The sequence below is a fragment of the Lachnospiraceae bacterium oral taxon 096 genome (assembly GCA_018141845.1).
Classification (GTDB): domain Bacteria; phylum Bacillota; class Clostridia; order Lachnospirales; family Lachnospiraceae; genus F0428.
Genome location: CP073340.1, coordinates 645,001 through 1,106,373 on the forward strand (window position 1 = coordinate 645,001; position 461,373 = coordinate 1,106,373).

The window sequence follows — 461,373 nt, forward strand, 5'->3', positions numbered from 1 at the left end:
GGTTTCCTTTCTCTCTCGCCTTCCCTTTTTTGTCTGCTCTGTTGGCTTTGGCTCTTCCTCTATTACTTCTTCCTCCTCTGCCTCATCTTCTAGATCATCTTCGGATTCTTCTTCTGCAGACACCTTCTCTACGGGTTTTGGCTGTTCCTGTTCTGGTGAAAAATCAATTTCCTCAAAATCATCCTCTATTTCTTTCTCTTCCTCGTAGGGAACCACTCCACTGAGTTGAGCAAGTTTTGGAAATCTCTGTATCATCTTTTCTCTGTGCTCTGGGCGATCTACCAAAATTAAAATCTTTCCCTCATCAATGACAAGTTGATACAGCAAATCTGCAATGTCCTTTCTCATTCCTGAAGCACCTTCAATAATCAGATCCTTGTCACCAACTTTTTCCTCGATTCCATCTTTACCCAATTTATTGAGTTTCTCTACACTAATTTTAGCCGCCCTCTTTGGGCTCTTGGTCTTTGTGTAAATTTCCTTCAGTTTTTCCTTTGCCTCTTCAAGGCCTACAGCGGCGTCCTTAGCTGTAATCAACACACATGGATAGATGGTCTCTTCTTCCTCATCTAAATCCTCTATTTCTGGAGTAAAATCTTCTTCTCCCTCATATACTTCTTGTGTCTCCACTTTTGTTGGATGCTCTTCTTTTGTCGGATCTTCAACATGGCGTGCAAGGATTTCCTTTAGGTCAGCAAGAACCTTTGTCTTGTCCTCCTCACTCTCCTTTACATCAACAGCTGCATTGGCAATATTATGAATTTCATGGCTAAGTTGCTCTTGCATTTCTTTTTCCTTCGCCTCAAAATCCTCCTCTTGGTGATCCATCTTTTGTGTCTCTTCGATTCTCTCTGGCTCTGATGGCTCTGATTCCTGTACACTCTCTAGATAAGAAGAAGAATCAAATCTTGACTGTGCTTCGACATGGCCTTGTATTAGAGGAGTATTTTCCCTGTCCTCTGCGTCAGGTTCTGTATCCTGATTGTCCTCATCCGAGTCTATATACTGCTCGGCATCATCATCAACTTCTTCCGCACGATAATCATCATTTGTAGAACTTGAAACTTCTTCCTCTGCTTCTTTAAGACGCTCCTCATAGTGCTCACGATTGTCAAGAAGTCCCTGCTGATAATCCGTCAGAGGCTTTCCCTCTCTTTTTGTCTTCAATTCAATGGCCTTGTCCACATACTTGCCAAGTCCAAACATCAACATAATATTGTCGCAAGCCTTTACACATTCTTCAGATCTTCCATCCTCATGATAGAGCTCTGCAAGCTCATAGAGCCATTTTTCATCAAGCTCTGCATCTGTGTACATTTCCAATGTATTGATCAACTGATCTCTTGGTGCACCCTTCTCCTTTAAAATCAAATAGCGCAGGATATAATTTCTTGAATCCTCTGGAGAAAGTTCATAAAATTCCTTATAAAAATTCTCGGCCTCAGCGACATTTCCCTCCTTAAGAGCCAATGTGGTCAGCTTATACAAAAGACGCTTTCCCTTCGCTGCCCGTTCATAGGCAAGCAATAAAATTTCCTTTGCCTCTGTGTATTCTTTATTCTTTTCATAGACTTCTGATACGATGGAGAGTAGGCTTGCATTATGTACTCTTCTCCAATCTACGCTGTCTGCAATGCGAAGTGCCGTTTCATAGTCCCCCGACTTTACTGATTTTTTCAGTATATCCACCTTTACATTAAATTCATACTTTTCCATCGAAGTTCTCTCCCGTTTCCCTTTCTTTACAACTGCGTTCGCCCCTCTAAGGCTCTGAGTAATGTCACTTCATCGATGTATTCTAAATCTCCACCAACGGGCACACCACTGGCAATTCTTGATACCTTAATCCCCGTAGGCTTGACAAGTTTTGCAATATACATCGCCGTTGTCTCTCCCTCTAAGCTAGAATTTGTTGCAATAATCACTTCCTTGACATCTTTTTCCAGACGCACCATCAATTCCTTGAGCTTAATATCTGCTGGTCCAATGCCTAGCATAGGTGAAATCGCTCCATGTAACACATGATAGACTCCTGTATAGCGTCCTGTCTTTTCATAGGCCACAAGATCTCTTGTGTTTTCTACAACCATAATCGTCTGGTGATCTCTTGCATGGCTCTTGCAAATTGGACAAGTCTCCTCATCAGTAAGTGTAAAACACTCCTTACAATAACGAACATTTTCTTTGGCCTGCACAATAGTTCTTGCCAAAACATCTACCTGCTCCTTTGGCATATTCAGAATATGAAATGCCAGACGTTGTGCCGATTTTGCACCGACTCCAGGCAATCTCGACAATTCTTCAATTAATTTTGTGATATAACTGCTGTAGTAGTCCATCGCCTAGAAAGGAAGTCCCCCTCCCAAACCACCAGCGAGTTTGCCCATAGAATTTTTATTCGCCTCCTCTAGCTGACGCATAGCCTCATTCATTGCTGCCATAATCAAATCCTCTAACATCTCCACATCATCTGGATCCACAGCATCTTTATCTAAGTTGACCTTAGTCACCTCTCTTTTTCCTGAGATGGTCACACTCACTACACCGCCTCCAGCAGTTGCGGTAAACTCCTTGGACTCAAATTCCTTCGCCTGCTCTTCCATTTGCTTTTGCATCTTTTGAGCCTGCTTCATCAAATTATTCATATTTCCTGGCATCATTCCTCCGCCAAATCCACCTCTTCTTGCCATTTGTATCCCTCCATTTTTCTTCTAGTCTTTTAGATATCTTCTATCTCTATTTTTGTATGTATAGCGTTCATTCCATCAACTATACTCTTGTATTCGGTTTCTTCTTGTTCCTTGCAACATCTTGCCTCAAAAGTAAAATGCTTTTGATACTCCTGTTCCACAATCTCACCAATCTCTGAAATTCTTTGCTCCGTAGCCCCCAACTTATACAAAGTTTCATCGCTAAAGATAAGTTCAATGATCCCATCTCCATGAGTTTGAATACTCACATTCTCTAAAAGTTTTGCTCCAGGAGCACTCATTCTTGCCACAAGATGGGGCCAATCATTTCTCAATTGAATAAAATCCTGATACTGTGCCTGTGGAAGTGTAATCACCTTCGGCTTTTCTTGCTCCTGTTCCTTTTTTTGTTCAGAAACAAAAGAAACCACCTGTCCACCTTCTTTTATACTTCTTTCTAACTTTTCAATGCGAGACAGCACAGATCCCACATCTTCTTCCATCTGTGGGGTCGAAAGTTTAATGATGGCAACCTCAAGCAAAACTCTCTTTTGGGGCGAATAGCGAATGCGTCCTGAAAGCTCACCAAAAATGCGAATATAGCGAACCAATTCATTTTCTGATACCCCTTTGGCATCCTCAATCATCAATTGCATATTCTCTCTTGAGACATCGACAATGCCTTCTAGATCTTCGGCTGTTTTGACAACCAATAGATTTCTCAAATACCACAAAAAATCAATTACAAACTGCCCAAGCTCTCGCCCCTGAATAACTAATTCTTCAATTACTTGCAATGACTGCGTAATTTGATCATTGACTACAAAACCAAAAAGTCTCGAATAGATTCCAATATCGGTTGCTCCCAAGGCATCCAAAACTTGGTCGTAACGAATCTCTCCCTCTGGATAAAATGCTCTGCACTCATCCAATAAACTCAAGGCATCTCTCATCGCCCCATCAGCCATCTTTGCAATATAGGCAAGGGCCTTCTTTTCTATGGTAATCCCCTCAGCCAAAGAAAGCTCTTCTAGGCGATGCGTAATCGTCTCCACACTGATGCGTTTAAAGTCATATCGTTGACATCTTGATAACACGGTCACAGGAATTTTATGCACCTCTGTCGTCGCCAATATAAATATAACATATTCTGGTGGCTCTTCAAGCGTCTTCAAAAGTGCATTAAAAGCTCCATTGGAGAGCATATGCACCTCATCAATAATAAATACTCGATATTTCCCCTGTGTCGGTGGATATTGTACTTGTTCCTTAATATCTCGAATATTATCCACACCATTATTTGATGCCGCATCAATTTCTACAACATTCATTGATGACTCACTGGCAATGGCCTTACAAGTCTCACATTCATTGCAGGGGTTTCCATTTACTGGACGTTCGCAATTTACGGCCTTCGCCATAATCTTTGCCACACTCGTTTTTCCCGTTCCCCTTGTGCCACAAAACAAATAGGCATGTCCCACTCTCTGAGATACTACTTGATTCTTTAATGTTCTACAAATGGCATCCTGCCCCTTCACTTCATCGAGTGTCTTTGGGCGCCATTTTCTATACAGTGCTGTATAAGACATCTGATTCCTCCACACACCTATTATAGTGCATATCCTCTATACACGCAAATAAATATCTCTATGCAAAAAAGCTGTCACACTCTCGTGCGACAGCCCCATCTTTCTTTTTGTACATCCTGCTTCGAGCACCGCTCACAAACGTTACCATGGCAGTAAGCTCAGCGACGGCGATCTCGCGGCACACGAAAGCTCCTGCTTAGTGCTGCTGCATTCCTGCCCTGACACAGTTCACAGGTTCCCGTTGCGCGGGGACCCTCGCGTCAACACCACTTGCCACGGGCAGCTTCACAAGCAAGCACCCTAGGCAGGACATCACCCCTGCTAAAGCGGATTGCAGGCTACAGGGCACCGCTATCTCCCCGGCTAGTACGAGTTTGAGTATAACTTTACTCTCTATTTTTGTCAACTATTTTCATCCATTAACGGGAAAGATAAAACTGCCTTAAATAAATCTCCATCAATGAGAATTTCAAATTCTCCTCCCTGTAACTTGGTCAATGAAGTGGCAATGGAAAGCCCCAATCCACTTCCTTCAGTTGTCCTTGAGACATCTCCTCGAACAAATCTCTCCGTCAACTCATCTGGTCGAATATTGAGTGGATTTGCTGAGATATTTTTCATTGTAAAGACTGCCATTTTCCCCTTGTGTGTCATTTCTACATAAACTCTTGAACCAAAAGCGGCATATTTATAGGCATTATTATATAAATTTTCCAAAACTCTCCACAATCTGCGCCCATCTGCCAAAATCATCATCTGATCTGTTGGAAGCTCTGAGACAATGCTTAACTTTCTCTCCTCATATTTTTCTTCAAACTCCCCATTACTTTGCTGGACGAGTTCAACAAAGTCAAGTGGGCCCATCTCCAAACTAATATTTCCACTAGAAGCCTTACTTGCCTCCACCAAATCCTCTGTCAAATTCTTTAGATGTTGAGACTTTACATCTAAGATATTCAAATATTCACAAATTTTAGGGTCACTCGGCTTTTCTCTCTTAATGAGTGCCACATAATTAATAATCGAAGTCAAAGGTGTCTTAATATCATGTGAGACATTGGTAATTAAGTCTGCCTTCATTCGCTCACTTTTTACTTGCTCCCCAATGGCAATTTCCAATCCATGACTAATGTGATTTAAATTTTCTGCTAACACAGCCTCTTTTCCATCAAAGGCCTCAATCTCCAAGTGATAATCGGTATTCCCATCTGAAATTCTCTTAATCGCCTTTGCAATAAATTCTCTCTGTAATGCATTTTTATAGAGCTTATGAAAATAAATGCAATCTAAAAATAAAAGGCAAATCATAAGCAAAAATCCCATAATTCTTGCTATCAAGGAAATGTCTTTGATAAAAAGATAGACAGCTATCGCCGTCCCAAAAATATTGACACAACAAAAAGCAATATAATTCTTGCTCAAACTGTGCATAAATGTCTGCGTCTCTGTATAGACTCCAAGTTCATCCTTGACATGCTTAATAAAGCTATTTTTCCACAAAACTCCTGCTCGCATAGCACGAATAATAGAAAAATAAGTATAGAATATACAGAGATATCCGCCCAAAAAATGAAGCATTTTTCGAACAAAATTGAGTCTCCCCCTCGGAATGAAAACTTGAATCATCTGTATAATCACTTTATCACTCAAAAAACTCAAAAATACAATGACCACCAGACAAATTAAAACATTCGTTTCCACACCAATGCGGTCAAAGCGATAGACTATACGTGAGGACGCTCCATAGTAGGGAATTCCACTAATTTTCGTCATTCCCCAAAGTGTTGTCAACATTCCAATGCCCGCAATTGCCACAATAACAATGCTGTAAAAATACCAATTTCTCTGCTGAGCATAACGCAAATTGGCTAAATAAAAATCGTCCTTTGCCGCATAGCTTGTATCCACAGCAATGGTAATATTATAGGTATCCATCTTTAGATTTGCTGCCTGATCGGCAAGATAGAGCATATCATCGGGAACTTTGACCAAATTTGTATCGATGACAATACTATCTGAATCTAAACTTGCATACCGCCCAATGCTTTTTATATCTTCCATGCTCATAGCCTTTGCATTGGTATAGACCATCTGTCCATCACCATAGTCGAGGCGATACTTGATATTGGTTGGTTCTCCTTTAAATATCTTATAGGCACGCAAATACCTTCCAATATGATCTAATGCCTCCCGAACCAAATCGTCCTTTGTCGCATAATCATCTCCTGGTCCTTTGACCTGCCTTTGGTCGCTATAGGCCTTCCAATTGACTAAATAGCTCTTATCATCCTTTTGTGTCTCTGTATTTCTAACCACATCATCTGAGGCCGCAGCTTTTAAATCTTCATCCAAATAAAAGCCACGCTTTTTGGCATAATTAAAGACATCGGCAATCGTATAGACATTATTTTCGCCCGGTCCAAGATTAATACTAAACACAGGTTTTTTTAAGTCAATCTTGTCGTCTGTCTCAAACATATCCTGATAATTCGTATAAGTAAAAACATCTCGTATAGCCGAATCAAAAGTAGCTACAAATGCTTTGGAATCCTCAAAATTTCCAGAATTCATCCAAAATATGCCCTTGGAAAAGTTGTCATTTGTATAAATCAAGCCAACACCAACAACTAAAATAAACAATGCTAAAAAGTGAAGCAATAAAAAGATAAGCTTTCTTTTACTATAGCTTTCTCTGCTATTTTCTTCTTCCATCAACTACTCCTACTTGTCCACCTTATATCCAACGCCCCATACTACCTTTAAGTACCTTGGATCTTTTGGATTGATTTCAATTTTTTCTCGAATATGACGGATATGTACAGCCACGGTATTATCAGCACCAATGGCCTTCTCATTCCAAATCTCCTCATAAATTTCATTGATCGAGAACACACGCCCTGCATTTTTCACTAACAGACGCAAAATATTGTACTCAATTGGTGTCAATTTAATGAGTTCACCTGCAAGTGTCACTTCTTTATTGATATCATCAATACGTAAATCTCTGCAACAGAAAACACGAGAATCATCCTGTACACTCATATTGCCAAGCTGTGTATATCTTCTCAAGTGACTCTTTACTCTGGCCACAAGCTCTAGAGGGTTAAATGGCTTTGACAAATAGTCATCCGCACCAATATTCAAACCTAAAATTTTATCTGCATCTTCTGACTTCGCAGAAAGGATAATAATCGGAATGGAGCTCGTCTCTCTCACCTTCAATGTTGTCCGAATACCATCCAGACCTGGCATCATCACATCAACAATCAACAAATCTATTTTTTCTTTCTCCATTAATTCCAACGCCTCATATCCATCATATACACAGTAGACATCAAAACCTTCACCAGAAAGATAAATCTTTATTGCTTCTACAATTTCTTTATCATCATCACAAACCAATATTTTTTGCATACTATCCTCTCCCATCTATATCAAATTTTGCTTACATTGTACTGTATATCTTTCTCCTAGACAATCATTTCTCCCTTTTTCCCTTTATTGTGGTAAAATAAATGCTGTTTATACTTACATTTTTTTGAGAGGAACTTTTATGTCAAAATTTATGAAAGCTGCCATTGTGCAGGCAAAAAAAGCTTATGCTCTCGGCGAAGTACCCATTGGTTGCGTCATTGTAAAGGACAATCAAATTATTGCCAGAGGATACAATCGGCGCAGTATTGACCACAACACCTTGGCCCATGCCGAAATGATTGCCATTAAAAAAGCTTGCAAAAAGCTCGGCGACTGGCGGCTCGAAGATTGTACCATGTACATCACGCTCGAGCCCTGCCCTATGTGTGCCGGTGCGATTGTGCAAGCTAGAATAAAAAATATTGTGATTGGTGCAATGAATGCCAAAGCTGGATGTGCTGGCTCGATCTTAGATCTTATGCACATCCAGCGTTTCAATCACCAAGTGGACACCCTTCTACTCGATGGAGAAATCCACGAAGAATGTGTCGAATTGCTCAAAAACTTTTTTAGAGAACTTCGACAAAAGAAATTAACATAAGCACATTTTTGCTGCGCCGTAGATGCCCGCATCATTTCCTAATGTGGCTAAAACAATGTCTCCCCTATTCTTAGAAATTGGCGTGTAAAAATCATACATTACCTTGATTTTATCAATCAAGTATTGCCCTGCTTTTGACACGCCTCCGCCGATAACAAAGACATCTGGGTCAACAGTCAGTGCAATATGTGAAATGGCAATACCAAGGTACTTTACCACTACATCCATCACCTGTTCAGCCAATGCATCCCCTGCCTTTGCTGCATCAAGAACTTCCTTTGCAGTCAATTTCTTACAATCGCGCAAGCTTGATTCCATATCGCTTTCTGCCAATTGACGCTTTGCCTCCTTGACAATTCCTGTCGCACTGGCCACCTGCTCAAGACATCCGTGTCCACCACAATTGCAACAGTCTTTTTCATCTGATCTCACATAGAGATGTCCAATTTCTCCAGCAAGTCCATGTCTTCCTGTGACAATCTCACCATTGATAATAATTCCTCCGCCAACACCTGTTCCCAAAGTCAGCATAACCACATCATTAAAGCCCTTTGCACCTCCTTGCCATGCTTCTCCAAGGGCTGCAATATTGGCATCGTTTCCAACCCAGACAGAAATTCCTTCCAAGCGATCGGACAACTCTCTCGCTGGATACATATCCTTCCATCCCAAATTGACACAGACCTCGACATATCCCTTTGGAAGAACTGGACCTGGCACACCCATTCCGATGCCCACACAATCATTTAATGTCAAATTATCCTTTTTGAGATTCTCTCGAATAGATTCCGCAATATCTTCAATGACATGCTCACAATTTTCCCTGCGACGAGTTTCAATCTCCCACTTGCGAATCAACTGACCATCCGTAGTAAAAAATCCCATCTTTACACTTGTTCCACCAACATCCACACCAACACAAATTTCCTTCATCTTCCTTCTCCTATCTTAAACTAATTTCTTTTATCATCGAGCTTCCTGCCACACGAAATCTCTCCAATGTGTGACTTGGCCTGATATCATGAATTTCAAAATCAAATGTACCATCAAACTTCTTTACGCCAATATAATTATAAATCTGGCAACGCATACCATCATATAAAAAAATATAATAATCATCGACATTTAATCCCTTATAGGACTGATCGAGTACTTTTTTGCACACCTTTTTTCCATTACCATTGTAAACAAGCAATACATTTTTTCCCTCATCTTCTACAATCAATGCCACACGGTTTTTTGACCAGGCCAATGTCTGAATTTTCCCCTTGAAATCAACCTTTCCCTTTACCTTCACTTTCGTATTTCTTTGCTGAAAAAATACCAAGGCTTGGTCCGATATGGCAAATGCCGAATTTCTACTCATATATTGTGCTCGTCCAATCAACGCATCCTTAAATTGTTCATTAAACGCACAAATCATCCGATTATCAAATTCCTTTCCTGCATCTGAAAAGTCATAAAAAGCCACATTTCCACTGAGTCCACTGTCCTTGATTTGTGCATAGCTCACCAGTAATTGACTTCCACTATCAGAGAGCGAAAGATCTGTGGGATAACCCTCTCCAGAAATTTGATTTTTAATGGTAATCTCGATGGGCGAGCCGTCCTGTTTATAAAATCGAATATAGGTCGATGTCGAATCTTCTTCCATTACAGCAACGACACCATTACTTGAAATGCTAAATCGTCCAATCGGATTGGTCGTCGCAATTGTGCCAATATTTTTCTTTTCGGTATTAAAAATTAAAATCTGATTTTTTTGCTTATCTCCAATCGCTGCATAATCCCCATTACTTACAGCCATCGGAATTTCCATCTGATAGGGCACATTCCAAACTTCTTTGCCCTCTCCATCAAGATAAATTGCTCCGTCCTTTGAGTACTTTAACAGTCCCTCACCCAATGGTTGATAGCCCGCAAAACTTCCCTCGCCCAAGTCTCTTGTCCAATCGACCTTATACTTGGTGTGCTGAATTAAGATTTTTCCCCCTAGAAAAATAATCATTGCAATCCCCAAAAAGATGGCCCCATAGAACATCCACGGACTTATTCTACCACCATTTGTCCTCTTTTGCCTCTTTTTTAAGTTTTTCTTGATTTTTTCTCTCTTTTTCAATTGCCCCGTTGTCTTCATTCTCTTTCCACTCTACTCAGCAGCATGATTTTTATATAAATCGATTGCTCCATGAATCGAATCCACTCCCTTTTCACGGACAATTTCTAACAATGCATCCACTTTTTCTATATTCAAAAACTCCTCGCCCAAATATTTTCCATATTCGTCTGCAATTTCATTTTTCAATACCTTTTGCTCGTGATCTATATTCACTAAGTCACCTTTGACCACTTGATAATCATGTGCCAACTTATCCTTTGTTTCCTGTGCACTTTGTAGAATTTCTTGCTGAATTCCCTGCTTGATATTTCCCTCAAACTCTTCAAGTGCCTTCTTTTGCCTCTCCTGAACATCTTCATGTAAATTCTCTAGGCGATCAATTTCTGCATCAAATTCTTCCAAATGATACCTCGAATCGTCGTTGTCATTTTTAATTCCCCTTCGAATCAATGCAATGCGTTTTTCATTATTTTTGATGTTCTTTCGCAATCGCTTGACCTCACGCAAAGCATGGAGATGCTTCACTTTCGTTTCGTTTAAAATTAGCATATACAGCCCGCCAAAAACCACCACAGCTCCGACATAAATAAGGGCCAAATACAAAGATCTTCTCTGAGGCAATGCAAAATAGATAGCAAATGGAACGACAACAAAGCAAATCAAAAAGGTAACCAACATTCGGATAAAATCTGCAAATCCCCCCATAAAATAGAGTGCATAGTAGAGTTTGGTATTGCAAAAACCTGGCACCCTATCCTTTTTTAAGATCGCTTTGATCTGTCTCTTAATATCTCCATTTTCAAGATATAAATCTGCTGTCTCTTCTTCTACCCGTCCTCGTACTCCTTTGGCTCGCTTTTTCTCTCTCCCGCTTCTTGCTTTTTTTAATTGCTCCCGAACTTGTGCTGTCTCTTGGTCATAGGTTTTTGCAACCTCTTCCCTTCTCTTTTTAATCGTTCCCGTAATTTCACTCTCTACTGCCTTTTTCTCGCTGTCTATTGCCTTTTCCAGGCGAATCTTTTCATCACTTAATTGCTCTTTTCTTTGCTCCAGTTCCAATTCATGAAGCATTTTTTCTTTTGCCGCACACAAAAAGGCCTCGACATCCATAGCTTCATCTCCCTTCCTAGATTCCTTCTTCACCGACCAAGGCTTTTGTCAATCTCACACAGTGTTCAATCGCCTGTGCCTCAAAAGTCGGATAATCCACTGTTGCAGAACCATCGGCCTTGTCAGAAATCGCACGCAAAATTAGACAAGGTATGTGATTGACATAGGCCACCTGAGCAATAGAAGCTCCCTCCATTTCAGTACAATATCCAGCAAAGTTTTCCACAATGCCATCCTTTACTCCCTGGTCAGAAATAAATTGGTCTCCACTAACTACTCTTCCCTCAAAAACCTGAATCTCTGGATTAACTTTTTTGCAAAGAGCAACTGCTCTCTCTCTCCACACCTTATCTGTTGGAAAAGCCAAAACATCCATTCTTGGAATTTGTCCAAGTGCATAACCAAAATTCGTTGCATCCACATCATGTTGCACAGCATCTGTAGAAACAACAATATCGCCAATATTGATTTCACTCTTTAGAGAGCCTGCAATTCCTGTATTGATTACTCCCTCAATGCCAAAGCAATCAACTAAAATCTGTGTACATATGGCTGCATTGACCTTGCCAATGCCAGAGTGCACAACGACAACCTCCCTTTTTCCCAATGTTCCACAAAAAAATTCCATTCCTGCTTTTTTTACAACTTTTACATTCTGTATCATTTCCCTGAGTTTTTTTACTTCCTCATCCATTGCACCGATAATTCCAATCATCTACCTACTCCTTTTTCTATCTAATCTGTGGTATATTATAGCAAAAAGTAGCTAATAATCACAGTGAAAAAATGAAAGGATACTTGGCATGAAAAAAATTGTACTCACTGGTGGGGGCACTGCAGGACATGTCACACCAAATATTGCACTTATGCCTAAGCTCAAGGAGCTTGGCTATGACATTCTCTATATTGGTTCCTATGAGGGAATGGAAAAAAAATTAATTGAAAAAGAAGATATTCCTTACCGTGGGATTTCCACTGGAAAGTTGAGAAGATACTTTGATATAAAAAATTTTACTGATCCATTTCGCATCATCAAGGGATATTTTGAGGCAAAAAAAATTCTAAAGACCTACCGACCAGATATTGTCTTTTCAAAAGGTGGATTTGTCAGTGTGCCTGTAGTCCGTGCTGCACATTCTCTCAAAATTCCTGTGATCATTCATGAATCTGATATGACTCCAGGACTTGCCAACAAGCTCTGCTTTTCGAGTGCCACAAAAGTTTGTTGCAATTTTCCTGAAACAAAAAAATATCTTCCTCCAACAAAAGCTGTAGTCACTGGCTCTCCAATCCGAGCCGAGCTATTTTGTGGTGACGCCGAATTGGCTAGACAGATGAATGGCTTTGACCACACTCTTCCTGTGTTGATGATTGTTGGTGGAAGTTTGGGCTCAGCTGCCATCAATGAGGCCATCCGACAAAACTTAAATGCCCTCCTTCGCTCATTTCATGTCCTTCACCTGTGTGGAAAAGGAAATCTTGACCAAAGCCTCCTTGGAAAAAAGGGATATATGCAATATGAGTATGTCAGTGAACATATGAAAGATTTTTTTGCCCTTGCAGATGTCATTGTCAGCCGTGCAGGAGCCAATGCCATTTGTGAAATCTTAGCCCTAAAAAAGCCAAATGTCCTCATTCCACTCGCCACTGGTCGAGGCGATCAGCTACTCAATGCTGTCTCCTATCAAAAGCAGGGCTTTTCCCTTGTTCTCGAGGAAAAAGATTTGCACAAAACCTCACTTTTAAGTTCCATACTCGAAGTCTATGAGCACCGCACAGAGTATATTGAAAGGATGAATTCTTCCAATCAATCCAATGGAACCGATGCTGTCATTTCTCTCATTGAGGAAATCACTCACTAAAGAGAATTACAAAAAGAGGACTGCGGTAGACTACCGAGTCCTCTCAAATCCATATCCATTTCGCTATTGCGACCAACTCTCATATCTCTCATACTTTGGACGAAAGAGAATCATTGTCAATAAGAATCCTATTGCTGCACCTGATACATGAGCCACATTGTCAACACCTGTAGCTGAAAAACCAAACCACAGCATAGCCACAATCATAAGGGCCAGTTGTCTTGTCGTCAATTCTTCCAATCTTCCCCGATTTTTAATTGATGCTGCCAAGACACCTCCAGCAAGACCAAACACTGCTCCGCTGGCTCCCGCACTCACCACGGCCTGTGCATCCTTCATGTGGACAAGCATAGAAATCACATTGGCACCAATTCCTGCCACAAAGTACACAAATCCATACTTCCATTTTCCAATGGTCTTTTCTAAATGACTGCCAAGTAGATATAAAATAAGCATATTGTTGGCAATATGTTCAATGCCAAAATGCATAAACATAGATGTCACCAACCGCCAATACTCTCCCTTTTCCAAAATATAGGGCGTGTAAGCTGCTCCATAACGTAACATAAAGTCTGTGCTCTGTGAATTTCCAATTGCCTCAAGAAACAAAAAATAGAAAATATTGACTGCAAGAAGAATATAGGTTATGACCGGCTTTTCTTTTTTGAGCATCACCTATAGCTCCCCTCGAATCTTGTTCGCAATCTGTGCTAATTCTTCCTTATTTGATTCCTTAGATTCCCAATCTAGCACCTTCTCCTTTCGATATCTCGGAATAATATGGGTGTGACAATGAAAAATCGTCTGTCCTGCACTCTCGCCAGTATTCAATACAATATTAAATCCTGTTGCCTGCAATCCCCTCTCTGCGGCCTCTCCCATCTTTACACCCAGAGCCAAAATTTTTTGTGCAAGCTTTGGATCTAACTTTGAAATGTCAGCATAGTGCTCCTTTGGCAAAATTAGCATATGTCCCTGCTCCACTGGTCCTAAATCCAAAATAACACGAAAGTCACTATCTTCATACACTGTCTCTGATGGAATCTCACCTGCTGCAATTTTGCAAAAAATACAATCCTTATCTACCATATCTTCCTCCCATTTGCTAAATATATGCTAAAAGTATAGCACCTAGCAAATAGTTTGAATAGCACCAATTACAGAGTAAAAAGAAACTTTTTTCCTGCAATTTCCACCTCATCCCCTCTTTCTAATACAACTTTTTGCTCTGGCTCCATCCTTTTTCCTTTCACATAAGTTCCATTGAGAGAATGTAAATCCACAATATAGTAGTGTCCATCTTCTTCTCGGTCAACTTTGGCATGTAATCGAGAAACACCGTCAACATCTAAGATATAGTCACAGACTCGATCCTGTTTTCCAATAGTAAATGGCGTATAAGATACAAAAATATCCTCTTCACTTCCATCCATCCTCTTTAAAATTGCTCCTTCTCTTGGCAAGTCAGACAAAAGTGTAGTGTGCTCATAGCCTTCCTCTTCTTTTCTCTCCCCTGCTTTTTCAAAGACTTCCTCCCACTCTTTGGATTCTTGAATCTGTTCCTTTGGCACTGTCTTTTGTTTTTTCTTAAACAAATCAGACATCTTAAATTTCTTTGCACTCGGCTTGTCCTGCTCCTTCTCCTGCTCCTTTGGCAAATCTTCCTTTGGCTTTACCATTTCTTTTGGCATTTCCCTCTGATTCTTTGGCATTTCCTTTTTTTGTCTCTGCAATAGTTCAAGTAGATCACCCATGACATAGCCTTCCTTTAAACTTTCCTGATATAAGCTATAGCCTAACACCACAGCTTCCTTGTCATTATGATCAATTCGCCCAAGAATTTGAGACAAAAGCTTAGAAATCTCTCGATCGATCTCCCCCTGATAGTCTGGCATATAACAAAATTCTAATTCCAGCCCGTCCTTTCCTGTATAGATATGCTCTACATCTACAATCAAATCCTTCTCATCGAGCAAATATTTTTGCAATACATAGAATGCATCATCTAAGTCCATTAAAATTTTTTTGACATCTTCTTGCACCAAAGCCCGATTCTCCATATATTGGATCAATGAAATCCGATCTGTGATATCAAAACAAAGACTTCTTTGTTCCACCTTTACTACAGGCAAAATTTTGGGAATGCGATTTTCCTCCAACATTCGACATTCAAAGTACTTTTTACTATTCCAATCGCTTTTTGGTTGTATGCACACCTGTTTCATTTGCATTTTTCTCTCGCAACTGATTTTTAGCTCCATCCGCAATCACCTCCACAAATGTCAATGCACGCATAAAATTTTCTGGATTATACTTTTTTTGTTCAATATAAACTTGATGTTCTCGCCCATTTCCATTGACTTTCACCTTAAATAGGCCATTGTCAATTCCTAGAGATGTTTCTGACAACTGGTCCACCATCCCAAAGTACTGACTTGCTCTTGCCTGAATACTTTCTCGATTGACACCCTTTTTCTCATAAATTTCTTCCAAATGTGACCCTTCCTCTGCTGCCTGATGTACCACATATTCTGCAATAATCTGGCTTCTCTCTCTGTGTGCAAATAAAATTGCTGAGGCAAGACCAAATAAAATTACGGCCATCACATAAGAAGATTCAATCGTAAAGCTTGCCTTTAATCTCATATTCCACCTCTATCTCTGTGTCAATAAATAAATTCCTGCTGGAAGAACAAAGGGCAACATTGCAATGCTTTGCTTTCGCACATTTTTCCCAAGAAACATCGCCCTTACAATCAATAGTAATGATACAAAACCCATGAATAGCATCGTGCAAAAGAAAATTTCTAATTGAAGTCGAATGCCCATAGCAATACCTAAAATCATAAAAAAGTGGGCATCACCAAGTCCAATCGACTGTGCACTCAAAAAAGAAATGACAAAGATCAATCCAGCAAATCCCATTCCAAGCAAAATTTCATCATAGTCAATAGCTTCCTTTTTTGTCAGCAAATAAATATATCCTGCGCCCTCAAGTCCATAGCCTACCAAAAATATACGCAGATCAATGCTCTTTTTTTGCAAGTCCTGAATACTGCAAATCAACATAAAAAGTAGAATGATTCCCCTTGCCACTTCAAAATCTACAATTTTCAATGTACACCTCCACAATAGGAACACACACCCAAGTATTCTACCTCTGATTTTTTTACCTTTCGAACATACGCTGTAATAGCTGAACAACTTAAACTAGAATGATAAGTTGTTCCTGACGGCATAATATAGACTGTACTACTTCCCAATGCCGCCCCACAGCGTGCACAGGCATGATATTTTCCTCCACTCTTATTTCTTAAATTGCCCACTTCAAATATACTCACTGCCCTAGCATCATTCGCTAGATAGTGACAATTTGGACTTAGATGATAGCGTGTACTTGTCCGTCCCACATAGACCATCTCTTCATTTTCTTCTTTCTTTGCTCCTTCGATTGGAAGCTCCATTCCATCTTTTCCAACCCAAGCTCTCCTTGAGCTCACAACAAATTGGTTGACACTCGTTTTTCCAAATACGGAAAAAGGCAGATGATATTGATAATCTAAGCGAATCACAATCATATTATTTTCTCTCATACAGGAAGTTTTTAGTCCATGAATTCCCTCAATATGACGATCCTGTGCAGCATCCCTTGCCCGCATGGCACTAAATTCTCCCAAAGCTGCCCCCTCAAGATAAGGAAGATACTCTCCCATCTTTTTTAGCACTTCCATTTCCTGTGAATCCAAGTTAAAAATTCCATCCAATGAACTGCTTGCCAATGGCAACAGGGTATACTTTGCATAGGCATACTGACAACAATCCTTACAAACTGATTCAACCACAGCCTGCATCCTTCTCTGTGCACGCATAATACGCAGAGGGATCAACAAAATAATCATCAAAAAGAGAAACATTGGAAAAACAAAGGCAGCTTCCACGGTCACAGAAGCCTTCTGATACGCTCTCTTACCGCAGCCTTTTTGATCACTTGCCTGGAGAGCTGATGTCACATAGGATTGCTGATGAAATAATTTTTTAAAATAAGAGAGCATATCAGACTCCTCCTTTCCATCAATAGGCTTTCACCCCATCAACATGTAGACCATACTCTGGAGAAAGTCCAGAAAAGCTTCCTCTGGCAATCCCCAAATTTGAAAATACTCTCTTTGACTTAGCACGCACTGTGACCTTTGTTCCATAGAGCATATTTTTCATAGCAAAGCTACTATCTGTTGCCGCAATGTGACTTTGTATCAAATCCATCATTCGATAGTCCTTCTTCTCTCCATCTTGAACAAATAAAATGAGCTTAATATAGCCTTCATAGTTAAGTCCCAAAATATTTTCTTTTTTCTCTGCCTTTACTCCTTCTTTCTCCATACTAAAAAGAGCATTCAATTCCACCTTCCACTCAGAAGCATTCTTATATAGACTCACCTCTTCGCCCTTAAGCAAATCCTGTAAATCTGTAATAGATTCTGCAAGAGCCCAAACTCCAATAATTAATGCACTGATCACACCAACTAGAGCAGGTATACAAAACATTCCTGCGATGGCCATTGCCAACTCATGCACTTGACTCATTTTTTGTTGATCCATCAAAATATGCACATAATTTAGCCCCTCTCGAATGGCCAAGATCTTAATTAAAGTCAATTCCAGATTTTTTGCATCACTATTTCTTCCATTGACAATATATTCCAGTTCATATGAACAATCATCATCGATATGATCCGTAAAGTCAGGGAAAAAATCTGTGGCATACTCATCAATTAATAAGGTGTCAATAAAACTAGGCTCTGGCTGAGTGCGAGCTGTCCTAGCCACATTGCTTGGCCAACTTTGCGTACTCCAGCTGGCTTGACTGACTGTGCGATCGATTGGGATTACTAAGCTCAAGACATCTCCTCTGAGTAAATTTAATAACCTTTCCAATTGATCTGCTCGATCTTCCTGCTCCACACCAAGTTTACTTCCAAGTTCAGGAATATTTAAATTTGCAATTCCCTCTGCAAGTTCTTCATAGTCCTCTGAATAATCGTGTTCTTCCTCTTCATCCTCCTCTTCTTCTTGAGCCTCAATCCAACTTGCCTTCTCAATCAATTCTTTCACACTTTCTTCCAGTGCCAAATCTTCATCGATGGCTGTTTGTACCAGTACCTGTCTTTGTCTGCTCTCTTCATCATAACTGTCATAGGAACTCAGTTCTCCTTCTAATCTTCCCTGATTTTCTCCCGAAAGTTGCCCCCAATCCTCACTGTGTTCTCCTTTGATTGTTTGCATCTTTTGGTTAAATTTTTCCTGTTCCTTTGCATACTTTTTTGAGAGCGACTTCATTCGATGCACTTGTTCTAGAATTTCTTCCATTTTCGCTCTAGCTGTGCTTGAACTCTGGCTCTGTGCTGCAAAAAATGCCTCTTCTTTGGCACTTTTTTGCCCTTTTAAACTTTCATTGATCCGCTTTAGTCCCTTTTCCACACGCACAGCCTGCTTTGATTGCTCGCCATAATCTTGTGTGATACTCTTCATCGATTGTGCCTCTTTTACTTTTTCCCAAAGTTTTTGTGGATCATTGGCAACAAGCACATCTCCTGCAATCTTATATTTCATAAAAGATGTAATCTCTTTTTCTAACCATGCCCCTCCATCATCGGTAACACACTTTCTGTCCTCTACCACAATTTCAGGATCTTTCAATGCATAGATTCCCGAATTTTTCATATAGGGATCGAGATAGAGTTTACATCTGTCCATCAACATTTCGTCACTTCCATAATCCCTTAGCAACAATCGGTACTTGTCCCAAAGAGCATTGTTGTACTCACTAAATACAGAATCCAGGCAGGAGTCTGCCGCCGTTTGCAAATAAAATCGCACACCGGCGGTCCTTGCTGACTCCACCAGGCCGCATAAAAGAGCACTGACACAGACCAATATCAAACTAAGAAATATTGTGACTGCACCATCTCTTTTCATGCTTAATACACCTCTTTGGACTGATTGTTGATTTCTTTGAAGATAGCCTCAATCAGCTTTCTCAATTGATTTTTAAAAATCAATACCAAGCCAATCAAAACGACAAGAATGAGTACTAACTCAATAACACCAACACCATCTTCTTCGCTGAAAAACTGATACAATTCTTGCATAATTTTTTCCTCCTTTCTTATGCATACATATTAAAATGTCATCAATGCAGGAATCATAATCATTAACATTACAATCCCCAGCATAATGAACAAAGGTCCCAATAATTTGGTACTTGCCTCTTCACCAAGTCGTCTCGCCATAGATAGGCGCTCATCCCACGCACTCAGAGACTCCACACTCAGTGCAACTTTTAATCCAGCATTTCCTGCCTTTCTATTTTGCTCCAACAAACTGGCAAATTTCATATATTGCTTAATGCCAATGGCTCTGCCAAAGTCTCGATAAACTTTTGTCTCATTGACCCCTGTCTTTAATGCCACCAGCGATTTTTCCATTTCCTCATAGGCATAGTGAATTTCACCATCTTCTTCTCGATCTCGAATGTAATCATTGACAATTGCCTCCCAAGCCGTGCGCACTGAAAGACCTGCACCAATAAAGACCATAAATTTTGATACAATATCTGGGTAGTCGGCCAACACCTGCCTACTGCGCTTTTCTACCTTTGCCCGATGATTGACAATATCTCGCATATAGATTAGCACTGCAAATAAAATACCAATCATCCATATAATGGAATAATTTGTTTTCTCCTTACTTCGATAATGAATCTTTTTTCCATTCCAATCTTCTGGCAGAACAAATCGGTCATTGACCACTTGCTCACGGTCACTATTTTCAAGATATTGCGTAAAATCTCGAATCTGCTGTTCACTTGTTGTATAGTTTCTTGGTACAATCGTCAATGGCAACACAAACTCTTTCTTATGTTTTCCATCCGAAAGCACCAAGGTCAAACTGGTACTTACGGCCTCCTTTAAATTTTCATTGTAAACTGTGCCCATTGAATCAATGTAATCGATGTTTTCTGACGACCAAAGGGCTGTCATCCCATATTTTGGGATTTTTTGTGGCAATTTTAACTTTCCCGAAACTTCAGATAGACTCCTATTTTCTCCTAAAATTTCTTTTTTTAAATCTTCAAAGCACTCCACAAATGCTTTTTCTGCCTCTTCGGCTGTATATTCCCTTCTGGATACAGGAACTTCAACTAACACCGGTTTTTCTTCCAAACCATCCACATAGAGCTCATAACTTTGGTCATATTGACCATATCCTTCTCTCTGAATTTGATTGCCCACCAAGAAAGAATCTGCCCCAGTCAAAAAGTGAACTGCCAAAAAATACAACACAAATCCCATAAGAATACAAAAGATTTGTATCTTCCACTTCCAAAAAAATCGTTTGACCTTCAATCCTCATCCTCCCTAGACTTCAATCTCTAAAATCTTTGCCGAGGCATACATCGCAACAATATAACTAAGTAGACATGCACTCATCGCCACTCGTCCAAAAAAAGTCTGATACATCGCATTAAAAAATCCTGGCGAGCTAACATCAATGTAGACAACAATAAAAATCGGAAACACATTCATAATCTTTTGTTCAAATCGCTTTGCCGCAGTCAAGGTCAAAATTTCTTCCTTTATTCTTGTCTTATCATGAATGACACCGGCTGTGTGATTAATAATCCCTATCAGCTCCCCTCCACTGCGCTTGGCAATGCGAACAACCTTGGCAAAATTTCAAATATCATCAATTCCACTTCTCTCCCCAAAATCCTCAAATGCTTTTTCAATCGGAACATTCACATAGACAAGATGTGCCATATACTCAAATTCCTGCAAGATCATACTATTTTCTCCATAAATCAGGCGAATCTCTTCGACACTCTCCTTCAATGCATTCTCAAGGGAGTATCCTGCACTCAATAGAGCTGCCAAAATCTGTATTCCTTCTTTAAACTCTAGTCCAAGCCTCTGTTTTCTTTTCTTCACCAAAATCTTCCTCTGATAGATGGGATAAATAATCGTCACAGGCAGAAAAAGAAGAAAAGCAATCACACTTCGATAAAATACATAGGAAATCACAGCATCTGCAACCAAGGCCATCAGCACATACATCAATAATTCACGCAGGCGAAAAGTATATACACTATAATTGATAACCTGCTGCGACAAGTTTTTGTGTGTTTTTAAGCACACCAACTGGCTTAAGCGAACCGACCACTTTGTCCCTGTCACTTCCCGTCTCTTCGAAAGAAAAGAGGGGAAAAAGTTCAATCTCACCATCCCGATATTCACCTACTTCCACAATTTCAAGCACTCTTCTTGATCGATCCCTCAATCTTCCAAGATGAACAATAATATCCAGTGCACCTGCAATCTGGCTTCGAATGGCAGGCAATGGTAAATCTGCACCAGAAAGTGCCATTGTTTCAATTCGAGAAAGCATATCCTTTGGACTATTGCTATGCCCCGTGCTCAAAGAACCATCATGACCTGTATTCATAGCCTGCAACATATCTAGTGCTTCACCACCTCGCACCTCACCGACAATAATGCGGTCTGGGTTCATTCTCAACGCCGCCTTAATTAAATTGGCAATGCTAATTTTCCCCTCCCCCTCACTGTTGGCATTTCTTGACTCTAATCTCACCAAATTTTTAATTTGCATCAATTGCAGTTCTGCCGAATCCTCAATCGTAATTACACGCTCATCTTCTGGAATATAGGCAGAAAGTGCATTTAAAAAAGTAGTCTTTCCTGAATTTGTTCCTCCACTAATAAAAATATTATATCCTGATTGCACTAACTTTTTTAATAGCTGTGCAGCCTGTGGCGTAATGGACTGAAAACGGATTAACTTGTCCATGCTAATTGGATCAGGAAACTTTCGAATCGTCACAATAGGTCCATCCAATGATATCGGCGGAAGAACGACATGAACTCTCGATCCATCTTCCAGTCTCGCATCAGCAATCGGGGTAAAAATATTGACACTTCGATTTACAGAACTAACAATTTTTTGGATCATATCCTCCAATTGCTCATTGCTCTTAAAGCGTTTGTCCCATCGCACAATATGTCCTGATTTTTCCACAAAGATATTCTCCGTGCCATTGATCATAATTTCGGTGATATCCTTGTCATCAATTAATTCCTGCAAAATATCCAGCCTTCGAAACGAGTCAAATAGTGCCATTCGAAGTTCGACCTTTTTTTTCAATGGCAAATACATCTTTTTTGCCTCTTCTAACACACAATGATCAATAATTTCCATCAATTGTATATCGGTCAAATTTCTATAATCTGTCAACTTTTCTGATAATTCTTTGTGCAGGCGTTCTTCTATATGATCATCCATATTTTAATCAACCTCCAGACGAAAAAACCACATAAAAACCACGGTGCCATGGCAATACTGAGCTGTGGATCATCTCGTCCCACCTCATAGTAATGCCCTATCTTCTTTGTTTGTATTGTTATTTTGAGAAATGAAAAGAAATAGCACAGGCGCAAAAATAGAATTTTTTTAGAATATAGTAGATAAAAAGAATAGATTGCAGCAAAACACATTCCCACAAATACCACACCTGCTCCTTCAAAAAGACCTAAAAAGCCACAGAGAAGCATAATTAATTTGGCATCTCCGGCCCCCACCATTCGAAATCTGTAGAGCAAAAATAGTGGAATAAAGCTAATGATAACTGCAATAAAGAACTTTGGCCCATTATAGACAACGCCTGTGCCAAGCCAAAACAAAAGCCAAATATTTTTGATCTTTTTGTCAATCAGATCCATACAAGCTGCCCCTCCAAGTAAGAGAGCCACAAATAGTTCATTCACCCCATATTCACTCCCTTCAATACTTCCCTTGCTAGTGCAGCCACTGGCGAAATCAATAGTGAAGAAATACTTTTCTCTCCCTGCTCACTTGGCAAGGTAATTTCTTCCAACTTTTTCTTTAATTTCTCCCTTCCCGTTTCATCGAGATAGGAAAAAAATTCTTCCATTCGACCATCCTTTTCCCTTGGAATTGGCATATAGACCTTTTCACAAATTCGAAATAGATCGCAAGCCCTCTTGCCAAGACTACCAAAATCAACAATCACTGTATGATATTGACTTTCATAGGCCATGCGAAGAAGTAATTTTTCAATTTCCTCAATCCCAAGTTCTACAATATCTTCAGGATATCTCGCTGGCGGAATATAATGTAAAGTATTTTTTGTATACACAGCCATTCCCAGCTTTTCCCAAGCATATTGCTCCTGTCGATAGCAGTATAAAATATCCGATAAATCTTTTGGATACTCCTGTCCTGCTTCCCTCAAAAGTCCCGAATATTCATCAAAGGACACAAGGAGTGCTGGAGCCATCTTTTCACACTCTGCACAGAGTGCAATTGCAAAGCTTGTCTTTCCACATCGACCATAGGGCGAGAACACCCCAAAAATTTGCACTTCTTCCTTCTCTATTTTCTCTAAGGACTTGTCCTTTGTCGGCTGATAGTTTGTCAAAATATGATGGAGAAAGTTCTCAACATTGACATACTTTTTCATTCCCCTGACATCAATCTCTCTCCCCACAAAGTCATCCTCTAAGAGTACAATCGTTGTCTCTGGAAGGGGCATAGACCCCACACTAGAATAGAGTTTCTCTTCAATCAATAAAATTTCAGTCTGAAATGTCGGTGCACTCTCTTGATAGCATTGGATATCTGGAAAATAACTAATACCAAAATCAATTCTTCCCTTTGCATTGAGATATGCACACAATTTTTTGCCATAACGTTCATCGCTGTCAATAATTGCAATGATATGTCTCAAAGAATCACCTCCCTAAAATTCAAAACATGAGACATTATCTCTTCTCTGCATTTAGTTTCAATATGAAATTATAAAATATGGAAATTGCTCCCAAACGGGATAAGAATAAACTAGATTGATTGTTTATATCATATATCACATTTACTATATTTGTCAATATTTTTTTTAATTTTTAGTGCTTTTTTTAGCTTTTTGTAGTAGAATAGGCTTATATTGATATACATATTTGATGCGGAGGTTTCGTTATGATAGAAAACAAGGGTTTACAAATTATTAGCCGAGATGATTGTTATCTCTTTGGCAAGGGAACACATTATAATATCTACCAAAAGCTTGGTTCCCACGCCTGCACAATCAATGGTACATCAGGTATGTACTTTGCCGTCTGGGCTCCTCACGCCATCTCTGTTCATCTTGTCGGAGATTTTAATCACTGGGATGCCACTGCAACACCTATGCAAACACTCTATACTTCGGGTATATGGGAGGTTTTTGTTCCTAATCTTGGTCTCAATGAACTCTATAAGTTTGCCATCCAAGCAAAAAATGGTGAAATCATCTTCAAGGCTGATCCCTACGCAAGATCTGCAGAATATCGACCTGGCACAGCATCAAAGACTACGATTGAGCCTGAATCCTTAGTTTGGTCTGATGACAAGTGGATGACTCAGAGAGCAAAAGTAGAAATCCGCCACCAGCCACTGAGTATCTATGAATGCCATTTGGGCTCTTGGAAGAAAAACGACAATGTAGAATTCGATGGATGTCTAAATTACAGAGAACTCGCCCATCAGCTAGCTGAATACCTCAGCTACATGGGTTACACTCATGTAGAGTTAATGGGCATTGCCGAATATCCATTTGATGGAAGCTGGGGATACCAGGTAACCGGTTACTATGCTCCAACCTCTCGCTATGGATCCATGGAAGACTTCCAGTACATGATTAACTACCTACATAATAAAAAGATTGGAGTCATTCTCGATTGGGTCCCTGCCCATTTTCCTAGAGATGCCTTTGGTCTTGCCAATTTTGATGGAGAACCACTATATGAATATGCAGATACTCGCAAGGGCGAACATCCTGATTGGGGAACCAAGGTATTTGACTACACAAAGACGGAAGTCAAGAATTTCCTCATTGCCAATGCACTCTACTGGCTAAATGATTTCCACATCGATGGTCTGCGTGTGGATGCTGTTGCTTCCATGCTCTACCTCGATTATGGTCGCCAAGATGGCCAATGGGTACCAAATCAATATGGTGGAAATAAAAATCTAGAGGCCATTGAATTCTTTAAGCACCTCAATTCCCTAATTGCAGGCAGAAAAGATGGCACGATGATTATTGCCGAAGAGTCCACAGCTTGGCCAAAGGTAACTCATACCCCTGAAGATGACGGTCTTGGCTTTACTTTTAAGTGGAACATGGGCTGGATGCACGACTTCCTTGAGTACATGAAACTTGATCCGTACTTTAGAAAATATAATCACAATAAGATGACTTTTAGTATGTCTTATGCGACAAGTGAGAATTTTATTTTGGTTTTATCCCACGATGAAGTCGTCCACTTAAAGTGTTCCATGATCAACAAGATGCCTGGCATCTATGAGGATAAATTTGCCAACCTCAAATGCGGTTATGCCTTTATGATGGGACATCCTGGAAAGAAACTCCTTTTTATGGGGCAGGATTTTGCCCAATTCCACGAATGGGATGAAAAGGTGTCCCTCGATTGGTATCTGATTGATGAGCCATTACACAGAGATGTCAATAATTTCTATCGAGGACTTCTTCATATTTATCAAAAATATTCCTGTATGTATGAGCTAGATGATAGTTGGGATGGTTTTTCATGGATCAATGCCGACGATGCTGACCGCTCCATCTTCTCCTTTGTTCGATATAATAAGAAGAAAAAGAAGAATCTTCTCTTTGTCATTAACTTTACACCAATGAATCGAGAAGATTATATGGTCGGTGTTCCAAAAAAAGGAACTTATCGTTTGATACTCGATCAACTCCATGGCTCCTATTCTCTGGTCAATAAAAAGCCTATTCCATTTAGGGCCGTAAAAGGAGAGTGTGACCACCAACCATACCATGTTAAATATCCACTGGCACCATATGGCGTGGCTATTTTCGAATTTTCATAAATAAAATCACAAAGGGGAGGGGCTCTCATTGAGAATCCCTCCCCACCTTATGAACTTTATTTTAGAATAGCAAAAAAGCCATCCCCCAAGCTCTCGTCGTCTTGAAAAAAGGCTTCTTAGTGCACCTTCAGGGACTCGAACCCTGGACAAATAGATTAAGAGTCTACTGCTCTACCAACTGAGCTAAAGGTGCTTATCTTTGTTGTTTTTTCTTGTGCTCCGTGACACAGTCATAATAATACCGTATAGCCATCAAAATGTCAACACTTTTTTTGTCTTTTTTTTTAACTTTTTATTTTTCTATTTTGCCTTTTCTTTTTGTGAAATTCATATTATAATGTACAAGGTAAATAATTTATTTTTTATGAGGAGGAAATAAATATGCATATTGCTCAAAGTGCAAGTCCAAGGGAGATTCAAAAATCAGCTGAGGAACTCTATCGCGGAGGATATTTTTGTTGTGAAGCTCTGATGTCCGCTATCAAAAAGGGATTCGATCTCGATGTTCCTGATGAAGTCATCGCTATGTCTTCAGGTATGTCTGTTGGTGCAGGTAGATCTGGATGTATGTGTGGTGCACTAAATGGTGGCATTATGGCCTTAGGTATGTTCTTTGGACGAACAGAACAAAATGGTCCAAAGGATCCAAAGGTGGTAAAGTGTATGGAACTTTCCAACGAACTTCACAGCTGGTTTAAAGAAGCCAATGGAAAGCATTCGGCATGCTGTAGAGTCCTAACTAGAGAATTTGACATGGGCAAAGGCGAGCACAAGGAACAATGTATTCGATACACAGGTCTTGCAGCTTGGAAGGTTGCCGATATGGTTTGTCGCGAACTTGGTGTTGAAAATCTTGATGCAGAAAAAAACCCTGCTTAATTTACGGAGGATGATCCATGACCATCATTAAGAAGGTTTCCATTCCATTTGCAGCTGTTATGCTTGGATTAGCTGCTCTTGGCAATCTATTACAAAGTTATTCCGAGGGATTGAGAGCATTTTGTGGCCTACTGGCCACTATCTTTTTGATTCTATGTCTCTTAAAGATTTGCCTTTATCCAAAAGATATTGTAAAGGATTTTGAAAATCCAATACAAGCGAGTGTTGCAGCAACCTTTCCAATGGCTTTGATGCTTCTTGCAACCTACTTAAAGCCTTTATCTGCACCATTAGGTCTTTTGTTGTGGTGGATTGGTGTCTTGCTTCATATTTTATTGATCGTCTTCTTTACACTTCGCTTTGTTTTGAAGTTCGACTTAAAAAAGGTATTTGCCAGTTGGTACATTGTCTATGTTGGTATTGCGGCGGCCTCTGTGAGTGCACCAGCATTTAAACAACAGGCATTTGGTACTTTTGCTGCCTATTTTGGTCTTGTGACCCTGATTATTTTGCTTGTTGTGGTCACTATTCGCTATATCAAGTGCCCTGTGCCAGAACCAGCAAAGCCATTAATTTGTATCTATGCTGCACCAACTAGTCTCGTTATCGCTGGTTACATTCAATCTGTTGCCAATAAATCAAAAACTTTGGTACTTGTCCTACTTGTGGTGGCAAGCATCCTCTATATTTTTGCACTGGTTCAGGCTATTCGCTGTTTGACACTTCCATTTTATCCTAGCTATGCAGCATTTACCTTCCCATTTGTCATCAGTGCAATTGCAACAAAACAAACAATGAAAATGTGTGCATTACCTGCACTCAAGCCATTTGTACTGATTGAAACGATAATTGCAATCTGTCTTGTTGCCTACACAACAGTAAGATTTTTACAATCGCTCGTTTCAAATAATAAATAAGATAAGCTCTGCAAAAGCAATTGCCTTTTGCAGAGCTTATTTTACTTTTTTCTTCTTGCAATTAACTTGCAAATCTTTTGTCCTCGCTTTGAGAATTTTTCTTCATACTCTGTCAGAATATTGTCAACACACTCTGGCTGAGCATGAAAGTCTGTTGTCTGATAGATAATCTCCCATCCAGCCTCTGGAATTGCTTCCAAAGAATAGGCAAATAAATCCACATTGTCGGTCTTAAACTCGACAACACCATCTTCCTTTAAAATTTGGTCATACACAGCCATAAAATCTGGAGAGGTCAGTCTGCGCTTTGCATATCTAGCCTTTGGCCATGGATCAGAAAAGTTCAAAAAAATCTTATCCACTTCTCCTCTTGCAAAGCACTCACCCAATTTCTTTGCATCCACACACATAAAAAAGAGATTATTATACTTTCCATTCTCTTCTTCAAATTGATGTTTTCTCTGCAATGCTTTCATCAAAACGCTCTCATATCGCTCAATGCCAATAAAGTGGATTTCTCTGTCTCGATCAGCCATTCCCCGAATAAACTGACCCTTTCCCATTCCAATTTCAATATACAACTTGGCCTTTTTTCCAAAGAGTTCATCCCACCGTCCCTTATATGCGCTAACCCTCTCACCACTAATACAATCCTCACTACTTGCAATAAATTTCTCACAACCTGGAATATGTCTAAGTCTCATTTTTTACCTCTCATTCTTTCTTTTATATCTTAACATTGTAGACGGTATTCATACAAGCCAATTTCTAGTATAATATAATCTAGTACAATATAAATAGGAAGAAAAAATACACAGGAGGCAAATATGGGAACAATTCATTCTGAAGTTCTTCGCCTACAGCGAGAAATGGAACTTTCCATTCAAGAAAAAAACTATGCTCTTGCCATAGCAAAATCCAGACAACTCCTCGAAATGATGGTTGATGATCTCTGTCAAAAATACAATGTCCATGGTCAAGACCTCTCTGACCGCATTGATGCTCTCTCTGACATTCTTTCATTTGAAACACAGGATCATTTCCACGCAATCAGAAAAATTACTCTGAATAAGGAAAACACTCCAAGTAGTGCCAATGCCCTCAAGGCCGAACGATTTCTACTTCAAGAAATTGAAAATTATCATGAATTAATGATGCAGACCACCCCAAATAAAAAACAGCGTCGCTCCTATATCTCTCACCCAACATCAAGGAGATTACATCGGGAACACTTTACTTTTTTAGAAATTTTTGTATTTGTTATTTTCATGGCTATTATAATTTTTGTGACTATTCGAATTTTTCTGCACAAAAATAATACAATAGAAATTGTACAAACCACGGTGACAACCACAAAAGCCATTCCAGTTCAAAAATTCTATTTTACAACCGCCAATTTAAATGTACGCCGTTTGCCTTCTATGGATGGGGAAATTATAGCTACTCTCCCCAAAGGAAGTAAAATTGAAGTAATTCAAGACTATGATGCCAACTGGTGCGAAATTTCCTATGGCGAAAATGCCGCTTATGTTTCACGCAAATATATTGTTCCCCAATAAATTTATAGCCAACATTTATAGTGAAGTTGAAGTATTTTATTTTCTGTCTTTTTTTCTTATTGTGCACTTTTTCTATTTACTTTTTTTTTAAAAAGTCTATGATAATTATTGTATGTAGTATTTATATCAATCTCTGAAGAAAGGAGGATGTGTATGAATGAAATTATAGGTGAGCTCTCCAACATTGAAGAGTCTACATCTGGTATTATCGAAGCTGCTAATGCCAAGAAAAAAGAACTGGCCGCCCAAATGGATCAAAAGACAAAACTTTGGGACAAGGAACTGGCAGAGCAAACACAGCAAAAGATTCAAAAACTCCGCACAGAGATGCAAAACACCATTAGCAAAAATCTTGCAGAGCAAAAAGCAAAATCTGAAGCTGAATTGAAAAACATCGAAGATGTTTTCAAGAAAAAAAAAGACTCCTATATTGACAAATTATTTACACAAATGACAAAGGAGTAGAATATGCAAAAATTAATTGCTTATAGCGCGATTTCTACAAAGATTCGTGCGATGCAGGGGAAGTTGCTGACAGACAGTGATTTTAAAGAAATCGCCGAGTCATCCTCTGTCACAGAAGCTTTGACTGTACTCGAAAAGCATAGCCCCTATGCGAATGCCTTTCAGGGTACAGATCCGGAAACACTGCACAGAAAAGACATTGAGCGAATTTTACTCACACAAAAGTACAGTGATTTTGCAAAGCTCTACCGCTTTGCAAATACTAAACAGAGAAAGTTTCTTGAACTCTACTTTATGCACTATGAAATTGCCATTTTAAAGCGAGCTCTCCGTGCATGCTTTAATCAGAAGAATATTGATATTGACCTAAGAGGTAGTATTGATTTCTTTCGCAAGCACTCTCATCTTGATATGGATGCATTGCTTGCCGCACAAACTCTCTCTGAATTTATCGAGGCCATCAAAGGCAGTTCGTACTATGATGACCTAAATAAATTGTTCCAACAAGAAGGTACTACACTATTTGATTATGAGCTTCATATTGATCAGCTTTACTTCAAAAGGATATGGACTTTGAAGGACAAGTATCTTGGAAAATCCGAACGCCAATTTCTCACGGCGACCTTTGGTTCTCGAATGGATATGTTAAATCTACAATGGATTTATCGTTCAAAGCGCTATTATCACCTAGATAATAACTATATCTACTCGTTGCTCATACCACTCTACTACAAGTTACATGCCCCTGAAATTAAGGCACTTGTAGAGGCTGGAACACAGGAGGAGTTTGAAGCTGTCTTGCAGTCGACATACTACGGGAAGCTCGAAGCAAAACTATTTACTGACAACTTCGACTTAGAGAAGCTCTATTCAGCTGTTCTAAGTAAGATTTATCAAATGACTGCAAAGAATAATCCATATTCTATTGCCCTTATTAACTCCTATCTCTTCCATAAGGAAGGAGAAATCAATCGAATTGTCAGTACCATAGAGGCCGTTCGCTACGGTCTACCTGCCGATCAGATAATGTCGGACATTCTAAAACAAAACTCTAGGAGGTCCTCAGAATGATCGAAAAAATGAAATTCTTAAGTATCACCGGTCCAAAGGATGATATTGATAGAATAATCGACACTCACCTGTCAAAGTATGATATTCAATTTGAAAATGCCTTTACAGAAATCAAAGGCTCCTATGGACTTCATACTTACACAGAGAAAAACCCTTATAAAGCGGAGCTTGATCATGCACAAGTGTTGATGTCGTCCTTTGACCACATCGATATCCCCGAGTCGAGTGCACTCTCTGGCGATGGTGCAAAGGAGATTGTAAAGAAATTGGGGAAAAAGGTCGATGCACTCCAGCAAATTAAGGAAGCAACTGAGAAAGAGCTTTCTGAGCTTCAAACCAAGTTCGAACAAATCGGGCATTTTATTGGTCTGCGTTATGATGTCAATACAATTTTTCAATTTAAATTTATAAAATTTCGCTTTGGTCACATCACCAGAGAAAATTTTATAAAATTAAAGGAATTTATTTACGATGACATCGACAGTATCTTCTATAAGTGTAAGGAAGTCGACGGCGAGGTCTGGGGTGTGTATTTTGTTCCTGAATCAATTGCTGACAAGATGGATGCGATCTATGCTTCTTTACATTTTGAACGCCTGTTTTTGCCAGAAGGATTTGACGGAACACCTATTGAAGCCGCCAATAAATTGCAGGCACAAATTGACGAAAGAAGAAAAAAGATTCAAGGCATTGACGATGAAATCGAACAGCTTTTGCAGGACAAGAAAGAAGATCTAGCCAGTGCTTATGCACAACTTCAAAAACTCAACCTCAACTTCAATGTAAGAAAACTCGCTGCCTGCACAAAGAAAGGCACAAGAGAGTTTTATATCCTTTGTGGCTGGATGACACAGAGTGCAGCAAAAGTTCTGGATAAGGAACTTGCTAATGAGCCAGATACATTTTGTATTGTTGAGAGAGATCACGCTGATGTTGTCAGCAAGCCACCGACAAAACTGCAAAACAATACACTATTTAAGCCATATGAAATGTTTGTCGAAATGTATGGTATGCCCGCCTACGAAGAAATTGATCCTACGCCACTCATTGCCATATCCTATTCCATTTTATTTGGATTTATGTTTGGTGATGCAGGACAGGGACTGGTGCTCTTACTCGGTGGACTCTTACTTGGTAAGTTTAAACACTCCCGCCTAGCCTCCATTATCGGACGCTGCGGTGTGTTCTCCATTATTTTTGGTCTGTTGTTTGGTAGTTTCTTTGGATTTGAGGATATTATCAAGCCGCTTTGGCTTCGACCAACACAGGCTATGATGACACTTCCAATGGTCGGAAACCTCAACACCGTGTTTATTGTTTCCATCGCATTGGGAATGGGCATTATCCTATTGACAATGCTTCTCAATGTCATCAACCGTCTGCGCTTTAAGGAGCCAGGCGAAGCCTTATTTGATACCAATGGTATTGCCGGTATGGTATTTTATGCTGCTGCCATTGTGACCATTGTTTTATTTATGTCTGGACACACACTTCCAGGTGGTGTCGTTTTGGCTATTATGTTTATCATTCCACTACTTGTTATTTTCTTCAAAGAACCTTTAAGCAATATAGTGGAAAAGCACGCAGAAATTATGCCAAAAGAAAAGGGAATGTTCTTTGTTCAAGGCTTCTTTGAAATGTTTGAGGTTTTGCTTAGCTATTTTTCCAACACCCTTTCCTTTGTCAGAGTCGGTGCCTTTGCTGTCAGCCATGCCGCAATGATGCAGGTTGTGCTGATGCTTGCAGGTGCGGAGAGCGGACATATCAATTGGATTGTCGTTGTATTTGGTAACATTTTTGTCTGCGGTATGGAGGGTCTGATTGTTGGTATTCAGGTTCTTCGTCTTGAGTATTACGAGCTATTCTCAAGATTTTATCATGGTACTGGTAAGGCATTTTTGCCTTATGGTAAAGAAACAAAATAATATTTTCATTTAGAGGAGAAAAGTTATGAGTACATTAGTTAAAATCACATTATCTGTTGCATTATTGTTGAGCATTGCTATCCCATTTGGTGCATATGCTATTGGCGAGAAGAACCGTGGTCGCTACAAAAGAGCTTTAGTTTCCAACCTTGTTTTGTTCTTTGGCGTGATGTTATTCACTTCTGCAATGATCTTTAGTGGAAACGCTCAGGCTGCTCAGGCTGCTGGAGAGGCTGCTAGTGCTACTGGTTTAGGTTACATTGCTGCTGCTGCTAGTGTTGGTCTTGCATGTATCGGTGGTGGTATTGCCGTTTCTGCTGCTGCAAGTGCTGCTCTTGGTGCAATTAGTGAGGATTCTAGCATTCTTGGTAAGTCATTGATCTTTGTAGGTCTTGCAGAGGGTGTTTGTCTTTACGGTTTGATCATCGCATTCATGATTCTTGGTCGTTTATAATTGATTTTAGAAAGGTCGTATTACAATGAAAATGTATCTGATCAGCGACAACCATGATACGCTGACAGGAATGCGACTCGTTGGTATCGAGGGCAGCTTAGTCCACACAAAAGCCGAGCTAAAGGAAGCCTTTAGCTTGGCCCTTGCCGACAAAGAGATTGGTGTCATACTTCTCACAGAAAAGTTCTCCAGGGAGTATCCTGATCTTGTCAATGCCGTCAAGCTCGAACACAAGCTGCCACTCTTTATTGATATTCCTGACAGACATGGTACGGGACGCAAACCAACATTTATTACAGATTACGTCAACGAAGCCATTGGCTTAAAGCTATAACTTTACAGAAAGCAGGTGATCGCTTTGACAACCGAAGAAAAATTACAGCATTTCCACGAAGCTTGTATTGCAGATGCCAATACACGTGCAAAGCAAATCATTGATGAATATAGCTCTGCGCTGGAAAAGACATTTGAGGATCACAAGCACGAAAATACAAGACGTGCACAATTGCAATTAAAAATCGAGGAGGAGAAAATTCACCGAGAGGGCAATAAGCAACTCGCTCTCGAGCAAGTGAAGTTTCGCCGTGTACTCGGCTGCAAACAAGATGAATTGACGAATGAAATTTTCGAACAATTACAAAAGAAACTTGAGCAGTTTATGACTACATCTGAATATATTCTGCTCCTTGAAAAACAAATTGCACAGGCGATTCAATTTGCAGGCAAAGACGAAGTACACATCTACATCGATCCTGCAGATGAGAAATTGCTCTCTCACCTCTCTCCTCAATACCGAGAGAAAATTCAAATCAGCGAATATTCTTTTATGGGCGGCACCAGAGCGGTTATCCCACATAAGAATATATTGATTGATCATTCCTTTGAAAAGAAGCTACAAGAAGCAAAGAAGGATTTCCATTTTGACCTTGGAGGTAATAACAATGAATAAAATAGGAACCATTGTATCCATCAATGGACCAATTGTAAAAACGGCAGGTGATGTCGGATTTGTTATGCACGAGATGGTCTATGTCGGCAAGGAAAAACTCGTTGGCGAGGTCATCGGTCTGACAACAGACTTTACAATTGTCGAAGTATACGAAGAAACAAGCGGAATTAAACCAGGTGAAACAATTGAGGGAACTGGCGCACCAGTCAGCGTCACATTGGCACCTGGTATTTTAAATAATATCTTTGATGGTATTGAGCGTCCACTTTCAGAGATCGCCAAGGAAGGCGGAGCCTATATTTCCCGCGGTATCAGTGTCGAATCTTTGGATACAAAGAAAAAATGGCAGGCACATATTACTGTGAAAAAAGGTGACCATTTGCTCGGCGGATCTATTATTGCCGAGGTACAGGAGACTCCTGCGATCTTGCACAAGGTTATGCTTGCTCCAGACAAAGAAGGATATGTTGAGGATGTCGTAAGTGATGGAGAATACACCATCAACGAGACCATTTTGACTCTTCGCCACTATGATGGCTCAACAGAAGAAATCACAATGACTCAACATTGGCCAATTCGTGTGCCAAGACCAACAGCAAAGCGTTTCCCTGCATCTGTTCCCCTCATTACAGGTCAGCGTATCCTCGACACGCTCTTCCCATTAGCTAAGGGCGGTACAGCCGCTGTCCCTGGTGGATTTGGTACAGGTAAAACGATGACTCAGCACCAGATTGCCAAGTGGTCTGATGCCAATATTATTATCTACATCGGTTGCGGTGAGCGTGGAAACGAGATGACTCAGGTACTTGAGGAGTTCTCCGAATTGATCGACCCAAAGACGGGCAATCCATTGATGGACAGAACCACTTTGATTGCCAACACTTCAAATATGCCTGTGGCTGCCCGTGAGGCCAGTCTTTATTCAGGTCTAACCCTTGCCGAGTACTACCGTGATATGGGCTATGATGTTGCCATTATGGCGGATTCTACTTCTCGTTGGGCAGAGGCTCTTCGAGAACTCTCTGGTCGTCTTGAGGAAATGCCAGCCGAGGAAGGTTTCCCTGCTTATCTAGCTTCCAGACTTTCTGCTTTCTATGAGCGTGCTGGAATGATGCAAAACTTAAATGGATCTGAGGGTTCCGTATCCATTATCGGAGCTGTATCCCCACAGGGTGGTGATTTCTCTGAGCCAGTTACACAAAACACTAAGCGTTTCGTTCGCTGCTTCTGGGGACTGGATAAAAATCTTGCCTACGCAAGACATTTCCCTGCCATTCAATGGCTTGACTCCTATTCTGAGTATTTGACTGACCTTGCTCCTTGGTACACAGAGCATGTCAACAAGGACTTTGTGGATTACAGAAATCAATTGGTTTACCTTCTCAATCAGGAAGCTTCTTTGATGGAGATTGTTAAGTTGATTGGTGCTGATGTATTGCCTGATGATCAGAAACTAATTCTTGATATCGCCAAGGTAATTCGTGTTGGCTTCCTTCAGCAAAATGCGTTCCACAAGGACGATACCTGTGTCCCACTAGAAAAGCAATTTAAGATGATGGATGTCATTCTCTATCTCTACAAGAAGGCACGTTCCCTTGTACATATGAGTATGCCAATGTCTGTCTTAAAGGAAGATCCTATTTGGGATAAATTAATTTCTATCAAGTACGATATTCCAAATGATCGCTTGGATATGTTTGACGATTACAAAAAAGATATTGATCGCTTCTACGACAGTATCATGGAAAAGAATGCATAGGAGGGCATAATTATGGCTATCGAATATCTTGGACTCAGTTCTATAAATGGCCCTCTTGTTGTCCTAGAGGGCGTAAAGGGTGCAGCCTATGACGAAATCGTAGAGATGGATGTCAATGGCAAGGACAAAAAACTCGGTCGTATCGTAGAGATTAATGACGACAAAGCTGTAATTCAGGTCTTTGAAGGAACTGAAGGTATGGCACTTAGAAATACACATACAAGACTTACAGGACATCCAATGGAAATCGGAGTATCTGCCGATATGCTTGGTCGAACATTTAACGGTCTCGGTCAGCCAATCGACGATCTCGGTCCAATTAATGCCGATAAGATCTTAGATGTCAATGGAAAACCTCTTAACCCTGTAACAAGAGAGTACCCAAGAAACTACATCCGTACAGGTATCAGTGCCATCGACGGATTGATGACTTTGATTCGTGGACAGAAGCTTCCTATCTTTTCTGGAAACGGTCTTCCACATGATGAACTTGCTGCACAGCTTGTTCGCCAGTCCTCTCTTGGCGATGATGCCAACAGTGATGAAAAATTTGCCATTGTCTTTGCCGCCATGGGTGTAAAGCACGATGTTGCCGATTTCTTTAAGAGAACATTTGAGGAAAGTGGCGTTAGTGACCATGTGGCCACCTTTATCAACCTTGCCAATGATCCCGTTGTTGAGCGTTTGATCACACCAAAAGTTGCTCTGACACTGGCAGAGTATCTTGCCTTTGAAAAAGGAATGCATATTCTGGTTATCCTCACAGATATGACTTCATTTGCCGAGGCGATGCGTGAGGTTTCCTCTTCTAAGGGCGAGATTCCTTCAAGAAAAGGTTTCCCTGGTTACCTCTATTCAGAGCTTGCTACAATTTATGAGCGTGCAGGTATTGTTTCTGGCGTCAATGGATCAGTGACACAGATTCCAATTTTGACCATGCCAAATGACGATATCACTCACCCAATCCCTGACCTTACAGGTTACATCACAGAGGGACAGATCGTACTTGATCGAAACTTAAATGGTCAATCTATTTATCCTCCAATCAGCGTATTGCCATCTCTATCCCGTTTGATGAAGGATGGTATCGGTGAAGGATTTACAAGAAAAGACCATCAAGATGTTGCCAATCAGCTCTTCTCCTGCTATGCAAAAGTTGGAGATGCCAGAGCACTCGCTTCCGTTATCGGTGAAGATGAGCTTTCTGAGACTGATCAGACCTACTTGCTCTTTGGTCGAGAATTTGAAAAGAGATTTATTGGACAGGGAAAAGAAGAAAACAGAACCATTTTCGATACCTTGGACATCGGCTGGCAACTTCTTGGACTTATGCCAAGAGCAGAGCTTGACCGTATTGATACCAAGGTACTTGACCAATATTACAAGAAGACAAAGATCAATGCCGATGGCGACATTGTAGAAGATATTTTGACAGATTTGGATGCGAATCCAGACGAGGAATAGCCTATGAATATGAATGTCTTTCCAACAAAGGGAAATCTTATTGCAACAAAGAACTCTCTGGCTCTTGCTCGTCAGGGCTATGGCCTGATGGACAAAAAGAGGAATATTTTAATCCGTGAGCTAATGAATTTGACAGAGCAGGCAAAGGAAATTCAGACAGAGATTGATACAACCTTTACGGCGGCCTATGCCGCCCTCCAACAGGCAAATATTGAGCTTGGTATTGACTATGTCGAGGATATTGCCGCATCTGTTCCTGTAGAAAATGGCGTTCGCATTAAGACAAGAAGTGTTATGGGTACAGAGATTCCACTTGTTGAATGTAAAGTCGGAGCACCAGATCTTGTCTATGCCTACTACTCTTCCAGAGAGAGTCTGGATATTGCACGTGAAAACTTTCAAAAGGTAAAGAACTTAACGGTTCGCCTGTCTATGATTGAAAACGCAGCGTATCGTTTGGCCAGCAATATCAAAAAGACACAAAAGCGTGCCAATGCATTGAAAAATATTACGATTCCTGCCTACGAGACCATTACAAAGAATATTACCAATGCCCTTGAGGAAAAGGAACGTGAGGAATTTACAAGACTAAAAGTCATCAAGCAAATGAAGGGTTAATGCGGATGAGGATTGTTCACAATATCCTCGGATTGTTCATCGCCTTTTCTTTGATGATCATCCTCCTATTCACATCCATTGAGGCCATTGTCTATTGGATGCCTGGCTACTTTCGATATGAATACAGTAAATATGATGTCACCAACGATGTTTCTATGAATATGGATGACCTATTGGATGTTTCCAATCAAATGATGAGCTATCTCCATGGCGACAAAGAGAATCTCTCTGACATCACCACAACCATTGATGGTCAAAAGAATGTTTCTTTTTTTAATGAACGTGAAATTGCCCATATGGTCGATGTCCGAAATCTCTTTGTCGGTGCCATCTTTTTGAGAAGAGTGCTTATTGGCTTTATCCTTTTTTCTCTTATCTTTATGAAATGTACAAAAGCTAAGCTAAGAAGAACGGTTTCAAAGACAATGTTCATTGGCTCAATTTTATTTTTTGCATTGATTGCCGTCTTGGCTACGGTGATCTCGACAAATTTTACAAAGTACTTTATTCTCTTTCACCATATTTTCTTTCGCAATGATTTGTGGCAATTGGATCCAAGTACTGACCGCTTGATCAACATTGTACCCGAGCCATTTTTTATGGACACAGCTCGAAATATTGGCATTCTTTATGCTGTACTTGTTGGCCTCACCTTTGTCCTCGCATGGACAGTCAACCGCAGCAATAGAAAAGCAAATAAAAACTTTACTAAGTAAAAAGCACGGTCTATAATAACATAGACCGTGTTTTTTGGTCTATCTATAACGAAAGGATCTTACTTATGAGATTTGCAAAACGACTCACTAGTTTTTTATTGGCCATTGCCATTTTATTTTTTGGCATCACTCCAGACGCAAGCTATGCTGCCGTTGCCTGGCCAACAAATATTGATATCGCTGCAGAGGGTGGAATTTTGATGGATGCAAATTCTGGTGCCATTCTCTACGCCAAAAATATACATACACCGTATTATCCTGCCAGCATTACAAAAATTCTTACAGCACTCATTATTATCGAAAATTGTGATCTCAATGACACCTTGACCTTCTCTCACAACGCCATCTTTAATGTCGAGGGAAATTCTTCAAGTGCAGGCTTTGATGTCGGAGACAAAATCACAGTAAAGGATGCTCTCTATGCTCTTTTATTAAAATCAGCCAATGAGTCAGCCAATGCACTCGCCGAGTATTATGCCGGCAGTATCGATAAGTTTGTGGACATTATGAATCAGCGTGCTAAGGAACTAGGATGTACAGAGTCCCATTTTGCCAACCCAAGTGGTCTCAACAATCCAAATCACTATGTCACTGCCTATGATTATGCCTTAATTTGCCGTGCAGCATTTAATAATCCAAAATTTGTGGAAATTGATTCGACCACCTACTATAAATTGCCTGCCAGCCGCTGGGTTCCTGCGGGGCAGACCATCTACAGCCATCATTCTATGTTAAAGCGAAATAATCCGCTCCACTACGAGGGCATTATCGGCGGAAAAACTGGATTTACTAGCTTAGCAGGAAATACGCTCGTTACCTGTGCACAGCGCAATGATTTAAAGCTCATCACGGTCATTTTAAATGGCCATATGACACATTACACTGACACCAAGGCACTCCTTGACTTTGGCTTTGCCAATTTTAAGAGCGTAAAGATTTCTGACGCTGGCAATGCTTATGGCAATGTTATGCAAAATATTGAATTGGTCAAGACCAAAAATGGTCCTTCAAATATGCTCACTACGGACAAAAGTCGCACAGTGACACTGCCACAGGATGCATCTATGGCCGATACGACAACACAAATTAGCTATGATACCAATGCAACTGATCCAGACAATGCCATTGCACGCATTACCTACTTTTATGATGACCACGCCATCGGTACAGACTATTTGCTCAGCAATGCAAAGACCAATGCCAAGTATACCTCGGCCGAGGCCGCCCCAAAGGCAGCAGACAATGACCCCGCCCAAATGGTTGCCCCAGGATCCGATGGCAATGAAAATTCTGAGGATCTTCCAGCAAAAAGTCTTTCCCCATCCTCAAAAAAGACGATGCCTCTAAAAAAAGGTCTAAGCTTTCGACTACGCATAATAATTGCAGCGGCCTCTGCGGTCATTGTTCTTATTTTTATTGTCATTATTATTTCTAGGCGAGGAAGAAATCATCGAAGATCAAGAAGGAGAAGACGCAGAAGATAATTTTATATTTTGTAAATATTAAACTATTCTTTATTGTCTCTTATCCTTTTCTTTGCTATGATAGTAAGATGGTTTTAGATATTATAACCAATTTTCACAACTTCCTATAGTGAGAATTGACGAATAGAAAGGATTTTATTTATGAAAAAACTAATATTTGCCGCTGGAATCTTATCTCTTGGTCTCTCTATAACCGCATGTAGTCCATCTGCTGTGGACAAGAACTCTTCCGACCAAGGAACTACGACTACAGCTTCTTCCGACACAAAAAAGGAAAAAGAAACAACAAAGGCAAAGACAGATACAGCCAATGTGGATCCAAAATTTAGTGCTCCTGGCTATGCAGTTGGAGAAATCCCTGCCATCCCTAGTGTAACGCTTCCAGCTATTGGTATATCCGAAAGCCCTAATGCCAAAATTACATTAGAGATGACCAGTTCCATCTCTGCCCTTCCTGGCGTAAGTGTTGAACCTGTACACATTGAAAATGATCAAATTACAAGGGGAGAAAGTGCTGTACAGGTAGATAAGGAAGTCGCTAGCCAGTACAGCAATGCCTCTGGTGATGGACAAACTCAATACACAGACGACACTGCGGGCATTACCCTGCAAGCCAATTCTGATGGCTCTGGACAATACACAAATAGTAAGAGAGGCATTTCACTGCAAGTTGCTGCTGATGGCTCTGGGCAATATACAAATAATCAAAAAGATATGACCATCTATATTCAAGGTGATCATTCGGCCTACACTCAGGGTTCTATTGTCATTGATAACAATGGAGACGGTTCTGGTCAATATGCCAATCAAGAAACTGGACTTACAATCAACAATGATGGAAAGGGAAAAGCTACCATTCAATTGGGTGAAGAGAAAATCACTGTGGATGCAGATCCTCTAGAAAAGCCAGCAAAACTCCCACTCCTATCTTCTGTTTCCAATGCGCCGTCATCCCTTGAGGCGAACAATCTACTCATTACGCTCAATGCCAATATTCTCTTTGATGTTGACAAGTATGATGTCCGCCAGGATGCCCAGACAACACTCAACAACTTGGCAAATATCTTAAAACAGGCAAATATTGCTGCATTTGAGATCAATGGTTACAGTGATAGCGATGGAAGTGACGAGGACAATCAAACTCTCTCTGAAAATTATGCAAACTCTGTCAAGGACTATCTTACTTCTCAGGGCGTAACTGCCACCATAACTACTCATGGCTATGGGAAAACTCGCCCTGTAGCATCCACAAAAACATCAGAAGGCAAACAGGCAAATCGTCGTGTGGAAATTGTAATTCCTACTAACTAAGCCTTAAATCAAAATAGGACCTCAAGTTCATCGCTTGAGATCCTATTTTTTATTTTACTTTTAAATTAAAATCGGTCTGTACAAGTGGAGCGGCATTGATATCTTTTGCATTGTACATCGTCGTCTTTAAAATCACACTGTTGATCTGCTCGATGTTGAGCACACGCAAGACATCGACACCAAAATACAATGTGTAATATCCTGCTCTCTTTGCTGGAATGTCTTCCAAAAATTCTGGTCGCAAAGTAACATCATTGACCACCGCCTCTGAAACAGAAAGTCTAGCATCAAAATCAGTCTTATTTTCAGCATAGACCTTGACCACATAGCCAAGATCTTTGACCATTGCTGCTGCGGTAACCACAACTTTGGCATTTTCATTGTCTGCAATCACTTGGTCAGTCTCTTGATCCTGTCTCGTCACTAACTTTGCTTTATTTTTTCCCTGAGGATAAATCGTAAACTTTTCATTTACAATTTTATTGACATCATCACCTTCTTGATAGGCCTGCAATGTGAAATCCACCTGGCCAAGATCACTCACACCCACTCTTTCTAAATCCTTCTTTGACCAAGTTAACTTATCCGTCGACTTGCTAATAGGATCAATAGTTGTTTGAAAATATGGATCACACATCACACCATCTACGGCAACCTTTAAAAAATCAACCTTAACTGGCTTATTGGTTCGATTTTCAAATGCCAAATCAAAGCTATAACCTTCCTCAGATTTTTCTACATCCGTGATGTAGACGCTCAAATCACTATTTTTTACTACTTTGAGGGAAAATCCTGACTTCTCGCTCTCTATACTCAACTCACTACTTGTAACATCGGAGGCCTTTGGTCCTTCACTTCCCACATCTCTTGGTCCACCACATCCATATAGGCTCAATGCAATCATCGACATTACCAGTATTCCACAGATTTTTTTAATCATCTTATCTCTTTCCTTTCACTTTTTCTCTCAGGCGCTTTAATCGATTTCGTTCACTTCTCTTTTTTCTTGTATCCTCTCTCTTCTCATATAACTCCTGCGCCTTCTCTTTGCCAACAATTTTCATTGTCTTGACCACAAAGAAATTCTCCCCATTTGACTTCATTCGAATCTTTCCCCGAACAAAGCCATGCTCTGGACAGAGTGCCAATCCATAGTAATTTCTCTGATTTGCTGAAAACCATCGAATCCTCTTTCGCAACATTCGATTGCAACGATAACACAGCATATCCGCCACTGTCTTATCCGCAATCGCCTCCTCCTTGCTTGGAAACTCCCGAGAAACATATTTGGCATAATCTGGAAAGACTAGATAAATTTCTTCTTCCCTTGTTTTTGGCGTGTGATAATAGTCCAATGATACATATTCTCTTATTTTCTGAAAATCCATTGTCTGCATTACCTTGCTTGTATAATAGGCATCATCAAGAGCATGATGAAAACCTCTATCTTCATTGAGATTCATCTCCTCCACAGCCTTGTCAAGTGGAGGCTTATTTTTGTCATCACAATGGTATAAAAGAGTATATAATTTTTGAATATCATAGTAAAATAAAGGGGATGAAAAATTATTTTTGACACCATAATATTCTATATTTCTTTGCAATTCTGTCAAATCCATACTGCCCCAAGTACAAAAATGTGGTCTCTCTCCACTACAATAAACCCAATCCCAAAACTCTTGGATGACCTGTGCAAATGGTTCTCCCTGCTGCCGCAATTCCTCAATCTCCATATGAATAACTTCATAGACCTTAAAATGTATCTTATTATACACTGTTGGTCGAATCATTCTATGAAATTCCCCAATGATATTAAATTCTTCATCTAGCTTTACGGCGCCAATCTCTATGATCTCAAATGGAATCCCTGCAATCGTGCCCTCTTTTCCATCTGGGCTTTGATTCCATTCCAAATCCAAGACGATATAAGTATCCATAAAATTCCTTTCAAAAGCGATATGATATCTTTGTCATTATATCATAAGCAATTATATAAAAAAACTCCCTAGATTCCGAAATATCTTGAATTCTTCACCCATCTTTTGTAGAGTGTTTCTAATATCTCCACTACAAATAGAGGAGAGCTTCCAAGTCAGTCCCCTGAAAGCTCTCCCTCTCTATTTCTCATCCTGTTCTTCAAACCCTTTTGATAAATCCTCAATAATCTCTTTGACTGTTTCCAATTTTTTTGCACGATAGGCATTGGCTCCACAAAAAAGCAATGCATTCGGCGTGTCCTCTGTCACAGCATTGATCAATGAATCGGTGATGCAATAGGGTATCGTCGCCCTATCACATTTCTCCAAACAAAAATGGCACTTTGTCACAGGTTTTCTCTGTTTTTTTACTTCTTCCAAAAAACTATTCTCTATCGCACGCCCCGGCATACCCACAGGGCTCTTTGTGATTTGAATATTTTCCTCTTTTGCTGCAATATAGGCATCCTTATAACTTTGTGGTGCATCGCATTCAAAGCTAGTCACAAATCGAGTTCCAACTTGAACCCCATCTACGCCAAGTTCCATTGCATGAGCCACATCGCTGTGATCATAGATACCACCAGCTAAAATAACAGGAATCTTTTTTGCATACTTTTTGGCATAATCAGCTACAACACCCAAAATTCCTCTTACTTCCTGATCAAACAAATCTCTCCGATAAGTCTTTGAAACATCCTTTGTATCTGCACCATAGGTATGTAATTCCTCAAGTGAGAAGCCAAGATGTCCCCCTGCGAGTGGTCCTTCAATCACTACGGCATCGGCTGTTGTCTTTTGCTTTCTGTCCCACATCTTTAGAATAACCTCTGCCGATTTCTTGCTCGATACAATTGGTGCAAACTTTGTTCTGCGAATAGCATCCCCAAAAATTTGTGAAGGACTTAGTCCCTTTCGAAGCTCCATTCCCTCTTTCACAAGGGCTGGCAAATTGAGAGGAAGACCTGCGCCCGATACAATAATATCTGCTCCATGCTTGACTGCAGTTTTTACATAGTCCTCATATCCCTTTGTTGCTACCATAATATTGAACCCTATTGCTCCAACTGCTGCCTTTGTCTTTTCTGCAATTTCCCTTGCTCTCTTTAGCTCCTTGACGATGGCACGCATATTTGCCTGAAATGGTGCCTTATCAAAGTCAGGTTCTCGAAAGCCAATCTGCGCTGTGGAAATTAGACCAATTCCCCCTTGAGCAGCTACTGCACCGGCCAGAGAGGACAGACTGACACCAACGCCCATTCCACCCTGTACAATGGGCCTATCTACTGTGAGATCGCCAATGACTAACTTACGCAATTTGCTCATATCTACCTCTTAAAATTTTCTATATCTTCTATATCTTTGCTCCAATAAGGCATCGACTTCCACGCCTTCCATACGCTCCAACCAATTGAGTAATTCGGCCTTCATAATTGCACTCACATCGTCCATATTCTTTACTGTTGTCGGTGTCTTCTCTGGAATAACCTTATCAACAACACGCAATTCCAAAAGCTCATGCGATGTAATCTTCATTACCTCAGCTGCTTGCTTACATTTCTTTGCATCCTTATATAAAATTGAGGCAAAGCCCTCAGGAGAAAGAATGGAATAGACAGCATGTTCCATCATCCACACTTCGCTCGAAACAGCCAAGCCAAGTGCACCGCCACTGCCACCTTCACCAATAAAAATACTTAATGTTGGAACTTTTAGGGCACTCATCTCAAATAAATTTCTTGCGATAGCCTCGCCCTCTCCTCTTTCCTCTGCCTCAAGCCCACAGAAAGCTCCTGGAGTATCGACAAAGCAAATGATCGGTCTGTTGAATTTTTCTGCTTCTTTCATCAGGCGAAGTGCCTTTCGATAGCCCTCTGGAGAAGACATTCCAAAGTTTCTAATTTTGTTTTCCTTTAAACTTTTTCCCTTTTGCTGACCAATCACGGTCACTGCTCTTCCAAAGAAAGTCGCAATGCCACCAATGACTGCACCGTCATCCGAAAAATAACGGTCTCCATGGAACTCCATAAAATCCGGAAAAATACTCTCAATATAGTCCTTTGCTGTCGGTCTATCCTTACTTCTTGAAATGAGCACACTGTCCCAGGCTGAAGAAATCTTCTTCTTTAGAGATGCTCTCTCCTCTCTATTATCCTGATCGATATAATTTAGAGATTCACTCTCAGACTTATCCACATTCTGTGTCTCTTGGCTGTGCATACGTAAGATTTCTGCCAAAACATCTCTTTGATCTTTTCTCTCGACGATTTTATCTACAAAGCCATGTTCCAATAAAAACTCTGCTCTTTGGAAGCCCTCTGGCAACTTTTCGCCAATCGTTTGTTCGATAACTCTTGGTCCAGCAAATCCAATCAATGACTTTGGCTCTGCAAGAATAATATCACCAAGCATTGCAAATGACGCTGTCACTCCTCCCGTTGTCGGATCAGTCAACACACTAATAAAGAGCTGACCTGCATCACTGAGTCTTTTTAGAGCTGCTGAAGTTTTGGCCATCTGCATTAGAGAAACAATGCCCTCTTGCATTCTTGCACCGCCAGAAGCCGCATAAATAATCACTGGCAATTTTTCCTTGCCTGCACGCTCCACAAGCTGTGTCACCTTTTCTCCGAGATTATGTCCCATTGAACTCATCATATATCTTGAATCGCACACACCAATCATACATGGATAGCCCTTGATCGTCGCTCTTCCTGTAATAATTGCCTCATTGAGCTTTGACTTTGTCCTTGCTGCCTCAAGTTTTTCCTCATATCCAGGAAATGCCAACATATTGGAAACTGGCATTTCCTTGTTGAGCTCCAGAAAACTTCCCTTATCACAGATCATTTCAATTCTGCGGAAGGCATGGACTCTAAAGTATCCTCCACATTTTGGACATGCATAGAAATTATTTCGCACATCTTCAACATAGATTGGTGCACCACATTTATTGCACTTCTTCCACATTCCTTCTGGTGCTTCTGCCGTATTTTTTGCCGCCTTATGCCCTGCCTCAATACGAGTGTAGGTCTTTTTAAACATACCTTCTAACATCTATGCCCTCCTACCTAATTATTTTAAATAATCTGCAAAATATGTCTCTATAAAATTTGTGTCGGTATCTCCACGCTCAAATGCCTCGTGATTGATAATACTGTAATCAAAATCAATATTGGTGTCCACGCCTTCAATGACAATCTCACCCAAGGCCGAACGCATCTTTTCAATCGCCTCCTGCCTTGTGTCGCCATGTACAATTAATTTTAAAAGCATAGAATCATAATTTGGTGGAACCACATAGTCTGTATAGATATGAGAATCCACACGAATACCATTGCCACCTGGCACATGAACTGTCGTCAACTTTCCTGGTGATGGGCGAAATCTCTTCTCTGGATTTTCTGCATTGATTCTGCACTCAATAGAATGTCCCTGTACCTTGACATCATCCTGTGTAATTGGCAACTTTTCTCCCGCTGCAACTTTAATTTGCAACTTAATCAAATCAAGCCCTGTCACCATCTCTGTCACTGGATGCTCCACCTGAATTCGAGTATTCATCTCCATAAAATAGAAATTCTTATGTCTATCGAGCAAAAACTCAATGGTTCCTGCATTCTCATAGTTCGCTGCCTTAGCAGCCTTTACAGCAACATCGCCCATACGCTTTCTCAAATCGGCATCAAGGGCAATGGATGGAGATTCTTCTAGTACCTTTTGATGTCTTCTCTGAATTGAACAGTCTCTTTCGCCAAGATGTACCACATTGCCATGGGCATCCGCCATAATTTGAAACTCCACATGACGAGGTTTTTCAATATACTTTTCTAGGTACATCGTGTCATCAGAAAATCCCTTAATTGACTCCTGTTGTGCATTCAAAAAATTCTCTCTAAAGTCGTCCTCTCCATAGGACACTCTCATCCCTTTTCCGCCACCACCAGCGGCCGCCTTAATCATAACAGGAAATCCTATTTCCTTTGCCTCCTCAAGAGCTTCTTCTACCTGTTTTACACTGCCTTTTGCTCCTGGGATAACTGGCACGCCAGCAGCAATCATGGTATCTCTGGCTGCTGCCTTATCGCCCATCTTTGCAATAATTTCGCTATCTGGACCAATAAACTTAATATTACACTCCTTGCAATGCTTTGCAAATCGTGCATTTTCTGACAAGAAACCAAATCCTGGATGAATGGCATCTACACCCATGACAATGGCCGCAGAGAGAATCCTCTCCATATTCAAATAACTTTGGTTCGCTGGTGCTGGTCCAATACAAATGGCCTCATCTGCCAACAATGTATGTAAACAGTTGCGATCTGCCTCCGAATATACAGCGACACTCTTAATCCCCATCTCTCGGCAGGCACGAATAATACGCACGGCAATCTCTCCGCGATTTGCAATCAAAATTTTTTGAAACATCTATCTGCCCCCTATTATCCAACCATAAAGGTCAATTCTCCCATTGCGGCAATCTCTCCGTCCACAGTCGCTACAGCCTTGCCTACACCCAGAGGTCCCTTTTGCTTAATAATTTCACAACTTAATTTTAAACGATCGCCAGGAACCACTTTTCTCTTAAACTTTACCTTGTCCATACCACCAAAGAAAGCAACCTTTCCCTTATTCTCCTCCTTTGAAAGGATGGCTACTGCTCCTGTCTGTGCCAAGGCTTCCATAATCAATACCCCTGGCATCACTGGAAGACCTGGAAAGTGACCTGCAAAAAATGGCTCATTAAATGTCACACATTTGTAACCAATAGCACGCACACCTGGTTCATACTCCTCAATGCAATCCACCAATAAAAATGGATGTCGATGTGGCAAAATTTCTTGAATTTCTTTGATTCCCAGCATACTCTCTCCTATCCGATTCTGAACAACGGCTGTCCAAACTCTACAGTTTCTTCATTTTTAATCAAAATCTCTGTCACAACACCATCATAATCGCTCTCAATCTCATTCATCAGCTTCATAGCTTCAATGATACCAAGAATTTGTCCCTTCTTCACAGTGTCGCCAACCTTGACATAAGCTGGTGAATCTGGAGATGGTGCATTGTAAAAAGTTCCCACCAATGGAGACTTCACAAGCTGTCCCTTTTCCTCTGGTGCTGCTGGAGTTGGGACTGCGGCCACTGGTGCTGGCACTGCAGCCACTTGAGCCGGTGCTACAGCCACTTGGGCTGGTGCTACAGGTGCCGTTGGCACTACTGGTACCACGGCCTCTGGTGCAACGACAACTGACTTAGCATCATTGTTCGTGATCACAATTTCTTTTCCATCATCTGATGTCACACTCAACTGATCAATATTATTTTTGCTCACTGCCTCAAGCAACTGAATAATCTCTTCTACCTTCATTATTTATACCTCTTAAAAAGAATTGTCGCATTATGTCCACCAAAACCTAAGGAATTGCTAATCGCCACATCCACTTTCGTCTCTACTCCGCCATCTTTACAATAGTCAAGATCGCATCCTTCTCCTGGATTCTGTAATCCTACTGTCTGATGTACATAGTTGTCCTCAATGGACTTGACACACACAATGCCTTCTACACCACCTGCAGCACCCAAAAGGTGACCAATCATTGACTTTGTCGAATTGACCTTTACCTTATAGGCATGCTCGCCCAATGCACGCTTAATTGCCATGGTTTCAAAGAGATCATTGTGATGCGTACTTGTTCCATGAGCATTGACATAGTCAACATCCTCTGGCTGAAGTCCAGCATCTTCGATCGCCAACTTCATCGCCATTGCTGCACCCTCACCGTCCTCAGCTGGTGAAGTGATATGGAATGCATCACAAGTTGCACCATAGCCGGCAACTTCTGCATAGATCTTTGCTCCCCTCTTTAGTGCATGCTCTAACTCCTCTAAGACCATAACACCACTTCCCTCTCCCATAACAAAACCTGCACGGTCTTTGTCAAATGGAATAGAGGCTCTCGAAGCATCCTCTGTTGTATTTAATGCGGTCAATGAAGTAAATCCTGCCATACCAATTCTTGCAATAGAGCTTTCTGTTCCACCAGCAACCATCACATCAGCCTCGCCATAGACAATGCTTCGAAATGCTTCGCCAATAGAATTTGTGCCTGTTGCGCAAGCTGTCACCACATTAATGTTCTTTCCCTTTAAGCCAAATTGAATGGCTACATTTCCCGATGCCATATTCGAAATCATCAGTGGAACCAATAGAGGAGCTACACGATTTGGTCCTTTATTGACCATCTTATCATATTCTCGTTCCATTGCCTGAAGGCTTCCAATGCCAGAACCAATGGCTGTTCCCACACGATAGGGATCTTCCTTCTCCATATCTAATCCCGCATCTTCGATGGCCTCCTTGCTCGCAGCAACTGCAAATTGAGCAAATTGTTCCATTCTTCTTGCCTGCTTGGCATCCATATACTTTGCTGGATCAAAATCCTTTACCTGTGCAGCAAGCTTTGCCTTAAAATCTGTAGTATCATAATATGTAATTGGTCCAATGCCACATTTTCCCTCTTTGCAAGCGTTCCAAAACTCCTCTACGCCCAGTCCAATAGGGGTAATGGCACCCATACCTGTCACGACAACTCGTCTTTTCATAAATCTCTCCTCTTTATCTCATTTCTATTGCATGGACATACCGCCATCCACACTGATCGTCTGCCCTGTAATATACTTTGCCTCATCGCTTGCTAAAAATACCGCTGTAGCGGCAATATCTTCTGGTGTTCCCATATATCCGAGCGGAATACTTGCCAAAATTGCCTCTTTTGCCTTTTCTGACAATATCGCAGTCATATCTGTTGCAATAAAGCCCGGTGCAATCGCATTGACAGTAATTCCCCTTGCGGCCATCTCTCTAGCAGCCGACTTCGTCATACCAATTATTCCTGCCTTACTTGCCGAATAATTCACCTGCCCAGCATTGCCAAGCACACCCGACACAGAGGACATATTAATAATTCTGCCACTTCTTGCCTTAATCATATATCTAGATGCCACCTGCATGCAGTTAAAGCATCCCTTTAAATTTGCTGCAATAACATCATCAAACATCTCTTCGCTCATTCTCATCAAGAGACCATCCCTTGTGATACCCGCATTATTGACCAGCACATCTAATTTTCCACATTTTTCAATAATGGTACCGATCATCTTTGTCACTGCCGAATAGTCAGAGACATCACATTGATAAACTTCTGCACTGCCACCTGCTGCTACAATCTCCTCCACCGTCTGGTTTGCTCTCTCCAAAGAACCATTAAAGTTGACAATAACATGTGCACCCTCTGCAGCCATTTGTAATGCAATGGCCTTACCAATTCCTTTTGCTGCTCCAGTCACAAGTGCAGTCTTTCCTGTCAGTCTTCCCATTATTTCACCTCTATAAACCCTCAGCCACAAGAGCCTGAAGGTCTTCCATTGTTTCTATATTTCTAATTCTCACACTTGGATCAATTGTCTTTACAAATCCACTGAGCGTCTTGCCCGGTCCGACCTCAATAAATGTATCCACGCCGTCGGCCAGCATTGTGCGGATACTCTGTTCAAATTTTACAGATCCACTGACCTGCTTTTTTAATAATTCTCTGATATTCTCTGAGTCTTTGACATACTCTGCGGTATAATTCGCCACATATGGATGCTCAACTTGTGAAAATTTCACATCCTCTAAAAATTCATAGAGCTTCTCTCCAGCCTCAGAAAGAAGTGGAGAATGGAATGGTCCACTCACCTTTAGTGGAAGCACACGCTTTGCACCTGCTTCCTTTAATTTCTCTGATGCCTTCTCGACACCTTCTTTTGTTCCTGAGATAACAATCTGTCCTGGACAGTTATAATTGGCAATCCAAACGCCCTCAATATCTTTAATTGTTTCCTCAATCACTGGAATGTCAAGTCGAAGCACAGCAGCCATAGCACCAACACCTGCTGGAACAGCCTCCTGCATTAAGATTCCTCTCTTTCGAACAGTTCGAATGGCATCCTTTGCTGAAAGCACTCCTGCATAGTACAGGCTCTCGTACTCTCCGAGACTTAAACCTGCACTGACATCGGCCTTGATATGATTCTTTTCAAGCACCTTTAACATGGCAATGCCTGTTGTCACCATCGCTGCCTGTGTGTACTCCGTTAAATTTAATCGTTCATCTGGTTCAAAACAGAGGGCAGCCATATCTATTCCCAAGAGCTTTGAAGCCTCGTCAAAGACTGCTCTTGCGTCTGCGTCTACATCATAGAAACTCTTTCCCATTCCTGTCTTTTGTGCTCCCTGTCCCGGAAATAAAAATGCTGTCTTCATAAGCCCTCCATTAAGCAAACTTCGTGATATTTTTAATTAGTTCCTCTGCTTGAGAAATAATCGAATCGATCATCTCCTTACAAGTTTCTTCCTTCTTTACTAGACCAGCAATCTGTCCAGCCATCACTGTACCATTGGTCACATCGCCCTCCTGCACAGCCTTTCTCAAAGCACCCAGTGTCAAGTACTCAAGTTCCTCAAAACTCTTTCCCTCAGCCTCAAGCTTTGCATATTCCCTTGTCATCGCATTTCTAAGACAACGCACTGGATGTCCATGGCTGCGGCCCGTCACTGAACTATCAATGTCCTTTGCAGCAATAACTCTTTGCTTATATGCCTCATGTACAATAGATTCCTTGGATACAACAAAGCGTGTTCCCATTTGAACCGCTTCTGCACCAAGCATCAATGCAGCCATCAATCCTCTTCCATCTGCAATACCACCTGCAGCAATTACAGGAATACTCACTGCATCCACAATCTGCGGCACAAGTGTCATAGTGGTCGCTTCACCAATATGTCCACCAGACTCTGTTCCCTCAGCCACAACAGCGTCGGCACCACATTTTTCCATTCTTCTTGCCAATGCAACAGATGCAACTACAGGAATAACTTTAATTCCTGCTTCCTTCCACATTTGCATATATTTCTCAGGAGATCCTGCACCTGTTGTCACTACCTTGATTCCTTCTTCGACAACAACCTTTGCCACATCATCCGCATGTGGTGAAAGCAGCATAACATTTACACCAAATGGCTTATCTGTCAATGCCCTTGCCTTTCTGATTTCATCTCTAATCACTTCTCCTGGTGCATTTGCTCCTCCAATTAAGCCAAGACCACCGGCATTAGAAACTGCTGCTGCAAGGTGATGCTCTGCAACCCATGCCATTCCGCCCTGAATAATCGGATATTCGATTCCAAGTAATTCTGTAATTCTGGTTTTCATATTGATTAACTCCTCAAGCTTATTGGTTATTAGATTTCTACTCCCTTGGCCTTAAGATAATCTACAACTGCACCTACAGTTGTGATCTTCTCCAAATCCTCTGAAGGAATCTCCACACCATACTCGTCCTCTAAAGACATTACCATCTCAAAAAGGTCAAGTGAATCTGCACCGAGATCATCCTTAAAGTTAGCCTCCAAAGTAACCTGATCCTCGCTAATGTTTAACTGGCTGGCAATAATTGACTTAATCTTCTCTGACATTTTCTTTCTCCTTTAAATAAAAAATTAGTATTTTATTACAGTCGCACCCCAGGTGAGACCGGCCCCAAAACCGGAGAGAACCAAGACATCGCCCTTTTGAATTCGGCCACTTCTTATCTCCTCATCCAGTAGAATTGCTACACTCGCTCCAGAGGTATTTCCCACTTTGGATAAATTCATTGGGAATTTCTCCATAGCTTCCTCTAGTTTTTTTGCCACTGATTGGATAATCCGCTCATTGGCCTGATGCAAAATATACCAATCAACTTCCTTTTTTGTGATCTTCGCTCTTTCTAACGCTTGATCAATAACCTCTGGTACTGTGCGCACAGCAAATTTAAATACTTCCTGACCACACATTTTTACATATGGATTTTCCCCAAATGCTTCTCGCACCAAGGAATCCCCTCGACTGCCATCTGATCCCAATTTTGTTCCCAAAATTCCATCGACTACTCGTTCGCTCTCTTTTGCTTTCAATACCACAGCACCTGCACCATCTCCAAAGAGAACACAGGTCGAGCGATCACTCCAGTCCAAAACTCTTGAAAATGCATCTGCACCGAGCACCAGGGCAGAGCGATATCCCCCTGCACGCATCATACATTCTGCCGAATGTAGAGCAAAGACAAATCCTGAACAAGCTGCACTGACATCAAAGCACACGGCATGGCTTGCACCAATTCCAGCCTGTACCTCACAGGCACATCCTGGAAAGCTCTTATCTGCTGTGGTCGTCCCTGCGACGATCAAATCAATGTCCTCTGCATCCACTTTCGCTGCATCCAAGGCCCTCTTTGCTGCCAAGGTGCTCAAGGCAGATAGGCTCTCTTTTTCACAGATGCGTCTTTCTTTGATTCCTGTCCTCGTAGAAATCCACTCATCCGAAGTATCCACGATTTTTGCCAGGTCATCATTTGATACAATCTTTTCAGGAAGGGCTGAGCCACTTCCGACCAGTAATATCTCCATAAGCCTCCGTTCAAAATCATTTTTCTACAAATACTTTGATACTCAAAATATTCTAATCCAGTAGCCAAATAATGTCAAGAAAAAAACTAAATAACCAAAGATCTGGCGATTTCGATGATCACATCTATGGCACTTTCCATAGTTTCTAGACAGGCAAACTCATATCTTCCGTGCATATTTTCCCCACCAGCAAAAATATTCGGTGTTGGAATTCCCATAAATGAAATTTTTGAACCATCGGTTCCTCCTCTCACGGGTTGAATGATCGGCTCAATATTTAGTGCTTCCATTGCCTTTTTTGCCAAATCGACACAGCACATATCCTTTTCAATCACCTTCTTCATGTTGTGGTATTGATCTCTCATCTGAACTTTCACTCTCTCTGTGCCCAGTTCCTCATTCATTCGCCTAGCAATTTCTTCCACCAAGGTCTTTCTACTCGCAAATTTTTTATCCTCAAAATCTCGAATGATGTAGCTACTCCTTGCCTCTTCGACATTTCCAGCAATCTCCATCAAATGAAAAAATCCTTCATAGCCCTCGGTGTGTTCTGGTTTCTCCTCCTCTGGAAGCTGGCGATGAAATTGCATAGCTAACTCAATCGCATTGACCATTTGATTCTTTGCTGTTCCTGGATGGACATTTCTTCCAAGGAAAGTAATATCTGCACTAGCGGCTGAAAATGTCTCATACTCTAGTTCTCCAAGTGGCCCCCCGTCCATTGTATAGGCAAAGTCGACATTAAAATCCTTGACATCAAAGTGATCTGCTCCTGTTCCAATTTCCTCATCTGGTCCAAATCCCACTCGGATTTCACCATGCAAAACCTCTGGATGTTGATGGAAATATTCCATTGCCGTCATAATTTCTGCAATTCCTGCCTTGTCATCTGCACCGAGCAGAGTATGGCCATCCGTAGTAATCAATGTCTTTCCCAAATATTTTTTTAAATTTGGAAATTCTACTGGATCAAGAACATACTCCCCATCACCAAGAGAAATGATTTGACCATTATAATTTTCAATAACCTGAGGTCTTATATTTTCTGCATTAAAATCTGCTGTGTCCATATGGGCCAAAAATCCAATTTTCTTTTTTGCCTTTGCATTCGCCCTCAATGTGCCTACAATATAGCCATTGCTTAAATAGTGAATATCCTCTAGCCCTACAGCTTCCATCTGTGGCCACAAAATATTCTTAGCAAAATCTTCTTGACTCTTTGTACTTGGTATGCTCTGACTGTTTTCATCACTTCTTGTGTTGACTTTGACATAACCTAAAAATCTTTCCAATAAATTTGTATACTTCATATTCCTCCTCTCTACTCTCTCAGCAATGCTTGATAAATTTCTCTCTTTGACACCCCCCTGTCTCTGGCGGCCATACGCATCGCTTCCTTGTGATCCATTCCTTTTTTCTCATAAAATGTCACATGTTCTGCAATGCTTAAGCTTTCCCATTCTCTTTGTTCTTCTTTGATGTACTCTGCATTACTTATTCCCTCGATGACTAAGACATATTCTCCCCTAGGTTGCAAACCATCCTCCTCATAGGCCTTTACAGCCTCACCCAGGCGAAATTGAAGCACTTCCTCATGAAGTTTTGTCAGCTCCCTGACAATACTAATTTTTCTCTCCTCTCCCAGTACCTGCATCAGTAGTCGCAAAGTCTTCACTAAGCGATGAGGAGCCTCATATAAAATCATAGTTCTTGTCTCTCGCTTCATTTGTTCGAGAACCATTTCTCTTTCCTTTTTATCCACAGGCAAAAAAGCTTCAAATGCAAATCTCCTCGTTGGTAATCCACTCAGGGCGAGTGCACTCACACTGGCACTCGCTCCTGGAATGACACTCACCTTCACGCCATTTTCATAGGCAATGCGAACCAAGTCTTCCCCAGGGTCAGAAACTGCTGGCATTCCCGCATCCGTCACCAGTGCAATATTTTTTCCAGCCAATGCCTGTTCCACTAAAACCTGAGCCTTTTCAATTTTATTGTACTCATGATAACTTGTCATAGATGCCTTAATTCCATAGTAATTAAGCAAATGAATTGTATTTCTTGTGTCCTCTGCTGCCACAATATCCGCACTTTTTAAAATTTCCAATGCTCTCATCGTAATGTCTTTTAGATTGCCAATTGGTGTTGCCACCAAATAGATGATTCCTGCCATTTTTCCTCCTAATATCCATAGATTTCGAGCAATTGCTTGGTATATACTCCAGGTCTTTCGTATACAACCATTGCTGGTTCCAACTTTAGGAAATGCCCACCTCCCTTTGCTGCCTCAATCAATACCATATTGGCCTCTTTATCTGCATAAGGATGAACAAAGCACATTCGCTTGGGTTCTAATTTGTACTTGCTCATCCATTCCATAATTTCGACTAAACGATGTGGGCGATGAACCATAAAAAGTTTTCCATTGCTCTTTAACATCTTTGCTGCACTTTTGATGATGTCTTCCAGAGTGCAAAGAACCTCATGCCTTGCAATGGCCAGTGCACTATCTGGATTTTTAATGCCATGCAAATCATTCATATAGGGCGGATTGCTGGTCACCACAGAAAAACTTCCCACAGGCAAAATTTCTTCCACAGATTTGATATCCCCACAGAGAATGCGAATTTTTTCCTCCAGCCCATTGACCTGCACACTGCGCCACGCCATATCGGCCATATCTTCTTGAATTTCCAACCCCACAAAATGTCTCCCCTGGCTCTTTGCTGACAATAATAAAGGTACAATACCTGTTCCTGTGCCAAGATCTAAGACATTCTCTCCTGGCTTTACCTTTGTAAATCCACTGAGCAAAACAGCATCCATTCCAAAACAAAATTTTGAGGGGTTTTGTATAATGAAAAGACCACTGCGCTCTAAATCATCCAAACGCTCTCCCTCTCTTAGCCATTGATTTTCGATCACCTTGACACCTTCTTATTTTGAAACTTATTTGAAAAATTCTTTCTCTTTGCCCTTGTATTTTCCACTGTATTTTCCACCACTTTTTCTGGCGGTTTTTGTGGAAAAATCCCCTTCTTTTTCTTGGTTACAGAGACAATATCATCCACCGAATATTCCAAAATTTCTTTCTCGTCATTTGATTTTTTTACCAAAAGACGCACTTTTTGTCGCAGTACATTGACGCCCATCACCACGCCACTACATCCATCCTTTGTCTCAACAAAATCTCCTTCCTTTGGCAGGGTACTATTGAGATACTCATAGGTTTGTGCTTCATTTTTTAGACAGCACATCAAACGGCCACAAACACCACTAATTTTTTGGGGATTTAGTGATAAATTTTGCTCCTTGGCCATCTTAATAGAGACAGGGACAAAATCAGACAAATAGCTGTGGCAACACAGTGGTCTTCCACAAGATCCCATTCCCCCCACAATCTTTGTCTCATCTCGAACACCCACTTGACGCAATTCAATGCGAACCTTAAAGATGGCTGCCAAATCCTTCACCAATTCCCTAAAGTCCACTCGGCCATCCGCTGTGAAATAAAACATCACCTTTGTTCGATCAAATGTATATTCTGAGGAAATTAATTTCATTTCCAGTCCATGTTCTTTTATTTTGTTTTTGCAAATTCGAAAGGCTTCTATTTCCTTTTCCCTATTCTCAGAAAGTAATTGCAAGTCCTCTGCACTCGCCACTCTACGCACAGCCTTTAATGGCTGAACCAAATTCTCCTCGCCCACTTCTCGATTGGAAATCACAACGGTTCCACATTCCAATCCTCTAGCTGTTTCTACAATCACACGAGTGCCCACAACCAATACATCTTTTCCTGGAGAAAAATAGTAAATTTTCCCCACTTCTCTAAATCGTACACCAATCACTTCAACCATTATCCTCACCTACTTTCATCTCCATCAATAACATTTGCATAGCCAATTCTGCCTTCACATTCGCCTGAATCCGATCTTGTGCAAGATCCACTGCTTCTAAAATTTGATTTACCTTTGTCAAAGAATATTGCTCTGCCTTCTCCTTCATTGTCTTCATCTCAGTGAAAAAAATTAACTTTCTAACATCTGCTCCCACCAGCACAATTAACACATCTCGATACCAGTCTCGAATAAATTGTAAAAATTCCGAAAAATTAGGATCTTCTTCCTTCATTTCTGCCAAGACCTTCACCATCTGCTCCAGTGTAAAGTTTCCGATATCCTTCAAAATTTTCACATTTTTTTGATAGCGTATTCTTTTTGCTTCGTCCTCCAACAAGTTCTTTGCCCTCCCAAGATTTCCTCTCACATAGGTGGCATACTCCCTTGCCTGCATATCCGTGATCGGATAACTTTCCTTGAGTTTTTGTGCGACCACTTCAACTGGTAGAGGCTGCATTCTCAAATGGATACACCGACTTTGAATGGTGTCTAAAAACACCTCCCTATTGGTGGTCAATAAAAAAATAATAACATAACTTGGTGGTTCCTCAATCGTCTTTAAAAGTGCATTCTGTGCCTGTACATTCATCCGCTCTGCATGATCTATAATATAAATTTTTACTGGTGCAGAAAACGGACGAATATCTACTGTGTCATTAATTTTACTTCGGATATCATCGACCGAAATACTCTTTTCTTTCACCAACTCAATAACATCGGGATGACTATGGGCAAGTACTTGACGACAAGCATGACAACATAAACATGGCGAATGTCCACCCTTCTCACAAACAAGCAAAAGAGCAATGGCCTGTGCCAATGTCTTTTTTCCCATTCCCTCCTCACCAGACAAAATATAGGCGTGGGAAAGATGTGAAACTGCTCTCGCTCTTTGAAAATATGCTTTGATTTTTTCCTGTCCTACCATTTGATCTAATGTCAACATTTTTACTACCGCCCACTCTCTTATTTGTGCCTTGGTGGTTCCATATCTGCCTTAATTTCTTCCACACATCGATTCAAATTCTCATTGATATATCGCTTCTTAATTCCCGCTTCCTTTAATTTTTCCTCTGAAAAATCCTCTTCATCAGCCAAAAATCTTCTACACATTTCCGCATATCTTGGTCTCTTTTGCATAAATTCTCGATTAATCGCTCGCTGCAGACGAATGCCTGGGTCAACCTGAATGTAAATGGGGATCACCACATCTTCCCCAAAATATGCCTTAATCTTTTTAAAGGACTCCAATGTTCCAATAATTAAGAAATTTCTTGCTTCTAGGCGTTCCTTCAAGTGGTCATCAACTGTAGCATAAGTCCAAGGCCCATGCACAGTTTGATAGGTTCGCTTTTCAATTAAGCGATTTTCTTGTTCAAAGACACTCAATTCCTCCTCAGTCACATAATTATATTGAATGCCCTCTTTCTCCTCATCTCGACGAGGTCTTGTGGTATAGAGCGTGATTCTATTGGTCTTTGGACATTCTTCAAGCAATCGAGTAAAAATTGTATCCTTTCCTGTCGCACTCTTTCCCATTACATAATAAATCTTTCCCATTTTCCTCTCCGACAATGTCAAAGCCCCACAATGTGGCAATGACTCCTTAAATATCTCTTGATAATTTCTATCTTTTCTTCACTCACAATTTCGCCAGGACGAAGAATTGGAATATCTGGCGGATAGGCATAGACAAAATGATGTGCCCTGTCTCCCACAAAAAGAGAAAGGGTGATCTCTTCTCTCGGCCAGCACACAATCTCCCCCTTGTGTATGCGCCAATCAATATCTTTCATTGCATTCAGAAGACGATCGATACCCTCCTTGTCATCTCCTACCGTGAGCATAGCCAAGGTATACTCCACCCCACTCATCTCCGTCTCTATCGCATAATCTCTTCTCAAAATTTCTTGCAATTGCTCGCCAAACATAGACTCACCATTTATTTTTGCCCCCAATACAAGTTTGGTCTGGTCAATCCCCGCTATATATTTTGTTTTGTCTTGGCCTGGATTCCAGCAAAATACATAGTTTAATTTGCCTATCTGAGCTCGAAATTCTTGTTGCCACTCCCACAATTGAGCAAGCTTTTTTTTACCCATTTCATCCATATACCGAATAGCCCCATCAATGGCTGACATCAAAATATAGGAGGGGGAACTCGTTTCAAAAAAAGTTAGACTTCTTTCCATTTCATCTCTAGAAATCATTTCTCCCTGAATATGCAATATTGCAGTCTGTGTCAGAGATGGCAATGTCTTGTGAACACTTTGAATCACCAGATCTGCTCCACAATCTAGTGCCGAAAAATTTTGTTCCTGTTTTAAAAAATGCAGATGTGCTCCATGTGCTTCATCAACAATCAATGGAATGTGATGTGCATGTGCAATATCTGCAATCTCCCTCACCTGCAAAATTACTCCTTCATAGGTTGGTGAAGTGACATAGACAAAGGCGAATTCATCTTTCTGCTCTCTTATCTTTTCCATCACCTTTTCTGGATTTAATCCAGCAGTTATTCCTATATCCTCAAAATATTCTGTATCAACAAAAATTGGCTCAAGTCCAAATAGCTCTAAGCCATGGTAAGCACTGATATGTGCTCCCGGTGTCATCAGCACCTTCTTTTTTTTCCTGCTACAACAATGCATGGCACTCAAAATCCCACCACTGCTTCCATTAACTAAAAAAAAGGTATCCCTTGCCCCATAAACTTTGGCAGCATATTGCATGGCCTGTAAAATGATTCCCTCAGCTTGATGCAGATTATCTGTTCCCTCCACCTCTGTGACATCTATGCTATAGATATCACAGAGCAAATCTTTGATGCAAATAGGCACATTTCTCTTGTGCCCTGGCATATGCATCGGGTAAATCCCCGACGCTGTGTACTTCCTCAACTTCTCTGCCAAACTCTCTTCTCTTTGCATACTAATCTCCGACCATTGGCATTGGAGATTTCTGATTAATATCAAGCACCAATGTTTGACTCTTTGTCGCATCCTGCAAATAGCAGTATAAAAGATTTCCCTCTGAAATAATCATCTTTACCTTGCTATTTGCAGGAGATCCCTTTGCAGCCCTTTGTGTATCGTCATTAATACTACTAAGTGTTCCCTCTCCAATACTATAGGCTGCTAACTTTCCGTAATTTTCATTCCCATCTGCATCTGAATACTCCACCATCACACTGGCATTTTCTGGGTAGTAGTACATCGTATCTACTTTCCCCTTAAATTGCCCTGTCAACTTGGTCTTTTTTTTATTTGTCAAATCCACTTTATAAATCTGACTAATCGGTATCTTAGCAGCATCAAACCGAACTACAGTAGCATAGTAGAGATCATTATTTGCTACACACATATCGGTAATCCATTGCCCCTGTGTCAAATACTTCTTCCCATCCAAGGTATAGATATTATTGTCCATCTTGACATTACTTTTCATCACTTGCATATTTCCAACTCTTGTGGGAATACGGCTGACTGTAGTAATTTTCCCAGCATCAAGATTATAGATTCTTGTTCCTATTTGCTTTGTTGACCCTGACTCTGGATTGCCACTGGCATCTTTTAAAATGTATTGATTATTTTCTTCTCGAACTAAGGCCGTATCCACAGCTCCTGCAGCTGCCGCTGCTGTCGTCTCTGGAGTGGTCTGTGCTGCTTCTGTTCCCTGAATGGTTGCCTCATTGCTGGAAACAAAATAGAGCATCTTGTCGTCCTTACAATACCATACATTGTCCCCTACAATTACATATCCTCTTACCTGATCAGAAATCAGCTCCAAGCGATTTTCTCCCTCTTTTAGGCGCATCAAATCGGGATACTGATTATTTCCCTCCTGCATTAAAAAATAATTCCATTCTCCATTTTTTACAATGGACTCATCAATAATATGATTTTTTTGATCTGTAAGCCCATATTGTTCAAGCTGTCTGCCAAGATCAGTGTCATTGATTTCCAACGAATAATCTCGATTGATTCTTTCCAAAGCACCACGATCAGAAAAGGTGAAAATCTGCTCCCCTATTTGCTTTTCTCCTGTCACCATATATCCAGTGTCATCAAAGTAATAGAGCTGTCCCTTGTCATCTAGCCAATTGTCTGTGACAAAATGTCCCTCTGGCTTTCGGTATCTCCATCCCTGTGTATATTGATTCCAACCAAACACTGGTTGCTGAGGATCAACTTTTGTCTCGGACTTTCCTCCTGATGTTGCCACTGTCGCCAGTGTTGTATTTATCGATGCCGTCGAGGATTGATTTGGAAATAGCTTGATAATGGCAATGCTGGCTGCCGTCACCAATACCGTTCCAGCCAAAAGGGCAATCATTGCTCTTCGATCCCCTTTTTTCTTTTCCCCTTGACTTGTCGAAGCCTCCTCCTCTCCAATCACCAACTTTTCTAATGGTCCCATTTCATCTTCAATCTCTGGATTTAAAAACCCTAACTCATCCTCTATAGAGATGAGTACAGTTTCTGCCTTTTCTTCCAACCTCGAATGATGAACCATTCCATCAAAATCTTTAAACTCAGTAATTGGCTTTCTTGGATTATATTCAATTGAAACTTTTTCAATCACAGTGCGCATCCATTCTCTTGTCAATGCTGCACTTGGAATTTTATCTGCATGATTCCAAACATCTTTATAAACTCTTTTTACAATTTCCCAAATATATACTTCATCACTCGATGTCGAATGAATATCCATATACGTGTCTTGATAAGTCAAAAGATAGAAGTCTTCAAAACCTTCCACAACACCATTTTTTATATTTTCAATGGCTTCTTCAATTCTACTTGCCAAGCCTACACCCCCTAATATAAATTATACTCTTGTACTAGTATATCGTATTCGCCAAAGGGGTGCAATAAAAACGAAAAATTGTCATTATCAACAACAAAAAAGGAGCTGTGAAAAATTCTCACAACTCCTTTTGTTTAACCTGAGACACCCGGGACTCGAACCCGGGACAACTTGATTAAAAGTCAAGTGCTCTACCACCTGAGCTAGTATCCCATAAATCAGTATAGATAAAACAAAATGCCTTGGACCGGAATCGAACCAGTGACACGAGGATTTTCAGTCCTCTGCTCTACCAACTGAGCTACCAAGGCATAAATTGCGGGGACAGGATTTGAACCTGCGACCTCCGGGTTATGAGCCCGACGAGCTTCCAGACTGCTCTACCCCGCGTTAATATATAAACTCATCAGAAGCGGGGTACCGTCTCTGATGCAAAACAAATGGGGGAAGGTGGATTCGAACCACCGAAGGCGGTGCCAGCAGATTTACAGTCTGTCCCCTTTGGCCACTCGGGAATTCCCCCTCACTTGCTGTTTTAGGCACAGCAAAAGCCGATGATCGGACTCGAACCGATAACCTGCTGATTACAAATCAGCTGCTCTGCCAATTGAGCCACATCGGCATATTGTGTAAAATGGGACCTATAGGGCTCGAACCTATGACCCTCTGCTTGTAAGGCAGATGCTCTCCCAGCTGAGCTAAGATCCCATAAGCAATACACACATATTATACTGTATTCAGATGACTTTGTCAAGCTTTTCAACCTTTCAAACATCTGAGCGACCCGGATCGGACTCGAACCGACGACCTCCGCCGTGACAGGGCGGCGCTCTAACCAACTGAGCCACCAGGCCAAACTGAAGATATACCTTCAAAACCACATATCAAACACCATCTATCCATTTCCAACCAATCCGACTTGTTGGTTAAACCCTCGACCGATTAGTAACAGTCAGCTAAGTATGTTGCCACACTTACACCTCTGCCCTATCTACCTCGTCGTCTTCAAGGGGTCTTACTACTTGCGTATGAGATATCTCATCTTGAGGGGGGCTTCACGCTTAGATGCCTTCAGCGTTTATCCCGGCCCGACTTGGCTACCCTGCGATGGGGTTGCTCCCCAACAGGTGCACCAGCGGTCAGTCCATCCCGGTCCTCTCGTACTAAGGACAGCTCCTCTCAAATATCTTACGCCCACGCCGGATAGGGACCGAACTGTCTCACGACGTTCTGAACCCAGCTCGCGTACCGCTTTAATGGGCGAACAGCCCAACCCTTGGGACCGACTTCAGCCCCAGGATGCGATGAGCCGACATCGAGGTGCCAAACCACTCCGTCGATGTGAACTCTTGGGAGTGATAAGCCTGTTATCCCCAGGGTAGCTTTTATCCGTTGAGCGATGGCAATCCCACTTTATACCACCGGATCACTAAGTCCTACTTTCGTACCTGCTCCACCCGTCGGTGTCGCAGTCAAGCTCCCTTCTGCCTTTGCACTCTTTGAATGGTTTCCGACCATTCTGAGGGAACCTTTGAGCGCCTCCGATACCCTTTCGGAGGCGACCGCCCCAGTCAAACTCCCCATCTGACAGTGTCCCCCACCCGGATCACGGGCGCAGGTTAGAAATCCAATCATACAAGGGTGGTATCCCAACAGCGGCTCTGCAAAGACTGGCGTCCTTGCTTCTTCGCCTCCCACCTATCCTGTACAGGTATAATCGAATCCCAGTATCAAACTAGAGTAAAGCTCCATGGGGTCTTTCCGTCCTGGCGCAGGTAACCAGCATCTTCACTGGTACTTCAATTTCACCGGGTGCATTGTTGAGACAGTGCTCAAATCATTACGCCTTTCGTGCGGGTCGGAACTTACCCGACAAGGAATTTCGCTACCTTAGGACCGTTATAGTTACGGCCGCCGTTTACTGGGGCTTCAATTCAAAGCTTCGTTGCCTGACTTCTCCTCTTAACCTTCCAGCACCGGGCAGGCGTCAGCCCATATACCTCACCTTTCGGTTTCGCATAGACCTGTGTTTTTGCTAAACAGTTGCTTGAGCCTATTTTCTGTGGCCATCCCGGAGGATGGCACCCCTTCTCCCGAAGTTACGGGGTCATTTTGCCGAGTTCCTTAACAATGCTTCTCCCGCCGGCCTTAGGATTCTCTCCTCATCCACCTGTGTCGGTTTACGGTACGGGCACTTATTACACAATAGCGGCTTTTCTTGACAGCTCCTTCTCCAACTTCCCTACTTGATTTCGGTCCGCATCACCTATTCCTGTTGCATGGCGGATTTTCCTGCCATACCAGTACTTGGCTTGCCCCAGTCTTTGCATTCCTGGGTTTGGATACGTCTCTGTGTCCCCACATTTCTGATAATAAGCGGTACAGGAATCTAAACCTGTTGTCCATCGACTACGTCTTTCGACCTTGCCTTAGGCCCCGACTTACCCAGAGCAGATCAGCTTTACTCTGGAAACCTTAGATATTCGGCCTGAAGGATTCTCACCTTCATTTCGCTACTCATTCCGGCATTCTCTCTTTTTATTACTCCACTGCTCCTTATCGGTACAGCTTCTACGCCTATAAAAATGCTCCTCTACCAATGTATTGCTACATTCCTAAGCTTCGGTGTTGTGTTTTAGCCCCGGACATTTTCGGCGCAAGACCTCTCGACTAGTGAGCTATTACGCACTCTTTGAATGTGTGGCTGCTTCTAAGCCAACATCCTAGTTGTCTCTGAAATCTCACATCCTTTTCCACTGAACACATACTTTGGGACCTTAGCTGTAGGTCTGGGCTCTTTCCCTTTTGACTACCCAACTTATCTCGTGCAGTCTGACTCCTGTTCATCATTTCGATGGCATTCGCAGTTTGATATCTCTTAGTAAGCTTTGACGCCCCCTTAAGAATTCAGAGCTCTACCTCCATGAAACTAAAACAAGGCTAGTCCTAAAACTATTTCGAGGAGAACCAGCTATCTCCGGGTTCGATTGGAATTTCTCCCCTATCCACACCTCATCACCACCCTTTTCAACGGATGTGTGTTCGGTCCTCCATTCACTTTTACGCGAACTTCAACCTGGACATGGATAGATCACCCGGTTTCGGGTCTACATCCACTGACTATCTCGCCCTATTCAGACTTGGTTTCCCTTCGGCTTCACACCTGTAGTGCTTAACCTTGCCAGTCAATGTAACTCGCCGGACCGTTCTACAAAAAGTACGCGGTTGTGCGTTCATGTATCGCACTTCCACAGCTTGTAAACATAGGGTTTCAGGTTCTCTTTCACTCCCCTCCCGGGGTCCTTTTCACCTTTCCTTCACAGTACTATGCGCTATCGGTCACTAAGGAGTATTTAGCCTTGGGGGGTGGTCCCCCCGACTTCCCACAAGGTTTCTCGTGTCTCGTGGTACTTTGGATCCTGCTCGCTGTCTATTGCTTTCCCATACGCGGCTCTCACGCTTATTGCCAGCTTTTCCAAAACTGTTCTGGTAACAAATCGACTCACTTGTCGCAGTCCGTAACCCCGCGGTGCACGCACCACGGTTTAGGCTCTTTCGGTTTCGCTCGCCGCTACTCCCAAAATCGAGTTTTCTTTCTTTTCCTCCGGCTACTTAGATGTTTCAGTTCACCGGGTTCCCTTCCATGCGTTATGTATTGGCGCATGGATACTTGGAGTTTGTCCAAGTAGGTTTCCCCATTCAGATATCTACGGATCAATGGATATGTGCTCCTCCCCGTAGCTTTTCGCAGCTTATCACGTCTTTCATCGGCTCTTAGTGCCTAGGCATCCACCCTACGCTCTTTATGTTTAACCAACTTCGTCATCTTCTGCGGTGAAGATCACTTTCTCAGATACTAGCGTGTACCCTGTTGGTCGGTTTGGTTTGTTTCTTTTTTAGGATATTAAATCATCGCGATTTAATATCACCTCGGATGTCTAAAATATTTAATCAAATATTCTAAATCTGTTTGATATGCAGTTTTCAAGGTACATCTGGCTGATTTATCAGCCATCAAAAAATTTGAATCTTCAAATCCTCTGATCACTCATAAATCTTTTTTTAATCCGGCACCCACCTACTCTCCCATACCGTCTCCAGTATAGTACCCTCGGCCGCTTAAGTCTTCACCATCGTGTTCGGGATGGGAACGGGTGTTACCCCTAAGCGCATCGGCACCGGAAATCTCTCCCCTATCAATTAAAGATTAAACAGTACCCACAACCCCTACTTCTTCCTTAGAAAGGAGGTGATCCAGCCGCACCTTCCGATACGGCTACCTTGTTACGACTTCACCCCAGTTATCCTCCCTGCCTTCGGCAGCTCCCTCCTTGCGGTTGGGTCACTGACTTCGGGCATTGATGACTCCCATGGTGTGACGGGCGGTGTGTACAAGACCCGGGAACGTATTCACCGCAGCATGCTGATCTGCGATTACTAGCGATTCCAGCTTCATGTAGGCGAGTTGCAGCCTACAATCCGAACTGAGACGTTATTTTTGTGATTCGCTTGACCTCGCGGTTTCGCTTCACTTTGTTTACGCCATTGTAGCACGTGTGTAGCCCAAATCATAAGGGGCATGATGATTTGACGTCATCCCCACCTTCCTCCAGGTTATCCCTGGCAGTCTCCCTAGAGTGCCCATCTGACTGCTGGCTACTAAGGACAAGGGTTGCGCTCGTTGCGGGACTTAACCCAACATCTCACGACACGAGCTGACGACAACCATGCACCACCTGTATCCGTTGTCCCGAAGGAAAGTCCCCATTACGGAACGGTCAACGGTATGTCAAGACTTGGTAAGGTTCTTCGCGTTGCTTCGAATTAAACCACATGCTCCACCGCTTGTGCGGGTCCCCGTCAATTCCTTTGAGTTTCATTCTTGCGAACGTACTCCCCAGGTGGAATACTTAATGCGTTAGCGGCGGCACCGAAAGACTATGTCCCCCGACACCTAGTATTCATCGTTTACCGCGTGGACTACCAGGGTATCTAATCCTGTTTGCTCCCCACGCCTTCGAGCCTCAACGTCAGTTATCGTCCAGTAAGCCGCCTTCGCCACCGGTGTTCCTCCCAATATCTACGCATTTCACCGCTACACTGGGAATTCCACTTACCTCTCCGACACTCTAGCTTCACAGTTTCCAAAGCAGTCCCGGGGTTAAGCCCCGGGATTTCACTTCAGACTTGCCAAGCCGTCTGCGCTCCCTTTACACCCAGTAAATCCGGATAACGCTTGCCCCCTACGTATTACCGCGGCTGCTGGCACGTAGTTAGCCGGGGCTTCTTAGTCAGGTACCGTCATTTTCTTCCCTGCTGATAGAGCTTTACATACCGAAATACTTCTTCACTCACGCGGCGTCGCTGGATCAGGGTTCCCCCCATTGTCCAATATTCCCCACTGCTGCCTCCCGTAGGAGTTTGGGCCGTGTCTCAGTCCCAATGTGGCCGATCACCCTCTCAGGTCGGCTACTGATCGTCGCCTTGGTAGGCCTTTACCCCACCAACTAGCTAATCAGACGCGGGTCCATCTTGCACCACCTCAGTTTTTACCCCCGTACCATGCGGTACTGTGGTCTTATGCGGTATTAGCAGTCGTTTCCAACTGTTGTCCCCCTGTGCAAGGTAGGTTACCCACGCGTTACTCACCCGTCCGCCACTCAGTCTGTCATTCTTCCACCCGAAGGTCTCCAAACAACAGCTTCGTTCGACTTGCATGTGTTAAGCACGCCGCCAGCGTTCATCCTGAGCCAGGATCAAACTCTCATGTTTAAGTTTTTGATCTAGGTCATGATTGCACTAGCAATTTGTATCCTATGATTACTGAAGCTTTGTTTTCACAAAGCCAAAGGTTTTATTACATTCTTGAAATTCTTATAAGAAATTTCAGGGTTATGTGTACTGTTTAATCTTTAATTTTCAAGGTTCTTTGTTGTCACCTCATCAGCGACTCAGTTATCTTATCATATTGTATCTCAGCTGTCAACAACTTTTTTAATTTTTTTAAAAAATAAAAAAATTAATACAATTATCAAAGATAACGAACGGAGAAAGAGGGATTTGAACCCTCGCGCCGGTTGCCCGACCTACACCCTTAGCAGGGGCGCCTCTTCGGCCTCTTGAGTATTTCTCCTGTGCATTTGTAAGTGCAGAGAACAGTATATCGAATATTAAAACAATTGTCAACTACTATTTCATCTTTTTTTGTTTTTTCTGCACTTAAATGCAATGTCAAAACAACCAACTAGCTATTCGTCTCTCTATTCATCTCTAGTATCACGCACTTTTGCAATGCTAGCCACACGTATATTAGAATCCCGATTGACATCCATTAGTTTAACACCAGAAGTATTTCGTCCAATGATAGAAATTCCTGATACCTCCATTCGGATCATAACGCCCTCATTTGTAATGAGCAAGATCTCTCTTCCCTCGTCCACTAACTTTGAACCAATCAATTTTCCTGTTTTTTCTGTCACCTTGTAACAGCGATTTCCCATGCCGCCTCGATGCTGGTTGCCAAACTCACTGACATAGGTTCTCTTACCCATACCAAATTCTGAAACTGTCAACAAACATTCCCCCTGAGAAACCAATTGTACACCAATTACCTCATCATCTGTGGATAACCCCATGCCCCGAACACCTCGAGAAGTTCTTCCCACACTGCGAACTTCGTTCTCTGCAAATCGGATAGCCTGACCATTCCTTGACACCATCAAAATATCTTCACAACCATTTGTGGCCTTGACCTCAATTAATTCATCCCCCTCATTGAGTGTAATAGCATTGAGACCTGTCTTTCGAATATTGTCATACTCTGAAATCCTTGACTTTTTGACCATGCCATATTTTGTTGCCATAAATAAATATTTATCGTTTTCACTATTCTCCAAAGGAATCATTGCTGTAATCTTTTCCCCTGGCTGAAGTTGAAGAAGATTGACAATTGCTGTTCCTCTTGCCGTTCGTCCCGCCTCAGGAATTTTATAGCCCTTAATTTTATATACTCGTCCTGTGTTGGTGAAAAAATTAATTTCATTGTGCGTAGAGGTCATAAAGATATCTTCGATAAAGTCATCATCAATCGTTTGCATCCCAATAATGCCTTTTCCACCACGATTTTGTGCTTTAAAGTGATCTGGACTCATTCTTTTGATATAACCAAACTTTGTCATAGCCACTACAATATCCTCTTGTGGAATGAGATCTTCATCATCTATCTCATCATCAATGCCAAAGGTCGTTCTTCGATCATCCCCATACTTTTGTGCAATGGCTAAAATCTCCTCCCTAATCAAGCCCAAGAGCTTTGTTTCATCGCCTAAAATCTCATCATAGCTGCGAATCTTATCCATCAACTCACTATATTCATTTTCTAGCCTCTGGCGTTCTAGTCCAGTCAATGCCTTCAATCTCATATCAACAATGGCTTGAGCCTGAGCATCCGAAAGCTGATATTTTTCAATGAGTTCTTGTTTAGCCAACTGTACACTTTGACTGCCACGAATTAAACGAATAATCTCATCAATATGATCAAGAGCAATTAATAACCCCTCTAAGATGTGGGCACGCTCCTTTGCCTTATTTAAGTCATACTTTGTGCGCCTTGTCACCACTTCTTCTTGATGCTTTAAATAGCATTCGAGCATTTCCAAAATATTTAAAACCCTTGGCTGATTGTTGACAAGAGAAAGCATGATAATGCCAAAAGTATCCTGTAATTGTGTGTGACGAAATAATTGATTTAACACAACATTGGCATTGGCATCCTTCTTTAGCTCGATCACAATGCGCATACCCTCTCGATCTGACTCATCTCGAAGATCGGTAATGCCTTCTACTCTCTTTTCTTTGGCTAGCTCTGCAATTTTTTCAATCAACTTTGCCTTATTCACAAGATAAGGCAATTCGTGCACAATGATTCTTGGTTTTCCATTTGGCAAATTCTCAATCTCTGTCACCGCACGCATCTTTATCTTTCCCCGACCTGTGCGATAAGCACTCTCAATGCCACTTCGCCCAAGAATTTGTGCTCCTGTTGGAAAATCTGGTCCCTTTAAGACACCAAGAATATCATCAATGCTTGTCTGTACACCCAAAATCTTGTCATCAATAATCTTTTCTACCGCACCAATAACCTCGCGAAGATTGTGTGGTGGAATATTGGTGGCCATACCTACGGCAATACCCGTTGTTCCATTTACCAAAAGATTTGGAAAGCGAGATGGCAAAACAACGGGCTCTTTTTCTGTCTCATCAAAGTTTGGCGCAAAATCTACCGTGTCTTTATTGATGTCCGCAAGCATTTCCATCGCAATTTTTGACAGCCTGGCCTCCGTATATCGCATAGCTGCTGCACCATCCCCATCAATCGATCCAAAATTTCCATGACCATCAACTAGTGGATAGCGCATAGACCAATCCTGTGCCATATTGACGAGAGAGCCATAAATAGACGAATCACCATGTGGATGATACTTACCCATGGTATCACCGACAATACGCGCACATTTTCGATGTGGCTTGTCTGGACCATTGTTTAATTCAATCATAGAAAAAAGAACTCGCCTTTGTACTGGCTTAAGTCCATCCCTTATATCTGGCAACGCTCTCGCTGCAATAACACTCATCGCATAATCGATATAAGATTTCTCCATGGTTTTCTTTAAGTCAATCTCATGAACTTTATCGAAAACATTTGGTTTCATAAAGTGTTCTCCCCTCTTAGATATCTAAATTCTTAACATACTTTGCATTTTCTTCGATAAACTCTCGCCTAGGCTCAACTTGATCTCCCATCAGTGTCGTGAAAGTCAAATCCAGCTCCGAAGTGCTATCTTCATCAATCATCACCTTGAGTAAGACTCTGCTCTCTGGATCCATCGTCGTCTCCCAGAGCTGTTCTGCATCCATCTCACCAAGACCTTTATATCTTTGAATTTTATTGCTCTGGTCTCGGCCAACCTCATTTAAAATTTGATTGAGCTGTTCGTCACTATAGGCATACCAAACTTTTTTATTCTTCTCGAGCTTATATAGTGGTGGCTGTGCCAAGTACACATGTCCCTTTTTGATAAGCTCTGGCATAAATCGATAAATAAAGGTCAACATCAATGTATCAATATGTGCACCATCGACATCCGCATCGGTCATAATGATAATTTTATCATAGCGAAGTTTAGAAATATCAAAGTCATTGTGAATTCCCGTTCCAAAAGCGGTAATCATTGCCTTAATCTCGGCATTCCCATAGACACGATCAAGTCTTGCCTTTTCCACATTCAAAATTTTTCCACGAAGTGGCAAAATCGCCTGTGTCTCTCTTTTTCTTGCTGACTTTGCAGAACCACCAGCCGAATCACCCTCGACAATAAAAATCTCACACTCTTGAGGTATTTTGCTCGAGCAATCAGCCAGTTTTCCTGGAAGTGACATTCCATCAAGAGCTGATTTTCTTCTTGTGATATCCCTTGCCTTTCTTGCGGCAACTCTAGCTCTTTGTGCATTAATTGATTTTTCACAAATTTGCCTTGCCACCATTGGATTTTGCTCGAGAAAATAAGTCAACTGTTCACTGACAACACTGTTGACTGCGGTGGCCGCCTCTGAATTTCCAAGCTTTTGTTTGGTCTGTCCCTCAAATTGGGGATTTTTTACCTTCACAGAAATAATGGCCGTCAATCCCTCTCGGATATCCTCACCCGAAAGGTTATTTTCTGATTCCTTTAGCAATTTATTTTTTCTTGCATAGTCATTCAATGTCTTTGTCAGAGCATTTTTAAATCCTGTAAGATGTGTTCCGCCCTCTGGGGTATTGATATTATTGACAAAGCTATAAATATTTTCTGTGTAAGCATCATTGTGCTGCATAGAGACTTCGACATAGACATCCTCTCTTTCTCCCTCACAATAAATTGTGTCGCTATAGAGTGGAGTCTTTCCACGATTGAGGTATTGAACAAATTCCTTAACGCCTCCCTCATAGTGAAATTCATCATGTCGTTTTTCTTCTCGATCATCTGTCAAGGTAATCCTCAAGCCCTTAGTCAAAAATGCGGTTTCTCTAAGACGAGTTCTGAGGATATCATACTCATACACTGTTTCCTCAAAGATTTCTTTATCTGGCAGAAAAGTCACTTCCGTTCCTGCCTTCTCTTTTGCACACTCTCCCGTAATCCTCATTTCCTTGACAATAGAGCCACGAGAAAACAAAACCTCATAGATTTTTCCATCTCTGTACACCTTGGCCTTAGTCCACTCGGACAGGGCATTGACCACTGAAGCACCCACTCCATGTAATCCGCCCGACACCTTATATCCATCACCACCAAATTTTCCACCGGCATGCAGGGTTGAAAAGACAACTTCTAGTGCTGGGCGCCCAGCCTTTTTTTGTGTATCTACAGGAATTCCACGACCATTGTCCACAACAGTAATGGAGTTATCCACATTGATGGTCACATCAATCTGCGTACAAAATCCGGCGAGTGCCTCATCCACAGAGTTATCCACAATCTCATAGACAAGGTGATGCAATCCTCTCGAAGATATGGATCCAATATACATACCTGGTCTCTTTCTCACTGCTTCTAGACCCTCTAATATCTGAATTTGGGAAGCATCATAATTCATATTTTTCTCCTTTTCTGATCCGGCGTCACTTTTCCTTGTATCACCTGAAATACTTGATCAACATTGAGATTCAAATGCCAAAAATCATCTAAACCTGTGCAAGTAATCACTGTTTGGATATGCTTTATTGAATTTAAGAGATATCTTTGCCGATGGATATCTAACTCAGAAAGCACATCGTCTAGTAGCAAAATGGGGTAATCCCCAGCAACTTGTTTGACAAGCTCTATTTCAGAAAGTTTCAAAGAGAGAGCAGCACTGCGCTGCTGTCCCTGTGAACCGTATTTTTTTAAATCAATTCTTTTTTCACTTTGATCTGTCACTTGAAAGGACAAATCGTCTCGGTGCGGACCGACATTGGTCATCTTGTATTTTAAGTCATTCTCCCTTGACTGCAAAATAGCCTGTGCAAAATTTTTTTCCTGCACATTTTTCTCATAGCCAATGACCAGCTTTTCTCTTTCCCCCGAGATGCGATAATGCACTTTATCCACAATTTCATTGAGCTGTGCAATAAATTGTTCACGATATTTGATTACTTCTCCACCATAGTGGATAAGTTGCCTGTCCCAGACATCCAGTGTGTCCATCAACTCCTTCTGAAAGGCAATCTCCTTGAGCAACTTATTGCGCTGTTCCAAGGTCTTATTATAGCTGATAAGTGCATGAACATAAAGCTTATTGAGCTGACAAAGTTCAAAATCGATAAAACGCCTGCGTTCTGCTGGTCCGCTTTTAATTAAATTTAAATCCTCTGGTGAAAAACAAATGACATTGACAATGCCAAAGAGCTCACTTGCTCTTTTGATGGGAATGCCATTGACAGCGATCCCCTTTGCTTTATTTTTCTTCAAGTGCATATCTAAGCGATATTTTGACTCTGATTTTTGGATCAAGAGCTTAATGTGTGCTTCTTCTTCACCAAAGCGAATCATTTCTCGATCTTTTCCACTGCGATGTGAACGAGCTGTGGCACAAATATAAATTGCCTCAAGGATATTGGTCTTTCCCTGAGCATTGTCCCCATAAAACAAATTAATTCCTGGGGAAAGTACAAGAGAAAGATCTTCGTAGTTCCTAAAATTTTTAAGCTCCAACGATACAATAATCATGATTTTCGAATGTAAAAACATCACCAGCTCTCAATTTTTTTCCGCGCTGATATTCCACTTGTGCATTGACCTTAACTAGTCCATCCCGTATAGCATATTTGGCATCTGAGCCCATAGAAAATTCTCCAGTCAGCTTTAGAGCCTGCTCTAACTTGATATAGTCATCTTTGATTTTAATTTCTGTCATTTTTTCCCCCCGATTACACAACAAAATTTACTGGAAGTACAAGATAGGTGTAATTGCCATCACTATCTCGGATAAAACAAGGTGCCTTTGAATTGGTCATGTAGATGTCAATATATTCGTCATCAATCACTTTTAAGGCATCGATTAAAAATTTAGGATTAAATGCAATCATCAAGTCCTTTCCCGTCTTTATGGCCTCAATCTCGTCATCCATTGAACCAGCACTTGATTTGACCGTTGTCTTGACCACACCATCTTTGATATCCAAAATAATTGGCTTGTGATCGTTTTCTTTGATCAAAATTGTGGCTGAATCAATGGTCGATAAAAATTTATTTTTGTTGACATTAATTTTTAACTCATAGTCTGAAGAGAGCATGTGCTCAATTTTGAAATACTGCCCTTCGATCAATCGAGAGACCACAATGGTGTTGTCAAACTCAAAAAGAATGTGGTTTGTAGAAAAATAAATGCGAATCTCTTTTTCATTGTCTCCACTGATGATACGGCTAATTTCGTTTAGTGTTTTTCCAGGGACAATAACCTTCATGTCGTCATAATTTTCTCTCAAGAGGATATTTCGAATCGAAATGCGATGTCCATCCAAGGTGACAAACTTTGCAATATTTTCATGAACTTCAATGAGTTCTCCACACATCATTTTGTTGCTATCGTTGACCGCTGCTGAAAAGAGTGTTTGGCGAATAACCTCTTTGAGTGTAAATTGAGAGAGCGTAATAAAGTGATTCTTCTCGATGTAGGGCAAGTAAGAAAATTCTTCCCCATCGAGTCCCTGAATTTGAAATACAGCTTTTCCACAGCGAATCTTTGTCAATCCCTGTGTGATGGTCTCGATATAAACAGGTTCTCCTCCTCCTTCAAGTTTTCGAATGATGTCACAAATGAGTTTTGCTTCAAGTGCAATCTTTCCAGGTTCGATAATATTTCCTTCGACTTTGGTTTCAATGCCAAGCTCCATGTCATTTCCAGTGAGTTTGATTTCACCAGTTGTGGCATCAAAGAGAATACACTCCAAGATTGTGCTTGTGGTTTTTGTGGGAACAGCTTTTGAAACAGTATTGAGTGCTGTCAAAAGTTGCTCTTTGTTAAATGTTAAAATCATAGCGTAAAGTCCTTTCTGTAGTGTGCGTATGCACTGAAAATATAAGATAATAATTCGTAGTAGTAGTAGGGGCTGTGGATACTGTGGATAACTCATAAAAATCAGCCAAATAGGCGGTGTTGAAGGCAGTTTTTATTGTGGATAACTTGTGGATAACTTGTGGATAACTTTGTCTCATTGTGGATAAATTTTTTTCTTAATGATGTCGATGGTGTTACTCAACTCACTATTGCTCTTGATATCCATGGATATTTTTTTAGAACCATGAATGATAGTGGCGTGATCCCTTCCACCAAAAGATTTTCCAATTTGGATGAGTGGAGAATCCGTCAAGATGCTACACAAATACATGGCAATTTGGCGTGGATAGGTGATTTCCTTCGTCCGCTTTTGACCAATTAAATCATCAGAACTCAAACCATAGTGCTCGGCCACAACCTGCAAGATAAGCTCTGGTGTAATTTGAGATGGAGCAGCAGGGCTAATTAAGTCATGTAGGACATCTTGAGCAAGCTGAAGATTGATTTCTCTATTGTCTAGTCTTCCCATAGCTACAATCTTTGTGAGTGCTCCTTCAAGTTCTCGAATATTGCTGTTGATATGAGTGGCAATATATTTGATTACCTCATTGTCAATATTCATCCCCTCAAGCTCTTCCTTCTTTCTCAGAATCGCCATTCTAGTCTCATAATCTGGAGGTTGTATATCTACACTAAGTCCCCATTCAAAACGCGATCTTAAGCGTTCCTCGAGCGTCTCAAAGTCCTTTGGTGGCTTATCCGAAGAAATGATAATTTGTTTTTTTGCTTCGTGCAAGGCGTTAAAGGTGTGAAAGAATTCTTCTTGGGTACTTTCCTTGCCAATAATAAACTGAATGTCGTCAATTAAAAGCACATCATTGTTTCGGTATTTATTCCGAAATTCTGTGGAAGAATAGTCATTGCGATTGCGAATGGACTCGATGAGTTCATTGGTAAAGGTTTCACTTGTTACATACAAAATCTTTGCCTTTGGATTGTTTTCTAGAATAAAATTGGCAATAGAATGCATTAAATGCGTCTTTCCAAGTCCGACACCACCATATAAAAAGAGTGGGTTGTAAATCTCACCAGGAGACTCTGCAACGGCTAAAGAAGCGGCATGGGCGATGTTATTACTCTTGCCGACAACAAATGTATTAAAGGTATATTTGGGATTGAGATTGGCACTGTTAAGAATTTGGGCATCTACAGTGCTTTTTAGCTTTTTCGTAGGTGTAGATGAGTTGCTCTTTTGAGCATCTTCTTCTGTCTCAAAGACGATTTCACATCGACAACCCGTCTTTTCTTGTATGGCAACATTGAGTAAAAAAGAATATTTTCTGTTGACATAGTTGACAAATTGCTGTTCTGGAACGATGATGTGTAAGATATTCTCTCCCTCGCTGTTGGTTTCGATATGGTGAGGCTTGATGGGCAAAATCCAAGTTTTGTAGGAGACATCAGACAAGTCATATTCGTCTCGCAAAAAGGAGATAATGTCCTCCCATTTCGATGTAATGATGTCAATCATAGTGGTGTGTTTTCTCCTTTATTTATAAGAGGCCCGTATAAACGGACCTCTATGTTTTCTATATTATAGCAAACATAGAAAAGGTTCGCAACGAGGGATTAAAAGTTGTCCACAGAATTGTGGATAAGTCTGTGGATAAGCTGTGGACAGATTGTGGATAAAAGTTATCCACAGAAGTTATCCACAAGTTATCCACAATAAAAAGATCTTTAACGAATAGTTGGAGGGGACAATTGTGGATACTGTGGATAACTTTATTTCGCATAAAATGGTGGGGTAGAGATAGTTATCCACAAGTTATCCACAGACTTATCCACAATATTGAGAAAAGTTATCCACAGTCTGTGGATAACTTTATCCACAATTAGACGCACCGTCTAAAAAGTCAAAATGTGGATAACTTTGTGGATAACTTTTGTGCAGAGAAGGAAAAAATGTGATAAAATTGAGTGAAAAAATGAAGGAGGAGTTTATGGGTAAAAAAGTGAGGTATGAACATACCAAGGAGTTGGTATTGATGTCGGTATTTATTGCAATTATTGTAATACAGGCTGTGATTCCATTTTTGGGATTTATTCCTATTGGAGCGATGAATGCAAGTTTAATTCAAGTGACTGTGGCTATTGGTGCGATTTTACTTGGTCCAAAATGTGGAGCAGGACTTGGATTTACATTTGGGCTAGTCAGTATTTGGAAGAATACTTTTATGCCAAATCCAACATCATTTTGCTTTTCTCCGTTTGTCAGCACTGGAGGATTTCACGGGGATATTAGAAGTTTAGTCATCAGTTTAATTCCAAGAATTGGCATTGGGCTTGGAGCTTGGTATGTTTACCATTTCTTTAGCAAAAGAGGTAAACAAAAAATAGGATTGCTTGTCGGTGGAGCTATTGCTTCATTGATCAATACAATTTTAGTTATGGGCTTTATTTATTTATTTTTTGGTCGCCAATATGCCCATGCAACGAATCGGGCGATGAAAGGAATGATTGTCTTTATCATGGGTGTGATTGGCACCCAGGGAGTACTTGAGGCCGTTGTCACCGCAGTCATTACTTTTGGCGTAGTGACATCCCTGTTAAAAGCACGGAATCATCAATAAAATACTTGACTTTGACATAGCCATTCTATATAATGGGCTAGAATGTTTATTAAAAATATAAGGAAAAGTCTCGTATGAATATGAGCATTAGAGTTTAAGAGGAGGTAATCGACTTATGAAGATGACATTTCAGCCAAAGAAAAGACAGCGTTCTAAGGTTCACGGCTTCAGAGCAAGAATGAGTTCTCCAGGTGGTAGAAAAGTTTTAGCTGCCAGAAGAGCTAAGGGAAGAGCTAAATTATCAGCATAATCTTTTTAGTCAATGGGCGAGAATGAAGCGAGTGCGTAAGGGATGGTCTTTTGACTGTCCCTTATTTTGCGTAAGAGATTTTATGACGAATGGAGTTTGAATATGAAAAGATTTCCTTCTATACATTCCAATAAAGATTTTCAAATAGTTTATCACAGGGGGAAATCTGCAGGGAATCGAACACTTGTCATGTATATTTTTCCAAATCAAACTGAAAAAAATCGGCTGGGAATATCGGTATCGAAGAAGGTGGGCAATAGCATTGTGCGTCACCGAATATCGAGGCAACTTCGGGAGATTTTTCGCTTGAATAGTGAAAAAGTTTTGCAAGGATACGAAATTGTGACAATTGTCAAGGTTGCAGCAGCAGATGCAGATTATCACAAATTGGAAGCGGCATATTTACATTTGTGTAAAATACAGGGGATTTTAAAATGATTCGAAATTTATTTGTATTTTTAATTCGTCTCTACCAAAAGTATCTTTCTCCTTTAAAGAGAAATACACATTGCATATACACACCTACCTGCTCGGAGTATGCAATTCAAGCATTACAAAAGCACGGCCTAGTCAAGGGTTCACTTTTAGCTGCTTGGAGAATTTTAAGATGCAATCCATTTGCAAAAGGTGGTTATGACCCTGTTCCATAGGGATAGATTGAATAACTTTAGGAGGTAAAAAATTGGATTTGACACTTTTAATGGAAACCAATGTAGTTGCTAGCTTTGGCTTCCACCCAATTCAATGGATTGGTCAGTTGCTTGGTGTCATCATGGATGGGATTTTTAGGGTAACAAGTGCCGTAGGAATTATGAACATTGGACTTTGTATTATTATCTTTACGATTTTAGTGAATGTCTTAATGATTCCACTGACAATCAAGCAGCAAAAATCACAAAAATTGATGGCGGTTATGCAACCAGAAATTCAAGCCATTCAAAAGAAGTATAAGGGAAAGCAGGACCAGCAATCCCTAGCTAGACAGCAGGCAGAAACGAGGGCAGTCTATGAAAAGTATGGCACGAGTATGGCCGGTGGTTGTCTTCCACTTGTGATCCAATTGCCAATTCTCTTTGGTCTATATCGTGTAATTTATAATATTCCTGCTTATGTTCCAAGTGTAAAGGTCTATTTTTCAAATGTGGCCAATGCATTGATGCAGCAGGGAGATTATGTCAATCAGATTGCAGATTTAGCAAAGGCTGCAAAGATGCCAATTGAGCGATATGATTATACCCAGGTAAATCACCTGATTAATTTGCTCTATAAATTTAATCCTGCAAACTGGACAAAATTAAAGGAAATTTTCCCGGCGTTACAGGATGTCCTTGCGGCCAATGTTCCAGCGATTGAGCGAATGAATTCTTTCTTGGGATTGAATTTATCTCAACAGCCATTTCAAGGATTTGTGCCAAATCCAGCGTGGATTATTCCAATTTTGTCTGGTTTGACCCAGTGGTATTCAACAAAACAGATGAGTCAGTCACAGTCTGCGGGAAATAATGATGAGAACATGATGGCTCAGCAGATGAAGACAATGAATACCATGATGCCATTGATGTCAGTATTTTTCTGTTTTACATTGCCAGCAGGTGTTGGCATTTACTGGATTGCCTCAGCACTTGCACGTATTATTATTCAGGCGATTGTCAATAATCACTTGAATAAAATTGATATGGAAACAATGGTACAGCAAAATATTGAGAAGGCAAATAAAAAGAGGGAGAAAAAGGGTCTACCTCCACAGACAGTAAGTAAGGCTGCAATTATCAATGCAAAAAACATTGAAAAAAGGCAGGAGGAAGAGGAGCACAAGCTCGAGGAGAAGAGAGAAAAATCGGCGATACAGGTAAAAGATTCTACAGAGTACTATAACAAAAATGCAAAGCCAGGATCGCTTTCGGCAAAGGCCAATATGGTGGCAAAATATGATGAAAAAGTTGCTGCTAAGAAGAGGAAGAATCAAAATCCAAATGATTAAGGAGGATTTCCATGGGAAAGGTCGTAGTTTCAGCGAAGACATATGATGAGGCCGTCACAAAGGCCCTAATTGAACTTTCAACAACCTCAGAACATGTGGAATTTAACGTGCTCGAAAAGGGAAGCAATGGTTTTTTGGGCATTGGAGCAAAACCTTGGATTATTGAGGCTAGCACAAAGCAAGAACAACCAAAGGATATCGAAGGGGCTGTACAAAAGCTGGTACAAGAAAAGGAGCCAGTGCTCGAAGTACTTGAGGTGAAGGAACCTGTGTTGGTGGCCAGTGAGGTGATGGATGGAATACAAGAACCTGAATTGCCAGAATTGGTTAAAGTGCAGGAAGAAAATGATGTGGAGGACTATGCGAGAACTTTTTTGACTGAACTTTTTGATGCAATGCACTTAAATGTCAGTTACCAAATGAACTATCAGCCAGATTTGAGAGCATTGGACATTGTTATGCTTAGCTCCGATGATATGGGTGGTGTTATTGGAAAAAGAGGGCAGACCCTTGATGCCTTGCAATATTTGGTCAGTTTGGTTGTGAACAAGCATACGAAGGAGTATGTGCGTGTCAAATTAGATACAGAAAATTACAGGGCAAAGCGCAGGGAAAAGCTGGATAGCTTGGCAAGAAGTATTGCGATTAAGGTAAAAAGATCGGGAGAAGAGATTGCATTGGAGCCGATGAACTCCTATGAAAGAAGGATTATTCACAGTGCATTGCAAAATCATACCCATGTGGCGACAAGGTCAGAGGGAGTAGATCCCCATCGCTTTGTTGTGATTTATCCGAAGAAGGGCCAAAGAACCAAAAGGACAAGAGAAAAATAATGTAGAGAGCCTTGTGAAAGAGGGCTGTTGAATTTTTGCACATGGCAGGAATTTAATGGCTCTCTTTTTGTATAGGAGGGAAAAATGAGAACGACAGATACAATTGCAGCAATTGCAACGCCAATGAGTGAAAGTGGAATCGGTATTGTCCGATTGAGTGGGGAAGACGCCATTGAAATTGCAGACAAAATTTTTCGTGGACGAAGACCACTAAAGGAAGAGAAAACCTATACCATACACTATGGACATGTTGTGGAAGATGGAGAAGTGATTGATGAGGTCTTGGTGATGTTAATACGTGCACCAAAGAGTTTCACAGGGGAAGACACGGTGGAGTTTGATTGTCACGGCGGAGTGTTGGTTGTGCAAAGAGTGTTGGAGGCTCTTTTGCGTGCAGGAGCCAATCTGGCAGAGCCAGGAGAATTTACCAAGCGAGCTTTTTTAAATGGCAAAATGGACTTGGCACAGGCCGAGGCCGTCATTGATATTATTGAAGCGAAGAATACCTATGCCTTACAATCAGGTATGCGACAATTGCGGGGCAGTTTGACGGAAAAAATTTCAAATTTGCGGGCAAAAATTTTGGAAGAGATTGCCTTTATTGAGGCTGCACTTGATGATCCGGAGCACTATAGTCTTGAGCATTATCCAAAAACATTGAAAAAAAAGTTAGCTCCTTGGATAGAAGAGATCAATGTACTGATTCGAAGCTATACTGATGGTGTAGTGATGAAGGAAGGCATTGATACGGTGATTCTTGGTCGTCCAAATGCGGGAAAATCCTCACTATTAAATTTATTGGCCAAGAAGGAAAGAGCCATTGTCACAGATATTGCAGGGACAACGAGAGATACTTTGACAGAACATATTAAAATGGCGGGCATTAGTTTAAATATTACAGATACCGCAGGAATCCGACAGAGCGAAGATGTTGTGGAGCAAATTGGGGTGAGTAAGGCAAAACTGGCAGCAGAGGATGCAGATCTTGTCCTTTGTGTGCTCGATGGATTGGAAGAATTGAGCGAAGATGATCGAGAGATTCTCCAGTCAATTCAAAATAAAAAGGCAATTGTGCTGGTCAATAAGTCGGATAAAGAAACGGTACTTCATTTAGACAAGGTTAGGGAGCACACAGCACACAAGGTCATTGCATTTTCTGCAAAGGAAGGGACGGGAAGTAAAGAGATGGAAGATGCAATTAAGGAAATGTTTTATCACGGAAAGATTAATTTTAATGATCAGGTTTATGTCACGAATATTCGTCACAAAGAATGCTTAGAGGAGGCAAAGGACTCATTGGAAATGGTATTACAGAGTATTGCCGAGGGACAGCCAGAAGACTTTTTTTCTATTGACTTACTCAATGCCTATGAATTGCTTGGAAGCATTACAGGAGAGACTATGGAAGATGATGTGGTCAATGAAATTTTTAGTAAATTTTGTATGGGAAAGTAGGTTTGAATATGACAGTAGTAGAAGAAAGTTATGATGTGGTGATTGTCGGGGCAGGGCATGCCGGTTGTGAGGCTGCACTCGCCTGTGCAAGACTCGGACTGGAGACCATTGTATTTACCATTAGTGTGGATGCCATTGCAATGATGCCGTGTAATCCCAATATTGGTGGAACATCCAAGGGACATCTTGTGCGAGAGCTTGATGCACTTGGTGGAGAGATGGGAAAGAATATTGATAAGACCTTTATACAATCAAAAATGCTCAATGCTTCCAAGGGACCTGCCGTTCACTCACTGCGTGCACAGGCGGATAAGCAGGCCTATTCCAATGCGATGAGAAAGGTAATGGAAAATACAGATCATTTGACCATTCGCCAGGGAGAGGTCACAGAATTGATTATTGAAAATAAAAAATGTGTAGGTGTAAAAACTTTTTCAGGTGCAATTTATCGGGCAAAGGCGGTAGTCCTTGCTACAGGAGTGTATTTGCGTTCTCGCTGTATTTATGGAGAAATTAGTGAGGAGACAGGACCAAATGGACTAAAAAATGCAAAGTATTTGACACAGTCTTTGATGGATGCGGGAATTAAAATGTATCGATTTAAGACAGGAACACCTGCACGTGTGGATGCACGCAGTATTGATTTTTCAAAAATGGAAGAGCAAAGAGGCGATGTCCCAGTAGTTCCATTTTCATTTACCACAGATCCAAAAAGTATTCAAAAAGAGCAAATTAGTTGTTGGTTGACCTATACAGGAAGTAAAACTCATGAGATGATCAGGGAAAATATTCATCGTTCACCGCTTTTTTCAGGGATGATTGAGGGAACGGGTCCAAGATATTGTCCTTCCATAGAGGACAAGGTGATGAAATTTGCAGATAAGGATCGACATCAGATTTTTGTGGAGCCAGAGGGACTTTATACCCATGAGATGTATTTGGGAGGGATGTCCTCTTCTCTTCCAGAGGATGTCCAATATGCAATGATTCACTCCGTGCCTGGACTTGAAAATGCAAAGATTGTCAGAAATGCCTATGCCATTGAGTATGATTGTATTGATGCTAGACAATTAAAGCTTTCCTTGGAATTTCGAGAGATTGAAGGACTCTTTTCGGGAGGGCAATTTAATGGAAGTTCTGGCTATGAGGAGGCCGCAGTACAGGGATTTATGGCAGGTGTCAATGCGGCGATGAAGGTTCTTGGTCGAGAGCGTTTTATTATTGACCGCTCACAGGGATATATTGGTGTGCTCATTGATGACCTTGTGACAAAAGAAAGTCATGAGCCCTATCGAATGATGACTTCTCGATCGGAGTATCGCCTCTTACTTCGTCAGGACAATGCAGATATGCGCTTGACAGAGATGGGCTATGAAATGGGATTGATTTCTGAAGAAAGATATCAGAAGTATTGCAAGAAGAAAGAAGCCATTGAAAAAGAAATCAAGCGATTGGAAGCCATTTATGTCGGAGCAGGGGAAAGGACACAGGAAGTTTTGCTTTCTCATGGGTCGACTCCACTACAGACAAGTGCAACGCTTGCAGAACTCATTCGAAGACCGGAATTAAATTATGAGGCGGTGAGAGATCTTGATCCAGAGCGAGAGGATCTGCCAAAGGATGTGTGTGATCAAGTCAATATCAATATTAAGTATGAGGGATATATTCGCAGGCAGGCACAGCAGGTTCGGCAATTTAAAAAATTAGAAAATAAGAAAATTCCAGTGGACATCGATTATCAAAAGGTCAATAGTCTTCGCATAGAGGCGGTTCAAAAGTTAGAGGCTGTGCGACCAGCATCTATTGGTCAGGCCTCAAGAATTTCTGGTGTTTCGCCAGCAGACATTACCGTGTTGATGGTGTACTTGGAAACTTTGCGGGGAGGAAAATCATGACAGAGGAGTTTAGACAGGAGTTGGAGGAGGGGCTGGCCACAATTCAATTGGCATTGAGTGAGGAACAGATGGAAAAGCTCTATCAATTTTACATTGACCTAATAGAAACCAATAAGGTGATGAATCTCACAGCCATCACGCAGAGAAGAGAAGTGATCTATAAGCATTTTATTGATAGCTTGGCCATTTATTCCTTTTGCCCAGAAATTTTTCAAGGTGGACGAGTGATCGATGTGGGCACAGGAGCTGGATTTCCTGGAATTCCACTGGCAATTGCATTTCCAAATACAAAATTTGTATTGTTGGATAGCCTCAACAAGAGAATCCAATTTATTCACAGTGTGAGTCAAAAATTGGAACTTAAAAATTTGGTGGCTGAACATGGAAGAGCAGAGGACTTTGCAAAAAATCCAGATTATCGAGAGCAATTTGACTATTGTGTGTCGAGAGCAGTTGCTAATCTTTCTACACTTTCGGAATATTGTCTACCCTTTGTAAAAGTTGGAGGATACTTTATTCCCTATAAATCAGGAGACATTAAAAGTGAAGTGGACAGTGCCAAGTTTGCACTCAAACTTTTAGGGGGAAAATTAAAGGAGATTCATCCCTTTATACTTGCAGGTGAAGAGGCAGGGCGATCCTTTGTCGTCATCAAAAAGTGCGAGAACACTGCGAAGAAATACCCAAGAAAGGCGGGGATGCCCGCCAAAGAACCTCTAGGTAAATAATGTTTCATGTGAAACATTACAAGTAAATATTGAGAAGTTGAAGCAACTCCCTTGGCAATTCTAGCTGTGGGAGTCGCTTGCATTTTGGAAGAATAGCTGACTCAATGGAGGGATTAATTTGGACCATTGATGCGATGGCCGAAACGCCATCAGAATCATTTTCACCAGCAATAAGAACAATATTGTGGTCGATGCAGGCTAGGGCCGGTTTGATGTTGAACTTTGTGTAGTTGCAAATAATGCTTGAGTGGACACTTCGAGGGAAGTCGCCACGATGAGCACTCTCGTAGTAGATGTCTTTTAGGAGCGCGGGGACAGCATAGGGATGATAAAAATTCTCTTCCACTTCGCGATCAATATTTTTTTTCGAGTAGGCAATGTTGTAGAGGAGATTTCCGAGCATGGGAAGTTGGAGTATAAACTTGTAGCTCTTTGCCCGCTTTCCAGGAATCTTCATCTCCTCTTCGGGACTTTTTGGAGAGATAAAAACCAAGTTGGCAAAGAGATCAGGATTATTCTTACAGGCTGTAATTACAGCACAAGCTGTTTCTCCTGTGGTCACAACATGAGTGCGCCTTCCAATTTCTGATTGAATAAAGTCACTGATCAATTGCATAAACAGTGGATTCGTGTAGGTTATATCTGGTTTTTCTGATCGGCCAAAGCCAATGAGGTCAGGGACATAGACAGTAAATTTTTTGGACAGTGAAGAAAGAACACGATCCCATTCGTAGCCAGAGGAAGTAGGGCAGAGGTCATGCAGAAGAAGTAGGGGACTTCCCTGTCCTGTCTTTGTATAATGAATCTTGCCAAGCCTCCACTTGTAGTAGAGCGAAGTGTCCGAATGCATGAGATGTTTTGAATGTGCCCGAACTTTAATGAATGTATTGATGGCACAAGTTCCAATAAAGGAAGTGGTGGCCAAAGTGAAAAGGGGGAGAAGTTTATGTCTTGCTTTCATAAATATATTCCTTTAATTATCTGTATTTAATCTTGTATTTATTTTAACACAGAGAAAATATGACTTCAATAGTATCTATGTTTCACGTGAAACATATGCTATAATAAGAGCGACATTCTAGGAGAGGTGAACGAGATGGGAAAAATTATTGCAATTGCAAATCAAAAGGGTGGCGTTGGAAAGACAACAACAGCAATCAATTTGGCAGCCGCACTCGCAGAGGCGGGGAAAAAAGTGCTGGCGATTGATTTTGATCCGCAGGGAAATATGTCCAGTGGTCTGGGAATTGAAAAAAATAAAGTGAGACAAAGCATATATGAGCTCTTGATGGGCTTGGCTAGATATGAAGAAGTCTTGGTTACAACAGAAACAGAGAATCTCTATTTATTGCCAGCTAATGTCAACCTGTCTGGTGCAGAAATTGAATTGCTTGATGTAGAGGATAGAGAAAAGGCATTGAAGCAAAAAATCGATCCCAAAAAGAATGATTTTGATTTTATGATTATTGACTGTCCACCGTCATTGAGTCTTTTGACAATTAATGCATTGACAGCAGCAGATAGCGTGTTGATTCCCATTCAATGCGAGTACTATGCACTTGAAGGAGTCAATCAAATGATAAAGACCATTCAATTATTGCGTCAAAAGCTCAATAAGAATTTAGTAATTGAAGGTGTTGCATTTACAATGTATGATGGAAGAAATCGATTGTCACAGCAGGTGGTGGAGAGTGTGAGTGAGGCCTTGTCCGAAAGAATATTTAAGACATTAATTCCAAGAAATGTCCGTTTGGCTGAGGCACCAAGCTATGGTATGTCTGTGCTCTCCTACGATAAGCGGTCAAGTGGTGCACAAAGTTATCGAAAATTAGCAGCAGAGATTTTGGAAGGATAAGAAAATGGCAAGAAAAGGACTTGGTAAGGGGCTGGGTGCGATTTTTGGAAGTGATATCAGTGTGGAGAAAAATGAAAATGCCACAGGGACTTTGATGGTAGACATCAATTTTGTGGAGCCAAATAAAAATCAGCCAAGAAAAGATTTTCGAAAAGAAGATTTGGAAGAGTTAACCAATTCAGTAAAACAATATGGAATTATTCAGCCAATTATTGTGAAGAAAAAAGACAATCAGCTCTATGAAATTATCGCAGGAGAGAGAAGATGGCGTGCAGCAAAGTCCGCAGGACTTGAGGAAGTCCCGATTGTTGTCAGAGAATTGTCTGAGAGAGAGGCCATGGAAATTTCGATTATTGAGAATGTACAGAGGTCAGATTTAAATCCGATTGAGGAGGCACTCGGCTATCAAGTCTTGATGAAGGAATATGGTCTTAAGCAGGAAGAGGTGGCAAAAAAGGTGGCAAAAAGTAGAGTAACCATTGCCAATGCACTTCGACTTTTAAAACTTAGCGAGCCAATTCAGAAAATGATGATTGAGGGAAAGCTTTCCTCTGGTCATGCCAGAGCCCTCCTTTCCATAGAAGATTCTAGTTTGCAGTATAAAGTAGCAAAAGAAGTTATTGATCGGGGACTGAGTGTGCGAGAGGTTGAACAAAGGGCCAAGGAGCATGCGAAGTCCAGACCAGATAAAAAAGGAAAAGAAAAGAATGCAAATCTGCTCTACTACAGGGAGTATGAAAATTGCTTTCAGGAAATTTTGGGAACAAAGGTGCACATCCATCAAAAGGATAAGAACAAGGGACGCATAGAAATTGATTATTATTCCCAAGCTGAGCTAGAGCGAATCATGGATTTGATGCGTAGTATTGCAGAATAGGACGGAGGAGAAGATGAATAACTATTTACTCTACACGGTGATGGGTGTGAGCATTGTCATTTCGATATCATTATTAATTGCTTTTATCTTGTTGATCTTTCGCTATCAAAAGCTTTATCGTGCCTATGATCTATTTATGCGAGGCAAGGCAGCAGAGAGTCTAGAGGGAACAATTACAGAGTTAAAATTACAACTACAGGATTTAAAGAGTGAGGATAGAGCGAATAAGGATGCCATTCGTGCACTCAATCGAAATCAAAGATCATCTTATCAAAAATTTGGAATAGTCAAGTATAATGCCTTCAAGGGAATGGGTGGAAATTTAAGCTTTGTGATTGCTCTACTTGATTATACAAACTCTGGATTTGTTCTCAATTCTGTTCATTCTAAGGAAGGATGTTTTATCTATGTAAAGATTGTCGATCACGGGCAGACAGAGGTTTTGCTTGGCAGCGAGGAGAGAGAAGCTCTTGAGCAGGCTTTAGGTTATGTGGAGAGACAGCCAGATATCTAATGTTTCACGTGAAACATCAAAAAGAAAACAGCGTACAAAAAATCCTAGCAAGAATAAGTTTTTTAACTGATCACTTGCTAGGATTTTTATATTATACTCTATAAAATTCTATCATTTTAGAAGTTGACATCGCTATCATAGTAGCAAGCCTTCAATAACTCTTCCATTTCTGTCTGGGTTGGAATGCGAGGATTCGATCCTGTACAAGCATCGGCAATTGCATTCTTTGCAATCTCAGGGAGACGCTCTAAGAAAGTCTTCTCGTCAACAAATCCTTGGTCTGCAAAGAGTGCATCCTTTCCGTAGTGCTGGATGCAATGTGGCATATGCAAATCATCATTCATTCCACGAAGGTACTGAATCAAAAGTTTTACTTTTTCATCATCAGAATTTCCACCGAGGTTCATGACATCAGCAATCTTTGCATAGCGAGCCTTTGCAGTCGCATCCTTTGCATTGAAGGCAATAACCTTTGGAAGGTACATAGCATTGGCACTGCCATGAACAATATGAGCACCAAGGTCAGCGAAGACCGCACCTGTCTTGTGGGCCATGGAGTGAACAATACCTAAAAGGGCATTTGAAAATGCCATACCAGCAAGGCACTGTGCATCATGCATCTTATCTCTAGCGTCCATATCCTGATTGTAAGATTTTACAAGATTTGCCTGAATCAATTCAATTGCATGAAGGGCCAATGGATCGCTGTATTCGCAATTTGCTGTTGAAACATAGGCTTCAATCGCATGAGTCATTGCGTCCATACCTGTTTGAGCAACAAGTTTTACAGGCATTGTGTGGGCAAGCTCTGGGTCGACAATGGCAACATCCGGAGTGATTTCAAAGTCAGCGATTGGGTACTTAATTCCCTTTTCGTAATCAGTGATAATAGAAAAGGCCGTAACCTCAGTTGCTGTACCTGAAGTAGAAGAGATTGCACAAAAATGAGCTTTTCTTCTGAGTTTTGGAAGACCAAATACCTTGCACATATCTTCAAATGAGATATCTGGATACTCGTATTTAATCCACATGGCCTTTGCGGCATCAATTGGAGAACCGCCACCGATGGCAACAATCCAATCTGGACCAAATTCTTCCATAGCCTTTGCACCCTTCATTACAGTTTCAACAGATGGATCAGATTCAATGCCCTCATAGAGCTTTACTTCCATACCTGCTTCCTTTAAATAGTCAACGGTTTTATCAAGGAAACCGCCTCTTTTCATTGAGCCACCGCCAACGCAAACCATGGCTTTCTTTCCTGTAAATGTTTTTAGTGCTTCGAGTGCACCCTTTCCGTGATAAAGATCTCTTGGTAATGTAAAACGCATATTGACTCCTCCTCTTAATGTTAAAAAAATATCAACAATTTCATTATAGTACGGTTGTTAATAAATGTCAATGTTTATCTATGAGATAAATAGAAAATATACAAAGTATAAAAAAATTTTATTTGACTTTATGTAATTGCTTTGTTATACTGTGCACAGACGGCAAAGGAGCCCAAACAAGGGTGAACTTTGCTTTTTTTATCATATTTGAGGAGGATGTTCCAATGTCATATGTAGATGAAGTTTATGAGAGAGTGACCGCACAAAATCCAAACGAGCCAGAGTTCCATCAGGCTGTAAAGGAAGTATTGGATTCATTGAAGTTAGTGATTGAGGCAAATGAGGATCTCTATCGCAAGAATGGTGTCTTGGAGAGATTTGTTGAGCCAGAGAGAATTATTTCGTTTAGAGTGCCATGGGTTGATGACAATGGCAATGTGCAGGTAAATAAGGGATACAGAGTACAATTTAACAACTCCATCGGTGCATACAAGGGAGGTCTTCGTTTCCACCCAACAGTAAACCAATCAATCTTAAAGTTCTTAGGATTTGAGCAGGTATTGAAGAATTCACTCACAGGACTTCCTATGGGTGGCGGAAAAGGTGGATCAAACTTCGATCCTAAGGGAAAGTCAGACCGTGAGGTTATGGCTTTTTGCCAGAGCTTTATGACAGAGTTATTTAAGCATATCGGCAAGGATGAGGATGTTCCAGCTGGTGATATTGGTGTAGGCGGAAGAGAGATCGGATATCTCTTTGGTCAGTACAAGAGATTGACCACAACATTTGAGGGTGTTCTCACAGGTAAGGGAATTCCATTTGGCGGTTCTTTGACAAGAACAGAGGCTACAGGTTATGGCTTGATCTATATTCTTGATGAGATGTTAAAGGCCAATGGCAAGAAGATCGAAGGACAGACTGCTGTTGTCACAGGATCTGGTAATGTTGCCATCTATGCCGTACAAAAGATTCAGTCTCTTGGTGCAAAGGTTGTCGCTATGTGCGATTCTAACGGATATATCTACGATCCAAATGGCATTCAGCTTGATGTTGTAAAGGATATCAAGGAAGTTAAGCGTGGAAGAATCAGCGAGTACGCTGACCGTGTATCTGGTGCTACTTATACAGAGGGCAAGGGCATTTGGAATGTAAAGTGCGATATCTTCCTTCCATGTGCAACACAGAACGAGCTCGATGTTGAAGGTGCAAAGGCCCTTGTTGCTAATGGTTGCTTTGCAGTTGCAGAGGGTGCAAATATGCCAACAACATTGGAGGCTACACTTTACCTTCAGCAAAATGGAGTGCTCTTTATGCCTGGTAAGGCTGCAAATGCAGGTGGTGTTGCCGTATCTGGTCTTGAGCAGAGTCAGAATGCAATGAGACTTTCTTGGACATTTGAGGAAGTGGACAACAGATTAAAGAACATTATGACAGATATCTTTAAGAAGACAGATGAGGCTGCTAAGAAGTACGGCGTAGCTGGAAACTATGTAGCTGGTGCAAATATCGCTGGATTTGAGAAGGTTGCTAGTGCAATGATTTCACAGGGTACTGTATAATTCAATGTAAGGGCAATAGTTTAGTTAATGGATCCCATATTGACCGATTGGTCGGTATGGGATCTATTTTGTATATAAAAAGTAATAAAAGGAGGTGAATAGATGCACAAATATTTAAAGAGCATAGGATTTTCGCATTACCAAAAGAGGAGTGATATTCACAATTTGCTTGAACAATTGCAGGTAGAAAATAGACATCGTGCCATTTTTGTTCCGATGGAAAATGGAGAGAAATTTTGGGAAATTCGTGCAGAGGTTGACAAAAATATTGGAATCTGTATGTCAGGCTATGTCGATGAAAGAGGAGAATTCATCAGAGAAATTTATTTTCCCTATGGTTTCAGTGAAGAAATGAGTATTCATTCTTCCTGTACTGTGCAAAGGCATATTGACAATGAGCAATATTCGGGAATGCTGGAAGATGGACGGCTTGGAATGAGTCTTATTTTTCGAGTCAGCAATGTGGCAAAGTATTTAGAAAAGAGAAGAAATAATCTTTCTGTGCAAATCGATGGTGTTGGGCTCTTTGCTTGGACAGACAAGGCAACCATCCTTCTTCCTGTGCAAAAGACAAAGGAGCAAATCAACATTGCAAGGGAAAGAAGTGTGAAGAGGACACTTTTAATGAATGCTTTGAGGAATGATATGGAGGAGGTCATTGAGCAATTGTCAATGGAAGAGATGGAAATCTACAGTAATGCGACAAGGCGACTAGAGACTGAGGATCTCTATAGCATTGTCGACAATTCCTTCATTCCTCATGGAGTTGAATGTGATATTTATTTGCTTCTTGGAGAAATTGTGCACATAGAAGAGAAGAGAAATGCTCTGACTATGGAAGAACTCTATGACCTAACTGTGGAATGTAATCATATCTTTTTTCATCTTGGTGTTTTAAAGCAGAGTCTACGAGGAGAACCAGCAGTGGGAAGAAGAATTAAGGCAAAAATCTGGTTACAGGGAAATCTACATTTTTCAGACGAAAATTAATGTTTTTTGGCGAGGGATTTGACATAGCGATCGAAGTCGATATTGCTAAGTTCAGGTCGCTCGCTTTTTGCTTTGCGGTATTGTGATGGCGTGATGTGATATTGCCGTTTAAATGCCTTTGAAAATACAGACAATCCATCATATCCACAGGAGTAGGCAATATGCTCAATGGGAAGATGAAAGTCACTCAAGAGATTGCAGGCCTTGGTGAGTTTAAAGTGAGTGATATATTCCTGTGGCGAAAATCCCAAATCTTTTTTGAAGAGAAAAAACAAATAATTCCTTGTAATTCCTAGGTAGTTGGCAACATCGGAAACTTTGACTTGGTTGAAGTAATTTTGTTGAATGAATTCAATGGCTCGCATGAGGTAGCTATTGTCATTTGATGCGTAGACTACTTTTTTTGAGCAATCCAGTTGGGGGCTGAGCAGAGAAAGAAAAGCATAGAACAATGACTTTCTCTTTAATTCCTGTGCAAAACTTGAGGAATCAGTGGAAAGAATTTCTTCTACAATCTGGATTAATTTTTGATGCTCATCACTGTGAAAAATAGGATATTCTCTGTCTAATCCCATGCGTGATAAATATTCTGGAATTTTGTTGCCATGAAATCCAATCCAAAGATATTTCCATGGGGCTTGAAAATTCGCTTGATAAAAAGTCATCATATCAGGAAAAATTAAAAAGGCATCACCAGTGTGAAGGGAAAATTCTTGGTCTTGACAGAGATATTTCCCCTGTCCACTGATAATGTAGTGAATAATATAGGTGGGACGAACAGATGGCCCATAGGAATGCCCTGAACCACAATTTTCTATGCCAGCAAAACAAATCGAACAATCGGATGCGGTGTGGTCCGAAAATATTTTATATTGATCTTTTTTCATAAATTCTCCTCAAAATAGTTTTTATATAGTTTACAATGGAAGAAAAAAACAAACAACATTTTGGCAAAAAAATATAACATTTTTGCTTGTTGATATAAAAAAAAGGTCATAGAATGTGATTAATAAAGGGAAATGAAGTAAGGAAAGGAGATTGAAATGATAAAATTTAACGAAAAGTTAAAGACATTTACTTTAGAAACAAAAAAGTCTAGCTATCAAATGAAGGTCGATGAGCTTGGTTATCTTTTACACACATGGTATGGCAAGAAGATTGATGCAAATGATGATCTCAGTGATGTAATTTTAAAGGTTGATCGAGGGTTTTCGGGAAATCCCTATGAGACGATGGATAGGGGATATTCTCTCGATGTCCTCCCACAGGAATATTCAACTTATGGAAATGGCGATTACAGGGTAAGTACGATAGAGGTCATTCACCCTGATGGAAGTAATGTTCTTGATTTGAAGTATCAAGAGCATAAAATTTACAGGGGAAAGTATGCACTCGATGGACTTCCTGCATTTTTTTGGAATGAAGAAGATGGTGAGACTTTAGTGATTACATTAAAGGATACTTTGACCAATATTTATATTGAGCTCTATTACGGCGTGTTGGAAAAAGATGACATCATCACAAGAGCAGTGCGTATTGTCAATGACTCAAAGGACAAGGTGAGTGTCAATCGAGCAATGAGTAGTTGCCTAGATTTTATTGATGGAAGGTTTGATTGTATTCATTTCTACGGAAAGCATGCGATGGAGAGAGAGTTTCAGAGAACAAGTCTTTCTCATGGACGCTTTTGCATTGGAAGTAGCCGTGGGACTTCAAGCCATCATCACAATCCTTTTGTCATTCTTGCTCGACCTGAGACAACTGAAGTTTCGGGAGACTGTTATGGAATGGGGCTTGTCTACAGTGGATCATTTGAAATAACAGCAGAAGTTGACCAAGTGAATCAGACAAGGGTTGTTGCAGGTGTCAATGGTGAACAATTTTTCTATGTCCTCTCTAGTGGAGAGAGTGTAACTTTGCCAGAAGTTGTTTTGACCTATTCTTCCCATGGATTTGAAGAGATGACACATCACTATCACGATGCCATCCGCAATCATCTTCTTCGCGGCGAATATGTGCATAAGCACAGACCAATTCTCATCAATAACTGGGAGGCAACCTATTTTGACTTTACAGGAGAAAAGATTTTTGACATTGCAAAGAAGGCTTCAAGCCTTGGTATTGAGATGTTGGTTCTTGATGATGGCTGGTTTGGTCAAAGAGATGACGACTGTGGTGGCCTTGGCGATTGGTACGTCAATGAGAAAAAATTGGGTTGCACATTGAAAGAGCTTGTGGATAAGATCAATGAACTTGGCATGAAATTTGGTATTTGGTTTGAGCCAGAAATGATTAATGAAAAATCTAATCTCTACCAACTTCATCCAGATTGGATGGTTCGTGTGCCAGGAAGAAAGGGAACCAAAGCGAGGGAGCAGTATGTCCTTGATTATACGAGAAAAGATGTTGTCGATGAAATTGAAAAGATGATGAGATCCATTATCGACTCTGCAAATATTGAATATATCAAATGGGATATGAATCGAAGTCTTGCCGCAGTCTACTCGGCCCAGCTTAGTCCAGAGCATATGGGAGAATTCCACTATCGCTATGTCCTTGGGCTCTACTCGCTCTTAGAGCGTTTGACTCAGCGTTATCCTCATATTCTATTTGAGGGCTGTTCTGGTGGCGGTGGTCGCTACGATCTTGGAATGATGTATTTTCACCCACAGATTTGGTGCTCCGATGACACCGATGCCATTGAAAGACTAAAAATTCAATATGGCAGTTCCTTCCTCTATCCTATTGGATGTGCAGGTTCTCATGTGTCCGCAGTGCCAAACCATCAAACAGGAAGAAAGACACCATTTGAGACAAGAGCAACCGTTGCCATGGCGGGAAGCTTTGGCTATGAGCTCGATTTAAATAAGGTCTCTGAAAAAGAGCAGGAGGCAGTAAAGGCTCAGGTTGAAGAATACAAGAGAGTCGATCAACTGGTGCATGAGGGAGATTACTATCGCCTCAATAGTCCATATGATCACAGTCGCTGTTGTGCATGGGAATTTATGTCAAAGGACAAGGAGGAGGGATTTTTGTGTGCAGTGATGCAGCAACTTGAGGCCAACCCATCTCCAGTCTATATCTATCCAAGAGGACTTGAGGAAGGTGCACGCTATGAGATTAATGGCACCATCCGATCAGCAAGTACTTGGATGAACGCAGGCGTTCTTCTTCCAGTAGCAGTGGAGGAGTATCAAAGTTTTCGCTGGATGATTAGGAAAGTAAAATAAAGAGAACCATCATTGTAATGATCAATAACAAACAGGCGTGTGAAAAAATAAGTTCACACGCCTGCTTTGTGTTTACCTGTAAGGATTATTTTTTAATTGACAGAAAAGAAGTTGTTGAGGCTTAAGGGATCAGTTTGGCTGACCAATTTTCCCTTGATTGATTGCTTGATTGATTCCCTTGATTTAATACTTGATTATTACTTGATTTAGACGGGGAAAAAATGTAGAGTTTAAGCCATTTGCATGGGGAAAAGGACATAGAGAAATTCCAGAAAGGACATAGAGAAATTCCAGAAAGGACATAGAAAAATTCCACAAAGGGCATAGAGAAATTCCAGAAAGGGCATAGAGAAATTCCAGAAAGGACATAGAGAAATTCCAGAAAGGGCATAGAGAAATTCCAGAAAGGGCATAGAGAAATTCCACAAAGGGCATAGAGAAATTCCATAAAAGACATAATAATAATTTACATATATGACCTATTATGCTATGATAAGTAAAAGAGTCATTGTAACGAATATAGAGGGGAGTCATTATGGCAAAGAGTAAAGAAGGATCTCCTATTATTGGAATTAGAAAAAATTTGGTAGATCGACTTGTTGTACAAAAATCTAATCCATTGTATGGCTTGTGGAGATCGGAGCTATCTCTTGCGGAGTTCAAAATACTTGACACTTATCTTTCTAGAATTAATAGTCATGATCCTGAGCATCGCACAGTTTGCTTTGAAAAAGGTGAAATAGAAGAATTACTAGAAGTGAGGAAAATCAATATTGTAGAGTTGAAAAAAAGATTAAATCATCTAGGAATAATGGTTCCTGTAGATGATCCAATCAATGATAAAAAATTTCGTTTAATTTCTCTCTTTGAGCGTGCGGATTGTGAGCAGGAGGAGAGTGGAGTATGGCAAGTATATTTGACATGTACGCCATCGGCAATGAAATATATCTTCAATATTGAAGATATGGGATATTTTCGCTATAAGCTTCGAGTAATTGCGTCTTTGCGTTCAAGATATAGTTATATCTTATTTTTATATCTTGAAAAAAATCGGAGTATGCATATGAAATGGGAGATCAATGTAGATGAACTTCGTATACTTCTTAGAGCAGACAGTGAAACCTATCAGACTTATAAGAGATTTAACGATCTAATTTTGAAACCTGTGCAAAAAGAATTGAATAAAAAAACAGATTGTCAATTTACCTATGAACCAATAAGAAAGGGGAGAAAGATAATCTCTATACGATTTTTGTTGAAGCCAATTAGAAAAGAAGTTATGGAGAAAGAAACGATTCAATCTGATAAGATTAGAGGAGTAAGGGAATATACAGAGCTAGAGTTTGAAAATCGCCGAGATAAAATTTGCCATGGTTTTTCAGATCTTGAATTTGAGGGATTTACAGATGAGCAATTGAGATTTCTAAAAGAATTGGGATGGCCAAGGATGTGTGCATCTGATCTAAAAAAACATGAAGAGGCACTAGGTTCTACAAATTTGGCGTATGAATATGCAACTGCTGATTATTTGAGAAGGGTGATTTCTTTAGCAAAAACTAGAAATCCAAAGAATCTTTTTTTGTATGTCAAAAAAGTAATAGAAAATGAGTGGTAAGGTGTGAACTATTTTTTGTATAGATCTTGATGTCATGTATTTTGATTTACAAAAATAAAGGGAAAATATGAAAAGTAAAAAACATAAAAAAATTCAAGTTAAGCAATTGGGGTTTTCAAAATCAAATCGAGATGTCCATTTGGATCTACTCAAGGCATTGGCCATCACAATGGTTGTATTTTTTCATAATGCTCAGCTCAATCCCAATGGTATTATAGACAATGCACTGATGATGTTTTGTAATAGTGCGGTTCCTATTTTCTTTATGGTGACAGGGGCAGTACAATTGACAAGAGAGGGCACAGTTGACCCCAAAAGGCATATAAAAAAAGTGATGGTTCTCTATTTTTATGTGATTTGTTGGAAAATGATTTATGCCATTTTTATGCATTTTTTTTACCATGTACATATTGATGGCAGCCTTTCAAATTTGGTCAATTATGTATTTTTATTTCAGGAAGTTCCAGGAGTGAGCACAGGACATTTTTGGTATTTTCAAACCTTAATTGCAATGTATTTGATTTTGCCTTTACTGAGGATTTGTAAAGATGAAAAAATAATAGGATATCTTATGTTGGTTCTCTTTGGATTTTCAAGTGTGGTATTTGATTTGGCATTATTTTTTCAATTTATTGGAAAAATTACAGGAAAAAATATTCCAAATGCCCTGTTGCTGACACAAATGAGTCCATTTCATCCGACATATGCCATCTATATCCTATGTATGTTTCTTGGAAAATGTATCTATGAACAGAAAGGAAAATGCTTTTGCTATAAAAAGGTGGCACTTTTTAGCATTGGTCTTGGACTAGTGGGATTAATGGTGATTAAGTATATTCAAAGTGGAGTGTGGACTTGGCAGGGAGTGCATATTGTGAGCGGATATTATTATTGCTCGACATTGCTGATCGCATCGGGAGTGTTTATTTTCTTTGTTGGGAGAAAATCAATATCAAAAGTAGAGTATTGGATTGGGAAAAATATCGGTCAACACACATTGGGCATCTTCTTTTTGCATATTTTAGTCTATACAATCTTGGAGCATATTTTATACAAAAAAATAGCACCGTTCAATCACTGGTATATTAATATTATAGAGAGTGCCGTTATTGTGGGCGTTTCTGCGATGTGTGCAGTTATATTTGAAAAGGTAAAGATATTTGTGTTATCAAAAAGATATAGGAGAGGAAAGAAGAGATGACATTACAGCAATTAAAATATGTAATAGCTATAGCAGAATGTGGCTCGATTACTTCAGCGGCTAAGAAACTTCTTGTGGCACAGCCAAGTCTGTCAAAATCTGTTTCCGAACTGGAAAAGGAAATGGGCATTACAATATTTTTCAGAAACAATCGTGGAATTTATCTTTCGGATGAAGGCACAAAATTCTTATCTTATGCACGCCAAGTGGTGGAACAGGCCGATTTGTTGGAACAGCAGTACAAGGAAAAAGGGAATATATGTCGAGTATTTTCTATCTCGGCCCAACATTATGCCTTTGTGGTTAATGCATTTGTCGCACTGGTAAAGGAGTATGGTGAGAATGAATATGAGTTTACTCTGAGGGAGTCGAGAACAAACGATATTATTGAAGATGTAAGGTACTCCCGCAGTGAGCTTGGTGTTTTATTTTTAAGTAAGTTCAACCGTGAAATTATACAGCGCATTGTAAAAAGTGCAGACTTGAAATTTGTTTCTCTGTTCACAGCAAAACCTCATGTCTTTGTCTGTAGAAATAATCCACTTGCGACAAAGGATAAAGTGACATTAAGTGACTTAAAGCCCTTTACTCGCTTGACTTATGAGCAGGGAATGAATAATTCATTTTATTTTTCAGAAGAGCTTCATAGCACAGAGGAAAGTTCAAAAAATATTATCGTTACTGACCGTGCCACATTGTTTAATCTTCTTATTGGGCTTGACGGATATACGATATCCTCAGGCATTTTAAGTAGTGATTTAAACGGAACAGATATTGTGTCTATTCCGCTTGAAAGTGATGAAATAATGGAGATTGGGTACATTGTACAAACGGACAGACCGCTCAGTAAAATTAGTAAGCACTATTTGGAGCATTTACAGAAGTATATTGAAGATTATCGCTCATAGTATAAAGTAGGTTATCATTATTTGTGGACAAATAGTGTTATGGATGATCAAGGAACATTATATATAGCTTTTTGATATGTCTAATCATTGGAAATGAGTATTAACACATAACAGTCTGTTCGTGTTATATTACAAACCGTAAAATATGTGAAGACTTTTGTATTTTAATAAAATTTTATGTTAGGAGATATCATTATGCGTACTTCTATTATTGGTCATCCAAGGGTAGGCTCTTTGAGAGAATTAAAATTTGCTACGGAAAAATATTTTAGAAGAGAGATTTCGGAGGAACAACTGCAAAATGTTGCTAAAGAAATAAGAAAAAATGCTTGGATTGCTCAAAAAAATTCAGGTCTTGATTTTATTCCTTCCAATGATTTTTCATTCTATGATCATATGCTGGATACAGCTGTGCTGTTCAATATTATTCCTGAGCGTTATAAAGACTTAAAACTTTCTTTTCTTGATACCTATTTTGCAATGGCAAGGGGATATCAGGGTGAGGCAGGCGATGTGAAGGCATTGGCCATGAAAAAGTGGTTTAATACAAACTATCATTATATGGTTCCAGAGATTTCGGACGATATAGAAATCAAATTAGTTGGCACAAAGCCATTCGATGAATTTTTGGAAGCAAAGGAATATGGAGTTACAACAAAGCCTGTTGTAATTGGTGCTTTTACACTATTGAAGTTGATTCGTTATACCGAGAATAAGACATCAGAAGCGTATGTGGATGCAGTCATTTCTGCTTATTGTGAGTTGCTTAGTAAGTTTAATGAACTTGGTGCAGAGTGGGTACAGTTTGACGAACCATATCTTGTTCATGATGTAGACGACGAAGATATTCACTTATTTGAAAAACTCTACAATGGTATTTTACTTGTAAAAGGAAATGTAAAGGTATTACTTCAGACTTATTTTGGTGATGTGAGGGATTGTTACAAAAATATTTGCACACTTGCTTTTGATGGCATAGGACTTGACTTTATTGAAGGCAGACAGACAAAAACTCTTCTTAAAGCTAATGGCTTCCCAAAAGATAAACTTCTTTTTGCAGGTGTTGTCAATGGCAAAAATATTTGGAGAAATAATTACAAAAACACATTGGAAATTCTCAATGAGTTGAAAACATATGGTATTGAAACAGTTATTGGGACATCTTGTTCTCTTCTCCATGTTCCCTATACCTTGGAAAATGAAGTTAAGTTACAGAAAAAATATAGAGATCACTTTGCCTTTGCACTAGAAAAGTTAACTGAGTTGACAGAATTAAAGGTGCTTTCTGAAACTGATTATACTCATTCAGAATTTTACATCAATAATGAAAAGCTGTTTCAAGGTAGACCAGATTGTGATGATGCAAAGGTGAAAAAGAGAACAGCTGAGATAAAGAACAGTGATTTTACAAGATTACCAGAATTTTCAGAGCGAGAAGCGATACAAAAGGCTAAATTCAAGTTGCCAGAGCTTCCAACGACGACCATTGGTTCTTTTCCACAGACTGCTGATGTAAAGGCCAACAGAACAGCATTTCGCAAGGGCAGTATTACACAACAGGAATATATAGAGTTTAACCGCAAGAAGATTGCAGAGTGTGTGAAGCTACAGGAAGAGCTTGGACTTGATGTGCTTGTTCACGGAGAGTATGAGCGCAATGATATGGTGGAATATTTTGGCGAGCAGTTAAATGGATACTTGTTTACTGAAAAAGCATGGGTACAGTCCTATGGCACTCGCTGTGTGAAGCCACCGATTATCTGGGGAGATGTTTCAAGAAGTAAGCCTATGACAGTGGAATGGTCCACCTATGCACAAAGCCTTACAAACAGACCAATGAAAGGAATGCTCACTGGTCCTGTTACAATTCTCAACTGGTCATTTCCTCGTGAAGATATTTCTATTAAGGAAAGTACCAATCAGATTGCACTTGCTATACGTGATGAGGTGCTCGATCTTGAGGCAAATGGTATCAATGTTATTCAAGTGGACGAAGCAGCTCTGCGTGAAAAATTGCCATTGAGAAAAAGTGATTGGTACAGCGAATATCTTGATTGGGCGATTCCTGCCTTCCGCCTTGTTCACAGTGGTGTAAAGGCTGAAACGCAGATCCATACTCATATGTGTTATAGTGAATTTACAGATATTATTAAGGCAATTGACGATATGGACGCAGATGTTATTACCTTTGAGGCTTCACGTTCAGATCTTGAGATTTTGGATTCGCTGAAAGAAAACCACTTCAAAACAGAGGTTGGTCCAGGCGTTTATGATATTCATTCTCCAAGAGTTCCATCTGTGGAGGAAATCAAAACTGCACTCTACAAAATGCTTGAGAAGATTGATCGCAGTAAGTTGTGGGTAAACCCTGATTGCGGATTGAAGACAAGGGGAACCGACGAAACAAACAAGAGTCTTAAGAATCTTGTGTATGCAGCAGAGGAAATTAGAAAAGAGAATTCAGAAATATAGGGAAGTAATAGATAGAGTGATTTTAGAAAATACAGAGAAATGCAGTCTGATGGCGAGTCGTTTCTCTGTATTTTTTATAAAATTCAATCGGTTACAGCAATTCCTTTTTTTGTAGTTCCCAGAAGGCGATTGCACTGGCAGCGGCGACATTGAGGGAGTCGATGCCAGTGGCCATGGGGATAATGACATTGTAATCTACAGACTGAAGGGTAGATAGGGAGAGTCCATTTCCCTCGTTGCCTAAAATAATGGCGAGTCGTTCTTTGGTTTTGAGTATTGGATTGTCAATGGAAATGGAATTGTCAACCAATGCCATTGCCACAGTGCAAAATCCAAGGTCTTTTATCTCTTTTAGATAGTCACTGTCGATGTAACCCCAAGGAATTTGAAATACATTTCCCATGCTGACACGCAGACAGCGCCGATATAGTGGGTCGCTACAATTTTTTGTGAGCAGTATTGCGTCGATATGTAGAGCGGCTGCATTGCGAAAGATGGCACCGACATTAGTTGGATTGACAATGTCTTCTAAGATGGCGATGCGTTTGGCCAAGGCACAGATTTTTTTGATGGAGTTAGTTTCTTTTCTTTTGAACAGACAAAGAGCACCTCGTGTCAAATGAAAACCAGTGAGCGAGGTAAGAAGAGCATCACTTGCCGTATAAATCGGCAATGTTTCGGGGAGAAGGTCAAGAAGAGCCTTACTCTCAGCATCGATGTGGTCTTTATCAAGGAGCATGGAGACAGGAGTGTAGTCAGCATTTAGGGCACGAGTAATGACCTTTGGACTTTCAGCAATAAAGTAGCCGAGGGGATTGGGGGCATTGTATTGTGAGAGTTGGTGTTCATTGAGCTTGGTGTAAAATAAAAGTTCTGGTTGGCTTAAGTCGTGGATGGGAATCAACATATTTTGTAAATCTCCTTATGATTTTTCTTTGGTTTCTTTGTTCGTGGATGTATTGATTCTATTGAGTTCGATGGCGAGATAAAATAGGTTGGCCTCTTTGAATTTTCTGGGATTTAGACCGGTCTTGTCTTGGATGCGATTGAGTCTTTGTTGTACTGTATTTTTGTGCAAGTACAGTCGAGATGCTGTATTTTGCAGGGACATATCTTCGTCATAGTAGGTGTGTAAAAATTGGATATCATCTTTGGTGAGGTCCTTGAGAAGTTTTTTGGTAAATTCTAGTCTATGGGTGCTAGAGATTCCTGTCAGAAGAATTTCTAGGGAGAGTTCATCAAAGAGTGCGTAAGTTTGCTTGGTATTTCGAATGGCATCGAGGGCGATGGTCGAGGAGTCCCAGGCTTCTTTTATATTTTCTAGAGGTCTTGCCATACCAAGAGCAAGTTGAATAATATTTTGGTTTTCACTGGCAAACTGAGTAAATTTTTCAAAGTGACTTTGAAAGGTCTGATTTCGAATCAGAGCAATAAATTTATTGGGATAGATGTAAGCAAATACACTTTCATTGAGACTCGCTAAAAATCTTTGAATATCTTGTTCCAACAAGGAGATATTGACGAGATTATAGCGAGTGTTGACCTCAATAGTGACAACCCGAAAAATATCGGATGGATGGAGATGAAAGGTATGGAGGCAATCAAGAAAATAGAGATTCTTGTCAAGTCCTTGGCTTTGCAGGGACTGAATGACATAGAGCTTTTTCTCGTCCAATGAGCGATGAATGGCAACCAGTTCTTTTTCATGTAGGAGGATATGGGAAATGCGTTCAGCGAGGTGTGCAAATCGTGTGACCTTATGGACATCACCAGAGATTCCCACGATGGCAACCATTTCTCTGTGATAGTAGATGGGGATATTGATCCCTTTATGTGTGCCAAAATAGGTGTTGTCGGAGTCAACCTCAATGGTCTTTCCAGTGCTTGCCACTTGTTTTCCGATTTCATGAAAGGTGCCAATGCGAGAGGGATCGCTTGAAGCGTAGATCATGCCGTCAGTGGTAATAAAATTAATGTGATATTGACACACATCGTGAATGGTATCTACAATCTGTTGTGCCAATGTCTTAGAAATACTCAGAAACATACTCACCTCTATATTATTTATACTATAAAATATTGAAAAATATGCTCTAATTATAGCTTATAGACTATATAAAAACAAGTTTGAATACCTTATGATAGAAATATAGACAGTAGATAGAGATTGTAATAGAAATTTGGAAATGGTATGAGTTGAAAGTGAGGAATTGGTAGAATGAAGATTGTGACAGCGATTGATTCGTTTAAGGGAAGCTTAACCTCAATAGAAGCAGGGAATGCAGCGGCATTGGGAATTTATCATGTGGATCCATCTATTCAAGTGGAAGTTCGACCATTGGCCGATGGAGGCGAAGGAACCGTGGAGGCTTTGGTTGCAGGAATGAATGGCACTGTAGAAGAAATTACAGTGACAGGTCCATTTGGAGAACCAGTCAATTGTAAGTATGGTATTATCCGTGACACAATGACGGCAGTCATTGAAATGAGTGCAGCCGCAGGCATTACACTCGTTTCCAGGGACAAATTAAATCCGCTCTTTGCAACAACTTATGGTGTGGGCGAGACCATTTGTGATGCAATTCAAAAGGGATGTCGAAGATTTATTGTTGGCATCGGTGGAAGTGCGACAAATGATGGTGGAGTAGGAATGTTACAGGCACTTGGATTTGAGTTTTTGGATCGAAGTGGAAATGCAATTCCATTTGGTGCGGTGGGACTACAAAATTTGGAGAAGATTTCTGCAGAGAATGTGTTAAACGAACTAAAGGAATGTACATTTCGTGTGGCGTGTGATGTGACGAATCCACTCTGTGGACCAAGCGGTTGCAGTGCAGTGTTTGGACCACAAAAGGGAGCAACACCTTCTATGGTTGAGGATATGGACGGATGGCTTGGTCACTATGCTACGCTTGCAAAAGAAGTTTTTCCAAGTGCAGATGCAAAGTATCCAGGGACAGGTGCAGCAGGGGGATTGGGTTTTGCTTTTCTGACTTTTCTTGATGCCAATCTTCAATCAGGAATTGATATTGTACTCGAGGAGACAAAACTTGAAAATTACATTCAAGATGCAGATCTTGTGATTACTGGTGAGGGAAAATTAGATTTTCAGACGGCGATGGGAAAGGCTCCCGTCGGTGTGGCAAGGCTAGCAAAGAAATATAATAAGCCAGTGATTGCCTTTGCTGGTGCAGTGACAAAGGATGCAGGGGAGTGCAATAAAAATGGTATTGATGCCTTTTTTCCAATTATACGAGAAATTTGTACACTGGATGAGGCAATGAAATCAGAAAATGCCAAGCAAAATATGGCATTAACTGTAGAGCAGGCAGTTCGACTCTTTTTGGTTCAAAAATAAAGATAAAGGTTGGAAAAGAGATATGGATTATAGTTTTACAACCATAGGTGCTTTGGTTGGAATGGCAATAGCTATTATTTTGATTATTAAAAAATTTCATCCAGCATATAGTTTGATTGTTGGGGCATTGATTGGTGGACTCATCGGATCAGGTGGAAATATGAGTTTGACAATTACCACGATGACCGATGGGGCAAAGAGTATGATGACTTCGGTTCTTCGCATTATGACTTCGGGAATGCTTGCTGGAGCATTAATTAAGACGGGGTCAGCAAAAAAGATTGCACAGAGCATTGTTCATGCACTTGGAAAACAAAGGGCATTGATTGCCGTAGCCATTGCGACAATGATTATTTGTGCGGTTGGTGTGTTCATTGATATCTCTGTTATTACTGTAGCACCGATTGCCATGGCGATTGGCAAGGAGGCCGGATACAATAAAAAGTCGCTCTTGCTTGCTATGATTGGTGGCGGAAAGGCAGGCAATGTCATTTCACCAAATCCAAACACCATTGCCGTTTCGGAGGCATTTAAAGTTGACCTCACCTCGCTGATGGTGAGAAATATCATTCCTGCCCTCTGTGCCTTGGTGGTGACGATTCTTTTGGCTTCCATTTTAGCAAAACAGAGTGGAGTGTTGGTTTCAGATAGCGATCTTGAAAAAAGTGATGATGAGACCTTACCTAGCTTTTTGGCAGCCATTGCAGGACCGGTTGTCGTTATTATCTTATTGGCACTTCGTGTGATTATTAAGGTGGCTGTAGACCCAATGATTGCTCTACCTGTGGGAGGAGTGGTGTGTACTTTGGTTACTGGAAAGATTACAAAGTTTGGTCAATTTGCAGAATTTGGACTGGGTAAGGTTACAGGGGTATCCATTCTATTGCTTGGCACAGGTACAATTGCAGGAATTATTAAAGCCTCTGCACTTCAAATAGATGTGGTCAATCTATTAAATTTCTTGCATATGCCAGCATTTTTGCTTGCACCGATTGCAGGAATTTTGATGGCGGGAGCAACGGCCTCTACAACAGCGGGAGCAACGGTTGCCTCGCAGACATTTTCAGGGGTAATTTTGTCCCAAGGAATACCAGCAATTGCTGCAGGTGCAATGATTCATGCAGGTGCAACAGTGATTGACTCTCTTCCACATGGCTCCTTCTTCCACGCAACAGGTGGTGCTGTAAATATGGACATTTCCAACCGAATGAAGTTGATTGTCTATGAGGCCATTGTTGGATTGACAACAACTGTTGTTGCCGTATTAATGTATGTAATTATTCATTAGAATTGACAAAAAAATAGTAAATAAAGACTGACTTTTGAAAAAATCTCTCCTTATTGGCTAATGGGAGAGATTTTTTTGTGGATTTATGGGCTTTACGAAAGTCAATAAATAGGTTAAAATACAAGCGTCAAAACTTTAACTGAAAACCTAGATTTTAGAGAAAGAGGCTATTATGAGCAAAAAGACAGTTGTTTTATGCATTATGGATGGACTTGGATTGAGAGATGGACATGACCATAATGCAGTTTTTGAAGCAAATACACCAAATCTTTGTGCATTGACAAAGGAGTATCCATTTGTCAAGGGACAGGCAAGTGGACATTATGTTGGACTTCCAGATGGACAGATGGGAAACTCTGAAGTTGGACATATGAATATGGGTGCTGGTCGCATTATTTATCAGGAGCTCACAAGAATTACAAAGGCCATTGAGGATGGAGACTTCTTTGAGAACAAGGCATTGATGGAAGCAGTAAACAATGTTAAGAAGAATAACAGTGCATTACATTTGATGGGATTGGTTTCCAGCGGTGGTGTACATAGCTTTAATGGTCATATCTATGGCTTATTGGAGCTTGCAAAGAGAAATGGCTTGGAGAAGGTCTATGTTCATGCCTTCCTCGACGGAAGAGATACACCTCCAACTTCAGGTGTGGAGTTTATTAAGGAACTTGAAGAGAAAATGGCAGAGCTTGGCGTTGGAAAGGTTGCCAGTGTGGCAGGTCGTTTCTACGCAATGGACAGAGATAATCGTTGGGATCGAGTTTCTGCGGCATACACAGCCATTACAAAAGGTGCTAAATTAGAAGACAGTGCAGTAAAGGGAATTGAAGATTCCTATGCAGCAGGAAAGAATGATGAGTTTGTTGAGCCATTCTCAGTAAAGATTGATGGCGAGGCAAAGACAGTTAAGGACAATGATTCTGTTGTATTCTTTAACTTTAGACCTGATCGTGCAAGAGAGTTGACTAGAGTATTCTGTGTCGATGATTTTGATGGCTTTGATCGTGGAAAGAGATTACATACAACATTTGTGTGCTTTACAGACTACGATGATACCATTAAAAATAAATTAGTGGCATTTGAAAAGGAAGAGATTAAGGATACCTTCGGTGAGTTCTTGGCAAGCAAGGGATTAAAGCAGTTGAGATTAGCTGAGACAGAAAAATATGCCCATGTGACCTTCTTCTTCAATGGTGGAAAGGAAGAGCCAAATGAGGGAGAGGATCGAATTCTTGTCAACTCTCCAAAGGATGTGCCAACCTATGACTTAAAGCCGCAGATGAGTGCCGAGGAAGTTTGCAAGAATCTTGTCGATGCGATTAAGAGTCACAAGTACGATGTGATTATTGTCAACTTTGCAAATCCAGATATGGTTGGTCACACAGCAGTGGAGTCAGCAGCAATTAAGGCTGTTGAGGAAGTGGATAGCTGTGTGGGAAGAGCAGTCAAGGCCATTAAGGAAGAAGGCGGTGTGATGTTTATCTGTGCTGACCACGGAAACTGTGAGACTCTGGTGGATGAAAAGACAGGAGAGCCACATACAGCACATACAACAAATCCAGTGCCATTTATTCTTGTCAATGCCGATCCAAAGTACAAGCTCAGAGAGGGCGGAAGACTTTGTGATATCGTGCCAACATTGATTGAGGTGATGGGATTGCAAAAGCCAGCGAGCATGACGGGCGAAAGCTTATTGGTGGAGAAATAAAAAGATAAAAATAGCGGGGGTGTGAAATTTTATTTTCACACCCCCGTTTTTCATTAAATCAGTGTCGATAATATATACAAGAGAATAATCTGTATCCATCTATTTTTTCGGAAGATATAAAAGAGCAAACCAAGTCTTAAAAAATTTGAATTGGTTTTGCCTTATAGACAAAAATCATAGAGTCAAACATTTGGCTTGGCTTAACTTTGATGCGGCTACTTTGGTTCGGGAATAATCTCATCATCCACATATAGCCTTCGCCGACATCGCCCATTCGCATGGGGCTGTGAATGAGCTGATAGATCTTGCTGTTTTGATCGGTAATGGCAGAAAAATCGAGGAAATACTTACCGTCTTTGGCAAATCGAGCCTGTGCGGCCAGTGGGTCGGCAGAAATAAATTTTTGAATACTGCGTTCTCTTGCCTCGAATGTCTTGATGTTGTCAGTGACCTCCCAAAAATCAGTTCCGATGGCATAATATTTTTCGCCCAAGTCTCTGGATAAAATCACTCCCATGGTATCGCCCATGATTTTCGAATAGATAGATTTTCCGATATGTCCATTGTGTGCGGCAATGAGCATCTTTCCCGATCCAATTTTTTCCTCAATTTTTAGCAAAGTTTCTACATTTTTTGCCATATCTGCATCTCGACTGTTTGATCCATCTGCGGTGTTGGCATTTTGACTTGGTGTCAAAAGCCATGTATTGGCTGCTTGAGTTACCGAATTGATTTCCAACGCTGCGTCTCTGTCATCGTCAATGGAAGGATTATAGTTTCCCATTTTATTACGGACTCCTCGCAGAAAGTCAACTACTTTTTGTGCATTTTGTGCGTCGAGTGTGATGCTCTCGTTTCCGAGGACAGAATCAAATTCCTCTTCAGTGGCATAGCTGTGGGACAGACAATAGTGCTTTAGAAAATCATAACTTGTCTCTGGGTTTTGCATATCAAATCCATAGAAACGCAATTTCTTGTCTTGGGGTGCAGATTGATTGTAGTCGTGCATCCACTGAATTAGATTTTTCATTTGTTCTGTGTGATAGATGGGAAAGGAAAAGTTTTGAAGCATTTTGTCAATACTTCCTTCTTTGCCCTGAATATAGCGATTGATGGTTGCACACTCGCCATAGTCAGCTTCGAGAGCAAAGGCGGTAAATCCATCTTCTTGAACTAACTTTTTTAGCACATCTAATTTGAGTTCTTGGAAGTCGCTGCTGCCATGTGCGGCCTCACCAATGGAAACAAGTTGAACTTTTGGACTGATCTTGAGTGCATCGATGGGCTGGATGAATTTTTCAATGTTGGCAATTTTTTGATGTGCTTGAATATTTTCAAAAAGAAGGGTGATCGAGTAACCGAGCACCAAAACAAAGATAAGACAAAAAAGAACAATAAAAATTCTTTTGACAACCTTTAATATCTTCATGTTTGTTCTCCCTCCCTGATCTCTACATATTGAGCTTGTTTTCCATAAGCCAAGAGGAAAGGAAATAAAATACAACAATAATCACAATATTCCATACAGCTTGGGCGATGCTCTTTGCAAGCACAGCACTAGGCCAAGGAATATAACTGGAAATAATTCCAAATAAAATATTTAATCCAATAAAGATAATAATGCTCAGGATTAAACTTCCTTTCTTTCCACGCAAGACACTCGCTTGTAATACCACAGATAAGAAGGCATAGGATAAAATAGAGAGCCATGAAATTCCTGTATTAAATAGGGAATTTGCAATCTCATCATAGTGAATCTGAATTAGAGGAAATTGATTAAGAGCCTCTTTCAACTCTGGGTACTTAGCTGAGAGAATGCCAAGGTCAATGGTAGCAACAATACTAAAGAATATAACGCCACATAAAACAATGATAATGCTGTGTAAAACTTTTGCACCCAAGATTTTTTTTGAGCTATTTGGGGTCATAAAGAGCATATAGCCAGTGGTGGAGGTTAGCTCTTGATTGAGGGTAAATACACAAAACAAGGAGCTGACCAAAATAGAAAATGGTGCAAATAGGGTGAGCATGACAATGGCATATCCAGTAAGTTGTTGTTTGTCCGTGAGAAGTAAACCAATGAGAAATAGAACTTCAAGAATAAGTGTTACGGCAAGAACAAGCATCATTGGAACTTTTGACTTCTTCATTTCATATTTTAATAAATTTAACATAATCTTCTCCAATCTGTATTATTGCATCAGCTCGCGGTAGCGGTCACTGAGTGATTTATTGGCTCTAAGGCGAAGGCTCTCGGTGTCACAAACTTCAAGAAGATGACCGTCGCGAATAAAGATGGCACTGTCAATAAAGCTTTCCATTTCTTCGATAAGATGAGAGGAAATAATAATGGCATTGTCTTGGCGAAGCGATTGAATAATGGTCTTTGCAATCTCGTCTCGAGTAATCAAATCAATGCCATTAAATGGCTCATCAAGTAGATAGACCTTGGCATTTCTAGAAAGAGCTGCAGCAATTTTTGTCTTGGCATTCATACCAGAAGAAAGCGTCTTTAACTTTTGTTTTGGTGTAAGCTTCATTTCTTCAAGTAGAGTGTGGTAGGTATCTAGAGAAAAGTCAGGAAAAAAATCTTGATAGTATTGGCCAACCTCTTCGATACTCATCCATGGATAGAAGAAATTTTCTGTCGGTGCATAGGCGATATCATTTCTTGTTTGAATATCAATTTTTCTTCCCTCCAGGGAAACACTTCCTGAAGTGGGTTTGACTAGCCCTGCACAAATTTTCATCCAGGTACTCTTTCCGCTTCCATTTGGTCCAAGCAATCCATAGATATGTCCACCAGTAATTGTAAAGTTTAGATCAAAAAGAACTTGCTTTTTGATATAGGACTTTGATAGTGATTTTGTCTCTAGCATTGAGAATCCTCCTGTTCTTTGAGCATCGCAAGGATTTCATGATCAGAAAATCCAAGGGAATGCATATTTGTCAAAAATGATGTGATGTAGCTGAAAGCTTGTTGTTTTTTGATTTCTTCTACCATTTGCAAGTCGTCATTGATAAATGTTCCTAGACCACGTTTTGTGTGGCATAGTCCTTCTTGCTCGAGCACTTGATAGACTCTCACGGCAGTATTGGGATTAATCTTATATTGGATGGCTAAATCCCGACCTGAGGGGAGTTTGTCTCCCAAGCAAATTTCACCAGAGATAATTTTATTTCGAATATCTTCGGCGACCTGCATGTAGATTGGCATGCTGTTATCATATTGCATTGCAATCCTCCTTTGCTCTAGTTTCTTACTTCACTAGTAATATAGTACACTAATTCTGTATTGTCAACAACTTTTTGAAAAAATAAGTAGAGATAAAGTACTTGACGACTTTTATAGGAATATGCGATAATATGGGCGGTTAGGACATACTAATTTTGCGCGTAAATAAATTATTGTAGAAAGAGGTTTGTATGAAGAAGAGTACAGCATTTTGTGTGTTATCTGTGATGGTGGCAACAGTTATGGTTGGCTGTGGTTCAAAGGGAAATACGAATAGCACAGAAAGTAAGAGCGAGAGTAAGGCAGAGAGCAAGAGCGATGCAACAGCAGAGCAGACAAAGGCCGCAGCATCCAATATTGGCAATGCAGATTATGTCTATGCAAAGATCAATGTTCCTTATGCAGATTATTACTATGGTGAGGTCAATAATATTGCACCAGAAGAAAATCCAGCATCTCTCAAGGCAAATTTGACTGCACCAGATGCAGTAAAGGATTTGCGTGCAGCAGGTCAATATGACAGCGTAAGTTCGGTGACTGCACAAAAGATGAAGTCGTTCCCAGTGGCAGACAGCGAGGCCGTTGGACAGGGATCACAATATAAGGGTGTAGTTGGTGTCAATGTGGCGATTTCAAAGTCCCTCTATGAGGACGCAAAGAAGGCCATTGAGGAGAAGAAGACGTCAGAGAATGCACTTCTTACTTTGGTTGGCGAGATGACAACGACTACCGATACAACACCTACAGAGTATAAGGTACTAAATTCAGATGGAACACTTTCAAAGACTGTTGGAAATGTGACAAAAGATGATAAGGCAAAGGCTGAAATTACATCAACTTCAAAGTACGGCAATTATCAAATTGATCTGTCTGATATTAATTTAGATATCAAGAATGTACAGGGCGTTTTGCTTGAGACAGATGACGGAAAGAAGTATGGATTGGAGCATTTGGAGAATATTTGGGTAAAGCCTGCGGAGTTGGCATTTGCTGTAGAGGCCTTTAAGGAAAATCATGGCAATGATGTTGACTACTTGCGCTATGCTGATATGCAAGGAAAGACCATTAAAAAGATTACCTATCTTTTGGCTGATGCCGATGACATCGAAGTGGATACTTCTTTATATGTGACTAAGAAGGCACCGGATGGCTATAAGCTCACTGGAGATGAAAAAGTAAATTATGCTGCCGATGGCACAAAGATCAACTACAAGTTGGAGACAGCCGATACAAAGTATAAGCTATCTCGCATTATCTATAAGAATTCTAATGTCAAGTGGACAGCCGATACAAGTACAGATGGTGTAGTGGTATTGCCAAAGGAGGCTGGTCCTGGAAAGTATCAATTGATTTTCTCCAGTGATACTTATAATGACCTTTCGATGACGGTAACGGTTGATTCAGGATTAAAAGAGGGCGACATCAAGTTTGAGAACAACGCCATTGTGGTTGCTGACAATGCTCAAAAGATTGATGCAAAGATGTATTTGGATGGTATCAATTCTGCGAAGGTCAATGACACCGAATATAAGGGCGGCAAGGGAAGAAGATTTGGAAAGAATGCCTTTAATGAGGATGGCAGTGTGAAGTTAGATGCAGCGACAAAAGGTGATGATGGTGAAAAGCCAATCTTTGCAAGTGGAAAGAATACAGTCACACTGAAGGCTGATGGTTACCCAGATTTTACATTTGAGGTGAATAAGTAAGTGAAATTAATTTGCTGTATGATTGTAGTGCTGGCATTATTTTGGTTTTTGAGTAAAAAGACCAAAAACCCAGATGTTGGTCTCTACATTGGAAGTATTGTCTTGGCTCTTGTCTCTGTGCTTGTGCCAAGCAAGAGCTTACCTGCACCACTTAGCTATTTCTTTGTACAAATTTTACAAAGAGGCGTGTTGGCTGGAGCCTTGTTTATATGGGTAATGGTTGCGTCGGTATGGCCAAAGGGTGAAATAAAGACAGTGACAATGAAGATGCGTGCACAGATGGCCATTTGTGCTTCGCTTCTTACGATTATCCATAATTTTTCCTATGGAAAGAAGTACTTTGTGTTGCTCTTTACAGGGGCAAAGATGTTGCCATATCAGGTTATAGCGACTTGCTTTTCCTTGATAATGATTCTTCTTTTGATTCCATTGACCGTGACATCCTTTAAGTCTGTTCGAAAGAAGATGAAACCGAAGTTCTGGAAGAAGTTGCAGAGCTTGTCCTATATTTTTTATGGGCTTTTGTTTGCTCATATTGTCATGATCTTTTCTGGACCAATTCGCATGGGAAAGGTAAGTTATATCTTTGATGTGCTTGTCTATGCAATCATCTATATCGCCTACTTGGTATTGCGAATAAAGAAGTATCCAGCAAAGAAAATGAGATATATCGCACTGATATGTGGCATTATTTTGCTGGCGGCCTACAGTTGTAGTGGACTGTTTTCTGCACAAAAGGTCAACCAGACCAATCAAACGGAGGCGACACAGGCAAAGGAAGCCAGCGGATATAAGGATGGCTCTTATGAGGGCAAGGGCATGGGCAACAATGGAAATATTGAAGTTCGTGTAACTGTTGAGGGTGGAAAAATTAAAAATATTGAAGTCACCAAGGAAGTGGACGACGAAGAATACTGTAATGATGCAGAAAAGTGTGTTCTTCCTGCAATTATAGAAAAACAATCGCCAGATGTCGACACGGTCAGTGGCTCAACCTATAGTTCAAAGGGCTTGATCGATGCAGTGACCGATGCATTGTCCAAGGCCAAGTAGCAAAAGATCCCACAAGCTCAATTGATTTGAGCTGTGGGGTCTTTTTATAGTTTGAAAAACTCTGACATTGTGCTAAAATAAAAACATAAGTTAGTATGTTGTTGGTTTGAGAAAGGAGTACTTATGAGGAAAAAATTATTTTTTGGAGCAGCACTGGCAACAAGTGTGTTGGCGATGGCTATGCCGACTTTTGCATCCAGTGGAGGTTGGAAGAGAGATAAAGTTGGTTGGTGGTATCAATTTTCCAATACTTCCTATGCAAAGTCAACTTGGTTAAATCTGAGCAATGTCTGGTACTATATGGACGGTTCAGGTTATATGAAGACAGGTTGGCTATATGAAGGTGGAAGTTGGTATTATCTCGATCAGACCAATGGAAATATGCTTGTGGGATGGGTGAAGGTCAATGGAACTTGGTATTTTTTAAATCCAGCAAGGGGCGGTCGAATGGATGCCAATACCTACACACCTGATGGCTACTATGTAGACGCCAGTGGAGCGTATCAGCCAAGTGGAAGACCACAGACAACCACAAGGACGACGAGCATTGTAAAGACTTATCGATCTAGTGGTGGTAGCAGTTCAGGCGGTTCATCAGGTGGCAGATCATCAAGAGGCTCAAGAAAGTCAAATCGATCAAGAGGCAGTTCAGGAAGCACAACACAAACAGTAACACCGATACAGCCAACGGTAAGGCAGACAACGGCACCAACACAGCCAACAGCAAGACAGATAGTGCCGACACAACCGACTACAAGGCAGACAGTGCCAACACAACCGACCACAATACAGACAGTAGCACCGACACAGCCAACCACAAGGCAGACGGTAACACCGACACAGCCAACGACAATACAGACGGTAGCACCGACACAGCCAACGACAAGACAGACAACAGCAGTGCCAACGCAGAACAATCTTTCAGCTGAGGACAAAGAAAATGCAGTGATTGCTTTGGTCAACCAGGAAAGGGCAAGGGTTGGACGCAGCCCAATACAAAAGGACGATGGATTGACAAGGACAGCTGATATTCGTGCCGAAGAATTGGCCACTACATTTTCACACAGAAGACCAGATGGCAGTTGGTGTTATACTGCTTTTCCAAGTGGTTTTATGGCAGAGGCAGAAAATATTGCATCAGGTGGAACAACGGCAGAATTTCCAATGAATATGTGGATGAACTCTACAGGTCACAAGGCAAATATTTTGGGAGACTACGATTCGATTGGCGTAGGTTTCTATGAGAGAAATGGACATACCTACTGGGTACAGGTCTTTGGAAAGAGATAATCGTTTATAAAATCATTATGGGCGTTGAAACAAGTGAAATATTGTTTCAACGCCCATTGTATTTTTACTTATCCCAGCCGAGTTTCTTTCTCTTCTCTTTCATATCATCAATGATCTGCTGTGCAAGTTGTTTAGGATCAACATTGACGACCATGCGAGAACCGAGAGTTTCCATTGTTCCTTCTTTTAAGAACTCGATAATGTTCTTTGAACCAAAGATTGGAGCCTCTACGCAGTGGTAGGAGGAAACACCAAGGAGACGGAAACCAAGGGCTGCATCAATGCCTTTTTCATTGCTCCACTCAGGGGAGGAGAAGGCAAATGGCATATCATTGATGGTGAGACCGAGTGCAGAAGCAATACCATTCATAATACCTGATGATCTTGTATTGTCGATACACTCACCCACATGCCATACTGGTGGAAGGTCATCGCCTAAGAATTCTTGTAGTTCCTTTCCTGCCTTACTGCTGGCCCCCTTTTCACAGAATCCAAGTTTCATCAAAGGATAGGATGCACAGCCATTGGAGAGGATAATGACATTGTTTTCTAAAAGCTTATCTGCGACATCTACAATACAGCGCTCAAATGGAACTTTAGGATTGTTGCAACCAACCATGTTGACAATACCTAAAATCTTACCTTCCTTGATGGCTTGGGCAATTGGTGCAAAGCTTCCATACTTCTTGCAAAGGTACTCGACAGAGAAACCAACCTCAGCAGTGACTTCATATGGTGGAATATAGACTGGAGTTCCCTTTCTTGCTTCAAAACTTTCAATACCACGAAGGAGAATTTTTCTGGCAAGTTCCTTCACTTCTCCGATATTGCTGTGGAGACGGTCAATTTCAAATCGCTCTGCACCTGGAAGGCGAGCGGATGAACTTGTTGTTACCACCGTTGTGTTGTAGCATTTCGCAACATCCATAATAGCTGGGTAGACATCTTGAACATCAGCTACCCACAAGTCAAGAGCACCAGTCATAATAACCAATTCTGCAGACACAGCGTTAGAAAGTGGAATTACACCATTGTAACGATACATTGCAGAAAGACCGCTGCAACAAATGCCATAGAAGCGAATACCCTTTGCTCCCTTTGACTTTGCAAGCTCAATCATTTCTGGTGTCTGGCCAAGTTGTACAATTTCCTTGACCATCAATGGATAGTGTCCATGTACTGCGATATTGACATAGCCCTTTTCGAGAGCACCAAGGTTTACCTTTGAAGTTACACGGTCTCCGACACCAAAGAGGGAATCTGTGGCAATCGAAGCACTGACAACACCTGTAAAGGTAAAGGCAAGTCCACAGCGAAGGAATTGTTCCATAACACTCTTCCAATCGCCATCTGTTCCGACGGCCGTCTTGTGATAAGCTTCAAATACCTCGTGGTAGGCACTGATTGGAATTAAATCGAGATCCTTCCAAACTTTGACACGGTCAGCAGGGGCACATTTGTAAAGTACCTTGTACTCATGCTCTGGGTCATAGCTTGAGAGATCTTCCAAAAGCTCTTTTGCTAAATCATAGGCAACATCATTGACGCTTCTTCCCTCAGTTGGAATACCGAAGTTCTTTGCTGTGGTTAAAATTTTCTGTTCACCGAGAAGTGGTGCATCGAGTTTTCCCTTAGCTGCGTACATCAATTCGATCATTAGCTCTCTGGCATGCATACCGTGCTGAGATGCACCTGCGGCTGCAGCACGAAGTAAGTTGCGGGCAACGATTAAGTCGGCATTAGCACCGCAGACACCTTTCTTTCCCTTGGCGGTCACACGGCAAGGACCCATATTACAGATCTTACAGCAAATACCAGCAAGACCAAAGTTACATTGTGGCTGCTGCTTGTCAAAGCGATCAAATGCTGTATCAATGCCAAGTTGCTCAGAGCGAAGGATCATATCTCGAATGGCAGGATCTGGTGTCTTTTCAAGAACCTCCTGCTTTGATGGAAAAGTCTTTCGGTAAGCACTGACTGCATTCATATAATCTCGAATAAATGCGTCATCATCCTCATCTAAATCGTGGTGATGTTCGTGTTCATGTGTATGTACATGTTCATCGGTTTTTCCCTCAGCAACAGCACGATATTGAGCGTAGATATCTTCTGCACTGTGCTCGGATGCCTTTAATGTAACGGTTGGAACTCCGTTTTCATCAAAACCGATAATATTTCTGTGGCTGTGAATTTTGTCAATCATTGATTTCCTCCTCAAACTTCTGTTGATTTCACAATTTTATATCGCACAAATGGGAAAAGTCAACTTATTTTGCAAAAATGAAAAATTCTATGTTATAATCATCCCTGAATGATATAGAGAAAGTGAGATGAAGGATGAGTAATTTAAGAGAAATTAAGAATAATAAATTGTACTTTGATGGTTGTGACACAACAGAACTTGCTAAAAAATATGGCACTCCTATTTATGTGATGTCACAAAATGGCATTGAGGAGCGCATCAATGAATTGAAGGAGCAATTTACCAATAAGTATCCAAGGACAAGAATTGCCTATGCATCAAAGGCCTTTTGCACAGAGGGGATGTATGCCATCTTAAAGAAGGCAGGAGTTTGTATCGATGTGGTCTCTGGTGGAGAGATCTATGCAGCAAAGCAGGCCGGTTTTCCAGCAGAGCATGTGGAATTTAATGGAAACAATAAGTTGCCAAAGGAAATTGATGCCGCTGTAGAGTATGGTGTGGGCCGCATTATTGTGGACGGATTGCAGGAGCTCCCATTAATTATTGAGTCCTGTAAAAAGTACAAAAAGAAGATGAATATTATGATTCGCATCACCCCAGGTGTTGCTGCGAGCACACATGACTTTATTGTCACAGGAAAGAAGGATTCTAAATTTGGTATTCCATTAGAGAAGGAAATCTTTTTGCCAATCGTAAAGCAGATTTTGGATAGCGAATACTTAGAGTTTACAGGTCTTCATATGCATATCGGTTCACAGCTCTTTGAAAATGATGCCTTTTTAAAGGCACTTGATGTTTTGATGGATTGGGCTGCACTCATTAAGACGGAGTTTAATGCAGATGTAAAGGAAGTAAACTTTGGTGGTGGATATGGCGCAGAGTACACAACGGAGGAGAGAAAGCCATACAGCTTTTTCTTGGATCCAATGATGGAGTTATTGGAAAAGAGATCAAAGGCGATTGGAATTGAGAGACCGGAGGCTGTGATTGAGCCAGGAAGATCCATTGTTGCAGAGGCAGGAATTACATTGTATACCATCGGACAGATTAAGGAAATTCCTGGCATTCGCAAGTATGTTTCTGTCGATGGAGGTATGGGAGATAATATTCGTGTGGCCCTCTATCAGGCAGAGTACGAAGGCATTGTGGCCAATAGAGCACAGGAGCCAAAGGATGACAAAGTCAGCATTTGTGGAAAGTATTGTGAGTCTGGAGATATTATTATGACGGACATTATGGTGCCAAAGAGCGTGAAGATGGGCGATATTTTTGCGACCTATTCAACAGGTGCCTATGGCTATGTCATGGCATCCAACTACAATAACAATCCAATTCCAGGTGTTGTTCTTGTCAAGGGCGGAAAGAGTGCTTGGATGGTAAAACCTCAGACTTATGAGCAGATTGTACAGAACAATGAAATTCCGGATTTTATCTAAATTGTGAGTTGATCAAAAGCCTTCGAGAAATCGGGGGCTTTTTTCCATATAAGGAGGGAAAATGATGGAAGAAGATAGAGAAGTCCGACTTTGCTCAGTCAACAATTCTTTGGATGCACAGTGTATTGTAGATTTAATGAAAGAAAATGGAATTGCATCTTACAAAAAAAGTGGTATCATGGAAATATACGGTGGGAGTTCGATAGAGAACGACATCTATGTCAGTGAAACAAATTATGATCGAGCAATGCAAATTGTAAAAGAATACCATATGCTAGAAGGCAACAAAGAAGATGCCGAAGATGTCCAAAGGAATATTGGGGAGAGTATGCCGAAGGGGGTTATGTATATGTTGATCATGGTTATTTTACTAATTTTTATGGCGGCGGCTCTGGCCTTTTTATGTCGTAATGCATAAGTTATTTTAGAAGTTATTTTTGTTCTGTATTTATTTACTCTCTCCTAGTCTATTATGTAGAGGAGCCAGATTGGCTCCTCTACATTGCTCTATCAATCATTTATCGATTGTCCACTTTTTCAGGGTAGAGGTCATGCTGGAGGAGGCGGTCAGTTGCGGCCTTTTCCCAAATCGTACCCTTCTTTCCATAGTTGCAATATGGATCAATGGAGAGTCCTCCGCGAGGGAGAAATTTTCCCCATACTTCAATGTACTTTGGATCCATCAATTGAATTAAGTCCTTCATAATAATATTGACCACATCTTCATGGAAGTCACCGTGATTTCTGAAGGAAAATAGATATAACTTCAATGACTTGCTCTCCACAAGCTTTTGATCTGGTACATAGGAGATGATGATATTGGCAAAGTCAGGTTGACCTGTGATTGGGCAGAGACTGGTAAATTCAGGGCAGTTGAACTTGACAAAGTAATCGTTTTGGGGATGCTTATTGTTAAAGCTTTCTAGCACAGAAGGATCATAGTCCATACTGTAGGTTGTCTTGGCACTGCCAAGTTTAGTTAAATTCTCATTTTCTCTCATTGCTTTTCCTTTCTTTATTGTGCGGGATCTTTGATGCCATTGGCCGCAAAGGCTGCAGCACGGTCAATACAAGTTCCACATTTTCCACAGGGTTTATCCCCTCCTTCATAACAAGACCAAGTGAGTTCATAGGGAACATCCAAATCAAGTCCGATTTTTACAATGTCTGCCTTTGTGCTGTGAACAAAGGGTGCCTCAATTTTTAATTGGTGACCAGAACCTTCCCAGATCGCCGAATTCATCGCCTCATTGAATACAGGAGAGCAGTCGGGATAGGCAAATCCTGCTGCATCATCGGCATGTGCTCCATAGTAGATGATGGAACAGCCCTTGCTGATGGCTAAGCTTGCAGCAGAGGAAAGAAAGAGTCCATTGCGAAAGGGAACATAGGTGCTGACTGGTTTTTCTTCCTTTGTCTGTTTGATTTGTTCGGCGTAGCTTTTTTCTGGAATCTCTTCCCCAGAGTGGGAGAGAAGGGAGCAGTCGCTGTAAGTGAAAATTTTCTCTAAGTCGAGAAAGAGATGCTCAACTTGGTAGTGCTTAGTAATGGCAATGGCTGCTTCAATTTCCTTTGCGTGTTTTTGACCATAGGAAATGGAGAGGGCAAGGACATTGGGGGCACCATATTTTGCTATGGCGAGTGCAAGAGCAGTGGTGGAATCAAGACCACCACTAAAGAGGACAAGTGCTTTCATAAATAACTCCTTTATTTAATTTTTATAATATAACAGCCAGAAAACCCATGGTCTTTAGACCGTGGGATGAATGGCGTTAGGTTTACAACATATATATTTTACTTAAATACTATCATTTAAAATATATGCTATAATACATATATAGGAAATCCTATTTCCGAGTCTATGAAAGGAGAAAATCGTATGTATCTTACTGTAAAACAACAAGTGAAACATCTGTCCAAGGAAGATTACATCACAATCAGGGAACTTTGTCATACGGCTAAGAATCTTGCTAATGAGGCAATCTATAATGTGCGTCAGCATTATTTTACAGAAGGTGAATTTCTCAAGTATGAGAAGAATTACACTCTTTTAAAGAATAGTCCTAATTATAAGGCCTTAAATTCCAATATGGCACAGCAGATACTGAAAGAGGTTGATGGCTCGTTTCAGTCATTTTTTGGTCTGCTTAAACTTGTCAAGCAGGGAAAATATGCTTTTACAGATTGTAAACTGCCACATTATCTTCCAAAAGATGGATACACAACACTGATCATTGGTTTTGTAAGACTTAAGGGTAATCAGCTGATACTTCCGTTTTCCAATAGTTTTAAGAAAACGCATAAGTCTGTTGAAATTACGATACCACCCATACTTCTTGATAAGACGATAAAAGAGATACGCATTATACCGAAAGCGAATGCAAGGTTCTTTGAAATCCAGTATATATATGAAGATGAATGTATTCAAAGAAATCTAAACACGAACAACGCACTTGCACTTGACCTAGGTATCAACAATCTCGTCACAGCCGTATCAAATAGTGGTCAATCGTTCATTATTGACGGGAAAAGACTGAAATCGATCAATCAGTGGTTCAATAAAGAAAATGCCCGTTTGCAATCGATAAAAGATAAACAACATTTTAGTAAGAAGCCTACAAATAGACAAAAAGCAGTTGCTCGTAATCGCAACAATAAGGTGAACGACTATATGAATAAAACTGCTCGTAGGGTGATAGATTATTGTATCATCAATAATATAGGTACGCTTGTTGTTGGTTACAATGAGACTTTTCAACGCAATCGTCATATTGGAAAGCAAAACAATCAAAATTTTGTAAATATCCCTTATGGACAGTTGCGTAACAAATTGGAATATCTTTGCAAACGAAATGACATTGTTTTTGTAAAACAGGAAGAATCCTATACATCGAAATCATCTTTTTGGGATAGAGACGATCTCCCTGTTTACAATGCCGATAATCCAAAAGAGTATCCGTTTAGTGGCAGAAGATTACATCGTGGTCTATACAAAACGGCAAGTGGTAAAACAATCAATGCAGATGTTAACGGAGCATTAAATATCATGCGTAAAAGTAGTGTTGTGGATATGAATATCCTATACAGTAGAGGCGAAGTGGACACGCCGATAAGAATAAGGATTGCCTAATTACTTAGGTGGAAACTTAAATATCAAACTTCTTAAATAGAGCTGTTAGGCTCTTAGAAGCCCATTACCTTTAGGTGATGGGTAGTTCACTTGAGATAAAACTGTAGACTTTGGTCTGTCTGAAAGCGACCCCGAAGTTCAGCAGTCAAGGTTTTGGTGTTGTTTTTCTTGATTCCACGGGCGGAGACACAGCTATGGTGTCCCTCAAGAAGCACAGCGACATCACTACTTTGGGTGATTTCACAAATAATATCAGCAATATCTCTTCCGATACGCTCTTGAAGTTGCAATCGTCTGCCAACCATATCGCAGACTCTGGCAATTTTGGAAAGACCGATCACTCGCTTTCCTGGGATGTAGGCAACCGTGGCCTTCATATCATACATCAAGGCCATGTGGTGCTCACAATAGGAAAATAAATCGATATCCTTCATCACAACAACACGCCTAGCATTAGGCAAATCATTAGGTAAGTCTTCGTCATCAGAATCTTCTTCAAAGGTGGTATTAAACATTTGGGCAATTTCGTGATTGGTGTAATTCATTCCTGCAAAGACTTCTTCATACATTTTGGCCACCCTCTTTGGGGTATCCACTAGACCTTCGCGATGGGGATCGTCGCCTAGGGCAATTAAAATGCCTCGAATATGTTCTTCGATTGCTTTGGTATCAATCATTTTAAACTCCTTTCTGGTCGGGATCCCAGATCACCTTGTGCATCTGGATTTGTAGGCGGACATCATTTAATTGGTGGGCAATCATAAAATTGACCATTTCTACAGGCTCAATTTTTCCAAAGATTGGACTGAAATACACTTTGCAGCGGTGCGTCAAGTCGTATTTTTGGATGATATCGAGGGCGACATCTAAGTCCGCCTTTGAGCCAGCCACAAATTTGACCGTGTCTTGGTCATTGAGATGGGCAAAGTTTTCTAGGTGCATCTGTGATTCATAGAGACTTGAGGGCAACTTGTAGTCCATGGTAAAGGATGGACGAAAACTTGTCGCAGTAAAGGGCTTGAGGTCAATGGCACCATTGGTCTCAATCTCCACACGGATCTGAGGATGCTTTGCAAATTCCATCAATAAATTTTTCATCTCTGGCTGTAATAGAGGTTCCCCGCCAGTGAGGGTGACATTTTTTATTTGGCTTTGTAGTACAAAGTTTACAATTTCTTTGGTACTTTCATCGGTGTAGGGGCAATCCGCTTCATTGGCCCACATTGTGTCGCAGTAGCTACAGCGAAGATTACATCCCTGAAATCGGATAAAGACGGCAAGTTCTCCAGCACGCCGTCCCTCGCCATTGATGCTGATAAACTTTTCAACAACTTTCATGGCTATTCCTCTATTCCTCGTAGATGGCACAATTGGTTGGAGTTTCATAGACTTCGATGCGGTGCATAGGAAGCCCTTGATCCTTGAGTGCCATAAAGATGTAGCGAGCAAAGTTTTCTGCTGTTGGGCGAAAATCAATTTCAATTAAATGAAAATCTTCGTCACGAAGTGCCTGCAGAGTATTTTCCTTTAGTGAACCTTTCTCATAGATGAGGGCGTGGTCGAAGGAATCGCAGAGTGTGCGAACCGCAGCTTTAAAATCGCCAAAGTCAATGAGCATACCACGGGTTTGCTTTTGTGTGCTCAGGTCATCACACTTGATTTTGGCGACCACTCTCCAGTGGTGGCCGTGAATATTTTTGCACTTTCCATCATATCCATAGAGAAAGTGAGCGGCATCAAAATGATGTTCTGTCTTTAAATAATACATTTTCTTCTCCAAATTAAAATAAAAATCGTCCCACATCAAGTGGGACGATAACAACAAAGTTAAAGTCCCGGTTTTGTTTTTCGACAGGAGGGTACAAATGAACTGTCGTCAGTGCTAGCATAGCATTCCGTTATGATTTTGGCAAGTGCACATATTGGCGAAAAGGCAAAACTTTAGGGTATTGACGCAACAAAGTTAGCGTTGTAAGATAGGAAAAGCAAATGTGCAAATATAATTTTATAGAAGGAATAGGAAAAGAGATGAAAAAGAAAATCTTTGCAGCAGTGATTGCAGCATCTATGGTGCTTGGTCTAGTGGCCTGTGGTGGAAAAAATACAGCCACAAATTCTTCCAAAGAAACGACAGCGACCAGTGAAAAGTCAGCTTCAGAAAATGGGGACAAAACTTATAAAATTGGGGTGTTACAGCTTGTGCAACATACAGCACTTGATCAGGCCAATAAGGGATTTGTGGCCGCACTAGATGAGTCGGGGATAAAATATCAAATCGACCAGCAAAATGCAGGTGGAGATCAGTCAGCTTGCCAGACCATTGCAACAAAGTTTGTCAATGACAAGGATGATTTATTGCTTGGCATTGCCACACCAGCGGTTCAGGCATTAGCCGGTGCGACAGAGGATATTCCCATTGTTTTGACAGCGGTAACTGACCCAGCAGATGCAAAACTTGTGGCATCAAATGAAAAGCCAGGCGGAAATATTACAGGTACAAGCGATTTGACTCCAGTAAAGGAGCAAATTGAACTTATTAAAAAAATTCTTCCTAGTGCAAAGCGAGTAGGAATTTTGTATAGCTCTGCGGAGTCAAACTCCAAGTTGCAGGCAAAGCTTGCGATGGATGCGGCGAAGGAACAGGGCTTAGAGGCGACAGAATATACAGTATCCAATTCAAACGAGATTCAATCGGTTGTGGAATCTATGGTGGGAAAGGTCGATGTTATTTACACTCCAACTGACAATATGATTGCAGCGGGAATGGCAACCATTGCGATGGTGGCCACAGAGCACAAGATTCCAATTATTGGTGCAGAAAAAGGACATGTAGATGCGGGAGCTTTGGCAACCTATGGCATTGACTACTATCAACTTGGTTATATGGCCGGTGAACAAGCTGTGGAGATTTTAAAGGATGGGAAGAATCCAAAGGATATGCCAATCGAATACCTTCCACTTGAAAAGTGCGAGTTGAGTGTCAATCAAGATGTGGCCAAGGAGCTTGGAATTGATGTCTCATCCATTCAAAAATAGGTTTAGGAAAGGAAGAAAGAAATGCTCGGTGCATTTTTAGGTGCAATATCCCAGGGTGTGTTGTGGGGAATTATGGTACTGGGTGTATATATTACATTTAAGTTACTCGATATTCCTGATATGACTGTTGATGGAAGTTTTACACTCGGTGGATTTATTTGTGCGATTTTAATTTCAGATGGAAAAATTAATCCAATATTGGTTTTGATTTGTGCAATTTTAGGTGGATTGATTGCGGGTGCTGTCACAGGAATTTTACATACAATATTTGAAATTCCAGCAATTTTGGCGGGAATTTTGACACAGATTTCTCTGTGGTCGATTAATTTGCGTATTGCACATAAGCGAAGCAATATTACACTGCCAAAGTTGGGCAATATCTTTTCTGCAGTGGCTTCGATGACAGGAATGAAAAAGTCACAGGTGGCCTTAGTTCTTGGGATTATCATTGTTATTGTGATCATCGCACTACTTTATTGGTTCTTTGGAACAGAGATGGGCAGTGCACTCCGTGCAACGGGAAATAATGAGGCAATGGTGCGAGCACTGGGCATCAATGCAAAGACAATGAAGTTAATTGCTTTGATGATTAGCAATGGCTTAGTTGCTCTTGCGGGTGCTTTGGTTTGTCAAAGTCAGGGATATGCGGATATCAATATGGGTACAGGAGCCATTGTCATTGGTCTTGCGGCCATTGTCATTGGTGAGGTGTTGCTTGGATGGGTCAAGCCATTCTATGCAAAGTTGGGTGCAGCAGTTATTGGATCTGTAGTCTACTTTATTATTCGTGCCATTGTACTGCAAATGGGACTGGATTCTGACTACATGAAGGTGCTCTCGGCCATTATTGTTGCAGTGGCATTGTCCTTCCCTGTGCTCAGCAAAAAATATCGTCAGAAAAAGGATTATGATCCAGCTGGGGAAGGAGGAGAGTAGATGTTAACGATTAAAAATGTCAGTAAAACCTTTAATAAGGGCACAGTCAATGAAAAGAAGGCATTGCAACATTTAAATCTTCATCTTTTGCCAGGGGATTTTGCGACGGTGATTGGTGGAAATGGAGCTGGAAAATCGACCATGCTCAATATGATTGCAGGTGTCTATCCGATAGATGCAGGGACGATTGAGATTGATGGAGTCAATATTTCAAGGATGCCAGAGCATCAGAGGGCGAAGTATATTGGAAGAGTGTTTCAAGATCCAATGATGGGAACAGCGGCGGGGCTTGAAATTCAGGAAAACCTTGCACTTGCTTTTCGAAGGGGAAGAGCGAGGACACTTCACTGGGGATTGAAGCAATCGGAGAAGGAATACTACAAGGAGATGTTAGAAAAGCTAGGCCTTGGTCTTCATACAAGAATGACTTCAAAGGTTGGACTTTTATCTGGAGGTCAGCGACAGGCCCTCACTCTGCTCATGTCTACACTGGTAAAGCCAAAAATTTTATTGCTCGATGAGCACACGGCGGCACTGGACCCAAAGACAGCGAAGAAAGTGTTGGATTTGACCGAGGAATTTGTGAAGGAGCAAAATCTCACTGCACTCATGATTACCCACAATATGCATGATGCCATTGCTCTTGGCAATCGCTTGATTATGATGCATGAGGGACATATTATCTATGATGTGTCAGGAGAAGAAAAGAAAAAACTTCGAGTAGAAGATTTATTAAAGAAATTTGAAGAAGCCAGTGGCGGTCAGTTTTCAAATGATCGCATGCTACTTGCAAAATAGGTTTTGATTAGGGGAGAGAATTCAAGAGATGTCTTGATTCTCTCCCCTAGGTGGTTAGTTAAACTTATATAGATTCAATCCAATTTCTTCGGAAAATTCTCGGTCTACACAGCCATCAATTTTGTGAATGTAAAATTCACCCGTCAAGCTGATGAGACCATTGTTGAGATGTCCTGCATAGCAAAGATTTTTTGTCGTATTGCCGACAACCATATGAATGTGTAGATAAGGTTTTCCGTCCATGGTACTAATATTTCCTGTGCAGGATGAAATTTCCATGTCACCAGTGTAGGTGGTGGATTCATATTTTTTATCCACAGAATTAAATACACCCAAGGTAACTTTGTTTACAGCACCAATACCTATGACTGTGCCAAGTTTGATTTCTTCCTTTTCACAAAGTTGTGAGAGGGTGGCAAGAATTTCTTCACCTTTTGCAATTCTTACAATGTAGTCATTGCCAAATTTGTGATATTCCATAGTATAACCTCCAAGTCGATGATTTGTTTGAAGTATAGCACAAATTTTATTTAAAAAGTAGAAAAGCTTGCATATAAAATCTGAAGCATTATAATAAAAACAAAAAATGAAAGAGAAACGAAGATGAAAGATATCTCAGTGATTATACAGGTTGTTGTGATTTTAGCAGTTACAGGATTGATTGTTGTGCTTGTCAATCACTTTTTTAACCGCTTTATTGCAAGGAGAGAGAAGCTGTATCAAAAGTTTATTAAGAGCATTTTGACCTTTATTATTATTGTCATCGGTGTATATGCCGCATTGTCACAATTTGAAATTGCCAGAACTATTAGTACTAGTTTATTGCAGAGTGGTTCTTTGATTATTGCGGTGGCCACTTTTGCTGCCCAGCAGGCCCTTGGCAATGTGATTTCGGGTTTTTTTATTTCTGCGACAAAACCATGTGAGATTGGACAAAAGGTAAAAATTATGTCCGGTGGAAATGTGATTGCCGAGGGAATTGTCAGGGATATGACTGTCCGACATATTTTTATAGAGCAATTTGATGGACAGAGCTATATTGTGCCCAATAGTCTTGCGGACAGTTCAGTTATTGTCAACACTAACCTTGTCGAGGATGTGGGAAATTATATTGAGATTGAAGTCGGCTATGATACCGATGTGGAAGAAGCGAGAAAGATTATTCAAAAGATTTGTGATGAAGATCCAAGAATTTTGCACAATCAAAAGACCAAGGTCTTGGTGAGTGCAATTACGGCCAATGGTATGTTGCTTAAGTTTACGATTTGGTCAAAGAATTTAAATGATAGTTTTGAGGCATGTAGTAATGTTCGCCAGAGGTTGGTTTCTGAATTTTTAAAGGCAGGGATTACCATTCCCTATCAGACATTTAGTGTGGAAAAGATATAAAAAGGCGCTGTCAAAGGGCAGCGTCTTTTTTGTACAGCAGTATTAGCTAGTTCCAAGTTTTCCATATTTCTGGTTGGTAGCCGAGAGTGGATTGCTTTCCATTTCGCACAACTGGAGTTTGGATGACCTGTGGATTTTCTAATACTTTTTCGAGTTTGTCCTCGTCGCAGATGTGTTGAATGAGTGCGAGTAAGTCCTTGTCCTTGCCATTCCAGTTAATCATATTTTGAAGACCACCATTGGCTTGAGCGACACTGTTGAATTCGCCTTTGCTCATTCCCTTTTCTTTCATGTCAATAAATTGATACTTGATTCCTCTTTCTTTGAAAAAGCGTTCGGCCTTTTTGGTATCATTGCATTTTTTTGTTCCAAAAATTTGTATATTCATCAATAAAATCCTCGTATTATATAGTAGTAGTTTTTAGAGACCCTCTCCAAGGTCTTTATAACTATTAAGTCATAGTCTTTTCTTTACCTCTTCCGTAGGTTCGACTATGATATATAAGATACTGTGGATTGGTTATTTACTCCTACCACTTGATGGTTTTAGAAAGGCCCCAACCACAGTCTCTTTGCTCATTTGTTAATCAGTTAGATACCGCATGACGGTTTATTTAGAACGAGGCTACAATCGCAAGGAGTCCCTGTGGTTCTAAAACAGTATCAAATACATTTTAAAGGAGATTATTATGATTTATGTAGGAATTGATGTCGCTAAGGATAAGCATGATTGCTTTATCACAAACTCTAATGGAGAAGTATTATTTAAAGCTTTTACCATTTCTAACAGTCAAGATGGTTTCAATGACCTTTACCAAAGAATAGAATCTGTTATGGAAGATATAACAAAAGTAAAAGTAGGACTGGAAGCTACCGGACACTATAATTACAATCTTTTAGGTTATCTCATTGATAAAGGTCTGACCACCTATGTCATCAATCCGTTACATACAAATCTGTACAGAAAAAGTCTAAGCCTTAGACTCACGAAAACGGATAAAGTAGATGCCCGCACGATTGCTTACATGCTCATGTCTGATGTGAACTTGAAGTCCTACTCAGATACATCTTACCACAACGAAGAATTAAAGTCATTAACTCGTTATCGTTTTGATAAGGTAAAAGAACGTGCCAAACTAAAAACTTCCGTTTCAAGACTGGTCTGTATCTTATTTCCTGAATTAGAAAAACTTGTACCAACACTTCATATGACATCCATTTATGCATTGCTTTCTGAATTTCCCGGGGCTAAATATGTAGCTGGTGCACATCTTACCAGACTTACAAATCTTCTTTCAGATGCATCTAAAGGTCGATATGGTAAAGATACCGCCATAACTTTCAGGGAAGCTGCAAGGGCTTCTATCGGCTCAAATATGCCAGCCAAATCTCTTGAACTAAAACACACCATCAAGTTGATACTGGAACTTGCTTCTGAGATTGATGAAATCGAAAATGAAATCAAAATTATCATGGATGAAATTAATTCTCCAATTCTCAGTATTCCAGGTATCAACTATCGTATGGGCGCTATGATCATTGCCGAGATTGGCGACTTCAGTCGGTTTGATTCTCCTGATAAAATCTTGGCTTATTCCGGATTTTCACCATCAACATATCAATCAGGGCAGCTTGACTCAGCATACTCCCACATGGAAAAACGAGGTTCCAAATACTTACGATATGCTCTGTACAATGCTGCCAAGTATGTTTGCCACTGGGATTCGACATTTGCCAGGTACCTTACCAAGAAACGAGCTGAAGGCAAGCATTATAATGTTGCAATATCTCATGCCGTCAAAAAACTGGTTCGAGTTATTTATCATCTTGTAAAATCGAATCAGCAATACATTAAAGTAGCTTAATTAACTCTAATTCAATACTCCTTTTTCATGCACCTATCATGATGCTCTTTTTGTCATGCAGTTTTCAAAGTGCAAGGAGCTCTAACTGTATTCCGAATATATCTAAAATACATTTCTGTACTTTATTTAAAAAATATCATTTTAGGGCTTGACTTTTAATAGTTAGTCTTTCTGTATGATGTGTCACATTGTATTCTATTATTATAACAGATCTGCCTTGGGATTGAATATACCTAAAAATTGGGCTAAGATATTCTAGATAAAATTAGGAAATGGTGTGGAGGGAGTAGTGTTAGAAACCCACAAGAATTGGGTAAATGGTGATCCTCTTCAAAGTATTCAGATGAGCTCAAAATTTATGAAGGAGCATTTTCGTTAGGAAAATAAGAAAAGACGCTACAGGACTAAAAACTAGTAGCGTCTTTAATGTTCCTGAGCGGAGTCGAACCGCTGGCCTTTCGCTTAGGAGTTCGTCCTGGTACAGAAAACAGCTTGCATTCTATTTATAAATGATGACTACCATTACCTAACATTTTATAGTAATGATTATTTGGTTTTCTTATTAGATTTATATTTATTATATCGTGCCTGTAGTCAACTGTCGATAACAAATTGACCGCAAATGCATTATTTTTTCTTGCTTTTACACTGGATACCTTATATGGTTTTCGGGCGGGTTGCCAGTTCAACATGGGCTCTAATCAATGCTTTGAAAATATATTCATACAATGCATTAAAATCATTCTCTTTGTCGGCAATTTCTAATGCATTATAATATTCCTCTTTTCTCTCAACATCGATATAGAATGGTGGCATACCATAGCGAATCAACATTTTAATCATAAATCCTCTGCTTGTTCGCCCATTTCCATCTGGAAACGGATGAATAACCGTAATCCTATGGTGAATATCTGCAATCAATTCAACGATTCGGCTTCTGCTCAGCTCACCAGATTCACTTTCTAGTAATGACACCGTATCATTGAGTTTTATCAATTCCGGCATAACATCCCGCCAATCTACTGTCTCAAATTTTGCACCTAAAACAAGGACATTATCTTTTCTTGTTGATCCTCCGTATTCCGGATTTGGACAACAGGAAAATAATTTCTTATTCAAGGTTGATAATTGATAAATATCAATTCTGTCATTATATGCCGTCTCAAAAATAAAATCGTACATCACAGAATGTCCTGCTACATTGCAAAAGCCGTCATAGGACTCTGTGCAATAGTCACTTACTTGGCGATTCTCTTGCAGATCCTCGATTATTTCAGATGCTGCATCATAAGTGGTTTTTACACCCTCAAGGCGGGCATCATTATAAACATACTTACTTTTGAACAAACGCCTTGCAAACTCAAGACTATTCGTTGGTGAAATATCTTCCCAGGCGTCAAACAATCCTTCGTATAGCTTTGTATATGAAAATCCCAATTTCTTTCGATGTGTTTCTGACTTATATTTACTTAATTCTTTGCTTGAATAATAAGCGATCAGATATGGGAACAAATTTCGAATTCGATAGTAACAGGCTCTAAAACTTGTACCAAAATAATCAGCTATCTTGAGAATATCATCAAATGTCAATTCATCATCACCAGGATGGAGGTTATCTATCTGAATGCGTAATTCGTCCTCTGGCATAAGAAAAGAAGCTGCAAAAGACTCCGCATATTTCTCTTTATATTCATTTGATGAAATAGCACACATAAATGTTGGTTGTGTATCTGCATCTTTAAGAAAATGGCACAGCTCATGCGCTGCTGAAAATCTCTGTCGGGTAATCGGGCTTTTCGCATTAATTGCCACCAAATCTATTGGCATATCCGCTGTGGATGGCATAAACAGACCTTCCATTTTATCAAAATTTCTAAATACAAAATGAATACCCAGGTCTGTTAAAACCTGAAAAGGGTTAATCGGAAACGCCTTTTCATGCTCCTTAAAGTACTGTTCTGAAAAGTACTTTGCCAGTCCCTGGGCATCATTTCGATATTGATTTAGTATTTCTTTATCCAGCATTAAATTCCCCCTTAAAGACCTGCCATAGACTTCTTGAAGGCAATCAAATTCAGGATTTCCTGCTGATCATTCTCATTTAACTCTTCAAATCCACGGGCAAATACAACCTGTTTGGATTCAAAAGATTCCTGATTGAGAAGGTAATCCGCTGAAACATGATAAAGCTGGCAGAATTTTTGAATTTCATCCGATGTGATCTTTCGGTTTCCAAGTTCAATTTGAGTAATGGCTGAGCGACCAATTCCTAGGCAGTTTGCTGCATATTCCTGTGAAAATCCTAAACGCTGTCTTGCATCTTTCAATTTTTCAGATATGTTGTTTTTCATTGCTTTTACCTCCTTTTGTATTAGAATAGATTTATTTGATAAAAAAGTCAACAATTCTGTTCGATTTTCCAACATTTTTATTTTAACAAACGAGATCAAATATAACTCATAAAATATGGATCTCGATCTCCATGTTTCACTAACTTCACTGTTCTTCTATTTCTGAGAATTGCTCAAATAATGTATCTATCTACTGCAAAAATAAACTTATCTACATCTTTCCGTTCTGCCAGCATTTCCTGCAGCGATTTATGGTGTACATATTTCTCCTCATACACCCAGCAGGCAATGCCGCTGGTCTCTGTCTTCATAATGAGTACCGTTCTGTTATTCTTCTTTTTAGATGGAAATACGGTAATAACATCCTTATGAGCAAGTGCTTCCAGTGTCTCAACACTGACACACTCAATTATCTTATTGATGACGATGAAGCACCGATTCTCCTCGATAGATTCCTCTGATATTTCTGTACAATCCCAGGTCAGTGCCAGAATTTCTCCCAGACGGAGAGTTGCAGTAAATGCTAGGTGAAATGCTGCTTCCAGCCACTTTTCATCACACGCTTCGATTGCCTGGATCAAAGTTTCGGCATCCCAGATCTCATGTTTTTTCTTCGGGTGGAAATTTCCACCCAAGATACAAAAAAGCAGCAATGACTTTTTCAATCATTACTGCTTAAAATAAGCGTCTCCTATAGGAATCGAACCTACAATAGAGTCTTAGGAGGACCCCGTTATATCCATTTAACTAAGGAGACAAATGCCGTATTTCCAGGCTTTTTCGACCCTTTGGCTCTGGCTGCCATCATTTATAACTCTAACACTTTCGTGATGAATTATCTTTTTCTTATCTCTTCTGATTTTTTAGATTTCGCTTCCTCAGTGACTCTCAAACGCTACCCTTTTTCTTCAAAAGGGTTCCGCCATGGTTCTACCTTAGGAGGCGAACGCTCTATCCTGCTGAGCTACAGAAACACACTGGTAAAGTATAGCACAATTTAAATTTTTTGAAAAGTAAAAAATTGTATGCTGTGATTGGCAGTCTATTGTGAACTACCCATAGTCTAAAGCCTATGGGCTTCCTGCTTCGCTGACCTCGCAACCTACTATCTCCACAGGCGTTAATTCGGGCAGTCCCTGCCCTATTGTTTTTTCTTATACTACTTGTCTTAATCCTTCTGCCAATATATTTTTTGCTGCATTGATATCTCTATCGTGTTTTGTATTGCAGAAAGGACACATCCAATCTCTTACTTTTAGATCTTTTACATTTGTATTTTTATATCCACAACTAAAACATAGCTGGCTACTTGCATAAAAATCTCCATTCCGCGGGCAAGCCGCGGCACAAATAGTAATGAAAGTGTTTTACATCTCAACTCTGTGATTTAAAATATATAACAAGAAGCTATACTACAAAGCACGGGAGGTAAAGTTGTAAAAACTTTCTCTGTTTTAGACAGCATAAAAATCAGTGTAAGTTCTGTCTTTTCAAGCACAAATAAGTGGTATCATGAATCCGTACACTAAGAATTGTTAAAGCTCTTTGTTTTATTGTGTGGCAGTTCAGTCAATGGCTTCTTATCTTTTGCGAAAGGAGTTACACTATGAAAGTTACTTATCAAACCTGTTGTGGTGTCGATGTTCACAAATCTTTTCTTGTTGCCACAATCATCAAAACTACCGCCGGTATTGAACCTTCTTATCAAAAGAAGCGATTCTCTACCTTCAACAATTCTATTTTAGACTTTAAATCGTGGCTTCTTAAAAATGAATGCCATGATGTCTGTATGGAATCCACAGGTAAATACTGGGTTCCTGTCTTTAATCTTCTCGAAGATCAAATCAACGTTACCATTGCTAATCCCAAATGGGTTAAAGCTGTTAAGGGTAACAAGGACGATACCAAAGATTCTAAATGGATTGGAGACTTATTCCGACTGGGACTTGTGAAAAGCAGCTACATTCCTTGTAGGTTGATCCGTATTCTTAGAGAATACACAAGATATCGTTACAAGCTTGTTTCTTGCCGTTCAAGTGAAAAGAATAGATATCAGAATGCTCTTACTGTTTGTAATATCGCATTAGATTCTGTTGTATCCGATATCTTTGGGAAGTCATCCTCATCCATTATCGATTATCTGCTTGAACAATCAGGTACTACGATTAACCATGAAGAAATCTCTTCAAAACTTCTTAAGAGCCTCAAATCCAAAGAAGACGCTGTGATTGAATCTATCGAAGGATATCAGATGACTGATGCCCAGAAATATCGTATGCGCCTAATTCGCGCACATATGGATTATATCACAGCTGAAATCAATGATATAGATAAACAGATTGAATCTTTGATTTCTTCCGATCCTGATTATGATAAAGCTATTCGGTTACTAACTACCATTCCGGGTGTCAAACGTGATAGTGCAATTACTATCATCTCCGAAATTGGTATTGATATGTCTCAGTTTTGTAATTCTAAACGCTTATGTTGTTGGGCAGGTCTTACCCCCGGCAACAATGAATCTGCCGGTAAGAAGAAATCTGTCCGTATTACACGTGCCGGTGTCTACCTCAAACCTGCATTAGTACAGTGTGCTCATGCAGCCGTGAAATCTGACAAGTCTCCTTACTACAAAACGAAATATGAATCCCTTGTTAAACGCCGTGGCAAGAAAAGAGCTGTTATTGCCATTGCCCGTATGATTCTTATAGCCATCTACCGGATGCTGTCTACCGGAGAGGTATGGAATCCAAGCGATCTTTACAAAATCGATATGCCTGCACCTTTAGCTGAAAAACAGAAGGCTAAGGCTATCAAGCAAGCCAAAAAACTTTTACAAAAGGAAGGACTGCTTCCTCCTGATGAACCTTTAGCTTCTTGATCAATCTACTAAATCTATATCCTCAAATAAGTTGCCTACTTAAGACAGCTTATTTAAGTGCGCCGGTTTACGGCTTACCTCTACTTTCTTTCACACTATGTATCTATCTTAATATAATTTCTACCATTCCATTTTGACTTATATTCCAGTTGTCTTGTCAGCTCATACCACGATACATCGCTTATAGTTTTCGCTAAATTATGATTTTTCACCATATTTTTTATCTGTAAGTTTTCCGAAACTATCACTTGGTTTTCGTTTATAATTTCGCTTGAAATCTTATGCAGATAATCTTTTCTTGTATTAGCTATTTTCTCATGGCATAGTGCTATTTGTTTCCTTTTTTTCTGATAGTTCCTACTCCCCTTTGTTTTATTTGCTAATTGTCTTTGTAATCTTGTAAGCTTTTTCTCATATTTTTTAATTGTCTTCGGATTTTCATATTTCTTCCCATCTGATGTGATACATAAATCTTTTATCCCTAAATCCAATCCTATTTGTCCGTTTGTCTTTACAAGTGGACTATGTTCAGTTTCTACAAGAACAGACACATAGTACTTGCCGCTTGGTACCTTAGATATAGTTACTGTTTTTATCCGACCTGAAAATTTTCTATGTAATTTTATTTTTACCCTTTTTAATTTTGGCAGCTTTATTCTTCCTCTATCAAAATCTACAGTTATATTCCCATTTGTAAAATTGGTTGTATATGATTTACGATTACTGTGCTTACTCTTAAACTTTGGATAACCTGCATGTTCTTTGAAAAACTTTTGATAAGCACTATCCATATTATAAATTGCATTTGTTAAAGCAAATTTATCTACTTCTTTTAGCCATTCATAAGCTTTTTTCAGCTCTCTATTGCAATAATTATTACAATCTGTTTTACTGACAGACTTTTTTTCTTTTTCATAAGCATCTTTTCTGTACGCAAGGGTTTGATTATATACAAAACGACAACAGCCAAATGTCTTTGCTAACTGTATTTCTTGCTCTTTGTTTGGATAAATCCGATATCTATATGCCTTTAACATTAAGCTTACCCGCCTTTCTACCCTTAATTTTCTATATATTGCTTTAACATTTCTTCAGAAACATTGCCTACGCTACAAGCAAAATATCCATCCGTCCAAAATGTATGTTCTTTCCAAAAATGATTCTTAAGATATTCTGTATGCTTTTTCCATATATGATATGTTGTATAGCTCTTAATTAGATTAACCACTTTACTTATGGATATTGTAGGCTCAGTTTTTATCATATAGTGTATATGGTCTTTGTCTGTTTCCATATATTTTATGATTATATTACTCTTTGTGCATATCTCATAAGAAAATTGTTTTATATAATCTGATATTTCTTTTGATACTAAAAGCTTTTTTCTATACTTACATACAAAAATAATATGATATTGTAATAAATATTTGTGTCTATTCTTTAATTTCCATACTCCCATAACGCTAGTTATTGTATCACAAATATCTATTTTTTGCTACCTTAACCCACCATCTAAAGCTAGTGGGATTGCGGTAGCATTATTTCAAGAGTAGTTGATTTGGAAAAGGGAAGCTTTTCTTGTGAGTTTCTCACATTTACGAGCTTGACAATGAAACTAACATAAGATAATATGAACAAAAGAGAAAATTTTATGTAGGAGGAGAGAAGATATGATGAAGAAAAGATTTGTAGCATTAGCACTGATGAGTATTATGTCAGCGAGTATGCTTGCCGCTTGTGGCGGAAAAAAGTCTGATTCAGCGACTTCAACAACCGCAACAACAGAAACAACCGCAGCAACAGATAATAAAAGTGCAACATCTACAGGAAAAAAGAGTGAGGCAGCACCTGAATGGACAGCATATGATGAGCTGATTCAGTCAGTATATCAGGATGCAGATCTAGTACACAGAGAAGCTACTTTGCACAAGGCAGAGGCTATGTTGATGGACACAGGTGCTGTGGCACCATTGTACTATTACAATGATTTGTATATGCAAAAGCCAGATTTACAGGGCGGCATTGTTACCCTTGTTGGTAGTCATAAGCTTTTTATGTATATGACCAACAAGGGACAGCCAATTGATGTGTTGAGAATCAATCTTGCATCAGAGCCAGATAAGCTCGATCCAGCATTGACCTCAACTACTGATGGTGGATCTTTGGCAGCGAACTCATTTGTCGGTCTCTATGTTATGGGCAATGACAACAAGATTTCTCCAGCACTTGCAGATGGAGATCCAACCGTTTCCTCCGATGGCAAGGAGTACACCATTAAGTTGAAGAAGGATTTGAAGTGGAGCGATGGCTCACCACTCAATGCCAATGACTTTGTCTACTCTTGGAAGAGAGCAGCAGATCCAAAGACAGGTTCCGATTATTCCTATCTATTTGACATTATGGAAAAAGGATCCGATGGAACCATTGATGTCAGTGCAGTGGATGACAACACTTTGAAGTTTAAGTTAAAGGCTCCAGTGCCTTATATGATGGAATTATTGACCTTCTCAACCTATATGCCAGTGCCAAAGGCCAGCGTTGAGGGAGCAAAGGATCACGAGGCAAATCCTGGTGCTTGGGCATCTGAGGCAGGTTTTGTCAGCAATGGTGCCTATACTTTGAAAGAGTGGAAGCACAATGAGTCTATGGTCTATGTAAAGAATCCAAACTTCTATGACGCAGATAAGGTGACCGTCAATGAGCTTCACTTTATGCTCAGTGCCGATGACACAGCTATTCTTGCAGCATATCAGGCAGGAAACCTTGACTTTATCGACTCTGTGCCAAATGGTGAGATTGACAACTTAAAGAGTTTGCCAGATTTCCATGTTGTAAACAACCTTGGTACCTACTATGTTGGATTTAATGTCAACAGCAAGATGTTTGATGGAAAGACACCAGAGCAGGCGAGCAAGATGCGCCGTGCACTTGGTCTTTTGATTGACCGTCAGTACATTGTAGACACTATCGGAAAGACAGGACAGCAGCCTGCCAACACCTTTGTTCCAGCTGGAATGAGCGATGGTCATGGTGGTATCTTTAAGCAGGACGATGATGCTTATAAGTATCCAGTAGATGGTGGTTACTATAAGATTGCTGTAGATAAGGATCAGGCAATTTCTCTTCTCAAGGAGGCAGGATATAAGTTTGATGACAATGGTATGTTGAGCTCAGAGACTCCAATTACCATTAACTACCTTGTTAACCAGAATACAGGAAATGAAGCGATTGCACAGGCAATACAGCAGGATTGGGCAGCGATTGGTATCACGATGAATATTTCTACTGAGGATTGGCAGACATTCGTTAATGACCGAAAGGTTGGCAACTTTGATGTGGCTAGAGAGGGATGGCTTGCCGATTACAATGATCCTGCAAATATGTTGGAGCAGTTTATGTCTACATCAGGAAATAACAACGAACAGTTAGGTAAGTAATAAGAGGATTTCTAGGATAGCTGTATACCCGCTGTTGGGTATGCAGCTATATCTATTTATGGAGAAAGGGGAAGAAAGATGCTGAAATATACCATTAAAAGAATCTTCTTGGCGGTAATTACCCTGTTTTTAATCTGCTTTATTACCTTTTTTGCAATGAATGCAGTACCAGGTGGTCCGTTCAATGGAGAGAAGGCAAAGTCGGCTGAGGTTTTAAGGGTATTGAATGCAAGGTATGGCTTAGATCAGCCAGTACTTGTGCAATTTAAAAATTATATGGTCAATCTCTTACATGGAGACTTTGGTATTTCACTGACAACAGGAAGAGATATTGGAAAGACCATTTCGGAGTCCTTTGTGGTATCTGCACGAATTGGAGGAATTGCAGTTATTATTGCCTTGATTTTTGGCATTATTTTGGGCAGTGTTGCAGCACTCAATCGAAATAAGTGGCCAGATAGAGTGATTATCTTTTTTGTCACATTGTTTACTGCAATGCCAAGTTTTGTGTTGGGTTCATTTTTATTGCTTGTTTTTTGCATTCAATTAAAGGTTGTGCCAGTGTGGAGTACAAATAATCCAAATTATGTGTTGCCTGTCATTGCACTTTCTCTGTCACCAATGGCCTATATCACGAGGTTGACAAAGACAAGTATGCTCGATGTGCTCGGACAGGACTATGTGCGCACTGCAAGAGCAAAGGGCGTGAGTCCATGGAAGATTATTTTTGTGCACTCATTGCGCAATGCCTTGATTCCAGTCATTACCTATGTCGGGCCACTGACAGCCTCTATTTTGACAGGATCGTTAGTTGTTGAGACCATTTTTACCATTGGTGGTCTGGGATCAAAGTTTGTAGATAGTATTACAAAGAGAGATTACACAATGATTATGGGAACGACGATTTTCCTTGCAACATTGATGGTTGTGATGAATTTGGTTTCCGACTTGGTATATAAGTTGGTTGACCCAAGAATTAAGTTAGATTAGTACAGAGGAGAGAAATTATGGCAGAAAATTATGATATACCTGCACCAAAAAAGCATATGCTCAGTATGCAAATCGACCCTGCACTTTTTGAAAAGGCGACGGACGAGGAGAAAAAGCAAGCAGATGTCATGGCTGAGTCCACCACCTTTTTTAAGGATGGTATGAGAAGATTGATGAGAAACCCATTGGCGGTCTTCTCTATGGTAGTGTTGGCCCTTGTATTGGCTCTCATCATTGTGACACCAAGAGTTGTGCCATATAGTTATGAGCAGATTATTACAGTGGATGGAAAGAGAGATAAACAGGCGAACAACTTAAAGCCATTTCAGTATTCACCAATAGAAAAGCAATATATGGAAAAGACCAATACAAAGCTGTTTCCACATATCATGGGAACAGATGAATTGGGAAGAGATTACTTTATTCGTGTCATCTATGGAACGAGAGTATCGGTATTGGTCGGTGTATTTGCCAGTTTGATGGTTTTGGTGATTGGTACAGTATATGGCTCGATTGCGGGATATATGGGAGGAAAACTTGATTTGGCAATGATGAGAATTGTCGATATTATTTACTCCCTGCCTGATCTATTGATTATTATTCTATTGAGTGTCGTATTTAAGGAAAAGTTTGATTTTAGTAAGATTCCCATTATTGGCGGTCTTGGAACAAATATGGTATCCATGTTTATTGTATTTGGTCTCTTGTATTGGGTTGGAATGTCAAGACTGGTCAGAGGTCAAATTTTGACCATCAAGGAAAATGAATATGTATTGGCCAGCAAAGCCACCGGTGCAAGTGCAGGACATATTATCAGAAAACATATTTTGCCAAACTGTATCAGCGTCATTATTATCAGTACAGCACAGCAAATCCCATCTGCTATTTTTACAGAGTCCTATCTTTCCTTTATTGGACTGGGTGTTGCTCTTCCTATGCCTTCTTTGGGATCTCTTGCCAATGCAGCGAGATCAGGTATGCAATCCTATCCGTTAAAATTGGTATTTCCAGCAGCAATGATTATCTTGATTGTACTTGCATTTAACTTGCTTGGCGATGCAATGCGCGATGCATTTGATCCAAAGCTACAAAAATAAGTTGTGTGTAGATAGGGGAAACAAATATGGCAGAAAATACAAATGTAAATAACGAGACCGTGCTGAGCGTAAGAAATTTAAACACATCATTTTTTACTGACTCAGGAGAGGTGCGTGCAGTCAACGGCGTATCTTTTGAATTAGGTCGAGGAAAGATTTTGGGTGTTGTTGGAGAGTCTGGTTCTGGAAAGTCGGTTACGGCGTATTCCATTATGCAAATTTTATCCTCAACAGGAAAAGTTGTTGATGGAGAAATTCTCTACAAGGGAGAAAATATTTTAAATTATTCCAAGAAGCAGTTGGACAATTTTCGAGGCGACAAGTGCAGTATTATTTTCCAGGATCCAATGACGAGTTTAAATCCAACTTTTACTGTGGGTTACCAATTGAATGAGGCACTTCAACTTCATACCAAATATAAGGGAAAAAAGGAAGCAACGCAGCGCTCGATTGAATTATTGGAGATGGTTGGAGTAAATCAGCCAGATAAGCGTATTAAGCAATATCCATTTGAGCTTTCCGGTGGAATGCGCCAGCGTGTGATGATTGCAATGGCTCTGGCCTGTGAGCCAGATATTTTGATTGCAGATGAGCCGACGACAGCTCTGGATGTGACCATTCAGGCACAGATTTTGGAATTGATGCAGGATTTGCAAAAGAAGCTAGGAATGGCAATTATTATGGTTACCCATGACCTTGGCGTTATTGCTTCTATGTGTGATGAGATTATTGTAATGTATGGTGGACGAGTGTGTGAGAGGGGAACAGCAGATGATATTTTCTACAATCCACGCCATGAGTACACCAAGGGGCTCCTTCGCTCCATTCCAAAGGCATCCAATATGAATGAAAAATTGGTTCCTATTGCAGGCTCTCCAATCAATCTTTTGAATTTGCCAAAAGGTTGTGCATTTTGTAGCCGATGTGAGAATGCAATGAAGATTTGTTTGACACAAAAGCCAGAGGAATTACCTGTGGATGATCGCCACTATGCGGCTTGTTGGCTCAATGTCAAGAAGATGATGGAAGAGGAGGCAAGATAATGGAAAAGAAACAAAATGACTTCCTCGTAGAAGTAAAGGACTTAAAAATGCACTTTCCAGTGAAGACAGGTTGGTTTTCTTCAAAGCCATTAAAAGCCGTAGATGGCGTGAGCTTTGAAATTAAGCCAGGAGAAACATTGGGTCTTGTAGGTGAGTCAGGTTGTGGAAAGACAACAGTTGGTCGTGCACTTCTTCGCCTTTACAAGCCAACCTCTGGAGAATTTCGTTTTAATGGGGAACTGGTCAATGACCAGAGTATTCGGCATTTGAGAAAAGAAATGCAGATGGTATTTCAAGATCCCTATTCCTCACTCAATCCAAGAATGACCGTAGAGGATATTATTGGTGAGCCACTCGATGTGCATAAGCTCTACACAACAAGGGCAGACCGAAGAGAGAAAATTTTGAGTTTGATGGAGACTGTTGGTTTGAATGCCGAGCATGCCACAAGATATGCTCATGAATTTTCAGGCGGACAGAGGCAAAGAATTGGAATTGCAAGAGCACTTGCTGTTGATCCAAAGTTTATTGTCTGTGATGAGGCGGTGTCAGCACTGGATGTTTCCATTCAGGCACAGGTCATTAATATGTTTGAGGAACTTCAGGAAAAATTGGGTGTTGCCTATTTATTTATTGCCCATGACCTCTTGGTTGTACATCATATTTCCAATCGCATTGCGGTAATGTATCTTGGAAAAATTGTGGAGATTGCGGATGCAGATGAGCTGAATCGTTCACCAATTCATCCTTATAGCTTGTCGCTTCTTTCTGCTGTACCAATTCCAGATCCAAAGATTGCAAGGCAGAGTAAGAGAATTATTCTTGAAGGCGATGTGCCAAGCCCTCTGAATATGCCAAAAGGTTGTGCATTTCGAACAAGATGTCGCTATGCGACAGAGCAATGTGCCAATGAGTGCCCACCACTGACGGATCGTGGTCAGGGGCATATGGTTGCGTGCTGGAATAAGTAAAAACAGTTACTTTGCTTTGCTTTACATTTATTGCCAATTAAGGTAAAATTTATAGGACAATACCGAAAAATGTAATTTGCTAATAAAGAATAGGGGAAGAAAGAATGAAGTTTGCTACAATTGGAACGAGTGGTATTACAGAAGAATTTTTGCAGGCAGTAAAGTCAGTGCGAGGAGCAAAATTGGTTGCCACTTATTCTAGGGATTTGGAAAAGGCAAAGGCATTGGCAAAGAGCTATGGAGCAAAGAAGGCCTATGATGATGTGGATGAGCTTGTTGCCGACGAAGAAGTGGAAGCTGTATATATTGCAAGTCCGATTGCATTGCACGCTATGCAGGCGATTAAAATGATGATGCACGGAAAGCATGTACTCTGCGAGAAGTCCTTGGCATCCAACTTAGCAGAAGCAGAGGCGATGTTTAGAGCAGCAGAGGACAATAATGTCATCTTAATGGAGGCAATGCGACCAATACATGATCCAGGTTATGCATTGATTAAGAAGAATTTGAAAAAACTTGGTCGAATTCGAAAGATTTATTTGAATTTTTCAGAGTATTCAAGAAGATATAATGCCTTTAAAGAGGGAGAGATTACATCAGTATTTGCAAGGGAGATGTCTGGTGGAGCATTGATGGATGTTGGTGTCTATTGTGTGGAGTCTTTGATTGGGCTTTTTGGCATGCCAGAGAAGATTACTTCTGCGATGATTCCATTAAAGACAGGTGTAGATGGTGCTGGAAAGATTATTGCGACCTATCCAGGAGCGATTGCAGAAATGGACTATTCAAAAATTACCACATCAGATAATTGCTGTACCATTGAAGGAGAGGATGCCACATTGTATTACACCTATATCCGTGACATTGATAAGATCGAAGTAGAATACAATGATGGAAGACATGAGGAGTTTGAGCGCGAAGAGTGTGAAAACAATATGGTCTATGAAATCAAGGATTTTATCAATATGGTAAAAAAGGGAGAAAATATGGAGCATTATCGTGCAGTTTCTCTCAACACAATGCGTATGCTCGATGGTGTTCGCATGCAGAATAATATGCGTTTCCCAGCAGATCAGGTAAAGACAAAATAATGAAGAAGAGATATTTGATGTTGATTGCTGTAGCTGTTTTGATGGTTGGTTGTGGGCAAAAGAAGCCAGCAGCTGTCATTCAAACAGGTACACCTCCAAGCAGTGTGGATGATGGTCATGTGCAGATTGAAGAACCTGTGGAGGAGACAATAAATCCAGAATTTAGTGTGCCACAAAAATAGAATCTGCTTGAGAAGAGAGTGTCCAGAGGGGATACTCTCTTTTTCGTGCTAGATTATTTGTCTTTTACAAGAAAATTACGAAAAACTTTCGATGATTTCAGCAAATTTTAAGTGTTTAGCAACTATATTTTGTCAAAGAAAAAGTGTAGAATGGAGATATCAAAGAGAAAGGACAGGTAATGAGTATGACAAAAAAGAATTTATTGAAAAGTGTTGCGACATTGGCTCTTTCCTTGGGTATGGTTGTAGGAATGGCATCAATGGCTTTTGCTGCACAAAAGACGGTAATTAATCATGTGAATTTGCATTTTGATACTTCAGAGATTGAGGCAGGATCTGGGGAAAAGAAGATCGGTGTCGATTCTTCAGACGAAGGTTTTGATGTTGCTGGAGAGGAGGGAGTAGCCACCAATATGTCGGGTAGCCGATGGTTGACTGGCAATGTTCCTGAGTTCAAGGTGACATTGAGAGCCGATGAGGACCATAAGTTTAATACTTCCAGTTTAAGAAATTCTGGATATTACACCCTCTCAGGAGATAAGGTTTACTTTGTAAAGAGCAGCGGAACATCGAATTCTTTGACCTTGTATGTCAAGATGGCGAAGTTGAGCAATGGTTTGACCAGAGGAGATTTAAAGGTTGAGGATGCCGATTGGAATGAAGACACACGCACAGCGACATGGAATGGTGGAAATTATGCCAATCGCTACACATTGAAGCTCTACAAGGGCAATGTTTTATTGACCACAGTGGACACAACAAATAGTTCCTATGACTTCTCAAATTACATCACAACTCCAGGAAACTACAAGTATAAAATCAGAGCGTACTATGATGGAAGCTATGGCGAGTGGGCAACTTCCGATGAGTTTGATTTGGACAATGATTATTTTAATGACCACAATATTGCAAATAGAAGAACAACAGCAGGTTGGCTCAGAGATAATACAGGTTGGTGGTATCGCAATGCCAATGGCTCTTACACAACCAACAACTGGCAGCTGATTAATGGAAGATGGTATTTCTTTAATGCGAATGGATATATGGTCACTGGCTGGGTACAGTGGAAGGGCGCATGGTATTTCTTAAATGCTGATGGTGGTATGGCTACTGGCTGGGTACAGTCCAAGGGACTTTGGTACTATATGTCAGGAAGTGGAAGTATGTTGTCCAATACAAGAACTCCAGATGGCTACTATGTCAATGGCGATGGTGTTTGGGTAAGATAAATTGTTTTGCTGCATGGAGGTTGCCTCTGTGCAGCTTTTTTTTAGTTGAAACTACAAAAAATATACAGTATAATGTCGTAGTATAGCCACAGACCCGAAGGAGAGATTGCAAAGTGGACGGTTTTGCAGAATTAAATAAAGTGTTGGTGAATCTGTTTAATGAAGTTTTAGCAGTAGAAATTCAAGCGATGCAAACAGAAAAGTTTAAGGACATCACCAACAATGATATGCATGTTATCGATGCCATTGGCATTGGTGAACAACAGAATATGTCTACAGTTGCAGCAAAGCTTTCCGTCACGGTTGGTTCGCTGACCATTGCAATTAATGGATTGGTAAAAAAGGGATATGTGCACAGGGAGCGGTCAAAAAAAGATCGGAGAGTGGTCCATATTGCATTGTCAGAAAAAGGGATTGAGGCTTATCGCTACCATGAGCATTTTCACCAAAGTATGGTAGAAGAAATTGTGGATGAAATGGATGCGCAGGAATTAGATGTCTTGATACGAGCACTGAAAAAAGTTGATGGATGGGTTGCGAAGCGCAAGGAAGAAAATTGAGGTGACATAATGAGAAAATTCAATGTAATTGCCATGACAGCAATAGCAAGTGTAGCTCTGATGATGACTGCTTGTGGAAATCATAAGAAGACAGATACAACAACAGTGGCATCAAGTGAGAGCACAAAGGCAGGGGAGACGGTTAAGATCAGTGAAAGCGAAAGTGCAAAGTCAGATGAAAGCACAAAAGCTGGTGAGACAACAAAGGCTGACGACAGCAAGGCAAGTTCAACCGTAAGTACAGATGGAGGACACAATGCAGTTGGACCAGCAGAGAGCTCAGGAGCAAAGGCGGGTGCAGAGACAACACCGGCCGATAAGGCACCAGATCCAAATGCAGCAAAGCAAACCGTCATTGCCATTTATGTGCCAAGTGATAAGGGATTAAAGCAGAAGATGGATAGTGTGGAAGCATTGGATGCAGAGCATTTGAATGCAAAGATGGTTGAGCAGGGCGTACTGGCAGGTACCACCGCTGTGAAGTCATTTACAATGGATGGCAAGAAGGGAACATTGGAGCTTTCAGAATTAGATACTTCTAAGGAGGCAACGGTGGCATCCGTTATTGATACCTATATCGAAAACTTTGATTTGGAAACCTTGACCATAAAGGCCAATGGAAAAGATGTTGTGACAGATGCCGCATTTAGAAATACAAAGACATTGAAGTAAAAAGAAATGCCCGCCTTGCAGGAGGTGGGTGTTTTTTGCTAATGGGGAAGGAAATACAAGATGAGCACAAAAATAAAAAAGCCATATTATATTACAACAGCGATTGCGTACGCATCGGGAAAGCCACATATTGGAAATACATATGAAATTATCCTTACGGATGCCATTGCAAGATTTCGCCGTGCACAGGGGTATGATGTGTTTTTTCAGACAGGGACGGATGAGCATGGACAAAAAATTGAGTTAAAGGCCGAGGCGGCAGGAATCACGCCAAAGGAACATGTCGATAAGGTTGCCGGGGAGATTAAAGAAATTTGGGATTTGATGAACACTTCCTATGATAAATTTATTCGAACAACCGATGAATATCATGAAAAGCAGGTGCAAAAGATTTTTAGAAAGCTTTACGACCAAGGGGATATTTATAAGGGAGCTTATGAGGGAATGTATTGTACAGCCTGCGAGTCCTTTTTTACAGAGAGTCAGCTTGTGGATGGCAAATGTCCAGATTGTGGGGGACCAGTGCACCCTGCAAAGGAAGAGGCATATTTCTTTAAGATGAGTAAGTATGCAGATCGCCTGATTGACTATATCAATGAACATCCAGAATTTATTCAACCAGTTTCCAGAAAAAATGAGATGATGAATAATTTCCTATTGCCAGGATTACAAGATCTTTGTGTGTCGAGAACTAGCTTTAGTTGGGGCATTCCTGTGGACTTTGACCCAAAACATGTGGTCTATGTGTGGCTCGATGCCTTAGTTAACTATATCACAGGCATTGGCTATGATTGTGATGGTCATTCGAGTGAGCAATTTCATAAGTATTGGCCGGCAGAGTTGCATCTTGTGGGCAAGGACATTATTCGCTTCCATACGATTTATTGGCCAATCTTTTTGATGGCCTTGGATTTGCCACTGCCAAAGCAGGTATTTGGCCATCCGTGGCTATTGCAGGGCGATGGAAAGATGAGTAAATCAAAGGGTAATGTTATCTATGCTGACACATTGGTTGATTTCTTTGGTGTGGATGCTGTGCGCTACTTTGTTCTTCACGAAATGCCATTTGACAATGATGGTGTGATTAGTTGGGAATTGATGGTGGAACGCTTTAACTCTGACCTTGCCAACATTCTTGGAAATTTGGTCAGTCGTACAGTATCGATGACCAATAAATACTTTGATGGTGTGCTGGTCAATGCGAAGGTTGAAGGTGAAGAGGGCTTTGATCAAGATTTAAAGGAGACCGTACTTTGTGCAGTGAATGCGACACAAAAGAAGATGGAAAAACTTCGTGTTGCCGATGCCATCACAGAGATTTGGAATATCTTTAAGCGTTGCAATAAGTATATTGATGAAACTTGCCCTTGGATTTTGGCAAAGGATGAGGAAAAGAAGGGACGCTTGCAGACCGTTCTTTATCATCTTTCGGAGGCCATTGTGATTGGAACTTCCTTGCTTGAGAGTTTTATGCCAGAGACAGCAGAAAAAATACTTGAGCAATTGGGAACAGATAAGAGAGCATTTGAAGATATGGATAAATTTGGTCTACTTTGTGATGGAACAAAAGTTGTGGAAAAGCCAGAGATTTTATTTGCAAGGTTGGATTTACAAGAAGTGCTAGATAAGGTTGCCAAGATAATGCCAAAGCCAAAGAAGGAAGAAGTGGTAGGAATGGATGTCGAAGCCAAGGAAAAGATTAGCTTTGATGACTTTATGAAATTGCAAATTCAGCTTGGAAAGATTATCGAATGTGAAGCGGTACCAAAGTCAAAGAAGTTGTTGTGCTCAAAGGTACAGATTGGCAGCCAAATTCGTCAGATTGTCAGTGGAATTAAAAATTGGTATACGCCAGAGGAAATGGTTGGAAAGACCGTGACAGTTTTAGTGAATCTTGAACCAAAAAAGATCGCTGGTGTGATGAGTGAAGGTATGATTTTGTGTGCAGAGGACAATGAGGGAAATCTCTCTCTTGTGACATCAGAAAAAACATTAAAGCCAGGTGCAGAGATTCGATAATGGAGAAATTGATTAAAAATGGCTTAAGTTCAGCACAATTAAAGTATATTGCCGTACTTTCTATGCTCATTGATCATATTGCAGTGGTGCTACTCAACCCTGTGAGTATTACCTACTGGGTCAGCCGATTTATTGGGCGATTGGCATTTCCAATCTTTGTATTTTTGATGGTGGAGGGATTTAGAAAAACTTCCAATCGCCTCAATTATATTAAGAGAATATTTATCTTTGCAATTATTTCAGAAGTTCCATTTGATTTGGCATTTTTTAGGTTGTTTGATTTTACCCATCAAAATGTACTCTTTAATCTTGGCATTGGGGCAGTGATGCTCTTTATAATTGAAAAGTACAAAAAGAAACCGTATGTCAAGTATGTCGCTCTTATTGTGGCTGCAGTTGTGGCTTGGGCAACAAGGACGGACTATGGATATATTGGCATTTTATTGGCGGCAGTCTTTTACTATATTCGACAGCCAATGCAACAGGTTGTGTGTGGCAGCATTGTTTTATTGTCAGAGCCACCAGCAATTCTTGCCTTTGGACCGATACTTTTATACAATGGGAAGAGAGGAAGACAATTAAAGTATTTCTTTTACATCTTTTATCCATTGCACCTGCTCATCCTCTATGGATTGGCGAGATTAATATTTTTTGGAGTACATTAGAAAATAATGAGTAGAGAATGGATGATTGATACCCATGCCCATTACGATGATGAGGCATTTGATGGGGACAGAGAAGTCTTAATAGAGAGTCTTAACAAAAACAGAATTATGCGAGTGGTCAATATTGGGGCAAGTATAAAGACTAGCCAAAATTCAATTGCACTGGCAAAAAAGTATCCACATATCTATGCGGCCGTTGGGGTTCATCCCTCAGAGACAGAGGAGCTAGATGAGGAAAAGTTTGAGCAACTTTCTCATCTTGCCGATGAAGAAAAGGTTGTTGCGATTGGAGAAATTGGACTTGATTACTACTGGCCCGAGCCATCAAAAGAGATTCAAAAGAAGTGGTTTGAATGTCAAATGGAATTGGCAAGGGAGAAAAAATTGCCAATCGTAATTCACTCAAGGGATGCGGCAAAGGACACACTCGATATGATGGTGGCAAAAAGAGCGGGAGAAATTGGTGGCGTGGTGCATTGCTATTCCTATGGTGTGGAACTTGCCAGGGAGTACCTAAAGATGGGATTTTTCTTTGGCATTGGCGGTGTATCTACATTCAAAAATGCAAAAAAACTCAAGGAAGTCATTGCATATTTGCCAATGGAATCTATCGTGCTGGAGACAGATGCACCTTACTTGTCTCCCGTACCCAATCGAGGAAAGAGAAATTCCTCACTCAATATTCCCTACATTGTGGAAGAGATTGCAAGAATTAAGGGAATACAAGCAGAAGAAGTGGTGCAAAGAACATTTGAAAACGCACATAGACTCTATCCAAAGTTGGGATAGAGAGAAGGGAAGAAAATGGCAATACTGGGAAATCCAGCAAGGACAAGAGAAATCATTCAAAAATATGGTTTTCATTTTCAGAAGAAGTTTGGTCAAAACTTTTTGATCGATGCACATATTTTGGAAAAAATTGTGGACAGTGCAGAAGTTGGGGAAGAGGATTGTGTATTGGAGATTGGACCAGGAATTGGAACAATGACACAATATCTGTGTGAGCGAGCAAGAAAAGTGATTGTGGTAGAAATTGATAAGAATTTAATTCCAATTTTGGAGGAGACACTGGGTGATTATCAAAATGTAGAGATAATCAATGCAGATATTCTCAAAGTGGATATTCAAAAGATTGTGGATGAGCACAATGGTGGAAAACCAATAAAAGTGGTTGCCAATCTTCCCTACTATATCACCACGCCAATCATTATGGGATTATTTGAAAGCCATGTTCCTATTGCAAGTATTACGGTTATGGTACAAAAGGAAGTCGCTGACCGCATGCAGGTTGGTCCGGGAACAAAGGACTATGGTGCACTTTCTCTGGCTGTGCAGTACTACGCAAAGCCAGAGGTTGTTGCCATTGTTCCACCAGAATGCTTTATTCCAAGACCAAATGTATCCTCGTCAGTGATTCGATTGACAAGACATATTCATCCTCCTGTCGAAGTAGAGGACGAGGAGTTGATGTTTCGCATTATTCGAGCTTCATTTAACCAAAGAAGAAAGACTTTGCAAAATGGTCTCAACAATGCACCAGACCTTCATTTTAGCAAGGAAAAAATTGCACAGGCGATTGCTAGCCTTCAAGTAAGTCCAAGTATTCGAGGAGAGGCATTGGAACTTTTCCAATTTGCCAAGCTTTCAAATTATTTCAGTGCAAAATAAAAGGACCTCCCTACATCTATGCGGATTGATATGTACCCTCTTTACTGGACACCCAGTAAGGAGGGTACATATCAGATGTGGGAAGGTCTTTTTTATTAAAAGAAATTTGCATAAATAGTTGAACCGAGCACAGTCAATAGACCAGCAACGGCGATGGAGAGTGAACTCATGGCACCCTCAGTTTCACCGATTTCGAGGGCCTTGGATGTACCAATGGCGTGAGCAGAAGTACCAAGAGCAATACCCTTTGCGATTGGATCGGTGATCCGAAATAGTTTTAAAATCACATCGGCAATCACATTTCCGAGAACACCCGTAATAATGATGACAGAAGCAGTGATGGTATCGGAGCCACCAAGTGATTTTGATACATCCATACCAATGGCTGTAGTGATGGACTTAGGTAAAAGTGTCACATAATTTTCATGTGAAAGCTTAAAGATTAAGCAGAAGATGAGTACGCAAGTTAAACTTGTGAGTACACCTGCAATAATTCCCGCAATAATCGCAGCAAAATTATCTTTTAGTAGCTGTAATTTCTCATAGAGAGGAACAGCTAGACAGACAGTAGCGGGAGTTAAAAGAAAACTAATATACTTTGAACTCTCCTTAAATTGGGAATAGTCAATGCGAAGCCCAATCAAAAGAAGAATGACTAGGGCAATGGAAATTAACAGGGGATTGCATACCGCCCATCCTGTCTTTTTACGAATTTGCACGCCAATTTGATAGGTAATTAGGCAGATGCCCACACCAAAAAATGCAGATTGTCCAAGGAATGTAGACATATTATTTTGCCTCCTTATTTTTTATAAATTTTCGAACAAATTGTGTGACCCGTCCAGACACACCCATAACAACAATGGTAGAAACCACAGTGATAATCGCAAATGGAATGACGACAGGTCGCAAATCTGGCCAAACCACAATGAGCCCAGCAGCCGCAGGAATAAACATAATTGGCATAATATCAATTAAAAGCAGTGCTGCCATTTTAATTTGATTGAGCCGCAGTGCTCCTGTCTGTAGCGCAATGAGCACAATGACAAGTCCATAGATGCTTGCAGGAACAGGCAGAGGAACAATGGAATGAAGTGCTTCGCCAATAAAACTGATGGCGAGAATAATCATAAATTGCTTGATGAATCTCATAAAATCTTCCCCTTTTCTTAATTTAAGCTGTGTATCATTTTAGCATAAATTAGAGGGTGTGATGAAAGGAATTGAAAATAATTAGAAATTTGGCTGATTTGTTAATAAAAACAGAAAATAGTTAGGCAAAGTTGTGTAAAAATAAGTGTTGTGATATGCTATGATGAAGAAAAAGGAGGATGTAATGAAGGATAGAGTTTATGTATTTATGGCAAATGGGACGGAAGAAATAGAATGTCTCACTGTAGTTGATATTTTGCGACGGGCAGGAGTCGATACAATTCTCGTATCAATGAGAAAAGAAAGAAGCGTTGAAGGGGCACATGGCATTTGTGTGGAAGCAGATATTTGTTTTGATGAGAGCGACTATTCAGGAGCAAAAATGTTGGTGCTTCCTGGGGGACTTCCAGGGGTAGACCATCTCTTTGCCCATCAGGGGCTCAAGACCTTGTTAAAGGACTTTGCAGATAAAGGTGGAGATATTGCGGCCATTTGTGCAGCACCGAGTATTCTTGGAAAGATGGGCATTTTAAACGGAAAGAGGGCAACTTGTTACCCAGGTTTTGAGGAAAGCTTTGGCACAGGAAAATATACTGGCGAAGCAGTGACTGTGGATGGAAATATTATCACAGGAAGAGGAATGGGCTGTGCAGTTGATTTTTCCCTTGCACTTGTAAAGAAACTTGTTGGAGATGAGATTGCAAGAGAGATTAAAGTTGGCATTCAACATCCTGATACATTGAAGTAGAAAAAGAAAGAGAAATTTGGAGGAATAGAATATGGCATGGTATGAGAACTCAGTTTTCTATCATATTTATCCGTTGGGGCTTTGTGATGCTCCAAAAAAGAATGATTATCAAGTTACGGAGCATCGCTTGAAGAAGGCTTTACCATGGATTTTACATGTAAAGGAAATTGGTTGTAATGCGATTTACATTGGTCCATTGTTTTCTTCAGTGGGACATGGCTATGAGACAACAGATTATAAAAAGTTAGATGAGCGCTTAGGAACAAATGAGGATTTAAAAGAATTTGTTTTGGAATGCCATAAGAATAAGATTCATGTTATTTTTGATGGGGTGTTTAATCATGTGGGAAGGGATTTCTTTGCCTTTCAAGACTTATTAAAGAATAGAGAGAATTCACCATATCGAGATTGGTTTTGCAATGTCAATTTTTATGGAAACAATGAGTACAATGATGGCTTTTCTTATGACAACTGGGGCGGTTATAACTTACTTGTCAAATTAAATCATCAAAATCCAAAGGTGAGAGAGTATATGATTGATGCTGTTGACTATTGGATTAAGGAATTTGATGTCGATGGAATTCGATTAGATGCCGCTGATGTCCTTGACTTTACCTTTATGCAGGACTTGAGAAGATTTACAGATCAGGCCAAGCCAGAGTTTTGGTTGATGGGTGAGGTGATTCATGGAGACTACACAAGATGGGTTAACCAAGAAGTTCTTCATTCAGTGACGAATTATCAATTGCACAAGGCCCTCTATTCGGGACACAATGATCACAATTACTTTGAGATTGCACATACCATTCGCCGCTTTGTAGAACTTGGAAGAGAGCGTGCCAATGTATTTTATAATTTTGTGGATAATCATGATGTGGAGCGCATACAGACAAAATTGGTACACAAGCAACATTTTCATCCTGTGCACACATTGCTCTTTACTTTGCCAGGAATTCCATCCATTTACTATGGATCAGAATTTGCCATTGAGGGAAAGAAGGAAAAGTTTTCAGATGATAGTCTTCGACCAGCACTCCACATTGAGGACTACAAGGGTGCCCTAAAGACAAATCCAGCCACAGCTTTAATTTGTATTTTGGCCAATGCCCATCAACAGGTGAAGGCACTCTATGCGGGGGACTACAAGGAATTGATGCTCACCAACCGCCAATATGCCTTTGCAAGACATTTCGAGGATAGCACAGCAATTATTGCTGTCAATTGTGATGATCATGAGGCCAATTTCTCACTTTCTGCACAGGCAGGTAAAGAATATACCGATGTCATTTCGGGTAGAAAAGTGACTTGTGATGGTCAACTTAAATTTTCTTTGGGTGCGAATAGTTCTGCAGTATGGGTTATGGATAGCGAAGTTCCATTGGTAGAGAGAATCAATGAGACGGTAGCTAATACAGTTGAGATCGAGCCAGATACTACGCCAGAGCCAAAAATCAAAGTGGAAAACTCAGAGATTACAGAGCCAGAGGTTGAAGTCTGTGTGTCAGAGAAGATGGTCGCAGAGGATCAGATTGTTGAGCCAGAAGTTGTCGAGCCAGAAGTAGAAGAGGGAGATATCACTGAGGAAAGTAAAGAAATAAAATCTTCTCCAGTAGAAATTCCAAAAAATCTTTCCTATGAAGAGATGAGTGTCGAGCAATTGCAACAGTGCATTTTGGAGAAAATGGCAGCCAATGGACCAGTGACTGAGCAGATGAAAAAGGAAGTCAAGGACAATGTCTACCACAATTCATTGCTCAATTGGGTAAAGAGTTTCCGTTAACTTTTTATAATATAACAGCCAGAAAACCCATGGTCTTTAGACCGTGGGATGAATGGCGTTAGGTTTACAACATATATATTTTACTTAAATACTATCATTTAAAATATATGCTATAATGCATATATAGGAAATCCTATTTCCGAGTCTATGAAAGGAGAAAATTGTATGTATCTTACTGTAAAACAACAAGTGAAACATCTGTCCAAGGAAGATTACATCACAATCAGGGAACTTTGTCATACGGCTAAGAATCTTGCTAATGAGGCAATCTATAATGTGCGTCAACATTATTTTACAGAAGGTGAATTTCTCAAGTATGAGAAGAATTACACTCTTTTAAAGAATAGTCCTAATTATAAGGCCTTAAATTCCAATATGGCACAGCAGATACTGAAAGAGGTTGATGGCTCGTTTCAGTCATTTTTTGGTCTGCTTAAACTTGTCAAGCAGGGAAAATATGCTTTTATGGATTGTAAACTGCCACATTATCTTCCAAAAGATGGATACACAACACTGATCATTGGTTTTGTAAGACTTAAGGGTAATCAGCTGATACTTCCGTTTTCCAATAGTTTTAAGAAAACGCATAAGTCTGTTGAAATTACGATACCACCCATACTTCTTGATAAGACGATAAAAGAGATACGCATGATACCGAAAGCGAATGCAAGGTTCTTTGAAATCCAGTATATATATGAAGCTGAATGTATTCAAAGAAATCTAAACACAAACAACGCACTTGCACTTGACCTAGGTATCAACAATCTCGTAACAGCCGTATCAAATAGTGGTCAATCGTTCATTATTGACGGGAAAAGACTGAAATCGATCAATCAGTGGTTCAATAAAGAAAATGCCCGTTTGCAATCGATAAAAGATAAACAGCATTTTAGTAGAAAGCCTACAAATAGACAAAAAGCAGTTGCTCGTAATCGCAACAATAAGGTGAACGACTATATGAATAAAACTGCTCGTAGGGTGATAGATTATTGTATCATCAATAATATAGGTACGCTTGTTGTTGGTTACAATGAGACTTTTCAACATAACAGTCATATTGGAAAGCAAAACAATCAAAATTTTGTAAATATCCCTTATGGACAGTTGCGTAACAAATTGGAATATCTTTGCAAACGAAATGACATTGTTTTTGTAAAACAGGAAGAATCCTATACATCGAAATCATCTTTTTGGGATAGAGACGATCTCCCTGTTTACAATGCCGATAATCCAAAAGAGTATCCGTTTAGTGGCAGAAGATTACATCGTGGTCTATACAAAACGGCAAGTGGTAAAACAATCAATGCAGATGTTAACGGAGCATTAAATATCATGCGTAAAAGTAGTGTTGTGGATATGAATATCCTATACAGTAGAGGCGAAGTGGACACGCCGATAAGAATAAGGATTGCCTAATTACTTAGGTGGAAACTTAAATATCAAACTTCTTAAATAGAGCTGTTAGGCTCTTAGAAGCCCATTACCTTTAGGTGATGGGTAGTTCACTTATCTACTTGGCAGAAAAAATTTGTTTCTATCAGAAAAAGACTTGTTTCTAGTAAAGAGAGGTTCCTCATGTTAGACTAATATCAATAAAAAGATAACAAAGTGTGGAGTGCAATGCCAGAGTGAAGAAATTTGAAGATGGTAAGTTATATGTTGATCTCAAAAATACAGATGGCAAGGAAGAAGAAAAGATAATCTCAACAGATAGTGTTGTGTTATGTGTCGGATATGCCAGTGAAAATGGCTTGTATGATGAACTCAAGTATGATGTTTCGAATTTATATAAAATTGGTGATGCAGAAAAGGTTTCCAATATTATGTATGCGATTTGGGATGCATTTGAGGTGGCCAATATATAGAATAAGATTAATTTGATATGGATAGCGAGGTGGATGTCCCGCCTCGTTATTTTTTTGCTTCTATTAAATTTTGTAGAACTCACAATTAGGGAATAAAAATCATAAAAAGAAGCTGCCGCTTCACGATTGATCAAGCGTTAAAGCGACAGCTCCCCATTTACTTCAAATGCTGTTTTTTAGAATAAAAATAGGCAACAATCGGCAGTACAACATAACCGATAAGCATTGCAATAATGGCGTACCAGTTCAGGCTCTCTGTGCCATTGGCGTTGCTCAAAGAAAACTGACCCTTCCAGTTAAACTTATAGAGAAGGATAAGGGTGAGCACCACAGAAAGTGCGGGAAAAATAACATCGGTGATGACATTTTTTTGGGCATCGATAATGTCTTCTTTTTGTTTTCCCAAGAAGAAGACAATGACACTGAGTGGCACAATAATAAATTGTGCAAATCGTGCAATAGAGCTAATAATCATAATTCCTTGCATATCATAGCGAAAGGACATTGGAATGATAATAGCAAGTGCCGCTGTGAGGATAAACGCATTTAGAGGAATATCTTTACTATTGCGCTTTGCAAATATTGAAGGCATGATGCCATCTTTTGCCATGGCCTCACAAACTCTAGGTGTATGAAAGGAGGCTGCTACATTGATACCAAACATAGAAACAAGTGCACCGAGGACAATAATTCCCTTAATGAGTCGGTTGTGAAATACGGCTGCAAGGACAACCACATCTTTTGAAGTGACCAGTGCCACAGGATTAATCATCATAGCAACAAAGACAATGCCAAAGTAGATGGCAGCAATGATGCCAATGGCCAGAGGGATTGCTCTTGGTAAATTTTTTTCTGGATTTTCCATATCACTTGCACCAGAGGCCACACTCTCAAATCCTGTAAATGCGTAAAAGGCAGAAATAACAGCAGTGACAAATATTGTCGAATTCATTTTGGAAATAAATGCCTTGCCAGAGGCATCGGTGAGAGCATCAATTTCGTGCATATGATTTTGACCAGTAGTGACAATAATGATAAAACCAGCAATAATCGTGATCCCCAGTGCAGCCATTTTTCCAATGGTGGAGAGATTGCTAATGATTGTCAAGAAGGCAGTGCCCTTTAAATTAATAAAAAGTAAAATGAGCATCAAAACCAAAAAGCCTATGGTGACTTGGATAGAATCTTTGTCATTCAGTCCGAGAATAGAGAGGACATTTTTAACCACACCGGTTGCCATTACACCCCAGGCAATTCCTGAGGAGACAAAGCGAGTTACACCAATAAATAGACCAGCATTGTCACCAAAGGCTGCCTTGGTGTAGGAGTAGGCAGCACCATTTCTGACAACATATTTGCTGGCTGCAGCAAAGGTGACAGCTAAGACAGCAGCAAATATGGCAGCACAGATGTAGATAAATGGTGCAAAACTTCCAGCTTGCTTACTCACACCGCCGGGAGAAAGAAAAATTCCTGTTCCAATAATGGAATTGATGGTCAAAAATACAATGGACCAAAAGGTCATTTTTTTTGTTGAATTATTCATCTTTTTTCCCTCCAGCGGTGACAATGAGAGCAGAAAAGATCAGATTCATTTTGGCTACGCTTTTGTGAAGCATTTCAGGATGCCATTGAATAGCTATCAGAAATGGATAATCTCTGTGTTCAATGGCTTCAATGATGCCATCACTTGTCCTTGCAGTTACAGCTAAACCTTTGCCGACTTCTTTTACTGCTTGATGGTGGAATGAATTTGTTAGTAGTTTCTCTTCTTTAAAAATCTCAAATAGTTTTGAATTTCTTTCAATCGTTACGGTGTGTGTTGGAAGCTGAGGATTCTTTGCCTGATTGTGCATAATTACCTTGTTTTCAAAATCACTTAAATCTTGATAGAGTGACCCACCAAAGTAAGTGTTAATGATTTGAATTCCTCGACAAATTCCAAGAATAGGCTTATTTTCTTCCATTGCGTATTGAATTAATTGAAAATCAAATTGATCTCGCTGTGGAAAAGTTTCTCCTAATTTTGGAGATGGTTCTTCGTTGTAATTTAGTGGTGAGACATCTTGTCCACCGGAGAGAAGAATGGCATCGACAGCTCGAACCTGTTCTCTGACAATTTCTTTATCTTCATTCAATGGAATCATCAATGGAATGCCTCCATTTTGGACAACAGAATCAATGTAATCATCATTGACATAGGCACGGTGATAGCCAGCAAAATTTCCAGAACTGTCGGTGATGATATTTCCAGAGATTCCAATGATTGGTTTTTTCATAAAATCAACTCCTTTTCTATTCAACATACAAAACCTATATAATATATAGTATTTTCAGTATAGCAATAAAAAATAGGGAAAGCAAGCGAATTTGAAAATAGTTCAATTTTTTTATAAAGCTTGTATAATAAAGGAAGAGAGTGTGGAAGAGAATCGGTGAGGTATAAAAATTACAGCAATTCAAGAAAGGAAAAGGAATCCCGTCTTCCGTCGAAGTACTATGAAAGTTCCGACGTTTTAAATTTCTAATAAACCATTTGATTTTGCGCAATTCTTTTAAACCCTTTATTTTAAAGGCTTTTCTTACATAAAAGGGGATGTGAAATAAGTCCCTAAAAGAAATAGGACCATTCGTTCATGCGAAAGGTCCTACTTTTGTGGTAAAATTAACTTGCAATGAAAAATTTACCCAACACTTATTGTAATTCAAAACAAGGATATTTACCACTGTTTTTTTCAGATTGTTTGGATCTGCTGGATCCTGTTTTAACATTTGACAGATTGATAGGAGGAATCGATTTAAACAAGTATCTGACGGATATTCCGGAGTACACAACCGGACGACGCAGATATAATCCGGTCAACATGTTAAAAACAGTACTTTTCGGATTTATGACTAGCGGTTACTGCTCTCTGAGAAAACTGGAAGACAACTGCAAAGTTAATATCAGGTTCATGTATCTCATGGATAACCGGACTCCATCATACAGAACCTTTGGATATTTCATCAATAAAATACTTAAAGATAAGATTGAAAACATTTTTAACGATATCAATCATGCTATCTTTAACGAGGAGCATGTAGATCTGCAACATCTCTACATCGACGGCTCCAAGTTTGAAGCAAACGCAAACAAGTATACCTGGGTATGGAAGAAGGCTACCGAAAAGTTCCGTTACAAGCTTTACGAAAAAATCACTGCGGAGATTGAGGAAATTAATACAGAAATCGCATGGAGCGGGGTGCAGATTACAACAAACACAGAGTATTTACCGGATTATTTGAGTGAAATCGCTGAGCAACTAGTACTTTTATGGGAACTGGATACAAGCACATTTGTCTACGGAAGCGGAAAGCGAAAATCCAAAGAACAGCGTCATTATGAACACTTGACTACTTTCTGTCAGAAACTTCAAGAATACATACAAAAAATTGAAATCTGTGATCCTAACCGAAACAGTTACTCTAAAACAGATAACTCCGCTACTTTTATGCGTATCAAAACAGATTACATGGGAAATGATCAGCTTCTGCCGGCATATAATGTACAGATTGGTGTAGCAGATGAATATATTGCAGTTGTTGACGTAAACCATTATCGTTCGGATATGGATTGTTTCGTTCCTTTGATGGAGCACTTCAAACAAACTTATGGATTCTACCCCAAATATCCTGTGGCATATGCCGGATATGGCTCATACAACAATTATATTTTTTGTGAACAGAACGGCATTGAAAAGTATATGAAATTTCCAATGTTTAAAAAGGAAACTAAGGATCGGAAATATCATGAAGATCCATTTCGTGCAGTTAACTTCAGAATTGATGATCAAGGATTCATGAGATGTCCTAACGATAAAGTATTCCATTTTTTATGCAGAAAAAATGTGAGGGGAAATCAGTACGGACGCAAGGAAGAACTGTATGAATGCGAAGACTGTAGCGGATGTCCATATGCAAAGAAATGTAAGAAGACAGATAAGAATCGAACTGTTCGGATCAATCAGGAACTAACTTCCATGCATCAGGAAGTAATCGAAAACCTAGAAAGTATCCACGGTGCGTTATTACGAATGAACCGTTCGATACAAGCAGAAGGCACTTTCGGAATTATGAAAAGCGACCGTTGGTACAAGAGAATTGTCCGAAGAGGTATTCATTCAGTCAAACTGGAAGTTTTACTCGTGGCGATAGGCCATAATTTATATAAATATCAGAAAAAAAAGATGAGAAACAGAGCTGCCGCATAGATTCAAAAAAAGAATTTCTATGGGGTAGGGGAACTGCGCTTTTTTTGCGTATGATTTCAGCCATTTATACAAAATAAAGGCAAAAAGGAAGATGCGAAAAAACTCAATCGAGTTTTTTCACATCTCCCTCTTGTATTCATTGCATGGAGTTACAAAGCAGTAAGAAAGGTTAAGCCCCCTAAAATTACTCCTGCTGAATTAGGAATAATGAGAATCCAGTCCTTTTTCGGTTCTTTAGTCCACCCATAAATAACCCAAATCAGGCAAGAAATTGCAGCAAATAACGGTTGAAACGGTTGCGCTTTGCTCCCTTGTAAATTAGCGTAAATTTGAGGGATATAGGCAACAAAGACAAAAATTCCAAGAAATGCTCCAATAGACCCTACCAAAAGATTAAGTTTTTGTTTGGTCATCTGTTTCTCCTTTCTCTTGATACGATTTCTATAAATCATTAAATAATATCGTAAATATCTATTTTTAATAAATCCATGGCGATAAATTATAATATTTTTTTATTTTTGTCAAATCCCCATAGCTTCATTGGCATAATCCAAGTCAATCTGTATTATAGCATACTTCATTTTCCTTTTTCAACCTTTTTATTCCCGTCTTCCGTCGAAGTACTATGAAAGTTCCGAAGTTTTAAATTCCCATTGTGTGCAATCGATTTTCTAAAACCTAAATAAATCCTGATATCTCAACATTTTAAGTGCCTTGGTTAAGGCATTTTTTTGTTGCAAAAAATTTTCATATATGTTATAATAATAGTACTTCATAGTACTCTATGGGAGGTGCTTTATGGCATACTATTTAAGGCGTGAAAAAAAGAAAAATGGAGTCTATCTCCAGATGTATGAATCATATTGGGACAGAGAAAAGAAACAGCCACGTTCAAGAAACATTGAGTCTTTTGGGTATGTCGAGAAACTTGCATCTGAAGATATGCCCGATCCAGTGGCTTTCTATACTGACTATGTTAATTCAAAAAATGAAGAGCGTGCCAAAGCTCTTAACGATGAAACGCGCCCACGCTCATTTTCGTCTGCAATCGAAATGAATATAGGGCATTTCATGCTCCACTCACTCATAACAGAACTTAATGTTAAAGAGACCATAGATGTCCTTGCTTTACAAATGCGATTCCAATTCTCAGTTTACGATTTAATCAAACAGCTCATCTATGCAAGGGTTATCCTGCCATGCTCAAAATCCAAGACTGTATCACATGTATTCCCGCATCTTTATAGGGGTGTGCACATTTCAGAAGATCAAGTTTATGACGGCTGCTCTTTTATAGGGGAGTCTTATAAAAAATATATAGAACTCTTTAACCATTGCTATGGAGAGCATTACAAAAGAAACTTGCACAATGTATTTTTTGACTGTACCAACTATTACTTCGAAATTGACCTCCCAGGTGAGGACAGACAGAAGGGACCATCAAAAGAAAACGGACATTCACCAATTATAGGACAGGCACTGCTTTTGGATGCTGACCTTGTTCCCATGGCAATGCAGATGTATCCCGGAAATGAATCAGAAAAACCATATATCAGAAAAATCATTGAAGAAATGAAACAGCGTTATAAGGTGGAAGGAAAGACCGTACAGGTTGCCGACAAAGGACTTAACTGTGCCAGAAACATTTACTCCGCTGTTAAGGAAGCTAAGGACGGATATATTTTTTCAAAATCAGTACATGGAAAAAATCTCAGCAATAAAGAAAAACAGTGGCTTTTGCTTGAAAATGATGTAAATGTATTTACAGATTACCATGATGAAAAGGGACATTTGTTGTTTCGTATTAAGTCCTGCACAGACAGATTTTCATACAGTTTTACTGATACCGATCCTGAAACAGGCGAGGAGATAATCACAAAATTTTCAGTAAAAGAGAAACGCATTGTTTCTTACAACCCTGACCTTGCAAAAAAGCAGAAGGCTGAAATACAGAAAATGGTAGACAAAGCTGCTAACTACTCAACTTACAAAAACTTAGCCAGAGAAGATTTGGGAGATTCAGCAAAATATATAACCATAACAAACAAAGATAAGTCAGGAAAAAATATAAAGCCTTTAATAGAGATTAACCAGTCTAAAATTGATGAAGATCTTAAATATGCTGGTTATAATCTTATGGTAACCTCAGAGCTTGATATGGAGCCTTTGGATATTTACAGGACATACCATAGTTTGTGGAAGATAGAGGAGTCTTTCAGAATTACAAAATCATATCTTGATGCACGCCCTGTTTATGCACGAAAAAAAGAAACAATCTATGGGCATTTTTTAATATGCTATCTTAGTCTGTTTCTTTTAAGGGTTATGGAAATCAAATGTTTTAAGAACAGAATAAATTCCTATGACTTAATCAACTTTATGCGTGATTTCAGAATAGTGGATAGGGGTGACGGAACATATATTAATATTTCAAGGAACCAGGCTGCTAACGAGAAAGTCAAAAAGGAAACTGGTCTTAGCAACCTCGATGCCCTGTATCTTACTAAAGATGAAGTAGATAATTTCTTCGAAAACTGTATGCTGATTTATTAGAGTACTATATTTTTAGAGAAACGACGGAAGTCAGGTCCCATATGTTAAAGAACTGAGAAAACTATAATGCAGAACTTTATCGAAAATCCGATCTACCACCTGTAGATTATGAGATTACCGTAGAGCAGGCACTCATGCTTGTCAGAAACCAAGGTTATAAAATCAAGTCATCAACTGCATAGCCTTAACATTTCTAATATTCAATTTTTAAAGTAGCCACCGGAAGATGGCTTATTTGTCGTGTGCTTAGGGTAATGTATTCCCTCTACTTTTCATTTTCAATCTTCACCTCCCTCCTTGAAAATTTACAAAGAAAAAAAACGATAGTTTTTCTTCTATCGTCTTTGGTAACCATCTTTATGAATTTTTTTATTTTACAAAAAGTAATTTATAATACTATCTTCTTCCATTTTCTGATTTTGGTTCTGCAAGATCCAAAAGGTGCAACAGTATTCACATGAATAAACTTATATACTTCCCATACTGCTGTTTTAGTTGCTTCATAAATAAAATCCTTTCGTTTGTTGTAGGCTCCTCCCACTACCCTTGGGTGGTGGGAGGAGCCTTGTAAATTGGTTACACGCATGATATACTATTAATATAGAGAAAACCGTTGGGCTTTAAAGCCGAAGGCACTCTTAGTAGATTGAAAAGTATATATGAGGTTGTGGCAAAACAAAGCTTGTTGCCATGTAAAATATACTCAAGTAACCGACTGTACGGCATGGGAAACGCTTATCGTGAGATAACAAAGTACCTGATACAGTTGTATTAGAGCATATCTTTAATACAAAGGGTGTTGTCAACCACCCTACGATGTAACGCCACTTTAGATAACAATATCTATTGGGGTTTAAAGGTTGGAGACGTAAGTTGTTACTACGACTGGGTAGTTACAAGCTCATTACTTTTAAGTGATGGGTAGTTGACATGCAAATCCCTTTATTAAAACAGCATCCTCCGTGAAAAAAACATATTGAACCATTGTCTATAAGATATCTTAAATCAGTTTCACTTTCTTCTTTTGTTATTATTCTAAGATACTCCTCCGAAGGATCAGTCAAGGCATTGTCGAGAAAATATAATGCTTCAAGTTCGGTTCGCATATTACCGCAATCCATATATTTCATTCCATACTCCTATTTTAAATCAGTTTTTTTATATCTTCCGGAAACTCTTTCAATATCTGCTGTATATGTTTTTTCAAAAAATATATTAAAATTATCCCATACAGTTTCTGCATCAGCTTCTGTAAGTTCAATCTTTAAACGGTATGCTATACCGGTTTTGCATCTTTTCTTTCTTCCTGTTTCATCAGCCTTAAATACCTTTGTACTGCCCTTATCAAATTCCCAATCCTTATCATTTAGTGTCGGTATCTTTTCAGACAGTATTTCCTTAAACTCAGATATATTGTCAGAAAAATATTTACAAGCTTTTTCGAAAATTTCTAAATTTTCCATTTTTATTATTCCTTATATGATATTAAATCTGCTCTAATCTCACGATCAAAAATATCAGTCGACATCCACCCACAAATGATATTTTTCACAGTGCAAACATCTAAATAAATATCCGCAAATTGATCCGTCTTTTTCCAGATATGCCTCCACATCATTAAACTCTTTTCGTTTATTGTACTCTTCAAAGACTTCATCTGAAATTCCCATTTCATTCAATTCTTTTGTACCTACACTACCCAGAAATGCACAGTAATCGTTACAACAAGAAAGCCAATATTCACCCTGCCAACTCAAATATCCCGGTGTTCTGTGGAACAGTTCATCATTCTTTTCCTCATCAGGTTCAAAATTCCATTCAGTATCTTGAACAAATTCAGCATCAAACTTCTTTGCCGCCTCTCCGTTTGAAATACAAACCGGGCAGAGATTTTCTACATTTTCCCTACTGTATGGAGTGGTAGCATAATATACTGTGCTTCCCTTACCGCAACAAGGACATATCATTGCTTCTCCTTCTATAAATGCTCCTGTACCTATAGGATCCGGATGATATTTGAATTTCGGTAATAATTTTTTGCGTTTATTTCTTTCAATTTTTTCCTTTGCATTTAACGGTCTTTTTATTGCAAATCTGTCACCATGACTTTTACTTAAATCTTCTAATACTGAGAACTTTTTTAACTGCTTTTTATCCTTTTTATCATAAATACCCGCATACAGTTTATATACACTCTCCATCATATACAGCTGTTGATAGACATCTACCAACACTTCCATGGCTTCTTTTTTTGTATGCTTTGACAATCTGTCTGCAAATTCATATAGTGCCAATACACTTTCACTGCTCTCATTTTGTTTTATAAAATTTTCTTTTAAGCTTATATATTCTTTTAGAAATTCATTCATTAATAATTTCTACCTCTTTCTATAATCAAAGCATGTTATAATATCTTTTTACATACTCTATAAACTCATATATATCTTTAGATACCTCTTCCATTTCAAATGATCCTAGTGCTCCTAAATCATTTTTATATATGGTATCGTCCGAGTCCTTTTTTATAAAGAAAGCCAAATCTCCATCTTGACCTATCATAAAAAATTCAAGCTCATATTCTTCTACTTCATATGTGGTATTTCTTTCTTCTAAATCTCTCTTTTCATACAGAATAATTCCTGTATTTTCTACTGGAAACCCGTCACTTCCTTCAATCTCTTTTAAAAACTTTTCATACATTTTAGGAAGATTTGTGTTATACATAATCTGCGCCTCCTCATATAATCAAGTGTTTTTTTATTGAAAATTCAAGGTTTTTCAACCTTTCATATCTCAGTGAATAAGCCACAGCTATGAGCATTTCGATGTATCAGGTACTGAAATAGTGGTTAAAAGGTATACGAAATAAAACGTCATTGATTTCCGCTTTACTGGCCTTGTGTATACCCATCCCTCTATGGCAGCTAACCTCCTATATCCACCAGGATCATCTCTGTCTCCAGAGATCCTAACTTCCTTCGTCCTGCCTGCCCATAACCAGGGTGTCAGCTATGCTCCTTAACGGGGTCATATGCCCCATGGTGACTATTTCTGCCGACTACTGGCTCATTCTTTGTATTATTGATTACTGACTCGCTTCCTGTTCCAGCACTGTGATCAGTGGACGTTATCTGTTACATTCTGCTTGTTCCAGTGGCTGTCCACATGACAGCCTCCATTATAGTTACTTGTCTTTCTTACGCAGCCTGTAGATAAACTGCCGGTCTCTTGATGTCACTGACCATCTTTTTCGGATCATAATCCACACCTTTTGTCAGCATTGCATAAAAGACACGTATCAGCTTGGCTGCAATCGCCATAAGTGACTGCATTTTCTTCAACGGATTCAGCCTTCTGGTTGTGTAATAATTATGGAGTTCTCTGAACTCCGGGTTCTTCGCTACAAGCGACATTGCAACCTCAAAGAGCAGGTATCTGAGTCTCTTTCGACCTCGTCTGCTTATTGTTGTCTCGCCCTTGTGCTTTCCCGAACTACTTTCAACCAATGCCAACCCTGCAAGCTTCTGCAGTTCTTTCGGCGTGTTAAAACGGCTGATATCACCTACTTCAGCAAGGAATCCTGACACTGTCTTGATTCCCACACCTTTGATTTCCAACAGCTTCTCAGCCATCGGAATCTGCTTTGCCAACCCTTCAATCAGAGTCATAACTTCCTGAAGACGTATGTTTCTGGATTCATAATCCTCCAGAAGCATTCGGATTTCCATTCTTGCAGATACTGCTCCTTCTTTGCTTCCGACGCTGTGCTCTGCAGCTTCTATCAGGGTCTTCGCCCTCGCTTTTCCAACTGCTCTTAACTTCGCATCACGCCAGATTTGGTTCACTCCATCGATACCTAATGTCAGGATATCTTCAGGGAGTGGTGCTGCTTTAAGGATTAGCATTCCGCTCTTGGCATCTGGATTTCCGTATACCGTTTTATATTCAGGAAAATATATATTGAACCAACGACTGATCCTGTTTTGAATTCTTGTAAGTTCCGCCTGTAACTGGAATCTTATGTTTGATGCTGTTCTAAGATCAGCGTAAACACCATCCGGCAGGTATGGGATCATGTAACGTCCCTCTCTAACTAATCCTGCTATAACTTTCGGATCCTTACGGTCATTTTTAGTTGGATTATTGTCATCGAGTTCTTTTGATTTTTTCACATGGTGAGGATTTACAAGAACCAGTTTCATTTCATTATCCTGTAGAAACTTTCCAAGATTGAACCAGTAATGCCCGATCGGTTCCATACCTGGAACCACCTTATCCTTCTCATGTCTTTCTTTGAGATCCAGGATCCATTCCTTAAGTGTCACAAATCCAGTCTCTGTGTTACTAAATTTAAAAGGTTTCTTTGAATACTCAATTCCGCTGTAATCAAAAGCTCTGGCGTAGTGCGTCTCACTTCCGACATCAATCCCAAGTACCAAAGTTTTTTCTGTAATAGCTTCAATTTTTGCGTTCTGTGTGTTAGACTTCATTGTAGATACTTCTCTGTTTAATAAGATTGTTACTAACCTGCCAGTCAGTAGTCTTATTGTACTCTGAGGTATTTTCAATTTTCAGCATCCACGTTTTTTATTATACAGGAAGCTCCTTATATGTACATAATAGCGTACGCTTTTATTTTTTTCAATAATAATCCGACAAAAAAGCCGAAAAGTCTTGTCATTCAGTTGAAAAGAGCGTAACCAGAATACCTTGACACTCCCCACAGCTTGCGCAGGGGGTTACGACCATCAGAAGCCTTCTAAATAACTTTTCGATGCACAGGCGATAAAATATGCTATAATATGTATATAGGAAATCCTATGAATTTCTCAAGTATGAGAAGAATTACACTCTTTTAAAGAATAGCCCTAATGATAAGGCCTTAAATTCCAATCAACATAACAGTCATATTGGAAAGCAAAACAATCAAAATTTTGTACATATCCCTTATGGACAGTTCACATCCGATTATTGCTGTTTTACTTGCAGGTCTTTGCACAATCATAAAGTAGGAAGAGGGGATAACATATGAGTATGCCGTTTAATGAGATTACATGGATGATGATGTCCTATGTAATCAAGAAACCATTGCAAAATAAGTATGGAAAGGCAGCTGCGAAGCAGTATATCAAAAAAGCAAAACCGATCTGTAAACAGATGTTTAAAGATGTGGATGATATCGGAAAAGGAAATCCAATGCAGGGAAATATCTACGGTGCATTTCCACTCATGGCAATTTGGAAAGCCGCAGATGGAGCAATTACGCCGGAAGATTATGCAGTCGTGATCAAAGAAATGATGGATAAGCCGATTGTAAAGAAACATATGTCACACGGAAATTTCAATAATCCGGATGATAGAAAGAAACTAAAGGAAAAATTCATTGCAAACAAAAAATGGGTTGATGAACATCCCCAATACAAAGATTACACTTGGGACTTTAACTTTGATGAAAATAAACCAGAGTATGGGGCTTACTATCACTTTACAAGATGCCCGTTAAATACATTTGCAAGAAAGTATGGATTTTTAGAGATTCTTCCAGTGATGTGTAATATGGATTATCTTACAGCAAATCTAATGCATGCCACACTGCACAGAGAACATACATTAGCCACTGGCGGTAAGCTTTGTGATTATTGGTTTGTTGGAGATGAGCATCATGAATGAGAATGAGATAGACAAAGCAATCCACGGCATTTTAGGAGGAAAAACATTATGATAAAAATCTGTTTCGTCTGTCATGGCAATATTTGTCGCTCCACAATGGCGGAGAGTGTAATGACCTATTTGGTAAAGCGTGTGCATCAAGAAAAAAATATTGTGATTGCGTCAGCGGGGACGAGCAATGAAGAATGTGGGAGTCCAGTGCACCATGGGACGAGGGAGGAACTCAAAAAAAGGCATATTCCATGTGTGGAGCACAGGGCAAGACAGCTCACAGAGAGTGACTATGGGGAGTATGATTATCTGATCTGTATGGACAAGCAAAATATTAGAAATGTTCATCGCATTGTTGGAGAGGATGTTTGCAAAAAGGTCCATTTATTGCTTAGCTTTGCAGGAAGAGAGAATATTGAAGTCGCCGATCCTTGGTATACAGGAGATTTTGAAGAGGCATTTGAAGACATTTGGGAGGGATGTACAGGGCTTTTGACAGAAATTTTGCACTAAAGATTGTGGATAAAGATTGCCGAAAATGGCTTTTTGCATTAAAATAGAAGTCATAGATAAAGTTTTGACGCAGAGAGGAAAATAATGCTAGGGAAGACACATTTTTCGGTGGGAATGGCCGCAGGGATTGCTATTTGTAGACCACAGACAATGCCGATGTTAATTGCAGGTGCAGGGCTTGCTGCTTTTGGAGGAACAATTTGTGATATTGATGTTGAGACATCGGATGCACATGAACAGGTAGATCGGATGTTAGTGGTGGCGGTTATCATGGTTGCTGCAGTGGTCGTGATGGATTTTATTTTTCGAGTGGGAATTTATCGTCGATTGATGGCCAATAGCAATATTGCACGGGTGATTATTGGGTCGTTGGCTTTTTTGATGATTTGTGCCTTTGGAAAGGAACAACCGCATCGGTCGTTTATGCACTCATTTTTGGCATTGGCAATGCTGAGTATTTGTGTATACATTATTTTTCCTGATATGACGCCATACTTTATGGTTGGGTTTATGTCGCATATGTTTATTGATGTCTTTAATCGAAAGAGGGAGAAGTTTTTTTGGCCTGTAGGGAAGGGATTTTGCCTACACTGGTGTTCAGCCAATGGGATAGTGAACAAGATCTTATTTTATGTATCAACGATGGCCGTTGTGTTGTTTGTACTTACTTCAAGACCAGTATTTCACATGGCAGATGCATTGCTCGGTTTTCTACATCGATAGACGAAGTAAAAAAGGGGGAATTGGATGAGAGCAATAAAAATAGCATTTGCCTATGTGGGCGTCATTATTGGAGCTGGATTGTCGTCGGGGCAGGATATTATGCAATATTTCCTAAGTTTTGGAAGAAAGGGACTGATGGGTATTGTGGTCTTGGGGATACTCAATACATTGTTTGGACTGGTGACCATTACCTTGGGGAGTTATTTTCAGGCAAAGCATCATGACGATGTACTGAAAGAAATTGCACCAACACCTATTCGAAAGTTAATTGATATTACTTTAGTGTTTACAGGGTTTGCGATGTCCTTTGTAATGATTGCAGGAGCAGGGTCAAATTTGCGTCAGCAATTTCATCTTCCATTTTTTGTGGGTGGATTCGTTTGCTCGGCACTTATTATTGTTGTTGCCTTTTTGGATTTTGAACGCATTTTGGAAGTTATTGGTGTCTTTACTCCATTGATTGTCATTATGATTGCAATTATTACTGTGTATACCTTTGTGGGAAAGAGCTATGACTATGCAAGACTGGATGAGGTGGCAAAGAGCATTCGACCGGCAACCAACAATGTGGTCGTTTCCGTGATTAATTACTTCGCTCTCTGTGCAGTCAATGGTGTGTCGATGGCCTTTGTTATGGGTGGTTCCGAAAAGAGAATTAAGGAAGCAAAAATTGGTGGTGCCTTGGGTGGATTTATTGTGGGATTGATTGTGATCGCAGCAGCATCTTCACTATTTGCCCATTTGGACATCGTTAAGGATGCCGATATTCCAATGCTTGTCATTGTCAATCGCATCAATAAAATTTTTGCCCTGATCTATGCCATCACTATTTTTGCCTTGATCTTTAATACAACATTTAGTTTGTACTTTGCGACAGCAAGAAGATTTGATGGTGGAAGTGTCAATAAGATGCGGATAATCTTGATTGCACTGGTTGTATTGGGATATATTTGTAGTTTCTTTGGATTTAAGACATTGGTATCGATTATGTATCCAATTCTTGGATATATGGGAATTATTATTGTTATTGTCTTGGGCATTGCCTGGGTGAGATTGTCAAAGGACATTTCTGAAAAACAATCTTTGCAGGCAAAGTCAAATTAGAAAGGTAAGGGATGTGCAGTCGATGGCTGCACATTTTTTATATGGAGAAGGGAGTTTAGAAAGGATGGAAACCATGAAAGCCATGAAAACCATGAAAACCATGATAGATTTTAAACACTTTGAAGAAAAAGTAAGAGAAGATTATGCAAATTTGACTAGGACTTTGATTCAAAGAAATAAAACGATAACGACAATGGAGAGTGCGACGGGCGGACAGATTGCATCACTGATCACAGACACGGAGGGAGCATCTCAAATTATAAAGGGTGCAATGGTGACCTACTCTAATGAAGCAAAAATAAAAATGGGTGTGCCAAAAGAGGTGATTGAAAAGTATTCTGTCTACTCGAAGGAGACAGCAGAGGAAATGGCACTGTCCTGCAAAAGGTTTTATCAGGCAGATATTGGTGTGGGTGTGACAGGGACGATGGGAAATATTGATCCCGAAAATCGAGAAAATTCTGAGTTAGGAAAGGTCTATTTTGCCATTGCAACAGAGAGAGGAGTAAAAAGTTTTGATCTTGAAATCAAACCACAGCCCTCTCGTCTATCCTATAAGATGATGGTAGCAGAAAATATTTATATTCATCTGATACAAATCTTGACAGATGAAAGGGAATGCAGTATTCTATAAATAATTAAGCAATTATTTAATTGTTTATAATATACAATGAATCTATGAAATATCTGGAGGGAATCAAAGATGAAGAAAAGTTATAAAATTGATGTAGACTGTGCAAATTGTGCATTAAAGATGGAAGATGCAGCAAAAAAGACGGAGGGAGTTTTGGATGCGTCTGTGAGCTTTATGACATTAAAGATGAAGGTGGAATTCGCTGAGGGTGCCAATCCACAGGAAGTAATGGAGAGGGTGAGAGAAAATTGCAAGAAGGCAGAAGCTGATTGCGAAATCTTCTTATAGGAAATAAGATTTACTAAATTGTAAGTAAATTAAAAAAATAATTACTTTACCAATCCTTATTTTGTGCTATGATATAATCTTGAGTAGTGATTTTAGAAATAAGGAGGAAGGAAAGTGACACAGACAAAATCAAGAATAATGTCCTTTGTAATGGCAATGTTTGCATTTTTGGTCGTCTTTGTGATGGGACCGAAATTGACAGCACAGGCCAGTGTGACACCAAATATCTCGACACAGCTTTTTTATTCACAGAGCGGTTGGGCTGATTGGAAGAAGGCAAAGGAGTTAGCATATCAACAGGGGCAGGGCACTCCATCAGCAGTTCGTGTTGCCATCGAAGGACAGCCAAGCTATATGACAGGAACGGTTCGCTATTCTATAAATTCTAGCGGACAGGGCTGGTTAGATTGGGTAGAAAATGGTGCAGAGATCGGTGCTGCCGATCAAAATGGTGCACCAATGGAAGCAATTAAGATGGAAGTCAACGGACAATTGGCATTTCACTATGATGTGTACTACAAGGTATATCAAAATAAGGAATGGTCTGATTGGAAGAAGAATGGAGAGGTTGCTGGCACAGAGGGCAAGGGACTTCAAATCGAAGGACTTGCTGTGGCCATGACAAGAAAGGGTGCACCAGCACCAGCAGATAATGTCTTTGGTTCAAAGAACTTAGGTTCATTTGATCCATCAAGGCCAATGGTTGCACTTACCTTTGATGATGGTCCAAAGAGAGCTAACACAGAGAGAATTTTAACTGTATTGGAAAAGTACAATGCACGAGCAACATTCTTTATGGTTGGAAAGAGTGTGGATGATCACTCAAAGGATCTCTTGGAGAGAATGGTAAGAGATGGGGATGAACTTGGAAATCACACTTATGATCACAAGCAGTTGACGAAGTTGACACCTGAGCAAGTGGAAAAGGAAATTATGACCACCAGCGAAAATATTTACAAGGCTGTTGGTCAATATCCGACAGTAATGCGTCCACCATATGGCGACTTAAACAAGAATATTCAGGGACAGATCAATGGTCTTGGTTACCCTGTCATTATCTGGTCTTTGGATACACTCGATTGGAAGACAAGAAATACACAGTCAACGATCAATGCGATTTTAAACAATATCAAGGATGGAGATGTTGTCTTGATGCATGATCTTCAAGATTCTACTCCAGGTGCTGTGGAAGTGGTTGTTCCAGAGCTAGTTAGAAGAGGTTATCAACTTGTGACAGTGTCTGAACTTGCAAGCACAAGAGGTGGATTGAAGGCTGGACACAACTATGGTTCATTTCGACCAAAATAAAAAATACTAGGCAAATACAGGGTTTTACGCTACAATAAAACGGAGTAGGCCACAAAAAGAGGACAGATGGCATCTGTCCTCTTTTTTGCTAGTAGAAGAGAAAGGAAGAAGATTATGATTAGTGCAAATGGGGTTACATTGCGAATTGGAAAGAAAGCTCTTTTTGAGGATGTAAATATTAAATTTACCGAAGGGAATTGCTATGGCTTGATTGGAGCTAATGGTGCAGGAAAATCGACATTTTTAAAGATTTTATCTGGACAGATTGAGTCGACCAGCGGAGATATTGTAATTACTCCAGGACAGAGACTTTCCTTCTTGGAGCAGGATCACTTCAAATATGACGATTTTACCGTTCTTGACACCGTGATTATGGGAAATCAAAGGCTCTATGATATTATGAAGGAGAAGGATGCCATCTATATGAAGGAGGACTTCTCTGATGAGGATGGAATTAAGGCGGCAGAGCTTGAGGGAGAGTTTGCCACAATGAATGGTTGGGAGGCCGAGTCCGACGCAGCCAATCTATTAAATGGTCTGGGCGTGGACACAGAGTTTCATTATTCTTTGATGAAGGAATTAAATGGTGCAATGAAGGTCAAGGTGTTGCTTGCAAAGGCACTCTTTGGAAATCCAGATATTTTGCTTCTCGATGAGCCGACAAACCATTTAGATTTGGATGCGATTGCTTGGCTTGAGGAGTTTTTGATTAATTTTGAAAACACCGTAATCGTTGTCTCACACGACCGCTATTTCCTCAATAAGGTTTGTACAATGATTGCTGATATCGATTATGGAAAGATTCAGCTCTATGCAGGAAACTATGACTTTTGGTATGAGTCAAGTCAGTTGATGATTCGCCAGATGAAGGAGGCCAATCGCAAGAAGGAAGAAAAGATTAAGGAGTTGAAGGAATTTATTCAGCGCTTTTCTGCCAATGCATCAAAGTCAAAGCAGGCGACATCAAGAAAGAGAGCACTCGAAAAAATTGAGCTCGATGACATTCGTCCATCTTCAAGAAAGTATCCTTATATTGATTTTCGACCAAATCGTGAGATTGGAAATGAAGTGTTGACTGTGGAAAATCTCTCAAAGACCATTGATGGCGTAAAGGTGCTTGACAACATTAGTTTTGTACTCAATAACACAGACAAGGTGGCATTGGTTGGACCAAATGAGCGTGCAAAAACGGTATTGTTTAAGATTTTGGCAGGAGAGATGGAGCCAGATGAGGGAAGTTATAAGTGGGGACTGACGACAACACAGTCTTATTTTCCAAAGGACAACACAAAGGACTTCTCTGGAGATGAGACGATTGTAGAGTGGTTGACCCAGTATTCAGAAAATAAGGATGCCACCTATGTGCGCGGATTCTTGGGCCGTATGCTCTTTGCTGGTGAGGACGGCGTAAAGAGTGTAAAGGTTTTATCAGGTGGAGAGAAAGTTCGCTGTATGCTTTCAAAGTTGATGATTAGTGGAGCCAATGTCTTGATGCTCGATGAGCCAACAGACCACTTAGATATGGAATCCATTACAGCACTCAACAATGGATTGATTAAGTTTAGTGGTGTGTTAATTTTTTCTTCTCGTGACCATCAGGTAGTGGAAACCACAGCCAATCGCATTATGGAAATTATCAATGGAAAACTTGTGGATAAGATTACCACCTATGATGAGTATCTTGATTCGGATGAGATGGCAAGAAAGAGATTTACTTTCTCCGTGGGTGCTGAGGAAGAAGCTGACGATTAAAGGAGTATTTTGTTTTGAAAAAATTCATTTCTTGGAATGTCAATGGTCTGCGTGCCGCAGTGACCAAGGGATTTTTAGATTTTTTTCGTGATATTGATGCAGATGTCTTTTGTGTGCAGGAGACAAAATTGCAGGAGGGGCAAATTGAACTAGATTTGCCTGGATATTACGACTACTGGAATTATGCAGAAAAAAAAGGCTATTCTGGTGTGGCCATTTTTACGAAGGTCAAGCCTATTTCTGTCAGTTATGGGATTGGCTTAGAAGAGCATGACAAGGAAGGGCGTGTCATTACAGTGGAGTATGAAGATTTCTATCTGATTACTTGCTACACTCCAAATTCAAAAAGAGATCTATTGCGTCTTGACTATCGAATGCTTTGGGAGGATGCTTTTCTTGACTATGTAAAGAAATTAGATCGCATTAAGCCAGTGATTTATTGTGGCGATTTAAATGTTGCCCATAGAGAGATTGATTTAAAAAATCCAAAGACCAATCGAAAAAATGCAGGATTTACAGAGGAGGAGAGAAACAAGATGGATATTGCTCTTTCCTCTGGGTTTACCGATAGTTTTCGACACATTTATCCTGACAAAGAGGGAGAGTATTCCTGGTGGTCCTATATGGGGGGAGCCAGAGCCAAAAATGTGGGTTGGCGCATTGATTACTTTATTGTGTCCGATCAACTAAAGGACAAGATTGTTGATGCAAAAATTCATCAGGAAATCTTTGGTTCTGACCACTGCCCTGTAGAGGTCGTTATGGATATTGAGTAACAGGAAGGAAAGAAGGCAATAAGATGGACATCGAGATATTGGAAGGGTATAACCATGAGATGGGGATAGAAATGCTGGCCGATGGTTTTGTAGCCAGTGCCATTTCTCACGGTGCAAGATGTAGTATGGTCTTGTACGAGAGAAATGTAAAGAATGCAGTGAAAGTACTTGATTTTCCGCTGGAATATCGAATGGGTGATGTCTGGAATATGCGTGTAAAGGTTGATGATATCAAAGCACTAAAAACAATGGAATATGCCTTCTTTGACGGCGAGCACATATTTGCAGATCCCTGTGGAAAGAGCTTTTCTGGAAGAGATGCATGGGGAAAATTAGATCAAGTGCATAATCAAAAGAGAAGTCCACTGTATCAGGAGGATTTTGATTGGGAGGGGGATAAGCCTTTACATAGATCAGAATCAGAAACCATTCTTTATCGCTTACATGTGCGTGGCTTTACAAAGTCAGCATCGAGTAAATGTGTGCAACGAGGTACATTTGCAGGAATTGTAGAAAAGATAGATTATCTTCAGACACTGGGCATTACCGCGATTGATCTCATGCCCTGTCAGGAGTTTGAAGAAATTATGATGCCAGATCGGCGAGATCCCTATGGCAATGATTTGCCGACAGGAAAGATCAATTATTGGGGATATACTAGGGCCTGTCACTACGCACCAAAGGCAAGTTTTTCAAAGAAACGCCCAAGAAATGCAGTCAATGAGATGAAGACACTGGTCAAAGAGATGCACAGGGCTGGAATTGAAGTAATCGTTGAGTTTTATTTTGATGGCAGTGAGATACAAACCTATGTCCTTGGAGCACTTCGCTATTGGGTGAGAGAATTTCATTTGGATGGCATACATATTACAGGAAGAGCACCACTGGAATTGATTGCACAGGATCCCTATTTAAAGAGAACAAAAATTATTGCTCAGTACTATCCACAAGATATTGACCGAAGCGGACATCTATCCACATTTAATGATAATTTCCTTGTGGATATGCGAAAGTTTTTAAAGGGCGATGAGGGTATGCTTGAGCGAGTGATGTTTCATGTTCAAGATCGCCAGGGGGGAATTTGGCCAATTCACTATATGGCCGATGTGCGTGGCTTTTCTTTGCAGGATATGGTCAGCTATGATATTAAGCACAATGAAGCCAATGGCGAAGACAATCGAGATGGCAGTGATTATAATTACTCTTGGAATTGTGGTGCAGAGGGAGTATCGAGAAAGAAGGGGGTACTCAACCTTCGAAAGAAGCAGATAAAGAATGCATTATTACTCCTATTTTTGAGTCAGGGGATTCCTTGCATTGTGGCAGGGGATGAATTTGGTCAATCGAGGAAGGGCAATAACAATGCCTATTGTCAGGACAATGAAATTTCTTGGATTGACTGGAAATTGAGTCACAAAAATGAGGAATTACTAAAGTTTGTACAAAAGCTGATTGCTTTTCGGAAGGCACATCGAGCGTTTTGTGCAAAGGAAGCACCAAGATTGATGGACTTTAAAGGATATGGAAAGCCGGATATCTCCTATCACGGCGTCAATGTCTGGCAGCCACGGACAGAGCATTGGAGAAGACAACTTGGCGTGCTCTACTTTGGAAAGTACAATGAGGATCAAAGCATCTATGTTCTCTACAATATGCATTGGGAGAGTCATAAATTTGATCTACCTCATCCAGAGACCAATCAAAAGTGGCATGTGGTTATCGATACAACTCAAGAAACTGGATTTTTGCCTCTGCCTTTGCCTGTTGGAGCGGCCATTTCTATGCCACCAAGAAGTATAAAGATTTTGGTCAGCCAAGAGGCATTTAATCTTGTCAAGGTGACAAAAGTACCAAAACGCAAAAAGTTATTAACTATAGAGGATGGCAACAAGAAAAGCTAGTAGATACTATATGTTGTGGCTGATTGTGAAGTTTAAAACTAGATACAGTGATTTGGCGTTTTTACGAATTGACGAAACCCATCCAGAGAACCTATAATATAGCTACCGAATAGCTACTTGAAGTAGTCGGTAGCTATTATTTTTTTGTATCAATAGTACCAATGGGGATGGTACTTTTAGATTTTGGAGGGAATGAAGATGAGAGTAATCAAAAGAAGTGGGTCAGAGGTGGAGTTTGACATCACAAAGATTATTGCGGCGGTGAATAAGGCCAATGCCACAGTCAGTGATGACAAGAAATTGACCAAGGAGCAGATTACAGAGCTTGCAGCAGATGTAGAGGAGGTTTGCAAAAATATTGGGCGTGCAGTGAGCGTGGAAGAAATACAGGATATGGTCGAGAACCATATTATGGCAGCGGGGGCATTTGAACTGGCTAGACAATACATCACCTATCGCTATGTCCAGAGCCTAAAGCGCAAGGCCAATACAACAGACGAAAAGATTTTATCTCTCATCGAATGTGAGAATGAGGAGGTAAAGCAAGAAAATTCCAATAAAAATCCGACCGTCAGCAGTGTGCAAAGAGACTATATGGCGGGCGAAGTTTCTAAGGATTTGACCGAGAGAGTTCTTCTTTCTGCCGATGTTGTAGAGGCACATAAGCAGGGAATTTTACATTTTCATGACTCCGACTATTTTGCACAGCATATGCACAACTGTGATTTGGTCAATCTTGAGGATATGCTACAAAATGGAACCGTCATTTCCGGAACCTTTATTGAAAAGCCACATAGCTTTTCGACGGCCTGCAATATTGCTACGCAGATTATTGCACAGGTGGCTTCTAGCCAATACGGTGGTCAAAGTATTTCATTGTCTCATCTAGCTCCATTTGTGGATGTCAGCAGAAAAAAGATTTGTGCACAGGTTGAAGAGGAGATGGAGGGACTGTCTGTCAGCCAAGAGAGAAAGGATGAGATTGTTGACAAACGACTTCGCCAAGAGATCAATAAGGGTGTACAGACCATTCAGTATCAGGTTGTGACCTTGATGACCACCAATGGACAGGCACCGTTTATCACCGTATTTATGTATCTGAACGAGGCAAAGAACGAGAGAGAAAAGGAAGATTTGGCGATGATTATTGAGGAAATGATCCGCCAAAGACATCAGGGCGTAAAAAATGAAGCAGGCGTTTGGATTACACCAGCATTCCCAAAATTGATCTATGTACTTGAGGAGGACAACATCAAAAAGGGAAGTAAGTACTATCACTTGACTGAGCTTGCTGCAAAATGTACGGCAAAGCGTCTTGTTCCAGATTATATCTCCGAGAAGAAGATGCTGGAATTAAAGGTGGACAAAAATGGTGAGGGACATTGCTACACTTGTATGGGTTGTCGAAGTTTTCTTACACCCTATGTGGACGAAAATGGCAAGGCAAAGTACTATGGTCGATTTAATCAGGGTGTGGTGACCATCAATCTTGTCGATGTCGCTCTTTCAAGTGGTGGCGATGTCGATCGCTTCTGGGAAATCTTTGAGGAGAGATTAAATCTTTGTCACAAGGCCTTACGTGCTCGTCATGAGAGATTATTGGGTACACCATCAGATGTGGCACCAATTCTCTGGCAATATGGTGCACTTGCTAGATTAAAAAAGGGCGAGGTCATTGATAAACTTCTCTATGGCGGATATTCAACCATTAGCCTTGGCTATGCTGGGTTGTACGAATGTGTAAAATATATGACAGGAAAGAGTCATACTGATGACTGTGCAAAGCCATTTGCCCTTGCCATTATGCAAAAGATGAATGACAAGTGTAAGGAGTGGAGGAAAAAGGAAAATATCGATTACTCCATCTATGGCACACCGCTTGAGTCAACAACCTATAAATTTGCTAAGAGCTTGCAAAAGCGCTTTGGTGTAATTGAGGGAATTACGGATAAGAGTTATATCACCAATAGCTATCATGTGCATGTGGGCGAGGAAATCGATGCATTTACAAAGTTAAAGTTTGAGAGCGATTTCCAGAAGCTCTCTCCAGGTGGAGCGATTAGTTATGTAGAGGTTCCCAATATGCAGGACAATATTGACGCAGTGATGAGCTTATTGCAATTTATCTACGAAAATATTATGTATGCAGAGCTAAATACTAAGTCAGATTACTGCCAGTGCTGTGGATATGATGGTGAAATTAAGATTGATGATGATCATGGAAAGCTTGTCTGGGTATGTCCAAAATGTGGCAACAGGGATCAGTCAAAGCTCAATGTAGCACGCCGCACCTGTGGATACATTGGAACACAGTTCTGGAACCAAGGAAGAACACAGGAAATTAAGGACAGAGTGATGCATCTGTCGACATTGAGTGATATTTCGATTAAGGGAAATCTTTCTCATTCCTCAGCAGTATAGAAGGATAGAGATTAGTCACAATAACAAGAAGAATAGGAGAGGTCGGTGCTTTGCCGACCTCTCCTTGATTGGAGAAGAAAGATGAATTATGCTCAAATATTTCTGTGTGACATTGCCAATGGCCCGGGATGTCGCACAAGTGTATTTGTATCGGGTTGCACACATTACTGTAAGGGGTGTTTTAATGAGGCCGCTTGGGATTTTCAGTATGGAAAAGAATTCACAACCTATGTGCAAAATAAACTGATTGAGGAGAGCAATCTTCCCTATATTGAAGGCTTTACCTTTCTTGGTGGAGAGCCCATGGAAGTGGTCAATCAAAGGGAGCTTCGCCCATTTATTGAGCGGATTAAGCGAGAACTTCCAGAAAAAAATATTTGGATTTATTCGGGCTATACATGGGAGGAATTGATAGACGAAAATAATACAAGGTGCCACAGTGAGGATACGGAAGCGATTCTTTCTATGATTGATGTGCTGGTGGATGGTGAGTTTGAGCAGGACAAAAAGGATGTCAGCCTCCGTTTTCGAGGCTCTTCTAATCAGAGAGTCATTGATGTGCGAGCAACTAGGAAAAGCGGAAGTATTGTACTCAGTCCCTATGGAGAAAAGGGATAAAGAAGAGGGGGGAGAGAAATGCCAATTGGAATTATTAGTAACGCACTCGTGATTATTTTTGGTGGAATAGTTGGAAGTCTCTTGGGACATAAGATGAGTCTTGAGTTTAAAGAAAATATGAATATGATTTTTGGTGCGGGTGCAATGACGATGGGAATTTCTAGCATTATGCTGATGGAGAATCTGTCAGCTGTGATCTTTTCTGTGGTTGTGGGAACAGCGATTGGCATGGCCATTCACTTTGGACAGTGGATTGCCAAGGGCGGAGAGATGATGGAGAAAGGAATTGGAAGGTTTATAAAGAAAAAGGAATCGAATATTTCAGAGGAAGAATTTCGTTCTACCTTAATAACCATTATTGTCTTATTTTGTGCAAGTGGAACAGGAATTTATGGCTCAATGGTCTCTGGAATGACCGGGGATTCGACCATCTTAATTTCTAAGTCCATTTTAGATTTCTTTACCTCAATGATTTTTGCCTGTCTGCTCGGACCGGTAGTTTCCTTTATTGCTATTCCGCAATTTATTATTTTTATGCTATTATATGTACTTGCAGGTGTTATTTATCCGCTAACAACACCGACAATGATTAATGACTTTAAGGCATGTGGTGGCGTGCTCTTGTTGGCGACAGGCTTTCGGATGATTAAGGTAAAGATGTTTCCGACGGCGGATATGATTCCTGCAATGATTATAGTTATGCCTGTGAGTGCGTTTTGGGTAAATGTGGTTATGCCAATCATTGCTCGCTAGGCATCAAAAGTAGGAGGAAGTAAATAATGAAAGTAATCTTTGTCAATGGCAGTAGCCATAGGGATGGGACAACAATGCAGCTAGTCAAAGAGATGCAGGATGTATTTGCAGCAGAACATATTGATACAGAAGTTATTCAGCTTGGAAACAAGGCAATGGAAGATTGTATTCAATGTGGATATTGCTTTAAGCACAATCGCTGTGTGTTCAATGATGACGAGGTCAATCACTTTGTGGAAAAGGCAAAGGATGCCGATGGCTTTGTATTTGCCACACCTGTGTACTATGCACATCCAAGTGGAAGAATTTTGTCATTTTTAGACCGTGTATTTTTTAGTGCACCAAAGGGAAAAAATAGCCCATTTGCATTTAAGCCAGGAGCCTCAATTGCAGTTGCTAGACGAGGAGGAACTACAGCTTCATTTGATGTTTTGAATAAATACTTTGGAATTTCGCAGATGCCTGTGGCGGGTTCAACTTATTGGAATATTAGTCATGGCTATGAGGCCAGTGAGGCCAAGGAGGATGAAGAAGGAATGCAGACTATGCGAAATCTTGCCAGAAATATGATTTGGATGATGAGAAGTTTTGCACTTGCCAAGGAGCAGGGCATTCCATATCCTGAGACAGAGAAAAAAGTAATGACAAACTTTATTCGCTAGATTTGAAACGGGGAGAGTGTGACTCAAAATGAGTTACACCCTCCCATTATTTGTCAATGATTGTATTTTTATTTAGAAGGCGGCTATTTGATTAACTCTTCGACTTCATGAATATCGACAAGTAATCCGCCACCAGAAGCCGCAATTTTGTCTCCAAAGCGATAGCTTGGCACAGCCTCAAAGGCGAGGGTTTCCCAAACTCGTTTGTTGTTGGCAACGACTTGGTTTGCATAGACATTTTCCTTGAGTGAAGAAGAGACATCAGAGGCATCTGCACCACAAAGAGAAACAAATTCACACAAAAGTGCAGGGTCATCAATTCTTCTTTTTTCAACAAAATGTGCATGGTAGACAAGGTCATTGTACTTTGCAATATCCAGTCCCCTCTCCTGTAAGTAACAAGCTACTTGTGCAGCAAGGTCAGAATGAATCGGTGCAGGTTCTGGTCTTGGATGTGCCTCACAAGGGATGTATTCTACTTTGGTATCTGGATATTTTTTTAAGAGTGAAGAAAGCTCCTGTAATCCCTTGTAACAATATGGGCAGGCATAATCAAAATATACTTCTAATTTTTTCATTGTTTTCTCCTTATCAATTTTATGGTCATAGTTACTAGCTTTATTATAACAAATCTTCTCCAACTAGCCAATATGTATCATTTGTGTTATCATAATAGAAGCATTTTTAATGATGAAGGAGAATGGATAATAGATGGAGAAGATTATTCTTACAGGAGATCGACCAACGGGAAGGCTTCATGTGGGGCATTATGTTGGCTCATTAAAGAGAAGAGTAGAATTGCAAAATTCTGGTGAATATAAAAAGACAATGATTATGATTGCGGATGCACAGGCATTGACGGATAACTTTGATAATCCAGAGAAGGTTAGACAAAATATTATTGAAGTCGCACTCGACTATTTGAGTGTCGGCCTTGATCCAACAAAGTCAACCATTTTTATTCAATCGCAAATTGCAGAGCTCTGCGAATTGACTTTCTATTACATGGATTTAGTGACGGTATCAAGATTACAAAGAAATCCAACCGTAAAGGCCGAGATTATACAAAAAAATTTTGAGGCAAGTATCCCTGTTGGATTTTTTACCTATCCAATTAGTCAAGCCGCAGATATTACAGCGTTTAAGGCAACGACTGTTCCTGTGGGAGAAGATCAATTGCCGATGATTGAACAGACAAGAGAAATCGTAAGGAAGTTCAATGCTACCTATGATGAAGTTTTGGTGGAGCCAGAGGCATTGATTGCAACCAATAAGGCCTGCCTTCGTCTTCCTGGAATTGATGGAAAGGCAAAGATGAGTAAGTCCTTGGGCAATTGTATTTATCTTTCCGATACAGCAGATGAAGTTGCCGCAAAGATTAAGACCATGTACACAGATCCACTGCATGTTCAGGTTTCTGATCCAGGACATTTGGAAGGCAATACAGTATTTACTTATCTCGATGCATTTAGCAGAGAGGAGCATTTTGCACGTTATTTGCCAGATTATGCGAATTTGCAGGAATTAAAGGATCACTACACAAGGGGTGGACTTGGCGATGTCAAGGTAAAGAAATTTCTGACCGCGATTTTGCAGGAGGAGCTTGAGCCAATCAGAAAACGCCGTGCAGAATATGAAAAAGATATTCCGGCGGTGTATGAGATTTTAAAGAAGGGCACAGAGGAAGCCAGAGCCATTGCGGCCCAAACCTTGAGTGAAGTAAAGAATGCGATGAGAATTAATTATTTCGATGATGCAGAATTGATTCGCTCTCAAGCTGAAAAATATAAGAGAGCAGAATAGGAGAGGACAGGATGAAAAAAATCACAAGTTTTACCATCGATCACAATAAGTTATTGCCAGGAGTTTATGTTTCAAGAAAGGATGCGGTTGGCAATCAAGTGGTGACCACCTTCGATCTTCGAATGACTAGACCAAATTTTGAGCCTGTAATGAATACGGCCGAGATGCACACCATTGAGCACTTGGGAGCAACCTATTTGAGAAATCACGAGACCTTTGGCGACAAGATTATTTATTTTGGACCAATGGGTTGCCGAACAGGATTCTATTTATTATTGGCTGGAGAGTATACTTCTTTGGACATTGTGCCACTTGTACAAGAGATGTTTGAATTTGTGCGAGACTTTGAGGGAGAGGTTCCAGGGGCTTGTGCAAAGGACTGTGGAAACTTTAGAGATATGAACCTTCCGATGGCAAAGTACTTGGCAAAGAAATATTTGGATGAAGTACTGGAAAATATGGATAACACAAGACTTATTTACCCAGAGTAGAGGAAGAAAAAATGAAGTTGATACATTATCAAGTGGAATTTAAGACCTACTTGGGTGTACTTAGTCAAGATGAGGAGTGGGTATTTCCACTTTCGATGATCGGGATTGAGTACACGGAGATGGAAGAGCTCATTTGTCAAATCACAGATTCGCAATTGCAATTAATTGAACACAGTGCGACGAAGGATCCAGATACTGTGATTGGAGCAGCCAGAGTTCAGGATATTCGAATCTTGCCACCCATTGAATATCCAAGACAGGACATTATTTGTATAGGGAAAAACTACTTAGATCATGCAAAAGAGATGGCTGGCTTTGAAGGAAAAGAATTTGAGATAGAAAAATTTAAAAAAGAACCTCCGATTTTTTTCTCCAAACGAGTAGAGAGAGTGACTGGGGATGGGGATGAAATTTTGGCTCATTCCGATATGACAAAGGAGCTTGACTATGAGAGTGAGTTGGCCATTATTATCAGAAAAGATGCTAGAAATATTGCACCTGAAGAAGTGAAAGATTATATTTTTGGCTATACGATTATCAATGATGTCAGTGCAAGAGATTTACAGGCTCGACATCATCAGTGGTTTTTTGCCAAGAGCTTAGATGGCTTTGCACCGATGGGTCCAGTCATATTGACTGTCGATAGCATTGATTATCCGCCACATTTGCAGGTGAAAAGTTATGTCAATGGAGAGTGCAGGCAGGATGACAACACAAAGAATTTTATTCATAGTATTGATGAGCTCGTTTCTTTGCTCAGTCAGGGAATGACCTTAAGTGCGGGAACGATCATTGCCACAGGTACGCCATCTGGTGTGGGAATGGGATTTAGCCCACAAAAGTTTTTAGTTCCTGGCGATGAAGTAGTGTGTGAGATTGAGGGAATTGGAAAGATTAAAAATGTGGTTAGAGAATAGAAAAAAGGCCGTCTGTGTAGCGGTGGCAACAATCGTTGTCATCGCAGCAGGTGGCATTTTATGGTTTATGGGAAAAAATAGGCATCAAGAGGTAGGGACAGAGATTGTGGTAGAAAGTGTTGTGAGGACAACACAGGAGACAACACAATATGTTTCACCCATTGATTTTGCCGCACTCAAGCAGAGAAATAAAGATATTTTTGCCTATATTAAAATTCCTGGTACAAAGATTGATTATCCCATTGTGTGGAATGGGGACAACGACTATTATCTTCATCATGATTTAGATGGAAAAAAGACCCCTTACGGATCGATCTATATGGATATGGATGATCGTATTGACCTATCTTCTCGGCATAATATTTTTTATGGACATCATATGAAAGATAAGACGATGTTTCAAAATATTGTGCTATTTAAGGACAAGGACTTCTTTGAAAAACATAGGGACATCTATATTTATACTCCACAAAAGGAGTATCATCTGAGAACGATCGCCTGTCTATATACAGATGCTGACGCATCAAAGAGGCGGACAGAATTTGCCAGTGATGAGGAGCTAAATCAATATGTTGATGAGATGACAAAGGGCTGTAGTTTTCGCTCGCTTCCACAGGGAAATATTGGCTCTTTGTGGTCATTTATTACCTGTTCCTATGAGTTTGATGATGCAAGAACCATTTTATATGCCTATGAAGTATAAATTTAGAAAAATCTCATTAAAGTTTTAACAAACAAAAAAAATGACTTTATTTGCTATTTTTTGTGCGATTTTACAAATAATATATTGAAATCTGCAAAAAAAATGGTAATATATAGAGTATATGAATAATAGAGGAAGGGGGAAATTGTGAATATTGGTTGTTTGATTTTGTCTGGGGGAAAGAGCACAAGAATGGGCAGAGAGAAGGCCATGCTGCACATTGGGGCGGTGCGATTCCTTGACAAGTTAGTCTATGAATTTTCAAGTTTTTCTGAAATTTTAATTTCTGTGGATAAGAAAGAACGTCATCCACAAATTCACTATCCAATGGTTGAGGATGTTTGGGAGAATGCTGGCCCATTGGGTGGGCTTTTGTCAGGACTTTTAAAGACAAGGGCAGATGCACTATTTGTATTGCCATGTGATGTCCCACTCTTTTCAATGAGTTTGGCAAAAAAGTTAATGGCAATGTTGAGTGAAGATGTGGACTGTGTGATTTCAAAGACGGAAGATGGGCGGTGGCAGCCGTTTTGTGGGATATATAAAAAATCCTGTATCCCTGTGCTCGAGCAAGCCATTGCCTGTGGACAATTGAAGATGATGAACTCTGTGGAAAAACTTCGGCATCGAGTTTTTTTTGCTGGAGAGGAGTCTTGGCGGTATCAAAATGTCAATACGCCAGCAGACTATCAAACCTTGCATCAACCACAGCATATCATTGCCATTTCAGGCTATAAAAACTCAGGAAAGACAACATTAATTGAACATTTGATTCCACTACTTCTAGAGAGAGGGATTCGAGTGATGACAGTAAAACATGACGGTCACAGCTATATACCGGATGTACCTGGAACAGACAGTTATCGATTTTTTATGGCAGGAGCAAAGACTTCGCTTATTTTTGATAGTGAGAAGTTTTCAGTGACAACAAGAGAAGGGCTAAGCAGACAAAATTTAGCAACATTTGCTCGGGATGTGGATTTAATCTTATTGGAAGGTTTTAAATGGACGAATTATAAAAAGATTGAAGTCGTGCGAAGAGCGACAAAAAGAGAGCCAATTGCACAACTGACCAATCGCCTGGCCTTTGTGAGCGATTGGTCGAAGGAAGAGCTCTCTGCAAAAGAGGAGGAGGTGTTTTTACCGAATGATATAGAGTCAATAGCTGACTTTATCACAAGGGAATATAAGATGGGACATTTGGAAGAAGAGGATATCAAACTATGATAGCGACGACAAAAGAGGCGTGGGAGCGTCTAGATCAAATACAATCCAATTTATGGGTGGAGGAAGTTGCACTTGAGAAAGCTTTTGGTAGAATTCTTGCTACCGATGTGGTGGCAGAAATGAGCGTGCCTTCTTTTCGGCGCAGTCCCTATGATGGCTATGCATTGCGATCAGAGGACACCATGGGGGCCACAAAAGAAAAGCCGGTGGTATTAAAGGTCAATGAGGTTGTGGCGGCAGGAGAAGTGCCAAATTTTCAAGTAAAATCTGGCACAGCAACAAGAATTATGACAGGTGCAAAACTTCCAGAGGGTGCAGATGCCATTATTATGTATGAAAAGACGGAATTTACAGAGACGGAAGTGAAAATTTTTTCACCCGTTTTGCCAGGCAATATTATAGAAATTGGTGAAGATGTCCGCAAAGGAAGTGTTCTATTAGAGAAGGGAACAAAACTTAGTGAGGGTGGCGTGGCCTTGATTGCAGGTCAGGGAAAGACGAGTGTTTTGGTGTATAGAAAGCCACGTGTGGCCATCTTATGCACAGGAGCAGAACTTGTGCCAGTGGGTGAAAAAATCAAAGATGGAAAAATTTATAATACCAATGGGTATTTAATTGCGGGCTATATGCAAAGATTTGGTTTAGAACCCGTCTACTATGGTGTGGTGGTTGACAGACCACAAATCATTGAGGAGAACATCAAAAAGGCTTTGAGAGAATGTGATCTAGTGGTAACAACGGGTGGCGTATCCGCTGGAGATTATGACTTTTTGCCATCCGTACTTGATCGTATGGGAGCAGAAGTCTTATTTCACGGGTTGGATTTTAAGCCAGGGGGCGTGATTACCTGTGGTCGATATCAAAATAAAACCATTTTTTGTCTCTCTGGAAATCCTGGTTCAGCAGCAACTTCGCTATTGTGGGTGTGTAGTCCCTATTTAAAGAGGATTAGTGGCCTTTCAAATTATGGTTTTGAGATTGGATTTGCCAAAATGAGAACAGAATATCCAAAGTCTAGTCGAGGAAATCGCATATTAAAGGGAAAATTGGTACTTGGTGATGGAGAAGTTGATTTTGAGTTATTAAATAACCAACAGAATGGATCTGTATCTTCGATGGAATCTTGTTCTGTCTTGGCAAAAATTCCGGCAGGAAGTGATAGGGTTGGTATTGGCGATAAGGTAAAAGTCTATCAGTTTTAATATTTTTTAGGGAGGAATATAGTATGATGTTTTCACCACAAGAAGTTGCTCAAAATTATGTAGGTCTTGGAAAGAAAAAGGCAAATATTCCAGTGGATCGGATGTTGGTGTTGGCCATTTTGGCAGGTGTGTTTATTGGCATTGGAGGAATTTCTTCCACAACAGCTTCCGTGTCGGTGAGTGCACCATCACTTGCAAAGCTCGTTGCAGGTGTGGTATTTCCAGGCGGATTGGCAATGGTGTTAGTTGCTGGAAGTGAGCTATTTACCGGAAATTGTCTGCTGTCCATTGCTTTATTAGAAAAAGAGATTCGTCTGGCACAGATGCTTCGTGCGTGGGCGATTGTCTATATTGGAAATTTTATTGGCGGAATTTTGGTTTCCGCTATAGTGATGCTCACTGGACAGCCAAAGCTATTTAATGGGGCATTGGCAACCAGTATTATTAGTACAGCAGTCGGAAAGACAAGTTTAAGCTTTACAGAGGCCTTGTTTAGAGGTATTGCTTGCAATATTTTGGTTTGCTTAGCTGTTTGGATGGCAGCGGCAGCAAAGGATGTTGTAGGAAAGATTGTAGGGTTGTTTTTCCCAATTATGATTTTTATTATTTGTGGCTATGAGCACAGTGTAGCCAATATGTATTATTTAAGTGCTGGATTAATGGCGAAGGCAAATCCAAAGTACTTGGAGGCAGCAGTTGAGGCAGGTGTGAAGGTTGACAAATTAAATATAGGAACCATCTTTACGGCAAATCTTATTCCAGTGACCATTGGAAATATTATTGGCGGTGCATTTTGCGTCGGTGCCGTATATTGGTTTCTCTATGTGCGAAAGACAAATAATAAATAGAAGTAAGAAAAGTGGAGGAAGAGAATGAGCAAATTATATCTTGCAGATCCAAATAGTTATGATGTAAAAATTGGTAAGATCAAGAGACATTTTGCCCATAAGGTAGATGTGTATCCGCCAGGAAGTTGTCCATTGACATTGCAATTGTCATTTTTAAGGACTTCAGCGGGACAGACTTGTGGAAAATGTGTCCCTTGTCGAGATGGTCTTCCGTTGGTGGCCAGATTATTGCAGAAGGTGGTCGATGGCGCAGCGACACAGAAGACGCTTGACAATATTAAAATGATGGCGACAATGATTCGAGATTCTTCGGATTGTGCTATTGGATGGAATGCAGCAGATGAGGTACTCAAGGGATTGGATTTATTTGCAGATGAGTACCAAAATCATATTAAATTTCATAAGTGTGAGGAGAGCATTGCACAGAAGGTACCATGTATTTCGCTCTGCCCAGCACATATTGATATTCCAGGCTATATTGCATTGATTGGTGAGGGAGACTATGCAGGCGCTGTCAACATGGTTCGCAGAGACAATCCATTTCCAACGGCCTGTGGAATGGTGTGTGAGCATCCATGCGAGGAGAGATGTCGAAGAAAAATGTTGGAGTCTCCAATTAATATCCGAGGTCTAAAGAAATTTGCAGTTGACCAGATGCGTGCGGATAAAGTAAAGACACCAAAGCCAAATCCATCGACAGGAAAAAAGGTGGCCATTATTGGTGGAGGACCTGCAGGAATGACCTGTGCCTATTTCTTGGCCTTGATGGGACATAAGGCTGTAGTTTATGAAAGTCATGACAAGCTCGGTGGCATGCTTCGCTACGGAATTCCAAATTATCGCTTCCCAAAGGACCGCCTAGATGAGGATATCAATGCGATTTTGGGTGCAGGAGATGTGGAAGTTGTTTATAACACCAATGTAGGAAAAGATATACCGATTGCAAAAGTACAAAAAGAACATGATGCAATGTTTGTTGCCATTGGCGCTCAGGTGGGAAAGACATTGCGTATGCCAGGTGCAGATGCACAAAATGTATTTTCAGCAGTGGAGATGCTTGATGATATTGGAAATGGTCACATGCCAGATTACACTGGAAAGACAGTCATTGTGATTGGTGGAGGAAATGTTGCCATGGATGCGGCAAGAAGTGCCGTTCGCTGCGGAGCCAAGGAAGTAAGCTGTGTCTACAGAAGGCGACAAAAGGATATGACGGCACTCAATACAGAGATTGAATCGGCAATTATGGAAGGTGTCGTTTTGGTGACATTGCAATCCCCAGTAGAAATCACAAAGCACAAGGATGGCACTTGTAGTGGTCTCACCACTCAGCCACAGAAGATTTCAACCTACAGGGGTGGTCGACCAGGTGTAGTTGATGCAGCTAAGCCGACACAGCATTTTGATGCCGATGTGATTTTGATTGCTGTTGGGCAGGATATTGTCTCTGCACCATTTGAGGAATTTGGCATGAAGGCAGAGCACAATATCTTTGTGGCAGGCTTAGATACAGAAGTTGAGAATATGCCAGGTATCTATGTCGGCGGAGATTGTGCAACAGGACCATCTACCGTAATTCGTGCAATTGCAGCAGGTAAAGTTGCTGCCCATAATATTGACGAATATCTAGGATATCATCATAAATTACACTGTGAGGCTGTATCACCAGAGCCAAAGGAAAACATCCGTACGCTCATCGGAAGAACAGAGATTGGCGAGAGACCAGCCTTTGAGAGAAAAAAAGATTTTGAATGTGTGGAAGAGGAAATGACCTATGAAGAGGCCATGCAGGAATGCAGTCGATGCTTGCGCTGTGACCACTTCGGTTGCGGTGCAATGGAAGGAGGAACGGATATATGATAAATGTAACAATTGATGGAAAAATGTTACAGGTAGATGAAAATCAAACGATCTTAGATGCCTGTAAACAAAATGCCATCCATATTCCTACATTGTGCTATCTAGAGAAGATCAATATGATTGGCTCATGTCGACTTTGTGTGGTCGAAATTGAGGGATTGAATAAGTTGGTAACTTCGTGTAATACAAATGTCAAGGAAGGTATGGTGATCAAGACTCATACAGAAAGAGTAGAGGAAGCAAGAAAGAATACCTTGCATCTATTGATGGCTGAGCACAAGACCAATTGTTTTAAGTGTGTGAAAAATGGTGCCTGTGAATTGCAAAATGCATCGAGGGAGCATGGAGTGGATGTGCCAAACTTCCAACCATCTCATTATGATGTTCAGCATGCCCCATTTGATGCTCATCCATTTTTGTCCTATGATCCAGGTCTTTGCATCCAATGCCAAAGATGCATCAGTACTTGTGCAAGTGCAGTTGGTCGGCATGCCCTTTCGCTGGAAAGAAATGCAGCCAGAGTGTATGTGAAGGTTCCATTTGGAGAGAATTGGAAGGATACCAATTGTGAGTCCTGTGGAAACTGTGCACAGGCTTGTCCGACAGGGGCCATTGTCATTAAGAGAAGAAAAGACTATAGAGATTGGGAGATCAAAAAAGTTTTGACTACCTGTCCACATTGCGGAACGGGATGCCAGATGGAAGTCTATGTCAAAGATGGAAAAATCGTTGATATTATGGGTGCCGATGGTCCTTCCAATAATAAGTTGTTGTGTGTCAAGGGAAGAAGTGGTTCCATTGATTTTATCGATCATGAGTCAAGGATTCGCCATCCACTGATTAAAAATAGGGAAACAGGAGAGTTTGAAAAGGCCACATGGGATGAGGCACTTGACCTTGTTGCATCAAAATTTAAATCGATTAAAGAAAATTATGGAGGTGAGGCACTGGCTGGTTTTGCTTGTTCTCGCTCAACCAATGAGGATATCTATATGCTTCAAAAGATGGTGAGAGCGGCGTTTCATAGCAATAACGTAGATAATTGTGCCCGTGTTTGACATGCACCTACTGTTGCCGGGTTGGCAACTTCGTTAGGTTCAGGTGCAATGACAAATACCATTGCAGATATTACACAGGATTCGGATGTGATTATGCTTGTGGGTGCAAATCCAGAACATGCCCATCCAGTCATTGGAATGCAAATTCGACAGGCAGTACAAAATGGAACAAAACTCATTGTTGTTGATCCACGAGATATTGATTTGAGCAAGCAGGCGGATATTCACCTGAAGCTTAGACCAGGTACAAATGTTGCTTTTGCGAATGGAATGATGCATATCTTTATCGAGGAAGACTTGATTGATCACGAATTCATCGAAAAGAGAACAGAAGGATTTGAAGCAGTCAAAGAGGCTGTAAAGGAATACACTCCAGAGAAGGTGGCAAAAATTTGTAACATTGATGCTGATCAATTACGAGAAGCTGCAAGAATGTATGCAAAGGCAAAGGCTGCTCCAGTGTTGTATTGTTTGGGTGTGACAGAGCATCACACAGGTACACAGGGTGTTCTTTCTCTCTCCAACATGGTAATGATGGTCGGCAAATTTGGAAAACCAGGTTGTGGACTTAATCCTTTGAGAGGACAAAATAATGTACAAGGTGCTTGCGATATGGGAGCAGATCCAAAACAATTTCCAGGATATCAAAATTTGGATATTCCAGAGGTTATGGAAAAATTTGAAAAATCTTGGGGTGTTGAATTAAATCATAATATTGGAACAAAGGCGACCGAATGCTTCCACAAGATGCTCACAGGAGATATTCGAGGACTCTTGATCTTTGGTGAGGATCCAATGCGAACAGATCCGAATACAAAGCATGTACTAAAGGCACTTTCTGCCCTTGATTTCTTGGTTGTTGATGAGCTCTTTATGACAGAGACAGCAAAACTTGCCGATGTCATTTTGCCGGGACGCTCATTTGCCGAAAAAGAGGGAACATTTACCAATACAGAACGACGTGTTCAGCGTGTGAGAAAGGCCATTGATGTTGAAGGTGATACTCGACTTGATACATGGATTTTTACTGAGTTAATGAATCGCATGGGCTATCCACAGCCACATTTGACAGCCGCACAGATTATGGATGAAATTGCATCGGTTACTCCAAGCTTTGCAGGAATGAGCCATGAGCGGTTAGATAGCGATGAAGTTGCTGGTCGTGGACTTCAATGGCCATGCCGAGGAAAGGATCAGCCAGGTACACCAATTCTACATGTTGGAAAATTTGCCAGAGGAAAGGGCAAGTTTATTCCAACAGAATATGTGCCATCCATGGAGCAACCAGATGAGGATTATCCAATGATTATGATGACGGGAAGAATTCTCTATCACTACAATGCTATGGCGATGACAGACAAGGTAGAGGGATTAAATGAAATTGCCCCGGAATCATTTATCGAGTTAAACACAGAGGATGCTAAGAAACTGGGCATTACCGATAGGGATATGGTCAATGTTTCTTCTCGAAGAGGAAAAATTCAGGCAAGGGCACATGTGTCAGAGAAGACCAATCCTGGTGAGTGCTGGATGCCGTTCCACTATGTTGGTGGTGCAAACTGGCTCACCAATGATGCACTCGATGCTATTTCAAAGACACCAGAGTATAAGGTTTGTACCGTGCGTGTGGAAAAAATGATCGCCAATGACTATGTTCCAGGAAAGCAGGTAGTCTATGCAAGATAATATAGGAATTAGTTGGAATGCTGATTGCTATGAAAAAAATGTTTGTATTAAGGAAGAAAAGCAACTTGTGCCAGAACTAGAATACAATTTATTTGTCAATGACGAATATATAAAGACATTTTATTGTTCGCCTTGGAACATTGATGATTTGGTCTATGGCGATTTATATCTTCATGGGCAAATTGAGATGGCCGATGATGTGAAGACCTTGACCATCGACGATGATGCCAGGGAAATCTATGTTCGCACAAGGGGAGATATTTTTGCCAGAGCAAATCCATTTACAAGTGGCGATGTGATTCCAGCAAAGAAGAGAGCAGTGAAAAAGAGTACAAGCACATTGAAGGTTTGCCCAGAAGATGTGTATCAATTAGTAAAAAAACTCAATGATGCTTCTGTAAAGTTTAAACTTACCGGAGGTGTACACAGTGCAATGCTCTCCGATGGCAAAGAGATACTCTATATGCGAGAGGATGTTGGACGTCACAATGCAATGGAAAAATTGCTTGGTGCGGTGCTAAGAAATGGTGTGGACACAAAAGAGATGATCATTGTCTTTAGTGGACGAATTGCTGCAGAGATTTTAGAAAAGGCAGCGATTATCGGTGCAGCAATGGTTATTGCTGTGTCAGCACCGACAGATGCAGCCAGTAAGATTGCAGAGCACTATGGGATGACATTGATTGGTTTTGCCAGAGGGGAAAGCTTTAATGTCTATACCAATCCTCAAAGAGTAGGTATCAAGAAATAGAATTTTAAAAATAAAGAGTTCTCGCTTGCTAAAGATTAGTGAGCGAGAACTTTTCTTGTAAAAAAATGGGGGCTAACAACTGTTAAGAGTAATTTATAAAAAAATTATAAATATGTGTTGATTTTTATAAGTTTTAATGATAGAATAAAATATAAATATTGAAAAGGAGGCTTTAAGAACTTTAATTATGAGTAAATACTATTCTATCAGAGAATTTTCAAGAATTTTAGGAGTATCAGCCCAAACACTTAGAAATTGGGATGCAAACGGTAAACTTCATCCACATCATGTGTCTAGTAATGGATACAGATATTATTCTCATGAACAATTAAATCAGGTTATGAATATAAAATCTGATTTGAATAGAATTGTCATTGGATATTGCAGAGTTTCAAGCAATAAACAAAAAGATGATTTAGAAAGACAAATAGAGAATATGAAGCTGTATCTAAATGCTCAAGGGAAACCTTATGAAATAATTTCGGATATAGGTTCTGGAATTAATTATAAGAAAAAGGGTTTAAGAGAATTAATTAAACGTATATCTCAAAATAAAGTGGAAAAAGTTGTAGTTCTTTACAAAGACAGACTACTAAGATTTGGATTTGAATTAGTTGAATATGTTGCAAGTTTATATAATTGTGACATAGAAATAATTGATAATACAGAAAAATCAGAACAGCAAGAGCTTGTAGAAGATTTAGTTCAAATTATCACAGTTTTTAGTTGTAAATTACAAGGCAAACGTGCTAATAAAGCTAGAGAATTAGTAAATGAATTAATTGAGGTTGACAGTGAAAAATGATAAAATCAATAAAAATCAGACTATACCCAAATAATAAACAGATTACTAAACTATTTCAATATGCTGGATGTGCGAGATTTGCTTACAATTGGGCTATTGCAAAGGAACAAGAGAACTATAAGCAAAAAAATAAATTCTTATCGGATAATGAATTACGAAAAGAATTTACACAGCTAAAGAAACTGCCAGAGTATAGATGGCTAAATGAAGTAAGTAATAATGTAACAAAGCAGGCAATCAAAGATGCTTGTAATGCCTATAAAAAATTTTTCAAAGGGCAATGCAAATATCCTAAATTTAAAAGTAAAAAGCATTCAACTCCTTCTTTTTATCAAGATACTGGTAAAATTCAGTTTACAGATACTCATGTAAAAGTCGAAGGATTTTCAATGAGTAAAAGACGAAATAAACAAAAATTGAATTGGATTAGACTTTGTGAAAAAGAAAGAATACCAATTAACTGTAAATACTTAAATCCACGCTTTACATATGATGGATTGTATTGGTATGTATCTATTGGAATTGAAGTAGATGACAATAATAATCTTCCATCAAATGATGGTGTCGGAATTGATTTAGGTATTAAAAACTTAGCAGTTTGTTCTGATGGAAATACTTATAAGAACATAAATAAAACACAAAAAGTAAGAAAAATAGAAAAGAAAAAACGCAGGTTACAGCGTTCAATATCAAGAAGATATGAGAAAAATAAGAAAGGAGGCAGTTATTGTAAAACAAGTAACATAATAAAAAGAGAAAAAGAACTTTTAAAAGTAATAAAACGATTAACAAATATTCGTCAAAACTACTTACATCAGACAACATCTGAAATCATAAAGCGAAAACCAAGTTTTATCTGTATGGAAGATTTGAATGTAAGTGGAATGATGAAAAATAAGCATTTATCCAAAGCAGTACAACAACAATGCTTTTATGAATTTAGAAAGCAGATTGAGTATAAGTCTAACTGGAATAATATTTCAGTCATTATAGCAGACAGATTCTTTCCAAGTTCTAAACTATGTAGTTGTTGTGGAAATATTAAAAAAGATTTGAAACTGTCTGACAGAATTTATAAATGTGAATGTGGAAACATCATAGATAGAGATTTTCAAGCAAGTTTGAATCTAAAGCAGTATGGAGAGAATGTTTTAAAACAATCTGTAGTGTAACACTTTAAAGTTATTACAGATATGTACCGAACGTTAATCGGGAATTGACGCCTACGGAGAGTACAAGAACTTGTAATTAGTATTTGAATTTATTCAGTATGAAAGCATACTCGATGAAGTAGGAATGAAACATAAAAGTTTATTAGCTTTTTATAAGTTTTCAGTAACGGATGGCCGTGAATAAAATTGGCATTGTCGTGATGGCCAGTGGTTGGTCTAGGCGATTTGGAGAAAATAAATTATTGGCAAATTTTCAGGGGAGAGCTTTAATTTCTTATATTTTGGATACCGTTTGTGACAAAGAAGTACGAGAATCAGGGCTTTTTGATCGTCCAATGGTAGTGACAAGATACCAAAAGATAGAAGAGATGGCAATGAAGTATACTGTTGATGTGGTTGCCGTGGATGCCTGCTTTCAGACACAGTCGGATACCATAAAAGTTGCCTTGCACAGTGAGAAATCTCAAGATTGGAGTGGTGTGCTTTTTATTACCGCAGATCAGCCCCTGCTTTTGCCAAGTTCTATTGTAGAAATGGGGAAAAAATTTATGGAGCACAGAGACTATATTATTCGCTTGGCAACAAGAGAGGGATTGGGCATCGCCCCCAATCTCTTTCCGATAAGTTATCGAAATAGCTTGTCTGCCCTTACAGGAGACAAAGGCGGTGGAGCATTAGTAAAGAATGCACAAAAGATTTTCCTTGTTCGAGCAAAATCCAATTGGGAATTTATTGACATTGACACCAAAGAAGAACTTATTCAATTAGAAAATGATCTAAAAAACTTCCAAAATATGTCGGAATCGAAAGGTGTTTTTTGAATTCAAAAATCATTTCTTTTGTTTTATCTTTGCAGATGAGATCCATTTGGTTGACAAAGACTTGATCGCAGAGTCTTTCACATTCTAAAACCGTGGCAACCATAGAGGGAGTGATCATCCCTTCACTATTCAGGAAAATTCCCTTTGATCTTAAAATTTCTTGAAATAGGGGAAGGCGATGGCAGACTTGATCTGCTCTTTGAAAAAATCCGGAGGCCCCGACAATGCCAATAGTCTGCGCATTTTTTGTGGGTATTACAGGTTCATAATCCGCATGAGCCTTGAGGGGAAGTCGCTTAGATCCATCAGCTTCGACAAGAATATAGTCAAAGTAGGGAAGAAGAAGGGAGAGTTCAATCGAAGGGGCAGAGAGCTTTTCTTCTTTTTTATCTGTATTACATTCCCCTAGTACGATAATGTCCTGTTCTTTTTGATGTTGAAAAGCGGAAAGAATTTCAGATAAATTTTTCCGATAGGTATTTATGATCGGATAATTTTCTATGGAAAGGATATGGGTTGTTGTGGTCAGAAGAACCCGCCCTTTTGGCCTTAGTTCTTTGGCTAATATCGCCATGGCCGTGGTTTTTCCACCACTGCCAATCAATGAAGTAATTCCTCTTTGGATATGAAAGAGTTTTGAAAATAACATCGTTCCTCCTCTCTTTACGATCTTGCTGTGCATAGTGCTTGAAACTTCTATGTAGCTAGTATAACAAGTTTGTAGGATTTTTTCAGCAGGGAGAATAAAAAAAGGTGGTATAATAAGACGGTTATAGTATAGCAAGTAAGAGGAGAAAGGTGTATTTTCATGTTAGTTTATATTCGTGGAGCGGGAGATTTGGCAAGTGGCATTGGTGTTCGTCTACACAATGCAGGACTTAGAGTAGTGATGAGTGATTTAGAGGTTCCTACGGCTGTTCGCCGCTCAGTCAGTTTCTCAGAGGCGATTCGTCTTGGAAGAATGGAAGTGGAAGGCGTAGAAGCTGTACTTGCTAGGGATATTTTGGAGGCACAAGAGATTATTGACAGGGGACAGATTCCTGTGTTGGTTGATTCAACTGGAAAAGTTGTGCGACAGATGAAACCGGATGTCGAGATTGATGCCATTGTGGCCAAAAAAAATTTGGGCACAAAGATCAGCGATGCCAGTGTGGTCATTGGAGTTGGTCCTGGATTTTGTGCGGGAAAGGATTGCCATGCAGTGATTGAGTCAATGAGAGGGCATACCCTTGGGCGGGCAATTTATGAGGGAAGTGCCATTGAAAATACAGGTATTCCTGGAAATATTGCAGGATTTACTGTGGAGAGAGTGTTTCGTGCACCAAAAGCAGGCAAATTTTGTGGAAAGAAAACCTTTGGTGATCTGGTCAAAAGGGGAGAAGTTGTAGCATTTGTTGATCAACTTCCCATTGTGGCCAGCATTGATGGAATGATTCGAGGAATGTTGCAGGATGGCGTTGAAGTCTTTGAAGGAATGAAATGTGGAGATATTGATCCAAGGGGAGAACAAGCAAATTATACAATGTGCTCAGACAAGGCCTTTGCAATTGCTGGTGGAGTGCTTGAGGCCATTGTAAAGATGAAGGTTTCATAGGAAAATAGAGAAATAATTTTGGTTCATAGGGAGATTTTTCGTGAGAAAGTCACTCTATGAGCTTTTTATTTGGGCATCAACATATAAAATTATTAAATAAATTACAGTAAATATTTAAATATTCAATAAATATATCCAAAATATAATAAATAGTGTATAATAATTAAAAAATAAAAAAGAAAGGAAAAAAGATGAAAATCACAAAAATTGATGTGATGCAGGTGGACTGTGGTTCAGCAAGCAATGCAGCATTTCGCCCTGTAGTTTGTCGAATATATACAGATAGTGGCATCTATGGAGATGGTGAGGCAGCCATTGCCTATGCCAAGGGATCGACGGCAGCATTTGGCATGGTGCAGGATCTGTCCAGTTTGGTGATGGGAATGGATCCGCTTGACAATGAACTTATTTGGGAAAAGATGTATAAGTCATCTTTTTGGGGACAAAATGGTGGACCAATTGTCTTTGCTGGAATGTCAGCCATTGACATTGCCCTGTGGGATATCAAGGGAAAGTACTACAATACGCCAGTGTATAAACTTCTAGGTGGAAAGGTCAATTCATCACTTCGCTGTTATGCGAGTCAATTGCAATTTGGCTGGTGCGAAGACAAAATGTCAGCACTGACAACAGAGGATTATGTTCAATATGCCAAAATGGCTGTTGATGATGGCTATGATGCCATAAAAATTGATTTTTTAACTTTTGACACCAGTGGAAGGCGATTTCGATTTGATGAAACAAATAGTAAAGTCAGTGATAAAACTCTGTTGTTGGCTGTTGAGCGAATTAAGGCAGTGCGTGAAGCCGTGGGAGAAGATGTTGCTCTTTTGGTTGAAGTACATGCGGTGCTCGATTTACAAGGAGCAATAAAATTTGCCAAGATGATTGAGCCCTATCATATTCTCTATATGGAAGAGCCGACAACACCTGATCCAAATCTCACGAAAAAATTGTGTGAAAAAATTTCTATTCCTATTGCTCATGGGGAGAGAATATATAGTCGATGGCAGTATATGCCATATTTTCAGGATGGTTCTTTGGCATTGATTCAGCCAGATATTGGAAATTGCGGAGGAATTACGGAGGCAAAAAAGATTTGTGACCTTGCTCATATCTTTGATGTTGGTGTGCAAATGCATGTCTGTGCAAGCCCGCTTTCTACGGCCGCAGCACTTCAATTAGAAACAGCAATTTCAAATTTTACGATTCATGAGCATCATGTTTATAATTTACATCCCTATCTAAAACAATTATGTATTTATGACCATCAGCCTGTCCATGGTGAGTACACAGTGCCAGAACTTCCAGGTCTTGGCAATGAGTTGTCAGAGTACTGCTTTTTGCACAGCAAGCGAGTGACGATAGAGTAGGCAGATAGAGGGGATTGTATTGATGAAATTTGATTGGGGATATTTTTTTGAGGTATTGCCACAGGTTGCTTCAAAATTAAATGTGACATTGACACTTACACTCTGTGCAGCAGTGTTTTCTTTACTATTGGGCTTGATACTTGGCTTAATTAGCTATCACAAAGTTGTGGGACTCAATTTAATTCTAAAGGTTTGGGTTTCCTTTATGCGTGGTACACCTGCAGTGGCACAGCTATTTTTCTTTTATTATGGACTGGCTAATGTCAGCTCATTGATTTTAAATATGTCACCTGTTGTCAGTGTGGCAGTGATTATGAGTTTGAATATGAGTGCGTTTATCTCAGAGACAGTTCGAGGAGCCTTGATGTCTGTGGATAATGGACAGAGGGAGGCGGCCATTGCCTTTGGAATGAGTAATTGGCAGTTGACTTATCGCATTGTCATTCCGCAGGCATTTCGAGTGGCCTTGCCAGCATTATTTAATGACTTAATTAATTTATTTAAGTTATCGTCTCTGGCTTTTATGGTCGGTGTCCGAGATGTGATGGGTGAGGCAAAGGTTGCTGGTGCAGGAAGTTTTAAATTTTTTGAAATCTATGCCTGCGTCATTGTAATTTATTGGATTATTACATTGATTCTCATGGGCATTCAAAAGATTTTAGAGAAGAAATGTGAAAAGATGTATTAAAAAATAGATCAAAGGAGAGAAAAGATGAAGTTAAGAAATGTTATGGCACTTGCCTTGGTGGCAGTATTGGGATTAAGTGGTTGTGGAGCAAAGGCAGAAAAGGCGACACAGAGCACAGAGAGTAAGGCAGCAGATGCAGCTAGTACAAAAGTGATTCGTGTGGGAACAACAGGGAAAAATGAGCCATATTCATTGATTTCTAGTGACAATAAGTGGACGGGAATTGAGGCAGAACTGTGGGATGAAGTGGGAAAGCGCACAGGATATAAGATTGAAATGGTGCAGATTCCTGATATGTCAGCATTGTTTGGAGAGCTGGGAAGTGACCGCATTGATGTGGCAGCCAATTGTTGGGCAATTACACAAAAACGACTGGATACCTATCTGGCATCTGATCCAATTTATGCGGATGCACAGGTTATTGCAGTAAAGGACGATTCTAGCTATAAGACAGTAGATGATCTCAATGGCAAAAAGATTGGAGTTACTGCTGGACAGGCAGCACAGGTAACTATTGAGGAGATGGCTAAGGATCATCACTGGAATGTCATCACCTATGAAGATACCAATGCTGGTCTTCAGGACTTAGCACTTGGAAGAGTGGATGCTTATGCCCATACAGTGACAACAATTAAGAAGACAGAGGCTGGTCAGGGATTAAAGTTTAGAATGCTTGATCAGAAACTCTTTGGCAATAATGTTGGTTGGTTTTTCCAGAACAATGAAAAAGGACAGGAATTGAGAAAGGAAATGAATCAACAGATTGCAGATATGCAAAAAGATGGAACAATTTCAAAAATTGTAACAAAATGGTTCAATGAGGATGCAACAAAGCTTATTAGTGATGATTACTTAAAGGCAAATCGCTAATGCAGATCGGACAGTAGAATGAGTATATTGAGCAAAAAAGAAGAAATCATTCGCATTGAAAAACTTTCAAAGACCTTTGATGGAAAGAGCTATGTATTAAAGGACATTGATTTGAGTATCTATAAGAATGAAGTTGTTGCGATTATTGGTCCTTCTGGGACTGGAAAATCCACCCTACTCAGATGCCTCAATTATTTGGAAACACCAACAAGTGGCAAAGTGATGGTCAATGGAATTTCAGTCGATGCCAAGACACATACAAAAAGTCAGGTTGCACAATTAAGAAAGCAATCGGCTATGGTTTTTCAAAACTATAATTTATTTAAGAATAAGACAGCACTGGAAAATGTCATGGAACCACTCTTAATAGTACAAAAAAAGAGTAGGGCAGAGGCAAGAGGGATTGCACTGGCACAACTTGAGAAAGTGGGAATGCTTGAGCACAAGGATAAATATCCTTCTCATATGTCGGGCGGACAGCAACAGCGTATTGGTATCGCAAGAGCATTGGCCGTTCGTCCAAGCGTTCTCCTTTTGGATGAGCCAACCTCGGCACTTGACCCTGAACTTGTTATGGAAGTGCTTTCGATTATTCAAAAGCTGGCCAGGGAAGAAATTACCATGGTGCTAGTGACACATGAAATTGCCTTTGCAAAAGATGTCGCAAGTAGAATCCTATTTTTGGATGATGCTAAAGTGGCAGCAGATGGATCACCAGAGGAAATTCTCGTACATCCAATTCTTCCAAGGCTACAACAGTTTTTGCGCAGAAGTTTGGAAGTGATCAGCAAATAAACAGAAGGAGTTTGGATAGAAGTAAAAACAAGGGGGAGTCGCAAAAGATTTGTGACTCCCCAAAATAAATAAGGTTTATGTTGACGGTCTACAGCCATTCCTTGTAGCGATGAACATAGACCTTTTTTATAACTGTGGCAAGTACCATGTAGAGCAAAATACATGGAATCAGATAGATAAAATAAGAAAGTGGCAGTGCCACAAATCCCAATAACTTGCCAAGCAGTGTAAAAGGAATAGTGGTAACGACAAAAATTCCAAAGAAATTTAATAATGTCAGTGGTGCAGAAGCATGACTTTGTAAAAATGGCAACTTTACGGTTCGAATCATATGGATGACAAGAGATTGACTCCACATAGATTCCACAAACCAGCCAGCTTGGAACATCGAAATATAGCTTTCTTTCATATGGGCAAGTTCAGCACCTTGAAAATGGTTGGTAAGGTGATGATAAGGAATGCCATGGCTGACAAAGTGTGGGCAGAAAATAAAGTACATAAAGGCATAGGTTGCAAAGTCAAAGATGGAACTTGTCGGTCCAATCCAAACCATAAATTTGCCAATGCTAGAGGCATCCCAATTCTTTGGCAGCTTGATAAACTCTTCGTCCACGTTGTCCCATGGAATGGCCGTACAACATAAGTCATAAATTAAGTTTAAGAGAATTAAGTGCATGCTTTCCATTGGAAGGAAAGGAAGGAGTGCGGAGGCTGCAAGCACGGAAAACATATTTCCGAAGTTGGATGAAGCGGTCATCTTGATGTACTTGATCATGTTGGCGTAGGTCTTTCGTCCCTCGACAATGCCAGACTCAAGCACCATTAAATTCTTTTCAAGCAAAACAATATCTGCAGATTCCTTGGCAACATCGACGGCAGTATCTACAGAGATGCCAATATCTGCAGCCTTCATTGCAGAGGCATCATTGATGCCATCACCCATAAAGCCAACGGTGTGTCCATTTTCTCTGAGAACAGAGACAACTCTTGATTTTTGATTTGGTGTGAGCTTGGCAAAAACTTCCGTTGTCTCTGCTGTCTTTCCAAGTTCTTTGTCATCCATTTGCTCAATATCTGCACCGAGTAGCATATTGTTGACTTCAAGTCCCACAGTTTTACAGATTGTTCTGGTTACCTTCTCATTGTCGCCAGTAAGAATTTTTGTCCTTACACCGTGGTCTTTGAGTGCTTGGATGGCATCGGCGGTGGATTCCTTTGGTGGATCTAAAAATGCCAAATAGCCCATGAGAATCATATTGTACTCATCGTCTACGGTACAACTTTCCTTTGCTGTGTCTTTTCTTGCGATGGCAAGAACTCGAAATCCCTTGTCGTTTAGAGAGTCCACTGTTTCTAAAATATGCTCGCGAAGTTTTTGGGTAATGGGTTGGACTTCCCCATTGTATTCGGCAAGGGAACAAACCAAGAGCATCTCCTCCACGGCCCCCTTGGTTACCATTTGAATCTTTCCGGATTTTTTTTGAACAACCGTCGTCAATCTTCGGCGAGTAAAATCAAATGGAATCTCATCGATTTTGATATAATTTTCAGAGAGGTCAAGGAGTTGTTTATCTTGAGCCTCTTCTTCCTCTGTTCTTTGAATAATGGCTAGATCCATTAAATTCTTATATCCTGTCTGGAAGTAACTATTGAGATAAGCATAGCGAAGGACGCGGGAGTCCTCATCTCCACTGGTATTTAAGTGATACTCTAATACAACCTTATCTTGAGTCAAGGTTCCTGTTTTGTCCGTACATAAAATATCAATTGCTCCAAAGTTCTGGATGGAATTTAAGTTTTTTACAATGGTTTTCTTTTTGCTCATAGAGACAGCACCCTTTGCAAGACAGGTGGTTACAATCATTGGGAGCATTTCAGGTGTTAATCCCACTGCAATGGAAATGGCAAATAAAAATGCAGAAACCCAATTTCCCTTCGTAAAGCCATTGATGACAAATACAAGGGGAACCATAATGAGCATAAAGCGAATCAACACCCAGGAAACGGCATTGACCCCTTTGGTAAAGTTTGTCTCCACAGATTCTTTGGCTACTGCGGAGGTCATAGAGCCAAAGAGTGTGTGGTCTCCGACAGAAATGACAAGACCTGTGGCACTTCCAGAAATAACATTGCTTCCCATAAAGGCAATGTCAGAATAGTCAGTGATGGTTTCTTTCGTCTCTTGACAATTTTTTGGTGATTTTTCAAGGGGTTCACTCTCCCCACTTAAACTTGACTGTGTGACAAAGAAGTCGTTGGCTTTTAGGATTCGAAGGTCGGCAGGGATCATATCTCCCGTTGCAAGGTGAACAATATCTCCGACGACAACCTCATCGAGAGGAATTTCAATGTGACTTTGATCCTTTCTAGTGACAGTACAAGTAGTTGTAATCATCGCCAATAATTTTTCAGCAGCATTTCCACTTCGGCTCTCTTGAATAAAGCGGAGTGCACCAGATAAAAAGACCATGGTGAGAATAATGATCACTGTGACCGGATTAAAGTCCTTTTTTGTATTGCCAAATAGAGACAGCAAGGGAAAAATAATATCGGTTGTAGTGGATACAATGGCCAAGCAAAAAAGTACCACAGTGAAGGGATTAATAAAGGCCTCGGCCAATTTTTTAAAGAGAGGTTTCTTCTTTTCTTTGGTCACTTTATTTGTGCCATATTTTTCTCTGTTGTTTTCAACTTCTTCCTCAGTCAGTCCTTGAAGTGTCACATCGAGATGCTTTTGGATTTCTTCAATTGAGTGTGTTGCCATAAATTGAATGTTTTCTCTTTTGGTCATTCTTTATGTTGCCACTCAAATCCAAGTTTGTTTAGAATTTGAGTGGTCTCTCCTTTCTTCTCATATTCAAATTCTGCGATTTCCCGTCAGCATCCATACGATCACCTCCTTTGTTCATTTGCACATATTTGAGCATAAAAAAAGCTGTCGCAATTTGCGACAGCTTGGCAATAAGTTATCGCACTGCGACAACCTCAATTTCAACCAAGGCACCCTTTGGAAGAGCAGCGGCCTCAAATGCGGCACGTGCTGGGTAAGGGGCTGGGAAAAACTCGCCATATACTTCATTCATTGCAGTAAAGTTTGCAATGTCAGAAAGAAGTACAGTGGTCTTTACGACATTAGAAAAGTCAAGACCTGCTGCCTTTAAAATTTCTCCAATATTAGTGAGCGACTGACGAGTCTGCTCCTTGATATCATTAGAAATAAATTCACCAGTTGCTGGAACAATTGGAATTTGACCAGAAACATAGACCGTACCATTTGCTTCGATGGCCTGCGAATAAGGTCCAATAGCAGATGGTGCATTTTCTGTTTTAATTTCTGACTTCATAAATAATTCCTCCATAATAATATACTGCAAGTAATATGTGCAAACCTGCTAATGATTTTAGGATACAACAATTTCAATGATTTTTCAACACTTAAGATTATATATAGAATGTGATTTTTTTATTGTACATAGTAAAAAACATTTAATTTACTGTTTACAAAATATCATTTCAATGAGAAAATGAAGCAATAGAACTATCACAGGTCTATACTAACCAATGCAGGGCTTATCAAGAGCCTATAATAACCGAAAGGATTTTAGTTATGAACAGGGAAAATAGTTTGATTTTTCAGTTGGATGGAGTTCCGAAATTTTCGGAGGCATTTCCATTGGCATTGCAGCATGTGGTTGCAATGATTGTAGGCTGTGTTACACCTGCGATTATTATTTCGACTGCAGCTAAAATTGCTCCAGCAGACAAGGTGCTTATGATTCAATCAGCACTTGTGGTTGCAGGGTTGTCGACGCTACTTCAGCTCTTTGGGCTGGGTGCAGGCAAGTTTCGATTTGGTTCAAGGCTCCCCGTGATTATGGGCATCAGTTTTGCCTATGTGCCATCAATGGAAGCGATTGCTAAGGTACATGGCATAGGTGCTATTCTTGGAGCACAGATTGTGGGCGGTGTGATTGCACTAATTGTTGGCTTATTTATTAAGCAAATTCAAAAGTTTTTCCCACCTCTGATTACAGGAACGGTTGTATTTACCATTGGTCTATCCTTATACCCGACTGCGGTCAATTATATGGCAGGTGGAAAAAATGCAAAGGATTATGGTGCACCGATTCATTGGATTATTGCACTGATTACGCTGGCCACGGTGACGATATTAAATCACTTTGCCAAGGGATTTTTAAAGCTGGCCTCCATCCTCATTGGAATTATTGTGGGCTATATTGTGTCGCTATGTTTTGGTATGGTCAATTTTTCGGCGATAGCAGATGCATCTTGGGTTGCGATTCCAAATCCTGTGCACTTTGGATTGCAATTTGACCTGCCATCCTGTGTTGCCATGGGACTTTTGTTTGCCATCAATTCCATCCAGGCAATTGGAGATATGACGGCAACAACGAGCGGATCAATGGATCGCCTTCCAAGTGAAGATGAGCTTCGTGGTGGAATTTTGGGTTATGGATTCACCAATATCATTGGTGCATTGCTCGGTGGACTTCCTACGGCGACATTCTCACAAAATGTTGGTATTGTCACCACAACAAAGGTTGTCAACCGCTGTGTGCTTGGCTTGGCAGCAATTTTGATTTTGATTTCGGGATTTGTGCCAAAGATTTCTGCAATTTTGACCACCATTCCTCAGGCAGTGCTTGGAGGAGCAACGATCTCTGTATTTGCTTCCATTGCAATGACGGGTATGCGTTTGATCAATACAGAAGAGATGAATTATCGAGCAACTTCGATTGTTGGTTTGTCTGTTGCACTGGGAATGGGAATTTCTCAGGCACAGGAGGCACTAGCAACATTTCCAGAGTGGGTAACGATAATTTTTGGAAAGAGCCCTGTTGTTGTGACAACCGTCAGTGCCATTATCTTGAATATTATTTTGCCAAAGGCAAAGAAGGCGAAGCAATAGGATAAGTTGTCTATATTATTAGACCAAATAGTAAAAACGATTAGAAAGAATCACCACATCATTTGTGGTGGTTCTTTTTTTGAAATGATTGACAGGAAAAATGTATATATGTATAATAAAAAAAGGGGATAAAGTATAAAAATTATACAAAGAAAGGGGAGTTGAGAATGAAAAAGCAACAGATTTTGCTGTTGGGAATCATTGCCTTAATATCAACGGGTTGCATCACAGTAAAGGTAGATACCAAGGGATCTACAGAAGAGACAAGTACAACGGCAGCAGCTACAACGACAGCAAACAGTGCAGTTCAGAGTCAACAGCAGACAGCAGCTGCACAGACCGTTGTTCAGGTGGTGCAAGCACCAGCACAGGCCAATTCATCAGGAAATTATATTTTGCCATATAGCGATTCTATGTATTATAGTGCAAATGATTTTGCAGGATGGGATAAGCAGAGTATTCGCTATGCACTCAATGAAATCTATGCACGGCATGGCAGAAAATTTGATTCTGAGGATTTACGCAATTATTTTTCTGCACAATCTTGGTACTATGGAAGTATTGAACCAAAGAATTTTAGTGAATCTGTACTCAATCAGTATGAGAAAAAGAATATAGAATTATTATCTTCACTGTCATCTGGGGCCTCCAGTAAAAATGTGGCCTCAACCACTGCTGCAGCAACTGGAATTCAGCCATTTGCAGATGGAGTGTATATTTTGCCTTATACTGACTCCATATACTATAGTAAGAGTGATTTTGCAGGATGGGATAAACAGACCATTCGCTATGCACTCAATGAAATCTATGCGAGACATGGCAGAAGATTCAAATCAAGTGATTTACAAGATTATTTTTCTGCACAACCTTGGTATTCAGGAACGGTGTCTTCAGAAGATTTTAATGAATCTGTGCTCAATAAGTATGAAAAGAAAAATATTGAGCTGTTGTCTTCGCTAAAATAGAAAATGAATAAAAAACTTCGACCATATATACGAAATTTCGTTATATATGGTCTTTTTATGATTTTGCAGTTGTCTTATTTGGGAAAAATGAGTAAAATAATAGTTAGACTTTAAAATATAGCCAGGGAGAATAATATATGAAAATTATTGTTACAGGTGGCGCAGGTTTCATTGGTGGAAATTTTGTGCACTACATGGTAAACACTTACCCGGAAGATATGATTGTAAATTTGGATTTATTGACCTATGCGGGAAATTTAGAAACGCTAAAGCCGGTGGAGAATAAGCCAAATTATAAGTTTGTCAGAGGAGATATTGCAGACAGAGAGTTTATCTTTAAACTCTTTGAAGAAGAGAAGCCAGATGTGGTTGTCAACTTCGCAGCAGAAAGTCATGTGGATAGATCCATTGTTGACCCAGAGGCCTTTGTGAGGACGAATGTGGCAGGAACAACAACACTTCTTGACGCATGCAGAACCTTTGGCATTCAAAGATATCATCAAGTATCTACGGATGAAGTCTATGGAGATCTTCCACTAGATCGTCCAGATCTATTCTTTACAGAGGAGACACCACTGCACACTTCTAGTCCATATTCTTCGTCAAAGGCAAGTGCAGATTTATTTGTTCTTGCTTATCATAGAACTTATGGCTTGCCAGTGACGATCTCAAGGTGTTCCAATAATTATGGACCATACCACTTCCCAGAGAAGCTAATTCCATTGATGATTAGCCGAGCGTTGGCGAATGAGGATCTTCCTGTATATGGAAAGGGCGAAAATGTCAGAGATTGGCTCTATGTCACAGATCATTGTAAGGCGATTGATTTGATTTTGCGAAAGGGAAGAGTTGGTGAGGTCTATAACATTGGTGGACATAATGAGAGAACAAACCTTGAAGTGGTGAAGACAATCTTAAAGGCCCTCAATAAGCCAGAGAGTTTGATTAAGTATGTCACAGACCGACCAGGACATGACAGAAGATATGCCATTGATCCGACAAAGATGGAGACAGAGCTTGGTTGGAAGCCAGAGTACACATTTGACACAGGAATTGTAAAGACCATTCAGTGGTATTTGGACAATGAACAGTGGTGGAAGAATATCTTGAGTGGAGAGTACACCAGCTATTTTGATAAGATGTATGGAGATAAATTATAATGAAAGTATTGGTAACCGGTGCAAGAGGGCAGCTCGGCAGCGATTTGATGGCAGAACTTGAGAGAAGAAAGATAGAGGCCATTGGAGTTGATGTTGCTGAGATGGATATTACAGATGCCAATGCCTGTGATCGAGTCATCAAGGAAGAAAACCAAAGAGGAAAGATTGATGCGATCATTCACTGCGCAGCATATACTGCAGTGGATCGGGCAGAGGATGAACCAGAGCTTGTGCGAAAGATCAATGCCATAGGAACTGAAAATATCGCAAAGGTTTGTGAAGAACTAGATATTGCGTTGATGTATATTAGCACAGACTATGTATTTAATGGCGAGGGCACAAGTCCTTGGCAGCCAGATAATCAGAGAGCACCACTCAATGTGTATGGACAGATGAAGTATGAGGGTGAACTTGCAGTAGAAAAGTATTGCAAGAAATTCTTTATTGTCCGTATTTCATGGGTGTTTGGCCTACATGGCAATAACTTTATTAAGACGATGCTTCGTCTTGGCAAGGAGAGGGGAGCAGTCAGTGTAGTAGATGATCAAATTGGATCACCGACCTACACGCCAGATTTATCTGTTTTATTGAGTGATATGATTGTGACAGATAAGTATGGCCGATACCATGCAACCAATGAAGGGTTGTGCTCGTGGTATGAATTTGCCTGTGAGATCTTTAAGCAAGCGGGGATGAGTGAAGTAAAGGTGACGCCAGTGGACTCGAGTGCGTTCCCCGTGAAGGCAAAGAGACCACATAATAGCCGTATGGATAAGAGCAAGCTTAGCCAAAACGGTTTTGCATTGATGCCGACATGGCAGGATGCACTACACAGATATCTATTAGAGTTGAAGAGTGAAGGGAGTTTATAATGGGAAAGTATTTTGGAACAGACGGTTTTCGTGGAGAAGCAAATGTCACATTGACAGTGGAGCATGCCTATAAGGTGGGAAGATTTATTGGATGGTACTATGGACAAAGTCCAAAGCAGGATAAGTGTAAGATTATCATTGGAAAAGATACCAGAAGATCCAGTTATATGTTTGAGAACGCTTTGGCTGCGGGGCTCACTGCATCGGGAGCAGATGCCTATCTATTGCATGTGACAACAACACCAAGCGTATCCTATGTGGTGCGCACAGAGGATTTTGATTGCGGAATTATGATTAGTGCAAGTCACAATCCATACTATGATAATGGAATTAAGATTATTAATGGCAATGGTGAGAAGTTGGAGGAGAGCGTAATCGAGAAAATTGAGGCTTACTTAGACGGCTGCGGAGACGATGTTCCATTTGCTGTGGATGAAAAGATTGGTAGAACGGTGGATCACTCAGCTGGTAGAAACCGCTATATTGGATTTTTGATTTCCCTAGCAACTCGCTCCTTTAAGAAAAAGAAGGTGGCACTCGATTGTGCCAATGGTTCAGCATCAGCCATTGCAAAAAATGTTTTTGATGCCCTTGGTGCAGAGACACATGTCATCAACAATGTGCCAGATGGATTTAATATTAATACAGACTGTGGTTCCACACATATTGAGCATTTGTGCGAATATGTGAAAAAAGAAGGCTGTGATGTCGGATTTGCCTATGATGGCGATGCCGACCGCTGCCTAGCTGTCGATGAAAATGGAAATGTGGTCGATGGCGATGGAATTTTATATGTGTGTGGAAAGTATATGAAGGAAAATTCCACATTACTACACAACACGGTGGTCACTACGGTGATGTCAAACTTTGGTCTCTATAAGGCCTTTGACAGAGATGGCATCGCCTATGAAAAGACACAGGTGGGCGATAAGTATGTCTATGAAAATATGTCTGCCAATGGTCATTGCCTCGGCGGAGAGCAGTCAGGACATATTATCTTTTCAAAGAATGCGACTACAGGAGATGGCATCTTGACTTCTCTAAAAATTATGGAAGTTATGCTGGAGAAGAAGGAGACTTTAGGTAAGCTTGTGTCGGAGTACAAGGTATTCCCACAGGTGTTAAAGAATATTCGTGTGACGGATAAGGAAGAGGCTCAAAATGATGTCGAAGTAAAAAAGGCTGTGGATGCAGTGGCGACAGAGCTTGGCAATGATGGAAGAATTTTAGTTAGAGCCAGTGGAACAGAACCATTAGTTCGTGTGATGGTGGAGGCAAAAAGCACAGATATTTGCGAAAATTGCACGAATCAGGTCATCGAGGTGATGAGAAAAAGAGGGTTTGTTATTGAATAGAGATAAGTTTTAAGGAGGATAGATAATGAAGCATACTGAAAAATACAGGAGAGTTCCCGTAGTAAAATTCCCAGAGAGAACTTGGCCTGATAAGGAAATTATGAAGGCACCCATTTGGTGCTCTGTAGATCTTAGAGATGGCAATCAGGCCTTGATTGAGCCAATGGTTGTGGAAGAAAAGATTGAGATGTTTAACCTCCTGATTAAACTTGGATTTAAGGAGATTGAAATTGGATTTCCTGCGGCATCACAGATTGAGTTTGACTTTTTGCGTCAGTTAGTGGATCGAAAGCTAATTCCTGATGATGTGCAAGTTCAGGTGCTCACCCAGTGCAGGGAGCATTTGATTAAGAGAACCTTTGAGGCCATCAAGGGAATTAAAAAGACCGTGGTTCATATTTACAATTCGACCTCTACACTGCAAAGAGATGTGGTCTTTGGAAAGACCAAGGAAGAAATTAAGCAGATTGCAGTCGATGGTGTGGAGATGGTCAAAAAGTATCAAAAAGACCATGACGGGGAGATTATTTTGGAGTATTCCCCAGAGAGCTTTATGGGAACAGAATTAGACTATGCACTTGAAATTTGTACCGCAGTACAGGATGCTTGGGGGGCGACGCCAGAAAAGAAGATCATTATTAATCTTCCAAATACGGTGGAGATGAATACACCAAATGTCTATGCCGATCAGATTGAGTGGATGAATACCCACTTTAAGAATAGAGATTCCATTATTTTAAGTATTCACCCACACAACGACAGAGGAACAGGGGTTGCAGCGACAGAGCTTGCCCTCTTAGCGGGTGTGGATCGTGTGGAAGGTACCCTCTTTGGCAATGGAGAGCGAACAGGAAATGTGGATATCTTAAATGTGGCCTATAATATGTTCTCTCAGGGTATTGACCCAAATCTTGAATTAAATAATATTCGTGAGATTGTGGATGTCTATGAGCGCTGCACAAAGATGAAGATTGATCCTCGCCATCCATATGCAGGACAGTTAGTGTTTACCGCATTTTCGGGATCTCATCAGGATGCGATCAACAAGGGAATGCATGCGATGCGAGAGAGAAATCAGGACTACTGGGAAGTGCCATACCTTCCAATCGATCCGAGCGACATTGGAAGAGAGTACGAGCCTGTGGTTAGAATTAATTCTCAGTCAGGAAAGGGTGGCGTAGCCTTTGTTATGGATACTTTCTATGGCTTCCAGTTGCCAAAGGGTATGCACAAGGAATTTGCTGATGTCATTCAAAAGATGAGTGAGGCACAGGGAGAGGTTTCGCCTGAGCAAATCTACAAGGAGTTTGAGAAGGACTATCTTGAGCGAAAAGAGCCTATTCACTTTATCAAATGCCATATCACAGATACAGAAGTGGATGAAGGTGAGTTTGCGACCTTAGTTCAGGTGGAGTATAAGATGCATGGTGTGGAGAAGCATTTTGAAGGTGTGGGCAATGGCCCAATTGATGCTGTGCGCACAGGCTTAGAAAAGGAACTTGGTATTGAAATCAAGATCTTGGATTACAGTGAGCATGCACTTCGGTCTGGCTCAAATGCACAGGCAGCTTCTTACATCCATATGTTAGATGTCAAGAGTGGAAAGACGACCTATGGTGTCGGTGTTTCAGGAAATATTACGAAGGCGTCTATTCGAGGCATTTTCTCAGCAGTAAATAGATTATTCTACTAGAAGGAAAATAGTGGACCTGACAAAGGGGAGAAGTCCTTTTTTGTCAGGTCTAATTATCATACGAGGGAAAGATGAATATTGTATATGTATCAAATGAAAATTATGTTCGACATCTTGCAGTGAGTGTCGTCTCTCTCCTAGAAAACAATGAAGCAGAGGAAGAAATCAAAATTTATGTAATTTCGACAGGAATCAGTGAGTTGTCAAAGACGAAATTGAATAAATTGGTTCATAGTTATCAAAGAGAAATTGAAATTTTGAATTTGGCTGATTTAAAGGACCGCTTCGATTATCCAATTGATACGGGCAAATTTGATATCAGTATTATGGGTAGACTCTTTGTCGGGGAGCTCTTGCCAGAAGAGGTAGAAAGAGTGCTCTATCTAGATTGTGACACAGTGGTCTGCAAGAATTTACACAAGCTCTATACAATGGATTTGGACGGAAAGATTTTGGGAGCGGCAATGGAGCCGACCATCAATCCAGAAATTCGGGAAGATGCAGGCATTGCGATGGATGCACCTTATTTTAATTCGGGAGTATTGCTGATTGACTTGAAAAAGTGGAGGCAGAAGAATGCAAGAAATCGAGTGCTATACTATCACGAGACCATTGAGCGAAGAAGTCTATTCAGTGACCAAGATGCCATCAATGGTGCACTTCGTTGGGAGATTAAAATTATTGATCCGCAATATAATTTCTTTTCAAATTATCGCTATTGGAAGTACGAGGAATTGGTCAAGATGTCAAAGGTGTATCGCCTAATTCCAAAGAAAATGTATGAGAGGGCGATGAAACATCCTAGTATAGTGCATTTTGCAGGGGATGAGCGACCATGGCTTGTGGGAAATCGAAATTACTATCGAAAGGTCTATCAAAAGTATAAGAAATTGACACCTTGGGCAGACCGAAAGGATATTCCAGGAAAGCGAATGTATATGTATGCCTATCATGGAATGAATGTGTTGACCTTGATTAGTCCATGGGCAAGGCGACAGATTTCGACATGGTATATTCAGGGACAGATAAAGAAGAAGGGAAATTAAATGCAGGTAGCGGCAATTGTTGTAAATTATAATGATGTGGAGACAACATTGGCACAGATTGAACGATTGGAAGCATTGCCCTCTATTGCGAAAGTGATTGTTGTGGACAATAATTCAAGTGATGATTCAAGAGTTCGATTAAAGGCGAGAGCTTGCGAGCGAGTGATCTTTATTCAGGCGAAACGAAATGGTGGCTATGGCTATGGCAACAATATCGGACTTTACTATGCTCATGAAAATCATTTTGATATGGCATTGATTGCCAATCCAGATACCTATATTTCTGAAGATGTGCTAAAAAAGATGTGTGTAATTTTGAAAAAAAATAAAAAGTTAGCACTAATTGCACCAAAAATGAAGTTGCCAGGGATTGAGAACCGACCAGGAAGCAAGGAAAATATTGTACATGGAGCACCTGCATTTCCCATTCGACCTTGGCTATTTGATTTATTGGAGGCAGGACCAATCACAAGGAGGGTATTTCGAAAGATTTTGCACTATCCTTCATCTTATTTTGAGGGGAAACATGGTGTATATGTGGATGCATTGCCAGGCTCTTTGTTACTTGTCAAAGTTGATGCGGTGTTAAAAAGTGGTGGCTATGATGAGAATGTATTTCTCTATGAGGAGGAGACCATTCTTGGAAAGCGTCTAAAAGATCATGGCTATCGCTCGATGCTCTATCTCGATGGTAGTTATTTGCACAGGCATTCTGTGAGCATCAGTAAATCATTTGGAAAGAATGGAAAGCGACAGAAAATTCGCAAGCAGAGCACGCTCTATTACTATGAAAAATATTTGCATATTCCAAAGTGGCAGAGGTTATTGTCTGTGCTATTTTTTAAGGTAGTCGATTTGGAAACAATGGCACTGGATTTTGTGGAGGATATAAAGTGGTAACCATACTTTTGGCAACATTTAATGGAGAGAGATATCTTGCCCAACAATTAGAATCTATTCTTGAGCAGGATGAACAGAATATTGCTATTGAGATTTGTGATGATGGCTCTGTGGATGGAACAGTAGAGATCATTAAAAAATTTCAAGAACTCTATCCAGAAAAAGTAAAGTGGATGGAAAAAGAAAAGCCATCAAAGAGTGCAAAAGAAAACTTTTTTTATATGCTCTCAAAAGCAAAGGACAGCGACTTGCCCTATGTGATGTTGGCAGATCAGGATGATTTGTGGTTGCCCAATAAAGTGTCCACAATGTTTGGGCGAATGAAGAAGATGGAAGAACGCTATGGCAGTGAGATGCCCATTTTAGTTCATGCCAACCTGGCACTTACGGATGAAAATCTCAATATTACACATTCGAATATGGCTGAGTTTATGGGGCAATTGCCACATCAAAAGAGTCTTCGCTATCGACTGGTTGAAAACACAGTGACGGGCAATTCGATGATGATCAATGGGGCATTACTTCGTGCCTATCAAGAACCGATGGATTGTGTGATGCACGATTGGTGGCTGGCCTTAGTGGCTGCTGCCATTGGGCGAGTGTCCTATATTGAGGAACCACTCACATTGTATCGTCAGCATGCGACCAATGCGATGGGAGCTAAAAAGCCACTCTCTTGGGATTTGTTGAGCACTTATCTCGATCAAAGGAAGGTGTATCAAAGGAATTATCAATTCATGTTTGCACAGGCAAGGTCATTGCTTCAAATTTATGGCAAGAGAATGCCAGAGAAAAAGAAAGAGATTGTAGAGGAGTTTGTTCGCCTAGAAGGTTTGGGTAGAATAGAAAAGATACAGAGCATTCTGCACCATCGTTTTTTTAAGAGCAAACCCATACTGACCATTGGGCAGATGCTCAATATATAGTGGAGAACTTATGAATAAAAAAGTTGCAAGTGGACTCTTTTGGAAATTATTGGAAAATGGTGGATCACAGGCCGTGCAATTTGTAGTTTCTGTCATTTTGGCGAGACTTTTGTCTCCGAGGGAATATACCGTCATTGCCATTATTATGATTTTTACTACGATTGCCAATGTGCTCGTGCAAAATGGATTTGCAACCGCCCTTATTCAGAGGAAGGATGCCGATGGGGTTGATTTTTCTTCCGTCTTTTTTTTGAATTTATGTTCTTCCCTTGTGGTCTATATTTTCATGTTTTTGCTGTCGCCTGTGATTGCCCGGTTTTATCATCAACCACAGATGGTCAAAATTTTTCGAGTGATGAGTGTGATTGTCTTTCCAGGGGCAATTATTTCCGTACAAAATGCCTATGTGGCAAAGAAGATGGAGTTTCGAAGCCTATTTATTTCGACATTGTTTGCGGCCATCTTTTCAGGAGGCGTCAGCATCTTTATGGCGATGAAGGGAATGGGCGTGTGGGCCTTAGTTTGGCAGCAGATTGTGTACTATGTGGTTTTGATGATGGTTTTATTTGTGACCATTGACTGGTTGCCAAGTTTTGTCTGTGATTTTGAAAGACTGGGCGAGATGTTTCAATTTGGTTGGAAACTTCTGTGTGCATCCTTGATTGATACCATTTTTAATAATTTGCAGGGGCTAGTGATGGGAAGGGTATATTCTGATGATGTGCTTGGCAATTACAATCGAGGTGAACAATTTCCCAAATTGATTGTCACCAATTTGGGTGCAGCAATGCAATCTGTACTTTTGCCTGTGATGGCAGAAAAGCAGGATGAAAGATTGCGGGTGAAGTCAATGCTCAGAAAATCTATTACATTGAGCTCGTATATTGTTCTTCCCATGATGGCGGGAATGGCGGCAGTGGCAGATACATTGATTGCCGTCTTGTTGGGACCAAAGTGGAGTGGTTCGGTCATCTTTTTGCAATTGATGTGTGCAAGCTATGCCTTTTGGCCAATTCATATTGCAAACTTACAGGCACTCAATGCGGTGGGAAAGAGCGATATGTTTTTAAAATTGGAAATTATTAAAAAGGCATTGAGTTTGGTGGTTTTGGTGATTGGCATTTCCTATGGGGCAGTGGCCTTGATTGCACTAAAGGCAGTAGCTGACTTTTTGTGCACTTTTATCAATGCCTGGCCAAATAAAAAGATATTGCACTACAGCATTTGGGAGCAGTGGAGAGATATTATGTCCTCCGTAGTCATTTCTCTTTTGATGGGAATGGCCGTCTATGCCAGTGGAAGGATTTTTTCTTTCGGTGTGATTCGCCTAGGAATTCAAATTTTTGTGGGTATTGTGGTCTATATTTTGTTGTCAATGTGGACAAAAAATGAAAGTTTCCTTCTTTTGGTGGAAACAATGAGGAAAGGAAAAGGAAGCAGTGAATAAAAAACCTGTTTTGGTGACAAGAGCGACATTGCCGCCAATGGAAGAATTTATAGAGATGTTAAAACCGATATGGGATAGTGCCTGGCTGACCAATATGGGAGACTATCATAAGCGACTGGAAAGGGAACTTTCGCAATATATGGATGTGTCCAATCTGATTCTTTTTACCAATGGGCATTTGGCACTGGAATTACTCATACAGGCAATGAAGTTGACAGGGGAGGTCATTACCACGCCATTTAGCTTTGCATCGACAACACATGCCATTGTAAGAAATAATTTAACTCCTGTGTTTTGCGATATCAATCCACAGGACTACACCATCGATGTGGATAAAATTGAGTCACTCATCACCGAAAAGACCTCGGCGATTTTGCCCGTCCATGTCTATGGAAATCTTTGCGATGTCGAACGCATCGAGGAAATTGCCAATCGACATCACCTCAAGGTGATTTATGACGCAGCCCATACCTTTGGAGAATTTTATCGAGGAAAGAGTGTTGCTCGCTTTGGAGATGCCAGTATGTTTAGTTTTCATGCCACCAAAGTCTACAACACCATTGAGGGCGGAGCAGTGGCGACCAAAGATATGGACTTGAAGAAGGAATTAAATTACTTAAAAAACTTTGGCATTGCCGATACAGAGACCGTCGAGTGGGTCGGAAGTAATGCCAAGATGAATGAATTTCAGGCAGCCATGGGACTATGTAATCTTAAGTATGTGGACAAGATGATTGCAAAGAGAAAGACATTGGCAATGCAATACATTGAACGGCTTGGAAAAGTTGCGGGACTAAGACTTAATCACTATAGAGAGGACATTCAATACAATTACGCCTATATGCCAATGCTTGTGGATGAGACAGTTTGTGGATGCAATCGAGATGACCTCTATGATGCTTTAGCTAGGGAAGAAATCTATGCAAGGAAATATTTTTATCCATGTATCAATTCCTATGATTGCTATCGTGGCGTATTTGATCCAGAGGCAACGCCAATTGCACAAAAAATTTCACGGCAGATTTTGACACTTCCGATTTATCCAGAACTTTCTCTGGAGACGGTAGATGAAATTTGTGATATTATTTTGCACAGATTGGAGGAAGTATGATTGTATTGATTACAGCCATTGGCTCATTTTCTTCCTCTGATGTTCTTCGTGCCTGCAAAGAAAGAGGGATTTACATTGTTGGAACAGATATTTATCCGAAAACTTGGCTTTCTGAAGGGGGAAATGTCGATGCCTTCTACCAAGTACCAAGATTTGATGCGGGCGATGCTTATCTTTTTGCACTGAAGGAAATCATAGAAAGAGAAAAAGTGGATGCCGTCCTTCCATTGACTGATGCAGAAATTGACATTTTAAATGAGCATCGAAGTGAGCTCGGAGCAAAACTGTTACTTTCAGATCAAGAGGTAATTAAGGTCGCAAGGGATAAGGAAAAGACAAAGGAAGTTGTCGATAGAGTCATTGTGGGGGAAACACAATTTTTGACCATTCCCACCCATCCATTTTCTGGAGATGAAGAATTGCCTTTGATTGTCAAGCCAAAAAATGGAAGAAGCAGTCAGGGACTCTATCGAATCAAGACAGAGAAGGAGCGACAGTGGTTGGTCAAAAATATATTGGATAGAGAGAACATCATTGCCCAACCAATGATGGATGGTGATGTGGTGACCGTCGATGTGGTTGTGGGAAAAGATGGCCGTGCAGCAGCTCTTCCGAGGAAAGAGTTGTTGCGCACATACAATGGAGCAGGTCTTTCGGTAAAAGTCTTTCGTGACAGGAACTTAGAAAAAATCAGTATTTCCATTGCAAAGGCACTAGGGGTGCTGGGCTGTGTCAACATGGAGTGGATTGTCGATAGAGAAAATACATACCACTTCTTGGAATGCAATCCAAGATTTTCAGGTGGCATTGCCTTTTCTAATAAGGCAGGATTTGATATGAGTGGGGCACATCTATCTGTATTTTTAGACAATCAGGAGATTCCAGACAATCAGGTAAAACCTTGCTCTCTTGTAAAAAAGTATATTGAAGTGTGCACAGAGGGAGAAAATAATGAATGTGATGGTTAGCATCTGTGTTGTGACCTATCAACATGCAAAATATATTCGGCAAGCACTCGATAGTTTTTTGGCACAAAAATGTGATTTTGACTTTGAAATTTTGATTCATGACGATGCCTCTACGGATGGTGCAGCGGATATTATTGCAGAGTATGAACGGCGTTATCCCGATAAAATTCGGGCAATTTTACAAAAAGAAAATCAATATTCTCAGGGGATAACCAATATTTCGGGGGCATTTAATTTTCCAAGGGCAAGGGGAAAGTATATTGCCCTTTGTGATGGCGATGACTATTGGTGTGATGAAAATAAGTTGTCCATACAGGTCGCCTATATGGAAAAACATTTGGATTGTATGCTCTGTGTGCATTCGGCCAAGGTAGTCAATGACAATGGAGACTTTATTGATAGAAATTTAATGCGTCCTTATCAGAAAAACACAGTGTTAAACCCCAAGCAGGTCCTTGACAAAAAGGGAGCCTTTGCCTTTGGTTCAATGCTCTTGAGAAAAGAAGTGGTTGAGGATTTACCTTGCTACTATGTGGATTGTCCAGTGGGCGATCGACCTCTTGAGCTGATGGCCATTGAAAGAGGGAATGTTTATTACATTGACCGCCCAATGAGTGCCTATCGCTTTAATGGTGCGGGCTCTTGGACGAGCAGTATGAAATCGGGCGACTATCAAAGAAAACAAGAGGTTTATGCACGCCAAATGAGTAAGATGTACAAAGAATTTGATCAAAAGACAAATTACAGATTTCATAGAGAGGCAGTTTTGGCAGCACATCGACTGTTCTTTTTGACCAGAGTCAACTTGCGCGACTTTACAAGCATCTATCAGCCAAAGTATCGAAGATTTTATCGAGAACTTCCGAGACGGGAGCGTTTTTTTATCGCTTTTGAATATCGACTTCCCACTTTGTATCGTTTGATGCAGAATTGGTCGCATAAGATGAGGAATGGTCATGGATAATCAATTAGAAAGAAAAAATATGCTCTGGAATATGATTGGCAGTATGCTCTATGCCCTCACCAGTATGACACTGGGCATTGTGGTCACTCGCCTAGTGGGTGATGTTGAAGGCGGGATTTTTTTATTTGCCTTTTCTACTCTGGGGCAGCAGCTCTATATTATTTCCTACTTTGGAATGCGACCGATACAGGTCACCGATATGAAACCCGTGCACACCTTTGGGGATTATCGACGGTTTCGCTATATCAGTGCCATAGTTGCTTTGCTGGCTGGATTTGGCTACACTCTTGTTTTTGCGAGAAATTTTCATTCAATGGTGATCTGGATTGCCTTGATTTTGTACAAGGTCATTGATGGTATTGCCGATTGCTATGAGTCAGAGTTTCAAAGGCAGGGAAAATTATATATCACAGGGCAGAGCCTCTGTGCAAGAACTCTATTTTCCATTGCCATCTTTTTGATTGTATTGGCTGTGACCAAAAACTTGACCATTGCTTGTATAGCCTTTGTACCTGCCCTCTTGATTGGTCTTTGGATTTTTGCGATTCGCCCATTAAGAAAAATCAATGAAGTACAATGGCAGTGCATTCGAGGAAGTGTCAGGACACTCTTTCGCACCAGTGTGTGGCTGTTTGTCTCTGCATTTTTGGACTTCTATGTCTTTGCAGCGGCAAAATATGCAGTCAATGATTACCTTGGCGAGCAGGCAAACACCTATTTTTCTACGATTTTTATTCCGACCTCCGTCATCAATATGATGGCAGGGTTTGTCATTCGCCCAGTGTTGACGAAGCTTTCCCTCTATTTTGCAGAAAAAAGAAGGAAAGAATTTCGACAATTAGTGCTAAAAATTGCAGGATTGATTTTGGGATTGACCGTATTTTCTATGGGAGCAGCGGCCGTTCTTGGCATTCCTGTTCTTTCAATTCTTCTGGGAAGTGCAGGAAAAAATCTTGCTCCCTATACAGTGGCATTGGTGCTGGTAATTTTAGGTGGTGGATTCTATGCCATCTTAAATTTGATGTACTATGTGCTGGTAATTTTTAAGGCGGAGCGAGCCATCTTTGGCATCTATGTCCTTGGTTGTGTGTTAGCCTATGTTGTCTGCAATACATTGGTTAAAAGTTATGCCATCAATGGAGCTGCCATTTCCTATTGCCTAGTGATGGGGGCCATGATGCTGATGTTTATTGCGGTGGCTATATTTTTTGAAAGAAAGAGGAACAAGTCATGAAATGTGTAGATGTAATTATTCCTACCTATAAGCCAGATCAAAAATTTTTTCAACTGTTACATCGTTTAGACAGACAGAGCTTGCCACCACAAAAGATAATTGTGATCAATACAGGGAAAGAATTTTTTGATGAGGAGGCAGTGGATGCCCTCCATTTGCAAACGCCAGTGGAGATACATCACATCGAGGTCGATGAATTTGACCACGGTCAGACAAGAAATCAAGCGGTAAAATACAGCCATGCACCGTATTTTATTTGTATGACACAGGATGCCCTTCCAGCCAATCAAAAGTTAATTGAACACTTGCTTGCACCAATGGATGAAGAAGTAAAATTAGTGTACGCACGCCAAGTACCAAACCAAGATGCAGGGCATATTGAGCGCTACACTAGGCAATATAATTATCCAAAGAAAAGCCAGATAAAGTCAGAGAAGACAAAAGCGGTATATGGAATCAAAAATTATTTTGCCTCCAATGTCTGTGCCGCCTATGAGAGAGAAAGTTTTGTGGAGATTGGCGGGTTTGTGCCAAAGACCATTCTCAATGAGGATATGCTCTATGCGGCCGCCTTGATGAAGAAAGGAAAAAAGGTCTGCTATTGTGCAGATGCCGTTGTATTTCATTCCCATGAATATTCGGGCTTGCGTCAATTTTCTAGAAATTTTGATATTGCGGTTTCACAAGTGCAATACAAAGATATTTTTGCTGGGCTAAAGAGCGAAAAAGAAGGTATTCGCCTTGTGCTAGAAACAGCAAAGCATCTATTTAAGATTGGTCAGGCAAAGGAAATCCCTCGCCTAGTCTATATCAGTGGCTGTAAGTATCTTGGATTTTTTATGGGAAAGCACTATGAGAAGTTGCCGAAGTGGTTGGTAAAAAAATGCAGTTCAAATAAAAAATATTGGGAGAAAAAAGATGTCTGATATTTTGGTGATTATCCCTGCCTTTAATGAGGAAGCCAATATTGAGCAAGTTGTTGAAAATTTGATTATCCATCACTCAGAGCTTGACTATGTGATTGTCAACGACGGCTCTACCGATGCCACAGCAAAGATTTGCAGGGATAAAAACTACAACATGATTGATTTGCCCATTAATTTGGGACTGGCAGGGGCATTTCAGACGGGGATGCGCTATGCCTATCGGAAAAATTATCGCTATGCTGTGCAATTTGATGGCGATGGTCAGCACCGCCCAGAATATATTCTGCCAATGAAAGAAAAGATGGATGAGGGATATGACATTGTCATTGCTTCTCGCTTTGCCAAGGAGAAAAAGAGTCTTTCCCCTCGTATGTTTGGAAGTCGTGTCATTGCGATGGCCATTTTTTTGACCACAGGAAAACGAATCAAGGATCCGACATCAGGAATGCGAATGTACAATCGCAAGTTGATTGAAAAATTTGCATTAAAATTAAACTATGGGCCAGAGCCAGATACAGTCTCCTACTTAGTGAAGCAGGGAGCCCATGTGGCGGAGGTGCAATGTCATATGCAGGAGCGAATGGGTGGCATCAGTTATCTCACGCCGTGGAATGCAGGAAAATATATGCTTCGTATGTTGACTTCTATTCTATTTATTCAAAATTTCAGAAGTAGAAAATAGGGGGAAGAAAAAATGACATTGACTTTGCGAATTTTGTTGATTCTGTCATCAGTATTGGCCTCTTGTACTGTTGTTCGGCGAATAAGAAAATCGAAGATGCAGATTGATGATGCGGTATTTTGGGTTTTATTTTCTTTGGTCTTAATTGTTCTGGCTGTCTTTCCGCATATCATCTATTGGATTTCTATTCGCACAGGGATACAGTCACCCGCCAATCTATTGTATCTACTCATCATCTTTGTGCTGATTATGAAGATTTTTTCAATGAGCATCAAGTTGTCGGTATTGGAGAGTAAGATTACAAAACTTGCACAGGATACAGCACTAGAAAAAATAGAGAAATAAGTTATGGGAAGAATGAGGGATTGTGGAAAGGTTTTTGGTTTTCACAGTCTCTTTTTTATTTGTAAAGAAAATGAAAGAAATGTTAAAAAAAAAACAACAGAATCCAGAAAATTTAGTGTTATAATACAAATTATAAGAAGAAAAGATAAATAAAGGAGGGGCATTATGAAAAAGAAATTTGGTTATTTATTGGCAGTGGTCTTGCTGGGAGCAGTAAGCATCAGCACAGCGACCACTACTTACGCCTATGCAGGTGGCGGATGGAAGCGAAACAATGTTGGCTGGTGGTGGGAGGACAGTAATCGGTCCTATCCTCGAAGTCAGTGGAGACTGATCAATCACAAATGGTATTATTTTCATTCCAGTGGGTATATGGCTCATGATCAATGGATTGGCGGAAAGTATTATGTTGGCGAAGACGGGGATATGTATGTCAACAGAGTGACCCCAGACGGATATATGGTAGATGGAAGTGGAAAGTGGATACCGAATTATTATGATAAGAATTTACATAAAGTTTTTTCGACAGTAGAGCTTGATGCCAGTCGTGCACTGATGAAGGACAAAGGCGAATACTATGAATGTGTAGTCGATGTAGATGGTGCCGATGATGAATCAGATATGGGAAATGATTATAAAAGTATTGTTCGATTGTCAAAAAGTGCAAAAGTCGATTGGGATGCAATGAATGGTAAAGGACCGAAAACAATTTCCTTGAGCGAGTATATGAAGGGGCGTGACTTTTTTCGCATAAGTAACCCTAAGTTAGATAAGAGAGGTTATATTATTCGATTTGGTGATTATTTTGCTAGTTAAGTCTAACCTATTAAGAAGGGAAGGAAAAGAAATGAAAAAGAGATTTGGTTATTTATTGGCAGTGGCTTTGCTGGGAGCAGTAAGCATCAGCACAGCGACCAGCACTTACGCCTATGCAGGTGGCGGATGGAAGCGAAATAATGTTGGCTGGTGGTGGGAGGACAGTAGTCGGTCCTATCCTCGAAGTCAGTGGAGACTGATCAATCACAAATGGTATTATTTTCATTCCAGTGGGTATATGGCTCATGATCAATGGATTGGCGGAAAGTATTATGTCGGCGAAGATGGGGATATGTATGTCAACAGAGTCACTCCAGACGGATATATGGTAGATGGCAGTGGAAAGTGGATATCGAATTATTATGACAAAAATTTACATAAGCGTTTTTCAACACCTGAGTTGCATGCAGAGTTGGTGAGGGATAAAGGAAATTATTATGAATGTTTAGTCAATATAGATGGAATGTATAATGGCTATGATATAGATGATACCTATAGAAGTATTGTACGCCTGTCAAAAAAAGCAAAAGTGTATTGGGATGAGAAGAATGGAAAAGGTGAGAAACTGGTATCACTAAACGATTACATGAAAAGACATTCAAATGTGCGAATGATTGATCCAAAAGTAGATAAAAATGGTTATATCATTTCGTTTAGTGATGTCAATGCAAGTTAGGTTCATTGCTACTGTGAAACTGATGCAGAAAAGATTGGTTCTTTGTCAAATATTGGGGGGTGATTTTTTCCCCCTATTTTTTGTAAAAAAAATGAAAGAAATGTTTAAAAAAAAACAATAAAATCCAGAAAATTTAGCGTTATAATATAAACGATAAGAAGAAAAAGCAAATAAAGGAGGGGCATCATGAAAAAGAAATTTGGTTATTTATTGGCAGTGGCCTTGCTGGGAGCAGTAAGCATCAGTACAGCGACCAGCACTTACGCCTATGCAGGTGGAGGATGGAAGCGAAACAATGTTGGCTGGTGGTGGGAAGATGGCAATCGGTCCTATCCTCGAAGTCAGTGGAGACTGATCAATCACAAATGGTATTATTTTCATTCCAGTGGGTATATGGCTCATGATCAGTGGATTGGCGGAAAGTATTATGTCGGCGAAGATGGGGATATGTATGTCAACAGAGTCACTCCAGACGGATATATGGTAGATGGCAGTGGAAAGTGGATATCGAATTATTATGACAAAAATTTACATAAGCGTTTTTCAACACCTGAGTTGCATGCAGAGTTGGTGAGGGATAAAGGAAATTATTATGAATGTTTAGTCAATATAGATGGAATGTATAATGGCTATGATATAGATGATACCTATAGAAGTATTGTACGCCTGTCAAAAAAAGCAAAAGTGTATTGGGATGAGAAGAATGGAAAAGGTGAGAAACTGGTATCACTAAACGATTACATGAAAAGACATTCAAATGTGCGAATGATTGATCCAAAAGTAGATAAAAATGGTTATATCATTTCGTTTAGTGATGTCAATGCAAGTTAGGTTCATTGCTACTGTGAAACTGATGCAGAAAAGATTGGTTCTTTGTCAAATATTGGGGGGTGATTTTTTCCCCCTATTTTTTGTAAAAAAAATGAAAGAAATGTTTAAAAAAAAACAATAAAATCCAGAAAATTTAGCGTTATAATATAAACTATAAGAAGAAAAAGCAAATAAAGGAGGGGCATCATGAAAAAGAAATTTGGTTATTTATTGGCAGTGGCCTTGCTGGGAGCAGTAAGCATCAGTACAGCGACCAGCACTTACGCCTATCCAGGTGGTGAATGGAAGCGAAACAATGTTGGTTGGTGGTGGGAAGATGCCAATCAATCCTATCCTCGAAGTAAGTGGAGACTGATCGATCACAAATGGTATTATTTTCATTCCAGTGGGTATATGGCTCATGATCAATGGATTGGCGGAAAGTATTATGTCGGTGAAGATGGAGATATGTATGTCGACAGAGTCACTCCAGACGGATATATGGTAGATGGAAGTGGAAAGTGGATACCAAATTATTATGACAAAAATTTACATAAAGTTTTTTCAACAGCAAATCTTGTTGCAGATCGTTCGTTGATGAAAGATAAGGGAAATTACTATGAATGTGTAGTTGATGTAGATGGTGCGGATGAGGAATCTGATATGGGAAACAATTATCGCACAATCGTTCGACTTTCAAAAAATGCAAAGGTGAGGTGGGATGGAAAAGATGAAAAAGGAATTAGAACCATTCCATTGAGCAAGTATATGAAAATTCGATTTAACTTACGCATGGGAAATCCAACATTGGATAAGAAAGGGTATATTATTGGCTTTGGTGATGCCTTTGCTAGTTAGTATTGCTGTGAAATTGATCTAAGTAGAAAATCATAAGGTCTTTGTAGAACAAACAGATAACAGGGAAAAGAAGGAGAGTTTTCAAGCGTTTGGCTTTGAGGCTCTCTTTTTTGTATTGCAAAATGTATTTTAATTAAAACATATATAAAAAGAAGGTTGAATTTGTACCGCTGGAATGTTACGATACTGATAATTCATAGAAACATACTTTTTTAGTATGTAATATATGATAATAAAGAGGATCGTGAGGAGGTAGTCTATGGTTGAATTGATAAAGTCCATGTTAAAGATTGGCACCATTGGATTTGGTGGTGGAAATGCGTTGATTCCCGTCATTGAGTCTGAGGTTGTGGAAAATAAAAAGATGGTTTCAAAAGCAGATTATGATATGGATGTGGTTTCAGCCTGTGTCACACCGGGAGCACTTCCTGTGGAGATTGCTGCAGGTGTGGGCAAGAGAGCAAAGGGAAACCTTGGTATGGTTGTGGCTGCAACAATGATGGCTTTGCCAGGGGCATTGATGACCATTGCTTTTCTCCTCTTTCTTGGAGGTGGAGACAAGGAGCTGAGCACCATTCGCTACCTTTCACTTGGAATTATGGCATTTTTGAGCAGTATTCTTGTTCACTATATTGTAAAGAGTATGTGCGGTGTCAGTCAAAGAGAAAGAAGTATTGCGATCATTATTCTGTTTGTTATTTTTATCTTGAGTGCAGAAAAAAATATTTATAAACTTTTTAATCTCCATAAAACAGCAATTTTTGGCTTGTCCACACTAAAAATTTTGGGATTATCCTTTTTTATTATGCTCTATACCGGTTGTAAATGGACAAGAAAAAATCTTGTGGTGGTTTCAGTTTTGACCCTGTGTTTTTTATTTGGGAATTCAAAGTACATTCTTTTTCCTACCTATTTGGCTATGTTGATATTGGCAGTTTGGAGTGTGGTCAGTGAGGTGAAGGCACATCAGGGAATGAAAAGAGTAAATTTTTGTGAATTGTGGAAAGAGATAGGGATTTGGTTTGGCTTGATTGTTTTGGCGAGTGTACCTGCTCTACTGATAGACAGAGGAAGTGTCCTTTATTTGGCTAAAGGATTTTTCTCTTCTGTGATCTCCTTTGGTGGTGGAGATGCCTATTTGACGGTGGCTGACAACTTATTTATCAATGATCAAATGCTCAATGTCAATGAGTTTTACCACCTCTTAGTTCCCATTGCCAATGTGCTTCCTGGGTCGATTCTTTGTAAGGTGTTGACTGGAGCGGGATATATGATTGGAATTCGAGCAGGATATGCACAGGCTTTTGCTTTGGCTTTAGCAGGATTTGTTATCAGTGTTTCTGCCTCAGGAATGGTCTTTGGTGTGATTGGTTGGGTATTTCGAAGCTTTCAGGGTGTGAGTGTGTTAGAAAAAGTGAATCAGTGGATTCGACCAATTATTTCTGGTTTGTTGCTCAATGTGATGCTTACCATGGTGCAGACAAATATTGATACAGGTCTTTCCGTCGGGGCGAGCAAGGATATTGTGGTGATGTTTACGGCAGTGATTATTGTTCTAAATATGTTAATGATGCACAGAAAGAAAATGAATCATTTGATTCCAATGGCAATGTCTGCTGTCCTTGGATTTGGAATTGTATTATTTTGATGAGGGAAGAGGAAGGTTCAATGGATTTTGAAGTAAAAAAAATAAAAACCAAGATATTGATTGTTGGCGGTGGAACGGCTGGTTGCTATGCTGCATTGAGTATATCAAGAAAAGAAAAGGTTGATGTGGTCATTGCCGAAAAGGCAAATATTATTCGAAGTGGTTGTCTGGCCGCTGGAGTCAATGCACTCAATGCCTATATTTCTAAGGGACATGTGCCCAATGACTATGTGGAGTATGCAAAAAAGGACGGAGAGGGAATTGTTCGACCTGATTTGTTGTTGACGCTTGCCGAGCTTTTTAATGAAGTCACTGAGGACTTAGAGAAAATGGGGCTGGTTATTCTCAAGGATGAAAACGGAGAGTATGTCACCAGAGGCTGGAGAAATGTCAAAATTAATGGAGAAAATATTAAGCCATTGTTGGCGGATGCCGTCTCATCTCTTGAAAATGTCAAAGTTTTTAATCAAGTCAATATCACGGATTTAAAGCTTGGCATAAGAGATGGAAAAAAGGCAGTGGTTGGTGCCGTTGGCTTTGGGGTGAGAAAAAAGGAAATTTATGATATTGATGCAGATGCTGTGATTATTGCCACAGGTGGTGCAGCAGGACTTTACCGACCAAATAATCCAGGATTTTCAAGACATAAGATGTGGTATTCTCCATTTAACACAGGTGCTGGTTTTGCTATGGGGCTTCGTGCAGGGGCAGAGATGACCACATTTGAAAATCGCTTTGTGGCTCTTCGCTGTAAGGACACCATTGCACCAACGGGAACCATTGCACAGGGCGTAGGGGCAAAGCAGGTCAATGCCAATGGAGAGATTTATGAGCAAAAATATGGCATTACCACACCACAAAGAATTTATGGAACGGTGGAAGAAAATCGTCAGGGTAAGGGCCCATGTTATTTAAAGACTAGTGGAATCACGGATAAGCAGGAAGACGAATTATATAAGGCGTACTTAAATATGGCACCTTCTCAGACACTCAAGTGGATCGAGGAGGGGAGAGGGCCAAAGGCAAAAGATGTGGAAATTGAAGGAACAGAGCCCTATATCGTTGGTGGTCACACAGCGAGTGGCTACTGGGTAGATACACATAGACAGAGTACAGTAAGTGGTCTATTTGCAGCAGGAGATGTCGCTGGAGGTGCACCACAAAAGTATGTGACAGGTGCATTGGCTGAGGGAAAGATTGCAGGAGAGAGTGCTCTTGATTATGTAAAAAAGGTCGGTGTGATTCAAGAAATGTGTGCACAGGAGTGGATGCAGGAATATCAGAGGCATTTTGAGAAAAGTCATTCAATGATGAGTTGGGAGGATGTCGAAGAGGCGATGCAAAAGGTGATGGACGAATATGCGGGAGGCATTGCCATGGGCTATCGCTACAATGAAGCGAGACTTGAAGTGGCGAGAGAAAAGATCAAAAATCTACAAGCACAGGTTGAAAATCTATTTGCAAAGGATATGTTTGACCTTCTTCACATCTATGAAGTGAGAGAGAGACTTTTGGTCTGTGAGGTATTAATTGAACATCTCTTTGCTAGAAAGGAAACAAGATGGCATATCTTTGGAGAAAATGCTGATTATCCTGAGAAAGACCAAGCATTTGATGGATATATTAATTCAAAGATTGTAGATGGAAAAGTAGAAATTGTATTTCGAGATTTAGTTGGAGGGCATTATGAGCATACGAATTGATCAAAGGGAATGTATAGGATGTCAAAGATGTGTGAATGCTTGTCCTGGAAATTTGATTGATCTCAACGAAAATGGCAGGGCAAAAATTGAAATGGTCAGAGATTGTTGGGGCTGTACATCCTGTATGAAGGAATGCCCAGTGGCAGCAATTCACTTTTTCTTGGGAGCTGATATCGGCGGAAGAGGTTCTCAAATGACGATTCGAAAAGACCATGATTTGTATCGCTGGGAAGTCGAATTTTTAGATGGAAGTCAAAAAGAAATCGTTGTGAATAGAAAAAATTCCAATACCTATTAGAAGAAAGGAAGAAAAAAATGAGCAAGTTATCGCATCTTGATGTTTTGGAGGCAGAGGCAATCTATATTATTAGGGAAGTGGCAGCAGAGTGTGAAAATCCAGTGATGTTGTACTCAATTGGAAAGGATTCATCGGTGATGTTACATTTGGCCTTGAAGGCCTTTTATCCAGAGAGACCACCATTTCCATTTATGCACATCAACACAGGATGGAAGTTTCAAGAGATGATTCGATTTAGAGATGAGCAGGTCAAGAAATATGGATTAGATTTTATTGAATATATGAATGAAGATGGCGTAAAGGCAGGGATCAATCCCTTTGACCACGGTGCGTCTTATACTGACATTATGAAGACACAGGCCCTAAAGCAGGCACTCACCAAATATGGATTTGATGCTGCATTTGGTGGCGGAAGAAGAGATGAGGAAAAATCAAGAGCAAAGGAGAGAATTTTCTCCTTTAGAAATGCTTCTCATGCGTGGGATCCAAAGAATCAAAGACCAGAGATGTGGAAGTTATACAATACACAGATCCACAAGGGCGAGAGCATGAGAGTCTTCCCAATCTCAAACTGGACAGAGAAGGATATCTGGCAATATATTCAAAGAGAAAAGATTGATATTGTTTCTTTGTACTATGCACAAGAAAGACCTTATATTGAGCGAGATGGAAATATGATTATGATTGATGATCATCGCATTGTTGACAAACTCAATATTCAGCCAGAAGATATTCACAGAGATAAGATTCGATTTAGAACACTGGGTTGCTATCCATTGACAGGAGGAATTAAGTCAGAGGCTAACACTTTAGATGAGATTGTGGAAGAGACTTTGGGCGCTGTGGAGTCAGAAAGAACAAGCCGTGTCATTGACCATGAGGCAACGGGAAGTATGGAGAGAAGAAAGAGAGAGGGGTATTTCTAAAATGAATGGATTATTAAAATTTATTACTTGTGGCAGTGTCGATGATGGAAAGTCAACCTTAATTGGTCATCTTCTCTACGATGCAAAGTTGATTTATGCCGATCAAAAAGAGGCACTTGCACTGGATTCCAAGGTGGGAAGCAGAGGTGGAAAGATTGACTATTCCCTTCTTCTTGATGGATTGATCGCCGAGAGAGAGCAGGGAATTACGATTGATGTGGCCTATCGCTATTTTACAACGGACAGACGCAGTTTTATTTGTGCCGATACACCAGGACATGAGGAGTACACAAGAAATATGGCATGTGGTGCATCCTTTGCCGATCTGGCCATTATCCTTGTGGATGCAAAGCAGGGGGTATTGACACAGACAAGAAGACATGCTAGAATTTGCTCTTTGATGGGTATTCGCTATTTTATTTTTGCTCTCAATAAGATGGATCTTGTGGGTTATCAAAAGGAAAGGTTTGATGAAATTCAAAGTGACATTGCAAAATTGCAACAAGAGGTCGGACTTGAAAATGTTGTCATTATCCCTGTTTCTGCAACAGAGGGAGATAATATCACCATTCGCTCAGAAAATATGCCTTGGTATACTGGGCCTACGCTTCTTTCCCACTTGGAGGAAGTGGATGTGACAGAGGCGACAGAAAATGAACAGGGATTTTACATGCCAGTGCAAAGAGTTTGTCGTCCAAATCATGAATTTCGAGGATTTCAGGGACAGATTGAACATGGTCAGGTCAAAGTTGGGGATTTGGTTGTGAGTTTGCCAAGCAAAGAAAGTGCTCATGTCAAGAGTATTTTGGTTGCAGGAAAAGAGGCAGACCATGCGTTTGAAGGGCAACCTGTGACCATTCAGTTGGATAAGGAAGTGGATGTTTCCAGAGGCTGTGTCATTGAGAAGGATTCCAATTTAAAGATTGCCAGCACATTTACCACCAATATTTTGTGGATGGATGACAATAAGCTTGAGGCGGGAAAAAACTTTATGATCAAGCTTGGAACAAAGAAAATTCCAGGCATTGTGACCAAGATCAATTACCGAATTGATGTCAACACAGGTGAGCATATCAATGCCAAAGAGCTTGAAAAAAATGAGCTTGCGGTGTGCGAGGTCGCAACCAGTGAGCCAATTATTTTGGACACCTTTAAGAATCACAAGACACTTGGAGAGTTGATTTTTATTGACCGAATCACAAATATGACCTCAGCCTGTGGCGTGGTTTTGGAAGTGGGAGAAAAGAAAAATGTAGTTCTTCCTGTTTCAAAGGGTATGCGTGCGGCTTTGAATTGGCAGAGCCCATTGGTCATTGGTTTCTCACTAGAGAATGTGGATGAAAATGAAATCCATCGAGCAGAGAATTTATTGCTCAGAAGTAGTCGCCATACCTACACTTATAGACCGGAGGAAAATGAGGACTATGTCAAGGTGGTTGAACATCTTGTTGATGCTGGTCTTGTGGTATTGCTTGTGCTTGATTCCTACAGGGAAGAGGCAAAAGAATTAGAAGTGAATGAAAATTATAAGAGATGGTCCGAGGTGAGAAAAGACAGCGACAGTGCAGATGCGATATTTACAAGAGTGCAGTCTCTCACCATGCTCAACAATATTATGGGACCAGACAACTGGATTATTTAAGGGGATAAAGATAGATGGGAGAGAATTTAATCGAAAGTTTTAGAGGAGAGTTGCCAACATTTTTTAAGGCCGCAAAGGAATATTTTGATGGGGAGTTGCCAAAGAAAGACTACAAGGGAATCTCCGGTGGTTTTGGATGCTATGCACAGAGAGAAGACGACAAATGTATGTTGAGACTTCGAATGACGGCAGGCTCAATGCCGAAGGACAAGCTAAAGTTTATCGTGGACTCCGCAAAAAAATATCATATTTCAAAGATTCATTTTACAACTTGTCAGGCTGTTCAGTTGCATAATCTGGGTTACAAGGCGTTGACTGAGCTTGCCGAGGCAGGGTATGATCATGGCATTATTACTAGAGGAACTGGCGGTGACAATCCAAGAAATACGATGTGCTCTCCACTATCTGGAGTAGAAAAGGGAGAATACTTTGATGTTATGCCCTATGCCAAGGCAGCAGGGGAGTATGCTCTCACCCTAATTCATCAGGGAAAGATTCCAAGAAAGTATAAGGTTGTATTTTCCAATTCGCCAAAGAATGCCTCTCACGCCACCTTCCACGACATTGGATTTGTGGCAAGAAGTGATGGAAAGTTTGATGTCTATACCTCTGGCGGTCTTGGCCCAAATCCAAGAATGGGCGTGCTGATTGATACGGCAGTTGATCCAAAGGATATTTGTTACTATATTTATGCACAGTGGAAGACCTTTAGTGAACATGGAAATTACCAAAACCGAGGAAGAGCAAGAACTCGCTATCTCATTGAATTGTGTGGAGGCGAGGAAGAATATAAAAAGGTTGTGTATCAAAATTTGGCTGATATCAGGAAAAGGGAAGATTTGACTCTTCATATTCAGCCAAGTGTAGTGACAAAGACAGGTGATGGCACAACAATTGAAGGAGATAGAGTCATTGCACAAAAGCAAGAAGGGCTCTATGCGGTAGAATGGCATACCGTTGGTGGCTGTCCACAGGTCGATGAATTGGAAAAATTATATGAGACCATCAAAGACTTTGAAGATGTCGAGGTGAGACTTGGCTCCTATGAGACGGCCTATATTATTAACTTGACCGCATCTGAGGCAAAAAAAGTTTTGGAGGCCACCAAGGACAGTGCAGTAGTGAGTGAGTTTGAGCATTCAGTAAGTTGTATTGGTGCTTCTATTTGTCAAGTTGGTCTTCGAAATTCACAGGCCTTGTTGCGAGCTTGTGTCGATGCTGTTCGAGAAGCAAAGCTTTCAAAAACGGCACTTCCACTCTGCCATATCAGCGGTTGTCCATCTTCTTGTGGAACACATCAGATTGGTGTGATTGGATTTCGAGGTGCTGCAAAGAAGGGAAAACCTGCCTATCAGTTGACTATCAATGGCGATCACTACCAAGGAAAAGAGCGGTTTGGTGATGTGGTTGGCGACATCTTTGAGGAAGATGTTCCTAGATTTTTGGTTAAACTCGGTCAGACCGTAGACCAGAGTAATTTGAGTTTTTATGAGTGGAACAAAAAGAATCCGGATGCTGTGGTAGAAGTGGCAAGGGAATTTCTTGTGGAATAGAATATTTGTAGGCAATGCCAGCAGTTATTTGATAAAATGATTGCTGGTATTTTTGCAATCTATATATTCGTTGGCACAATACAGGTGAAAAGACTATGAAAAATTTTAGCTTTTTTATTAGGAAGATATTTTTACGGAGATGGATTCTTATTGTTACGATTATTCCATTTCTGTTTGTGGCGAATTACTTAGTATTTATTGTAGCTCGCTCATCTATGTCTACAGTTCAAGGATACCAAGAAATGCAAAAGCTCAACCAAGAAGGAACTTATATTGGAAGAGAAGATGCAGATCACATGATAAATTTTGATATTGTTACAAACGAAAAAATGCATGATATCTATACATATTTAGATAATCATTTTCGCTATGGACTGTATAGTGATGGAACAATAGCGTCAATATCAAATCGCTATGGCATAGAGGTTTCACTTAATTATATTAATCAGGATTTTTATCAACAAAATTTGTTTGGAATATCTGATGGAGTCGATTTATCCTTTGACTATTCAATAAAAGATAAAATTCCTGTGCTTGTTGGTGAAGGATTAAGAAGAGATTATCCTATAGGAACAGAAATCCGATTGAAGGAGCCATCTCTAAAAAGAGATGTGATTTTTACAGTTTGTGGAGTGTTAAAGAAAAATACAAGTCATTCTAATTTTTATACTCTAAGCTCGAAGAAGTACTATAATTTTTCGATACTTGTGCCAGTGAATAAGGAGTTTATTCAAAATGCACAGAGGGGATTTGGAGTCAATGCAATAATGAATTTGGTTATTTTTGACTCGACAAGAGAAAAGTTGGAAAAATTTAATGAGCTTATTCAAAAGAATTTAGAGGCAAGATTTAAATTTTCTACTCAGGATGAAAACTATGAGTTTTTCAACTATTATGTGGCATCTTTGGAAATTATTTTTTGTATTACATTTGTTATACTGATTGTTGTTGTTGCGTTGTCAATTTGGAACACATTGGCAAGTATTCGATTGATGATTAAGGATTTTTCTATTCATTTGTTTGTTGGATTGAGTTATTCAAGATTGAGACTTATGTTGTATGGATATATTGGACTGTTATTATTTGTGAGTTGGGTAGCAGTTTTTTTGTGTACAATAGCTGATCGCTATAGAGCTTGGGCAGAAAAAATTACATTTTTTATTACCTATGGTGTGTTTGGACTAATTGGAATGGATTGGTTGGCCTTATTGGTAACGATGGGATTTGATATCGCACTTGCAGTGATGATTGTAGAATTGATGATGAGAAAAATCAAAAAAATTCCAATTTCTTTGGGAGTAATGCAATGAGAAGTATGATAGATATTCAGATTGAGGAGAAAATATTTACAAAGTCAAAACTTTCGATTTTAAAAGGTTTTTCAATGCAAGTTGAAGCTGGGGAAAAATTGGCCATTGTGGGAGAATCTGGTGTGGGCAAGAGTTCTTTGCTCAATATTTTAGGATTATTGGATCGGGATTATCGTGGAGAATACTATCTTTTTGGGGAGAAGACGAATGGGGTGGATGAGAAGGTACTCGCGAAATGGAGAAATCAAAGAATTGGATTTGTCTTGCAAGAATCAGCAATGATTAATAGTCTGACTGTGGAGAAAAATATTCAACTGCCTTTTTTATATATGGAATCTAAGGATAGAAATTCTTTGCTTGAAAATTTTACTCAGATTGTAAAAGAGATAGGAATTGAATCTATCTTACAGAAAAAACCACTCGACTGTTCGGGAGGAGAACGAGCTAGGGCAGTTTTTGCCAGAGGAATTTTGATGAAACCAGAGGTTTTATTGGCAGATGAGCCTACATCCTCTTTGGATACAGAAAATAAGGAAAGAATTATTCATTCTTTATTTGAGATGAATCAAAAATTTGGAACAACCATCATTACGGTAACACATGATTTGGATATGGCCAAGCGACATGATAGAGTCATTCGTTTAGAAAAATAAAATGGCTCTATCATCAATGGGGGATTGTAAGAATTCTTGCAATCCCCCTAAATTTTTCTACAGTTATCATCTTATAATCTTTCAACCACTTCACTGAGGACCTTGCCGATGCTTTCATGCAAGACAAGATTTGCTTGGTTGTCCACATTTGTTTTTGATTTATTGATGAGAACAAGCTGATTGCTATCATAATATTGGATAAATCCAGCAGCGGGATAGACAACAAGTGAAGTTCCTCCAATAATCAATACTTCGGCATTGCGGATGTCGCAGAGGGCATCATTGATGGTATCTTCATCTAGGCTCTCTTCGTAGAGAACGACATCAGGCTTAATAATACCACCACAGTCACATTTTGGGATGCCGAAGGAGTGAAGAATTTTTTCAATTCCATATTTTTTCCCACATTGAGTACAGGTATTTCTAAGGACACTGCCATGGAGTTCAAAAACTTTTTGACTTCCTGCCTTTTGGTGTAAACCGTCAATATTTTGAGTGATGATGGATTTTAGTTTGCCCATTTTTTCGAGCTTGGCCAGTGCAATGTGGGCTGAGTTGGGCATGGCCTTTGGAAATAACATCTTGTCTCTATAAAAGCGGTAGAACTCCTCAGTGTGGGAGATAAAAAAGGAATGGCTGAGAATTTTCTCTGGTGGATAAGCATAGTGTTGGTTGTAAAGACCATCTTGAGAGCGAAAATCAGGAATTCCACTTTCTGTGGAGACTCCTGCACCACCAAAGAACACAATGTTGTTACTTGCCTTAATCCATTGAAAAAGTTGTTCTATATTGTCCATAGTAAGCCCTAGCCTTTCTTTTTTTTGCGCATCTTCCTCTTTTTCTTCTTTTTGTTATAATTTGGCTTGGAGGAAGCTTTCTTTTTCTTTTTTATCCCATTTTCCTTGTTCTCTGTATTGTTGCTAGATGTTGTATCTACATCCCTATTTGGTTTTGTATCCACAGTAGATTCAGAATCTGAATTTGTCCCCGAAGGTTTGATATCGTCAAATTTTGGAATAACAATCTCCATATCTTCTATATATTCCATATTTTCTTCGATAGTTGCTTCTATATCTTCTTCAATTTCTTCTTTCTGTAGTGGCGAAAAGCTAAAGCGATACATTTTTGATTGATGACTAGAGAGAATTTGTACATACTTTCGTTTTGCAATATCTTTTTGGGAAAGTTCATCAACGGTGCCAGCACACCAAGGCTGAAAACAGATAAAGGGAGCATTTTTTTTTGGAGGACTCCATAGACCGAGTTGAGGAAAGTCAGGAAACTGAAAGACAACACCGTGTTCAAAATTTTTGTGGAGTTTGACTTTTCGCTCGGTAAATTGATCATAGAGATTTGTTCCACTGTCAAACATTTGATGGGTGAGTGGGATATCTTCTTTGTCTGCGTCAGCAAAAGAAAGGCAATATTCTTCTAATTTTTCATCGGCTTCCATTGGACAGAGGAAATTTGTATGTCCACCAATTAAAAATGGCATATCACTTTTGTTGAGATTTGAGACTGTATAACTAATCTCAAGCTCCGTTTCCCTCAGTCGAAAGGTGACAGAAAATTCAAAATCATAGGGATAATATTGCTTTGTTTCTTCATTGCTCATTGTGGAGAGGGTGACAGAATGTGCCCCCTTTTTTGTGATTTGAAAGTCCATATCTTTAATGAGACCAAGATGGAGCATAGGATAACTTTCTGTTCCATAATTGATAAAGTCAATATCTGAGCCTATATAGGGAAAGAGAATGGGAGAAACTTTATCCCAATATTGGTCATTTTTTTGCCAGATATATTGGTGACCATCTTGATCGGTATAGGAAATAAGTTCTGCTCCTTTGGTCGTACAGGTAAAGGAGGCATAGGGATTGTTGATGGTGATATTCATAAATAACCTCTTTCTGCCAGTAATTGAAAAGTCTATAGTTCTATTGTAATCTATGAATGCAAATTGTCAAAGAGTTTTTGTGGTATAATTATAGGAAATACTATGAGTTGAGGGAGAAAAGAATGAATTTAAAAAATGTGCAAACGAAGGAGAGGATCGCAGAGATTCAAAACTTATATGAAGCTGCTTTTCCGGCTAATGAGAGAAAACCTTTTGCTCTGATTCAAGAGAAGGTAAAATCTGGACAGATGGAAATTTTAGCCTTTGAAGAAGGAGAAAATTTTATTGGAATGGCGATGGTAATGATGGATGAGGATTTTATTTTAATTGATTATTTTGCAATGAAAAAGGAAAAAAGAGGAGAAGGTTATGGCAGCAGGGCAATTCGTATGCTTCGGAATTATTATGCAAAAAAACGCATATTTTTAGAGATTGAGATTGTGCCAGAAAAAGTGGAGACAAGAGAAGATGAGCTGAAGGAGAGAAGAAAGAAATTTTACTTAAGCAATGGCTTAAAGGAGACAAAAGTTTATGTCAAACTCTTTGGAGTGGAGATGGAATTATTGACTTTTTCAAAGCAGATTAGTTATGAGGATTATATAGGCATCTATTTGCACATCTTTGGGGAACGCAGTCGAAAATATATACAACAAGTCGAAAAATATGATAAAATAGGAAAAAAGGATTTGGAGGTGTAAGGATGAAAATGAAAAATTTGGCAACCTTATTGGTTGCAGGAATGGCCGCTTTTTCTTTGATGGCTTGTGGCAATGGAGCAAAGAAGACAGAGACAAGTAATGCACAGAGTGCAGAAAGTTCAAAGGAAAGTTCTGCACAGACAACACAGGCAAGTTCTAGTGCACAGACAACAGTTGCACAGAGTATGGATGACAATGGCATTCGAAAGGCATTGGTTGTCTATTTTCCTGGAGTTGATGAAACGAGCACAGAGGGCGGAAAAAAGGATGTACAGGCTGTGGCAGAGATGATTAGCAAAAAGGCAAATGCCGATCAATTTGAGGTTGTGCCAGAGGCTGATTATCCAAAGACCTACGCAGAATATGCGGCACAGGTTAAGCGTGAAAAAGAGGAGAAGGCAACGCCAGCTTATTATGGTGATGTCGACGGATGGAATGATTACTCTGTGGTTTATGTTGGTATGCAGGGAGCTGATGACTCAGTTGAGCGTGTGATGGCTAAGTTTATTCAGGACCACAAGTGGGATGGAAAGACCATTGTGCCATACTATACAGCAAGTGAAGGAAAGAAGGCCACAGAGGAAGTAAAAGACTTAGCTAAGGGAGCAAATGTAAAGGCGGCAACACAATTTACACATAGTCAGATTACAGGAAGTAGTTTTGACCACGACATTGTTGATTTTGTGGATAAGATGAGTAAGTAAGAAAGAAATAGACAGAAGGCGTGTAAAAATGATTTCTGATTTTTTACACGCCTTTAAGATGCAGAGGCATTTTTGCACAAAAAGCAACGCACTGAGTGTGTTGCTTTTTGTTTATTCGCTAAATGCCATTTTATTTAATTGTGTAGACTTTGCCATGCCACTATCAGCTCCTCGAGGTTGTCTTAATGATAGTGCTTCAATCTCTTCCATACTCATTGTAGATGATATAGATTGCAAAACCTCTTTAAGTCGAGAATTTATCTTACTATTTTTTGCTTCTGCTCTTCTAATTATTCCTTGACAAGCAACAGGTGAAATATAAATTTCTTCTGGTGCATCGGCTGAGATAATATCTTTCATGTATAATATATATATCATATATTCAATATAAAATCATTATAAACTTAGAAAAAATCATTATATAATTATTTTTTGTAAGAGAATTATATGTACATAAGGTATTAAAGCTATGCTCCTTTTTAGGCTCTGCCTTTTTATAAATTTATAGTTGATAAATATTTATATTAGTTGTATGATTATACAATCAAAAGATGTGGAGGCGAATATGATAAGAGTAGGGATTGTTGGAGCAACGGGATATGCGGGAGCAGAATTAGTTCGGCTCCTGATGCAAAGAGATGATATAGAAATTGTTTGGTATGGTTCAAGAAGCTACATCCATCAAGATTTTGCATCGATATATAAAAATTTATATCATATTGTGGAAGAAGATTGTAAAGATGATGATTTGCATCAAATTGCAGAAATTGCAGATGTGATTTTCACAGCAACACCACAGGGTTTTTTGGCAGGAAAACTAGATGAAGAAATTTTGAGGAAGGCAAAAGTCATTGATTTGTCAGCAGACTATCGAATTAAGGATGTCAAGACTTATGAAAAATGGTATAAGATCGAGCATTTATCTCCACAATTTATTGAGGAGGCGGTGTATGGGCTGCCAGAGATCAATAGAGAAAAAATAAAGAACGCAAGATTAATTGCCAATCCAGGTTGTTATCCAACTTGTTCCTTTTTAAGTATTATGCCACTGGCAAAAGCAGGGCTGATTGATATGTCTTCCATTATTATTGATGCCAAGTCAGGAACAAGTGGCGCGGGACGAAGTGCCAAGGTAGACAATCTGTTTTGCGAAGTTAATGAAAATATCAAGGCCTATGGTGTGACAACACATCGCCACACGCCAGAGATTGAGGAGCAATTGGGTAGGATTTCTGGAAAGGAGACTATCATTAGTTTTACACCCCATCTTGTGCCGATGATGAGAGGAATTTTGGTGACGGCCTATGCGAGCTTGACAGAAAAGGTGAGCATTGAAAAAATCAGAGAAATTTATGAACATACCTATGCCAATGAAGAATTTGTTCGTGTGCTCAAAGAAGGAGATTGTCCACAGACAAGATTTGTCGAGGGCAGCAATTTTGTCGATGTCAATGTGGTGCTCGATGAGAGAACAAATCGAGTTGTGATGATGGGGGCAATGGACAACTTGGTCAAGGGTGCTGCAGGACAGGCAATGCAGAATATGAATATTTTGCTTGGATGCAAAGAAAACATGGGATTGAAGCAAATTCCGATGTTTCCATAATTGATGGAGGAAGTGTTTTGGTAACAGTAAGAGCAATGAAGGAGAGCGATTATCAAAAGGTGCGAGATGTTTGGGTGAATACAAAGGGGTTTAAAATTCGCCTAATTGATGATGGACAGGAGCGAATTTGTCGCTTTTTGCGAAGAAATCCAGGACTTAGCTGTGTGGCTGTGGCGGATGGAAAAATTGTGGGTAGTATTTTGTGTGGGCATGATGGCAGAGAGGGATCATTTTATCATGTCTGTGTGAGAGAAGAATATCGACAGCGTGGCATTGGAGAAGAGATGGTCAATTATTGTCTGGCGAAATTGGAAGGGGAAGAAATTTCTAGAGTTAGTCTCATCGCCTTTACACAAAATGAAGTTGGCAATCAATTTTGGAAGAAATTGGGATGGAATATCCGAAAAGATAGCAATGGATACGACTATATGATCAATGATGACAATATTGCAAGAATAGTGTAGTAGTATAGAGAAAGGATAAAAAGTTATGGGAAAGATAACAAAAATCGAAGGCGGTGTCACGGCGGCAAAGGGATTTTTTAGTGCAAGCTGTATGGCACAAATTAAGTATACTGATCGACTGGATATGGCCATGGTCTATTCAAATTCTCCATGTGTCAGTGCAGGAACATATACGACTAACTTAGTCAAGGCAGCACCTGTAGTTTGGGACAGAAAGATTACTGATGGCGATGGAATGGTGCAGGCCATTGTGGTGAATGCAGGTATTGCCAATGCCTGTACAGGAAAAGAAGGACTTGATTATTGCGAGCAGACAGCCAATGAGGCAGCCAGTGTGCTTGGCATTAAGCCAGAAGAAGTCTTGGTTGCCTCTACAGGTGTGATTGGAAAGCAGTTGCCAATGGAAAAGATTAAGGCAGGTGTGCACAAGTTAAAAGAGAATTTATCGGATAGTCTAGAGAGTGCAAGCTTGAGTGCAGAGGCCATTATGACTACGGATACGATAAAGAAGGAGATTGCCCTTGAGTTTGAAATTGCAGGGACAAAAGTAAAGATGGGCGGAATGTGCAAGGGTTCAGGCATGATTCACCCAAATATGTGTACAATGCTTGGCTTTGTGACCACAGATGTTGCCATTGACAAGGTTTTACTTCTTAAGGCTCTTCGAGAAGATGTTGTGGATACCTTTAATATGGTCAGTGTTGATGGTGACACCTCAACAAATGATTCCTTTATTGTTCTTGCCAATGGTCAGGCAAAGAATAAGCTCATTGACAGTGAGGGAGAGGACTATACGACATTTAAGGAAGCCCTACATCAAATCAATGTGGAACTAGTTAAGATGATGGCAGGTGATGGCGAGGGAGCGACGGCACTTTTTGAAGTCAAGGTTGTCGGTGCACAGTCAAAGGACCAGGCGAGAACTCTGGCAAAGTCAGTAGTAACTTCCTCTTTGACCAAGGCAGCCATCTTTGGACATGATGCCAACTGGGGAAGAATTCTCTGTGCTCTTGGATATTCTGGAGAGAAGTTTGATCCCGATCATATGGAACTTTGGTTTGAGAGCAATGAAGGAAAAATTTTGATCTATAAAGACGGCAATGCGGTTGATTTTAGCGAGGAGGATGCCACTAATATTCTTTCAGCCAAGGAAGTGAGAGCATTAGTAGATATTCAAATGGGAGAGGAGACAGCCACAGCTTGGGGTTGTGACTTGACCTATGACTATATTCGAATTAATGCAGATTATAGAAGTTAGAGGAGAAGCAAGATGGATTTAAGTATTATGCAAAAGGCACAGGTGTTGATTGAGGCCATTCCCTATATTCAGCGATTTAATCGAAAGGTCATTGTTGTCAAATATGGTGGTTCGGCTATGCTTGATGATGAATTGAAAAAACAAGTCATTCAAGATGTTGTTTTGTTAAAATTAGTTGGGTTTAAGCCGATTATTGTGCATGGCGGCGGAAAAGAAATTAGCAAGTGGATTACTAAGGTGGGGATGGAGCCAAAGTTTATCAATGGTCTTCGTGTGACGGATGAGCCGACAATGGAAATTGCAGAGATGGTATTAAATCGTGTAAATAAAAGTTTGGTTCAATTGGTAAGTGACCTAGGTATCCGTGCAGTCGGAATTAGTGGAAAAGATGGAAATTTATTGGAATGTGAAAAGAAATTGAGTAAGGGCGAGGACATTGGTTTTGTTGGTGAGATTACTAAGGTCAATCCACAATTAATTGATGACCTAATCGAAAAAGATTTTTTACCCATTATTTGCCCGATTGGCTATGACAACGAATGTCACAGCTACAATATCAATGCAGATGATGCTGCCTGTGCCATTGCAAAGGCTGTGGGGGCAGAAAAACTGGCCTTTTTGACCGATGTGGAAGGAATTTATCGCGATTTTTCAGATAAGAGTTCATTGATTTCAGAGATGACTGTGGAAGAAGCGAGAAAATTTATTCAAAGTGATGGCATTGGCGGTGGAATGATTCCAAAGTTGACCAATTGCATCGATGCCTTAGAGAGTGGTGTGAGCAGAGTGCATATTCTGGATGGAAGGATTGCCCATTGTCTGTTACTTGAAATTTTTACCAATAAGGGAATTGGAACAGCAATTTTGCGAGAGAGGGAGGACAATTAATGGAAGAAAATATTCAAAGGGCAGAACAGCAATTGTTAAAGACCTATAATCGCTATCCCGTAGTATTTGACAGAGGAAATGGCGTAACTTTGTATGACACTGAGGGCAATGCCTATCTTGACTTTTTTTCTGGCATTGGTGTTCAGGGACTTGGTCATCATTATCCAGGACTTCAGGAAGCAGTAAAAGAGCAGGTAGATAAACTTTGGCACACCTCCAATTATTTTTATAATGAGCCAGCCATCGAGGCGAGTGAAAAACTATTAAAAGTTTCTCAAATGGAGAGAGTCTTTTTTACCAACTCTGGAACAGAGGCGATTGAAGGTGCACTAAAGATTGCTAGAAAATATGGTGTGGAAAAGCATGGGAAGGACTGTTATGAAATGATTGCGATGAATCATTCTTTCCATGGACGAACATTTGGAGCACTCTCGGTCACAGGCAATGCACATTACAGAGAGCCATTTGAGCCATTGTTGCCAGGAGTCAAATTTGCCACATACAACGATCTTCAGTCGGTAAGAGCATTGGTTTCAGAGAAAACTTGTGGTATTATTGTAGAACCATTGCAGGGAGAAGGAGGAATTCACCCAGCGACAGAAGAATTTTTAAATGGACTTAGAGATCTTGCCGATCAATATGATTTGATTTTGATTTTTGATGAAATTCAATGTGGAATGGGAAGAACAGGAAAATATTTCACTTGGCAAAACTTTGGTATCCGACCAGATGTCATGACGGTGGCAAAGGCTCTTGGAAATGGTGTGCCCATTGGTGCATTTTTGGCAGCAGGAAAGGCAGTAAACATATTAGAGCCTGGAGATCATGGAAGTACTTATGGTGGCAATCCCTTGGTCTGTGCGGCAGCAGCAAAGGTATTGGACATTTTTGAAAAAGATCAAATTCCAGAGAATGCAAAAGTGGTGGGAGAATATCTCAAAGAAAAGTTAAATACATTGTCAAAGCATCATGGACATATTATGGAATGCAGAGGGTGTGGCTTGATGCTTGGGCTTGAATTTGATGTTCCCGTGGGCGAAATTATTCAAAAAGTGCTTTTGGAAGAAAAGATGGTGCTCATCAATGCGGGTAGCCATGTGATTCGCTTTATTCCTCCTTTAGTCATTACCAAAGAAAATGTAGATGATGCAGTGGCAAGATTAGATCGTGTGTTGACCAAATTAAATTTTTAGGAGTATTTTTATGAGCATGAGGAGAAGTTCTGACAAGAGAGATCAAGTGATTGTCAGAACGAGTATCATTGGTATTGTTGCCAATATTTTTTTGGCTGGGTTTAAGTTTATGGTGGGCATTTTGACTCACTCGATTGCCATTACTTTGGATGCAGTAAATAATTTGAGTGATGTGCTCTCATCGGTGATTACCATTATTGGCACGAAACTGGCAGGAAAGTCACCAGATAAAAAGCATCCCTATGGACATGGGCGATATGAATATTTGGCAGCAATTATTATTGCTGTCATTGTGCTATATGCCGGTATTAGTGCACTGATTGAGGCTATAAAATCTATTCTTCATCCAGCACAGGTAAACTATACACCGGTGTCACTGGTGATTGTAGTAGTGGCTGTGGTAATTAAACTTTTACTTGGAAATTATGTGGGAAAAGTGGGAAAAAAAGTGGGATCAGATGCACTAATTGTTTCTGGTGCTGATGCAAAATTTGATGCCATTATTTCAACGACTACTATATTAGCGGCAATCATCTTCTTGCTCACAGGTTTTCGACTAGAGGCCTATTTGGCAGCAGTCATCGCCATACTTTTAATTAAATCAAGTTTTGAAATGCTCAATGATACCATTAGCCTAATCCTTGGTCAGCGGGCCAATGCAGAAACTTCAAAGAAGGTGAAAGAGGTTATTCAATCGGTTCATGGTGTCAAAGCAGTATATGATTTGATTTTTAATGACTATGGCCCAAATCTAATCCTTGCGACAGCACATATTGAGGTACCTGACACTTTTAGTGCTGATCAGATTGATACAATGACAAGAGAAATTAATGATAAGGTATATCATTCCTGTAAGATTGTCATGGCAGCTGTGGGCATTTATTCAGTCAACACAAAGGATGACAAGGCAGCTGAAATTCGTAAGCAGATACGAGATATTGTGATGGGACATGAGCATGTCTTACAGATGCATGGATTTTATATTGATTTTGAGAAGATGAAAATTCAATTTGATATGATTGTGGGATTTGAGGCGAAGGATCGCCATGCGATCTATGATCATGTCAGTCAAGAAATCAAAGAAAAGTATCCAGAATTTGATGTGGAAATTGTAATGGATACAGATTACAGCGATTAATGATATAGAAGATAAAAGGGCGTGAAAAAAATGAATCTTCATTTTTTCACGCCCTTTAGAATAAATGGGACATTAATTAGTAAAGTCCATTTTGTTCGTCTTCATAGACCTTACTCATATCTTTGGAGAGATATGGATGCTGATCGAATCCACAGCCATATCCCATGGCATCAGCATAACCTGTTTTTCCATCCATTTGAAGTATGCACCATTGATGTGTCCAAGAATTTGGATTGGCATGTGTCCAGTCGTATCCCATAAAGTCAAGAACTCGTCCTAGTGCTCTTGTTCCTCCTGCACAGGTGGAGACATGGGCAACAAAAACACCATAAGGACTCCGATAATATTTGTTAGCATCAGTTCCGTACTGATTACTGAGAATATATTCTCTGTAAATAATGGATGCAGCTTTTCTGACTTTGGCTAAATCTGTAGTCAAAGAAGAATCAGAGAGAACTCGGATGGCGATCTTTCGTGCCACATCATCTGCTTGGTTGGCTTGCTCTTTGGAGCAATTCTTGTAATAATCATGTTTGGCAACAACAGCAGCGGCTCTTGCTTCATCTAGCTTAACTTGACCAGTAGAGGATTGTGTATTGCCAGAGAGCCATGCACCATCGGCACCAACCTTGTATCCATCTGGAGTTGTGGTGTTAGTGAGCATTGCACCATTTGAGCCAAGATAGTAATTGCCAATCCAGCGATTGGCGACCATTTTACCGCTGTCATCTAAGTAGTACCAAGTTCCTCTTAGATCCTTCCAGCCAGTACTCATAAATCCAAGTTGGTCAATATAGTACCAAGAGCCATTGTCATTTACCCATTCATCCTGAGCAAAGCGGCGACCATTTTGAATATAGCGCCATTTTCCATCGTCCTTGTACCAAGGGCTAGCAGCGAATACGCTGGTTGTTGTGGCGATGGTCACAGCTGCTGAAATAAGACATAAAGCTAATTTCCTCATAATGGTTTCCTCCTTTTTATTGTATATGTTCTATATTAGCTTAAGAATACTATAATTGCTCAGGGGAGTCAATAATTTATTAAGAAAAAAGAAAGAAAAAATTAAATAAATTTGAAGAACCCAAAATAGTAAGTGGACTTTTAAATCTCAGAAGAGCAAAACAATCTCCCGATACGCTAGACGAAAGGAAGGATTTAAGCTATACTTAAAAGATAGATTTATGGCTTGACCATAGAAAATGGAATAAAATGCAATCAAGAAATAGGAGAAAAGAATGGGTAAGATTACAGTAACGAATTGTGAAATTGATGGACTTTATGTTATCGAGCCAACGGTGTTTCCAGATGCAAGAGGATACTTTGTGGAAACCTACAATCAGAGAGATTTTGAGGAAGCTGGACTGAATATGAAATTTGTACAGGACAATCAGAGCATGTCTGTCAAGGGAGTATTGCGTGGGCTACATTTTCAAAAGGAGCATCCACAGGGAAAGCTTGTTCGTGTACTGCGTGGGGAAGTTTTTGATGTGGCTGTAGATTTGAGAAAACATTCAAAGACATATGGAAAATGGTTTGGCGTGGTGCTTTCGGCAGAAAATAAAAAGCAATTTTATATTTCTGAGGGTTTTGCTCATGGCTTTTTGGTATTATCCGATGAGGCAGAGTTTGCCTATAAGTGTACAGATTTTTATCATCCAGGCGATGAGGGTGGAATTATTTGGAATGATCCATCTATTGGAATTGAATGGCCAATTGCAGAGGGAATGGAAATTAATTTATCAGAAAAAGATACAAAGTGGAATGATTTAGCACATACATTCCATTTTTCATAAGGAGCAAAGATGAAGAATCTCATTGGACTGTTCAAGGATTTGCAAAAGAATAGAAAATTGATTTGGGAACTGGCAAAGGCAGATTTTAAAAAGCGTTTTGTAGGTTCTTATTTTGGCATTGTGTGGATGTTTGTGCAACCAGTTGTCACGGTATTTATTTATTTTGCCATCTTTCAGATGGGATTTAAAAGTGTTCCTCCAGTGCCGGGAGCGCCCTATGTTCTTTGGCTTGTGCCAGGAATTGTACCTTGGTTTTACTTTGCTGAGGCAATGAACACGGGGACAAGTTGCTTGCAGGAGTATGATTATCTCGTTAAAAAAGTAGTTTTCAATGTTCAAATTTTGCCAGTAATTAAGTTGATTTCTTGCTTAATTGTGCATGGCATTTTTGTACTCATTATGATAGGAATGTATTTTTGCTTTGGTCGTTTACCAAAGGTTACTTGGATACAGCTCATTTATTATACCTTTGCTTTATCCTTATTTGTGCTTGGTTGGACACTCATTACGGCATCCATCAATGTATTTTTTAAGGATATGGCACAGATTGTCAGCATTGCCTTGCAATTTGGTATGTGGCTTGTGCCGATTATGTGGGATCCAACAATGTTTCAAAATCGACCTGCGTGGTTGGATAGTGTGTTAAAGATCAATCCAATTTATTACATTGTCATGGGATACCGAGATAGTATGCTTCAGGGAAATTGGTTCTTTGAGCGTCCAATGCTCACCATTTATTTCTGGATTTGGACAATCGTCATGCTCATGATTGGATTGAAAGTATTTCATAAACTGAGACCACATTTATCAGATGTATTGTAGTGTGGGGGGAGAAAAGGATGCAAAATAATCTTGCGATATCCGTGCAGGATGTCACGAAAGTATATCGACTGTATGACAAGCCGATTGATCGATTAAAGGAGGCGTTAAGCCCAACCCATAAAGAGTACCACAAGAAGTTCTTTGCACTTGATAAAATTAGTTTTGATGTAGAAAAGGGGACAACTGTAGGAATTATTGGAACCAATGGTTCAGGAAAGTCAACGATTTTAAAGATTATTACAGGGGTCTTGTCACCAACCACAGGTAAGGTGGAGGTAGATGGAAATATTTCTGCACTGCTTGAACTTGGAGCAGGCTTTAATATGGATTACACAGGTATTGAAAATGTATATATGAATGGAACGATGATGGGATTTTCTAAGGAGCAGATGGACCAAAAGCTCGATGAAATTTTGAATTTTGCAGACATTGGCGATTTTGTCTATCAGCCAGTAAAGACCTATTCATCAGGTATGTTTGTTCGATTGGCCTTTGCCCTTGCCATCAATGTCGAACCAGAAATTTTGATTGTCGACGAGGCCTTGAGTGTGGGAGATGTCTTCTTTCAAGCAAAGTGCTACAAGAAAATTGATGAGATTCGAAAAAAGGGAACCACAGTTTTGATGGTCACTCATGACATGGGAAGTATTATTAAGTACTGTGACAAGGTAGTGTTGCTCAATCGAGGAGCTTTTGTTGCCGAAGGAGCACCGGGGCATATGGTGGATCTCTATAAAAAAATTCTTGCCAATCGTCTCGACGATGTGGAGAGAGAATTGACAGAAGAAAAATTTGAAAAGGCGTATACTTTTGGCACAGATGCCGAGCCAAAGAAGGACGATTTCAGTGTAGAGAGTGGAAACTTGATGAAAGAGAAGTTGACACTCAATCCGAATGTGACCGAGTATGGCGATGGTCGTGCAGAAATCTATGACCTTGGACTTCTTGATGAGAAAGGTGATGTCACCAATATGCTCCTAAAAGGAGAATACTTTACCATTCGAGAGCGAATTCGCTTCTTTGCAAATATTGAAAATCCTATTTTTACATATACAATAAAAGATAAAAAGGGAATGGATTTGACAGGAACCAATACCCTCTATGAGGGAAGTGATGTGCATTCTGTCAAAGATGGTGACACCTATGAAGTGGAGTTTCGCCAAAAAATGACTTTGCAGGGTGGGGAGTATCTACTTTCAATGAGTTGTACAGGGTTTGAAAATGGTACACACACCGTCTACCATCGACTCTATGATGTAGCCAATATTACGGTGATTTCCAATAAAAATACGGTAGGTGTCTATGATATGGAGCCTGAGGTTACCGTAAATTATTATGAGGGAGGTGCTCATGGAAAAAAGTAGCCTTACAGCAGAGGCATTATTAAAGATTTATGGATCAGATGAAAAGAAACTTTTGACAGAGCATCCAAGTCTTGAAAATCTCTATGCCTTTTCTAATCAAAGAGAGGGTGCAATTGAGTGGATTGACTTCCAAAGAGGGAGAAAAGTCCTAGTGATCAATGACCGCTTTGGTGCTGTCGTTGGCAGCCTGTTGAAAAAAGGCTTGGATGTCACCGTCATTGATAAGAAACAGGAGAATTTAGATTTTATTTCTGAGCGGTATGATGTCAGTGAGGAACAACTTCATTTTTTTAAGGGGAGCATTGCCGGTTTTAGCAAGAACACACAGTTTGACTATATCATATTGTTTGGAAATGTACATGGTGAGGGGGAGTGTGTAACCGAGCCGTCGACTTTTCGCTCTGTGAACAGATTGTTGGCAGATCATGGAAAATTCATTTTTTGTGTGGATAATCGCTTTGGCATTCAATTTTTGGCTGGAACACAATCGAATGAGGAACAATTGAGCAAGTTTGAAATTCGACAATTGATGAAGAGTGCAGGGATGAATGAGATGCATTTTTATTATCCCATTTATGATTATCGCCTGCCATTTTCCATCTATTCAGACGATTGTCTTCCAAAAAAGGGAGAGATTTCTCGCTATCTTCCTGCGTATAATTATCCGAAGTATCTCAATGTGGATATTGCTACCAAGTTTGCTCAATCGGGGGACACGGGAGATTTTGTCAATATGGTCAATTCCTTTATTGTCATTGGTGGAAAGCCAGAGCGTGCAATTTTTGTCAAATACAATCGAACCCGTCAGGACGCCCTTCGCATTAAGACTGTAATTGAGCGGGATGAACATGGAAAGTTGAGTGTTGTCAAGGCAGCACTGGATGAGGCAGGGAAAAAGCATATTTTGTCTTTTGAAGATAAGTATGAAAGGCTGAGCAAAGAAGAGACGAGAGTGAGTTATTTAAAGGCTGATATTTCGGCAGATGGAATGTCCGCACGTTTTCCATTTATTATGGGAGAAACATTTACGACACTACTTGGGCGAGAAATTAAAGATGGCGAAGTACCTGTGGATAAAATTAATGAGGCACTCAACTGGATTAATGGAAAATCGGGAACCGCCAATCACGATGCAATTTTTGATAATTTCATTATTGCAAAGAATGGTCTAGTCGGCATTGACTATGAGTGGGTGGAAGACAAGACCTTGGAGAGAAAATATACTTGCTACCGTGCATTGCACGCCTTTTTTGAGAGCTTTAAGCATAGGCTCTATTTGAGAAAAGAATGGGAATTTATGAAACTTTTTGATATTTCCATTGATGAAATGAAGCGCTTTGAAAAAGAGGAACAGGAATTTCAAAGCAAAGTTCACGGTGACAATCAAAAGATTTATTTGGATAATTACATTGTCGAGCCAAAGACAGACAAATTGATGAACCATTTGGTGAGAGAGAGAAATATTGCCATTGGGCAGATGGAAGGTATAAAAAAGATTGTCAAAGAGAGAGATACAACCATTCGAAAGATGACAGAGGTTAAGCGACTGACGGATAACCATGTCACCAATTTGGAGGCCATTATTGAAAATCTTCGTGCTGAAAATGTGGAGCTCTCGAAGTTAGTCAATTATTACGGAAATCATCTCTCTTTGATGACAAGAGTAAAGAGAAAGTTGCATAAGAAGATTGATGAAAAATACCCTGAGGGCAGTGAGGGAAGGAAAAAATTAAAGTATAGAAAGCTTGCCTTTACTCATCCAGGTCAATATTTAAAATTAAAATTGACCAAGAAGGGAAGAAATCTGATTGAAGGCGATTTTAAGGTCGGGGAGGATTATACAAAGTACGGAAAATTGCAATTTGCTGTGGAAGAAAATCCAAAGGTCAGCATTATTATTCCTGTGTATAATCAGATTCACTACACCTATGCCTGCCTGGCCTCTATTCTTGAAAACACAAAGGATGTTACCTATGAAGTCATTATTGCCGATGATGTCTCTACTGATGCGACAAAGGAACTTGACCGATTTGTGGAGGGAATTGTCATCAGTAGAAATGAGACAAATCAGGGATTTTTAAAAAACTGCAATCAGGCAGCAAAGAAGGCAAAGGGGCAATATATCATGTTTTTAAACAATGACACCAAGGTTCATCCAAGGTGGTTGTCTTCTTTGGTGGAGTTGATTGAATCTGATGAGAGTATTGGAATGGTTGGCTCAAAACTGGTCTATCCTACGGGGCAGTTACAGGAAGCTGGTGGCATTATTTGGAGTGATGGGTCTGGATGGAATTATGGAAGATTGCAAGATCCTGATGACTGCGAATACAATTATGTCAAGGATGTCGATTATATTTCGGGGGCAGCCATCCTTTTGAGTTATCATTTGTGGAAGCAAATTGGAGGGTTTGATGAGAGATTTGCACCCGCCTATTGTGAAGATTCAGATTTAGCTTTTGAGGTGAGAAAGGCGGGATATCGAGTGTGCTATCAGCCAGCTTCTGTGGTCACTCACTTTGAGGGAATTTCCAATGGAACGGATGTCAATGGAAGTGGACTAAAGCGCTATCAGGTGGAAAATTCAATAAAGTTAAAGGAAAAGTGGGCAAAAGAATTTGCTCTTCAATATGAAAATATTGGAACACCTGATCCATTCCGTGCGAGGGAGAGAAGCAAGGGGAAAAAGATTATTCTCTTTGTTGATCACTATGTGCCAACTTATGACAAGGATGCAGGTTCAAAGACGACATTCCAGTACTTAAAGATGTTGGTCAAGAAGGGCTATATTGTCAAGTTTTTAGGAGATAATTTTGCACACGAAGAACCATATACGAGCACATTGGAGCAAATGGGCATTGAGGTTTTATATGGTTCAAAGATGGCAGGAGATATTTGGGGGTGGATTGAAAGGCATCAGCATGATCTTCATTTGGTGTATTTGAACCGCCCACATATTGCTACAAAGTATATTGATTTTATCAAGGAGCACACAGATTTAAAGGTAGTTTACTATGGTCACGACTTGCACTTTTTGAGAGAGTACAGGGAGTATCAGTTGACAGGAGATCCAAAGTTACTTGAGTCAAGTGAATATTGGAAGAGTATTGAGTTTATGCTAATGGAAAAAGCCGATATGAGCTATTATCCGTCTGAGGTCGAGGTCGAATGTATTCATGACATTGACCCTGAAATTAAGGTCAAGGCCATTACAGCCTATGTCTATGACGAGTTTATTGACCATTGCGATAAAAACTATGAGGAGAATGAGGGACTTTTGTTTGTTGGTGGTTTTGCCCATCCACCAAATGCAGATGCTGTACTTTGGTTTGTGAATGAAATTTTCCCATTGATTCGAGAAAAATTAAAGGTTAATTTCTATATTGTGGGTTCAAAGGCCAGTGATGAAATTAAGGCCCTACACAACCCAGAGCAGGGCATTATTTTTAAGGGATTTGTCACAGATGAGGAATTAGAAAATTTGTATCAAAAGAATCGCCTCGTTGTTGTACCTCTTCGCTATGGTGCAGGAGTCAAGGGAAAAGTCATTGAAGCACTTCACAATGGAAGCGCCATTGTGACGACTTCGACGGGTGCAGAAGGTATTCCCTATGCACAGCGGATTATGGAAGTGGTGGATGATCCAGAAGAATTTGCAAATACGGTTGTCTCTCTATATCAGGATATTCGTCGTCTACAAAAGATGAGTCAGACAGCCCTTGACTATATCAAGGAGCAAAACAGTGTGGATGCTGCATGGTCTGTAATTTCGGAGGAATTTGAATAGTGCGTGAAAAGTTAAAGAGTATTGCACCTTATGGCATTCTTTTATTTTTACTCTACTTGGCTATTAAGTATGTGGATGTATTGATGAAATTTGTGGGGGGAGCAATCAAGATTGCTTCTCCCCTCATTATAGGAATTGCCATGGCCTATGTCTTTAATATTTTAATGAGTTTTTATGAGGGCAAGTTGTTAAAGAGAATAAAAAAGGGCAAGCGGGTGATGGCCATTATTTTGACTTTGGTCACGCTTTTGCTGATCATTGCTCTTTTGCTGGGGATGATTTTACCTCAAGTTCAGCAGGCCATCACTAGACTTGTCGTGCAAATTCCCGATCTATATGATGGATTATTGACATGGGCACAGAAATATCAAGACACCGAAATCTATCGCTATGTGATGCAGGAATGGATTAAGGAACCTGTAAATGAAAATCAACTCTCACAGATGCTCATGCAGGGATTGGAATGGTTAAAAGGTGGTGCGGCAAGCAATGCGATGAGTGCCATTGGTGTTGTGGGCTACACTTTGGGAAAGACGATTAGTATTTTTATGGCTTTGATCTTTGCACTCTACATTCTGTCCTCAAAGGAAAAAATATTTCAGAATATAGAATTGTTGGCAAGTCGATTGATTCGACCAAGGGTAAAAAGCAATTTGGAGCATGTGATTAAAGTGGTTGATGCAAGTTTTCACAGCTTTATTGTGGGGCAGTGCACAGAGGCTGTGATTCTGGGTGTATTGTGCACGCTGGGAATGTTGATTTTTCGCTTTCCCTATGCGGTAATGATTGGCGTAGTAGTTGGTGTGACCGCAATTATTCCTGTCTTTGGTGCATATATTGGGATGATTTTTGGCTTTTTAATGATTTTTACAGAGAGTCCACTGCGTGCTATTGGATTTTTTATCTATTTGCAGATATTACAGCAAATCGAAAATCAATTCATTTATCCTAGGGTTGTCGGAAAGTCTATTGGATTGCCGGGAATTTGGGTTTTTGCATCAGTAATTTTGGGCAGTGGATTATTTGGAGTTTCAGGAATTTTATATTTTATTCCGCTCACTGCGGCCGCATATCAACTAGTACGAGAATGGATTGCGAGGACACCTAAGCGGAAGGATGAATAAGGAGAAAGAGTATGGTAATTCGATCAAAGGCACCACTTCGCATTAGTTTTGGTGGTGGTGGAACAGATGTCGCACCATTTTGCGAAGAGGAAGGCGGAGCCATTATTGGTTCAACAATTAATAAGTATGCCTATTGTTCCATTGTTCCACGAGATGACAATCAGATTATCGTTCATTCCTTGGACTTTGATATGACCGTAAAGTATAATACAAATGAAAACTTTGTCTATGATGGAAAATTGGATTTGGTCAAGGCTGCACTCAAGGCAATGAAGATTAAAAAAGGCTGCGAAGTATATTTGCAGTGTGATGCGCCACCGGGATCGGGGCTAGGCACAAGTTCTACCGTAATGGTTGCCCTTTTGACGGCCATGGCCAAGTGGCAGGGAAAGGATCTTGATCAATATGCGATGGCCGATTTGGCTTTTCAGGTGGAAAGAGAAGATCTTCGTATTTCAGGTGGCTATCAAGATCAATATGCGGCGACATTTGGTGGATTTAATTTTATTGAATTTCATGGAAGAAATAATGTTGTGGTCAATCCATTGCGCATTAAGCGGGAAATTATCAATGAATTGCAGTACAATCTCTTGATGTGCTATACAGGAAAAGTCCATGTATCGGCGAATATTATTGATGATCAAGTTAAGAACTTTAAGAAAAAGGATCCTTTTGAGGCAATGTGTGAGGTCAAGGCTCTGGCCTATGCGATGAAGGACGAACTTTTAAAAGGCAATCTCTACAGCTTTGGAAAACTTCTCGACTACAGTTGGGAGAGCAAAAAGCGAATGAGCGACAAAATTTCCAATCCAGAAATTGATGCACTCTATCGAAAGGCTAAGGAAGAGGGAGCCATTGGTGGAAAGCTTTTGGGCGCTGGCGGTGGAGGTTTTTTACTTATCTTTTGTCCATATAATGTGCGTCACAAGGTGGCGGCAAGCCTAGAGAAAATGGGCGGTCAGATTATGGATTGGAATTTTGAATTGCGTGGTGCACAGAGTTGGATCACAAATGAAGATCGATGGGATTACAAGGAGGTGAATGTGCACACAGCAAGAAAGGCCTATTGTTTTGATGTGAAAAGGGAGGAATAAAATGGACTATATTGCACAGTTAATAGAGCGCTACCCAGTGCTTGCTTCTGTCGAAAATGAAATTCGCACAGCATATCAAGTGCTGGAAAGGGCATATACAAATCACAAAAAACTTCTTGTGGGTGGCAATGGCGGAAGTTGTGCAGATGCAGAGCATATTGTGGGGGAGTTGATGAAGGGGTTTGTCAAGAAGAGAGAAATTCCAAAGACGATGCAGGAGAGACTTCTTGGATTAGATCAAGAACTTGGCAAACAGCTAGCCAATGGACTTCAATCCTCATTGCGTGCCATTGCAATTACAGGGCATGCGGGACTTTCTACAGCATTTGCCAATGATGTAGATCCAGAAATGACCTATGCACAGCAAGTCAATGGATATGGTGATGAAGGGGATGTCCTACTTGCCATTTCGACATCAGGAAATTCCAAGAATTTGATTTATGCGGCACTGACAGCTAGGGCAAAGGATATGCCTGTGGTTTTGCTCAGTGGAAAAGATGGGGGAAAACTTCGAGCTATTGCCGATGTCAGTATTGTTGTCCCTAATCAAAAGACTTATCAAATTCAGGAACTACATTTGCCAATTTATCATGCACTCTGTTTACAGTTGGAAGATAAATTTTTTAAGTAGGTGATGTGATGAAACATACATTTGCAATTTGTGCCTACAAGGCATCACCTTACTTAGAAGCATGTATTCGGTCTCTTCTTGCACAGACTGTGCCGTCGGACATTATTCTTTGTACTTCCACACCAAATGATTATATCTATCAAGTGGCCGATAAGTATCAGATTGATGTCTATGTCAATGAGGCGGGTGGAAATATTAGTGCGGATTGGAATTTTGCCTATGAAAAATCGATGACAGAATTGGTGACCATCGCCCATCAAGATGATTTATATTTAAAGGATTACACACAAACTTTATTAAGTATGTATGAGAAATACCCAGATATGAGTCTATTTACAGCGGCCTCTGTGACATTGAAGAAGGGAAAGCTCATTAGTTTTGGCAGTGTAGAAATTGTAAAAAAACTTTTGCGTCTTCCGTTGCGATTTCGCAATCAGGCGGATAAGACAGGGATAAAGATGTTGGCTCTGCGTTTTGGCAATCCTGTAATTTGTCCAAGTTGTGCCTACAATAAGAAACTTTGTGGAGAAAATCTATTTATTTCTGATTATAGTTTTGTGCTCGACTGGGAGGTATTGATTAAATTGGCAAAAAAACCAGGACGCTTTGTGTTAGTAGAAAAGCCAATGATTATGTACCGTGTCCACGATGGGGCAGAGACAAAGGCCGCCATTGTGGATCACCGCAGAGAGAAGGAGGAGGCAGAAATATTTGATCAGCTCCTACCAAAGCCAATTTCTGCCATAGTAAAAAAAATGTATAGGAGATCCTATGGAGCGTATTCATAATCAAAGAGGGTGGATATCTCTGCTCTCTATTTCTGCAATTGCTTTTACATTGGTGGGGGCATATTTTGTGTTTGATGGAAACTTAGGTTTTATAGAGCGGTTATATGATCAAGCAAGCATAAATATGCTGGTTGAACTTGTGCTGCTCTTTATTTGTTTGGAGCTATGCCTGTTTTTCTTACCAGGGTCAGGAAAAATTTATGGCGTGACATTTGTGGTTATGGTGGTATTGTGGTTACATCAGGCACTTCTTCCAATTCTGACTGCAGGATTATATTTTTTTGGACTGGTGGTTATCGGAGAGGATATTCTTTTATTTTATAGAAAAGAGGAAGGGTGGAAGACCTCGAGTGGGATGCTTCGCATTTCCCATGACTTTTTGGTGGGGAGTGTTTTGTATATTCTCTTTATTTGTGTGATTTCCTTATTTGGAATTGGAGAATATCGAGTGATTCGCATTTGCACTCTTGGAATTATTGTTGTTGCCATTTTATTTTATCTCTTGTTTTCCAATGCCCGCATTACGCCAATTCATTTTGTCAATGTATTAGAAGATAGGGAGAGGGAGTTTTTATATCGTCATCGTTTCCTCTTTTATTTTTGGATTGGCTTTATCTTGGTGATTTTATTATTGCAGGCGGGGAGAATGAATATTGCACTTGATTATGACAGTTTGCACTATGGTCTGCGCACGAAATTTATTTTAAATAATGGGCGTGGCATCTATGAAAAATTGGGGTTTGCCAATGATGTCTATGTCTATCCCAAAGGACAGGAAATCTTGTTGATGCCACTCAATTATGATATTAGTTATGGTTTTGTTCTTGCCTTTTCTGTAATTTTATGTGTGGCCGTTCTTGCAATGATTTATGATATTGTCAAAAAGGAATGTGGAATGATGGCGGGAATGTTGGCCATGACGATTGCGGCAAGTATTCCGGGGATTACCAATATGAGTGTTTCTGCAAAGACAGATATTGCGACATTATTTGTTCAATTGATTTTTGTCAGCGACATTCTTGAGCATTTAAAGGAAGAAAAGAAAAAAATGAATGGACGGCATTTGATTTGGGCAGGAACTGCACTTCTCTTTTCTCTTGTCCTAAAGCCAACAAGTATATTTTTTTCTGGCACAATCTTTTTGGTCACCATCATTTATTTACTCTGTACAAAAACATTTTGTCTAAAGGAAAAAACGGGTATTTGGCTATTTGGGCTTCCTACCTTTTTGGCTGTAGTTTTGGTATGGCTTCGCACATTTTGGCTCACAGGCTTTCCCATTACTTCTATTTTTGGGAGCTTGTGGGAAAAGATGGGAATGCAGGTCAAATATCCATTTGTCACAGCAAAACTTCCATCGAGTAAAGGAGCACAGGAGGGAGTCAGTGCGACAGTACAATATTTGCATCGGCTCTTTGGGCTATTTATCGCTCCGATGGGCGATGATATGCGCCACATTCTCATTGCGGCTCCGACTGCTTTGTTTGGTATGATGGTTTTGATTTTGTTGTTGACTTTGCTGAAAAAAAGAAGAACGAAAGAGGAGGGGTATTTGACCATTCTCTTTTTGGCTCTCCTTGTGGCAAGTTTATATGCACTCAAAAATTTGTATCAGGTGGATGGAAATTACTTTGTTCTACTGTATGCTGTTGTGATTATTCTCTTTGTGGAGCGTCTATTTCCTGTGCTTTTTGATGGAAGATCAATTCAGATATTGAATGTGGGACTTGTTCCAGCATTTGTTTTTTCAGTGATATTGTGCAGTATTACGAATTGGGCTGGAAGTTTTGGAATGACACCAGTGACGAGAACATCTTATGGTTTTTTTGATCACAGAAAGCAAAGAATTGAGGCGACAAAAAAGAGCAATGATTATAACATATATCAATTATTGTCTACATCGCCAAGAACAAGAATGCTTTCGATTGCTGAACAGCCGGATGGTCTTTTGTTTCCTTGCAGTGTGATGAGTTACACAGACATTGAGGGAAGTGGCGGAAATCCAGGTGTAGTGTCAAGATTAAAGTTTTTTAAGGAGTATTTGGAATGGGCACAGATAGACTATGTCTATGTGACCGACAGCTTTTTAAAGGATCATTCAAGGGCTTCCGATATTGTGGGATATATGAGGGAAGATGGAAGTTTAAAGAGTGTTATTCATGAGGGAAATAAAACCTTGTATCAATACATTCCAGGAACAATAGAGTAGGAGAGTTTATGTTTGAAAAATTAACACTCAAGGAAAAATATAATATTTTGATTCAAGTGGCCATTGTCGGCAGCTTTGTCGGCATTGGATTCTTGGTCAATCACGCATTGCGTATTTCTGGATTATATATGGATGACTTATATATGTGGTCAACCTACGGCGAACAGAGCTTTTTGGAATATGTCTTTCCTGTTGGATCAACGAGATTTCGACCAGTGTATTGGTTTGTGGCCTGGATTGAACTGGGGATTATTCGCTATCACATTACATGGATTGTACCAATCAATATTCTCATTGCAGCAGCAACAGCATATTTTATTTATCTCTTTGCAAAAGAAATTAGTCAAATGCCTTGGGTTGCTTATGGAATGGGCGTGATGTTTTTGGTTTCTCGTTTTGCGTATTATAATATTGGTCAATTATTGGGACTGATGGAGGCGATGGGAATTATTTTTTCTCTGCTTATTGCCCATTTTTTGTATCAATATATTTGCTATGAGAGAAATGCAAGATATTATGTGGCATTGCTTTTTTATATTTTGATTTGTTTTACTCACGAGCGCTATATTGTGCTTTTACCTGTATTTTTTCTTGCCATTTTGGCAAGGAGAACAAAGGATTTATTTGCCTGTGTAAGTGCGATTTTGGCGAGTGCAGGAATTATTGTTCTTCGAACATTGACGACAGGAAAGGTTGTGCCAGCAGGAACGGGGGGCACCTATGTCACAGACACATTTAGTGTAAAGAGTATGTTCGGTTCTGTACTGGACGAGATTTTGTATATGTTTGGTGTCAATGCTGGACCAGAGCATCTCAATGGAATGACCTGGGCACAAACTCCGCTTCCAATAAAAATCCTTGTCTATATAGGAGGAGTGGTAGCAATTTTTATTGTGTACAAGTTTATTCGCAGCCTCTATGTTCTTCACAGCAAAAAGAGAAAAATTGATACCATTATCTGGCTCACTGTATTTTTTATTTTCTTTATTGGAGGAACCATCCTTTCATCGGCGGTGACCATTCGTGTAGAAATGCGCTGGATTTATGCCCCTTATGTCTTTATGTTACTTCTTGTGTCATTGATGATGGGAACTTGGAAGAGAGCAAAAGAGATTCGAATGCAGGAGAAAGTTTTAATTCAATATTTACCTCTTGCGACAGTTACTTTGTGGATGATTTTGATGATTCCTGTGGAGCTCTATGGTCGAACAAAGTACGATAGAATTTATCTCTTCCCAAATCAAAAGCGATATAATTCTCTGGCTGATGAGACCTATTGGAAATATGGCGATGATATCTTTGGAAAAGAAATCTATATTATTGGCAATAGCTATAAGATGAGTGATTTTACAGCAAAAACCTTCTTTAAAGTGTATGACCGAAAGAGAAAAGCGGAAGGAACAGTGGTCAAGCATATTTCATCAGTCAAAGAGCTTGGACAAATTCGCTCGAATATGATTGTGCTCAAGGAAGATCCTGCACACAATGTATTTAGTGATGTCACAGATGCCTATCGAGATTTAAAATGTGAAATTGTCAAGGGATATTATCGAGATGGTTGGATGGAGCAGGAGGCAAAGATCAATGTGATGACAGGAGCCAATGGCCAAATTGATTTAGAGTTTATGTATCCTGGAGTACTTGATGGAAAGCAAAATATTACGATTTCTGTGGATGGCAAGGAGCCAGAAACTTTTGATATGGAAAATAATATTGAAAATAAGAGCTACAAAGTCAATCCTTATTCCATTGTGACACTTCAATTTGACAATGACTTTGTTTATCCCGATGCGAAGCAACAGAGGGGAGAACTTCCATTAAGTGTGATTATGAATGTGACAACGAGCTAGGGCTTTACCTATACAAATGAAGGAGAAAGTGATAGACTAAGCGATGGGAAGAAAGATATTTTACATCATTTGCCCGATTTTTGGATTTTTATTTGTGATGGCCTACATTCGTGCAGCAACAGTGGATGTCATCTATACAGATTATGTGCGCTTGATTCATTCCTATTTACCCAATGTGTGGAGTTTTGAGCCATATACGCATGCGGATGTCTTGACGAGAATGCCAATTAGCTATATTGAGCGTATGATTAATGTTGGTATTTTTGGGTATAGCACGACATTTGATATGCTCTTGGGAGCATTTTGCTTATTTTTGGCGAGTGTGACATTGGCAAAGTATTGTGCAGATTGGAAGATTTTTGGCGGATGGTTCTTGGCCATTGTGATTTTATTTTTCTCACTCAACAAGTGGGAGATGTTAACCAATGGAAGTGGGTGGGTGCATTTTGCTGCGTTTGCCTGCTTCTTTCGGCACTACTATGTATTTGACAAAAAGAGGCATTCTAAGGAACTTATCTTTTGGCCGATTTTTACAATATTGTTGGTTGCAGGTCCATATTGTGCAGTCTATGCGGGGACAATGCTTTTGGCCAATTTCTACCTCATTGTGAAAGAAAAAAAGGTAAGTCGGCAAAATATCTATGAAATTTTGGCCATTTTTATTCCTCTTTTGCTCTTTATGTATTCGAGAGCTCACTCGGTGGAAGAGCATGCTGGGGCGACAACGATGAGTATGGGCGAAGTAATGAAAAAAGAGCCATTTTTGTTTGTGCGTCTGCTGATCAAATCCTTTGCTTCTATGGTTGTTTCAGGCGAATATGCAAAGGATCATCACCTTTCGAATTTATTTTTATTTGCTCTTGGGCTGGCTGTAATGGGGGCTTATCTCTATGCACTCTATCTGAATATTGCCTATAAATTATATGAAAAGACCGTGTTTCCAATGCTTTTATTGATTTCAGGTGGGATGAATCACTTGTTGATTGCAATTTCAAGATGGATTTTTTTGAAAGAGGATTATGGGATGAGTTCTCGCTACGCTTTGCAATTTCAAGTGGGCGTTGTAGGCATTTTGTTGACTTTTGCTTTTGCTAAAAGGGCAGCTAGAAGGATAGGTGTGGTCTTTTGCCTTTTATTTGTGGGTGGAAATTTACTTGTCAATGCAGATGAAGTAAAAAAGGCAGATAGCCGAAAGCAGTATTTTATAGAGAGAAGAGAATTAGGTTTACATTTTGAACAAGCAAGTGATCAGGAATTAAAGGAAAAGTTCCAATATCGCAGTCCACAAAAGACAAGAGAGGCCCTGCGTCTTTTGAAGGAGCAACACTTGAATATATTTAGAAATTGATGGAGGTTAATCAAAATGAAGGTAGTTATCCTTGCTGGCGGTTTTGGAACAAGAATTACGGAAGAGAGTCATTTGAAACCAAAACCAATGATCGAAATTGGAGAACAGCCAATTTTATGGCATATTATGAAGTACTACTCACAGTTTGGTTTCAATGATTTTGTCATTTGTCTGGGGTACAAGCAATATGTTGTAAAGGAGTATTTTGCAGATTATTTTTTGCACACCTCAGATATTACATTTGATCTTGCCAATAATAAGATGGAAGTTCACAACAACTACGCAGAACCTTGGAAGGTGACCTTGGTGGATACAGGATTACATACAATGACGGGGGGAAGAATTAAGCGAATTCAAAATCACATCAAGGATGAGCCGTTTATGCTCACCTATGGCGATGGACTGAGCAATGTGGATTTAAAAAAGCTTCTTGAATTTCATCAGTCCCATGGCAAGATTGGAACATTGACAACCGTCAATATTGGTCAGGCCAAGGGGGTATTGACCATTGACGAGAGTAATACCATTCGTTCATTTAGAGAAAAGAATGAAAATGATGGAGCCATTATTAATGGTGGCTTTATGGTGATGAATCCTGAAATTTTTGACTATATTGAGGGAGACAGCACTGTGTTTGAGAAAGAACCGCTACAAAAACTTGCACAGGACGGCCAGTTGATGAGCTTTTATCACGATGGCTTCTGGCAATGTATGGATACGCAGCGGGAGAAGATGAAACTAGAGAAACTTTGGGAGACAAAGAAAGCACCGTGGAAGGTATGGGACAATGCTTGATTTTTATAGAGATAAAAGAATTTTAGTGACAGGGCATACAGGCTTTAAAGGAGCGTGGTTGAGTAAAATTTTAGTTAAAGCAGGAGCTAAGGTTGTAGGCTATGCACTAAAGCCACCGACAGAGCCAAGTTTATTTGAAATTTTAAATTTAGAAAAAGAGATGGTATCAATTGAGGGGGATGTGCGGGACCTTCGCCATTTAAAGGAGGTCTTTGACAAATATCAGCCAGAACTCGTCATTCATATGGCGGCACAGCCTATTGTTCGTGCCTCCTATGAAGATCCAGTTTATACCTATGAGACCAATGTGATGGGAACAGTGAATCTTTTAGAATGTGTCCGACAGACAGATAGTGTCAAGAGTGTTTTAAATGTGACAACCGATAAGGTCTATGAAAATAGGGAGTTGACAAGGGGATATGTCGAGGAAGACTTTTTGGATGGCTATGATCCTTATTCTAATTCAAAGTCCTGCTCAGAGCTGGTGACCCATAGCTATATTAAGAGTTTCTTTCAAGATAGAGACATTGCGGTATCCACAGCAAGAGCGGGAAATGTCATTGGCGGTGGAGATTTTGCACCCGACCGAGTGATTCCTGATTGTGCGAGGGCAGCGTTAGAGGGGCGGGAGATGTCTATTCGAAATCCAAAGTCCATTCGCCCATATCAGCATGTACTTGAGCCACTCTATGTCTACTTGACAATTTTGGAGCGACAATATGAGGACCACAGCCTTGCAGGATATTACAATGTTGGGCCAGATGATGCCGACTGCGTCAATACAGGACATTTGGTTGAACTGTTTCAAAAGTATTGGGGGGAGGGATTCTTTTATCAAAATCGCCCAGATGGTGGTCCACATGAAGCTGGCTTTTTAAAGTTAAATTGTGATAAATTAAAGCGAGTATTCGGATGGCAGCCGACAAGAGGAATTGAAGATGCCATTGAATGGACAGTGGATTGGTTTAGAGCCTATGGAGCTGGAGAAGATATGGAGCAAATCACGAGTGAGCAAATTGCTCGCTGGTATGAAAAATGATAGAAAATGAGGAATGATATGTTTGAAGGAATGAATGAAGCTAAGGCCAGAGAAGAAATCTTGGCCATGGTGAAGGAATATTGCAATAATTACCACAATCAAAAGAAGACATTTGAGGAGGGAGATCGCATCAACTATGCTTCTCGTGTCTATGATGCCAAGGAGATGGAAAACTTAGTGGATTCTGCCTTGGACTTTTGGTTGACAGCAGGAAGATATGCCGATCAATTTGAAAAGGAGTTTGCAAAGTATTTAAAGGTGAAGTATGTTTCCCTCGTCAATTCGGGTTCAAGTGCCAATCTCTTGGCTTTTATGGCTTTGACCTCTCCATTGCTCAAGGAGCGTCAAATTCGCCCAGGAGATGAAGTAATTACTGTGGCCTGTGGTTTTCCGACGACAGTGACTCCTGTGATTCAATATGGTGCAGTGCCTGTATTTGTGGATGTGACCATTCCGCAGTACAATATTGATATAGAGATGCTGGAAAAGGCGTATTCACAAAAGACAAAAGCAGTAATGATTGCACATACCTTGGGCAATCCATTTGACCTTGAGTATGTCAAGGCATTTTGTGACAGACACAATTTATGGCTTGTAGAAGACAATTGTGATGCACTGGGCAGTACCTATACCATTGATGGCCAGACAAAACTGACAGGAACCATTGGCGATATTGGAACTTCTAGTTTTTATCCACCACATCATATGACGATGGGAGAGGGCGGTGCAGTCTACACAGATGATCCACTGTTACATCGCATTGTGCGTTCTTTTAGAGACTGGGGAAGAGATTGTATCTGTGCATCTGGACAAGACAATTTATGTGGACATCGCTTTGACAAGCAATATGGAGAATTGCCTCTAGGGTATGATCACAAGTATGTCTATTCCCACTTTGGATATAATTTAAAGGCGACAGAAATGCAGGCCGCTGTGGGATGTGCACAGCTTGAGAAGTTTCCAAGCTTTGTTGAGAGAAGAAAACATAATTTTGCTCGTTTAAAGAATGCCCTCTTACCTGCAAGTGATTTTTTGATTTTGCCTGAGCCAGCAAAAAATTCCGATCCAAGTTGGTTTGGATTTTTAATTACTTGTAAAGAAGGTGTGGACAGAAACAGGCTTGTACAGTATGTGGAGAAAAAGGGTGTACAGACAAGAATGCTCTTTGCAGGAAATTTGACGAAGCATCCTTGCTTTGATCAAATGCGACAGGAAAATCGAGGCTATCGTGTAGTTGGAGATCTTGCACAGACAGATCGCATTATGAATAATACTTTCTGGGTGGGGGTTTACCCAGGAATGAGCGATGAGATGATTGACTACATGGCAAAGACCATTATTGAGGGTGCAAGACAATAGTAAATGCAAAGGGGAAGTGTGAGATGGAGAATCAATATGGACTTTTAAAATTACAGGAAGCAAATCTTTCAATTTTAAAGGAGATTGACCGAGTATGTACCAAGTATAAAATTTCATATTTCTTGGATTCGGGCACACTTCTTGGAGCAATACGCCATGGGGGCTTTATTCCCTGGGATGATGATGTAGACATTGCGATGACAAGGAGCAACTACGAGGCCTTTCAAAAGGTGGCAAAGAGAGAACTAAAAGATGGTATGGCGTTGCTTGTACCAACTGAGTTTGATGAAGGGAAAAGGTTTTTCGACTTTACACCGAGAGTAATCTATCAAAAGAGCAGGCGACGCAAAGAAGATACAGAGTCTGCCTTTTACGGGGAAAAACTCAATCATTTGTGGGTGGATATTTTTATTCTCGATGCTCTTCCAGATAAGAGATGGCAAGCTAAATTTGTGTTAGGAGCACAGAAGCTTCTCTACCTTTTTTCTATGGGGCACAGGAGAGAAATTGTATTAAGGAAGTATCCAATTGCATATCGACCAGTGATTTTTTTATTTTCTGGTGTAATTGGAAAAATATTGCCGATGCCATTCATTTTTAAGTTACAGTACCATTTGTCTTTGCTTTCTAATAAAAAGAAGACAAGGCGTCTTTATTACAGTAATTACCAACCTGATTTTATTGATATTACCTTGCAGAGAGAATGGGTGTCGACATTGGTCAATATTAAATTTGAAGATACGGAGCTTTCTGTACCTGATCACTATGAGGAAATATTGAGAGCTGTCTATGGCGACTATATGAAAATGCCGCCAAAAAATCAGAGAAAACCAACTCATGGCAGTACAGAAATAGAAATTTATGGATAAGAAAAAAATCATTTCCCTCGTTGTTTCAGTTTACAACGAGGAGGCGGCATTGGAAAGATTCTATGCAGTGACGAAGAAAGTATTGGATGGCCTCTCTTGGGATTATGAAATATTGTTTATCAATGATGGCAGTGTCGATTGTAGCAGGGAGATTATTGATAAAATTGCGGCGACGGACAAAAAGGTCAGAGCCATTCATTTTTCAAGAAATTTTGGGCATGAGGCAGCAATGATTGCGGGCATTGACTATGCAAGAGGGGATGCCTTAGTGTGTATGGATGCAGATTTACAGCATCCACCAAGTTGCTTACCAGAGATGGTTCGGCATTTTGATGAGGGCATGGATGTGATCAATATGGTGCGTATGAGCAATAAGTCAGCAGGAAAGGTAAAGAATATCACTTCTTCGGCCTTTTATGCCTTCATTAATATGATTAGTGATGCCAATCTAGTAAAGAATGCATCCGATTTTTTTGGTATTTCAAATCGAGCAGCTAATGTGCTGCGAAAAAATTACCGAGAAAAAATTCGCTTTTTGCGAGGATATGTACAAAATTTGGGATTTCACAAGATGAACATGGAGTATGTGGCGGCCGATCGAGTGGCGGGTGAGAGCAAATATTCGATTAAAAAGCTTTTTCGCTTTTCAATGAATACTATAATGTGCTTTTCAGATTTTCCACTTCGCCTGGGCATTTATGCGGGGCTGTTTGCCGCATTACTTGGCGTATTGATGACCATTTACACTATTGTTTCGTGGAAACAGGTAGGTACACCGAGTGGATATGCAACCACAATTGTGTTAATTTGTTTTATGTTTGCAGTATTATTTTTATTGGTCGGCATTATTGGGCAATATATTGCCATATTATTTAGTGAGTTAAAGGATCGACCAATTTATATTGTAGAAGATTGTATCAATTTTCAAGATCAAGAATAATCTTTTTTGCACTGTGCACGGAGGGAGTGACAGTGATGAAAACATTTGAGGCAATCGCAATCAGAATTTCTAATTTGAGCATAGAGCGTGATATCACGCTCTATGAACTATCTAAAGTCAGTGGCGTGGCTCAGACCACGATCAAGGACATTGTCTATGGGAGATCAAAAAATCCTGGTATCAAGAACATCGAAAGAATTGCCAATGGATTTGGAATGAGTGTGCGTGATTTTTTTGATGATGATCTTTTTATTTCCAAGTAAAATAAGAATATGAGTGAATAGTGCGGTGCAAGAAAAGATTGAAGATTTTCTGAAGTTTTTGAGTAAGTGCTATAAAAAATAGAAGATTTCTATTATAATGGCAAAAGCGTATATTATCAAAGATATGTGGAGGACTTTTGGAATGAGAAAAATACATATTTTGACATTGTCCATATTCTGTATAATGGCAACGGGGTGCAGTGCGATGCAAAAAGCAGAGACCACTGTGGCCGTTACAACGAGTGCTGCAGAAAAGAGCACAGCAGCTACAAAAGAGAAAGCAGTAGAAACAACAAGTGCAACTGTTCCAGAGACAGACCCTTCGGGTAATAAGATAGGGGAAACTTCAGCACCAACACCGAATGGAGGAGTAAATCCAGATTTTAGCAAGCAGACCAATGTCAATATTGACTGGGATCAGGTAAAGTCAGATACGGAGGATACCTTGAATAAAGATGATTATCCATTGGGATATTATCTGGATTATGCTGTTCATGAGGACACAAAGACCATTGAGCTGATTTGGCCACTTCTAAGGGAGGCAACGGTCAAAGATGCAGTACAATATGGAAGGGCATATATCAAAGCATTTAATGATGCTGCGAGAGTTCAGGATTTTTCTATTGCCCCATCCTCAGATACCAGCTATGGTGGACTTTGGGATAAATATACGATTAAATTGCAGGTATATAAAAATCAAGATATTATGAATCCAGAAAATTACTATGTGGATCAAACCATACCTGCAGGAAGTAATGAGAAGGTACAAGCAAAGAAATAGGAGATTAGAAAGATGAAATTAAAGAAGTTATTGGCAGTGGCATTGACTGTAGTGGCTGTGAGCGCATTATCATTCCCAGTGTTTGCACAGGGTTATGTCGCAGCAGGTCCAGGGGCAGGAAGATTTGGTGGCGATGAGATGATGATGTTGTCCAATCAAACCGATAGTCAGATGATGAGTTATGTGATTACCACAAGAAAGGGCGATCTCATTGTCATTGATGGTGGGGTTCCAGGTGATGCACCCCATCTTCGAGATGTCATCAATAAAAAGGGTGGACATGTCAAGGCTTGGTTTATTAGCCATCCCCACAGTGACCATGTTGGAGCTTTGACACAAATGCTTGAAGAGGGACTCAATGGCATTACCATTGATGCCGTCTACTACAATTATACAGACATTAGTTTCTACAAGAAGAATGAGGCATACCGTGCGGATATGGTACAAAGGTCAGCGAATGCATTGACCAAACTTGACCCATCAGCTCTTCGAATGACACATAAAGGTCAAGAAATTGATATTGATGATATTAAAGTCAAGGTATTAAATGACCCATATTTATTTGAAAATAATGCCATCAATAATTCTTCTGTGGCCTATCGCTTCCAGATGGGATTAAAGCGAGTGCTCTTCCTTGGCGATATGGGACCAGAGGCAGGTGAAAAGTTATTGAGCGATGTCGGGGCAGGAGAGTTAAAGGCCGACTATGTGCAAATGGCTCATCATGGCGAATATGGTGTCAATAAGGATGTCTATCAGGCGATTGCACCAAGTGTTGCCCTTTGGAACGCACCAGAATGGCTCTATGATGACAATAATGGTGGCGGAGTTGGAAGTGGTCCTTGGGGAACATTGGAGACCCGTCAGTGGATGAAGGACTTGGGGGTAAAGGAGAACTTTGTCATTAAGGATGGAGATCAAATTATTAAATAATGGGAAAAAGAGATGTTAATCAGTTGGTATGTATGTCTGTTTATACTCTATAGTTTTTTGGGATGGATTTATGAGACATTGTTTTGCATTATCACAAGTCGACACTGGTCCAATCGAGGCTTTTTGTATGGACCGATTTGTCCGATTTATGGAGCAGGTGTTGTGCTGTTGACTTTGTTGGTTCGCTTTGCACATCACCGAGGGATGACATTGAGTGCAGTCAGCATTTTTATGGTTTCTGTGATTGGAAGTGCTCTATTGGAGTATGTAACAAGCTATGTGCTGGAAGAGGTCTTTCATGCGACATGGTGGGATTACAGTCATCTTCCACTCAATTTCAATGGAAGGATTAGTCTATTTACTAGTCTTGGCTTTGGAGTTGGGGGAATTTTCGTTTATTATTTCTTAATACCATTTGCGGAACACATACTCAATGCCCTTCATCCACTGGGGGTGGAGGGGATGTCCCTAGTGTTTGTGGGAATTTTTTCAGCTGATTTGACATTGACGATTACTGCACTGGTTGACTTTAATGAAAAACTGATGTATGTGGAAGATAGTTTCAATAAGAATATGGAATTGATTATAGAAAATGCAATCAGGAGTATGAATCATCTGAGAAGAGGTTCATTGGCTAGAATACGCTTGTTTCGGTATCGGAATAAAACCATATCCGATAATATTCGAAATATTTTGGAGCGTGTAAAGCGAAATTGAGTGAGAACTGATTATTGCTATTCTGTGATGAGTGTGATATTATAAACAATATCTAAAATATTTGTGAACACTTTAGGAAGAGAAAAAGGGAGTCTGTTCCTAAGGTGTTTGCTGTGTTTTTGGAAACGACTTAAGAGATTGGAGGTTATTATGGCAGACAATAACGAAAAGACCGGTCTTTGGCTGGGGGGAATGCCATGGTTACAGGCAATTGTTGCTATTATTTTATGTGCAATTCCAATGTATTTTGGGTTTGCTACAGGAACATTGCTGGGCATCTTGGCTAGCTGTATAGCATTAGCTGTTGTATTTAACGAGATCGGTGAGCGTGTTCCAATCTGGAATACTTACATCGGTGGTGGTCTTTTGGCTACATTCTTTGGTGTTGCGATTATGAAGCAATTTAACTTGATTCCAGAAAAGGTATTGACAAATATCACTATATGGATTTCAGGTGACAATATTCCAGTAGATGGAATTGATAAGGGAATCCCTTCAATCGGTACAAACTTCCTTGAGGTATTTATTGTACTTTTGATTGTAGGATCTGTACTTGCACTGGAGAGAGATATTCTTCTTCGCTCATTTGCAGGATATGTTCCAGCCATTCTTGGAGGACTCTTTGTAGCAATGCTTTTTGGTATTGTGTGTGGAGCAATTTTCGGCATTAAGCCAGCAGATACTATTATCAAGTACACACTTCCAATTATGGGTGGTGGAAATGGTGCGGGTGCCGTTCCACTGAGTCAGATTTATGAACAAATTACAGGAGATTCCGCAGCAAATTATTATTCATTTGCAATTATTGTTTTGACCATTGCTAACCTCTTCTGTATTATTGCTTCAGCTGGCTTAAATGCCCTTGGTCAGAGGATTCCAGCTTTGACTGGTGATAAGAAGACTTTGATCAGAAAGGGTGGCACCATTACTCGTGACGATACAAAGGTAAAAGTGACAACTGATGATTTGATGGGGGCTGTGCTATTAGCATGTGCTTGCTATAGCTTTGGTCTTTTGATGTCAAAGAGAATTCTTCCAAAGATTCTTGGTGCACCAATTCATCAGTATGCGTACATGATCGTATTTGTTGTTATTCTTGCCGCAAGTGGTCTCATTCCAGCAAGTGTTCGTGCAGGTGCAAAGAGATTGCAGGCCTTTATGTCTGGTGGTATGGCCATCGTCATTATGGTTGGTATGGGTGCTGACTTTAATATTGGCGAGTTGTTTAGAGCAGTTGCTCCACAAAACATCATTATGGCATTGATTATCGTCATTGGTGCGATCATTGGTTCAGGATTTGTTGGCTACTTGGTAGGTTTCTATCCAATTGATGCAGCAATTACTGCAGGTCTTTGCATGGCCAACAGAGGTGGTTCAGGTGACCTTGCTTGTCTTGGTGCCGCTGACCGTATGGAGCTGATGGCTTATTCACAGCTTTCATCAAGACTTGGTGGAGGAATTGTATTGATTGTTGGATCATTCATTTTCTCATTCTTCTTATAATTTTTAATTTAAGAAAAATTTTGAAAAGAACGCTTATCCCTGAGCGTTCTTTTCTTCTATTTATTTAGTGAGGAGGCTCTATGGTAGCTTATTTTAAATGGATCAATAATTTGGCAATGGCAATCGGTGCAATTCTTGGAGGAGCATTGATTGCTATTTTATATAAAGGACAGATTTTGGGTTCGGATTTCACAAAAGGTGTATATTTTGCACTAGGTGTAATTGTCGGTGTCATCATTGGTCGAACAGTTTCGTCCATTTATGCGAACAAACGACTTCAAAAAATTTACGCTTTGTTGTATACTGAATGTGACCCCGAGCGATTTATTAAGGAATTCACGTCATTAAATGAGCGAGTACCAAAGGATATTGCAGAATATATGGTGGGTAGAGCTCATCTAGCTTTTGCTTGGGAGGCATTGGGAGACTTTGATAAGGCGCTTGAGATGGTCGGAAATATTGACCCGACAGAATTAAAACTTCATATGTTAAATACATCATCATTGATCACCAATCGAAGAGTGACACTGTATATTCTGATGGGAGATTATGAAAAAGCCAAGGAACAGGTAGAGGCATTGAAGGCACTAGAAGAAGTTGCAAAAAAGCGTTCGACTACATTGGCGAAGAACTTGGAGCAATGCATCAGGCTAAACAATGCACGCATTGCTGCGGCGACAGAAGAAAATACAGATGTTGCCTATCTGGAAGAGGAGATTGCATTGGCTGGAAATGCTATTTACAAGAAGGAAATTCAATTGGCTCTTGCCCAATTCTTTGAGAGAACTGGACAGGAACAAAGGGCAGCCGCTCTGTTTGTAGATATCTTGAAGGATAAGAGGGGATTGTATACAGAGAGAGTTGCACAGGGAAAAAAGTAAAAAGCCTATGTACATGTAAGGAGGAAGAAATGGAAATTAAGAAACCTGCTACTGCAGGCACACTAGAATCTAGTGACTGCATGGTAACTGTTGAGCCAGGCAATGGTAAGATTGAGTTTTCTCTGGAGAGTGTAGTTGCTCACCAATTTGGAAATCAGATGAGAAAGGTGACATTGGAGACATTGGCCAATCTCGGTGTGGACAATGTGAAGATTTCTATTGTAGACAAGGGCGCTCTTGATTGCACATTGAAGGCAAGAGTGGAGTGTGCTGTATTCCGTTCAGTTGATCAGACTGACAATCTACCATGGGGAGGAGCAATCAAATGATAAATCCAAATAAAAAGCGTCTCAGAAGAAGTATGATGTTCTTGAATGCACAGAAGCCATCATTAATTAAGGATCCATATATTTACAAGGCTGATTCTTTAATGCTTGACCTCGAGGATGCAGTTGCAGCAAACCAAAAGGATTCTGCACGATTTTCACTCTATCATGCATTGACAACCATCGACTACAGAGGAAGTGAGAAGGTTGTTCGTATCAATGGTTTAGACACTGATCTTTGGAAGGAAGATATTCGTTGTTGTGTAGCGGGTGGTGCAGAAGTTATTCGTATCCCAAAGACCGAAGATGCTGGAATGGTAAAGGCTGTGGAAGATGAGATTATTAAGGCCGAGAAAGAGTTTCATCGCCCTGAAGGTTTTACTTTAATTATGTCGGCACTTGAATCAGCAAAAGGTGTTATGAATGCCTATGAAGTTTGCACATCTTCAGAGAGAATGATTGGTGTTGCTCTTTCGGGTGGTGATTATACAAAGGATTTGCAGACAAGAATTACAGGTACTGGCGTAGAGCTTATGGGAGCTAGACAGCATATGATTATTGCTGCAAGAGCAGCAGGTGTACAGTGCTTTGATACAGTTTGGACAAATCTTGATGATATGGAGGGATTTAAAAATGATGTACAGACCATCTTTATGATGGGATTTGATGGAAAGTCATGTATCAACCCTCGTCAGATTGATGTTGTACACAAGATCTTTACGCCAACACAAAAGGATATTATCTTTGCAGAGAAGGTAATCAAGGAGATTGATTCAAAGAAGGCTTTAGGTATCGGTGTATTTACAGTAGATGGCAAGATGATCGATATCGCATTTTATGATGGTGCAGTGAGAACGATTAATATGGCAAAGGCTGCTGGTGTATACAAGGGGGATTTATAAAATGATTAATGCAGTAGGTAGAGATATTCCTGAGGAGATCTTAAAGCAGACAGGTAAAGATGTATTCAAAGGTTCACATACATTTGACGGACATGAGTTTAAGAAGGATGGTCCAAAGGCAAAGTGTGTGATCAATTCTAATGGCTCTAAGTTGGTTGATAGCATCGCTGAAGTCTTGAAAAAATGTGAGATTAAGGACGGCATGACGATCAGTTTCCACCATCACTTTAGAAATGGTGATAAAGTCTTAAATATGGTGATGGAGGAGATTCACAAGATGGGAATCAAGGACTTGACTATTTGTGCAAGTTCACTTGGTTCACAGAATGATCCCATCGTCTATATGATTGAGGATGGAACAATTACCAATATCCAGTCATCTGGTGTTCGTGGTGGCATTGGAGAGGCCATTTCAAATGGTAAGTTGAAGGGTCTTGCCATTATGCGTTCTCACGGTGGTAGAGTTCGTGCCATTGAGAGCGGTGAAACTCATGTCAATATCGCATTTGTTGGAGCACCAACGGCAGATGAGTATGGTAACCTAAATGCCAATGGTGGAAAGGCAAATTGTGGTGTACTTTCTTACTCCGCAGTAGATGCTCAATTTGCAGATCGTGTGGTGGCAATTACGGACACTTTAGTTCCATTTCCAAATTTGCCAGCACAGATCACACAGACCTATGTAGATTATGTTGTGGTCGTAGATGAGATTGGTGATCCAAAAAAGATTGCCACAGGTGCGGCAAAGCCAACCACAGATCAGAGAAAGTTATTGATGGCAAAGTATTGTACTGATTTTGTTGTATGCACACCTTACTTTAAGGAGGGATTTTCTTATCAGACAGGTGTCGGCGGTGCTTCGATTGCTTCTACTATTTCTCTTGCAGAGGTAATGAGAGAGCGAGGAATTCATATGAGCTTTGGTGTCGGTGGCTTGACAAAGCCAATGTGTGATCTTCTCGATGAGGGACTTGCAAGATGTCTTGTCGATACACAGGATTTTGATGAGGATGCGATCACCAATATTCAGACGAATCGCAATCACTACTATATTACTGCTGGTGAGTATGCTAACCCATTTAACAAGGGGGGCCTATGTCAACAAGCTTGATTTTGTCATTCTTGCTGCGTTAGAAGTGGATACAAAGTTTAATTGCAATGTAGTTGTTGGATCAGATGGTGTGATTACTGGTGCACAGGGCGGACATCCAGATACAGCTGCTGGTGCAAAATGTACCATTGTGATTGCTCCAATTTTGCAGGGCAGAATTCCAACTATTTGTACAGATGTTACAACGGTTACAACTCCAGGTGAGGATGTCGATGTTGTTGTCACTGATTATGGTATTGCCATCAATCCAAAGAGACAGGATCTTATTGAAGCAACAAAGGATTCGGGTCTTCCATTTAAGACAATTGAGGAACTTAGAGATATTGCCTATTCTATTTCTGGAGAGCCTGAAAAAGTTCAATTTGGTGATAGAGTTGTTGGCATTATTGAGGCAAGAGATGGAAGCATTATGGATGTTGTTCGTCAGATTAAGCCTTTTCAATTTGAAGACTAAGATTGCATAAATAAAAGAGCCCAGACTGGTTGAGGCCAGCTGGGTTTTTTTGCATATAAGGGGAGGGCATATGAAGATAATCGTCGTTGGCTGCGGAAAAATTGGAAGAAAGATTACAGAGCAGCTGAGCTTTGAGGGGCATGATGTTGTAGTAATTGATAGCAACAATGCTGTGGTACAGGATGTTTCAGATGATTTTGATGTTATGGGTGTGGTGGGCAATGGTGCAAGTTACTCTGTGCAGATGGAGGCGGGCATTGAGGAGGCCAATCTCTTAATTGCAGCAACAGATTCCGATGAAGTGAATTTACTCTGTTGTATGATTGCAAAGAAGGCAGGTAATTGTTCTACCATTGCCAGAGTAAGAAACCCAGTGTATAGTAGTGAGATTGATTTTATTAAGGAGGAACTTGGTCTTGCAATGACTATCAATCCTGAGTTTGCTGCAGCACAGGAAATTGCTAGAATTTTGCGTTTTCCTTCCGCCATTAAAATCGATACTTTTTCAAAGGGAAGAATTGAGATTTTGGAATTTAAGGTGCCAAATGGATCAATTTTAGAAAATGAGACATTGATTGAAGTGGCCAAGAAGACGACAAATGATATCTTGGTCTGCACGGTAAAGAGAGGGGATAAAGTTCGGATACCAAATGGAAATTTTGTCCTGCGTGCAGGCGATATGATTGGCATCGTGGCATCGCCAGAGAATTCAAAGCTTTTTTTCAAAAAAGTCGGATTGGATACTCATCAAGTGAAGGACACGATGATTATTGGCGGAGGATCCATTGCCTATTATCTTGCACAGCAATTGATAAAAATGGGTATTGGCATTAAAATTGTGGAAAAGGATTTAAAGCGATGTGAGACGCTCAGCGAAAAGTTGCCAAGTGCAGTGATTATCAATGGAGATGCAACAGATGAAAATATTCTGATTGAGGAGGGCATTGATACCTGCAATTCCTTCGTTTCATTGACAGGTATTGATGAATCTAATGTGTTTTTAAGTCTATTTGCCAAGAGCCGAAATAAGGCAAAGACAATAACTAAAATCAATCGAATTTCCTTTGGAACGGTGATCAAAGGGCTGGAACTTGACAGTGTTATTTCACCAAAGATCATTACTTCTGAGCGCATTGTGCGCTATGTTCGTGCAATGCAAAATGGTATCGGCAGCAATGTGGAGACATTGTATCGAATTGTGGATAATCAGGTGGAGGCATTGGAATTTAAAATTCACAGCGATGCATCTGTAGTGGGGGTTGCTCTTGAGGACTTGAACCTAAAAGATAATGTGTTGATTGCCTGCATCAATCATCATGGTGTCATTACTATTCCAAATGGTAAGAGCGTCATTGGGGTTGGTGATACCGTCATTGTGGTGACAACGCATACAGGACTCAAAGACATTCGGGATATCTTAAAGGAGGCATAGCGTGAATTATTCAATTATTGTCTATATTCTTGGGTGGATTTTAAAATTGGAGGGAGCATTTATGCTACTGCCATGCATTGTTGCCGTGATTTATCGAGAAAAGGCGGGATTTTCGTTTTTGTTTGTCGCAGCGATTTGCCTTGCCCTTGGTTTTGCAACAAGTATAAAGAGACCGAAAAATCCAAATATGTTTGCACGTGAGGGATTTGTCACGGTGGCACTCAGTTGGATTGTGCTCAGTGCTTTTGGTGCCTTACCGTTTGTCATCAATGGAGATATTCCGAATTACATCGATGCAATGTTTGAGATGGTTTCTGGATTTACTACGACAGGTGCAAGTATCTTGCATGAAGTTGAGGTGCTCAATAAATGTAGTCTGTTTTGGAGAAGTTTTTCTCACTGGATTGGTGGAATGGGTGTGATTGTGTTTATGCTTGCAATTTTGCCAATGACCAATGGCTCAACCATGCACTTGATGCGTGCGGAGAGCCCAGGACCAAGTGTAGGAAAATTAGTTCCTAAGATTAGAGATACCGCCCTAATCTTATATAAGATTTATTTGGTGATGACGGTCATTGAATTTATTTGTCTGGTGACTGCCCGTATGCCAGTGTTTGATTCGATGCTAATCACTTTTGGATCAGCAGGAACAGGTGGTTTTGGTATTAAAAATGATAGTATAGGAAGTTACTCCACGCTTCAGCAGTCGATAGTCACCATTTCTATGATTTTATTTGGTGTTAACTTTAATGCCTACTACTACTTACTTGGAAAGCACAAAAAAGATGCATTCAAAATGGAAGAAGTTCGTTGGTACTTTATCATTATTGCGGCATCAATTATTGTCATTTCCATCAATATTCGAAATTATTTTGATAGCTTTTTTATGGCCTTTCATCAGGCTGCCTTTCAAGTGGGATCAATTATTACAACGACAGGATATGGAACAACGGATTTTGACTTGTGGCCGCAGCTTTCGAGATCAATCTTAGTGATTCTCATGTTTATTGGAGCCTGTGCAGGAAGTACAGGTGGAGGATTGAAGGTTTCAAGACTATTAATTTTATTTAAGTCAGTAAAACAGGATATGCTCAAATTTGTCCATCCAAGAAGTGTCAAGGTGATGCGATTTGACGGAAAGGCCGTGGACAAGGAATTGATTCGTGGTGTGAGTGCATTTTTTGTGACTTATATCTTAATCTTTGGCATTTCAGCAATGGTGATCAGCCTAGATGGCAATGATCTTGTCACAAATTTTACTGCAGTGGCGGCAACATTTAATAATATTGGACCAGGTCTGGCTATGGTCGGTCCAACAGCAAACTTTGATGTCTTCTCCTATTTCTCAAAAATTATTTTAATTTTTGATATGCTGGCTGGAAGACTGGAGCTGTATCCAATTTTAATTTTATTTGTTCCAAGCATTTGGAAGAGAAGTCGAAATCATAAGGAATAGATAGGGGAGGTTTCTCAGGTTAATACTTGAGAGGCCTTCCTTTATTTTAGGCAAAATGACCTTGATAAAAAATGGTGTAATTATGATACCAGCAAAGAAATTGTAATGATTATTAAAATAATGATTGAGAATTACAACATAAAAAGACAGATAATAATACAAATAAATCCGTTATTTTTTGTGAATATAGGATTGTCTTATTATAATCAATGCTTTTTTATGTGCTCGTTTATGTTATAATAAAATTCAATGAGATTGATGGAAAGGATTTACTTTATGAAGTTAATTGAAACAATTCATGCTGTGGGACAGGTATTATGCCAAGATATGACACAAATTATCCCAGGTGAATTTAAGGGCGCACGCTTTAAAAAGGGACATATTGTGACAGAAGAAGACATACCTGTACTCTTGTCTATGGGCAAGGAGCATCTCTATGTGTGGGAAAAGGATGAAAATCTCTATCATGAGGATGAAGCAGCAGAAATTTTGTATGAGATTTGTGCCAGTGAATTTATGGATAAATCCGAGGTCCGCGAGGGAAAGATTGAGGCAAGAGCACAGATTGATGGGCTTTTAAAGTTAGATAAGAAATTGTTAAAAGAAGTCAATTCCTTTGGAGAGATGATGATTGCGACAAGATATAACAATCTTCCTGTAAAAAAGGGAGAGAAGCTGTGTGGAACGAGAATTATTCCTCTTGTGATTGAAAAAGAGAAGATGCACAGAGTCGTAGAGCTTGTCGCAGGGAGAAAAATACTTCGCCTGTTGCCATATAAAAAATTCAAAGTTGGTCTAGTGACTACAGGAAATGAAGTTTTTCAGGGCTTGATTGAGGATAAGTTTGGACCAGTGATTCGAAGAAAAGTTTCGGAATATGGTTCAACAGTGATAAGACAGATTATTGTCGATGATAATTCAGATCACACCAAGGAGGCCGTCGAGGAATTAATTGATGAAGGTGTCGATATGGTACTTTGTAGTGGTGGAATGAGTGTTGACCCAGATGATCGGACTCCACTAGCTATTCAAAGTACAGGGGCAAGAATTGTTAGCTATGGTTCGCCCGTACTTCCAGGGGCGATGTTTTTATTGTCCTATTTAAAAAAGGGAGAGAAGACGATTCCTATTCTTGGCTTGCCAGGATGTGTGATGTATTCGAGAAGAACGATTTTTGATTTGGTGTTGCCTAGAATTTTGGCTGAAGATGAAATTTTAGCAGAGGAACTGGCTGAACTTGGTGAAGGCGGACTGTGTATGAATTGTGATGTCTGCACTTATCCACATTGTGAATTTGGAAAGGGGTGGTGATGTGGCATTAAATCATTTTGACAATGAGGGAAGAGCAATTATGGTCGATGTTGGTGCAAAGGATGATACAGAGCGCATTGCCGTCACCCATGGCTTTATTTCAATGAATCGAGAGGTCTTTGAAGTTGTCAAAAGTGGAAGTGCAAAGAAGGGAGATGTGCTTGGTGTGGCAAGGGTGGCTGGAATTATGGCCGTCAAAAAAACAGCAGATCTCATTCCTCTTTGTCATACTTTGCTATTAAATCATTCCAGCATAGAATTTGATTTAGATGAAAAAAAGTGTCAGATTGAGGCAATTTGTACCGTCAAAACCAAGGGAAAGACGGGCGTGGAGATGGAGGCCTTGACAGGAACAAGTGTGGCACTTTTGACCATCTATGATATGTGCAAGGCCATGGACAGAGGAATGGTCATTTCTGGGATTGAGTTATTAAAGAAGGATGGTGGGAAGAGCGGTCTCTATGAGAGATAGATTTCAAAGAGAAATTGATTATATTCGTATTTCTGTGACAGATAAATGCAATTTTCGCTGTCGCTATTGTATGCCAGAAGAAGGGGTAGAGACAATTCCGCACAGCGAAGTTCTTAGTTTTGAAGAGATTGTGCGAGTGGTTTCGGTGTTGAGTGAACTTGGCATAAAGAAGGTAAAGATTACAGGGGGAGAGCCTCTTGTTCGAAGGGATATTTGCACATTGATTCAAAAGATTGCCAAAATTTCAGGTATTGAAGATATTACGCTGACAACCAATGGATTTTTGTTGGGAGAGATGGCAGAACAATTAAAGAGAGCAGGAATTCGTACCATTAATGTCAGCGTTGACACCCTAAACCGAAGGGAATTTGCGGATATTTGCAGAAGAGATGGGCTTGATCAAGTGTTAGATAGTATTGAAAGGGCAAAAAACTTGGGATTAGAGATTCGTATCAATACGACGGTGAGTGAGGAGAGCAATTTAGAAGAATTGTTTGAATTACTTGAATATTTTGTAAATCGGGATATACCCGTGCGATTTATTGAGTTGATGCCGATTGGGTGCGGGCATGGCAGCAGAGTAAAAAATCAGGATTTACAGAAGATGTTAAAGAAAAGGTATCCTGATTTTGTAAGAAGTAACTTTTCAGGAAATGGACCAGCTGTCTACTATACTTTTGGCAAAAATAAGAAAGTGGGATTTATTAGTGCAGTGCACAATAAGTTCTGTGAAAGCTGTAATCGCATTCGCCTAAGTTGTGATGGGAAGATCAAGCCTTGTCTAGCTAGCAGTCTTAGCTATGATATCAAAGCAGTGCTAAGAAGTGGGGGCGATGACAAAAAATTAAAAGAGTCACTTGAACAGGCCATTTTTTACAAGCCATTGGAGCATCATTTTGGCAAGGAAAAAAGTGGATGTATAAAAAATACAATGAATCAAATCGGAGGTTAAGATGGGCGAAGTAATGGGAATATGTATCAGTAAAAAGCGAGGTACAGCCAAAGTAGAGGTTGAGGAAGCGAATCTTATCAAAGACTTTGGCATTGAACATGATGCTCATGCGGGAAATTGGCATCGCCAAGTGAGTTTGCTTTCCTTTGAGACAAGAGAGGCATTTAAGGCCCGTGGGGCAGAGATTGATGATGGTGCATTTGGTGAAAATATCATTGTCAGTGGCATTGATTTAATCCATCTTCCTGTGGGCACTCAAATAAAATCAGGCGATGTATTGCTTGAGGTCACACAGATTGGCAAGGAGTGTCATTCACACTGTGAGATTTATCACCGCATGGGTGAGTGCATTATGCCAACTAATGGGATATTTACAAGAGTACTTCATGGTGGAAAATTAAAGAAGGGAGATCAAATCAAGGTATGTACAGAGTAGGAATTGTCACCTTGAGCGACAAGGGAGCAAGTGGGCAAAGAGAAGATGCATCGGGTCCACTGATTAAAGATTTGTTGCCAAAAGATCAATATGAAGTCATCAGGTATGTCTTACTTCCTGACGATAAGGAAGAGTTAAAAAAGGAGTTGATCGATATGGCAGATCATCTCAAGTTAGACCTTGTACTTACTACAGGAGGAACAGGATTTTCGCCCAGAGATATTACACCGGAGGCAACAAGAGAAGTTGCTGACCGCTTGGCTGAGGGCATTGCACAGGCCATTCGAAATTACAGTATGAGTATTACAAAGCGTGCGATGTTATCGAGGGCGACCAGTGTTATTCGAAAGAATACACTCATCATTAATATGCCAGGTAGTCCAAAGGCAGTGCGTGAGGAATTGGAGTTTATTTTAGATACTTTACCACATGGACTCGATGTGCTACAGGGAAATGTCAATGATTGTGCAAGAAAGTAAGGAAGGGAGACAAAAGAAAATGAAAAGATGGAAATTGGTCTTGATAGCAATAGTAGCGGTAGGTGCAACAACCGCTTTGGTGGCCTGTGCAGGAAAAGCAGGAAAGGACAAGGCTGAAAAGTCAGAAACATCAGCAGCATCGACCAATGCAGGAGCTTCTAATGCGAAGGGGCAGTTGACCTTGGGAGCAGCGGCATCGCTGGAGAAGGTATTTAGTGATAAAATTATTCCGATGTTTAATGAGAAGTACCCAGACATTAAAGTGACAGGAACTTATGATAGTTCAGGAAAGATTCAGGCACAAATTGAGGAAGGTGCAAAGATCGATGTTTTCTTTTCAGCAGCTACGAAACAGATGGATGAACTAGATGAGAAGGGCTTAATGGATACGGCCTCTATTCATCCAATGCTTGAGAATAAGCTGGTGATGATTGCAGCCAAGGACAAGGCAGAGCAATTTACCAGTTTTGAGCAAATTGCTAATGCAAAGAAAGTGGCCATTGGAGATCCAAAGAGTGTGCCAGCGGGAGCCTATGCAAAGGAAGTTTTAGAGAGCATGGAGATTTGGGATGCTGTGCAGGACAAATTAAGTCTTGGCAGCAATGTCACCGAAGTGCTCAATTGGGTTGCTGATGGCAGTGCAAGTGTAGGTCTTGTCTATGTAACTGATGCAAAAAAATTGGCAGATAAGGTTTCCGTAATTGAAGAGGCTCCAGAGGGAACATTAAAGGAAAAAATTGTTTATCCAATTGGTATCGTGAAGAATTCAGATAATGCTGCTGCTGCAAAAATATTTGTTGACTTCTTGAAGACGGATGCAGTAAAGCAGGTATTTGTAGAAAGTGGATTTACTGTAGAATAGGGGATCGTATGGATTTTCGTCCGATTTTTGTATCATTAAAAACGGCATCCATTTCTATTGTCTGTACATTCTTTTTGGGAATTGCTTTGGCTGCCTGGGTGACAACCATTCAATCTAAGAAAAAAAAGGCAATGATCGATGGAATATTGACATTGCCTATGGTTCTGCCACCGACGGTGGCAGGATTTTTTCTTTTATACCTTTTTGGTGCAAAGAGGCCAATTGGAAAAATTTTTGAGAAAATATTTGGTATGCCGATTGTATTTTCTTTTGGTGCGACCGTCATTGCAGCTGTGGCCATTTCTCTCCCACTGATGTATCGCTCAGCAAGGGGGGCAATCGAACAGGTAGACAGAGAAGTAGTTCTTGCAGCACGGACACTGGGACTTTCGGAGCAAATGATTTTTTGGAAAATTATTTTGCCCATGGCAAGACCAGGCATTTTGTCAGGAGGGATACTTGCCTTTACCAGAGGGCTTGGAGAATTTGGTGCAACCACAATGATTGCGGGAAATATCGCAGGAAAGACAAGAACTTTGCCTCTGGCGATCTATTCGGCCGTGGCAGCAGGCGATATGAAAGAGGCAGGAGATTATGTCCTAATTTTAGTTGTCTTTTCCTTTTTTGCCGTGATGTGCATTGATGTCTTGGGAGGAAAGAAGTAATGGCATTGTTTGTGGATATCACAAAGAAATTGGAACATTTTACATTGCAAGTTCAGATGTCGACAAAAAATATAGGTGTGGTGGGGATACTCGGAGCATCGGGATGTGGAAAGAGTATGACACTTCGCTGTATTGCGGGCATTGAAATACCAGACAGCGGAAAGATTATTTTGAATGGAAGAGTTTTGTATGACAGTGAAAAGAAAATTTGTCTTCCACCACAAAAGAGGAAAGTTGGTTATCTCTTTCAGCAATATGCACTATTCCCTCACATGACAGTGAGAGAAAATTTAGAGATTGTCGCCGGGGTCGCAAAGACAGAAAATGAGATTGCAAAATATTTGGCACTACTTCATATTGAAGAAATTGTAGACAGTTATCCCGAAAGATTGTCTGGAGGGCAAAAACAGAGAGTGGCGATGGCAAGAATGCTATTGACAAAACCAGAACTTGTCCTTCTCGATGAACCATTTTCTGCACTGGATAATTATTTAAAGGAAAGCTTGGAATTAGAGATTATGCAACTATTTCAGAAACTTTCTGTAGAATCTATTATGGTGACACACAGTAGGGAGGAAGCTTATCGCATATGCAGTTATCTTTTTGTTTTTGAACGCGGGCAAGTTTCTAGGGAGGGAGAAACGACAGAAGTATTTCAAGATCCAAAGACCGTGGCAGCAGCAAAATTGACAGGTTGCAAAAATATTTTTTCAATCAAAAAAAAGAGTGAAAAATTTATGGATATTTCTGAAATTAATATGTGTTTCAATTTTGTGGGGGACATTCCAAAAGACATCCGTTATGTGGGGATTCGAGCCCATGATTTGTGCTTTAGAGAAGGCGAAGGAGAGAATAATTTACTTGTAAAAAGCGTAAAGTTTTTAGAGGATCCCTTTGAGCAAATCGCGATTATCAATGATAAGATATGGTTAAAATGTGCAAAGAGTGAGAATATCTTGAAAAAGATAGAAGAAGGACAGAGATTGCATTTTCCACCACAGAAGTTGATGCTCCTAAAGTGATGCTGTTGACTTCTTATTTTTCTTATATTAGAATTCGAAAATAGAGATAAATGGCTAGGTTGTAGAGGAGGAGAACATGGAGAGTGGATTCGAAAATGCCATAGAGCAATTTAGAGAGTTGCTCAGCGAGCAATGTGCAAGGGCAGTGAAGTTGGCCGAGGAAAAAGATGGTGTAGATTTTTCTTCAAAGAAGGAGATTGTGATCGGTGTAGTGGATGGCGATGGCATTGGACCAGTGATTATGAAAGAAGCAAGAAATCTTTTGCAAGAACTTTTAAGAGATGAAATTGCAAGTGGAAAAGTTCGATTGAAAGATATTGAGGGATTGACTGTAGAAAATCGCCTAGAAAAGGGGCAATCTATTCCAGATGATGTGCTTGAAGAGTTAAAATCTTGTGATGTGATCTTGAAAGGGCCAACAACAACGCCAAATGGTGGAACTTTGGAAAGTGCCAATGTGACTTTGAGAAGAGAGCTTGATTTATTTGCGAATGTTCGCCCAGTCTGTGTGCCATCACAGGAAATTGATTGGATCTTTTTTAGAGAAAACACAGAGGGAGAGTATGTGCTTGGATCAAGGGGAATTCATGTAGATCTTGGGGATACCAGTCTTTCTATGGACTTTAAGGTGACTTCAGAATATGGAACAAAAAGAATTGCAAGATCAGCCTTTGAATATGCAAGGCAAAATCATAAAAAGCATGTAGCCATTGTGACGAAGGCCAATATTATGAAAAAGACGGATGGTGAGTTTTCTCGCATCTGCCATGAGATGGCCAAGGAGTATCCAGAACTTGAAGTTGGAGAGTGGTATGTGGATATTATGACAGCAAATCTTCTCAATGAAAATATTCGTAAAAATTTTGAGGTCTTTATATTGCCAAATCTCTATGGAGATATTATTACGGATGAGGCTGCACAGATACAAGGAGGAGTGGGAACGGCAGGGTCTGCCAATATTGGTTCAAAGTATGCAATGTTTGAGGCCATCCATGGCTCTGCACCGAGAATGGTGGAGGAGGGACTTGCCGACTATGCAAACCCTTCCAGCGTCTTTAAGGCCACGGAGATGATGCTTGGCCATATTGGTCTAGAGAAAAAAGCAAAAGTATTGGCAAGAGCATTAAAGATTTGTGCGGAAGAAGAGAAAAAAGTGGTTGTCGATGGAACAAAAAATGGGGCAACAGCCCATGAATTTGGAACTTATGTATTGGAAACGATAAAAAGAATGGAATAGCATTGGAAAATATAGGCTGTAAAAAACTCTGGTTTTTTGCGGCCTTATTTTGGAGGTAAAAGATGAATGAGAGAATGAAAGAAATTTTGGTAGAGGTGGAAAAAGATCCAAGAAATCGTGATTATACAGAAAGAGGAATTTATCCCATTGTACAAATAAGTGAAAATGCAAAGATTTTAATTGTTGGTCAAGCTCCAGGAAGAATTGTAGAGGAGACAAAAATTCCATTTAATGATAAGTCAGGCGACACGCTTCGCTCATGGTTGGGAATGACAAGAGAAGTTTTTTATTCAGAAAAGATGGCCATTATGCCTATGGATTTTTATTATCCTGGAAAGGGAAAGAGTGGGGATCTTCCGCCAAGGAAGTTTATGGCTGAGTACCACGAGCGACTCTTGGCGGAAATGAAAACGATTGAGCTGACAATTCTTGTCGGGAAGTATGCACAGGATCATTACCTTGGAAAGAGCAGAAAAAACTTAACAGAGGTGGTCAAAAACTATCAAGATTATCTGCCAAAGTATTTTCCTATTGTCCATCCAAGTCCATTGAATATTCGTTGGCAGAAGAAAAATCCTTGGTTTATTGAGGAGGTTGTGCCAAAATTAAAGGAGAAAGTGGAACAAATTCTATAGTTTTTTGGTTATTTCGACTAGTTGATCCACGACAAAATTCACTTCTTCAAGTGTATTGGAGGCATCGAGAGAAAGACGCAAGGAACTGTGGGCAAGCTCATGGGAAAGTCCAAGGGAAAGCAGTACATGAGATGGATCAATAGAACCCGATGCACAGGCTGAACCACTCGAAGCACAGATGCCTCTTTGGTCGAGCATAATCAGCAATAGCTCTCCATCTGCATTGGGAATGGTTACATTCACATTGCCTGGAAGACGATGGGAGAGGGAGCCATTGATGTGAGCATTTGGGATTTCATTCATTAATCGAGAAATCATATGGTCTCTAAGGGCAGTGACCTTCGTGCAATCTTCGCCTAAGTGGTCAAGACTTTTCTTTGCTGCAGTGGCCATGCCGACAATGGCAGGAAGATTTTCTGTGCCTGCTCGGCGTTTTCTCTCCTGTGCTCCACCTTGAATAAAGGCCTTTAGTTTAATTCCATTTTTGATATACAAAAAGCCACAGCCCTTTGGCGAATGAAATTTATGACCACTGGCACTGAGCAAATCAATATTCATTTCTTCCACATCAATGGGAATGTGGGCATAGGCTTGCACGGCATCAGTGTGAAAGAGAATATTGTGCTTTTTTGCAATCGCTCCGATGTCCTTGATGGGTTCGATGGTTCCGATTTCATTATTGGCAAACATGACACTGATTAAAATGGTATCTGGGCGAATCGCCGCTTCTAGGCGTTCTAAGGAAATCAAACCATTACTTTCAGGCTCAAGATAAGTGACCAAAAAGCCCTGCTTTTCTAGCTTTGCACAGGTGTGCAAGATGGCATGGTGCTCAATGGCTGTGGTGATGATGTGTCTTCCCTCATTTTTTTTAAGTTCACTTATGGCATTTAGTGCCCAGTTATCCGATTCTGTTCCTCCGCTGGTAAAATAGATTTCATTGGTGTGGGCGTTAAGGGTTTTGGCAATTTCTTCCCTCGCACAAGTCAGTGCCTCCTTGGCCTCTTGACCAAAGGAGTAGATGGAGGAAGGATTGGCATAATAATGATGAAAAAAGGGAAGCATAGCTTCAATGCTTTCGGGATAGGGCTTTGTAGTTGCGGCATTGTCCATATAAATTATTTTTTGCATAATATCACCTCATTTTGTAAACTGTACTAGGCTTGCATTGCCTAACTGTAAAGTATATAATGGACAGGAAACAAAAGAAAGGGTTTAATTTATGAATATTTTTAGAGAGATGTTTCATGCAGTCTTTGATATCGATGCTTATCCAAGTTTTGCAAAAAATCGCAGGGGAAAGGTATTTTTGTATGCCCTTGTACTCACCGTGATTTTATTTTGCATTACTTTGGCGAGCATTTGGATTTCGTTTCGCCAAGAAGTGGGCGGTGGCATTAGCTGGGCGTATGAAAAATATGTGCCTAATTTTGAATTAAAAGATGGAAAGTTCTCTTTGGCTTCGCCAGTAAGTGTAGATACACAGGATATCTATTTAAAAATTGATACAGACAGTGATGTGTTTCAAAGTTTAACCACTGCTGATTTAGACCATATTTCTCAGGAACATGAGGCAGTTGTCATTGCTGATGCGGACAAGATGTATGTATCCAATCAAATGACAAGGACAGAATATGAGTTTAAAAATTCTTCAGCGAATATAGACAAGGCGAGCGTAAAACATATTGTGATGATGAGTATTAAAGTGGGTGTTGTCATTGGATTTTTGATTATGCTTGTTTCTTATTTTATTGAGGCACTGATCTGTGCTCTTGTTGGGCTGGTTTATGCAAAAATTATTGGAGCAAGAAATCTTCGCTATGGAAAGATTTTTACATTTGCGATTTATGGAGCAACGCTAGGAAGTATATTGAGTACTTTACTCAAGGCATTTGAGATGGATTTTCCAATGTCGAGCTATGTTTTTGTGCTCATTACCATTTTCTTTATTGAACGTGCCATTCGTGCTTGGATGAAGCAAAACACAGTGCCTGAGGAAGAAGTTTTAAACATGGAAGAATGTAATTTTTATGGACTTCCAAAAGAAAGTAACTTGTTTGAAGGAAAGGAAGAAAAATCAAAAGAAGATCATTATTATGTGCGCAATCAGCCAGATCAGCTTAAATCCAATGATGGTTGGATAGAATCAGATGATGAAAGAGATGGGCAATAAAATGGAAAAAAAGAAAGTTGTGGTGGGAATGTCAGGTGGTGTAGATTCTTCTGTTGCGGCCTATTTACTCAAAGAGGCGGGATATGATGTGACTGGAGTTACCATGCAGATTTGGCAGGATGAGGATGAGGAACGCCAGCAAGAGAGCGGAGGATGCTGTGGTTTATCTGCAGTAGATGATGCAAGAAGAGTGGCTGCCAGCATTGGTATTCCCTACTATGTCATGAATTTTAAGGCGGAGTTTAAGGAAAAGGTGATCGACTACTTTGTTGACGAATACTTAAAGGGAAGAACGCCAAATCCTTGTATTGCCTGCAATCGATATGTCAAATGGGAGTCCTTGCTCAATCGAAGTTTGAGCATTGGGGCAGATTATATTGCCACAGGGCATTATGCCAGAATAGAGCATTTGCCCAATGGAAGGTATGCACTAAAAAAGTCAAAGACGGATGCAAAAGATCAGACGTATGCCCTCTATAATCTGACACAGGAACAGCTTTCCAGGACATTGATGCCTGTTGGAGATTATACAAAGGATGAGATACGAAAGATTGCAGAAAAGATTAGTGCACGCATTGCCAAAAAACCTGACAGTCAAGAGATTTGCTTTGTTCCCGATCAAGACTATGCTGGTTTTATCGAAAGAGAAACAAATACAAAGTTGAGACCTGGAAATTTTGTCTTTGCCGATGGAGAAGTGATTGGACAGCATAGAGGAATTGCCCACTACACAGTTGGACAGAGAAAGGGACTGGGGATTGCTCTTGGCCATCCCATTTTTGTGACAGAAATTCGACCTAAGACAAATGAGGTTGTGATTGGAGAGGCCGAAGATGTGTGGGGCAATGCCTTAGTGGCTGATCAAGTCAATTGGCAAAGTGTGAGTGGAATTCCAGAGGGGGGATGTTTGAATGCCACTGGAAAAATTCGTTATTCCCATAGGGGAGAGGAATGCAGAATAAAAAGTACAGGAGAAAATCAAATTTTAGTGGAGTTTTTGCATCCTGTGCGTGCAATTACACCTGGACAGGCCATTGTATTTTATGATGATGATGGCTATGTGATGGGAGGAGCAACAATTTTACATAAAATATAGAGATAGGAGAAATGTGATGAGAAAGAAATCAATGGTAGCACTTGCCTTGGTGGCAACAGTCGTAGCAACTACAGGTTGTGCTGGAAAAAAAGAAAGTAGTTCAGCAACCACTTCTTCTGCAGTGACAACCACAGCAGAAGAAACAACAAAAAAGCAAGAAGTGAGCACAGCAGAGACGGCCGCTTCGGATACTGTTCAAAGTCCAAGCTCAGATGCAGCTCAGAATGGGGAGTCCAAAGGAAAGGAAGCGACTTCACAGCAGGAAACAACCAAACAGCAGGCGGCAAATGATACAAATACTGCTGATGCTGAACCAGTGCAGGAGGAGGCCGCAGTCAATGAGGATGTAGAAGTCTTGGCAGATATTCCGGATGAAGTTCCATTGGCTGCATTTACAAAGACAGCAGAGACAGGTTATGTCACGGCAAATCGTGTCAATATTCGTCAACAGCCAAGCCTTTCAGGAAAAAAGATGAGTAGCGTCAATGTAGGAACAAAACTTCGCATTACAGGAAAGGCTGATGGTTGGACACAGGTAGAAGTGAATGGAAAGACAGGATATGTCTTTGCAAAGTATATTTCTTCCACTCAACCACAGCAGACACAATCACAGCAGGCGGCACCACAAAATGCACAGAATACGCAAAATACAGCAAAAGTCAATGCACAGGGAGACATTGGTCTTGATATGTCTTGGAAGTATGCGAATCAGTCAGCCATTCACTCAGGAAGTGCAAAGCTCTATAAAGCATCAGCCAATCGAAAGGGCATTACCATTGCGGTAAATGCAGGTCACGGAACAAAGGGAGGAGAGTCAAAAAAGACCCTCAGCCATCCAGATGGATCTCCAAAGTCCACAGGTGGAACCAATGGAAAGGGTGCTGTAAAGTCAATTGCTGTGTCCTCAGGTATGACATTTAATGATGGAACTACAGAGGCAGCAGCGACATTAAAGATGGCACAGGCACTAAAGACAGAGCTATTAAATCGTGGCTACGATGTAGTGATGATTCGAGATGGTGCCGATGTCCAACTTGACAACATTGCAAGAACGGTTATTGCCAACAACACTTCCAATGCCCATATTGCGTTGCATTGGGATAGCACAGGCAATGACAAGGGGGCATTTTACATGAAGGTACCAAGCACTCCTTCCTATAAGGCGATGGAGCCAGTGGCTTCTCATTGGAAACAGCATGATGCCTTAGGCAGTGCACTTGTCGGTGGATTGAAGGGTGTGGGCGTAAAGATTTTCTCAGGTGGAAGTATGGAAATGGATTTGACACAGACTTCCTATTCGACCATTCCATCGGTGGATATTGAGCTTGGTGACAAGGCGTCAGATCATTCAGATGCAACCATTCAGAAATTAGCAAAGGGATTGGCTGATGGTGTCGGAGCATATTTTGGAAAATAAGTTCGTTCAGTAGGAAAATATAGATGGTGGTTTTGGGAATGGATTTGGGCTCGACGAGTACGAAGTATGTAGTGATGGATGAAAATCAGATTTTGTATAAACATCGCTATCCGACTGGTTGGAGCAGCAAGGAGGCAGCAGATTTTGTAAAGAAGTACCTCAAAGAGCATGGTTTTGACCCAGAAATTTGCAAATGTGTCTCCACAGGATATGGAAGAATGAATGTGCCCTATGCAGATAAGAAAGTGACGGAAATTACCTGTCACGCCAAGGGAGCAGAGTATTTATTTCAAAGGACGGATGCTGCTATTATTGACATTGGAGGGCAGGACACAAAGGTGATTGTCTTAGAAGATGGTATGGTCAGAGATTTTGTGATGAATGATAAATGTTCTGCGGGTACGGGGCGATTTTTAGAGGTAATGGCCAATGCCATGGGCTATGATCCAGCTTCACTTTGCGAATTGGCTAAGCAGGGAAAAGATGTGAAAATTAGTTCGATGTGTACAGTTTTTGCTGAGTCTGAGGTCATTGGTCTGGCAGGTGCAGGAACACCAAAGGCGGATATTGCCTATGGCATTGTGGAGTCTATCACAGAAAAAGTAGCGGCACAGTGTCGAAATATTCCGCCTACAGCAGAGGTTTACTTGACTGGTGGGCTATGTGGTTGTCCTTATATTTTGGAGTCTTTATCAAAGAAACTAAATACAAAGGTGAGAACCCACGAAGATGCAATGTATGCTGGAGCTATTGGTGCAGCAATATTTGCAGCAAAGCTAAAATAAAGGATGTTCAAGGGGAGAACTTTCGAGTGCAAGAGACTGGAAAGTTCTCCTTCTCTTTATTTATGAATTGCTCGCGGTATTTTCTGGCACATAGCAACCCTGAAAAAGATCGCGAATTTGTTGCTTCATTGCATCGCTTGTGTAGGCGGCGAGAAGATCCTTTGTCCATGAAGCATCCTTGTTGTCTGAGGTAACCACAAAGCCGACACCGTAGTCAGTGAGATCCGTGCTTGTACAAACTTCTGTTTTCTGGTCGATGTTGTTGCTAATTTGAAACATTTTGGCAGTGCAAATAAAATCGACATTTGGCATATTCTGGGTGAGCTGAGCGATATTGGCGGTTGTAAATTGAATGTTTTTTGGATTTTCTGTGATATCAAGTATTGTGGGACTTAAGACATCACCTTTTAATTTGATTAGACCTTGTTGCTCAAGGAGTCTAAGGGCACGAGCTAGGTTCGCACTGTCTTCGGGAATACAGGCCTTGGCATTTTGTGGAATATCGTTGATGCTGTGATATTTGTCGGAATACATACCAAAGACAGTGTAGTGAATATAGGGTTCAAGCATGACTAAATTTTGTTTTTGGGATTGATTGTAGGCATCAATTTCAGGTTGATGTTGATACAAGGAGGCATCAATTTCGCCTTGAATCGTTGCTTGATTCATTGCCAAAGCATCATCTAAAACTTTGACATTGACTTTGTACCCCATTGACTCTAAATCTTTGATCGCCACGGAGTTATTTACTTCATCATAATTAAAACGTACACATCCAAGGGTTAGATCCCTTTTTTCTCTATTTTTTGCGTTTCTTTGCCCTAGACCACATCCAATCAGGAGGGAGGCAGAGACAATCCCAAGTAATGCAAATATTTTTTTCATTTATTGTCCTCCATTGTATATATTTCAAGTATTTACTTATATCATAGCATAAAGTGATGGGGCAAAAAAGGTTATAGATAATTTTAATAATTTTTGTGGTGTATTTAAAAATATAATAAGCATTTTTAACAAAGGACATTGACGAGAGAGGTGAAAATTATATAAAATAGTCATAGTTATTCTTTGAGAAAGAGGGAGGAATTGAATATGGAGTATCAATTGCCAAAAAATTTTGATGAGTTTTCGGAGACGAGAAAGAAAAGTTTTGTCCGTGCAAAGGAATTTAAGGAGAAGGGAGGAAGACTGGTTGGTTATCTTTGTACCTATACGCCACTGGAAGTCTTTGATGCTGCGAAAGTCGCTGCAGTTTCTCTGTGTGGAATGAGTGAAGATTCTATTCCTTCAGCTGAATTAAAGCTTCCAAAGAATTTATGTCCATTAATTAAGTCGACCTATGGATTTGCCTATTCGGATACCTGCCCATATACCTATTTTTCAGATATGGTGGTGGGGGAGACGACTTGCGATGGAAAGAAAAAGATGTACGAAAAGCTCAACGACATCAAAGAAACCTATGTGCTCAGACTTCCACAGGGAAAGGATCGGGAATATTTTTGGGATGATTGGCATCACGAGGTCAAGCTCCTTATTAAAAAGCTAGAGGATAAGTATGGTGTTGAGATTACCAATGAGGATTTGAGAAAAGCGGCGATAAAAAGAAATCATTGGCGCAATGTAATGAATGAGTACTTTGAGTTACAGGCCGCACAGGGATCTCCATTGAAGGGAACGGAGGTTTCGTATACCCTGCTTCAAAATACATTTTCTTTTGACTTAGATGAGCAAATTGTGGGGATGGAGGCAGAAATTGCAAAAATCAAGGAGGAAATGAAAAAACATAAGGTAGATGACCGTGACAAAAAGCGTATTCTGATCACTGGTTGTCCGATCAATGGTGTCATCGACAAAGTCTGCGGTGCAATTGAAGAAAATGGTGGAAAGATTGTGTGCTATGACAATTGTTCAGGAGAGACAGCCACTAGAAATTTAGTTGATGTGGAGGCTGAGGATATGTCAAGAGCTATTGCCGATCGCTATTTGAAAATTCATTGTTCTGTGATGTCTCCAAACACAGACCGAATGGAGGGAACAAAAAAACTGATTGAGCATTATAAGGTAGATGGTGTTGTGGAGGTTGTCTTGCATGCCTGCCATACTTACAATGTGGAATCCGACAATATGCGCGAAATGGTACAAAAGCAGGCACATATTCCATATATTAAGTTGGAAACGGATTATTCCAAGGCCGATACAGGGCAGATTAACACGAGATTGGGTGCATTTATTGAAATGTTGTAAAAATTTTATCAATATTCTAAAGTGTTTGTAAAATCAGAAAAATACATACAAAGATAGCGGACAAATTTTGTGCAAAAAGCCCCTTGTTAAAAAATAAAAATCCATTATACTTTAATTTATAAAGTTTATGAATTATTTATAAATTTGGGGGGATTTATAAATAGGAGGAGGTTTGCATGTTATTGTTTTTAGTTGGACTGGCAATCCTGATCGTGGGAGGATTTTTCTACGGTAAGTTTTGCGAAAAAGTATTTGGTCCAGACGATCGAAAGACACCTGCTGTGGCAAAAGCCGATGGTGTAGATTATGTTGTAATGAAGTCTTGGAAAAATCAGTTGATTGAGCTTTTAAATATCGCTGGTACAGGACCAATTTTTGGACCAATTCAAGGAATCTTGTTTGGACCAATTGCATTTTTGACCATTCCTATTGGTTGTGTGCTTGCAGGTTCTTTGCATGATTACTTTGTCGGAATGATCTCTATGAGAAATGATGGTGCTCAGGTGCCAAAATTGATGAAGAGATATGCAGGAAAGACAACCAATAAGATTTATATGGTTGTTATCTGTGTCTTGATGTTATTGACAGGTGTTGTATTTATCTACACTCCTGGAGATTTGATTGTTCATGATATCTTGGGACTTGATCCTTCAAAGGCATTGGTCGTTGTCTTCATTGTGTACGCTTGTATCTTAGCTTACTATGTTTTGGCAACACTTTTCCCAATCGATGTGATTATCGGTAAGGTTTATCCAATTTTTGGTGCATTCTTAATTCTTTCAGCGATTGGTGTATTTATTGGAACATTGGCCGATGGTGGAAAAGCTCTCCATGCCTTTACAACACAGGCACCAATCCTTGGCGGACTTTTGACCGCACATCCAAGTAAACAGTCCTTTATTCCTGTGTTCTTTGTAACGGTAGCATGTGGTATTCTTTCTGGTTTCCACGGCTCACAGGCAACATTGATTTCAAGAACAGTAAAGAGCGAGTACGAAGGAAAGAAGACTTTCTTCAATATGATGCTTGTTGAAGGATTTATCGCAATGGTTTGGGCAGCAGGTGCAATGGTACTTTTCAATCGACATATTGCCAATCCAGATGCCTACAAGAATGTTATTGGATTTAGTGGTTTGGAAACAGCACCTACATTGATGGTTGGTATTGTTTCTAAGGAGTTTATGGGTAAACTCGGTGGACTCATTGCCATTATCGGTGTTATTGTACTTCCAATTACTTCAGGTGATACAGCATTCCGTTCTCTTCGCTTGATGATTGCAGAGCAGTTTGGCGTAGATCAAAAGTCAGCAATGAAGAGAGTGACATTGTCCATTATCATCTTTATTCCAGCAGTTGCTATTTTGATTTATGCAAAGTTAAATGCTAATGGTTTCAATACCTTATGGCAGTACTTTGGATTTACTAACCAGCTCGTAGCGGTATTTGCATTGTTGATGATTAGTATTTACTTGAAGGGACATGGAAAGAATTATTATCTTTCATTGCTTCCAGGATGCTTCTATACTTTCATTGTAACTAGTTATATCTTCCACAGCGAGAAGCTTGGATTTAGACTTGATAAGTTGTTACATATGGACAAGGTAGCCAATGGATATATTGCATCCTATGTCGTGGGTGTGATTGCCATTATTCTCTTTGTTGCATTGGTTAATCACTTTGCAAAGACAAGGGAAAAAGAAATTGTAGATGATAACTACAAGGAAGAAGCTTAGTTCTTCTTTTGAGCTGTCGCACATAGGTTGTGGCAGCTCCTTCTTTTTTATTGAAATTTAAATTTGACTGTGATAAAATGTCAGGGTAGCTAAGAATAAATTTGGAAATGTATCGAAGAGGCCATAACGAGGCGCACTCGAAATGCGTTTGTCCTTTTATAGGGGCACATGGGTTCGAATCCCATCATTTCCGCTGACAGGACATAGGCGTTCATTTTGCCTGTGTCTTTTTTTATCCGTTGTTATGGGAAATATACAAAAAGACTATGGCTCAATGGGAAAAAGATGGTATGCGAGGTTGAAAAATTGGGCATTTTGCTATATGATTACAAGTAAAACAAAAATTATAACAATCGTAGAAAGAAAAGGCTGGTGATAGGATGGAAGCAAAGATTGTATTGATACCTGGAGATGGTATTGGACCAGAAATTGTGAGAGAGGCAAAAAGAGTTCTCGACCATGTGTCAGAAAAATTTGGTCATCATTTTATATATGAAGAAATTGATATGGGTGGTTGTTCCATTGATAAATTTGGTGTGCCATTGACAGACGAAGCACTGGCAAAGGCCAAGGCGGCGGATGCAGTACTTCTTGGTGCTGTTGGAGGAAATGTGGGCAATTCGGCTTGGTATGATGTAGCACCAAATCTTCGTCCAGAGGCGGGGCTACTGAAAATTCGCAAGGAGCTCGGATTATTTGCCAATTTACGACCTGCTTACTTGTATCAGGAACTTGCACAGGCTTGTCCATTGAGGCCAGAGATTATTGGTGATGGATTTGATATGGTCATTGTGCGAGAGCTCACGGGCGGTCTCTATTTTGGCGATCGCTGGACAAAGAGCATAAATGGTGTAGAAACAGCCTGTGATACTTTAACTTACAATGAGGAAGAGATTCGTCGCATTGCCATCAAGGGATTTGAGACGGCAATGAAGAGAAGAAAAAAATTAGTCAGTGTGGACAAGGCAAATGTCTTAGATTCTTCTCGACTTTGGAGAAGGATTGTGGATGAGGTGGCAAAAGATTACAGGGAAGTGGAAGTTAGCCATATGTTAGTTGACAATTGTGCTATGCAACTTGTCATGAATCCAAAGCAGTTTGATGTCATTTTGACTGAAAATATGTTTGGAGACATCTTGTCGGATGAGGCAAGTATGATTACTGGCTCCATCGGAATGCTCTCCAGTGCAAGTCTCAATGAGACAAAATTTGGTCTCTATGAGCCAAGCCATGGCTCAGCACCAGATATTGCGGGACAAAATATTGCCAATCCTTTGGCAACTATTTTATCAGCAGCAATGCTTCTTCGCTATTCTTTGGATCTTGATGCAGAGGCCAAGGCGATTGAGGATGCAGTGGCTAAGGCCATTGCAGATGGATATCGCACCGGTGACATTTACACCGAGGGAACAAAGAAGGTGACAACAGATCAAATGGGAGATGTTGTGATTCAAAATATTAGGTAGTAGATATAAAAGGGGAAAGAAAATATGATTAGTGATAAGATGAAAAAGGGCATGCAACAGAGCCCTAGCCGCTCACTTTTAAAGGCATTGGGAATGACCAATGAGGAGATTCGAAAGCCAATGATTGGTATTGTCAGCTCCTACAATGAGATTGTTCCAGGACACATGAATATTGACAAGATTGTGGACGCAGTGAGAATGGGAGTTGCAGAGGCAGGAGGTATGCCAGTGGTATTTCCAGCCATTGCGGTTTGTGATGGCATTTCTATGGGGCATATCGGAATGAAGTACTCTCTTGTGACAAGAGATTTGATTTGTGATTCCACAGAATGTATGGCAATGGCTCATCAATTTGATGCTCTTGTTATGATCCCAAATTGTGACAAAAATGTACCAGGTCTTTTGATGGCCGCAGCGAGATTAAATATTCCGACAGTATTTGTCAGTGGAGGTCCAATGCTCGCTGGAAAAGTCAAGGGGCATAAGAAGTCACTCTCTAGTATGTTTGAAGCTGTGGGGGCCTATGCAGCTGGAAAGATGACAGAGGCCGATGTTGAAGAGATGGAGAATAAAGTTTGCCCAACATGTGGCTCTTGTTCAGGTATGTACACGGCCAATTCGATGAACTGCTTGACCGAGGTTTTAGGAATGGGACTTCGTGGAAATGGTACAATCCCAGCAGTTTATTCGGAGAGACTTCGCCTTGCAAAGCAGGCAGGATATGCAGTGATGGATGTACTAGAAAAGAATATTCGTCCAAGGGATATTATGACAGAGGAAGCGTTTAGAAATGCACTTACTATGGATATGGCTCTTGGCTGTTCTACAAATTCTATGCTTCACTTACCAGCTATTGCCCATGAGGCAGGAGTTAAGTTGGATGTCAATATTGCAAATGAAATCAGTGCAAAGACACCAAATTTATGCCATCTTGCACCAGCTGGTCACACTTATATGGAAGATTTAAATGAAGCAGGTGGAATTTACGCTGTAATGAAGGAGATTTCAAAACTTGGTCTCTTACATCTTGATTGTATGACCGTCACAGGAAAGACTGTGGGAGAAAATATTGCTCATGCTGTCAACTTAGATCCAGAGGTTATTCGCCCAGTGGAAAATCCATATTCAAAGACAGGTGGAATTGCGGTGTTGAGAGGAAATATTGCACCAGATTCCTGTGTAGTAAAAAGAAGTGCAGTCGCACCAGAAATGTTGAAGCATTCAGGACCTGCAAGAGTATTTGACTGTGAGGACGATGCCATTGCAGCGATCAAGGGCGGAAAGATTGTGGATGGTGATGTCGTTGTCATTCGCTACGAGGGACCAAAGGGAGGTCCTGGTATGAGAGAGATGTTAAATCCTACTTCGGCCATTGCTGGAATGGGACTTGGATCAACGGTTGCTCTTATCACAGATGGACGCTTTTCGGGTGCAAGCCGTGGAGCATCTATTGGTCATGTGGCACCAGAGGCGGCTGTGGGTGGACCGATTGCATTAATTCAAGAAGGAGATATCATTGACATTGATATCAATGCCAACACAATCAATGCAAGAGTTAGCGATGAAGAATTTGCACAGAGAAAAAAGACTTGGAAGCCAAGAATTAATGAGGCAAAGGGATATTTGGCAAGATATCGCCAATTAGTAACCAGTGCTCCAGAAGGAGCAATCTTGTCTACAGATTTTTGTACAAAGAGCGAATACTAGGAAAGGGGAGGCAAACTATGACACGAAAAAGTGGAGCAGAAATTGTCATTGAATGCCTGAAAGAGCAGGGAGTAGATACCGTATTCGGTTATCCGGGCGGTGCAATCTTAAATATTTATGATGCACTCTATAAGCATCAAGATGAAATTACACATATTTTAACGAGTCATGAGCAGGGAGCTGCACATGCAGCAGATGGATATGCTAGAGCTACAGGAAAGGTTGGCGTTTGTATGGCAACGAGTGGTCCAGGAGCGACTAACTTAGTTACAGGTATTGCAACGGCGTATATGGATTCTATTCCTATGGTAGCCATTACCTGCAATGTGGCAACTTCATTGCTTGGAAAGGACTCCTTTCAAGAGATCGATATTCTTGGTGTGACAATGCCAATCACAAAGTATAATTTTATTGTCAAGGACGGAAATCAACTGGCCGATGTAATTCGAAGAGCTTTTCGGATTGCAGCTAGTGGCCGCCCAGGTCCTGTACTTGTGGACATCACAAAGGATGTGACCGCTGGTGAATTTGACTATGAGTACAAGGAGCCAGAAAAAATTGTACGAACAGAAAAGAAGGTAGATGGCGATACATTGGAAAAGGCGATTGATATGATGCATCAATCTCGCCAGCCATTTATTATTGCAGGTGGCGGATTAATTGCTGCTGATGCATCAGAAGAGATTTGTACCTTTGCTCAAAAATTACAAGCTCCTGTCGCAGAGACATTGATGGGAATGGGTGCATTTGATGGTGCAAATCCATTGGCAACCGGTATGGTTGGAATGCATGGAACAAAGACAAGTAACTTTGGAATTACCGAGGCTGATTTGGTCATTGCCATTGGTGTGCGCTTTTCTGACCGTGTTATTGGAAATTCAAAAAAGTTTGCAAGAAATGCCAAGATTATTCATATTGATATTGATGCGGCAGAGATCAATAAGAATGTCAAAGTCGATTTGAGTATTGTTGGCGATGCAAAGGAAGTGCTCAGAAGAATCAATGCAAGACTTGATCCGATGAATCATGACGAGTGGATTGCTCATATCGAGAGAATGAAGGAGATGTATCCTCTTTCTTATGACCGCTCTCGATTGACTGGACCATATATTGTAGAAACGATTGATCGCTTAACTTCTGATGATGATATTATTGTCACAGAAGTGGGACAGCATCAGATGTGGGCGGCACAGTACTATAAGTACCGAAAGCCAAGAAGATTATTAACTTCTGGTGGTGCGGGTACGATGGGCTATGGACTTGGTGCGGCCATTGGTGCAAAGATGGCCTGCAAGGATAAGGTAGTCATCAATATCGCAGGTGATGGATGTTTTCGAATGAATATGAATGAGATTGCCACAGCGACAAGGTATCATATACCGGTGGTTCAGGTCATCATCAACAACCATGTGCTGGGTATGGTTCGTCAATGGCAGGATCTTTTCTATGGAAAACGATTTTCCAATACCATTTTAAATGATGCCGTGGATTTTGTAAAATTGGCAGAGGCCATGGGAGCAAAGGCCTATAGAGTAGTAAAGAAGGAAGATTTTGAACCAGTGCTTCGAGAAGCGATCGCAATCAATGAACCAGTGGTCATTGATTGTCAAGTGGATTGCGATGATAAGGTATATCCGATGGTATCACCAGGTGCGGCAATTAAGGACACCTTTGATGCCTCAGATTTAGCTTTAGAAAAAAATAAAAAATAGGGAATAAGGAAGGAGCATGGGAAATGGCAAGAGTGTATAATTTTAGTGCGGGACCAGCCGTATTACCAGAAGAAGTTTTACAAGAAGCAGCACAGGAGATGATGGATTATCAAGGTTCAGGAATGTCTGTAATGGAGATGAGTCATCGTTCTAAGGTATATGAGGATATTATCAAGGAGGCCGAGGCAGATATTCGTGACTTGATGGGGATTCCATCAAATTACAAAGTTCTCTTCCTTCAGGGGGGTGGAAACACACAATTTGCGATGATTCCAATGAACTTGATGAAGAATCGAGTTGCCGACTACATTATTACAGGTCAGTGGGCAAAGAAAGCCTTTAAGGAGGCCCAAATTTATGGAGATGTCAAGGCGGTAGCTTCTAGTGAGGACAAGGTATTTTCTTACATCCCAGATTGCTCTGATTTGCCGATTCGAGACAATGCCGATTATGTGTATATTTGTGAGAACAATACAATTTATGGTACAAAGTTTAAGACCTTGCCAAACACAAAGGGAAAGACCTTGGTATCAGATATCTCTTCCTGCTTTTTATCTGAGCCAATCGATGTGAGCAAGTACGGTCTTGTTTGGGGTGGTGTGCAAAAGAATGTAGGACCAGCAGGCGTGACCATTGTCATTATTAGAGAAGATTTAATTACAGAGGACACCTTGCCAGGAACACCAACGATGTTAAAGTATAAAATTCATGCGGACAACAATTCCCTCTACAATACACCACCTTGCTACAATATCTATATCTGTGGTAAAGTGTTTAAGTGGATTAAAAAGATGGGTGGGCTTTCAGCTATGAAAGAGCACAATGAGAAGAAGGCCGCAGTACTCTATGATTTTCTCGACCAGAGTAAGCTCTTTAAGGGAACGGTCAGAAAAGAAGACCGCTCTTTGATGAATGTGCCATTTGTCACTGGAGATAAGGAATTAGATGCAGAGTTTATTAAGGCGGCTGAGGTAGCTGGATTTGTGAACTTGAAGGGACATCGCACTGTTGGTGGAATGCGTGCAAGTATTTATAATGCAATGCCAATCGAAGGTGTGGAGAAGTTAGTTGCTTTTATGAAGGATTTTGAAGCAAAACACGAATAGGATAAGGAGAAGTAAATGAATAAGATTTATTGTCTCAATGCCATTGCAAAAGTTGGCACAGAAGTGTTTGGTGATCGCTATGCTTTGACAGAGAATATAGATGAAGCAACAGGTATTATGGTGCGTTCCGCAGCAATGCACGATATGGAATTTTCTAAGAATCTCTTGGCTATTGCCAGAGCAGGTGCAGGTGTGAACAATATTCCACTTGATCGCTGTGCAGATGAAGGAATTGTTGTGTTTAATACACCAGGAGCTAATGCCAATGGTGTAAAGGAGCTAGTTCTTTGTGGAATGTTGCTTGCAGCAAGAGATATTGTGGGTGGCATCGAGTGGATTCAATCCATTAAGGATTCCGAGACGGTGGCAAAGGATACTGAAAAGGGAAAGAAAAACTTTGCAGGAAGTGAGATTCGAGGAAAGAAATTGGGTGTTATTGGACTGGGGGCAATTGGTTCAGAGGTGGCTAATGCGGCCGCAGCTCTTGGGATGACGGTACTTGGCTATGATCCATTCCTTTCTGTCAATTCTGCTTGGAGACTCTCAAGAAAGATTCAGCATATTACAGATCTAGAAGAGATCTATAAAAACTGTGATTATATCACTGTGCATGTGCCATTGACAGACAAGAATCGTGGAATGATTGGCAAGGATACCATTCCAATGATGAAGGATGGTGTTGTGATTTTAAACTTTGCAAGAGATCTCTTAGTAGATGATGATGCAATGGCACAGGCTTTAGCTAGTGGCAAGGTAAAGAGATACATCACAGATTTCCCAAATCCAAAGTCTGCAAATATGAAGGGCTGCATTGCCATCCCTCATCTCGGCGCTTCCACTGAGGAGAGCGAGGACAACTGTGCAGTGATGGCTGCTGAGGAGTTGCAAGACTATATTGATAATGGAAATATCAAAAATTCGGTTAATTATCCAGCCTGTGATATGGGGGTTTGCACAAGTGTGGCCAGAGTGGCGATTCTCCACAAGAATGTGCCAAATATGATTGGACAGATTACTTCAATATTGGCGTCCTATAACATTAATATTGAAAATATGACCAATAAGAGTAGAGATACTCATGCCTACACCCTTCTTGATTTTGAGACAGAGGTGACGGAAGAATTAAAGGCGGCACTTTCTAATATTGCGGGTGTGTTGAAGGTAAGAGTTGTTAAATAAGGGTGACAATGACAAAGGAAGAATTTTTATATGAGTTAAAGAAGGAATTGTCTGCTCTTGACTCAGCAGAGGCCATGGCCTACAATCTTCGTTATTATAGCGATTATATTGATGCAGAGATAGCAAAGGGCAGAAGTGAGCAGGAAGTTTTGGATGAACTTGGCAATCCAAGATGGTTGGTCAACTCGATTAAGGAGTCGGGGGACTACGGAAGAGTTCAAGACATTATAGAGGGTCCACTAGAAAATGTAAGAAGCAATGATGAAGAAGATAATCAAACAATGCACACAATTCGCATAGAAGGAATGAAGGCAAGAATATTGGGTGTGGCAATACTTGCGATTTTTTTACTTTTTTTGGTCGCAATCTTTTATATTTTAGGAAAGATTTTTGTATTTCTCCTTCCCGTGCTCATTCCTATTTTACTTATTTGTCTGATTTTTGGGTTTATGAAGATTTTGGACAGATAAAAATAAGGAAGACACTTCGCATAAATAGGCGGTTTGCCTAATTGCGAAGTGTTTTTTTTGTGAAAATTTAAAATTTTCCTTGACATATGATTCTAAAGTTCGTATACTTGCATTTGTAACAAATACTTAACATTTAATGGAATTACTTAATGTATTCACTGGAGGACAGATGGTAAAGAAAATAGTGCGAACAACAGCAACAATTCTTATGATTTTCGCTATTGCATTTACGGGGACACAGAAAATACATGCAGCGACAATAATAAGCAAAAAGGTACTGCTAAGTAACACATATGAGTTAAAAGTGTTAAGAGATGATGTCCCAGTGAGGACAAATTCTTCACTTACTGCACAGCCAGTAGCAACGATGGGAAGGGATACAATCTATCCCGTAGTACAGCGTTTAGGTGATGGATGGGTGAAGATTTCGATTAATAATGGGTATGGGTATGTGAGGCTTTCAGACGGAGCAGTAGTATATGAAAAAGTAGCAAAAAATATTAAACTAGAATAGTAGACTGAAATTGATTAGATTAGGATTTTAAGGGAGAAGGATTGATAATGAATAACAAGGCAAAGGCAGTAATTACTTTAGTAGCGGCAACATCACTTTCATCTATGGCAGGTATGACTAGCCATGCAAAGGCGAGAGTATATGACACAAATTTAGATGATATGAAGTTTGGTGTAGTGGCAACAGCAACACCTGCAAATGCAACACCAGCTACAGATGATACAAAGAAGGCAGAGATAGCAAACACTGCAACAGCTCAGGTAGAGGCTCCAAAGACAACTGAGGTAAAGGTAGAAGTAAAGAAAGAGGAAGTTGGTCCTGATAAGGCAGCTCAGCAAAAGGCAGAGGCAGAGGCCGCAGCAAAGAAGGCAGCTGAAGAAGCCGCAGCAAAGAAAGCCGCTGACGAGGCCGCAGCAAAGGAAGCTGCAGCAGAGAAGGCAGAGAAAGCAGCTGAGAAGCAGAGCGTGGCAGCAAGCAGTGCAAGACAGGCTGTAGCTAATCTCGCTATTTCACTTGCAGGAAGAACAAGATATGTTTATGGCGGTACAAATCCAGCTACAGGTGTGGATTGCTCAGGCTTTTCACAGTATGTTTTGAGAAGGGCAGCAGGTGTTTCTGTCAGCAGAACATCTTCAGAGCAGTCAACTCAGGGTAGAACAGTTGGAATTAATGAGGCTCAGCCAGGTGACCTTGTATTCTATGCAAAGGGCGGAAGAATCAACCATGTTGCTGTATATATTGGTGGCGGTAAGGTTGTATCTGCATCTTCACCAAGATCAGGTGTAAAAATCGTTGCTTGGAACTACAGAAATCCAGTAAAGATTAAGAATGTAATGGGCTAATGCAATAATCAATCAGTCAATAAGACAAGTTCTCTGTGGACTTGTCTTATTTTTTGTTGTATTATTTAGTTGAGTAAAATGCAGATGGAGGTTAAGAGATGAAATATGTATTTGCATCGGATATCCATGGCTCAGCGTACTATACAAAGGCCTTGTTGGAAAAATTTAATGAGAGCAAAGCAGAAAAATTGATTTTGTTGGGGGACCTACTCTACCACGGACCAAGAAATGATTTGCCAAAAGATTATGCACCCAAGGAAGTCATTGCAATGCTCAACCCATTAAAGGATAAAATCTATGCTGTGAGGGGAAATTGTGAGGCGGAAGTGGATCAAATGGTATTAGATTTTCCAGTAATGGCAACATATGCACTCTTGGTGCTCAATGGAGTGACTTTTTATGCCACCCATGGTCATATCTACAATCCAGAGAATTTACCTCCAATCAACCCAGGAGAGGCTTTGATCTATGGACATGTACATCTTCCAATTGCAGAGAAGAGAGGAGATATCTATATTTTAAATCCAGGATCGACCTCAATTCCAAAGGGAGGAAATCCACCTTCCTATGCTGTGCTAGAGGACAAACATTTTCAAATTCTGACATTTGATGGTCAGGTCATAAAGGAGATTGATTTTGAGTAAAGTATATGAATTGTATGCCCCTTGCCACTTTGGTATGGAGGCGGTATTAAAGAGAGAGATTATTGATATCGGCTATGAAATCAGCCGAGTGGAAGATGGTCGAGTGTACTTTATGGGCGATGATGAGGCCATTGCACGCTGTAATCTTTGGCTGAGAACGACGGAACGTGTGATGATTAAGATTGCACAATTTCGAGCAACAACCTATGAAGAACTCTTTCAGGGAACAAGAGCTATTCGCTGGCAGGATTATATCCCTCAAAATGGTAAATTTTGGGTGACGAAGGCAACATCGATTTCATCAAAGCTTTTTTCCCCATCCGACATTCAGTCTGTGATGAAAAAGGCAATGGTAGAAAAATTAAAGACAGTTTATCGCACCGATTGGTTTCCTGAGGATGGAGCGTCCTATCCACTGCGTGTCACCATCAATAAGGATATTGTGACCATTGGTCTTGACACGACAGGAGATTCCTTACACAAGAGAGGCTATCGAACGAATACAGTAAAGGCACCGATTACAGAGACTTTGGCCGCAGCTTTAATTATGTTGACCCCTTGGAATGGGGAGAGAATCTTAGTAGATCCATTTTGTGGAAGCGGAACATTTGCCATCGAGGCAGCGATGATCGCTGCAAATATGGCTCCGGGCTTGAATCGTGAATTTTTGTCACAGACCTGGGAAAATATTGTGTCAAAAAAGTGTTGGTATGATGCCATTGATGAGGCCAATGAATTGGTTGATCTCGAGGTCGATACGGATATTCAGGGATATGACATTGATGCATTTGCTGTAAAGGCAGCAAGAGCAAATGCAGAGAATGCAGGAGTGGAAAATTTAATTCATTTCCAAGAACGAAGTGTGGATAAGCTCTCTCATCCAAAAAAATACGGATTTATTATTACGAATCCGCCATATGGTGAGAGACTAGAAGAAAAGGAAAATCTTCCTGCAATTTATCAAAGTCTGGGCAAAAGGTTTAAAGCACTGGATGATTGGTCAATGTATTTGATTACAGCTTGGGAAGACACAGAAAAGGCGATTGGACGAAAGGCAGACAAAAATAGAAAGATTTATAATGGAATGATGAAGACCTATTTTTATCAATTTTTAGGTCCAAAGCCGCCAAAGAGAGGATAGTTTATGCAATTGACATTGGCAACAAAAAATGCAGGGAAGGTTCGAGAAATTAAAAAGATTTTGCCAGAGTTTGATATTCAAACGATGACGGAAGCGGGTATAGAACTGGATATCGAAGAAAATGGTGAGACATTTGAAGAAAATGCATTGATTAAGGCTAGAGCCATCTGGAAGGTCTGTGGTGGTCTTGTGATCGCAGATGACTCAGGTCTTGAGATCGACTATCTTGGTGGGCAACCTGGGGTTCACTCTTCAAGATTTATGGGAGAGGATACCGATTATATGATAAAAAATAGAGAGTTGATCCATCGCCTAGAGAAAGCAAAAGAGGGAGAGCGCAAGGCACGCTTTGTTGCAGTAATTGCTTGTATTCTCCCTGATGGGAGGGAATTTACTACTCGTGGAACGATGGAGGGGGAAATTGCAATGGAGCCTTCGGGCACAGAGGGCTTTGGCTATGATCCCATTCTCTATCTCCCAGATTATGGATGTACAAGTGCACAAATTAGTTTGGAAGAGAAAAATAAGATTAGTCATCGAGGAAAAGCATTGAAGAAAATGAGAGAGAGATTAAATAGGGAGGGCGTAGTGTGAAGATATTAATTGTAAGTGATTCGCACAGAAAAGATGAAAATTTATTGCAGGTCATAGAGAGAGAGTCCCCATTAGATATGTTTATTCATTTGGGCGATATTGAAGATGATAGGAGTATGTATGCCTTTGAGGCGGCTGTGGGAAAAGATTGTGAAGTCCATATGGTACTTGGCAATAATGATTTCTTTCTTGACCTAGAGAGAGAAGAGGAGATTATGATTGGCAAGTACAAGGCTCTCATTACCCATGGACATATGTATGGTGTGAGTTTGGGGGCTGACCGACTCTATGATGAGGCCAAGGCTAGAGGGGTAGATATTGCGATGTTTGGGCACACCCATCGCCCATATGTGGATGAGGATGATATTACCCTATTAAATCCAGGCAGCATATCTTTTCCTCGCCAAGAGGGACACAGACCTTCCTATTTGATTATGACGATTGATGATGAGACACAGAAGGCAAGTTATGAGATTAAATATCTGTGAATGCAAAGCGATGGATTGGAGGAATTTTGGGAGCATTTTAAAAAAATAAAATTTTTTTTCAAAAAGCGTTGACAATACTAGTGGGTTAGACTATAATGATTCTTGTCCTTGAGGGACAGAAAACGAGCAAGGAACGAGCGATGTTTTCTAACTCACAAGTATCGGGGTGTGGCTCAGTTTGGCTAGAGTACCTGGTTTGGGACCAGGGGGTCGCAGGTTCGAATCCTGTCACCCCGATTTATTTTTTATTGTGAGTCTGTAGCTCAGTTGGATAGAGCATCGGCCTTCTAAGCCGAGGGTCGGGGGTTCGAATCCCTCCAGGCTCATATTTTGCAGGTGTGGTTCAATGGTAGAACATCAGCCTTCCAAGCTGAATACGTGGGTTCGATTCCCATCACCTGCTCTGAAGAAACCTAAGAGGTTTCTTTTTTTTATCACAACTAAAAAAACAAGTTGACAGTATTGCTTTGTTATGTTAAAATCGATTTGTTGAGTTGTAAAAAACAATGATATGGTGGGTATAGCGCAGTTGGTTAGCGCGCCAGATTGTGGCTCTGGAGGCCATGGGTTCGAATCCCATTATCCACCCTGGACTTCTAATCCATGTTAGGAGTCTTTTTTATAGCGTTGGGTCATCGCCAAGCGGTAAGGCACAGGACTTTGACTCCTGCATTCGCTGGTTCAAATCCAGCTGGCCCAGTGATGAAAAGAGAGGAAAGTGCATTCACTTTCTTCTTTTTTTATTGATTTTTTCAAGATGTAAAAAATGAGTAAAAAGAGAGGAAGAGAAAAATGATTTATTTAGATAATGCGGCGACAACATTATATAAGCCACAGGAGGTAATAGATGCGGTAGTCAATGCTATGCAGCATATGGGCAATTCTTCGAGGGGAACCCATAGTCAGGCGCTGGAGGCTGCGGGAACAGTGTATCACGCTCGTGTGAAGGTGGCTCAGGAATTTCATTGTGAAGAGGAGAAAGTGATTTTTACACCAAACTCCACAGAAGCATTGAATATGGCCATTCTTGGAAGCTTGCATAGGGGAGATCATGTGATTACGACAGATCTTGAGCACAATTCTGTCCTTCGTCCACTGCATCATTTAGAGCAGATGGGCATCATTACACTTTCTTTTGTTCGAGCAGACAAGAAGGGAAGAATTTGCTATGATGACTTTGAAAAATTGTATCAAGAAAATACAAGAGCTATCGTTTGTACCCATGGATCAAATTTGACAGGAAATTTGATTGACCTTTCAAGGGTTGGTGAATTTGCGAGGTCACATCAACTTCTCTTTATTGTTGATGCATCACAGACAGCAGGGGTTTTGGATATCGACATGGAAAAATGGGGAATTGATCTGTTGTGTTTTACAGGGCATAAATCTTTGATGGGGCCACAGGGAACGGGAGGACTATGTATTCGTGGAGATATTGAAGTTGCACCATTAAAATTTGGTGGCACAGGAATTGAATCCTATAATCAAAATCAACCCGATCGCTATCCAGCACATCTTGAGGCAGGAACGCTCAATGGACATGGGATTGCGGGGCTGTTGGCAGCCATTGAATATATTGAAAAAATAGGAAAAGATGTGATTTATCAACATGAGATTGAACTGGCTAGAGCTTTTTATGAGGGAGTGACAAAAATAAAGGGTGTCACTGTACTGGGAGATTTTTCAACTTGGGATCGAGCACCAGTGGTCGCATTAAATGTTGAGGGCTACGAGTCGGGTGAGGTATCCGATTACTTGGCACAGGAGTATACTATTGCGACAAGACCAGGAGCACATTGTGCCCCAAGGATGCACGAAGCACTGGGAACGGTCGAAACAGGTGCCGTTCGCTTTAGCTTTTCTTGGCACAACACAATGGAAGAAGTAGAGATAGCCATAGGGGCAATCAGGGCATTTGTCGAGCAATGATAGAAAAGTAAAGTATACAAAATGGAATAAAAAATAAAAGGGGAGCTTTCAAGAAAAACTTGAAAACTCCCCTTTTTATCGTGCGGGTGACAGGACTTGAACCTGCACGGTCGCCCACATCAAGAAAAACTTGAAAACTCCCCTTTTTATCGTGCGGGTGACAGGACTTGAACCTGCACGGTCGCCCACAAGAACCTAAATCTTGCGTGTCTGCCAATTCCACCACACCCGCCTATTGACTTGAATATTTTAGCTTAAATATTATATTTTGTCAATATCTTCTTGCCTTTTTTATAAAATCTGATATAATTTCTTATTGTATTTTTATAAAGGACAGGTGTATCTGTTATAAAGACATAGGGATAAGTGGGAGGAAAAATGATGAAATGGAAAAGAGTAGTGGCAGTGTTCTCTGCTGCAGCACTGCTGGTGACATCTTTGAGTGGTTGCTTGAGTACAGATCCAACCAAGAAAAAGATTATTCGCATTGGCGTGTTTGAGCCATTAACAGGAGAAAATGGTGGTGGTGGCTTCCAAGAAGTTTTGGGTATGCGCTATGCCAATAAGATGTATCCGACAGTGACGATTCAGGGCGAAGAATACAAGGTTGAGCTCGATGAGGTGGACAACAAGTCAGATAAGACAGAGGCGATCACAGCAGCTCAAAGATTGGTCAGTGATTGGTGTATCGTAGTATTAGGAAGTTATGGATCGGGTGTTTCGATTGCGGCAGGGCAAATTTTTGCAGATGCCCATATTCCAGCCATTGGTGCGTCTTGTACAAATCCACAGGTAACCTTGGGCAATGATTATTATTTTAGAATTGCCTATCTTGATCCTTTTCAGGGAACCATTATGGCTAATTATGCAAAGCAAAGTGGAGCAAAGCGAGCTGCGGTGATCACACAGCTTGGAGACGACTATTCTTCGGGTTTGGGTTCTTATTTTGTACAAGCCTTTCAGGGCGATGGCGTAGAAGTCGTGCGTCAGGAGCAATTCCAGACCAATCAATCAGATTTTAAGGCAATTTTAACCAATATTAAGGCACAAAAGCCAGACTTTATTTTTGCTCCATCGTCGATTACGACAGCACCGCTCATTATTAAACAGGCAAGAGAGCTAGGAATTACAGCAGTACTTGGTGCAGGAGATACTTGGGAGAATTCGACGATTATTGAAAATGCGGGATCATCCGCAGAAGGTATTGTGTTCTCCACATTTTTTGATGAGGCGGCACCGTCCAATGAAGAGGGAAGAAAGTTTGTTCAAGGATTTAAACAATTTTTGGTAGAGAACAAGCAAGAAGATATCATCCCTGCGATGTCAGCACTTGCCTATGATTCCTATTTGGTTGCCATCAAGGCGATTGAAAAGGCCAATTCCACAGATAAAGAGGCCATTCGAGAGGCACTAAAGGGCATTACGGTTGATGGTGTGACAGGAACCATTAGCTTTGATGAAAATGGAGATGCTAAAAAAGATATGGCCTATATTAAGACAGTCAAAGATGGAAAATTTCAATTTTTGACAACAACAAAGGTAGAAAAGAAGTAGGGGGGAAAAAAGATGGTAACTTTTTTACAACAATGTCTGACAGGAATCTCCCTTGGTGGAGCCTATGCCTTAATTGCTATAGGATATACGCTGGTATATGGAATTTTGCGTTTAATTAATTTTGCACACGGCGATTTGTTTATGATGTCGGGCTATTTTATGATTTTTGCTATGGCGGCAATGCCTTGGTATTTGGCCATTCCTGTGGTTTTAATTTTGACCGTGGCTCTTGGAACAGGAATTGAAAAGGTAGCCTATAAACCGCTTCGAAATGCACCGAGGATGAGTGTGATGATTTCAGCGATTGGTGTTTCTTATTTATTACAAAATTTAGCCACCTATTTGTTTACGGCTCTGCCAAAAGGTTATCCAGCCATTCCATTTTTAAAGAAGATTATTCGCTTTGGTGGACTCAGTGCTTCATTGGTGACATTTTTAACACCAATTTTGACTCTAGTGATTGTCTATATTTTAATCTTATTAATTCACCATTCAAAGATGGGAATGGCCATGCGTGCAGTGGCCAAGGACTATGAAACCGCACAGCTAATGGGAATTAAAATCAATCAGACAATTTCCTTTACTTTTGCCATTGGTTCCTTACTTGCAGGCATCGGATCGATTCTTTACTTTACAGACCGAATGACCGTGTTTCCTTATTCGGGTTCATTGCCTGGATTAAAGTGTTTTGTGGCCGCGGTTATTGGAGGGATTGGAAGTATTCCTGGTGCAGTTGTGGGTGGATTTATTTTAGGACTTGGAGAGACAGCACTTGTGGCCATGGGATATTCGACATTTTCCGATGCCTTTACCTTTGTATTGTTGATTGTGATGTTGCTTGTTCGACCAACAGGTATTTTTGGTGAAAAGACAGTGGATAAGGTGTAGGAGGAAGAAAAATGAAACGAAGAAATCAAATACTCAATCTGATTGCCCTTTTGGTTGGCATTGGATTGATTACATTTTTGCAGGTCAATCACACACCATTGACCTATCATATTTCTATTTTAGAGCGAGCGGCAATTTATGGTATTGTTGCGGTTTCTATGAATTTATTGACAGGATTTACTGGGCTATTTTCTCTTGGTCAGGCAGGGTTTATGGCCATTGGAGCCTATGTGACGGCAATGTTGACCATTCCAGTGAGCCGGCGTGCGATGGTCTACTATGTCGATGGTATTTCTCCAGTGATTGCAGGGGTTCATCTACCTTATTGGATGGCTTTGATCGTGGGCGGATGCATTGCAGCGGCTGTTGCGGCATTAATTGGTATTCCCGTGCTCAGATTAAAGAGTGATTACTTGGCGATTGCCACCCTTGGCTTTTCAGAGATTATTCGTGCAATTATCTCTGCACCACAGCTAAATCGCATTACCAATGGTTCTTATGGACTAAAGAATATTCCGACATTTCCAAATCTCTATGCCTTCTTTGCTATTTTTGCGATTTGTATTGCTATTATGGTGTTGCTGATTCATTCCTCCTATGGACGAGTGTTTAAGGCGATTCGTGAGGACGAGACGGCAGCACAGGCGATGGGCATTAATTTATTTAAATATAAATCCATTAGTTTTATTATCTCCTCCTTTTTTACAGGTGTGGGTGGTGGACTATTGGCAATGTATATGCGATCCATTGATTCAAAGACCTTTCAGATTTCATTGACCTATGACATCTTATTGATTGTTGTCTTGGGTGGAATTGGAAGTATTACAGGAAGTGTGCTGGGGGCATTGATTATAATGGCGAGCAGAGAGTGGTTGAGATTTTTTGATGCACCACTGGCTATTGCAGGGATCAATATTCCACTGTTTCGAACAGGATTTCGAATGGTTATCTTTTCGATTTTGTTGATGGTGGTTGTACTCTTTTACAATCGAGGAATTATGGGAAGTCATGAATTTTCATGGAATGGACTGATTGGACTTTTCAAGGGAAGGAGGAAAAAGAAAAATGGGTAATCTCTTAAAAATGGATCATATCACCATGCAATTTGGCGGTGTGGTTGCGGTCAATGATTTAAATTTGGAAGTCAATCAAGGAGAGATTGTGGCTTTAATTGGACCAAATGGTGCAGGAAAGACAACGGCATTTAATTGTGTGACGGGCATCTATGAACCGACCAATGGTCGAATTATATTTGAAGGAAGAGAAGTATTGGCTAGTTGTCCAAGGGGAAAAATGAAAAAATTGTACAGTGGAGATTATCCAGCAATGGACATCAAGCCACTTGTTCCCACACCAGATAAGCTCACAGAAATTGGAATTGCGAGAACTTTTCAAAATATCCGCCTCTTTCATCAATTGAGTGTATTTGAAAATGTTTTGATTGCCAAGCATATGAGAGCTAAGCAAAATGTATTTTCTGCCATTTTTCGCCTAAATCATAGGGAAGAAGAAAGAATGAGAAGGGAAGCAGAAGAATTGCTAAAGATGCAGGGACTTTGGGCGTACAAAGACGATATTGCTTCCAGTCTTCCCTATGGTTTGCAGAGGAGATTAGAGATTGCAAGAGCACTGGCAACACAGCCGAAGTTATTGCTCTTAGATGAACCTGCTGCGGGAATGAACCCACAGGAGACAGAGGATTTAACTGCATTTATTCAAAAGATCAGAGATGAATATCATTTGACCATCTTTATGATTGAGCATCATATGGATTTGGTGATGGAAATTTCTGATCACATCTATGTATTGGACTTTGGGCGCTTGATTGCCAAGGGAACACCAGAGGAAATTCAAAGTAATGAAAAGGTCATTGAGGCCTATTTGGGGGTGGCAGAAGATGCTTAGAGTGGAAAATTTAAAAGTCAATTATGGTGGAATTGAGGCAGTAAAAGATGTGTCCTTTGTTGTGCCAGAAAAATCCATTGTGACTTTAATCGGTGCCAATGGTGCTGGAAAGTCAACGACCTTGCGGTGCATTTCTGGTCTAAAAAAGCAGACCTCAGGAAAAATTATTTTTGAAGGCGAAGATATCGCAAGGCTAGATACCACACAGAGAATGAAAAAGGGCATTGTCCTTGTGCCAGAGGGACGACATGTCTTTCCTGATATGACGGTCTTAGAAAATATTAAGATTGGTGCCTACCTTCGAAAGGATGACTTGAGTGCGGACATTGAGCGTGTGTACAAGCTCTTTCCAAGGCTCAAGGAGCGTCACTGGCAATATGCGGGTACACTCTCTGGCGGTGAACAGCAGATGCTTGCCCTAGCTAGGGCATTGATGAGCCATCCAAAATTGATTATGATGGATGAACCATCGCTTGGACTAGCACCACTGGTGGTCAAGGGGATTTTTGATATTATTCGAGAGATCAATAGGGAGGGCATGACCGTACTTCTCATTGAGCAAAATGCAAACATGGCTCTGCGTGCAGCGGACAGAGCGTATGTATTGGAGACTGGAAAGGTCACAATGCAGGGCACGGGGGAAGAATTGTTGGCCGATGAGTCCATTAAGGCAGCTTATCTTGGAAAAAATAGCAATAAGAAATTTGTGAATTAGATCAATATAGGAAAGATGTAAAAAGGCAGGACTTTTTACATCTTTTTGACTTTCTATGTTATGATTTACGAGTTAGGTAGTATGTGATACAATAAAAAAATAGGAGGTAGAAAAATGGGAACAATAGCTATTGTGGTAATATTGGTGATTATTGTTGCAGTTGCAGGGGCAAGTACCTACAAAAAGGCGACGAAGGGAGGAGGATGTTGTGGAGAACATGAGAGTGCACCTAAGAGAATTAAGGTGAACGATCATGACAAGAGCCACTATCCATATGAAGCAGAATTAGTCATTGATGGAATGACTTGTGGAAATTGTGCTCGCAGAGTGGAGAATGCACTCAATGCACTGGATGGAACTTGGGCAGAGGTTGACCTTGGAGAGAAGAAGGCAAAAGTTCTCCTAAAGAACAAGCCAGACATCAATGCGATGGCCAAGGCTGTTGCTGATGAAGGATATACGGTATTAAAGAATCGATCAAAGTTTTAGAATAAAGTTTGGAGAAATCGGATGAAGAAAAGATGGAATGTTGCCATGGGGGTATGCTTTGTGGCGATGGGCATGGTCTTATCGGGCTGTACAGCAAAGGCAGATAAGACAGATCGTCAAGCTGTGACATCGAGTGTAGTGGCACAGAGTGAAAATAGTGCAAGTGAGGTTGCTAGCAGTGAGGTCACTTCAGCCGTTGCTGATCAAAATAAAGTGACTACAGAAAAAGTGAGAGTTGGGGCACTCAAAGGGCCAACATCACTTGGCATGCTCAAAATGATGGAGGATGACAGTGCAAAGGATGTAAACTATGCGTTTCAGGTAGCAGGCTCCCCTGATGAGATTGCACCAAAGCTTGTGAGTGGGGATGTCGATATTATCGCAGCACCTGTCAATATGGGATCGGTGCTCTACAATAAGACACAGGGCAAAGTTCGTATGTTGGCCATCAACACACTCGGTGTTCTCTACATTGGAGAAAAGGGAGAAAGTGACATAAAGAGCATTGCTGATTTAAAGGGAAAGACCATTTATGCGACAGGAAAGGGTGCATCTCCAGAGTATGTGCTCAATTATTTGCTACAAAAGAATGGGTTAGATATGACAAGGGATGTCACCATTGAATGGAAAAATGAGGCGACAGAGGTTCTTGCGGCGGCAAAGACACAGGACAAGGCCATTGTTCTTTTGCCACAGCCCTATATGACTGCAGCACAGACACAGATTGAGGGCTTAAATGTTGCTTTTGATCTGACCAAGGAGTGGGATAAGAGAGGAAATGGCAGTAAATTAATTACAGCAGGTATCTTTACCACACAAAAATATATTGATGAGCATCCAGATCAGGTCAAGGAATTTTTAGAGAAGTATAAGGCATCTGCACAGTGGGTCAATGAAAATGTCGACCAGGCGGCAGCACTTGCACAAAAATATGATATTATCAAGGAAGGCATTGCAAAGAAGGCCATCCCATATTGCAATATCACTTACATTGACGGTGATGAAATGAAGAAGGATGCACAGGGATATCTTTCTATTCTTGCCGATGCCAACAAAGAGGCTGTGGGTGGAAATCTGCCAGCAGATGATTTTTACTATGTACAAAAATAAGAAGAATCATTGGAAATACAAGTTTGCAGCAGTGCTTTTGGCACTGCTGTTTTGGCAATTATTGACACTGTGGGTTGGAGAGCAACTACTTTTACCCTCTCCACTTCGGGTAATTGAGCGACTCAGTGTCCTGACCAAAGAGAGAGAATTTTTCTCTACCATTTTCTATTCGACCAGAAGAATTTTGCTTGGGATGGTATTGGGCATATTTTTTTCGGGAATACTCGGGGCATTGGCAGGAAAGTATGAGGTCTTGGAGACGATTTTTTATCCCTATGTGTTGGCAATGAAATCCGTTCCTGTAGCTTCCTTTATTATTTTGGCTCTTGTTTGGGTGTCAAGTAAGAAGTTATCGAGTTTCATTTCATTTTTAATGATTTTTCCCATTGTCTATGAAAATGTTTTGCAGGGGATTCGATCTGTTGATCAAAAGATGCTTCAAATGTGTGATGTCTTTGAGATTTTTGGTTGGAAAAGAATCCGATATCTCTATATTCCTAATTTGAGACCATTTATTTTGTCTGCACTGTCTTCGGGCATTGGTGTCGCTTGGAAGGCAGGGATTGCCGCAGAGGTCATTGGAATTCCTGACGGATCCATTGGAAATAAGCTCTACCGAGCAAAGATTTATTTTGAGACTGCGGATCTTTTTGCGTGGACATTGGTGATTGTTCTTTTGAGTGTTTGCATAGAAAAATTGTTTGTACTTATGTTGAGAAAAATATTGTAGGGAAGAGATGATACAATTAGAGCATATAAAAAAGACTTATGGTGAAAGCGTCATTTTTCGTGATTTTTCACTGGAAATTCAAGATGGAGAGTGGATTGAGCTGTGTGGAAATTCAGGGGTGGGAAAGACGACACTTTTGCAGATGATGATGGGCTTTGTTTGCCAAGATCAGGGGAGAATTCTTGGCGTGCCAAAGAAAATTAGTGCCGTCTTTCAGGAAAATCGCCTCTTTGAAACTTTTAGTGTAAGGAAAAATTTGTGGCTTGCTAGTCCAAAAGAGAGTGAAAAAAAGCGATTGGAGATATTGAAAGCCATGGAGCTTTTTACATACGCCGATCAAAATGTGGAGACATTGAGCGGTGGTCAAAGGCGTCGAGTGGCGATTGCCATGATGCTTGCAAGAAACGCCGATTTGTATGTATTGGATGAGGCATTTCAGGGATTAGATGATGAGATAAAAGAAAAGGTAATGCAGACCGTCAAGGAGAGTTTGACAGGAAAAACAGCAATATTTGTGACCCATAGTGAGAGTGAGAGAGTATTTTTTGGCGGAAGAAAAGTAGAATTGCTATTGACAGGAAACACATAACCCTGTATGATGCTTGTATCAGATACAAGTACAAGTTATGTGGAGGAGAGAACAATGATTAATATAGGGACCATGAGGGCAAGAAGAAGTGTGAGAACTTTTACTGAAGAAAGTGTTGCTTCAGAGTTAATTGAGAAGTTGAGCGCTTATATGAAAGAACTTGACAATCCATTTCACATTCCAATAGAGTTTCAAATCTTAGATGCTAAGGAGCACAAGGTGAGTAGTCCTGTTCTTGTGGGAGCACAGACTTATATTGTAGGAAAATATCAAAGACAGCCAAATGCAGAATTGGCATTTGGATATGAATTTGAAAAGTTAATGCTCTGTGCAGTATCTCTTGGATTGGGGACAGTGTGGATTGCTGGTACAATGGATAGAAAGGCATTTGAAAGGGCAATAGAAGTAAAGGACGGTGAAGTTATGCCAGCCATCACGCCAATCGGCTATGCAGCAAACAAAAAGTCTATAAGAGAGGGAATGATGCGAAAGGCTATTAAGGCAGATGAGCGCATAGACTTTGAAAAACTTTTCTTTGATCGAAATTTTGAGCATCCACTTAAGGAGGCGGATGCTGGAAGGTTTCTGCTGCCACTTCAAATGGTGAGATGGGCACCTTCTGCAACAAACAAACAGCCTTGGAGATTGGTTGTTGATGGCAATCGCATTCATTTTTATGAGGAAAAGACAAAGGGCTACGATAGGGAAGAGATTGGAGATGTACAGAAGATAGATTTGGGAATTGCAATGGCACATTTTGAGATTGCAGCCAATGAGACAGGACAAAAAGGAAGATTTGTGCAGGCAAATCCGAAACTTATGTTGCCAGAGAATACAGAGTATATCACGACTTTTGAAATAATGCTACCGCAATCCCACTAGCTTTAGATGGTGGGTTAAGGTAGCAAAAAATAGATATTTGTGATACAATAACTAGCGTTATGGGAGTATGGAAATCAAAGAATAGACACAAATATTTATTACAGTATCATATTATTTTTTGTATGTATGTATAGAAAAAAGCTTTTAGTATCAAAAGAAATATAAGATTATATAAAACAATTTTCTTATGAGATATGCACAAAGAGTAATATAATCATAAATATATGGAAACAGACAAAGACCATATACACTATATGATAGAAACTGAGCCTACAATATCCATAAGTAAAGTGGTTAATCTAATTAAGAGCTATACAACATATCATATATGGAAAAAGCATACAGAATATCTTAAGAATTATTTTTGGAAAGAACATACATTTTGGACGGATGGATATTTTGCTTGTAGCGTAGGCAATGTTTCTGAAGAAATGTTAAAGCAATATATAGAAAATCAAGGGTAGAAAGGCGGGTAAGCTTAATGTTAAAGGCATATAGATATCGGATTTATCCAAACAAAGAGCAAGAAATACAGTTAGCAAAGACATTTGGCTGTTGTCGTTTTGTATATAATCAAACCCTTGCGTACAGAAAAGATGCTTATGAAAAAGAAAAAAAGTCTGTCAGTAAGACAGATTGTAATAATTATTGCAATAGAGAGCTGAAAAAAGCTTATGAATGGCTAAAAGAAGTAGATAAATTTGCTTTAACAAATGCAATTTATAATATGGATAGTGCTTATCAAAAGTTTTTCAAAGAACATGCAGGTTATCCAAAGTTTAAGAGTAAGCACAGTAATCGTAAATCATATACAACCAATTTTACAAATGGGAATATAACTGTAGATTTTGATAGAGGAAGAATAAAGCTGCCAAAATTAAAAAGGGTAAAAATAAAATTACATAGAAAATTTTCAGGTCGGATAAAAACAGCAACTATATCTAAGGTACCAAGCGGCAAGTACTATGTGTCTGTTCTTGTAGAAACTGAACATAGTCCACTTGTAAAGACAAACGGACAAATAGGATTGGATTTAGGAATAAAAGATTTATGTATCACATCAGATGGGAAGAAATATGAAAATCCGAAGACAATTAAAAAATATGAGAAAAAGCTTACAAAATTACAAAGACAATTAGCAAATAAAACAAAGGGGAGTAGGAACTATCAGAAAAAAAGGAAACAAATAGCACTATGCCATGAGAAAATAGCTAATACAAGAAAAGATTATCTGCATAAGATTTCAAGCGAAATTATAAACGAAAACCAAGTGATAGTTTCGGAAAACTTACAGATAAAAAATATGGTGAAAAATCATAATTTAGCGAAAACTATAAGCGATGTATCGTGGTATGAGCTGACAAGACAACTGGAATATAAGTCAAAATGGAATGGTAGAAATTATATTAAGATAGATACATAGTGTGAAAGAAAGTAGAGGTAAGCCGTAAACCGGCGCACTTAAATAAGCTGTCTTAAGTAGGCAACTTATTTGAGGATATAGATTTAGTAGATTGATCAAGAAGCTAAAGGTTCATCAGGAGGAAGCAGTCCTTCCTTTTGTAAAAGTTTTTTGGCTTGCTTGATAGCCTTAGCCTTCTGTTTTTCAGCTAAAGGTGCAGGCATATCGATTTTGTAAAGATCGCTTGGATTCCATACCTCTCCGGTAGACAGCATCCGGTAGATGGCTATAAGAATCATACGGGCAATGGCAATAACAGCTCTTTTCTTGCCACGGCGTTTAACAAGGGATTCATATTTCGTTTTGTAGTAAGGAGACTTGTCAGATTTCACGGCTGCATGAGCACACTGTACTAATGCAGGTTTGAGGTAGACACCGGCACGTGTAATACGGACAGATTTCTTCTTACCGGCAGATTCATTGTTGCCGGGGGTAAGACCTGCCCAACAACATAAGCGTTTAGAATTACAAAACTGAGACATATCAATACCAATTTCGGAGATGATAGTAATTGCACTATCACGTTTGACACCCGGAATGGTAGTTAGTAACCGAATAGCTTTATCATAATCAGGATCGGAAGAAATCAAAGATTCAATCTGTTTATCTATATCATTGATTTCAGCTGTGATATAATCCATATGTGCGCGAATTAGGCGCATACGATATTTCTGGGCATCAGTCATCTGATATCCTTCGATAGATTCAATCACAGCGTCTTCTTTGGATTTGAGGCTCTTAAGAAGTTTTGAAGAGATTTCTTCATGGTTAATCGTAGTACCTGATTGTTCAAGCAGATAATCGATAATGGATGAGGATGACTTCCCAAAGATATCGGATACAACAGAATCTAATGCGATATTACAAACAGTAAGAGCATTCTGATATCTATTCTTTTCACTTGAACGGCAAGAAACAAGCTTGTAACGATATCTTGTGTATTCTCTAAGAATACGGATCAACCTACAAGGAATGTAGCTGCTTTTCACAAGTCCCAGTCGGAATAAGTCTCCAATCCATTTAGAATCTTTGGTATCGTCCTTGTTACCCTTAACAGCTTTAACCCATTTGGGATTAGCAATGGTAACGTTGATTTGATCTTCGAGAAGATTAAAGACAGGAACCCAGTATTTACCTGTGGATTCCATACAGACATCATGGCATTCATTTTTAAGAAGCCACGATTTAAAGTCTAAAATAGAATTGTTGAAGGTAGAGAATCGCTTCTTTTGATAAGAAGGTTCAATACCGGCGGTAGTTTTGATGATTGTGGCAACAAGAAAAGATTTGTGAACATCGACACCACAACAGGTTTGATAAGTAACTTTCATAGTGTAACTCCTTTCGCAAAAGATAAGAAGCCATTGACTGAACTGCCACACAATAAAACAAAGAGCTTTAACAATTCTTAGTGTACGGATTCATGATACCACTTATTTGTGCTTGAAAAGACAGAACTTACACTGATTTTTATGCTGTCTAAAACAGAGAAAGTTTTTACAACTTTACCTCCCGTGCTTTGTAGTATAGCTTCTTGTTATATATTTTAAATCACAGAGTTGAGATGTAAAACACTTTCATTACTATTTGTGCCGCGGCTTGCCCGCGGAATGGAGATTTTTATGCAAGTAGCCAGCTATGTTTTAGTTGTGGATATAAAAATACAAATGTAAAAGATCTAAAAGTAAGAGATTGGATGTGTCCTTTCTGCAATACAAAACACGATAGAGATATCAATGCGGCAAAAAATATATTGACAGAAGGATTAAGACAAGTAGTATAAGAAAAAACAATAGGGCAGGGACTGCCCGAATTAACGCCTGTGGAGATAGTAGGTTGCGAGGTCAGCGAAGCAGGAAGCCCATAGGCTTTAGACTATGGGTAGTTCACTTAGAGTAGGGAATATGGATGTAAAATTTTCATTTGCGGACAGCATAGAGGCGATGCGTCGATACATTGAAAGTAAGAAAATAAGAAAAATTAGAAAAAGCAGGGAGGATTTTTGGCGAAATCCTCCCTGCTTTTTATAGGTCTTTAAAGTGGAAACTCTTCTTTCCGCTTGCATAGTCGCCCACAATATCTCCATTTCCATAGAGCTTATACTTGTAGGTGCAAAGTCCCTCAAGTCCAACTGGACCTCTGGCGTGCAGTTTTCCAGTGCTGATACCAACTTCTGCACCAAAACCATAGCGATAGCCATCGGCAAAGCGAGTGGAGCAATTTTGATATACGCCGGCGGAGTCAACAAGTTGCATAAAGTGTTCGGCGGCCTCTTGATCCTCTGTAATAATAGCATCGGTGTGGTGAGAACCGTAGAGATTGATGTGATGGACTGCCTCGTCAATATCTGCCACAGTCTTAATGGAAATCTTTAGGTCAAGATATTCGGTTGCGTAATCTTTTTCGCTTGCCTCTTCACAGTGGATAAGCTTGGCAATGTCTCTATCTGCCACTATCGTTACGCCAGCTTTTTTTAGTGCCTCGGCAAGAGGTGGCATCAGAGCGGAGACACTGTCTTTGTGTACAAGCAAGGTCTCTGTCGCATTGCAGGCCGCAGTGTATTGAGTTTTAGCATCGACAATCACACGAATGGCCTTGTCTAGGTCATAGTCTTTATCGACATAGATGTGGCAAATACCGTCGGAATGGCCCATGACAGGGATATTGGTATTGTCCATAATGTAGCGAACAAAGGCATTGGATCCTCTTGGAATTAAGAGGTCTACACTACCTTGGCAGGATAGAAGGGCTGCAATATCCTCTCTTGCCTCTACTTGAAATAGACAATGATTTGGCAAATTACATTTGAGGCAAGTTTTATAGATGGTATCAAAGAGGATTTTATTGGTCCTTGCGGTCTCTCGTCCACCCTTTAAAATTGCACAATTTCCACTCTTAATGCATAAGGTTGCAATTTGAATCAGAGCATCAGGTCGAGCTTCAAAGATGACACCAATGACACCGATGGGACAAGTTTGTCGGATTAAGGTAAGTCCTTCATCAAGTTGACGCTTTAAATCAATTTTTCCTAGGGGGTCTGGAAGGAGAGTTAAATCTTGGATGCCAGAAATAACACCCTCAAGTTTTGATTCATCAAATTTGAGACGCTTTAATACAGCCTCAGAAATGCCATCTTCTTTGGCTTGTGCTACATCTGCTTTGTTGGCTAGAAGAATTTCTTCTTTATTTTGTTTTAGTGCAAAAATAATTTCTTCTAGGCAATGATTTCTCTCTTCATTTGTAGTAGCGGCCATTTGGCTGGAATGAAGTTTCATCTGTTTTGTAATATCTTGAATATCCATAAGCCCTCCCAAGTCAAACTGCCATTGGCAGTGGTTTTTGTACAATCAGTATAGCATATTTGGAAAAACTTGCAATTATTCGCTGCTTTATTGACAGCATAGAAAAAAAGGCATATTATATAAAAAATGTAATGAAGAAAGTGAGAAGAGAGATGATTACAGAACGAGTCGTACAAAAGGCATTTTTGCGATCTCTTCCCGTATTTGCAGGTTATATTGTGCTTGGAATTGGCTTTGGAATTTTGGCAAAATCAAAGGGATATGGCATATGGTGGGCATTGGCGATGAGTCTTTTGATTTATGGCGGGTCAATGCAATATGTTGGGATTGACCTCATGGGGGCAGGAGCGAGTGTATTGTCTGTAGCCATCATGTCTTTGATGGTACAGGCGAGGCATCTATTTTATGCGATTTCCATGATTGACAAGTTAAAGGGTGCGGGAAGGAAAAAGCCATATTTAATTTTTGCGATGACAGATGAGACCTATTCATTGATTGTGGACGACGATGGTCCCAAAAATGAAGACCGATTTGCTTATTATTTCATGATTGCCATCTTTAATCATATCTATTGGATCTTTGGAGGTTGTATAGGAAGTCTTTTGGCGAGTGTAATTTCATTTAACACGACGGGCATAGATTTTTCAATGACAGCACTCTTTGTCACAGTATTTACCGATCAGTGGTTAAAAAGTAAAAATCATATCTACGCGTGTACGGGCGTTTTTTGCTCTTTGGGGAGTCTGTTGATCTTTGGTGCAAGCAATTTTTTAATTCCTGCGATGTTGAGCATTGTTGTGGTGATGGGGATACTCTATCAGAGGAGAAAAATTCATGTATAGTGAAATTGTACCGGTGATGGTGATGAGTGGAGTGACCATTTTGTTGAGAAGTCTTCCCTTTGTATTGTTGAGAAATCGAAAGACACCAAAGTTTATTGCCTACTTGGGGGAGGTTTTGCCCTATGCCATTATGGGGATGCTGGTCGTGTATTGTTTAAAGGGAGTCGATGTTTTTAGTAGAAAACATGGTATTCCAGAGCTTGTGGCCTGTATACTTGTGGTGGTAAGCTATGTGTGGAAGAAAAATTCATTGATTAGCATTGTGTTAGGGACTGTAGTGTATATGTTTTTGGTACAAATATAGAGAGAAGGAAAGAAATGGATATCTGTGAGTATTGCAATAATTTTACCTATGATGAGGAAGAGGAATGTTATATCTGTGCGGCAAATCTTGACGAGGATGAAATGTATCGCTTTGTTTCAAGCCATTATCGGGAGTGTCCGTATTTTAGAAATGGGGACGAATATAAGGTCGTCAGAAAACAGATGTAGAGATAAGTAGAGGAGATTATGGTAGTAAAGACAGTAGAAGAGATGATGGCAGATGCACGGGAGAAATGGGTTGTAGATGTGCGAAAAAAGGAAGATTTTGATCGGGATCATTATCCAGATTCAGAGCATATCTTCTTTGATGAATTTTGGGAACACAGGGATGAGTTTCCAAGAAATCGACCGATTTATTTGATTTGTTACAGTGGATTGCAGACCGATGACTTGGCACAGGATTTACAAAATGAAGGATATGAGGCCTATAGCCTAGAAAATGGCTATCGCTCTTATTTAAAGTTTCGCATTGCACAATACTTTGCACAGGAAGAAAATCAGCAAGATCGCTATAAGGATATTGAGCGAAGTATTATCAAAAAGTTTCGAAAGGAAATTTGGCGAAAGTTTACCTCGGCGATCAATGAGTATGATTTGATTCAAAAGGGCGATAAGATTGCAGTGTGCATCTCAGGGGGAAAGGATTCGATGTTGATGGCCAAGCTCTTTCAAGAGTTGTATCGACATGGAAAGAAGAACTTTGAATTGGTATTTTTGGTCATGAATCCTGGTTACAATGAACTCAATTATCAGACCGTGCTTGACAATGCAAAATTACTAAATATTCCGATTGAAGTCTTTACTTCAGAGATTTTTGATATTGTGGCAGATCAAGAAAATTCTCCATGTTATTTGTGTGCGAGGATGAGAAGGGGACATCTCTACAGCAAGGCCAAGGAATTAGGTTGCAATAAGATTGCACTGGGGCATCATTTTGATGATGTGATTGAGACCATTTTGATGGGAATGCTCTATGGTGCACAGGTGCAAACCATGATGCCAAAACTTCATTCCACAAATTTTGAAGGGATGGAGTTAATTCGTCCAATGTATCTGATTAGAGAAAAAGACATTATTCACTGGATGCACTACAATCAATTGCAGTTTATTCAATGTGCATGCCGATTGACCGAAAGCTGTGCTTCATGTGGTGGAACAGAACAAGGAAGTAAGCGAGGAGAAATCAAGCGCTTGATTGCTGACCTTGCCAAGATCAATCCCTATATTGAAATGAATATCTTTCGAAGTGTGGAAAATGTCAATTTGAACACCATCATTGCCTATAAAAAGGACGGTGTTGAACATAGATTCTTAGAAACTTATAACCAAAAGGAGAAAGAGAGGCAAAAATGAGAGAGAAAAAAGTGATGACAATACAGGATATTTCCTGCGTGGGACAATGTTCATTGACGGTGGCTCTGCCAATTATATCCGCTTGTGGAATTGAGACAGCGATTCTTCCGTCAGCAGTGCTTTCTACACATACTGGTTTTCAGGGATTTACATTTCATGATCTTTCCGATGATATTCAAGCCATTGCCAATCATTGGAAAAATGAAAAGATTTGTTTTGATGCCATCTATTCGGGATATCTTGGCAGTGTGCGTCAGGTAGATGATGTTATTGCACTGATGAATACTTTGCTCACAGAGAATGGAGAAAAGATTGTTGATCCAGCGATGGCAGACAATGGAAAACTCTACACAGGATTTGATCAGGTCTTTGTTCAGGCAATGAAAAGACTCTGTGGGCAGGCCGATGTGATTTTGCCAAATATCACAGAGGCAGCATTGTTGACAGATAGTGAATATTGCATGGACAATCACAGCAGTGAGTATATTGAACATCTATTGAGAAAGTTGGGAGAACTTGGTGCAAAGACAGTCATCTTAAAGGGGGTGATGGACAGAGCAGGTCAGATCGGTGTGATTGTCTATGATGTGGCGAGCAAAGAAAAACTTTCCTATTACACAAAGAAAATTGAAAAGAGCTCTCATGGAACAGGAGATTGTTTTGCGTCAGTATTTACAGGAGCTTTGATGAGAGGCTTTGATTATTTTTCAGCAGCAAAATTGGCAGCAGATTTTGTGGTGACTTGCCTAGAAAAGACGATGGATGATCCAGATCATTGGTATGGTGTAAAGTTTGAAAAGGCATTGCCGATGCTCATTTCTCGCATAGAAGGGCTTCATAGTGCAGAATAGAAAAAAGATAATCGCAGCGATTGTGTTGGGAATCATTTTGGCTGGTGTGATCGCAGGTTGTGTGTTTTCTATTCGCTATCAGAAGAGGGGACAACAAGGGAGTGTTGATATCAGCACGGAGACAAAATCGGAGACTATTTCACAGCGTGAGAGCAGTTACACAATGGCAGATTTTACACTTGGAAAGATGGAGGAGAGGGAGAGCATACAGGGAGAACCCAGTACTTCACCAGCGAGAGAGGGAGTGCTCACTGATCCTGATGGTTATATTTTGCCAAGCAGTGCTAAGGTGGCCATCACCGATGCCGACTTATCGAAGTTGAGTGGACAGGAAGTGGTCTATGCCAAGAATGAAATTTATGCACGTCATGGATATATCTTTGACTCAGATGAGTTAAATCGCTATTTTAGAGGGAAAAATTGGTATGTTCCCAATGAAAATTTTCATAAAGAGGATATTGCGGGCATCGAAAAGAATAATGTTGATTTTATTGCAGACTATGAGGTGCGCAATAGCATTCATTACACTGTACAGTAGGAGGGACTGTGAAAAGACGACTTTTGAATATCATCATTATTGTCGAGATCGTGTTCATCCTTGCAGGTGTGCTTGTTTTTGGGGTGACAAATGGTAGATACTATGGTATGGTAAATATAACCAAAGAATATTTTCAAAGTTATGCCAAAAAAGATGTAAAGAAGTTGTATCTAATGCTCAATATTCAAAAAAGTGCTTGGTTAAAAGAAAATAGTTTGACAAAAAGTATCGAGAATATTGAGGATATTCGATACAGTAAATTTTCTATTGGAGATATTCAAAGGGAAAAGCAAAGGGCAACTGTGGATATTGTGTATCAAGAAGACAAGGATGGGACAGAAAAACATTTTTTAGTAAATCTGTCTAAACAAAAGAAAAAGGCATTGTCTATTTTTCCAGTATGGAAAGTTGAGCCAGACCATTTTGTGGTCAAGGATGTGGAGATTGTCACCCCAAAGGATGTCACGCTCTATGTGGATGGAATAGAAGTTGAAAAAAAGCTAGAGAGCAGTGTGCTGGAAGATGTCTATCGCATCGATCAAATCTTTCTTGGAGAGCATATCATTCAAGAGCGTGTGGATAATGTGGAACTTCGGCCACAGAAGGTAAACTTTCACCAGGATAAGCAGAGGGTGGAAGTGAAAAATATGCTTCTCAATAGTGAAGATGAAAGAGGATTACTCAGTCTTTTAGAAAAGGATGTCAAGACTTTGTGGACGGGGGCTTATGAGAAAACGGATTTTGGCGATTTATCCTTTGATTCGGCATTAAAGAGAGATTATTGGCTATTGCAACAGCAATTTTCTAGGGGCAATCGGAAAAATCAAATTATTGGCATGGCATTTTCCCATTTAAAGGGGAAACTTATTCAGCTACAATGGACAGATGAGGTCTTGCAGGCAGAGATTTTGGTGACGGGGAATATCGATTATTGCTACACACAGAGTTCTTGGTTTTCTAAAGAAGTGAGTGAAAAGCAAAATGAAGTGGATTTCAATGCACAATTTAATTATCAGTATGTCAATCAGCATTGGGTTTTAGTAGAGATTAATCATATGCCAAGTCTAGATTACTAGGATGAGTGAAGGTAGATGAAGAAGAAAAAGAAAAAGAAAAAATTTCGTGGGGATATGCTCTTGTTCTTCTCATTGGCAATAGAAATTGCGATTGTGTTATGGGTTTTTGAAAAAAGAAATAAAATAATTCAAAGTGGATACAGCATAAGTGCAAGAGGAAATCAAATTTTCTTCTTGCTGTGCTGTATTGTGCCTATTTTTTTAGTAGCTTTTATTTTGAGTGTATTATTTTTTCGAAAAAAGAAAAGTTATGTGCGTCTTGGCACATTTGTCGTGCTTTTTTTTATTGGTTTTATAATTTTTTATTTGATCAGTCTGGGGATAACAAAGAGACAACGAGCACAAGAACATCCACTGGGCACAGGAAATATCCTGATCATTCGACAGGGGCGAGCGACATTAAAAAAGAAAGTAAATGTATTTTCTCTGGGTACAGGAATTTGGACAAGTCAAGATTATGAACAGGCACTTCCTAAGATATATGGTACAAAGTTTTCACCTTCGGAGAGTGGATATTTAGCAGACATCTATGATGCTCTACCAGTTCATGCTTGGAGTGTAAAAAGTGCGGGCGAAGAGATTTTACAAACGGATTACGAGGAACAGGTATCTTCTTATTTTTTGAAGCAAAATTTTGAACAAATTTTTACCCATGGAGAAAAGCTAAAGGAGGTGCCTTCGAATAGCATTTACATTCAAAAATTATATGGCTTAAATCGCAATACAATGCCTATAGTTGTGCTGCCACAGGGGGCAGATATAGATGCAGTGACACAGGACATCTATCAGTTTTTGACATTGCCAACAGTGGGAGCACAGCTTGATGTGGACAATAAGATTCGAAAGAATATTCGAGAACATGTAAAGGCGATACTGATTGTTGAAAGTGAAGCGGATGAAACAAGACATATCGAATTTTCTTTTGGAAGGGGAGTTGGAAGGAAGAAGAAAAAGTGGGTGAAGGAGATTAGTCAAAAGCTAAGAAATGCCCTTGCAAATGAGTAGAAATGGAGGATATGGAGAAAATTGAGATGGAAGTGGATATGGCTTGGTGCAGGTCTTGTAGTCATATTGTCAGGATGTGCAAAAAAACAAGCAGCGAGTATAGTGACAACAGAAGCTACTACAGTAAGTGCGACGACAGCCACAGAAGAATCAATTTCACAGACGCAAGATAACCGTCCGGAAAGCAAGGCAGAGTCAACAGAAGAAAAGAGTACGCCAGCGACACCAATAAAGATTGGGGCAGAGATTTCTAGTTATGGAACGAATGAAAAGGGCGAGTCTTTATTGTCATTTGAAATTCAGCCAGACAGCGTGATACAGTACGCCGATGGCTATGAAGTTAGAGCAAAGTACTACAGTGGAATTGATATTCCAAAAAACCTTGAGGATGGTTACGAATTTATTGTGACTACGGATGAGGAGACAGGAGCTAGTTCTCATTTTGTTGTGGCCAATGGAAAGAGAATTTACACCTATGTCGAGGGAAGGAAAGCGATTGACGATAAAACGCAAGAATTTGATGTCCAAGAAGTGGCAGGTCATCGCTTTTTGTTCACAGAGGGAACTCGATTTGAAGATAAGATTAAGGAAGGAAAGCTATTTATTCGAAAAGACGCAATGATCGAAGACGCAATGGAGGGACAGAAAAAGACAGTCAATGTAGAAAATTTGGCAATTGGTGGCTATTTCAATGGTGTTCAATTTGACCAGAAGGGATATGCGACAAAATTAATCTACTATGGGGAGTAGGATCGTAGTTAGAGAGTGATAAGCCAAGATAAATAGTGTGATTGAATGGGGAAAGTTAGATGAAAAAAAGCAAGGTAAAGAAAAGTTTGAGTGAGAGAACGCAGCAGAATAAAAACGATTTACGTGTGCGAAAGACAAGGAAAGCCCTACAAGATGCTATACTAGAGCTTGCAAAAGAATATGATTTTGACGAAATTACAATTAATCAAATTTGTGATAGAGCACATATACGCAGAGTTACTTTTTATCGCCATTACAAGGGAAAAAGTGATTTTGTTGCCAATGTAGTTCAGGATTTAGTTGATGCGTGCACAGAGTTTAATTCTGTATACATTCATGAATCGCCAACAGTTTACTATGATTATGTAATCAATGATGTTTTGAATTTTATGTTAGAAAATGAGCGGCTGATTCGAGGCATCTTTTATAGTAAATATGCAAAGGTTGCGACAGAACAAATTTATACTAAATTTATAGACATTGTTCGCCGAGAAGTGTTGCGAAACAAAATGTGCACAGAAGAGAAGTTAGAGGAGAAGAAGTTTGTCATCTACTTTGTGTGCGGGGGAATTATGCATTTGGTATATGGATGGTTGGATGGTACCATTACAATACCTAAAGAAGAATATGCAAAAGAAATTAATTACTTGATGTTATCCATTTGGAAATTGGAGCTTACTTAAATCAAAGGGTGGTTCTTTAAGCGAAGGCTTGAAGAACCACCCTTTATAGAATTAGTAGTTAAATTTGCCATCATTTTTTTCTTCCAGTGCACGAATTAAATTATAGGTGTAATGTGAAAATGGGAGGGCGAGTCCCTTGGCCAGTGCCTTTTTGAGTAAAACTCCAAGAAACATCTCGATTTCTGTGTGCCTATGTGCATCTAAATCTTGAAGGGTAGAGTAGCGTGTCTCTGGATCGATATTGGAAAGATCCAATAAATTTTGGTCATAATAGATGCCATAGGAATTGGCCACAGAGGCCACCTCACTGGCCAGTGCCCTTTGAATGTTAGCAACAAACTCACTGTCTCGGTATGCACCAAGTCCCACGCCGAGAATGGCCTGCGGGAGATTGTAAGAAATATTGAGTGCATATTTTTGCCACAGTAGAGAAAGAATATCTTTGCTAAAGGTTGTCTTTAACTTTGTCTTTGCAAAGAAATTTTCAAGAGCAAAGAGCTGCTCATTTTTTTCTCCCACATCAGGAATGCCATAAAAGATGCCAGGTGTTTTTTGCGGGTCAAAATAGATGACATTTCCGAGGCGTTTTGAAGTAATTTTAATCAATGAGTAGACAATGTTTTCCCTTGGGATGACGGTGGCGATGCGTTCTTCGCTGTCGATACCATTGAGAAGGCTCATGACTAAGGTGTGTTTACCGACAAATTTTGGAAGAACAGGCAAAATTTCTTCCAAGGCATGGTACTTGGTTGAGAGAATGACAAGATCATAGATCTCAGCTTCGTCAAAAGTTTTTACTTTTGGATGCACACACACACCGTTGATTACAATTCCCTTACTGCCAAGGTCATTGGTGCGTTTGGCATCCGCAAGCACAGTCATATCGATGTTCTCTGTTCCCCAGAGAACATAGGCACCAACACTACCGGCACCAATGAGTGCAACTTTTTGAATGTCCATAAGTTCCTCCTTTTCTTATATATGTACATTACTATTTTTATCATATCACATTTAGTAAAAAGATTATATAGTCAGACAATGTATTCTTGTGGTATAGTTTAGAAGAAAAAAAGAAATGGAGAGAAGAAAATGGACATTGTTTGCCTAGATTTAGAGGGTGTTTTAGTGCCAGAGATTTGGATTGCATTTGCTAAGGAAAGTGGAATTGACGAATTAAAATTGACAACGAGGGATGAGCCTGATTATGACAAGCTGATGAAATTTCGCTTAGAGACATTAAAAAAGCATGGGCTTGGACTTAAAGAAATTCAAAAGACTATCGAAAAGATCTCTCCAATGGAGGGAGCAAAGGAATTTTTAGATGAGCTCAGAGAAATGACACAGGTGATTATTCTCAGCGATACTTTTGCTGAGTTTGCTAAGCCGTTAATGAAAAAGTTGGGTTGGCCAACAATTTTTTGTAATTCTCTTGAGGTGGCAGAAAATGGAGAGATTACGGGCTATCGCATGAGGGTGGAAAAATCAAAATATACAACAGTAAAGGCATTGCAGTCCATAGGATATGATACGATTGCCAGTGGAGATAGCTACAATGATATGGGAATGATACAGGCCAGCAAGGCGGGATTTTTATTCAAGAGTCCAAAGAGTATTCAGGAGCAATTTCCACAAGTTCCTGCCTATGATACCTATGAAGAATTACTCGATGCGATCAAGGCGGCAAGAGCTTAGAGAATAAAAAAGTGATAAAACAACTTGACAAAAAAAGATCGTTGCAGTATTCTCTAATAAGGTGTAGAGTTGCGTAAAAAGGCTTCCTGCGGGAAGCCATTATTTTTACACCAAGTTTAGCACTCGTAAAAGAAGAGTGCTAGTAAAAGGAGGCAGAAAGATGATGATTGTACCTGTTTATAATATGGTGACATTGCCAGATACAAATATATATTTTCCTACAGAGCGATTTGAGGAGATTGTGGGAAGTATGCCAAAAGAAGATGATGAAAAAGCTACGATTTTGATCTTGAAAGAGGATATCAGTAAAGAAAAATTTCAAGCAGAGAGCTTTTATCCAATTGCTCTTACAGGAATTGTAAAAGAAGTTTCTTCGGAGGGCTATGTTCTGATTCATCTTCAAAAGAGAGTAAATGTCGATGAAATCTGTGTGGATGGTGAGCACAACATTGCACTCACACTTTCCAAGGCACCTGTAAAGGAAGATACAGACCCAGAGTTTGAGGAGGAAAGATTAAAGAAATTAAAGGCGGAGTTAGAAAAGTTTTCCTCCAATTTTCAGTGGGGAAAGATGGCAAAAAATTATATTCAACACTGGAATTGCCTAGAAGAGGTTCTGGCAGGACTTTCACCTTGGATTTTATTGGATGCTTCAGAAAAGTATGCTCTGCTTGAGCAAGAGAGCAAATTAAAGCGAGCAGAATTGATGGAGCGAGCAGTTCGGGATTTTATTGAAGTGGGAACCATCAAAAATAGGGCAGAAAATGACCAAAATAAAGAGTACCAAGATTCCTATAAAGAAAAAGCAATTCGCAGGCAGATCGAGTACTTACAAAAAGAATTGGATGAGATGCATCCAGAGAATATTTCAGATATTCGAGAGCTGGAGTTAAAGTTATCAAAATTAAAGCTCAATGATGCCGCAAAGAAAGAGACACAAAAGGTATTAAAGCGTCTCAAGCAAGAGGGAAACAATAGCCCAGAATATGGACTTTTGTATAATTATCTTGATTTTGTTGTCGGATTGCCTTGGGCAAAGAAAAGATATAAAAAGATCGATCTTGACAAGGCTGAAGGCTATTTAGATGCTGAGCACTTCGGATTAAAGAAGGTAAAGGATCGCATTATTCAGCAGGTTGCGGTGATGAATTTGACAAAAAAGCAATCGGGTTCGATTCTTCTCTTTGTCGGGGCACCAGGAACAGGAAAGACAAGCATTGGGCAAAGCATTGCAAAGGCTATGGGCAGGGAGTATGTGAGAGTAAGTCTTGGTGGTGTGAGAGATGAGGCCGATATTCGTGGACACCGAAGGACTTATATTGGTGCAATGGCTGGACGAATTATGGATGGAATCAAAAAGAGTGGAGTGTCTAATCCTGTGATGGTTCTTGATGAGGTGGATAAGCTTTCTAGATCCTACAACGGAGACCCAGCGAGTGCACTTCTTGAGGTGCTTGATCCTGAGCAAAATGCAACCTTTACTGACCACTATATGAATGTCCCATTTGATTTGTCGGATGTATTTTTTGTCTGCACAGCCAATACGCTGGAGACTATTCCAAGACCACTGTTGAATCGAATGGAGGTCATTCGATTTTCTGGCTATACAGCGACGGATAAATTTGAAATTGCCAAGAAGCATTTATTGAAAAAGGCAATGGAAAAGACAAACATTACAGCTAAAAATATGGAAGTTACCGATGATGCCATTCGAAAAATCATTTCCGATTTTACAATGGAAGCGGGCGTTCGAGGGTTAAAGAAGAGACTGGATGCACTTTGTAGGGCAGCAGCAGTAAAGATTGCCAGAGGAAATCAGGAAAAATTGGTAATTCGACCAGAGGATGTGCAGGAATTATTGGATGCAAAGCCGATTCGCCACGACAAGGCATTGGAGGAGAAAAAACCTGGTGTCGTTACAGGACTTGCTTGGACAGCGGCAGGAGGGGACATTCTCTTTATCGAAACCTTGTTGACGAAGGGAAGTGGAAAGATTCAGGTCACCGGTCAGCTTGGCGATGTGATGAAGGAATCTGTGCAGATTGCCATCAGTTTAGTCAAGTCAATGTTTCCAGATAAGGCAGAAATTTTTGAAAAGAATGACCTTCATATCCATGTTCCAGAAGGTGCTGTGCCAAAGGATGGTCCATCGGCAGGGATTACATTGACAACGGCACTGTCTTCATTGATTACAGACCAAGCAGTGAGTGCAAAGGTGGCCATGACGGGTGAAGTGACGCTTCGTGGTGTGGTGACACCGATTGGTGGTCTGCCAGAGAAGCTAATGGCAGCGGTGAGAGCAGGGATTGAGACAGTCTTTATTCCAAAAGACAATGAAGATGACTTAAAAGATGTCGCAGATGAAGTAAAGAGTCAATTAAAGATTATTCCGGTGAGTGAAGTCAAAGAGGTTCTTTTACAGACAGGCGTAATTATAGAATAAGATTAACCTCTCTATTGCATAAAAGAAGTTGCAGTAGAGAGGTTTTTTGGTATATATTTTGGCATAAATTTACGGTATAATGTCGCTTGGAGGCGGGATATGTATTGTTTAATGGAAGATGGAACGAAAATTTATTATCAAATTTGTGGTCGAGGATATCCAATTGTCTTTTTACACGGCAATGGTCTTTCGGGGATGTATTTTAAGAAACAGGTGAGAGAACTTGCGGGGGAATATTGTTGCATTTGTATTGACAGTCGTGCACAGGGAAATTCAAATAATGAGGCAGAGGAATTGGAATTCGCCCAAATGGCTAAGGATGTAGAAGAGGTACTTTGTTTTCTTCGCATTAAAAAATGTTTAATTGTGGGACACAGCGATGGAGCAAATTTAGCACTTGTGTATGCGAGGGATTATCCTGATCGTGTGGGGGGAATGCTCATCAATTCGCCAAATATTCAAATTAATGGGGTAAAAAAGTATGGAGTTTGGTTGGTTGATATAGAATATGCCCTACTTTGCTTTTTGGGGAAGAGGTTTTTATTTGCGAAAAAGATGGCAAAAATTGTTCACTTAATGGTGGAAGATGTCCCTATTTCCTATGAAGAATTGAAAAAGATTAAGGTGCCGGTCTATGTTCTTGGAGGAAGTAGAGATATTATCAAGAGGGAACACATGAAAAATATTGCTTCTCATCTTGGCAATGGAAAGTTATTAATTCGCAGAGGACAGGGGCATCATATTGCACTCTTTGACACTCGAGTTTACAATCGCTTGGTGGCTTATATTGCAAAAAAAATTAAAGGAGGAGAACAGTGAAAAATATAAAGAGCTTAAAAAAAATAGTAAAGACCGTCTTCTTTGCTACGGTGAGTATTTTAGTAGTATTAGAAATTTTGAGATTGAAAAAGACGGTCAATGTGATGGATATTCGTGCCGCAGTGGAAAATGTCAGTCTTTCTCATTTCGCCTTGATGATTCTTTGTGGTTTGATTGCTGTAATGCCAATGCTTTTTTATGATTTTATTTTAAATCGTGAATTACATACAAATTTTAGTAAGGGCTATATTATGAGGACAAGTTGGTGTATCAATACCATCAACAATTTGGCAGGATTTGGTGGACTTGTCGATATTGGACTGCGCTATTCATTTTATGCACAGGAGGAAGAGGAAAAGGTAGCCATTCAGACCATCGGGAAGATTATCCTCTACTTTATGATTGGATTTTCCATCTATGGATGGATAGCCCTTGGTTTAGATGCTCTTTTTCCTGTAGCTGAAGTGAATAAGTACCATTTAGTTCTTATTGGTGTAGCTTTATATATGCCTATCATCCTGTTGGCAGAAAAATTTAAAAAGGTCAAATCCTTTGGAGCCATTCAAAGAAAGAGTATGATCGAATTGATTTTCGTCTCCTTTTGTGATTGGAGTTTGGTTATTCTTTGCTTTAGTGTGACGGGTCGATTGATGGGAATCAATGTTCCTATTGTGAATATTATTCCGCTTTACACAATGGCCATTGCTCTTGGCATTGTGTCCATGATTCCTGGTGGAATCGGAAGCTTTGATCTCATTATGATTGCAGGATTGGAGAGCTTGGGCATTGACAATGCAAAGGTTATTGCTTGGCTTTTGCTCTTTCGCTTGGTGTACTATATCATTCCATTTTGCATAGGAATTATCTTCTTCTTCTATCATATGGGAGAGAAGATGAGTGGAAGAGTGCGATCTGTATTTCGAAGTGTCGGTGAAAGTATCAGCCACTTTGTTGAGCTATTTATTGTTCGAGTTTTTGGAGTGGGTTTTGTTTTGACCGCATTGATTCCTGATAAAATTGATCAAATTCCATTTTTTGGGCGATATGGGCATATCAATGGGCAGCTGCTCTGGCAATTTCCTACAGTGTTGCTTGGCATATGCTTTATTTTATTGGCAAGAGGAATAAAGAGTCGGGTGAAGAGAAGTTTTCCGCTGGGTATTGTCCTTTTGATTCTCACAGGAATTTACATCAATATTGATGAGTGGAATATCCATTTGACCATAGTTATTATCGCCATGATTTTATTGATGTTGGCTATTCGACCACAGCTTGATGTCAAGCAATTTTTATATAGTAGAGAAGCGATGGTGATTGACGGATGCATTATTACAGGAACAATGTTACTATTGTTTATCTTTGGGCAATATAGCTGGATTTCTCATCTTGTACATAAAAATCATCGACATCCCTTTGTTCGGTATATGCAAATGGGGATGCATGCTCTTGTTTTGGTGGCCATTGTTGCACTCATCTACTATGCCCTTGTGCGCTATTTGCAGGGAAAAAAGAGATGGCCAGGAGAGGAGCTTGAGCCAGAGCGTTTAGAAAAATTTTTGGCAACCTATCGAGGAAATCCAGATAGTGGATTGGCCTTTTTGGGAGATAAGCGTATCTTTTGGTATCAAAAAGAAGGTGTGGATGAAGTTGCCCTGCAATTTGGCTGTGAGAATAATAAATGTGTTGTGATGGGTGAACCGTTTGGAAATCGTGTATACTTTAAAGAAGCGATAGAAGCGATGATTTTAAGTGCAGGTGAACTTGGCTATGATGTGGTCTTTTATGAGGTTGGTCAGGAGATCACTCTATTTTTACATGAGTGTGGATTTTCTTTCTTAAAATTTGGTGAAAGTGCAGTAGTCAATATTGCAGATTTTTCGTTGGAGGGAAAGTCAAGAAAAAAGTTTCGACTAGTCAACAATCGCTTGGAAAAACAGGGATATCACTTTGATATCGTAAAGGCACCGCATAGCAAGGAGTTGTTAGATTGTCTGGAAGAAATTTCTACTCATTGGTTGGAGGGAAGACCAGAAAAGGGATTTTCTCTTGGATTTTTTAGTCGCCCATATTTGCAGAGAGGGGATATCGCACTGATTCGAGATGAGAATGAAAAGGTGGTGGCCTTTGCCAATATTATGCCAGATTTTAGTGATGAAATGGCAACGATCGACCTAATGCGTCACGATCCAGAAACAGCACCAGCAGGCACAATGGATTATCTTTTTGTCTCTCTATTTTTGCATTTTAAGGAGATGGGAAAAGAATTGTTTTTTATGGGTATGGCCCCTCTTTCCAATGTTGGAAATTTAAAAAATAGTTTTTTGCAAGAGCGAATTGCCTATTTAATTTATACCTATAGTCAACATTTCTATTCATTTAGTGGGTTGAGAGAATATAAGGAAAAGTTTGATCCAGACTGGAGTGCACGCTATGTCTGTTATCCAAAACATAGCTGGTTAATTTGTGATATGCTCTCCGTATTTATGATTGACAATCGAGTGATTGAATTGTAGACTGAAGGTAATGCAGCGAACATGATCTCAGCACCTTGAGAAGGAAGGTGCACTAATTATGGAAGTGAAGGGCAGCTTGAAGTTCGATTCTTCATCGTATTGTGTATGCCCAGATTGTGTATTATGGCATATTTAATTTTATAGTTACTACCAAATGTTGGGCAGAAGAGAGAGGATGCAGTGCATCCTCTCTTGTACTATAAATCAAAGTATACTTTTTTTAGATTGTCCATTCGAACAGTCATATTTCGAAGGAGCATATCAAAAACCGTGATGGCTGCCATACACTCTACGACGACAACCGCACGAGGGACAACCAAAGGGTCATGTCGGCCGTGGATTTCAACCTCAATTTCTTCTCCACTCTGTGTGACCGTATCCTGTTTTGCAGCGATGGATGGAGTTGGCTTTACAGCAGCATTAAAAATAATGGCACTGCCATCACTCATTCCACCGAGAACACCACCAGAATGGTTGGTGCGTTTAGAGATATGAATGCTTCGTCCCTCACCATCGGAGATAAAGGCATCATTATTTTGACTTCCTGTCATTTGAGAGACCGCAAAGCCAGCACCAAATTCTATGCCCTTGATGGCCCCGATGCTCATAACAGCCTTGGAAAGTTCGGCGTCCAATTTATCAAATACAGGTTCACCAAGACCGACAGGAACACCAGAAATAATACAGCTGATAATGCCACCTGCGGAATCCTTTCTGGCCATCAACTCTTCCATATATCCTTGCACGAGGAGGGCAGATTGTTGATCAGGCATGAAGAATGGATTCTTTTTACAATCTTTGGGACAAAATTGTTTGGCAGAAATTGGTCCGATGGATTGTGTAAAGGCCAAGACTTCAATATGTATTTCTTTTAAAGCTTTTGCGGCGATAGCTCCGGCGATGACACGACCAATTGTCTCTCGGCCCGAACTTCTTCCGCCGCCGCGGTAATCACGAAAACCATATTTCATGTCATAGGTATAGTCTGCGTGACCTGGTCGGTAGTAGGAAGCAATGTCATTGTAGTCCTGTGATCGCTGAGAGGTATTCTCCACCATCACCATAATGGAAGTTCCAGTTGTCTTTCCACCAAAGACTCCAGAGAGGATCTTACAGGTATCGCTTTCTTTCCTCGATGTGGCAAATTTTGTCTGCCCTGGTTTTCTGCGGTCGAGATAAACTTGGATGTCCTCTTCGCACAGAGAAAGACCAGCAGGGCAGCCGTCGATGACAACGCCAATGCCTGCACCATGGGACTCTCCCCAAGTTGTAATGCGAAATAAATTGCCAAATGTTGAACCTGCCATATTATACCTCTACAATGGTGCAGCAATTTGGCTGGTTGACATGTAAACTGTTGCTAGACATCATAAGGATATTTTTGTCATAATCAACCTTAAAGAAGGTGAGTGTGTTACTGGAATGATTTACACATACAAGGTGCTGGTCATCAGGAAATAGTGCAATATCCTTTGGATAATCTCCACTGATTGGAAGGCAGAAGCGGTAGTTGAGAAGACCACTTTCGCTGTCACGATCGTAGACACAGACAGAATTATCGCCAGCATTGGCACAGAAGAGATATTTCTCATCGCTAGTAAAGGCCAAACTGGTGGCTGCGGTAAGCTCAGATGGCTTAGAGGATCCAGTGCTTGAAATGGTTTGAATTTTCTCAATCTTTGGGGAGTGCTCACCTGTCTCATAGGTGTAGACATCAATTACATTGGAAATCTCATGCAAGAGGTAGATAAACTTTCCATCTTTAGAGAAAGCAAAGTATCGAGGTGCACTGTTGATGTCACATGGAATCATATCACAGAGGCTGAGTTTGTTCTCTCCATTGCCAAAGCGATAGATTTTTACTTGATCAAGACCAAGGTCAACAGCGAGAACAAAGCGACCATCTGGTGTTCTCTTTGTACAACTACAATGTGGTCGGAAGTTTCTCTCGGCAATGGATCCAAGTCCCTTGTGATAGATGCCATCGACAATGCGATTGAGTGATCCATCTGGATTGAGAGAAATGACGGTGATTTTTCCATCATGATATCCAGAGACAAAGAGATATTCGTCATCAGCGTCTGTGGAAATATGGCAACCACGCATACCGCAAATATTTAGCGAATTTAATCGAGAGATATTTCCATCTTCGTGGATACGAAAGGCCACTACGCCCTCGTCGGCGATAGAATAGAGTGTCTTTTTGCTGTGGGAAGCCTTGACATAGGATGAATTATCAACCTCTACCTCACATCTTTTTGTAAATTTTCCTGCCTGAACATCGACATCATACACCGTAATTCCCTTTGCTGCACCAGTATAGGAATAAGAGCCGACATAGGCCATATATTTTTTGCTCATTGCAATTCTCCTCTCTATATTAGATTGATTTAATTCTATCACATTGCCGTGCAAAAAGCTATTGACAGGCTTTTCTTTTTCGATATAATAGGTTCGTTTTACAATGCTTGAGAGTAAAAAAAGGATGGGAGGAATTTTATGGGAAAGTCATTGATACGCTTGGAGAAGATTAGAAAAAGTTACGGAGAAAGTGTGATTTTGGATGACTTAGATTTGGACATTCCAGAAAATGCTTTTGTAACTCTGCTTGGACCATCTGGCTGTGGAAAGACAACGACACTGCGCATCATTGGAGGATTTGAGCAGGCTGACTCGGGGCGAGTAATATTTGATGGGCTACAAAAAAGGTATTCAATGGTTGCACGAGCTATATGCCAAGGGATTGATTGATCCAGAGTGCTTTACACAGGAGTGGTCAACCTATGTGTCTAAGGGAAAGTCAGGAAGATATGGTGTGTGCTTTAGTTGGGATATTGCCAATATCGATAACTTAAAGGATTGGGTTCCACTGCCAGCACTCACTGCAGACACAAGAAATATCACACCACAAAATGGTTCATTCACCAGTGGATTTGACAGAGGTCGCTGCGTCATTACTGCACTTGCAAAGCATCCAGCATTGGTGTGCAGTTGGCTTGATCAGATGTATGCACCACTGCAGTCACCACAAAACAATTGGGGAACTTATGGAGAGCAGGGCAAATTCAATATCTTTGAGATGTCAAAAAATTCTAAGGGGGAGCCAATGTTAAAGCATGCACCACTTGGAGATGTCTCACCAGTGGAAGTGAGAGAGGCACAAAGTGTCGGTGGGCCTTTGGCCATTCTCAATGAATATTACAATGTTTATGTAACTGTACCAGATGATGCCCAATATCGCTTGGATTGGATTAAGGACATCTATACGCCAGATATGCACACAAAATATGTCTATCCAAATGTATTTATGTCACAAAAAGACACGGAGGAGATTTCGAATCTCCTGGCCGATATTAAGACAGAGATTAACACAAAGAAATCTGATTGGATCATGAATGGAATGAGTGATGCTGATTGGAATGAGTATCTAAAAAAATTGGATGCCTATGGTTTGCAAAGATTCTTAGAGATTCATCAATCTTATTTAGATAGATACTTTGAGGCACTTGGGCAGTAGAGGAGAGAGGATATGAGTCAAGTACTAGAAAAAGCAAGAACATATGAGAAAGAGCAGGCAAAAAAGATTGTGGGGGATATGCGTCCAGCATTTCACCTCACTCCCTATGTGGGATGGATGAATGATCCAAATGGTCTGTCATTTTACAAGGGAAAGTATCATATGTTTTATCAATATTATCCATATCGCAGCCAATGGGGACCAATGCATTGGGGGCATGCAGTGAGCAAGGATTTACTTCACTGGGACTATCTTCCAGCAGCTATTGCACCTGATATGCCCTATGACAATGCCGGATGTTTCTCAGGCAGTGCCATTGAACTAGAAGATGGAAGACATCTTTTAATGTATACAGGAGTGACCAGAGTTGAAAACGAGGACGGAGAGATGGTTGACTGTCAGACACAGTGTCTGGCTGTTGGCGATGGCGTAAACTATGTCAAGTATGAAAAAAATCCTGTATTGACAGAGGTGGATTTACCTGAGGGAGCAAGCAAGATTGACTTTAGAGATCCAAAGCTTTGGAAAGATGAGGAGGGAATTTATTGGGCAGTTATTGGCAGCCGTCCAGCAGATGGAAGTGGACAGATTTTGCTATTTCGAAGTGAAGATGCTTTCTCTTGGAGGTATTTTAGTACTTTAGATGAAAATCAAAATCGCTTTGGAAAGATGTGGGAGTGTCCAGATTTCTTTCCTTTAAATGACAAACATGTGCTTTTGGTCAGTCCACAGGATATGTTGCCAGAGGGATTTGAGTATCACAATGGCAATGGAAACTTATGCCTAATTGGAACATTTGACAAGGAAAAGGGAAAATTTTTGGAAGAGCATGATCAGGCAGTTGACTATGGCATTGACTTTTATGCACAGCAGACAGTGGTGACAAAAGATGGGCGCAGAGTGATGATTGGCTGGATGCAAAATTGGGATGCCTGTGCCATCCGTGCACAGGAGGAAGCTTGGGCTGGACAGATGTCATTGCCAAGAGAGATCTGGATTCAAAACAATCGCCTGTATCAAAGACCGACAAGGGAGTACGAGTCTTGTCTGGGCAATCGAGTGGAATATACAGATGTCTTGATTGGTGCAGACAAAGAGAAAGTGCAACTGGATGGCATTAGTGGAAGAACCATTGACTTGCAAATTCAGCTTTCCTCAGTGGACAAGGACAATCCTTACTACAAATTTACCATTTACTTTGCAAAAAAAGATGGAATGTATACTTCATTGAGTTTTCGACCATATGAAGGCATTGTAAAGATTGACCGAAAGTTTTCTGGCTCAAGAAGAGCCATTGTTCACCAGAGAAGAATGTTTGTGCCAGGGTGTGCTGATGGAAGTATCAAGCTTCGCCTAGTTCTTGACCGCTACAGCAGTGAGCTCTTTGTGGGTGATGGATCACAGACGATGACAACGGCCATCTACACGGATATGTCGGCACAGGGGATTTCCTTTGCTTGTGATGGAGAGGCAAAGATGGATATTGTCAAGCAGGATTTTTTATTGTAGGAAAAAACGGCTTACTTTTTTACAAGAGTGTGTTATAATAGCCCTGTCAGAATTCATAGGAGGTGTTATTTGTGAAAAGAAAAGTTTTGGCAATCGTTTGTACTTTATCAATGATTTGTTCATTCCCTGCAATGGCAGGACCTAGAATAGCGAAAAAGATTTCTGTCTATCCGGTGACAGGACAAAAGATTTCTGTTTATTCAGCAATAGAAAAAACAGCTACTGTTCAGCCAGTGGCACAAGCTGTGCAGTCTGCTCAAAAGGATGCCGTTTACCCAGTAGCTGAGCAAAAGGCGATGTTTGAAAAGTATGGTTTTTCAACATTGGACGGTCATTCTCTGTTGGCAGTACAGATTCATCCAAATACAGTGAAGGACTTGGGCAATTGCTATCAGGCACAGGCCACTTTTTTGAGCGGTGTGGAACTAGAAAATGTGGCACCGGGCGTGCGTCAGACGGTATCGGTTGATGACCTAAAGAATGAGAAGAAGACCTTTGTGGCCACGGAAGACGGCTTTGAGGAAGAGGGAATTCAGGATCCATTGGGGCTATTTAGCTATTGGACAGAAAAAGATGGCGAGCATCAGTTCCTCTATCATGACAGTCATGATCGAGTAGATAAGCCAGTCTTTATTGGCAATATCTATATTAAAAAGGATGCACAGACCAGTATTTATCTAGATAATAGTCACAAGAAGGTGACAAAGGCAAGTTTAAATGCACAGGGCAGTGACTATGATGGAGTATTCCTTGATGCACAGGGGTATGTGACCAAGTTAGTTGATTACGGAGACTAAATAAAAAGAGAGGATTTTCAAGTGATTTGCTTGAAAATCCTCTCTTTTGGTTTATTTTAATGGCTTAATGTTTGGCCAATAGCGGAACATAACTTTGGCAATAATTTTATTTTTGTAGACATAGTGATTGTTCCAAAAGCGGGCATCATCAGAGTTGTTGCGATTGTCGCCCATACAAAAGTATGCACCTTCAGGAACTTCAAAGTGCATATCCTGCATAACCCTCATAGGTTCCTTGATATAAGGTTCATCAAGTGGTGTAGAGGAATTATTTAGATAGACCTTTCCATTCTTGATATCAATGATATCTCCACCAACACCAATAATTCTTTTGACAAAATATTTTTTTTCATTGTCAGGGAATTTAAAAATAACAATATCTCCTCGCTTTGGGTCGCTAAACTTATATTGTAAGCGATTGCCAATAATTCGATTTCCCGTCATAATGGTATTTTCCATAGATCCTGAAGGAACTCTTGAATTGGCGATGATGAAGTTATTGAGTAAAAAAGCGATGACAGCTGCGACAACAATAATCTGTATCCAGCTCAGGATTTCACTCTTTTTTGCATTCTGTTTTTCATCCATAAATTTTCTCCTATGCTGTGTAAACAATATTCTGTGCCATTATAGCACAATGATGGAAAAAATTCCAGCCAATCTAATGGAGAAGCTTAAAGCTTGGGGCAAAGCGAAATACAGCCTTAGCAATGATTTTATCTCGGTAAACAAAGTGATGTGTCCAAAATCGGGAATCATTGGAATTATTGCGATTGTCTCCCATGCAAAAATAGGCACCCTCAGGGACTTCAAAGTGCATGTCCTCCGAAACCATGGGCTCCTTTAAATACGGCTCATAGATGGGATAGCTAGAGTGATTGATATACACTTGATTGTTGATAATATCGATGCTGTCTCCGCCGACGGCAATAATTCTCTTAATAAAGTACATTCGCTCATCATCGGGAAATTTAAAAATAATAATATCACCTCGTTGGGGCTCAGAAAAGGCATAGCCTAGCTTATTGCCAATGAGTCGATCCCCTGTCATAATGGTTGTTTCCATGGAGGCACTGGGAACGAGGGCATTGGTGATCACAAAAGTATTGATCAAAAATGCAGCAAATGCACCCACAAATAGGACGAGAAAGGTGTGCAAAAAATAGCGTAAAAATATCTTCATGAGTGAAAGTTAAAATCCTTTCTTGATTATAGAATATCTCATTAAGATTACAACGATTTTTTGATAAGTGCAAGGCGATTTATAGATTTTTCAGAATTGTAATGGTAAAATATAATCAAATAATGATGAAAGGGGTTTGTTATGAAGAGAGGGTGCGGAATATTACTTCCAATTTCTTCACTGCCAGGAAATTATGGCATAGGAGGATTTTCAAAGGAGGCTTACCGTTTTGTTGACAAATTGCGTGCTGCAGCACAGTGCTATTGGCAGATTTTGCCACTTGGACCTACAGGAACTGGGGATTCACCGTATCAAAGTTTTACTGCATTTGGAGGAAATGTCAATTATATTTCGTTGGAGAAGTTGATTGAGGATGAAGTTCTTGCATGGTACGATATTAATTGGATTGACTGGGGAAGTGATCCATATCGAGTGGACTATCAAAAGGTTGGTGAGCACAGGGAAAGAATTTTGCGTCTAGCTTATAAAAATTTTTGTGCTTGTCAAAATAGGGAGAGAGTAGAGAGATATCTACAGGCAGTCGAAAATTTGTCTGAGGAGACAAAAAAGTATTGTGAGTACCAAGCGATTAAGAAGGATCAAGAAGGTAAGCCATGGTATGAATGGGAAGAAAAGCTTCGCAACCGAGACAAAGAGGCGATGGAGGAGGCGAGAAGTCGACTGAAAGAAGATTTGGACTTTTATCTCTGGGAGCAGGCGGTATTTGATATGCAGTGGATGGCGTTAAAAAATTATGCCAATCAAAATGGCGTGGAGATTATTGGAGATATGCCAATCTATGTTGCTTATGATTCCGCTGATGTTTGGATGCATCAAGAGATGTTTCAGTTACATAAAGATGGAACGCCAAAGGCTGTGGCTGGTTGTCCGCCAGATTATTTTGCCCCACAGGGACAGCTCTGGGGAAATCCACTATATGACTGGAAAAGGCACAAAAAGGATGGCTATTCTTGGTGGATTGAGAGAATGCGCTATGCATTGAGAATTTTTGACTGTGTGCGTGTCGACCACTTTAGAGGATTTGATGAGTACTACTCTATTCCAGCAGGTGATGACCATGCAATGAATGGAACTTGGGAAAAGGGGCCAGGAGTAGAACTCTTTGATATATTAAAGAAGCATTTTGCCCATCAATTTGAAGGTGGCGAGCTTCCAATTATTGCAGAGGATCTGGGACTTTTGACCGATAGTGTGACACAACTATTAGAAGAGGTTGGATTTCCAGGTATGAAGGTACTAGAATTTGCCTTTAGTTCCGATTGCGACAATGATTACCTTCCACATAATTATCCAAGAAATTGTGTGGCTTATACAGGAACACATGACAACACAACACTTCGAGGTTGGATTGACAGCTTGTCTGAGGAATTGAGATACTATATGGTTCGCTATGAAGGATCAGAACACACACCACATTCAGACTTACATTGGGATTGCATTCGCACGGTGTTGTCCTCTGTTGCCGATACTGTCATTATTCCTATGCAGGATTACTTTGGACTTGGCAATGAGGCAAGAATGAATACGCCAGGAACAGGTGAGGGAAATTGGCAATGGAGAATGAGAGAAGAGTCTTTTAATGATGGACTGATTTGGCATTGCGATTTGTTGTCTAGTATTTATGGAAGAAGGCATAAATTAAAGAGTGAACAAAAGTAAATACACTCGCCAAATTGGCGAGTGCATAGCGATTAGTCATTCGATTTTGTCGGTTGATAAGCTTGAGCAGATTGATCCTTGCTTTGCTCTTTGACATTGCCAATATCATATTCAATATTTGGATTGTAGATATTTGAATTTTTGGCATCTTTATCATAGAAAGTAGTTGTGCTTTCGTTACCAATATTGTCAACTGCATGGACATCAATTTTACCCCCACTATATTGAAATACCACTTTTTCGTTGTCGTGGTCAATCGAAGTTGGCAAAAGGCGGTGTCCGTTGCCATCAATGCCATAGAGACCGTCGTAGTTGATGCCCGACTGGCTGTCATCAAGGAGCAATGTGACCACGCCTTCCTTGGTGACCTCGCCAGTGATGGTCGGGGCAGCATTGTCAATGGTGACAATGTTTTCAAATCGACTCTGCTGCATACCATTAAAATTTGTTACATTGACAAGGAGAGTTCCATTGTCTTTGACGGTTGTGGTATAATGATTGCGGTCTACTTTTTCTAAGGCAAGTGGTTGATTGGCCAAGGTGGCGGTCACTGATTTTGTGGGCAGTATGCCCTTGGTTTGAATGTGGATGGTGACTGACTTAAATTCTTCCTGGTTTTCCAAACGCAAGGAAAATTTAGGTTGTGCAGTGACACAAAAGAAAATGATTACATTTGCAACAATAAATGCTAATATATAGAAAAGCCAGTGAAGCTTTTTGGTATGTGGCTGCATTGAATTACCTCCTAATGTTTAATAACATTAGGATAGCAGTTTTTGTGCAAGCTGGCAAGAGAAAGACAAATATAGGGAGGTATAGGAGAATGGATGCAACATTGGTCATTATGGCAGCAGGAATGGGTTCAAGATTTGGAGGTGGCATCAAGCAATTAGAGCCAGTTGGACCGAATGGGGAGATTATTATGGACTATTCGGTGTATGATGCTGTTCGTGCGGGATTTAATAAGGTGGTTTTTATTATTCGCAAGGAGATTGAGGAAGACTTTAAGAGAATTATTGGAGACCGCATAAAGAATGTGGTCAATGTCGAATATGTATTTCAAAAACTGGATGATTTGCCAGAGGGCTATCAGGCACCAGCAGATCGGAAAAAACCATGGGGAACAGGTCATGCTGTGCTTGCTGTGCGCAATGTAGTAAAGGAGCCATTTGTTGTGATTAATGCCGATGACTACTATGGTCGAGAGGGATTTCAAGTGATTCACGACTATATGGAAGAGCATATGAAGTGCAGGGATGATTTCTACGATTGTTGTATGGGTGGATTTATTTTGGAAAATACCTTGAGTGAAAATGGAACAGTGAATCGTGGAGTCTGTCAAGTGGATGAGAAGGGGAATCTATTGGATGTCACAGAGACATTTGACCTAGAAATAAAGGATGGTCATCTTTTGGCATTTGATGATCAAAAAAATCCATGCGATGTCACAAGAGATCAATATGTGTCCATGAATATGTGGGGATTTCCACCAGCATTTTTGAAGGAATTAGAGTCAGAGTTTCCAAAGTTTTTAGATGGTCTAAAGGAGGGCGATCTAAAGAGCGAGTATCTTTTGCCAGCAGTCATTGACCATTGCATCAAGACAAAGAAAGCGAGTGTCAAGGTTTTAAGAACGGATGACAAGTGGTTTGGTGTGACCTATAAGGAAGATAAGGAAATGGTGGTTGATTCTATTAAGGAGTTAATTGCTAGGGGCGTTTATCCAGAGCACTTATATTAGAATGAATGAAATGAGAGGAAGAAAATGAAAAATCAATTAGAAGATAGGACATTGATTATTGGGCATAAGAATCCAGATACAGATTCGATCTGTTCTGCAATTGCCTATTCTTATTTAAAAAATCAATTGGGCGATGCAACAAAATATGTTCCAAGAAGAGCGGGAGAAGTCAATGAGGAAACAAAGTTTGTTCTTGACTATTTTCATCAGGAGGCACCACAGCTTCAAAAGAGCGTGGAGACTCAGGTAAAAGATGCACCAGTTCTTACAGGCACGGGTGTGAGCCGAGAGATTTCTCTAAAGAAGGCCTGGGAATTGATGCAGGAAAAGAAGGAGACAACCTTAGCTGTTGTCGACGAAAATCAAAAATTAGAAGGTGTTATTACCATCAATGACATTGCAAAATCTTATATGAAGATTTTAGACAACACCATTCTTTCAAAGGCAGGAACAAGCTATGCCAGCATTGCACAGACACTGGATGGAAAGTTTGTGGCTGGAGATGAGCACGGGGTATTTTCAAAGGGAAAGACCTTGATCGCTGCTTCGGGGGCAGAACACTTAAAAGAGAGCATGGAAGAGGGAGATTTGATTATCCTTGGAGATGAAGTGCAGTGTCAAAAAGAAGCAGTAGATCATCACGCGGCTTGCTTAATTATTTGTGACGGTGCAAAGATTGGGCAAGAGATTATTGACCAAGCAAAGGCAAAAAATATTGTTGTGATTGCAGTTGAGCATGACTTATTTACTACGGTTAGATTAATGAATCAGAGCTTGCCAATTGGATATTTTATGACCACAAAAGACCTTGATACTTTCACATTGGAGGATGACTTAATTGAGGTCAAAGAGGTGATGGCTGGAGTTCGCCATAGAGATTTTCCAGTGCTCGATGCAGAGGGAAAATTTGTCGGAATGTTCTCAAGAAGATGTCTCTTGAATGCAAAGGGAAAGAAGATTATTCTTGTTGACCACAACGAAAAGACACAGGCTGTGGATGGAATGGAGCATGCCGATTTGAGAGAGGTCATTGACCATCACAGAATGGGCACAGTGGAAACTGTCGGACCAATTTATTATAGAGCACAACCATTGGGCTGTACAGCAACCATTGTATATCAGATGTTTAAGGAAAATGGAGTGGAAATTCCAAAGGAGATTGCTGGCTTGATGTGTTCAGCTATTATTTCTGACACATTGCTTTTCCGTTCTCCAACTTGTACACCAGTTGACAAGGAAGTGGGAATGGAATTGGCAAAAATTGCAGGAATTGATGTCAATGCCTATGCAAATGATATGTTTGCAGCGGGTAGCAATTTAAAGAAGATGACAGATGAACAAATTTTCCATCAAGACTATAAGCAATTTGCACTTGGAAAGATGACCATTGGTATCGGACAGATTAGTTCATTGAATGCGGATGAGCTTGTGACATTGGAAAAGCGTCTGTTGCCATATTTAGAGGGCGTTGTGGCTGAGGGCGAGGAGAGCATGATCTTCTTTATGCTCACCAATATTTTAGAAGAGAGCACCTCTTTGCTCTGTGTAGGTGAGGGAGCAGAAGCTTTGATTGAGAAGGCCTTTGCCCTCGAGGGAAAGGATGATGTCATTCGAAGGACACAGATGATCTATCTTCCAGGTGTCGTTTCAAGAAAGAAGCAATTAGTTCCAGCACTTGTGGTCAGTGTGTAGGATTGGTACAGACAAATGATGAAGACAAAGCACAATAATATTACATTAATTGGCATGCCTGCATCAGGAAAAAGTTCTATTGGTGTTGTCCTAGCCAAGAGATTAGGTATGCAGTTTATTGATGTTGATCTTGTCATTCAAGAAAAGACAGGGATGCTGCTAAAAGAGATTATTGCCAAACACGGTGATGAGGGCTTTAGAAAGATTGAAGATGATATCAATGCACAATTAAATGTGCACAATGCCATTATTGCTCCCGGCGGAAGTGTGATTTATGGTGAGAGGGCGATGAAGCATTTGAGAAAAATTAGTACGGTTGTCTACTTGCAACTTTCCTATAATGCATTGAAGTCAAGACTTGGCAATTTGACTGAGCGGGGAGTCAGCTTTAAGGATGGTCAGACCTTAAAAGATCTCTACGATGAGCGAGTGCCAATGTATGAAAAGTATGCAGATCTCACTGTGGAAGAGATGAAAAAGAGCATCAATAAGATTATCAATGAGATTTGTGAGAGGTTACAGTTAGAGGAAGCGAGCGATATCTATGGCTAGAACATTCTGGAAGCCTGGAAATATGCTCTATCCTGTGCCAGCAGTGATGGTTAGCTGCAGAGGGAAAAATGGTGAGGATAATATTGTGACGGTGGCGTGGACGGGTACAATTTGTACCAATCCACCCATGGTCTATATTTCCCTGAGGTCAAGCCGTTATTCGTATCGTTTGATTGAGCAGACAAAAGAATTTGTCATTAATTTGACGACAAAAAGTACCACATTTGCAGCGGATTTGGCAGGCGTAAAGTCAGGAAGAGATGTAGATAAGTGGAAGCAATGTAAGTTGACGAAGGGAGAGTCTACACTGGTTTCGGCACCTTATATTGTGGAGTGTCCAGTGGCCATTGAGTGTAAAGTCAAACAGATTATACCCCTTGGTTCTCATGATATGTTTATTGCTGAAGTTGTGGCTGTCAATGTGGACGAGCAATATATGGATGAACGGGGAAAGTTTGATTTGAAAAAGTCTAAGCCTGTGGTATATTCTCACGGAGAGTATACACAGATAGGGGAAGTGCTGGGCACATTTGGATATAGTGTCAGAAAGAAGAAAAAGAAGAAGGAAGCATAATGGAAGGCTATAAAATTGATTTTAAAAAACCGATGCACATCTATTTTATTGGCATTGGTGGCATCAGTATGAGTGGTTTGGCAGAGATTTTGCTCCATGCAGGATTTACCATTAGTGGATCAGATGCAAAGGAGAGTCCATTGACTGCACATTTGGAGAGCATGGGAGCAAAGATCTATTATGGTCAGAGGGCAGAAAATATCAAAGAAGATATTGACTATGTGGTCTATACAGCGGCCATTCATCCAGACAATCCAGAATTTAAGCAAAGCGAAGCAAATCATCTTCCGATGATGACAAGAGCACAATTGCTTGGTCAAATGATGAACAATTATCAACATTCAGTTGCTGTCAGCGGAACACATGGAAAGACAACGACAACATCGATGCTTGCTCATATTTTATTGGCAGCACAGAGTAATCCAACAATTTCTGTCGGTGGTGTTTTGCCAATTATTGGTGGAAATGTTCATATTGGCAGTCATCAATTATTTGTCACAGAGGCCTGCGAGTACACCAATTCATTTTTAGAATTTTTTCCGACTATGGAGATTATTCTCAATATTGAAGCAGATCATCTTGATTTCTTTAAGGACATCGATGATATTCGTCATTCGTTCCAGAAATTTGTGAAGAAATTGCCGGAAAATGGAATATTGATTATCAATAATGAAATTAACAATTATCAGGAGATTGTTGGAGATTTTTCGGGAAAACTCATCACCACAGGACTACAAAATGCAGATATTTCTGCACAGGATATTCATTATGACCATTTGGCGAATGCAAGTTTTACACTTTTTGATGATGGCAAAAATCTTGGAGAGATTGTGCTTTCTGTGCCAGGTCAGCACAATGTCTTCAATGCCCTGGGAGCTATTGCAGCAGCACTTGAGCTAAAAATTCCAGTGGAAGACATTAAGAAGGGATTAAAGAATTTTACAGGTGCAAACCGCCGCTTTGAGAAAAAGGGAGAGCTTGCAGGGGGAATTACCATTGTCGATGACTATGCCCATCATCCACAGGAGATTGAGGCAACACTAAAGGCGGCGAGAAACTATCCACACAAAAAGGTTTGGTGTGTCTTCCAGCCACATACCTACACGAGAACAAAGGCACTTCTTCCAGAATTTGCCAAGGCTTTGGCACTTGCAGACAGAGTTGTGCTTGCAGACATCTATGCGGCGAGGGAGACAGACACTTTGGGCATTAGCTCAAAAGATTTGGAAAAATTATTGCTCGAAAAAGGAGTAGAGGCAATATATCTTCCATCTTTTGATGCCATTGAGACTTATTTGTTGGAGAACTTGGCATCAGGAGATTTGTGTATAACGATGGGAGCTGGAGATATTGTAAAAGTCGGCGAAAAATTAGTTGGCAAGTAAGTTATCCACATTATCCACACTGTCCACAACTTTATCTGTCCACAATGTGGATAAAGTTGTGGATTTCTTTTTGTGCATGGCTATTCATTTTCTTGATTGTCTGTGCTATGATGTTTGAGCAAATAGAGATAGAAATGGGGGGAGAAGATGAAGTACGCATTCTTGTGCCAAGATATTACAGATACTGTGGTCCTTGCGGGGGAGTTTATAGACAAATATATGACCAAGGCAAATGGCGAATTTGTCAAAGTCTATTTGTATTTACTCTATCATGCCAAGGAAGATGTGACGAGTGCAGATATTGCAAATGCACTCAATATTTTAGAGAGCGATGCAGAGCGCGCCGTGGCCTATTGGTTGAGCGAAGGAGCATTGAGAGAAAGACAAGATGAGATTCCGATGACATTTATGCTCAAGGAACTCAAGCAAGAAGAGCCAGAGAAAGCACAAGTTGCGTGTGCAATGCGAAATGACATTGCCGACAGCGAGGACTTCTCCGAATTGATGTATGCGGCACAAAAATATATGGGAATTGTGTTTTCACAAAAAGATTATTCGACATTTACCTATTTGTATGAGACACTTGGTATTTCCTATAGTTTGATTGAGTATGTCTTGGAAGAGGCTGTGTCAAAGAACAAAAAATCAGTTCGCTATGTGGAAAAGGTTTTGTTAAGAATGCACAATGATGGCATTCGCACCGTGGAACAGGCAAAGGAATCTTCACTGCTTTATCAGGAGGAGATCTTTGGTGTGATGCGTATTTTTGGGCTGGGGAATCGAAACCCAGGATCAGAGGAGTTGCGATATATTCGTCGTTGGTTTGATGAATATAAGTTTTCTAAGGAAATGGTATTTGAGGCCTGCAAAAAGACGATGAAAAAGATGCATGGACCAAATTTTGATTATACCGAAGGGACACTAAAAAATTGGATGAAGGATGATGTTCGAACGCTTGCTCAGGTGGAAGCCAGGGATGAACAGCATGGGAAAGAAAAGAAGGTACAAAAATTTCAACGAGCACCTGTGGCACGAGGTAATTTTGTGCAAAGAAAAGATGATATTGATATGGCTGCGTTGCAAAAGGTGGCAGCAAAATTTGGACAGGGAGCAGAAGCATGGCATTAACCAATTCGCAATACAATGCCTTGATGCGTGAGTATGAGGCACAGCAGGCGATAGACAGAGAGGATTGTCAGAGAAGAAAAGAAGAGGTGTATGCAAAAATTCCACAAATGAAAGCATTGGAGGCTCAGGCTGGAGAATTGGCACTTTTGCGTTTTCAAAAGATGATGACAGAAAAAAGTACAGATGTAGGTCTGGGATTTAAGGAAGAAATTCAAGATATTCAAAGAGAAAAGGCAAAGTTATTAAAAAAGCACGGATTTCCTCAGGACTATATGCAGATGCACTATGTCTGTCCAGAATGTAAGGACACAGGAAAAGTGGATGGGAAAAAATGCCATTGTTTTCAGATGAAGGCCTTAAAGTTATTGTATGCACAGTCCAATATTGATGGAACTTTACAGAAGGAAAACTTTGACAATTTTTCCTTTCAATACTATGATAATAGAAAGAGATTGGCAGGAATTGGATTGACCAATTATGAGTATATGAAGAATATTATTCGACATTGCCAAAAATATATTGAAAATTTTGGTCAGCAAAAAGAAAGTATTCTCTTTTATGGCAATACCGGTGTTGGCAAGACATTTTTGACCAACTGCATTGCCAAGGCATTGCTTGATCGGGGCTATGCCGTTTTGTACTTTTCATCGGCAGAATTATTTGACCAAGTAGCCAAGGTAAAGTTGCGAAGGGAGCCAGAGGATGGTGGAGATATTGAAGATATTGTTGATACCTGCGACCTCTTGGTCATTGATGATTTGGGGACGGAGTTAGTCAATAATTTTGTGAACAGCGAATTGTTTCATATTATCAATAATCGACTGTTAGCTGGAAAGGGAACGATTATTTCTACTAATCTTGATTTAAAAGCGATGAGAGATAACTATACAGAAAGAATCACATCGCGTATTATCAACCAATATACCACGATTCCATTGTATGGGGAAGACATTCGTGGAAAGAAATAGCGATATGGAGGGAACTGTGATGTATGAGGAGAAGGCGATTGACCGTATACCAGTGGGAGCACTAGGGTTGGTTCCACTAGAAAGTTGCAATCAATTGGCACAAAAAGTAGATGGCTATTTGGTGAATTGGAGGCATAAAAAGCAAAGTGAACATAAGTCAACACTTCCATTTGTGGGCTATGAAAAATCATCCTATATTGTGAAGTCTAAAATTAGCCGATTTGGTTCAGGTGAGGCTAAGGGAGAATTTGAAGAATCGATCCGAGGAATGGATTTATTCTTAATGGTTGATGTCTGCAATTATAGCTTGACTTATTCACTATCTGGTATGACCAATCGGATGTCACCGGATGATCACTATCAGGATTTAAAGCGTATTATTGCAGCGGCAGCAGGAAAGGCAAGAAGAATTAATGTCATTATGCCGTTTTTATATGAGAGCCGTCAACACAAGAGGACAAGGAGAGAGTCCTTGGATTGTGCCATTGCACTTCAAGAATTAGTAAGTATGGGCGTGGATAATATTATTACATTTGATGCCCATGACCCGAGAGTGCAAAATGCCATTCCGTTAAAGACATTGGAAACCGTACAGCCAATTTATCAATACACTAAGACATTATTGCAAAACTATCCAGACCTCGAGGTGGATGCACAACATATGATGGTTATTAGTCCAGATGAGGGCGGAATGAGACGAGCAATTTACTTTGCCAATATGCTTGGTCTGGATGTGGGAATGTTTTACAAGAGACGAGATTACTCCGTGATTGTTGATGGAACAAATCCAATTATCGCTCATGAGTATTTGGGTAGCAATGTCGAGGGCAAGGATGTTGTGGTGATTGATGATATGATTTCTTCGGGTGGAAGTATGTTAGAAGTGGCGAAGGAATTGAAGGAAAGAAAGGCCAAGCGAGTTTTTGTCTGTGCGACATTTGGACTTTTTACTAATGGACTGAAGAAGTTTGATGAATACTATGAAAAAGGTCTGATTGATGCAATTTTTACAACAAATTTAATTTATCAGACACCTGAGTTATTGCAAAAACCATACTATATCAATGTGGATATGAGCAAGTATATTGCATTGATTATTGATAGCATCAACCATGATGTGTCATTGAGCGAGTTATTGACACCAATTTCAAGAGTGAACAATGAGTTAGAGGAGCATAGAAAGAAGAGATAGGAAACGATGAGAGTAATCATATGCGATGACAATGCAAGTGAAAGAGCACATTTTCGAAAGATTATGGAAGAGGTCGCAGCAGAGGAAGAAATCGATGTTGATATCCTAGAATTTGAAGATGCAAAGCCATTGATCTTTGAGATGGAGGATTTTATAGCCACCACAGATATCATATTATTGGACATTCATATGCCAGGAATGAATGGTATGGAGGCTGCAGATAAGTTGCGCAAAAACAAGTATAAAGGAGAAATTTTATTTGTAACCGTCTCCAAAAACTATATGCTCAATGCCTTTGACGTACATGCGTTTAATTATATTGTCAAGGGCGAGACACAGGCAGAAAAGTCAAAGGAGGTCATTCGTGAACTCTTTGAGGCGGCGGATGAAAAGCGTAAGGAATACATCCTTTTTACGGGAGTTGGAGAATATAGAAATATCCCTATTAGTTCTATTCGATATTTTGAAGTCAATGGAAAGATATTGACCGTGCACTATGGAAGCAAGACATTTGAATTTGTTTCTACCATTGGAAAGGTGGAGAATGTATTGTATGGCAAAGGGTTTGTGCGAGTGCACAGGTCGTATCTGGTGTCTATTGCGGCAGTGAAAAGTTTTGTTTATGAGAGCTTAACCCTAGTGGATGGGACGATTATTCCCATAGGGCGAAAGCACTATAAAGAGTTAAAAGAAGAGATGACAAAGAGAGTGATAATATAGGAGAAATAATGAAAAAAGCGCACAAATTCAAGAGAATTTTTGCAGGAGTTGTCCTTGCGATGACACTAGTGAGCACAGCAGTGCCAAGTTTTGCGGCACCGAGAGAGGGGCGTTACAGTGTTAGAATTTTGAGAAAGGCAACAGAAAATGAAAAGGGATTGAGAGAGTATACCTACGAAGATGGCAGTGTGTATTTAGAGGAGATACCAGAAACTGGACATGTGTGGGGAGAGTGGATTGTGGATAGACAGGCCACAGAAAATACGCCAGGACACCGCTACCGAGTTTGCACAAAGTATCCAAACCATCCGCACACGCAGGAAGAGACCATACCAGCACTCTCTCAAAGACATCAAGATCGTGAGCGTGAGTCACAGGCTGTATCTTCTGCACCAATGACGACAGCAACATATGCCCCAGCTCCATCAAGTGCTGTTTCCTCGCAGGGAGCCAATTCTTTACCAAGTACAGCAGCTACATCGAGTGAAAATTCGTCCCAGAGTATGTCATCTTTATTGGGTGACCATCATGGGAGTCAACATAGAGAGGAGAATATAACTTCTCAGGCATTGGCAAATCCAAGTTCGCTTTGGTCCGTTGAGTCCACTGCAATGGAGAGTAAAAATGCAAAAGGAATTGCATCAATAACACAACAAAAAGAGACACCACTAGATGGACAAGATATGACCACAGAAAAAGGTCAACAAAAAAGGACTGTAGCCATGAGTCGAGAGACCAAAGAGGGAATGTTAAAACCTATGGGTGAATCGAGCAAGGGTGTAGACGGAAGTGAAAAAAGTGCAAGTGCCAATACTGGAACAAAAAGCACAGAGTTAGAAGATACAGCTGAGGCAGTTAAAGACAAGAATGATGTCAGTTCAAATGCAGAAAATGCTAAGAATTCAGCAGATTCAGCAGAGGAAATGACACAACCAGAGGGAGCAAATAAGAATCCATCGGCAAAGGAAGGCACGGATCAGCTTGTTCGAGAAAAAAACAAAGGGGCAGAGGATATGCAGATCAATGCCATTGATGTTTTGACCTCCTGTGCAACGGTGGGTGTAGTTGGCTGGGCAGCGGTAGTGCTTTGGCCAATGTTTTTGGCGTTGCGCTGGGCTGAACAAAAGCGCAAACAGATAAGGGAGAGAGGATATGCTTCTAAGAAATAAAATAGAAATAGCCGTATTGATCTTCTTGTTAGTGCTTATATTGATTCTTTACTTGCGAACAAAGCGAAAAGTGGATGATATTGAGAGTGATATTCAGATACGACCAAAGTCTGAAATTAAAGAGAAGTTAGAAGAGGTGGATGAGATTGATAAGAAATAAAAATGTAAAGGTTTTGGTGGTGGCAACGATAGTTGCTGGATCATTTGTGTTGCCAAGTTTTGTACAAGCCCAAAGTATATTTCAAGAACCACACAATAATTTCAGACCAAATACCATTCATATTGTCAATGGAAGTTTTGAGATGCCTCAGATTTCTTCGAGGTTTTATCCCTACAATAGTGGTAGTTGGAACTATATTCCTGCGATGAATGAACTTACTGGGGGAGCATCGCCATCAAATACCAGTAGTGCAACCAATGCTTTGGGAAACCAAAGTGGAGGAGGGACCGGGTCGAGTGCCTCCCTTAGCTATGTGGATGGATGGAATGCAGTTCCGTCTTCTACTGTTACCCATATCATCCCACGGTTTGCAAATTATATTGAAGTGCAGAGGGCGGGGGCAAATAGCAATTTTCCATCAACTGCTGCCGATGGGCAGCAATATATTGAATTGGATGCCGATCAGCCAAGCTATGTCTATCAAACGATGCAAACAACACCTGGATCAAGATTATATTATAGTTTTAATTTGAGAAATCGAGGTGGAAGTGGTCGAGTAAAGGTCTATGTAAAGGGCAGTGATGCAAGTAGAGGAAATGCCACCCAAGATATTGAGACACATTCTTCTCATTGGGAACATTATGAAGGTGTTTACACTGTGCCAGAGGGGCAATATAGAACAGATATTGGCTTTGAATCAATGAGCGAGGAAACTGCAGCGAGGGGAAATCTTCTCGATCATGTTGAGGTGCGAACAGGAGCTTATTTGGAGGTCAATAAGTCTTCTAGTGTTTTGGGCGAGGAAGTGTTGGGAGGAACCATTTACACCTATACACTACATATTGAAAATTTTGGTCAGACAGATGCCGACCAGTTGATTGTCACGGATCAATTGGATGGAGATGTAGATTTCATTGGAAATGCAAAGAAAGATGGCGTTGATTTTGCAGGCGTTAGCTATGACGAGGAGCACAAAAAGGTGTTGTTTCATCTTTCTGGAGACACCATTGGAAATGTGGATACCAATCATCATTCTATGGATTTGAGTTATCAAGTGCGTGTGAAAGACACCGCCACAGAGGGTGAGATTAAGAGCCAGGCAAGTATTGACTATCACGATGCCAACCAAGATAGTTCGGCCAGAGGTATCTTTTACTCTGGAGTGGATATTGTGCATATCGGTAGAAGACCGGCGGTGGCACAAGGAAGCATTCGAGTGCAATGGAATCAGCTCATGCCGACATTAGTAAATTCAGGGTTAGATGTACAGCTCTACCGAAATGGTGAGATTTATGGCTGGCCTGTGCACATTGATGCGATGACACAGTGGGAATACCATTGGAATAACCTCGTGGATGAAAATAATACAACATCCGTTTGGACTGTTCGACTGCTCAATTCTGTGGAAAATTATCAGTTAGACATTGAAAATATTCGTCCGAGGGAATGGGTGATTCGAGCCAATTTTTCAAATCCAGGAAGCAATACTCCGGATCGAACAGTTGACGATGTTCATTCACAGGAAAGAGTTAAGGTTTTGTATTCATTGACCAATCCAGAGGATCAAAATATAGAAGGTAGGATATTACACTATAAGATTCGAGTAAAAAATGATACAAGTCAAACGGCTAGAGGCATTTGGATTCGAGATGTTATGCCATTGTATACACATTTTGATGCGGTGGATACACAGGGAGAATATGGTGTTATTGAAGGTAGAGAGCATGCGACATGGTTTGTTGATCGGCTTTTGCCAGGGGAAGAGAAAGAATTTTGGGTGGACATCCTTCAAGATTTTTGCTGTCCAGAAATTCAAGTAAATCAAGTAAACTATGAGCTGACAGGCAATGAAAATCGTCCCTATGTCAATGACCCTGTTGGGCCAAGAAATGTGGCAGAAAGATTTTAAAAATAGAATAGAACAAAATATAAATATTGAAAAGGAGGGCAAAAATAATGATATTGGAAACAGAAAGGCTTATTCTGCGCCGTTGGAAGGAAAGCGATGCAGAGGATTTATACAAATATGCCAGCGATCCCGATGTGGGACCGATTGCCGGGTGGCCGCCACATCAAAGCATTGAGGAGAGTCTTGATGTTATTAAGAATGTGCTGGGCGGCAAGGAAGCCTATGCGATTTGTCTGAAGGAATATGGGAAGGCTATCGGCGCTATTGAACTGAAACTAAACGGTCTTACGGATATGACCGAGAAAGATGATGAATGCGAGCTTGGCTACTGGCTTGGAAAGCTATTCTGGGGTCAGGGTCTTATGCCGGAAGCTGCAAAAGAAATTCTCCGCCACGCCTTTGAGGATTTAGGCATGAGCAAGGTGTGGTGTGGATACTACGAAGGCAACACCAAATCGAAGCGTGTCCAGGAAAAGGTCGGCTTTAAGTATCAGTGGACTACCGAGGGTGTTGATGTTCCGCTGATGCACGAGAAACGGACAGGTCATGTAAATGCCATGACGAAGGAAGAGTGGCAAACATTGTTATAAATTAGGATTTGTGGAGGGAATATAAAAATGGAGCAGATTTGGAAAGAGTTATATCAGGCAGCAAAAGCTGTGCAAAACCCCAGAGACATTTCTGAAAGAATCTCCGCCGGTGGCGTGGCAGCTGCGATTGAGTCTGCAAGTGGCAAGATATATACAGGAGTATGCGTAGACACATCTTCTTCGCTCGGAATATGCACAGAAAGAAATGCCATGTTCAATATGATTACAAACGGTGAAAATGAGATCAAGCGTGTTTTAGCAATCATGCCCAACGGAAAAACAGGAGCCCCATGTGGTGCATGCAGGGAATTCATGGCTCAGTTGATGATAGGCAGATATCACGAAGTCGAGATCATGCTTGATATTGAAAACGAAAAAATAGTGATGCTTGATGAGTTAACTCCAGAATGGTGGTTATAAATTCCAGTTTTATGAGGAGAACGAAATGTACGCACAGGCAGCGGTAAAACCGAATACCTTACTCCGTAACGGTGCATACGGCATCGTTATGAGGGGTGTGCAAAAATGCACACGGGGGTGTTCATCGTTACGGGGTAGAAAAACGCTGCCGTTATGTTGTATCAAATTAGCCACGGCAACAGATCCAACTAGTGGTAGTGGTGGTATGTTTGTGCAATCAGTAGCTTTTGTTGAAAATCATAGTGGCAATATTAATAATATCTCTATCTATGGATTTGAATTAGTTGAATATGTTGCAAGTTTATATAATTGTGACATAGAAATAATTGATAATGAGGTTGACAGTGAAAAATGATAAAATCAATAAAAATCAGACTATACCCAAATAATAAACAGATTACTAAACTATTTCAATATGCTGGATGTGCGAGATTTGCTTACAATTGGGCTATTGCAAAAGAACAAGAGAACTATAAGCAAAAAAATAAATTTTTATCGGATAATGAATTACGAAAAGAATTTACACAGCTAAAGAAACTGCCAGAGTATAGATGGCTAAATGAAGTAAGTAATAATGTAACAAAGCAAGCAATCAAAGATGCTTGTAATGCTTATAAAAAATTTTTCAAAGGGCAATGCAAATATCCTAAATTTAAAAGTAAAAAGCATTCAACTCCTTCTTTTTATCAAGATACTGGTAAAATTCAGTTTACAGATACTCATGTAAAAGTAGAAGGATTTTCAATGAGTAAAAGACGAAATAAACAAAAATTGAATTGGATTAGACTTTGTGAAAAAGAAAGAATACCAATGAACTGTAAATACTTAAATCCACGCTTTACATATGATGGATTGTATTGGTATGTATCCATTGGAATTGAAGTAGATGACAATAATAATCTTCCATCAAATGATGGTGTCGGAATTGATTTAGGTATTAAAAACTTAGCAGTTTGTTCTGATGGAAATACTTATAAAAATATAAATAAAACTGATAAAGTAAAGAAAATAGAAAAACGAAAACGCAGGTTACAGCGTTCAATATCAAGAAGATATGAGAAAAATAAGAAAGGAGGCAGTTATTGTAAAACAAGTAACATAATAAAAAGAGAAAAAGAACTTTTAAAAGTAATAAAACGATTAACAAATATTCGTCAAAACTACTTACATCAGACAACATCTGAAATCATAAAGCGAAAACCAAGTTTTATCTGTATGGAAGATTTGAATGTAAGTGGAATGATGAAAAATAAGCATTTATCCAAAGCAGTACAACAACAATGCTTTTATGAATTTAGAAAGCAGATTGAGTATAAGTCTAACTGGAATAATATTTCAGTCATTATAGCAGACAGATTCTTTCCAAGTTCTAAACTATGTAGTTGTTGTGGAAATATTAAAAAAGATTTGAAACTGTCTGACAGAATTTATAAATGTGAATGTGGAAACATCATAGATAGAGATTTTCAAGCAAGTTTGAATCTAAAGCAGTATGGAGAGAATGTTTTAAAACAATCTGTAGTGTAACACTTTAAAGTTATTACAGATATGTACCGAACGTTAATCGGGAATTGACGCCTACGGAGAGTACAAGAACTTGTAATTAGTATTTGAATTTATTCAGTATGAAAGCATACTCGATGAAGTAGGAATGAAACATAAAAGTTTATTAGCTTTTTATAAGTTTTCAGTAACGGTTCTTCTTTTGTTTAAGGAGACAAAATGCAAGAAATCATTAAAATAGATATGCCACAGGATGTGGTAGAGATTATTCAAGGTTTGTGTAGTCACGGATTTGCAGCCTATGCGGTGGGGGGATGCGTTCGAGATACCCTTTTGGGTGTTGAACCAAAAGATTGGGATATAACAACGAGTGCAAGCCCTGTTCAGGTCAAGGAGATTTTTGGTCATACATTGGATACAGGAATTGAACATGGTACAGTGACCATTATGAGAGGAAAAATTGGATATGAGGTGACGACTTATCGGATTGATGGCAAATATAGTGACGGAAGACATCCCGATCAGGTAAAATTTACTCCTAATCTTTTCGAAGATTTAAGACGCAGGGATTTTACGATTAATGCGATGGCCTATTCTGATGAGACGGGGCTGGTGGATGAGTTTTGTGGCATGGAAGACCTTGAGAAAAAGGTTGTTCGCTGTGTGGGAGAGGCAAAGGAAAGATTTCAAGAGGATGCCCTCCGGATGTTGAGAGCAATTCGTTTTAGTGCTCAATTGGGATTTACTATTGAAAGTGATACTTGGCAGGCGATGATTCAAATGGCAAAAAATCTTTCTTTAGTGAGCAAGGAACGCATATTGGTGGAATTGACAAAGACCATTTGTTCATCTCATCCAGAAATGGTAAAAAAAATTTTTGACAGTGGACTCCATAAAGAAATTGGACAACATTTTTCATCGCTATCAGCAAGAGATGCCGAAGTGATGGCTTTTTCTGGGCAATTGCCAGAGGAAAAACATTTGCGGTTTGCACTCCTATTTAAGAACAAATCGGGGGAAGAGGCAAAGGCCATATTGAAGGAATTAAAAGCCGACAATGACACCATAAAGAAGGTGAAGATTTTAGTCGAATATATAGATAGAAAATTGCCAAGGAATGAAAAAAGGATGAGACAGGCACTCTCAGAGATTGGACCAGAGAGAGTTCGGGATTGGATTTTGCTCAAGAAAGTCTTGGGAGAAGAAGTTGAGGACTTTCAGAATAGGTTACAAGAAATCCTTGAGCGCGGGGATGCCTACACATTACAAATGCTCGCTGTGGATGGTGCAACATTGATTCGGGCAGGAATAAAGCCAGGTCCAAATCTTGGTCAGATCTTAGGTGAACTTTTGTCCTATGTCATTGAAGACCCAAGTAAAAATACAATGATGTTTTTATTGGAAAAAGTAAAAGAAATTTGTTATAATCAAAATTGTAAGATTGACCAATGCTGAGTGGAGGGTATATAAATGAAGGACTATAAGAAAATTTATCAAGAGTGGCTGACAAATCCGTATTTTGATGAAGCAACAAAGAATGAGTTGCGTGCGATTGCAGATGATGAGAATGAGATTAAGGAAAGATTTTACCAGGATCTTGCCTTTGGAACAGCAGGGCTTCGTGGAATTATTGGTGCGGGCATCAACCGAATGAATGTGTATGTGGTCAGAAGAGCAACACAGGGACTTGCCGATTATATTATTCGCCAGGGTGGACAGAAAAAAGGTGTAGCCATTGCTTATGACTCAAGGCATATGTCACCAGAGTTTGCTATGGAGGCGGCAATGACATTGGCAGCGAATGGTATCAAGGCCTATAAGTTTGAGTCCCTTAGACCAACTCCAGAGCTTTCTTTTGCAGTGCGTGAACTTGGATGTATTGCAGGTATTAATATTACAGCCAGCCACAATCCATCAAATTACAATGGATATAAGGTGTATTGGGAGGACGGTGCACAGTTTACACCGCCACATGATAAGGGCGTGACAGAATGTGTACTTGCCATTGAAGACCTCTCAAAAGTAAAGACAATGTCTGAAGAAGAGGCAACGAAGGCAGGTCTTTACGAGGTGATTGGAGAAAAGATCGATGATGCTTATATTGCCAATGTAAAGGCACAGGTGGTTAATCAAGACGCCATTGATAAGATGCAGGACTCCATTCGCATTGTATATACTCCATTGCATGGCACAGGAAATATCCCTGTTCGCCGTGTATTAAAGGAAATTGGTTTTTCTCATGTCTATGTTGTCAAGGAGCAAGAGCTTCCAGATGGTGACTTCCCTACAGTCAGTTATCCAAATCCAGAGTCAAAGGCAGCTTTTGCACTGGGACTGAAGTTAGCAAAGGAAAAGGATGCAGATCTTGTGTTGGCCACAGATCCAGATGCAGATCGTTTGGGTGTGTATGTCAAGGATCAAAAGTCAAAGCAATATATTGCACTCACAGGAAATATGAGTGGTTCATTGCTCTGTGAGTATGTGCTCAGCCAAAAGGCAGCAGCAGGAAAGATTCCAGCAGATGGAGAGGTTGTAAAGTCCATCGTAACGACCAACTTAGTGGATGCTGTGGCAGCAAATTATCACTGCAAGTTGGTTGAAGTATTAACTGGATTTAAGTGGATTGGTCAGCAAATTTTAAAGAATGAGCACACGGGAAAAGGCCACTATATGTTTGGCATGGAAGAGAGCTATGGTTGCTTAATCGGAAGCTATGCCAGAGATAAGGATGCTGTATCGGCAACAGTTGCACTCTGTGAGGCAGCGGCCTACTACAAGATGCAGGGAAAGACACTTTGGGATGCAATGTTAGATATGTTTGAAAAGTATGGATATTATTTGGATGGCATCAAGGCCTTTGACCTTGCAGGACTTGAGGGCTTGGCAAAGATTCAAAGAATGATGACCTACTTTAGAGAAAATGTTCCAGAAAAGATTGGTGATGCCACTGTCCTTTCTGTGAGAGACTATCAGGCAGATACCATTGTAGATCTCAAGACCAAGGAGGTTAGACCGACCGGACTTCCAGCTTCCAATGTTATTTACTATGACTGTGATGATAACACTTGGATTTGTGTGCGTCCATCGGGAACAGAGCCAAAGATTAAGTTCTACTATGGTGTAAAGGGAAATTCTATGGAAGATGCAAGAGTAAAGTCAGATAAGCTTGGAAATGCTCTTCAGGCATTGGTGGATCAGATTCAGTAAGGCTTACGATAAGGATTGAGGGGGAGTGAGTAGCTCCTCCTCTTTTTGACAAACTAAGAGTTGGTGCTTTCGCACCAACTCTTAGTAAAAGGTATAAAAAGAAAAAAGTTTTAGGGGGGCCAGACGGCCTAGCCGTCTGGTATGAGTATGAAAAAGCTTTGCAGTTTCAGCGTTTCTGCAAACCTACGAAAGACTTTCGTCTAACGCTCTTTTACTATAACGAAAATTTGTGTCCAAAATATGGCGGCGAAATAAAAAATGTGTTAAGAAGCTAAAAAAGTCTTTAAAAAAAAACTATTTACGCCTATAATATGATAAGATATTTTACGAAAGAATGTTGCTAAGAAAGATTGTGGAGGATAATATGTTCGGAATAACATCAAATGATATTGGTATTGACTTGGGAACAGCCAGTATACTTGTTTATATAAAGGGAAGAGGTGTGGTGTTAAAGGAGCCAAGCGTAGTTGCTGTGGATAGAAATACAGGAAAGATTCATGCCATTGGAGAAGAGGCAAGATTAATGATTGGTAGAACACCAGGAAATATTATTGCCATTAGACCACTGCGTCAAGGTGTCATTTCTGATTATCAAGTGACAGAGAAGATGTTAAAGTATTTTATCACTAAAGCGGTGGGAAAAAAGACATTTAGAAAACCAAGAATTGCTGTGTGCATTCCATCAGGAGCAACAGAAGTGGAGACCAAGGCTGTGGAAGATGCAGCGTATAGTGCAGGAGCAAAGGATGTGGCCATCATTGAGGAGCCAGTAGCTGCAGCAATTGGTGCAGGAATTGATATCGCAAAGGCTTGTGGAAACATGATCGTCGATATTGGTGGTGGTACAGCAGATATCGCAGTGATTTCTCTTGGTGGAACTGTGGTGAGCACATCCATTAAAGTGGCAGGTGATGACTTTGATGAGGCTTTAGTTCGTCATATGAGAAAGAAGCACAATCTTTTAATTGGTGAGCGAACAGCAGAGGAGATTAAGATCAATATTGGAGCGGCTTATCGAAGACCAGAGTCCTTGACAATGGAAGTTCGAGGACGAAATCTAGTTACAGGTCTTCCAAAGACCATTGTTGTCACCTCAGATGAAACATTGGAGGCTTTGCAGGAGCCAGCAATGCAGATTGTTGATGCGGTTCACAATGTATTGGAGAGAACCCCACCTGAGCTTGCAGCGGATATTTTTGATCGTGGTATTGTGCTGACAGGTGGTGGTGCATTGCTCTTTGGATTGGATGCCTTGATTGAAGAAAAGACAGGTATCAATACGATGATTGCAGAAGAACCATTGACAGCCGTTGCCATTGGTACAGGAAAATATATTGAGTACAAAAATGGTGACGAAGAGGCAAAGAAGGAATATCAACAATAGCGATGGCGACAATAGCTGGATATATTGAGAAAATTAAATATCGAAATGAGGAGAATGGCTACTCTGTCCTCACCGTCTCATCAGACGGTGAGGAATTTACTCTAGTGGGAACATTTCAAGATATTCACGAAGGAGAATGGATTGAAGCAACAGGAGCATTGAAATTGCATCCGACCTATGGGGAGCAGATGAGTGTATCTTCTTATGTGATGAAGGCGCCAGAAGGTACAAAGAGTGTAGAAAAATATTTGTCCTCTGGCGCCATTAAAGGTGTGGGGGAAAAACTTGCACAGCGTATTGTTAAAAAATTTAAGGCAGATACTTTGCGAATTATGGAAGAGGAGCCCGAACAACTCACTCAGGTCAAGGGCGTGAGCGAAAAATTAGCCATGAGTATTGCAGAGCAAATTTTGGAGAAAAAAGAGTTAAGAGATGCCATGATTTTTTTACAAAATTATGGTGTGGGCATGGCACTGGCTGTAAAAATTTACAAGGAATATGGACCAGCACTATATAGCATTATTCGGCAAAATCCCTATCGACTGGCAGAGGACATTCCAAGTGTGGGCTTTAAGATTGCGGATGAGATTGCCGCAAAGGTGGGCGTGCAAGTCAATTCTCAATATCGCATTCAAAGTGGGATAGAATATGTTTTGATGAGAGCAAGTGCACAGGGGGACACCTATTTGCCCTTTGATCTTTTGGAAGAAAGATGTTCACAGCTACTGGGCACCGATTTTATGGAAGATTTGCTTTTGGGTATGCAGATGGAAAAGCGAATTGTAGTAAAGTATGGCAAGGGCAAGGAAAAGCCAGACATCTATCTGAGCCGAATGTACTACACTGAGCTTTCGATCGCAAAGATGCTCTATGACTTAAATATTGAGTCAAAGGAAGATGTAAAAAAGATTGAAAAGTCTGTGATGCAGATTGAAAAAAAAGAAAATTTAGTGCTCGATGAGCTGCAAAAAAAGGCAGTGATTGAGGTGGCAAAGTCAGGATTTTTGGTTATTACAGGAGGTCCGGGAACAGGAAAGACAACGACCATCAACACGATTATTCAATATTTTTTGAGCAAGGGGATGGAAATTTTACTGGCAGCACCGACGGGGAGAGCGGCTAAGAGAATGACTGAGGCCACAGGTGAGGAGGCCAGAACCATCCATCGTCTTCTAGAGATTGAAGGAATGCCAAAGGAAGACGAAAAAGAGAATCAATTGGGTATGCACTTTGAGAAAAATGAAGACAACCCACTGGATGCGGATGTCATTATTATTGATGAGGTCAGCATGGTAGATATTCACTTGATGTGTGCTCTTCTAAAGGCAGTATCTGTAGGTACACGTCTAGTTCTGGTTGGAGATGTCAACCAATTGCCGAGCGTGGGACCAGGAAATGTATTAAGAGATATTATTGATTCAAAGAAATTTAAGGTGGTACAATTAGAAAAAATTTATCGCCAATCGAGGGAGAGTGACATTATTGTCAATGCACACCGGATGATTGATGGGGGGACGATTGACCTAGAAAAGAGAAGTCGAGATTTTTTATTTATTCGACGACCAGATCCAGAGGCGATTATTGCAGCTATGCTCACCTTGATTAAAGAAAAACTTCCCAATTATGTTCAAGAAGATGCCATGAATATTCAGGTACTTGCCCCAATGAGAAAAGGCCCATTGGGGATTGCGCGGTTAAATCAGATTTTACAAAATCATCTCAACCCTCCTTCTTTACAAAAAAAGGAGCATGAATTTTTTGGGATTTGCTATCGAGAGGGTGATAAGGTGATGCAAATTAAGAATAATTACCAACTTGAATGGGAGACAAGAGACGCTTATGGTCATCCACTGGAGAAGGGCATGGGCGTGTACAATGGAGATTTAGGGATTATTCGAGAAATAAATGAATATGCTGAACTAATTTATGTGGAGTTTGATGAGGGAAAAATTGCAGAATATGCCTTTGGAGAGATCGATCAATTGGAGCTTGCTTATGCCATTACGATTCACAAGTCTCAGGGAAGTGAGTATCCAGCAGTGATTATTCCGATGTTTTCTGGACCAAAGATGTTGATGACAAGAAATCTAATTTACACAGCAGTGACAAGGGCCAGAAAGTGTGTGACTCTTGTGGGAATGCCAGAATACTTTTTTGAAATGGTTGAAAATACCGCAGAATTAAAGCGATATTGTGGTTTGAAAGAAAGGATTGAAGAGATTGGATCTAAAGAAGATCGTCATTGATAGTCTCTTTCCAAGAAGATGTCCTGTGTGCGAAGAGATTGTCAAAGGGAGATATATTTGCAGAGAATGTTTGAAAAAATTGAGTTTTGTTGGCGAGCCGTATTGCCTAAAATGCGGCAAGCCGCTCGTCAATTCACAGGACGAATATTGCATGGATTGTGTGCGTCTGCCAAAAAGTTTTGATTTTGGCATGGCATTATTAAATTATGATGATATCACAGAAAATGCGATGATTAAGATTAAGTACAAGAATAGGCGAGAATATATTGAACCTTTTGCAATGATGATGGCCGAGCGTTTTCGAGGAAAAATTGAAAAAATGCAGATTGATTGTTTGATGCCTGTGCCTGTCCATAAGTCAAGACTTCGGGAGAGGGGATTTAATCAGGCAGAAATTCTTGCCAACATTCTTGGAAGACAGTGGGATATTTTGGTGGATACAGAAACTTTATATCGAGAGAAAAAGACGGTGGCACAAAAGGAGCTTACCCCACAGGAGAGATTAAAGAATTTGACAAAGGCCTTTGGGGCAAATCAGTTGAGGGAAGGTGTAAGAAACATTCTACTTGTCGATGATATCTACACCACAGGATCGACAATTGAGGCGTGTACAAGAGTGCTTCGTGCTAAGGGGGCAGAAAGGATTTACTATATCAGCATCTGTATTGGCAATGGGGCTTGACGGATGTTTTTGCCTGTGCTATAGTGGATGAGGTGACGAGAGATTTTGAAGTCTTTTTTTTTTGACTAAAATGATTTTGTGACACAACGATGTTTTTTAAAAATTGATGGAGGTGGAGATTATGCGTACAAAGATTACACTTGCCTGCACAGAGTGCAAGCAGCGCAACTACAATACGACTAAGGATAAGAAAACTCATCCAGATCGTATGGAGACCAGCAAGTATTGCCGTTTCTGCAAGAAGCATACTGCACATAAAGAGACAAAGTAGGAGATTCTATTATGGCAGATAAGAAGGAAAAGAAGAGCACGAATGAGGAAAAAGGATTTTTCCAAGGCGTAAACAAGGAGTTTAAAAAAATTGTTTGGCCAACGAAGGACGATTTGGTAAAGCAGAGTATCGTGGTTGTTGCATCTTCCGTTGCATTGGGCGTTGTGATTTCAGCCATTGATTGGGTTTTCCAGATGGGCTTCGGTGTGATTTTTAAGTAAGGATTGGGTGATCGTATGGCGCAAGCACAATGGTATGTGGCTCATACTTATTCGGGCTACGAGAATAAAGTAAAGCTCGATATCGAGAAAACAATTGAAAATCGTGGCCTGCAAGATCAGATTCTTGAGGTTTGTGTTCCTTTGCAATCGGTAATCGAGATGAAAAACGGAGTGGAAAAGATATCAGACAAGAAGATGTTTCCAGGTTATGTACTCATCCATATGTTTATGAATGATGACACTTGGTATGTCGTGAGAAATACTCGTGGCGTAACGGGCTTCGTTGGTCCTGGCAGCAAGCCAGTTCCATTGACTCTAGAAGAGATGGAAAATTTAGGATTCGGTATTCCAGAGAGTGAAAAGAATCCAACACTTGTGGTCGACTTTGAAGTTGGCGATATGATTACTGTGATTGCTGGTGCTTGGAAAGATACAGTGGCAGCAATTACCGCAGTCAATGAACACAAGAAGACAGTTGCAATTACGGTGGATCTCTTTGGTCGAGAGACAAAGGTAGAAATCGGATTTGCAGATGTAAAGAAGATGTAAAGCATAGTTGCATTACATAAAAGAAACAGAGTAACAGGCTAAATTTAGCTAAAACGTGGGAGGGATTCCCCGAAATTACCACTAGGAGGTGCCAAATGGCAAAGAAAGTTACAGGTTATATTAAATTGCAGATTCCTGCAGGCAAGGCAACACCAGCTCCACCTGTTGGTCCAGCACTTGGACAACACGGAGTAAATATCGTTGAGTTCACAAAGCAATTCAATGCAAGAACAGCAGATCAGGGTGATATGATTATCCCTGTTGTGATCACTGTTTATGCAGATAGAAGTTTTAGTTTCATTACAAAGACTCCTCCAGCTGCAGTATTACTGAAGAAGGCATGCAATATTAAGTCAGGTTCAGGTGTTCCAAACAAGACAAAGGTAGCATCAATCAGCAAGGCAGAGATCCAAAAGATCGCCGAGTTAAAGATGCCAGACTTAAATGCAGCAAGCATCGAAGCAGCAATGAGTATGATCGCTGGTACCGCACGTTCAATGGGTATCACAGTAGAAGACTAATTTAGGAGGAAGATAAAGGATGAAACACGGAAAGAAATATATCGAAGCTGCTAAATTAGTAGATAGAGCAACATTATATGATGCTCCAGAGGCAATTGCACTCGTAAAGAAGGCAGCAACAGCAAAATTTGATGAGACAGTAGAGTTACATATTCGTACAGGTTGTGACAGCCGTCACGCTGACCAGCAGGTTCGTGGTGCTGTTGTACTTCCACATGGAACAGGTAAGACAGTTCGCATCTTGGTTTTTGCAAAGGGACCTAAGGTAGACGAGGCAACAGCAGCAGGTGCTGATTTTGTCGGCGGTGAGGAGCTTATTCCAAAGATCCAAAACGACGGATGGCTTGACTTTGATGTCGTTGTAGCTACACCAGATATGATGGGTGTTGTTGGTCGTCTTGGTAAGGTTCTCGGACCTAAGGGACTTATGCCAAACCCTAAGGCTGGTACAGTAACAATGGATGTTACGAAGGCTATTGCTGATATCAAGGCTGGTAAGGTTGAGTATCGTCTTGACAAATCAAACATCATTCATGTTCCAGTTGGAAAGGTTTCTTTCACTGAGGAGCAGCTTCAGGATAACTTCCAGGCATTGATCGATGCTGTAAACAAGGCTAAGCCAGGAACATTAAAGGGTGCTTACATGAAGAGCGTTATCTTAAGCTCAACAATGGGACCTGGAATTAGATTAAACACAGGTAAGCTCATGGGTTAATCCACTTTTTTAAGAAAGTGGCTTGACATCACATCAAAGTGATGTTAACATACAACAGTATTGACTGCCTAAGACAGTAGGTGCCTACGGGCATAACAGAAATGGCCTACCGAGGAAAGTATATATTCACTGAGTGAATTCTGCCCTCTTGTCGAAAGCAAGAGGGCTTTTTTACAGCCTCCCCGCAGGATATACGCAAATAATACAAGGAGGAAGAAACTAATGGCAAAGATTGAATTAAAGCAGCCTGTTGTTCAAGAGATCACTGATCTTTTAAACGGTGCAGCGACAGCAGTTGTCGTTGATTATCGTGGTCTTACTGTAGAGCAGGATACAAGACTTCGTAAGGCTTTGAGAGAAGCTGGTGTGACTTATAAGGTATATAAGAACACAATGATTCGTCTTGCGACAAAGGGAACAGAGTTTGAGGCTCTCGATCCTGATCTTGAAGGACCTACAGCACTTGCAGTATCTAAGGATGATGCAACAGCAGCAGCTAGAGTTCTTTTCAATTTCGCAAAGACAGCTGACAAGCTTGAATTAAAGGCAGGTATCGTTGAGGGTGTATATTATGACACTAACGGTATTAAGGCAATCGCTGCAATCCCTTCAAAGGAAGAGCTTCTTGGAAGACTTCTTGGAAGTATGCAGTCCCCTATTACAAACTTCGCTCGTGTGCTTAATCAGATCGCTGAGAAGACACCAGCAGAGGCTTAATAAAAAAATTAGATCATATCAATAAATATCAAATGGAGGATATCATAATGGCAAAGTTGACAACTGCAGAGTTTATCGATGCAATTAAGGAATTATCAGTATTAGAGCTCAACGAGCTTGTAAAGGCTTGTGAGGAAGAGTTTGGCGTTTCAGCAGCAGCTGGCGTTGTAGTAGCAGCAGGTGCAGCAGGTGGTGCAGCAGTTGAGGAGAAGACAGAGTTCGATGTAGAGCTTACAGAAGTTGGTGATCAGAAGGTTAAGGTTATCAAGGTTGTTCGTGAGGCTACAGGTCTTGGACTTAAGGAAGCAAAGGATGTTGTTGATGGAGCTCCTAAGGTTCTTAAGACAGAGGTTTCTAAGGAAGAGGCTGAGAACATCAAGAAGCAGCTTGAGGAAGTTGGAGCTAAGGTTACTCTTAAGTAATTTGGCTTTAAATTGCATAAAGTATAGCACTATTGAGTTAGTGGTTATATAAGTTGTAAGGCACATCATAATTTCACTGGTTAGTGATTATGATGTGTTTTGCGTTATATATACTTTTTCGATTAGTACAGATGACGGAAGATATCAATCTAAATTTTATAGAATATTAGAAAAGGGGATGTCGCACATTAGTGTGACACCCCCTTTTTCTTTTATTTGGTTGATTTTAATAAGTAAAATCCACCGCCGACAATGACACCGCCACCAATCCAGTTTCCAATGGTTACTGGAATGAGATTTTTAAGTGCATCGGCAACAGAGATGTGAACTTCTGGGGAAATAAGACCAACAGCATAGACAGTCATATTGGCAATGCTGTGTTCAAATCCAGAAGTGATAAAAGCAAAGAGACACATAAAAGTCATCAAAATCTTTGCAGAATCATCATTGGTTCTAAAGCCAGATAAAACGGCAAGGCAAACGAGAATATTACAGAGAATGCCTTTGCAAACTAAGGCCAAAAATGGAGCGGATGCCTTGGCCATGGCTGTCTTCTCATAAAAGCTTGCCAAATCACCCTTAACCAGTCCACTTCCGACATAGAGAAGGGCAAGAATAATTCCGCCGATCAAGTTTCCAATCCAGCAAATGCACCATAGTTTGATGGCATCGCTGACTTTGACATCTTTTCTTAGAATGCCAATGGTCATGACCATGTTGTTGCCAGTAAAGAGATCAACACCCATAATGATAACCAGTGAAAGTGCGATGGCAAAAGAAACGCCCATCAGAATCTTTTGTGATGGCAGGTTTGCAGTGAGTGATCCGATGGTGAAAATCAGAAGAATTCCAATTCCGATAAACATTCCAGCGAATGCAGAGCTGATCAAGTACTTCAAGATACTGGAGTTGAGAACACCCATCTTTTTCTTTGAAGCCAGACCGATTTTTTCAAGTGTTTCGTCGTACATACTGTAATCTCCTCAATGAATAATTTTGTAACCAATGTATTATATATGATAAATAAAAAATTATCAAGAAAAATTGAAAATTTACGATTTTTATGCCAAAATGATAGTACAATATTGTTGTTGTGGACAGGAGAAAGGAGAGGGGAGAGTATGTTTAAATTTTGGGGAGGGAAAAAGCAACTGGAAAGACAGACCATGCAATATTGGGAAGATACATCCTATATGCTTGGCCTTGTTCATCCAAAATATGATTACATATTGGATGAGAATGTATTTGAGAGGATTCGAAATATTGAGGATGTGACATTGCAGGCAAGAAGTCTTCCATCTGAGGAAAATCCAGGGAGATTATTGATTTCTTATCATGGAGAAGAATATGAGCTTGAGTTTGAGTATGGGGAGTATGAGGCAAAGGACTTACTGAATGTTTGCACCTTGCAATTTTTCACCAAAGAGGAAATGGCATTATTGGAACAATCGAAATATGCATTGACCACAGCAATGAAGTTTGGAAAAAAATTTGAAGATGCCTATCAGTTGCAGGTAAAGATTTTATATGCAATGATTGGACTGGAGAGCATTGCAATTTATGATGAGAGTGCGGAGTATATTATGAATCGAAGATGGGCAGAAATTTTTATTCAGTCTGAAGTCGGAGCACTCTATAACAATCTCTATCATGTCCAAGCGGTGGTCAAAGGCGATAAGTTGTGGTTACACACTCATGGACTCAGTCGCTGTGGCGTAGATGAATTGGAGATTTTAAATGTAAATAAGAAAGACTACAGTGCATATTATAGCTTGCTCACTGTGTATGCAAGTCACAAATTAGATGGAAATACAGAAAATACCATTTATATTGGAGTTGATACCAATGGAAAGGAAATTGTTGTCAGAGCATTGCCGTGGACAGAAGCTTTGAATTACTATCCAAAGAATGTTCTTGGTGGAATAGCTGATCGCCAAGAAAGTCACAATACACAGTCGAGGGTGCTCTTTTTTGTGGATGAGGAAAATGAAGAGGAGCAGGAGCTTCACCATGTCAGTGAAAATATAGATGAGTTAGAAAAGGATGTTCTCTACTATTGGAGTAATGAGTTGACAGAAAAGACCTATAAACTTGCCAGAGAGCGATTTTCTTATGTTATCCGTGCACTAAAAGAAGGAATAGAAGTGAGAATTAAGGTTCTCTTTCGGGGGGAGAGTCAGGAGGAGATTGTCTGGGTTAAGGCGGAGCGATTCTTGGAAGAGGAGCAGACCATTGTGGGTACCTTGGCCAATCATCTGTTTTTTTCTAGGGAGTTTGATATGGGCGATGAGATGATTTGTCCCATCAAGAGTTTAGTGGACTGGACCATTTGCTTAGGTAAATTTTATATTCATCCAGACAGTGCCTATGTATTGGATTTATATAGAAATACTTGATAGGGAGAGGAAAAGTACTATATAAAATGTGCAAAGTATGTTAATCTGTTCTTGTAATGTGTAATGCTCAAAATTATATTTTATGGAGGAAGCAAAGTGAGAGGAATTGATACGAGAATTAGGGAGATTCGCCGCCGAATTTTTCGTGAGGTTGCGAGAATGGCCTACCACACAGAATGGCCTGTGGACAAAAGAATGGAGGAGTTGCCATATAAGATTATTCCTGGGGAAGTGGGAAGCTTTCGAAGTGATGTCTTTTTGGAGAGAGCTATAGTGGGAGAAAGACTTCGTCTAGCTATGGGGCTTTCTTGCCGAGATGCAGGAGATCACAATAAAATTTCGGAAAATGTTGAGGCAGCGAACAAGCCAGAAACTTATTATACACCACCGCTCATCAATGTGATTAAGTTTGCTTGCAATGCCTGTGCAGAAAAAAGAGTCTATGTGACGGATGGTTGTCAGGGATGTTTGGCTCACCCTTGTACAGAAGTTTGTCCAAAGAAGTGTGTAAGTCTTGACCGAACCAATGGTCGTTCACATATTGACCAGGATGTTTGTATTAAATGTGGAAAATGTGCAGAAATTTGTCCATATCACGCCATTATTAAGCAGGAAAGACCATGTGCGGCCGCCTGTGGTATGGATGCCATTCATTCCGATCAATATGGAAAGGCTGACATTGACTATGATCGATGCGTTTCCTGTGGACAATGTTTGGTTAACTGCCCGTTTGGTGCCATTGCGGATAAGTCACAGATTTTCCAAGTTATTCGTGCTATTCAATCAGGTGAGAAGATTTATGCGGCCTTTGCACCTGCATTCGTCGGACAATTTGGTGCAAAGGTAACGCCAGGAAAGATTCGAAAGGCAATGAAACAACTTGGATTTACAGATGTCGTTGAGGTGGCGATTGGTGCCGATTTATGTGCAACACAGGAGGCAGAGGATTTCTTAGAGGAAGTTCCAGAAAAGCTTAAATTTATGGCAACTTCTTGCTGTCCAGCATGGTCTTCAATGGCAAAGAAGCTCTTTCCTGATATGAAGGACAATATTTCTATGGCACTTACACCAATGACTCTGACAGCAAGGTTAATTAAATTGCAAAATGAAGATGCCAAGGTGGTCTTTATTGGACCTTGCTCGGCAAAGAAGTTAGAGGCAATGAGAAAGAGTGTTCGCTCAGAAGTTGATTTTGTACTGACATTTGAGGAAATGATGGGAATTTTTGAGGCAAAGCATATTGATATGTCACAGATTGAAGAGGATCCAGATGGTGTCAATGATGTATCTGTGGATGGAAGAAATTTTGCTGTCTCTGGTGGTGTGGCCACAGCCGTTGTCGATGTCATCAAAAATACACATCCTGATATGGTGGTCAAGACAGAAAAAGCCGAGGGACTTCGTGATTGTAGGAAATTATTGACAATGGCAAAGGCAGGAAAGTATGATGGATATTTGTTGGAAGGTATGGGTTGCCCTGGGGGATGTGTTGCAGGGCCAGGAACCATGCAAGCCATCAATAAGTCCGCAGCGGCAGTGAAACTCTATGCTTCCAAGGCCAGTCATATTAATGCCAATGCGACAGAACATGTCAAGGAATTGGACAAGTTAACTTATTAATCTATTGACAGGCACATATAATGTAGATATAATAGTATGGCGTGTAAATACAGGACACGCAATTCAGCTGAAAAACAGCAACCGCAGAGAATATTACAAGGAGGTAAGAAGGAATGCCAACATTTAATCAGCTAGTAAAGAAGGGCAGACAGACTTCAGAGAGAAAGTCAACAGCGCCAGCTCTTCAGAAGGGCTTTAATTCCCTTCACAAGAAGGCAACAGATGTGTCTGCACCTCAAAAGAGAGGCGTATGTACAGCTGTAAAGACAGCTACACCTAAGAAGCCAAACTCAGCTCTTCGTAAGATTGCCAGAGTTCGCCTTTCAAACGGTATCGAGGTAACCAGCTACATTCCAGGTGAGGGACATAACTTACAGGAGCATAGCGTAGTACTTATCCGTGGAGGAAGAGTAAAAGACTTGCCAGGTACAAGATATCACATTATTCGTGGTACATTGGATACTGCAGGTGTTGCAAACAGAAAGCAGGCTCGTTCAAAGTACGGTGCTAAGAGACCAAAAGACAAGAAGTAATTGTAGTATTAGAAAAAGTAATATAGTGCCGGATTGTAATTAATCTGTAGGTTGCAGGTTATCTATAGACCGAGCACGAGGCGCACGCTGAGCGTGTGAGTACTGAAGATCTAATAGCCAGTTAATGGCAATCATATTAAGGAGGGAAGTAACGTGCCACGTAAAGGACATACTCAAAAGAGAGACGTATTAGCAGATCCGTTATACAATAACAAGGTTGTTACAAAGTTAGTTAACAATATTATGTTAGATGGTAAGAAGGGTGTTGCTCAGAAGATCGTATACGGTGCATTTAACCGTATTACAGAGAAGACAGGCAAGGACGCTGTAGAGGTGTTTGAGGAAGCAATGAATAACATTATGCCTGTGCTTGAGGTTAAGGCAAAGAGAATCGGTGGAGCTACTTATCAGGTTCCAATCGAGGTTAAGCCAGAGAGAAGACAGGCTCTTGCACTTAGATGGATTACCATGTTCTCACGCAAGAGAGGTGAAAAGACACAGGAGGAGCGTCTTGCCAACGAGCTTATGGATGCAGCCAATAACACTGGTGCAGCCGTAAAGCGTAAGGAAGATATGCATAAGATGGCAGAGGCTAATAAGGCATTTGCTCATTATAGATTCTAATAGGAGGAAACCAAATTGGCTGGAAGAGAATATTCTTTAGAGAGAACCAGAAATATTGGTATTATGGCGCATATTGATGCTGGTAAAACAACATTGACTGAGCGTATCCTCTATTACACTGGTGTTAACTATAAGATCGGTGATACACATGAAGGTAATGCAACCATGGACTGGATGGCTCAGGAGCAGGAGAGAGGTATTACCATTACTTCTGCAGCTACAACATGCCATTGGACATTACAAGATCACAACAAGGTAAAGCCAGGAACACCTGAGAACCGTATCAATATCATTGATACCCCAGGACACGTTGACTTTACTGTAGAGGTAGAGAGATCACTCCGTGTACTTGATGGTGCAGTGGGTGTATTCTGTGCAAAGGGTGGTGTTGAGCCACAGTCAGAGAATGTATGGCGTCAGGCTGACACATACAATGTACCTCGTATGGCATTCATCAATAAGATGGATATCTTGGGTGCAAACTTCTATGGCGCAGTTGATCAGATTCGTACACGTTTGGGTAAGAATGCGATTTGCCTTCAGTTGCCAATCGGTAAGGAAGATGATTTTAAGGGAATTATTGATTTGTTTGAGATGGAAGCCTACATCTACAATGATGATAAGGGCGATGATATCTCCATTACAGAAATTCCAGAGGATATGAAGGACGATGCTGAGCTTTATCGCACAGAGCTTGTAGAAAAGATCTGTGAGTTAGACGATGACCTTATGATGGAGTACCTCGATGGCAATGAGCCAAGCGTAGCAGATCTGAAGAGGGTTCTTCGCAAGGCTACATGTGAGTGTACAGCAGTACCTGTTTGCTGTGGTTCAGCTTATAGAAATAAGGGTGTACAAAAGCTTCTCGATGCAATTATCGAGTATATGCCAGCACCAACAGATATCCCAGCGATTCAGGGTGTGGATCTTGATGGAAACCCAGCAGAGAGACATTCATCCGATGATGAGCCATTTGCTGCACTTGCATTTAAGATTATGACAGACCCATTCGTAGGTAAGCTTGCATACTTTAGAGTTTATTCAGGATCTGTAAATTCAGGTTCCTATGTATTAAATGCAACAAAGGGCAAGAAGGAGAGAGTTGGTCGTATTCTTCAGATGCACGCAAATAAGAGAACTGAGATCGACAAGGTTTATTCTGGTGATATCGCAGCTGCTGTTGGATTTAAGACAACAACAACTGGTGATACAATCTGTGACGAGCAGCATCCAGTAATCCTTGAGTCTATGGAGTTCCCAGAGCCAGTTATCGATATCGCAATCGAGCCTAAGACAAAGGCTGGACAGACAAAGATGATCGAGGCCCTTCAAAAGCTTGCTGAAGAGGATCCAACCTTTAGAGCAAAGTCAGATCAGGAAACAGGTCAGACCATTATTTCTGGTATGGGTGAGCTTCACTTGGAGATTATTGTAGACCGTCTTCTTCGTGAGTTCAATGTAGAGGCCAATGTAGGTGCACCTCAGGTTGCTTATAAGGAGACATTTACAAAGGCTGTTGATGTAGATAGCAAGTATGCTAAGCAGTCTGGTGGTCGTGGTCAGTACGGTCATTGTAAAGTTAAGTTTGAACCAATGGATCCAAATGGTGAGGAGACATACAAGTTCGAGTCAACTGTCGTTGGTGGATCTATTCCTAAGGAATATATTCAGCCAATCAGCGAGGGTATCGAAGAGGCTACAAAGGCTGGTGTTCTTGCAGGATTCCCAGTACTTGGTGTTCATGCCAATGTATATGATGGTTCATACCATGAGGTCGATTCTTCAGAGATGGCATTCCATATCGCTGGATCTATGGCGTTTAAGGATGCTATGGCTAAGGGCGGGGCAGTTTTGCTTGAGCCAATTATGAAGGTTGAGGTAACTATGCCTGAGGAGTACATGGGAGATGTTATCGGTGATATCAACTCACGCCGTGGACGTATCGAGGGTATGGAGGACATCGCAAGCGGTAAGCAGGTCAATGCTTTCGTTCCACTTGCAGAGATGTTTGGATATTCAACAGATCTTCGTTCAAAGACACAGGGTCGTGGTAACTACTCTATGTTCTTTGATAGATATGAGCAGGTTCCAAAGTCTGTTCAGGAGAAGATTATTGCTGAAAGAAAAGGTAAGTAATCACAAGTAATACTTGATAAAAGCTAGGCTTTATTATATAATTTAGTTTAGCTTATAATTCACGACAAGTGGAATTGTAAGCGATTTCACTTGTTATTTAGGAGATCACAAGGTTTATTTTAAGGAGGATTTTTAAAAATGGCTAAGGCAAAATTTGACAGAAGCAAACCACATGCTAATATCGGTACAATCGGACACGTAGATCACGGTAAGACAACTCTTACAGCTGCTATCTCTAAGGTTCTTGCAACAAGATTCCCATCAGATACAAACAAGATTGTAGACTTCGATAAGATCGATAAGGCTCCAGAGGAGAGAGAGAGAGGTATCACTATCTCTACAGCTCATATCGAGTATGAGACAGAGAAGAGACACTATGCTCATGTTGACTGCCCAGGACATGCCGATTATGTAAAGAACATGATCACAGGTGCTGCTCAGATGGACGGTGCTATCCTTGTAGTTGCTGCTACTGATGGTGTTATGGCTCAGACAAGAGAGCATATCCTTCTTTCACGTCAGGTAGGTGTTCCTTATATCGTAGTATTCATGAACAAGTGCGATATGGTTGATGATGAGGAGCTTCTTGAGCTTGTAGAGATGGAGATCAGAGATCTTCTTAATGAGTATGAGTTCCCAGGCGATGACATTCCAGTTATCCAGGGTTCAGCTCTTAAGGCTCTTGAGGATCCAAACGGCGAGTGGGGTGACAAGGTTATGACACTTATGGATGCTGTAGATAGCTATATCCCAGATCCAGAGCGTGATACAGATAAGCCATTCCTTATGCCAATCGAGGATGTATTCACAATCACAGGTCGTGGTACAGTTGCTACAGGTAGAGTAGAGCGTGGTACACTTAACCTTAACGATGAGGTTGAGATCCTTGGTATCCATGAGGATGTGAAGAAGACAGTTGTTACTGGTATCGAGATGTTCAGAAAGCTTCTTGATCAGGCTCAGGCTGGTGATAACATCGGTGCTCTTCTTCGTGGTGTTCAGAGAACAGAGATCGAGCGTGGACAGGTTCTTGCTAAGCCAGGTTCAGTAACTTGCCACAAGAAGTTCACAGCTCAGGTTTATGTATTGACAAAGGACGAGGGTGGTCGTCATACACCATTCTTCAACAACTATCGTCCACAGTTCTATTTCAGAACAACAGATATCACAGGTGTTTGCGAGCTTCCAGCTGGTACAGAGATGTGTATGCCTGGTGATAATGTAGAGATGACTATCGAGCTTATTCACCCAGTTGCTTGTGAGCAGGGTCTTCGTTTCGCTATCCGTGAGGGTGGTAGAACAGTAGGTTCAGGTAGAGTAGCTAAGATCATTGAGTAATCATTGATATAGATAAATTGCCATAGAAAAGCCCCCCGAGGTACCTCGGGGGGCTTTTCAGTTGTTGCTGAAGTTGTGATGTGGTAAAATACAAACTATATGAAATGAATAGAGTTATTTTTATAATATAACAGCCAGAAAACCCATGGTCTTTAGACCGTGGGATGAATGGCGTTAGGTTTACAACATATATATTTTACTTAAATACTATCATTTAAAATATATGCTATAATACATATATAGGGAATCCTATTTCCGAGTCTATGAAAGGAGAAAATCGTATGTATCTTACTGTAAAACAACAAGTGAAACATCTGTCCAAGGAAGATTACATCACAATCAGGGAACTTTGTCATACGGCTAAGAATCTTGCTAATGAGGCAATCTATAATGTGCGTCAGCATTATTTTACAGAAGGTGAATTTCTCAAGTATGAGAAGAATTACACTCTTTTAAAGAATAGTCCTAATTATAAGGCCTTAAATTCCAATATGGCACAGCAGATACTGAAAGAGGTTGATGGTTCGTTTCAGTCATTTTTTGGTCTGCTTAAACTTGTCAAGCAGGGAAAATATACTTTTATGGATTGTAAACTGCCACATTATCTTCCAAAAGATGGATACACAACACTGATCATTGGTTTTGTAAGACTGAAGGGTAATCAGCTGACACTTCCGTTTTCCAATAGTTTTAAGAAAACGCATAAGTCTGTTGAAATTACGATACCACCCATACTTCTTGATAAGACGATAAAAGAGATACGCATTATACCGAAAGCGAATGCAAGGTTCTTTGAAATCCAGTATATATATGAAGCTGAATGTATTCAAAGAAATCTAAACACAAACAACGCACTTGCACTTGACCTAGGTATCAACAATCTCGTCACAGCCGTATCAAATATTGGTAAATCGTTCATTATTGACGGAAAAAGACTTAAATCGATCAATCAGTGGTTTAATAAAGAAAATACCCGTTTACAATCTATAAAAGATAAACAGCATTTTGGTAGGAAACCTACAAACAGACAAAAAGCAGCAGCTCGTAATCGCAACAATAAGGTGAACGACTATATGAATAAAACTGTTCGTAGGGTGATAGATTATTGTATCATCAATAATATAGGTACGCTTGTTGTTGGTTACAATGAGACTTTTCAACATAACAGTCATATTGGAAAGCAAAACAATCAAAATTTTGTAAATATCCCTTATGGACAGTTGCGTAACAAATTGGAATATCTTTGCAAACTAAATGACATTGTTTTTGTAAAACAGGAAGAATCCTATACATCGAAATCATCTTTTTGGGATAGAGACGATCTCCCAGTTTACAATGCCGATAATCCAAAAGAGTATCCGTTTAGTGGCAGAAGATTACATCGTGGTCTATACAAAACGGCAAGTGGTAAAACAATCAATGCAGATGTTAACGGAGCATTAAATATCATGCGTAAAAGTAGTGTTGTGGATATGAATATCCTATACAGTAGAGGCGAAGTGGACACGCCGATAAGAATAAGGATTGCCTAATTACTTAGGTGGAAACTTAAATATCAAACTTCTTAAATAGAGCTGTTAGGCTCTTAGAAGCCCATTACCTTTAGGTGATGGGTAGTTCACAAATGGATAGAGAAGGAGATGATGAATAAAATTGATGAAAAAAAGATGGGTGATCCCTGTAGTAACTGCTGTGTTGTTGTCGGCATGTGCCAATCAGGGAGTGGATGCAACAAAGAATACGGTGGTGGAGAGCACACAGGAGAGTGTAACAGATACTAGCTCTGGGCAAGACAGTGCGATCAGTGAGACAGATGCGCCGATCAGTAAGGCCAAGCTGCAATTGACCTATTCAAATCTTGCAGATGAAGAGAGCAGAAGTGAGTTAAAGCAGGCGTTACAAAATGCAGGCGTGAGCAAGGAGCATATTCAGGAATTTTTTGATTCTGTGGATGAGTACAATCAAGCAGTGGGTACAGAAAATCTGGCAAAGAAGATAACCACTATTTCTGAGGCCTTTCCAAGCTATGATGATCATTTAGTGGACTTGTGGAAGGCCAATGGTGGTGGGTTTGTGGGAAGAAATTGTAGAATTACTTCCTATATGCTGATGAGAGACTTTATCACCGTGGGAAATCCAGTAGCCGGCGATACTAATATGCTATTTGCGGATTTTGAGGCGATTGATAAAAAGAAAATCTTTACGGGGAATGAAAAAAAGAACTTTGACAGCATATTTTCCTACATCGATGTGAGTAAGACGGAAGACACCAATATTCTTGCAGGAGAAATTCAAAAAGATTGGGAAAAGAAGCAAATTGCATTTCATGGTGATAAAATCCATATGATTTCTTTGTTTATGGTCATGGATGATGGGAAGAATCCAGTACAGGAATTTATTGGTCACACTGGCGTGTTACTAGAGGATGGAGATGGATATCTCTTTGTTGAAAAATTGGCATTTGAGATGCCTTATCAGTTCGTCAAGTTTACAAATCGACAGGAAGTGAATGATTATCTCATGGGCTACTATGACAAGGATTTGGAAGGTGCAAAGCCGATTATTTTCGAGGATAATCATGTATTGCCAGAATATAGAGTATTGGAGGATACAAATATGAAACTAAGTGATTTTTCAAGTGAGGAACAAAAAGAAATCAAGGAGGGGCTCTCTGAGGGAGTAGTGGATGACAAGGAAGCGGCAAAGAAAATTCTTGCACTTGTTCCAGAAGAGTACATTAAAAAGATACCATTCTTTGTGCGTTCTCATGCGACAAGTAAGACCATTGAAAAGATTGCCAAGGAACATCCTGATTTATATGCCTATGTGAAGAAAGAGGGAGAAATTTCTAATGAGCAAAAAGAACAATTAAAAAGTATTGTTGTGGGCATTTTTCAGGAAAGAATGGAAAAGCATCGCATTCAATAAGACAACAAGACTATAGGAGAAATTGCAGATGAATATAGTGGAAGAAATTACATCATATATTCATAGAGAATATGCTATAGAGCCTGAACATCCATGGATGAAATCCCCTAGTCATATGACGTTTAAAGTAAAGGAAGAAGGCAAGTGGTTTGCTCTAATTTTACAAGTCAAGAGAAAAACTTTGGGACTTGAGGGTGAGGGTGAGGTGGATATTCTCAATGTCAAGGCAGATGAGAGTTTTATTGCGATTGCAAGCAAAAATAAGGGCTATTTGCCCGCCTATCATATGAATAAGCGGCATTGGATGAGTATTCTTTTGGATGGAACAATAAAAATGGAAGATGTTTTTGATCATATTGATCAGAGCTATCAAATGGTCTGTGATACTCCTTCAAAGAGAATTTATCGGGCAGTGCAAAACATTCCGAGAGGAAAAGTGGCGACCTATGGACAGGTGGCTCAGATGGCCGGGGACAAAAATATGGCAAGAGCAGTGGGCAATGCCCTCCATAAAAATCCAGATCCAGAACATATTCCCTGTTTTCGTGTGGTCAATGCAAGGGGGGAACTTTCGGGAGCATTTGCCTTTGGGGGTGAAAAGGAGCAGGAGAGATTACTGCAATTAGAGGGCATAGAGGTAAAGGACAATCGAGTTGATTTGTCTCGATATGGAATAAAATTAGAAGAAGATAGGATAGAGTGAGAGGTGTAGAGAATGGCAGAGAGAATCAATATATTAGAGACAGAGTATCCAATTGACCGATCCAATTGGATCGATGTGTTTTCGGCAACACTTGGACCGATGTGGTGCATTCAGAATGCATTTGGAGAGAGTGTAGCAAAAAATAAAGAGTGGACGGTTGAATTTGAAAAGAAAACTTTGACTTTGGGCGAAGATTGCTATCCCATTCAATTTATTGGAAATGAATCAAAGGAACGAAAGAATTGGCTCTGGGGCTGGAAAAATATTAGTCACTTTGATGATGATTTACTTCGACTTGCCAATGAAACAAAAGAATGGGGAGAGAAAGCACATTTGGAGCCATTGACAGAAGAATGTTTTTTGCTCAATGAGTATTTTGGAGGTCATACACTCTCTATGGTGACCTGTGGAATTAGCAAAAAAAAGTATGCCTATTATGCCTGTCCACATGACAAGGGAGCGGCCTTTGTGGCAGTGAGTGGACTGCCAGAAGAGATATTTGCTCCCATTAATCCACAGCAATTTGCTGATGTGACGACAAAAGCATTAAAGACCTTTGTATTTAACCATGTTATTTTTGTGGAGAGTTTATTGAAGTGGAATGGTGCAGACTATCATTGGGAGGGCAATGATATCTTAGCAAGATTTGAAGATTTGATTCGCATTAGCTTTGAGGACTTTGCTGATGGAAAGAGAATTAAACGCATTAAGAGTGAGGTGTTAGGAAAAAATAATAGATGATAAGAAAAAATAGGGGCTTTCGCATTTGCGGAAGTCTTTTTTTCTTGACAAATACCTAGAGGGGGTATATAATCAAAAACATCAGATACCCCAGTAGGGTATATGGAGGTGGCAATGGAAGAGAAAGAAAAGAGAGTTTGCCCTTGTTGCAGTGAGCGGCGAAAGAAAAGAACACCAGAAGAACAAAAAGCATTGCTTGTGCGTCTTCGAAAGGTGGAGGGACAAATTCGAGGCATCCAAAAGATGGTGGAAGAAGATCGCTATTGTCCAGATATTTTGATGCAAGTATCTGCAGTCAATTGTGCACTCAGTGCTTTTAACAAGTTATTGTTAGCAAGACATATTCGAGAATGTGTTGTCGATGATATTCGAAATGGAGATGATGAGACAATTGATGAACTTTGCAATGTGATTGAAAGACTGATGAAATAGGATGACCTAGTGATTTGATTAGTAGAAAGGAAGAAAGATGAAGCAATTTGTTGTCACAGGAATGACCTGTGCGGCCTGTCAGGCCCATGTGGAAAAAGCTGTTTCCAAACTAAATGATGTATCTTCGGTGAGTGTCTCTCTATTGACGAATTCGATGGCTGTCGAGGGAAGTGCGAGTGACGAAGAAATTATTCAAGCTGTAGAGGATGCAGGCTATGGTGCCCAAGTCAAGGGAGCAAACGAGGAAAAGAAAGTTTCAGCGAGTGAAAAGCTTGCAGCCAATGCGGATGCCCTTGTGGACAGAGAGACTCCAAAACTTGTAAAGAGACTGAAACTTTCATTGATTTGGCTTGCAATATTGATGTATTTGACTATGGGGCACAATATGCTCAATTGGCCGGTGCCAGGATTTTTATATCACAATCACATAGGACTGGCACTCACCCAGATGCTCATTGCGATTATAGTGATGTATATTAACCGAGTATTTTTTACTTCTGGATTTAAGACATTGGTGCATTTGGCACCGAATATGGATACCTTGGTGGCTCTTGGCTCATCGGCGTCCTTTGGTTGGTCAGTGTATGTGTTTTATAAGATGAGTGTAATGATTACTCAGGGCACTTCCAATATGGATTTGATGCCTGTGTACCATTCTCAGCTCTATTTTGAAACGGCGGCAATGATCCCGGCATTGATCACGGTGGGAAAGACCTTGGAGTCGATGTCCAAGGGAAGAACAACGGATGCCCTAAAGAATTTGATGAAAATGGCACCAAAGATGGCTGTCGTGGAGAGAGAGGGAAAGGCTGTTGAGGTTGGTATTGATGAAGTGGCTCTTGGCGATATCTTTGTAGTCAAACCTGGTGAGTCTATTCCAGTGGACGGCGTGATTGTGGAAGGAACAACAGCCGTCGATGAATCAGCACTTACCGGTGAGTCCATTCCTGTTGATAAATCGGTCAATGATGTGATTTCAGCCGCAACGATGAACCAATCGGGATTTATTCGGGCAAGAGCAACTCGAGTGGGAGAAGATACCACATTTTCTCAAATTATTCAAATGGTATCGGACGCAGCGGCGACGAAGGCTCCGATTGCAAGAATTGCAGACAAGATTTCTGGAATTTTTGTTCCAACCATTATTGGTATCGCCGTTTTGGTCACATTAGGTTGGCTGATTGCGGGAAGAGATTTTTCACATTCACTCGAGAGAGGAATTGCTATTTTGGTGATTGCCTGTCCTTGTGCACTTGGACTAGCAACGCCCGTGGCTGTTATGGTGGGAAATGGTCTTGGTGCAAAAAATGGTATTTTATTTAAGACTTCAGCTGCACTTGAAAATACAGGAAGATTGCAGATTGTAGCATTAGATAAGACAGGAACAATTACTGCTGGAAAGCCAGAAGTTACCGACATTATACCAGCACAGGGAGTAGAAAGCGAAGAGTTGATTCGTCTTGCCTATGCCATTGAGTTAAAGTCAGAACATCCATTGGCAAAGTCCATTGTTCAATATGCTAGTGAAAAGAAGATAGAGGCAAGGCAGGTCAGTGAGTTTAAGGTGTTGGCTGGAAATGGTCTGACAGGTATTGTCGATGGTCATCAAGTTTATGGTGGATCGAATACATTTATTAAGACATTGACAAATATTGATAGTAACTTGCAGGCAAAGAGTGATGAACTGGCCAATCAAGGAAAGACACCACTGTTTTTTGCAAGAGATGGAAAATTGTTAGGTATGATTGCGGTTGCCGATGTCATCAAGGAAGATTCTGCACAGGCTGTGAAAGAATTACAAAATATGGGCATTGAAGTTGTGATGCTCACCGGTGACAACGAAAAGACGGCAAAGACCATTGGTGCACAGGCTGGAGTTGATGAAGTCATTGCGGGTGTTCTTCCAGATGGAAAAGAAGCGGTTATTCGACAGCTTCAAAAGAGAGGAAAAGTGGCCATGGTTGGAGATGGTATCAATGATGCCCCAGCACTGACCAGAGCCGATACAGGAATTGCCATTGGTGCAGGAACAGATGTGGCGATTGACTCCGCAGATGTTGTTTTGATGAATTCAAAGTTGACGGATGTTTCTGGGGCCATTCGTCTTTCAAGGGCAACGATTCGAAATATTCATGAGAATCTCTTTTGGGCATTTGGCTACAATGTGATTTTAATTCCAATTGCAGCAGGAATTATTCCAAAGTTTCAGATGAACCCAATGTGGGGAGCGGCAGCGATGTCGATTTCTTCCTTTACGGTATGTATGAATGCATTGCGACTGAATTTATTTCGTGTGCACGATGCATCAAAGGACAAGAAGTTAAAGCACAGGGCATTATCAGATCAAGTAGCACAGAGTACAGAAGAGAAAATAGAAGAAAACAAAGGAGAAGAGAAAATGAAAGTGAAGATTGAAGGAATGATGTGTGGTCATTGTGAGGCAACGGTAAAGAAGGCATTGGAGGCCATTGATGGTGTTGAATCTGCAGAGGTTTCTCACGAGAAAAATGAGGCTCTACTTACAACTTCAAAGGATGTTCCTGAAGATGTAATTAAGGCTGCAGTGGAAGCAAAGGATTATAAGTTCTGCGGAATAGAGTAAAAGATAAGAGGTCGGCTGTCCTACTTTTAGAGTGTGACAGCCGACTTTTCTTATGTTGTGTGGTTAAAATTTGTGTGGAGAAATTCTGAAGAATCTATGAAAAAAAACGAAAGACAACACAGTATACAAAAACTTATAGTATAATGAAAAAAGGAAAGACACAAAGGAGGTTTGTGATGAACGAAATTTTTGAAAAAACAATAGAGAACAATAAGACATTAAAAGCTATTGTCGTTGTACATATTTTGTTGGCATTTTTGGGTGGTTTAGTGATTGGTATGTTGATCTCACCAAATCGAGATATTTCAATAGCAAGTCATAATAAAATTACGAAGAAATCTTATCGTGGTGAAGAAGAGGAAGAGGATGAGTAAGGAAAGCATTTATGGCGAGTACTTGCCAAAATTGGAGGCTGCACGAGATTATTTAGTCAAAGAGATTGAGGTTGTCAGAGAAGAAATGAAGAAAAAGTATGACCTTGATCCAGTGGAGCATTTGATTAGCCGAATTAAGAGCGAAGAGAGTATGCGGGAAAAATGTCGAAGAAAGGGATTTGAAGAGACGACAGAAAGTGCATTGACAAAGATTTTTGATGCAGTGGGCATACGTGTAGTGTGTGCCTTTATCAGTGATGTCTATGTCATCCGAGACCACTTAGTTCAATTAACAAATTGCGAATTAGTCAAGGAAAAGGACTATATTAAGAGGGCAAAGGATAATGGCTATCGAAGCTATCATATGATTTTAAAGGTTTGGGGTGCGGTCTATGTTGAGATTCAATTGAGGACGATTTCTCAGGATACTTGGGCTGCACTTGAGCATCATCTCTATTACAAAAAGGAAAAGATGGTGGATGATGTATTGATTGAGGCCGAGCTAAAGCGCTGTGCCGATGAGTTGGCATCGACAGATTTATCTATGCAAACCATTCGGGATATGATTCAGGCGGGAAAGGAAGAAAAATCATAGTGAAGATATTACTTGCAGAAGATACAAGAGATATGAATAGAGTATTGAGTATGGCATTAGCCCATGAGGGGTATGTGGTGGATTCTTGCTTTGATGGGGAGGAGGCACTCACTCATGCCATGAGCAATGGCTATGATGCAATGATTTTAGATATTATGATGCCAAAGATGAGCGGAATAGAAGTCCTAAAAGAAGCACGCAAAAAGAATATTGTGACACCGATTATGATGCTGACTGCAAAGGCAGAAATTGATGACCGTGTGGAAGGATTGGATGCTGGAGCAGATGACTACCTGACTAAGCCATTTGCAATGAAGGAATTACTCGCCAGAGTGCGAGCAATGACAAGGAGAAAGCGTGAATATAGTTCAGAGATACTGAAATTTGGAGATATTTTACTCAATGGAGATAGTTTTGAATTGAAGGCACAAAATAGTGTTCGGCTGTCAGTAAAAGAGTTTGAAATGTTACAATTGATGATTGTCCATGCGGGGCATCGTCTCTCTGTGCAATATTTGCTCGAACACATATGGGAGGGCGATGAAGCGGCAACAGAGAGCACAGTAAAACTCTATATCGCCTATCTAAAGAGTAAACTTGCAGCTGTTTCCATGTGTGTGCACATTGAAGAAGTTGATGGACATTATCAATTATTAGCTGGAGAAGAGAATGGATAAACGCACAATTGATCAATTGCGTAGAAGATTTATATTTATTGCATTTTTTTCACTCACTGTGGCAATGCTTTTTATTTCCTCCTTGATTTATCTCACCAATAATATTATAGAGAAAAGAAATGTTCGCATGATTCTCAATTATATTGTGGAAAACGAGGGGGAACTTCAGGGATCGACCGATCAAAGAGATGGTGAAGTTATTCGAGACAGGGTGAATTCAGACTACAATGTCATTCGATTTTTGGGAGAAATTTTTAATAATGCGGGGGTAGGGGATGACTCTGGTCGGTATTATCGTGCAAGTTATTTTGCTATTCTCTATGACAGTCAGGGAAAATTTTTGAGAACCCGAACCAACCATGTCCTCTTGGTGACAGATGCAGAGGCTCAGGCGTATGGACGACAGGCACTGATGAGCAAGAGAAAATCGGGACGAGTGGGTGTCTACTACTACAAGGTGGGAAAGACAGATGATGGAGGGACCATTGTGGTCTACCTTGACCGCACAGATAATCTATTAGTCAGTGCAAGACTACTCTATTTAGTGGTTATGATTATTATTGTGGGAATGAGCATTGCTGGAACATTGACTTGGCGGGTTTCCTACATGGCCATTCAGCCAGAAATCAAAAATGCAGAAAATCAAAAGCGCTTTTTGACGAATGCAAGTCATGAGTTAAAGACGCCTCTTGCCGTGATTCGGGCCAATACAGAGATGCAGGAAATGTTGGAGGGGCAGAATGAATGGACGGAATCAACAATGCGTCAAGTGGAGAGATTGAGTGGACTGATTCAAAATCTCGTGATGATTACCAGATCGAATGAACACAGTGGGGAGCATGGAGATATTGAGATTTGTGATATCACAAAAATCATAGATGAAAGCTTTGATGCCTTTCAATCAGTAATCTTGAGAGAAAAAAAACAAATCAAGAAGGAAATTCAAGAAAATGTGAAAATGAGAGCAAGAGAAGGTCATATTCGTCAGCTCTGTTCTCTGTTAGTGGACAATGCAATTAAGTATTGTGATGATGAGGGAGAGATTAGTGTTTCTCTATTTCAAAAGGGCAGAGGAATCATGTTAGTTATTTCCAACACCTATAAAGAGGGGGCAAAGGTCGATTATCAGCGATTCTTTGAGCGATTTTATCGCCAAGATGAGTCGCACAACAATGACAATCGCAGTGGATATGGTATTGGACTTTCGATTGCAGAGAATATTGTTGAGCAGTATCGAGGCGTGATTCGAGCTGATTGGAAAGAGGATGTTATTTATTTTAAATGTATGTTAAAACCGCTTCGATAAAAGAACAATCAAAAAATGGGAGAGTGCTAATCACTAAAATTGGTCACTTTCCCATTTATCTTTTTTGATGTTATTCTTTCCAATAATCCAATTCTTGGATTTCTTCTTCCTTCATGCCAATATTTTTGGCAAGGAAAACTGGATTTTTTCCAGCTTTTTTCTGTAGTTCGTAATCTTTTTCTGTGCGAATGACAAGTCCGCCCATACGAATACAACATGGAATATTAATGAGAGCCATCAATCCCATCGTAATATCGGCCAGTGCCCAGGCAACATCGGATGCTGAAATGGCACCGACAAAGATAATCAATGAACATAGAATATGAAAACAGGTCATAAAGGGCTTGGAAGGTCGCTTATTGTGATTGAGATAGGCAAGTGCATTTTCACAATAGTATAGATTTCCAAGTAGAGTCGTAAAGGAAAAGAGTGTCATCGCAAAGGCGATAAAAGTTGGTCCGAAACTACCCAAGACACTGCGAATGGCCTCTTGAACATAGGGAGCTCCCTGAATATCTTTTGTGCGTGCAACGCCAGTGGAAAGGCACATCAATGCGGTCGAAGTGCAGATGAGCATGGTGTCGATAAAGACAGAGACCACCTGAACAAGACCTTGCTTTACGGGATGAGATACCATGGCAGAAGCAGCAGCATTTGGGGCAGAACCAACACCAGCTTCATTGGAATAAAGACCCCTCTTAATGCCATAGATTAGGCAAGATCCTGCAAGTCCACCAGCAAAGGAGCGAGGGCTAAAGGCATCAGAAAAAATCAGGACAAACATTCTAGGGATTGCTCTGGCATTGACAACCAGCACAATAGCAGAAACAATCACATAGGAGATGCCCATGACAGGCACTAAAATTTCAGTGATTTTCACAATTCCTTTTCCACCGCCAAGCAAACAAAAGAGAGTGAGCAAGGCGACAATGGCACCAATAATGATTGGTGTAGTCTGTGGATGGTAAAACGAGTAGACAGCAAAAGTTGACTGCAAGTTGTAGGAACAAAGCAAATTAAAGCCAAAGCCATAGGTACAGATCAAAAAGAGGACAAAGAGTATGGCAAGGAATTTGCTCTTTAGTGCAGTTTCAATGTAGTAGGCCGGCCCCCCGTAGCAGTTGTCCGCATTGTCTTTTCTCTTATAAATTTGAGCTAGCGTACTCTCAATAAAGGCGGTTGCTGAACCTAGGATGGCAAGCACCCACATCCAAAATACAGCGCCAGGTCCTCCCAAGACAATAGCACTGGAAATGCCAATAATATTTCCTGTGCCAACACGAGAGGCTGTAGAAACCATGAGTGCTTGAAAGGACGAAACCGATTGTTTGTCGTCTGGTTTTTCGAGAAGCACACGCAGAGCTTCTGGAAAAAGACGGATTTGGATGAACCTTGTGCGAACACTAAAATAGATTGCCGCAGCAGCGAGCACAACAATCAAAATAGGATAGTACATAAAGTCATCAAGAAATTTTAAGATTTGCATAACTTCTCCTAACATAAAAAATAAGATTGCTTGTAAGGGCATATTATAGCGTAAAATCTGTATTTATGCAAATAAAATGGTATAATAGACATATTATAGAGAAAGGAATAGTGGTATGAAAATATTTGACGAGCAAAAAATTGTTGCGATGGCACCCAATGCCAATGCAGTGAGTAATGGAAGAAAAATCTCTGCCAGTGGTGGCTTTGTTCGAAGGATAAAATCAGAGGATGATAGTTTCTATGCGGGAGAATGCAAGGGAAGTGGAAAGAAAAATTATATAGTTTCGGTGGACTTAGTGGATAGGAACAATCCTGTTTTTCGTTGTAGCTGTCCAAGTCGCCAATTTCCTTGTAAGCATAGCATTGCTCTGATGTTTGAAATGGTCGCTGATAAAGCATTTGATATCGAAGATATTCCACAAGATATTTTAGATAAGAGAAGCAAGAAGGAAGTGAGGGAGCAGAAAAAGGCTGAAAAAGCTGAAAAGCCAAAGAAGGTGACCGCACAATCAAAGGCCGCCAGAACAAAAAAGATAAAGAAGCAGTTGGAAGGGCTTGACCTTTTGAGAGATTTAATGGCTAGAATTACAGATGTCGGTATTGCGGCGACGGCGAGTACACCATTAAAAGAAAATCAAGCATTGGCAAAGCAACTTGGCGATTACTATTTGCCGGGGGTTCAAGTGATTTTTAATCGCTTTTTATATGCCATGGAAAAAGTACAAAGAGAAAAGGAGACCAACTATTCTGATGCGGTGGACGAGCTAGTTAAGCTTCGCTATATTGAAAAGAGAGCAAGAGTCTATCTGGAAAAAAAATTAGAGAGCGATCAGCCAGAAGCGGATGACAATCTCCTCTATGAGGCTTTAGGTGGTGTGTGGAAATTGGATGAACTTAACGCACTTGGGCTAAAAAAGGAAAAGGTAAGTCTTGTACAGCTTAGCTTTTCTGTTGAAAATGATCCGGTAAAAAGAGAGTTTGCTGACATTGGATATTGGATTGATTTAGAGGATGGTCAAATCAATTATACTGCAAATTATTGCCCAGAAAAGGCAAAGAAGTACATTCATAGAGAGGACAGCTTCTTTGATGTCAAGGAGATAGAGACACTTTTATTTTATCCAGCAATGGAGGGAGAAAATAAAAGGATTCGCTGGGATAAGGATGGAGAGAGAAAAATTTCAGCAGAAGACATTCAAAAAATTCGAGGATTTGCAGCAAAGGGAATTTCGGATTGGATTAAGCCGGCAAAGAATGTCCTAAAGGCAACGCTCTCTGACAATGCCTATGCGGTTTTATTTCACTATTCAAAGATTGGTTTGAATACTGAGGGAGAATTTGTGGCAGAGGATGAGGACAAAAAGCAGATTATTTTGAAAAATAAGCAGGGAAAGACGGATGTCTTTGGATTTCTTCCCGTAGATGATGTGGAACACAATCAAGTTCTCTTTGGAATTGCCTACTATGATCAAGAAAATCGAAGAATTTGTGTTGAGCCAAGAAGTGTCATTACTAAGGACAGCGTTGTGCGATTGGCATATTAGAGGAGGCGGAAAATGAATTTAGAGATATTGTATACCTTGCGTGAGCGATTAAAAAATATATTGATTACAGGAACTTCTTTGCTGTCGGAAGATTTTCGATTAAAAAAGGCAGTGGAAGAGATGGCTTTGCTGGCCAAAGTGGCACCTGTATTTGCCCAGATAGATGCAATGGCAAGGGCATTGTTACAATCAGAAAGAGATGCTGGCGAAAGGGTAATGGACTTATTGGCTCTTGTCAATGCGGTGATTGAGACGCAGGCAGATACAGCAAAGGTAGAAGAACTCAAGGAAATAGAAAGTTTTGTAGTTCCAAGGGTAGAGAGAAATTCTTACAAAATGCTTGAGCCTGTGATGACAGCCTTGACTACAAGAGGAAGTGGAAGATATGAAGTGTTGATGAATGCGAGAAAACTGACACCAGAAATTTTTATGGATTATCGCATTTTTCCAAAGTATATTCAGGGATTAGGTGATAGTTATAGTGAACTTGCCGCACAGATCAATCAGTGGATGAAGGAAGATGGAAAGGTGATGGTTGCACCGCTAAAGAGAGATTTTGATCCAAAGGGTGGGACAGAAATGCTCTCAAGACTGGATGTCATTGCAGATGTGGCCAAGGGAGAAGAAAATGATTTCTATCTTTCGATAATCAATGCAGAGGCGAGCAAGAATATTCGCACGAGGGCGATTGAGGCACTTCGCTATCAGAAGGAAAATAAGGAACTTCTGTTAGAAATTGCTGAAAATGGGGATAAGGCAAGCAAGGAGGCGGCACTGAAGGCTCTTTCGAGATCAAAGGGAAGTACATTAGAAAGGTTGTGGGCGGCTCTTTTAAAAAAAGGTAAGGTTTCAGTGGAAATTTTAGAGGACTATCCAAATGAAGATTGGGTTTCGGAAATTTTTGCCAACCAGCTCGACGAGGAGCATCAAAGGTTAGAAAAGGCAGAAAAGAAGGAAGACAGAGCTAAAGTATTAGCAAGTATCAATTCCATTTGGAAGGCGGCCGCAGGCAAGACAAGAAAAGCATTGGTCGAAAAGATCAAATCCAGTTTGATGATGGTCGAGGAGAGCACACAGCAAACTTATTTTATGCGAGGCATTATGTATTTTCGAACACCAGAATTAGTGGAAAAAATTCATCAACTTTTTGATGGAAAAGAGAATGCACAGGCGGTGCAAAACCTCTTTTTGCTGAGTCTAATGGAAGATGGTTGTGAGGAAGTATTTGAAAGGTTTTCGCCTTATCTCAAGGCACACAATGAGGATGTTCTTGCACCGAGTATGGGCATTTTTCATGTATTGTATCGCTGTTTTCGCTTTGCTCATTATGACGATAGCGAGGAACATAACATGAGAGAGGAGATCTTGAAAAAGCTCGATCGCAGATGGTATCCGCTCTTGTTGGGATTTCCATGGACAAAGAAACAACAAAGTGCGGTTGTGTATGACCCCTATTTGGATGGTGCGGGGGCAATCGAGACTTTGCTAAAGAACATCGAAGATCCAAAGAAAGATTTGGGCGAATATTACATTCCTTTTTTGATGACAAGATTGAAGGAAAGAGTCGTTGTTCAAAGGGATATTGAAAACCTAAAGAGATGGGGATGTACAGACTTTTCTGGGGCATTTGAGGGACTAAAAAAGGCATTGGCAAAGGGCGTAAATTGGTCAAATGCAAGGCAGTTGGTTTTTGCTCTGGAGGCTTGGAAAGCCAGCAAGCAAGAGGTGAGTGAGCTATTGCAGGAAGTGAAGACCATTGTCGAAAAACAAAAAAAATCAAGCAATGTACAGGATTTATTAAAGCTTATCTCCTATATTGAAGAAGGAATGGAGTTTGAGGATGCCTGGAAGAGAGTTTGTAGTGAATAAGAAGATGGAGAGAGAAGATGAGTGAACAATTACAGAGACTTCCAGCGGAAGTACTATTTCAAAAAGAGATTGATGCATTGATTGCAGCAGAAAAATATCCTGTTCCGGAGGGTTGGAAGATGTCGCCACGCTCTGTGCTGACCTATATTTTGGGCGGAGATTGTGAGGGTGTGGAAATTACACCAAAGTATATTGGAAGCCGACGCATTGTGGAAATTGCTATTTCGACATTGGTAACAGATCGAGCACTACTTTTGATCGGTGAGCCAGGAACAGCAAAATCTTGGCTTTCTGAGCATCTTTGTGCGGCGATCAATGGCAATTCCACCTGTGTCATTCAGGGAACTGCAGGAACAACAGAAGAGCAAATTCGCTATTCTTGGAACTATGCAATGCTGATTGCTGAAGGCCCAAGCAAAAAGGCTCTAGTCAAGAGTCCAATCTATCAGGCAATGGAAGAAGGAAAAATTGCCAGAGTGGAGGAAATTTCTCGCTGTGCTTCAGAGGTACAGGATGCGTTGATTTCGATTCTCTCAGAGAAGCGACTTTCCATTCCAGAACTTGGAGAAGATGTGGCAGCAAAGAAGGGATTTTCGATTATTGCCACAGCTAATACAAGAGATCGAGGTGTCAATGAGATGAGTGCGGCACTAAAGAGAAGATTTAATATTGTGGTGTTGCCAAGTCCAGCGACATTGGAAGAAGAGGTAAAGATTGTACATTCTCGTGTGGAGAGATTGGCAGGAAGTCTAGATCTTTCGGCAAAGGTACCTGATGAGAAAGTTTTGGAAAAAGTTTGCACCATCTTTCGAGAGCTTAGACTTGGAGAAACTTTAGATGGCAAGCAAAAGGTAAAATCGACGAGCAATGTTCTTTCTACAGCGGAGGCCATTTCTCTTTTGACCAATAGTATGTCCCTTGCAGGTAGTTTTGGAGATGGCGAAGTGACCGATGCAGATTTGGCAGCGGGATTGCAAGGAGCTATTATCAAAGAGGACAGTAAGGACAAAAAAGTCTGGGAGGAGTACCTAGAAAATATTATGAAAAAGCGTGGAAGGGCGTGGCTTGGTTTGTACAAAGAATGTAAGGCACTCAATGAATAGGAGGAGATGCGATGAAAGCATTTGGAATTCGACATCTATCCCCGGCAGGAGCCTATTATGTGAGAAAATTTTTGGACTTGCATCAACCAGATATTGTATTTATTGAGGGGCCAGCAGATTTTAATCCTCTTATGGAAAGATTGACTGATAAGGAAATTCGCCCACCATTTGCCATTATGGCCTATACCGTGGAAGCTCCTGTACAGACCATTTGTTATCCCTTTGCACAGTATTCACCAGAATATCAAGCAATACTTTGGGCAAGGGAGAATCAAAAGGAATGTCGCTTTTTTGATTTGCCATCAAATTATGTCTTGGCACTTCCAGATAGGGGAAGAGATGAAAAAGAGGTCAAAGAAAAGATTTCTCTGTATGAAAGAATTGCGAGTCAGAGCGAGGATGGCGATATCGAATATTTTTGGGAGAGAAATATTGAACAGGCAAAGAGTGTACAAGGCTATATGATGGGCAGTAGAACATTTGGAGAGAAACTTCGGGAAAATACGCCAGTTACCAGCTTTGATATGGTTCGTGATCTCTTGCGCGAGCGATTTATGAAGAGAAAGATCAATGACTGTATTGCATCAGGGGTGCCAGAAGAAAAGATTGTTGCGATTACAGGAGCATTTCATACCGTTGGTATTGAAGATAGAGAAGATGAAATGAGGGATGAAGATCTAGAATCTCTGCCAAGTGTAGAGACAAAGGTGACCTTGATGCCTTATTCCTATTATCGCTTGAGCAAGTACTCCGGTTATGGTGCGGGAAATGCAGCTCCTGCCTACTACGAACTTTTGTGGGAGGGACTAAATCGGGAAGATGTCACATTTCATGAGCAGATGTATTTGACAAAACTTGCAAACTATATGCGTCTTCATGGGGGAATCGTCTCATCTGCTCAAGTTATTGAATCCGTTCGTCTAGCCAGGGAATTGGCAAGACTTCGTGGTGGAGAGATTCCAACATTGACGGATTTAAAGGATGCAAGTGTTACCTGTATGGGAGAGGGAAAATTTGGTGAGATGGCCATGGGATTTGCAGAGGCTGATATTGGAACGAAAATTGGGTCCATACCAGAGGGAGTCTCCCAGACATCCATTCAAAATGATTTTTATCGCCAGTTAAAGCAATTAAAGCTTGAAAAATATAAAGATTCTGTGACACAGCAATTAAAACTTGATTTGAGAGAAAATTTGCGGGTAAAAACAAAGGAAAGTGCCTTCTTGGATCTCAATCGCTCCTTTTTTTTGCACAGGCTTTGTGTGCTTGGCATTGATTTTGCACAAAATCAACGAAGAAATCAAGAAGGAGCGACATGGGCAGAGGATTGGTTGCTTTTGTGGAGTGTAGAGGCAGAGATTCAAATTGTAGAGAGCATATTAAAGGGCGATACCATCAAACAGGCCGTCAGCTATACTCTTGTGGAGAGGATGAAAAATGCTCACACGATGGCAGAGCTTTCTCAAGTGATGGAAGATGCCTTTTATTGTGGGATGCCGGAAATTTTACAAAATGCAATGAGGGAAATTGACAATCAAACGGCTGGGGCAATTGCCATTCACGATATTGCCATCACCAGTAAAAAGCTTTCGGATATGCTTTTGTATGGAGATATTCGGAAACTCAATCGAGAGCCGATTGTTCCTGTGCTCATCAAGCTTTGTCTTCGTGCATCACTTACTATTGTGAGTGAGGCATTTTGTGATGATGCGGCAGCACAGATTTTATGTGAGGACATTCAAATATTACACAATGTATTTCTTGCCAATGAAATGCTTGACTATGAACTTTGGATGCGGGCAATGATGGAACTGGCAAGAAGAGATGATGTCAATACTAGAGTTTCGGGAATATGTATGTCCATCCTTCTTGATTGTAAGAGAATTGATGCCAATGAGCTTGGAAATGAGCTTTCCAAGCGACTTTCTAGGGGAATGCCTGCAGATCTTGGAGCAGGGTGGTTTTCTGGATTGTCTATGCGAAATCACTATGCCCTGATTGCGAGACTTTCGATTTGGGAGGCTTTGAGTGACTATCTAGATACCTTGGATGATGAGGAATTTAAGCGTTCTCTCCTATTTTTGCGGCGAGCATTTGCCGAGTATGATCCAAAAGAAAAGGATATGATTGCAGAGAATTTGGGAGAAATTTGGGGAGTGAATAAGGAAGAGGCTAGTGAAATTGTGAACACACCGATTACCAGTGAAGATGTTGACTTGGGCGATTTTAGTTTTGATGACTTTTAGGGAGTAGTGGAGTGAATACAGAAGAGAGATTAAAGCGCTGGCGTTTGATTCTTGGCGCACAGACACAGGAAAGATTTGAGCACATGGGTGGGCAGGCTCTTTCAAAGGAAGAGGAAATGATGGATCATGCCCTTGCAGCCATCTATAATAGCGATGGGAAATTCCAAGGTGGTGGAAGAGGGGCATCAAATCCACAAATTAGTCGTTGGCTTGGTGATGTTCGTTCTCTATTTTCAAAGGATTTAGTCAAGATTATTCAAGCGGATGCGATGGAAAGATGTGGATTGAAGCAATTGATTTTTGAGCCGGAGTTACTAGAAAATATTGAACCCGACATTCATATGGCGAGCACAATTTTAACACTCAAGGATCAAATCCCAAAGCAAAGCAAGGAAAGTGCAAGGGCATTTATTCAAAAAATTGTAGAACAAATCAATCGATTGTTAGAGTCAGATATTCGCCGTGCGGTGACCGCTGCACTCAATCGAAAGGCCCATTCTCCCATTCCATCGGCCTCAGCTCTTGATTTTCAGACAACAATACGAAAGGGAATTAAGGACTATAATCCAAAGCTTGAAAAGATTATTCCACAAAAGTATTATTTCTTTGAGCGAAGTGCAAAGACGGCATCGAGTAAATATACGGTGATCTTAGACATTGATCAAAGTGGTTCGATGGGAGATTCGGTGATTTATTCTTCTATTATGAGTTGTATTTTGGCAAGCATGAGTGCCATTAAGACAAGAGTGGTTGCCTTTGATACAGAAGTTGTGGACCTGACCGAAAAATCAGACGATCCCATTGACCTTTTATTTGGGTTTACTTTGGGAGGGGGTACAGATATTGAAAAGTCTATTCGCTATTGTACCCAGTATATAGAAAACCCAAAAAAGACCATATTTTTCTTGATTTCTGACCTAGAAGAGGGCGGAAATCGTGCAGGAATGTTAAGAAAACTTTCGGCGATGAAAGAAGATGGCGTGACTGTAATTGTCCTTCTGGCTGTCTCTGATGAGGGAAAGCCACATTATGATGTCAATATGGCACAAAAAATTGCAGCAAGGGGGATTCCTTGTTTTGCCTGCAATCCAAAGAGATTACCAGAGTTATTAGAAAAAGCATTAAAGAATGAGGATTTAGCGGGATTTTCAGATGAAAATATGTCCGCTATGAAATAGGATGATGGATAGAGAATATATAAAGAGAGCATTTAAGAGCTATACCGATGCATATGACAGCAGTGATCCCAAAGTAAAATTAAAGATTGATCATACCTATCGAGTGGCTGACCTTGCGGATAAAATTGCAAGGAGTATTGGACTAGATGAGGAGGATGTCGATCTTGCATGGCTGCTTGGAATTCTTCATGATATTGGAAGATTTGAACAATTGAGTCGATATCACACCTTCAATGATCGACGCTCAGTTGACCATGCAAAACTCAGTGCGGATTTATTACATGAGGGGCTGGGAGATATTTTTGTACCCAAGGATGTTGATTACAACCTTGTGGAAAAGGCTGTTCGCTTGCATAATGTCTTGGAATTACCAAAAGATTTGACCAAGAGAGAAAAGATGTTTTGTGATATTCTTCGAGATGCAGATAAAATTGATATTTTGCGAGTCAATTGTGAGACACCGAGAGAACAAATTTATGATCTGCCTCCAGAAAGATTTGCCAATGATCAAGTTAGTGATTTGGTCATGCAGGACATTCTTTCCAAAAGAAGTGTCAATCGCCAGAATGCCAAGACAGCAGTAGATCCGATTGTTGGACAAATTTCCTTTATCTTTGGTCTTGTCTACCCATGGAGTGTAGAAGAGATGAAGCGACAGGGATATCTTGATCAAATGTTACATTTTGAGAGTCAAAATGAGAAGACGAGAGCAGACTTTGCACAAATCCAAGAAATAGTTAATAATTTTGAGGTAAAATAACATGAGAAGAGAAGACAGAAGAATTACAGAAGACAATGAGATTGTGGATATTTTGCACAGTGCAGAGATTGTGCATCTGGGATTGATGGATGAGGGGTATCCCTATATTGTGCCATTGCACTACGGATTTATTTACGAAGATGGAAAGTTAACCTTATATATGCACGGTGCAGTGGAGGGGAAAAAATTAGATTTGATTCGCAGTAATGAAAATGCCTTCATTGAAATTGATAACAACAATGGAATTGTCTCAGGTGGAGAAATTCCTTGTCGCTATGGAGCAGCTTATGCAAGTATTATGGCCAAAGGAAAGGCAGAGATTGTTGAGAATGTGGAAGAAAAGATCAAGGGACTTGAACTTTTAATGAGCAATCAGACACATCGAAATTTTGAAATCACACCGATGATGACAAGATCTGTGAGCGTGATTAAGTTTTCAGCAGAAGAAATGAGTGCCAAGGCAAGAAAAGTAGCTGCAAAGTAGCGTAATACGAAAGATTTTGTATAGTTTCTGTTGTGATAAAAATAGATAGGTAGATAGGTAGATTGAGAAAGAGAGGTGGATATGAGTACCTTTGTAATGAATGTTACAAAACCAATGAGTGCAAGTGACATAGAAAGCTTGAATCAAACAAAGGGCATTGTATTGGACAGTGAAAATGTAGAGATTTTGAATACTTTGTATTACAAGAAAAAAGATACTACAGCCCCAAATAATTGTGCTAAAGGTGTAGAGCAGAAAAATGTAGGAACAAATACACCTTCGTCTGTAATACAGATCACAAGTTTGACAAGGAAGGTTACAAAGGGGCAGAAAGTTCCACTGAACTTTAGTTCAAAAAAGCTAAGAGTAAACTTTGGGTGGAATGTGAACAATCCTGCCTGTGATGTGGATGTATCTGCATTTTTGCTTTCGGAGAGTGAAAAAGTGGTGGGCGATGACTATTTTGTATTTTATGGTCAAGAAAGTAGTCCTGAAAAAAGTGTATTGTTTAAAAAGGCAGAGACCACAAATGTATTGGAAGTATTTGATATAGATACGGCGACTCTAAATCCGTCAGTGGTTAAGATCGTTTTTGTCATGACGATCAATCATGCACTGGAAAATGCATTGAACTTTCGTATGCTAAAGGATGCCTACATTCAGATAGTGGATCCAGTCAACAGTACAGAGTTGGTCTCATTTTTGGTAGAGGAATATTACGACAATATCAACTCCATGATGATGGGCGAGATCTATTTACATAATGGTGCATGGAAGTTTAATGCCATAGGCAATGGGGTGAATAGAGACCTTGCTGGTCTTTGTGAATTTTATGGAGTACAGGTCGTATAGGGAGGAAGTATGCTGACATTTGAAGTTATTAACGAGTTGACGCTTAAGGTTACCTGTGAGGGGAAGGACACATTGATTACAAAGATGGGTGCTTTTATCGCAGGTGAAAATGACGGAGCAAAGAACTATTCTTTTGAGAAGATGCTACTTGGACCAGGAGGGAGTATAGGTCAGGCGGTATTTGGACAGCTGGTAAGAAAAGTTGCAGGTGAGAATATACCTCTTATGAAGGTGAATCTACACGGCAATTCTACCACATATTATGCTTGTTATGGACAACATGTCGTTGTATATAAGCTCGCTATCGGCGAGACGGTATCTGTGGAGTCGGGAAATATTTTGGCATTTACCAATGACTGTGATTACTCTGTCAGATTTTTGGGAATAGGTGTGCTGTCACAAAAAGGCCTTGCCACAACAACACTTGTAGGAAGGGGAGATGATGCCTATGTGGCCTTATTGTCCGTTGGCAATCCACTGGTTTTATCCAATGTAAAGTCAATGAATAATATTGCAGTAGACCCAGATGCCGTAATAGGTTGGTTTAGTAAGAATGGTATGGGTGATCCACAGATAAAAGCAAATGTATCATGGAAGACTTTTATAGGACAGACATCAGGAGAGTCTTATACTTTTGAGTGGAGTGGAAATGATCAAGTGACCGTGCTGATGCAGCCGTGTGAAAGAAGATAAGTTTCAGGTTACTCTGTGTTTATAGATTTTGATCAAATAAAAAGCTGTGGCGAAGGGATCAACCCCTCGCCACAGCTTTTTTGGTTTATTGATGTCTATCTTACTTAATAGAAATCAATTTCTTCTCTTCTGGAAGTTTTTCTTTTTCCTTAGGAAAGCTTAAATTCAGCACACCATCCTTGTATTCAGCTTGAATATCCTCTTCGGTAATATCACTGCCGACAAAGAAACTGCGGCTGCAAGAACCAAAGCTTCTCTCCCTGCGAATCACATTGCCCTTGTCATCCTTTGACTCATCATTGGTCTCATGCTTTGCGGAGACGGTGAGGTAACCATCCTTTAATTCTGCATGAATATCTTCCTTCTTATATCCAGGCATCTCAATGTTGAGAAGATAATTACCATCTTTTTCTGTGACATCAGTCTTCATCTGTGAAGAACTGCGAGTCTGAGTAAAGAAATTATTTCCAAAAAAGTTATCGAATAAATCATAAGTATTTGTATTTAACATAATGAACCCTCCTTGTGCCTTACTGGCGATACAACAAGCTTTTGAATTACTGTTGCATTTGTCTTATTTGTTATATATTATATATAACACACAACATATCTTTTGTCAAGCGAAAATAATATATTTTTTTGTTTCTTTGGCAAAAAATATGTTATGATAGTAAAAAATGCAGAGAAAGAAGGGGAAGATAATGAGTGAAAAGAAGTTTTTTCCAATGTTTATTGATATTTCGGACAAGGTATTTTTGGTGATTGGCGGAGGAAAGGTTGCCGCAAGAAGAGTAAAGACTTTGGTCAATTTTGGTTGTACTATTAAGTTAATTGCACCCGAAGTAGATGATGAAATTATCAATCTGCACTATGACAAGATACATATTATTAAGAGAAAATATGACATTACAGATATGGATGAGGTGGATTTTTGCCTGGCAGCTACAGATATTGCAGAGAGAAACAGCAAGATTACTTGGGATGCGAAGTTAAATCATATCGCAGTGAACAATGCTTCAGATAAAAATGATTGTGATTTTTATTTTCCTGGAGTAGTGGATACAGCACCATTGACGATTGGTATTTGTGCATCGGGTGTTGATCACAAGCTGGCTAAGCAAGTGACCGACAATATCAGAGAAAAGATTGAGCATATGTTAGAAGGAGATCAGAAAGAGAATATTTAATGATGAAGGCCGTACTTGTAGTTAGTTTTGGGACATCCTATCCTGAGACAAGAGAAAAAAATATTGATGCGATTGAAAGAGACATTGCCAAGGCCATGCCAGAGGCAAGAATCTACCGTGCTTGGACAAGTGGAATGATTAGAAAAAAGGTCAATGAGAGGGATAAACTTGGTGTAGACAGTGTCGCACAGGCAATGCAAAGAATGCGTGCAGATGGAGTGGATACCTTGATTGTGCAGCCAACTCATGTGGTCAATGGCATTGAAAATGATGCGATGATTGAGGATGTTCGTGCCCATGCACAGGGATTTTTGGAGATTAAATTTGGGCGACCTCTGCTTACCTATGATCGAGATTATGACGAGGCCATTGAGGCGATTGGGGGCGATTTGCAGGCCGAGATTGACAAAAAAGAACATACAGCGATTGTGTTGATGGGACATGGAACAAGTCACTATGCCAACTCTGCCTATGCGGCACTGGATTATAAATTTAAGGATTTGGGTTATTCCAATGTATTTGTGGGCACAGTGGAGGCGTATCCGAGCTTAGACGCTATTTTTAGAAGGTTGAGAGAAAATCATATTCAAAATATTTTGCTCACACCGTTTATGATTGTTGCAGGCGACCATGCCAACAATGATATGGCAGGAGATGAGGAAGATTCCTGGAATATGCAATTTCAAAAGGCGGGTTTTCAAGTGGAATGTTTAATCAAGGGGCTTGGAGAATATGAGCGTGTGCGTGAAATCTTCGTAGATCATGCAAGAGAGGCGGTTTAGTTATTGAAATTAAGAATTGGCAGCAGAAAGAGTGCATTGGCACTTCGACAGACGCAACTAGTGACAGAGCGGATCAAGGAATGTTTTCCAGACTGTGAGATTGAGATTGTCACCATGAGCACAAAGGGAGATGAACATTTAGACAAGTCATTGATAAAAATTGGTGGAAAGGGTGTATTTACCAAGGAATTAGAGGAGGCCATTGTTCGAGGAGAAATTGATCTTGCTGTGCATTCGGCCAAGGACTTACCACTGGAAATGACGGAGGGATTAGAAGTATACTCCTGCCTAGAGAGGGAAAATCCATTGGATGTTTTGGTGACTAGAAAAAATAGGCAATTAAAAGATTGCCAATGGATTGGCACGAGTTCCTTGCGAAGGGCATTACAGATAAGAGAAATGAATCCGCATATTGAAATTCGAGATTTGCGTGGAAATGTGCAGACGAGACTAAAAAAGTTAGAAGAGGGTCTTTACGATGGCATTGTTCTTGCATCGGCAGGAATTCGCAGAATGGATGAGCAACTTGACGATTTCATTGAAAAACTTTGCTTTTGCCCATTTGACATTGAGGAGTTTATTCCTGCGGCCTGTCAGGGAATTCTTGCCCTTCAAGTAAAAAAGGGTACACACAGAGAGATTGTCGATGCATTACTTGATGATCAGACGCAGGAAGCCTTTTTAGCAGAGCGAGCATTTTTGGAGGAATTAAATGCGGGCTGCAATGCACCTTGTGGTATTTATGCAAGGCGAGAGGGAAAAAGCGTTCGAATGTCGGCAATGTATGCCAAAGATGGGAAAAAGATAAAAAAGAGCGAGGTCTTGTGTGAAGCATCCCAAAGTGTGGAGATGGCAAGAAAGATCGCAAGATATTTATACAGTGGCAAGGTATTTCTTGTTGGTGCAGGGCCAGGAAATATGGATTTATTGAGTGTGAAAGGACTTGAAAAAATCAAGGAAGCAGATTGTATTGTATATGATAGTTTAATTGATCCATCACTTCTGAATCAGGCAAGACTTGAAGCCGAGCTCATCTATGTTGGAAAGCGTGCAGGGGCCCACTATAGGAAGCAACCAGAGATTTCGGCCCTGTTAGTGGAAAAGGCAATGGAGGGGAAAATGGTCGTTCGCCTAAAGGGAGGAGATCCCTTTATCTTTGGCCGTGGTGGGGAAGAAATTCTAAAATTGAGAGAAAATAACATTGAGTTTGAAGTGATTTCTGGTGTATCTTCTTCCTATGCCGTTCCGGCAGCAGCAGGTATTCCAGTGACTCACCGTGGACTTTCCTCCTCCTTCCATGTCATTACTGGTCATGAGAGCGAGCAAAAGACGAGGGAAAGTCTTGACTTTTCGGTGCTGGCAAAATTGGAAGGGACATTGGTCTTTTTAATGGGATTAAAGAGCCTGCCAAGAATTGCTCATCAGTTGATGATTGCAGGAAAACCAAAAAATACACCCGCAGCTGTGATTTCTAAAGGATGCACAAGAGAGCAAAAAAAGGTAATTGGAAATTTAGAAAATATTGCAGATTTGGCAAGAGAGGTCGAGGCACCAGCAATTACGGTTGTTGGGGATGTAGTGTCTCTTTCTGGGGAAATGGATTGGTCTTGGAAAGAAGAAATGGTTAAGCCACTCTTTGGGAAAAAGATACTGCTTACAGGAAGCAGGCAGATGGTTCAAAAACAAAGAGAGGTCTTCAAGCGACAAGGGGCACAGACAATTGAACTTAGTTTGATTGAGACCGTGCAACATCCAAGCAAGGTGTTCTTTGATGCGTTGAAAGATATTGAGAAGTATTCATGGCTTGTGTTTACCAGTGTCAATGGTGTGCGAGCATTTTTTGATTGTATTCAAGGGGAAGATGAGGAAGGACAATTATATCTTGACCAGAGGCGATTGGCTAAAATGAGATTTGCTGTGATTGGGGAAGGGACAAGGAAGTGCCTTCGAGAATATGGCTATATGGAAGATATGATGCCTAATACCTTTACAGGAAGGGATTTGGCTAGAGAGTGGGTCCCAACATTAGAAGAAAATGATCAAGTTTTACTTGTCAGAGCAGAAGTGGCGGGAAAAGAGATTGTGGATGCATTGAGAGAGAGCGGAATTTCTTATGTAGATGCAACTATCTATTCCACCTATGTGGATCGAAGAAGGGAAGAAGAGTTGCAAAGAATTTTGCCTGATGTTGACTATGTGACGATGGCCAGTGCTTCTTGTGCAAGAGCATTTTCAAAAATGAGGGGAAATGTTCCATATCATGCGAAATTGATTTCTATCGGGCCTGTGACCAGCAGAGCTTGTATAGAATGTGGCGTTCAAGTGGATGCGACTGCAAAATATTATACAGCAGAGGGCTTGTGTGAGCGGATTTGTGAATTAGAAAAATAGAAAAAGAAAAGGGGGTGTAGTTTTTTCACACCCCCTTTTTTCTATTTTTGGCATTCCAATCCGCTGTGATAAGAATAGTTGCCAAGTTCCTCTAATAGTTGGGATAAATGGTCAATGTCCAGATTGTCATTGCTCTTTAAGGTCGAGTTGAGGTAGTGATAGACATTGTGGCATTTGTTTAAACTTTTTAGAAAAAGATCTGGAAAACTTTCTGTAGAGGCAAGGCGTAAATCCCAAGGATTTGTCCAAGTCTCATGGTTGAGGTTGAGTATATTTGCTGTATTATCCTCAATTTTGTCAGAAACTAACTTTTTTGACACGATATGGCTCTTTAAAAAGATATTTTCAATTCGCCCAATCCGCTTTTTCTTCTTCCCTGTTGGATCTTGTAATGTGCGACAACCATAGCGAAGAGCAAGAATGGAGCGGTGAACCATGGCAGGAGAAACTTGAAAATGATTTTTATAAGTAATGGGATAAAAAGTCTCGTTGATGATCTTAGATAGAAAATCAGAGACAAATTGCATTTCAAATCCATTGAGGCAAATCGTAGCTGCTTGATTAAATTCAGAAGGTTTTTTCCTCTTAAATTTGTATAGAAGTAGTGCGTCAATGTCATTTTCTAGTGCTGCGTGAAGGGCATGAGTGTAAGTGTTTGGGGAATGCGGATTGTGGTCAATGCGTCCGTAAATGTAGGGGTGGCAGATGGCATCCCCAATATAGTGGCACATAAACCCAGCAATATAGCTGATGGCTTGGTCTCTTTTTTGTCGAGAAGTCAAAAGATTTGCATTTTTTAGAGCATTTTTAAAAAAGAGATTGACATGTGCCTCGTGCATATAGGAGCCGACATTGCGGTAGTCTCGGTGGCGTGCAAGGGGAAAATTATAGAAAAACATATCTGGGCCTTGCAATCCGAGTTGAAAGAGCCAGCGGTACTTTGAAATAATAAATTTTAATTGATTGTTTGGTAGGGCATGGAAGGCCTTCATCCCCAATATATAGTGTGTTGTAAATCCAGGCATAGTCTTGTCCTTTCTCAGGTGATCATTATATTATTATATTATAAAAAAAATCCTGTGAAAAGAGGAGGAGAGCCGATTACCTGTGGGCAATCGGCTCAAATATTATGAAAAAAAACATATATTGTTCGGATTCTGGATATTCTTGTATGTATGTTTCCTAGAACCGTTAATTAGAGTATAAAGTATAAAGTTGTCCAGAGTTTGGCGAAATTGTGAATAAAATATGACAGGTAATATAGTTGCACATTGGCACAGGATAAAATATAATAGACGCAAGTGCTTGGCACAATGAAGAAAAGAAACGGAGAAAGCAAGATGAGCAATCCAATAGTAACGATAACAATGGATAGTGGCAAAGAAATGAAGGTGGAATTATATCCAGACAAGGCACCAAATACAGTAAAGAATTTTATTAGCCTTGTAAAGAAGGGCTTTTATGATGGCTTGACTTTTCACAGAGTGATCAGTGGCTTTATGATTCAAGGTGGTTGCCCACAGGGAACGGGCACAGGTGGTCCAGGGTATTCAATCGTTGGAGAATTTGCACAAAATGGCGTGGACAATGATCTTGCACACACAAGAGGTGTGATTTCCATGGCGAGATCAATGATGCCAAACTCAGCAGGTAGTCAGTTCTTTATTATGCATCAGAATGCACCACATTTGGATGGACAATATGCAGCATTTGGAAAGGTCATTGAAGGGATGGATGTTGTAGACGAAATTGCTGATGTCGATACAGATTACAATGACAAGCCAAAGACTCCACAAATCATTAAGACAGTGACAGTGGATACATTGGGTGTGGATTATGGTGAGCCAGAGGTTTGCTAGTGAATGAGACTCGCCGAGTGTATGTAGATGGCGAATGGGTAGAGATCATAATATCCAATAACAATGCGGTTCTTCTCAATGCAAAGGCAGAGGGAAGAGCCGCTGTTGCTGTTTTGGGGAAGAATTGGGCAGATATTGACATTACATCCACACCATTTGCAGTGGAGTGCTTAGAAGATATTACAGAAGAATTTTTAAATGAAGTGGCTATGCGTTATAAAAAAATACCAATCGTCAGGGCTGATCTTGGAGAAATTCAATTGAGGGAGCTTTCATTTGAGGACTATCCTGAAATATGTGCACAGTATCAAAGAAGTATAGAAAAGGAGAAGCACTGGCTTGGGGAAGAGATAAAATGTTTACTCGATGAAGAAACTTTTTATGCAATGGTCAAATTTGGATATTTGCAAAGTGAGCTTGGTACTTGGGGAATATTTCATGGCGACGTTTGTGTTGGAGTTGCCAGCTTAAGTTGTGTTGAGGAAGAACTTGAGTTGGGCTATTGGATTTTTTCACCTTATCGAAGGAGAGGCTATGCCAAAAAGGCCATAGAGGGCTTGATTTCCTACAAGGAAAAGATGAATATCGAAAAATCTATCTGTGCAAAAATTTTTGGAGATAATCTGGTTTCTTTACATTTGGCAGAAGAAATGGGGATTTTCGTCAAAATAGTTTGGGATTGCGAATTGTGATTGTATGCGATATAATACAATCTGTGTATGCAAAAGATAAGAGTACTAAGGCGGGGGACGTATGAGTGATATATTGAATTTAAAAGCCTATGCGAAGATTAACTTAGGGCTTGATGTCATTCGACAAAGGGACGATGGCTACCATGAAGTAAAGATGGTGATGCAGACAGTAGATCTTTTTGATCGAATTTTTTTGGAGAAAACAGGAGAGGACGGGATTGACATAAGAACCAATCACTATTCTTTGCCTACAAATGAAGACAATATAGCCTATAAGGCGGCAAAAATGTTGTTTGATGAGTTTTCTATTCGTGGAGGTTTGAATATACAATTACAAAAATATATTCCTGTAGCTGCAGGAATGGCTGGTGGAAGTGCAGATGCTGCGGCAGTGCTTTGCGGTGTCAATGCGTTTTATTCATTGGGACTGAGCGAAAAAGAATTGATGGAAAGGGCAATAAAAATTGGTGCGGATGTCCCCTATTGTATTATGGGAGGAACCGCCGTGTCAGAGGGGATTGGAGAAATCTTACGACCTCTGCCATCAGTCCCCGATTGTTCGATTGTAATTGCAAAACCACCAATTGATGTTTCTACAAAGTATATTTATGAAAATTTGCATGTCAACACGATACCAAAGGAAGAACATCCAGATATGGATAAAGTAATTGAAAGACTTGAAAATCAGGATTTATGGGGGGCAGCAGCCTACATGGAAAACATTTTGGAGCGTGTGACGCAGACAGAATATCCTGTGATTGGAGAAATCAAAGATGTGATGAGCACCAATGGAGCAATGGTTAGCTTAATGAGCGGCAGTGGACCAACAGTATTTGGGTTGTTTGAAGATGAAAAGGCAGCAAAAAGATGCTATGAACAGCTGCGCTTTGGACAGATGAAGACCAAAGTGAAGGAGATATATTTGACAGGTATGCATAGGAGGTAAGATGTCAGATTTTAGCAACGAAGTAAATGAGTATATGCCGCTTAGAGATGTTGTGTTTAAGACATTGAGACAGGCGATTCTCAAAGGGGATATGGTGCCTGGAGAGCGATTGATGGAGATTCAGCTGGCAAAAAAGCTGGGAGTGAGCAGAACTCCCATTCGAGAGGCCATTCGAAAGCTTGAGCTAGAGGGATTAGTGACTATGGTGCCAAGAAAAGGAGCTGAGGTCGCGGGAATTACAGAAAAAAATTTGCGCGATGTTTTGGAAGTCAGAAGAGCACTCGAGGAGTTGGCGATTGAACTTGCGTGTGAAAGAATTCATGAGGATATGGTGACAGAACTTGTTGCAGCGGAAAGAGATTTTAAGGATGCTACAGCAGGAAGTGATGCCATTAAAATTGCACGAATGGATGAAAAATTTCACGATATTATTTTTCAGGCAACAGAGAATGATAAATTGGTGCAAATGCTCAATAATTTGCGCGAGCAGATGTATCGCTACCGATTGGAATATATTAAGGATGAAAAGACACGCCAGACACTGTTGGCTGAACATGAAGAAATCATTAATGCCATACAGTCAAGGCAGGTGAGTCAGGCAAAGAGTGCGATTCGCAGCCATATTGATAACCAAGAAGTAACAATTTCTAAAAATATAAAAGAGGCATAAGAAAATGACAAAGAAAATGATTGCAATAATTTTTGGGGGACAGTCCTCAGAGCACGAGATTTCATGTATTTCAGCAACAACTGTAATTCAACAGGTGGACAAAGAACTCTATGATGTGACATTGATCGGAATCACGAAAGAAGGACAGTGGCTAAAAGTGAATAGTGTGGAGCAGATTGAAAATGGTCGTTGGGTAGAGACAAAGACCGAGGCTGTCTTATTGCCAGATGCGGTAGAAAAGTGCATTCTCATTCACGAGGGAACATCCTATACAAAGGTGCGAGTGGATATTGTCTATCCTGTGATGCATGGACTCTATGGAGAGGACGGAACAATACAGGGACTTTGTGAGATGGCACAGATCCCTTATGTTGGCTGTGGGGTGTTGGCCAGTGCTGTGGGAATGGATAAGGTGTACACAAAGATTATTGTCAATCACATTGGGGTTCGTCAGGCAGACTTTGAGTTGGTGACAAGAGCCCAAATTGAGAGGGACATGGCGGCAGTGGTCAATCGCGTGGAGGGACATTTTTCCTACCCTGTATTTGTCAAGCCGTCCAATGCAGGATCAAGTAAAGGAGTCAATAAGGCGAATTCGACAGAAGAATTGATTTATGCCCTCAAAGAGGCAGCCATTCATGATCGAAAGATTCTTGTAGAAGAGACGATTGTTGGACATGAAGTGGAATGTGCAGTGTTTGGTGGCGGAAAAGTTCCCGTAAAGGCCAGTGGTGTGGGTGAAATTCTTGCAGCAAAGGAAGCAGCTTTTTATGATTTTGAGGCAAAGTATTATAATCATGACTCAAAGACAGTTGTAGATCCAAAGCTTCCTGGAGAGGCAGAGAAGAAAATTCCAGAGATTGCGAAGAGGATATTTGAGGCAATTGACGGATTTGGTCTTTCAAGGGTAGATTTTTTTGTCACTGAGGAAGGTGAAATTGTGTTTAATGAAATTAACACAATGCCAGGATTTACAGCAATTAGTATGTATCCAACACTTTGGAAGGCAAAGGGAATTGAAACAAAGCAACTGGTCAATGATTTGATTGCCCTTGCCTTTGAGAGGGCATAAGAATGGGACGAGAGAGAGCACCGATTGGCGTGTTTGATTCTGGTGTAGGTGGATTGACAGTAGCAAGGGAGATTATACGCCAAATGCCACAGGAGAGGTTGGTCTATTTTGGGGACACAGCAAGAGTTCCCTATGGAAGTAAGTCAAAGGATACTGTGATTCGCTATTCCAGACAAATTATTCGCTTTTTGCGAACACAAGAAGTAAAGGCTATTGTCATTGCCTGTAATACAGCTAGTGCTTATGCTTTGGAGACAGTGGTTGCAGAAAGTGATATTCCGATATTGGGTGTTATTCATGCAGGTGCAAAGAGTGCCGCACAGGTGACAAGAAATGGAAAAATTGGAGTGATTGGAACACAGGCGACGATTTCGACGGGAATTTATCCAGAAGAGATTTTGTCCATCAATCCCAAAGTGGAAGTGATTCAAAAGGCCTGTCCATTGCTCTGTCCTCTTGTCGAGGAGGGACTTTTGCATGACAGCGTGACAGATGAAATTATTTCTCGCTATGTCAGTGGTTTAAAGCAAAAGTATATTGACACTTTAGTGCTGGGGTGTACACACTATCCACTTCTTCGCTCGGCTATTCGAAGAATTATGGGAGATGAAGTTGCTTTAGTCAATCCAGCTTATGAAACAGCAATTGAATTAAAGGATGTACTTGCTTCGCATCAATTGCTCAATCATTTTCCGATGGCAGATGGTGAGGAAAAATATCAGTTTTATGTCAGCGATATGGCGGAGCAATTTAAAGATTTTGCGACATCCATACTTCCTGATGATGTCAAGCAAACCAATATTATTCATATTGAGTCGTACTAAAAAAGGGCGGTGAAAAATGTAATTTTTTCACTGCCCTTTTGGCTATTTTTTAAATCGAGATAATAATCCCTTCTTTTTTGCAGGAGGGGTAAGTAGCCCACCTCTGGCACTCTTGACTTCTGAGATATAGATGCCACTGACAACCACCTTGGCTTCTGTCTTGACAGGGAGCTGTTCAAAAGCTTTGTCTTCGGCCATAAGAACTTGAATTTTTGGCCCGATTTTTGCCTTGACGATAGGAACTTTTGCACGGCGCAAGTACCAAGGAGTCTGTTGATAGACAATATCTGGCAAACCAGAGTCCTTAATTTTGACTCTCTTTTTGTCAATGACTAAGATAGAAATTGTCTGCTTTGCTGCCTCTAGGGCATCTTTTTGTTCGAGCTGTTTGCTCTCGAGCTTGCGGCCAAAGAAGTACAGTGCGACTAGAGCAATCAAGGCAATTACCAAGATTACAATGAGCACAGTTAAAAGAATGTTCATGGCTTTATTGTCCTCCAGTTGTGAAAAGTGTATATCCTAACTGGAGTAGTATAGCAGATTTAAGAGGAAAAATCAAGTATAACATATTGACAAGTCAATATAAAGGTGCTAAGATGAAAGTTGCACTAAAATGGTAGAGGTGCGTCACGGTAACTATTATTCAAATTTACAGACAGGGGTGAAAACGTCAATGGAAAAAAGTAAGATGCGTCCTAAAAAATCCGGAAAAAGCATAAGAATGAACTTTTCGACAAGAAAAGAAGTCCTAGAGATGCCAAACCTGATTGAAATCCAGAAGGACTCTTATCAATGGTTCCTTGATGAAGGACTCAAAGAGGTCTTTCGTGATATCTTCCCAATTGAAGATTTTGCAGGACATTTGAGTCTTGACTTCGTGGATTTTACTCTATGCAGGAATGAGGTAAAATATTCAATCGAAGAATGCAAGGACAGAGATGCGACTTATGCGGCACCATTAAAGGTGAAGGTAAGACTCTGCAATAATGACAAAGATGAAATTAATGAACACGAAATCTTTATGGGTGATCTTCCACTGATGACAGATACAGGTTCCTTCGTAATCAATGGAGCTGAGCGTGTTATCGTTAGCCAGTTAGTTCGTTCTCCAGGTATTTATTATACAATTGAACATGATAAAATTGGTAAGGAATGTTATTTCTGTCAAGTTATCCCAAACCGTGGAGCTTGGTTGGAATATGAGACCGATTCAAATGATGTCTTCTATGCGAGAGTAGACAGGACAAGAAAAGTACCTGTTACTGTATTGTTGAGAGCATTGGGACTGGGAACAAATAAAGAAATTATAGACCTCTTTGGCGAGGAACCAAAGCTTCTTGCAAGCTTTGCAAAGGATTCAGCAGAAAATTATTCTGATGGTCTCTTGGAATTATATAAAAAGATTAGACCGGGCGAGCCACTTTCTGTAGATAGCGCAGAGAATTTATTGAATTCAATGTTCTTTGATGCAAGAAGATATGATTTGGCAAGAGTTGGACGCTATAAGTTCAATAAAAAATTACATTTTAGAAGTCGAATTGTTGGTCATACCTTGGCTGAGGATGTGGCCAATATGGAGACAGGAGAAGTTTTAGCTGAGGCAGGTACGGTTGTTGATAAACAGCTCGCAGAAGATATCCAAAATGCAGGTGTAGAATATGTATGGCTGGAAGGTCAGAACGAGAGAAAGGTAAAAGTACTTTCCAATATGATGGTCGATATCCGTGCCCATGTGGATATTGAAAATCCAGAGGAATTGGGGATCACCGAGGATGTCTTTTATCCAGTTTTGAAAGAATTGATGGAGAAGTATTCTGATCAAGAGGAATTGTTGACAGCGATCAAGAGTCATATCAATGAATTGATACCAAAGCATATCACAAAGGAAGATATCTTTGCAACCATCAACTACAATATGCATATCGAAGAGCATATTGGAACAAAGGATGATATCGATCACTTAGGGAATCGACGCATTCGTGCGGTTGGAGAGCTCTTACAGAATCAGTATCGCATTGGCTTTTCGAGAATGGAGCGTGTGGTCAGAGAGAGAATGTCCACACAGGATATCGAAGGTATCACACCACAGTCTTTAATCAATATTAAACCTGTGACTGCAGCAGTTAAGGAATTTTTTGGTAGTTCCCAGCTTTCACAGTTTATGGATCAGAACAATCCTTTGTCTGAACTCACCCATAAGAGGCGTCTTTCGGCCCTTGGACCTGGTGGTCTCTCCAGAGACCGCGCAGGATTTGAGGTTCGAGATGTACATTACACCCACTATGGTCGTATGTGCCCAATTGAGACACCTGAGGGACCAAACATTGGTCTTATCAACTCCTTAGCAAGCTATGCAAGAGTCAATGAATATGGATTTATTGAAGCACCATATCGCTTGGTAGATAAGTCTGTAGATAGTACAAATCCGATAGTTACAGATGAAGTAGTGTACCTCACAGCGGATGAAGAAGATGATTTTATTGTTGCACAGGCGAATGAGCCATTAGATGAGGAAGGACATTTTATTCATAACAATGTTTCTGGCCGCTATCGTGAGGCAACATCAGCCTTCCAAAAGAGAAATATTGATTTAATGGATGTATCGCCACGAATGGTATTCTCCGTGGCAACAAGTATGATCCCATTCCTTGAAAATGATGATGCAAACCGTGCCTTGATGGGTTCAAACATGCAGCGTCAGGCGGTTCCACTGATGATTACAGAGGCTCCAGCTGTCGGCACAGGTATGGAGAGTAAAACGGCAGTCGATTCGGGAGTCTGTGTCATTGCTCGACATTCGGGAGAAGTTCTTGTTTCGGCGTCCAATGAGATTGTGGTGCGCAGAGATGACAATGGAGAAAAGGAAAGATATCGCTTAATTAAGTTCTCAAGATCCAATCAATCCAATTCCTATAATCAGAAGCCAATCGTATTTAAGGGAGATCATGTGGAGGCTGGCGAGGTGATTGCCGATGGGCCATCGACAAAGAATGGTGAGATTGCACTTGGAAAGAATCCTCTGATTGGCTTTATGACTTGGGAAGGATATAACTACGAGGATGCAGTACTTTTAAGTGAGCGTCTTGTACAAAATGATGTTTATACCTCCATCCATTTGGAGGAATATGAGTGTGCAGCTCGTGATACAAAGCTTGGACCAGAGGAAATTACAAGAGATGTTCCAGGTGTTGGTGATGATGCCCTCAAAGACCTCGATGAGAGGGGAATTATTCGCATCGGTGCAGAAGTCCGTGCGGGAGATATTCTTGTCGGAAAGGTAACACCAAAGGGAGAGACAGAACTTACAGCAGAGGAGCGTTTGCTTCGTGCCATTTTTGGAGAAAAAGCCAGAGAAGTAAGAGATACTTCATTAAAGCTTCCACATGGAGCATATGGAGTGGTTGTATCTGCCAAGGTATTTACAAGAGACAATGGAGATGAATTGCAACCAGGAGTGACACAAAATGTACGCATCTATATTGCACAAAAGAGAAAGATTTCTGTTGGCGATAAGATGGCTGGTCGTCATGGAAATAAGGGTGTGGTTTCAAGAGTTTTACCTGTGGAGGATATGCCATTTCTTCCAAATGGAAGACCACTGGATATCGTATTGAATCCTTTGGGTGTGCCTTCTCGTATGAATATTGGGCAGGTTCTTGAGATTCACTTGTCTTTGGCGGCAAAAGCTCTTGGATTTAATGTGGCAACCCCTGTGTTTGATGGTGCGAACGAGCGAGACATTATGGATATGCTCGAAGTGGCCAATGACTATGTCAACACGGAGTGGGAAGAATTTAGCAATAAATACAAGGAAACACTTGATGAGGGTGTGATGCAATATCTCGGAGAACATCTTGATCACAGAGAGCTTTGGAAGGGTGTGCCAATCCAAAGAGATGGAAAAGTTAGACTTCGTGATGGTAGAACAGGTGAGTACTTTGATAGCCCAGTAACCATTGGTCATATGCACTATTTGAAGCTCCATCATCTTGTTGATGATAAGATTCATGCTCGTTCAACAGGTCCATATTCATTAGTGACACAACAGCCACTCGGCGGTAAGGCACAATTTGGTGGACAGAGATTTGGAGAGATGGAGGTTTGGGCACTTGAGGCCTATGGCGCTTCCTATACCCTGCAAGAGATCTTGACCTTTAAGTCCGATGATGTTGTCGGACGTGTAAAGACTTATGAGGCAATTATTAAGGGCGAAAATATTCCTGAGGCAGGAGTTCCTGAATCCTTTAAGGTATTGCTCAAGGAGCTCCAATCATTGGCATTGGATGTTCGCATCTTAGATGACAATGGTGAAGAGGTCGAATTAAAGGAGAACATCGATTATGGTGATTTGAGTATTAATTCCATTATCGAAGGTGATCGAAGATATAGAGATGAAGACAAATTTGCGGGCGCAGGCTTTTCAAAGCAGGAGTTTGTTGATGGAGAGTTAGTTGATGCTGGTGATGATGATTCCGATAGCGACTACAACCTAGCAGATTTAGATGATTTTTCAGAAGATGACGACGAATAAGTTAGAAGGGAGAACAATTTATGCCTGAGAATAACGAGACATACCAGCCGATTGTTTTTGATGCCATTAAGATCGGCTTGGCATCTCCGGAAAAGATTCTTGAGTGGTCCCATGGAGAGGTAAAAAAACCAGAGACCATCAATTATAGAACATTAAAGCCGGAGAGAGACGGTTTGTTCTGCGAGAGAATCTTTGGACCGAGCAAGGACTGGGAATGTCATTGTGGAAAGTATAAGAAGATTCGCTACAAGGGAGTTGTCTGTGACCGCTGTGGGGTTGAGGTCACAAAATCTAGTGTGCGCCGTGAGCGCATGGGGCATATTGCATTGGCAGCACCAGTTTCCCATATTTGGTATTTCAAGGGTATTCCATCACGCATGGGACTCATCCTTGATATGACACCAAGAGTATTGGAAAAGGTACTCTATTTTGCTTCCTATGTGGTGTTGGATGCCAAGGAATCCGGATTGACCTATAAGCAAGTTTTGTCAGAGAAGGAATACAGAGAAGCTGTAGAGAAATTTGGCTTTGGTTCATTCCGTGCAGGAATGGGTGCAGAGGCTATTTTGGAACTCTTACAGGGAATTGATTTGGAGAAGGATTCAGAGGAATTAAAGGCCCAATTAGATGATGCTTCTGGACAAAAGAGAGCAAAAATCATTAAAAGATTGGAAGTTGTTGAGGCATTTAAAAATTCTCATAATAAGCCAGAGTGGATGATTATGAGCAATATTCCTGTTATTCCACCAGACATCCGACCAATGGTACAGCTCGATGGTGGAAGATTTGCAACAAGTGATCTCAATGACTTGTACAGAAGAATTATTAATCGAAATAATCGTTTGGCTAGACTTTTGGAGCTCGGAGCACCAAATATTATTATCCGAAATGAGAAGAGAATGTTGCAGGAGGCTGTGGACGCTCTGATTGATAATGGAAGAAGAGGAAGACCAGTGACTGGTCCAGGAAACCGTGCACTCAAGTCGCTCTCGGATATGCTAAAGGGTAAACAGGGACGATTCCGTCAGAATCTTCTTGGCAAGCGTGTCGACTATTCTGGTCGTTCGGTTATTGTTGTTGGTCCTGAGCTAAAGATTTACCAATGTGGTCTTCCAAAGGAAATGGCCATCGAGTTATTTAAACCATTTGTGATGAAGGAACTTGTGGCCAATGGAACAGCACATAATATTAAGTCAGCAAAGAAGATGGTTGAGCGTTTACAGACAGAGGTCTGGGATGTGCTTGAGGATGTCATCAAAGAACATCCAGTAATGCTAAATCGTGCCCCTACATTGCACAGATTGGGTATTCAAGCATTTGAGCCAATTCTTGTTGAGGGTAAGGCAATTAAACTTCATCCGCTCGTGTGTACAGCGTTTAATGCAGATTTTGATGGTGACCAGATGGCGGTTCATCTTCCACTTTCCGTAGAAGCGCAGGCAGAGTGCAGATTCCTTTTGCTCTCACCAAATAACCTGTTAAAACCATCTGATGGTGGTCCAGTTGCCGTTCCTTCACAGGATATGGTTTTGGGTATTTATTATTTGACACAGGAAAGACCTGGAGCAAAGGGAGAGGGCAAGTACTTTAAGAGTGCCAATGAAGCTATTCTTGCCTATGCAAACCATGTGGTGACCTTGCATTCTATTATTAAGGTGAGAATGACAAAGACGATGCCAGATAAAAGAGTGCTGACAGGAACTGTGCAGACAACGGTTGGACGTATTTTGTTCAATGAGATTATTCCACAGGACTTGGGATTTGTGGACAGAAGCATTCCAGGTAATGAGTTAAAGCCAGAGATTGGTTTCCTTGTAAAGAAGAAGCAATGTAAGCAGATTCTGGAGAAGGTGATCAATGTTCATGGATTATCAAAGACAGCGGAAGTTTTGGATGACATTAAGGCCATTGGATATAAGTACTCAACCATTGCATCAATGACCGTATCCATTTCTGATATGACTGTGCCAGCAACAAAGCCAAAATTGATTGAAGATGCACAAAATACAGTTGATTTGATTGCAAAGAATTATCGCCGTGGCTTGATCACAGACGAAGAGAGATATAAAGAGGTTATTGAGACTTGGAAAAAGACGGATGACCAATTGACAAAGGACTTGTTGACAGGACTTGATGCCTACAATAATATCTTTATGATGGCAGACTCAGGAGCCCGTGGTTCAGATAAGCAGATCAAGCAGCTTGCAGGTATGCGTGGATTGATGGCCGATACAACAGGTCACACCATCGAACTTCCAATTAAGTCAAATTTCCGTGAAGGTCTCGATGTATTGGAGTACTTTATTTCTGCTCATGGTGCTAGAAAGGGACTTTCTGATACTGCACTTCGAACAGCCGATTCGGGATATTTGACAAGAAGATTGGTCGATGTATCGCAGGATTTAATTGTTCGAGAGACCGATTGTTGCGAGGGCAAGGAAATTCCGTTTATGGAAATTAAGGCGTTTACAGATGGTAAGGAAATCATCGAGAGCCTTGAGGAGAGAATTACAGGAAGATATATTGCGGAAACGATTACAGATCCAGATACTGGAGAAGTTGTGGTCAAGGCAAATCATATGGTCACACCAAAGCGTGCGGCGGCCGTGATGAAGGTATTGGAAAAGACAGGAAGAAATTCTGTAAAAATTAGAAATATCCTTTCCTGTAAGAGTCACAATGGTATTTGTGCAAAGTGTTACGGTGCAAATATGGCGACAGGTCAAGCCGTACAGGTTGGAGAGGCAATTGGTATTATTGCAGCACAGTCTATCGGTGAGCCTGGTACGCAGTTGACGATGCGTACATTCCATACCGGTGGTGTTGCCGGTGGAGATATCACACAGGGTCTTCCTAGAGTCGAGGAGCTCTTTGAGGCTCGCAAGCCAAAGGGACTGGCAATTATCTCCGAATTTGCAGGTGTTGTCGAGGTAAAGGATACCAAGAAGAAGAGAGAAATTGTTGTGACCAACAATGAGAGTGGAGAGTCAAAAACTTATTTGATTCCATATGGCTCAAGAATGAAGGTTTCAGATGGTCAAGTCATTGAGGCGGGTGATGAGCTGACGGAGGGTAGTGTAAATCCACATGACATCTTAAAGATTAAGGGTGTTCGAGCAGTTCAAGATTATATGCTTCAGGAAGTACAACGTGTATATCGTCTTCAGGGTGTAGAGATCAATGATAAGCATATCGAGGTCATTGTTCGCCAGATGCTTCGCAAGATTAAAATTGAGGAGAGTGGAGATTCTACTGTTCTTCCAGGTGTTTCAATGAATGTTTTGGAATACAATGATATGAATGAGGCATTGATTGCTCAAGGAAAGAGACCAGCAAAGGGAAATCAGGCAATGCTTGGTATTACAAAGGCTTCTCTTGCAACCGATTCCTTCCTTTCTGCGGCGTCCTTCCAGGAGACAACAAAAGTTCTTACAGAGGCAGCAATTAATGGAAAAGTAGATCATTTGATTGGTATCAAGGAGAATGTATTGATTGGTAAACTCATCCCAGCAGGTACGGGTATGAAGAGATACCGCAATGTAAAGCTTGACACTGACATCAATATGGATGACAATATTGTGTTGGATGATTTTGAATTTGACACAAATAGTGAAGAGTCACCAACAATAGAAGAGTAAAAAATATAAAAATGCCACGAACAAAGGGAGGTGTATGTTACATATCTCTAAATTCGTGGCATTTATTCTATAATTTTTGGTTTTTTTGTATTGACAGTACTATAGCAAACTGTTATACTTTAGCTGTATTTCGGGGGCTTAGAATTCATGTGTGACTTTTTGGTTTGAGCGAGTACAAATAATATTTTTTATGGAGGTACCACAATGCATAACGGTACAGTAAAGTGGTTTAACGCAGCGAAGGGATACGGATTTATTACAGATGACGCAGATCAAAGCGAAATCTTTGTACACTTTTCAGGTATTAATACTGAAGGTTACAAGTCTCTTGAGGATGGTCAAAAGGTAACTTTTGAGACAACTGAGGGAAATAGAGGAATCCAGGCTGTTAATGTAACAGTAGTTGCTTAATTTCACGAAGACTCCAAAAGGATCAGCAGAAGGCAGTTGTCATCTGTTGGTCCTTTTTTTCTTGCTAGAGTGCAGGAAATATAGTATATTGAGAGTATCAATATAAATAGAGAAAGGGCGATAATATGAAATACGAAATTAAGGGTGGAAACTTTCCAGTGGTAATATGTACTTGTGATGCCGGAGAGAAGTTACTCTGTGAGGCTGGAGCAATGAGTTGGATGAGTGCAAATATGAAGATGAGCACCAACATGACAGGCGGTCTTGGAAAGGCTTTTGGAAGAATGTTTTCTGGAGAGTCTATGTTTATGAATAGCTATGAAGCACAGGGTGGAGAAGGAATGATTGCCTTTGCATCGACAATGCCAGGAGAGATTCGAGCAATTAAAGTGGAGCCAGGAAAGGATGTTATCCTTCAAAAGAGAGCATTTTTGGCTGCGGAGTCAGGAGTGGAGTTATCTGTATTTTTGCAGAAAAGATTAGGATCAGGCTTCTTTGGCGGCGAAGGATTTATTATGGAGAAGGTATCTGGAGAGGGTATGGTCTTTGCAGAGATTGATGGAAGTGCTGTGGAGTACACTCTCGAAAAGGGACAGAGTCTAGTTGTAGATACAGGATATGTGGCGATTATGGATGCAACTTGCACAATGGAAGTGCAGACTGTTCCAGGTGTAAAGAATGTGCTCTTTGGTGGCGAGGGACTATTTAATACTGTAGTCAAGGGACCAGGAAGAGTAATTGTTCAGACAATGCCAATGTCTAAGTTAGCTGGAGCTATTGGCGGAGCAATAGTAAAGAAGTAGCGATGGATTTATTTGACTATATGCAAGAAGATGCCAAGAGGGCGCAGGCACCGCTAGCTGTGCGTATGCGCCCTCGGGTGCTCGAAGAAGTTGTGGGACAAGAGCATATTTTAGGCAAAGGAAAACTACTCTATAGGGCAATTCAAGCCGATCGAATGGGTTCTATTATTTTCTATGGTCCTCCTGGAACAGGGAAGACAACGATTGCGAGAGTCATCGCAAATACTACAAGAGCAGACTTTAAACAAATAAACGCAACAGTTGCGGGCAAAAAAGAGATGGAAGAAGTGGTCAATCAAGCAAAGCAATGGCTTGGGATGTACGGAAAAAAGACCATTTTATTTGTTGACGAAATCCATCGCTTTAATCGAGCACAACAGGATTATCTACTTCCTTTTGTGGAAGATGGGACATTGACATTGATTGGAGCGACAACAGAAAATCCATATTTTGAGGTAAATGCAGCACTATTATCTCGGTCGTCGGTGTTTGAATTAAAAACTTTAAAAAAAGAAGACATTGCATTGTTGTTGCGTCGAGCAATTGACGATCAGGAGCGAGGGCTTGGGAAGATGGCCCTAGAGGTAGAACTTGAGGCAATTTCTTTTTTGGCAGGGGAATGTAATGGGGATGCCAGGGTGGCACTCAAGGCCCTTGAGATGGCGGCACTCACAACACCAATGTCAGAAAATGGGAGAATTATCATTTCACTTTCTACGGTTGAGGAATGTATTCAAAAGAGAGCAATGTATTATGATAAACAAGGAGACAATCACTACGATACGATTTCTGCGTTTATTAAGAGTATGCGAGGCTCTGATCCTGATGCCACAGTATATTATCTAGCTAGGATGCTTGAGGCAGGAGAGGACATTCGATTTATTGCACGAAGAATTATGATTTGTGCGTCAGAAGATGTGGGAAATGCAGACCCACAGGCTTTACAGCTTGCTGTTTCAGCAAGTTTGGCAGTGGAAAGAATTGGCATGCCAGAGGCAAGAATCATTTTATCTCAGGCGGCCATTTATGTTGCGTGTGCACCAAAGAGCAATGCATCCATTGTGGCGATTGATGAAGCATTCAAAGTGGCGAGAAAGGGACAGGTGCCTGATCACTTAAAAGATGCACATTATAGGGGTGCAAGGGCACTACAAAGAGGAGAAACATATCAATATCCCCATGATTATCCAGGACATTATGTGAGACAACAATATCTCCCTGATGGATTAGAAGATTGTCGATTTTATCACCCTGGAGAGCTTGGATATGAGAAAAAAATGGGGGAAGATTTGTCCAGGAGAAAAAAATGAGAGAAAAATTAGAAACATTGTCCATTTCAGAATTAAAAATGATGGCTAAGGAAGCTGGGATAAAGGGAATTAGTCTGTTAAGAAAATCAGAGTTGATTGATGTACTGTGTGAATACGCAAAGGAAATGGAAGAAAAGGAAAAGGAAGAGGAAAGTAAGGCAGAAGAAAGCAAAAGAGGTATTGATATGCAAGAACTTGACTCTGGAGTAAAGGCCGAGGGAATTCTTGAGGTGATGCCCGATGGATTTGGTTTTATTCGCTGTGCCAATTATTTGCCAGGAGATGATGATGTCTATGTTGCACCTTCGCAAATTAAACGCTTTCGTTTAAAGACAGGGGATATTATCTGTGGTTCAAAGCGAATTAAGGCGGCGACAGAAAAATTTGCTGCACTATTGTATTTAAAGACGGTCAATGGTTGTCCACTTTCGGCAATTGACCGAAGACCAAATTTTGAAGATTTGACCCCAATTTTTCCAAATGAACGCATTCATTTGGAGACAAGTGGTGTAAAAAATACAGTGGCTATGCGAGTGGTGGACTTATTGTCTCCGATTGGCAAGGGACAAAGGGGAATGATTGTATCCCCACCAAAGGCAGGTAAAACAACATTGCTAAAACAGGTAGCTAAGGCTGTTGTGGAAAATGAGCCAAGTATGCATATTATTATTTTGTTGATTGATGAAAGACCAGAGGAAGTGACCGACATTAAGGAGGCAATAGAAGCACCAAATGTCGAAGTTATTTATTCTACATTTGATGAATTGCCAGAGAGACACAAGAGAGTTTCCGAGATGGTTATCGAGAGGGCAAAGCGGCTCGTAGAGCAGGGGCAGGATGTAATGATTTTGTTGGATTCCATAACAAGACTGGCCAGAGCCTATAACTTGACCATTGCACCGAGTGGAAGAACGCTCTCTGGAGGTATTGATCCAGCAGCACTTTATATGCCAAAGAGATTTTTTGGTGCAGCGAGAAATTTGAGAGAGAGGGGAAGTCTTACGATTCTTGCCACAGCCCTAGTTGATACAGGAAGTCGAATGGACGATGTAGTCTATGAGGAATTTAAGGGCACAGGAAATATGGAATTGGTGCTTGATCGAAAGATTTCTGAAAAGCGAATTTTCCCAGCGATTGATATTTATAAGAGTGGAACAAGAAGAGATGATTTGCTTTTGACAGCGAGAGAGCGCAGTTGTGTGGAGGTTCTTCGGAAAGAACTCAATACTGCAAAGCCAGAAGAAGTGACCGAAAGTATTATCGAATTGTTCTCTGCAACAAGGACGAATGCAGAGTTTATAGATAAGATGCTTGCGAAGTATTCCCTATAATGCTAAAATGACAACAGGTTGCGTTCATAAAATGAAGGGAGAGAAAGTATCGTGGCAGCGAATAAAGAAGTTCTAGATGCCGTATTGAGGGCACAGGAAGATAAAAATTATTTTGATGCACTCGTAGAATCGAACAGAAAATTTGTGACAACTTGTACAAGCAAGGCACTTGGAAGAAGTGCAAGTGAGAAAGATGTACAGGAGGCCTTAAAGATTTTTAAGGCAACGATTTATGAGTATGATGGTTCACAGGGGGAGTTTAGGGCATTTGCAGAGAAGCGAATTGCACAAAAGATGAGAGTGAACCCAAGCACAGTATCGGAGGCGGAGAAAAAGCCAGTAGTTCATCCTTCATCTCAGCTAAATGCAGAGGAAGATGCAAGGGTTCAGGCAAGAATGCAGGAACAAGGGCCAGCAAAGCGTATGGGAACACCGAGCATAAAAGATGAGATTGAACGGTTACAAGAGGCGATTTCTCGATATGATTTTACACTGTTTGAGTTGGCGGATAACACGCCAGAGCAGGGCAAGGAGAGAACGATTTGTGCCGATGCCATTGTACTTTTGGCAGAGGATAAGGAGTTATTTGCTCAAATGCGTACAGATAAGGAACTTCCCATTGCCGATATTCGAGAGGAAGTGGCTGGACCAAAGAAGGTCTTTGAGGAAAATCGAGAATATATTATTGCCGTGGCAGAGATTATGCACGGGGATTATCCGAGACTTAGAGAATACTTTGACTATATCAGAAAGGCGTTGAGGGCATAAGAGATGAAGGCAGTAGTATTAGAGATAAGGGGCGCACATGCGGCCGTTCTTCAAGAAGATGGTGTCATTGTCAAGGTGGAAAAGGGAAGTTTGCGTGTTGGAGATACCGTCAATGTTGCAGAAACTGTAGAAAAAGAGACAACTCCTAGCAAGGGATTTGGATTTGGAAAATTGATTATTGCGGCAGTCGCTATTTTTGTTGCCGTAATTGTTGGTGTCAATATAAAAAATACAAAGTTTGCCAGTTCCTATGTTTCTTTGGATATTAATCCATCTATTGAGTATGGCATTAATACAAATAATCGCATTGTGACTATTAAAGCTTTGAACAGTGATGCAGAAAAAATTGTCAATAGCTTAAATGACAAGGGAGTAAAGAAGGTTACTTTCTATGATGCAATGAAGATGACGGAGGAGTTACTTCGTCAAAATCAATTTATTACAGGTGACACCAACTATATTCTTGTAGATGTGGCATCAAATAATAAAAACCGTGCAGGCTTTTTGGAAAATGCTGCACAGGAGGCATTTAAGAGCGTCAATACAACACTTCCAATGGGACAGGGAAGTTCTTTGGTTATTCGCAGGTCTTCCATTGCCGATTGGAAGAAGGCAAAAAGCTATGATATTTCTTCGGGATATTATGCAGAAATCAAGGAAATTGTGAGAGCGAAGGGAAATGCGTCGAGCAAAGTGGGGAAAAATGATATTGCCCAGTACAAGGGAATGAGTGTGCAGGAGCTGATTCAGGCAGAAAAGAATCCATCTCAGGCAGTGGAGACCACAGCCCCAGAGAGCGCTTCGGCCAATACTTCAGCGGCTCAGACAAGTAGTGATATAGAGTCAAATAATACTAATACAACGACAGCAACACAAAGAAGCAACCAAAATAATGTCCAGAGTAATATAGCAACGGCACCAGCAAGAAATAATAGTTCTTCAAGGCAGCAGACAACTACAGCAGCACAAAGTAGAGCACAGCAACCAAGTGAAAGCTCCAGCACAAAGCAAAGTAGTGCAAGACAGACAAGTACTGCACAGCCAGAAAGCAGCAGTAAGGCAAGTAGCAGTACAAAGGCAAGTAGTAAGGCAGCACAAAGTCATGAGGCCATTCAGGGCACAACGGCAGCACCAACCCATGCCCAGACCCATGAGCAGACAACCCATGCTCAGACTCATGAGCAGACAGTCCGTGAGACTACTCCAACAGAAACAAGGGAGAAAGAGCAAACAAGGGCAAGGAAAACTGAGCCAGCACAGGTTGCACCAGGATCTGGAGATGATGATGACAATGGAAAGACAAAGACAAATTTGGAGTCAGATGATGCAGAAAATGGTCCAGGAGCAAATAACTAGAAAATACTTGCAAAGTTTTGATGAGTATGATATACTGTACAAGCTGTTCAGAAACTTACTAAGGTAAAGAGCGGTAAAAATTCGCTGGAATAATAGATTTTTTTGTGAATGAGGTGAGATGATGAGAGAAGGAATACATCCAGAGTATTACCAGGCAACAGTTACATGTAACTGTGGTAACACATTTGTGACAGGTTCAACGAAGAAGGATATCCACGTAGAGGTTTGTTCAAAGTGCCATTCATTCTACACAGGACAGCAGAAGGCAGCTTCCGCACGTGGACGAATTGAGAAGTTCAATCGTAAGTATGGAGTAAAAGCAGAATAAGTTGAAAAACTTTAGAAGGTTGGGCAGTTGCTCAACCTTTTTTGCTATACAGATGGAGAAGAGAAAATGAAATATTCAGGAATTGGTGGTCAGGCAGTGATTGAGGGCATTATGATGAGAAATGGGAAAAAATATGCCACAGCTGTCCGAAAACCAGATGGAGATATTGCCGTACAGGTCGATACTTATGAAAGTGTTTCAGGTAAGTGCCCAGTATTTCGCTGGCCATTTATTCGCGGTATCTTTGCTTTTGTTGATTCAATGATATTGGGAATGAAGACATTGGCCTTTTCAGCAAGTTTCTTTGAAGATGATGAAGACAGTAAGCCGTCAAAGGTCGAAGAATTTTTGGATCGAGTGTTTGGAGAGAAGGCGGAGAGTGCCATTATGACACTTTCTATTCTTTTTTCTGTGGTGGCGGCCGTGGCCATTTTTATGGTTTTGCCACTGCTATTGAGCAATATTGTCAAGAAATTTACAGAAAATTATTATGTCATTGCATTGTTTGAGGGAGTGTTGAGAGTGGTCATCTTTGTCAGCTACATTAAAATCATTTCTCGGATGGAAGATATTCAGCGGACATTTATGTATCACGGTGCGGAGCACAAATGCATCAATTGTGTGGAGCATGGAATGGACTTGACAGTGGAAAATGTAATGAAGAGCTCAAAGGAGCACAAAAGATGTGGAACAAGCTTTCTAATTATTGTGATGATCATTAGCATTTTATTTTTTATGGTCATCCGTGTGGACAGCATTCCATTGAGGATTTTGAGCCGAATTGTCTTAATTCCTGTCATTGCTGGCATAAGTTTTGAGTTTTTAAGTCTTGCAGGTCGAAGTGACAGTGCACTTGTGAATATTTTGAGTAAGCCAGGACTTTGGATGCAGGGCTTGACCACAGCAGAGCCAACACCTGATATGGTTGAAGTGGCGATTCGTGCGGTGGATGAAGTGTTTGATTGGAAGAAATACCTGAGAGAAAATTTTGATCGGAGTGGGGCAAATGCATAATTTGCGAGAGGTCTATACAGAGGGAAAAAATAGATTACAAAAGGCAGGAGTACAGTCCTATGAATTTGATGCAAGGCAACTTCTCTTTTTTGTTTTTTCCATTGATGCCAATCAATATTTGCTCAATCAGAGTATGCCCTTTGGTGAGGAAGAGGAAAAAAAAGTAAATTCCTATTTTGAGGCGATTCAAAAGCGATCAGAAAAGATTCCATTGCAATATATCACAGGAGAGCAAAATTTTTGTGGACTTGATTTTTATGTCAATGAAAATGTATTGATTCCTAGATTGGATACAGAAGTATTGGTTGAAAAAATTTTGGAATATGAAGAGCCAGGGCAGAGGGTAATGGATATGTGTACAGGTTCGGGTTGCATTGCCATTACATTGCAAAAACTTGGGGGATTTCAAGTGATGGCTGTGGATATTTCTGAGGAGGCATTGACATTGGCAAGAAAAAATGCACAGAGAAATCAGGCACAAGTCACATTTTTTCAGTCAAATATGTTTGAGCAACTCTCCAATACTTCTAAGGTGGATGTGATTGTGAGCAATCCACCTTACATTGAGAGCAAAGTGGTCGATGAATTAGACGACGAGGTAAAAAAATATGAGCCAAGGCTTGCACTGGATGGGATGGAAGATGGACTTCACTTTTATCGTATCCTGGCGAGAGAAGGCAAAAGATTTTTAAATGAGGGTGGAAGGCTATATGTAGAGATTGGCTTTGACCAAGCTGAGGCGGTAAAGGAAATTTTTGGGGCACAGGGATTTTTGGATATCCAAGTTTACAAAGACCTTGCAGGACTTGACCGTGTTGTGGCGATGCACCGATAGAAGAAAGGATACGAGATGTTTGATAACTTAGAGGATATTTTAATACATTACGAAGAAGTTATGATGGAGCTTGGTAGCCCAGATGTGGCGAATGACCAAACAAAATTTAGAAAATTAATGAAAGAGCAATCAGATTTATTGCCACTGGTAGAGGCCTATAAGGCCTATAAGGAGGCAAAGCAAAGTCAGGAAGATGCCCTTTCTATGCTGGATACCGAGAGCGATGAAGAAATTCGCGAGATGGCAAAGGAAGAACTTGCCGAGGGAAAGAAAAAAGAGGCAGAGCTTGAACAAGAATTAAAGATTTTATTATTACCAAAGGATCCAAATGATGACAAGAATATTATGTTGGAGATTCGTGCAGGTGCAGGTGGAGATGAAGCGGCTCTTTTTGCAGCTGAACTCTATCGCATGTATGTGCACTATGCAGAGAGTCAGAATTGGAAAGTAGAAATGATCAATGTCAATGAAAATGGTATCGGTGGATTTAAGGAAGTTGTGGCCATGGTTACAGGTAAAGGAGCCTATTCAAAGATGAAGTATGAGTCGGGCGTACACCGTGTACAGCGTGTGCCAGAGACAGAGTCTGGCGGAAGAATTCATACCTCCACGGCATCCGTTGCCGTTATGCCAGAGGCGGAGGAAGTGGATGTACAGATTGATATGAATGATATCCGCATTGATGTTATGCGTGCTTCAGGAAATGGTGGACAGTGTGTCAACACGACAGATTCTGCAGTGCGACTGACACATTATCCAACAGGAATTGTCATCTATTCTCAGACAGAAAAGAGTCAGCTCCAAAATAAGGAAAAGGCATTTGCACTTCTTCGCTCAAAGTTATATGAGATTGAGCTTGAGAAAAAGCAAAGTGCAGAGTCTGCTGAGCGAAAGAGTCAGATTGGTACAGGAGACCGCTCAGAAAAGATTCGAACTTATAATTTCCCACAAGGACGTGTGACGGATCATCGAATTAATTTGACTTTATATAAACTTGACAAGATTATGAATGGAGATATTCAAGAGATTATCGATGCATGTATTGCTGCAGATCAGGCGGCAAAGCTGGCTAAGCTCAATGAACAATAGGCAATGATGTCGCAGGATTGCAATTTATTTTTCTTGGGCGTATAATATTTCGTAGTCAAAGGAAAGGAATCATCATCAAATGGAGAAGAAAGATTTAGATTGGGGAAATTTGGGATTTGGTTATATGACAACAGACAAGCGCTATGTTTCTAATTTTAAGGATGGTGCTTGGGACAATGGATCGCTGACAGAGGATGCCAACATTGTGCTCAATGAGTGTGCAGGTATCCTGCAGTATTGCCAGGAATGTTTTGAGGGGTTAAAGGCCTATACCACAAAGGATGGTCATATTGTGACCTTTCGCCCAGACTTAAATGCACAGAGAATGATGGATACGGCAGTGCGCTTAGAGATGCCCGCATTTCCAAAGGAGAGATTTTTAGATGCCATTGACCAGGTGGTCAAGGCCAATGCAGCGTGGGTGCCACCTTTTGGCAGTGGTGCAACATTGTATTTGCGTCCATATATGTTTGCTTCATCACCAGTAATCGGAGTGAAGCCAGCACAGGAATATCAATTTAGAGTATTTGCTACACCAGTGGGACCTTACTTTAAGGGTGGTGCAAAGCCAATTACTCTTTGTGTGAGCGATTTTGATCGAGCAGCACCACATGGAACAGGCAACATTAAGGCGGGATTAAACTATGCAATGAGCTTACATCCATTGATGGAGGCACATCGCAATGGCTTTGATGAGAATTTATATCTTGATTCAGCGACAAGGACATTTGTCGAGGAAACGGGCGGTGCCAACTTTATCTTTATCACGAAGGACAATGAGTTTGTCACACCACTTTCTGATTCCATTTTGCCATCCATCACTAGAAGATCATTGATGTATGTGGCTGAGCACTACCTTGGCTTGAAGGTGACACAGAGAAAGGTAAGATTTGATGAGGTCGCTGACTTTGCAGAGGCTGGTCTTTGTGGAACAGCAGCTGTGATTTCTCCAATTGGAAAGATTGTCGATCATGGCAAGGAGATCCTGATTCCAAGCGGTATGGAGCAGATGGGACCAACAACAAAGAAATTATATGATACATTGACTGGTATCCAGATGGGTGAAATCGAAGCACCAGAAGGATGGATTCGAAAGATTCTGTAGTTGATGATTGATATGGAGGGCATGGTAAGATTACCATGTCCTTTTTGTGTGAGAAAGCACAGAATGTTCTCAAGGTAGAAAAGTTACATTTTATGCTATTTAGTTACTTGCAATTGCTTATCATACAATTTAGACTGCATTTCGTACTAATTTTACCGTCATTCGTGCTTTTTATTAGAGTTAAATAGAAACTGTGCTATACTTAGCACAGTCAGAGAACAACGAATTCTACTGATGTAGGAATAACCAATAAATGAGTGATACGGGGAGGAATGTTAGAGTGATTTGCAATGGAGGGTTAGAGCTTCAGAGCAAAAGTAAAAGTGATTTAGGAAGTGTTAAAGTGATATAGGAGAAGTTAGAGTGATGATTTTGTGATGGAGGGTTAGAGCTCCAGAGCAAAAGTAAGAGTGATTTAGGAAGCGTTAAAGTGGTATAGGAGAAGTTAGAGTGATGATTTTGTGATGGAGGGTTAGAGCTCCAAATCAAAAGTAAGAGTGATTTAGGAAATGTTAAGTGATATAGGAGAATGTGGTATAGGGATGATAAGAGCTGTTTGCTAAAAGGTAAACAGCTCTTATTATTTTTGTAAAAAAATATTTCTCTTTACAGAATTACTTTAGTATGTTAGCATAAAAAAGCTAAAGAAGGTGTAAATGGAGGAAGAAGTGATGAAAAAGAGATATTATTTATTAGCTGCAGGAGTTTTGCTTGTGTCTGTGTTGACAGGTTGTGGTGCAAAGGACAAGACAGAGGCCAAGGGCACACAGGCTACAGGTGAGGTATTGACTGTTGGATTTGACCAAAATTTTCCACCAATGGGATTTAAGGGGGATGATGGAAAGTATACTGGATTTGATTTAGAGCTTGCCGCAGAGACAGCAAAGCGATTAAATATGCAGGTGAAATATCAGCCAATTGAGTGGGATGCGAAGGATATGGAATTGAATAGTGGAACCATTTCTTGCATCTGGAATGGCTTTACAATGACGGGCAGAGAAAATAACTATACTTGGTCAATGCCATATATGAAAAACAAACAGGTGTATGTCGTCAAGGCTGACAGTGGCATCAATAGTGCTGCGGATTTAAATGGAAAAATTGTTGAAGTGCAGGCCGATTCCTCAGCAGAGGCTGCACTCAAGGAACAGCCAGATACGGTGGCAAAGTTTTCAAAGTTTCAGACAACACCAGATTATAACACAGGATTTCAAGATTTAGAGATGGGATCAGTAGATGCCGTGGCTATGGATACAGTGGTGGCTAGCTATCAGCTCAAAAAGCGTAGTGACAATCAATTTAAAATTTTGGATGACACAATTTCTAGCGAGGAATATGGCATTGGCTTTAAAAAGGGAAATGAAGAATTAAAGAACAAAGTTGATGGTGCACTCAAGGAAATGGCAGCGGATGGAACAATGAAGAAAATTTCTGAGAAGTGGTTTGGCGAAGATGTCACCATTGTGGGCAAGTAGGACGAGATGATGATTAAAGCAATGTTAGAACAATTGGTCAGTGGTATGGGGGTGAGCATACAAATTTTTGTAATTACTCTCGTGTTGTCCCTTCCACTTGGGCTGTTGATTGCACTGGGAAGAATGAGTAAGAATGTGATTCTCTCTTCCATTGTAAAAATTTATATTTCGATTATGCGAGGAACGCCATTGATGTTACAATTGATGGTAGTCTATTTTGGACCTTACTATCTGTTTGGAATTAAAGTCAGCAATGGCTATCGAATTTGGGCGGCACTGATTGGATTTACTGTCAATTATGCTGCGTATTTTGCAGAGATTTATCGAAGTGGTATTCAAGCTATGCCATCAGGGCAATATGAGGCGGCAAAGTTATTGGGCTATTCAAAGAGCCAAACCTTTTTTGTCATTATTCTTCCACAGGTCATTAAAAAGATCCTACCATCGGTGACCAATGAGGTCATCACCTTGGTAAAGGACACTTCTCTTGCCTTTACCATTAGTGTGGCCGAAATGTTTACAGCGGCAAAGGCAATGGCAAGTGCTCAGGCTAGTATGATGCCATTTGTGGCAGCAGCAATCTTTTATTATGTCTTTAATTTTATTGTGGCTTGGTTGATGGAATTTGTAGAGAAGAAATTGGAATACTATAAGTAATGGAGGGGACGATGAATATATTGGATATGAATAATGTCAAGAAGTCCTTTGACGGTCTTGGCGTACTCAAGGATATCTCCTTGCATGTGGCTGAGGGAGAGATTGTCTCCATTATTGGACCATCGGGTTCAGGAAAGTCGACATTACTTCGCTGTGCCACATTGTTGGAGACTATGGATGATGGCACACTCACCTACCAAGGAGAGGATATTGCCACAAGTAAGGCAGGAAAAAGTGTATATGTTTCCAAATCAAAGATGCAAGAAATTCGTTCTTGTTTTGGCTTGGTATTTCAAAACTTTAATCTCTTTCCTCATTTTACTGTGTTAAAGAATATTATGGATGCACCGATTCGAGTACAAAAAAGAGAGAAAAAGCAAGTGGAGAAAGAAGCGAGAGAACTTCTTAAAAAAATGGGACTTGTGGAGAAGGCAGATGCCTATCCCTATCAGCTTTCGGGCGGGCAATGCCAGAGAGTGGCCATTGCCAGAGCATTGGCTCTCAATCCAAAGATTTTATTTTTTGATGAGCCGACATCTGCACTTGATCCAGAGCTCACAAAGGAAGTACTCAAAGTAATTAAATCACTTTCCGATTTACATATTGCCATGGTGATTGTCACCCATGAGATGAGCTTTGCAAGAGAGGTTTCTGACCGAGTAATTTTTATGGCAGATGGATGGATTGTAGAAGAGGGAACACCAGACAAAGTATTTGCTTCAAACAATGAAAGAACAAAAAATTTCCTTGGTCAATATGGAAATTAGTCGAGTCTCGGATGGCCTTGCTGTCTGAGACTTTTTGGAGGGAAAAATGAAAGTTTATTTTATTCAACATAGCAGTTTTTTGGTAGAATTTGAGGAGTTTCACCTTTTGTTTGATTACTATGGTGGAAAGCTTCCCAAGGTCATTGGTCAAAAGCCACTCTTTGTTTTTGCAAGCCATGTGCATGCAGATCACTATAATCCTGTGATTTTTCAGCTTGATGGCAAAGAGACGACCTATATTTTATCCAATGATATTCCTGTAGAGCCAAAACAAAATATTCATCTTTTGGGGAAAAATCAAAGGGCAAGTTATACAACACCAGCAGGAAAAATGGAGGTAGTTACCTATCCTTCTACGGATGAGGGCGTTGCTTTTATCATTGATGTGGCGGGCGTTAGGCTCTATTTTGCTGGGGATTTAAATTATTGGTATTGGGAAGGAGAGCCAAAGGAGTGGAATTTGGGGCAAGAACGGGACTATAGGGCAGCACTTGAACAGATTCATTCCCAAGTTGAAAGGGATAAAAAAGGAGTGGATATTGCCTTTGTTGTACTGGACAATCGCCAAGGTAGGCATTACAATTTAGGTATGGATGCTTTTATTGAGAAAGTAGGTGCAAAGTATATTTTTCCAATGCACCTCAATGGGAGTTTTTCATTAATTGATCGATATATTGATGGTGAGAAAGACAAGAAAAAGAGCATTGTGAGATTAGAAAAAGAAAATCAATGTGTGGAGGTTAGCATATGATGATATTGAGAGGGGCTAGAATTATTGACCCATCTAGTCGAATCAATCAGGTGGGCGATATTCTGGTCAGTGAGGGAAAGATTATTAAGGTCGGAGAGGATTTGTTACTTGATGCACCACTGATTGCCCGTGCTAAGGGAGAAAAGTTAGAGACCATTGATTGCACTGGACTGGTGGCAGCACCAGGATTTGTTGACACCCATGTTCACTTTAGAGATCCAGGGCTTACCTATAAGGAGGATATTCAATCGGGAGCACTGGCGGGGGCAGCAGGGGGATTTACTACAGTGATTATGATGGCCAATACAAAACCTGTGGTAGATAGTGAAGAGAGTGTGCTCTATGCCCAAAAAGAGGGAAGAAAAGCCCCAATTCGTGTCAAAACCTGCGCGACAATCACAAAGGGAATGATTGGCAAGGAATTGGTGGATATGAAGTTATTAAAGGATGCGGGAGCAGTTGGATTTACAGATGATGGTCTGCCGATTATGGGAGAGGATTTAGTGAAAGAAGCCATGCATAATGGCAGGGTATTAAAGATGCCATTGTCTTTTCATGAAGAAGACCATGCCTATATTACAGAGCCTGGAGTCAATGCAGGAGAAGTGGCAAAGAAGATGGGACTTACAGGGGCAGATCGCTTGGCTGAGTCAAGTATGGTGGAGAGAGATTGTAAGTTGGCCAAAGATACGGGGGCGGCCATTGTTATTCAGCACATCAGTGCCAAGGAAAGTGTAGAATTTGTGAGGAAGGCAAAAAAGTCAGGGGCAAGGGTCTATGCTGAGGCGACACCACATCATTTTTCACTTACTGAAGAGGCTGTTCTTCAATATAAAACATTGGCAAAAATGAATCCACCGCTTCGAGAAGAAGCTGATCGCTTGGCCATTATTGAGGGGTTACAAGATGGCACCATTGATGTGATTGCCACTGACCATGCACCCCATTCCAAGGAAGAAAAAGATAGAGAGTTTGTCAAAGCACCAAGTGGAATTATTGGACTTGAGACAGCACTAAGTCTTGGAATTATGAATTTGGTTAAACCAGGGTATTTGAGTTTATCTCAATTGGTGGCGAGAATGTCCACAGAGCCAGCAAAGATCTATGATTTGGATGCAGGGACGCTAAAGGAAGATGCACCAGCAGACATTGTGCTCTTTGACCCAAAGAAGGAATGGACTTATGACAGAAGCTACAGTAAGTCAAGTAATTCCCCTTGGCTTCATCAGAAATTGAGGGGAAAAGTAGTGATGACCATCTGTGGTGGAAGAATTGTATATCGTGAAGAATAAGAAGGGGGAGCTTTTGCTCCCCTAGATTTTTTATATTTTTTTTGCACAACGAGAAAAGACAGCCGCTCGGCTGCCTTTTCCCTGTTAGAGTGATATAGGAGTGCATAATGCACGTATGTAGTGAAAGATCAACGCAAGAAACTCTCAACTACAAGGAGCATTCTATCATAATAAAGTGGAGTTGGCAAGAGGTTTTTACAAAAAATAAAAAATAATTTACGAAATTTAAATACTGTTACATAAAAAAATAAAAAAGTAGTTGACAAAAGGATGGACTTCTGTTATAGTACAAATATAACAAGTAGATAAACGGAGGTGAGTGAATGAACATTAGTAAGTTTACACAGAAATCTGTACAAGCTGTGCAGGGGACTGAGAAGTTGGCGTACAGTTATGGAAACCAACAGATCGAAGAAGAACATCTTCTGCTGGCATTGTTGCAGGTGGATGACTCTTTGATTTTAAATTTAATTGAAAAAATGGGCATTAACAAGGAGATGTTTGTCAATGAGGTAACTTCTTTGGTAGAGAAATTACCAAAGGTCAGTGGATCATCTTCTTCGGTATACATGAGCAATGATTTAAATAAAGTACTGATCAGTGCTGAGGATGAGGCAAAGGCGATGGGAGACGAGTATGTCTCAGTGGAGCATTTATTTTTGACGATGCTTCGCTATCCTAGTCAGAGCATTAAGAACTTATTTAGGATGTATGGCATTACAATGGACAGCTTTTTAAAGGTTCTTTCTCAAGTGAGAGGAAATCAAAAGGTAACTTCAGATAATCCAGAGGCAACCTATGATACATTGACAAAGTATGGCAGTGACCTTGTAGAAAGAGCAAGAGATCAAAAGCTTGATCCTGTCATTGGTCGAGATGCAGAGATTCGAAATGTCGTTCGGATTTTAAGCCGTAAGACAAAGAATAATCCTGTACTCATTGGTGAGCCTGGTGTTGGTAAGACAGCTGTAGTAGAGGGCTTGGCACAGCGAATTGTTCGAGGTGATGTGCCAGAGGGATTAAAGGATAAGAAGCTCTTTGCCCTTGACATGGGAGCTTTAGTTGCTGGTGCAAAGTATCGAGGCGAATTTGAAGAGCGATTAAAGGCCGTTCTCGATGAGGTAAAGAAATCTCAAGGAGAGATCATTCTCTTTATTGATGAGCTCCATACGATTGTTGGAGCAGGAAATTCTGAGGGCAGTATGGATGCAGGAAATATGCTAAAGCCAATGCTTGCTCGAGGTGAGTTGCACTGCATTGGTGCGACAACTCTTGATGAGTATAGAAAGTATATTGAAAAGGATCCAGCACTGGAGAGAAGATTTCAACCTGTACTGGTCGAACAGCCAACAGTTGAAGACACCATCTCTATTCTTCGTGGATTGAAGGAAAGATATGAGACTTACCATGGAGTAAAAATTACGGATGCAGCCTTAGTTAGTGCAGCTGTACTTTCTGACCGCTACATTACGGATAGATTTCTTCCAGATAAGGCCATCGATTTAGTTGATGAGGCCTGTGCACTCATTAAGACGGAGATGGATTCTATGCCATCAGAACTTGATGAGCTGAGAAGAAAAACCATGCAAATGGAAATTGAAGAGGCAGCACTAAAGAAAGAGACCGACAGCCTTTCAAAGGAAAGACTTGTTGATCTTCAAAAGGAACTTGCGGAATTGCACGATGAATATGCACAGCAAAAGAGCAAGTGGGAGTCAGAGAAAAAGAGTGTAGAGGGGTTGGCTTCTCTTCGAGAGGAGATTGAGAATGTCAATCGAGAGATTCAGGATGCACAGAGGCGATATGACCTCAACAAGGCCGCAGAGCTTCAGTATGGAAAACTTCCAGAGTTGCAAAAGAAGTTGGCTCAGGAAGAGGAGAGAGTAAAGAAAGAGGACTTGAGTCTTGTTCATGAGGCGGTGACAGAGGAAGAGATTGCAAGAATTATTTCACGCTGGACCAATATCCCAGTGGCAAAACTAAATGAGTCTGAAAAGCAAAAGACTTTGCATCTTGATAAGATATTGCATGAGCGAGTGATTGGTCAGGATGAGGGTGTCACAAAAGTTTGTGAGGCCATTCAAAGGTCAAAGGCTGGCATCAAGGATCCAAATAAGCCAATTGGTTCCTTTCTATTCCTCGGACCAACTGGTGTTGGTAAGACAGAACTTGCAAAGAGTTTGGCAGAGGCTTTATTTGATGATGAAAGCAATATGGTTCGACTCGATATGAGCGAATATATGGAGAAATTCTCCGTGAGTCGTCTTATCGGTGCACCTCCAGGATATGTTGGATATGATGAAGGTGGTCAACTTACCGAGGCTGTGAGAAGAAAACCATATTCGGTTGTGCTCTTTGATGAGATAGAAAAGGCACATCCAGATGTGTTCAATGTATTGTTGCAGGTGCTTGATGATGGACGAATCACCGATTCCCTTGGAAAGACAGTAGATTTTAAAAATACCATTATCATTATGACTTCCAACATTGGTTCTCCATATTTGCTAGAGGGCATTGGAGAAGACGGAGAAATCACCAAGAGTGCACAGGATGCCGTAATGAGCGATTTGAGAGCTCATTTTAGACCTGAATTCCTAAATCGTTTAGATGAGATTATTCTGTTTAAACCATTGACCAAGGCCAATATTGGTGGAATTATTGATTTGCTGGTTGAAGATGTCAATAAGCGATTGGAAGATAAGGAGATTAGCATTTCATTGACTGATGCAGCAAAGCAGTTTGTTGTTGATCATGGTTATGACCCAGTCTATGGTGCCAGACCACTCAAGCGCTACTTGCAAAAGCATGTGGAGACGATGGCTGCAAAGATTATCCTTGGAGACCAGGAACTGCAAAGGCATGATGTCATTGTGATTGATGTCAATGCGGACGGCACAGATTTGGCAGCTAAAGTACAAAAAGCATAAATATAGATGAATAAAAGTCAAAAAGCGAAATTTTTCCCAGTGGGAGAGATTTCGCTTTTGTGCTATAATAAGTATCCGAAATAAGAGGAAAGGATAGAAATGGTGAATGAGTAGTCATTTAATTCATCTATGGACTTGGTTGTGGGACCATTTGTTTTTTATTAATGTGTTGCTGTCTATTTTCATTATATTTTTTCAAAGAAGAGACCCAAAGGCGGTGTGGACCTGGCTTTTAGCACTCAATTTTATTCCTATCTTTGGGATCTTTTTTTACTTATTGCTTGGGCAAGATTATCAAAAGTCAAAGATGTTTCGCATTAAGGGAGTGGAGGATGCTCAAAAGTATGAGGCAAAGCGTCAGGAAAATCTGCTTAGGCAGAATGTACAACTAGTCAAAGATGTGTATGCCAGAGATTATGAGAAACTGATTTACTATAATCTCAATGCGGGCAATTCTATTTTGACATTGAAAAACCAAGTCGAAATTTTCAAAGATGGAAATGAAAAATTTAATGATTTGATTGGAGAACTAGAAAACGCAAAGCGATATATTCACATCCAATACTATATTATCAAGGACGACTATCTGTTTGATCGCATTTCTAAAGTGTTGATAAAAAAGGCCAATGAGGGCGTAAAAGTTAGAGTGCTCTGCGATGGTATGGGGGGAAGATTTATGCCAAGAGCGAAGTGGAATACACTCAAAGCAGCAGGAGTTAAGATTGGCATTTTCTTTCCACCAACACTTGGTCGCATTAATCTGCGTGTCAATTACAGAAATCACAGAAAGTTAGTTGTCATTGATGGTGCAGTGGGCTATGTTGGTGGATTTAATATAGGAAAAGAATATGTTGATGGAGACCCTAAATTTGGGCATTGGAGGGATACCCATTTAAAGATTCGGGGAGAGAGTGTATTTTCACTCGAAGTTCGCTTTGCACTAGATTGGCATTTTACAACAAAAGAAAGTCTATTTGAATCAGAGTACTTTGAATATAAACCCCTTGAGCAAAAGTCAGGGGATTTTGCAGGAATTCAGATTGTTACCAGTGGACCTGATTCAAAGACAAAGTTAATTCGAGATAATTATATTGAGTTGTTTCGAATGGCGAGGCATCATATTTATATTCATACGCCCTACTTTGTGCCAGATGATGCAGTGATGAGTGCGTTGTGCTTTGCAGCAAGAAGTGGTGTCGATGTTCGGTTGATGATCCCAAGCTTCCCCGATCATCCCTTTGTGTATTGGGCAAGCACCAGTTGGGCGGCAAGCTTACTTCTTGCAGGTGGAAGAGTCTACACTTATCAGAAGGGATTTTTGCATGCCAAGTCGGTTATGGTTGACGGCTGGTGTGCGAGCGTAGGTACAGCAAATATGGACATTCGAAGTTTTGAACTAAACTTTGAAGTCAATGCGACCATTTACCACGAGGCGACGGTGGAAGTTTTAGAGAAAAATTTCTTGGCAGATATTCAAGATTGCAGGGAAATGACGTGCACAGATTATGAAAATCGAGGCATTGTTCGAGGTATTGTGCAGCGTGTAAAAGAACAGGTGAGTCGGCTACTCAGCCCGCTCTTATAAGGAGGAAAAATGTTAAATACAGTAGGAACATTAGTTATGGTCGCCATATTTTTAGTTTTAAGTATTCCCAAAATGCACAGACTAGAAAGATTGAAAAAGACAGACCCATTGATTGCATCTGAAGAGGCACAGGAGGCGGTAGTAGGTATCTTTCAGCGTGTACTCAAGTGGATTGGCGTTACCGTAGAAGTATATGGCGTGGAAAATATTCCCGAAGATGAGGCAGTGCTTTTTGTGAGCAATCACAGAAGCTATTTTGATATTTTAGTTGCTTATGTCTATACACCAAAAATATTGGGCTTTATTGCCAAGTCAGAGATCGAAAGAATTCCTCTTCTTTCCAACTGGATGCATCTGGTGAATTGTCTATTTTTGGATAGAAAGGATATGAAAAAGGGCTTGCAGACGATTCTTGCTGGAATTGATTCTGTTCGTCATGGTGTATCGATTTGGATTTGCCCAGAGGGAACGCGAAATAAAAACCCAGATCCAAATAATGTGGCAGAATTTAAGGAGGGTTCCTTAAAGATTGCAGAAAAGAGTGGAGCAAAGATTGTTCCTGTCTCCATATCAGGAACCGCAGGGATTCTTGAAAAGCAATATCCGAGGATGAAAAAAGGACATGTTATTATTGAATTTGGCGTTCCAATTGATATTCAAAAGGTGGCACCAGAAGAAAAGAAGCGTCTTGGTGCAATGGCCAGAGCACAGATTATACAGATGCAGGAGAGAAACAACAAATAGCAGGGGGTTAACAAGTGGAACTACAAATGGTGGAAACTTTACCAGATAAAGATAAGGAGGGATTGGAGGTTGTCTATCAAGGTATTGAAGGGGCGTACTCCCAGATTGCAGCACTGACCTATTTTGGGGAAAAGGCTCATTACAATCATGTGGTGCGATTTAGCGATGCAATGAGGGCAGTGGAAGAAAGAAAGGCAGAATATGGTGTCATTCCGATTGAAAATTCTTCTGCTGGTGCAGTGGTTGATACCTATGATTTACTCTTTACACATAACGTGACCATTGTTGGGGAGGTCTATATTCCAATTCATCATGCTCTCCTTGGCGTCAAAGGGGCAAGACTTGAAGACATTGATGTTGTCTATTCCCATCCACAGGGATTGATGCAGTGTAGTAAGTTTTTACAACAGAGGAATTGGAGTCAAATTAGTCTACTGAATACAGCAGTTTCTGCCAATAAAGTCAAGGAAGATGGAAAAAAGAATCAAGCAGCAATCGCAAGTTCATTGGCAGCAAAATGTTATGGGCTTGATATTTTAAAAGAAAAGATTAATAATAACCCAGAGAATACGACTCGCTTTGTGGTCGTTGCTCATGAACGCATTTACACGAGGGAAGCAAAAAAAATTAGTGTTATGTTTTCCTTGCCACATCGAGCGGGTACACTTTACAATATTTTAAGAAATTTCCACGACAATAACCTCAACCTTCTAAAGATTGAGTCAAGACCTATTCCAGAGAAAAAATGGGAGTATCATTTTTTTATTGATATTGAGGGAAATTTGCAGGACAAGTATGTGATTTTGGCACTTCGTTCTGTTGCCAAGGAGACAGAGGATTTAAGAATTTTGGGAAATTACTAGGGGGAAAAGATGGACATTAGTGATTTAATATTGTATCGAAATTTTGCATATGAAGAGTTGCTGTTTGGCATGTGCGATATGCTCGAAAAGGGAAAAAGAGACCATATGGCTAAGTATGCGGGAGATCTTGTGGAGATCGCTGGGCGATATGGGCTGGAGGGAAATCTTTGGCATGCCTTTTTGGCACTTTGTTTGGCGAACAATGAAAATTCTTATTCTACAGCTTGTGAGATTGTGGGAGAGGTCGAGGGAAGTATCAATGAATTAGCTCTTCACGACTTTACGATTTTTAAGCAACTTTTTGACTATGATTTGACTGAGCTTGGGGATAAGGTATTTTGTGAGCTAGCAAAGTACAAAGGAACAAATAGAGAATCAAAGTTAATTAATCAGAGAATAAGAAAGAGACTTTTAGAACTTTCCATTTCTTTAGAAAATACAAAGTCTGTCATTGAATTTAAGGACACAGTGACTGAGTTTTATAGGGAATTTGGTGTGGGAAAATATGGACTCAATAAGGCATTTTCCCTCAAAGAAGGAAGAGATAATGAGGCGATTATTGAGCCAATCACAAGAGTTGAACACATCTATCTGGATGATATTGTGGGCTATGAGTTGCAAAAACAAAAACTTGTGGAGAACACAGAGGCATTTTTAAATGGTATTCCTGCCAACAATGTACTTTTATATGGAGATGCAGGAACAGGAAAGTCTTCCAGCGTAAAGGCGATTGTAAATACCTACTATGACAGAGGTCTTCGCATTATTGAGGTCTATAAACATCAATTCCGTATGTTGGCCAATGTACTTGAACAGATTAAGGACAGAAATTATAAGTATATTATTTATATGGATGACTTGAGTTTTGAAGATTCCGAGCTTGAGTATAAATATTTAAAGGCGATTTTGGAAGGTGGCTTTGGAAGAAGACCGGATAATGTATTGATCTATGCGACAAGTAACCGAAGACATCTTATTCGAGAGAGCTTTAAGGACAAACAAGAGACGGATGAGGACTTACATAGCAGAGATACCGTGCAGGAAAAAATTTCACTGTCTGCACGATTTGGCGTGAGCATCTACTATGGATCTCCTGATAAGTGCGAATTTAATCGCATTGTCAAGGAGATTGCAGAAAAGGAAAATATTCATATGCCAGAGGATAAACTATTCCTAGAGGCAAATAAGTGGGAGCTTAGTCATGGCGGACTTTCAGGAAGAACCGCACGTCAATTTGTTACTTACTTGTTGGGAAGAGGAGGAAGAGATGAGTAGTTCAATGCGCTATCGAGATAGGAGACAACAAAAAGAAGATGCTCCAATTCAATTTGAAAGAGCAGTGACTGGACTTTGGATTATTTTGATGTTTGTTGTGTTTCCATTGATTGTTCACGATGCCTATTTTGATTTATTGGAGACAAAATTTAAAACATTTGTTGTTCTGACTACGGCAATGTTTTGTGTCATTGTATTTTGGGGTATTGCCAGTGGACGGGCAGGAAATTATATTGGAAAAATTAAGGAAAAAGGATTTAAAAATTGGTTTTTATCTACTTTTGATATTACAGATCGATGCATGATGGTTTTTATTGGTATCGCAGGAATTTCAACATTGACAGCCTATCCCTATATTAAAGAGGCCTTCTTTGGAAACTTGGGAAGAAGTACTGGTTTTGAGCTGTTATTGATGTATGCAATGGCCTTTTTTATTGTGTCAAGATATCTAAATGTTCAAAAGTACTATTTTAAGATCTTTTTAGTTGTGGGAGATTTGATTTGTCTCCTTGGTATAACCGATTATCTGAATATGGATATTATGGGATTTAAGAAGAGAATGATGGCGGGTGAGATTTCTATGTTTGCTTCCACCATCGGAAATATCAATACCTACACGACCTATGTTGCCTATGTCGTTGCACTGGCCGGCGTATTGTTTATCCTCACTCGCATCAATTCTGAGGAGGGAAAAGAGGGAGAGAGCATTGGCAATGTCATCTTTTATTATATCAGTATGGTCATTGGGTTTATTGCTCTTGCTATGGGAAATTCTGACAATGGATATTTGACCTTGCTTGCTTTCTTTGGCTTTGTGCCATTTGTGGCTTTTAAGACAAGAAGAGGAATTCGCCGATACATTCTTACTTTGGCGACCTATTTTACAGGCATTGAGGTGATTAATTGGATCAACAAGGCAAATCCAACCAAAGTTCTTGGCATCAATGGTCTCTATAATGTCATTGCAAACTTTAAGTTTTTAATTCCGTTGACTTTAATTTTGTGGGTGATCGGTGTGATTTTGTGTGTGATGGATTACAAGAAAAACCGTCAGGATGAAAATGCCAAGGCAATAGCAACAAAGATTTGGCTGGTCATTGTGGTTATTGTGGCCATTTTGGGCGTAGCGGTGGTGATTTATGCCAATGCCAATCCAGAAAAAGCGGCAGCTTTTGGCGGATTGAGGGACTACTTAGTATTTAGTGATTCTTGGGGAACATTCCGTGGCTATGTTTGGAGAATGTGCCTTGAGGAATATGCAAAATACCCAATTCTTCACAAAATCTTTGGTACGGGTCCAGATACCTTTGTCATCTATGCATTAAAGTATAGAGCCGAGGATATGATTGCCATCACAGGACAAAAATTTGATTCTGTACACAATGAGTACTTACAATATTTGACCACCATTGGCCCGATTGCATTGATTGCCTATATTGGGATTTTAGTGACTACAATAAAAAAGGGAATTTCTTTTATCAATGAGATGAAGAATGAAGCAGTGGCTTCCTATATTGTGGCATCTGCATTTTTAGTTTTGTGCTATGCTGTACAGGCGACAGTCAATATCAATCTTCCTATCAGCACACCAGTGATGTGGATTTTTATGATGATGATCGCGGCAGCAAATAGAGAAAAGAAAGTTATGGAATAGAGGGAGGGCTTTGCCCTCCCCCTTTATATTGTAGGAAAGTTGCGTGTTTTGGGAAAGTATAGTATAATTAATGGCATTATGTTAGTTTTAAGACCGAGTATATAGTATAGATCGGGAGACAAATAATAGATGAAGAACAATGAGCGTTATAAAAGATTAATAAAGACATGTGCAGCAGTCATAATTGTAGCAGTAGAAGTACTGCTCTATTGGTGTGTCTGGACGGGATATTATAATCGTATTATTGAAATCCCATTTTGGAGAAGAGGTAATTGGCTTATTGTTGGATTGTATGGTGCGATTCTTTTATTTTTTTTAAATACCTATGGAGGGTTGCGGATTGGCTACTTGCGCCATGGAAATTTGATTTATTCACAAATGCTTTCCATTGTTCTAGTGAATATTTTTGCTTATTTGGAGCTTGTGCTTATTGATAAAAAGCTCTATGCACCATGGCTATTTCTGCTTTTGACAGCAGTCGATTTTATTGTTGTTGTCGCCTGGGTATTTATTTTTCAGGCTGTCTATGCAACACTATTTCCACCGAGGTCATTATTGGTTGTCTATGGGGATAAGCCTGTATTTTCTATATGGAAAAAGTTCAATTCTAGAGATGATAAGTATGTAATTTCTGGGGCCATTAGTCTCAATCGAGGGATTGACCATATTCTCCATGAGGCAGGAAAATATGGAGGGGTAATTGTTGGAGATATCCCTTCTCATGAAAGAAACATTATTATCAAAGGTTGTTATGATCAAGGAATTCGAGCCTATGCTGTGCCAAAACTTAGTGATATATTGATGCGGAGTGCCACAGAACTCAATCTATTTGATACACAATTATTGCTCTCAAAAAATGAGGGACCACAGATTGATCAGCTATTTATTAAGCGGGTTCTGGATATTATCATTGCAAGCATGATGTTGATTTTTACATTGCCTATTTTTGTTTTGGCAGCAATCGCCATTTACACAACAGACAGAGGTCCAATATTTTTTCGACAGAAGCGATTGACTGTCAATGGAAAAGAATTTGATATTCTAAAATTTAGGAGCATGGTTGTGGATGCGGAAAAGGATGGTGTGGCAAGGTTAGCAGGACAAAAGGATCATAGGATTACAAAAGTAGGGAAGGTTCTTCGCAGCACACGCCTTGACGAATTGCCACAGCTTTTGAATATTTTGAGGGGAGAAATGAGCATGGTTGGACCTCGGCCAGAGCGACCAGAAATTGCGGCAGAATACAAGAAAGAAATTCCAGAGTTTGATTTTCGCTTAAAAATGAAGGCTGGATTGACTGGATATGCACAGGTCTATGGAAAGTATAATACGACACCCTATGATAAGTTGAAGCTTGATTTGACCTATATTCGAAATTATAGTATGTGGTTAGACTTGAAATTAATGATTTTGACACCAAAAATTCTCTTTATCAAGGAATCTACAGAAGGGATTGAGGATGATGCTCTCAATGCTTTGATTCATACAGAAAATTTGAAGGAAGAGATTTATGGCAAGGTGCAGAATTTGGAAGAGAAGATAGGGAGAGGTTAATGAAAATACTAACTATAGTAATTCCAATGTATAATGTGCAAGAATATATTGAACAATGTCTTCAATCCTTTGTTATTCCGGAAATTATGAATAAGATTGAGGTATTGGTGATCGATGATGGATCAAAGGACAATTCAGCAAATATTGCAAAAAGATATGAAGAGATCTATCCAGAAGCTTATCGAGTGATTCATAAGGAGAATGGTGGTCATGGATCAACAATTAATATAGGAATTAGTGAGGCAATGGGAAACTATATTAAGGTTGTGGATGGTGATGACTGGGTAGAACAACAAGGATTTAGAGATTTAGTGTGTTACTTAGAAAGTACAACAGTGGATCTTGTGATGAGTCAGTATTGTTGGGTGGATCATAAAACAATGAAAAAATCGTGGGAGGTAGATAGACTTTGCAAAAGGGCAGAGTTTGAAAAGGTTTATCTTTCGGAAGATATTCTGGCAGATTCGTTTTTAAAGATGCATGCAATGACCTTTAAGACAAGTATACTCAAGAATATGCCGGAACGATTGGATGAGCATTGTTTTTATGTGGACACAGAATATATGATTTTTCCATTACCCTATGTCAATACAGTGAGTTTTGTTGACGCAAATGTCTATATGTATCGCATAGGAATGGATACACAGAGCATGAATCTTTTAAATATGCAAAAAAGATGTGATCAGCATGAGAAAGTGCTACAAAGGTTATTGATTTATTGCAGTGCACACAGGGGAAATATCAATGAGCGGGCAATGATTGCAGCTGTAGCAAGAGTGGTAACTAGTCAATATAAAATATATTTGAGTTTTGGTCACAGTCGAAAAAAAGCTATGATACAGATGGACCTTATGCTAAAGCACAATTATAAAAAGATTTACGATGCAGTGCAAAATCAAGCAGTGTGTTGGATACGTAGGAGTAGATATTGTTTATTTGATGTGGCAGCATTTGCTGTAAGAAGGAGTATAAAGTAGTGAAAATACAGTCAATTCTTTATCCAATGGGAGAAATCTGTACAGAGCAGTCAATGTACTACAGAGATGTTGGAGAGTGTCGTATATTTAATACTTATTTTAATCTTTTTTCAGTGGCAAAGTGGAAAAAATATACAGATATCACTCAAATTAAGTTAGTATTTGAAGCTAGAGGTGTCCGAGAAGTCTGCATATATGATCTTCATGGAATTGTCTATAGGAAGCGAATTGTAGAGAAAAATCAACAAAGGGGAGAGATTTTACTTAATCTTACAGATTTATATGAGATCGCTTGGGTGAGTATTGTAAAGGAACGAGGGATAGAGCCCTATTTTCAAGCTAGTTTTCAAAGTGTCGAAGAACCCAAACGAAATATAAAAATTTGTCTCGATATTTGTACTTATCACAGGGAAGCATTTTTGGAGAAAAATCTCTATATTCTTGAAGAAGAAATTTTTTCGGATGAAGAGAATGAGGATCATTTTAAGGTCTATGTTGTTGACAATGCCAATTCTTTGCAAATAAGAGAAAGAGGATGGTTAAGCGTATTTGCGAATAAGAATCTTGGAGGAAGTGGGGGATTTACAAGGGGAATTATTGAGGCACAGAGAAATAGGGAAGCAGAAGGATTTACCCATGTACTTCTTATGGATGACGATATTGTTCTTGAACCTGATGCATTGATTCGTTCCTATGGAATTTTATCTTATTTAAAAGAGGAATATAAAGATATTTCTATTGCTGGAGCAATGCTTAGAGAAGATTATCGATATATAGAAAATGCAGCAGGTGAACGATGGTACAATGGGAAATTAATCAATCCAAAGCAAGGACTTGATCTGCGGGATTTTCGGCAGTGTATTCGCAATGAAGTTGAGGAAAATGTAAATTATGCAGGGTGGTGGTATTGTTGTATTTCCTTGGAGGTAGCTACTAAGGAGAATCTTCCACTGCCTATGTTTATTCATCTTGATGATGTGGAATATGGATTGAGAAATTGCCAATATGGTTTTATTTATCTCAATGGTATTTGTGTTTGGCATGGTGTGGGTGAACATAAAAAAACGTCAATTTATGAGTACTATGAACTTCGAAATAATTTGCTATTACGTGCTATACATAGAGATGGTGCGAGTAAGAGAAAGCTACAAAAAGTAGTGATAAAGAGAATGATTCATTCAGTACTATATTATCGCTATCAAGATGTAAAGCTAAATTACATGGCAGTGAAAGATTTTTGCAGAGGAATAGAAGCCTTAGCACAGCAGGATGGGGAGCGCTTACATCAGATGATACTAGAGATGGGGTATCATTCTTTGCCAGTAGAATGTTGCACTAACAATAGAAAACTAATTCAATATGTTCAACATTTCCCTAAAGTTACAAATGAATATCAATTGTATCAAAAGTGGAACACAAAGTTTGGATTGCGAGAAAAATTGACTTTCAATGGGTGGATAATTCCATCTAGGAGTGGTATAATTTCAGCGTTACCGTTTGGGGTGGCAGCAAATCGGTTGTACCGTGTAAAAAAAGTATTCTTTTTTGATCCAGAGACTAAAAAGGGATTTATCACAAGAAAGAGTTATCTAGGCCTATTCAAAAGTTTAATGTATATGATCAGAGCCGTTTTACAGCTTGAGCAAAGTCAAAAGGTTATAGATGAGTATTGTAGTCGTAAAGCGATATTGACCAGCGAGAAATTTTGGAAAAGATATCTAGGAGAAGAAGAATGTCAAAGTTAATAAGGCGATTAAGCATATTTCGCAATTATCAGCCACTACTTAGCCAATTGGTCACAAAGGATATTAAGTTAAAGTATCGAAGAAGTTTTTTGGGATATTTTTGGAGCATTTTAAATCCATTGTTAATTATGATCATTATGGTTATTGTATTTTCAAATATGTTTCGTTTTGATATTAAGAATTATCCGGTGTATTTGATTATCGGTCAGACAATATTTGGTTTTGTTAATGAATCTACGAATCAAGCAATGTTTTCAATTGTTGGTAATGCTCCACTCTTGAAAAAGACCTATGTTCCTAAATACATTTTTACTTTTTCCAAAGTTACTAGTTGTTTAGTGAACACAGCATTTTCTTTAGGAGCAATGTTAATTGTATTTATTGTTTGCAGAATACAATTTACAGTCTATATGATGTATATTCCGATTGTATTATTTCAAGTATATATTTTTTGTATTGGATTAGGCCTATTCTTAGCTCAGGCGACGGTGTTTTTTCGAGATATTCAATATATTTATGCTGCGTTTATGACAGTGTGGATGTATTTGACACCTATTTTTTATCCAATGGAGCAACTGCCGGCGGGCCTGCAAACTATGATTAAGACCTTTAATCCATTGTATTCTTATGTTGCACAGTTTCGAATTTTAGTATTAGAGATGAGATTGCCAAGCTTAGGCATGATTCTTCAGGGCTTTACGATTGCAGTGATTGCTATGATATTGGGGAGCTGGTGCTTTACGAAGACACAGGATAAGTTTATTCTCTATATTTAATGAAGGAGAAAACACTAGTGGATGATTACATAATTGAAGTAGAAAATGCTACGATACGATTTAACATGGCTTCGGAGCGAATTGATAATCTGAAGGAATACTTTATTAAGTTAATAAAGAGAGAGTTGATGTTTAAGGAGTTTTTGGCTCTCAAGGATGTCAATTTAAAAATTCGAAGAGGTGAGGCCTGGGGAATTATTGGGACGAATGGATCAGGAAAATCCACATTATTAAAGATGATTTGTGGAATCTTAAAGCCATATAAAGGGACAGTAAAAATTAATGGAACTATTGCCCCGTTGATTGAGCTAGGAGCAGGATTTGATGGCGATTTGACAGCCAGAGAGAATATATTTTTAAATGGTGCAGTGCTTGGCTATGATAGTCATTTTATGGAGGATCATTTTAAGGATATTGTAGATTTCGCAGAGCTGTGGGATTTTTTGGATATGCCAATTAAAAATTATTCTTCAGGTATGGCGGCAAGGTTGGGATTTGCTATTGCCACAGTTGTTCGGCCGGATATTTTAATTTGTGATGAAGTACTGGCTGTTGGAGATTATGCATTTCAACAAAAATGTGAGCGGCGAATGAATGATATGAGAAAGCAAGGAACAACGCTTTTATTTGTGTCTCATTCGATTGATTCAGTTAAAGAGGTTTGTGACCACGCCTTATGGCTGCGAAAAGGTGTAGAGGTTCAGTCTGGACTTGTAAATGAAGTTTGTGATGCCTATATGGAATCATTAGAAAAGTAAAGGTGAAAATAGGAGGATTGGGAATGCGATTTAAATTACAGGATATTCTTTGGCCAAAGGCGGGATTGTGTGGAGAAAAACTTTTGTATTATCGATTGGGAAAAAATCCTGTACATGATGTATGGACATTAGAGCATGCAGATAAGAGTGCAGATACAGGAGTAAGAAAGCTCGGAGATTGTGGTCTTCTCTTTAAAGAGGATGGTGTAGCATCTTTTGATACCTATTTTAATGGCTTTTCAATTGAAAAATGGAAGAAGTACACTATACTTGATCAACTATTTTTAGATTTAAAAATCAAGGGAAAGTTTCGAGTTACATTATATTCTAAGCAAAAATTGGTGGATGATTTGCTTGAAAAACCAATTTTTGAGACAATCATTGAGGCAAAGAATGACGAAGTAAGAACAATTTTATTTCCAGAAGCCTATACTGTGGGTATGCTCTGCTTTGAACTTACTGCATTAGAGGATGGTTCATGTTTTTATGGTGGCGAATTTTATACAGAAGTTGAAGAAGAAAAGATTCGCAATGTTAAGATTGCTATTGGTATCTGTACTTTTAAGAGAGAGGCGTATGTCACAAAAAATATTGGCATCTTAAATGAGCATATTATTGAAAATCAGAATTCAGATTTGAATGGACATCTTGAAGTTTTTGCCTCAGACAATGGGCAGACCTTAGACATTGATCAGTTGTCTTCAGAGAAAATTCACATTGTAAAGAATAAAAATACTGGTGGAGCTGGTGGATTTACAAGATGTATGATTGAGGCAAGTCGTGCTAATGAGAAGGGAATGGGGATTACCCATATGCTCTTGATGGATGATGACATTGTGATTGATCCAGAGTCTATTGTGAAAACATACAAAATTTTATCCTTGCTAAAGGAAGAGTATAAGGATTCCTTTATTGGTGGAGCAATGCTTCGCATCGACAAACAATATTCTCAAGTGGAATCAGGAGCTGTTTGGAATGCGGGAAGACTTGAGCCACTAAAGATGGGACTTGATATGCGAATGCTAATGGATTGCATTTACAATGAGTGGGAGGAGTACAGAGAGTATAATGCTTGGTGGTATTGCTGTTTTCCAATGGACATTGTAAGATCAGATAATCTTCCTATGCCAATTTTTATTCGAGGTGATGACTTAGAGTATGGTCTTAGAAATATGAAGAATTTAATTTTGATGAATGGAATTTGTGTATGGCACGAGCCATTTGAAAATAAATATTCTTCATTCCTTGAGTACTATATTATCCGAAATAAATTGATTGACAATTCTATGCACTGTCCTTGGTATGGAAAAAATGATTTAAAGAAGGATATGTTTAAAGCAATCACAAGAGAGATTGTATATTACCGCTATAAAAATGTTGATTTAATTCTTCGTGGCGTGGCTGATTTCTTAAAGGGTGTGGATTGGCTGTTAAAGTCAGATGGTGAAAAGCTTCATAAGGAGATTATGGCGGCAGGGTATAAGGCCGAGCCGTTGGAAAATTTAGATGTTCCATTTTCCTATCCAGAGTATGACAAGGAAAGACATAAAAAGAGTTCACCAATAAATAAGTTAAAGAGGATATTGACGCTCAATGGTTATCTTTTAAGAACAAGGGGAAATGTAGTTACTTCGATGTCTTCTATCCGCCCGATTAATGCCTATAGAGCAAAAAAGATTCTACAATATGATGTGACATCAAAAAAAGCCTTTGTTACAGAGAAGGACAATAAAAAGTTATTAGAGTGCTATGCAAAGATGAATTATATGTTCAGAGAAATTGATAAGCGCTATGATACAGCAAAAAAGAGTTATCAAAGTCGATGCAAGGAAGTGCAGAATATTGAATTCTGGGAAAGGTACCTAGGATTGTAATATGAACAAGAAAAAAATTGGCTTTTTTGATAGGTGCAATAAGTATGGCTTATTTATTTATACCGCTATTGCATTATTGAGTATAGCATTTATTATTCTGGCATTTGCAAAATATTTTTTGCATTCTGACTGTGCAGGACTTTTATTTTGGGCAGAAGAGAGTTTTAAGCAGGGGAGATTGTATCCAAAAAACTTTCATTATACGACTGTAGTATTTGGACCGTTTTATAATTTTTTTCTCATTTTTGCCATGTTCTTTACAAAGAATGAATATTTAATTCATTCTTCAGGAAGTGTTATGGCCGTAGTTGTTCTGGTTTTAGGATTTTTTATCTTAGAATGGGACAATAAAAAGAAAGCTTGTATAGAGAGCATTTTGTTTTTAATTCCCTTTGGTGGAATTTACAATGATATGCTATTTTATCAGAGTGCATATGTATATAATATTTGGGCAATTACGATTTATTTAATTTGTTTTAAGACATTGCTCAATATAGAAGGAAAGACAGTTTCATCTAGGAGAAAGGGAATTGTTTATGCACTGTATCTTTTTATATTTATTTGGATCTGTGCATCGGGACTTTCTAATGTACTACAGATTATAATTCCTTCATTTTTTGCTATTTTTGTCTTGTTCTTTTTACGTAAAGAATGGGATTTTAAGGCGTGGTTAAAAGAAAAGTATCTAATAAAACTCATTGTATGGACTTTTGTTGGTACAATTGTAGGGCTTATTGGATACAAGGTGATATGTGCGATCACAGGCTTTAATAATGTGATGTTTAATATAGGAATCTTAGATCCTGTAGAAATCTCAAATCATTTTTTTATTGTATTCGGAAAGATGTGGCAATTGCTGGGTGTTGAAGCTACTACTAAATTATTTGATTTAGTGTCAATTAGCAATTGTATTGTGATGGTGTTTGCTGTCATTATTAACTTTGTTATTCCAATAGTTATGATGAAAAGATTAAAAGAGATAGAGAGTCCCTACATTCAATATCTAGTTGTTTTTACACAGACAAGTAATGTCCTGACAATGTTTATGATGATTTTTTGTGGATATGCTGAAGCAAGGTACTTAATTCCAATGTATATGATGAACATTATTTTATGTGCAGCTTATATTTATGAATTTCATTTTCAGGAGTATAAGCCATGGAAAAACATTGTACTTGCTGGAATTTTAATTACATCATTCACATTAAATGCAAAGTATTATTTTGCTATGGATTATCATAAGTTTTTGAATGGCAACACGATGAAAACCTTGTTTCATCCGCACACAGAGGATAAGGTTGTAAAGAAGGTGTTTGAAGAATTAGAGCATCGAGATGTACATTATGGCTTTGCACCATTTTGGAGATCGTTTAGTTATATGATGGCGTCGAATAGTAGGATAGGCTTTGCAGCTTATGATGCGACAAAACCTACAGTGCCATACTATTTTGATAAAAATGACATTTCAAATGTGCAATATTATGGTGTATCATCGGATTTGTATAAGCCAGAGTTACATACAGGAAAGTGTTTTGTTATGATTGAGCCGGGAAAGCAGCTTGCAGATGCTTATTATCAGTTGGCCATTGATAGCTTTGAAGTTGAGGGAATGAAATTTTTGATTTTTGATCATAATATCTACGAGTATCCATTATTGAGAGCAGCAGATGGCACTGAAAATTTGGTGATTCAATAGAGAGATGTTGGAGGGAGAAGAAGATGATTAATTTTAATGTACCACCATTCGTGGGTCCAGAGTTAGATGCAGTAAAGAAGGCAATTGAAAACCATAAGATTTGTGGTGATGGAGAATTTACTAAAAAGTGTAATGCGTGGTTGGAGGAAAGAACTTCTTCTTCAAAAGTATTGTTGACAACTTCTTGCACGCATGCGACAGAAATGGCTGCTTTGCTTGGCAATATTCAGCCAGGGGATGAAGTGATTATGCCTTCCTATACTTTTGTATCGACAGCAGATGCCTTTGTACTTCGTGGAGCTAAGGTAGTATTTGTGGATATTCGTCCAGATACTATGAATATGGATGAATATCTCATTGAGGATGCTATTACAGAAAAGACAAGAGCGATTGTTCCGGTGCATTATGCTGGTGTAGCATGTGAGATGGACAAAATTATGGAGATTGCAAAGAAGTATCATTTGCTTGTCATCGAAGATGCCGCACAGGGAATTATGAGCACATATAAAGGAAAGGCACTTGGTGCTATTGGTGATTATGGATGTTTTAGTTTCCATGAAACAAAGAATTATTCTATGGGAGAGGGTGGAGCACTTCTTATCAGAGACCCAGAAAATATAGAAAGAGCAGAGATTATACGAGAAAAGGGAACAAACAGAAGTAAGTTTTTCCGTGGACAGATTGATAAATATACTTGGGTAGATGCAGGATCTTCCTATCTTCCGAGTGAGATGAATGCAGCCTATTTGTATGCAGAACTTGAGGTGGCTGATGAAATTAATCAAAATCGAATGGACAGTTGGAATAGATACTACAAAGGACTTAAGGAGTTAGAGGATGCTGGAAAGATAAATCTTCCAGTTATTCCAGAGAATTGTCTACACAATGCACATATGTTTTACTTTAAGGCTAAGGATTTGGCAGAAAGAACAGCATTTATTTCATTTATGCGTGAAAATGAGATTGGTTGTGTATTCCATTATATTCCATTGCATTCTGCACCAGCTGGAAAAAAGTTTGGAAGATTTCATGGAGAAGATCGCTACACGACAAAAGAGAGCGAACGATTAGTGCGTTTACCAATGTATTATAATTTGAAACTTGAGGATCAGCAAAAGGTGATTGATAAAATAAAGGAGTTCTATCGCTAATGAAGGGAATTATACTTGCAGGTGGAGCAGGAACAAGATTGTATCCACTTACTTTAGTAACATCCAAACAGTTATTGCCAGTTTATGATAAGCCAATGATTTATTATCCATTATCTACATTGATGTTGGCAGGAATAAAAGATATTTTGATTATTTCTACACCAGAAGATACACCACGATTTAAAGAACTATTACAAGATGGGTCACAATTTGGTATTCATTTGTCCTATGCAGTACAACCTACACCTGATGGACTTGCTCAAGCCTTTATTATTGGTGAGGAATTTATTGGAGATGATTGCTGTGCGATGGTGCTTGGAGATAATATCTTTTATGGAAATGGATTTGCTTCAATATTACAGCAGGCTGCAAAGGGAGCTAAGGAGGGAAGCGCAACAGTTTTCGGTTATTATGTAGAGGATCCAGAAAGATTTGGCATTGTTGAATTTGATTCAAGTGGTAAAGTGGTTTCACTTGAAGAAAAGCCAGAGGAGCCAAAGAGCAATTATGCAATTACGGGAGTTTATTTCTATCCAAAGGGAGTGGCAAAGAAGGCGAAGCAAGTAAAGCCCTCAGCTAGAGGTGAACTTGAAATTACAACACTAAATTCAATGTATCTTGATGAAGAGACATTAAAGGTTCAATTACTTGGAAGAGGCTTTGCATGGTTGGATACAGGAACAATGGAAAGTCTTTTAGAAGCTTCAGAGTTTGTCAGTATGGTGGAGCAACGCCAAGGAATTATGATTTCAGCTCCTGAGGAGATTGCTT

At 40.2% G+C, this 461,373-nt stretch carries 421 protein-coding genes, 17 tRNA genes, 3 rRNA genes, 1 other RNA gene, 12 pseudogenes and 1 other annotated feature (2 of these 455 cut by a window edge); of the genes and pseudogenes, 331 read left to right on the forward strand and 123 right to left on the reverse strand.

Annotated elements, in window-relative coordinates:
- The 7 genes from J5A74_03265 to J5A74_03295 form a co-directional block, all read right to left on the reverse strand.
- Positions 1 to 1,716, reverse strand: the 5' portion of a protein-coding gene (locus tag J5A74_03265; GenBank protein ID QUI96352.1) for a hypothetical protein. Its footprint begins 324 nt before the window's first position; the window shows 1,716 of its 2,040 coding nt (coding positions 1-1,716); it begins with the start codon at positions 1,714 to 1,716; its stop codon lies off the left edge, out of view.
- Positions 1,717 to 1,742: 26 nt separating this feature from the next.
- Entirely contained in the window at positions 1,743 to 2,339 is a 597-nt protein-coding gene (recR, locus tag J5A74_03270) for a recombination mediator RecR (protein ID QUI96353.1), read from the reverse strand.
- 3 nt (positions 2,340 to 2,342) lie between these two features.
- Positions 2,343 to 2,690 carry a YbaB/EbfC family nucleoid-associated protein gene (locus J5A74_03275; protein ID QUI96354.1) on the reverse strand — a complete coding sequence of 116 codons (348 nt, stop codon included), beginning with the start codon at positions 2,688 to 2,690 and terminating at the stop codon, positions 2,343 to 2,345.
- A gap of 29 nt (positions 2,691 to 2,719) precedes the next feature.
- A complete protein-coding gene (gene dnaX / locus J5A74_03280) occupies positions 2,720 to 4,282 on the reverse strand; it encodes a DNA polymerase III subunit gamma/tau (GenBank protein QUI96355.1) in 1,563 nt (520 codons plus the stop codon).
- A gap of 107 nt (positions 4,283 to 4,389) precedes the next feature.
- An RNA gene (gene ffs, locus J5A74_03285) (signal recognition particle sRNA large type) lies at positions 4,390 to 4,654 on the reverse strand.
- Between the two features lie 30 nt (positions 4,655 to 4,684).
- Positions 4,685 to 6,994, reverse strand: coding sequence for a sensor histidine kinase (locus tag J5A74_03290; protein QUI96356.1), 2,310 nt, complete (start codon positions 6,992 to 6,994; stop codon positions 4,685 to 4,687).
- A gap of 9 nt (positions 6,995 to 7,003) precedes the next feature.
- Positions 7,004 to 7,696 carry a response regulator transcription factor gene (locus J5A74_03295; GenBank protein QUI96357.1) on the reverse strand — a complete coding sequence of 231 codons (693 nt, stop codon included), beginning with the start codon at positions 7,694 to 7,696 and terminating at the stop codon, positions 7,004 to 7,006.
- A gap of 139 nt (positions 7,697 to 7,835) precedes the next feature.
- On the opposite strand from J5A74_03295, the gene tadA reads away from it, so the two are divergent.
- Positions 7,836 to 8,297: a tRNA adenosine(34) deaminase TadA gene (tadA, locus tag J5A74_03300; protein ID QUI96358.1), complete on the forward strand. Its 462-nt coding sequence runs from the start codon at positions 7,836 to 7,838 to the stop codon at positions 8,295 to 8,297.
- Here tadA and J5A74_03305 read toward each other — a convergent pair.
- Genes J5A74_03305 through J5A74_03320 form a run of 4 tightly spaced genes read right to left on the reverse strand, consistent with a single transcriptional unit; the run spans position 8,289 to position 12,241 of the window.
- Positions 8,289 to 9,230, reverse strand: a complete 942-nt coding sequence (locus J5A74_03305) for an ROK family glucokinase (GenBank protein ID QUI96359.1) — start codon at positions 9,228 to 9,230, stop codon at positions 8,289 to 8,291. The genes tadA and J5A74_03305 overlap by 9 nt on opposite strands.
- Before the next feature lie 10 nt (positions 9,231 to 9,240).
- On the reverse strand, positions 9,241 to 10,434 hold the full coding sequence (locus J5A74_03310; protein QUI96360.1) for a hypothetical protein: 1,194 nt from the start codon (positions 10,432 to 10,434) through the stop codon (positions 9,241 to 9,243).
- A gap of 12 nt (positions 10,435 to 10,446) precedes the next feature.
- On the reverse strand, positions 10,447 to 11,559 hold the full coding sequence (locus J5A74_03315; protein ID QUI96361.1) for a hypothetical protein: 1,113 nt from the start codon (positions 11,557 to 11,559) through the stop codon (positions 10,447 to 10,449).
- Entirely contained in the window at positions 11,543 to 12,241 is a 699-nt protein-coding gene (locus J5A74_03320; GenBank protein ID QUI96362.1) for a 5'-methylthioadenosine/adenosylhomocysteine nucleosidase, read from the reverse strand. The genes J5A74_03315 and J5A74_03320 overlap by 17 nt, the downstream gene beginning before the upstream one ends.
- Before the next feature lie 88 nt (positions 12,242 to 12,329).
- On the opposite strand from J5A74_03320, the gene J5A74_03325 reads away from it, so the two are divergent.
- Positions 12,330 to 13,388, forward strand: coding sequence for an undecaprenyldiphospho-muramoylpentapeptide beta-N-acetylglucosaminyltransferase (locus J5A74_03325; GenBank protein ID QUI96363.1), 1,059 nt, complete (start codon positions 12,330 to 12,332; stop codon positions 13,386 to 13,388).
- 63 nt (positions 13,389 to 13,451) lie between these two features.
- Here the strand turns inward: J5A74_03325 and J5A74_03330 are convergent, their stop codons facing one another.
- The 13 genes and pseudogenes from J5A74_03330 to J5A74_03390 form a co-directional block, all read right to left on the reverse strand.
- On the reverse strand, positions 13,452 to 14,060 hold the full coding sequence (locus J5A74_03330) for a rhomboid family intramembrane serine protease (protein ID QUI96364.1): 609 nt from the start codon (positions 14,058 to 14,060) through the stop codon (positions 13,452 to 13,454).
- 3 nt (positions 14,061 to 14,063) lie between these two features.
- A complete protein-coding gene (locus J5A74_03335; protein ID QUI96365.1) occupies positions 14,064 to 14,477 on the reverse strand; it encodes an HIT family protein in 414 nt (137 codons plus the stop codon).
- Between the two features lie 68 nt (positions 14,478 to 14,545).
- Entirely contained in the window at positions 14,546 to 15,649 is a 1,104-nt protein-coding gene (locus tag J5A74_03340; GenBank protein QUI96366.1) for an FHA domain-containing protein, read from the reverse strand.
- Entirely contained in the window at positions 15,573 to 16,034 is a 462-nt protein-coding gene (locus J5A74_03345) for a hypothetical protein (GenBank protein QUI96367.1), read from the reverse strand. The genes J5A74_03340 and J5A74_03345 overlap by 77 nt, the downstream gene beginning before the upstream one ends.
- 9 nt (positions 16,035 to 16,043) lie before the next feature.
- Complete coding sequence (locus tag J5A74_03350; protein ID QUI96368.1) at positions 16,044 to 16,505, reverse strand: prepilin peptidase; 462 nt, start codon at positions 16,503 to 16,505, stop codon at positions 16,044 to 16,046.
- Entirely contained in the window at positions 16,502 to 17,440 is a 939-nt protein-coding gene (locus J5A74_03355; protein ID QUI96369.1) for a pilus assembly protein, read from the reverse strand. The genes J5A74_03350 and J5A74_03355 overlap by 4 nt, the downstream gene beginning before the upstream one ends.
- Positions 17,441 to 17,459: 19 nt before the next feature.
- Positions 17,460 to 19,364 (reverse strand): hypothetical protein, encoded by a 1,905-nt coding sequence (locus J5A74_03360; protein QUI96370.1) that lies wholly within the window; start codon positions 19,362 to 19,364, stop codon positions 17,460 to 17,462.
- A 2-nt stretch (positions 19,365 to 19,366) separates the two neighbouring features.
- Positions 19,367 to 19,537 (reverse strand): hypothetical protein, encoded by a 171-nt coding sequence (locus tag J5A74_03365; GenBank protein ID QUI96371.1) that lies wholly within the window; start codon positions 19,535 to 19,537, stop codon positions 19,367 to 19,369.
- A gap of 30 nt (positions 19,538 to 19,567) precedes the next feature.
- The gene (locus tag J5A74_03370; protein ID QUI96372.1) at positions 19,568 to 20,740 is read right to left on the reverse strand and encodes a hypothetical protein; all 1,173 of its coding nucleotides are present in this window, start codon (positions 20,738 to 20,740) and stop codon (positions 19,568 to 19,570) included.
- Positions 20,741 to 20,806: 66 nt separating this feature from the next.
- Positions 20,807 to 21,490, reverse strand: a pseudogene (locus tag J5A74_03375) (type II secretion system F family protein).
- A gap of 43 nt (positions 21,491 to 21,533) precedes the next feature.
- A complete protein-coding gene (locus J5A74_03380; protein ID QUI96373.1) occupies positions 21,534 to 22,745 on the reverse strand; it encodes a CpaF family protein in 1,212 nt (403 codons plus the stop codon).
- On the reverse strand, positions 22,730 to 23,227 hold the full coding sequence (locus J5A74_03385; protein ID QUI96374.1) for a prepilin peptidase: 498 nt from the start codon (positions 23,225 to 23,227) through the stop codon (positions 22,730 to 22,732). Before J5A74_03385 ends, J5A74_03380 begins: the two co-directional genes overlap by 16 nt.
- Positions 23,224 to 24,210 (reverse strand): hypothetical protein, encoded by a 987-nt coding sequence (locus J5A74_03390; protein ID QUI96375.1) that lies wholly within the window; start codon positions 24,208 to 24,210, stop codon positions 23,224 to 23,226. The genes J5A74_03385 and J5A74_03390 overlap by 4 nt, the downstream gene beginning before the upstream one ends.
- A 245-nt stretch (positions 24,211 to 24,455) precedes the next feature.
- Between J5A74_03390 and glgB the strand changes: the two genes are divergently transcribed.
- Positions 24,456 to 26,366, forward strand: coding sequence for a 1,4-alpha-glucan branching protein GlgB (gene glgB, locus J5A74_03395; GenBank protein ID QUI96376.1), 1,911 nt, complete (start codon positions 24,456 to 24,458; stop codon positions 26,364 to 26,366).
- 120 nt (positions 26,367 to 26,486) lie between these two features.
- On the opposite strand, the gene J5A74_03400 is transcribed toward glgB, so the two are convergent.
- A tRNA-Lys gene (locus tag J5A74_03400) sits at positions 26,487 to 26,559 on the reverse strand.
- Positions 26,560 to 26,747: 188 nt separating this feature from the next.
- On the opposite strand from J5A74_03400, the gene J5A74_03405 reads away from it, so the two are divergent.
- Both J5A74_03405 and J5A74_03410 read left to right on the forward strand, forming a co-directional pair.
- Complete coding sequence (locus J5A74_03405; GenBank protein ID QUI96377.1) at positions 26,748 to 27,245, forward strand: C_GCAxxG_C_C family protein; 498 nt, start codon at positions 26,748 to 26,750, stop codon at positions 27,243 to 27,245.
- A 17-nt stretch (positions 27,246 to 27,262) separates the two neighbouring features.
- Positions 27,263 to 28,162 carry a TDT family transporter gene (locus J5A74_03410; protein QUI96378.1) on the forward strand — a complete coding sequence of 300 codons (900 nt, stop codon included), beginning with the start codon at positions 27,263 to 27,265 and terminating at the stop codon, positions 28,160 to 28,162.
- Positions 28,163 to 28,203: 41 nt separating this feature from the next.
- On the opposite strand, the gene trmB is transcribed toward J5A74_03410, so the two are convergent.
- Positions 28,204 to 28,866 (reverse strand): tRNA (guanosine(46)-N7)-methyltransferase TrmB, encoded by a 663-nt coding sequence (gene trmB / locus J5A74_03415; GenBank protein QUI96379.1) that lies wholly within the window; start codon positions 28,864 to 28,866, stop codon positions 28,204 to 28,206.
- A gap of 123 nt (positions 28,867 to 28,989) precedes the next feature.
- On the opposite strand from trmB, the gene J5A74_03420 reads away from it, so the two are divergent.
- The 13 genes from J5A74_03420 to J5A74_03480 all read left to right on the forward strand — a co-directional run bounded on the left by J5A74_03420 (position 28,990) and on the right by J5A74_03480 (position 41,937).
- On the forward strand, positions 28,990 to 29,721 hold the full coding sequence (locus J5A74_03420) for an SH3 domain-containing protein (GenBank protein ID QUI96380.1): 732 nt from the start codon (positions 28,990 to 28,992) through the stop codon (positions 29,719 to 29,721).
- A 153-nt stretch (positions 29,722 to 29,874) separates the two neighbouring features.
- On the forward strand, positions 29,875 to 30,186 hold the full coding sequence (locus tag J5A74_03425) for a hypothetical protein (protein QUI96381.1): 312 nt from the start codon (positions 29,875 to 29,877) through the stop codon (positions 30,184 to 30,186).
- Positions 30,187 to 30,189: 3 nt separating this feature from the next.
- Complete coding sequence (locus tag J5A74_03430) at positions 30,190 to 31,257, forward strand: V-type ATPase subunit (GenBank protein QUI96382.1); 1,068 nt, start codon at positions 30,190 to 30,192, stop codon at positions 31,255 to 31,257.
- Positions 31,254 to 33,182 (forward strand): ATPase, encoded by a 1,929-nt coding sequence (locus J5A74_03435; protein ID QUI96383.1) that lies wholly within the window; start codon positions 31,254 to 31,256, stop codon positions 33,180 to 33,182. Before J5A74_03430 ends, J5A74_03435 begins: the two co-directional genes overlap by 4 nt.
- A 25-nt stretch (positions 33,183 to 33,207) precedes the next feature.
- The gene (locus tag J5A74_03440; GenBank protein QUI96384.1) at positions 33,208 to 33,636 is read left to right on the forward strand and encodes an ATPase; all 429 of its coding nucleotides are present in this window, start codon (positions 33,208 to 33,210) and stop codon (positions 33,634 to 33,636) included.
- Positions 33,637 to 33,661: 25 nt separating this feature from the next.
- A complete protein-coding gene (locus J5A74_03445; protein ID QUI96385.1) occupies positions 33,662 to 33,970 on the forward strand; it encodes a V-type ATP synthase subunit F in 309 nt (102 codons plus the stop codon).
- A 24-nt stretch (positions 33,971 to 33,994) separates the two neighbouring features.
- Positions 33,995 to 34,585, forward strand: coding sequence for a V-type ATP synthase subunit E (locus J5A74_03450; protein QUI96386.1), 591 nt, complete (start codon positions 33,995 to 33,997; stop codon positions 34,583 to 34,585).
- Complete coding sequence (locus J5A74_03455; protein ID QUI96387.1) at positions 34,578 to 36,344, forward strand: V-type ATP synthase subunit A; 1,767 nt, start codon at positions 34,578 to 34,580, stop codon at positions 36,342 to 36,344. Before J5A74_03450 ends, J5A74_03455 begins: the two co-directional genes overlap by 8 nt.
- A gap of 12 nt (positions 36,345 to 36,356) precedes the next feature.
- The gene (locus J5A74_03460; protein ID QUI96388.1) at positions 36,357 to 37,808 is read left to right on the forward strand and encodes a V-type ATP synthase subunit B; all 1,452 of its coding nucleotides are present in this window, start codon (positions 36,357 to 36,359) and stop codon (positions 37,806 to 37,808) included.
- Positions 37,809 to 37,811: 3 nt separating this feature from the next.
- On the forward strand, positions 37,812 to 38,426 hold the full coding sequence (locus tag J5A74_03465; protein QUI96389.1) for a V-type ATP synthase subunit D: 615 nt from the start codon (positions 37,812 to 37,814) through the stop codon (positions 38,424 to 38,426).
- A 5-nt stretch (positions 38,427 to 38,431) separates the two neighbouring features.
- On the forward strand, positions 38,432 to 39,142 hold the full coding sequence (locus J5A74_03470) for a TIGR01906 family membrane protein (GenBank protein ID QUI96390.1): 711 nt from the start codon (positions 38,432 to 38,434) through the stop codon (positions 39,140 to 39,142).
- A 65-nt stretch (positions 39,143 to 39,207) separates the two neighbouring features.
- Complete coding sequence (locus tag J5A74_03475) at positions 39,208 to 40,626, forward strand: D-alanyl-D-alanine carboxypeptidase (GenBank protein ID QUI96391.1); 1,419 nt, start codon at positions 39,208 to 39,210, stop codon at positions 40,624 to 40,626.
- A 141-nt stretch (positions 40,627 to 40,767) separates the two neighbouring features.
- Positions 40,768 to 41,937 (forward strand): OmpA family protein, encoded by a 1,170-nt coding sequence (locus J5A74_03480; GenBank protein ID QUI96392.1) that lies wholly within the window; start codon positions 40,768 to 40,770, stop codon positions 41,935 to 41,937.
- A gap of 49 nt (positions 41,938 to 41,986) precedes the next feature.
- On the opposite strand, the gene J5A74_03485 is transcribed toward J5A74_03480, so the two are convergent.
- The 38 genes from J5A74_03485 to dnaA form a co-directional block, all read right to left on the reverse strand.
- The gene (locus tag J5A74_03485) at positions 41,987 to 42,877 is read right to left on the reverse strand and encodes a hypothetical protein (protein QUI96393.1); all 891 of its coding nucleotides are present in this window, start codon (positions 42,875 to 42,877) and stop codon (positions 41,987 to 41,989) included.
- Position 42,878: 1 nt separating this feature from the next.
- Complete coding sequence (locus tag J5A74_03490) at positions 42,879 to 43,874, reverse strand: exonuclease domain-containing protein (protein ID QUI96394.1); 996 nt, start codon at positions 43,872 to 43,874, stop codon at positions 42,879 to 42,881.
- Between the two features lie 180 nt (positions 43,875 to 44,054).
- Positions 44,055 to 45,239 (reverse strand): nitronate monooxygenase, encoded by a 1,185-nt coding sequence (locus tag J5A74_03495; protein ID QUI96395.1) that lies wholly within the window; start codon positions 45,237 to 45,239, stop codon positions 44,055 to 44,057.
- 9 nt (positions 45,240 to 45,248) lie between these two features.
- Positions 45,249 to 46,970, reverse strand: coding sequence for an acetyl-CoA carboxylase carboxyltransferase subunit beta (locus J5A74_03500; protein ID QUI96396.1), 1,722 nt, complete (start codon positions 46,968 to 46,970; stop codon positions 45,249 to 45,251).
- Positions 46,971 to 46,988: 18 nt separating this feature from the next.
- Positions 46,989 to 48,341: an acetyl-CoA carboxylase biotin carboxylase subunit gene (locus J5A74_03505; protein ID QUI96397.1), complete on the reverse strand. Its 1,353-nt coding sequence runs from the start codon at positions 48,339 to 48,341 to the stop codon at positions 46,989 to 46,991.
- A gap of 14 nt (positions 48,342 to 48,355) precedes the next feature.
- The gene (gene fabZ / locus J5A74_03510; protein ID QUI96398.1) at positions 48,356 to 48,778 is read right to left on the reverse strand and encodes a 3-hydroxyacyl-ACP dehydratase FabZ; all 423 of its coding nucleotides are present in this window, start codon (positions 48,776 to 48,778) and stop codon (positions 48,356 to 48,358) included.
- A gap of 8 nt (positions 48,779 to 48,786) precedes the next feature.
- Positions 48,787 to 49,284, reverse strand: a complete 498-nt coding sequence (accB, locus tag J5A74_03515) for an acetyl-CoA carboxylase biotin carboxyl carrier protein (protein QUI96399.1) — start codon at positions 49,282 to 49,284, stop codon at positions 48,787 to 48,789.
- Positions 49,284 to 50,519, reverse strand: coding sequence for a beta-ketoacyl-ACP synthase II (gene fabF / locus J5A74_03520; GenBank protein QUI96400.1), 1,236 nt, complete (start codon positions 50,517 to 50,519; stop codon positions 49,284 to 49,286). The genes accB and fabF overlap by 1 nt, the downstream gene beginning before the upstream one ends.
- A gap of 24 nt (positions 50,520 to 50,543) precedes the next feature.
- A complete protein-coding gene (gene fabG / locus J5A74_03525) occupies positions 50,544 to 51,293 on the reverse strand; it encodes a 3-oxoacyl-[acyl-carrier-protein] reductase (GenBank protein ID QUI96401.1) in 750 nt (249 codons plus the stop codon).
- A 10-nt stretch (positions 51,294 to 51,303) separates the two neighbouring features.
- Positions 51,304 to 52,221 (reverse strand): ACP S-malonyltransferase, encoded by a 918-nt coding sequence (fabD, locus tag J5A74_03530; protein ID QUI96402.1) that lies wholly within the window; start codon positions 52,219 to 52,221, stop codon positions 51,304 to 51,306.
- 10 nt (positions 52,222 to 52,231) lie between these two features.
- On the reverse strand, positions 52,232 to 53,170 hold the full coding sequence (gene fabK / locus J5A74_03535; GenBank protein ID QUI96403.1) for an enoyl-[acyl-carrier-protein] reductase FabK: 939 nt from the start codon (positions 53,168 to 53,170) through the stop codon (positions 52,232 to 52,234).
- 29 nt (positions 53,171 to 53,199) lie between these two features.
- Positions 53,200 to 53,433: an acyl carrier protein gene (gene acpP, locus J5A74_03540; GenBank protein QUI96404.1), complete on the reverse strand. Its 234-nt coding sequence runs from the start codon at positions 53,431 to 53,433 to the stop codon at positions 53,200 to 53,202.
- 24 nt (positions 53,434 to 53,457) lie between these two features.
- Positions 53,458 to 54,405 (reverse strand): ketoacyl-ACP synthase III, encoded by a 948-nt coding sequence (locus J5A74_03545; GenBank protein ID QUI96405.1) that lies wholly within the window; start codon positions 54,403 to 54,405, stop codon positions 53,458 to 53,460.
- 86 nt (positions 54,406 to 54,491) lie between these two features.
- On the reverse strand, positions 54,492 to 55,715 hold the full coding sequence (gene pepT, locus J5A74_03550; protein QUI96406.1) for a peptidase T: 1,224 nt from the start codon (positions 55,713 to 55,715) through the stop codon (positions 54,492 to 54,494).
- Between the two features lie 11 nt (positions 55,716 to 55,726).
- The gene (gene rsmI, locus J5A74_03555; GenBank protein QUI96407.1) at positions 55,727 to 56,578 is read right to left on the reverse strand and encodes a 16S rRNA (cytidine(1402)-2'-O)-methyltransferase; all 852 of its coding nucleotides are present in this window, start codon (positions 56,576 to 56,578) and stop codon (positions 55,727 to 55,729) included.
- 8 nt (positions 56,579 to 56,586) lie between these two features.
- The gene (locus J5A74_03560) at positions 56,587 to 57,330 is read right to left on the reverse strand and encodes a tRNA1(Val) (adenine(37)-N6)-methyltransferase (GenBank protein QUI96408.1); all 744 of its coding nucleotides are present in this window, start codon (positions 57,328 to 57,330) and stop codon (positions 56,587 to 56,589) included.
- Positions 57,327 to 58,265, reverse strand: coding sequence for a stage 0 sporulation family protein (locus J5A74_03565; GenBank protein QUI96409.1), 939 nt, complete (start codon positions 58,263 to 58,265; stop codon positions 57,327 to 57,329). Before J5A74_03565 ends, J5A74_03560 begins: the two co-directional genes overlap by 4 nt.
- The gene (locus J5A74_03570; GenBank protein QUI96410.1) at positions 58,258 to 59,253 is read right to left on the reverse strand and encodes an AAA family ATPase; all 996 of its coding nucleotides are present in this window, start codon (positions 59,251 to 59,253) and stop codon (positions 58,258 to 58,260) included. Before J5A74_03570 ends, J5A74_03565 begins: the two co-directional genes overlap by 8 nt.
- Positions 59,254 to 59,273: 20 nt before the next feature.
- Positions 59,274 to 59,867, reverse strand: a complete 594-nt coding sequence (locus J5A74_03575; protein QUI96411.1) for a guanylate kinase — start codon at positions 59,865 to 59,867, stop codon at positions 59,274 to 59,276.
- Between the two features lie 17 nt (positions 59,868 to 59,884).
- The gene (locus J5A74_03580; protein ID QUI96412.1) at positions 59,885 to 61,237 is read right to left on the reverse strand and encodes an aminotransferase class I/II-fold pyridoxal phosphate-dependent enzyme; all 1,353 of its coding nucleotides are present in this window, start codon (positions 61,235 to 61,237) and stop codon (positions 59,885 to 59,887) included.
- A gap of 1 nt (position 61,238) precedes the next feature.
- Positions 61,239 to 63,116, reverse strand: a complete 1,878-nt coding sequence (locus tag J5A74_03585) for a hypothetical protein (protein QUI96413.1) — start codon at positions 63,114 to 63,116, stop codon at positions 61,239 to 61,241.
- A gap of 140 nt (positions 63,117 to 63,256) precedes the next feature.
- Positions 63,257 to 63,329 (reverse strand) — tRNA-Lys (locus J5A74_03590).
- A 25-nt stretch (positions 63,330 to 63,354) separates the two neighbouring features.
- Positions 63,355 to 63,427: transfer RNA gene (locus J5A74_03595), tRNA-Phe, on the reverse strand.
- Positions 63,428 to 63,432: 5 nt separating this feature from the next.
- Positions 63,433 to 63,506: transfer RNA gene (locus tag J5A74_03600), tRNA-Met, on the reverse strand.
- Positions 63,507 to 63,557: 51 nt separating this feature from the next.
- Positions 63,558 to 63,639, reverse strand: a tRNA-Tyr gene (locus J5A74_03605).
- 26 nt (positions 63,640 to 63,665) lie between these two features.
- Positions 63,666 to 63,738: transfer RNA gene (locus tag J5A74_03610), tRNA-Thr, on the reverse strand.
- 13 nt (positions 63,739 to 63,751) lie between these two features.
- Positions 63,752 to 63,824 (reverse strand) — tRNA-Val (locus J5A74_03615).
- Between the two features lie 72 nt (positions 63,825 to 63,896).
- A tRNA-Asp gene (locus J5A74_03620) sits at positions 63,897 to 63,970 on the reverse strand.
- Positions 63,971 to 64,037: 67 nt separating this feature from the next.
- Positions 64,038 to 66,932, reverse strand: a 23S ribosomal RNA gene (locus tag J5A74_03625).
- 249 nt (positions 66,933 to 67,181) lie between these two features.
- A 5S ribosomal RNA gene (gene rrf / locus J5A74_03630) occupies positions 67,182 to 67,299 on the reverse strand.
- Positions 67,300 to 67,358: 59 nt separating this feature from the next.
- Positions 67,359 to 68,888: ribosomal RNA gene (locus J5A74_03635) — 16S ribosomal RNA — on the reverse strand.
- Together the 16S, 23S and 5S rRNA genes with 8 tRNA genes alongside form the textbook arrangement of a ribosomal RNA operon.
- A gap of 273 nt (positions 68,889 to 69,161) precedes the next feature.
- Positions 69,162 to 69,249 (reverse strand) — tRNA-Ser (locus J5A74_03640).
- Between the two features lie 127 nt (positions 69,250 to 69,376).
- Positions 69,377 to 71,827: a DNA gyrase subunit A gene (gene gyrA / locus J5A74_03645; GenBank protein ID QUI96414.1), complete on the reverse strand. Its 2,451-nt coding sequence runs from the start codon at positions 71,825 to 71,827 to the stop codon at positions 69,377 to 69,379.
- Positions 71,828 to 71,843: 16 nt separating this feature from the next.
- Positions 71,844 to 73,751 (reverse strand): DNA topoisomerase (ATP-hydrolyzing) subunit B, encoded by a 1,908-nt coding sequence (gene gyrB, locus J5A74_03650; protein QUI96415.1) that lies wholly within the window; start codon positions 73,749 to 73,751, stop codon positions 71,844 to 71,846.
- A complete protein-coding gene (recF, locus tag J5A74_03655; GenBank protein QUI96416.1) occupies positions 73,748 to 74,863 on the reverse strand; it encodes a DNA replication/repair protein RecF in 1,116 nt (371 codons plus the stop codon). Before recF ends, gyrB begins: the two co-directional genes overlap by 4 nt.
- On the reverse strand, positions 74,838 to 75,050 hold the full coding sequence (locus tag J5A74_03660) for an RNA-binding S4 domain-containing protein (GenBank protein ID QUI96417.1): 213 nt from the start codon (positions 75,048 to 75,050) through the stop codon (positions 74,838 to 74,840). The genes recF and J5A74_03660 overlap by 26 nt, the downstream gene beginning before the upstream one ends.
- Positions 75,051 to 75,063: 13 nt before the next feature.
- Positions 75,064 to 76,173 (reverse strand): DNA polymerase III subunit beta, encoded by a 1,110-nt coding sequence (locus J5A74_03665; protein ID QUI96418.1) that lies wholly within the window; start codon positions 76,171 to 76,173, stop codon positions 75,064 to 75,066.
- 174 nt (positions 76,174 to 76,347) lie between these two features.
- Positions 76,348 to 77,724: a chromosomal replication initiator protein DnaA gene (gene dnaA / locus J5A74_03670; GenBank protein ID QUI96419.1), complete on the reverse strand. Its 1,377-nt coding sequence runs from the start codon at positions 77,722 to 77,724 to the stop codon at positions 76,348 to 76,350.
- Positions 77,725 to 78,196: 472 nt separating this feature from the next.
- On the opposite strand from dnaA, the gene J5A74_03675 reads away from it, so the two are divergent.
- From J5A74_03675 to rsmG, 9 genes are all read left to right on the forward strand, one after another.
- Entirely contained in the window at positions 78,197 to 78,826 is a 630-nt protein-coding gene (locus J5A74_03675) for an ECF transporter S component (protein ID QUI96420.1), read from the forward strand.
- Between the two features lie 115 nt (positions 78,827 to 78,941).
- The gene (gene rpmH / locus J5A74_03680) at positions 78,942 to 79,076 is read left to right on the forward strand and encodes a 50S ribosomal protein L34 (GenBank protein QUI96421.1); all 135 of its coding nucleotides are present in this window, start codon (positions 78,942 to 78,944) and stop codon (positions 79,074 to 79,076) included.
- Positions 79,077 to 79,178: 102 nt separating this feature from the next.
- On the forward strand, positions 79,179 to 79,514 hold the full coding sequence (gene rnpA / locus J5A74_03685) for a ribonuclease P protein component (protein QUI96422.1): 336 nt from the start codon (positions 79,179 to 79,181) through the stop codon (positions 79,512 to 79,514).
- Entirely contained in the window at positions 79,511 to 79,726 is a 216-nt protein-coding gene (gene yidD, locus J5A74_03690; GenBank protein ID QUI96423.1) for a membrane protein insertion efficiency factor YidD, read from the forward strand. Before rnpA ends, yidD begins: the two co-directional genes overlap by 4 nt.
- A gap of 50 nt (positions 79,727 to 79,776) precedes the next feature.
- Complete coding sequence (locus J5A74_03695) at positions 79,777 to 81,057, forward strand: YidC/Oxa1 family membrane protein insertase (GenBank protein QUI96810.1); 1,281 nt, start codon at positions 79,777 to 79,779, stop codon at positions 81,055 to 81,057.
- Positions 81,058 to 81,068: 11 nt separating this feature from the next.
- Entirely contained in the window at positions 81,069 to 81,890 is an 822-nt protein-coding gene (locus J5A74_03700) for a protein jag (GenBank protein ID QUI96424.1), read from the forward strand.
- Between the two features lie 84 nt (positions 81,891 to 81,974).
- Positions 81,975 to 83,345: a tRNA uridine-5-carboxymethylaminomethyl(34) synthesis GTPase MnmE gene (gene mnmE, locus J5A74_03705; GenBank protein QUI96425.1), complete on the forward strand. Its 1,371-nt coding sequence runs from the start codon at positions 81,975 to 81,977 to the stop codon at positions 83,343 to 83,345.
- Positions 83,346 to 83,353: 8 nt separating this feature from the next.
- Positions 83,354 to 85,240: a tRNA uridine-5-carboxymethylaminomethyl(34) synthesis enzyme MnmG gene (gene mnmG / locus J5A74_03710; protein ID QUI96426.1), complete on the forward strand. Its 1,887-nt coding sequence runs from the start codon at positions 83,354 to 83,356 to the stop codon at positions 85,238 to 85,240.
- Entirely contained in the window at positions 85,237 to 85,968 is a 732-nt protein-coding gene (gene rsmG, locus J5A74_03715; protein ID QUI96427.1) for a 16S rRNA (guanine(527)-N(7))-methyltransferase RsmG, read from the forward strand. The genes mnmG and rsmG overlap by 4 nt, the downstream gene beginning before the upstream one ends.
- A gap of 16 nt (positions 85,969 to 85,984) precedes the next feature.
- Here rsmG and J5A74_03720 read toward each other — a convergent pair whose 3' ends face one another.
- Positions 85,985 to 86,929: an alpha/beta fold hydrolase gene (locus tag J5A74_03720; protein QUI96428.1), complete on the reverse strand. Its 945-nt coding sequence runs from the start codon at positions 86,927 to 86,929 to the stop codon at positions 85,985 to 85,987.
- Positions 86,930 to 87,064: 135 nt separating this feature from the next.
- Between J5A74_03720 and J5A74_03725 the strand changes: the two genes are divergently transcribed.
- Genes J5A74_03725 through J5A74_03735 form a run of 3 tightly spaced genes read left to right on the forward strand, consistent with a single transcriptional unit; the run spans position 87,065 to position 89,214 of the window.
- Positions 87,065 to 87,823, forward strand: coding sequence for a ParA family protein (locus tag J5A74_03725; protein ID QUI96429.1), 759 nt, complete (start codon positions 87,065 to 87,067; stop codon positions 87,821 to 87,823).
- A gap of 4 nt (positions 87,824 to 87,827) precedes the next feature.
- Entirely contained in the window at positions 87,828 to 88,700 is an 873-nt protein-coding gene (locus tag J5A74_03730; GenBank protein QUI96430.1) for a ParB/RepB/Spo0J family partition protein, read from the forward strand.
- Between the two features lie 13 nt (positions 88,701 to 88,713).
- Entirely contained in the window at positions 88,714 to 89,214 is a 501-nt protein-coding gene (locus J5A74_03735) for a DUF4446 family protein (protein QUI96431.1), read from the forward strand.
- 116 nt (positions 89,215 to 89,330) lie between these two features.
- Here J5A74_03735 and J5A74_03740 read toward each other — a convergent pair whose 3' ends face one another.
- Positions 89,331 to 90,545, reverse strand: a complete 1,215-nt coding sequence (locus J5A74_03740) for an iron-containing alcohol dehydrogenase (GenBank protein QUI96432.1) — start codon at positions 90,543 to 90,545, stop codon at positions 89,331 to 89,333.
- Between the two features lie 224 nt (positions 90,546 to 90,769).
- On the opposite strand from J5A74_03740, the gene gdhA reads away from it, so the two are divergent.
- Together gdhA and J5A74_03750 are read left to right on the forward strand one after the other, a co-directional pair.
- The gene (gene gdhA / locus J5A74_03745) at positions 90,770 to 92,104 is read left to right on the forward strand and encodes an NADP-specific glutamate dehydrogenase (protein ID QUI96433.1); all 1,335 of its coding nucleotides are present in this window, start codon (positions 90,770 to 90,772) and stop codon (positions 92,102 to 92,104) included.
- A gap of 102 nt (positions 92,105 to 92,206) precedes the next feature.
- The gene (locus tag J5A74_03750; protein QUI96434.1) at positions 92,207 to 93,094 is read left to right on the forward strand and encodes a DUF3881 family protein; all 888 of its coding nucleotides are present in this window, start codon (positions 92,207 to 92,209) and stop codon (positions 93,092 to 93,094) included.
- On the opposite strand, the gene J5A74_03755 is transcribed toward J5A74_03750, so the two are convergent.
- The gene (locus J5A74_03755) at positions 93,091 to 93,981 is read right to left on the reverse strand and encodes an AraC family transcriptional regulator (GenBank protein ID QUI96435.1); all 891 of its coding nucleotides are present in this window, start codon (positions 93,979 to 93,981) and stop codon (positions 93,091 to 93,093) included. The two genes, J5A74_03750 and J5A74_03755, sit on opposite strands and share 4 nt — an antisense overlap.
- A 156-nt stretch (positions 93,982 to 94,137) precedes the next feature.
- Between J5A74_03755 and J5A74_03760 the strand changes: the two genes are divergently transcribed.
- The 5 genes from J5A74_03760 to metE all read left to right on the forward strand — a co-directional run bounded on the left by J5A74_03760 (position 94,138) and on the right by metE (position 102,520).
- Entirely contained in the window at positions 94,138 to 96,324 is a 2,187-nt protein-coding gene (locus tag J5A74_03760; protein ID QUI96436.1) for an alpha-galactosidase, read from the forward strand.
- A gap of 535 nt (positions 96,325 to 96,859) precedes the next feature.
- Positions 96,860 to 97,939 (forward strand): replication initiation protein, encoded by a 1,080-nt coding sequence (locus J5A74_03765; GenBank protein QUI96437.1) that lies wholly within the window; start codon positions 96,860 to 96,862, stop codon positions 97,937 to 97,939.
- Positions 97,940 to 98,006: 67 nt separating this feature from the next.
- Positions 98,007 to 99,140 (forward strand): acyltransferase, encoded by a 1,134-nt coding sequence (locus J5A74_03770; protein QUI96438.1) that lies wholly within the window; start codon positions 98,007 to 98,009, stop codon positions 99,138 to 99,140.
- Complete coding sequence (locus tag J5A74_03775; protein ID QUI96439.1) at positions 99,137 to 100,048, forward strand: LysR family transcriptional regulator; 912 nt, start codon at positions 99,137 to 99,139, stop codon at positions 100,046 to 100,048. Before J5A74_03770 ends, J5A74_03775 begins: the two co-directional genes overlap by 4 nt.
- 195 nt (positions 100,049 to 100,243) lie before the next feature.
- Positions 100,244 to 102,520, forward strand: coding sequence for a 5-methyltetrahydropteroyltriglutamate--homocysteine S-methyltransferase (gene metE, locus J5A74_03780; protein QUI96440.1), 2,277 nt, complete (start codon positions 100,244 to 100,246; stop codon positions 102,518 to 102,520).
- Between the two features lie 91 nt (positions 102,521 to 102,611).
- Here the strand turns inward: metE and J5A74_03785 are convergent, their stop codons facing one another.
- Both J5A74_03785 and J5A74_03790 read right to left on the reverse strand, forming a co-directional pair.
- Entirely contained in the window at positions 102,612 to 103,427 is an 816-nt protein-coding gene (locus J5A74_03785) for an RNA methyltransferase (GenBank protein QUI96441.1), read from the reverse strand.
- A 15-nt stretch (positions 103,428 to 103,442) separates the two neighbouring features.
- On the reverse strand, positions 103,443 to 104,567 hold the full coding sequence (locus J5A74_03790) for a helix-turn-helix domain-containing protein (GenBank protein ID QUI96442.1): 1,125 nt from the start codon (positions 104,565 to 104,567) through the stop codon (positions 103,443 to 103,445).
- A 171-nt stretch (positions 104,568 to 104,738) separates the two neighbouring features.
- On the opposite strand from J5A74_03790, the gene J5A74_03795 reads away from it, so the two are divergent.
- From J5A74_03795 to gpmI, 3 genes are all read left to right on the forward strand, one after another.
- Complete coding sequence (locus tag J5A74_03795) at positions 104,739 to 105,878, forward strand: glycerate kinase (protein QUI96443.1); 1,140 nt, start codon at positions 104,739 to 104,741, stop codon at positions 105,876 to 105,878.
- Positions 105,879 to 105,900: 22 nt separating this feature from the next.
- Complete coding sequence (locus J5A74_03800) at positions 105,901 to 107,166, forward strand: GntP family permease (protein ID QUI96444.1); 1,266 nt, start codon at positions 105,901 to 105,903, stop codon at positions 107,164 to 107,166.
- Between the two features lie 172 nt (positions 107,167 to 107,338).
- On the forward strand, positions 107,339 to 108,877 hold the full coding sequence (gene gpmI / locus J5A74_03805; protein ID QUI96445.1) for a 2,3-bisphosphoglycerate-independent phosphoglycerate mutase: 1,539 nt from the start codon (positions 107,339 to 107,341) through the stop codon (positions 108,875 to 108,877).
- 136 nt (positions 108,878 to 109,013) lie between these two features.
- On the opposite strand, the gene J5A74_03810 is transcribed toward gpmI, so the two are convergent.
- From J5A74_03810 to J5A74_03825, 4 genes are read right to left on the reverse strand one after another with little or no spacing between them, the layout of a single operon-like run.
- On the reverse strand, positions 109,014 to 110,306 hold the full coding sequence (locus J5A74_03810) for an erythromycin esterase family protein (protein ID QUI96446.1): 1,293 nt from the start codon (positions 110,304 to 110,306) through the stop codon (positions 109,014 to 109,016).
- Between the two features lie 22 nt (positions 110,307 to 110,328).
- On the reverse strand, positions 110,329 to 111,051 hold the full coding sequence (locus tag J5A74_03815) for a hypothetical protein (protein ID QUI96447.1): 723 nt from the start codon (positions 111,049 to 111,051) through the stop codon (positions 110,329 to 110,331).
- A gap of 18 nt (positions 111,052 to 111,069) precedes the next feature.
- Entirely contained in the window at positions 111,070 to 111,756 is a 687-nt protein-coding gene (locus tag J5A74_03820) for an ABC transporter ATP-binding protein (GenBank protein QUI96448.1), read from the reverse strand.
- Positions 111,750 to 112,112, reverse strand: coding sequence for a GntR family transcriptional regulator (locus tag J5A74_03825; protein ID QUI96449.1), 363 nt, complete (start codon positions 112,110 to 112,112; stop codon positions 111,750 to 111,752). Before J5A74_03825 ends, J5A74_03820 begins: the two co-directional genes overlap by 7 nt.
- A gap of 191 nt (positions 112,113 to 112,303) precedes the next feature.
- Between J5A74_03825 and J5A74_03830 the strand changes: the two genes are divergently transcribed.
- The 3 genes from J5A74_03830 (at position 112,304) to J5A74_03840 (ending at position 116,161) form a co-directional block, all read left to right on the forward strand.
- Positions 112,304 to 113,818: a DUF1533 domain-containing protein gene (locus J5A74_03830; protein QUI96450.1), complete on the forward strand. Its 1,515-nt coding sequence runs from the start codon at positions 112,304 to 112,306 to the stop codon at positions 113,816 to 113,818.
- On the forward strand, positions 113,819 to 114,871 hold the full coding sequence (locus J5A74_03835; protein QUI96451.1) for an FMN-binding protein: 1,053 nt from the start codon (positions 113,819 to 113,821) through the stop codon (positions 114,869 to 114,871).
- A 123-nt stretch (positions 114,872 to 114,994) separates the two neighbouring features.
- Positions 114,995 to 116,161 (forward strand): hypothetical protein, encoded by a 1,167-nt coding sequence (locus J5A74_03840; GenBank protein QUI96452.1) that lies wholly within the window; start codon positions 114,995 to 114,997, stop codon positions 116,159 to 116,161.
- 64 nt (positions 116,162 to 116,225) lie between these two features.
- On the opposite strand, the gene cooS is transcribed toward J5A74_03840, so the two are convergent.
- Positions 116,226 to 118,364 carry an anaerobic carbon-monoxide dehydrogenase catalytic subunit gene (cooS, locus tag J5A74_03845; GenBank protein QUI96453.1) on the reverse strand — a complete coding sequence of 713 codons (2,139 nt, stop codon included), beginning with the start codon at positions 118,362 to 118,364 and terminating at the stop codon, positions 116,226 to 116,228.
- Between the two features lie 134 nt (positions 118,365 to 118,498).
- On the opposite strand from cooS, the gene lysA reads away from it, so the two are divergent.
- Positions 118,499 to 119,800 (forward strand): diaminopimelate decarboxylase, encoded by a 1,302-nt coding sequence (gene lysA, locus J5A74_03850; protein QUI96454.1) that lies wholly within the window; start codon positions 118,499 to 118,501, stop codon positions 119,798 to 119,800.
- A gap of 61 nt (positions 119,801 to 119,861) precedes the next feature.
- On the forward strand, positions 119,862 to 120,218 hold the full coding sequence (locus J5A74_03855; GenBank protein QUI96455.1) for a DUF2007 domain-containing protein: 357 nt from the start codon (positions 119,862 to 119,864) through the stop codon (positions 120,216 to 120,218).
- A gap of 100 nt (positions 120,219 to 120,318) precedes the next feature.
- On the opposite strand, the gene queF is transcribed toward J5A74_03855, so the two are convergent.
- Complete coding sequence (gene queF / locus J5A74_03860) at positions 120,319 to 120,801, reverse strand: NADPH-dependent 7-cyano-7-deazaguanine reductase QueF (protein QUI96456.1); 483 nt, start codon at positions 120,799 to 120,801, stop codon at positions 120,319 to 120,321.
- A gap of 14 nt (positions 120,802 to 120,815) precedes the next feature.
- A complete protein-coding gene (gene queC / locus J5A74_03865) occupies positions 120,816 to 121,496 on the reverse strand; it encodes a 7-cyano-7-deazaguanine synthase QueC (GenBank protein ID QUI96457.1) in 681 nt (226 codons plus the stop codon).
- 183 nt (positions 121,497 to 121,679) lie between these two features.
- Between queC and J5A74_03870 the strand changes: the two genes are divergently transcribed.
- On the forward strand, positions 121,680 to 122,930 hold the full coding sequence (locus J5A74_03870; GenBank protein ID QUI96811.1) for a transposase: 1,251 nt from the start codon (positions 121,680 to 121,682) through the stop codon (positions 122,928 to 122,930).
- 86 nt (positions 122,931 to 123,016) lie between these two features.
- Here J5A74_03870 and J5A74_03875 read toward each other — a convergent pair whose 3' ends face one another.
- From J5A74_03875 to queD, 3 genes are read right to left on the reverse strand one after another with little or no spacing between them, the layout of a single operon-like run.
- Positions 123,017 to 123,607 (reverse strand): GTP cyclohydrolase I, encoded by a 591-nt coding sequence (locus tag J5A74_03875; protein ID QUI96458.1) that lies wholly within the window; start codon positions 123,605 to 123,607, stop codon positions 123,017 to 123,019.
- Between the two features lies 1 nt (position 123,608).
- Positions 123,609 to 124,268 (reverse strand): putative 7-carboxy-7-deazaguanine synthase QueE, encoded by a 660-nt coding sequence (gene queE, locus J5A74_03880; protein QUI96459.1) that lies wholly within the window; start codon positions 124,266 to 124,268, stop codon positions 123,609 to 123,611.
- A 10-nt stretch (positions 124,269 to 124,278) separates the two neighbouring features.
- Positions 124,279 to 124,698 (reverse strand): 6-carboxytetrahydropterin synthase QueD, encoded by a 420-nt coding sequence (gene queD / locus J5A74_03885; protein QUI96460.1) that lies wholly within the window; start codon positions 124,696 to 124,698, stop codon positions 124,279 to 124,281.
- Positions 124,699 to 124,958: 260 nt separating this feature from the next.
- Between queD and J5A74_03890 the strand changes: the two genes are divergently transcribed.
- The 3 genes from J5A74_03890 to J5A74_03900 are packed head-to-tail and all read left to right on the forward strand — an operon-like array spanning position 124,959 to position 127,700.
- Positions 124,959 to 125,966 (forward strand): ABC transporter substrate-binding protein, encoded by a 1,008-nt coding sequence (locus J5A74_03890; GenBank protein QUI96461.1) that lies wholly within the window; start codon positions 124,959 to 124,961, stop codon positions 125,964 to 125,966.
- A gap of 21 nt (positions 125,967 to 125,987) precedes the next feature.
- Entirely contained in the window at positions 125,988 to 126,902 is a 915-nt protein-coding gene (locus J5A74_03895) for an ABC transporter permease (GenBank protein ID QUI96462.1), read from the forward strand.
- On the forward strand, positions 126,903 to 127,700 hold the full coding sequence (locus J5A74_03900; GenBank protein ID QUI96463.1) for an ABC transporter ATP-binding protein: 798 nt from the start codon (positions 126,903 to 126,905) through the stop codon (positions 127,698 to 127,700).
- 54 nt (positions 127,701 to 127,754) lie between these two features.
- On the opposite strand, the gene J5A74_03905 is transcribed toward J5A74_03900, so the two are convergent.
- The gene (locus J5A74_03905; protein QUI96464.1) at positions 127,755 to 128,180 is read right to left on the reverse strand and encodes a DNA-binding protein; all 426 of its coding nucleotides are present in this window, start codon (positions 128,178 to 128,180) and stop codon (positions 127,755 to 127,757) included.
- 123 nt (positions 128,181 to 128,303) lie between these two features.
- Here J5A74_03905 and J5A74_03910 point away from each other — a divergent pair, with 123 nt between their 5' ends.
- Positions 128,304 to 129,089, forward strand: a complete 786-nt coding sequence (locus tag J5A74_03910) for a mechanosensitive ion channel (GenBank protein QUI96465.1) — start codon at positions 128,304 to 128,306, stop codon at positions 129,087 to 129,089.
- A 46-nt stretch (positions 129,090 to 129,135) separates the two neighbouring features.
- On the opposite strand, the gene J5A74_03915 is transcribed toward J5A74_03910, so the two are convergent.
- Positions 129,136 to 129,477 carry an arsenate reductase family protein gene (locus tag J5A74_03915; protein QUI96466.1) on the reverse strand — a complete coding sequence of 114 codons (342 nt, stop codon included), beginning with the start codon at positions 129,475 to 129,477 and terminating at the stop codon, positions 129,136 to 129,138.
- 301 nt (positions 129,478 to 129,778) lie between these two features.
- Between J5A74_03915 and J5A74_03920 the strand changes: the two genes are divergently transcribed.
- Positions 129,779 to 130,954 carry an IS110 family transposase gene (locus J5A74_03920; GenBank protein QUI96467.1) on the forward strand — a complete coding sequence of 392 codons (1,176 nt, stop codon included), beginning with the start codon at positions 129,779 to 129,781 and terminating at the stop codon, positions 130,952 to 130,954.
- A 657-nt stretch (positions 130,955 to 131,611) separates the two neighbouring features.
- Here J5A74_03920 and J5A74_03925 read toward each other — a convergent pair.
- The 5 genes and pseudogenes from J5A74_03925 to J5A74_03945 form a co-directional block, all read right to left on the reverse strand.
- On the reverse strand, positions 131,612 to 132,979 hold the full coding sequence (locus tag J5A74_03925) for an ImmA/IrrE family metallo-endopeptidase (GenBank protein ID QUI96468.1): 1,368 nt from the start codon (positions 132,977 to 132,979) through the stop codon (positions 131,612 to 131,614).
- Between the two features lie 11 nt (positions 132,980 to 132,990).
- Positions 132,991 to 133,305, reverse strand: coding sequence for a helix-turn-helix transcriptional regulator (locus J5A74_03930; GenBank protein ID QUI96469.1), 315 nt, complete (start codon positions 133,303 to 133,305; stop codon positions 132,991 to 132,993).
- Positions 133,306 to 133,478: 173 nt separating this feature from the next.
- Positions 133,479 to 133,970 carry a hypothetical protein gene (locus J5A74_03935; GenBank protein ID QUI96470.1) on the reverse strand — a complete coding sequence of 164 codons (492 nt, stop codon included), beginning with the start codon at positions 133,968 to 133,970 and terminating at the stop codon, positions 133,479 to 133,481.
- A gap of 20 nt (positions 133,971 to 133,990) precedes the next feature.
- Positions 133,991 to 134,062, reverse strand: a tRNA-Arg gene (locus tag J5A74_03940).
- Positions 134,063 to 134,459: 397 nt separating this feature from the next.
- Positions 134,460 to 134,624: pseudogene (locus J5A74_03945) on the reverse strand (transposase).
- A gap of 287 nt (positions 134,625 to 134,911) precedes the next feature.
- Between J5A74_03945 and J5A74_03950 the strand changes: the two are divergent.
- The gene (locus tag J5A74_03950) at positions 134,912 to 136,186 is read left to right on the forward strand and encodes an IS110 family transposase (protein ID QUI96471.1); all 1,275 of its coding nucleotides are present in this window, start codon (positions 134,912 to 134,914) and stop codon (positions 136,184 to 136,186) included.
- A gap of 98 nt (positions 136,187 to 136,284) precedes the next feature.
- On the opposite strand, the pseudogene J5A74_03955 reads toward J5A74_03950, so the two are convergent.
- Positions 136,285 to 137,223 (reverse strand): annotated as a pseudogene (locus tag J5A74_03955) (transposase).
- Positions 137,224 to 137,246: 23 nt separating this feature from the next.
- Positions 137,247 to 137,645, reverse strand: a complete 399-nt coding sequence (gene tnpA / locus J5A74_03960; GenBank protein ID QUI96472.1) for an IS200/IS605 family transposase — start codon at positions 137,643 to 137,645, stop codon at positions 137,247 to 137,249.
- A 214-nt stretch (positions 137,646 to 137,859) separates the two neighbouring features.
- Here tnpA (J5A74_03960) and J5A74_03965 point away from each other — a divergent pair, with 214 nt between their 5' ends.
- The 14 genes from J5A74_03965 to rsmA all read left to right on the forward strand — a co-directional run bounded on the left by J5A74_03965 (position 137,860) and on the right by rsmA (position 151,810).
- Positions 137,860 to 139,623, forward strand: coding sequence for a peptide ABC transporter substrate-binding protein (locus J5A74_03965; GenBank protein QUI96812.1), 1,764 nt, complete (start codon positions 137,860 to 137,862; stop codon positions 139,621 to 139,623).
- 78 nt (positions 139,624 to 139,701) lie between these two features.
- Positions 139,702 to 140,613, forward strand: a complete 912-nt coding sequence (locus J5A74_03970; protein ID QUI96473.1) for an ABC transporter permease — start codon at positions 139,702 to 139,704, stop codon at positions 140,611 to 140,613.
- Positions 140,614 to 140,630: 17 nt separating this feature from the next.
- Positions 140,631 to 141,710: an ABC transporter permease gene (locus J5A74_03975; protein ID QUI96474.1), complete on the forward strand. Its 1,080-nt coding sequence runs from the start codon at positions 140,631 to 140,633 to the stop codon at positions 141,708 to 141,710.
- Positions 141,711 to 141,736: 26 nt separating this feature from the next.
- Entirely contained in the window at positions 141,737 to 142,753 is a 1,017-nt protein-coding gene (locus J5A74_03980) for an ABC transporter ATP-binding protein (protein QUI96475.1), read from the forward strand.
- Positions 142,753 to 143,724: an ATP-binding cassette domain-containing protein gene (locus J5A74_03985; GenBank protein ID QUI96476.1), complete on the forward strand. Its 972-nt coding sequence runs from the start codon at positions 142,753 to 142,755 to the stop codon at positions 143,722 to 143,724. The genes J5A74_03980 and J5A74_03985 overlap by 1 nt, the downstream gene beginning before the upstream one ends.
- A gap of 104 nt (positions 143,725 to 143,828) precedes the next feature.
- Positions 143,829 to 144,815: a Gfo/Idh/MocA family oxidoreductase gene (locus J5A74_03990; protein QUI96477.1), complete on the forward strand. Its 987-nt coding sequence runs from the start codon at positions 143,829 to 143,831 to the stop codon at positions 144,813 to 144,815.
- Complete coding sequence (locus J5A74_03995; protein QUI96478.1) at positions 144,815 to 144,997, forward strand: hypothetical protein; 183 nt, start codon at positions 144,815 to 144,817, stop codon at positions 144,995 to 144,997. The genes J5A74_03990 and J5A74_03995 overlap by 1 nt, the downstream gene beginning before the upstream one ends.
- 179 nt (positions 144,998 to 145,176) lie before the next feature.
- The gene (locus tag J5A74_04000) at positions 145,177 to 146,226 is read left to right on the forward strand and encodes an N-acetylmuramoyl-L-alanine amidase family protein (GenBank protein QUI96479.1); all 1,050 of its coding nucleotides are present in this window, start codon (positions 145,177 to 145,179) and stop codon (positions 146,224 to 146,226) included.
- 188 nt (positions 146,227 to 146,414) lie between these two features.
- Positions 146,415 to 146,786, forward strand: coding sequence for a MarR family transcriptional regulator (locus J5A74_04005; protein QUI96813.1), 372 nt, complete (start codon positions 146,415 to 146,417; stop codon positions 146,784 to 146,786).
- A gap of 9 nt (positions 146,787 to 146,795) precedes the next feature.
- On the forward strand, positions 146,796 to 147,458 hold the full coding sequence (locus tag J5A74_04010) for a hypothetical protein (protein QUI96480.1): 663 nt from the start codon (positions 146,796 to 146,798) through the stop codon (positions 147,456 to 147,458).
- A 60-nt stretch (positions 147,459 to 147,518) separates the two neighbouring features.
- Positions 147,519 to 149,477 (forward strand): methionine--tRNA ligase, encoded by a 1,959-nt coding sequence (metG, locus tag J5A74_04015; GenBank protein ID QUI96481.1) that lies wholly within the window; start codon positions 147,519 to 147,521, stop codon positions 149,475 to 149,477.
- Positions 149,477 to 150,142, forward strand: a complete 666-nt coding sequence (locus J5A74_04020; protein ID QUI96482.1) for a conjugal transfer protein TraX — start codon at positions 149,477 to 149,479, stop codon at positions 150,140 to 150,142. Before metG ends, J5A74_04020 begins: the two co-directional genes overlap by 1 nt.
- Before the next feature lie 6 nt (positions 150,143 to 150,148).
- On the forward strand, positions 150,149 to 150,931 hold the full coding sequence (locus J5A74_04025; GenBank protein QUI96483.1) for a TatD family hydrolase: 783 nt from the start codon (positions 150,149 to 150,151) through the stop codon (positions 150,929 to 150,931).
- Positions 150,932 to 150,946: 15 nt separating this feature from the next.
- Positions 150,947 to 151,810 (forward strand): 16S rRNA (adenine(1518)-N(6)/adenine(1519)-N(6))-dimethyltransferase RsmA, encoded by an 864-nt coding sequence (rsmA, locus tag J5A74_04030; GenBank protein ID QUI96484.1) that lies wholly within the window; start codon positions 150,947 to 150,949, stop codon positions 151,808 to 151,810.
- A gap of 95 nt (positions 151,811 to 151,905) precedes the next feature.
- Here the strand turns inward: rsmA and J5A74_04035 are convergent, their stop codons facing one another.
- Both J5A74_04035 and J5A74_04040 read right to left on the reverse strand, forming a co-directional pair.
- Positions 151,906 to 152,598, reverse strand: coding sequence for an LrgB family protein (locus J5A74_04035; GenBank protein ID QUI96485.1), 693 nt, complete (start codon positions 152,596 to 152,598; stop codon positions 151,906 to 151,908).
- A 1-nt stretch (position 152,599) separates the two neighbouring features.
- Positions 152,600 to 152,962: a CidA/LrgA family protein gene (locus J5A74_04040; protein QUI96486.1), complete on the reverse strand. Its 363-nt coding sequence runs from the start codon at positions 152,960 to 152,962 to the stop codon at positions 152,600 to 152,602.
- A gap of 184 nt (positions 152,963 to 153,146) precedes the next feature.
- Here J5A74_04040 and J5A74_04045 point away from each other — a divergent pair, with 184 nt between their 5' ends.
- From J5A74_04045 to J5A74_04060, 4 genes are all read left to right on the forward strand, one after another.
- Positions 153,147 to 153,710 carry a DJ-1/PfpI family protein gene (locus tag J5A74_04045; GenBank protein ID QUI96487.1) on the forward strand — a complete coding sequence of 188 codons (564 nt, stop codon included), beginning with the start codon at positions 153,147 to 153,149 and terminating at the stop codon, positions 153,708 to 153,710.
- A 31-nt stretch (positions 153,711 to 153,741) separates the two neighbouring features.
- Positions 153,742 to 155,490 carry an alpha-glucosidase C-terminal domain-containing protein gene (locus J5A74_04050; protein ID QUI96488.1) on the forward strand — a complete coding sequence of 583 codons (1,749 nt, stop codon included), beginning with the start codon at positions 153,742 to 153,744 and terminating at the stop codon, positions 155,488 to 155,490.
- A 165-nt stretch (positions 155,491 to 155,655) separates the two neighbouring features.
- Positions 155,656 to 156,906, forward strand: a complete 1,251-nt coding sequence (locus J5A74_04055) for a transposase (protein QUI96814.1) — start codon at positions 155,656 to 155,658, stop codon at positions 156,904 to 156,906.
- A 212-nt stretch (positions 156,907 to 157,118) separates the two neighbouring features.
- Complete coding sequence (locus J5A74_04060; GenBank protein ID QUI96489.1) at positions 157,119 to 157,355, forward strand: hypothetical protein; 237 nt, start codon at positions 157,119 to 157,121, stop codon at positions 157,353 to 157,355.
- A 157-nt stretch (positions 157,356 to 157,512) separates the two neighbouring features.
- Here the strand turns inward: J5A74_04060 and J5A74_04065 are convergent, their stop codons facing one another.
- Positions 157,513 to 158,901 (reverse strand): APC family permease, encoded by a 1,389-nt coding sequence (locus J5A74_04065; GenBank protein ID QUI96490.1) that lies wholly within the window; start codon positions 158,899 to 158,901, stop codon positions 157,513 to 157,515.
- Entirely contained in the window at positions 158,894 to 159,661 is a 768-nt protein-coding gene (locus J5A74_04070) for a gamma-glutamyl-gamma-aminobutyrate hydrolase family protein (GenBank protein ID QUI96491.1), read from the reverse strand. The genes J5A74_04065 and J5A74_04070 overlap by 8 nt, the downstream gene beginning before the upstream one ends.
- A 369-nt stretch (positions 159,662 to 160,030) precedes the next feature.
- Here J5A74_04070 and J5A74_04075 point away from each other — a divergent pair, with 369 nt between their 5' ends.
- Entirely contained in the window at positions 160,031 to 161,605 is a 1,575-nt protein-coding gene (locus J5A74_04075; protein QUI96492.1) for a transposase, read from the forward strand.
- A 149-nt stretch (positions 161,606 to 161,754) separates the two neighbouring features.
- On the opposite strand, the gene J5A74_04080 is transcribed toward J5A74_04075, so the two are convergent.
- Positions 161,755 to 162,018, reverse strand: coding sequence for a hypothetical protein (locus J5A74_04080; GenBank protein QUI96493.1), 264 nt, complete (start codon positions 162,016 to 162,018; stop codon positions 161,755 to 161,757).
- Between the two features lie 385 nt (positions 162,019 to 162,403).
- Here J5A74_04080 and J5A74_04085 point away from each other — a divergent pair, with 385 nt between their 5' ends.
- Positions 162,404 to 164,158 (forward strand): IS1634 family transposase, encoded by a 1,755-nt coding sequence (locus tag J5A74_04085; GenBank protein ID QUI96494.1) that lies wholly within the window; start codon positions 162,404 to 162,406, stop codon positions 164,156 to 164,158.
- 388 nt (positions 164,159 to 164,546) lie between these two features.
- Here J5A74_04085 and J5A74_04090 read toward each other — a convergent pair.
- The 6 genes and pseudogenes from J5A74_04090 to J5A74_04115 all read right to left on the reverse strand — a co-directional run bounded on the left by J5A74_04090 (position 164,547) and on the right by J5A74_04115 (position 168,648).
- A pseudogene (locus tag J5A74_04090) lies at positions 164,547 to 164,660 on the reverse strand (ClbS/DfsB family four-helix bundle protein).
- Positions 164,661 to 165,089: 429 nt separating this feature from the next.
- Positions 165,090 to 165,288, reverse strand: a pseudogene (locus J5A74_04095) (hypothetical protein).
- 9 nt (positions 165,289 to 165,297) lie between these two features.
- Positions 165,298 to 165,621, reverse strand: coding sequence for a hypothetical protein (locus tag J5A74_04100; GenBank protein QUI96495.1), 324 nt, complete (start codon positions 165,619 to 165,621; stop codon positions 165,298 to 165,300).
- Between the two features lie 54 nt (positions 165,622 to 165,675).
- Entirely contained in the window at positions 165,676 to 166,527 is an 852-nt protein-coding gene (locus J5A74_04105) for a CbrC family protein (GenBank protein QUI96496.1), read from the reverse strand.
- Between the two features lie 25 nt (positions 166,528 to 166,552).
- Positions 166,553 to 166,882, reverse strand: a complete 330-nt coding sequence (locus J5A74_04110) for a hypothetical protein (protein ID QUI96497.1) — start codon at positions 166,880 to 166,882, stop codon at positions 166,553 to 166,555.
- Positions 166,883 to 167,355: 473 nt separating this feature from the next.
- Positions 167,356 to 168,648, reverse strand: coding sequence for an IS110 family transposase (locus tag J5A74_04115; GenBank protein ID QUI96498.1), 1,293 nt, complete (start codon positions 168,646 to 168,648; stop codon positions 167,356 to 167,358).
- Between the two features lie 538 nt (positions 168,649 to 169,186).
- Between J5A74_04115 and J5A74_04120 the strand changes: the two genes are divergently transcribed.
- From J5A74_04120 to J5A74_04185, 14 genes are all read left to right on the forward strand, one after another.
- A complete protein-coding gene (locus J5A74_04120; protein ID QUI96499.1) occupies positions 169,187 to 169,828 on the forward strand; it encodes an L-2-amino-thiazoline-4-carboxylic acid hydrolase in 642 nt (213 codons plus the stop codon).
- 48 nt (positions 169,829 to 169,876) lie between these two features.
- Complete coding sequence (locus tag J5A74_04125) at positions 169,877 to 170,332, forward strand: low molecular weight phosphotyrosine protein phosphatase (protein QUI96500.1); 456 nt, start codon at positions 169,877 to 169,879, stop codon at positions 170,330 to 170,332.
- Positions 170,333 to 170,416: 84 nt separating this feature from the next.
- Positions 170,417 to 171,055 carry a metal-dependent hydrolase gene (locus J5A74_04130; GenBank protein QUI96501.1) on the forward strand — a complete coding sequence of 213 codons (639 nt, stop codon included), beginning with the start codon at positions 170,417 to 170,419 and terminating at the stop codon, positions 171,053 to 171,055.
- A gap of 24 nt (positions 171,056 to 171,079) precedes the next feature.
- Positions 171,080 to 172,159, forward strand: a complete 1,080-nt coding sequence (locus tag J5A74_04135; protein ID QUI96502.1) for a hypothetical protein — start codon at positions 171,080 to 171,082, stop codon at positions 172,157 to 172,159.
- Positions 172,160 to 172,259: 100 nt separating this feature from the next.
- The gene (locus J5A74_04140; protein ID QUI96815.1) at positions 172,260 to 172,793 is read left to right on the forward strand and encodes a CinA family protein; all 534 of its coding nucleotides are present in this window, start codon (positions 172,260 to 172,262) and stop codon (positions 172,791 to 172,793) included.
- 69 nt (positions 172,794 to 172,862) lie between these two features.
- Complete coding sequence (locus J5A74_04145; GenBank protein ID QUI96503.1) at positions 172,863 to 173,081, forward strand: cation transporter; 219 nt, start codon at positions 172,863 to 172,865, stop codon at positions 173,079 to 173,081.
- A 114-nt stretch (positions 173,082 to 173,195) separates the two neighbouring features.
- Entirely contained in the window at positions 173,196 to 174,389 is a 1,194-nt protein-coding gene (locus tag J5A74_04150) for a polysaccharide deacetylase family protein (GenBank protein QUI96504.1), read from the forward strand.
- 114 nt (positions 174,390 to 174,503) lie between these two features.
- Positions 174,504 to 176,141, forward strand: a complete 1,638-nt coding sequence (locus J5A74_04155) for an ATP-binding cassette domain-containing protein (GenBank protein ID QUI96505.1) — start codon at positions 174,504 to 174,506, stop codon at positions 176,139 to 176,141.
- Between the two features lie 14 nt (positions 176,142 to 176,155).
- Positions 176,156 to 176,917 (forward strand): exodeoxyribonuclease III, encoded by a 762-nt coding sequence (gene xth / locus J5A74_04160; protein QUI96506.1) that lies wholly within the window; start codon positions 176,156 to 176,158, stop codon positions 176,915 to 176,917.
- Between the two features lie 23 nt (positions 176,918 to 176,940).
- Positions 176,941 to 178,818: an alpha-amylase gene (locus J5A74_04165; protein ID QUI96507.1), complete on the forward strand. Its 1,878-nt coding sequence runs from the start codon at positions 176,941 to 176,943 to the stop codon at positions 178,816 to 178,818.
- 198 nt (positions 178,819 to 179,016) lie between these two features.
- On the forward strand, positions 179,017 to 181,239 hold the full coding sequence (gene nrdD, locus J5A74_04170; GenBank protein ID QUI96508.1) for an anaerobic ribonucleoside-triphosphate reductase: 2,223 nt from the start codon (positions 179,017 to 179,019) through the stop codon (positions 181,237 to 181,239).
- A gap of 81 nt (positions 181,240 to 181,320) precedes the next feature.
- On the forward strand, positions 181,321 to 181,857 hold the full coding sequence (gene nrdG, locus J5A74_04175; GenBank protein ID QUI96509.1) for an anaerobic ribonucleoside-triphosphate reductase activating protein: 537 nt from the start codon (positions 181,321 to 181,323) through the stop codon (positions 181,855 to 181,857).
- An 18-nt stretch (positions 181,858 to 181,875) separates the two neighbouring features.
- Positions 181,876 to 182,610, forward strand: a complete 735-nt coding sequence (locus tag J5A74_04180) for a DUF554 domain-containing protein (protein ID QUI96510.1) — start codon at positions 181,876 to 181,878, stop codon at positions 182,608 to 182,610.
- Between the two features lie 26 nt (positions 182,611 to 182,636).
- The gene (locus J5A74_04185; protein QUI96511.1) at positions 182,637 to 183,272 is read left to right on the forward strand and encodes a flavodoxin family protein; all 636 of its coding nucleotides are present in this window, start codon (positions 182,637 to 182,639) and stop codon (positions 183,270 to 183,272) included.
- Between the two features lie 83 nt (positions 183,273 to 183,355).
- Here the strand turns inward: J5A74_04185 and J5A74_04190 are convergent, their stop codons facing one another.
- Positions 183,356 to 183,850, reverse strand: a complete 495-nt coding sequence (locus tag J5A74_04190) for a DsbA family protein (protein ID QUI96512.1) — start codon at positions 183,848 to 183,850, stop codon at positions 183,356 to 183,358.
- A gap of 133 nt (positions 183,851 to 183,983) precedes the next feature.
- Here J5A74_04190 and trpS point away from each other — a divergent pair, with 133 nt between their 5' ends.
- The 13 genes from trpS to J5A74_04255 all read left to right on the forward strand — a co-directional run bounded on the left by trpS (position 183,984) and on the right by J5A74_04255 (position 198,616).
- Positions 183,984 to 185,075, forward strand: coding sequence for a tryptophan--tRNA ligase (trpS, locus tag J5A74_04195; GenBank protein ID QUI96513.1), 1,092 nt, complete (start codon positions 183,984 to 183,986; stop codon positions 185,073 to 185,075).
- 11 nt (positions 185,076 to 185,086) lie between these two features.
- The gene (locus J5A74_04200; protein ID QUI96514.1) at positions 185,087 to 185,566 is read left to right on the forward strand and encodes an S-ribosylhomocysteine lyase; all 480 of its coding nucleotides are present in this window, start codon (positions 185,087 to 185,089) and stop codon (positions 185,564 to 185,566) included.
- A gap of 11 nt (positions 185,567 to 185,577) precedes the next feature.
- Entirely contained in the window at positions 185,578 to 186,483 is a 906-nt protein-coding gene (locus J5A74_04205; protein QUI96515.1) for a fumarylacetoacetate hydrolase family protein, read from the forward strand.
- Positions 186,467 to 187,186 (forward strand): class B sortase, encoded by a 720-nt coding sequence (gene srtB / locus J5A74_04210; protein ID QUI96516.1) that lies wholly within the window; start codon positions 186,467 to 186,469, stop codon positions 187,184 to 187,186. Before J5A74_04205 ends, srtB begins: the two co-directional genes overlap by 17 nt.
- Before the next feature lie 147 nt (positions 187,187 to 187,333).
- On the forward strand, positions 187,334 to 188,413 hold the full coding sequence (mobB, locus tag J5A74_04215) for a molybdopterin-guanine dinucleotide biosynthesis protein B (protein QUI96517.1): 1,080 nt from the start codon (positions 187,334 to 187,336) through the stop codon (positions 188,411 to 188,413).
- Positions 188,410 to 189,615 carry a molybdopterin molybdotransferase MoeA gene (locus tag J5A74_04220; GenBank protein QUI96518.1) on the forward strand — a complete coding sequence of 402 codons (1,206 nt, stop codon included), beginning with the start codon at positions 188,410 to 188,412 and terminating at the stop codon, positions 189,613 to 189,615. Before mobB ends, J5A74_04220 begins: the two co-directional genes overlap by 4 nt.
- Positions 189,616 to 189,641: 26 nt before the next feature.
- On the forward strand, positions 189,642 to 190,463 hold the full coding sequence (locus tag J5A74_04225) for a formate/nitrite transporter family protein (GenBank protein ID QUI96816.1): 822 nt from the start codon (positions 189,642 to 189,644) through the stop codon (positions 190,461 to 190,463).
- Between the two features lie 24 nt (positions 190,464 to 190,487).
- On the forward strand, positions 190,488 to 192,323 hold the full coding sequence (locus J5A74_04230; protein ID QUI96519.1) for an FAD-dependent oxidoreductase: 1,836 nt from the start codon (positions 190,488 to 190,490) through the stop codon (positions 192,321 to 192,323).
- Entirely contained in the window at positions 192,320 to 195,067 is a 2,748-nt protein-coding gene (fdhF, locus tag J5A74_04235) for a formate dehydrogenase subunit alpha (GenBank protein ID QUI96520.1), read from the forward strand. Before J5A74_04230 ends, fdhF begins: the two co-directional genes overlap by 4 nt.
- Complete coding sequence (gene fdhD, locus J5A74_04240) at positions 195,057 to 195,818, forward strand: formate dehydrogenase accessory sulfurtransferase FdhD (GenBank protein QUI96521.1); 762 nt, start codon at positions 195,057 to 195,059, stop codon at positions 195,816 to 195,818. The genes fdhF and fdhD overlap by 11 nt, the downstream gene beginning before the upstream one ends.
- A gap of 187 nt (positions 195,819 to 196,005) precedes the next feature.
- Positions 196,006 to 196,623 (forward strand): IS607 family transposase, encoded by a 618-nt coding sequence (locus J5A74_04245; GenBank protein ID QUI96522.1) that lies wholly within the window; start codon positions 196,006 to 196,008, stop codon positions 196,621 to 196,623.
- Entirely contained in the window at positions 196,620 to 197,795 is a 1,176-nt protein-coding gene (locus tag J5A74_04250; protein QUI96523.1) for a transposase, read from the forward strand. The genes J5A74_04245 and J5A74_04250 overlap by 4 nt, the downstream gene beginning before the upstream one ends.
- A 170-nt stretch (positions 197,796 to 197,965) precedes the next feature.
- Entirely contained in the window at positions 197,966 to 198,616 is a 651-nt protein-coding gene (locus tag J5A74_04255; protein ID QUI96524.1) for a nucleotidyltransferase family protein, read from the forward strand.
- Here J5A74_04255 and yqeC read toward each other — a convergent pair.
- A complete protein-coding gene (yqeC, locus tag J5A74_04260; protein ID QUI96525.1) occupies positions 198,552 to 199,265 on the reverse strand; it encodes a putative selenium-dependent hydroxylase accessory protein YqeC in 714 nt (237 codons plus the stop codon). The genes J5A74_04255 and yqeC overlap by 65 nt on opposite strands.
- 159 nt (positions 199,266 to 199,424) lie before the next feature.
- Here yqeC and J5A74_04265 point away from each other — a divergent pair, with 159 nt between their 5' ends.
- The 5 genes from J5A74_04265 (at position 199,425) to J5A74_04285 (ending at position 203,936) form a co-directional block, all read left to right on the forward strand.
- Positions 199,425 to 200,210, forward strand: coding sequence for an EF2563 family selenium-dependent molybdenum hydroxylase system protein (locus J5A74_04265; GenBank protein ID QUI96526.1), 786 nt, complete (start codon positions 199,425 to 199,427; stop codon positions 200,208 to 200,210).
- Between the two features lie 191 nt (positions 200,211 to 200,401).
- Complete coding sequence (locus tag J5A74_04270) at positions 200,402 to 201,583, forward strand: mandelate racemase/muconate lactonizing enzyme family protein (GenBank protein ID QUI96527.1); 1,182 nt, start codon at positions 200,402 to 200,404, stop codon at positions 201,581 to 201,583.
- Positions 201,584 to 201,605: 22 nt separating this feature from the next.
- A complete protein-coding gene (locus J5A74_04275; protein QUI96528.1) occupies positions 201,606 to 202,271 on the forward strand; it encodes an amino acid ABC transporter permease in 666 nt (221 codons plus the stop codon).
- A gap of 24 nt (positions 202,272 to 202,295) precedes the next feature.
- A complete protein-coding gene (locus tag J5A74_04280; GenBank protein ID QUI96529.1) occupies positions 202,296 to 203,141 on the forward strand; it encodes a transporter substrate-binding domain-containing protein in 846 nt (281 codons plus the stop codon).
- Between the two features lie 45 nt (positions 203,142 to 203,186).
- A complete protein-coding gene (locus tag J5A74_04285) occupies positions 203,187 to 203,936 on the forward strand; it encodes an amino acid ABC transporter ATP-binding protein (GenBank protein QUI96817.1) in 750 nt (249 codons plus the stop codon).
- An 88-nt stretch (positions 203,937 to 204,024) separates the two neighbouring features.
- Here the strand turns inward: J5A74_04285 and mgtA are convergent, their stop codons facing one another.
- Positions 204,025 to 206,727: a magnesium-translocating P-type ATPase gene (gene mgtA, locus J5A74_04290; GenBank protein ID QUI96530.1), complete on the reverse strand. Its 2,703-nt coding sequence runs from the start codon at positions 206,725 to 206,727 to the stop codon at positions 204,025 to 204,027.
- Positions 206,728 to 206,902: 175 nt separating this feature from the next.
- On the reverse strand, positions 206,903 to 207,280 hold the full coding sequence (locus J5A74_04295) for a RidA family protein (protein ID QUI96531.1): 378 nt from the start codon (positions 207,278 to 207,280) through the stop codon (positions 206,903 to 206,905).
- Positions 207,281 to 207,543: 263 nt separating this feature from the next.
- Between J5A74_04295 and J5A74_04300 the strand changes: the two genes are divergently transcribed.
- The 29 genes from J5A74_04300 to J5A74_04440 all read left to right on the forward strand — a co-directional run bounded on the left by J5A74_04300 (position 207,544) and on the right by J5A74_04440 (position 238,353).
- Positions 207,544 to 208,866, forward strand: coding sequence for a purine permease (locus tag J5A74_04300; protein ID QUI96532.1), 1,323 nt, complete (start codon positions 207,544 to 207,546; stop codon positions 208,864 to 208,866).
- Between the two features lie 167 nt (positions 208,867 to 209,033).
- Positions 209,034 to 209,831, forward strand: a complete 798-nt coding sequence (locus tag J5A74_04305) for a YARHG domain-containing protein (GenBank protein ID QUI96533.1) — start codon at positions 209,034 to 209,036, stop codon at positions 209,829 to 209,831.
- A gap of 137 nt (positions 209,832 to 209,968) precedes the next feature.
- Positions 209,969 to 210,991 carry a dTDP-glucose 4,6-dehydratase gene (rfbB, locus tag J5A74_04310; protein QUI96534.1) on the forward strand — a complete coding sequence of 341 codons (1,023 nt, stop codon included), beginning with the start codon at positions 209,969 to 209,971 and terminating at the stop codon, positions 210,989 to 210,991.
- Complete coding sequence (gene rfbD, locus J5A74_04315) at positions 210,991 to 211,863, forward strand: dTDP-4-dehydrorhamnose reductase (protein ID QUI96535.1); 873 nt, start codon at positions 210,991 to 210,993, stop codon at positions 211,861 to 211,863. Before rfbB ends, rfbD begins: the two co-directional genes overlap by 1 nt.
- Positions 211,863 to 213,218 carry a phosphoglucosamine mutase gene (locus tag J5A74_04320; GenBank protein ID QUI96536.1) on the forward strand — a complete coding sequence of 452 codons (1,356 nt, stop codon included), beginning with the start codon at positions 211,863 to 211,865 and terminating at the stop codon, positions 213,216 to 213,218. Before rfbD ends, J5A74_04320 begins: the two co-directional genes overlap by 1 nt.
- A 25-nt stretch (positions 213,219 to 213,243) precedes the next feature.
- Positions 213,244 to 214,911: a 2-isopropylmalate synthase gene (gene leuA / locus J5A74_04325; protein ID QUI96537.1), complete on the forward strand. Its 1,668-nt coding sequence runs from the start codon at positions 213,244 to 213,246 to the stop codon at positions 214,909 to 214,911.
- Positions 214,912 to 214,982: 71 nt separating this feature from the next.
- Complete coding sequence (locus J5A74_04330; protein QUI96538.1) at positions 214,983 to 215,957, forward strand: glycosyltransferase family 8 protein; 975 nt, start codon at positions 214,983 to 214,985, stop codon at positions 215,955 to 215,957.
- Complete coding sequence (locus J5A74_04335) at positions 215,958 to 216,857, forward strand: glycosyltransferase family 2 protein (GenBank protein ID QUI96539.1); 900 nt, start codon at positions 215,958 to 215,960, stop codon at positions 216,855 to 216,857. It begins immediately after the preceding gene.
- A complete protein-coding gene (locus tag J5A74_04340; GenBank protein ID QUI96540.1) occupies positions 216,851 to 217,783 on the forward strand; it encodes a glycosyltransferase family 2 protein in 933 nt (310 codons plus the stop codon). Before J5A74_04335 ends, J5A74_04340 begins: the two co-directional genes overlap by 7 nt.
- Before the next feature lie 10 nt (positions 217,784 to 217,793).
- Positions 217,794 to 219,230 (forward strand): lipopolysaccharide biosynthesis protein, encoded by a 1,437-nt coding sequence (locus J5A74_04345; GenBank protein ID QUI96541.1) that lies wholly within the window; start codon positions 217,794 to 217,796, stop codon positions 219,228 to 219,230.
- A gap of 37 nt (positions 219,231 to 219,267) precedes the next feature.
- On the forward strand, positions 219,268 to 220,341 hold the full coding sequence (locus J5A74_04350) for a DegT/DnrJ/EryC1/StrS family aminotransferase (protein ID QUI96818.1): 1,074 nt from the start codon (positions 219,268 to 219,270) through the stop codon (positions 220,339 to 220,341).
- Complete coding sequence (locus J5A74_04355; protein QUI96542.1) at positions 220,338 to 221,309, forward strand: ATP-grasp domain-containing protein; 972 nt, start codon at positions 220,338 to 220,340, stop codon at positions 221,307 to 221,309. The genes J5A74_04350 and J5A74_04355 overlap by 4 nt, the downstream gene beginning before the upstream one ends.
- Positions 221,293 to 222,273, forward strand: a complete 981-nt coding sequence (locus tag J5A74_04360) for a glycosyltransferase (protein ID QUI96543.1) — start codon at positions 221,293 to 221,295, stop codon at positions 222,271 to 222,273. Before J5A74_04355 ends, J5A74_04360 begins: the two co-directional genes overlap by 17 nt.
- Positions 222,266 to 223,507: a lipopolysaccharide biosynthesis protein gene (locus J5A74_04365; GenBank protein QUI96544.1), complete on the forward strand. Its 1,242-nt coding sequence runs from the start codon at positions 222,266 to 222,268 to the stop codon at positions 223,505 to 223,507. Before J5A74_04360 ends, J5A74_04365 begins: the two co-directional genes overlap by 8 nt.
- Complete coding sequence (locus tag J5A74_04370) at positions 223,504 to 224,433, forward strand: glycosyltransferase family 2 protein (GenBank protein QUI96545.1); 930 nt, start codon at positions 223,504 to 223,506, stop codon at positions 224,431 to 224,433. The genes J5A74_04365 and J5A74_04370 overlap by 4 nt, the downstream gene beginning before the upstream one ends.
- Positions 224,426 to 225,115 carry a glycosyltransferase family 2 protein gene (locus tag J5A74_04375; GenBank protein QUI96546.1) on the forward strand — a complete coding sequence of 230 codons (690 nt, stop codon included), beginning with the start codon at positions 224,426 to 224,428 and terminating at the stop codon, positions 225,113 to 225,115. The genes J5A74_04370 and J5A74_04375 overlap by 8 nt, the downstream gene beginning before the upstream one ends.
- A 12-nt stretch (positions 225,116 to 225,127) precedes the next feature.
- Positions 225,128 to 225,460: a DUF2304 domain-containing protein gene (locus J5A74_04380; protein ID QUI96547.1), complete on the forward strand. Its 333-nt coding sequence runs from the start codon at positions 225,128 to 225,130 to the stop codon at positions 225,458 to 225,460.
- A 165-nt stretch (positions 225,461 to 225,625) separates the two neighbouring features.
- Complete coding sequence (locus J5A74_04385; protein QUI96548.1) at positions 225,626 to 226,276, forward strand: hypothetical protein; 651 nt, start codon at positions 225,626 to 225,628, stop codon at positions 226,274 to 226,276.
- A 31-nt stretch (positions 226,277 to 226,307) separates the two neighbouring features.
- Positions 226,308 to 226,952: a hypothetical protein gene (locus J5A74_04390; protein QUI96549.1), complete on the forward strand. Its 645-nt coding sequence runs from the start codon at positions 226,308 to 226,310 to the stop codon at positions 226,950 to 226,952.
- 186 nt (positions 226,953 to 227,138) lie between these two features.
- Complete coding sequence (locus tag J5A74_04395; GenBank protein ID QUI96550.1) at positions 227,139 to 227,783, forward strand: hypothetical protein; 645 nt, start codon at positions 227,139 to 227,141, stop codon at positions 227,781 to 227,783.
- Between the two features lie 186 nt (positions 227,784 to 227,969).
- Positions 227,970 to 228,620, forward strand: coding sequence for a hypothetical protein (locus J5A74_04400; protein QUI96551.1), 651 nt, complete (start codon positions 227,970 to 227,972; stop codon positions 228,618 to 228,620).
- A gap of 259 nt (positions 228,621 to 228,879) precedes the next feature.
- Entirely contained in the window at positions 228,880 to 230,268 is a 1,389-nt protein-coding gene (locus J5A74_04405) for a chromate transporter (GenBank protein QUI96552.1), read from the forward strand.
- Positions 230,269 to 230,288: 20 nt separating this feature from the next.
- The gene (locus tag J5A74_04410; GenBank protein ID QUI96553.1) at positions 230,289 to 231,971 is read left to right on the forward strand and encodes an adenylyl-sulfate reductase subunit alpha; all 1,683 of its coding nucleotides are present in this window, start codon (positions 230,289 to 230,291) and stop codon (positions 231,969 to 231,971) included.
- A complete protein-coding gene (locus J5A74_04415) occupies positions 231,955 to 232,269 on the forward strand; it encodes a ferredoxin family protein (protein ID QUI96554.1) in 315 nt (104 codons plus the stop codon). Before J5A74_04410 ends, J5A74_04415 begins: the two co-directional genes overlap by 17 nt.
- Before the next feature lie 17 nt (positions 232,270 to 232,286).
- Entirely contained in the window at positions 232,287 to 233,195 is a 909-nt protein-coding gene (gene cysD, locus J5A74_04420; protein ID QUI96555.1) for a sulfate adenylyltransferase subunit CysD, read from the forward strand.
- 1 nt (position 233,196) lies between these two features.
- Positions 233,197 to 234,837 (forward strand): sulfate adenylyltransferase, encoded by a 1,641-nt coding sequence (locus tag J5A74_04425; protein ID QUI96556.1) that lies wholly within the window; start codon positions 233,197 to 233,199, stop codon positions 234,835 to 234,837.
- Between the two features lie 14 nt (positions 234,838 to 234,851).
- Positions 234,852 to 236,390 carry a nitrite/sulfite reductase gene (locus J5A74_04430; GenBank protein QUI96557.1) on the forward strand — a complete coding sequence of 513 codons (1,539 nt, stop codon included), beginning with the start codon at positions 234,852 to 234,854 and terminating at the stop codon, positions 236,388 to 236,390.
- 95 nt (positions 236,391 to 236,485) lie between these two features.
- Positions 236,486 to 237,700 (forward strand): ABC transporter permease, encoded by a 1,215-nt coding sequence (locus tag J5A74_04435; GenBank protein ID QUI96558.1) that lies wholly within the window; start codon positions 236,486 to 236,488, stop codon positions 237,698 to 237,700.
- Positions 237,697 to 238,353 carry an ATP-binding cassette domain-containing protein gene (locus J5A74_04440; GenBank protein ID QUI96559.1) on the forward strand — a complete coding sequence of 219 codons (657 nt, stop codon included), beginning with the start codon at positions 237,697 to 237,699 and terminating at the stop codon, positions 238,351 to 238,353. The genes J5A74_04435 and J5A74_04440 overlap by 4 nt, the downstream gene beginning before the upstream one ends.
- A gap of 71 nt (positions 238,354 to 238,424) precedes the next feature.
- Here J5A74_04440 and J5A74_04445 read toward each other — a convergent pair whose 3' ends face one another.
- Together J5A74_04445 and J5A74_04450 are read right to left on the reverse strand one after the other, a co-directional pair.
- Entirely contained in the window at positions 238,425 to 239,150 is a 726-nt protein-coding gene (locus J5A74_04445; GenBank protein ID QUI96560.1) for an NAD-dependent protein deacylase, read from the reverse strand.
- 8 nt (positions 239,151 to 239,158) lie between these two features.
- Positions 239,159 to 240,247, reverse strand: a complete 1,089-nt coding sequence (locus tag J5A74_04450; protein QUI96561.1) for a hypothetical protein — start codon at positions 240,245 to 240,247, stop codon at positions 239,159 to 239,161.
- 122 nt (positions 240,248 to 240,369) lie between these two features.
- Here J5A74_04450 and J5A74_04455 point away from each other — a divergent pair, with 122 nt between their 5' ends.
- Positions 240,370 to 240,945, forward strand: coding sequence for a GNAT family N-acetyltransferase (locus tag J5A74_04455; GenBank protein QUI96562.1), 576 nt, complete (start codon positions 240,370 to 240,372; stop codon positions 240,943 to 240,945).
- Between the two features lie 2 nt (positions 240,946 to 240,947).
- Entirely contained in the window at positions 240,948 to 241,649 is a 702-nt protein-coding gene (locus tag J5A74_04460) for a hypothetical protein (protein ID QUI96563.1), read from the forward strand.
- A gap of 111 nt (positions 241,650 to 241,760) precedes the next feature.
- Here the strand turns inward: J5A74_04460 and J5A74_04465 are convergent, their stop codons facing one another.
- Positions 241,761 to 242,009: a hypothetical protein gene (locus tag J5A74_04465; GenBank protein QUI96564.1), complete on the reverse strand. Its 249-nt coding sequence runs from the start codon at positions 242,007 to 242,009 to the stop codon at positions 241,761 to 241,763.
- A 205-nt stretch (positions 242,010 to 242,214) separates the two neighbouring features.
- Here J5A74_04465 and J5A74_04470 point away from each other — a divergent pair, with 205 nt between their 5' ends.
- The 6 genes from J5A74_04470 to J5A74_04495 are packed head-to-tail and all read left to right on the forward strand — an operon-like array spanning position 242,215 to position 248,196.
- Positions 242,215 to 243,255, forward strand: a complete 1,041-nt coding sequence (locus tag J5A74_04470; protein QUI96565.1) for an N-acetyl-gamma-glutamyl-phosphate reductase — start codon at positions 242,215 to 242,217, stop codon at positions 243,253 to 243,255.
- A 35-nt stretch (positions 243,256 to 243,290) separates the two neighbouring features.
- Complete coding sequence (locus tag J5A74_04475) at positions 243,291 to 243,719, forward strand: GNAT family N-acetyltransferase (protein ID QUI96819.1); 429 nt, start codon at positions 243,291 to 243,293, stop codon at positions 243,717 to 243,719.
- 25 nt (positions 243,720 to 243,744) lie between these two features.
- Positions 243,745 to 244,977 (forward strand): bifunctional glutamate N-acetyltransferase/amino-acid acetyltransferase ArgJ, encoded by a 1,233-nt coding sequence (gene argJ / locus J5A74_04480; GenBank protein QUI96566.1) that lies wholly within the window; start codon positions 243,745 to 243,747, stop codon positions 244,975 to 244,977.
- A gap of 12 nt (positions 244,978 to 244,989) precedes the next feature.
- Entirely contained in the window at positions 244,990 to 245,865 is an 876-nt protein-coding gene (argB, locus tag J5A74_04485; protein QUI96567.1) for an acetylglutamate kinase, read from the forward strand.
- On the forward strand, positions 245,865 to 247,058 hold the full coding sequence (locus J5A74_04490) for an aspartate aminotransferase family protein (GenBank protein QUI96568.1): 1,194 nt from the start codon (positions 245,865 to 245,867) through the stop codon (positions 247,056 to 247,058). The genes argB and J5A74_04490 overlap by 1 nt, the downstream gene beginning before the upstream one ends.
- Positions 247,059 to 247,074: 16 nt before the next feature.
- The gene (locus J5A74_04495; protein ID QUI96820.1) at positions 247,075 to 248,196 is read left to right on the forward strand and encodes a cation transporter; all 1,122 of its coding nucleotides are present in this window, start codon (positions 247,075 to 247,077) and stop codon (positions 248,194 to 248,196) included.
- Positions 248,197 to 248,272: 76 nt separating this feature from the next.
- Here the strand turns inward: J5A74_04495 and J5A74_04500 are convergent, their stop codons facing one another.
- Complete coding sequence (locus tag J5A74_04500; protein QUI96569.1) at positions 248,273 to 249,160, reverse strand: cell wall-binding protein; 888 nt, start codon at positions 249,158 to 249,160, stop codon at positions 248,273 to 248,275.
- 274 nt (positions 249,161 to 249,434) lie between these two features.
- Here J5A74_04500 and rfbC point away from each other — a divergent pair, with 274 nt between their 5' ends.
- The 37 genes and pseudogenes from rfbC to J5A74_04685 all read left to right on the forward strand — a co-directional run bounded on the left by rfbC (position 249,435) and on the right by J5A74_04685 (position 288,838).
- Entirely contained in the window at positions 249,435 to 249,992 is a 558-nt protein-coding gene (gene rfbC / locus J5A74_04505) for a dTDP-4-dehydrorhamnose 3,5-epimerase (GenBank protein ID QUI96570.1), read from the forward strand.
- Between the two features lie 9 nt (positions 249,993 to 250,001).
- Positions 250,002 to 250,814, forward strand: coding sequence for an ABC transporter permease (locus tag J5A74_04510; protein QUI96571.1), 813 nt, complete (start codon positions 250,002 to 250,004; stop codon positions 250,812 to 250,814).
- 17 nt (positions 250,815 to 250,831) lie between these two features.
- Positions 250,832 to 252,178 carry an ABC transporter ATP-binding protein gene (locus J5A74_04515; protein ID QUI96572.1) on the forward strand — a complete coding sequence of 449 codons (1,347 nt, stop codon included), beginning with the start codon at positions 250,832 to 250,834 and terminating at the stop codon, positions 252,176 to 252,178.
- The gene (locus J5A74_04520; GenBank protein QUI96573.1) at positions 252,165 to 255,962 is read left to right on the forward strand and encodes a glycosyltransferase; all 3,798 of its coding nucleotides are present in this window, start codon (positions 252,165 to 252,167) and stop codon (positions 255,960 to 255,962) included. The genes J5A74_04515 and J5A74_04520 overlap by 14 nt, the downstream gene beginning before the upstream one ends.
- Positions 255,962 to 257,086 (forward strand): AI-2E family transporter, encoded by a 1,125-nt coding sequence (locus tag J5A74_04525; protein QUI96574.1) that lies wholly within the window; start codon positions 255,962 to 255,964, stop codon positions 257,084 to 257,086. The genes J5A74_04520 and J5A74_04525 overlap by 1 nt, the downstream gene beginning before the upstream one ends.
- A gap of 11 nt (positions 257,087 to 257,097) precedes the next feature.
- Positions 257,098 to 258,180 (forward strand): GHMP kinase, encoded by a 1,083-nt coding sequence (locus J5A74_04530; GenBank protein ID QUI96575.1) that lies wholly within the window; start codon positions 257,098 to 257,100, stop codon positions 258,178 to 258,180.
- Between the two features lies 1 nt (position 258,181).
- On the forward strand, positions 258,182 to 258,811 hold the full coding sequence (locus J5A74_04535; protein QUI96576.1) for an SIS domain-containing protein: 630 nt from the start codon (positions 258,182 to 258,184) through the stop codon (positions 258,809 to 258,811).
- Between the two features lie 8 nt (positions 258,812 to 258,819).
- Entirely contained in the window at positions 258,820 to 259,599 is a 780-nt protein-coding gene (locus J5A74_04540; protein QUI96577.1) for a glycosyltransferase family 2 protein, read from the forward strand.
- Positions 259,583 to 261,808, forward strand: coding sequence for a glycosyltransferase family 39 protein (locus J5A74_04545; GenBank protein QUI96578.1), 2,226 nt, complete (start codon positions 259,583 to 259,585; stop codon positions 261,806 to 261,808). The genes J5A74_04540 and J5A74_04545 overlap by 17 nt, the downstream gene beginning before the upstream one ends.
- An 8-nt stretch (positions 261,809 to 261,816) precedes the next feature.
- Positions 261,817 to 263,658, forward strand: a complete 1,842-nt coding sequence (locus tag J5A74_04550) for a hypothetical protein (protein ID QUI96579.1) — start codon at positions 261,817 to 261,819, stop codon at positions 263,656 to 263,658.
- Between the two features lie 43 nt (positions 263,659 to 263,701).
- Positions 263,702 to 265,006 carry a hypothetical protein gene (locus J5A74_04555; GenBank protein ID QUI96580.1) on the forward strand — a complete coding sequence of 435 codons (1,305 nt, stop codon included), beginning with the start codon at positions 263,702 to 263,704 and terminating at the stop codon, positions 265,004 to 265,006.
- Between the two features lie 15 nt (positions 265,007 to 265,021).
- Positions 265,022 to 265,801: a glucose-1-phosphate cytidylyltransferase gene (gene rfbF / locus J5A74_04560; protein QUI96581.1), complete on the forward strand. Its 780-nt coding sequence runs from the start codon at positions 265,022 to 265,024 to the stop codon at positions 265,799 to 265,801.
- On the forward strand, positions 265,794 to 266,840 hold the full coding sequence (rfbG, locus tag J5A74_04565) for a CDP-glucose 4,6-dehydratase (protein QUI96582.1): 1,047 nt from the start codon (positions 265,794 to 265,796) through the stop codon (positions 266,838 to 266,840). The genes rfbF and rfbG overlap by 8 nt, the downstream gene beginning before the upstream one ends.
- Positions 266,841 to 266,858: 18 nt before the next feature.
- Positions 266,859 to 268,199: a lipopolysaccharide biosynthesis protein RfbH gene (rfbH, locus tag J5A74_04570; GenBank protein QUI96583.1), complete on the forward strand. Its 1,341-nt coding sequence runs from the start codon at positions 266,859 to 266,861 to the stop codon at positions 268,197 to 268,199.
- 23 nt (positions 268,200 to 268,222) lie between these two features.
- A complete protein-coding gene (locus J5A74_04575; protein ID QUI96584.1) occupies positions 268,223 to 269,068 on the forward strand; it encodes a LicD family protein in 846 nt (281 codons plus the stop codon).
- Entirely contained in the window at positions 269,061 to 270,008 is a 948-nt protein-coding gene (locus J5A74_04580; protein ID QUI96585.1) for a glycosyltransferase family 2 protein, read from the forward strand. Before J5A74_04575 ends, J5A74_04580 begins: the two co-directional genes overlap by 8 nt.
- A gap of 35 nt (positions 270,009 to 270,043) precedes the next feature.
- Complete coding sequence (locus J5A74_04585) at positions 270,044 to 270,271, forward strand: helix-turn-helix transcriptional regulator (GenBank protein ID QUI96586.1); 228 nt, start codon at positions 270,044 to 270,046, stop codon at positions 270,269 to 270,271.
- A 142-nt stretch (positions 270,272 to 270,413) separates the two neighbouring features.
- Complete coding sequence (locus J5A74_04590; protein ID QUI96587.1) at positions 270,414 to 271,052, forward strand: hypothetical protein; 639 nt, start codon at positions 270,414 to 270,416, stop codon at positions 271,050 to 271,052.
- Positions 271,053 to 271,064: 12 nt separating this feature from the next.
- Positions 271,065 to 271,985, forward strand: coding sequence for an MBL fold metallo-hydrolase (locus J5A74_04595; protein QUI96588.1), 921 nt, complete (start codon positions 271,065 to 271,067; stop codon positions 271,983 to 271,985).
- Between the two features lie 12 nt (positions 271,986 to 271,997).
- A complete protein-coding gene (locus J5A74_04600) occupies positions 271,998 to 272,702 on the forward strand; it encodes a putative ABC transporter permease (GenBank protein ID QUI96589.1) in 705 nt (234 codons plus the stop codon).
- Positions 272,703 to 272,894: 192 nt separating this feature from the next.
- Entirely contained in the window at positions 272,895 to 274,205 is a 1,311-nt protein-coding gene (locus tag J5A74_04605) for a 2-hydroxycarboxylate transporter family protein (protein ID QUI96821.1), read from the forward strand.
- 80 nt (positions 274,206 to 274,285) lie between these two features.
- The gene (locus J5A74_04610; protein QUI96590.1) at positions 274,286 to 275,086 is read left to right on the forward strand and encodes a hypothetical protein; all 801 of its coding nucleotides are present in this window, start codon (positions 274,286 to 274,288) and stop codon (positions 275,084 to 275,086) included.
- A 29-nt stretch (positions 275,087 to 275,115) separates the two neighbouring features.
- Complete coding sequence (citD, locus tag J5A74_04615; GenBank protein QUI96591.1) at positions 275,116 to 275,415, forward strand: citrate lyase acyl carrier protein; 300 nt, start codon at positions 275,116 to 275,118, stop codon at positions 275,413 to 275,415.
- Complete coding sequence (locus J5A74_04620) at positions 275,412 to 276,314, forward strand: citrate lyase subunit beta (GenBank protein ID QUI96592.1); 903 nt, start codon at positions 275,412 to 275,414, stop codon at positions 276,312 to 276,314. Before citD ends, J5A74_04620 begins: the two co-directional genes overlap by 4 nt.
- A 1-nt stretch (position 276,315) precedes the next feature.
- Positions 276,316 to 277,879, forward strand: a pseudogene (citF, locus tag J5A74_04625) (citrate lyase subunit alpha).
- A 70-nt stretch (positions 277,880 to 277,949) separates the two neighbouring features.
- Positions 277,950 to 279,311, forward strand: coding sequence for a Trk system potassium transporter TrkA (gene trkA, locus J5A74_04630; protein ID QUI96593.1), 1,362 nt, complete (start codon positions 277,950 to 277,952; stop codon positions 279,309 to 279,311).
- 1 nt (position 279,312) lies between these two features.
- On the forward strand, positions 279,313 to 280,767 hold the full coding sequence (locus J5A74_04635; GenBank protein ID QUI96594.1) for a TrkH family potassium uptake protein: 1,455 nt from the start codon (positions 279,313 to 279,315) through the stop codon (positions 280,765 to 280,767).
- Between the two features lie 276 nt (positions 280,768 to 281,043).
- Complete coding sequence (locus tag J5A74_04640) at positions 281,044 to 282,078, forward strand: molybdopterin-binding protein (GenBank protein ID QUI96595.1); 1,035 nt, start codon at positions 281,044 to 281,046, stop codon at positions 282,076 to 282,078.
- Positions 282,035 to 282,550, forward strand: a complete 516-nt coding sequence (moaC, locus tag J5A74_04645; GenBank protein QUI96596.1) for a cyclic pyranopterin monophosphate synthase MoaC — start codon at positions 282,035 to 282,037, stop codon at positions 282,548 to 282,550. The genes J5A74_04640 and moaC overlap by 44 nt, the downstream gene beginning before the upstream one ends.
- Entirely contained in the window at positions 282,540 to 283,502 is a 963-nt protein-coding gene (gene moaA / locus J5A74_04650) for a GTP 3',8-cyclase MoaA (protein ID QUI96597.1), read from the forward strand. Before moaC ends, moaA begins: the two co-directional genes overlap by 11 nt.
- Position 283,503: 1 nt before the next feature.
- Positions 283,504 to 283,938 carry an MOSC domain-containing protein gene (locus J5A74_04655; protein QUI96598.1) on the forward strand — a complete coding sequence of 145 codons (435 nt, stop codon included), beginning with the start codon at positions 283,504 to 283,506 and terminating at the stop codon, positions 283,936 to 283,938.
- Positions 283,926 to 284,417 carry a MogA/MoaB family molybdenum cofactor biosynthesis protein gene (locus J5A74_04660; protein ID QUI96599.1) on the forward strand — a complete coding sequence of 164 codons (492 nt, stop codon included), beginning with the start codon at positions 283,926 to 283,928 and terminating at the stop codon, positions 284,415 to 284,417. The genes J5A74_04655 and J5A74_04660 overlap by 13 nt, the downstream gene beginning before the upstream one ends.
- A 19-nt stretch (positions 284,418 to 284,436) precedes the next feature.
- The gene (gene modA, locus J5A74_04665; protein QUI96600.1) at positions 284,437 to 285,279 is read left to right on the forward strand and encodes a molybdate ABC transporter substrate-binding protein; all 843 of its coding nucleotides are present in this window, start codon (positions 284,437 to 284,439) and stop codon (positions 285,277 to 285,279) included.
- Positions 285,280 to 285,287: 8 nt separating this feature from the next.
- A complete protein-coding gene (gene modB / locus J5A74_04670; protein ID QUI96601.1) occupies positions 285,288 to 285,944 on the forward strand; it encodes a molybdate ABC transporter permease subunit in 657 nt (218 codons plus the stop codon).
- Positions 285,944 to 286,966 carry an ATP-binding cassette domain-containing protein gene (locus tag J5A74_04675; GenBank protein QUI96602.1) on the forward strand — a complete coding sequence of 341 codons (1,023 nt, stop codon included), beginning with the start codon at positions 285,944 to 285,946 and terminating at the stop codon, positions 286,964 to 286,966. Before modB ends, J5A74_04675 begins: the two co-directional genes overlap by 1 nt.
- Positions 286,967 to 287,042: 76 nt before the next feature.
- Positions 287,043 to 288,203 carry an isocitrate/isopropylmalate dehydrogenase family protein gene (locus J5A74_04680; protein ID QUI96603.1) on the forward strand — a complete coding sequence of 387 codons (1,161 nt, stop codon included), beginning with the start codon at positions 287,043 to 287,045 and terminating at the stop codon, positions 288,201 to 288,203.
- A 62-nt stretch (positions 288,204 to 288,265) separates the two neighbouring features.
- On the forward strand, positions 288,266 to 288,838 hold the full coding sequence (locus tag J5A74_04685; GenBank protein QUI96604.1) for a uracil-DNA glycosylase family protein: 573 nt from the start codon (positions 288,266 to 288,268) through the stop codon (positions 288,836 to 288,838).
- Here J5A74_04685 and J5A74_04690 read toward each other — a convergent pair.
- Positions 288,833 to 289,969, reverse strand: coding sequence for an IscS subfamily cysteine desulfurase (locus J5A74_04690; GenBank protein QUI96605.1), 1,137 nt, complete (start codon positions 289,967 to 289,969; stop codon positions 288,833 to 288,835). The two genes, J5A74_04685 and J5A74_04690, sit on opposite strands and share 6 nt — an antisense overlap.
- Before the next feature lie 91 nt (positions 289,970 to 290,060).
- Here J5A74_04690 and J5A74_04695 point away from each other — a divergent pair, with 91 nt between their 5' ends.
- From J5A74_04695 to J5A74_04710, 4 genes are read left to right on the forward strand one after another with little or no spacing between them, the layout of a single operon-like run.
- On the forward strand, positions 290,061 to 291,011 hold the full coding sequence (locus J5A74_04695; GenBank protein ID QUI96606.1) for a DUF1189 domain-containing protein: 951 nt from the start codon (positions 290,061 to 290,063) through the stop codon (positions 291,009 to 291,011).
- Positions 291,001 to 292,107, forward strand: coding sequence for a tRNA 2-thiouridine(34) synthase MnmA (gene mnmA / locus J5A74_04700; protein QUI96822.1), 1,107 nt, complete (start codon positions 291,001 to 291,003; stop codon positions 292,105 to 292,107). The genes J5A74_04695 and mnmA overlap by 11 nt, the downstream gene beginning before the upstream one ends.
- A 31-nt stretch (positions 292,108 to 292,138) precedes the next feature.
- The gene (locus J5A74_04705) at positions 292,139 to 293,524 is read left to right on the forward strand and encodes an N-acetylmuramoyl-L-alanine amidase (protein QUI96823.1); all 1,386 of its coding nucleotides are present in this window, start codon (positions 292,139 to 292,141) and stop codon (positions 293,522 to 293,524) included.
- A gap of 23 nt (positions 293,525 to 293,547) precedes the next feature.
- Positions 293,548 to 294,309 carry a CoA activase gene (locus J5A74_04710; protein ID QUI96607.1) on the forward strand — a complete coding sequence of 254 codons (762 nt, stop codon included), beginning with the start codon at positions 293,548 to 293,550 and terminating at the stop codon, positions 294,307 to 294,309.
- A 60-nt stretch (positions 294,310 to 294,369) separates the two neighbouring features.
- Here J5A74_04710 and J5A74_04715 read toward each other — a convergent pair whose 3' ends face one another.
- On the reverse strand, positions 294,370 to 295,194 hold the full coding sequence (locus J5A74_04715) for a hypothetical protein (GenBank protein QUI96608.1): 825 nt from the start codon (positions 295,192 to 295,194) through the stop codon (positions 294,370 to 294,372).
- Between the two features lie 207 nt (positions 295,195 to 295,401).
- On the opposite strand from J5A74_04715, the gene J5A74_04720 reads away from it, so the two are divergent.
- The 21 genes from J5A74_04720 to J5A74_04820 all read left to right on the forward strand — a co-directional run bounded on the left by J5A74_04720 (position 295,402) and on the right by J5A74_04820 (position 312,078).
- A complete protein-coding gene (locus J5A74_04720) occupies positions 295,402 to 296,553 on the forward strand; it encodes a 2-hydroxyacyl-CoA dehydratase (protein QUI96609.1) in 1,152 nt (383 codons plus the stop codon).
- Positions 296,554 to 296,729: 176 nt separating this feature from the next.
- Positions 296,730 to 298,286: a carbon starvation protein A gene (locus tag J5A74_04725; GenBank protein ID QUI96610.1), complete on the forward strand. Its 1,557-nt coding sequence runs from the start codon at positions 296,730 to 296,732 to the stop codon at positions 298,284 to 298,286.
- 103 nt (positions 298,287 to 298,389) lie between these two features.
- Positions 298,390 to 298,479: transfer RNA gene (locus J5A74_04730), tRNA-Ser, on the forward strand.
- A 187-nt stretch (positions 298,480 to 298,666) separates the two neighbouring features.
- On the forward strand, positions 298,667 to 299,752 hold the full coding sequence (gene leuB / locus J5A74_04735) for a 3-isopropylmalate dehydrogenase (GenBank protein ID QUI96611.1): 1,086 nt from the start codon (positions 298,667 to 298,669) through the stop codon (positions 299,750 to 299,752).
- 24 nt (positions 299,753 to 299,776) lie between these two features.
- A complete protein-coding gene (gene ilvD, locus J5A74_04740; GenBank protein ID QUI96612.1) occupies positions 299,777 to 301,459 on the forward strand; it encodes a dihydroxy-acid dehydratase in 1,683 nt (560 codons plus the stop codon).
- Positions 301,460 to 301,476: 17 nt separating this feature from the next.
- Complete coding sequence (gene ilvB, locus J5A74_04745) at positions 301,477 to 303,171, forward strand: biosynthetic-type acetolactate synthase large subunit (protein ID QUI96613.1); 1,695 nt, start codon at positions 301,477 to 301,479, stop codon at positions 303,169 to 303,171.
- Positions 303,172 to 303,194: 23 nt separating this feature from the next.
- Positions 303,195 to 304,277, forward strand: coding sequence for a 3-phosphoserine/phosphohydroxythreonine transaminase (gene serC, locus J5A74_04750; GenBank protein QUI96614.1), 1,083 nt, complete (start codon positions 303,195 to 303,197; stop codon positions 304,275 to 304,277).
- Positions 304,278 to 304,292: 15 nt separating this feature from the next.
- Positions 304,293 to 305,456 (forward strand): phosphoglycerate dehydrogenase, encoded by a 1,164-nt coding sequence (locus tag J5A74_04755; protein QUI96615.1) that lies wholly within the window; start codon positions 304,293 to 304,295, stop codon positions 305,454 to 305,456.
- 8 nt (positions 305,457 to 305,464) lie between these two features.
- Positions 305,465 to 305,926: a DUF1700 domain-containing protein gene (locus J5A74_04760; GenBank protein QUI96616.1), complete on the forward strand. Its 462-nt coding sequence runs from the start codon at positions 305,465 to 305,467 to the stop codon at positions 305,924 to 305,926.
- A 136-nt stretch (positions 305,927 to 306,062) separates the two neighbouring features.
- Entirely contained in the window at positions 306,063 to 306,440 is a 378-nt protein-coding gene (locus J5A74_04765; protein QUI96617.1) for a hypothetical protein, read from the forward strand.
- A 47-nt stretch (positions 306,441 to 306,487) separates the two neighbouring features.
- A complete protein-coding gene (locus J5A74_04770) occupies positions 306,488 to 307,282 on the forward strand; it encodes a C40 family peptidase (protein QUI96618.1) in 795 nt (264 codons plus the stop codon).
- 98 nt (positions 307,283 to 307,380) lie between these two features.
- Entirely contained in the window at positions 307,381 to 307,926 is a 546-nt protein-coding gene (gene yfcE, locus J5A74_04775) for a phosphodiesterase (protein QUI96619.1), read from the forward strand.
- 34 nt (positions 307,927 to 307,960) lie between these two features.
- The gene (locus J5A74_04780) at positions 307,961 to 309,067 is read left to right on the forward strand and encodes a class I SAM-dependent RNA methyltransferase (GenBank protein QUI96824.1); all 1,107 of its coding nucleotides are present in this window, start codon (positions 307,961 to 307,963) and stop codon (positions 309,065 to 309,067) included.
- Between the two features lie 3 nt (positions 309,068 to 309,070).
- The gene (gene rdgB / locus J5A74_04785; protein QUI96620.1) at positions 309,071 to 309,661 is read left to right on the forward strand and encodes an RdgB/HAM1 family non-canonical purine NTP pyrophosphatase; all 591 of its coding nucleotides are present in this window, start codon (positions 309,071 to 309,073) and stop codon (positions 309,659 to 309,661) included.
- On the forward strand, positions 309,658 to 310,149 hold the full coding sequence (locus J5A74_04790; GenBank protein QUI96621.1) for a metallophosphoesterase: 492 nt from the start codon (positions 309,658 to 309,660) through the stop codon (positions 310,147 to 310,149). The genes rdgB and J5A74_04790 overlap by 4 nt, the downstream gene beginning before the upstream one ends.
- 162 nt (positions 310,150 to 310,311) lie before the next feature.
- Positions 310,312 to 310,386: transfer RNA gene (locus J5A74_04795), tRNA-Pro, on the forward strand.
- A 15-nt stretch (positions 310,387 to 310,401) separates the two neighbouring features.
- Positions 310,402 to 310,475 (forward strand) — tRNA-Arg (locus J5A74_04800).
- 6 nt (positions 310,476 to 310,481) lie between these two features.
- Positions 310,482 to 310,552 (forward strand) — tRNA-Gly (locus J5A74_04805).
- 111 nt (positions 310,553 to 310,663) lie between these two features.
- Positions 310,664 to 310,737 (forward strand) — tRNA-His (locus tag J5A74_04810).
- Positions 310,738 to 310,777: 40 nt separating this feature from the next.
- Positions 310,778 to 310,849: transfer RNA gene (locus J5A74_04815), tRNA-Gln, on the forward strand.
- 92 nt (positions 310,850 to 310,941) lie between these two features.
- Positions 310,942 to 312,078 (forward strand): aminotransferase class V-fold PLP-dependent enzyme, encoded by a 1,137-nt coding sequence (locus tag J5A74_04820; GenBank protein ID QUI96622.1) that lies wholly within the window; start codon positions 310,942 to 310,944, stop codon positions 312,076 to 312,078.
- 152 nt (positions 312,079 to 312,230) lie between these two features.
- Here J5A74_04820 and J5A74_04825 read toward each other — a convergent pair.
- Positions 312,231 to 312,310: transfer RNA gene (locus J5A74_04825), tRNA-Leu, on the reverse strand.
- A 149-nt stretch (positions 312,311 to 312,459) separates the two neighbouring features.
- On the opposite strand from J5A74_04825, the gene J5A74_04830 reads away from it, so the two are divergent.
- From J5A74_04830 to J5A74_04885, 12 genes and pseudogenes are all read left to right on the forward strand, one after another.
- Positions 312,460 to 313,632 (forward strand): ABC transporter substrate-binding protein, encoded by a 1,173-nt coding sequence (locus J5A74_04830; GenBank protein QUI96825.1) that lies wholly within the window; start codon positions 312,460 to 312,462, stop codon positions 313,630 to 313,632.
- Between the two features lie 12 nt (positions 313,633 to 313,644).
- The gene (locus J5A74_04835; GenBank protein ID QUI96623.1) at positions 313,645 to 314,520 is read left to right on the forward strand and encodes a branched-chain amino acid ABC transporter permease; all 876 of its coding nucleotides are present in this window, start codon (positions 313,645 to 313,647) and stop codon (positions 314,518 to 314,520) included.
- Between the two features lie 11 nt (positions 314,521 to 314,531).
- The gene (locus tag J5A74_04840; protein ID QUI96624.1) at positions 314,532 to 315,593 is read left to right on the forward strand and encodes a branched-chain amino acid ABC transporter permease; all 1,062 of its coding nucleotides are present in this window, start codon (positions 314,532 to 314,534) and stop codon (positions 315,591 to 315,593) included.
- Positions 315,586 to 316,425 (forward strand): ABC transporter ATP-binding protein, encoded by an 840-nt coding sequence (locus J5A74_04845; GenBank protein ID QUI96625.1) that lies wholly within the window; start codon positions 315,586 to 315,588, stop codon positions 316,423 to 316,425. The genes J5A74_04840 and J5A74_04845 overlap by 8 nt, the downstream gene beginning before the upstream one ends.
- Positions 316,418 to 317,140, forward strand: a complete 723-nt coding sequence (locus tag J5A74_04850) for an ABC transporter ATP-binding protein (GenBank protein ID QUI96626.1) — start codon at positions 316,418 to 316,420, stop codon at positions 317,138 to 317,140. The genes J5A74_04845 and J5A74_04850 overlap by 8 nt, the downstream gene beginning before the upstream one ends.
- A 114-nt stretch (positions 317,141 to 317,254) precedes the next feature.
- Positions 317,255 to 317,629, forward strand: coding sequence for a heavy-metal-associated domain-containing protein (locus J5A74_04855; protein ID QUI96627.1), 375 nt, complete (start codon positions 317,255 to 317,257; stop codon positions 317,627 to 317,629).
- Positions 317,630 to 317,650: 21 nt separating this feature from the next.
- Positions 317,651 to 318,739 carry an ABC transporter substrate-binding protein gene (locus J5A74_04860; GenBank protein ID QUI96628.1) on the forward strand — a complete coding sequence of 363 codons (1,089 nt, stop codon included), beginning with the start codon at positions 317,651 to 317,653 and terminating at the stop codon, positions 318,737 to 318,739.
- Positions 318,726 to 319,469, forward strand: a complete 744-nt coding sequence (locus J5A74_04865; GenBank protein ID QUI96629.1) for an ABC transporter permease subunit — start codon at positions 318,726 to 318,728, stop codon at positions 319,467 to 319,469. The genes J5A74_04860 and J5A74_04865 overlap by 14 nt, the downstream gene beginning before the upstream one ends.
- 7 nt (positions 319,470 to 319,476) lie before the next feature.
- Positions 319,477 to 320,058, forward strand: a complete 582-nt coding sequence (locus J5A74_04870) for an ATP-binding cassette domain-containing protein (protein QUI96630.1) — start codon at positions 319,477 to 319,479, stop codon at positions 320,056 to 320,058.
- A gap of 57 nt (positions 320,059 to 320,115) precedes the next feature.
- Complete coding sequence (locus J5A74_04875) at positions 320,116 to 320,940, forward strand: nitroreductase (GenBank protein QUI96826.1); 825 nt, start codon at positions 320,116 to 320,118, stop codon at positions 320,938 to 320,940.
- Between the two features lie 59 nt (positions 320,941 to 320,999).
- Positions 321,000 to 321,404, forward strand: a pseudogene (gene tnpA, locus J5A74_04880) (IS200/IS605 family transposase).
- A 17-nt stretch (positions 321,405 to 321,421) separates the two neighbouring features.
- A pseudogene (locus tag J5A74_04885) lies at positions 321,422 to 322,360 on the forward strand (transposase).
- A gap of 98 nt (positions 322,361 to 322,458) precedes the next feature.
- Here the strand turns inward: J5A74_04885 and J5A74_04890 are convergent.
- Positions 322,459 to 323,733 carry an IS110 family transposase gene (locus J5A74_04890; GenBank protein ID QUI96631.1) on the reverse strand — a complete coding sequence of 425 codons (1,275 nt, stop codon included), beginning with the start codon at positions 323,731 to 323,733 and terminating at the stop codon, positions 322,459 to 322,461.
- 287 nt (positions 323,734 to 324,020) lie between these two features.
- Between J5A74_04890 and J5A74_04895 the strand changes: the two are divergent.
- A pseudogene (locus tag J5A74_04895) lies at positions 324,021 to 324,185 on the forward strand (transposase).
- A 241-nt stretch (positions 324,186 to 324,426) separates the two neighbouring features.
- On the opposite strand, the gene J5A74_04900 reads toward J5A74_04895, so the two are convergent.
- Positions 324,427 to 325,704 carry a glutamate-5-semialdehyde dehydrogenase gene (locus J5A74_04900; protein ID QUI96632.1) on the reverse strand — a complete coding sequence of 426 codons (1,278 nt, stop codon included), beginning with the start codon at positions 325,702 to 325,704 and terminating at the stop codon, positions 324,427 to 324,429.
- A gap of 131 nt (positions 325,705 to 325,835) precedes the next feature.
- Here J5A74_04900 and J5A74_04905 point away from each other — a divergent pair, with 131 nt between their 5' ends.
- Genes J5A74_04905 through J5A74_04950 form a run of 10 tightly spaced genes read left to right on the forward strand, consistent with a single transcriptional unit; the run spans position 325,836 to position 333,126 of the window.
- Positions 325,836 to 326,546, forward strand: a complete 711-nt coding sequence (locus J5A74_04905) for an AzlC family ABC transporter permease (protein ID QUI96633.1) — start codon at positions 325,836 to 325,838, stop codon at positions 326,544 to 326,546.
- On the forward strand, positions 326,539 to 326,850 hold the full coding sequence (locus J5A74_04910; GenBank protein ID QUI96634.1) for an AzlD domain-containing protein: 312 nt from the start codon (positions 326,539 to 326,541) through the stop codon (positions 326,848 to 326,850). The genes J5A74_04905 and J5A74_04910 overlap by 8 nt, the downstream gene beginning before the upstream one ends.
- Positions 326,851 to 326,864: 14 nt before the next feature.
- Positions 326,865 to 327,038 (forward strand): hypothetical protein, encoded by a 174-nt coding sequence (locus J5A74_04915; GenBank protein QUI96635.1) that lies wholly within the window; start codon positions 326,865 to 326,867, stop codon positions 327,036 to 327,038.
- An 18-nt stretch (positions 327,039 to 327,056) separates the two neighbouring features.
- Positions 327,057 to 328,223 (forward strand): ATPase, encoded by a 1,167-nt coding sequence (locus J5A74_04920; GenBank protein QUI96636.1) that lies wholly within the window; start codon positions 327,057 to 327,059, stop codon positions 328,221 to 328,223.
- Positions 328,220 to 329,074: a pyridoxamine kinase gene (locus tag J5A74_04925; protein ID QUI96637.1), complete on the forward strand. Its 855-nt coding sequence runs from the start codon at positions 328,220 to 328,222 to the stop codon at positions 329,072 to 329,074. The genes J5A74_04920 and J5A74_04925 overlap by 4 nt, the downstream gene beginning before the upstream one ends.
- The gene (locus J5A74_04930) at positions 329,064 to 329,612 is read left to right on the forward strand and encodes a YARHG domain-containing protein (GenBank protein QUI96638.1); all 549 of its coding nucleotides are present in this window, start codon (positions 329,064 to 329,066) and stop codon (positions 329,610 to 329,612) included. Before J5A74_04925 ends, J5A74_04930 begins: the two co-directional genes overlap by 11 nt.
- An 8-nt stretch (positions 329,613 to 329,620) precedes the next feature.
- Entirely contained in the window at positions 329,621 to 330,688 is a 1,068-nt protein-coding gene (locus tag J5A74_04935) for a hypothetical protein (protein QUI96639.1), read from the forward strand.
- 15 nt (positions 330,689 to 330,703) lie between these two features.
- The gene (locus J5A74_04940; GenBank protein QUI96640.1) at positions 330,704 to 331,693 is read left to right on the forward strand and encodes a hypothetical protein; all 990 of its coding nucleotides are present in this window, start codon (positions 330,704 to 330,706) and stop codon (positions 331,691 to 331,693) included.
- Positions 331,694 to 331,714: 21 nt separating this feature from the next.
- A complete protein-coding gene (locus J5A74_04945) occupies positions 331,715 to 332,443 on the forward strand; it encodes a hypothetical protein (protein ID QUI96641.1) in 729 nt (242 codons plus the stop codon).
- A 59-nt stretch (positions 332,444 to 332,502) separates the two neighbouring features.
- On the forward strand, positions 332,503 to 333,126 hold the full coding sequence (locus J5A74_04950) for a TetR/AcrR family transcriptional regulator (GenBank protein ID QUI96642.1): 624 nt from the start codon (positions 332,503 to 332,505) through the stop codon (positions 333,124 to 333,126).
- Between the two features lie 51 nt (positions 333,127 to 333,177).
- Here J5A74_04950 and J5A74_04955 read toward each other — a convergent pair whose 3' ends face one another.
- The gene (locus J5A74_04955) at positions 333,178 to 334,086 is read right to left on the reverse strand and encodes a ketopantoate reductase family protein (protein QUI96643.1); all 909 of its coding nucleotides are present in this window, start codon (positions 334,084 to 334,086) and stop codon (positions 333,178 to 333,180) included.
- 129 nt (positions 334,087 to 334,215) lie between these two features.
- On the opposite strand from J5A74_04955, the gene thrH reads away from it, so the two are divergent.
- The 4 genes from thrH (at position 334,216) to mprF (ending at position 340,593) form a co-directional block, all read left to right on the forward strand.
- On the forward strand, positions 334,216 to 334,818 hold the full coding sequence (gene thrH, locus J5A74_04960) for a bifunctional phosphoserine phosphatase/homoserine phosphotransferase ThrH (protein ID QUI96644.1): 603 nt from the start codon (positions 334,216 to 334,218) through the stop codon (positions 334,816 to 334,818).
- A gap of 160 nt (positions 334,819 to 334,978) precedes the next feature.
- Positions 334,979 to 337,261 carry an endopeptidase La gene (gene lon, locus J5A74_04965; protein ID QUI96645.1) on the forward strand — a complete coding sequence of 761 codons (2,283 nt, stop codon included), beginning with the start codon at positions 334,979 to 334,981 and terminating at the stop codon, positions 337,259 to 337,261.
- 99 nt (positions 337,262 to 337,360) lie between these two features.
- The gene (locus J5A74_04970; GenBank protein ID QUI96646.1) at positions 337,361 to 338,080 is read left to right on the forward strand and encodes an alpha/beta hydrolase; all 720 of its coding nucleotides are present in this window, start codon (positions 337,361 to 337,363) and stop codon (positions 338,078 to 338,080) included.
- Complete coding sequence (gene mprF, locus J5A74_04975) at positions 338,077 to 340,593, forward strand: bifunctional lysylphosphatidylglycerol flippase/synthetase MprF (GenBank protein QUI96647.1); 2,517 nt, start codon at positions 338,077 to 338,079, stop codon at positions 340,591 to 340,593. Before J5A74_04970 ends, mprF begins: the two co-directional genes overlap by 4 nt.
- A 197-nt stretch (positions 340,594 to 340,790) precedes the next feature.
- On the opposite strand, the gene aroC is transcribed toward mprF, so the two are convergent.
- Positions 340,791 to 341,900 (reverse strand): chorismate synthase, encoded by a 1,110-nt coding sequence (gene aroC, locus J5A74_04980; protein ID QUI96648.1) that lies wholly within the window; start codon positions 341,898 to 341,900, stop codon positions 340,791 to 340,793.
- A 1-nt stretch (position 341,901) separates the two neighbouring features.
- Positions 341,902 to 342,954, reverse strand: coding sequence for a lactonase family protein (locus J5A74_04985; GenBank protein ID QUI96649.1), 1,053 nt, complete (start codon positions 342,952 to 342,954; stop codon positions 341,902 to 341,904).
- Between the two features lie 138 nt (positions 342,955 to 343,092).
- Between J5A74_04985 and J5A74_04990 the strand changes: the two genes are divergently transcribed.
- From J5A74_04990 to J5A74_05005, 4 genes and pseudogenes are all read left to right on the forward strand, one after another.
- Complete coding sequence (locus J5A74_04990) at positions 343,093 to 343,344, forward strand: ATP-binding cassette domain-containing protein (protein ID QUI96650.1); 252 nt, start codon at positions 343,093 to 343,095, stop codon at positions 343,342 to 343,344.
- Positions 343,289 to 344,110, forward strand: a pseudogene (locus J5A74_04995) (ABC transporter substrate-binding protein). Before J5A74_04990 ends, J5A74_04995 begins: the two are co-directional and overlap by 56 nt.
- A gap of 12 nt (positions 344,111 to 344,122) precedes the next feature.
- Positions 344,123 to 345,619: a glycoside hydrolase family 32 protein gene (locus tag J5A74_05000; GenBank protein ID QUI96651.1), complete on the forward strand. Its 1,497-nt coding sequence runs from the start codon at positions 344,123 to 344,125 to the stop codon at positions 345,617 to 345,619.
- Positions 345,620 to 345,690: 71 nt separating this feature from the next.
- Positions 345,691 to 346,416 carry a hypothetical protein gene (locus J5A74_05005; GenBank protein QUI96652.1) on the forward strand — a complete coding sequence of 242 codons (726 nt, stop codon included), beginning with the start codon at positions 345,691 to 345,693 and terminating at the stop codon, positions 346,414 to 346,416.
- A 51-nt stretch (positions 346,417 to 346,467) separates the two neighbouring features.
- Here J5A74_05005 and lepB (J5A74_05010) read toward each other — a convergent pair whose 3' ends face one another.
- A complete protein-coding gene (lepB, locus tag J5A74_05010) occupies positions 346,468 to 347,004 on the reverse strand; it encodes a signal peptidase I (GenBank protein QUI96653.1) in 537 nt (178 codons plus the stop codon).
- Positions 347,005 to 347,077: 73 nt separating this feature from the next.
- The gene (lepB, locus tag J5A74_05015) at positions 347,078 to 347,599 is read right to left on the reverse strand and encodes a signal peptidase I (GenBank protein ID QUI96654.1); all 522 of its coding nucleotides are present in this window, start codon (positions 347,597 to 347,599) and stop codon (positions 347,078 to 347,080) included.
- A gap of 141 nt (positions 347,600 to 347,740) precedes the next feature.
- Between lepB (J5A74_05015) and malQ the strand changes: the two genes are divergently transcribed.
- Positions 347,741 to 349,279, forward strand: a complete 1,539-nt coding sequence (gene malQ / locus J5A74_05020; protein QUI96655.1) for a 4-alpha-glucanotransferase — start codon at positions 347,741 to 347,743, stop codon at positions 349,277 to 349,279.
- A 32-nt stretch (positions 349,280 to 349,311) separates the two neighbouring features.
- Here the strand turns inward: malQ and J5A74_05025 are convergent, their stop codons facing one another.
- A complete protein-coding gene (locus tag J5A74_05025) occupies positions 349,312 to 350,013 on the reverse strand; it encodes a hypothetical protein (protein QUI96656.1) in 702 nt (233 codons plus the stop codon).
- Positions 350,014 to 350,102: 89 nt separating this feature from the next.
- Here J5A74_05025 and J5A74_05030 point away from each other — a divergent pair, with 89 nt between their 5' ends.
- The 28 genes and pseudogenes from J5A74_05030 to rplL all read left to right on the forward strand — a co-directional run bounded on the left by J5A74_05030 (position 350,103) and on the right by rplL (position 375,917).
- Positions 350,103 to 351,020, forward strand: coding sequence for a nucleotidyltransferase (locus J5A74_05030; GenBank protein QUI96657.1), 918 nt, complete (start codon positions 350,103 to 350,105; stop codon positions 351,018 to 351,020).
- 24 nt (positions 351,021 to 351,044) lie between these two features.
- A complete protein-coding gene (locus J5A74_05035) occupies positions 351,045 to 352,712 on the forward strand; it encodes a putative manganese-dependent inorganic diphosphatase (GenBank protein QUI96658.1) in 1,668 nt (555 codons plus the stop codon).
- Between the two features lie 18 nt (positions 352,713 to 352,730).
- The gene (locus J5A74_05040) at positions 352,731 to 353,264 is read left to right on the forward strand and encodes a shikimate kinase (GenBank protein ID QUI96827.1); all 534 of its coding nucleotides are present in this window, start codon (positions 352,731 to 352,733) and stop codon (positions 353,262 to 353,264) included.
- Positions 353,257 to 353,838, forward strand: coding sequence for a flavin reductase family protein (locus J5A74_05045; protein ID QUI96659.1), 582 nt, complete (start codon positions 353,257 to 353,259; stop codon positions 353,836 to 353,838). The genes J5A74_05040 and J5A74_05045 overlap by 8 nt, the downstream gene beginning before the upstream one ends.
- Positions 353,838 to 355,223, forward strand: coding sequence for a UDP-N-acetylmuramate--L-alanine ligase (locus J5A74_05050; protein ID QUI96660.1), 1,386 nt, complete (start codon positions 353,838 to 353,840; stop codon positions 355,221 to 355,223). The genes J5A74_05045 and J5A74_05050 overlap by 1 nt, the downstream gene beginning before the upstream one ends.
- Before the next feature lie 147 nt (positions 355,224 to 355,370).
- On the forward strand, positions 355,371 to 356,351 hold the full coding sequence (locus J5A74_05055) for a DnaD domain protein (protein QUI96661.1): 981 nt from the start codon (positions 355,371 to 355,373) through the stop codon (positions 356,349 to 356,351).
- Positions 356,342 to 357,319 carry an ATP-binding protein gene (locus J5A74_05060; GenBank protein QUI96662.1) on the forward strand — a complete coding sequence of 326 codons (978 nt, stop codon included), beginning with the start codon at positions 356,342 to 356,344 and terminating at the stop codon, positions 357,317 to 357,319. Before J5A74_05055 ends, J5A74_05060 begins: the two co-directional genes overlap by 10 nt.
- 16 nt (positions 357,320 to 357,335) lie before the next feature.
- On the forward strand, positions 357,336 to 358,511 hold the full coding sequence (locus J5A74_05065) for a ribose-phosphate pyrophosphokinase (GenBank protein QUI96828.1): 1,176 nt from the start codon (positions 357,336 to 357,338) through the stop codon (positions 358,509 to 358,511).
- A gap of 6 nt (positions 358,512 to 358,517) precedes the next feature.
- The gene (locus J5A74_05070) at positions 358,518 to 359,231 is read left to right on the forward strand and encodes a response regulator transcription factor (protein QUI96663.1); all 714 of its coding nucleotides are present in this window, start codon (positions 358,518 to 358,520) and stop codon (positions 359,229 to 359,231) included.
- Between the two features lie 8 nt (positions 359,232 to 359,239).
- Positions 359,240 to 360,400 (forward strand): hypothetical protein, encoded by a 1,161-nt coding sequence (locus tag J5A74_05075; GenBank protein ID QUI96664.1) that lies wholly within the window; start codon positions 359,240 to 359,242, stop codon positions 360,398 to 360,400.
- Positions 360,384 to 360,560, forward strand: coding sequence for a hypothetical protein (locus tag J5A74_05080; protein ID QUI96665.1), 177 nt, complete (start codon positions 360,384 to 360,386; stop codon positions 360,558 to 360,560). Before J5A74_05075 ends, J5A74_05080 begins: the two co-directional genes overlap by 17 nt.
- A complete protein-coding gene (locus tag J5A74_05085) occupies positions 360,541 to 362,469 on the forward strand; it encodes a Cna B-type domain-containing protein (GenBank protein QUI96666.1) in 1,929 nt (642 codons plus the stop codon). Before J5A74_05080 ends, J5A74_05085 begins: the two co-directional genes overlap by 20 nt.
- A gap of 47 nt (positions 362,470 to 362,516) precedes the next feature.
- Positions 362,517 to 363,059, forward strand: coding sequence for a GNAT family N-acetyltransferase (locus tag J5A74_05090; protein ID QUI96667.1), 543 nt, complete (start codon positions 362,517 to 362,519; stop codon positions 363,057 to 363,059).
- A gap of 27 nt (positions 363,060 to 363,086) precedes the next feature.
- Positions 363,087 to 363,479: a cytidine deaminase gene (locus tag J5A74_05095; GenBank protein QUI96668.1), complete on the forward strand. Its 393-nt coding sequence runs from the start codon at positions 363,087 to 363,089 to the stop codon at positions 363,477 to 363,479.
- A 181-nt stretch (positions 363,480 to 363,660) separates the two neighbouring features.
- Positions 363,661 to 363,753 (forward strand): annotated as a pseudogene (locus J5A74_05100) (N-6 DNA methylase).
- Positions 363,754 to 363,830: 77 nt separating this feature from the next.
- Positions 363,831 to 365,006 (forward strand): transposase, encoded by a 1,176-nt coding sequence (locus tag J5A74_05105; GenBank protein QUI96669.1) that lies wholly within the window; start codon positions 363,831 to 363,833, stop codon positions 365,004 to 365,006.
- Between the two features lie 207 nt (positions 365,007 to 365,213).
- Entirely contained in the window at positions 365,214 to 366,437 is a 1,224-nt protein-coding gene (locus J5A74_05110; GenBank protein QUI96829.1) for a CCA tRNA nucleotidyltransferase, read from the forward strand.
- A gap of 15 nt (positions 366,438 to 366,452) precedes the next feature.
- The gene (locus J5A74_05115) at positions 366,453 to 368,189 is read left to right on the forward strand and encodes a phospho-sugar mutase (protein QUI96670.1); all 1,737 of its coding nucleotides are present in this window, start codon (positions 366,453 to 366,455) and stop codon (positions 368,187 to 368,189) included.
- 364 nt (positions 368,190 to 368,553) lie between these two features.
- Positions 368,554 to 369,573 carry a rod shape-determining protein gene (locus tag J5A74_05120; GenBank protein QUI96671.1) on the forward strand — a complete coding sequence of 340 codons (1,020 nt, stop codon included), beginning with the start codon at positions 368,554 to 368,556 and terminating at the stop codon, positions 369,571 to 369,573.
- A gap of 2 nt (positions 369,574 to 369,575) precedes the next feature.
- On the forward strand, positions 369,576 to 371,819 hold the full coding sequence (locus tag J5A74_05125) for an ATP-dependent RecD-like DNA helicase (protein ID QUI96672.1): 2,244 nt from the start codon (positions 369,576 to 369,578) through the stop codon (positions 371,817 to 371,819).
- Entirely contained in the window at positions 371,785 to 372,501 is a 717-nt protein-coding gene (locus J5A74_05130) for a ComF family protein (GenBank protein ID QUI96673.1), read from the forward strand. The genes J5A74_05125 and J5A74_05130 overlap by 35 nt, the downstream gene beginning before the upstream one ends.
- 121 nt (positions 372,502 to 372,622) lie before the next feature.
- Entirely contained in the window at positions 372,623 to 372,772 is a 150-nt protein-coding gene (rpmG, locus tag J5A74_05135) for a 50S ribosomal protein L33 (protein ID QUI96674.1), read from the forward strand.
- Positions 372,773 to 372,783: 11 nt separating this feature from the next.
- Positions 372,784 to 372,993, forward strand: a complete 210-nt coding sequence (gene secE / locus J5A74_05140; protein ID QUI96675.1) for a preprotein translocase subunit SecE — start codon at positions 372,784 to 372,786, stop codon at positions 372,991 to 372,993.
- Positions 372,994 to 373,008: 15 nt separating this feature from the next.
- Entirely contained in the window at positions 373,009 to 373,542 is a 534-nt protein-coding gene (gene nusG, locus J5A74_05145; GenBank protein QUI96676.1) for a transcription termination/antitermination factor NusG, read from the forward strand.
- A gap of 95 nt (positions 373,543 to 373,637) precedes the next feature.
- A complete protein-coding gene (gene rplK, locus J5A74_05150; GenBank protein QUI96677.1) occupies positions 373,638 to 374,063 on the forward strand; it encodes a 50S ribosomal protein L11 in 426 nt (141 codons plus the stop codon).
- Between the two features lie 19 nt (positions 374,064 to 374,082).
- Entirely contained in the window at positions 374,083 to 374,778 is a 696-nt protein-coding gene (rplA, locus tag J5A74_05155) for a 50S ribosomal protein L1 (GenBank protein QUI96678.1), read from the forward strand.
- A 49-nt stretch (positions 374,779 to 374,827) separates the two neighbouring features.
- Positions 374,828 to 374,960 (forward strand) — a sequence feature (ribosomal protein L10 leader region).
- A 40-nt stretch (positions 374,961 to 375,000) separates the two neighbouring features.
- Positions 375,001 to 375,495, forward strand: a complete 495-nt coding sequence (locus J5A74_05160; protein QUI96679.1) for a 50S ribosomal protein L10 — start codon at positions 375,001 to 375,003, stop codon at positions 375,493 to 375,495.
- A 56-nt stretch (positions 375,496 to 375,551) separates the two neighbouring features.
- Positions 375,552 to 375,917: a 50S ribosomal protein L7/L12 gene (gene rplL, locus J5A74_05165; protein QUI96830.1), complete on the forward strand. Its 366-nt coding sequence runs from the start codon at positions 375,552 to 375,554 to the stop codon at positions 375,915 to 375,917.
- 212 nt (positions 375,918 to 376,129) lie between these two features.
- Here the strand turns inward: rplL and J5A74_05170 are convergent, their stop codons facing one another.
- Positions 376,130 to 376,888, reverse strand: a complete 759-nt coding sequence (locus J5A74_05170; GenBank protein ID QUI96680.1) for a formate/nitrite transporter family protein — start codon at positions 376,886 to 376,888, stop codon at positions 376,130 to 376,132.
- Positions 376,889 to 377,038: 150 nt separating this feature from the next.
- Between J5A74_05170 and J5A74_05175 the strand changes: the two genes are divergently transcribed.
- The 17 genes and pseudogenes from J5A74_05175 to J5A74_05255 all read left to right on the forward strand — a co-directional run bounded on the left by J5A74_05175 (position 377,039) and on the right by J5A74_05255 (position 394,922).
- Positions 377,039 to 378,313, forward strand: coding sequence for a DUF4026 domain-containing protein (locus J5A74_05175; protein QUI96681.1), 1,275 nt, complete (start codon positions 377,039 to 377,041; stop codon positions 378,311 to 378,313).
- A 96-nt stretch (positions 378,314 to 378,409) separates the two neighbouring features.
- A complete protein-coding gene (locus tag J5A74_05180; protein ID QUI96682.1) occupies positions 378,410 to 379,933 on the forward strand; it encodes a 4Fe-4S dicluster domain-containing protein in 1,524 nt (507 codons plus the stop codon).
- A gap of 113 nt (positions 379,934 to 380,046) precedes the next feature.
- Complete coding sequence (gene rpsL / locus J5A74_05185) at positions 380,047 to 380,466, forward strand: 30S ribosomal protein S12 (GenBank protein QUI96683.1); 420 nt, start codon at positions 380,047 to 380,049, stop codon at positions 380,464 to 380,466.
- A 153-nt stretch (positions 380,467 to 380,619) separates the two neighbouring features.
- The gene (gene rpsG, locus J5A74_05190) at positions 380,620 to 381,090 is read left to right on the forward strand and encodes a 30S ribosomal protein S7 (protein QUI96684.1); all 471 of its coding nucleotides are present in this window, start codon (positions 380,620 to 380,622) and stop codon (positions 381,088 to 381,090) included.
- A 15-nt stretch (positions 381,091 to 381,105) separates the two neighbouring features.
- Positions 381,106 to 383,226 carry an elongation factor G gene (gene fusA / locus J5A74_05195; protein ID QUI96685.1) on the forward strand — a complete coding sequence of 707 codons (2,121 nt, stop codon included), beginning with the start codon at positions 381,106 to 381,108 and terminating at the stop codon, positions 383,224 to 383,226.
- Between the two features lie 138 nt (positions 383,227 to 383,364).
- On the forward strand, positions 383,365 to 384,564 hold the full coding sequence (gene tuf / locus J5A74_05200; protein QUI96686.1) for an elongation factor Tu: 1,200 nt from the start codon (positions 383,365 to 383,367) through the stop codon (positions 384,562 to 384,564).
- Between the two features lie 281 nt (positions 384,565 to 384,845).
- Complete coding sequence (locus tag J5A74_05205; protein ID QUI96831.1) at positions 384,846 to 386,096, forward strand: transposase; 1,251 nt, start codon at positions 384,846 to 384,848, stop codon at positions 386,094 to 386,096.
- Positions 386,097 to 386,220: 124 nt separating this feature from the next.
- Positions 386,221 to 387,171: pseudogene (locus J5A74_05210) on the forward strand (DUF4300 family protein).
- A gap of 9 nt (positions 387,172 to 387,180) precedes the next feature.
- Positions 387,181 to 387,492, forward strand: a complete 312-nt coding sequence (locus J5A74_05215) for a hypothetical protein (GenBank protein ID QUI96832.1) — start codon at positions 387,181 to 387,183, stop codon at positions 387,490 to 387,492.
- Positions 387,493 to 387,520: 28 nt separating this feature from the next.
- On the forward strand, positions 387,521 to 388,195 hold the full coding sequence (locus tag J5A74_05220; GenBank protein QUI96687.1) for a methylated-DNA--[protein]-cysteine S-methyltransferase: 675 nt from the start codon (positions 387,521 to 387,523) through the stop codon (positions 388,193 to 388,195).
- Positions 388,196 to 388,207: 12 nt separating this feature from the next.
- Positions 388,208 to 388,936, forward strand: a complete 729-nt coding sequence (locus J5A74_05225; protein QUI96688.1) for a hypothetical protein — start codon at positions 388,208 to 388,210, stop codon at positions 388,934 to 388,936.
- A gap of 114 nt (positions 388,937 to 389,050) precedes the next feature.
- Positions 389,051 to 389,368, forward strand: coding sequence for a metal-sensing transcriptional repressor (locus tag J5A74_05230; protein ID QUI96689.1), 318 nt, complete (start codon positions 389,051 to 389,053; stop codon positions 389,366 to 389,368).
- A gap of 37 nt (positions 389,369 to 389,405) precedes the next feature.
- A complete protein-coding gene (locus tag J5A74_05235) occupies positions 389,406 to 391,970 on the forward strand; it encodes a heavy metal translocating P-type ATPase (protein QUI96690.1) in 2,565 nt (854 codons plus the stop codon).
- Between the two features lie 176 nt (positions 391,971 to 392,146).
- Positions 392,147 to 392,344 (forward strand): hypothetical protein, encoded by a 198-nt coding sequence (locus J5A74_05240; GenBank protein QUI96691.1) that lies wholly within the window; start codon positions 392,147 to 392,149, stop codon positions 392,342 to 392,344.
- Positions 392,337 to 392,939: a GTP pyrophosphokinase family protein gene (locus tag J5A74_05245; GenBank protein ID QUI96692.1), complete on the forward strand. Its 603-nt coding sequence runs from the start codon at positions 392,337 to 392,339 to the stop codon at positions 392,937 to 392,939. Before J5A74_05240 ends, J5A74_05245 begins: the two co-directional genes overlap by 8 nt.
- A complete protein-coding gene (locus J5A74_05250; GenBank protein QUI96693.1) occupies positions 392,939 to 393,616 on the forward strand; it encodes a response regulator transcription factor in 678 nt (225 codons plus the stop codon). Before J5A74_05245 ends, J5A74_05250 begins: the two co-directional genes overlap by 1 nt.
- Positions 393,609 to 394,922, forward strand: a complete 1,314-nt coding sequence (locus J5A74_05255) for a HAMP domain-containing histidine kinase (GenBank protein QUI96694.1) — start codon at positions 393,609 to 393,611, stop codon at positions 394,920 to 394,922. Before J5A74_05250 ends, J5A74_05255 begins: the two co-directional genes overlap by 8 nt.
- A 70-nt stretch (positions 394,923 to 394,992) precedes the next feature.
- On the opposite strand, the gene J5A74_05260 is transcribed toward J5A74_05255, so the two are convergent.
- On the reverse strand, positions 394,993 to 396,423 hold the full coding sequence (locus J5A74_05260) for an alanine:cation symporter family protein (GenBank protein ID QUI96695.1): 1,431 nt from the start codon (positions 396,421 to 396,423) through the stop codon (positions 394,993 to 394,995).
- A 100-nt stretch (positions 396,424 to 396,523) separates the two neighbouring features.
- Here J5A74_05260 and J5A74_05265 point away from each other — a divergent pair, with 100 nt between their 5' ends.
- The 9 genes from J5A74_05265 (at position 396,524) to J5A74_05305 (ending at position 407,139) form a co-directional block, all read left to right on the forward strand.
- A complete protein-coding gene (locus tag J5A74_05265) occupies positions 396,524 to 397,954 on the forward strand; it encodes an SWIM zinc finger family protein (GenBank protein QUI96696.1) in 1,431 nt (476 codons plus the stop codon).
- 12 nt (positions 397,955 to 397,966) lie between these two features.
- A complete protein-coding gene (locus J5A74_05270) occupies positions 397,967 to 399,823 on the forward strand; it encodes a hypothetical protein (GenBank protein ID QUI96697.1) in 1,857 nt (618 codons plus the stop codon).
- A 17-nt stretch (positions 399,824 to 399,840) separates the two neighbouring features.
- Positions 399,841 to 400,926, forward strand: a complete 1,086-nt coding sequence (locus J5A74_05275; GenBank protein ID QUI96698.1) for an AAA family ATPase — start codon at positions 399,841 to 399,843, stop codon at positions 400,924 to 400,926.
- An 11-nt stretch (positions 400,927 to 400,937) separates the two neighbouring features.
- Positions 400,938 to 403,172: a hypothetical protein gene (locus J5A74_05280; protein QUI96699.1), complete on the forward strand. Its 2,235-nt coding sequence runs from the start codon at positions 400,938 to 400,940 to the stop codon at positions 403,170 to 403,172.
- A gap of 11 nt (positions 403,173 to 403,183) precedes the next feature.
- Positions 403,184 to 404,350 (forward strand): VWA domain-containing protein, encoded by a 1,167-nt coding sequence (locus J5A74_05285; protein ID QUI96700.1) that lies wholly within the window; start codon positions 403,184 to 403,186, stop codon positions 404,348 to 404,350.
- 1 nt (position 404,351) lies between these two features.
- On the forward strand, positions 404,352 to 405,110 hold the full coding sequence (locus tag J5A74_05290; protein QUI96701.1) for an HD domain-containing protein: 759 nt from the start codon (positions 404,352 to 404,354) through the stop codon (positions 405,108 to 405,110).
- A 1-nt stretch (position 405,111) separates the two neighbouring features.
- Positions 405,112 to 405,594 carry a pyridoxamine 5'-phosphate oxidase family protein gene (locus tag J5A74_05295; protein ID QUI96702.1) on the forward strand — a complete coding sequence of 161 codons (483 nt, stop codon included), beginning with the start codon at positions 405,112 to 405,114 and terminating at the stop codon, positions 405,592 to 405,594.
- A gap of 81 nt (positions 405,595 to 405,675) precedes the next feature.
- Positions 405,676 to 406,446: a TerD family protein gene (locus J5A74_05300; protein ID QUI96703.1), complete on the forward strand. Its 771-nt coding sequence runs from the start codon at positions 405,676 to 405,678 to the stop codon at positions 406,444 to 406,446.
- A gap of 9 nt (positions 406,447 to 406,455) precedes the next feature.
- Complete coding sequence (locus J5A74_05305; protein QUI96704.1) at positions 406,456 to 407,139, forward strand: AIM24 family protein; 684 nt, start codon at positions 406,456 to 406,458, stop codon at positions 407,137 to 407,139.
- A 100-nt stretch (positions 407,140 to 407,239) separates the two neighbouring features.
- Here the strand turns inward: J5A74_05305 and J5A74_05310 are convergent, their stop codons facing one another.
- Positions 407,240 to 407,650 (reverse strand): Hsp20/alpha crystallin family protein, encoded by a 411-nt coding sequence (locus J5A74_05310; GenBank protein ID QUI96705.1) that lies wholly within the window; start codon positions 407,648 to 407,650, stop codon positions 407,240 to 407,242.
- A 166-nt stretch (positions 407,651 to 407,816) separates the two neighbouring features.
- Here J5A74_05310 and J5A74_05315 point away from each other — a divergent pair, with 166 nt between their 5' ends.
- From J5A74_05315 to hemC, 3 genes are read left to right on the forward strand one after another with little or no spacing between them, the layout of a single operon-like run.
- Entirely contained in the window at positions 407,817 to 408,326 is a 510-nt protein-coding gene (locus J5A74_05315; GenBank protein QUI96706.1) for a bifunctional precorrin-2 dehydrogenase/sirohydrochlorin ferrochelatase, read from the forward strand.
- Positions 408,326 to 409,108 (forward strand): sirohydrochlorin cobaltochelatase, encoded by a 783-nt coding sequence (locus J5A74_05320; GenBank protein QUI96707.1) that lies wholly within the window; start codon positions 408,326 to 408,328, stop codon positions 409,106 to 409,108. Before J5A74_05315 ends, J5A74_05320 begins: the two co-directional genes overlap by 1 nt.
- 3 nt (positions 409,109 to 409,111) lie before the next feature.
- The gene (gene hemC, locus J5A74_05325; protein ID QUI96708.1) at positions 409,112 to 411,499 is read left to right on the forward strand and encodes a hydroxymethylbilane synthase; all 2,388 of its coding nucleotides are present in this window, start codon (positions 409,112 to 409,114) and stop codon (positions 411,497 to 411,499) included.
- Between the two features lie 41 nt (positions 411,500 to 411,540).
- Here hemC and J5A74_05330 read toward each other — a convergent pair whose 3' ends face one another.
- Positions 411,541 to 412,524, reverse strand: coding sequence for a zinc dependent phospholipase C family protein (locus J5A74_05330; protein ID QUI96709.1), 984 nt, complete (start codon positions 412,522 to 412,524; stop codon positions 411,541 to 411,543).
- Positions 412,525 to 412,839: 315 nt separating this feature from the next.
- Here J5A74_05330 and J5A74_05335 point away from each other — a divergent pair, with 315 nt between their 5' ends.
- The 6 genes from J5A74_05335 (at position 412,840) to J5A74_05360 (ending at position 417,562) form a co-directional block, all read left to right on the forward strand.
- Positions 412,840 to 413,358 carry a peptidylprolyl isomerase gene (locus J5A74_05335; GenBank protein ID QUI96833.1) on the forward strand — a complete coding sequence of 173 codons (519 nt, stop codon included), beginning with the start codon at positions 412,840 to 412,842 and terminating at the stop codon, positions 413,356 to 413,358.
- Complete coding sequence (locus J5A74_05340; protein ID QUI96710.1) at positions 413,358 to 414,050, forward strand: GNAT family N-acetyltransferase; 693 nt, start codon at positions 413,358 to 413,360, stop codon at positions 414,048 to 414,050. Before J5A74_05335 ends, J5A74_05340 begins: the two co-directional genes overlap by 1 nt.
- Before the next feature lie 61 nt (positions 414,051 to 414,111).
- On the forward strand, positions 414,112 to 414,996 hold the full coding sequence (locus J5A74_05345; GenBank protein ID QUI96711.1) for a 4-(cytidine 5'-diphospho)-2-C-methyl-D-erythritol kinase: 885 nt from the start codon (positions 414,112 to 414,114) through the stop codon (positions 414,994 to 414,996).
- A 1-nt stretch (position 414,997) separates the two neighbouring features.
- The gene (locus J5A74_05350) at positions 414,998 to 415,666 is read left to right on the forward strand and encodes a GntR family transcriptional regulator (GenBank protein QUI96712.1); all 669 of its coding nucleotides are present in this window, start codon (positions 414,998 to 415,000) and stop codon (positions 415,664 to 415,666) included.
- Between the two features lie 4 nt (positions 415,667 to 415,670).
- The gene (locus J5A74_05355; protein QUI96713.1) at positions 415,671 to 416,738 is read left to right on the forward strand and encodes a D-alanine--D-alanine ligase; all 1,068 of its coding nucleotides are present in this window, start codon (positions 415,671 to 415,673) and stop codon (positions 416,736 to 416,738) included.
- 2 nt (positions 416,739 to 416,740) lie between these two features.
- On the forward strand, positions 416,741 to 417,562 hold the full coding sequence (locus J5A74_05360; protein QUI96714.1) for a glutamate racemase: 822 nt from the start codon (positions 416,741 to 416,743) through the stop codon (positions 417,560 to 417,562).
- Between the two features lie 42 nt (positions 417,563 to 417,604).
- Here the strand turns inward: J5A74_05360 and J5A74_05365 are convergent, their stop codons facing one another.
- Positions 417,605 to 418,045, reverse strand: coding sequence for a hypothetical protein (locus J5A74_05365; protein ID QUI96715.1), 441 nt, complete (start codon positions 418,043 to 418,045; stop codon positions 417,605 to 417,607).
- 190 nt (positions 418,046 to 418,235) lie between these two features.
- Here J5A74_05365 and J5A74_05370 point away from each other — a divergent pair, with 190 nt between their 5' ends.
- The 33 genes from J5A74_05370 to rfbA form a co-directional block, all read left to right on the forward strand.
- Positions 418,236 to 422,093: a DNA-directed RNA polymerase subunit beta gene (locus J5A74_05370; GenBank protein ID QUI96716.1), complete on the forward strand. Its 3,858-nt coding sequence runs from the start codon at positions 418,236 to 418,238 to the stop codon at positions 422,091 to 422,093.
- A 20-nt stretch (positions 422,094 to 422,113) separates the two neighbouring features.
- The gene (gene rpoC / locus J5A74_05375) at positions 422,114 to 425,731 is read left to right on the forward strand and encodes a DNA-directed RNA polymerase subunit beta' (protein ID QUI96717.1); all 3,618 of its coding nucleotides are present in this window, start codon (positions 422,114 to 422,116) and stop codon (positions 425,729 to 425,731) included.
- 204 nt (positions 425,732 to 425,935) lie between these two features.
- Positions 425,936 to 426,142, forward strand: a complete 207-nt coding sequence (locus tag J5A74_05380; protein QUI96718.1) for a cold shock domain-containing protein — start codon at positions 425,936 to 425,938, stop codon at positions 426,140 to 426,142.
- A 125-nt stretch (positions 426,143 to 426,267) separates the two neighbouring features.
- Positions 426,268 to 426,945 carry a TIGR00266 family protein gene (locus J5A74_05385; protein ID QUI96719.1) on the forward strand — a complete coding sequence of 226 codons (678 nt, stop codon included), beginning with the start codon at positions 426,268 to 426,270 and terminating at the stop codon, positions 426,943 to 426,945.
- Between the two features lie 2 nt (positions 426,946 to 426,947).
- Positions 426,948 to 428,255 (forward strand): replication-associated recombination protein A, encoded by a 1,308-nt coding sequence (locus J5A74_05390; GenBank protein ID QUI96720.1) that lies wholly within the window; start codon positions 426,948 to 426,950, stop codon positions 428,253 to 428,255.
- Complete coding sequence (gene rho, locus J5A74_05395) at positions 428,252 to 429,586, forward strand: transcription termination factor Rho (GenBank protein QUI96721.1); 1,335 nt, start codon at positions 428,252 to 428,254, stop codon at positions 429,584 to 429,586. The genes J5A74_05390 and rho overlap by 4 nt, the downstream gene beginning before the upstream one ends.
- Positions 429,587 to 429,637: 51 nt before the next feature.
- Positions 429,638 to 430,354 (forward strand): hypothetical protein, encoded by a 717-nt coding sequence (locus tag J5A74_05400; GenBank protein ID QUI96722.1) that lies wholly within the window; start codon positions 429,638 to 429,640, stop codon positions 430,352 to 430,354.
- Between the two features lie 3 nt (positions 430,355 to 430,357).
- Positions 430,358 to 431,710 carry a hypothetical protein gene (locus J5A74_05405; GenBank protein ID QUI96723.1) on the forward strand — a complete coding sequence of 451 codons (1,353 nt, stop codon included), beginning with the start codon at positions 430,358 to 430,360 and terminating at the stop codon, positions 431,708 to 431,710.
- Between the two features lie 121 nt (positions 431,711 to 431,831).
- Positions 431,832 to 432,038, forward strand: coding sequence for a 50S ribosomal protein L31 (gene rpmE, locus J5A74_05410; protein ID QUI96724.1), 207 nt, complete (start codon positions 431,832 to 431,834; stop codon positions 432,036 to 432,038).
- Between the two features lie 66 nt (positions 432,039 to 432,104).
- Positions 432,105 to 433,052: a DUF1385 domain-containing protein gene (locus J5A74_05415; GenBank protein ID QUI96725.1), complete on the forward strand. Its 948-nt coding sequence runs from the start codon at positions 432,105 to 432,107 to the stop codon at positions 433,050 to 433,052.
- Entirely contained in the window at positions 433,045 to 433,887 is an 843-nt protein-coding gene (prmC, locus tag J5A74_05420) for a peptide chain release factor N(5)-glutamine methyltransferase (GenBank protein QUI96834.1), read from the forward strand. Before J5A74_05415 ends, prmC begins: the two co-directional genes overlap by 8 nt.
- Before the next feature lie 15 nt (positions 433,888 to 433,902).
- Positions 433,903 to 434,976: a peptide chain release factor 1 gene (gene prfA / locus J5A74_05425; GenBank protein QUI96726.1), complete on the forward strand. Its 1,074-nt coding sequence runs from the start codon at positions 433,903 to 433,905 to the stop codon at positions 434,974 to 434,976.
- Between the two features lie 79 nt (positions 434,977 to 435,055).
- On the forward strand, positions 435,056 to 436,081 hold the full coding sequence (locus tag J5A74_05430) for a branched-chain amino acid aminotransferase (protein QUI96727.1): 1,026 nt from the start codon (positions 435,056 to 435,058) through the stop codon (positions 436,079 to 436,081).
- A 671-nt stretch (positions 436,082 to 436,752) separates the two neighbouring features.
- Positions 436,753 to 437,556, forward strand: a complete 804-nt coding sequence (locus J5A74_05435) for an amino acid ABC transporter substrate-binding protein (protein QUI96728.1) — start codon at positions 436,753 to 436,755, stop codon at positions 437,554 to 437,556.
- 6 nt (positions 437,557 to 437,562) lie between these two features.
- Positions 437,563 to 438,213, forward strand: coding sequence for an amino acid ABC transporter permease (locus tag J5A74_05440; protein QUI96729.1), 651 nt, complete (start codon positions 437,563 to 437,565; stop codon positions 438,211 to 438,213).
- Between the two features lie 11 nt (positions 438,214 to 438,224).
- On the forward strand, positions 438,225 to 438,980 hold the full coding sequence (locus J5A74_05445) for an amino acid ABC transporter ATP-binding protein (protein QUI96730.1): 756 nt from the start codon (positions 438,225 to 438,227) through the stop codon (positions 438,978 to 438,980).
- Positions 438,981 to 439,026: 46 nt separating this feature from the next.
- Positions 439,027 to 439,731 (forward strand): MBL fold metallo-hydrolase, encoded by a 705-nt coding sequence (locus J5A74_05450; GenBank protein QUI96731.1) that lies wholly within the window; start codon positions 439,027 to 439,029, stop codon positions 439,729 to 439,731.
- Positions 439,728 to 441,023 carry a dihydroorotase gene (locus J5A74_05455; protein QUI96732.1) on the forward strand — a complete coding sequence of 432 codons (1,296 nt, stop codon included), beginning with the start codon at positions 439,728 to 439,730 and terminating at the stop codon, positions 441,021 to 441,023. Before J5A74_05450 ends, J5A74_05455 begins: the two co-directional genes overlap by 4 nt.
- Positions 441,024 to 441,346: 323 nt before the next feature.
- Positions 441,347 to 443,950 carry an ATP-dependent chaperone ClpB gene (clpB, locus tag J5A74_05460; GenBank protein ID QUI96733.1) on the forward strand — a complete coding sequence of 868 codons (2,604 nt, stop codon included), beginning with the start codon at positions 441,347 to 441,349 and terminating at the stop codon, positions 443,948 to 443,950.
- Positions 443,951 to 444,056: 106 nt separating this feature from the next.
- On the forward strand, positions 444,057 to 445,535 hold the full coding sequence (gene cls, locus J5A74_05465) for a cardiolipin synthase (GenBank protein ID QUI96734.1): 1,479 nt from the start codon (positions 444,057 to 444,059) through the stop codon (positions 445,533 to 445,535).
- A gap of 9 nt (positions 445,536 to 445,544) precedes the next feature.
- Positions 445,545 to 446,279, forward strand: coding sequence for a 1-acyl-sn-glycerol-3-phosphate acyltransferase (locus tag J5A74_05470; protein ID QUI96735.1), 735 nt, complete (start codon positions 445,545 to 445,547; stop codon positions 446,277 to 446,279).
- A 14-nt stretch (positions 446,280 to 446,293) separates the two neighbouring features.
- The gene (pheA, locus tag J5A74_05475; protein QUI96736.1) at positions 446,294 to 447,142 is read left to right on the forward strand and encodes a prephenate dehydratase; all 849 of its coding nucleotides are present in this window, start codon (positions 446,294 to 446,296) and stop codon (positions 447,140 to 447,142) included.
- A gap of 9 nt (positions 447,143 to 447,151) precedes the next feature.
- On the forward strand, positions 447,152 to 448,417 hold the full coding sequence (locus J5A74_05480; protein QUI96737.1) for an ATP-binding protein: 1,266 nt from the start codon (positions 447,152 to 447,154) through the stop codon (positions 448,415 to 448,417).
- The gene (locus J5A74_05485; protein QUI96738.1) at positions 448,410 to 450,071 is read left to right on the forward strand and encodes an O-antigen ligase family protein; all 1,662 of its coding nucleotides are present in this window, start codon (positions 448,410 to 448,412) and stop codon (positions 450,069 to 450,071) included. Before J5A74_05480 ends, J5A74_05485 begins: the two co-directional genes overlap by 8 nt.
- 129 nt (positions 450,072 to 450,200) lie before the next feature.
- The gene (locus J5A74_05490) at positions 450,201 to 451,625 is read left to right on the forward strand and encodes a sugar transferase (protein ID QUI96739.1); all 1,425 of its coding nucleotides are present in this window, start codon (positions 450,201 to 450,203) and stop codon (positions 451,623 to 451,625) included.
- Positions 451,625 to 452,602, forward strand: a complete 978-nt coding sequence (locus tag J5A74_05495; protein QUI96740.1) for a glycosyltransferase family 2 protein — start codon at positions 451,625 to 451,627, stop codon at positions 452,600 to 452,602. The genes J5A74_05490 and J5A74_05495 overlap by 1 nt, the downstream gene beginning before the upstream one ends.
- On the forward strand, positions 452,602 to 454,347 hold the full coding sequence (locus tag J5A74_05500) for a glycosyltransferase family 2 protein (GenBank protein ID QUI96741.1): 1,746 nt from the start codon (positions 452,602 to 452,604) through the stop codon (positions 454,345 to 454,347). The genes J5A74_05495 and J5A74_05500 overlap by 1 nt, the downstream gene beginning before the upstream one ends.
- Entirely contained in the window at positions 454,335 to 455,123 is a 789-nt protein-coding gene (locus tag J5A74_05505; protein ID QUI96742.1) for an ABC transporter permease, read from the forward strand. Before J5A74_05500 ends, J5A74_05505 begins: the two co-directional genes overlap by 13 nt.
- The gene (locus J5A74_05510; protein QUI96743.1) at positions 455,123 to 455,881 is read left to right on the forward strand and encodes an ABC transporter ATP-binding protein; all 759 of its coding nucleotides are present in this window, start codon (positions 455,123 to 455,125) and stop codon (positions 455,879 to 455,881) included. The genes J5A74_05505 and J5A74_05510 overlap by 1 nt, the downstream gene beginning before the upstream one ends.
- A 23-nt stretch (positions 455,882 to 455,904) precedes the next feature.
- Positions 455,905 to 457,755, forward strand: coding sequence for a glycosyltransferase (locus J5A74_05515; protein ID QUI96744.1), 1,851 nt, complete (start codon positions 455,905 to 455,907; stop codon positions 457,753 to 457,755).
- Between the two features lies 1 nt (position 457,756).
- On the forward strand, positions 457,757 to 459,451 hold the full coding sequence (locus tag J5A74_05520; GenBank protein ID QUI96745.1) for a hypothetical protein: 1,695 nt from the start codon (positions 457,757 to 457,759) through the stop codon (positions 459,449 to 459,451).
- A gap of 23 nt (positions 459,452 to 459,474) precedes the next feature.
- Positions 459,475 to 460,602: a dTDP-4-amino-4,6-dideoxygalactose transaminase gene (rffA, locus tag J5A74_05525; protein ID QUI96746.1), complete on the forward strand. Its 1,128-nt coding sequence runs from the start codon at positions 459,475 to 459,477 to the stop codon at positions 460,600 to 460,602.
- Positions 460,602 to 461,373, forward strand: partial view of a glucose-1-phosphate thymidylyltransferase RfbA gene (gene rfbA / locus J5A74_05530; GenBank protein QUI96747.1) — the 5' portion only. 131 nt of this gene lie beyond the right edge of the window; the window shows 772 of its 903 coding nt (coding positions 1-772); its start codon is at positions 460,602 to 460,604; its stop codon lies beyond the right edge, outside the window. The genes rffA and rfbA overlap by 1 nt, the downstream gene beginning before the upstream one ends.

Coding starts and splice junctions, on each gene's coding strand:
- J5A74_04000 (QUI96479.1), top strand. CDS start 145,177: ATGAGTATGACAAAAAAGAATTTATTGAAAAGTGTTGCGACATTGGCT.
- recR (QUI96353.1), bottom strand. CDS start 2,339: ATGGACTACTACAGCAGTTATATCACAAAATTAATTGAAGAATTGTCG.
- fabK (QUI96403.1), bottom strand. CDS start 53,170: ATGAAAACCAGAATTACAGAATTACTTGGAATCGAATATCCGATTATT.
- J5A74_03950 (QUI96471.1), top strand. CDS start 134,912: ATGAAAGTTACTTATCAAACCTGTTGTGGTGTCGATGTTCACAAATCT.
- lepB (QUI96654.1), bottom strand. CDS start 347,599: ATGAAGATATTTTTACGCTATTTTTTGCACACCTTTCTCGTCCTATTT.
- J5A74_05440 (QUI96729.1), top strand. CDS start 437,563: ATGATGATTAAAGCAATGTTAGAACAATTGGTCAGTGGTATGGGGGTG.
- moaA (QUI96597.1), top strand. CDS start 282,540: ATGAGAGATAGATTTCAAAGAGAAATTGATTATATTCGTATTTCTGTG.
- J5A74_03970 (QUI96473.1), top strand. CDS start 139,702: ATGCTGAAATATACCATTAAAAGAATCTTCTTGGCGGTAATTACCCTG.
- J5A74_04840 (QUI96624.1), top strand. CDS start 314,532: ATGAAACGAAGAAATCAAATACTCAATCTGATTGCCCTTTTGGTTGGC.
- rpmG (QUI96674.1), top strand. CDS start 372,623: ATGCGTACAAAGATTACACTTGCCTGCACAGAGTGCAAGCAGCGCAAC.
- J5A74_04610 (QUI96590.1), top strand. CDS start 274,286: ATGGTAGCTTATTTTAAATGGATCAATAATTTGGCAATGGCAATCGGT.
- nrdG (QUI96509.1), top strand. CDS start 181,321: ATGAATTATGCTCAAATATTTCTGTGTGACATTGCCAATGGCCCGGGA.
- moaC (QUI96596.1), top strand. CDS start 282,035: ATGTCTGCACTTATCCACATTGTGAATTTGGAAAGGGGTGGTGATGTG.
- citD (QUI96591.1), top strand. CDS start 275,116: ATGGAAATTAAGAAACCTGCTACTGCAGGCACACTAGAATCTAGTGAC.
- mgtA (QUI96530.1), bottom strand. CDS start 206,727: ATGACCAAAAGAGAAAACATTCAATTTATGGCAACACACTCAATTGAA.
- J5A74_04450 (QUI96561.1), bottom strand. CDS start 240,247: ATGAATATCACCATCAACAATCCCTATGCCTCCTTTACCTGTACGACC.
- J5A74_05055 (QUI96661.1), top strand. CDS start 355,371: ATGAAGTACGCATTCTTGTGCCAAGATATTACAGATACTGTGGTCCTT.
- J5A74_03325 (QUI96363.1), top strand. CDS start 12,330: ATGAAAAAAATTGTACTCACTGGTGGGGGCACTGCAGGACATGTCACA.
- rsmA (QUI96484.1), top strand. CDS start 150,947: ATGGCAATACTGGGAAATCCAGCAAGGACAAGAGAAATCATTCAAAAA.
- metG (QUI96481.1), top strand. CDS start 147,519: ATGAGCACAAAAATAAAAAAGCCATATTATATTACAACAGCGATTGCG.
- J5A74_05350 (QUI96712.1), top strand. CDS start 414,998: ATGTCAGATTTTAGCAACGAAGTAAATGAGTATATGCCGCTTAGAGAT.
- J5A74_04530 (QUI96575.1), top strand. CDS start 257,098: ATGGTAATTCGATCAAAGGCACCACTTCGCATTAGTTTTGGTGGTGGT.
- J5A74_04365 (QUI96544.1), top strand. CDS start 222,266: ATGGATAATCAATTAGAAAGAAAAAATATGCTCTGGAATATGATTGGC.
- J5A74_03840 (QUI96452.1), top strand. CDS start 114,995: ATGAGGAAAAAATTATTTTTTGGAGCAGCACTGGCAACAAGTGTGTTG.
- J5A74_04295 (QUI96531.1), bottom strand. CDS start 207,280: ATGAAGTCAGAAATTAAAACAGAAAATGCACCATCTGCTATTGGACCT.
- J5A74_04770 (QUI96618.1), top strand. CDS start 306,488: ATGAATAACAAGGCAAAGGCAGTAATTACTTTAGTAGCGGCAACATCA.
- prmC (QUI96834.1), top strand. CDS start 433,045: ATGCATAATTTGCGAGAGGTCTATACAGAGGGAAAAAATAGATTACAA.
- nrdD (QUI96508.1), top strand. CDS start 179,017: ATGAGAGTAATCAAAAGAAGTGGGTCAGAGGTGGAGTTTGACATCACA.
- J5A74_04475 (QUI96819.1), top strand. CDS start 243,291: ATGAAGGAGAGCGATTATCAAAAGGTGCGAGATGTTTGGGTGAATACA.
- J5A74_04725 (QUI96610.1), top strand. CDS start 296,730: ATGTTATTGTTTTTAGTTGGACTGGCAATCCTGATCGTGGGAGGATTT.
- J5A74_03755 (QUI96435.1), bottom strand. CDS start 93,981: ATGAAAAAAGATCAATATAAAATATTTTCGGACCACACCGCATCCGAT.
- J5A74_05170 (QUI96680.1), bottom strand. CDS start 376,888: ATGTACGACGAAACACTTGAAAAAATCGGTCTGGCTTCAAAGAAAAAG.
- J5A74_04010 (QUI96480.1), top strand. CDS start 146,796: ATGAGAAAATTCAATGTAATTGCCATGACAGCAATAGCAAGTGTAGCT.
- J5A74_04690 (QUI96605.1), bottom strand. CDS start 289,969: ATGCAAAAAATAATTTATATGGACAATGCCGCAACTACAAAGCCCTAT.
- J5A74_04465 (QUI96564.1), bottom strand. CDS start 242,009: ATGAAAGATATTATCTCAGCCGATGCACCAGAAGAAATTTATATTTCA.
- J5A74_04845 (QUI96625.1), top strand. CDS start 315,586: ATGGGTAATCTCTTAAAAATGGATCATATCACCATGCAATTTGGCGGT.
- J5A74_04640 (QUI96595.1), top strand. CDS start 281,044: ATGAAGTTAATTGAAACAATTCATGCTGTGGGACAGGTATTATGCCAA.
- J5A74_04405 (QUI96552.1), top strand. CDS start 228,880: ATGGTTGAATTGATAAAGTCCATGTTAAAGATTGGCACCATTGGATTT.
- J5A74_03765 (QUI96437.1), top strand. CDS start 96,860: ATGGCAAAGAGTAAAGAAGGATCTCCTATTATTGGAATTAGAAAAAAT.
- J5A74_05360 (QUI96714.1), top strand. CDS start 416,741: ATGGGACGAGAGAGAGCACCGATTGGCGTGTTTGATTCTGGTGTAGGT.
- J5A74_04180 (QUI96510.1), top strand. CDS start 181,876: ATGCCAATTGGAATTATTAGTAACGCACTCGTGATTATTTTTGGTGGA.
- J5A74_04545 (QUI96578.1), top strand. CDS start 259,583: ATGGAGCGTATTCATAATCAAAGAGGGTGGATATCTCTGCTCTCTATT.
- J5A74_03930 (QUI96469.1), bottom strand. CDS start 133,305: ATGAAAAACAACATATCTGAAAAATTGAAAGATGCAAGACAGCGTTTA.
- J5A74_03440 (QUI96384.1), top strand. CDS start 33,208: ATGAGTACATTAGTTAAAATCACATTATCTGTTGCATTATTGTTGAGC.
- J5A74_05060 (QUI96662.1), top strand. CDS start 356,342: ATGGCATTAACCAATTCGCAATACAATGCCTTGATGCGTGAGTATGAG.
- J5A74_03730 (QUI96430.1), top strand. CDS start 87,828: ATGGCAAGAAAAGGACTTGGTAAGGGGCTGGGTGCGATTTTTGGAAGT.
- J5A74_05435 (QUI96728.1), top strand. CDS start 436,753: ATGAAAAAGAGATATTATTTATTAGCTGCAGGAGTTTTGCTTGTGTCT.
- J5A74_04900 (QUI96632.1), bottom strand. CDS start 325,704: ATGGATATTCAAGATATTACAAAACAGATGAAACTTCATTCCAGCCAA.
- J5A74_04910 (QUI96634.1), top strand. CDS start 326,539: ATGTATAGTGAAATTGTACCGGTGATGGTGATGAGTGGAGTGACCATT.
- J5A74_05275 (QUI96698.1), top strand. CDS start 399,841: ATGAGTGAACAATTACAGAGACTTCCAGCGGAAGTACTATTTCAAAAA.
- J5A74_04075 (QUI96492.1), top strand. CDS start 160,031: ATGAAAAATTTACCCAACACTTATTGTAATTCAAAACAAGGATATTTA.
- J5A74_03430 (QUI96382.1), top strand. CDS start 30,190: ATGCAAAAATTAATTGCTTATAGCGCGATTTCTACAAAGATTCGTGCG.
- J5A74_03800 (QUI96444.1), top strand. CDS start 105,901: ATGGATTATAGTTTTACAACCATAGGTGCTTTGGTTGGAATGGCAATA.
- J5A74_04710 (QUI96607.1), top strand. CDS start 293,548: ATGGTGGTTTTGGGAATGGATTTGGGCTCGACGAGTACGAAGTATGTA.
- J5A74_04360 (QUI96543.1), top strand. CDS start 221,293: ATGAATGTGATGGTTAGCATCTGTGTTGTGACCTATCAACATGCAAAA.
- J5A74_04375 (QUI96546.1), top strand. CDS start 224,426: ATGTCTGATATTTTGGTGATTATCCCTGCCTTTAATGAGGAAGCCAAT.
- J5A74_05125 (QUI96672.1), top strand. CDS start 369,576: ATGGCGACAATAGCTGGATATATTGAGAAAATTAAATATCGAAATGAG.
- J5A74_05520 (QUI96745.1), top strand. CDS start 457,757: ATGAACAAGAAAAAAATTGGCTTTTTTGATAGGTGCAATAAGTATGGC.
- J5A74_04435 (QUI96558.1), top strand. CDS start 236,486: ATGAAAAATTTTAGCTTTTTTATTAGGAAGATATTTTTACGGAGATGG.
- J5A74_05270 (QUI96697.1), top strand. CDS start 397,967: ATGAATTTAGAGATATTGTATACCTTGCGTGAGCGATTAAAAAATATA.
- J5A74_03810 (QUI96446.1), bottom strand. CDS start 110,306: ATGAAGATATTAAAGGTTGTCAAAAGAATTTTTATTGTTCTTTTTTGT.
- J5A74_03990 (QUI96477.1), top strand. CDS start 143,829: ATGAAGTTTGCTACAATTGGAACGAGTGGTATTACAGAAGAATTTTTG.
- J5A74_03475 (QUI96391.1), top strand. CDS start 39,208: ATGAGATTTGCAAAACGACTCACTAGTTTTTTATTGGCCATTGCCATT.
- J5A74_04575 (QUI96584.1), top strand. CDS start 268,223: ATGGAGAATCAATATGGACTTTTAAAATTACAGGAAGCAAATCTTTCA.
- J5A74_03875 (QUI96458.1), bottom strand. CDS start 123,607: ATGATTGATACCAAAGCAATCGAAGAACATATTCGAGGCATTTTAATT.
- J5A74_04455 (QUI96562.1), top strand. CDS start 240,370: ATGAATTTAAAAAATGTGCAAACGAAGGAGAGGATCGCAGAGATTCAA.
- J5A74_04025 (QUI96483.1), top strand. CDS start 150,149: ATGAGTAGAGAATGGATGATTGATACCCATGCCCATTACGATGATGAG.
- J5A74_05490 (QUI96739.1), top strand. CDS start 450,201: ATGAAGAACAATGAGCGTTATAAAAGATTAATAAAGACATGTGCAGCA.
- J5A74_03580 (QUI96412.1), bottom strand. CDS start 61,237: ATGCAAAGAGAAGAGAGTTTGGCAGAGAAGTTGAGGAAGTACACAGCG.
- glgB (QUI96376.1), top strand. CDS start 24,456: ATGATAGAAAACAAGGGTTTACAAATTATTAGCCGAGATGATTGTTAT.
- J5A74_05405 (QUI96723.1), top strand. CDS start 430,358: ATGAAGGCAGTAGTATTAGAGATAAGGGGCGCACATGCGGCCGTTCTT.
- J5A74_03495 (QUI96395.1), bottom strand. CDS start 45,239: ATGAGCAAATTGCGTAAGTTAGTCATTGGCGATCTCACAGTAGATAGG.
- J5A74_03735 (QUI96431.1), top strand. CDS start 88,714: ATGAATAACTATTTACTCTACACGGTGATGGGTGTGAGCATTGTCATT.
- J5A74_03275 (QUI96354.1), bottom strand. CDS start 2,690: ATGGCAAGAAGAGGTGGATTTGGCGGAGGAATGATGCCAGGAAATATG.
- J5A74_05470 (QUI96735.1), top strand. CDS start 445,545: ATGTTAAATACAGTAGGAACATTAGTTATGGTCGCCATATTTTTAGTT.
- J5A74_04320 (QUI96536.1), top strand. CDS start 211,863: ATGGGAAAGTATTTTGGAACAGACGGTTTTCGTGGAGAAGCAAATGTC.
- J5A74_04970 (QUI96646.1), top strand. CDS start 337,361: ATGTATTGTTTAATGGAAGATGGAACGAAAATTTATTATCAAATTTGT.
- J5A74_04270 (QUI96527.1), top strand. CDS start 200,402: ATGAAAATCACAAAAATTGATGTGATGCAGGTGGACTGTGGTTCAGCA.
- thrH (QUI96644.1), top strand. CDS start 334,216: ATGGACATTGTTTGCCTAGATTTAGAGGGTGTTTTAGTGCCAGAGATT.
- tadA (QUI96358.1), top strand. CDS start 7,836: ATGTCAAAATTTATGAAAGCTGCCATTGTGCAGGCAAAAAAAGCTTAT.
- J5A74_04765 (QUI96617.1), top strand. CDS start 306,063: ATGGAATTACTTAATGTATTCACTGGAGGACAGATGGTAAAGAAAATA.
- J5A74_04205 (QUI96515.1), top strand. CDS start 185,578: ATGAAGTTGATACATTATCAAGTGGAATTTAAGACCTACTTGGGTGTA.
- J5A74_05455 (QUI96732.1), top strand. CDS start 439,728: ATGATGATATTGAGAGGGGCTAGAATTATTGACCCATCTAGTCGAATC.
- J5A74_04600 (QUI96589.1), top strand. CDS start 271,998: ATGTTAATCAGTTGGTATGTATGTCTGTTTATACTCTATAGTTTTTTG.
- J5A74_04685 (QUI96604.1), top strand. CDS start 288,266: ATGAATGAGAGAATGAAAGAAATTTTGGTAGAGGTGGAAAAAGATCCA.
- J5A74_04540 (QUI96577.1), top strand. CDS start 258,820: ATGAAACATACATTTGCAATTTGTGCCTACAAGGCATCACCTTACTTA.
- J5A74_05105 (QUI96669.1), top strand. CDS start 363,831: ATGATAAAATCAATAAAAATCAGACTATACCCAAATAATAAACAGATT.
- J5A74_05255 (QUI96694.1), top strand. CDS start 393,609: ATGGATAAACGCACAATTGATCAATTGCGTAGAAGATTTATATTTATT.
- J5A74_04145 (QUI96503.1), top strand. CDS start 172,863: ATGAAGAAAAGTTATAAAATTGATGTAGACTGTGCAAATTGTGCATTA.
- J5A74_04185 (QUI96511.1), top strand. CDS start 182,637: ATGAAAGTAATCTTTGTCAATGGCAGTAGCCATAGGGATGGGACAACA.
- J5A74_04115 (QUI96498.1), bottom strand. CDS start 168,648: ATGAAGTCTAACACACAGAACGCAAAAATTGAAGCTATTACAGAAAAA.
- queC (QUI96457.1), bottom strand. CDS start 121,496: ATGAAAGCACTTGTCCTCTTTAGTGGTGGTCTTGATTCCACCACTGCT.
- J5A74_04355 (QUI96542.1), top strand. CDS start 220,338: ATGATTGTATTGATTACAGCCATTGGCTCATTTTCTTCCTCTGATGTT.
- J5A74_04445 (QUI96560.1), bottom strand. CDS start 239,150: ATGGACAATATAGAACAACTTTTTCAATGGATTAAGGCAAGTAACAAC.
- J5A74_04005 (QUI96813.1), top strand. CDS start 146,415: ATGCAAACAGAAAAGTTTAAGGACATCACCAACAATGATATGCATGTT.
- J5A74_03290 (QUI96356.1), bottom strand. CDS start 6,994: ATGGAAGAAGAAAATAGCAGAGAAAGCTATAGTAAAAGAAAGCTTATC.
- J5A74_04190 (QUI96512.1), bottom strand. CDS start 183,850: ATGAAAAAATTAGAAGTATATTTTGATTATGCCTGCCCATATTGTTAC.
- J5A74_04990 (QUI96650.1), top strand. CDS start 343,093: ATGGGAAAGTCATTGATACGCTTGGAGAAGATTAGAAAAAGTTACGGA.
- J5A74_05485 (QUI96738.1), top strand. CDS start 448,410: ATGAGTAGTTCAATGCGCTATCGAGATAGGAGACAACAAAAAGAAGAT.
- J5A74_04555 (QUI96580.1), top strand. CDS start 263,702: ATGGGAAGAAAGATATTTTACATCATTTGCCCGATTTTTGGATTTTTA.
- J5A74_05320 (QUI96707.1), top strand. CDS start 408,326: ATGATGAAGGCCGTACTTGTAGTTAGTTTTGGGACATCCTATCCTGAG.
- J5A74_04430 (QUI96557.1), top strand. CDS start 234,852: ATGGGAGAGAATTTAATCGAAAGTTTTAGAGGAGAGTTGCCAACATTT.
- J5A74_05515 (QUI96744.1), top strand. CDS start 455,905: ATGCGATTTAAATTACAGGATATTCTTTGGCCAAAGGCGGGATTGTGT.
- dnaX (QUI96355.1), bottom strand. CDS start 4,282: ATGTCTTATACAGCACTGTATAGAAAATGGCGCCCAAAGACACTCGAT.
- J5A74_04915 (QUI96635.1), top strand. CDS start 326,865: ATGGATATCTGTGAGTATTGCAATAATTTTACCTATGATGAGGAAGAG.
- J5A74_04655 (QUI96598.1), top strand. CDS start 283,504: ATGGGCGAAGTAATGGGAATATGTATCAGTAAAAAGCGAGGTACAGCC.
- lon (QUI96645.1), top strand. CDS start 334,979: ATGATGATTGTACCTGTTTATAATATGGTGACATTGCCAGATACAAAT.
- J5A74_03965 (QUI96812.1), top strand. CDS start 137,860: ATGAAGAAAAGATTTGTAGCATTAGCACTGATGAGTATTATGTCAGCG.
- J5A74_04820 (QUI96622.1), top strand. CDS start 310,942: ATGATTTATTTAGATAATGCGGCGACAACATTATATAAGCCACAGGAG.
- lysA (QUI96454.1), top strand. CDS start 118,499: ATGAGTAATTTAAGAGAAATTAAGAATAATAAATTGTACTTTGATGGT.
- J5A74_03340 (QUI96366.1), bottom strand. CDS start 15,649: ATGGAGCTAAAAATCAGTTGCGAGAGAAAAATGCAAATGAAACAGGTG.
- J5A74_05280 (QUI96699.1), top strand. CDS start 400,938: ATGAAAGCATTTGGAATTCGACATCTATCCCCGGCAGGAGCCTATTAT.
- J5A74_04105 (QUI96496.1), bottom strand. CDS start 166,527: ATGAATGAATTTCTAAAAGAATATATAAGCTTAAAAGAAAATTTTATA.
- rnpA (QUI96422.1), top strand. CDS start 79,179: ATGAAAAGATTTCCTTCTATACATTCCAATAAAGATTTTCAAATAGTT.
- J5A74_04585 (QUI96586.1), top strand. CDS start 270,044: ATGAAAACATTTGAGGCAATCGCAATCAGAATTTCTAATTTGAGCATA.
- J5A74_04100 (QUI96495.1), bottom strand. CDS start 165,621: ATGGAAAATTTAGAAATTTTCGAAAAAGCTTGTAAATATTTTTCTGAC.
- mnmA (QUI96822.1), top strand. CDS start 291,001: ATGGGCAATAAAATGGAAAAAAAGAAAGTTGTGGTGGGAATGTCAGGT.
- J5A74_03330 (QUI96364.1), bottom strand. CDS start 14,060: ATGCTCAAAAAAGAAAAGCCGGTCATAACCTATATTCTTCTTGCAGTC.
- J5A74_04140 (QUI96815.1), top strand. CDS start 172,260: ATGATAGATTTTAAACACTTTGAAGAAAAAGTAAGAGAAGATTATGCA.
- J5A74_05095 (QUI96668.1), top strand. CDS start 363,087: ATGGAGCAGATTTGGAAAGAGTTATATCAGGCAGCAAAAGCTGTGCAA.
- trkA (QUI96593.1), top strand. CDS start 277,950: ATGAAGATAATCGTCGTTGGCTGCGGAAAAATTGGAAGAAAGATTACA.
- J5A74_04440 (QUI96559.1), top strand. CDS start 237,697: ATGAGAAGTATGATAGATATTCAGATTGAGGAGAAAATATTTACAAAG.
- J5A74_04620 (QUI96592.1), top strand. CDS start 275,412: ATGATAAATCCAAATAAAAAGCGTCTCAGAAGAAGTATGATGTTCTTG.
- J5A74_04680 (QUI96603.1), top strand. CDS start 287,043: ATGGAGAGTGGATTCGAAAATGCCATAGAGCAATTTAGAGAGTTGCTC.
- modB (QUI96601.1), top strand. CDS start 285,288: ATGGATTTTCGTCCGATTTTTGTATCATTAAAAACGGCATCCATTTCT.
- recF (QUI96416.1), bottom strand. CDS start 74,863: ATGATTATTGTATCGTTGGAGCTTAAAAATTTTAGGAACTACGAAGAT.
- J5A74_05035 (QUI96658.1), top strand. CDS start 351,045: ATGAAAAATCAATTAGAAGATAGGACATTGATTATTGGGCATAAGAAT.
- J5A74_03660 (QUI96417.1), bottom strand. CDS start 75,050: ATGACAGAAATTAAAATCAAAGATGACTATATCAAGTTAGAGCAGGCT.
- J5A74_05075 (QUI96664.1), top strand. CDS start 359,240: ATGAAAAAAGCGCACAAATTCAAGAGAATTTTTGCAGGAGTTGTCCTT.
- J5A74_05450 (QUI96731.1), top strand. CDS start 439,027: ATGAAAGTTTATTTTATTCAACATAGCAGTTTTTTGGTAGAATTTGAG.
- J5A74_03565 (QUI96409.1), bottom strand. CDS start 58,265: ATGGTTGAAGTGATTGGTGTACGATTTAGAGAAGTGGGGAAAATTTAC.
- J5A74_03855 (QUI96455.1), top strand. CDS start 119,862: ATGATGGAAGAAGATAGAGAAGTCCGACTTTGCTCAGTCAACAATTCT.
- J5A74_04580 (QUI96585.1), top strand. CDS start 269,061: ATGGATAAGAAAAAAATCATTTCCCTCGTTGTTTCAGTTTACAACGAG.
- J5A74_04460 (QUI96563.1), top strand. CDS start 240,948: ATGAAAATGAAAAATTTGGCAACCTTATTGGTTGCAGGAATGGCCGCT.
- lepB (QUI96653.1), bottom strand. CDS start 347,004: ATGGATGAAAAACAGAATGCAAAAAAGAGTGAAATCCTGAGCTGGATA.
- J5A74_03665 (QUI96418.1), bottom strand. CDS start 76,173: ATGATTTTAACATTTAACAAAGAGCAACTTTTGACAGCACTCAATACT.
- J5A74_04390 (QUI96549.1), top strand. CDS start 226,308: ATGAAAAAGAGATTTGGTTATTTATTGGCAGTGGCTTTGCTGGGAGCA.
- J5A74_04155 (QUI96505.1), top strand. CDS start 174,504: ATGATTAGTGCAAATGGGGTTACATTGCGAATTGGAAAGAAAGCTCTT.
- J5A74_04255 (QUI96524.1), top strand. CDS start 197,966: ATGGCCGTGAATAAAATTGGCATTGTCGTGATGGCCAGTGGTTGGTCT.
- malQ (QUI96655.1), top strand. CDS start 347,741: ATGAAGAGAGGGTGCGGAATATTACTTCCAATTTCTTCACTGCCAGGA.
- J5A74_05080 (QUI96665.1), top strand. CDS start 360,384: ATGCTTCTAAGAAATAAAATAGAAATAGCCGTATTGATCTTCTTGTTA.
- rfbG (QUI96582.1), top strand. CDS start 265,794: ATGCTTGATTTTTATAGAGATAAAAGAATTTTAGTGACAGGGCATACA.
- J5A74_05330 (QUI96709.1), bottom strand. CDS start 412,524: ATGCCTGGATTTACAACACACTATATATTGGGGATGAAGGCCTTCCAT.
- J5A74_04510 (QUI96571.1), top strand. CDS start 250,002: ATGAAGAATCTCATTGGACTGTTCAAGGATTTGCAAAAGAATAGAAAA.
- J5A74_05175 (QUI96681.1), top strand. CDS start 377,039: ATGTTTAAATTTTGGGGAGGGAAAAAGCAACTGGAAAGACAGACCATG.
- mnmG (QUI96426.1), top strand. CDS start 83,354: ATGACAGTAGTAGAAGAAAGTTATGATGTGGTGATTGTCGGGGCAGGG.
- J5A74_04720 (QUI96609.1), top strand. CDS start 295,402: ATGGAGTATCAATTGCCAAAAAATTTTGATGAGTTTTCGGAGACGAGA.
- J5A74_03720 (QUI96428.1), bottom strand. CDS start 86,929: ATGAAAGCAAGACATAAACTTCTCCCCCTTTTCACTTTGGCCACCACT.
- J5A74_05445 (QUI96730.1), top strand. CDS start 438,225: ATGAATATATTGGATATGAATAATGTCAAGAAGTCCTTTGACGGTCTT.
- J5A74_04950 (QUI96642.1), top strand. CDS start 332,503: ATGAAAAAAAGCAAGGTAAAGAAAAGTTTGAGTGAGAGAACGCAGCAG.
- J5A74_03480 (QUI96392.1), top strand. CDS start 40,768: ATGAAAAAACTAATATTTGCCGCTGGAATCTTATCTCTTGGTCTCTCT.
- leuA (QUI96537.1), top strand. CDS start 213,244: ATGAAGCATACTGAAAAATACAGGAGAGTTCCCGTAGTAAAATTCCCA.
- J5A74_03410 (QUI96378.1), top strand. CDS start 27,263: ATGACCATCATTAAGAAGGTTTCCATTCCATTTGCAGCTGTTATGCTT.
- J5A74_05510 (QUI96743.1), top strand. CDS start 455,123: ATGAAGGAGAAAACACTAGTGGATGATTACATAATTGAAGTAGAAAAT.
- J5A74_04275 (QUI96528.1), top strand. CDS start 201,606: ATGAAATTTGATTGGGGATATTTTTTTGAGGTATTGCCACAGGTTGCT.
- J5A74_05040 (QUI96827.1), top strand. CDS start 352,731: ATGAAGACAAAGCACAATAATATTACATTAATTGGCATGCCTGCATCA.
- queF (QUI96456.1), bottom strand. CDS start 120,801: ATGAGAGAAAATGAGAATTTAACTAAACTTGGCAGTGCCAAGACAACC.
- srtB (QUI96516.1), top strand. CDS start 186,467: ATGTGGTTAGAGAATAGAAAAAAGGCCGTCTGTGTAGCGGTGGCAACA.
- mnmE (QUI96425.1), top strand. CDS start 81,975: ATGAGAACGACAGATACAATTGCAGCAATTGCAACGCCAATGAGTGAA.
- J5A74_04070 (QUI96491.1), bottom strand. CDS start 159,661: ATGTTGAATAGAAAAGGAGTTGATTTTATGAAAAAACCAATCATTGGA.
- J5A74_04605 (QUI96821.1), top strand. CDS start 272,895: ATGCCATGGTTACAGGCAATTGTTGCTATTATTTTATGTGCAATTCCA.
- J5A74_03355 (QUI96369.1), bottom strand. CDS start 17,440: ATGCTCTCTTATTTTAAAAAATTATTTCATCAGCAATCCTATGTGACA.
- J5A74_04130 (QUI96501.1), top strand. CDS start 170,417: ATGCTAGGGAAGACACATTTTTCGGTGGGAATGGCCGCAGGGATTGCT.
- J5A74_03790 (QUI96442.1), bottom strand. CDS start 104,567: ATGTTTCTGAGTATTTCTAAGACATTGGCACAACAGATTGTAGATACC.
- J5A74_03310 (QUI96360.1), bottom strand. CDS start 10,434: ATGAAGACAACGGGGCAATTGAAAAAGAGAGAAAAAATCAAGAAAAAC.
- J5A74_03890 (QUI96461.1), top strand. CDS start 124,959: ATGAAAAAGAAAATCTTTGCAGCAGTGATTGCAGCATCTATGGTGCTT.
- ilvD (QUI96612.1), top strand. CDS start 299,777: ATGATTAGTGATAAGATGAAAAAGGGCATGCAACAGAGCCCTAGCCGC.
- J5A74_05345 (QUI96711.1), top strand. CDS start 414,112: ATGAGTGATATATTGAATTTAAAAGCCTATGCGAAGATTAACTTAGGG.
- J5A74_04425 (QUI96556.1), top strand. CDS start 233,197: ATGAATGGATTATTAAAATTTATTACTTGTGGCAGTGTCGATGATGGA.
- gpmI (QUI96445.1), top strand. CDS start 107,339: ATGAGCAAAAAGACAGTTGTTTTATGCATTATGGATGGACTTGGATTG.
- J5A74_04120 (QUI96499.1), top strand. CDS start 169,187: ATGAGTATGCCGTTTAATGAGATTACATGGATGATGATGTCCTATGTA.
- J5A74_03470 (QUI96390.1), top strand. CDS start 38,432: ATGAGGATTGTTCACAATATCCTCGGATTGTTCATCGCCTTTTCTTTG.
- J5A74_03920 (QUI96467.1), top strand. CDS start 129,779: ATGATTTATGTAGGAATTGATGTCGCTAAGGATAAGCATGATTGCTTT.
- J5A74_03760 (QUI96436.1), top strand. CDS start 94,138: ATGATAAAATTTAACGAAAAGTTAAAGACATTTACTTTAGAAACAAAA.
- yidD (QUI96423.1), top strand. CDS start 79,511: ATGATTCGAAATTTATTTGTATTTTTAATTCGTCTCTACCAAAAGTAT.
- J5A74_05370 (QUI96716.1), top strand. CDS start 418,236: ATGGAAAAAAGTAAGATGCGTCCTAAAAAATCCGGAAAAAGCATAAGA.
- rplK (QUI96677.1), top strand. CDS start 373,638: ATGGCAAAGAAAGTTACAGGTTATATTAAATTGCAGATTCCTGCAGGC.
- J5A74_05215 (QUI96832.1), top strand. CDS start 387,181: ATGAAACTAAGTGATTTTTCAAGTGAGGAACAAAAAGAAATCAAGGAG.
- J5A74_05290 (QUI96701.1), top strand. CDS start 404,352: ATGATGGATAGAGAATATATAAAGAGAGCATTTAAGAGCTATACCGAT.
- J5A74_04955 (QUI96643.1), bottom strand. CDS start 334,086: ATGGACATTCAAAAAGTTGCACTCATTGGTGCCGGTAGTGTTGGTGCC.
- J5A74_05260 (QUI96695.1), bottom strand. CDS start 396,423: ATGTTAGGAGAAGTTATGCAAATCTTAAAATTTCTTGATGACTTTATG.
- queE (QUI96459.1), bottom strand. CDS start 124,268: ATGAAAGTTGTTGAAAAGTTTATCAGCATCAATGGCGAGGGACGGCGT.
- J5A74_05335 (QUI96833.1), top strand. CDS start 412,840: ATGAGCAATCCAATAGTAACGATAACAATGGATAGTGGCAAAGAAATG.
- J5A74_04520 (QUI96573.1), top strand. CDS start 252,165: ATGGAAAAAAGTAGCCTTACAGCAGAGGCATTATTAAAGATTTATGGA.
- secE (QUI96675.1), top strand. CDS start 372,784: ATGGCAGATAAGAAGGAAAAGAAGAGCACGAATGAGGAAAAAGGATTT.
- J5A74_03485 (QUI96393.1), bottom strand. CDS start 42,877: ATGATTAAAAAAATCTGTGGAATACTGGTAATGTCGATGATTGCATTG.
- J5A74_04080 (QUI96493.1), bottom strand. CDS start 162,018: ATGACCAAACAAAAACTTAATCTTTTGGTAGGGTCTATTGGAGCATTT.
- J5A74_03570 (QUI96410.1), bottom strand. CDS start 59,253: ATGTTGACATTAGATCAAATGGTAGGACAGGAAAAAATCAAAGCATAT.
- J5A74_03995 (QUI96478.1), top strand. CDS start 144,815: ATGAAGAAGAGATATTTGATGTTGATTGCTGTAGCTGTTTTGATGGTT.
- rho (QUI96721.1), top strand. CDS start 428,252: ATGAGAGAAAAATTAGAAACATTGTCCATTTCAGAATTAAAAATGATG.
- rdgB (QUI96620.1), top strand. CDS start 309,071: ATGCAATTGACATTGGCAACAAAAAATGCAGGGAAGGTTCGAGAAATT.
- J5A74_04385 (QUI96548.1), top strand. CDS start 225,626: ATGAAAAAGAAATTTGGTTATTTATTGGCAGTGGTCTTGCTGGGAGCA.
- J5A74_03575 (QUI96411.1), bottom strand. CDS start 59,867: ATGGGAAAGATTTATTATGTAATGGGAAAGAGTGCGACAGGAAAGGAT.
- J5A74_04230 (QUI96519.1), top strand. CDS start 190,488: ATGAGCAAATTATATCTTGCAGATCCAAATAGTTATGATGTAAAAATT.
- cysD (QUI96555.1), top strand. CDS start 232,287: ATGAGCAAGTTATCGCATCTTGATGTTTTGGAGGCAGAGGCAATCTAT.
- J5A74_05365 (QUI96715.1), bottom strand. CDS start 418,045: ATGAACATTCTTTTAACTGTGCTCATTGTAATCTTGGTAATTGCCTTG.
- gyrA (QUI96414.1), bottom strand. CDS start 71,827: ATGAAACCAAATGTTTTCGATAAAGTTCATGAGATTGACTTAAAGAAA.
- J5A74_05085 (QUI96666.1), top strand. CDS start 360,541: ATGAGATTGATAAGAAATAAAAATGTAAAGGTTTTGGTGGTGGCAACG.
- J5A74_04125 (QUI96500.1), top strand. CDS start 169,877: ATGATAAAAATCTGTTTCGTCTGTCATGGCAATATTTGTCGCTCCACA.
- J5A74_05230 (QUI96689.1), top strand. CDS start 389,051: ATGGAAGAGAAAGAAAAGAGAGTTTGCCCTTGTTGCAGTGAGCGGCGA.
- rsmG (QUI96427.1), top strand. CDS start 85,237: ATGACAGAGGAGTTTAGACAGGAGTTGGAGGAGGGGCTGGCCACAATT.
- tnpA (QUI96472.1), bottom strand. CDS start 137,645: ATGGGAGTATGGAAATTAAAGAATAGACACAAATATTTATTACAATAT.
- J5A74_04410 (QUI96553.1), top strand. CDS start 230,289: ATGGATTTTGAAGTAAAAAAAATAAAAACCAAGATATTGATTGTTGGC.
- J5A74_04020 (QUI96482.1), top strand. CDS start 149,477: ATGGAGAAATTGATTAAAAATGGCTTAAGTTCAGCACAATTAAAGTAT.
- J5A74_04085 (QUI96494.1), top strand. CDS start 162,404: ATGGCATACTATTTAAGGCGTGAAAAAAAGAAAAATGGAGTCTATCTC.
- J5A74_03365 (QUI96371.1), bottom strand. CDS start 19,537: ATGCAAGAATTGTATCAGTTTTTCAGCGAAGAAGATGGTGTTGGTGTT.
- ilvB (QUI96613.1), top strand. CDS start 301,477: ATGACACGAAAAAGTGGAGCAGAAATTGTCATTGAATGCCTGAAAGAG.
- J5A74_04400 (QUI96551.1), top strand. CDS start 227,970: ATGAAAAAGAAATTTGGTTATTTATTGGCAGTGGCCTTGCTGGGAGCA.
- J5A74_03435 (QUI96383.1), top strand. CDS start 31,254: ATGATCGAAAAAATGAAATTCTTAAGTATCACCGGTCCAAAGGATGAT.
- queD (QUI96460.1), bottom strand. CDS start 124,698: ATGTATTATTTAAAGACAGAACATCATTTTGATGCCGCTCACTTTCTC.
- J5A74_04855 (QUI96627.1), top strand. CDS start 317,255: ATGGGAACAATAGCTATTGTGGTAATATTGGTGATTATTGTTGCAGTT.
- J5A74_04760 (QUI96616.1), top strand. CDS start 305,465: ATGACAAAGGAAGAATTTTTATATGAGTTAAAGAAGGAATTGTCTGCT.
- J5A74_04035 (QUI96485.1), bottom strand. CDS start 152,598: ATGTCTACATTCCTTGGACAATCTGCATTTTTTGGTGTGGGCATCTGC.
- J5A74_05390 (QUI96720.1), top strand. CDS start 426,948: ATGGATTTATTTGACTATATGCAAGAAGATGCCAAGAGGGCGCAGGCA.
- J5A74_05030 (QUI96657.1), top strand. CDS start 350,103: ATGGATGCAACATTGGTCATTATGGCAGCAGGAATGGGTTCAAGATTT.
- J5A74_03985 (QUI96476.1), top strand. CDS start 142,753: ATGGAAAAGAAACAAAATGACTTCCTCGTAGAAGTAAAGGACTTAAAA.
- J5A74_04045 (QUI96487.1), top strand. CDS start 153,147: ATGAAGGATAGAGTTTATGTATTTATGGCAAATGGGACGGAAGAAATA.
- dnaA (QUI96419.1), bottom strand. CDS start 77,724: ATGATTGACATCATTACATCGAAATGGGAGGACATTATCTCCTTTTTG.
- J5A74_03725 (QUI96429.1), top strand. CDS start 87,065: ATGGGAAAAATTATTGCAATTGCAAATCAAAAGGGTGGCGTTGGAAAG.
- rfbB (QUI96534.1), top strand. CDS start 209,969: ATGAAAATTATTGTTACAGGTGGCGCAGGTTTCATTGGTGGAAATTTT.
- J5A74_03420 (QUI96380.1), top strand. CDS start 28,990: ATGGGAACAATTCATTCTGAAGTTCTTCGCCTACAGCGAGAAATGGAA.
- J5A74_05295 (QUI96702.1), top strand. CDS start 405,112: ATGAGAAGAGAAGACAGAAGAATTACAGAAGACAATGAGATTGTGGAT.
- J5A74_04675 (QUI96602.1), top strand. CDS start 285,944: ATGGCATTGTTTGTGGATATCACAAAGAAATTGGAACATTTTACATTG.
- J5A74_05235 (QUI96690.1), top strand. CDS start 389,406: ATGAAGCAATTTGTTGTCACAGGAATGACCTGTGCGGCCTGTCAGGCC.
- J5A74_03455 (QUI96387.1), top strand. CDS start 34,578: ATGAATAAAATAGGAACCATTGTATCCATCAATGGACCAATTGTAAAA.
- J5A74_04940 (QUI96640.1), top strand. CDS start 330,704: ATGAAGAAGAAAAAGAAAAAGAAAAAATTTCGTGGGGATATGCTCTTG.
- J5A74_04370 (QUI96545.1), top strand. CDS start 223,504: ATGAAATGTGTAGATGTAATTATTCCTACCTATAAGCCAGATCAAAAA.
- J5A74_04245 (QUI96522.1), top strand. CDS start 196,006: ATGAGTAAATACTATTCTATCAGAGAATTTTCAAGAATTTTAGGAGTA.
- J5A74_03545 (QUI96405.1), bottom strand. CDS start 54,405: ATGGAGATATTACTGGTCGGAAGTGGCTCAGCCCTTCCTGAAAAGATT.
- J5A74_03925 (QUI96468.1), bottom strand. CDS start 132,979: ATGCTGGATAAAGAAATACTAAATCAATATCGAAATGATGCCCAGGGA.
- J5A74_05315 (QUI96706.1), top strand. CDS start 407,817: ATGCAGAGAAAGAAGGGGAAGATAATGAGTGAAAAGAAGTTTTTTCCA.
- J5A74_05225 (QUI96688.1), top strand. CDS start 388,208: ATGGCAGAGAGAATCAATATATTAGAGACAGAGTATCCAATTGACCGA.
- trpS (QUI96513.1), top strand. CDS start 183,984: ATGGAGAAGATTATTCTTACAGGAGATCGACCAACGGGAAGGCTTCAT.
- J5A74_04330 (QUI96538.1), top strand. CDS start 214,983: ATGAATATTGTATATGTATCAAATGAAAATTATGTTCGACATCTTGCA.
- J5A74_04415 (QUI96554.1), top strand. CDS start 231,955: ATGAGCATACGAATTGATCAAAGGGAATGTATAGGATGTCAAAGATGT.
- J5A74_03465 (QUI96389.1), top strand. CDS start 37,812: ATGAATATGAATGTCTTTCCAACAAAGGGAAATCTTATTGCAACAAAG.
- prfA (QUI96726.1), top strand. CDS start 433,903: ATGTTTGATAACTTAGAGGATATTTTAATACATTACGAAGAAGTTATG.
- gdhA (QUI96433.1), top strand. CDS start 90,770: ATGTCATATGTAGATGAAGTTTATGAGAGAGTGACCGCACAAAATCCA.
- J5A74_03345 (QUI96367.1), bottom strand. CDS start 16,034: ATGAGATTAAAGGCAAGCTTTACGATTGAATCTTCTTATGTGATGGCC.
- J5A74_04110 (QUI96497.1), bottom strand. CDS start 166,882: ATGTATAACACAAATCTTCCTAAAATGTATGAAAAGTTTTTAAAAGAG.
- J5A74_04920 (QUI96636.1), top strand. CDS start 327,057: ATGGTAGTAAAGACAGTAGAAGAGATGATGGCAGATGCACGGGAGAAA.
- J5A74_03980 (QUI96475.1), top strand. CDS start 141,737: ATGGCAGAAAATACAAATGTAAATAACGAGACCGTGCTGAGCGTAAGA.
- J5A74_03320 (QUI96362.1), bottom strand. CDS start 12,241: ATGATTGGAATTATCGGTGCAATGGATGAGGAAGTAAAAAAACTCAGG.
- rpsL (QUI96683.1), top strand. CDS start 380,047: ATGCCAACATTTAATCAGCTAGTAAAGAAGGGCAGACAGACTTCAGAG.
- J5A74_03505 (QUI96397.1), bottom strand. CDS start 48,341: ATGTTTCAAAAAATTTTGATTGCAAATCGCGGAGAGATTGCCGTGCGT.
- J5A74_04055 (QUI96814.1), top strand. CDS start 155,656: ATGTATCTTACTGTAAAACAACAAGTGAAACATCTGTCCAAGGAAGAT.
- J5A74_04135 (QUI96502.1), top strand. CDS start 171,080: ATGAGAGCAATAAAAATAGCATTTGCCTATGTGGGCGTCATTATTGGA.
- J5A74_05025 (QUI96656.1), bottom strand. CDS start 350,013: ATGCAGCCACATACCAAAAAGCTTCACTGGCTTTTCTATATATTAGCA.
- J5A74_04905 (QUI96633.1), top strand. CDS start 325,836: ATGAAGAAAGTGAGAAGAGAGATGATTACAGAACGAGTCGTACAAAAG.
- nusG (QUI96676.1), top strand. CDS start 373,009: ATGGCGCAAGCACAATGGTATGTGGCTCATACTTATTCGGGCTACGAG.
- rpmE (QUI96724.1), top strand. CDS start 431,832: ATGAGAGAAGGAATACATCCAGAGTATTACCAGGCAACAGTTACATGT.
- J5A74_04280 (QUI96529.1), top strand. CDS start 202,296: ATGAAGTTAAGAAATGTTATGGCACTTGCCTTGGTGGCAGTATTGGGA.
- J5A74_04550 (QUI96579.1), top strand. CDS start 261,817: ATGTTTGAAAAATTAACACTCAAGGAAAAATATAATATTTTGATTCAA.
- J5A74_04780 (QUI96824.1), top strand. CDS start 307,961: ATGGAGGCGGTATTAAAGAGAGAGATTATTGATATCGGCTATGAAATC.
- J5A74_03335 (QUI96365.1), bottom strand. CDS start 14,477: ATGGTAGATAAGGATTGTATTTTTTGCAAAATTGCAGCAGGTGAGATT.
- acpP (QUI96404.1), bottom strand. CDS start 53,433: ATGTCAGAGAAGATTAAGTCAATTATTGCCAGCCAGTTAAACATTAGC.
- J5A74_03905 (QUI96464.1), bottom strand. CDS start 128,180: ATGGAATATCACAAATTTGGCAATGACTACATTGTAAGAATTGCAAAA.
- J5A74_03910 (QUI96465.1), top strand. CDS start 128,304: ATGAAAGATATCTCAGTGATTATACAGGTTGTTGTGATTTTAGCAGTT.
- J5A74_04470 (QUI96565.1), top strand. CDS start 242,215: ATGATAAGAGTAGGGATTGTTGGAGCAACGGGATATGCGGGAGCAGAA.
- J5A74_04985 (QUI96649.1), bottom strand. CDS start 342,954: ATGAGCAAAAAATATATGGCCTATGTCGGCTCTTATTCCTATACTGGT.
- J5A74_03900 (QUI96463.1), top strand. CDS start 126,903: ATGTTAACGATTAAAAATGTCAGTAAAACCTTTAATAAGGGCACAGTC.
- J5A74_03425 (QUI96381.1), top strand. CDS start 29,875: ATGAATGAAATTATAGGTGAGCTCTCCAACATTGAAGAGTCTACATCT.
- accB (QUI96399.1), bottom strand. CDS start 49,284: ATGAAGGTAGAAGAGATTATTCAGTTGCTTGAGGCAGTGAGCAAAAAT.
- J5A74_05430 (QUI96727.1), top strand. CDS start 435,056: ATGGAGAAGAAAGATTTAGATTGGGGAAATTTGGGATTTGGTTATATG.
- leuB (QUI96611.1), top strand. CDS start 298,667: ATGGAAGCAAAGATTGTATTGATACCTGGAGATGGTATTGGACCAGAA.
- J5A74_05160 (QUI96679.1), top strand. CDS start 375,001: ATGGCAAAGATTGAATTAAAGCAGCCTGTTGTTCAAGAGATCACTGAT.
- J5A74_03975 (QUI96474.1), top strand. CDS start 140,631: ATGGCAGAAAATTATGATATACCTGCACCAAAAAAGCATATGCTCAGT.
- J5A74_04515 (QUI96572.1), top strand. CDS start 250,832: ATGCAAAATAATCTTGCGATATCCGTGCAGGATGTCACGAAAGTATAT.
- J5A74_04395 (QUI96550.1), top strand. CDS start 227,139: ATGAAAAAGAAATTTGGTTATTTATTGGCAGTGGCCTTGCTGGGAGCA.
- J5A74_04860 (QUI96628.1), top strand. CDS start 317,651: ATGAAGAAAAGATGGAATGTTGCCATGGGGGTATGCTTTGTGGCGATG.
- J5A74_04165 (QUI96507.1), top strand. CDS start 176,941: ATGGACATCGAGATATTGGAAGGGTATAACCATGAGATGGGGATAGAA.
- J5A74_04250 (QUI96523.1), top strand. CDS start 196,620: ATGATAAAATCAATAAAAATCAGACTATACCCAAATAATAAACAGATT.
- J5A74_04695 (QUI96606.1), top strand. CDS start 290,061: ATGAATATTTTTAGAGAGATGTTTCATGCAGTCTTTGATATCGATGCT.
- rplA (QUI96678.1), top strand. CDS start 374,083: ATGAAACACGGAAAGAAATATATCGAAGCTGCTAAATTAGTAGATAGA.
- J5A74_04225 (QUI96816.1), top strand. CDS start 189,642: ATGTTTTCACCACAAGAAGTTGCTCAAAATTATGTAGGTCTTGGAAAG.
- J5A74_04300 (QUI96532.1), top strand. CDS start 207,544: ATGAACAGGGAAAATAGTTTGATTTTTCAGTTGGATGGAGTTCCGAAA.
- J5A74_04065 (QUI96490.1), bottom strand. CDS start 158,901: ATGAATAATTCAACAAAAAAAATGACCTTTTGGTCCATTGTATTTTTG.
- J5A74_04890 (QUI96631.1), bottom strand. CDS start 323,733: ATGAAAGTTACTTATCAAACCTGTTGTGGTGTCGATGTTCACAAATCT.
- clpB (QUI96733.1), top strand. CDS start 441,347: ATGAACATTAGTAAGTTTACACAGAAATCTGTACAAGCTGTGCAGGGG.
- aroC (QUI96648.1), bottom strand. CDS start 341,900: ATGGCAGGTTCAACATTTGGCAATTTATTTCGCATTACAACTTGGGGA.
- rfbC (QUI96570.1), top strand. CDS start 249,435: ATGGGTAAGATTACAGTAACGAATTGTGAAATTGATGGACTTTATGTT.
- J5A74_04715 (QUI96608.1), bottom strand. CDS start 295,194: ATGAAAAAAATATTTGCATTACTTGGGATTGTCTCTGCCTCCCTCCTG.
- J5A74_03490 (QUI96394.1), bottom strand. CDS start 43,874: ATGGATACTTATATCGTCTTGGATTTGGAATGGAATCAAAGCCCAGAT.
- J5A74_03895 (QUI96462.1), top strand. CDS start 125,988: ATGCTCGGTGCATTTTTAGGTGCAATATCCCAGGGTGTGTTGTGGGGA.
- J5A74_04535 (QUI96576.1), top strand. CDS start 258,182: ATGGACTATATTGCACAGTTAATAGAGCGCTACCCAGTGCTTGCTTCT.
- J5A74_05245 (QUI96692.1), top strand. CDS start 392,337: ATGAGTAAGGAAAGCATTTATGGCGAGTACTTGCCAAAATTGGAGGCT.
- J5A74_05045 (QUI96659.1), top strand. CDS start 353,257: ATGGCTAGAACATTCTGGAAGCCTGGAAATATGCTCTATCCTGTGCCA.
- J5A74_05355 (QUI96713.1), top strand. CDS start 415,671: ATGACAAAGAAAATGATTGCAATAATTTTTGGGGGACAGTCCTCAGAG.
- rffA (QUI96746.1), top strand. CDS start 459,475: ATGATTAATTTTAATGTACCACCATTCGTGGGTCCAGAGTTAGATGCA.
- J5A74_03815 (QUI96447.1), bottom strand. CDS start 111,051: ATGTTAAATTTATTAAAATATGAAATGAAGAAGTCAAAAGTTCCAATG.
- J5A74_04040 (QUI96486.1), bottom strand. CDS start 152,962: ATGAGATTCATCAAGCAATTTATGATTATTCTCGCCATCAGTTTTATT.
- J5A74_04200 (QUI96514.1), top strand. CDS start 185,087: ATGAAAAAAATCACAAGTTTTACCATCGATCACAATAAGTTATTGCCA.
- J5A74_04660 (QUI96599.1), top strand. CDS start 283,926: ATGTACAGAGTAGGAATTGTCACCTTGAGCGACAAGGGAGCAAGTGGG.
- rsmI (QUI96407.1), bottom strand. CDS start 56,578: ATGGCAGGAATCATCTATTTGGTGGCAACACCAATTGGCAATCTAAAA.
- J5A74_03380 (QUI96373.1), bottom strand. CDS start 22,745: ATGGATGATCATATAGAAGAACGCCTGCACAAAGAATTATCAGAAAAG.
- cls (QUI96734.1), top strand. CDS start 444,057: ATGAGTAGTCATTTAATTCATCTATGGACTTGGTTGTGGGACCATTTG.
- J5A74_05505 (QUI96742.1), top strand. CDS start 454,335: ATGTCAAAGTTAATAAGGCGATTAAGCATATTTCGCAATTATCAGCCA.
- J5A74_05305 (QUI96704.1), top strand. CDS start 406,456: ATGCTGACATTTGAAGTTATTAACGAGTTGACGCTTAAGGTTACCTGT.
- J5A74_03775 (QUI96439.1), top strand. CDS start 99,137: ATGACATTACAGCAATTAAAATATGTAATAGCTATAGCAGAATGTGGC.
- J5A74_05495 (QUI96740.1), top strand. CDS start 451,625: ATGAAAATACTAACTATAGTAATTCCAATGTATAATGTGCAAGAATAT.
- J5A74_03740 (QUI96432.1), bottom strand. CDS start 90,545: ATGCGTTTTACATTACCAAGAGATCTTTATCACGGAAAGGGTGCACTC.
- argB (QUI96567.1), top strand. CDS start 244,990: ATGGATTTAAGTATTATGCAAAAGGCACAGGTGTTGATTGAGGCCATT.
- J5A74_04755 (QUI96615.1), top strand. CDS start 304,293: ATGAATAAGATTTATTGTCTCAATGCCATTGCAAAAGTTGGCACAGAA.
- J5A74_05220 (QUI96687.1), top strand. CDS start 387,521: ATGAATATAGTGGAAGAAATTACATCATATATTCATAGAGAATATGCT.
- J5A74_03370 (QUI96372.1), bottom strand. CDS start 20,740: ATGGGATTTGTGTTGTATTTTTTGGCAGTTCACTTTTTGACTGGGGCA.
- fdhD (QUI96521.1), top strand. CDS start 195,057: ATGCAAGATAATATAGGAATTAGTTGGAATGCTGATTGCTATGAAAAA.
- J5A74_03500 (QUI96396.1), bottom strand. CDS start 46,970: ATGTTAGAAGGTATGTTTAAAAAGACCTACACTCGTATTGAGGCAGGG.
- J5A74_04850 (QUI96626.1), top strand. CDS start 316,418: ATGCTTAGAGTGGAAAATTTAAAAGTCAATTATGGTGGAATTGAGGCA.
- J5A74_05000 (QUI96651.1), top strand. CDS start 344,123: ATGAGTCAAGTACTAGAAAAAGCAAGAACATATGAGAAAGAGCAGGCA.
- J5A74_04500 (QUI96569.1), bottom strand. CDS start 249,160: ATGAGGAAATTAGCTTTATGTCTTATTTCAGCAGCTGTGACCATCGCC.
- J5A74_03445 (QUI96385.1), top strand. CDS start 33,662: ATGAAAATGTATCTGATCAGCGACAACCATGATACGCTGACAGGAATG.
- J5A74_04305 (QUI96533.1), top strand. CDS start 209,034: ATGAAAAAGCAACAGATTTTGCTGTTGGGAATCATTGCCTTAATATCA.
- J5A74_03825 (QUI96449.1), bottom strand. CDS start 112,112: ATGCAATATGATAACAGCATGCCAATCTACATGCAGGTCGCCGAAGAT.
- rpoC (QUI96717.1), top strand. CDS start 422,114: ATGCCTGAGAATAACGAGACATACCAGCCGATTGTTTTTGATGCCATT.
- J5A74_03770 (QUI96438.1), top strand. CDS start 98,007: ATGAAAAGTAAAAAACATAAAAAAATTCAAGTTAAGCAATTGGGGTTT.
- J5A74_03695 (QUI96810.1), top strand. CDS start 79,777: ATGGAAACCAATGTAGTTGCTAGCTTTGGCTTCCACCCAATTCAATGG.
- argJ (QUI96566.1), top strand. CDS start 243,745: ATGGGAAAGATAACAAAAATCGAAGGCGGTGTCACGGCGGCAAAGGGA.
- J5A74_03750 (QUI96434.1), top strand. CDS start 92,207: ATGCACAAATATTTAAAGAGCATAGGATTTTCGCATTACCAAAAGAGG.
- J5A74_03360 (QUI96370.1), bottom strand. CDS start 19,364: ATGAAAAGAGATGGTGCAGTCACAATATTTCTTAGTTTGATATTGGTC.
- J5A74_05415 (QUI96725.1), top strand. CDS start 432,105: ATGAAATATTCAGGAATTGGTGGTCAGGCAGTGATTGAGGGCATTATG.
- J5A74_03870 (QUI96811.1), top strand. CDS start 121,680: ATGTATCTTACTGTAAAACAACAAGTGAAACATCTGTCCAAGGAAGAT.
- J5A74_05480 (QUI96737.1), top strand. CDS start 447,152: ATGGACATTAGTGATTTAATATTGTATCGAAATTTTGCATATGAAGAG.
- J5A74_05070 (QUI96663.1), top strand. CDS start 358,518: ATGAGAGTAATCATATGCGATGACAATGCAAGTGAAAGAGCACATTTT.
- J5A74_05380 (QUI96718.1), top strand. CDS start 425,936: ATGCATAACGGTACAGTAAAGTGGTTTAACGCAGCGAAGGGATACGGA.
- J5A74_04835 (QUI96623.1), top strand. CDS start 313,645: ATGGTAACTTTTTTACAACAATGTCTGACAGGAATCTCCCTTGGTGGA.
- J5A74_04925 (QUI96637.1), top strand. CDS start 328,220: ATGAGAGAGAAAAAAGTGATGACAATACAGGATATTTCCTGCGTGGGA.
- J5A74_04595 (QUI96588.1), top strand. CDS start 271,065: ATGAAATTAAAGAAGTTATTGGCAGTGGCATTGACTGTAGTGGCTGTG.
- J5A74_04495 (QUI96820.1), top strand. CDS start 247,075: ATGAGGAGAAGTTCTGACAAGAGAGATCAAGTGATTGTCAGAACGAGT.
- J5A74_05120 (QUI96671.1), top strand. CDS start 368,554: ATGTTCGGAATAACATCAAATGATATTGGTATTGACTTGGGAACAGCC.
- J5A74_03460 (QUI96388.1), top strand. CDS start 36,357: ATGGCTATCGAATATCTTGGACTCAGTTCTATAAATGGCCCTCTTGTT.
- metE (QUI96440.1), top strand. CDS start 100,244: ATGCGTACTTCTATTATTGGTCATCCAAGGGTAGGCTCTTTGAGAGAA.
- rfbF (QUI96581.1), top strand. CDS start 265,022: ATGAAGGTAGTTATCCTTGCTGGCGGTTTTGGAACAAGAATTACGGAA.
- J5A74_03820 (QUI96448.1), bottom strand. CDS start 111,756: ATGCTAGAGACAAAATCACTATCAAAGTCCTATATCAAAAAGCAAGTT.
- J5A74_03675 (QUI96420.1), top strand. CDS start 78,197: ATGGGTAAAAAAGTGAGGTATGAACATACCAAGGAGTTGGTATTGATG.
- J5A74_03700 (QUI96424.1), top strand. CDS start 81,069: ATGGGAAAGGTCGTAGTTTCAGCGAAGACATATGATGAGGCCGTCACA.
- J5A74_04265 (QUI96526.1), top strand. CDS start 199,425: ATGTTAGTTTATATTCGTGGAGCGGGAGATTTGGCAAGTGGCATTGGT.
- J5A74_04345 (QUI96541.1), top strand. CDS start 217,794: ATGAATAAAAAAGTTGCAAGTGGACTCTTTTGGAAATTATTGGAAAAT.
- J5A74_04380 (QUI96547.1), top strand. CDS start 225,128: ATGACATTGACTTTGCGAATTTTGTTGATTCTGTCATCAGTATTGGCC.
- J5A74_03795 (QUI96443.1), top strand. CDS start 104,739: ATGAAGATTGTGACAGCGATTGATTCGTTTAAGGGAAGCTTAACCTCA.
- J5A74_04865 (QUI96629.1), top strand. CDS start 318,726: ATGTACAAAAATAAGAAGAATCATTGGAAATACAAGTTTGCAGCAGTG.
- J5A74_05050 (QUI96660.1), top strand. CDS start 353,838: ATGGAAGGCTATAAAATTGATTTTAAAAAACCGATGCACATCTATTTT.
- J5A74_04705 (QUI96823.1), top strand. CDS start 292,139: ATGGTAGCACTTGCCTTGGTGGCAACAGTCGTAGCAACTACAGGTTGT.
- fabF (QUI96400.1), bottom strand. CDS start 50,519: ATGAAAAGACGAGTTGTCGTGACAGGTATGGGTGCCATTACCCCTATT.
- J5A74_05205 (QUI96831.1), top strand. CDS start 384,846: ATGTATCTTACTGTAAAACAACAAGTGAAACATCTGTCCAAGGAAGAT.
- serC (QUI96614.1), top strand. CDS start 303,195: ATGGCAAGAGTGTATAATTTTAGTGCGGGACCAGCCGTATTACCAGAA.
- J5A74_05310 (QUI96705.1), bottom strand. CDS start 407,650: ATGTTAAATACAAATACTTATGATTTATTCGATAACTTTTTTGGAAAT.
- tuf (QUI96686.1), top strand. CDS start 383,365: ATGGCTAAGGCAAAATTTGACAGAAGCAAACCACATGCTAATATCGGT.
- J5A74_03830 (QUI96450.1), top strand. CDS start 112,304: ATGAAGAAGAGTACAGCATTTTGTGTGTTATCTGTGATGGTGGCAACA.
- J5A74_05300 (QUI96703.1), top strand. CDS start 405,676: ATGAGTACCTTTGTAATGAATGTTACAAAACCAATGAGTGCAAGTGAC.
- J5A74_04350 (QUI96818.1), top strand. CDS start 219,268: ATGGAAGAATTTATAGAGATGTTAAAACCGATATGGGATAGTGCCTGG.
- J5A74_04490 (QUI96568.1), top strand. CDS start 245,865: ATGGAAGAAAATATTCAAAGGGCAGAACAGCAATTGTTAAAGACCTAT.
- J5A74_03915 (QUI96466.1), bottom strand. CDS start 129,477: ATGAATATACAAATTTTTGGAACAAAAAAATGCAATGATACCAAAAAG.
- gyrB (QUI96415.1), bottom strand. CDS start 73,751: ATGAATTATGATGCTTCCCAAATTCAGATATTAGAGGGTCTAGAAGCA.
- J5A74_04220 (QUI96518.1), top strand. CDS start 188,410: ATGATAGCGACGACAAAAGAGGCGTGGGAGCGTCTAGATCAAATACAA.
- rfbD (QUI96535.1), top strand. CDS start 210,991: ATGAAAGTATTGGTAACCGGTGCAAGAGGGCAGCTCGGCAGCGATTTG.
- pepT (QUI96406.1), bottom strand. CDS start 55,715: ATGAAGTATACAAATTTATTGGAAAGATTTTTAGGTTATGTCAAAGTC.
- J5A74_05240 (QUI96691.1), top strand. CDS start 392,147: ATGAACGAAATTTTTGAAAAAACAATAGAGAACAATAAGACATTAAAA.
- modA (QUI96600.1), top strand. CDS start 284,437: ATGAAAAGATGGAAATTGGTCTTGATAGCAATAGTAGCGGTAGGTGCA.
- fabG (QUI96401.1), bottom strand. CDS start 51,293: ATGGGAAGACTGACAGGAAAGACTGCACTTGTGACTGGAGCAGCAAAA.
- J5A74_04335 (QUI96539.1), top strand. CDS start 215,958: ATGCAGGTAGCGGCAATTGTTGTAAATTATAATGATGTGGAGACAACA.
- fabZ (QUI96398.1), bottom strand. CDS start 48,778: ATGCTGGGAATCAAAGAAATTCAAGAAATTTTGCCACATCGACATCCA.
- rpmH (QUI96421.1), top strand. CDS start 78,942: ATGAAGATGACATTTCAGCCAAAGAAAAGACAGCGTTCTAAGGTTCAC.
- fabD (QUI96402.1), bottom strand. CDS start 52,221: ATGAAGACAGCATTTTTATTTCCGGGACAGGGAGCACAAAAGACAGGA.
- J5A74_05385 (QUI96719.1), top strand. CDS start 426,268: ATGAAATACGAAATTAAGGGTGGAAACTTTCCAGTGGTAATATGTACT.
- rfbH (QUI96583.1), top strand. CDS start 266,859: ATGTTTGAAGGAATGAATGAAGCTAAGGCCAGAGAAGAAATCTTGGCC.
- J5A74_03785 (QUI96441.1), bottom strand. CDS start 103,427: ATGTTGATTCCCATCCACGACTTAAGCCAACCAGAACTTTTATTTTAC.
- yqeC (QUI96525.1), bottom strand. CDS start 199,265: ATGTTATTTTCAAAACTCTTTCATATCCAAAGAGGAATTACTTCATTG.
- J5A74_03305 (QUI96359.1), bottom strand. CDS start 9,230: ATGAAGGAAATTTGTGTTGGTGTGGATGTTGGTGGAACAAGTGTAAAG.
- J5A74_05115 (QUI96670.1), top strand. CDS start 366,453: ATGAAGGACTATAAGAAAATTTATCAAGAGTGGCTGACAAATCCGTAT.
- J5A74_04870 (QUI96630.1), top strand. CDS start 319,477: ATGATACAATTAGAGCATATAAAAAAGACTTATGGTGAAAGCGTCATT.
- J5A74_05265 (QUI96696.1), top strand. CDS start 396,524: ATGAAAATATTTGACGAGCAAAAAATTGTTGCGATGGCACCCAATGCC.
- J5A74_03295 (QUI96357.1), bottom strand. CDS start 7,696: ATGCAAAAAATATTGGTTTGTGATGATGATAAAGAAATTGTAGAAGCA.
- yfcE (QUI96619.1), top strand. CDS start 307,381: ATGAAATATGTATTTGCATCGGATATCCATGGCTCAGCGTACTATACA.
- J5A74_03405 (QUI96377.1), top strand. CDS start 26,748: ATGCATATTGCTCAAAGTGCAAGTCCAAGGGAGATTCAAAAATCAGCT.
- trmB (QUI96379.1), bottom strand. CDS start 28,866: ATGAGACTTAGACATATTCCAGGTTGTGAGAAATTTATTGCAAGTAGT.
- J5A74_04050 (QUI96488.1), top strand. CDS start 153,742: ATGGCATGGTATGAGAACTCAGTTTTCTATCATATTTATCCGTTGGGG.
- J5A74_05090 (QUI96667.1), top strand. CDS start 362,517: ATGATATTGGAAACAGAAAGGCTTATTCTGCGCCGTTGGAAGGAAAGC.
- J5A74_04590 (QUI96587.1), top strand. CDS start 270,414: ATGAGAAAAATACATATTTTGACATTGTCCATATTCTGTATAATGGCA.
- J5A74_04830 (QUI96825.1), top strand. CDS start 312,460: ATGAAATGGAAAAGAGTAGTGGCAGTGTTCTCTGCTGCAGCACTGCTG.
- cooS (QUI96453.1), bottom strand. CDS start 118,364: ATGATTGACAAAATTCACAGCCACAGAAATATTATCGGTTTTGATGAA.